General features: G+C 62.9%; 428 protein-coding genes, 13 tRNA genes, 9 rRNA genes, 6 pseudogenes and 2 riboswitches (2 of these 458 running past the window's edge). Of the genes and pseudogenes, 170 read left to right on the top strand and 286 right to left on the bottom strand.

Going from position 1 to position 451851, the window contains the following annotated elements:
• Positions 1–1272, bottom strand: partial view of a xanthine dehydrogenase small subunit gene (gene xdhA / locus LDZ21_RS03045; RefSeq protein ID WP_244794169.1) — the 5' portion only. It extends 240 nt beyond the left edge of the window; only the first 1272 of its 1512 coding nucleotides appear in the window; its start codon is at positions 1270–1272; its stop codon lies off the left edge, out of view.
• Between the two features lie 341 nt (positions 1273–1613).
• Here xdhA and LDZ21_RS03040 point away from each other — a divergent pair, with 341 nt between their 5' ends.
• The 4 genes from LDZ21_RS03040 to LDZ21_RS03025 all read left to right on the top strand — a co-directional run bounded on the left by LDZ21_RS03040 (position 1614) and on the right by LDZ21_RS03025 (position 6879).
• Positions 1614–2834: an MFS transporter gene (locus tag LDZ21_RS03040; RefSeq protein ID WP_244794168.1), complete on the top strand. Its 1221-nt coding sequence runs from the start codon at positions 1614–1616 to the stop codon at positions 2832–2834.
• Positions 2835–3185: 351 nt separating this feature from the next.
• Positions 3186–3932 (top strand): GntR family transcriptional regulator, encoded by a 747-nt coding sequence (locus LDZ21_RS03035; RefSeq protein ID WP_035967914.1) that lies wholly within the window; start codon positions 3186–3188, stop codon positions 3930–3932.
• Between the two features lie 13 nt (positions 3933–3945).
• Complete coding sequence (gene mdtD, locus LDZ21_RS03030; RefSeq protein ID WP_244794167.1) at positions 3946–5379, top strand: multidrug transporter subunit MdtD; 1434 nt, start codon at positions 3946–3948, stop codon at positions 5377–5379.
• A 225-nt stretch (positions 5380–5604) separates the two neighbouring features.
• Positions 5605–6879 (top strand): EAL domain-containing protein, encoded by a 1275-nt coding sequence (locus LDZ21_RS03025; RefSeq protein ID WP_244794166.1) that lies wholly within the window; start codon positions 5605–5607, stop codon positions 6877–6879.
• A gap of 59 nt (positions 6880–6938) precedes the next feature.
• Here the strand turns inward: LDZ21_RS03025 and LDZ21_RS03020 are convergent, their stop codons facing one another.
• From LDZ21_RS03020 to xseA, 3 genes are all read right to left on the bottom strand, one after another.
• The gene (locus LDZ21_RS03020) at positions 6939–7091 is read right to left on the bottom strand and encodes a hypothetical protein (protein WP_035967911.1); all 153 of its coding nucleotides are present in this window, start codon (positions 7089–7091) and stop codon (positions 6939–6941) included.
• 153 nt (positions 7092–7244) lie between these two features.
• On the bottom strand, positions 7245–7826 hold the full coding sequence (gene sodB, locus LDZ21_RS03015) for a superoxide dismutase [Fe] (RefSeq protein WP_035967910.1): 582 nt from the start codon (positions 7824–7826) through the stop codon (positions 7245–7247).
• A 206-nt stretch (positions 7827–8032) separates the two neighbouring features.
• Positions 8033–9409, bottom strand: a complete 1377-nt coding sequence (xseA, locus tag LDZ21_RS03010) for an exodeoxyribonuclease VII large subunit (protein WP_244794165.1) — start codon at positions 9407–9409, stop codon at positions 8033–8035.
• Positions 9410–9866: 457 nt separating this feature from the next.
• On the opposite strand from xseA, the gene lpxK reads away from it, so the two are divergent.
• The 5 genes from lpxK to LDZ21_RS02985 all read left to right on the top strand — a co-directional run bounded on the left by lpxK (position 9867) and on the right by LDZ21_RS02985 (position 13700).
• Positions 9867–10883, top strand: coding sequence for a tetraacyldisaccharide 4'-kinase (gene lpxK / locus LDZ21_RS03005; RefSeq protein ID WP_035967941.1), 1017 nt, complete (start codon positions 9867–9869; stop codon positions 10881–10883).
• Positions 10864–11070, top strand: coding sequence for a Trm112 family protein (locus tag LDZ21_RS03000; protein WP_035967908.1), 207 nt, complete (start codon positions 10864–10866; stop codon positions 11068–11070). The genes lpxK and LDZ21_RS03000 overlap by 20 nt, the downstream gene beginning before the upstream one ends.
• A gap of 19 nt (positions 11071–11089) precedes the next feature.
• Entirely contained in the window at positions 11090–11881 is a 792-nt protein-coding gene (gene kdsB, locus LDZ21_RS02995) for a 3-deoxy-manno-octulosonate cytidylyltransferase (RefSeq protein ID WP_244794164.1), read from the top strand.
• A 285-nt stretch (positions 11882–12166) separates the two neighbouring features.
• Positions 12167–12829, top strand: coding sequence for an adenylate kinase (gene adk, locus LDZ21_RS02990; protein WP_244794163.1), 663 nt, complete (start codon positions 12167–12169; stop codon positions 12827–12829).
• 112 nt (positions 12830–12941) lie between these two features.
• Positions 12942–13700, top strand: a complete 759-nt coding sequence (locus LDZ21_RS02985; RefSeq protein ID WP_035967904.1) for a 3-hydroxyacyl-CoA dehydrogenase — start codon at positions 12942–12944, stop codon at positions 13698–13700.
• 27 nt (positions 13701–13727) lie between these two features.
• On the opposite strand, the gene LDZ21_RS02980 is transcribed toward LDZ21_RS02985, so the two are convergent.
• Entirely contained in the window at positions 13728–14573 is an 846-nt protein-coding gene (locus tag LDZ21_RS02980; protein WP_244794162.1) for a SirB1 family protein, read from the bottom strand.
• Entirely contained in the window at positions 14573–16123 is a 1551-nt protein-coding gene (gene murJ / locus LDZ21_RS02975) for a murein biosynthesis integral membrane protein MurJ (protein ID WP_309774068.1), read from the bottom strand. The genes LDZ21_RS02980 and murJ overlap by 1 nt, the downstream gene beginning before the upstream one ends.
• A 416-nt stretch (positions 16124–16539) precedes the next feature.
• Between murJ and rpsT the strand changes: the two genes are divergently transcribed.
• Entirely contained in the window at positions 16540–16818 is a 279-nt protein-coding gene (gene rpsT / locus LDZ21_RS02970) for a 30S ribosomal protein S20 (RefSeq protein ID WP_035967901.1), read from the top strand.
• A 140-nt stretch (positions 16819–16958) separates the two neighbouring features.
• Here the strand turns inward: rpsT and LDZ21_RS02965 are convergent, their stop codons facing one another.
• A complete protein-coding gene (locus LDZ21_RS02965; RefSeq protein WP_035967900.1) occupies positions 16959–17300 on the bottom strand; it encodes a DUF3579 domain-containing protein in 342 nt (113 codons plus the stop codon).
• 517 nt (positions 17301–17817) lie between these two features.
• Between LDZ21_RS02965 and argF the strand changes: the two genes are divergently transcribed.
• Positions 17818–18747, top strand: coding sequence for an ornithine carbamoyltransferase (argF, locus tag LDZ21_RS02960; RefSeq protein WP_244794160.1), 930 nt, complete (start codon positions 17818–17820; stop codon positions 18745–18747).
• Positions 18748–18762: 15 nt separating this feature from the next.
• On the opposite strand, the gene murB is transcribed toward argF, so the two are convergent.
• A complete protein-coding gene (gene murB, locus LDZ21_RS02955) occupies positions 18763–19782 on the bottom strand; it encodes a UDP-N-acetylmuramate dehydrogenase (protein ID WP_244794159.1) in 1020 nt (339 codons plus the stop codon).
• A gap of 139 nt (positions 19783–19921) precedes the next feature.
• Between murB and LDZ21_RS02950 the strand changes: the two genes are divergently transcribed.
• Positions 19922–20407: a YajQ family cyclic di-GMP-binding protein gene (locus LDZ21_RS02950; RefSeq protein ID WP_035967895.1), complete on the top strand. Its 486-nt coding sequence runs from the start codon at positions 19922–19924 to the stop codon at positions 20405–20407.
• Between the two features lie 58 nt (positions 20408–20465).
• Here LDZ21_RS02950 and plsY read toward each other — a convergent pair whose 3' ends face one another.
• Entirely contained in the window at positions 20466–21098 is a 633-nt protein-coding gene (plsY, locus tag LDZ21_RS02945) for a glycerol-3-phosphate 1-O-acyltransferase PlsY (protein ID WP_244794158.1), read from the bottom strand.
• Positions 21099–21134: 36 nt separating this feature from the next.
• Complete coding sequence (gene ybaK, locus LDZ21_RS02940) at positions 21135–21626, bottom strand: Cys-tRNA(Pro) deacylase (RefSeq protein WP_244794157.1); 492 nt, start codon at positions 21624–21626, stop codon at positions 21135–21137.
• Between the two features lie 104 nt (positions 21627–21730).
• Between ybaK and LDZ21_RS02935 the strand changes: the two genes are divergently transcribed.
• From LDZ21_RS02935 to LDZ21_RS02920, 4 genes are all read left to right on the top strand, one after another.
• Complete coding sequence (locus tag LDZ21_RS02935) at positions 21731–22882, top strand: acyl-CoA dehydrogenase family protein (protein WP_244794156.1); 1152 nt, start codon at positions 21731–21733, stop codon at positions 22880–22882.
• 303 nt (positions 22883–23185) lie between these two features.
• Positions 23186–24451 (top strand): hypothetical protein, encoded by a 1266-nt coding sequence (locus LDZ21_RS02930; RefSeq protein ID WP_244794155.1) that lies wholly within the window; start codon positions 23186–23188, stop codon positions 24449–24451.
• A 136-nt stretch (positions 24452–24587) separates the two neighbouring features.
• Positions 24588–26009, top strand: coding sequence for a UbiA family prenyltransferase (locus LDZ21_RS02925; protein WP_244794154.1), 1422 nt, complete (start codon positions 24588–24590; stop codon positions 26007–26009).
• A gap of 12 nt (positions 26010–26021) precedes the next feature.
• Complete coding sequence (locus tag LDZ21_RS02920) at positions 26022–26384, top strand: SMR family transporter (RefSeq protein ID WP_244794153.1); 363 nt, start codon at positions 26022–26024, stop codon at positions 26382–26384.
• 25 nt (positions 26385–26409) lie between these two features.
• Here the strand turns inward: LDZ21_RS02920 and xerD are convergent, their stop codons facing one another.
• The 3 genes from xerD to queG are packed head-to-tail and all read right to left on the bottom strand — an operon-like array spanning position 26410 to position 29052.
• Entirely contained in the window at positions 26410–27339 is a 930-nt protein-coding gene (xerD, locus tag LDZ21_RS02915) for a site-specific tyrosine recombinase XerD (protein ID WP_244794152.1), read from the bottom strand.
• Positions 27336–27818: a methylated-DNA--[protein]-cysteine S-methyltransferase gene (locus tag LDZ21_RS02910; RefSeq protein ID WP_244794151.1), complete on the bottom strand. Its 483-nt coding sequence runs from the start codon at positions 27816–27818 to the stop codon at positions 27336–27338. Before LDZ21_RS02910 ends, xerD begins: the two co-directional genes overlap by 4 nt.
• The gene (queG, locus tag LDZ21_RS02905; protein ID WP_244794150.1) at positions 27811–29052 is read right to left on the bottom strand and encodes a tRNA epoxyqueuosine(34) reductase QueG; all 1242 of its coding nucleotides are present in this window, start codon (positions 29050–29052) and stop codon (positions 27811–27813) included. The genes LDZ21_RS02910 and queG overlap by 8 nt, the downstream gene beginning before the upstream one ends.
• A gap of 18 nt (positions 29053–29070) precedes the next feature.
• Between queG and tsaE the strand changes: the two genes are divergently transcribed.
• Together tsaE and LDZ21_RS02895 are read left to right on the top strand one after the other, a co-directional pair.
• Positions 29071–29658: a tRNA (adenosine(37)-N6)-threonylcarbamoyltransferase complex ATPase subunit type 1 TsaE gene (tsaE, locus tag LDZ21_RS02900; protein WP_244794149.1), complete on the top strand. Its 588-nt coding sequence runs from the start codon at positions 29071–29073 to the stop codon at positions 29656–29658.
• On the top strand, positions 29640–31163 hold the full coding sequence (locus tag LDZ21_RS02895) for an N-acetylmuramoyl-L-alanine amidase (RefSeq protein ID WP_035967883.1): 1524 nt from the start codon (positions 29640–29642) through the stop codon (positions 31161–31163). The genes tsaE and LDZ21_RS02895 overlap by 19 nt, the downstream gene beginning before the upstream one ends.
• Positions 31164–31202: 39 nt before the next feature.
• On the opposite strand, the gene LDZ21_RS02890 is transcribed toward LDZ21_RS02895, so the two are convergent.
• Together LDZ21_RS02890 and LDZ21_RS02885 are read right to left on the bottom strand one after the other, a co-directional pair.
• The gene (locus LDZ21_RS02890; RefSeq protein WP_035967939.1) at positions 31203–32084 is read right to left on the bottom strand and encodes an EamA family transporter; all 882 of its coding nucleotides are present in this window, start codon (positions 32082–32084) and stop codon (positions 31203–31205) included.
• Positions 32085–32255: 171 nt separating this feature from the next.
• On the bottom strand, positions 32256–32543 hold the full coding sequence (locus LDZ21_RS02885) for a hypothetical protein (RefSeq protein ID WP_035967881.1): 288 nt from the start codon (positions 32541–32543) through the stop codon (positions 32256–32258).
• A 191-nt stretch (positions 32544–32734) separates the two neighbouring features.
• Here LDZ21_RS02885 and LDZ21_RS02880 point away from each other — a divergent pair, with 191 nt between their 5' ends.
• Complete coding sequence (locus tag LDZ21_RS02880) at positions 32735–33634, top strand: pirin family protein (RefSeq protein WP_244794148.1); 900 nt, start codon at positions 32735–32737, stop codon at positions 33632–33634.
• Positions 33635–33705: 71 nt separating this feature from the next.
• Positions 33706–34554: a thioredoxin gene (gene trxA, locus LDZ21_RS02875; protein ID WP_244794147.1), complete on the top strand. Its 849-nt coding sequence runs from the start codon at positions 33706–33708 to the stop codon at positions 34552–34554.
• 69 nt (positions 34555–34623) lie between these two features.
• On the opposite strand, the gene LDZ21_RS02870 is transcribed toward trxA, so the two are convergent.
• Positions 34624–35466 carry a tRNA threonylcarbamoyladenosine dehydratase gene (locus LDZ21_RS02870; protein ID WP_244794146.1) on the bottom strand — a complete coding sequence of 281 codons (843 nt, stop codon included), beginning with the start codon at positions 35464–35466 and terminating at the stop codon, positions 34624–34626.
• A 280-nt stretch (positions 35467–35746) separates the two neighbouring features.
• Here LDZ21_RS02870 and pdxH point away from each other — a divergent pair, with 280 nt between their 5' ends.
• The 3 genes from pdxH to LDZ21_RS02855 all read left to right on the top strand — a co-directional run bounded on the left by pdxH (position 35747) and on the right by LDZ21_RS02855 (position 38782).
• Complete coding sequence (pdxH, locus tag LDZ21_RS02865) at positions 35747–36388, top strand: pyridoxamine 5'-phosphate oxidase (protein ID WP_244794145.1); 642 nt, start codon at positions 35747–35749, stop codon at positions 36386–36388.
• 109 nt (positions 36389–36497) lie between these two features.
• Positions 36498–37712 carry a class I SAM-dependent methyltransferase gene (locus LDZ21_RS02860; protein ID WP_244794143.1) on the top strand — a complete coding sequence of 405 codons (1215 nt, stop codon included), beginning with the start codon at positions 36498–36500 and terminating at the stop codon, positions 37710–37712.
• A 17-nt stretch (positions 37713–37729) separates the two neighbouring features.
• Complete coding sequence (locus LDZ21_RS02855) at positions 37730–38782, top strand: DUF72 domain-containing protein (protein WP_404980568.1); 1053 nt, start codon at positions 37730–37732, stop codon at positions 38780–38782.
• A gap of 7 nt (positions 38783–38789) precedes the next feature.
• Here LDZ21_RS02855 and msrA read toward each other — a convergent pair whose 3' ends face one another.
• Positions 38790–39350: a peptide-methionine (S)-S-oxide reductase MsrA gene (gene msrA, locus LDZ21_RS02850; RefSeq protein WP_035967873.1), complete on the bottom strand. Its 561-nt coding sequence runs from the start codon at positions 39348–39350 to the stop codon at positions 38790–38792.
• Between the two features lie 46 nt (positions 39351–39396).
• Here msrA and LDZ21_RS02845 point away from each other — a divergent pair, with 46 nt between their 5' ends.
• On the top strand, positions 39397–39639 hold the full coding sequence (locus tag LDZ21_RS02845) for a hypothetical protein (RefSeq protein WP_244794139.1): 243 nt from the start codon (positions 39397–39399) through the stop codon (positions 39637–39639).
• Positions 39636–40148 carry a flavin reductase family protein gene (locus tag LDZ21_RS02840; RefSeq protein ID WP_035967870.1) on the top strand — a complete coding sequence of 171 codons (513 nt, stop codon included), beginning with the start codon at positions 39636–39638 and terminating at the stop codon, positions 40146–40148. The genes LDZ21_RS02845 and LDZ21_RS02840 overlap by 4 nt, the downstream gene beginning before the upstream one ends.
• A 16-nt stretch (positions 40149–40164) precedes the next feature.
• Here the strand turns inward: LDZ21_RS02840 and LDZ21_RS02835 are convergent, their stop codons facing one another.
• Positions 40165–40671: an Lrp/AsnC family transcriptional regulator gene (locus LDZ21_RS02835; RefSeq protein WP_244794138.1), complete on the bottom strand. Its 507-nt coding sequence runs from the start codon at positions 40669–40671 to the stop codon at positions 40165–40167.
• Positions 40672–40804: 133 nt separating this feature from the next.
• Between LDZ21_RS02835 and kynB the strand changes: the two genes are divergently transcribed.
• Genes kynB through kynA form a run of 3 tightly spaced genes read left to right on the top strand, consistent with a single transcriptional unit; the run spans position 40805 to position 43602 of the window.
• The gene (gene kynB, locus LDZ21_RS02830; protein ID WP_244794136.1) at positions 40805–41431 is read left to right on the top strand and encodes an arylformamidase; all 627 of its coding nucleotides are present in this window, start codon (positions 40805–40807) and stop codon (positions 41429–41431) included.
• Between the two features lie 27 nt (positions 41432–41458).
• The gene (gene kynU, locus LDZ21_RS02825) at positions 41459–42709 is read left to right on the top strand and encodes a kynureninase (protein WP_244794134.1); all 1251 of its coding nucleotides are present in this window, start codon (positions 41459–41461) and stop codon (positions 42707–42709) included.
• A gap of 11 nt (positions 42710–42720) precedes the next feature.
• Positions 42721–43602 carry a tryptophan 2,3-dioxygenase gene (gene kynA / locus LDZ21_RS02820; RefSeq protein WP_244794133.1) on the top strand — a complete coding sequence of 294 codons (882 nt, stop codon included), beginning with the start codon at positions 42721–42723 and terminating at the stop codon, positions 43600–43602.
• Positions 43603–43615: 13 nt separating this feature from the next.
• On the opposite strand, the gene LDZ21_RS02815 is transcribed toward kynA, so the two are convergent.
• The gene (locus LDZ21_RS02815) at positions 43616–44416 is read right to left on the bottom strand and encodes an IclR family transcriptional regulator (RefSeq protein ID WP_244794131.1); all 801 of its coding nucleotides are present in this window, start codon (positions 44414–44416) and stop codon (positions 43616–43618) included.
• A 116-nt stretch (positions 44417–44532) separates the two neighbouring features.
• Between LDZ21_RS02815 and LDZ21_RS02810 the strand changes: the two genes are divergently transcribed.
• From LDZ21_RS02810 to LDZ21_RS02795, 4 genes are all read left to right on the top strand, one after another.
• Positions 44533–45723 (top strand): acyl-CoA dehydrogenase, encoded by a 1191-nt coding sequence (locus LDZ21_RS02810; protein WP_244794129.1) that lies wholly within the window; start codon positions 44533–44535, stop codon positions 45721–45723.
• A gap of 231 nt (positions 45724–45954) precedes the next feature.
• Positions 45955–46257, top strand: coding sequence for an ElaB/YgaM/YqjD family protein (locus LDZ21_RS02805; RefSeq protein WP_244794127.1), 303 nt, complete (start codon positions 45955–45957; stop codon positions 46255–46257).
• Between the two features lie 226 nt (positions 46258–46483).
• Entirely contained in the window at positions 46484–46864 is a 381-nt protein-coding gene (locus LDZ21_RS02800) for a phage holin family protein (RefSeq protein WP_244794125.1), read from the top strand.
• Positions 46865–46917: 53 nt separating this feature from the next.
• Positions 46918–47442: a DUF3318 domain-containing protein gene (locus tag LDZ21_RS02795; protein ID WP_244794122.1), complete on the top strand. Its 525-nt coding sequence runs from the start codon at positions 46918–46920 to the stop codon at positions 47440–47442.
• Positions 47443–47447: 5 nt separating this feature from the next.
• Here LDZ21_RS02795 and LDZ21_RS02790 read toward each other — a convergent pair.
• From LDZ21_RS02790 to glyA, 7 genes and pseudogenes are all read right to left on the bottom strand, one after another.
• Positions 47448–47860: pseudogene (locus LDZ21_RS02790) on the bottom strand (type IV pilin protein).
• Between the two features lie 58 nt (positions 47861–47918).
• Entirely contained in the window at positions 47919–48419 is a 501-nt protein-coding gene (locus tag LDZ21_RS02785) for a pilus assembly PilX family protein (protein WP_244794120.1), read from the bottom strand.
• Positions 48416–49195, bottom strand: a complete 780-nt coding sequence (locus LDZ21_RS02780; protein WP_244794118.1) for a PilW family protein — start codon at positions 49193–49195, stop codon at positions 48416–48418. Before LDZ21_RS02780 ends, LDZ21_RS02785 begins: the two co-directional genes overlap by 4 nt.
• Positions 49192–49575 (bottom strand): type IV pilus modification PilV family protein, encoded by a 384-nt coding sequence (locus LDZ21_RS02775; protein ID WP_244794116.1) that lies wholly within the window; start codon positions 49573–49575, stop codon positions 49192–49194. The genes LDZ21_RS02780 and LDZ21_RS02775 overlap by 4 nt, the downstream gene beginning before the upstream one ends.
• Positions 49572–50119, bottom strand: a pseudogene (locus LDZ21_RS02770) (GspH/FimT family pseudopilin). Before LDZ21_RS02770 ends, LDZ21_RS02775 begins: the two are co-directional and overlap by 4 nt.
• A gap of 148 nt (positions 50120–50267) precedes the next feature.
• On the bottom strand, positions 50268–50750 hold the full coding sequence (gene nrdR / locus LDZ21_RS02765) for a transcriptional regulator NrdR (protein ID WP_035967852.1): 483 nt from the start codon (positions 50748–50750) through the stop codon (positions 50268–50270).
• An 18-nt stretch (positions 50751–50768) separates the two neighbouring features.
• Positions 50769–52016: a serine hydroxymethyltransferase gene (gene glyA, locus LDZ21_RS02760; RefSeq protein ID WP_244794114.1), complete on the bottom strand. Its 1248-nt coding sequence runs from the start codon at positions 52014–52016 to the stop codon at positions 50769–50771.
• Positions 52017–52185: 169 nt separating this feature from the next.
• A riboswitch (ZMP/ZTP riboswitch) is annotated at positions 52186–52284 on the bottom strand.
• A 221-nt stretch (positions 52285–52505) separates the two neighbouring features.
• Here glyA and LDZ21_RS02755 point away from each other — a divergent pair.
• From LDZ21_RS02755 to LDZ21_RS02705, 11 genes are all read left to right on the top strand, one after another.
• Positions 52506–53252, top strand: a complete 747-nt coding sequence (locus LDZ21_RS02755; RefSeq protein WP_244794113.1) for an SDR family NAD(P)-dependent oxidoreductase — start codon at positions 52506–52508, stop codon at positions 53250–53252.
• A gap of 141 nt (positions 53253–53393) precedes the next feature.
• Positions 53394–53867, top strand: coding sequence for a tol-pal system-associated acyl-CoA thioesterase (ybgC, locus tag LDZ21_RS02750; RefSeq protein ID WP_244794111.1), 474 nt, complete (start codon positions 53394–53396; stop codon positions 53865–53867).
• A 124-nt stretch (positions 53868–53991) separates the two neighbouring features.
• Positions 53992–54669, top strand: coding sequence for a protein TolQ (gene tolQ / locus LDZ21_RS02745; RefSeq protein ID WP_035969977.1), 678 nt, complete (start codon positions 53992–53994; stop codon positions 54667–54669).
• A gap of 12 nt (positions 54670–54681) precedes the next feature.
• A complete protein-coding gene (tolR, locus tag LDZ21_RS02740) occupies positions 54682–55125 on the top strand; it encodes a protein TolR (RefSeq protein ID WP_035969978.1) in 444 nt (147 codons plus the stop codon).
• Complete coding sequence (gene tolA, locus LDZ21_RS02735; protein WP_244794109.1) at positions 55122–56252, top strand: cell envelope integrity protein TolA; 1131 nt, start codon at positions 55122–55124, stop codon at positions 56250–56252. Before tolR ends, tolA begins: the two co-directional genes overlap by 4 nt.
• A gap of 106 nt (positions 56253–56358) precedes the next feature.
• Positions 56359–57651: a Tol-Pal system beta propeller repeat protein TolB gene (tolB, locus tag LDZ21_RS02730; protein ID WP_035969980.1), complete on the top strand. Its 1293-nt coding sequence runs from the start codon at positions 56359–56361 to the stop codon at positions 57649–57651.
• A gap of 55 nt (positions 57652–57706) precedes the next feature.
• Positions 57707–58213 carry a peptidoglycan-associated lipoprotein Pal gene (gene pal / locus LDZ21_RS02725; RefSeq protein ID WP_035969982.1) on the top strand — a complete coding sequence of 169 codons (507 nt, stop codon included), beginning with the start codon at positions 57707–57709 and terminating at the stop codon, positions 58211–58213.
• A gap of 45 nt (positions 58214–58258) precedes the next feature.
• Positions 58259–59008 carry a tol-pal system protein YbgF gene (gene ybgF, locus LDZ21_RS02720; protein ID WP_035969984.1) on the top strand — a complete coding sequence of 250 codons (750 nt, stop codon included), beginning with the start codon at positions 58259–58261 and terminating at the stop codon, positions 59006–59008.
• Between the two features lie 132 nt (positions 59009–59140).
• Positions 59141–59216: transfer RNA gene (locus LDZ21_RS02715), tRNA-Lys, on the top strand.
• A 171-nt stretch (positions 59217–59387) separates the two neighbouring features.
• Positions 59388–60464, top strand: a complete 1077-nt coding sequence (locus tag LDZ21_RS02710; protein ID WP_244794107.1) for a helix-turn-helix transcriptional regulator — start codon at positions 59388–59390, stop codon at positions 60462–60464.
• Positions 60461–61282 carry an SIR2 family NAD-dependent protein deacylase gene (locus LDZ21_RS02705; RefSeq protein ID WP_244794106.1) on the top strand — a complete coding sequence of 274 codons (822 nt, stop codon included), beginning with the start codon at positions 60461–60463 and terminating at the stop codon, positions 61280–61282. The genes LDZ21_RS02710 and LDZ21_RS02705 overlap by 4 nt, the downstream gene beginning before the upstream one ends.
• Here the strand turns inward: LDZ21_RS02705 and LDZ21_RS02700 are convergent.
• Positions 61270–64734 (bottom strand): YhaN family protein, encoded by a 3465-nt coding sequence (locus LDZ21_RS02700; RefSeq protein WP_244794104.1) that lies wholly within the window; start codon positions 64732–64734, stop codon positions 61270–61272. The two genes, LDZ21_RS02705 and LDZ21_RS02700, sit on opposite strands and share 13 nt — an antisense overlap.
• A 3-nt stretch (positions 64735–64737) precedes the next feature.
• Positions 64738–66003 (bottom strand): metallophosphoesterase family protein, encoded by a 1266-nt coding sequence (locus LDZ21_RS02695; RefSeq protein ID WP_244794103.1) that lies wholly within the window; start codon positions 66001–66003, stop codon positions 64738–64740.
• 180 nt (positions 66004–66183) lie between these two features.
• On the opposite strand from LDZ21_RS02695, the gene LDZ21_RS02690 reads away from it, so the two are divergent.
• Entirely contained in the window at positions 66184–66405 is a 222-nt protein-coding gene (locus LDZ21_RS02690; RefSeq protein WP_244794101.1) for a hypothetical protein, read from the top strand.
• A 6-nt stretch (positions 66406–66411) separates the two neighbouring features.
• Here the strand turns inward: LDZ21_RS02690 and rsmA are convergent, their stop codons facing one another.
• The 4 genes from rsmA to LDZ21_RS02670 form a co-directional block, all read right to left on the bottom strand.
• A complete protein-coding gene (gene rsmA, locus LDZ21_RS02685; protein ID WP_035969989.1) occupies positions 66412–67221 on the bottom strand; it encodes a 16S rRNA (adenine(1518)-N(6)/adenine(1519)-N(6))-dimethyltransferase RsmA in 810 nt (269 codons plus the stop codon).
• A gap of 34 nt (positions 67222–67255) precedes the next feature.
• Positions 67256–68251: a 4-hydroxythreonine-4-phosphate dehydrogenase PdxA gene (gene pdxA, locus LDZ21_RS02680; RefSeq protein WP_244794099.1), complete on the bottom strand. Its 996-nt coding sequence runs from the start codon at positions 68249–68251 to the stop codon at positions 67256–67258.
• Positions 68252–68256: 5 nt separating this feature from the next.
• Complete coding sequence (locus LDZ21_RS02675; protein ID WP_244794098.1) at positions 68257–69612, bottom strand: peptidylprolyl isomerase; 1356 nt, start codon at positions 69610–69612, stop codon at positions 68257–68259.
• Positions 69613–69715: 103 nt separating this feature from the next.
• Complete coding sequence (locus LDZ21_RS02670; protein WP_035970002.1) at positions 69716–72106, bottom strand: LPS-assembly protein LptD; 2391 nt, start codon at positions 72104–72106, stop codon at positions 69716–69718.
• A gap of 244 nt (positions 72107–72350) precedes the next feature.
• Here LDZ21_RS02670 and LDZ21_RS02665 point away from each other — a divergent pair, with 244 nt between their 5' ends.
• The 4 genes from LDZ21_RS02665 (at position 72351) to LDZ21_RS02650 (ending at position 76729) form a co-directional block, all read left to right on the top strand.
• Positions 72351–73376, top strand: coding sequence for an aminoglycoside phosphotransferase family protein (locus LDZ21_RS02665; protein WP_244794096.1), 1026 nt, complete (start codon positions 72351–72353; stop codon positions 73374–73376).
• A gap of 14 nt (positions 73377–73390) precedes the next feature.
• Positions 73391–74092 carry an N-acetylmuramate alpha-1-phosphate uridylyltransferase MurU gene (murU, locus tag LDZ21_RS02660; RefSeq protein WP_244794094.1) on the top strand — a complete coding sequence of 234 codons (702 nt, stop codon included), beginning with the start codon at positions 73391–73393 and terminating at the stop codon, positions 74090–74092.
• Positions 74093–74187: 95 nt separating this feature from the next.
• Positions 74188–75576, top strand: coding sequence for an adenylosuccinate lyase (gene purB / locus LDZ21_RS02655; protein ID WP_244794092.1), 1389 nt, complete (start codon positions 74188–74190; stop codon positions 75574–75576).
• A 127-nt stretch (positions 75577–75703) separates the two neighbouring features.
• Positions 75704–76729 (top strand): IS110 family RNA-guided transposase, encoded by a 1026-nt coding sequence (locus LDZ21_RS02650; protein WP_244793700.1) that lies wholly within the window; start codon positions 75704–75706, stop codon positions 76727–76729.
• 254 nt (positions 76730–76983) lie between these two features.
• On the opposite strand, the gene LDZ21_RS02645 is transcribed toward LDZ21_RS02650, so the two are convergent.
• The 4 genes from LDZ21_RS02645 to LDZ21_RS02630 form a co-directional block, all read right to left on the bottom strand.
• Positions 76984–77478: a gluconokinase gene (locus tag LDZ21_RS02645; RefSeq protein WP_035969996.1), complete on the bottom strand. Its 495-nt coding sequence runs from the start codon at positions 77476–77478 to the stop codon at positions 76984–76986.
• A 10-nt stretch (positions 77479–77488) separates the two neighbouring features.
• Positions 77489–78853, bottom strand: a complete 1365-nt coding sequence (locus LDZ21_RS02640; RefSeq protein WP_244794090.1) for a GntP family permease — start codon at positions 78851–78853, stop codon at positions 77489–77491.
• Positions 78854–79132: 279 nt separating this feature from the next.
• Positions 79133–79441 carry a hypothetical protein gene (locus LDZ21_RS02635; RefSeq protein WP_244794089.1) on the bottom strand — a complete coding sequence of 103 codons (309 nt, stop codon included), beginning with the start codon at positions 79439–79441 and terminating at the stop codon, positions 79133–79135.
• Between the two features lie 103 nt (positions 79442–79544).
• Complete coding sequence (locus LDZ21_RS02630; RefSeq protein ID WP_244794087.1) at positions 79545–80705, bottom strand: YadA family autotransporter adhesin; 1161 nt, start codon at positions 80703–80705, stop codon at positions 79545–79547.
• Between LDZ21_RS02630 and LDZ21_RS02625 the strand changes: the two genes are divergently transcribed.
• Positions 80653–81618, top strand: a complete 966-nt coding sequence (locus tag LDZ21_RS02625) for a hypothetical protein (protein ID WP_244794085.1) — start codon at positions 80653–80655, stop codon at positions 81616–81618. The genes LDZ21_RS02630 and LDZ21_RS02625 overlap by 53 nt on opposite strands.
• Positions 81619–81680: 62 nt before the next feature.
• Here LDZ21_RS02625 and LDZ21_RS31380 read toward each other — a convergent pair.
• The 6 genes and pseudogenes from LDZ21_RS31380 to edd form a co-directional block, all read right to left on the bottom strand.
• Positions 81681–81740, bottom strand: a pseudogene (locus LDZ21_RS31380) (ESPR-type extended signal peptide-containing protein); the annotation flags it as partial.
• Between the two features lie 428 nt (positions 81741–82168).
• Positions 82169–83295: pseudogene (locus LDZ21_RS31375) on the bottom strand (DUF2827 domain-containing protein).
• A gap of 45 nt (positions 83296–83340) precedes the next feature.
• Complete coding sequence (locus tag LDZ21_RS02615; protein ID WP_244794083.1) at positions 83341–84489, bottom strand: DUF2827 domain-containing protein; 1149 nt, start codon at positions 84487–84489, stop codon at positions 83341–83343.
• A complete protein-coding gene (locus LDZ21_RS02610) occupies positions 84486–85646 on the bottom strand; it encodes a DUF2827 domain-containing protein (protein ID WP_309774082.1) in 1161 nt (386 codons plus the stop codon). The genes LDZ21_RS02615 and LDZ21_RS02610 overlap by 4 nt, the downstream gene beginning before the upstream one ends.
• A gap of 512 nt (positions 85647–86158) precedes the next feature.
• Positions 86159–86791: a bifunctional 4-hydroxy-2-oxoglutarate aldolase/2-dehydro-3-deoxy-phosphogluconate aldolase gene (eda, locus tag LDZ21_RS02605; RefSeq protein ID WP_035966734.1), complete on the bottom strand. Its 633-nt coding sequence runs from the start codon at positions 86789–86791 to the stop codon at positions 86159–86161.
• A 78-nt stretch (positions 86792–86869) separates the two neighbouring features.
• On the bottom strand, positions 86870–88822 hold the full coding sequence (edd, locus tag LDZ21_RS02600) for a phosphogluconate dehydratase (protein WP_244794081.1): 1953 nt from the start codon (positions 88820–88822) through the stop codon (positions 86870–86872).
• 298 nt (positions 88823–89120) lie between these two features.
• Here edd and LDZ21_RS02595 point away from each other — a divergent pair, with 298 nt between their 5' ends.
• Both LDZ21_RS02595 and LDZ21_RS02590 read left to right on the top strand, forming a co-directional pair.
• Positions 89121–89960: a MurR/RpiR family transcriptional regulator gene (locus tag LDZ21_RS02595; protein WP_244794079.1), complete on the top strand. Its 840-nt coding sequence runs from the start codon at positions 89121–89123 to the stop codon at positions 89958–89960.
• Positions 89961–90047: 87 nt separating this feature from the next.
• Entirely contained in the window at positions 90048–91925 is a 1878-nt protein-coding gene (locus LDZ21_RS02590; protein WP_244794078.1) for a tetratricopeptide repeat protein, read from the top strand.
• Here LDZ21_RS02590 and LDZ21_RS02585 read toward each other — a convergent pair.
• The 7 genes from LDZ21_RS02585 to LDZ21_RS02555 form a co-directional block, all read right to left on the bottom strand.
• The gene (locus tag LDZ21_RS02585) at positions 91912–92328 is read right to left on the bottom strand and encodes a CopD family protein (RefSeq protein ID WP_244794076.1); all 417 of its coding nucleotides are present in this window, start codon (positions 92326–92328) and stop codon (positions 91912–91914) included. The genes LDZ21_RS02590 and LDZ21_RS02585 overlap by 14 nt on opposite strands.
• An 8-nt stretch (positions 92329–92336) precedes the next feature.
• Positions 92337–93608, bottom strand: coding sequence for a glutamate-5-semialdehyde dehydrogenase (locus LDZ21_RS02580; RefSeq protein WP_244794074.1), 1272 nt, complete (start codon positions 93606–93608; stop codon positions 92337–92339).
• Positions 93609–93741: 133 nt separating this feature from the next.
• Complete coding sequence (gene holA / locus LDZ21_RS02575; protein ID WP_244794072.1) at positions 93742–94839, bottom strand: DNA polymerase III subunit delta; 1098 nt, start codon at positions 94837–94839, stop codon at positions 93742–93744.
• A 30-nt stretch (positions 94840–94869) separates the two neighbouring features.
• Complete coding sequence (locus LDZ21_RS02570; protein ID WP_244794070.1) at positions 94870–95421, bottom strand: LPS-assembly lipoprotein LptE; 552 nt, start codon at positions 95419–95421, stop codon at positions 94870–94872.
• Positions 95422–95498: 77 nt separating this feature from the next.
• Positions 95499–98093 carry a leucine--tRNA ligase gene (gene leuS / locus LDZ21_RS02565; RefSeq protein ID WP_244794069.1) on the bottom strand — a complete coding sequence of 865 codons (2595 nt, stop codon included), beginning with the start codon at positions 98091–98093 and terminating at the stop codon, positions 95499–95501.
• A gap of 385 nt (positions 98094–98478) precedes the next feature.
• Positions 98479–99276, bottom strand: coding sequence for a 4-hydroxy-tetrahydrodipicolinate reductase (dapB, locus tag LDZ21_RS02560; protein WP_244794067.1), 798 nt, complete (start codon positions 99274–99276; stop codon positions 98479–98481).
• Between the two features lie 126 nt (positions 99277–99402).
• The gene (locus LDZ21_RS02555) at positions 99403–100194 is read right to left on the bottom strand and encodes an outer membrane protein assembly factor BamE (protein WP_244794065.1); all 792 of its coding nucleotides are present in this window, start codon (positions 100192–100194) and stop codon (positions 99403–99405) included.
• A gap of 172 nt (positions 100195–100366) precedes the next feature.
• On the opposite strand from LDZ21_RS02555, the gene fur reads away from it, so the two are divergent.
• The gene (gene fur / locus LDZ21_RS02550) at positions 100367–100795 is read left to right on the top strand and encodes a ferric iron uptake transcriptional regulator (RefSeq protein ID WP_244794063.1); all 429 of its coding nucleotides are present in this window, start codon (positions 100367–100369) and stop codon (positions 100793–100795) included.
• Between the two features lie 182 nt (positions 100796–100977).
• Here the strand turns inward: fur and gap are convergent, their stop codons facing one another.
• Positions 100978–101988 carry a type I glyceraldehyde-3-phosphate dehydrogenase gene (gap, locus tag LDZ21_RS02545; RefSeq protein ID WP_035966755.1) on the bottom strand — a complete coding sequence of 337 codons (1011 nt, stop codon included), beginning with the start codon at positions 101986–101988 and terminating at the stop codon, positions 100978–100980.
• Between the two features lie 43 nt (positions 101989–102031).
• Positions 102032–104083, bottom strand: a complete 2052-nt coding sequence (tkt, locus tag LDZ21_RS02540; RefSeq protein WP_244794061.1) for a transketolase — start codon at positions 104081–104083, stop codon at positions 102032–102034.
• A gap of 352 nt (positions 104084–104435) precedes the next feature.
• Between tkt and LDZ21_RS02535 the strand changes: the two genes are divergently transcribed.
• Positions 104436–104849: a VOC family protein gene (locus LDZ21_RS02535; RefSeq protein WP_244794059.1), complete on the top strand. Its 414-nt coding sequence runs from the start codon at positions 104436–104438 to the stop codon at positions 104847–104849.
• An 18-nt stretch (positions 104850–104867) separates the two neighbouring features.
• Positions 104868–105605: a 16S rRNA (uracil(1498)-N(3))-methyltransferase gene (locus tag LDZ21_RS02530; RefSeq protein WP_244794057.1), complete on the top strand. Its 738-nt coding sequence runs from the start codon at positions 104868–104870 to the stop codon at positions 105603–105605.
• A gap of 77 nt (positions 105606–105682) precedes the next feature.
• On the opposite strand, the gene LDZ21_RS02525 is transcribed toward LDZ21_RS02530, so the two are convergent.
• The 3 genes from LDZ21_RS02525 to LDZ21_RS02515 all read right to left on the bottom strand — a co-directional run bounded on the left by LDZ21_RS02525 (position 105683) and on the right by LDZ21_RS02515 (position 109493).
• Positions 105683–106261 (bottom strand): barstar family protein, encoded by a 579-nt coding sequence (locus tag LDZ21_RS02525; RefSeq protein WP_244794055.1) that lies wholly within the window; start codon positions 106259–106261, stop codon positions 105683–105685.
• A 15-nt stretch (positions 106262–106276) separates the two neighbouring features.
• Positions 106277–106786, bottom strand: coding sequence for a ribonuclease (locus LDZ21_RS02520; protein ID WP_244794053.1), 510 nt, complete (start codon positions 106784–106786; stop codon positions 106277–106279).
• A gap of 412 nt (positions 106787–107198) precedes the next feature.
• Positions 107199–109493, bottom strand: a complete 2295-nt coding sequence (locus LDZ21_RS02515; protein ID WP_244794051.1) for an NADP-dependent malic enzyme — start codon at positions 109491–109493, stop codon at positions 107199–107201.
• A gap of 266 nt (positions 109494–109759) precedes the next feature.
• On the opposite strand from LDZ21_RS02515, the gene thiL reads away from it, so the two are divergent.
• From thiL to LDZ21_RS02500, 3 genes are read left to right on the top strand one after another with little or no spacing between them, the layout of a single operon-like run.
• A complete protein-coding gene (gene thiL, locus LDZ21_RS02510; protein ID WP_244794747.1) occupies positions 109760–110746 on the top strand; it encodes a thiamine-phosphate kinase in 987 nt (328 codons plus the stop codon).
• Positions 110736–111269, top strand: coding sequence for a phosphatidylglycerophosphatase A family protein (locus LDZ21_RS02505; RefSeq protein ID WP_244794050.1), 534 nt, complete (start codon positions 110736–110738; stop codon positions 111267–111269). The genes thiL and LDZ21_RS02505 overlap by 11 nt, the downstream gene beginning before the upstream one ends.
• Before the next feature lie 28 nt (positions 111270–111297).
• Entirely contained in the window at positions 111298–111798 is a 501-nt protein-coding gene (locus LDZ21_RS02500; RefSeq protein WP_035966765.1) for a CinA family protein, read from the top strand.
• Between the two features lie 98 nt (positions 111799–111896).
• On the opposite strand, the gene pyrF is transcribed toward LDZ21_RS02500, so the two are convergent.
• From pyrF to mpl, 16 genes are all read right to left on the bottom strand, one after another.
• Positions 111897–112712: an orotidine-5'-phosphate decarboxylase gene (gene pyrF / locus LDZ21_RS02495; RefSeq protein ID WP_244794048.1), complete on the bottom strand. Its 816-nt coding sequence runs from the start codon at positions 112710–112712 to the stop codon at positions 111897–111899.
• Positions 112713–112780: 68 nt separating this feature from the next.
• Positions 112781–113896 carry an aldose 1-epimerase gene (locus LDZ21_RS02490; RefSeq protein ID WP_244794046.1) on the bottom strand — a complete coding sequence of 372 codons (1116 nt, stop codon included), beginning with the start codon at positions 113894–113896 and terminating at the stop codon, positions 112781–112783.
• A gap of 89 nt (positions 113897–113985) precedes the next feature.
• Entirely contained in the window at positions 113986–114870 is an 885-nt protein-coding gene (locus LDZ21_RS02485) for an SMP-30/gluconolactonase/LRE family protein (protein WP_244794044.1), read from the bottom strand.
• A complete protein-coding gene (locus LDZ21_RS02480; protein WP_244794042.1) occupies positions 114870–115655 on the bottom strand; it encodes an SDR family NAD(P)-dependent oxidoreductase in 786 nt (261 codons plus the stop codon). The genes LDZ21_RS02485 and LDZ21_RS02480 overlap by 1 nt, the downstream gene beginning before the upstream one ends.
• 12 nt (positions 115656–115667) lie before the next feature.
• Positions 115668–116684: an L-arabinose ABC transporter permease AraH gene (gene araH / locus LDZ21_RS02475; RefSeq protein WP_035966773.1), complete on the bottom strand. Its 1017-nt coding sequence runs from the start codon at positions 116682–116684 to the stop codon at positions 115668–115670.
• An 18-nt stretch (positions 116685–116702) separates the two neighbouring features.
• Entirely contained in the window at positions 116703–118217 is a 1515-nt protein-coding gene (araG, locus tag LDZ21_RS02470) for an L-arabinose ABC transporter ATP-binding protein AraG (RefSeq protein WP_244794040.1), read from the bottom strand.
• Between the two features lie 66 nt (positions 118218–118283).
• Positions 118284–119291 carry an arabinose ABC transporter substrate-binding protein gene (locus tag LDZ21_RS02465; RefSeq protein WP_244794038.1) on the bottom strand — a complete coding sequence of 336 codons (1008 nt, stop codon included), beginning with the start codon at positions 119289–119291 and terminating at the stop codon, positions 118284–118286.
• Positions 119292–119496: 205 nt separating this feature from the next.
• Entirely contained in the window at positions 119497–120276 is a 780-nt protein-coding gene (locus LDZ21_RS02460; protein ID WP_244794036.1) for an SDR family oxidoreductase, read from the bottom strand.
• Positions 120273–120950 carry a 2-dehydro-3-deoxy-6-phosphogalactonate aldolase gene (locus LDZ21_RS02455; RefSeq protein WP_035966778.1) on the bottom strand — a complete coding sequence of 226 codons (678 nt, stop codon included), beginning with the start codon at positions 120948–120950 and terminating at the stop codon, positions 120273–120275. The genes LDZ21_RS02460 and LDZ21_RS02455 overlap by 4 nt, the downstream gene beginning before the upstream one ends.
• Positions 120951–120975: 25 nt before the next feature.
• Positions 120976–121965 (bottom strand): 2-dehydro-3-deoxygalactonokinase, encoded by a 990-nt coding sequence (locus LDZ21_RS02450; RefSeq protein WP_244794034.1) that lies wholly within the window; start codon positions 121963–121965, stop codon positions 120976–120978.
• Positions 121962–122888: an IclR family transcriptional regulator gene (locus tag LDZ21_RS02445; protein ID WP_244794032.1), complete on the bottom strand. Its 927-nt coding sequence runs from the start codon at positions 122886–122888 to the stop codon at positions 121962–121964. Before LDZ21_RS02445 ends, LDZ21_RS02450 begins: the two co-directional genes overlap by 4 nt.
• 362 nt (positions 122889–123250) lie before the next feature.
• Positions 123251–124012 carry a monofunctional biosynthetic peptidoglycan transglycosylase gene (mtgA, locus tag LDZ21_RS02440; protein WP_244794030.1) on the bottom strand — a complete coding sequence of 254 codons (762 nt, stop codon included), beginning with the start codon at positions 124010–124012 and terminating at the stop codon, positions 123251–123253.
• Positions 124012–124866: a shikimate dehydrogenase gene (aroE, locus tag LDZ21_RS02435; RefSeq protein WP_244794028.1), complete on the bottom strand. Its 855-nt coding sequence runs from the start codon at positions 124864–124866 to the stop codon at positions 124012–124014. The genes mtgA and aroE overlap by 1 nt, the downstream gene beginning before the upstream one ends.
• Positions 124863–126935, bottom strand: coding sequence for a ribonuclease catalytic domain-containing protein (locus LDZ21_RS02430; protein WP_244794027.1), 2073 nt, complete (start codon positions 126933–126935; stop codon positions 124863–124865). Before LDZ21_RS02430 ends, aroE begins: the two co-directional genes overlap by 4 nt.
• Positions 126936–126997: 62 nt before the next feature.
• Positions 126998–127597, bottom strand: a complete 600-nt coding sequence (locus LDZ21_RS02425; protein ID WP_244794025.1) for a YqiA/YcfP family alpha/beta fold hydrolase — start codon at positions 127595–127597, stop codon at positions 126998–127000.
• Positions 127594–129012 (bottom strand): UDP-N-acetylmuramate:L-alanyl-gamma-D-glutamyl-meso-diaminopimelate ligase, encoded by a 1419-nt coding sequence (mpl, locus tag LDZ21_RS02420; RefSeq protein ID WP_244794023.1) that lies wholly within the window; start codon positions 129010–129012, stop codon positions 127594–127596. Before mpl ends, LDZ21_RS02425 begins: the two co-directional genes overlap by 4 nt.
• Positions 129013–129185: 173 nt before the next feature.
• On the opposite strand from mpl, the gene LDZ21_RS02415 reads away from it, so the two are divergent.
• The 10 genes from LDZ21_RS02415 (at position 129186) to LDZ21_RS02370 (ending at position 137317) form a co-directional block, all read left to right on the top strand.
• The gene (locus tag LDZ21_RS02415; protein WP_035966787.1) at positions 129186–129842 is read left to right on the top strand and encodes a hypothetical protein; all 657 of its coding nucleotides are present in this window, start codon (positions 129186–129188) and stop codon (positions 129840–129842) included.
• A gap of 23 nt (positions 129843–129865) precedes the next feature.
• Positions 129866–130405, top strand: coding sequence for a TlpA family protein disulfide reductase (locus tag LDZ21_RS02410; protein WP_244794022.1), 540 nt, complete (start codon positions 129866–129868; stop codon positions 130403–130405).
• 194 nt (positions 130406–130599) lie between these two features.
• Positions 130600–130863, top strand: coding sequence for a hypothetical protein (locus LDZ21_RS02405; protein ID WP_244794020.1), 264 nt, complete (start codon positions 130600–130602; stop codon positions 130861–130863).
• 68 nt (positions 130864–130931) lie between these two features.
• Positions 130932–131408, top strand: a complete 477-nt coding sequence (gene accB, locus LDZ21_RS02400; protein WP_035966790.1) for an acetyl-CoA carboxylase biotin carboxyl carrier protein — start codon at positions 130932–130934, stop codon at positions 131406–131408.
• Positions 131409–131561: 153 nt separating this feature from the next.
• Positions 131562–132929: an acetyl-CoA carboxylase biotin carboxylase subunit gene (gene accC / locus LDZ21_RS02395; RefSeq protein WP_035966792.1), complete on the top strand. Its 1368-nt coding sequence runs from the start codon at positions 131562–131564 to the stop codon at positions 132927–132929.
• A 19-nt stretch (positions 132930–132948) separates the two neighbouring features.
• Complete coding sequence (prmA, locus tag LDZ21_RS02390; protein WP_244794018.1) at positions 132949–133851, top strand: 50S ribosomal protein L11 methyltransferase; 903 nt, start codon at positions 132949–132951, stop codon at positions 133849–133851.
• Positions 133852–133899: 48 nt separating this feature from the next.
• On the top strand, positions 133900–135144 hold the full coding sequence (locus LDZ21_RS02385; protein WP_244794016.1) for a zinc-ribbon and DUF3426 domain-containing protein: 1245 nt from the start codon (positions 133900–133902) through the stop codon (positions 135142–135144).
• 99 nt (positions 135145–135243) lie between these two features.
• The gene (gene tpx / locus LDZ21_RS02380) at positions 135244–135744 is read left to right on the top strand and encodes a thiol peroxidase (RefSeq protein WP_244794014.1); all 501 of its coding nucleotides are present in this window, start codon (positions 135244–135246) and stop codon (positions 135742–135744) included.
• A gap of 129 nt (positions 135745–135873) precedes the next feature.
• On the top strand, positions 135874–136812 hold the full coding sequence (locus LDZ21_RS02375) for a carbohydrate kinase family protein (RefSeq protein WP_244794012.1): 939 nt from the start codon (positions 135874–135876) through the stop codon (positions 136810–136812).
• Between the two features lie 25 nt (positions 136813–136837).
• Positions 136838–137317: an outer membrane lipoprotein gene (locus LDZ21_RS02370; RefSeq protein WP_035966802.1), complete on the top strand. Its 480-nt coding sequence runs from the start codon at positions 136838–136840 to the stop codon at positions 137315–137317.
• A gap of 247 nt (positions 137318–137564) precedes the next feature.
• On the opposite strand, the gene LDZ21_RS02365 is transcribed toward LDZ21_RS02370, so the two are convergent.
• The 4 genes and pseudogenes from LDZ21_RS02365 to LDZ21_RS02355 all read right to left on the bottom strand — a co-directional run bounded on the left by LDZ21_RS02365 (position 137565) and on the right by LDZ21_RS02355 (position 140813).
• On the bottom strand, positions 137565–138344 hold the full coding sequence (locus LDZ21_RS02365) for a histone H1-like repetitive region-containing protein (RefSeq protein WP_075583164.1): 780 nt from the start codon (positions 138342–138344) through the stop codon (positions 137565–137567).
• Between the two features lie 31 nt (positions 138345–138375).
• Positions 138376–138700 (bottom strand): annotated as a pseudogene (locus LDZ21_RS31270) (hypothetical protein).
• Between the two features lie 104 nt (positions 138701–138804).
• On the bottom strand, positions 138805–140046 hold the full coding sequence (locus LDZ21_RS02360; RefSeq protein WP_035966804.1) for a ribonucleotide-diphosphate reductase subunit beta: 1242 nt from the start codon (positions 140044–140046) through the stop codon (positions 138805–138807).
• Positions 140047–140603: 557 nt separating this feature from the next.
• The gene (locus tag LDZ21_RS02355; RefSeq protein WP_244794011.1) at positions 140604–140813 is read right to left on the bottom strand and encodes a DUF3820 family protein; all 210 of its coding nucleotides are present in this window, start codon (positions 140811–140813) and stop codon (positions 140604–140606) included.
• A gap of 117 nt (positions 140814–140930) precedes the next feature.
• Between LDZ21_RS02355 and LDZ21_RS02350 the strand changes: the two genes are divergently transcribed.
• A complete protein-coding gene (locus LDZ21_RS02350) occupies positions 140931–142328 on the top strand; it encodes an MFS transporter (protein ID WP_035966808.1) in 1398 nt (465 codons plus the stop codon).
• 154 nt (positions 142329–142482) lie between these two features.
• Here the strand turns inward: LDZ21_RS02350 and LDZ21_RS02345 are convergent, their stop codons facing one another.
• From LDZ21_RS02345 to LDZ21_RS02335, 3 genes are all read right to left on the bottom strand, one after another.
• Complete coding sequence (locus LDZ21_RS02345; protein WP_244794009.1) at positions 142483–145476, bottom strand: ribonucleoside-diphosphate reductase subunit alpha; 2994 nt, start codon at positions 145474–145476, stop codon at positions 142483–142485.
• 712 nt (positions 145477–146188) lie between these two features.
• Positions 146189–146503 carry a PP0621 family protein gene (locus LDZ21_RS02340; protein WP_244794007.1) on the bottom strand — a complete coding sequence of 105 codons (315 nt, stop codon included), beginning with the start codon at positions 146501–146503 and terminating at the stop codon, positions 146189–146191.
• A gap of 25 nt (positions 146504–146528) precedes the next feature.
• Positions 146529–147443, bottom strand: a complete 915-nt coding sequence (locus tag LDZ21_RS02335) for a cytochrome C assembly family protein (RefSeq protein WP_035966820.1) — start codon at positions 147441–147443, stop codon at positions 146529–146531.
• Positions 147444–147566: 123 nt separating this feature from the next.
• Between LDZ21_RS02335 and ffh the strand changes: the two genes are divergently transcribed.
• The gene (gene ffh / locus LDZ21_RS02330; RefSeq protein ID WP_035966823.1) at positions 147567–148934 is read left to right on the top strand and encodes a signal recognition particle protein; all 1368 of its coding nucleotides are present in this window, start codon (positions 147567–147569) and stop codon (positions 148932–148934) included.
• A 117-nt stretch (positions 148935–149051) separates the two neighbouring features.
• On the top strand, positions 149052–149603 hold the full coding sequence (locus LDZ21_RS02325) for a hypoxanthine-guanine phosphoribosyltransferase (RefSeq protein WP_244794005.1): 552 nt from the start codon (positions 149052–149054) through the stop codon (positions 149601–149603).
• A gap of 95 nt (positions 149604–149698) precedes the next feature.
• On the opposite strand, the gene LDZ21_RS02320 is transcribed toward LDZ21_RS02325, so the two are convergent.
• Entirely contained in the window at positions 149699–150298 is a 600-nt protein-coding gene (locus LDZ21_RS02320; RefSeq protein ID WP_035966826.1) for a MarC family protein, read from the bottom strand.
• Complete coding sequence (locus tag LDZ21_RS02315) at positions 150298–152034, bottom strand: proline--tRNA ligase (protein WP_244794003.1); 1737 nt, start codon at positions 152032–152034, stop codon at positions 150298–150300. Before LDZ21_RS02315 ends, LDZ21_RS02320 begins: the two co-directional genes overlap by 1 nt.
• A gap of 283 nt (positions 152035–152317) precedes the next feature.
• Here LDZ21_RS02315 and LDZ21_RS02310 point away from each other — a divergent pair, with 283 nt between their 5' ends.
• Positions 152318–152959 (top strand): RNA pyrophosphohydrolase, encoded by a 642-nt coding sequence (locus LDZ21_RS02310; protein ID WP_244794746.1) that lies wholly within the window; start codon positions 152318–152320, stop codon positions 152957–152959.
• 118 nt (positions 152960–153077) lie between these two features.
• Complete coding sequence (locus LDZ21_RS02305) at positions 153078–153644, top strand: CNP1-like family protein (RefSeq protein WP_244794001.1); 567 nt, start codon at positions 153078–153080, stop codon at positions 153642–153644.
• Positions 153645–153725: 81 nt separating this feature from the next.
• Here the strand turns inward: LDZ21_RS02305 and proB are convergent, their stop codons facing one another.
• The 4 genes from proB to rplU form a co-directional block, all read right to left on the bottom strand.
• Positions 153726–154844 (bottom strand): glutamate 5-kinase, encoded by a 1119-nt coding sequence (gene proB / locus LDZ21_RS02300; RefSeq protein WP_244793999.1) that lies wholly within the window; start codon positions 154842–154844, stop codon positions 153726–153728.
• A 49-nt stretch (positions 154845–154893) separates the two neighbouring features.
• Positions 154894–155991 carry an Obg family GTPase CgtA gene (cgtA, locus tag LDZ21_RS02295; RefSeq protein WP_035966831.1) on the bottom strand — a complete coding sequence of 366 codons (1098 nt, stop codon included), beginning with the start codon at positions 155989–155991 and terminating at the stop codon, positions 154894–154896.
• Between the two features lie 207 nt (positions 155992–156198).
• Positions 156199–156459, bottom strand: coding sequence for a 50S ribosomal protein L27 (gene rpmA, locus LDZ21_RS02290; protein ID WP_035966833.1), 261 nt, complete (start codon positions 156457–156459; stop codon positions 156199–156201).
• Between the two features lie 34 nt (positions 156460–156493).
• Entirely contained in the window at positions 156494–156805 is a 312-nt protein-coding gene (gene rplU, locus LDZ21_RS02285; protein ID WP_008342953.1) for a 50S ribosomal protein L21, read from the bottom strand.
• Positions 156806–157062: 257 nt separating this feature from the next.
• On the opposite strand from rplU, the gene LDZ21_RS02280 reads away from it, so the two are divergent.
• The 9 genes from LDZ21_RS02280 (at position 157063) to yacG (ending at position 164818) form a co-directional block, all read left to right on the top strand.
• A complete protein-coding gene (locus tag LDZ21_RS02280) occupies positions 157063–158055 on the top strand; it encodes a polyprenyl synthetase family protein (protein WP_035966835.1) in 993 nt (330 codons plus the stop codon).
• A 40-nt stretch (positions 158056–158095) separates the two neighbouring features.
• A tRNA-Pro gene (locus LDZ21_RS02275) sits at positions 158096–158172 on the top strand.
• A 158-nt stretch (positions 158173–158330) separates the two neighbouring features.
• On the top strand, positions 158331–159617 hold the full coding sequence (locus LDZ21_RS02270) for an HlyC/CorC family transporter (RefSeq protein ID WP_244793997.1): 1287 nt from the start codon (positions 158331–158333) through the stop codon (positions 159615–159617).
• Between the two features lie 71 nt (positions 159618–159688).
• Entirely contained in the window at positions 159689–160873 is a 1185-nt protein-coding gene (locus LDZ21_RS02265; protein ID WP_244793995.1) for a GspE/PulE family protein, read from the top strand.
• The gene (locus tag LDZ21_RS02260; RefSeq protein WP_244793994.1) at positions 160870–162078 is read left to right on the top strand and encodes a type II secretion system F family protein; all 1209 of its coding nucleotides are present in this window, start codon (positions 160870–160872) and stop codon (positions 162076–162078) included. The genes LDZ21_RS02265 and LDZ21_RS02260 overlap by 4 nt, the downstream gene beginning before the upstream one ends.
• A 31-nt stretch (positions 162079–162109) precedes the next feature.
• Complete coding sequence (locus LDZ21_RS02255) at positions 162110–163021, top strand: prepilin peptidase (RefSeq protein ID WP_244793992.1); 912 nt, start codon at positions 162110–162112, stop codon at positions 163019–163021.
• 16 nt (positions 163022–163037) lie between these two features.
• Positions 163038–163640 carry a dephospho-CoA kinase gene (gene coaE / locus LDZ21_RS02250; RefSeq protein ID WP_244793990.1) on the top strand — a complete coding sequence of 201 codons (603 nt, stop codon included), beginning with the start codon at positions 163038–163040 and terminating at the stop codon, positions 163638–163640.
• A gap of 160 nt (positions 163641–163800) precedes the next feature.
• A complete protein-coding gene (gene zapD, locus LDZ21_RS02245) occupies positions 163801–164556 on the top strand; it encodes a cell division protein ZapD (protein ID WP_035966846.1) in 756 nt (251 codons plus the stop codon).
• Between the two features lie 70 nt (positions 164557–164626).
• Positions 164627–164818: a DNA gyrase inhibitor YacG gene (gene yacG / locus LDZ21_RS02240; RefSeq protein WP_035966849.1), complete on the top strand. Its 192-nt coding sequence runs from the start codon at positions 164627–164629 to the stop codon at positions 164816–164818.
• Positions 164819–164831: 13 nt separating this feature from the next.
• Here the strand turns inward: yacG and LDZ21_RS02235 are convergent, their stop codons facing one another.
• The 4 genes from LDZ21_RS02235 to secA form a co-directional block, all read right to left on the bottom strand.
• Positions 164832–165263 (bottom strand): NUDIX domain-containing protein, encoded by a 432-nt coding sequence (locus tag LDZ21_RS02235; RefSeq protein ID WP_244793988.1) that lies wholly within the window; start codon positions 165261–165263, stop codon positions 164832–164834.
• Between the two features lie 5 nt (positions 165264–165268).
• Complete coding sequence (locus LDZ21_RS02230) at positions 165269–166132, bottom strand: ATP-binding protein (protein ID WP_244793986.1); 864 nt, start codon at positions 166130–166132, stop codon at positions 165269–165271.
• 32 nt (positions 166133–166164) lie between these two features.
• Positions 166165–167406 carry a bifunctional glutamate N-acetyltransferase/amino-acid acetyltransferase ArgJ gene (argJ, locus tag LDZ21_RS02225; protein WP_244793984.1) on the bottom strand — a complete coding sequence of 414 codons (1242 nt, stop codon included), beginning with the start codon at positions 167404–167406 and terminating at the stop codon, positions 166165–166167.
• A 195-nt stretch (positions 167407–167601) separates the two neighbouring features.
• Entirely contained in the window at positions 167602–170421 is a 2820-nt protein-coding gene (gene secA / locus LDZ21_RS02220; RefSeq protein WP_244793982.1) for a preprotein translocase subunit SecA, read from the bottom strand.
• A 287-nt stretch (positions 170422–170708) separates the two neighbouring features.
• Here secA and LDZ21_RS02215 point away from each other — a divergent pair, with 287 nt between their 5' ends.
• On the top strand, positions 170709–171203 hold the full coding sequence (locus LDZ21_RS02215; RefSeq protein ID WP_244793980.1) for a DciA family protein: 495 nt from the start codon (positions 170709–170711) through the stop codon (positions 171201–171203).
• A gap of 71 nt (positions 171204–171274) precedes the next feature.
• On the opposite strand, the gene lpxC is transcribed toward LDZ21_RS02215, so the two are convergent.
• The 18 genes from lpxC to coq7 form a co-directional block, all read right to left on the bottom strand.
• A complete protein-coding gene (gene lpxC, locus LDZ21_RS02210) occupies positions 171275–172192 on the bottom strand; it encodes a UDP-3-O-acyl-N-acetylglucosamine deacetylase (protein WP_244793978.1) in 918 nt (305 codons plus the stop codon).
• Positions 172193–172464: 272 nt separating this feature from the next.
• A complete protein-coding gene (locus LDZ21_RS02205; RefSeq protein WP_244793976.1) occupies positions 172465–172968 on the bottom strand; it encodes a peroxiredoxin in 504 nt (167 codons plus the stop codon).
• Between the two features lie 254 nt (positions 172969–173222).
• On the bottom strand, positions 173223–174419 hold the full coding sequence (gene ftsZ / locus LDZ21_RS02200; protein WP_035966858.1) for a cell division protein FtsZ: 1197 nt from the start codon (positions 174417–174419) through the stop codon (positions 173223–173225).
• Between the two features lie 142 nt (positions 174420–174561).
• On the bottom strand, positions 174562–175794 hold the full coding sequence (ftsA, locus tag LDZ21_RS02195; protein WP_035966862.1) for a cell division protein FtsA: 1233 nt from the start codon (positions 175792–175794) through the stop codon (positions 174562–174564).
• Between the two features lie 26 nt (positions 175795–175820).
• Positions 175821–176573, bottom strand: a complete 753-nt coding sequence (locus LDZ21_RS02190; protein ID WP_035966865.1) for a cell division protein FtsQ/DivIB — start codon at positions 176571–176573, stop codon at positions 175821–175823.
• A 34-nt stretch (positions 176574–176607) separates the two neighbouring features.
• Positions 176608–177549, bottom strand: coding sequence for a D-alanine--D-alanine ligase (locus tag LDZ21_RS02185; RefSeq protein ID WP_244794745.1), 942 nt, complete (start codon positions 177547–177549; stop codon positions 176608–176610).
• A gap of 32 nt (positions 177550–177581) precedes the next feature.
• Positions 177582–178976: a UDP-N-acetylmuramate--L-alanine ligase gene (gene murC, locus LDZ21_RS02180; RefSeq protein ID WP_244793974.1), complete on the bottom strand. Its 1395-nt coding sequence runs from the start codon at positions 178974–178976 to the stop codon at positions 177582–177584.
• 3 nt (positions 178977–178979) lie between these two features.
• On the bottom strand, positions 178980–180098 hold the full coding sequence (murG, locus tag LDZ21_RS02175) for an undecaprenyldiphospho-muramoylpentapeptide beta-N-acetylglucosaminyltransferase (RefSeq protein ID WP_244793972.1): 1119 nt from the start codon (positions 180096–180098) through the stop codon (positions 178980–178982).
• Positions 180095–181393: a putative lipid II flippase FtsW gene (gene ftsW / locus LDZ21_RS02170; RefSeq protein WP_035966871.1), complete on the bottom strand. Its 1299-nt coding sequence runs from the start codon at positions 181391–181393 to the stop codon at positions 180095–180097. Before ftsW ends, murG begins: the two co-directional genes overlap by 4 nt.
• On the bottom strand, positions 181390–182901 hold the full coding sequence (murD, locus tag LDZ21_RS02165) for a UDP-N-acetylmuramoyl-L-alanine--D-glutamate ligase (protein WP_244793970.1): 1512 nt from the start codon (positions 182899–182901) through the stop codon (positions 181390–181392). The genes ftsW and murD overlap by 4 nt, the downstream gene beginning before the upstream one ends.
• A 53-nt stretch (positions 182902–182954) precedes the next feature.
• Positions 182955–184124 carry a phospho-N-acetylmuramoyl-pentapeptide-transferase gene (gene mraY / locus LDZ21_RS02160; protein WP_035966875.1) on the bottom strand — a complete coding sequence of 390 codons (1170 nt, stop codon included), beginning with the start codon at positions 184122–184124 and terminating at the stop codon, positions 182955–182957.
• Between the two features lie 23 nt (positions 184125–184147).
• Positions 184148–185578: a UDP-N-acetylmuramoyl-tripeptide--D-alanyl-D-alanine ligase gene (locus LDZ21_RS02155; RefSeq protein ID WP_244793968.1), complete on the bottom strand. Its 1431-nt coding sequence runs from the start codon at positions 185576–185578 to the stop codon at positions 184148–184150.
• Entirely contained in the window at positions 185575–187113 is a 1539-nt protein-coding gene (locus LDZ21_RS02150; protein WP_244793967.1) for a UDP-N-acetylmuramoyl-L-alanyl-D-glutamate--2,6-diaminopimelate ligase, read from the bottom strand. The genes LDZ21_RS02155 and LDZ21_RS02150 overlap by 4 nt, the downstream gene beginning before the upstream one ends.
• Positions 187110–188963, bottom strand: a complete 1854-nt coding sequence (locus LDZ21_RS02145) for a peptidoglycan D,D-transpeptidase FtsI family protein (protein ID WP_244793965.1) — start codon at positions 188961–188963, stop codon at positions 187110–187112. The genes LDZ21_RS02150 and LDZ21_RS02145 overlap by 4 nt, the downstream gene beginning before the upstream one ends.
• Entirely contained in the window at positions 188960–189304 is a 345-nt protein-coding gene (gene ftsL / locus LDZ21_RS02140; protein WP_035966882.1) for a cell division protein FtsL, read from the bottom strand. Before ftsL ends, LDZ21_RS02145 begins: the two co-directional genes overlap by 4 nt.
• Complete coding sequence (rsmH, locus tag LDZ21_RS02135) at positions 189301–190254, bottom strand: 16S rRNA (cytosine(1402)-N(4))-methyltransferase RsmH (protein WP_035966889.1); 954 nt, start codon at positions 190252–190254, stop codon at positions 189301–189303. The genes ftsL and rsmH overlap by 4 nt, the downstream gene beginning before the upstream one ends.
• 16 nt (positions 190255–190270) lie before the next feature.
• Complete coding sequence (mraZ, locus tag LDZ21_RS02130) at positions 190271–190699, bottom strand: division/cell wall cluster transcriptional repressor MraZ (protein ID WP_035966891.1); 429 nt, start codon at positions 190697–190699, stop codon at positions 190271–190273.
• A gap of 428 nt (positions 190700–191127) precedes the next feature.
• Positions 191128–191781, bottom strand: coding sequence for a 2-polyprenyl-3-methyl-6-methoxy-1,4-benzoquinone monooxygenase (coq7, locus tag LDZ21_RS02125; protein WP_244793963.1), 654 nt, complete (start codon positions 191779–191781; stop codon positions 191128–191130).
• A 355-nt stretch (positions 191782–192136) separates the two neighbouring features.
• Between coq7 and LDZ21_RS02120 the strand changes: the two genes are divergently transcribed.
• Positions 192137–193300, top strand: a complete 1164-nt coding sequence (locus tag LDZ21_RS02120) for a porin (protein WP_244793961.1) — start codon at positions 192137–192139, stop codon at positions 193298–193300.
• 142 nt (positions 193301–193442) lie between these two features.
• Here the strand turns inward: LDZ21_RS02120 and LDZ21_RS02115 are convergent, their stop codons facing one another.
• Both LDZ21_RS02115 and LDZ21_RS02110 read right to left on the bottom strand, forming a co-directional pair.
• On the bottom strand, positions 193443–195116 hold the full coding sequence (locus LDZ21_RS02115; RefSeq protein WP_244793959.1) for a long-chain fatty acid--CoA ligase: 1674 nt from the start codon (positions 195114–195116) through the stop codon (positions 193443–193445).
• A gap of 128 nt (positions 195117–195244) precedes the next feature.
• Positions 195245–197326: a molybdopterin-containing oxidoreductase family protein gene (locus tag LDZ21_RS02110; RefSeq protein ID WP_244793957.1), complete on the bottom strand. Its 2082-nt coding sequence runs from the start codon at positions 197324–197326 to the stop codon at positions 195245–195247.
• Between the two features lie 160 nt (positions 197327–197486).
• On the opposite strand from LDZ21_RS02110, the gene LDZ21_RS02105 reads away from it, so the two are divergent.
• The gene (locus LDZ21_RS02105) at positions 197487–198680 is read left to right on the top strand and encodes a M20 aminoacylase family protein (RefSeq protein ID WP_244793956.1); all 1194 of its coding nucleotides are present in this window, start codon (positions 197487–197489) and stop codon (positions 198678–198680) included.
• Between the two features lie 106 nt (positions 198681–198786).
• Here the strand turns inward: LDZ21_RS02105 and rrf (LDZ21_RS02100) are convergent.
• From rrf (LDZ21_RS02100) to LDZ21_RS02075, 6 genes are all read right to left on the bottom strand, one after another.
• A 5S ribosomal RNA gene (rrf, locus tag LDZ21_RS02100) occupies positions 198787–198900 on the bottom strand.
• A gap of 140 nt (positions 198901–199040) precedes the next feature.
• A 23S ribosomal RNA gene (locus LDZ21_RS02095) occupies positions 199041–201923 on the bottom strand.
• Between the two features lie 280 nt (positions 201924–202203).
• Positions 202204–202279: transfer RNA gene (locus tag LDZ21_RS02090), tRNA-Ala, on the bottom strand.
• 33 nt (positions 202280–202312) lie between these two features.
• A tRNA-Ile gene (locus tag LDZ21_RS02085) sits at positions 202313–202389 on the bottom strand.
• Positions 202390–202450: 61 nt separating this feature from the next.
• Positions 202451–203982, bottom strand: a 16S ribosomal RNA gene (locus LDZ21_RS02080).
• The 16S, 23S and 5S rRNA genes sit together here with 2 tRNA genes alongside, the layout of an rRNA operon.
• Before the next feature lie 454 nt (positions 203983–204436).
• Positions 204437–205213, bottom strand: a complete 777-nt coding sequence (locus LDZ21_RS02075) for an enoyl-CoA hydratase (protein WP_244793955.1) — start codon at positions 205211–205213, stop codon at positions 204437–204439.
• Between the two features lie 133 nt (positions 205214–205346).
• Here LDZ21_RS02075 and paaN point away from each other — a divergent pair, with 133 nt between their 5' ends.
• The 4 genes from paaN (at position 205347) to paaK (ending at position 209791) form a co-directional block, all read left to right on the top strand.
• Positions 205347–207056 (top strand): phenylacetic acid degradation protein PaaN, encoded by a 1710-nt coding sequence (paaN, locus tag LDZ21_RS02070; RefSeq protein WP_244793954.1) that lies wholly within the window; start codon positions 205347–205349, stop codon positions 207054–207056.
• A gap of 127 nt (positions 207057–207183) precedes the next feature.
• Positions 207184–207975 (top strand): 2-(1,2-epoxy-1,2-dihydrophenyl)acetyl-CoA isomerase PaaG, encoded by a 792-nt coding sequence (gene paaG / locus LDZ21_RS02065; RefSeq protein WP_244793953.1) that lies wholly within the window; start codon positions 207184–207186, stop codon positions 207973–207975.
• A 58-nt stretch (positions 207976–208033) separates the two neighbouring features.
• Positions 208034–208420, top strand: coding sequence for a hydroxyphenylacetyl-CoA thioesterase PaaI (paaI, locus tag LDZ21_RS02060; protein ID WP_244794744.1), 387 nt, complete (start codon positions 208034–208036; stop codon positions 208418–208420).
• Between the two features lie 66 nt (positions 208421–208486).
• Positions 208487–209791 (top strand): phenylacetate--CoA ligase PaaK, encoded by a 1305-nt coding sequence (gene paaK, locus LDZ21_RS02055; RefSeq protein ID WP_244793952.1) that lies wholly within the window; start codon positions 208487–208489, stop codon positions 209789–209791.
• A 9-nt stretch (positions 209792–209800) separates the two neighbouring features.
• Here paaK and mltA read toward each other — a convergent pair whose 3' ends face one another.
• Entirely contained in the window at positions 209801–211048 is a 1248-nt protein-coding gene (mltA, locus tag LDZ21_RS02050) for a murein transglycosylase A (RefSeq protein WP_244793951.1), read from the bottom strand.
• 97 nt (positions 211049–211145) lie between these two features.
• Entirely contained in the window at positions 211146–211520 is a 375-nt protein-coding gene (gene apaG / locus LDZ21_RS02045; protein ID WP_035970296.1) for a Co2+/Mg2+ efflux facilitator ApaG/CorD, read from the bottom strand.
• Positions 211521–211805: 285 nt separating this feature from the next.
• Between apaG and rpe the strand changes: the two genes are divergently transcribed.
• From rpe to LDZ21_RS02005, 8 genes are all read left to right on the top strand, one after another.
• Positions 211806–212495 carry a ribulose-phosphate 3-epimerase gene (rpe, locus tag LDZ21_RS02040; RefSeq protein ID WP_244793950.1) on the top strand — a complete coding sequence of 230 codons (690 nt, stop codon included), beginning with the start codon at positions 211806–211808 and terminating at the stop codon, positions 212493–212495.
• Positions 212492–213232, top strand: coding sequence for a phosphoglycolate phosphatase (gene gph, locus LDZ21_RS02035; RefSeq protein WP_244793949.1), 741 nt, complete (start codon positions 212492–212494; stop codon positions 213230–213232). Before rpe ends, gph begins: the two co-directional genes overlap by 4 nt.
• A gap of 397 nt (positions 213233–213629) precedes the next feature.
• The gene (gene trpE, locus LDZ21_RS02030) at positions 213630–215126 is read left to right on the top strand and encodes an anthranilate synthase component I (RefSeq protein WP_244793948.1); all 1497 of its coding nucleotides are present in this window, start codon (positions 213630–213632) and stop codon (positions 215124–215126) included.
• Between the two features lie 12 nt (positions 215127–215138).
• The gene (locus LDZ21_RS02025; protein WP_035970301.1) at positions 215139–215729 is read left to right on the top strand and encodes an aminodeoxychorismate/anthranilate synthase component II; all 591 of its coding nucleotides are present in this window, start codon (positions 215139–215141) and stop codon (positions 215727–215729) included.
• A complete protein-coding gene (trpD, locus tag LDZ21_RS02020; protein ID WP_035970303.1) occupies positions 215726–216757 on the top strand; it encodes an anthranilate phosphoribosyltransferase in 1032 nt (343 codons plus the stop codon). The genes LDZ21_RS02025 and trpD overlap by 4 nt, the downstream gene beginning before the upstream one ends.
• Positions 216758–216769: 12 nt before the next feature.
• Positions 216770–217555, top strand: a complete 786-nt coding sequence (trpC, locus tag LDZ21_RS02015) for an indole-3-glycerol phosphate synthase TrpC (protein WP_244793947.1) — start codon at positions 216770–216772, stop codon at positions 217553–217555.
• Between the two features lie 11 nt (positions 217556–217566).
• Positions 217567–218220, top strand: coding sequence for a CYTH domain-containing protein (locus tag LDZ21_RS02010; protein WP_035970306.1), 654 nt, complete (start codon positions 217567–217569; stop codon positions 218218–218220).
• Positions 218217–218990 (top strand): uracil-DNA glycosylase, encoded by a 774-nt coding sequence (locus LDZ21_RS02005; protein ID WP_244793946.1) that lies wholly within the window; start codon positions 218217–218219, stop codon positions 218988–218990. Before LDZ21_RS02010 ends, LDZ21_RS02005 begins: the two co-directional genes overlap by 4 nt.
• Before the next feature lie 72 nt (positions 218991–219062).
• On the opposite strand, the gene LDZ21_RS02000 is transcribed toward LDZ21_RS02005, so the two are convergent.
• The 4 genes from LDZ21_RS02000 to LDZ21_RS01985 all read right to left on the bottom strand — a co-directional run bounded on the left by LDZ21_RS02000 (position 219063) and on the right by LDZ21_RS01985 (position 223684).
• Complete coding sequence (locus LDZ21_RS02000) at positions 219063–219659, bottom strand: FMN-dependent NADH-azoreductase (RefSeq protein WP_035970309.1); 597 nt, start codon at positions 219657–219659, stop codon at positions 219063–219065.
• Positions 219660–219788: 129 nt separating this feature from the next.
• Entirely contained in the window at positions 219789–221588 is a 1800-nt protein-coding gene (locus LDZ21_RS01995; RefSeq protein WP_244794743.1) for a M61 family metallopeptidase, read from the bottom strand.
• 128 nt (positions 221589–221716) lie between these two features.
• A complete protein-coding gene (locus LDZ21_RS01990) occupies positions 221717–222448 on the bottom strand; it encodes a DsbC family protein (RefSeq protein ID WP_035970312.1) in 732 nt (243 codons plus the stop codon).
• A 63-nt stretch (positions 222449–222511) separates the two neighbouring features.
• A complete protein-coding gene (locus LDZ21_RS01985; RefSeq protein WP_244793945.1) occupies positions 222512–223684 on the bottom strand; it encodes a UbiH/UbiF family hydroxylase in 1173 nt (390 codons plus the stop codon).
• Positions 223685–223884: 200 nt separating this feature from the next.
• Here LDZ21_RS01985 and ychF point away from each other — a divergent pair, with 200 nt between their 5' ends.
• The 4 genes from ychF to LDZ21_RS01965 all read left to right on the top strand — a co-directional run bounded on the left by ychF (position 223885) and on the right by LDZ21_RS01965 (position 228538).
• Positions 223885–224979 (top strand): redox-regulated ATPase YchF, encoded by a 1095-nt coding sequence (gene ychF / locus LDZ21_RS01980; RefSeq protein WP_035970320.1) that lies wholly within the window; start codon positions 223885–223887, stop codon positions 224977–224979.
• 141 nt (positions 224980–225120) lie between these two features.
• Positions 225121–225432, top strand: a complete 312-nt coding sequence (locus LDZ21_RS01975) for a DUF3761 domain-containing protein (protein ID WP_244793944.1) — start codon at positions 225121–225123, stop codon at positions 225430–225432.
• A 170-nt stretch (positions 225433–225602) separates the two neighbouring features.
• Positions 225603–227270, top strand: coding sequence for an energy-dependent translational throttle protein EttA (gene ettA, locus LDZ21_RS01970; protein WP_244793943.1), 1668 nt, complete (start codon positions 225603–225605; stop codon positions 227268–227270).
• Between the two features lie 140 nt (positions 227271–227410).
• Positions 227411–228538 (top strand): DUF748 domain-containing protein, encoded by a 1128-nt coding sequence (locus LDZ21_RS01965; RefSeq protein WP_244794742.1) that lies wholly within the window; start codon positions 227411–227413, stop codon positions 228536–228538.
• Between the two features lie 22 nt (positions 228539–228560).
• On the opposite strand, the gene LDZ21_RS01960 is transcribed toward LDZ21_RS01965, so the two are convergent.
• The 3 genes from LDZ21_RS01960 to LDZ21_RS01950 are packed head-to-tail and all read right to left on the bottom strand — an operon-like array spanning position 228561 to position 231360.
• On the bottom strand, positions 228561–229184 hold the full coding sequence (locus LDZ21_RS01960) for an HAD family hydrolase (RefSeq protein ID WP_244793942.1): 624 nt from the start codon (positions 229182–229184) through the stop codon (positions 228561–228563).
• A gap of 25 nt (positions 229185–229209) precedes the next feature.
• Positions 229210–231039 (bottom strand): aminopeptidase P family protein, encoded by a 1830-nt coding sequence (locus tag LDZ21_RS01955; RefSeq protein WP_244793941.1) that lies wholly within the window; start codon positions 231037–231039, stop codon positions 229210–229212.
• Between the two features lie 48 nt (positions 231040–231087).
• On the bottom strand, positions 231088–231360 hold the full coding sequence (locus LDZ21_RS01950; RefSeq protein ID WP_035970180.1) for a hypothetical protein: 273 nt from the start codon (positions 231358–231360) through the stop codon (positions 231088–231090).
• Between the two features lie 304 nt (positions 231361–231664).
• Here LDZ21_RS01950 and LDZ21_RS01945 point away from each other — a divergent pair, with 304 nt between their 5' ends.
• From LDZ21_RS01945 to LDZ21_RS01915, 7 genes are all read left to right on the top strand, one after another.
• Positions 231665–232477: a glycosyltransferase family 2 protein gene (locus tag LDZ21_RS01945; protein ID WP_244793940.1), complete on the top strand. Its 813-nt coding sequence runs from the start codon at positions 231665–231667 to the stop codon at positions 232475–232477.
• Between the two features lie 169 nt (positions 232478–232646).
• The gene (gene hemA / locus LDZ21_RS01940; RefSeq protein WP_244793939.1) at positions 232647–233942 is read left to right on the top strand and encodes a glutamyl-tRNA reductase; all 1296 of its coding nucleotides are present in this window, start codon (positions 232647–232649) and stop codon (positions 233940–233942) included.
• Between the two features lie 96 nt (positions 233943–234038).
• Positions 234039–235121, top strand: coding sequence for a peptide chain release factor 1 (gene prfA, locus LDZ21_RS01935; protein ID WP_244793938.1), 1083 nt, complete (start codon positions 234039–234041; stop codon positions 235119–235121).
• Positions 235118–235945, top strand: a complete 828-nt coding sequence (prmC, locus tag LDZ21_RS01930) for a peptide chain release factor N(5)-glutamine methyltransferase (RefSeq protein WP_244793937.1) — start codon at positions 235118–235120, stop codon at positions 235943–235945. The genes prfA and prmC overlap by 4 nt, the downstream gene beginning before the upstream one ends.
• Positions 235946–236025: 80 nt before the next feature.
• Positions 236026–236337, top strand: coding sequence for a Grx4 family monothiol glutaredoxin (gene grxD / locus LDZ21_RS01925; protein WP_035970186.1), 312 nt, complete (start codon positions 236026–236028; stop codon positions 236335–236337).
• 22 nt (positions 236338–236359) lie between these two features.
• The gene (locus LDZ21_RS01920) at positions 236360–236959 is read left to right on the top strand and encodes a UbiX family flavin prenyltransferase (protein ID WP_244793936.1); all 600 of its coding nucleotides are present in this window, start codon (positions 236360–236362) and stop codon (positions 236957–236959) included.
• Positions 236960–237056: 97 nt separating this feature from the next.
• Complete coding sequence (locus tag LDZ21_RS01915; RefSeq protein WP_244793935.1) at positions 237057–237842, top strand: DODA-type extradiol aromatic ring-opening family dioxygenase; 786 nt, start codon at positions 237057–237059, stop codon at positions 237840–237842.
• Between the two features lie 67 nt (positions 237843–237909).
• On the opposite strand, the gene LDZ21_RS01910 is transcribed toward LDZ21_RS01915, so the two are convergent.
• Positions 237910–239502, bottom strand: a complete 1593-nt coding sequence (locus LDZ21_RS01910) for an APC family permease (RefSeq protein ID WP_075583231.1) — start codon at positions 239500–239502, stop codon at positions 237910–237912.
• A 451-nt stretch (positions 239503–239953) separates the two neighbouring features.
• On the opposite strand from LDZ21_RS01910, the gene LDZ21_RS01905 reads away from it, so the two are divergent.
• Complete coding sequence (locus LDZ21_RS01905) at positions 239954–240157, top strand: cold-shock protein (RefSeq protein ID WP_016346375.1); 204 nt, start codon at positions 239954–239956, stop codon at positions 240155–240157.
• Positions 240158–240234: 77 nt separating this feature from the next.
• On the opposite strand, the gene LDZ21_RS01900 is transcribed toward LDZ21_RS01905, so the two are convergent.
• Entirely contained in the window at positions 240235–241485 is a 1251-nt protein-coding gene (locus LDZ21_RS01900) for an Hsp70 family protein (protein WP_244793934.1), read from the bottom strand.
• A 182-nt stretch (positions 241486–241667) separates the two neighbouring features.
• Between LDZ21_RS01900 and LDZ21_RS01895 the strand changes: the two genes are divergently transcribed.
• Positions 241668–243155 (top strand): MFS transporter, encoded by a 1488-nt coding sequence (locus LDZ21_RS01895; RefSeq protein ID WP_035970190.1) that lies wholly within the window; start codon positions 241668–241670, stop codon positions 243153–243155.
• Positions 243156–243168: 13 nt separating this feature from the next.
• On the opposite strand, the gene LDZ21_RS01890 is transcribed toward LDZ21_RS01895, so the two are convergent.
• Together LDZ21_RS01890 and LDZ21_RS01885 are read right to left on the bottom strand one after the other, a co-directional pair.
• Positions 243169–243765 (bottom strand): nitroreductase family protein, encoded by a 597-nt coding sequence (locus LDZ21_RS01890; protein ID WP_035970191.1) that lies wholly within the window; start codon positions 243763–243765, stop codon positions 243169–243171.
• Positions 243766–243856: 91 nt separating this feature from the next.
• Positions 243857–245140 carry an MFS transporter gene (locus LDZ21_RS01885; protein ID WP_035970193.1) on the bottom strand — a complete coding sequence of 428 codons (1284 nt, stop codon included), beginning with the start codon at positions 245138–245140 and terminating at the stop codon, positions 243857–243859.
• A gap of 118 nt (positions 245141–245258) precedes the next feature.
• Here LDZ21_RS01885 and LDZ21_RS01880 point away from each other — a divergent pair, with 118 nt between their 5' ends.
• Positions 245259–245918 (top strand): TetR/AcrR family transcriptional regulator, encoded by a 660-nt coding sequence (locus LDZ21_RS01880; RefSeq protein ID WP_244793933.1) that lies wholly within the window; start codon positions 245259–245261, stop codon positions 245916–245918.
• Positions 245915–246469, top strand: a complete 555-nt coding sequence (locus LDZ21_RS01875) for a DUF1415 domain-containing protein (protein ID WP_244793932.1) — start codon at positions 245915–245917, stop codon at positions 246467–246469. The genes LDZ21_RS01880 and LDZ21_RS01875 overlap by 4 nt, the downstream gene beginning before the upstream one ends.
• Before the next feature lies 1 nt (position 246470).
• On the opposite strand, the gene LDZ21_RS01870 is transcribed toward LDZ21_RS01875, so the two are convergent.
• A complete protein-coding gene (locus LDZ21_RS01870) occupies positions 246471–247337 on the bottom strand; it encodes a class I SAM-dependent methyltransferase (RefSeq protein ID WP_244793931.1) in 867 nt (288 codons plus the stop codon).
• Positions 247338–247719: 382 nt separating this feature from the next.
• On the opposite strand from LDZ21_RS01870, the gene LDZ21_RS01865 reads away from it, so the two are divergent.
• Positions 247720–248040: a hypothetical protein gene (locus LDZ21_RS01865; protein WP_035970196.1), complete on the top strand. Its 321-nt coding sequence runs from the start codon at positions 247720–247722 to the stop codon at positions 248038–248040.
• 48 nt (positions 248041–248088) lie between these two features.
• Here the strand turns inward: LDZ21_RS01865 and LDZ21_RS01860 are convergent, their stop codons facing one another.
• Positions 248089–248787: a FadR/GntR family transcriptional regulator gene (locus tag LDZ21_RS01860; RefSeq protein ID WP_280519417.1), complete on the bottom strand. Its 699-nt coding sequence runs from the start codon at positions 248785–248787 to the stop codon at positions 248089–248091.
• Positions 248788–249051: 264 nt separating this feature from the next.
• Here LDZ21_RS01860 and LDZ21_RS01855 point away from each other — a divergent pair, with 264 nt between their 5' ends.
• The 3 genes from LDZ21_RS01855 (at position 249052) to LDZ21_RS01845 (ending at position 253144) form a co-directional block, all read left to right on the top strand.
• Positions 249052–250182: a mannitol dehydrogenase family protein gene (locus LDZ21_RS01855; RefSeq protein ID WP_244793930.1), complete on the top strand. Its 1131-nt coding sequence runs from the start codon at positions 249052–249054 to the stop codon at positions 250180–250182.
• A 130-nt stretch (positions 250183–250312) separates the two neighbouring features.
• A complete protein-coding gene (locus LDZ21_RS01850; protein ID WP_035970198.1) occupies positions 250313–251593 on the top strand; it encodes an MFS transporter in 1281 nt (426 codons plus the stop codon).
• 9 nt (positions 251594–251602) lie between these two features.
• Positions 251603–253144, top strand: a complete 1542-nt coding sequence (locus LDZ21_RS01845; RefSeq protein ID WP_244793929.1) for a D-arabinonate dehydratase — start codon at positions 251603–251605, stop codon at positions 253142–253144.
• A 320-nt stretch (positions 253145–253464) separates the two neighbouring features.
• Here LDZ21_RS01845 and LDZ21_RS01840 read toward each other — a convergent pair whose 3' ends face one another.
• The 13 genes from LDZ21_RS01840 to LDZ21_RS01780 form a co-directional block, all read right to left on the bottom strand.
• The gene (locus LDZ21_RS01840; protein WP_244793928.1) at positions 253465–255099 is read right to left on the bottom strand and encodes an NAD(P)/FAD-dependent oxidoreductase; all 1635 of its coding nucleotides are present in this window, start codon (positions 255097–255099) and stop codon (positions 253465–253467) included.
• 153 nt (positions 255100–255252) lie between these two features.
• Positions 255253–255366, bottom strand: a 5S ribosomal RNA gene (gene rrf, locus LDZ21_RS01835).
• Between the two features lie 140 nt (positions 255367–255506).
• A 23S ribosomal RNA gene (locus LDZ21_RS01830) occupies positions 255507–258389 on the bottom strand.
• Positions 258390–258669: 280 nt separating this feature from the next.
• Positions 258670–258745, bottom strand: a tRNA-Ala gene (locus LDZ21_RS01825).
• 33 nt (positions 258746–258778) lie between these two features.
• A tRNA-Ile gene (locus LDZ21_RS01820) sits at positions 258779–258855 on the bottom strand.
• Positions 258856–258916: 61 nt separating this feature from the next.
• Positions 258917–260448 (bottom strand): 16S ribosomal RNA (locus LDZ21_RS01815).
• Positions 260449–260862: 414 nt separating this feature from the next.
• Positions 260863–260938 (bottom strand) — tRNA-Thr (locus LDZ21_RS01810).
• An 18-nt stretch (positions 260939–260956) separates the two neighbouring features.
• Positions 260957–261448, bottom strand: a complete 492-nt coding sequence (locus LDZ21_RS01805) for a ClpXP protease specificity-enhancing factor (RefSeq protein WP_244793927.1) — start codon at positions 261446–261448, stop codon at positions 260957–260959.
• A gap of 62 nt (positions 261449–261510) precedes the next feature.
• On the bottom strand, positions 261511–262122 hold the full coding sequence (locus LDZ21_RS01800) for a glutathione S-transferase N-terminal domain-containing protein (RefSeq protein WP_008344155.1): 612 nt from the start codon (positions 262120–262122) through the stop codon (positions 261511–261513).
• 94 nt (positions 262123–262216) lie between these two features.
• On the bottom strand, positions 262217–262972 hold the full coding sequence (locus LDZ21_RS01795; RefSeq protein WP_244793926.1) for a cytochrome c1: 756 nt from the start codon (positions 262970–262972) through the stop codon (positions 262217–262219).
• 22 nt (positions 262973–262994) lie between these two features.
• Positions 262995–264377, bottom strand: a complete 1383-nt coding sequence (locus tag LDZ21_RS01790) for a cytochrome b (RefSeq protein ID WP_244793925.1) — start codon at positions 264375–264377, stop codon at positions 262995–262997.
• The gene (gene petA / locus LDZ21_RS01785; protein WP_244793924.1) at positions 264378–264998 is read right to left on the bottom strand and encodes a ubiquinol-cytochrome c reductase iron-sulfur subunit; all 621 of its coding nucleotides are present in this window, start codon (positions 264996–264998) and stop codon (positions 264378–264380) included.
• A 216-nt stretch (positions 264999–265214) separates the two neighbouring features.
• The gene (locus LDZ21_RS01780) at positions 265215–265961 is read right to left on the bottom strand and encodes a Nif3-like dinuclear metal center hexameric protein (RefSeq protein WP_244793923.1); all 747 of its coding nucleotides are present in this window, start codon (positions 265959–265961) and stop codon (positions 265215–265217) included.
• Positions 265962–265981: 20 nt separating this feature from the next.
• Here LDZ21_RS01780 and LDZ21_RS01775 point away from each other — a divergent pair, with 20 nt between their 5' ends.
• Positions 265982–267199 (top strand): S1C family serine protease, encoded by a 1218-nt coding sequence (locus LDZ21_RS01775; protein WP_035967702.1) that lies wholly within the window; start codon positions 265982–265984, stop codon positions 267197–267199.
• Between the two features lie 118 nt (positions 267200–267317).
• Here the strand turns inward: LDZ21_RS01775 and tatC are convergent, their stop codons facing one another.
• Genes tatC through tatA form a run of 3 tightly spaced genes read right to left on the bottom strand, consistent with a single transcriptional unit; the run spans position 267318 to position 268939 of the window.
• Positions 267318–268094 (bottom strand): twin-arginine translocase subunit TatC, encoded by a 777-nt coding sequence (gene tatC, locus LDZ21_RS01770; protein WP_035967700.1) that lies wholly within the window; start codon positions 268092–268094, stop codon positions 267318–267320.
• A gap of 44 nt (positions 268095–268138) precedes the next feature.
• Positions 268139–268669 (bottom strand): Sec-independent protein translocase protein TatB, encoded by a 531-nt coding sequence (gene tatB, locus LDZ21_RS01765; protein WP_035967697.1) that lies wholly within the window; start codon positions 268667–268669, stop codon positions 268139–268141.
• A 36-nt stretch (positions 268670–268705) separates the two neighbouring features.
• Positions 268706–268939: a Sec-independent protein translocase subunit TatA gene (tatA, locus tag LDZ21_RS01760; RefSeq protein ID WP_244793922.1), complete on the bottom strand. Its 234-nt coding sequence runs from the start codon at positions 268937–268939 to the stop codon at positions 268706–268708.
• 2 nt (positions 268940–268941) lie between these two features.
• Between tatA and LDZ21_RS31145 the strand changes: the two genes are divergently transcribed.
• Positions 268942–269067, top strand: a complete 126-nt coding sequence (locus LDZ21_RS31145; protein WP_280519416.1) for a hypothetical protein — start codon at positions 268942–268944, stop codon at positions 269065–269067.
• Between the two features lie 27 nt (positions 269068–269094).
• Here LDZ21_RS31145 and LDZ21_RS01755 read toward each other — a convergent pair whose 3' ends face one another.
• The 26 genes from LDZ21_RS01755 to LDZ21_RS01630 form a co-directional block, all read right to left on the bottom strand.
• Complete coding sequence (locus LDZ21_RS01755; RefSeq protein WP_035967695.1) at positions 269095–269457, bottom strand: histidine triad nucleotide-binding protein; 363 nt, start codon at positions 269455–269457, stop codon at positions 269095–269097.
• A gap of 34 nt (positions 269458–269491) precedes the next feature.
• The gene (locus tag LDZ21_RS01750; protein ID WP_244793921.1) at positions 269492–269884 is read right to left on the bottom strand and encodes a DUF4870 family protein; all 393 of its coding nucleotides are present in this window, start codon (positions 269882–269884) and stop codon (positions 269492–269494) included.
• Between the two features lie 43 nt (positions 269885–269927).
• Entirely contained in the window at positions 269928–270296 is a 369-nt protein-coding gene (locus LDZ21_RS01745; RefSeq protein ID WP_035967691.1) for a phosphoribosyl-ATP diphosphatase, read from the bottom strand.
• Positions 270293–270697, bottom strand: a complete 405-nt coding sequence (gene hisI / locus LDZ21_RS01740) for a phosphoribosyl-AMP cyclohydrolase (protein ID WP_035967690.1) — start codon at positions 270695–270697, stop codon at positions 270293–270295. Before hisI ends, LDZ21_RS01745 begins: the two co-directional genes overlap by 4 nt.
• Before the next feature lie 2 nt (positions 270698–270699).
• Complete coding sequence (gene hisF, locus LDZ21_RS01735; RefSeq protein ID WP_035967688.1) at positions 270700–271473, bottom strand: imidazole glycerol phosphate synthase subunit HisF; 774 nt, start codon at positions 271471–271473, stop codon at positions 270700–270702.
• Between the two features lie 93 nt (positions 271474–271566).
• Complete coding sequence (hisA, locus tag LDZ21_RS01730; RefSeq protein ID WP_244793920.1) at positions 271567–272319, bottom strand: 1-(5-phosphoribosyl)-5-[(5-phosphoribosylamino)methylideneamino]imidazole-4-carboxamide isomerase; 753 nt, start codon at positions 272317–272319, stop codon at positions 271567–271569.
• Positions 272320–272447: 128 nt separating this feature from the next.
• Positions 272448–273089, bottom strand: coding sequence for an imidazole glycerol phosphate synthase subunit HisH (gene hisH, locus LDZ21_RS01725; protein WP_244793919.1), 642 nt, complete (start codon positions 273087–273089; stop codon positions 272448–272450).
• The gene (locus LDZ21_RS01720; protein ID WP_244793918.1) at positions 273086–273706 is read right to left on the bottom strand and encodes a YchE family NAAT transporter; all 621 of its coding nucleotides are present in this window, start codon (positions 273704–273706) and stop codon (positions 273086–273088) included. The genes hisH and LDZ21_RS01720 overlap by 4 nt, the downstream gene beginning before the upstream one ends.
• A 54-nt stretch (positions 273707–273760) precedes the next feature.
• Positions 273761–274348 (bottom strand): imidazoleglycerol-phosphate dehydratase HisB, encoded by a 588-nt coding sequence (gene hisB / locus LDZ21_RS01715; RefSeq protein ID WP_035967682.1) that lies wholly within the window; start codon positions 274346–274348, stop codon positions 273761–273763.
• A gap of 16 nt (positions 274349–274364) precedes the next feature.
• A complete protein-coding gene (hisC, locus tag LDZ21_RS01710; RefSeq protein WP_244793917.1) occupies positions 274365–275441 on the bottom strand; it encodes a histidinol-phosphate transaminase in 1077 nt (358 codons plus the stop codon).
• 50 nt (positions 275442–275491) lie between these two features.
• Positions 275492–276814 (bottom strand): histidinol dehydrogenase, encoded by a 1323-nt coding sequence (gene hisD / locus LDZ21_RS01705; RefSeq protein WP_244793916.1) that lies wholly within the window; start codon positions 276812–276814, stop codon positions 275492–275494.
• A gap of 43 nt (positions 276815–276857) precedes the next feature.
• Positions 276858–277550: an ATP phosphoribosyltransferase gene (hisG, locus tag LDZ21_RS01700; protein ID WP_035967679.1), complete on the bottom strand. Its 693-nt coding sequence runs from the start codon at positions 277548–277550 to the stop codon at positions 276858–276860.
• Positions 277547–278818 (bottom strand): UDP-N-acetylglucosamine 1-carboxyvinyltransferase, encoded by a 1272-nt coding sequence (murA, locus tag LDZ21_RS01695; protein WP_244793915.1) that lies wholly within the window; start codon positions 278816–278818, stop codon positions 277547–277549. The genes hisG and murA overlap by 4 nt, the downstream gene beginning before the upstream one ends.
• A 149-nt stretch (positions 278819–278967) precedes the next feature.
• Positions 278968–279207: a BolA family protein gene (locus LDZ21_RS01690; RefSeq protein WP_035967676.1), complete on the bottom strand. Its 240-nt coding sequence runs from the start codon at positions 279205–279207 to the stop codon at positions 278968–278970.
• Positions 279208–279226: 19 nt separating this feature from the next.
• On the bottom strand, positions 279227–279982 hold the full coding sequence (locus LDZ21_RS01685) for an ABC transporter permease (protein WP_035967674.1): 756 nt from the start codon (positions 279980–279982) through the stop codon (positions 279227–279229).
• Positions 279979–280905, bottom strand: a complete 927-nt coding sequence (locus LDZ21_RS01680; protein ID WP_244793914.1) for an ABC transporter ATP-binding protein — start codon at positions 280903–280905, stop codon at positions 279979–279981. Before LDZ21_RS01680 ends, LDZ21_RS01685 begins: the two co-directional genes overlap by 4 nt.
• Positions 280906–281116: 211 nt before the next feature.
• Entirely contained in the window at positions 281117–281404 is a 288-nt protein-coding gene (locus LDZ21_RS01675) for an STAS domain-containing protein (protein WP_244793913.1), read from the bottom strand.
• Positions 281401–282033, bottom strand: coding sequence for an MlaC/ttg2D family ABC transporter substrate-binding protein (locus tag LDZ21_RS01670; RefSeq protein ID WP_035967671.1), 633 nt, complete (start codon positions 282031–282033; stop codon positions 281401–281403). Before LDZ21_RS01670 ends, LDZ21_RS01675 begins: the two co-directional genes overlap by 4 nt.
• Positions 282034–282157: 124 nt before the next feature.
• Positions 282158–283126, bottom strand: a complete 969-nt coding sequence (locus LDZ21_RS01665) for an MlaA family lipoprotein (RefSeq protein ID WP_244793912.1) — start codon at positions 283124–283126, stop codon at positions 282158–282160.
• Between the two features lie 10 nt (positions 283127–283136).
• Positions 283137–283700 carry an outer membrane lipid asymmetry maintenance protein MlaD gene (gene mlaD, locus LDZ21_RS01660; protein WP_244793911.1) on the bottom strand — a complete coding sequence of 188 codons (564 nt, stop codon included), beginning with the start codon at positions 283698–283700 and terminating at the stop codon, positions 283137–283139.
• Positions 283701–283793: 93 nt separating this feature from the next.
• Positions 283794–284561: a lipid asymmetry maintenance ABC transporter permease subunit MlaE gene (gene mlaE / locus LDZ21_RS01655; RefSeq protein ID WP_035967667.1), complete on the bottom strand. Its 768-nt coding sequence runs from the start codon at positions 284559–284561 to the stop codon at positions 283794–283796.
• Positions 284558–285373, bottom strand: coding sequence for an ABC transporter ATP-binding protein (locus LDZ21_RS01650; RefSeq protein WP_244793910.1), 816 nt, complete (start codon positions 285371–285373; stop codon positions 284558–284560). The genes mlaE and LDZ21_RS01650 overlap by 4 nt, the downstream gene beginning before the upstream one ends.
• A gap of 98 nt (positions 285374–285471) precedes the next feature.
• The gene (gene thiE / locus LDZ21_RS01645; protein WP_244793909.1) at positions 285472–286557 is read right to left on the bottom strand and encodes a thiamine phosphate synthase; all 1086 of its coding nucleotides are present in this window, start codon (positions 286555–286557) and stop codon (positions 285472–285474) included.
• Complete coding sequence (locus LDZ21_RS01640; protein WP_244793908.1) at positions 286554–287363, bottom strand: thiazole synthase; 810 nt, start codon at positions 287361–287363, stop codon at positions 286554–286556. The genes thiE and LDZ21_RS01640 overlap by 4 nt, the downstream gene beginning before the upstream one ends.
• Before the next feature lie 20 nt (positions 287364–287383).
• Positions 287384–287581, bottom strand: coding sequence for a sulfur carrier protein ThiS (thiS, locus tag LDZ21_RS01635; RefSeq protein ID WP_035967662.1), 198 nt, complete (start codon positions 287579–287581; stop codon positions 287384–287386).
• A 27-nt stretch (positions 287582–287608) separates the two neighbouring features.
• Positions 287609–288745: an FAD-dependent oxidoreductase gene (locus tag LDZ21_RS01630; protein WP_244793907.1), complete on the bottom strand. Its 1137-nt coding sequence runs from the start codon at positions 288743–288745 to the stop codon at positions 287609–287611.
• A gap of 167 nt (positions 288746–288912) precedes the next feature.
• A riboswitch (TPP riboswitch) is annotated at positions 288913–289035 on the bottom strand.
• Positions 289036–289297: 262 nt separating this feature from the next.
• Here LDZ21_RS01630 and LDZ21_RS01625 point away from each other — a divergent pair.
• A complete protein-coding gene (locus tag LDZ21_RS01625; RefSeq protein WP_035967661.1) occupies positions 289298–291040 on the top strand; it encodes an ABC transporter ATP-binding protein/permease in 1743 nt (580 codons plus the stop codon).
• An 81-nt stretch (positions 291041–291121) separates the two neighbouring features.
• Here LDZ21_RS01625 and LDZ21_RS01620 read toward each other — a convergent pair whose 3' ends face one another.
• The 3 genes from LDZ21_RS01620 to LDZ21_RS01610 form a co-directional block, all read right to left on the bottom strand.
• Positions 291122–292588, bottom strand: a complete 1467-nt coding sequence (locus LDZ21_RS01620) for a glutamate synthase subunit beta (RefSeq protein WP_244793906.1) — start codon at positions 292586–292588, stop codon at positions 291122–291124.
• Between the two features lie 78 nt (positions 292589–292666).
• Entirely contained in the window at positions 292667–297370 is a 4704-nt protein-coding gene (locus LDZ21_RS01615) for a glutamate synthase-related protein (RefSeq protein ID WP_035967659.1), read from the bottom strand.
• Between the two features lie 313 nt (positions 297371–297683).
• Positions 297684–298391, bottom strand: a complete 708-nt coding sequence (locus LDZ21_RS01610; RefSeq protein WP_035967658.1) for a transposase — start codon at positions 298389–298391, stop codon at positions 297684–297686.
• 205 nt (positions 298392–298596) lie between these two features.
• Here LDZ21_RS01610 and LDZ21_RS01605 point away from each other — a divergent pair, with 205 nt between their 5' ends.
• A complete protein-coding gene (locus LDZ21_RS01605) occupies positions 298597–299322 on the top strand; it encodes an OmpW/AlkL family protein (protein WP_035967657.1) in 726 nt (241 codons plus the stop codon).
• A 246-nt stretch (positions 299323–299568) separates the two neighbouring features.
• Positions 299569–299946 (top strand): DUF883 family protein, encoded by a 378-nt coding sequence (locus LDZ21_RS01600; protein WP_035967655.1) that lies wholly within the window; start codon positions 299569–299571, stop codon positions 299944–299946.
• A gap of 7 nt (positions 299947–299953) precedes the next feature.
• Here LDZ21_RS01600 and ugpQ read toward each other — a convergent pair whose 3' ends face one another.
• The 11 genes from ugpQ to pilM form a co-directional block, all read right to left on the bottom strand.
• Positions 299954–300709: a glycerophosphodiester phosphodiesterase gene (gene ugpQ / locus LDZ21_RS01595; protein WP_244793905.1), complete on the bottom strand. Its 756-nt coding sequence runs from the start codon at positions 300707–300709 to the stop codon at positions 299954–299956.
• 13 nt (positions 300710–300722) lie between these two features.
• On the bottom strand, positions 300723–301808 hold the full coding sequence (locus LDZ21_RS01590; RefSeq protein WP_244793904.1) for a sn-glycerol-3-phosphate import ATP-binding protein UgpC: 1086 nt from the start codon (positions 301806–301808) through the stop codon (positions 300723–300725).
• A gap of 19 nt (positions 301809–301827) precedes the next feature.
• Positions 301828–302673: a sn-glycerol-3-phosphate ABC transporter permease UgpE gene (gene ugpE / locus LDZ21_RS01585; RefSeq protein WP_244793903.1), complete on the bottom strand. Its 846-nt coding sequence runs from the start codon at positions 302671–302673 to the stop codon at positions 301828–301830.
• The gene (ugpA, locus tag LDZ21_RS01580; RefSeq protein ID WP_035967648.1) at positions 302670–303554 is read right to left on the bottom strand and encodes a sn-glycerol-3-phosphate ABC transporter permease UgpA; all 885 of its coding nucleotides are present in this window, start codon (positions 303552–303554) and stop codon (positions 302670–302672) included. Before ugpA ends, ugpE begins: the two co-directional genes overlap by 4 nt.
• Positions 303555–303610: 56 nt before the next feature.
• The gene (ugpB, locus tag LDZ21_RS01575; protein WP_244793902.1) at positions 303611–304936 is read right to left on the bottom strand and encodes a sn-glycerol-3-phosphate ABC transporter substrate-binding protein UgpB; all 1326 of its coding nucleotides are present in this window, start codon (positions 304934–304936) and stop codon (positions 303611–303613) included.
• Positions 304937–304982: 46 nt separating this feature from the next.
• Positions 304983–306212: a deoxyguanosinetriphosphate triphosphohydrolase gene (locus tag LDZ21_RS01570; RefSeq protein WP_152562650.1), complete on the bottom strand. Its 1230-nt coding sequence runs from the start codon at positions 306210–306212 to the stop codon at positions 304983–304985.
• 28 nt (positions 306213–306240) lie between these two features.
• Positions 306241–307317, bottom strand: a complete 1077-nt coding sequence (gene aroB / locus LDZ21_RS01565; protein ID WP_244794740.1) for a 3-dehydroquinate synthase — start codon at positions 307315–307317, stop codon at positions 306241–306243.
• 8 nt (positions 307318–307325) lie between these two features.
• Entirely contained in the window at positions 307326–307877 is a 552-nt protein-coding gene (gene aroK / locus LDZ21_RS01560; protein WP_244793901.1) for a shikimate kinase AroK, read from the bottom strand.
• An 83-nt stretch (positions 307878–307960) separates the two neighbouring features.
• On the bottom strand, positions 307961–309439 hold the full coding sequence (locus LDZ21_RS01555) for a type IV pilus secretin PilQ (RefSeq protein ID WP_244794739.1): 1479 nt from the start codon (positions 309437–309439) through the stop codon (positions 307961–307963).
• Positions 309440–310170: 731 nt separating this feature from the next.
• Positions 310171–310821 (bottom strand): PilN domain-containing protein, encoded by a 651-nt coding sequence (locus LDZ21_RS01550; RefSeq protein ID WP_244793900.1) that lies wholly within the window; start codon positions 310819–310821, stop codon positions 310171–310173.
• On the bottom strand, positions 310818–311819 hold the full coding sequence (pilM, locus tag LDZ21_RS01545) for a pilus assembly protein PilM (protein WP_244793899.1): 1002 nt from the start codon (positions 311817–311819) through the stop codon (positions 310818–310820). The genes LDZ21_RS01550 and pilM overlap by 4 nt, the downstream gene beginning before the upstream one ends.
• 251 nt (positions 311820–312070) lie before the next feature.
• Between pilM and LDZ21_RS01540 the strand changes: the two genes are divergently transcribed.
• The gene (locus LDZ21_RS01540) at positions 312071–314482 is read left to right on the top strand and encodes a penicillin-binding protein 1A (protein WP_244793898.1); all 2412 of its coding nucleotides are present in this window, start codon (positions 312071–312073) and stop codon (positions 314480–314482) included.
• 43 nt (positions 314483–314525) lie between these two features.
• Here the strand turns inward: LDZ21_RS01540 and cyaY are convergent, their stop codons facing one another.
• The gene (gene cyaY, locus LDZ21_RS01535; protein ID WP_035967641.1) at positions 314526–314843 is read right to left on the bottom strand and encodes an iron donor protein CyaY; all 318 of its coding nucleotides are present in this window, start codon (positions 314841–314843) and stop codon (positions 314526–314528) included.
• Between the two features lie 35 nt (positions 314844–314878).
• On the opposite strand from cyaY, the gene lptM reads away from it, so the two are divergent.
• Positions 314879–315202 carry an LPS translocon maturation chaperone LptM gene (gene lptM, locus LDZ21_RS01530; protein ID WP_244793897.1) on the top strand — a complete coding sequence of 108 codons (324 nt, stop codon included), beginning with the start codon at positions 314879–314881 and terminating at the stop codon, positions 315200–315202.
• Positions 315203–315265: 63 nt separating this feature from the next.
• Positions 315266–316528, top strand: coding sequence for a diaminopimelate decarboxylase (gene lysA / locus LDZ21_RS01525; protein ID WP_244793896.1), 1263 nt, complete (start codon positions 315266–315268; stop codon positions 316526–316528).
• A 57-nt stretch (positions 316529–316585) separates the two neighbouring features.
• On the opposite strand, the gene msrQ is transcribed toward lysA, so the two are convergent.
• From msrQ to LDZ21_RS01500, 5 genes are all read right to left on the bottom strand, one after another.
• Complete coding sequence (gene msrQ / locus LDZ21_RS01520) at positions 316586–317236, bottom strand: protein-methionine-sulfoxide reductase heme-binding subunit MsrQ (RefSeq protein ID WP_244793895.1); 651 nt, start codon at positions 317234–317236, stop codon at positions 316586–316588.
• A gap of 3 nt (positions 317237–317239) precedes the next feature.
• Positions 317240–318229 (bottom strand): protein-methionine-sulfoxide reductase catalytic subunit MsrP, encoded by a 990-nt coding sequence (gene msrP, locus LDZ21_RS01515; RefSeq protein WP_244793894.1) that lies wholly within the window; start codon positions 318227–318229, stop codon positions 317240–317242.
• A gap of 127 nt (positions 318230–318356) precedes the next feature.
• Entirely contained in the window at positions 318357–319559 is a 1203-nt protein-coding gene (gene ccsB / locus LDZ21_RS01510; protein ID WP_244793893.1) for a c-type cytochrome biogenesis protein CcsB, read from the bottom strand.
• 4 nt (positions 319560–319563) lie between these two features.
• The gene (locus LDZ21_RS01505; protein WP_244793892.1) at positions 319564–321795 is read right to left on the bottom strand and encodes a cytochrome c biogenesis protein ResB; all 2232 of its coding nucleotides are present in this window, start codon (positions 321793–321795) and stop codon (positions 319564–319566) included.
• 175 nt (positions 321796–321970) lie between these two features.
• On the bottom strand, positions 321971–322645 hold the full coding sequence (locus tag LDZ21_RS01500; protein ID WP_244793891.1) for a c-type cytochrome: 675 nt from the start codon (positions 322643–322645) through the stop codon (positions 321971–321973).
• 289 nt (positions 322646–322934) lie between these two features.
• Here LDZ21_RS01500 and yihA point away from each other — a divergent pair, with 289 nt between their 5' ends.
• Positions 322935–323588: a ribosome biogenesis GTP-binding protein YihA/YsxC gene (gene yihA / locus LDZ21_RS01495; protein WP_244793890.1), complete on the top strand. Its 654-nt coding sequence runs from the start codon at positions 322935–322937 to the stop codon at positions 323586–323588.
• A 270-nt stretch (positions 323589–323858) separates the two neighbouring features.
• Positions 323859–324857, top strand: coding sequence for a porphobilinogen synthase (gene hemB, locus LDZ21_RS01490; RefSeq protein ID WP_035967629.1), 999 nt, complete (start codon positions 323859–323861; stop codon positions 324855–324857).
• Positions 324858–324907: 50 nt separating this feature from the next.
• Here hemB and dsbD read toward each other — a convergent pair whose 3' ends face one another.
• The 55 genes from dsbD to LDZ21_RS01215 all read right to left on the bottom strand — a co-directional run bounded on the left by dsbD (position 324908) and on the right by LDZ21_RS01215 (position 369788).
• Positions 324908–326743 (bottom strand): protein-disulfide reductase DsbD, encoded by a 1836-nt coding sequence (gene dsbD, locus LDZ21_RS01485; RefSeq protein WP_244793889.1) that lies wholly within the window; start codon positions 326741–326743, stop codon positions 324908–324910.
• A complete protein-coding gene (cutA, locus tag LDZ21_RS01480; RefSeq protein ID WP_244793888.1) occupies positions 326736–327068 on the bottom strand; it encodes a divalent-cation tolerance protein CutA in 333 nt (110 codons plus the stop codon). The genes dsbD and cutA overlap by 8 nt, the downstream gene beginning before the upstream one ends.
• Before the next feature lie 147 nt (positions 327069–327215).
• Positions 327216–327611, bottom strand: coding sequence for a 50S ribosomal protein L17 (gene rplQ, locus LDZ21_RS01475; protein ID WP_008344047.1), 396 nt, complete (start codon positions 327609–327611; stop codon positions 327216–327218).
• Positions 327612–327756: 145 nt separating this feature from the next.
• Positions 327757–328734, bottom strand: a complete 978-nt coding sequence (locus LDZ21_RS01470; protein ID WP_035967625.1) for a DNA-directed RNA polymerase subunit alpha — start codon at positions 328732–328734, stop codon at positions 327757–327759.
• Between the two features lie 136 nt (positions 328735–328870).
• Positions 328871–329494: a 30S ribosomal protein S4 gene (gene rpsD, locus LDZ21_RS01465; RefSeq protein ID WP_244793887.1), complete on the bottom strand. Its 624-nt coding sequence runs from the start codon at positions 329492–329494 to the stop codon at positions 328871–328873.
• Positions 329495–329640: 146 nt separating this feature from the next.
• Positions 329641–330045, bottom strand: coding sequence for a 30S ribosomal protein S11 (gene rpsK, locus LDZ21_RS01460; protein WP_006052224.1), 405 nt, complete (start codon positions 330043–330045; stop codon positions 329641–329643).
• 28 nt (positions 330046–330073) lie between these two features.
• Positions 330074–330439, bottom strand: a complete 366-nt coding sequence (rpsM, locus tag LDZ21_RS01455) for a 30S ribosomal protein S13 (protein WP_008344037.1) — start codon at positions 330437–330439, stop codon at positions 330074–330076.
• A 41-nt stretch (positions 330440–330480) separates the two neighbouring features.
• Positions 330481–330597 (bottom strand): 50S ribosomal protein L36, encoded by a 117-nt coding sequence (gene rpmJ / locus LDZ21_RS01450; protein ID WP_004199844.1) that lies wholly within the window; start codon positions 330595–330597, stop codon positions 330481–330483.
• Positions 330598–330617: 20 nt separating this feature from the next.
• A complete protein-coding gene (infA, locus tag LDZ21_RS01445; RefSeq protein ID WP_004521905.1) occupies positions 330618–330836 on the bottom strand; it encodes a translation initiation factor IF-1 in 219 nt (72 codons plus the stop codon).
• A gap of 8 nt (positions 330837–330844) precedes the next feature.
• Positions 330845–332191: a preprotein translocase subunit SecY gene (secY, locus tag LDZ21_RS01440; RefSeq protein WP_035967617.1), complete on the bottom strand. Its 1347-nt coding sequence runs from the start codon at positions 332189–332191 to the stop codon at positions 330845–330847.
• Positions 332192–332232: 41 nt separating this feature from the next.
• The gene (rplO, locus tag LDZ21_RS01435; RefSeq protein WP_035967616.1) at positions 332233–332667 is read right to left on the bottom strand and encodes a 50S ribosomal protein L15; all 435 of its coding nucleotides are present in this window, start codon (positions 332665–332667) and stop codon (positions 332233–332235) included.
• A 31-nt stretch (positions 332668–332698) separates the two neighbouring features.
• The gene (gene rpmD / locus LDZ21_RS01430; RefSeq protein WP_035967615.1) at positions 332699–332881 is read right to left on the bottom strand and encodes a 50S ribosomal protein L30; all 183 of its coding nucleotides are present in this window, start codon (positions 332879–332881) and stop codon (positions 332699–332701) included.
• 14 nt (positions 332882–332895) lie between these two features.
• Positions 332896–333414, bottom strand: coding sequence for a 30S ribosomal protein S5 (gene rpsE, locus LDZ21_RS01425; RefSeq protein ID WP_244793886.1), 519 nt, complete (start codon positions 333412–333414; stop codon positions 332896–332898).
• 14 nt (positions 333415–333428) lie between these two features.
• Positions 333429–333794, bottom strand: a complete 366-nt coding sequence (gene rplR, locus LDZ21_RS01420; RefSeq protein WP_035967614.1) for a 50S ribosomal protein L18 — start codon at positions 333792–333794, stop codon at positions 333429–333431.
• A gap of 12 nt (positions 333795–333806) precedes the next feature.
• On the bottom strand, positions 333807–334340 hold the full coding sequence (rplF, locus tag LDZ21_RS01415; RefSeq protein ID WP_035967612.1) for a 50S ribosomal protein L6: 534 nt from the start codon (positions 334338–334340) through the stop codon (positions 333807–333809).
• A gap of 19 nt (positions 334341–334359) precedes the next feature.
• Complete coding sequence (rpsH, locus tag LDZ21_RS01410; RefSeq protein WP_035967610.1) at positions 334360–334755, bottom strand: 30S ribosomal protein S8; 396 nt, start codon at positions 334753–334755, stop codon at positions 334360–334362.
• A 14-nt stretch (positions 334756–334769) separates the two neighbouring features.
• Complete coding sequence (gene rpsN / locus LDZ21_RS01405) at positions 334770–335075, bottom strand: 30S ribosomal protein S14 (RefSeq protein ID WP_035967609.1); 306 nt, start codon at positions 335073–335075, stop codon at positions 334770–334772.
• Between the two features lie 7 nt (positions 335076–335082).
• Entirely contained in the window at positions 335083–335622 is a 540-nt protein-coding gene (rplE, locus tag LDZ21_RS01400; RefSeq protein ID WP_014192474.1) for a 50S ribosomal protein L5, read from the bottom strand.
• Between the two features lie 14 nt (positions 335623–335636).
• A complete protein-coding gene (gene rplX / locus LDZ21_RS01395) occupies positions 335637–335945 on the bottom strand; it encodes a 50S ribosomal protein L24 (RefSeq protein ID WP_035967607.1) in 309 nt (102 codons plus the stop codon).
• Positions 335946–335954: 9 nt separating this feature from the next.
• A complete protein-coding gene (gene rplN, locus LDZ21_RS01390; protein WP_006998478.1) occupies positions 335955–336323 on the bottom strand; it encodes a 50S ribosomal protein L14 in 369 nt (122 codons plus the stop codon).
• A gap of 297 nt (positions 336324–336620) precedes the next feature.
• Entirely contained in the window at positions 336621–336893 is a 273-nt protein-coding gene (gene rpsQ, locus LDZ21_RS01385) for a 30S ribosomal protein S17 (RefSeq protein ID WP_035933074.1), read from the bottom strand.
• Complete coding sequence (gene rpmC / locus LDZ21_RS01380) at positions 336890–337084, bottom strand: 50S ribosomal protein L29 (protein WP_035967606.1); 195 nt, start codon at positions 337082–337084, stop codon at positions 336890–336892. The genes rpsQ and rpmC overlap by 4 nt, the downstream gene beginning before the upstream one ends.
• A 10-nt stretch (positions 337085–337094) precedes the next feature.
• A complete protein-coding gene (gene rplP / locus LDZ21_RS01375; protein ID WP_035967605.1) occupies positions 337095–337511 on the bottom strand; it encodes a 50S ribosomal protein L16 in 417 nt (138 codons plus the stop codon).
• Between the two features lie 2 nt (positions 337512–337513).
• Positions 337514–338314: a 30S ribosomal protein S3 gene (gene rpsC, locus LDZ21_RS01370; protein ID WP_035967604.1), complete on the bottom strand. Its 801-nt coding sequence runs from the start codon at positions 338312–338314 to the stop codon at positions 337514–337516.
• 11 nt (positions 338315–338325) lie between these two features.
• The gene (rplV, locus tag LDZ21_RS01365; protein ID WP_007730533.1) at positions 338326–338655 is read right to left on the bottom strand and encodes a 50S ribosomal protein L22; all 330 of its coding nucleotides are present in this window, start codon (positions 338653–338655) and stop codon (positions 338326–338328) included.
• Positions 338656–338667: 12 nt separating this feature from the next.
• The gene (gene rpsS, locus LDZ21_RS01360; RefSeq protein ID WP_035967602.1) at positions 338668–338943 is read right to left on the bottom strand and encodes a 30S ribosomal protein S19; all 276 of its coding nucleotides are present in this window, start codon (positions 338941–338943) and stop codon (positions 338668–338670) included.
• A 10-nt stretch (positions 338944–338953) separates the two neighbouring features.
• On the bottom strand, positions 338954–339781 hold the full coding sequence (rplB, locus tag LDZ21_RS01355; protein ID WP_035967600.1) for a 50S ribosomal protein L2: 828 nt from the start codon (positions 339779–339781) through the stop codon (positions 338954–338956).
• A gap of 2 nt (positions 339782–339783) precedes the next feature.
• The gene (gene rplW, locus LDZ21_RS01350; protein ID WP_035967599.1) at positions 339784–340098 is read right to left on the bottom strand and encodes a 50S ribosomal protein L23; all 315 of its coding nucleotides are present in this window, start codon (positions 340096–340098) and stop codon (positions 339784–339786) included.
• Complete coding sequence (rplD, locus tag LDZ21_RS01345) at positions 340095–340715, bottom strand: 50S ribosomal protein L4 (RefSeq protein ID WP_035967598.1); 621 nt, start codon at positions 340713–340715, stop codon at positions 340095–340097. The genes rplW and rplD overlap by 4 nt, the downstream gene beginning before the upstream one ends.
• Positions 340715–341374, bottom strand: coding sequence for a 50S ribosomal protein L3 (gene rplC, locus LDZ21_RS01340; RefSeq protein WP_035967717.1), 660 nt, complete (start codon positions 341372–341374; stop codon positions 340715–340717). The genes rplD and rplC overlap by 1 nt, the downstream gene beginning before the upstream one ends.
• A gap of 196 nt (positions 341375–341570) precedes the next feature.
• Positions 341571–341882 carry a 30S ribosomal protein S10 gene (gene rpsJ, locus LDZ21_RS01335; protein WP_006998489.1) on the bottom strand — a complete coding sequence of 104 codons (312 nt, stop codon included), beginning with the start codon at positions 341880–341882 and terminating at the stop codon, positions 341571–341573.
• Between the two features lie 138 nt (positions 341883–342020).
• On the bottom strand, positions 342021–343211 hold the full coding sequence (gene tuf / locus LDZ21_RS01330) for an elongation factor Tu (RefSeq protein ID WP_061138394.1): 1191 nt from the start codon (positions 343209–343211) through the stop codon (positions 342021–342023).
• A 67-nt stretch (positions 343212–343278) separates the two neighbouring features.
• Complete coding sequence (fusA, locus tag LDZ21_RS01325) at positions 343279–345381, bottom strand: elongation factor G (RefSeq protein WP_244793885.1); 2103 nt, start codon at positions 345379–345381, stop codon at positions 343279–343281.
• A 129-nt stretch (positions 345382–345510) separates the two neighbouring features.
• Entirely contained in the window at positions 345511–345981 is a 471-nt protein-coding gene (gene rpsG, locus LDZ21_RS01320; RefSeq protein WP_006053291.1) for a 30S ribosomal protein S7, read from the bottom strand.
• Positions 345982–346161: 180 nt separating this feature from the next.
• Entirely contained in the window at positions 346162–346542 is a 381-nt protein-coding gene (gene rpsL, locus LDZ21_RS01315) for a 30S ribosomal protein S12 (RefSeq protein ID WP_006053290.1), read from the bottom strand.
• A gap of 217 nt (positions 346543–346759) precedes the next feature.
• Positions 346760–348607 carry a DNA helicase RecQ gene (gene recQ, locus LDZ21_RS01310; RefSeq protein ID WP_244793884.1) on the bottom strand — a complete coding sequence of 616 codons (1848 nt, stop codon included), beginning with the start codon at positions 348605–348607 and terminating at the stop codon, positions 346760–346762.
• A gap of 180 nt (positions 348608–348787) precedes the next feature.
• Positions 348788–353029 (bottom strand): DNA-directed RNA polymerase subunit beta', encoded by a 4242-nt coding sequence (gene rpoC / locus LDZ21_RS01305; protein WP_035970543.1) that lies wholly within the window; start codon positions 353027–353029, stop codon positions 348788–348790.
• A 21-nt stretch (positions 353030–353050) separates the two neighbouring features.
• Positions 353051–357157, bottom strand: coding sequence for a DNA-directed RNA polymerase subunit beta (gene rpoB / locus LDZ21_RS01300; RefSeq protein ID WP_035970540.1), 4107 nt, complete (start codon positions 357155–357157; stop codon positions 353051–353053).
• A 368-nt stretch (positions 357158–357525) separates the two neighbouring features.
• A complete protein-coding gene (gene rplL / locus LDZ21_RS01295) occupies positions 357526–357900 on the bottom strand; it encodes a 50S ribosomal protein L7/L12 (protein ID WP_244793883.1) in 375 nt (124 codons plus the stop codon).
• Between the two features lie 83 nt (positions 357901–357983).
• Entirely contained in the window at positions 357984–358478 is a 495-nt protein-coding gene (gene rplJ / locus LDZ21_RS01290) for a 50S ribosomal protein L10 (protein WP_035970537.1), read from the bottom strand.
• 301 nt (positions 358479–358779) lie between these two features.
• A complete protein-coding gene (rplA, locus tag LDZ21_RS01285; RefSeq protein ID WP_035970535.1) occupies positions 358780–359475 on the bottom strand; it encodes a 50S ribosomal protein L1 in 696 nt (231 codons plus the stop codon).
• On the bottom strand, positions 359476–359907 hold the full coding sequence (rplK, locus tag LDZ21_RS01280) for a 50S ribosomal protein L11 (protein WP_035970533.1): 432 nt from the start codon (positions 359905–359907) through the stop codon (positions 359476–359478). It lies immediately after the preceding gene.
• A 148-nt stretch (positions 359908–360055) separates the two neighbouring features.
• On the bottom strand, positions 360056–360613 hold the full coding sequence (gene nusG, locus LDZ21_RS01275; RefSeq protein ID WP_035970531.1) for a transcription termination/antitermination protein NusG: 558 nt from the start codon (positions 360611–360613) through the stop codon (positions 360056–360058).
• A 1-nt stretch (position 360614) separates the two neighbouring features.
• The gene (secE, locus tag LDZ21_RS01270; RefSeq protein ID WP_035970528.1) at positions 360615–360995 is read right to left on the bottom strand and encodes a preprotein translocase subunit SecE; all 381 of its coding nucleotides are present in this window, start codon (positions 360993–360995) and stop codon (positions 360615–360617) included.
• Positions 360996–361029: 34 nt separating this feature from the next.
• A tRNA-Trp gene (locus LDZ21_RS01265) sits at positions 361030–361105 on the bottom strand.
• 66 nt (positions 361106–361171) lie between these two features.
• Positions 361172–362362, bottom strand: a complete 1191-nt coding sequence (gene tuf, locus LDZ21_RS01260) for an elongation factor Tu (RefSeq protein WP_061138394.1) — start codon at positions 362360–362362, stop codon at positions 361172–361174.
• A gap of 69 nt (positions 362363–362431) precedes the next feature.
• Positions 362432–362506, bottom strand: a tRNA-Thr gene (locus tag LDZ21_RS01255).
• A gap of 16 nt (positions 362507–362522) precedes the next feature.
• Positions 362523–362596: transfer RNA gene (locus LDZ21_RS01250), tRNA-Gly, on the bottom strand.
• Positions 362597–362626: 30 nt separating this feature from the next.
• Positions 362627–362712, bottom strand: a tRNA-Tyr gene (locus LDZ21_RS01245).
• Positions 362713–362856: 144 nt separating this feature from the next.
• Positions 362857–362970, bottom strand: a 5S ribosomal RNA gene (rrf, locus tag LDZ21_RS01240).
• 139 nt (positions 362971–363109) lie between these two features.
• Positions 363110–365992 (bottom strand): 23S ribosomal RNA (locus LDZ21_RS01235).
• 280 nt (positions 365993–366272) lie between these two features.
• A tRNA-Ala gene (locus LDZ21_RS01230) sits at positions 366273–366348 on the bottom strand.
• Positions 366349–366381: 33 nt separating this feature from the next.
• Positions 366382–366458, bottom strand: a tRNA-Ile gene (locus LDZ21_RS01225).
• A 61-nt stretch (positions 366459–366519) separates the two neighbouring features.
• Positions 366520–368051: ribosomal RNA gene (locus LDZ21_RS01220) — 16S ribosomal RNA — on the bottom strand.
• A gap of 426 nt (positions 368052–368477) precedes the next feature.
• Positions 368478–369788 (bottom strand): SGNH/GDSL hydrolase family protein, encoded by a 1311-nt coding sequence (locus LDZ21_RS01215; RefSeq protein WP_244793882.1) that lies wholly within the window; start codon positions 369786–369788, stop codon positions 368478–368480.
• A gap of 131 nt (positions 369789–369919) precedes the next feature.
• On the opposite strand from LDZ21_RS01215, the gene LDZ21_RS01210 reads away from it, so the two are divergent.
• Positions 369920–371083 (top strand): methyltransferase, encoded by a 1164-nt coding sequence (locus tag LDZ21_RS01210; protein ID WP_244793881.1) that lies wholly within the window; start codon positions 369920–369922, stop codon positions 371081–371083.
• Positions 371084–371246: 163 nt separating this feature from the next.
• Here the strand turns inward: LDZ21_RS01210 and LDZ21_RS01205 are convergent, their stop codons facing one another.
• The gene (locus LDZ21_RS01205) at positions 371247–372533 is read right to left on the bottom strand and encodes a TIGR03862 family flavoprotein (protein WP_244793880.1); all 1287 of its coding nucleotides are present in this window, start codon (positions 372531–372533) and stop codon (positions 371247–371249) included.
• Between the two features lie 181 nt (positions 372534–372714).
• On the opposite strand from LDZ21_RS01205, the gene LDZ21_RS01200 reads away from it, so the two are divergent.
• The 9 genes from LDZ21_RS01200 to LDZ21_RS01160 all read left to right on the top strand — a co-directional run bounded on the left by LDZ21_RS01200 (position 372715) and on the right by LDZ21_RS01160 (position 380500).
• Complete coding sequence (locus LDZ21_RS01200; protein ID WP_244793879.1) at positions 372715–374190, top strand: MFS transporter; 1476 nt, start codon at positions 372715–372717, stop codon at positions 374188–374190.
• Between the two features lie 168 nt (positions 374191–374358).
• Positions 374359–375360, top strand: a complete 1002-nt coding sequence (paaA, locus tag LDZ21_RS01195; RefSeq protein ID WP_244793878.1) for a 1,2-phenylacetyl-CoA epoxidase subunit PaaA — start codon at positions 374359–374361, stop codon at positions 375358–375360.
• A gap of 24 nt (positions 375361–375384) precedes the next feature.
• Entirely contained in the window at positions 375385–375669 is a 285-nt protein-coding gene (gene paaB / locus LDZ21_RS01190) for a 1,2-phenylacetyl-CoA epoxidase subunit PaaB (RefSeq protein WP_035962383.1), read from the top strand.
• A gap of 9 nt (positions 375670–375678) precedes the next feature.
• The gene (gene paaC / locus LDZ21_RS01185) at positions 375679–376476 is read left to right on the top strand and encodes a 1,2-phenylacetyl-CoA epoxidase subunit PaaC (protein WP_244793877.1); all 798 of its coding nucleotides are present in this window, start codon (positions 375679–375681) and stop codon (positions 376474–376476) included.
• Positions 376476–377000 (top strand): 1,2-phenylacetyl-CoA epoxidase subunit PaaD, encoded by a 525-nt coding sequence (gene paaD / locus LDZ21_RS01180; protein WP_244793876.1) that lies wholly within the window; start codon positions 376476–376478, stop codon positions 376998–377000. The genes paaC and paaD overlap by 1 nt, the downstream gene beginning before the upstream one ends.
• A gap of 21 nt (positions 377001–377021) precedes the next feature.
• Positions 377022–378110, top strand: a complete 1089-nt coding sequence (paaE, locus tag LDZ21_RS01175; protein ID WP_244793875.1) for a 1,2-phenylacetyl-CoA epoxidase subunit PaaE — start codon at positions 377022–377024, stop codon at positions 378108–378110.
• Between the two features lie 96 nt (positions 378111–378206).
• Entirely contained in the window at positions 378207–378983 is a 777-nt protein-coding gene (locus LDZ21_RS01170; RefSeq protein ID WP_244793874.1) for a DUF1835 domain-containing protein, read from the top strand.
• A gap of 37 nt (positions 378984–379020) precedes the next feature.
• Positions 379021–379629, top strand: a complete 609-nt coding sequence (locus LDZ21_RS01165) for a TetR/AcrR family transcriptional regulator (RefSeq protein ID WP_244793873.1) — start codon at positions 379021–379023, stop codon at positions 379627–379629.
• Positions 379630–379831: 202 nt separating this feature from the next.
• On the top strand, positions 379832–380500 hold the full coding sequence (locus LDZ21_RS01160; protein ID WP_244793872.1) for a GNAT family N-acetyltransferase: 669 nt from the start codon (positions 379832–379834) through the stop codon (positions 380498–380500).
• Positions 380501–380579: 79 nt separating this feature from the next.
• On the opposite strand, the gene LDZ21_RS01155 is transcribed toward LDZ21_RS01160, so the two are convergent.
• Complete coding sequence (locus tag LDZ21_RS01155; protein ID WP_035962374.1) at positions 380580–381083, bottom strand: Lrp/AsnC family transcriptional regulator; 504 nt, start codon at positions 381081–381083, stop codon at positions 380580–380582.
• A 143-nt stretch (positions 381084–381226) separates the two neighbouring features.
• Between LDZ21_RS01155 and hppD the strand changes: the two genes are divergently transcribed.
• Positions 381227–382330 carry a 4-hydroxyphenylpyruvate dioxygenase gene (hppD, locus tag LDZ21_RS01150; RefSeq protein ID WP_244793871.1) on the top strand — a complete coding sequence of 368 codons (1104 nt, stop codon included), beginning with the start codon at positions 381227–381229 and terminating at the stop codon, positions 382328–382330.
• A 95-nt stretch (positions 382331–382425) separates the two neighbouring features.
• Here hppD and LDZ21_RS01145 read toward each other — a convergent pair whose 3' ends face one another.
• The gene (locus LDZ21_RS01145; RefSeq protein ID WP_244793870.1) at positions 382426–382629 is read right to left on the bottom strand and encodes a hypothetical protein; all 204 of its coding nucleotides are present in this window, start codon (positions 382627–382629) and stop codon (positions 382426–382428) included.
• A 289-nt stretch (positions 382630–382918) separates the two neighbouring features.
• Here LDZ21_RS01145 and LDZ21_RS01140 point away from each other — a divergent pair, with 289 nt between their 5' ends.
• Positions 382919–386500: an indolepyruvate ferredoxin oxidoreductase family protein gene (locus tag LDZ21_RS01140; protein ID WP_244793869.1), complete on the top strand. Its 3582-nt coding sequence runs from the start codon at positions 382919–382921 to the stop codon at positions 386498–386500.
• Positions 386501–386558: 58 nt separating this feature from the next.
• On the opposite strand, the gene LDZ21_RS01135 is transcribed toward LDZ21_RS01140, so the two are convergent.
• The gene (locus LDZ21_RS01135; protein WP_244793868.1) at positions 386559–386852 is read right to left on the bottom strand and encodes a hypothetical protein; all 294 of its coding nucleotides are present in this window, start codon (positions 386850–386852) and stop codon (positions 386559–386561) included.
• Between the two features lie 200 nt (positions 386853–387052).
• Entirely contained in the window at positions 387053–389326 is a 2274-nt protein-coding gene (locus LDZ21_RS01130; protein ID WP_035962367.1) for an NADP-dependent malic enzyme, read from the bottom strand.
• A 557-nt stretch (positions 389327–389883) separates the two neighbouring features.
• Here LDZ21_RS01130 and LDZ21_RS01125 point away from each other — a divergent pair.
• On the top strand, positions 389884–390570 hold the full coding sequence (locus LDZ21_RS01125; RefSeq protein WP_035962448.1) for an orotate phosphoribosyltransferase: 687 nt from the start codon (positions 389884–389886) through the stop codon (positions 390568–390570).
• An 83-nt stretch (positions 390571–390653) separates the two neighbouring features.
• Here the strand turns inward: LDZ21_RS01125 and LDZ21_RS01120 are convergent, their stop codons facing one another.
• Positions 390654–391319 carry a response regulator gene (locus tag LDZ21_RS01120; protein WP_244794738.1) on the bottom strand — a complete coding sequence of 222 codons (666 nt, stop codon included), beginning with the start codon at positions 391317–391319 and terminating at the stop codon, positions 390654–390656.
• Between LDZ21_RS01120 and LDZ21_RS01115 the strand changes: the two genes are divergently transcribed.
• From LDZ21_RS01115 to argC, 4 genes are all read left to right on the top strand, one after another.
• The gene (locus LDZ21_RS01115) at positions 391218–391421 is read left to right on the top strand and encodes a hypothetical protein (RefSeq protein WP_244794866.1); all 204 of its coding nucleotides are present in this window, start codon (positions 391218–391220) and stop codon (positions 391419–391421) included. The genes LDZ21_RS01120 and LDZ21_RS01115 overlap by 102 nt on opposite strands.
• Positions 391422–391646: 225 nt before the next feature.
• Positions 391647–392237 (top strand): YbhB/YbcL family Raf kinase inhibitor-like protein, encoded by a 591-nt coding sequence (locus LDZ21_RS01110; RefSeq protein ID WP_244793867.1) that lies wholly within the window; start codon positions 391647–391649, stop codon positions 392235–392237.
• A gap of 141 nt (positions 392238–392378) precedes the next feature.
• On the top strand, positions 392379–392945 hold the full coding sequence (locus LDZ21_RS01105; RefSeq protein ID WP_244793866.1) for a flavodoxin family protein: 567 nt from the start codon (positions 392379–392381) through the stop codon (positions 392943–392945).
• A gap of 129 nt (positions 392946–393074) precedes the next feature.
• Positions 393075–394028, top strand: a complete 954-nt coding sequence (argC, locus tag LDZ21_RS01100; protein ID WP_244793865.1) for an N-acetyl-gamma-glutamyl-phosphate reductase — start codon at positions 393075–393077, stop codon at positions 394026–394028.
• A 185-nt stretch (positions 394029–394213) separates the two neighbouring features.
• Here the strand turns inward: argC and LDZ21_RS01095 are convergent, their stop codons facing one another.
• The 4 genes from LDZ21_RS01095 to LDZ21_RS01080 all read right to left on the bottom strand — a co-directional run bounded on the left by LDZ21_RS01095 (position 394214) and on the right by LDZ21_RS01080 (position 396835).
• Entirely contained in the window at positions 394214–394579 is a 366-nt protein-coding gene (locus LDZ21_RS01095) for a response regulator (protein ID WP_035962361.1), read from the bottom strand.
• A gap of 7 nt (positions 394580–394586) precedes the next feature.
• Positions 394587–395030, bottom strand: coding sequence for a hypothetical protein (locus tag LDZ21_RS01090; RefSeq protein ID WP_244793864.1), 444 nt, complete (start codon positions 395028–395030; stop codon positions 394587–394589).
• A 227-nt stretch (positions 395031–395257) separates the two neighbouring features.
• Positions 395258–395893, bottom strand: a complete 636-nt coding sequence (locus LDZ21_RS01085; protein ID WP_244793863.1) for a LysE family translocator — start codon at positions 395891–395893, stop codon at positions 395258–395260.
• Positions 395894–395962: 69 nt separating this feature from the next.
• Positions 395963–396835: an NAD(P)-dependent oxidoreductase gene (locus LDZ21_RS01080; protein WP_244793862.1), complete on the bottom strand. Its 873-nt coding sequence runs from the start codon at positions 396833–396835 to the stop codon at positions 395963–395965.
• Between the two features lie 100 nt (positions 396836–396935).
• Between LDZ21_RS01080 and LDZ21_RS01075 the strand changes: the two genes are divergently transcribed.
• Positions 396936–397694: a Mut7-C RNAse domain-containing protein gene (locus LDZ21_RS01075; RefSeq protein WP_035962357.1), complete on the top strand. Its 759-nt coding sequence runs from the start codon at positions 396936–396938 to the stop codon at positions 397692–397694.
• 54 nt (positions 397695–397748) lie between these two features.
• A complete protein-coding gene (locus LDZ21_RS01070) occupies positions 397749–398018 on the top strand; it encodes a hypothetical protein (RefSeq protein WP_035962355.1) in 270 nt (89 codons plus the stop codon).
• A 4-nt stretch (positions 398019–398022) separates the two neighbouring features.
• Here LDZ21_RS01070 and LDZ21_RS01065 read toward each other — a convergent pair whose 3' ends face one another.
• The 5 genes from LDZ21_RS01065 to LDZ21_RS01045 all read right to left on the bottom strand — a co-directional run bounded on the left by LDZ21_RS01065 (position 398023) and on the right by LDZ21_RS01045 (position 402591).
• Entirely contained in the window at positions 398023–398334 is a 312-nt protein-coding gene (locus LDZ21_RS01065; RefSeq protein ID WP_244793861.1) for a cupin domain-containing protein, read from the bottom strand.
• Positions 398331–399635 carry an MFS transporter gene (locus tag LDZ21_RS01060; RefSeq protein WP_035962352.1) on the bottom strand — a complete coding sequence of 435 codons (1305 nt, stop codon included), beginning with the start codon at positions 399633–399635 and terminating at the stop codon, positions 398331–398333. Before LDZ21_RS01060 ends, LDZ21_RS01065 begins: the two co-directional genes overlap by 4 nt.
• Positions 399636–399871: 236 nt before the next feature.
• A complete protein-coding gene (locus tag LDZ21_RS01055; RefSeq protein WP_035962344.1) occupies positions 399872–400186 on the bottom strand; it encodes a high-potential iron-sulfur protein in 315 nt (104 codons plus the stop codon).
• 143 nt (positions 400187–400329) lie between these two features.
• Positions 400330–401430, bottom strand: a complete 1101-nt coding sequence (locus tag LDZ21_RS01050; protein WP_244793860.1) for an NAD(P)/FAD-dependent oxidoreductase — start codon at positions 401428–401430, stop codon at positions 400330–400332.
• Positions 401431–401613: 183 nt separating this feature from the next.
• Positions 401614–402591 carry an AAA family ATPase gene (locus LDZ21_RS01045; RefSeq protein WP_244793859.1) on the bottom strand — a complete coding sequence of 326 codons (978 nt, stop codon included), beginning with the start codon at positions 402589–402591 and terminating at the stop codon, positions 401614–401616.
• 271 nt (positions 402592–402862) lie between these two features.
• Here LDZ21_RS01045 and LDZ21_RS01040 point away from each other — a divergent pair, with 271 nt between their 5' ends.
• Complete coding sequence (locus tag LDZ21_RS01040; RefSeq protein ID WP_244793858.1) at positions 402863–403390, top strand: hypothetical protein; 528 nt, start codon at positions 402863–402865, stop codon at positions 403388–403390.
• A gap of 33 nt (positions 403391–403423) precedes the next feature.
• Complete coding sequence (locus tag LDZ21_RS01035; RefSeq protein WP_035962341.1) at positions 403424–404230, top strand: endonuclease/exonuclease/phosphatase family protein; 807 nt, start codon at positions 403424–403426, stop codon at positions 404228–404230.
• A gap of 13 nt (positions 404231–404243) precedes the next feature.
• Here the strand turns inward: LDZ21_RS01035 and LDZ21_RS01030 are convergent, their stop codons facing one another.
• Entirely contained in the window at positions 404244–404636 is a 393-nt protein-coding gene (locus LDZ21_RS01030; protein WP_244793857.1) for a response regulator, read from the bottom strand.
• A gap of 148 nt (positions 404637–404784) precedes the next feature.
• Here LDZ21_RS01030 and LDZ21_RS01025 point away from each other — a divergent pair, with 148 nt between their 5' ends.
• The gene (locus LDZ21_RS01025) at positions 404785–405384 is read left to right on the top strand and encodes an alpha-ketoglutarate-dependent dioxygenase AlkB family protein (RefSeq protein ID WP_244794737.1); all 600 of its coding nucleotides are present in this window, start codon (positions 404785–404787) and stop codon (positions 405382–405384) included.
• Between the two features lies 1 nt (position 405385).
• On the opposite strand, the gene LDZ21_RS01020 is transcribed toward LDZ21_RS01025, so the two are convergent.
• Entirely contained in the window at positions 405386–405784 is a 399-nt protein-coding gene (locus tag LDZ21_RS01020) for a RidA family protein (RefSeq protein ID WP_035962337.1), read from the bottom strand.
• A gap of 178 nt (positions 405785–405962) precedes the next feature.
• Here LDZ21_RS01020 and LDZ21_RS01015 point away from each other — a divergent pair, with 178 nt between their 5' ends.
• Positions 405963–406460: an MgtC/SapB family protein gene (locus tag LDZ21_RS01015; protein WP_035962441.1), complete on the top strand. Its 498-nt coding sequence runs from the start codon at positions 405963–405965 to the stop codon at positions 406458–406460.
• Positions 406461–406472: 12 nt separating this feature from the next.
• Here the strand turns inward: LDZ21_RS01015 and LDZ21_RS01010 are convergent, their stop codons facing one another.
• From LDZ21_RS01010 to arsC, 3 genes are all read right to left on the bottom strand, one after another.
• The gene (locus LDZ21_RS01010) at positions 406473–407645 is read right to left on the bottom strand and encodes a GGDEF domain-containing protein (protein WP_244793856.1); all 1173 of its coding nucleotides are present in this window, start codon (positions 407643–407645) and stop codon (positions 406473–406475) included.
• Positions 407646–407789: 144 nt separating this feature from the next.
• A complete protein-coding gene (locus tag LDZ21_RS01005) occupies positions 407790–408089 on the bottom strand; it encodes a hypothetical protein (protein ID WP_244793855.1) in 300 nt (99 codons plus the stop codon).
• 115 nt (positions 408090–408204) lie between these two features.
• Positions 408205–408627: an arsenate reductase (glutaredoxin) gene (arsC, locus tag LDZ21_RS01000; protein WP_244793854.1), complete on the bottom strand. Its 423-nt coding sequence runs from the start codon at positions 408625–408627 to the stop codon at positions 408205–408207.
• 300 nt (positions 408628–408927) lie between these two features.
• Here arsC and LDZ21_RS00995 point away from each other — a divergent pair, with 300 nt between their 5' ends.
• The 3 genes from LDZ21_RS00995 to LDZ21_RS00985 all read left to right on the top strand — a co-directional run bounded on the left by LDZ21_RS00995 (position 408928) and on the right by LDZ21_RS00985 (position 410452).
• Entirely contained in the window at positions 408928–409224 is a 297-nt protein-coding gene (locus LDZ21_RS00995) for a hypothetical protein (protein ID WP_035962333.1), read from the top strand.
• 61 nt (positions 409225–409285) lie between these two features.
• Positions 409286–409552, top strand: coding sequence for a cupin domain-containing protein (locus LDZ21_RS00990; protein WP_244793853.1), 267 nt, complete (start codon positions 409286–409288; stop codon positions 409550–409552).
• 63 nt (positions 409553–409615) lie between these two features.
• Positions 409616–410452, top strand: coding sequence for a DUF72 domain-containing protein (locus LDZ21_RS00985; protein WP_244793852.1), 837 nt, complete (start codon positions 409616–409618; stop codon positions 410450–410452).
• A 13-nt stretch (positions 410453–410465) separates the two neighbouring features.
• Here the strand turns inward: LDZ21_RS00985 and gudD are convergent, their stop codons facing one another.
• From gudD to garL, 4 genes are all read right to left on the bottom strand, one after another.
• Positions 410466–411815: a glucarate dehydratase gene (gene gudD, locus LDZ21_RS00980; RefSeq protein ID WP_244793851.1), complete on the bottom strand. Its 1350-nt coding sequence runs from the start codon at positions 411813–411815 to the stop codon at positions 410466–410468.
• A 34-nt stretch (positions 411816–411849) separates the two neighbouring features.
• Positions 411850–413184 carry an MFS transporter gene (locus tag LDZ21_RS00975; protein ID WP_404980549.1) on the bottom strand — a complete coding sequence of 445 codons (1335 nt, stop codon included), beginning with the start codon at positions 413182–413184 and terminating at the stop codon, positions 411850–411852.
• Between the two features lie 207 nt (positions 413185–413391).
• On the bottom strand, positions 413392–414288 hold the full coding sequence (locus LDZ21_RS00970) for a 2-hydroxy-3-oxopropionate reductase (protein WP_244793850.1): 897 nt from the start codon (positions 414286–414288) through the stop codon (positions 413392–413394).
• 65 nt (positions 414289–414353) lie between these two features.
• On the bottom strand, positions 414354–415139 hold the full coding sequence (gene garL / locus LDZ21_RS00965) for a 2-dehydro-3-deoxyglucarate aldolase (protein WP_244793849.1): 786 nt from the start codon (positions 415137–415139) through the stop codon (positions 414354–414356).
• 302 nt (positions 415140–415441) lie between these two features.
• On the opposite strand from garL, the gene LDZ21_RS00960 reads away from it, so the two are divergent.
• A complete protein-coding gene (locus LDZ21_RS00960) occupies positions 415442–416146 on the top strand; it encodes a FadR/GntR family transcriptional regulator (protein WP_035962319.1) in 705 nt (234 codons plus the stop codon).
• 362 nt (positions 416147–416508) lie between these two features.
• Here LDZ21_RS00960 and glmS read toward each other — a convergent pair whose 3' ends face one another.
• From glmS to LDZ21_RS00935, 5 genes are all read right to left on the bottom strand, one after another.
• The gene (glmS, locus tag LDZ21_RS00955) at positions 416509–418326 is read right to left on the bottom strand and encodes a glutamine--fructose-6-phosphate transaminase (isomerizing) (RefSeq protein WP_244793848.1); all 1818 of its coding nucleotides are present in this window, start codon (positions 418324–418326) and stop codon (positions 416509–416511) included.
• Between the two features lie 73 nt (positions 418327–418399).
• Positions 418400–419761 carry a bifunctional UDP-N-acetylglucosamine diphosphorylase/glucosamine-1-phosphate N-acetyltransferase GlmU gene (gene glmU, locus LDZ21_RS00950; protein ID WP_244793847.1) on the bottom strand — a complete coding sequence of 454 codons (1362 nt, stop codon included), beginning with the start codon at positions 419759–419761 and terminating at the stop codon, positions 418400–418402.
• 107 nt (positions 419762–419868) lie between these two features.
• Positions 419869–420828 carry a tRNA 2-thiocytidine(32) synthetase TtcA gene (gene ttcA / locus LDZ21_RS00945; protein WP_244793846.1) on the bottom strand — a complete coding sequence of 320 codons (960 nt, stop codon included), beginning with the start codon at positions 420826–420828 and terminating at the stop codon, positions 419869–419871.
• Positions 420825–421226: a dihydroneopterin aldolase gene (locus tag LDZ21_RS00940; RefSeq protein WP_035962310.1), complete on the bottom strand. Its 402-nt coding sequence runs from the start codon at positions 421224–421226 to the stop codon at positions 420825–420827. Before LDZ21_RS00940 ends, ttcA begins: the two co-directional genes overlap by 4 nt.
• 16 nt (positions 421227–421242) lie before the next feature.
• Positions 421243–422088 (bottom strand): SDR family oxidoreductase, encoded by an 846-nt coding sequence (locus tag LDZ21_RS00935; protein ID WP_244793845.1) that lies wholly within the window; start codon positions 422086–422088, stop codon positions 421243–421245.
• A gap of 13 nt (positions 422089–422101) precedes the next feature.
• Here LDZ21_RS00935 and LDZ21_RS00930 point away from each other — a divergent pair, with 13 nt between their 5' ends.
• Together LDZ21_RS00930 and LDZ21_RS00925 are read left to right on the top strand one after the other, a co-directional pair.
• Positions 422102–423307 carry a class I SAM-dependent methyltransferase gene (locus LDZ21_RS00930; protein ID WP_244793844.1) on the top strand — a complete coding sequence of 402 codons (1206 nt, stop codon included), beginning with the start codon at positions 422102–422104 and terminating at the stop codon, positions 423305–423307.
• 10 nt (positions 423308–423317) lie between these two features.
• Positions 423318–423512: a DUF2905 domain-containing protein gene (locus LDZ21_RS00925; RefSeq protein ID WP_035962304.1), complete on the top strand. Its 195-nt coding sequence runs from the start codon at positions 423318–423320 to the stop codon at positions 423510–423512.
• A gap of 830 nt (positions 423513–424342) precedes the next feature.
• Here LDZ21_RS00925 and LDZ21_RS00920 read toward each other — a convergent pair.
• The 4 genes from LDZ21_RS00920 to LDZ21_RS00905 form a co-directional block, all read right to left on the bottom strand.
• Entirely contained in the window at positions 424343–425578 is a 1236-nt protein-coding gene (locus tag LDZ21_RS00920; protein ID WP_244793843.1) for a multifunctional CCA addition/repair protein, read from the bottom strand.
• Positions 425575–426198 (bottom strand): glutathione S-transferase family protein, encoded by a 624-nt coding sequence (locus LDZ21_RS00915; RefSeq protein ID WP_244793842.1) that lies wholly within the window; start codon positions 426196–426198, stop codon positions 425575–425577. The genes LDZ21_RS00920 and LDZ21_RS00915 overlap by 4 nt, the downstream gene beginning before the upstream one ends.
• A gap of 12 nt (positions 426199–426210) precedes the next feature.
• Positions 426211–427167 (bottom strand): complex I NDUFA9 subunit family protein, encoded by a 957-nt coding sequence (locus LDZ21_RS00910; protein WP_244793841.1) that lies wholly within the window; start codon positions 427165–427167, stop codon positions 426211–426213.
• Positions 427168–427276: 109 nt separating this feature from the next.
• Complete coding sequence (locus LDZ21_RS00905; RefSeq protein WP_244793840.1) at positions 427277–429244, bottom strand: lytic transglycosylase domain-containing protein; 1968 nt, start codon at positions 429242–429244, stop codon at positions 427277–427279.
• Positions 429245–429252: 8 nt separating this feature from the next.
• Here LDZ21_RS00905 and LDZ21_RS00900 point away from each other — a divergent pair, with 8 nt between their 5' ends.
• On the top strand, positions 429253–429879 hold the full coding sequence (locus tag LDZ21_RS00900) for a 5-formyltetrahydrofolate cyclo-ligase (RefSeq protein ID WP_404980570.1): 627 nt from the start codon (positions 429253–429255) through the stop codon (positions 429877–429879).
• A gap of 13 nt (positions 429880–429892) precedes the next feature.
• Here LDZ21_RS00900 and LDZ21_RS00895 read toward each other — a convergent pair whose 3' ends face one another.
• Positions 429893–430405, bottom strand: a complete 513-nt coding sequence (locus LDZ21_RS00895; protein WP_035962437.1) for a winged helix DNA-binding protein — start codon at positions 430403–430405, stop codon at positions 429893–429895.
• A 173-nt stretch (positions 430406–430578) separates the two neighbouring features.
• Between LDZ21_RS00895 and pxpB the strand changes: the two genes are divergently transcribed.
• The 15 genes and pseudogenes from pxpB to LDZ21_RS00820 all read left to right on the top strand — a co-directional run bounded on the left by pxpB (position 430579) and on the right by LDZ21_RS00820 (position 444491).
• Positions 430579–431232, top strand: coding sequence for a 5-oxoprolinase subunit PxpB (pxpB, locus tag LDZ21_RS00890; RefSeq protein WP_244793838.1), 654 nt, complete (start codon positions 430579–430581; stop codon positions 431230–431232).
• Positions 431229–432260 (top strand): 5-oxoprolinase subunit C family protein, encoded by a 1032-nt coding sequence (locus LDZ21_RS00885; RefSeq protein WP_244793837.1) that lies wholly within the window; start codon positions 431229–431231, stop codon positions 432258–432260. Before pxpB ends, LDZ21_RS00885 begins: the two co-directional genes overlap by 4 nt.
• A 33-nt stretch (positions 432261–432293) precedes the next feature.
• Positions 432294–433040 carry a 5-oxoprolinase subunit PxpA gene (gene pxpA / locus LDZ21_RS00880; protein ID WP_035962293.1) on the top strand — a complete coding sequence of 249 codons (747 nt, stop codon included), beginning with the start codon at positions 432294–432296 and terminating at the stop codon, positions 433038–433040.
• 128 nt (positions 433041–433168) lie between these two features.
• On the top strand, positions 433169–433888 hold the full coding sequence (locus LDZ21_RS00875) for a DUF969 domain-containing protein (RefSeq protein ID WP_035962291.1): 720 nt from the start codon (positions 433169–433171) through the stop codon (positions 433886–433888).
• A complete protein-coding gene (locus LDZ21_RS00870) occupies positions 433885–434841 on the top strand; it encodes a DUF979 domain-containing protein (RefSeq protein WP_244793836.1) in 957 nt (318 codons plus the stop codon). The genes LDZ21_RS00875 and LDZ21_RS00870 overlap by 4 nt, the downstream gene beginning before the upstream one ends.
• A gap of 471 nt (positions 434842–435312) precedes the next feature.
• Positions 435313–436647 carry an undecaprenyl-phosphate glucose phosphotransferase gene (locus LDZ21_RS00865; RefSeq protein ID WP_244793835.1) on the top strand — a complete coding sequence of 445 codons (1335 nt, stop codon included), beginning with the start codon at positions 435313–435315 and terminating at the stop codon, positions 436645–436647.
• 15 nt (positions 436648–436662) lie between these two features.
• Positions 436663–437841, top strand: coding sequence for a polysaccharide biosynthesis/export family protein (locus tag LDZ21_RS00860; protein WP_309774164.1), 1179 nt, complete (start codon positions 436663–436665; stop codon positions 437839–437841).
• Positions 437838–438275, top strand: a complete 438-nt coding sequence (locus tag LDZ21_RS00855) for an arsenate reductase/protein-tyrosine-phosphatase family protein (RefSeq protein ID WP_244793834.1) — start codon at positions 437838–437840, stop codon at positions 438273–438275. Before LDZ21_RS00860 ends, LDZ21_RS00855 begins: the two co-directional genes overlap by 4 nt.
• 290 nt (positions 438276–438565) lie before the next feature.
• Positions 438566–439792: a lipopolysaccharide biosynthesis protein gene (locus tag LDZ21_RS00850; protein WP_244793833.1), complete on the top strand. Its 1227-nt coding sequence runs from the start codon at positions 438566–438568 to the stop codon at positions 439790–439792.
• Between the two features lie 29 nt (positions 439793–439821).
• On the top strand, positions 439822–440823 hold the full coding sequence (gene pseB / locus LDZ21_RS00845) for a UDP-N-acetylglucosamine 4,6-dehydratase (inverting) (protein ID WP_244793832.1): 1002 nt from the start codon (positions 439822–439824) through the stop codon (positions 440821–440823).
• Between the two features lies 1 nt (position 440824).
• A pseudogene (gene pseC / locus LDZ21_RS00840) lies at positions 440825–441980 on the top strand (UDP-4-amino-4,6-dideoxy-N-acetyl-beta-L-altrosamine transaminase).
• Entirely contained in the window at positions 441977–442252 is a 276-nt protein-coding gene (locus tag LDZ21_RS00835) for a cytidylyltransferase domain-containing protein (protein ID WP_244793831.1), read from the top strand. Before pseC ends, LDZ21_RS00835 begins: the two are co-directional and overlap by 4 nt.
• Positions 442173–442583: a WecB/TagA/CpsF family glycosyltransferase gene (locus LDZ21_RS00830; RefSeq protein ID WP_244793830.1), complete on the top strand. Its 411-nt coding sequence runs from the start codon at positions 442173–442175 to the stop codon at positions 442581–442583. Before LDZ21_RS00835 ends, LDZ21_RS00830 begins: the two co-directional genes overlap by 80 nt.
• Positions 442584–442597: 14 nt before the next feature.
• Complete coding sequence (locus LDZ21_RS00825) at positions 442598–443992, top strand: right-handed parallel beta-helix repeat-containing protein (RefSeq protein WP_244793829.1); 1395 nt, start codon at positions 442598–442600, stop codon at positions 443990–443992.
• A gap of 7 nt (positions 443993–443999) precedes the next feature.
• Positions 444000–444491 carry a GNAT family N-acetyltransferase gene (locus tag LDZ21_RS00820; protein ID WP_244793828.1) on the top strand — a complete coding sequence of 164 codons (492 nt, stop codon included), beginning with the start codon at positions 444000–444002 and terminating at the stop codon, positions 444489–444491.
• Between the two features lie 22 nt (positions 444492–444513).
• On the opposite strand, the gene LDZ21_RS00815 is transcribed toward LDZ21_RS00820, so the two are convergent.
• The 7 genes from LDZ21_RS00815 to metF all read right to left on the bottom strand — a co-directional run.
• Positions 444514–445590, bottom strand: a complete 1077-nt coding sequence (locus LDZ21_RS00815) for a TraB/GumN family protein (protein ID WP_244794734.1) — start codon at positions 445588–445590, stop codon at positions 444514–444516.
• 55 nt (positions 445591–445645) lie between these two features.
• The gene (locus LDZ21_RS00810) at positions 445646–446650 is read right to left on the bottom strand and encodes a peptide ABC transporter ATP-binding protein (RefSeq protein ID WP_035962272.1); all 1005 of its coding nucleotides are present in this window, start codon (positions 446648–446650) and stop codon (positions 445646–445648) included.
• A complete protein-coding gene (locus LDZ21_RS00805) occupies positions 446647–447678 on the bottom strand; it encodes an ABC transporter ATP-binding protein (protein ID WP_052005671.1) in 1032 nt (343 codons plus the stop codon). The genes LDZ21_RS00810 and LDZ21_RS00805 overlap by 4 nt, the downstream gene beginning before the upstream one ends.
• Position 447679: 1 nt before the next feature.
• A complete protein-coding gene (locus tag LDZ21_RS00800) occupies positions 447680–448597 on the bottom strand; it encodes an ABC transporter permease subunit (RefSeq protein ID WP_035962270.1) in 918 nt (305 codons plus the stop codon).
• 10 nt (positions 448598–448607) lie between these two features.
• Positions 448608–449618 (bottom strand): ABC transporter permease subunit, encoded by a 1011-nt coding sequence (locus LDZ21_RS00795; RefSeq protein ID WP_035962268.1) that lies wholly within the window; start codon positions 449616–449618, stop codon positions 448608–448610.
• Between the two features lie 122 nt (positions 449619–449740).
• Positions 449741–451372, bottom strand: coding sequence for an ABC transporter substrate-binding protein (locus tag LDZ21_RS00790; protein WP_244793827.1), 1632 nt, complete (start codon positions 451370–451372; stop codon positions 449741–449743).
• Between the two features lie 238 nt (positions 451373–451610).
• Positions 451611–451851: the end of a methylenetetrahydrofolate reductase [NAD(P)H] gene (metF, locus tag LDZ21_RS00785; RefSeq protein WP_035962263.1), read on the bottom strand. The gene runs 599 nt beyond the window's last position; 241 of the gene's 840 nt are visible here — the last part of the coding sequence; the start codon falls outside the window, past its right edge — the gene reads right to left on this strand; its stop codon occupies positions 451611–451613.

Below are 451851 nucleotides of genomic sequence, written 5' to 3'. Positions count from 1 at the left end.
GCGCTTCGGCGTCGCCGCCATGCCGCCGAACGCGATGCGCGGCTCGCGGATCACATCGCCATCGGCGATATAGGCGAACGCGGCGCAGACGGCCGAGATGTCGGAATCGAAGCGCTTCGAAAGCTTGTAGGTCCGAAAGCGCAGGTCCGCACGCTTGCCTGTGCGCGTCGGCACCCGGATCGCGGCGACGAATTCATGCTCGGCCATGTCCTTCTTCTGATAGGCGATGTACAGGTCTTCGAGCGGCATCTCGCGCGTCCCGTCGATGCTCGCCAGCACGACGCGCGCGTTCAGCGCGATGAGTCCGGGCATCGAATCGCCGATGGGCGAGCCGTTCGCCACATTGCCGCCGAGCGTGCCCGCGTTGCGAATCGGCAGCGACGCGAAGCGCAGCCACATTTCCTCGAGTTCCGGATACGTCTTCACCAGTTCGGCATACGCGCGCTCGACCGTCACGCCCGCGCCGATTTCAATCCATTCATCCGTCGTCTCGACGCGCTTCATCGCCTCGATCTGGCCGATGTAGATCACATCGCCGAGATCGCGCAATTGCTTCGTCACCCACAGGCCGACGTCGGTGCTGCCCGCGAGCAGGCGCGCGTTCGGCTTCCCGGCCTTGAGCTTCGCGAGGGCTTCGAGGGTGCGCGGGGCGTCGAACGCGCGGCCGGCGTGCTCGTAGTGGAATGCGTCGTCGCGCTGAAGCGTGGCGAGCGTCTTTGCCAGCGATTCCTTGTTGAGCGGCGCGAGCGGCGCGTGATCGAACATGCGCTCGGCGGCATCGATGATCGGGCGATACCCAGTGCAGCGGCACAGATTGCCGGTCAGCGCGTCGCTGATTTCCTGGCGCGACGGCGGCTTGTGGTCGCAAGTCGCGCTCGCGTGGCCGTGCTTCTCATAGAGCGCGAACATCGACATGGCGAAGCCCGGCGTGCAGAAGCCGCATTGCGAGCCGTGGCAATCGACGAGCGCCTGCTGCACCGGATGCAGCGAGCCGTCCGGCTGGCGCAGGTCTTCGACGGTGAAGAGCGCGCGGCCATCCAGCGTCGGCAGGAACTGCACGCACGCGTTCACCGCCTTCAATGCGACGCCGCCCGCGCCGTCCGGCTCACCGACGACGACCGTGCACGCGCCGCAATCGCCTTCGGCGCAGCCTTCCTTCGTGCCGGTGCAGCGCGCGTCGTCGCGCAGGTATTGCAGGACGGTGCGCGTCGTCGACGCGCCGCTGATTTCGCGGATGGCGTTGCGATGATAGAAACGGATGGGCTCGCTCATGGAATCGTGTCTCGCGGGGCTTCGATGCGGCTTGCTGGTTGCGCGGGGTGCGCAGCCGGTGGCGGTGAGGTCGGTAGACTCAATTTTCAGACTGGTCCTACCGCCTCGATGGTTCGAAACCTATCACTGCCAAAATCCGCGACCCATAGCCGGCATTGCATGAACGACATATTGATGTCGCGATAAGTCCTGGAAGCCTTTTCCAGCAAGGGAGAGGCGGAAAGCGAACGATCGACCGCATCGTCAATTTGGACTAGTCGGTTACAAAACGGCCGCGACGCTGCACCGCAACATATGGGAGAATCACGCCTTCCCGCCGAATTCAACCCCGCACTTTCCCTATGTCCTCCGACTCCTGCACTGCGGCCGCCCCGCAAAGCGATCTGGCTGTGACGCTTCGCATCGTCTCGGTCGTGCTGTACACGTTCCTCTGCTACCTGACGATCGGCATCCCGCTCGCCGTGTTGCCCGGCTTCGTGCATACCGACCTCGGCTATGGATCGGTGATGGCCGGCGCGGCGATCAGCGTCCAGTACTTCGCGACGCTCGTCTCGCGGCCGCTGGCAGGCCGCACCGCCGACACGCTCGGGCCGAAGAAGACCGTGCTTTACGGGCTGGCGGCGTGCGCGGCAAGCGGCGTGCTGCTGCTCGGCTCCGCGCTCGCGGCGCAATGGCATGCGGTGAGCCTAGTGCTGCTGGTCATCGCGCGGCTCGTGCTCGGCTTCGGGGAAAGCTGGGTCGGAACGGGATCGATTACGTGGGGCATCGGGCGCGTGGGCGTCGCGAACAACGCGAAGGTGATCTCGTGGAACGGGATCGCCACGTACGGCGCGCTGGCGATCGGTGCGCCGCTCGGCGTCGCCATCGATCACTCGCTGGGCTTCGGCGCGCTCGCGCTGATCGTGATCGCGCTCGGCGCGCTGGGTTACTGGCTCGCGACGCGCATGGCGAGCGTGCCGGTCGTGCATGGCGAACGGATGTCGTATCGCAGCGTGTTCTTCCGCGTGCTGCCGTATGGATTCGGCCTTGCGCTGGGATCGGCGGGCTTCGGATCGATCGCGACCTTCATCACGCTGTTCTACGCGGCGCATCACTGGCCGAACGCGGCGCTGTCGCTGACGGTGTTCGGCACGACGTTCGTCGGCGCGCGGCTCTTGTTCGCCAACACGATCAAGGCCTACGGGGGATTCCGCGTGGCGATCGTCTCGTTCGCGCTCGAGTGCGCTGGGCTGTTGATGCTGTGGCTTTCGGGGGACCCGACGTTTGCGCTCGCGGGGGCGGCGTTGACGGGATGCGGCTTCGCGCTCGTATTCCCGGCGCTGGGCGTGGAAGCAGTTGGCCTCGTGCCGCCCGCGAGCCGGGGCGCGGCGCTGTCGGCGTATTCCGTGTTCCTCGATTTGTCGCTCGGATTGACCGGGCCGCTCGCGGGGTATGTCGCAGGTGAGTTCGGGTATGGATCGGTGTTTCTGTTCGCGGCGGTCGCAGCGGCGGCGGCGGTGGCGTTGTCGGTGGCGCTTTACGTGCGCGGTGGACGGGGTGTGGGCGGGGCGGCGACGGCTTGACGGCATCTGCGTCTTTCTAGCGGACACCTCGCGTTGATGCCGCTGTCGCGCGCTCGCGAAATCACGCCGGGCGCATGCGTGATGAGATCGGCTTCATCACGATACTTCTTGCAGGCAGCATCGAAACAACCGGCGATGTCTTCCTCCATTGACGAACATTCGGTCGGCTTCCGCTGAGCGTCTCGATTCTCCAGTCGCGTCACCTACTTGCTGAAGCATCGCAAGATGCGCCAGCCTCCTGTCCCACCGATGCGTCTCCCCCACGCATCCATCGACAAACGACGCATACGCCCGCCCCTTTGCCTCCACCGTTTGTCTTAAAATCCCCGCTTAGCCCACAGCGTCCGATTTATGAACTCGACCTCGGAAGACCGCTGGCGCGACTTGCGCCCGGACCCGGACAGCGACACGCCGCTTTATCTCCAACTCGCCCGCAAGCTCGCCACCGCCATTCACGACAACCGCTGGCATGCCGGCGAAGCGTTGCCGTCCGAACGCGTGCTGTCCGAGGCGCTCGGGGTATCGCGGATCACGTCGAGAAAGGCCATCGCGCTGCTCGTCGAACAAGGGCTCATCCGACGCGAACAGGGTGCGGGCAGCTTCATCCGGCCACGCTACGAGGACCCGCTCTCGCGTCTGTCGAGCTTCTCGGAGATGCTCCGGCGACGCGGCTTCCAGCCAAGTTCGAAGTGGCTCTCGCGCACCATCGAACCGGCCAATCGCGAAGAGGTCATTCAGCTTGGACTGTCGCCCGCCGCCGCCGTCGCGCGCCTCAAGCGCCTGCGTCTCGCCGACGACACCGTCATGGCCGTCGAGAACTCCACCTTCCCCGCCTCGCTCGTCCCCGATCCGCTTTCCATCGGCGACTCGCTCTACAGTTATCTCGATGCACACGGCCTGTCGATCGTCCGCGCGCTCCAGCATTTCCGCGCCGTGAACGCGAGCCCGGAGATTGCTGAGCAAATGGGCATCGCGCCGCACGACGCGCTCTTGCTGATCACGCGCGTCGGCTATACCGCCGATCAACGCGCCATCGAGCTCACCGATACCTACTGTCGCAACGAGTATTACGACTTCGTGGCCGAACTGCGCAAATAACGCCGCCCCGCTCATGACCGATACCGCCACAGCGCAGCCCGACGACCGATCGCTCTCCATCATGCTGTGGCTCGTCGCGACGGGCTTCTTCATGCAGACGCTCGATTCGACCATCGTCAATACCGCGCTGCCCGCGATGGCCAGAAGTCTCGGCGAGGCGCCGCTGCGCATGCAGGGCGTCGTGATCGCCTACTCGCTCACCATGGCGATGATGATTCCCGTATCCGGCTGGCTCGCGGACAAGCTCGGCACGAAGCGCGTGTTCTTCAGCGCGATTCTCGTGTTCACCATCGGCTCGTTGTTGTGTGCGAAGGCGCAATCGCTGCAGGCGCTGGTCGCGTATCGCGTCGTGCAGGGCATCGGCGGTGCGATGCTGCTGCCGGTCGGACGCCTCGCCGTGCTGCGCGTATTTCCGGCGGAACGGTATCTGTCCGCGCTCGCGTTCGTCGCGATTCCGGGGCTGATCGGGCCGCTCATCGGACCGACGCTCGGCGGCTGGCTCGTGCAGATTGCGTCGTGGCACTGGATCTTTCTGATCAACGTGCCGGTCGGCGTTATCGGCTGCATCGCGACGAATCTGTATATGCCCGACAGCCGCAATCCCGCGACGCCGCGCTTCGATCTCGCGGGCTATCTGCTGCTCGCGGTCGGCATGGTCGCGCTGACGATCTCGCTCGACGGCCTCGCCGATCTCGGCCTGCAACACGCGATCGTGCTCGTGCTGCTGATTCTGAGTTTCGGCTGCTTCATCGCCTACGGACTGCACGCGACGCGCGCCGCGCAGCCCATTTTCTCGCTCGATCTCTTCAAGATTCACACGTTCAGCGTCGGCTTGCTGGGCAATCTCTTCGCGCGCATCGGCAGCGGCGCGATGCCTTATCTGATTCCGCTGCTGCTGCAGGTGAGCCTCGGCTATTCGGCATTCGAAGCCGGCATGATGATGCTGCCCGTCGCTGCCGCCGGCATGCTGAGCAAGCGGCTCGTGACACGGCTGATTGAACGGTACGGTTATCGGCCGGTGCTGGTGGTGAACACGGTGCTCGTCGGCCTGATGATGGCGAGCTTCGCGCTGACGAGCGCGCATCAGCCGCTTTGGCTGCGCCTCGTGCAACTGGCCGTGTTCGGCGCCGTCAATTCGATGCAGTTCACCGCGATGAACACGCTGACGCTCAAAGACCTCGGCACCGGCGGCGCGAGCAGCGGCAACAGCCTGTTTTCGCTCGTGCAGATGCTGTCGATGAGCCTCGGCGTGACCGTCGCCGGCGCGATCCTGTCGACGTTCACCGGGCTTCTGCCGCGCGTCACGGAGACGAACTCGCTGCCCGCATTCCACGCGACCTTCCTTTGCGTCGGCGTGATCACGGCGGCGACCGCGTGGATCTTCGGCCAACTCGCGCCGGAAGTGCGCGGGACATCGAGGAAGCCGGACCCGTCGGAATCCAATTGAACGCGTGACGTACGGAGCCTCGCGTGTATCCGCCATTCCGATGTGCGCGCCGCACCGCGCCGGTGCCATTCGCACCGCGACGCGACGCTCGCATGATGCTTGATTCATCGCTTGTCCACCCCACGCACCGCCCCGTGCATTCGCATGATTTTTGCTCGAACGGTCGGACGCCCGATCTTGTAAACTCCCTCTATCCCAATAAGCCGGTTCCCGCGCGCCCAGACCATGAGCATGGTTGATATCGACCCTCCCCGCTTCCAGCCGCCGCGCCCTGTTGCCGGCGACGACGGCTCGCGTCGCACCGTGCTGTACGGTGAATACACGGTCTTCAGCGTGTTTCAGCCGGTGTTCTCCGTGTCGCACAGGCGGGCGATCGGCTATCACGCGTCGCTGCGCGCGCGCGACGATACGCATCGCCATGTGCCGTCGCACGAGGTTTTCACACAGGCCGCGCGGCGCGGCGATCTGCTCGAGCTCGGGCGGCTCGCCGAGTCGCTCCATCTGGGCAACTTCAACGCGTTCGACAGCCACGACGAATGGCTTTTCCTGAGCCTTCATCCTGCCGCGCTGATGGACACGAGCTACGGCGACGCGCTTCTCGCCGCGCTGAAGGACATCGGCTTGCCGCCGCAGCGCGTCGTGCTCGAAGTGCCCGAACAGGCCGGCGGCGAGACGGCGCGTTTCACCGCGATCGTCGATTCGCTGCGCAAGTCCGGCTTCCTGATCGCGCTCGATGGCTTCGGCGTCAAGCATTCGAACATCGATCGCGTATGGCATTTGCGGCCCGACATCGTGACCCTCGACCGCTGCATCCTTCAGCAAGCGACCGAGCATTCGCATATCGAGCGCGTGCTGCCGCGGCTCGTGTCGCTGCTGCATGAATCGGGGCAGCTCGTGCTGATGGGCGGCCTCACGACCGAGCGCGACGCGTTGATCGCGCTCGAATGCAACGTCGATTTCGTGCAGGGCGCGTACTTTGCGCAGCCGAGCGTGGACGCGGTGCATCCGCAAGTCGCGGCGAGCACGATGGATGCGCTGTCGGCGGCGTCGCGCGAACGCGTCGTGGCCCGCGAGCGCGCACAAGCGACGCGTCTCGAGCCGTACGTGAGCGGGCTCGAGCGTGCGGCGGTCAGGCTGATGGAAGGCGAAACGCTGACTTCCGCGACGAGTGAACTGCTGCAACTCGCCGATACGGCGCGCTGCTTCCTGCTCGATCACGCGGGACGGCAGATCGGCGATAACGTCGTGCCGGTCGTGCGCACGTCGCAGCGCGCGAAGCGCTTTAGTCCGCTGCTGCATTCAGAAGGCGCGAGCTGGGAACGCCGGCCCTACTTCATCGAGGCGCTGCGTGCGCCGGGGCGCGTGCATCTGACCGCGCCGTATCTGTCGATCAATGAAGCGCACTTGTGCGTGACGGCGTCGATCGCCGCGCAGACGCCGTTTGGCTTGCAAGTGTTGTGCGTGGATATCAACTGGGAATCGACGCCGCGGCGGCGGTGATTTTCAACGCAAGCTGTCCGAAGCAAGTTCGGATCGTTGTCTTGCGAAGAAGCTCTAATTCAGGCGCTCTCGTTCGAATCAGGCCGCAGCAGATCGAAGCCCGCCAGCACGAGCACGCCCGACAGCACGATGAAGGCGGCGGAATGCCGCCCGAAGTAAAGCAGCGCGGCGGCCGACCAGGCCGTGAGGCATAAGGCTGCGAAGCGTTTCATGATGCGATCGTGTTGCGATGAAACCGGTATTTTAATCGTCTCGCAAAAGCGAGCCACGCGCCGAACGGGCGCAAAAAAGCCCTCGCGCAGAGGGCTTCTTCGCTTCAACCGGCATCATCGCGAAGCCGGGTTTGAACCAACGCTACAGCGAACTCAGGCGCCGAAATTCTTCGCGGCGAAGTCCCAGTTCACGATGTTCCAGAAAGCCTCGATGAACTTCGGACGCGCATTGCGATAGTCGATGTAGTACGCATGTTCCCACACGTCCAGCGTCATCAGCGGCTTGCTGTCGGTGGTCAGCGGCGTGGCGGCGTTGCTCGTCGAGACGATGTCGAGCGTACCGTCGGTCTTCTTCACGAGCCAGGTCCAGCCCGAGCCGAACGTGCCCACGGCGACCTTCGCGAACTCTTCCTTGAACTTGTCGAACGAGCCGTATTTTGCGTTGATGGCGTCAGCCAGCGCACCGCTCGGCGCGCCGCCGCCGTTCGGCGACAGGCTGTTCCAGAAGAACGTGTGGTTCCACGTTTGGGCCGAGTTGTTGAACACACCGCCCGACGACTTCTTCACGATCTCTTCGAGCGACAGGTTCTCGAATTCCGTGCCCTTGATCAGCTCGTTGAGCTTGGTCACATAGGTCTGGTGGTGCTTGCCATAGTGATACTCGAGCGTTTCTTCCGACATGTGCGGAGCGAGCGCGTTCTTGTCGAACGGCAGCGGCGGGAGCGTATGTTCCATGATTGCGAGCTTCCTTTCTATGTGAATTGTGGGACTGTGAGGAGTGAAGCAGTGGAGCAATGGATTGTAGGCGAGTTGGGATAACCCCGCAAACCGCCAGCCTTTATGAGGAAGATCGCTTTCATACCGCTAAAAGCGGCGTAAAAAGTGCTCGCGGCGACGTGCCGGCGCATCGCTCGACACGTCAAAAATGCGCCGCGTCCGCTTCAGAATTCGTCCGGCAGGCGCGGCTGGACATCGGCCAGCAACACATCCGCCGATCCTTCCGCGAGATGCACCGTAAGTGGCCGCTTCGGCTTCAGCGCATTCGGCGCACGCAGCGCGCGGCCCGTTTGCGCGTCGATCAATGCCGCATAGCCGCGCTCGAGCGTGCGCTGCGGACTGAGCACCTGCAAGCGCGCCGACAGTTCCGACAAACACGCCTTCTCACGCTCGCGGCGACGCTCGCTCGCGCTCCTGAGACGCCCCGCCAGCCGCAGCACGTGCTCGCTTTGCGCGGCGACATCCGGACGTCGGCGCGCCCATCGATACTGCATGAGCGCGAACCGGGCACGCGCATCGCGCACCGGCCGCCCGCCCGCCGCAGCGAGCCTGCTCGCCAGTTGCCGCAGATGCACGCGCTGCCGTGCAAGCCGCTCCGCCGGACTCACGAGCCGGCGCGCGAGCCAGTCGAGTTGCTGCTCGCGGCGCTCCATCGACCGGCCGAAGCCGCGTGCCAGCGCCGCGTGCCGATGATCCAGCTCGCGCAACAGCAGCACGCGCTGCGGACTGACGAGTTCGGCTGCGCCGGTCGGCGTGGGCGCGCGGACATCGGCGGCGAAATCGGCAATCGTGAAATCGGTCTCGTGGCCGACGCCGCTCACCACCGGGAGCTCGCTCGCGGCGATCGCCCGGGCGAGCACTTCCTCGTTGAACCCCCACAGATCTTCGATGGACCCGCCGCCACGGCACACGATCAGCACGTCGAGCGCATCCGCTTCGCGCCGCGCGTTGGCGGCTTCGACCATCGCGGCGAGCTTCGCGCCGGCGCCCGCGCCCTGCACCGGCGCCGGATAGACGATCACCGGCACATGCGGCGCGCGGCGTGCGAGCGTGGTGAGCACATCGCGCAAAGCCGCCGCCTGCAGCGACGTAACGATGCCGATGCCGCGCGGATGCGTCGGCAAACTGCGCTTGCGCTCGGCGGCGAAGAGTCCTTCGCTCTCCAACTGGGCCTTGAGCCGCAGGAACGCTTCGTACAGACGGCCCTGGCCCGTGCGGCGCACCGCTTCGACGCCCAGTTGCAACTCGCCGCGTGGCTCGTACATCGTCACGAGGGCGCGGACTTCGATCTTGTCGCCTTCGCGCGGCGTGAATTCGGCGTACTGCGCGCGGCTGCGGAACATCACACAGCGCATCTGCGCATTGGCGTCCTTGATCGAGAAATACCAGTGGCCGCTCGCCGCGCGCGTGAAATTCGATACTTCGCCCGATACCCACACGAGCGGAAACGACCGTTCGAGCATCGTGCCGATCGCGCGATTGAGGACGGAAACGGGAATGACGGCGTCGCCGCCTGGCGTCGGCAAAGAGTCAGGAGTCATGGCTGAGAGTCGATGAAAGCGGGCCGAGGCAGTGTCTTCGTGCGGCCGGATGCGTGCCAGTGTAACAAGTGTCCACACAGAAAGACTTACCGAAGCGCGATCGACGCCGCCGTGGGAGGCCGATGAGTTCGTCGCAAGCTGTTGAATTTGCTGCGTTAAATATCGCTGACCATGTTCTGCGCCGAAGCAACTCTTGCTTGAAGCCGTTTAGCGCCTTTTCCGGCGCAAGTTCTTCACAGAGTTATCCACAGACCGCTTGCGTCGCGCGGCGACTGGCGCGCAGACCGCTCGCGCGCTAGAGTGCCGGGTTCGTGCACCGGCGCGCCGTCCCCTGGCTGGACCTTTGGGCGGGCAGCGCCGGTCGAACCGTTCAACGAGAGACCGACATCGAAGGAGTTGCCGTTGCGCGCCCTGCCGTATCCGAAGTCTTTGCCGCATGCTCATGCAAGGGCGGTTCATGTCTGACTTCAAGCCGCCGATCGAAAATTTTCTCGCCCGCGAGTGGCGCCGGCGCGGTCCCGTCGCGTGGGCGCTGACGCCCTTTGCCTGCATCTTCGGTGCAATCGCCGCGACGCGCCGCGCGTTCTACGAACTCGGCTGGATGAAGCGCGTCGATGTGGGCGTGCCGGTGGTCGTCGTCGGCAACGTGACCGTCGGCGGGACCGGCAAGACGCCGACCGTGATCGCGCTCGTCGAGGCGCTGCGGGCGGCGGGCTTCCAGCCGGGCGTCGTCTCGCGCGGATACGGCGCGAAGATCAAGGAGGCGACGAGCGTCACGCCGTCGAGCGCCGCCGCGCAGGTCGGCGACGAACCGCTTCTGATCGCACGGCGCACGCACGCGCCGGTGTTCGTCTGCCCGGACCGCGTCGCAGCGGCGCGTGCGCTGTTGCAGGCGCATCCGAACGTCGATGTCCTCGTCAGCGACGACGGCCTGCAGCACTATCGCCTCGCCCGCGCGTTCGAGCTCGTCGTGTTCGACGACCGGCTCGGCGGCAATGGCTTCCTGCTGCCCGCCGGGCCGTTGCGCGAGCCGATGTCGCGCCATCGCGACGCCACGCTCATCAACAGCCCCTACGACCGCACGCTGCCGCCGTGGCCGAACACCTTCGCGCTCGAACTCGAATCGGGCGACGCCTGGCTGCTCGACGATCCCGCCATGCGCCGGCCGCTCGCCGCGTTCGCGGGCGAGAAGGTGGTCGCGGCGGCCGGCATCGGCTCGCCCGAGCGATTCTTCGCGACGCTGCGCGCGGCGGGCATCACGCCGGCGACGCGCGCCTTTCCGGATCACTACTCGTATCGCGAGAATCCGTTCGCCGCCGTGGAGGCCGACGCCATCCTGATCACCGAGAAGGATGCAGTAAAATTCGGGGCCTGGCGCGATGCGCGCATCTGGGTCGTTCCCGTGCAGGCCGTGCTCAGGCCTCGCCTCATCGCTCTCGTTGTGGAGAAACTCCGTGGACGCACGTCTGCTTGAAATCCTCGTCTGCCCGATCTGCAAAGGTCCGCTCAACTACGACCGCGCGGCGCAGGAACTCGTCTGCAACGCGGACAAGCTCGCTTATCCGATCCGCGACGGCATTCCCGTGATGCTCGTCGACGAAGCGCGTCAGACGGTCGAAGGCACGCCCGTCGAGCCGCTGAAGCCGGTCGGCGACGCGTAAGCGGAACCGGGTCATCGCCATGTCCGTGCCGTTCATCGCTGTCATTCCCGCGCGCCTCGCATCGACGCGGCTGCCGAACAAGCCGCTCGCCGATCTCGGCGGCAAGCCGATGGTCGTGCGCGTCGCCGAGCGTGCGCGCGAAGCCGGCGCGAGCCAGGTGCTCGTCGCGACCGATTCCGACCGCGTGGTCGAAGCGGCGCGCGACCACGGTATCGAAGTGATGCTGACGCGCTCCGATCATCCGACCGGCACCGACCGCCTCGCCGAAGTCGCGACGCGCCTGAACTGGGACGACGACGCGATCGTCGTCAACGTGCAGGGCGATGAACCGCTCATCGACCCGCAACTCGTGCGCGATGTCGCCGCGCATCTGGCGGCGCACCGCGAATGCGCGATCGCCACGGCGGCGCATCGTATCCACGATCCCGCCGACGTGTTCAATCCGAACGTCGTCAAGGTCGTGCTTGATGCGAACAGCGTCGCGCTCTACTTCTCGCGCGCACCGATTCCCTGGTCCCGCGACGCGTGGCAATCAAAGTGGCCCGACGTCGCCGCACTCACCGCGCTACCGGCCGTTTCCGAAAACGTGCTGCGGCATATTGGCCTATACGCGTATCGCGCGAAGTTTCTGCGCAGCTTCCCCAATCTCGCGCAAGCGCCCATTGAAGCAGCCGAAGCGCTCGAACAATTGCGCGCGCTGTGGCACGGCGAACGCATCGCGGTCCGCGTCACGCATGACGCACCGCCGCCCGGCGTCGATACACCCGCCGATCTCGCGCGCGTGCAGGCGCTCTTTGCCGGGGCGAACTGAAAGCGTCGCGCAACCGGTGTAAACCCCGCCAAACGCCCGCGCCACGGGCGTCATAGCTGTTTCCATACTCGCTATTAGGGCCGCGATCGTAATGAGCCGTGGCATAATCAAGCGATTGCGCGAGCCTCCCGGTCAGCGCCACGCTCAACGTTGCGCCGCTGTCCGCGGGTGCCGCGCCGCCTGTCGAATCGGCCGCGCCGCCCTGTCGTCGACGCCGCACGAGCGTCGCTACCGGATGTCATCCCCTCGCGCCGAGCGGTTTCTAGACGATTCGGAGATATCACCATGCGTTTGATCCTGTTGGGCGCGCCCGGCGCGGGCAAGGGCACCCAGGCAAACTTCATCAAGGAAAAGTTCGGCATCCCGCAGATCTCGACCGGCGACATGCTGCGTGCGGCCGTCAAGGCCGGCTCGCCGCTCGGCATCGAGGCCAAGCGCTTCATGGACGCGGGCGAACTGGTGCCGGACGAACTCATCATCAATCTCGTGAAGGAGCGTCTGCTCGAAAGTGACTGCACGAACGGCTATCTGTTCGACGGCTTTCCGCGCACCATTCCGCAGGCGGAAGCGATGAAAAGCGCGGGCGTCGTCATCGACTACGTGCTTGAAATCGACGTCCCGTTCGACGAGATCATCACTCGCATGAGCGGGCGCCGCGTGCATTCGGCATCGGGCCGCACGTATCACGTCAAGTTCAATCCGCCGAAGAACGACATGGTGGACGACATCACCGGCGAGCCGCTGATTCAGCGCGAGGACGACAAGGAAGAGACGGTGAAGAAGCGTCTCGACGTGTATGAAGCGCAGACCAAGCCGCTGATCGCCTATTACAACGACTGGGCGAAGAGTGGTCCGTCGAACGGGCTGAAGGCGCCGGAATATCGCCGCATTTCGGGCCTCGGTTCCGTCGATGAAATCCGCGCGCGCGTATTCGATGCGCTGAAGTAAAGCGTCGCACGCAGGACAAGAAACCCGCTCCAAACGAGCGGGTTTTTTTACGCCCGGATTGGCTACACTCGATGCGAAGCCTCACAAATTCGATCAAAAACGGAGACAACAGATGGAGATGAAGGACAACGTCGTTCTGATCACCGGCGGCGCGTCGGGCCTTGGCGCGGCGACCGCGCGGCTCGTTGTCGCGAACGGCGGCAAGGTCGTGCTCGCCGACATGAACGAGGACGCGGGCGTCGCCCTCGCCCGCGAGCTGTCCGGCGAATTCGTGAAGTGCGACGTGAGCCAGGAGAACGATGCGCAGAAAGCCGTCGATGCTGCGACGAAGCTCGGCACGCTGCGCGGACTCGTGAACTGCGCGGGGATCGCGCCGGCATCGAAGACGGTCGGACGCGACGGACCGCATCCGCTCGACCTTTTCAGCAAGGTCGTTGCGGTGAACCTGATCGGCACCTTCAACATGATCCGGCTCGCGGCCAGCGTCATGTCGAAGAACGAGCCGAACGGCGCGGGCGAGCGCGGCGTGATCGTGAACACGGCGTCGGTGGCGGCGTACGACGGACAGATCGGTCAGGCGGCCTATGCGGCATCGAAGAGCGGCGTCGTCGGCATGACGCTGCCGGTCGCGCGTGACCTGTCGCGGGATGGCATCCGCGTGATGACCATTGCACCGGGCATTTTCGAGACGCCGATGCTGCTCGGCATGCCGCAGGACCGGCAGGATGCGCTCGGCGCGATGGTCCCGTTCCCGCCGCGCCTCGGCAAGCCGGACGAATACGCGATGCTCGTGAAACAGATCTTCGATAACCCGATGCTCAACGGCGAAGTCATCCGCCTGGACGGGGCAATCCGGATGCAGCCGAAGTAACGCGATGTGATGTGATGCGACGCGGCTTCAGTCGTCGTCGTGCTGCGCGCGCTGGCGAAGCTCGTGCAACTCCGATTCGACGACGGTCGCGTCTTGCGCATCCGGGCGTTCTTCGAGATAGCGCTCGAGGTCTTCCAGCGCCGGGCGCAGATAGTCGAGCCGCGCGTACGCGAAACCACGGTCGCGCACTTCCTCGATGCTTCCCGGCAGCACGATAACGAGCCGCTGCTGTACGGCGAGAAGCCGTTGCCAACGCTCGGTCTGCAAGTAGATGCTCTTGAGATTGCGCAGCATCCGCGCGACGATCTCGCGGCGAGTCGCAGGCTGCAGCAGCACGCGCAACGCGCTGCCGATGGATTCGCCCGCGCGCTGCACGTACGGCTCCAGCATCTCGACCATCTGCGCTTCGGAAAGCGTCTGCCCGGTCGTCGGATCGAGCATCAGGTCGCCTTCCGGCGTGGTGACGCGCAACAGAAAATGGCCGGGAAACGACACGCCGCGCACCGGCAGGCCGAGTTGCTCGGCCATTTCCAGATAGATCACCGCGAGGGAAATCGGAATGCCCCGGCGACGGCGCAGCACCGCGTTCAGGTGGCTGTTGTCCGGATCGTAGTAATCGTTGAGATTGCTGGAGAAGCCCAGCTCGCGGAAGAAATAACGGTTGAGGGCATCGACTCTCTGACGAACATCGGCGTCCTCGGGCATGCGGCGGCGGGCGCGCAGAACAAGCTCGTCCATCTCCGCGAGCACCGCCTGCATGTCGAGGTCCGGATACGCATCCTGCGCCAGCGACAAAGCGGCCTCCGTGAGCGGCAGAGTTTCATCGTCTGCCATCAGCGAGGAGAAATAGTCGAGGATGCGCGTCGTCGTCATCAAAGCGTGCGTCTCTTGAAGTAGGCGTACTTGAAGCCCATCGCCGTCAGAATACCGAAATATAGCGCCGCGAACAGAACGAGGCTTGCTCCGAGCAGCACGATTCGTGCAAAGGGCGTCGCGCGCATGCCGATCCAGTCGAAGTTGAGCGACACCCAATGCATCGTCCCCGCGAGTACGAGGCACGCGCCGGTCAACTGCACGAAAAAGCGCAGCCAGCCCGGCGACGGCCGGTAGATGTCGCGGCGGCGCAGGCCGACGAACAAGAGAAACGCATTGGCGAGCGCGCCGAGACCGATCGACAGCGTGAGCCCCGCGTGCGAAAAGATCGGCACGAAGACGTAATTGCTCACCTGCGTCATGATCAGCACGCCGATCGCGATTTTCACCGGCGTCTTGATGTCCTGCTTCGCATAGAAACCGGGCGCGAGGATTTTGATCAGGATTAGGCCGATCAGCCCGATGCCGTACGCCGACAGCGCGCGCCCGACCATCACGACCGAATGACCGTCGAACTTGCCGTAATGGAACAGCGTCGCCGTGAGCGGCTGCGCGAAGAAAAACAGCGCGACTGCGCTCGGCGCGGCGAGCAGGAACGTGATGCGCAAGCCCCAGTCGAGCAGTGCGGAATATTCGACGGGGTCGGCATCGACGTGCGCTTTCGAGAGACTCGGCAACAGGATGGTGCCGAGCGCCGCGCCGAGCAGCGCAGTCGGGAATTCCATCAGCCGGTCGGCATAGTTGATCCACGACACCGCGCCCTGCCCGATATTCGACGCGATATTCGTGTTGATGATGAGACTCAGCTGACCGACCGATACCGCGAACGTCGCGGGCACCATCTTCGCGAGCACGCGCTTCACGCCCGGATGCGCCAGCGCGCGGCGGAAGTTGAGGCCGACGTGCGGCGTCATGTCGATCTTCCTGAGTCCCGGCACTTGCACGAGCAATTGCAGCACGCCGCCCGCGATCACCGCATAGGCGAGCGCGTAGACCGGAATCTTCAGGTGCGGCGCGACGAACACGGCCGCGACGATGAACGCCACGTTGAGCAACACTGGCGCGAACGCCGGCAGTGAGAACTGCTTGTAGGTGTTGAGCACGCCGGAGGCAAGCGTCGTCATTGAGATGAAGACGATGTACGGGAACATGATGCGCGTCATCTCGACGGCGAGCGGATACGCGCCGCCATCGTGTTTCAGCCCCGACGCGACCGCGAACACGACCCAGCTCGCCCCCGCCATGCCGGCGAGCGACAGCACGACGAGGCCCCACGTCAATACGGTCGACATCGCGTCGACGAGCGCCTTGGTCGGGTCGTGACCCTTGCTGTTCTTGAACTCGGCGAGGATGGGCACGAACGCCTGCGCGAATGCGCCTTCCGCGGACAGACGCCGCAGCAGGTTCGGAATACGGAAAGCGACGTAGAACGCGTCGGTGTAGAGACTGGCGCCGAAGGCACGGGCGATCAGCGTTTCGCGGATCAGGCCGGTCACGCGCGACAGCAGCGTGAAGCCGCTGACCGTCAGGAGGGCTCGGAATAGATTCATGGGGCGCTTATTATACGGGCCACGCATGACCCTCTCCCGCAACGCTGGCGTGCAAGTCCGCGAGTTTGACGGATTGCACCAATCCGTCGCCGGGCGTAGACGCTCGCTGGAAGAGAGCCCGCGCTTGTCATATCTCGTATTCGCTTGCTATAATCGCGGGTTTCGACGCTCCGTTTCGGCATTTTTGTGCCGAACGTGTATACCGTATCGGTCTCAAGCCGGTCTCAAGCGCGGTCTCGAACGCGATTTCGCACGAGCCGTACAGGTATCATGGCAGTAACGCTTTAACGTTTCGGGGCAATCGTTCCCCGGATTTCAGATCAAGGCAGCGCGCATCGTTCACCGCTTCCGGCCACCGCCGGCTTCGTGTGAAGCCGCTCCGACAAGTAACAGCAGAAACAGGACAAGGAACCGTCATGGCAAATACCGCACAAGCTCGCAAGCGCGCCCGTCAGGCCGCCAAAGCCAACTCGCACAACTCGGCGCTGCGCTCGAAGTTCCGCACGGCCATCAAGGCAGTTCGCAAGGCAATCGATGCCGGCGATCAGGCCAAGGCCGCCGAAGTGTTCAAGTCGTCGGTCAAGACGATGGACACCATCGCGGACAAGAAGATCGTCCACAAGAACAAGGCCGCTCGTCACAAGAGCCGCCTGGCTGCAGCCATCAAGGGTCTGCAGGCTTCCGCAGCCCAGTAATTCCGGCTCGCGTCCGGTGCATGCCTCCATCGCGAGGCGTTCGCCGGAACAGCTTCCTGTTTCCGCTGCGCAGTAACGAAAAAGCCCGCTTTCGCGGGCTTTTTTGCATCTGTCGGCTTGCGTTTGTTCGTTCTCGCCGATCAGCCCTTCGGCGGCGTCGCTGTCTGCGTGCCGTGATGCGGCGGCAGTTCGCACGCTTCCGTCACCTGCAGATCGTTGTCCTTCGCGAAGTTCAACACGAAGTCGAAGGCCATCGGCTCGATCTCGCGCAGACGCGCATCGAGAATGACGACCTTGATGTCGCCGATCATCGTCGGACGCACGTAGATGGAATACTGCAGCCGCGCATTCGGCCCCTTCGCTTTCGGACCGTACGCCGACATGACTCCGCAGAGGCGCTCCGACCAGTCGCTCGGGCGAAACTTTCTCCCGTTCTTGGTAATGCCTTGAATGAAATACTGGGTCGGGGATGATTCAGCCATGTAGCGATACCTTTTGTCGGCCGGTGGCAGGCACCGGCGAATGCACACGCTCGACGCGGGATGCGCGCCGCCGACACGCAACGGCGCCGGGCGATGCTTGCGAACCTGCCCGATGAGGACCGTTCACGCCCGCGACACGATGGCGGACTCGGCAGCACGGCGGATTCGCATACGCCAAGGCAATGCAGCGGTCTCTTGCGAGCTTCGCCGGCTGAGCGCGTGAAACGGTGCTGGGCGTTACTGAGTGTTGCAGAGTTGCTGAGACAAGCGCCGGCGATTATACCGCAGCGCCCTCTTTTCCGCAGCGCACACGGACGCCGGACGGGCTGCCCAAGGGCCGGAGAGCGCCGTACGCCGGGCTTCTCGATGGCGCACTCGCCTTTCGGCCAGCCTCGTAAAAGTTCGCAAAATCCTTTATGCTCGAACGCGATACCCACTCCGACGGCGGCGGCGCCCGGTCTGGCGACGCTCGCAGTTCGAGTCGCGCGGCCGGTTCGAAGCCGCCGCTTGCGTTTTCATGACCGCCAAGAAAATTCGCCACTATCTTCAGTTCAAGGATTTTTCGCTCGACGACTACGAGTACGTGCTCGAACGCGCCCGCATCCTGAAGCGCAAGTTCAAGAACTACGAGACCTACCATCCGCTGCACGATCGCACGCTCGCGATGATCTTCGAGAAGAGCTCGACGCGCACGCGCCTGTCTTTCGAAGCCGGCATCTTCCAGCTAGGCGGCCACGCGGTCTTCATGAACACGCGCGACACGCAGCTTGGCCGCGGCGAGCCGATCGAAGATTCGGCGCAGGTCATTTCGCGCATGGTGGACATCATCATGATCCGCACGTTCGGGCAGGACATCATCCGGCGCTTCGCCGAAAGCTCGCGCGTGCCGGTCATCAACGGGCTGACCAACGAATACCACCCGTGTCAGGTGCTCGCCGATATCTTCACGTTCTACGAGCATCGCGGGCCGATTCACGGCAAGACCGTCGCGTGGATCGGCGACGCCAACAACATGCTGTACACGTGGATCGAAGCCGCGCAAATCCTCGGCTTCAAGCTGCGGCTGTCGACGCCGCACGGCTACAAGCTGGATCACGCGCTGGTGTCGCCAGATAGCGCGCCGTTCTATCAGGAATTCGCCGATCCGAACGAAGCCTGCCAGGGCGCGGACCTCGTGACGACGGACGTCTGGACCAGCATGGGCTTCGAAGCGGAAAACGAGGCGCGCATGAAGGCGTTCGCGGACTATTGCGTCGACGCCGAGATGATGGCGCGCGCCCATCCCGATGCGCTTTTCATGCACTGCCTGCCCGCGCATCGCGGTGAGGAAGTGAGCGCGGAAGTCATCGACGGGCCGCAGAGCGTGGTCTGGGACGAGGCGGAAAATCGCCTGCACGTGCAGAAGGCGCTGATGGAGTACCTGCTGCTCGGCAAGTTGAACCACTGAGCCGCGTCCGCGGATTCAGAGGCGGACCGGCTCCATCTCCAGTTCGACGCCGAAGCGGGCGAGCACATCGCGTTTGATTGCTTCGGCGAGTTCGATCACTTCCGCCCCGGTCGCATTCCCGCGATTCACGAGCACGAGCGCCTGCCGCTCGTGCACCGCCGCCCCGCCGATGCCGCGCCCTTTCCAGCCGCAGCGGTCGATCAGCCATCCGGCGGCGAGCTTCACCTGACCATCGGCCTGACGGTACGACACGACGCCCGGCTCACGCCCTTGCAGCGATTCGAACGAATCCGCGCTGACGACCGGGTTCTTGAAGAAGCTCCCCGCGTTGCCCAGCACGGTCCAGTCCGGCAGCTTGGCGCGACGCACGGCAATGACGGCATCGAAGATGGCCTGCGCGTCACGAGCCGAAGCGCCTTCCAGCGCGCGAGCCACATCGGCGTAATCGGCGCGTGGCGTCCACGCCTTCGGCAGCCGGAAGACGACCGACGTGATCATGTACCGACCGCGCCCTTCCCGCTTGAAGAAGCTGTCGCGATAGCCGAACGCGCACGCGTCGCGATCGAATTCGGCGTGCGCGCACGTCGCGAGTTCCACCGCATGCAGCCGCTCGAAGCGCTCGCCCATTTCGAGGCCATACGCGCCGATGTTCTGGATCGGCGCCGCGCCGACCGTGCCGGGGATCAGCGCGAGGTTTTCGAGGCCCGGCATGCCGTGTGCAAGCGTCCACGCGACGAAGTCGTGCCAGTTCTCGCCCGCGCCGGCTTCGACGAACCACGCGTCGTCATCCTCGCCGACCACGCGTTTTCCCATGATGCCGACGATGAGCGCGACGCCGTCGAAATCGCGCGTCAGCACGACGTTGCTGCCGCCGCCCAGCACGAGCTTCGGCATGTCGATGATGCGGGCATCGTTCGCGAGCGCGGCGGCGGCATCGACGCTGTCGATTCGCATTGCATGGCGCGCGCGCACGTCGAAGCCGAATGTGTTGTGCGGACGCAGGGAGTAATCCGCGAGTAGTTGAGCGTGGGACATGGGAAACCGCGTGGAGAAGCCGGGAAACGCGCGCAGTCTTGGGGAAATCCAGGGCGCGTCGGTAGAATGACGTCAGGTCCGTGATTATAGCGATTGCGCGAGCCGCTCCCGGGCGCTCGCCTCAAGAAGGGGAAAACAGATGCCATCGTTTGACGTCGTCAGCGAAGCAAACATGATCGAAGTGAAGAACGCCATCGAGCAATCCAACAAGGAAATCTCGACGCGCTTCGACTTCAAGGGTTCCGATTCACGCGTCGAGCAGAAGGAGCGCGAACTGACGCTCTACGCCGACGACGACTTCAAGCTCGGTCAGGTCAAGGACGTGCTGCTCTCGAAGCTGGCGAAGCGCGGCGTCGACGTGCGGTTCCTCGACTACGGCAAGCAGGAAAAGATCGGCGGCGACAAGCTCAAGCAGGTCGTGACGATCAAGAAAGGCGTGTCGGGCGATCTGGCGAAGAAAATCGTCAAGATGGTCAAGGACAGCAAGATCAAGGTGCAGGCGAGCATTCAGGGCGACGCCGTGCGCGTGACCGGCACGAAGCGCGACGACCTGCAGAGCACCATTGCGCTTTTGAAGAAGGACGTGACGGACACGCCGCTCGACTTCAACAATTTCCGCGACTAAGCGCTTTTTCTGTGCATCAAGGAAGAAAGCCGTTCCGCTCGATGCGGAACGGCTTTTTTTATTCGGCCGCCGCCGGCTTCTTCTTGTCGCCGATCCGGCTTTCCTTCCCCGCGATCAGCTTCGAAATATTCGCGCGATGCCGCCAGACGAGCAGCGCGCTCATCGCCAGCACGGCGAGTGACACGCGGCTCGGCCCGAACAGAAACACCTGAAACAGCGGCGCAAACGCGGCCGCGACGAGCGCCGCAAGCGACGAATAGCGGAAAAAGAACGCGATGATCAGCCACGTCAGCAGCGTGGCGAGCCCGAGCACCGGATGAATGGCGAGGAGCACGCCCGCCGCCGTCGCCACGCCCTTGCCGCCCTGGAACCTGAAGAACACCGGGTACAGATGCCCGAGGAACACGGCGATGGCCGACAGCGCGACGACCGTGGCAAGCCCTGTCGCATCGAGGCCGTAATCCGCGCCGAAATGCCCGACGAGCCACACGGGCAGCCAGCCCTTGAACGCATCGCCGACGAGCGTCAGGATTGCCGCGCGCTTGTTGCCGGTGCGCAGAACGTTCGTCGCGCCGGGATTGCCGGAGCCGTAGGAACGTGGATCGGCGAGGCCCATCGCCGTGCTCACGACGACGGCGAATGAAATCGAGCCGATCAGATAGGACGCGACGGCGACGATCAGATAAATCATGTTGTCTCTTGTGTCTTGAAAAGCGCGGTCAGCATTCTAATCGACGCTCGCGCACTGGACGGGCTTTGCGTCGAGCAATCTGGTCAACACCGCCGGATCGAGGCTCACGAGATAACCGCGCCGCCCGCCGTTCAGATAGATGGCGTCGAGTTCGAGAATGCTCGATTCGACGTACACGGGCATCGCTTTCTTCGTGCCGAACGGCGACGTCCCGCCGACGAGATAGCCCGAATGCCGGTTCGCCACTTCGGGCTTGCACGGCTCGATGCGCTTTGCGCCCGTCTGCCGGGCGAGATTCTTCGTGGATACGGTCCGGTCGCCGTGCATGAGGACGATGAGCGGCTTCGCGTGCTCGTCCTCCATCACGAGCGTCTTCACGACGCAATGCTCGTCCACGCCGAGCTGCCGCGCGGACTCTTCGGTGCCGCCGTGTTCGACGTATTCGTAAGGATGCTCCCCGAACGCCACCTTGTGACGGCGCAGGAATTGCGTCGCGGGCGTTTCGGATACGTGTTTGGATTTCGACATGGACGCATTGTAGCGGCGCGCCCCGCGGCTCACCATCGGCCGTTCGGCCAGCTGGTCGAATGCCCGCGCGTGCCGTACGATCGTTCGCCAGGGAGGAAACCATCATGATCCGCGACACCGAAACGCAAACGCTGCTTGAAGACACCATCCGCCGATTCGTGCGCGAGACGCTCGTGCCGCGCGAAAGCGAAGTCGACGAGACCGACGCCATTCCCGCCGATGTCATCGACGCGATGCGCGAAATCGGTCTGTTCGGGCTCACGATCCCCGAAGCCTACGGCGGACTCGGCCTCACGATGGAAGAGGAAGTGCGTATCGCGTTCGAGCTCGGGCAGACATCGCCGGCGTTTCGCTCGATGATCGGCACGAACAACGGCATCGGCTCGATCGGAATCTTGCTCGACGGCACGGACGAACAAAAGGCGCACTATCTGCCGAAACTCGCAGCGGGCGAACTGATCGGCTCGTTCTGCCTGACCGAGCCGGATTCGGGCTCGGATGCCGCGTCGCTCAGAACGACGGCGAAAAAGGACGGCGACGCCTACGTGCTCAACGGCACGAAGCGCTACATCACGAACGCGCCGGAAGCGGGCATCTATACCCTAATGGCCCGCACGAGCGATGCGAAAGGCGCGAGCGGCATCTCGGCGTTCATCGTCGAACGCGACACGCCGGGGCTCTCGCTTGGCAAGCCAGACCGAAAGATGGGCCAGCGCGGCGCGCATACCAGCGACGTCGTCTTCGAGAACTGCCGCGTGCCGGCGCGGCAGTTGATCGGCGGCGTGGAAGGCGTCGGCTTCAGAACGGCTATGAAAACGCTCGACAAGGGGCGCATTCACATTGCGGCCATCGCGGTGGGCGCAGCCAAGCGCATGTTGCGCGACGCCCTCGCCTACGCGATGGAGCGCCGCCAGTTCGGTCAGCCGATCGCGGAATTTCAGCTCGTGCAGGGCATGCTCGCCGACAGCAAGGCCGAACTGTACGCCGCCGAATGCATGGTGCTCGACGCCGCGCGCCGCCGCGACGAGGGCCGCGACGTGTCGATCGAGGCGTCGTGCGCGAAGTACTTCGCCACCGAGATGTGCGGGCGCGTCGCGGACCGCGCGGTGCAGGTGCATGGCGGCGCGGGATATATCGCGGAGTACGGCATCGAGCGGTTCTATCGCGACGTGCGGCTCTTCCGGCTTTACGAAGGCACGTCGCAGATTCAGCAGGTGATCATCGCGCGGGGGCTGATGCGGGGCGCGGACATCTGAAGCGTTCTACGAACGAACGCGCCTTTCCTGTGCTCGACCCATCGTGACTAATGAAACGGACGTTCTGCGCTCCTTAATTAAGTGTTGAGTCAATGGGTGCTACCGACGGCACGCACCGTTTCGCAGAGCAAAGTTCTTCCCACGACGGTGCGGCTCGGTTCGAACTTCGCGAAATGTGCGGTAACCCACCTTCGCCAAAATAGACATCAGCGAACATGCGCGAGGCGGTTCGGGCCGCTCGCTCCATGTGCACCACCCCGATGTCGAAACGCGCCTCGGTCGATCAACCGTCTGGAGATCGCAATGTTCAACGAACCGGTCTTGCGCCGCGGTGTTCGCTGGATGCTGCTCGTCGTGATGTATTACGTGGTCGCGGCGGCGTCGTACAACGGCTATTTCACGAAATGGCAGTTCCGCGATCAGACGCCGCAGTGGGCGCTGCCCGCGATGCTGGATGGAACGATCGAGCGTCCGTTCGTGTACCGGCAACTGCTGCCGGCGATCGCAAACAGCGTCGAACATGCGATGCCCCGGACGCTGAAAGAGCGCATCACCAGCGTGCTGATGGACGACAACCGCACGCATCACCCGATCACATGGTTCTATCCCAACGCGGTGGATGCGCACAATCCGCAGTACGCGCTTCGTTATTACCTGATCTTCGGCATGTCGTTCACCGCGCTATTCCTGGCGCTGTTCGCGATGCGCGCCGTCTGCATGACGTTCCAGATGAATCGCACGGCGAGCACGCTTGCACCGATGGCGCTCGCCGCGATCTTTCCGTTGATCCTCACCGATGGAGCGTATTTCTACGACTTCCCCGAACTTCTGTTCATGAACCTCGCAGTATGGCTCGCGGCGCGAGGCCGGGCGCTGTGGCTCATTCCGCTGACGGTCATCGCCACGTTCAACAAGGAATCGTTCCTGTTTTTCACGCTGACGCTATTTCCGTTTCTTCACGCGCGCTATTCGCTCGGCAAGGTGCTGACGTTGCAGGCCGTCATGCTTGCGATCGCCGGCGCGATCAACTTCGTCATCAAGCTGAAATATGCGGGCAATGGCGGCGGTATCGTCGCGCTCAACCTTTATGAGAATCTCAACTTCCTGGTTCATCCGTTGAGCTATCTGCGGTTCGAATACAACTACGGCGTGGTGATGGCGAAGGGCTTCAACATCATTACGATAGCTATTGCCGCCATCCTTCTTCGCTCGGGCTGGAGCAAACTGCCGCTGGCGCTGCGGCGTCACGTGCAGATCGCCATTGCGATCAACGTGCCGCTTTTCATGGCGTTTGGTTTTCACGACGAATTGCGCAATCTGAGCATGCTGATCGTCGGTGTCCTGATGATCTTTTGCGTCAACATCGCGCTCGTTCTCGAGCAGGCGAACGTGCGCGCGGTCGCGGACATGCAAAGCGGCAACGGCCTCGATGAAGCGGCGCCGTCGCCATCGCGCCTCGGCAATCACGGCGCGATCGCGCGTTCCGCCCGCTATCGGGTACGCGTTGCCGATTCGTCGGAGCAGGATCGCGGAGACACAGGCGCAGGCATGCCGTCAGGCTGGAAATGACTGCCCTGCATCGGCGGGCGCGCAACTCGAGTGTCCTAGCGCACAGAGCGGAGAAGTAACGCATCGCTATTCTGTGCGCAAACGATTCAACGAGCCGCACCCGAATCGACAGACGAATTACAGCGTCGAGGAAGCTATGTCCGAAGCAAGCGTTCCCCTCTGCGTCGATCTGGATGGCACGTTGACCGCCACCGATCTGCTCGTTGAATCGTTTCTCGTGCTCGTCAAGAAAAATCCGCTCTATGCACTGTTGAGCATCGTCTGGCTGATGCGCGGAAGGGCCTATCTGAAGGCCCAGATTGCAGCGCGCGTGGCCATCGACGTGTCCGTGCTGCCGTACAACGCGCGCTTCGTCGCGTATCTGCACGAGCAGCGGTCATGCGGACGCGATCTGTATCTATGCACCGCATCCAACCAGCAGGTCGCCGAACAGATCGCGAAGCACTTCGGCATCTTCAAGGGCGTGCTGGCGAGCGACGACGCCCACAATCTCAAGGGCCGTCACAAGGCCGGCGCGCTGACGAAGGAATTCGGCGCGCAGGGCTTCGATTATTGCGGCAATGCACGCGCCGATGTGCCCGTGTGGCGGCAGGCGCGGCAGGCGATCGTCGTCGGCGACCGGCATATCGCAGCGGCGGCTGAGGGCGTCAACGAGACGATCGTCTTCTTCGAGCAGAAGCGTTCGCTCGTTGCGCTGACGATCAAGGAAATGCGCGTCTATCAGTGGGTGAAGAACCTGCTGATCTTCGTGCCACTGCTCGCGTCGCACCGCTTCACCGATCCGTCGACGCTGCTCGCCGAAACGGTCGCGTTCTTCTCATTCAGCTTCTGCGCGTCCGCGGTGTATCTGCTCAACGACATGCTCGATCTCGACTCGGACCGCCGTCACGAGAAAAAGCGCAACCGGCCGTTTGCATCGGGTCAATTGCCGCTCACGTTCGGGATGGCGCTGACGGTGACGCTGCTCGTCGCATCCGCTGCGCTCGCAGCGCGGCTCGAACCGAACTTCCAGCTCGTGATCGGCGGCTATTTCATCGCGACGCTGGCCTATTCGTTCAAGCTCAAGCGCATGATGCTCATCGACGTCTTCACGCTCGCGGCGCTTTATACGTCGCGCATCATCGCGGGCGGCGTCGCTGCGGACATCGTGTTGTCCGACTGGCTCATCATGTTCTCGGTCCTCATCTTCCTGAGTCTCGCGATGGTCAAGCGCTACACCGAACTGGACGCGCTGCTGCGCGACGGCAAGGTATCCGCCGCCGGGCGGGGCTATGTCACGCAGGACCTCGGCATTCTTCGTTCGTTCGGCACCGCGTCGGCCTATGCGGCCGTGGTGGTGCTGGCGCTCTACGTGAATTCTTCGGACGTGCGGCTTCTCTATCGGCATCCGCAGGCGCTGTGGGTGCTCTTCGGCCTTCTGCTGTACTGGGTGAGCCGCGTGTGGATGCTCGCGTTTCGCGGCGAGATGCACGACGACCCGATCGTCTACGCGATCAGGAACCGGATGAGCCTTTTCATCATTTCCCTGTGCGTCGCGACCGTGGTCGCCGCGATCTGACCTATCTCAACGATGCAATACATCACGCTTTTGCTGAGCGGCACGTGCAGTGCGCTCGCAAGTATCCTGCTGCGTCTTGCCGGCACGCTTCCGTCCGAGGGCGGAGCGTTGCTGTTCGGCATGCAGGCGCGTCCGCTGATTTACCGGCTCGGTGCGATCGGCGCCTACGGCGCGGGCTTCGTGCTGTATGCGCTCGCGTTGAAGCGCGTTGAACTGAGCGTCGCGTACCCGCTGATGGTCGCGGTGACGATACTCGAAATCATGCTATTCGGCGTCGTGCTCGGCGAAGCGATGTCGCTGCGAACGCTTGCCGGCGCGACGCTGCTCATTGCGAGCGTCCTGCTGCTTTACGCGCCGGCTGCCAGCACGGCATGAGCGACGCGAGGTACCGCCGCCGATTTCAGCCGCGCGGATGATGCTCGCGATGCAGCTTCTGCAGCCGCTCGCGGGCGACGTGCGTGTAGATCTGCGTAGTCGAAATATCGGAGTGGCCGAGCAGCAGTTGCACCACGCGCAGGTCCGCGCCGTGATTGAGCAGATGCGTCGCGAATGCGTGACGCAGCGTGTGCGGCGAGAGCGGCGCATGCACGCCGCCGTTCAGCGCATGGCGCTTGATGATGTTCCAGAACTGCTGACGCGTCATGCCCTCGCCGCGTGCGGTGACGAAGAGCGCATCGGCGGCGCGCGGGCCGAGCAGCGCCGGACGCGATTCGCGCAGATATCGCGCAATCCAGCCGTGCGCTTCTTCGCCGAACGGCACGAGACGCTCTTTCGAGCCTTTGCCCATCACCCGGACGACGCCCTCGTTCAGACCAAGCTCGACGGTCTTCAGCGTCACGAGTTCGGTCACGCGCAGGCCGCTCGCGTACATCAGTTCCAGCATCGTGCGGTCGCGCAGGCCGAGCGGCGTTTCGATATCGGGCGCGCCGAGCAGCGCTTCCACTTGCGCTTCGTTGAGCGTGGACGGAAAGCGCGGCGGCTGCTTGGCCGAGCGCAGCTTGAGCGTCGGGTCGGCAATTGCCCGATGTTCGCGCATTGCCCACGCGTAGTAGCGGCGAAACACCGAAAGACGCCGGTTCGCGGAAGTCGCCTTGTCGCTGCGGCGCGCGGCCATGTAGCCGTTCATGTCGGCTTCGCTGGCGGCGTCGATGGACGCGCCGCGCGTCTTCGCGAGCCACTCCGCGAAGAGCCGCAAGTCGCGCCGGTACGCGTCGAGTGAATTCTTCGCGAGCCCGTGTTCGAGCCACAATGCATCGCAGAAGAGATCGATCGCATCGCTGCTCGCGATCAGCTCAGGCGTTTGCGGTTCTTCAATGATTGCGCTCGTCATCCGATCGATACACCTTCATGCGCCAGCAGCCAGCGCTTCACGTCACGAAAAAAACCGTCGCCGGGATGATGCGCGAATCCGCCGATCCCGCCCGACGCCACGACCCGGTGGCACGGTATCACGATCGGCAGTGGATTGGAGCCGCACGCCTGCCCGACTGCGCGCGGCACGCTGCCGATTTCGCGCGCAAGCTGTCCGTAGGTCCAGACCTGTCCCGCCGCGATTGCGCCGATGCCGCGCCATACGCGCTGTTGAAACGCGGTGCCGCCGATGGCGAGCGGAAGATCGAAGCGCATCGTCGATGCATCGAAGTAACGGCGAATCTGCATCGCGGCTTCCTGCGCGAGCGCTTTGCCCGGATCGACGTTCGGCGTCTCGTGCGGCAGATAGACGATCTCGCGCACGAAGCGATCGTCGGCGCGGATGCCGACTTTGCCGAACGGCGCGTCGATGACCGCATCGAATGACACGTTACCCATGCCTGTCTCCCTGCTCCAGCGCCCACGTCACATGCTCGCGCACGAGCGCCGACGCATCGTCCGCGCGCGCGTGAAGCGCGCCGATGATCGAGCCGCGTTCGCGCGCATCGAGCGACGCATCGCGCAACGCGTTGCCCATCGCCACTGCGATATTGCGCAGCCATCGCTCATGTCCGATGCGCCGGATCGCGCTGCCCTGCATCCGCGTATCGAAGTCATCGGCGCTCCATGCGAACAGTTCGACGAGCGTCGCGCGATCCAGCCCGTGCCGCACGTCGAAGTCCGCTACCGGCGCGGCCTGCGCGAACTTGTTCCACGGACATACGAGCTGGCAATCGTCGCAGCCGTACACGCGATTGCCGATCAGCGGCCGCAGGTCTTCCGGAATGCTGCCGTGCAGCTCGATCGTCAGATACGAGATGCAGCGCCGCGCGTCCACGCGATACGGCCCGACGATCGCTCCCGTCGGACACGCGCCGATGCAGCGCGTGCATTGTCCGCAATGCGCGCCGTCGTGCTCCGGTTGGGGATCGACGGGCAGCGGCAGATCGACGTAAATCTCGCCGAGAAAGAAAAGCGAGCCGGCATCGCGATCCAGCAATAGCGTGTGCTTGCCGCGCCAGCCGTTGCCCGCCTTCTGCGCGAGCGCCACTTCGAGGACCGGCGCGGAATCCGTGAACGCGCGATGCCCGAACGCGCCGATCTCCTTCTCGATACGCTCGGCCAGCTGCTGTAACCGGTTGCGCATGACCTTGTGGTAGTCGCGGCCGCGCGCATAGATCGACACCTGCGCCTGTGCGGGCTGCGCGAGCCGCTTCCATTCGATTGCGCGCCAGTCGTTCTTCTGACCGTCCGCTGTCGCGACACTTTCATCGCCTGTCGATGCGAGCGTCGCGGCCGGCAGATAGGCCATGCGCGCGGTGATGACTCGTCGCGTGCCGGCCACAAGCTCGGCCGGCCTCGCGCGTTTCATCCCATGTTTGGCCATATAATCCATTTCGCCGTGATAGCCTGCTTCGAGCCAACTGGCGAGGCCCTCCTCGGCGTCCGTCAGGTCGGTATCGCTGATTCCGACCGCACCGAATCCCAGCTCGCGCCCCCACGCCTTGATGCGCTGCGCGAGCTCCGCCAGCCCCGCCTCGTCGCTTTCGAGGCGATGCAAGGCACGCGGCTCGACGGCGGCGTCGCTCGCCGCGGTCGTGACTTCATCGGAGTGTTCCGGCAATCGGTTCATCACGACATTTTACGAGCAATGCCCGAAAGCCCCGCACCATCGACATCCGATTCACCCGCCGCGCTCATCGAACGCCGCTTCGAACTGCGCGACGAAGCCGCGACGCTCGCGTTCGGTGAGCGCTTCGCACGCGCCATCGGCGAGACGCGAACATTAGCGTCGTCTGAACCATTCCACGGCTTGCAAGTCCAGTTGATCGGCGACCTCGGCGCGGGCAAGACCACGCTCGTGCGCGCGACGCTGCGTGCGCTCGGTCACGCGGGCCGCGTGAAAAGCCCCACTTACACGCTCGTCGAGCCGTATTCGCTGGATGCGCCAGGCGGTCCGCTCGACGTGTATCACTTCGATCTCTATCGCTTCGCCGATCCCGCGGAATGGGCCGACGCCGGGTTTCGCGAGTATTTCGACCGGGGCGCGTTGTGCCTCGTCGAGTGGCCGCAGCAAGCGGGCGGCTTGCTCGGCGTGCCGGACCTCGTTTTCGCGCTGACGCTGCCGGACAGCGGCATCGCACCCATGGAAACGACGCAGTCGAACGAAGAAGAAGGCCGCGTGCTGACCGCGCGGGCGTTTAGCGAAACAGGAAAGACATGTCTCGAAAGATGCTGATCAAGCCGTTCCACTCGATCGAATCGAGCGCGAGCGCGCCGCACAACTGGCGCCGACGCCAGGTGCTGCGCGCGGGCGCATCGACGCTCGTGCTCGCGCTCGCCGGGCCGAAGCTCGCGCACGCCAGCTCCGTGCTCGGCGTGCGCGTGTGGCCGGCGCGCGATTACACGCGCGTGACCATCGAATCCGACCAGCCGCTCACGAACAGCAACCAGTTGCTTCAGGGACCGGACAGGCTCGTCGTCGATCTGAACGGCATCGATCTGGATCAGGCCTTGCGCGAGCTCGTATCGAAGATCACGCCGAACGATCCGCAGATTCAGGCGGTGCGCGTCGGGCAGTATCAGCCGCATGTGGTGCGGATGGTGTTCGATCTGAAAGGCTCCGTGAAGCCGCAGGTGTTCACGCTCGGGCCGATCGGCAGCTACAAGTATCGCCTAGTGTTCGACCTGTACCCGGCCGTCGCGCCCGATCCGCTGATGGAACTGCTCGCCCAGACCGAGCGCAAGCAGGAAGCATTCGACCGCGCCAATCCGAATCCGTCGACGCCGCCGCCCGCGACGCTCTCCGGCCCCGCGACCACGCAGAAACCGCTCGCGCAGGATTCGACCGACGAGTTCTTCCAGAAGTACGCGCAAGGCGATAGTTCGACCGACACACCCGCGCCGGCCGTGCCGAAGCCTGCGCCCGCGACGCCGAAGCCGCGCGTCGCGCCGCCGGTCATCGCGAAGAAAGACGACGACGACAACGACCAGTACGCGTTCTCCGCACCGAAGCAGGACCGCTCCGGTACCACGCGCCTTTTGACCGTCGCCATCGATCCGGGACACGGCGGCGAAGACCCCGGCGCGATCGGCGGCAACGGCACGTACGAGAAGCACATCGCGCTCGATATCGCGAAGAAGCTGCGCGCGAAAATCGACGCCCAGCCGAACATGCGCGCGATGATGACCCGCGACGCCGACTTCTTCGTGCCGCTCAACGTGCGCGTGCAGAAGGCGCAGCGCGTGGGCGCGGACCTGTTCGTATCGATTCACGCGGACGCGTTCACGACGCCGTCGGCGCGTGGCTCGTCGGTGTTCGCGTTGTCCGAGCATGGCGCATCGAGCGCGGCGGCGCGCTGGATGGCGACCAAGGAGAACGCATCGGACCAGATCGGCGGCATCAACGTGAAGACGAACGACGCGAGCGTGAGCCGCGCCCTCTTCGACATGTCCACGACCGCGCAGATCCGCGACTCGATGCGTTACGGCAACTTCGTACTGAACGAGATCGGCGGCATCAACAAGCTGCACAAGGGATCGGTCGAGCAGGCGGGCTTCGCCGTGCTGAAAGCGCCGGATATTCCGTCGATCCTCGTCGAAACGGCGTTCATCAGCAATCCCGAAGAGGAAGCGCACCTGAACGACGACGCCTATCGCGACAAGATGGCCAACGCGATCATGAAGGGCATCAAGCGGTATTTCGCAGCGAATCCGCCGCTCGCGAAGAGCCGGATGACCTGACGCTTTCGATGGCGGGCGCATTGCGCGCCCGCCCGACGATTACCGCGCCGCCGACGCGAACCGCTGCACGATCCGCCCGCCGAACACGTTCACGGCGAGCCCCGCCATCACGAGCGCCGCGCCAGCAACTTCCATCGAACTCATTCCTTCATCGAGAAACAGCGCCGCCGACGCCAGGCCGATCACCGGCACGAGCAGCGAGAACGGCGCGACTTGCCCCGCCGCATAGCGCGCGAGCAGTTTCCCCCACAAGCTATAACCGACCAGCGTCGCGATGAATGCGAGATAACACACCGCGAGCACCGACACGAGCGGGATCGACGCGAGGCTCGACTCGATACGCGCCGGGCCTTCGAAGATCAGCGACAGCACGAGGAACGGCAGCGGCGGAATCAGGCTCGCCCACACGACGAGCGACAGCAGATCGACCTTGCCCATGCGCTTCGTCGCGATGTTGCCGAGCGCCCACATCGACGCGGCCCCGAGCGTGAAGAGAAAGCCGGTAAGGGTCATCGCCTGGCCGCCGTGCATGCCGATCAGCGCGAGACCCGCCGCCGCGATCAGTAGACCGATCACGTTGGCCGCGCGAATGCGCTCGCCGAGGAACATCGCGGCGAAAATCAGCGTGAAGAACGCCTGAGCCTGCAGCACGAGCGACGCGAGGCCCGCCGGCATCCCGACGGACATGCCATAGAAGAGCAGCGCGAACTGCCCGAGCGAGATGGTGAGACCGTAGGCGAAGAGCCATCGCAGCGGAATCTGCGGACGCTTGACGAAGAATGCGGGCAGCGCCGCGAGCGCGAAACGCAGCGCGCCGAGCAGCATCGGCGGGACGCCATGCAGCCCCAGCTTGATGACGACGAAGTTCACGCCCCACGCAAAAATAACCACCGTTGCAATCAGCAAATCCCTGGGCGACATCGCCATTCCCCTCTTGTCGTGCGCCGCATGCGCAATCAGGCGAGTGTAGCGAAGGGCGCGCGCGAAGGATTGTCAAAACCTGCGGCCGGCGTGGGATTGGGGAAGGAATGTGAAAAGCGCCCGCGCCGTTCGACGGCGCGGGCGCTCGCAGCCTTCGCGAACGAAGACGCTTTACTTGCTCTGGCCGGACTCGGTGCCCGCATTGTTGCCGGTTTCGGCTTCCGGCGTCTTCTTGGTTGCTGCCGACGACTGCGTGCCGTGCTTGCGCGCCTTGTGGTGCTTCTTGGTCGTGGTGCCGGAACCCGTTCCCGCCGATGCGTCGCCCTGAGTGGCCGTGGAGGTATCGCCGCCCATTGCCGCCGAGGAGTTGCCCGACGAGGTCTGCGCAAACGCGCCAGTTGCGGCAGTAGCCGTGAAAAGGCCCGCGGTGATGGCGATCAAAAGTTTGTTCTTGCTCATTGTTTCCCTCTCCTATCAAAATTGCGCGACCTGCACGCAGTTTCAAAAAGCGCGGCCGGTCACGACCGCACGGAACTTCGAAAGGATCAGCGCACGCCCGGGGCCCGGGCAGTGCGCCGCCTGGCGGCCACCGGTAGAATCGGCAGTTCTGGTGCGCCATTCCGGCGCCCGCCTTTCTTCGGTGAACCGCCATGTCCTCGACGATTCGCGCGCAGTTGAAACCTCATCAACACGACGTCGGCGGCCTCATGGTGAGGCGCGTGCTTCCCGCGCTTGCGGCGCGCACCGTCGGACCTTTCATCTTCTTCGACCACATCGGACCCGCAACCCTCGTGCCCGGCAAGGGCCTCGACGTGCGGCCGCATCCGCATATCGGGCTTGCCACCGTCACTTATCTGTTCGACGGCGCGATCATGCATCGCGACAGCGTCGGTTCCGTGCAGAAGATCGTTCCGGGCGATGTCAACTGGATGACCGCCGGGCGCGGCATCGTCCATTCGGAGCGCACGCCCGACGAAGAGCGCGCGAGCGGGCAGACAATGCACGGCATTCAGACATGGGTTGCGCTGCCGGTCGCGAGCGAGGAAGTGGAGCCGTCGTTCGAACATCACGCAGCCACGACGCTCCCGCAAATCGAGCGCGGCGGCGTCACCTTGCGCGTGATCGCGGGCACCGCGTTCGGCGCAACAGCCCCGACGCGCACTTTCTCGCCGACGCTCTACGTCGCCGCGCACTTCGCGCCGGGCAGCGAACTCACGCTCGACGCCGAGCACGAGGAACGCGGCGTCTATCTCGTCGATGGCGATTTGTCGGTCGACGGCGTTGCCGTCCCGCCGCAGCAGATGTCCGTGCTGACGCCAGGCGCGGCCGTGCAACTCGCGAGCACGAGCGGCGCGGTCGTGATGCTGCTCGGCGGCGCGCCGCTCGACGGCACGCGCTTCATCGAATGGAACTTTGTATCGAGTTCGCGGGACAAGATAGAAGCCGCCAAGCTCGCATGGAGCGAGCAGCGCATGGGCGAGGTTCCGGGCGAGACGGAGTTCATTCCGTTGCCGCCGCCGCGCCGCGAACAGCGTGCGCCGGAAGCGTGAACCATTGATACATGCGTCGGGCGTCCCCAACTAGGATGTAGACACAAATCACAAGCATGAGGAGAGAACGCATGGATACCACCCTTGCCACATTCGAGAGCGACGTCATCAACGCGTCGATGCTCGCGCCCGTCCTCGTCGATTTCTGGGCGCCCTGGTGCGGCCCCTGCAAGACGCTTGGCCCCATGCTGGAAAGGCTGGAAGCCGAAGCCGGCGGCGCATGGAAGCTCGTCAAGGTGAACGTCGACGAGAATCAGGAGCTTGCGCAGCACTTCCAGGTGCGCAGCATTCCGCACGTGATCGCATTCGCGGAAGGCCGGCCGATCGATCAGTTCATCGGCGTGCTGCCCGAAGGCCAGTTGCGCGCGTTCCTCGACAAGCTCGTGCCCGACGGCGCCGATGCCGAGCGCAACGCCGCGCATAACGCGTGGGCAACAGGCAACCGCAAGGAGGCGATCGACCGCATCAAGGCCGCGCTCGCGCTCGATCCGGGCTACGACGACGCCCGTCTCGACCTGATCGAATGGCTGCTCGCGGAGCGGCGCATCGACGAGGCGAAGGACGAGGACAAGCTGCTGTCGCCGAAGACGACGCAAGGCATCGATGCCCGCTACAACGCGCTGAAAACCGAGCTGGACGCCGCCGAAGCCGCAGCCGAACTGCCGCCCGCCGACGCGCTGATCGGCGCGGTGAATGCGAATCCCGACGATCTCGAAGCGCGCTTCGCGCTGGCCAACCGGCTGATCGCGGGCCGCGACTATGAAGGCGCGCTGGAACATCTGCTGGCGATCGTGCAACGCGACCGCGCCTTCATGGACGACGTTGGCCGCAAGACGATGCTCTCGGTCTTCGAACTGGCATCGAATCAGCCGGATCTCGTGTCGCGCTGGCGGCGCAGGCTGAGCGCGGCGATGAATTGATCGTCGCTGTACAAACGCAAACGGCCAGCTAAAAAGCTGGCCGTTTGTGCATCCACGCCGATCCGGCGATCAAGCCGCCCGTTTGGCCAGTTCCCGAAGCACGAACGCCGCCGCCGCAAAACCAAAGCTCGCCGTCACGCAGACACTCGAACCAAAGCCCGCGCAATTCAGCCCGACCGGCCCCGCGTAGTTCGCGCCCGTTTCCAGATGCTCTGCGCCTTCGCTGATATCGCACGCGGGGGCATCGGGATAAATGAGCGGCTCGTCCGAATACACCGCACTGACCTTGAAGCGCGACTTCGGCCCGCGCGGAAAGCCGTGCTGCTTGCGCAACTGGCCGCGCACTTTCGAGAGCAGCGGGTCCTGAATGGTGAGCGCAAGATCGTCGATGCGAATGCGCGTCGGATCGAGTTGCCCGCCCGCGCCGCCCACGGTGATGAGCGCCTGCTTGCGCGCCACGCACCAGGCGATCAACGCCGTCTTGGTACGCACGCTGTCGATCGCATCGACGATGAAGTCGAAGCCGCCGCCGAGCGTCGCATCGAAATTGCCGGGCTCGACGAAATCTTCGACCTGCCGCACATTGCACGCGGGATCGATCAACGCGATGCGCTCGGCCATTGCGCTCACCTTCGCCTTGCCATAGTTGCCGTCGTGCGCGTGAATCTGACGATTCGTATTGCTCTCGGCGACGTTATCGAGGTCGATCAGTGTGAGCGTGCCGATTGCGCTGCGCGCCAGCGCCTCCGCCACCCACGACCCCACCCCGCCGATGCCGATGACCGCGACATGCGCGCGCTCGAACGCGGCGAGCGCGTCCGCGCCATACAAGCGTGCGATGCCGCCGAAGCGCCGCTCGCGGTCGGCGGCGTCTTCGACGGAAAGCGTGACGGCGGAATCAGGTGAAGTCATGGCGTTGGTGCAAAATGGGTGACGGACGGAAACGCCCGCTCATCAAGGCTTACAGGCGGCTGTCGACGCATGGTAGTGCGCAGTCCATTCATGCAAAGTGCCGCTGAATTGCGTATTCTGCCTTATCGATACCGAAGCCGTGATAGCCGCAGCCGATGCGAACGAAGAATTATGTCTTCCCTCTTCGATGCCTTGACGCCGGTCATTGCAAGCCCCTGGTAAACGGGGCAAGAACGTATCACCTTGGCTATACTGACGCGATTGTAGCGTTTGCATAAAAATGACGACCTTAGCAGACCTTCGAAAGAATTATTCGCGCGGCGCGCTGGACGCCGCTGACGTCGATCCGAACCCGGTGCGCCAGTTCCAAACCTGGTTCGCCCAGGCGCTCGATGCCAAGCTGCCCGAGCCCAACGCGATGACGCTCGCCACCGTCGACGCACGAGGCCGCCCGTCCGCGCGCATCGTGCTCATCAAGGGCGTCGACGAGCGTGGCTTTGTTTTTTTCACCAATTACGATAGCCGCAAGGGCCGCGAACTTGCGGAAAATCCGGCGGCGAGCCTGCTGTTTCACTGGATCGAACTCGAGCGACAGGTGCGTATCGAGGGCACGGTCGTGAAAACGAGCAACGAAGAAAGCGATGCGTACTACGCGTCGCGTCCGCTCGGATCGCGCATCGGAGCGTGGGCATCGGACCAGAGCCAGCCGCTCGACAGCCGCGAGACGCTCGAAGCGCGCGAGCGCGACATGATCGCGCAATACGGCGACGCGCCGCCGCGCCCGCCACATTGGGGCGGCTACCGGCTCGTGCCCGAGACGATCGAATTCTGGCAGGGACGGCCCTCGCGGCTGCATGACCGCATCGTCTATACGCGCGACGGCGCCGACGGCCCGTGGCGCATCACGCGGCTCGCACCGTAAGGCAGGCACGCCAGAAAGCATCGCAAGAAGCACGGCCGGCGCAACACGGGGCAACGAACATGAGGGCGCGAGCCTTCACCTTGGATTTTCTTAGCGCGGAGAAACAAGCATGTTCTGGGAGAAGAAGCTGACGCAATGGGTTGACGAGGTGCGGGAAAGGGCCAATCTCCCCGCGCGCCTCGTGCTGTGGGACGGACAGCAGCATGACTTCGGCAGCTTTGCCGCGCCTCAGGTGACGCTGCACGTGAAGAGCGCGACCGCACTGCCCTACTTGCTGGAGCCTAGCCTCGACAATCTCGGCGAGGCGTATGTGAAGGGCAAGATCGATATCGAGGGCAAGCTCTCGGACATCATCGACATCGGTTACTCGCTTGCGAAGAGCACGGTCACGAGCGCCGGCAAGCTCGCTCGGGTGCGACGCTACTTCACGCATTCCAAGGCGTCCGACAAGAAAGCCATCCAGTATCACTACGATGTGTCGAACGAGTTCTATCAGCTCTGGCTCGACAAGAACATGGTGTACTCCTGCGCGTATTTCGAGAATGGCGACGAAGACCTCGCCACCGCGCAGCTCAAGAAAATCGACCACATTCTCACCAAGATTCAGGTGCAGCCGGGCCATCGCCTGCTCGATATCGGCTGCGGCTGGGGCGCGCTCGTCATTCGCGCGGCGCAGAAGTTCGGCGCGAAATGCGTGGGCGTCACGCTCTCCGAAAATCAGTTCAAGCTCGCGACGCAGCGCGTGAAGGACGCCGGCCTCGAAGACCAGATCGAAATCCGCTTGCAGGATTATCGCGATGTGCCGGGACAGTTCGACCGCATTACGAGCGTCGGCATGTTCGAGCACGTCGGGCGCAAGAATCTGCCCGGCTACTTCGCGCGGATTCACGATCTGCTCGTCGATGACGGCGTGGCGATGAATCACGGCATTACGTCGTCGGATGCGGAGAGCGGCGAGACGTCGCTCGGCGGCGGCGAGTTCATCGACAAGTACGTGTTTCCGGACGGCGAGCTGCCGCATATCAGCCTCGCGCTCGAAAGCATGCAGCGCGGCGGGCTGGAGGCTGTCGATGTCGAAAGCCTGCGGCGTCACTACGCGCATACGCTCGATCTGTGGGCCCACAACTTCGAGACGCATGCGGAAGAAGCGAGAAAGCTCGTCGACGACGAAAAATTCCGCATCTGGCGCGTGTATCTGGCGGGCTGCGCCTATGCGTTCGAGAACGACGACGTCTCGATCTATCAGGTCGTCTGCCGCAAGGCCGGACGCAGCGCCCGGACGCTGCCGTGGTCGCGTCGGTATATCTACGAGAAGCCGCTCTGAGTCACGATGAAACGCTGATCGACGCAAGCGCGGACGATAACAACGACGAACAGTCCGATCTGTTCGGTTCAGCCGCGCCCGTGCCTGCTGCCGCTTCGAAGAGGCGCGGCGTGCAGCCCGCGGTTTCGCAGCCGGAACTGGAGACGCTGGCACGACGGCTACCACCGGGCGTGCATCTCGGCACATCGACGTGGTCGTTTCCGGGCTGGCGCGGCATCGTCTACGGCGACGATTATTCGAACACCAAACTGTCCCGCGACGGCCTTTCCGCTTACTCCGCGCATCCGCTCCTGAAAAGCGTGTCGATCGACCGCTCGTTCTACGCGCCACTGTCGCTTGCGGAGTATGCGCGCTATGCATCGCAGGTGCCGGAGCATTTCCGCTTCATCGTGAAGGCGCCCGCCTCCGTCACCGACGCCTTCATTCGCGGCGAGCGCGGCGCGCCCGGTTCCGGGAACCCCGCGTTTCTCGACGCGCGCATCGCCATCGACGAGTTCGTGACGCCGTGCATCGGCGGCCTGGGCGCCAAGGCCGGCGCGCTCGTGTTTCAGATCCCGCCGCTGCCCGACGCGATGATCGTCGCGCCATCGCGCTTTACCGATCGTCTCGCGACGTTTCTCGCCGCGCTGCCGCCGCTCGAGGGCGATGCGTGCTACGCGGTGGAGCTTCGCGACGCGGTGATGCTCACGCCGCGCTTCATCCGCGCGCTGCGTGACGCGAACGTGCGGTATTGCATCGGCGTGCACGCCCGGATGCCGGACGTGCGCCGCCAGGCGAAGGCGCTTGCGCTGCTGGACGAACAAAAGAAGGGGCCGCTCATCGTGCGATGGAGCCTGCACAGCGGCTTCAAATACGAACAGGCGAAGGCGAAGTACGAGCCGTTCGACAGAATCGTCGATGAAGACATCGACACGCGCGCCGCGCTCGCCGAACTGGCGGCGCAGTACGCGATTGCCGGCCAGCCGGTGGTGATCGCGGCGAACAACAAGGCGGAAGGCTCCGCGCCGCTGACGTGCTTCGAACTGGCGCGCGGTATCGCAGAAGAATGCGAGCGCGCGCAGTCGAATTAGCGATGCATCACGCCTTCAGCCGATGCGCGAACTTCTTGCGGAACTTCGCCACCTTCGGCCCGACGACCGCCGCGCAATATCCTTGATTCGGATGCTGCGCGAAGAAGTTCTGGTGATACGCCTCGGCCGGATAATAGTCGTCGGCGAGCGGCGTGACTTCGGTGACGACCTTGCCCCCGAAGACATCCTCCCGCTGCAATTCGTCGATCACTTCGAGCGCGATCTTGCGTTGCTCGTCCGAATGCGTGAACACCGCCGAGCGATACTGCGTGCCGACATCGTTGCCCTGACGATTGAGCTGCGTCGGATCATGCGTCGCGAAGAAAATCTCCAGAACTTCGCGATAGCCGATGACGTCCGGATCGAACACGACTTTCACGACTTCCGCGTGGCCGGTGTCGCCGTCGCAGACCTGCTCGTACGACGGATTGACCACCTGCCCGCCCGCATACCCCGATTCCACCGACTGCACGCCTTCGACCGCCAGAAACACCGCTTCGGTGCACCAGAAACAACCGCCGCCGAGCGTCGCGGTTTCGAATCTCGCCTGCGCGTTTTGCTGGGTCATGCCTGCTCCTCGTCAAGTGCATGCGGCGATGCCGCGGACCTTCCATATGGATGCGCCGACGCGCTTCTTCAATGACGACGAGCTTAACCGCGATTACAAAGCGGCGTCGCCCACACACTCCGTACTGGCTTATGGCGGCTTGCCGCAGCCGATTCCGCTAGAATCGACACAAATCTACAGCTTTTTTATGCTCTCAAAGAAGGTCGTTCCGACTCAGGCGCGACGCGCGGCCGGCTCGGTTGCACACAACAAACTCGACCGTATACTCGCCCGCCCAGTTGCCACATGACACGCGCCAAAACCCCGAATTTCGACCCGACCACTTTCCGCGCCGCACTCGGCCAGTTCGCGACCGGCGTGACCGTCATCACCACGCGCACGGACTCCGGCCAGCTGATCGGCATCACGGCAAGCTCATTCAATTCGGTTTCGCTCGATCCGCCGCTCGTGCTGTGGAGTCTCGCGACGCGCTCGGCTTCGATGCCGGTCTTTCGCGCGAATAGTCATTACGTCGTGAACGTGCTGGCGGCCTCGCAACTCGACCTTTGCCGGCGTTTTGCGACGGTCAAGGGCGACCGCTTCGCAGGCGTTTCGCACGCCGCCGGCGATACCGGCATGCCCGTGCTCGATGGCGCGCTCGCCTGGTTCGAATGCCACAACCGCAGCCGCTACGACGAGGGCGATCACGTGATCTTCGTCGGCGAAGTGGAACGCTGCGGGGTGCATGAGAACGCGTCGGAGATCGCGCCGCTCGTCTTTCAGGCGGGCGGATTCCATACGGTCGGACCGCTCGAATAAGGCTGCGAGGCGCGGATCAGCCGTTCGACACGCCGCGCGCCGGCTGGTCGATCAACGCGACAGGCACGCCCGCGTCGTCCTTCATGGTTTGCAGCACGATGTTCGAGCGTATGTCGATGACGCCCGGCGCCTTGTACAGCTTCGTCAGAATGAAATCGGAGTAGTGCTTGAGGTTGTGCGCGAGCACGCGCAGCACATAGTGCGTGTCCCCGGTGACGACGAACGCCCCGACCACCTCCGGCCATTCGCGCACCGCCGCCGCGAACTTCTCATGCCAGTTTTCCTCATCGTTGCGCATGGAGACGTGGACGAACGCCTCGAGTTCGATGCCTAGCCGCTCGCGGTCGAGGCACGCGCGATAACTCGCAATCACCCCTTCTTCTTCGAGCAGCCGCATCCGGCGCAGGCACGCCGACGGTGAGAGCGAGATGCGCTCCGCCAGGTCCAGGTTGCTGATCCGTCCATCTTCCTGCAATACCGCCAGAATTCGGCAATCCGTTGCATCGAGCGTGAATCCGGTCACTTTTTAGCCTCCGAGCCCGTTTCATCGAATTATGTTCTAGCCGGAACGTTTTTGGGTGGTTATTTCGCAATCACCTTTCCGATTCGGACGGCTATGATTTGACGCATATCCACACTCTCTGCTAGGCCGCGCCATGACGCTTTTCGATATCTCCGCGCCCATCGCCAACGGCGCCCCGGTCTGGCCGGGCGATACGCCGGTCGGCATCGAGCGCGTGTGGCGGATGGAAGCGGGGTCGCCCGTCAACGTTGCCCGCCTCACGCTTTCGCCGCACACCGGCACGCACGCCGATGCCCCGCTTCACTACGATGCCGACGGCGCACCGATCGGGGCTGTCGCGCTGGACGCGTATATCGGTGCGTGCCGCGTCGTGCACTGCGTCGGCGCGAAGCCGCTCGTCACGCCGGAGATGGTCGCCGCCCATCTCGACGACGCCCCGCCGCGCATGCTGCTGCGCACCTATGACCGCGCGCCGCTCGACGCGTGGGATAGCGCGTTCTGCGCGGTCGCGCCCGAAACCATCGACTTGCTGGCAGCGAAAGGCGTGAAGCTCATCGGCATCGATACGCCTTCGCTCGATCCGCAGGAGTCGAAAACGATGGACGCGCATCGCCGCATCCGCGCCCATCGCATGGCGATTCTCGAAGGCCTCGTACTCGATGCCGTCGCGCCCGGCGATTACGAACTCATCGCGCTACCGCTCAAATTCACGACGCTCGATGCAAGCCCCGTGCGCGCCGTGCTCCGTCCTCTTCGCTAAATAATCCGCCAACTCATGGACTTTTCGATGAAACATCGTGACGATGCCGCCGCGCTCGACCTCGACGATCCGGTCGCCCCGCTGCGCCAGCAGTTCGCGCTCGCCGAGGGCGTGATTTATCTCGACGGCAATTCGCTCGGCGTGCCGCCCAGGGCCGCAGCCGCGCGCGCCGCCAGCGTGATCGGCGCGGAATGGGGCGGAGGGCTGATCCGAAGCTGGAATACCGCCGGCTGGTTCGCCCTGCCCAAGCGCCTCGGCAACAAGCTCGCGCCGCTGATCGGTGCGGGCGAAGACGAGGTCGTCGTCACGGACACAATTTCCTCGAACCTGTTCAAGGTGCTGTCGGCCGCGTTGAAAGCAGCGAACGAGCGCGATCCCAAGCGGCGCGTGATCGTCTCCGAACGTTCGAACTTCCCGAGCGATCTCTACATCGCGCAGGGGCTCATCGAGCAACTGGATCGCGGCTATGAACTGCGTCTCGTCGATGACGCCGCCGGCCTGCCCGCCGCCATCGACGAGCACACGGCCATCGCGATGATCACGCACGTCAACTACCGCACCGGCTACATGCACGACATGGCCGCGCTCACCGAGACGATTCATCGCGCGGGCGCGCTCGCCGTATGGGATCTCGCGCATTCGGCGGGCGCGGTGCCGGTCGATCTGAACGGCGTCGGCGCAGACTATGCGGTCGGCTGCACGTACAAGTATCTGAACGGCGGACCCGGATCGCCGGGGTTCGTATGGGTCCCGAAGCGGCATCAGAGTACGTTCTCGCAACCGCTCTCCGGATGGTGGGGCCACAAGAAGCCGTTCGAGATGGACCCGGTCTACCGGCCGGACGACGGCATCGGGCGCTTTCTCTGCGGCACGCAGCCGATCGTCTCGATGGCGCTCGTCGAATGCGGACTCGATGTCTTCCTGCAAACGGACATGCAGACGCTGCGGCGCAAGTCGCTCTCGCTCGCCGATACGTTCATCGCGCTCGTCGAAGCACGCTGCGCCGGCTTCCCGCTGACGCTCGCGACGCCCCGCGATCATGCGCAGCGTGGCTCGCAAGTGAGCTTCGAACATCCGCACGGCTATGAAGTGATGCAGGCGCTGATCGCGCGCGGCGTGATCGGCGATTATCGCGAGCCGCACATTCTGCGCTTCGGCTTCACGCCGCTCTACACGCGCTTCGTCGATGTGTGGGACGCCGTCGAAGTGCTGCGCGACGTGCTCGCGACCGAAAGCTGGCGCGCGCCGGAATTCGCCGAACGCGCGTCGGTGACCTGAGGACACGGAACATGAGCGAAGGCAAAGGTTGTCCGTTCGGACATGGCGCGGCGGCATCGCCGGAAGGGGAAAAAGAAGGCTGGCACGACGCCCAGCTCGATTTCTCCGATTCAATGAGCTACGGCGATTATCTCGGCCTCGATTCGATCCTCACCGCGCAGCATCCGCTGTCGCCGGATCACAACGAGATGCTGTTCATCGTGCAACATCAGACGAGCGAGCTCTGGATGAAGCTCGCGCTCTACGAACTGCGCGCGGCGCTGGACTCGGTGCATCGCGATGAATTGCCGCCCGCGTTCAAGATGCTCGCGCGCGTGTCGCGGATTTTCGAGCAACTGGTGCAAGCGTGGAACGTCCTCGCGACGATGACGCCGTCCGAATACACCGCGATGCGGCCTTATCTCGGCGCGTCGTCGGGGTTTCAGTCGCATCAGTATCGGCAGATCGAGTTTCTGCTGGGCAACAAGAACGTGCAGATGTTGAAGCCGCACGCGCATCGGCCGAACATTCTCGGACAGGTGCGCGAGACGCTGGAAATGCCTTCCTTCTACGACGAAGTCATCCGCCTGCTCGCACGACGCGGTTTCGACATTGCGCCGGAGCGGCTGGAGCGCGACTGGACGCAGCCGACGACGCACGATGCCTCCGTCGAAGCGGCTTGGCTCTCGGTCTACCGCAATCCGTCCGAGCACTGGGAGCTGTATGAAATGGCGGAAGAACTCGTCGATCTCGAAGACGCGTTCCGGCAATGGCGCTTCCGCCACGTGACGACCGTCGAGCGGATCATCGGCTTCAAGCAGGGCACGGGCGGCACAGCGGGCGCGCCGTATCTGCGCAGGATGCTCGATGTCGTGCTGTTTCCGGAGCTTTGGCACGTCCGGACCGTGCTTTGATCGCCTCGCCGGCCTAGCCGAGGCGTGCGGCCAGCGCCTTCAGTTTCGGGCCGATGATGTCGCGGAAATACGCTTCGTCCATCGACGACGCCGGCCCGCTGCTGCTCAATACGAGCCATCGGCCATTGCGCACGTCGCGGAACGGCGCGGCGATGGCGTTCACGTCGTCGTGCCACTCGCGGAACGAATAGCAGCAGCCGTCACGCGCGTAATCGTCGATGGCGCGCGCCGCCGCTTCCACGCGTTCCGCGCCCTCCTCCCTTGCCAACTCTTCCAGTAACGCCGCACGCGCCGCCGGTTCCTGCACGGCGAGATACGCGCGGCCCATCGAACTCGTCAGCATCGACAGACGCGACCCCGGCGCGAGGCCGAGCGTCAGCGCCGTCTCGCTGCGTATGGTTTCCAGATAGATCATGTCGAGTCCGTCGCTGCATCCGAGCGATACCGCCGCGCCAATCTCGCGTGCGAGCGCGCGCATATGCGGTCGCGCCAGCTCGAGCATGTCCGCGCCCGCGAGCAGCGCAAAGCCGAGCGACAGCACGCCGGTGTCGAGCGCGTATTTGCCGGCGGCTTCGTCGAAGCGCATGTAGCCGAGCGTGGCAAGCGTATAGGCGAGGCGGTTCACGGTCGCTTTTGGCAAGCCCGTGCGTTCGACAAAATCGCGGTTGCCCAGCAAGGTTTCGCCGGGCCGAAATGCGCGCAATATGTCGAGGCCGCGTGCGAGCGCAACGACGAATTTGCGCTCGTCGATGGCATCGGATTCTAAAAGGCGCGACGCATTTACGGGGAGCCTGCGATTGTTGGCGGGTTTCATCGAATGCTAAACTCGAAGCGGATTTGCAGAACATTGTTCTGCACAGCGGAACTCACGTCAAGCGCCGTTCCAACGACACTGCGCGACGCCCCGATACGCCAAACAGGAGAACGCACATGGCCGACGCCGCCCGATTCAACTGGGAAGACCCGCTGCTGCTCGATCATCAACTGACCGAAGAAGAGCGCATGGTGCGCGACGCGGCGCGCGCCTACGCGCAGGACAAGCTGCAACCGCGCGTCTTGCAGGCGTTCCGCGACGAGAAGACCGATCCGGCGATCTTCCGCGAGATGGGCGAACTCGGCCTGCTCGGGCCGACGATTCCCGAGCAATACGGCGGGCCGGGGCTGAACTACGTCAGCTACGGGCTGATCGCGCGTGAAGTGGAGCGCGTCGATTCGGGGTATCGCTCGATGATGTCGGTGCAGTCGTCGCTCGTCATGGTGCCGATTCACGCGTTCGGCAGCGATGCGCAGAAAGAAAAGTATCTGCCGAAGCTGGCGCGTGGCGAGTGGATCGGCTGCTTTGGCCTGACCGAGCCGAACGCGGGCTCCGACCCGGCGAGCATGACCACGCGCGCGAAGAAAGTGCAGAACGGTTATTCGCTGTCCGGCGCGAAGATGTGGATTTCGAACTCGCCGATCGCGGATGTCTTCGTGGTCTGGGCGAAACTGGAAGAAGACGGCCGCGACGACATTCGCGGCTTCATTCTCGAGAAAGGCTGGAAGGGCTTATCAGCGCCCGCGATTCACGGCAAGGTCGGGCTTCGTGCATCGATCACCGGCGAAATCGTCATGGCCGACGTTTTCGTTCCCGAAGAAAACCTGCTGCCTGACGTGCGCGGACTGAAGGGACCGTTCACGTGTCTCAATTCGGCGCGGTATGGCATCTCGTGGGGCGCGCTCGGCGCCGCCGAGGCATGCTGGCACACGGCGCGGCAATACACGCTCGACCGCAAGCAGTTCGGCCGTCCGCTTGCCGCAAACCAGCTGATCCAGAAGAAACTCGCCGATATGCAGACCGAAATCACCCTCGGACTGCAAGGCGTGCTGCGGCTCGGCCGCATGAAGGACGAAGGCACGGCGGCAGTCGAAATCACGTCCATCATGAAACGCAACTCGTGCGGCAAGGCGCTTGAAATCGCACGGCTAGCCCGCGATATGCTCGGCGGCAACGGCATCTCCGATGAATTCGGCGTCGCGCGGCATCTCGTCAATCTCGAAGTGGTGAATACGTACGAAGGCACGCATGATATCCACGCGCTTATCCTTGGCCGCGCGCAGACCGGCATTCAGGCGTTCTTCTGAGCCAGTGATCCTTTTGTAACTTTCGATAGGCGACTGAAACTTTTACGGGTCAGATCGTCTCAGTGTTGCAACAGTGTCGGACTTTCGACGAAGGCAGGCGCTGTTCACCGCGTTTGTTTCAATAAACGGGGCAGGAACGAAATCTGCATTCATCGGCGCTGTAACGAAGCCTCCTCGTCAGCGATGGCGTCTTTGGTTACGATCTCGTAGCCACAACGATTGGAGCCTTTAATGTCAGAAATCAATAAGGAGCAATTCATGTCGGACATCAAAAGCGTTCTCGCTGACGCCGAAGACCTTCTCAAGCAAGCCGCTGCCGCAACGGGCGAGCGCGCTTCCGAGCTGCGCGAGACCGCGATGACGCGTCTCAAGCAAGCCAAAGACAAGGCCGCCGATGCACAGGTCGTCGTGATCGAACGCGGCAAGAAAGCTGCGCGCGCCACTGACGATTACGTGCACGAGCATCCGTGGGCGTCCATCGGCATTGCGGCGGGCGTAGGCATGGTCATCGGTCTCCTTATCAATCGACGGTAAGCATTTGAGGCAGGCCACGTTCGATGTGCATCGCTCTTTCGAACGAATGGCCCGCCGTTTGCTAAAGGGGTAACCGACGCGATCCGGCCTGGCCAGGACGGATCGTTTCAGGCCGAACCGCGAACGCCCTGCCCGGGCACGCGGTCCGGCACTCGCGCCGGCCGGCTGCCTCGTGCACCGGCCGGGACCATGAAGGCCGCATCCACCGCGCCCCCGCACCCAAACCATGACGACAGAACGGCTACCGCGCGATTCCTCCCAAGGACCCTTGCGCCGCATCGTGAGCTCCGTTTTCGCGATCTTCGAAACGCGGCTCGAACTGATCGGCATCGAACTGCAAGAGGAGAAAGAACGGCTGATCGGCGTGCTCTTTCTCGGGCTTGCGGCGATGCTGCTGGCCATGATGGCGCTGATTTCCCTCACGGTGCTCATCGCCATATTCTTTTGGGACACCTATCGCTGGCAGGCGCTCGGCGGTATCACGTTGCTGTATGCGGTCATCGCGATCATCTGCGGGCTGAGCGCGCGCGGCAAGTTGCGCAGTGCGCCGCATCTGTTCGATGACACGCTCGATCAGTTCCGCAAGGATCGCGACGTTTTTGACTGAGCAGCACGGCGCACGAATCCCGTCCACGTTGAATCACACATGCCCGTTCGACCATGAGCCATAACGACGACACCTATAAGGCAGGGAAGCGCGAAGTGCAGCAACAGCTTCGCACGCCGCAAATGCGCACGCTGCGCAAGGAACTGCTGCTTGCTCGCGCGGATGTCGAGCGCATGGAGCTGCGGCAAGCGACGAACGATCTTCGCGAATCCGTCGCGCACCTGCCTCTCATCGGGCTGATGGTGACGGGCAGGCGTTCGGGGCGGCGGTCGGCCAGGCGCGGCGCGGCGGGCGGCGGCATCGGCAGCTTGCTTGGCTCGCTCAATGCGCTGATGAGCGGTCGTGGCCCGGCTGGCGGAAAGTTCGGGTTCCTGTTCAAACAGTATCCGATCGTCGGGTCGCTCGCTTCGCTCTTGCTGACCCGTCCCGTCCGCAAAACGGTGGTGCGTGGCGCGAAGCCTTTGCTCAAGTGGGGCGGGCTTGGGCTGGCCGCCTGGGAAGCATGGCGCATCTATCAGCAGATGAAGGCCACGAGCACGGAGGCGTCGACGAACGCGGTCGATCCGACCGTTTTCTAAGCGCGTCATCCCTTTCCCGTCCAGCATGCCGACGATTTCGCCGCATCGAGCGGGGCGGCCGTGTCCGCAAGCCGGTTCGACCGCAGCCCGGTTGCATCGATGATGAACACGCCGCATGCATCGTCCTGCAGACACCGGATGCGACGGGCGCGGCTTCGATCGTGTAGCCGCCGTTCGCCGCAGACTCTGGCAACAGCGCGAGCTTATAGACGGGCGTTCCGCTCGACGGCGCCTGATCCATACCCGCACTCAACGCAATGGAGTCGGTTCCGGTCTGTGCGAGCCGCGCTGTCTCGATGAACTGCACCGCTCGCTGAAGCGCCGCCGCCGCATCGAGCCGATGCGTTTTCGCGACGTGCGTCCGGTACGCCGGAAGCGCAAAGGTCGCGATGATCGCGGCCACGCCGAGCGCGATCATCAGTTCGAGCAAGCTGAAGCCGTCGTCTATCCGAAACCGGTTCTTCACTGCAAAGCCCTCAAAATGGCTTGGCGACGACACGCCGCCAATGTTGCGTGATGACGCCGTCCGCTGAATCGATCCGCATCTGTAGCCACGCTTCGGACTGCGGCTGCGCCCCGAAACCTCGCGCGGTGACGAGATACGACATTGCCGCCGATTGCCCCGAGCGCGACCACGCCTCGATCAGGCATTGCGGCGCGCGCATCGCATAAGGCCAGGTGACGAATGGCGCAACCGCCAACGCCGACGCCCCTTCGAACGACGCCCTGAGCCGCCAGCGAGCCGGCTCCTGATCTACCGCTCCAGTGGCAGGCAACGCCGCCGAAAGCATCCGGCTGCAACGCAGCAGCGCGCTGTCCGCCGCGTGGAAAGCCTGCATGCGTTCGCGCGCCGCTACCGTCGTCCGCGCCGCCACGAGCGATGCCTGCAGCCATGCGCTCGCTGTGACGAGCATCATCGCGGCAAGCAGCAACACGATCGGCAATACCGCGCCGCGAGACTTCGACCGGAGGTTCATGTTGAACCTCGATCGCTTGCCGCCGCCGCATTGCGTATTTCGACGCGCCGCGAGAATGCTTGCCGCATGCGGCCGTCGTCGGCAACGGCGGTTGCGCCGCTGCAATCGATATAGTTCGCCCGCGCTTTCGTCAGCGTCGCGAAGCCGCGCACGAGCACGCACAGATCGACGGCGTGGACGTCGGGCCAACGGTCGCGCGCAATAGCGGAGGCATCGACCGCGCTGGACGCGCCCGTCAGCCAATACTGAACTCTCAGGCGCTCGATGCCCTCGACCAGCGGTTGCGCCTGCTTGCCGCTTCCCTCGCAATACAGCTCCGGCTCGCCGGCCGATGTGCCCGATTTCGCATAGAAGCGATTGGTCACGTAGTCATCGGCGACGGACTGGCCGAGGCAGTTGGTCGGCGCGCCCGTCGCTGTGGGCCACGTCGATACCGCATCCGCCGCGTATCGGACCTGCACGCCATCGGACCGGCTCGCGAGCGATTCGCACGATGCCGCCGTATCCGCACCGATGACGCGGCCTTGCACGCAGCCGAACAGCGGCGCGTCGGCGTGGGTCGATGCGAAACCCGCCATCTGCACGTGCTGCGCAATCAGTTCGAGCGCGGCGACGGCGGCATCGTGCATGCGGGCGGCGTCGGCGGCACGCTCGAAAGCGCCACGCTGCGCGCGATACAGGGACAACGCCGCCGCCACGATCAACAGCCCGAGCGCGAGCGCAATCGCAAGTTCGAGCAGCGTGTGGCCGCGCGAGATGAAGAGCCGCGCTTTCATCGTGCGAACGCCACCACGATGCATGAAGTGCGCGGCCGGGCCTGCGGCTCGGGGCAAGGATCAGCGCGATCGTCCGCACGCCAGCTCACGGTGGCGACGCGCACGCCATCGGCACGGTCTTGCACGGAGATATCGGCATCGGGAAGCATCGCCGCCGCCCTCGCCTGCCACTGCGACACGACCGAGCCGCGATCCGCATCGCTGCGAATGCCTTCCACGACCGAATCCGCGATGAGCGCCGCACGCTCGCGGATCAGCGCATACCGCTCGCCACGCACAAGCACGCTTTGCAAGGCGACGAAGCCGAGCGCCGTCACCGCGGTAATCGACAGCGCGATCATGACTTCGAGGAGCGAATCGCCAGATTGAAGCGTCTTCATGCCGATGCTCCGCAACTGCCCGCCGTCATGCGTGGACGCCCGCCCGCCGCGAGCCGGATGCAGCGCCGCGCTGCCGCATTGGAAGCGGAATCCGCGCCGCGCGGGGCTAGGTCGAAGCTGCGAAAGCCGCCGATCACTTGCCCGGCGGGCGGCGTGAAAGAGAGATCGGTCGCGGCGCCCGCGATCGAGATCGACGATATCGCTGGTTCAGCGCGTAACAGCGCAGGCACGCCGTCGCGCTCGACGAACAAGGCCCAGCCGCACGACCAGTCCGTGATGCCGTTATCGCAGCTCTTTCCGGACGCAAGACAATGCCGCGCGCCGTCGATGCGACACAGCGTAATGCGCGCGCCCCCCGCAGGGATTCAGCGCGGGCGAGTGTCAGCGTCGAGAACAGCGAACGCGCGCGGGCATCGACCTGATCGCGCGTTTGCCAGGCAAGAAACGAGGGCGTTGCGAACGTCGCGAGGATCGCCATGACGGCAAGCACCACGCAGAGTTCGACGAGCGTGAAGCCCGCAATGGATGGTCGGTTCATCTGCATCCCTTATCGATCGAGTTGAACGAAGGTCGAATCTATCGGGATGCAAGACGCGCCGCCATTAGCCGAATGGCCTAGTGTTCACGCAATCGCGTCCTGTGCAGACTACGCGAGGACACGCAAAGGGCTTGGGGGAAGGATGAAACGAAGATCAGCGCTTGCGCGAGGCGGACTTTTTGGGCGCGGCGCGGCGGAATTCGTCGAGCACGTCTTCGAACTCGGAGACATCTTCGAAGCGCTTATAGACGGATGCGAAGCGCACGTACGCGATGGTATCGAGCTGGCGCAACTCGTTCATCACCAGTTCGCCGAGCCGCTCGCTTTGCACTTCGCGCTCGCCGCTGCCGAGCAACTGATATTCGATGCGCGCGACGGCGGCATCGATGGCGTCCGCCGCAACAGGACGCTTGCGCAACGCGAGCTTCATGCTCGCGACGATCTTGCGGCGGTCGAATTCGGTGCGGCTGCCGTCTTTCTTGACGACGGACGGCAGCGCCAGCTCGACGCGCTCATAGGTGGTGAAACGCTTGTCGCACGCGGGACAGCGCCGCCGCCGCCGAATGGCCGCGCCGTCCTCCGACACGCGAGAATCCACGACTTGAGTGTCTTCGTGTCGGCAGAACGGGCAGCGCATTGGCGGGAGTCTCGCGGATTAACGGTAGACCGGGAAGCGCTTGGTCAGCTCGGACACTTGCCCGCGCACGCGCTCGATCGTTGCCTGGTCTTCCGGGTTGTCGAGCACGTCCGCAATCAGATTGCCGACGATTTCCGCTTCCTTCGTGCCGAAGCCGCGCGTGGTCATCGCGGGCGAGCCCAGACGCACGCCGCTCGTGACGAACGGCTTTTCCGGATCGTTCGGAATCGCGTTCTTGTTGACCGTGATGTGCGCGTTGCCGAGCGCCGCTTCCGCTGCCTTGCCGGTGATCTTCTTCGCGCGAAGGTCGACGAGCATCACGTGGCTCTCGGTGCGGCCCGACACGATGCGCAAACCGCGCTTGACCAGCGTTTCAGCGAGCACGCGCGCGTTGTCGATCACGGCTTGCTGATACGACTTGAACTCCGGCGCGAGCGCTTCCTTGAACGCGACGGCCTTCGCCGCAATCACGTGCATCAACGGGCCGCCCTGAATCCCGGGGAAAATCGCCGAGTTGATCTGCTTCTCGAACTCCGCCTTCATCAGGATGACGCCGCCGCGCGGCCCGCGCAGGCTCTTGTGCGTGGTGGTCGTTACGAAGTCCGCATGCGGCACCGGGTTCGGATAAAGCCCGGCGGCGATGAGACCCGCGTAATGCGCCATATCGACCATGAAGTACGCGCCGACGCTCTTCGCGATCTGCGACAGACGCTCGAAGTCGATGCGCAGCGCAAACGCCGACGCGCCCGCGACGATCAGCTTCGGCTTGTGTTCCTTGGCGAGCGCTTCGGTCTTTTCGTAATCGATGTCTTCAGCTTCGTTCAGCCCGTAGCTCACGACGTTGAACCACTTGCCCGACATGTTGACCGGCGAGCCGTGCGTGAGGTGGCCGCCTTCGGCGAGGCTCATGCCCATGATCGTGTCGCCCGGCTTGAGCATCGCGAAGAACACGCCCTGGTTGGCCTGCGAGCCGGAGTTCGGCTGCACGTTCGCGGCTTCGGCGCCGAAGAGTTGCTTCACGCGATCGATTGCAAGCTGCTCGACGATATCCACGTACTCACAACCGCCGTAATAGCGCTTGCCGGGATAGCCTTCGGCGTACTTGTTCGTGAGTTGCGAACCCTGCGCGGCCATTACGGCGGGCGAAGTGTAGTTTTCCGACGCGATCAGTTCGATGTGATCTTCCTGACGGCGGTTTTCCTGCTCGATCGCCTTGAGCAATTCGGGATCGACCTTGGCAAGGGTACTTTCGGCTCTGTCGAACATACGTTTTCCGTGAAATCAGAACAGGTTGACTGGACCGCGCATGAAGGAGCGCCCTTCACGCGAACGCGGAAGACGCTGGACACCGGTTGTGCCATGACGCGACGGAAGGGGGAAGACTCCGGTTTCGCGGAACGGACAGCCTCCGGCAACGCAGCGACGGCGCGCGGATCTCAGCTGCCCAGGCGAACGGCAAAACGACGCTCCGCGCTTCCTAGTGGGTCGTTCCACCTTGAATCCGAAGATTCTATCGCCAGTCACGCGGGGTTTGAGCGTTGTAGTTTAATGGGCGGCCGGGCTTTAGGCAACCGGCCGCCGGGCCAATGGCCAAGCGGCTCCGGAGCCCTCCTGCCCGAGGCGAAAGCACGATCGTTCGCACCCGCGATTACTTGCCGCGCCGCATCAATGGAAGTACCCTTTGCGCCGTTGCCGGACGCGTGTCCCCACGCGGCCCGGTCCCGTCTATCGCTCCTATCGAACCGGAGTTCGACCATGATCGTCTTCGTCACCGGCGCGTCCGCCGGCTTCGGCGCTGCCATCGCGCGCGCATTCGTCAAAGGCGGCCATCGCGTGATCGCGGCGGCGCGGCGCAAAGAGCGGCTCGTTGCGTTGTCTGAGGAACTGGGCGATGCAGTGCTGCCCATCGAACTCGACGTGCGCGACGGCGACGCCGTCAAAAACGCCGTGGCGTCGCTGCCGGAGGCGTTCGCACGCATCGACGTGCTGGTGAACAACGCGGGCCTCGCGCTCGGTCTCGAGCCGGCGCAGCGTGCGAAGCTCGATGACTGGCAGAACATGATCGATACGAACTGCGCCGGCCTCGTCGCGGTCACGCACGCCGTCCTGCCGGGCATGGTCGAACGCAATCGCGGGCACGTGTTCAACATCGGATCGGTCGCGGCGACGTATCCGTATCCGGGCGGCAATGTCTATGGCGCGACCAAAGCGTTCGTGCGGCAGTTCAGCCTCAACCTGCGCGCCGACCTCGCCGGCACGGCGCTGCGCGTGACCGATATCGAGCCGGGCCTCTGCGGCGGCACCGAGTTCTCGAACGTGCGGTTCAAGGGCGACGACGATAAAGCGGCGGCCGTGTACAAGGACGTGCAACCGCTCACGGCCGAAGATATCGCGGACTCCATCTACTGGATCGCCACGCGCCCCGCTCACGTGAATATCAACGCAATCGAGCTGATGCCCGTCGCGCAAACGTTCGGACCGTTGCAAATTCACCGCGGCTGAAGCGCCACATTGCCTGATGATTTGGCGGGCGCGCAGCGGGTTCCGGTAAAATGCCGCCGATGAATATTTGTCACAAAGCAAGCCATACCGGGCCGATCCGCCCGGGCGCGAGCAGGATGGCGCAAAGGTGAGCGATCCGCTGTGAGCAATCCGTTGATTTTCGAATGGCCAATTCGCGTGTATTACGAGGACACCGACGCCGGCGGCATCGTGTTTTACGCGAACTACCTGAAGTTCTTTGAGCGGGCGCGCACGGAATGGCTGCGCGCGTGCGGAATCGACCAGCAGCGTCTCGCCGAATCGGATGGCGTCGTGTTCGTCGTGAAGCGGACGTCCGTCGATTATTCGGCACCCGCGCGTCTCGACGATGTGATCCGCGTGGCGAGCCGTATCGAGCGGCTCGGACGCGCATCGGTGGACTTTCATCAGGAAGCGTGGCGCGATGGCGTGCTGCTTGCGACCGGGGATATCCGCGTGGCTTCGGTGAATCGTGCGTCGATGCGGCCTGCCGGCATTCCCGAACCGGTGCTCGAAGGACTGAAACGCGGTCCCCACGCGAACACCGCGATCGCCGGACAGCCGTTGCCGCCCGAATGCGGATCGAGCCGTGTTTAGCCAGGTTAAGACATTCGAAAACGAGCCGGCCGCAATGCGGCTTCCGTTTCACTCACCTCGGAATTACGAAAGCGTGATGCGCTTCTGACCGGACGCGTTTTCCGGGACGCAACAGCAGACCTCTATGAACAATACACAAGACTTGTCGATCATTTCACTCGTCGTACACGCGAGCGTCCTCGCTCAAGCCGTGATGGCGTTGTTGCTGCTCTTATCGCTGCTTTCGTGGACTTTCATTTTCCGCAAATGGTTTGCCATTCGCCGGGCGCGCGCGCAAACCGAGCGCTTCGAACGCGATTTCTGGTCCGGCGGCGACCTTCAGGCGCTCTATCAAAGCGCGGCGAACAATCGCCACACCATCGGCGCGCTCGAGCGTATCTTTGAATCCGGCATGCGCGAGTTTCTGAAAGGCAAGGAACGCCGCATCACCGATCCGGGCGCGATCCTCGACGGCTCCCGCCGCGCGATGCGCGCCGCGTTCCAGCGCGAAATGGACGTGCTCGAAGCCAATCTCGCGTTTCTCGCGTCGGTCGGCTCGGTCAGCCCGTATATCGGTCTCTTCGGCACGGTGTGGGGCATCATGAATTCGTTCCGCGGTCTCGCCAACGTGCAGCAGGCGACACTCGCGAACGTCGCGCCGGGTATCGCCGAGGCGCTCGTCGCCACCGCGATCGGCCTGTTCGCCGCGATTCCGGCGGTCGTTGCGTACAACCGCTACGCGCATGACATCGATCGCCTCGCGATCCGCTTCGAGACCTTCATCGAAGAGTTCTCGAACATCTTGCAGCGCCAGGCGCACTAACAGGAGGCCGCAATGGCAGGCCCGATTCGTTCCAGCATGCGCGGCGGTTCACGCCGCGCGATGGCCGACATCAACGTCGTGCCATACATCGACGTGATGCTCGTGCTGCTCGTCATCTTCATGGTGACCGCGCCGCTCGTATCGCCGTCGATCATCAATCTGCCGACCGTCGGCAACGCGCAGCCGCAGGAGCAACAGCCGCCGCTCGTCATCAACATCAAGGCCGACGGCAGCATGAACATCCGCTACAAGGAAGAAGGCGGCGCAACGCAAGAGCAGAAGATGACGATGGCCGATCTGAACACCTTCGTGCTCAACCGGCAGGAGCTGCATCCGGATCAGCCGGTCGTGATCGCGGCTGACAAGACGGTGAGATACGAAGCCGTCATGAACGTCATGTCCGATATGAAGGCGCGCGGCGTGAAGCGCGTCGGATTGCTCGTCAAATCGCAATGATCGATCGTCGCACCAGTCCGCCTCAGCAGACGCGTCCACGTTCCGCGCGGCCGGTTCGCCCGCCTCGCGAGCGTGGCACGGGCAAGGCGTTCGCGCTCGCGGCGGTCATGCATTTGCTGCTCGGCTGGCTGCTTTATCACGGCATCAACTGGCAGAACAACACGCCGGCGGGTGCAGAAGCAGAAATTTGGACCGATATACCGGACATGTCCGCGCCGACGCCGCGCCCGGTTCCCCCGCCGCCTGCGCCTGCGCCTGCGCCGGTGAAGGTGCAGCCCGCGCCGCCGCCCGCGAAGGACGAGGACGCGGACATCGCGTTGCAGGAAAAGAAGCGCAAGCAGCAGGAAGCCGCCGCGCGTGACGCGCAGCTCGCCGAGCAACGCCGTCAGCAAGAGGCGCGCGACGAAGCCGAGGCCAAGCGTCAGCAGCAACTCGCCGCTCAGGCCGCCGCGGCCGCTGCCGCGCAGAAGGCGATGCAGGACAAGCAGAAGCAGATCGAGAAGCAGCGTCAGGCCGATCTTCAAAAGCAACAGCAACAGCAGCAACAGCAAAAGGCGAAGCAGGACAAGGAACGCCAGGACGAGGCCGAAGCGCAAAAGGCCGAGCAGTTGAAGGAACAGAAGGAAGCCAAAGAGGCGAAAGCAAAGGCCGACGCGCAAGCCAAGGCGAAGGCGGATGCCGAAGCCAAGGCAAAGGCCGCCGCGAAGGCAAAGGCCGATGCCGAAGCGAAAGCAAAGGTCGACCTGGAGCGCAAGGCTCGCCTCGCGCAGTTGCAAGCGCAGTTGGGCGGCGGTACGGGCACGAGCGGCGAAGGGCTCGCGAAGAGCGGCACCGGCCGCGGCGCAGGCGGCAACGCCACGTCGCCGGGCTATGCGGAGAAGGTGCAGCGGCGCGTGCGGCCGAACATCCGTTGGGGCGGCGAAACGGCTGGCCTCGAAACCGTGGTGGCAGTGCGCTGCTCACCGTCCGGCACCTTGCTTTCGGCTTCGATTACGCGCTCGAGCGGCAACGAGCAGTGGGACAACGCGGCGCTACGCGCGGTGCAGAGTTCGGACCCGATGCCGGTCGATATCGACGGCAAGGCGCCCGATCGTTTCACGATCACGCTGCGGCCGGCCGGAGGCTGATGACGGCCGCGAGCCGCGTCGCCACGTGGGAACGAATCGTGCAACCGGGGGTCTGTTCTGCATTCCCCAGACACTTGAAAACGCTTTTTTTCGGAACCTATACAGCATGAGTTTGATGACGAAGCTTGGCCTCAGAACGCTGGTCGCATCCTGCCTGATCGCAGCCGGCACTGCCGCACACGCCCAGTTGAACGTGCTCGTCACCGGCGTCGGTTCGACTCAGTTCCCGATCGCGACGGCCAATTTCGCCAACGAGGCGAACTCGCCGCAGCAAGTCAGCGCGATCATTCGTCAGGACCTGCAAAGAAGCGGCAAGTTCACGAACATCGACGCGGGCGGCACGCCGGTTTCGGAGAGCGACTCCGTCGATCTCGGCGCATGGAAAGCCAAGGGCGCGGACGCGTTCGTGTCCGGCAGCGTCACGCGTCTGTCGAACGGACAGTACGAAGTGCGCTTCCGTCTGTATGACACGGTCAAGCAGCAGAACCTCGGCGGCCTGTCGCTCGTCAGCGCGGAAAGCGGCCTGCGCATGAGCGCGCACAAGATCGCGGATTACATTTACGCCAAGTTGCTCGGCGGCCGCGGCGTATTCGCGACGCGTCTGTCGTACGTCATTCAGACGGGCGGACGTTACCAGTTGCAGATTTCTGACTCGGATGGCCAGGACGCGAAGATCGCCCTCTCCAGCCCCGAACCGATCATCTCGCCGGCGTGGTCGCCTGACGGCACGAAGGTCGCCTACGTATCGTTCGAGCGCAAGAAGCCGGTCGTCTACATCCACGATCTGCCGACGGGGCGTCGCGTGGTCGTATCGAATCAGAAGGGCAACAACAGTGCGCCGGCGTGGTCGCCGGATGGCCGCAAGCTCGCGGTCGCGCTGTCGCGCACGGGCAATACGCAGATTTTCGAAGTCAACGCAGACGGCTCGGGCCTGCGCCGTCTCACACAGGGCAGTTCCATCGATACCGAGCCGGCCTACTCGCCCGATGGCAGTTCCATCTATTTCACGAGCGACCGCGGCGGCCAACCGCAGGTCTACAAGATGCCGGCGGCGGGGGAAAACGCCGGCGCGGCCCAGCGAGTCACGTTTGCGGGAAGCTACAACACGAGCCCGCGCGTGAGTCCGGACGGCAAGCAACTCGCGTACATTTCGCGCACTGGCGGCGGCTTCAAGCTGTATTTGCAGGACCTCGCGTCCGGCACGGCGACGGGCCTCACCGACACGACGCATGACGAATCGCCGAGCTTCGCGGCGAATGGTCAGTACATCCTCTACGCCACCCAAGTGAACGGACGTGGCGTGTTGGCAGCCGTGTCGACCGATGGTCGCACGCGGCAAGTCTTGTCCGTACAGGGCGGTGCGGTGCGCGAGCCGTCCTGGGGTCCGTTCATGCAATAAGTCCTGCAACAACGTTTCACTTACAACGTTCAGCTACAACACAAGGAGAGGTACCATGATGTCGAAACTTCGTATCGGCCTGGCAGTTGCGATGGTCGGCGCATTGGCGGCGTGTCATTCGGGTGTAAAGCTCGATGAAGGCGCGAACAAGGGTGCGGGCACGGCGCAGCCGAACCCGCGTGACGTCCAGACGGTCAATGTCGACCCGCTGAACGATCCGAACAGCCCGCTCGCGAAGCGCAGCATCTATTTCGACTTCGACAGCTATGCCGTGAAGGACGACTATCAGCCGCTGCTGCAGCAACACTCGTCGTACTTGAAGGGCCATCCGGAGCGTCACGTCCTGATTCAGGGCAACACCGACGAACGCGGCACGAGCGAGTACAACCTCGCGCTGGGCCAGAAGCGTGCGGAAGCCGTGCGTCGCGCCATGTCGCTGATGGGCGTCGCGGATTCGCAAATGGAAGCCGTGAGCCTCGGCAAGGAAAAGCCGATGGCGACGGGCCACGACGAGTCGTCGTACGCACAGAACCGCCGTGCGGACCTCGTCTACCAGCAGTAATAGCAACACTCTCAGTCACGTAACCAGTCACGGGTGAGTCGCCCTATGTTGTATCGCTTTCCTTTGCTGCGGATGACCGCAGCCGCGTGCGTCGTCGGTGCGGTGATGGCGGGCGTGCCCGCGCACGCCGGTGTCTTCGACGACAACGAAGCGCGCAAGGCCGTGCTCGATCTGCGCACGAAGACCGATGGCCTCGGCAATCAGTTGTCGGCGGCGCAGCGCACGATCCTCGATCAGTCGAACCGTATCGATCAGTTGAATCAGCAGGTCGCCACGCTTCGCGGTCAGAACGAGGATCTGGCGAATCAGGTCGCGACGCTGCAGAAGCAGCAGAAGGACTATTACGCCGATCTCGATGCGCGCATGAAGAAATTCGAGCCGCAGCAGCAGACGGTCGACGGCGTGACCGGTTCGGTCGAGCCCGGCGAGACGGAAGCGTTCAACGCGGCGTCGACTCAGTTCCGTAACGGTGACTACAAGAGCGCCGCGGCGTCGTTCAAGACGTTCGTGTCGAAGTACCCGCAGAGCCCGTATCAGCCGACCGCGCAATATTGGCTGGGCAATGCGTTGTATGCGCAGCGCGACTACAAGGGATCGACCGCAATCTGGCAGAACCTGGTGAAGACGTATCCGACGCATCCGCGAGCGCCCGAAGCGCTGCTTGCGATCGCGAATAACCAGATCGAGCAGGGCCAGAAAGCGGCTGCGAAGCAGACGCTTCAACAGATCATCTCGCAGTATTCGGGCACCGAGGTCGCGCAGTCTGCGCAAACGAAGATGTCGCAAGTGAAGTAAGCGAAGCTTCGGCTTTCGCGCCTCTCGATGAGGACGCCCGCAGGCTTGCATGCCTCGGGCGATTCTCTTGTCGGGAATCGGCGAGATCGGTTGACAGCATCGGAAATCGCCGATTATAATTTCGCCTCTTTCGGGTCGTTAGCTCAGCTGGTAGAGCAGCGGACTTTTAATCCGTTGGTCACAGGTTCGAATCCCGTACGGCCTACCAAAGAATCAAAAAGGGCTACGCAATCGCGTAGCCCTTTTTCTTTTTTCGCGCCGTTCTGCGTTTCCCTGCCGCGCGAAACATAGTCCTCCGGACCATTCCCCTCCGGCATCGGGACACAATCTGTCCCTGTCCTTCCTATAATCGAGCCATGTCTTTTCCGCTCGATTCCCCATGACCTCCAGCCTCGACGAAGCCATTCTCCGCGTGCTGCCGACCGAGCGCGACGCCGTCGCCTGGCTGTCGACGCCCGAAGTGCGCAGGCGGCTCGAGGAGCGCGGGCATCGCGTCGGATACACGAAGAAAGTGCAGCGCCATCTCACTGCGCTCGAAGCCGAATCGCGCGTCATTTCGACGATCAACGGCCGCGAACTGCTCTGGCAGCGCAAGCCTTGGCTGCATGGCCTGCAGGAAGGCGTCGGGCTGATGAGCGCGTCGGAAGCCGTCGCGTTCCACATCCTTCAGCGCTTCGCCGGCAACAAGCTGCCGAACGCAGTGACCAAGGACATCGACCCGCTCTTTCAGGCGGCCGAAGCGCGGCTGTCGCAGGAGAAGGCGGATAGCCGCATCTATCGCGCGTGGGCGGACAAGATCGATTCCGTCGATGGCGCCTTCACGCTGATTCGCCCGAAGCTGCGTCCGGACATCTTCAACATCGTCGCCACCGCGACGTTCTTCGAGCGCGAACTGCTCGTGCAGTATCGTCCTGCCTACAAGGGCGAAGGAAGCGCCGATCAGAAGACGAGGCGGCTCTGGCCGCTCGCGCTCGTCGAATCGGCGGGCGTCATGTACATGGTCGCGCAGGACCCGGGCCGCGCCCCGCGCATCGAACACGGCGAAAAGGAAGCGGCGCGCGCGCTGTATCGGCTGGACCGCATTCGTTCGGTGACGGAGTCCGGCGAGCCGTTCACGTATCCCGAAGACTTCAAGCTACGCAAGTACATCGAAACGCAGCAGGCGTTCGACTTCCTGCCCGAGCCGCCCGTGCGCCTGGAACTGGCATTCGAAGGAAGCGCGGGCAATCAGTTGCGCGAATCGCCGATGTCGAAGGATCAGCAAATCGACACGCTGCCCGATGGCCGCATGAAAGTGACCGGCACGGTAACGCCCAGCCTCAAGCTGCGATGGTGGCTGCGCGCGCTCGGCGCGGGCGTCGAAATTCTCGCGCCCCGCTCGCTGCGCGACGAGTTCGCCGACGATTATTCGAAGCTCGCGAAGCGCTATGCCGCGCACGAGGACGCCCGCGCATGAGCGACGAAACGCCGACGAGCATCCTTCAAGCCGCAGCGTGGCTGCGCGACGCCGATGGCCTGCTCATCACCGCCGGCGCGGGCATGGGCGTCGATTCGGGCCTGCCGGATTTTCGCGGGCCTGAAGGCTTCTGGCGCGCTTACCCGGCGTTGCGGAATCATGGCTTCTCGTTCGAGGAGATGGCCAATCCGGCGGGTTTCACGCGGCATCCGCGGCTCGCGTGGGGCTTCTACGGGCATCGCCTGGCGCTGTATCGTGCGACGCAGCCGCATGACGGCTTTCGCCTGCTTCATCGTTGGGCCGCGCGGATGCCTCATGGCGCATTCGTCTTTACGAGCAACGTCGATGGCCAGTTCCAGCGCGCAAGCTTCGAGCCCGAGCGCGTCGCGGAATGCCACGGCTCGATTCACGCGATGCAATGCATCGAGCCCTGCACCGGCGATATCTGGCCCGCCGACGGCTTCGATCCGGTCGTCGACGAAACGCGCTGCGAACTCGTCAGCGCGCTGCCGATGTGTCCGCGTTGCGGGCGCATCGCGCGTCCGAATATCCTCATGTTCGGCGACTGGAACTGGCTCGACACGCACGCCGCGCGTCAGGAGCGCAGGCTCGCCGCGTGGCTTCAGGGCGTCGAGCGGCTGGTGGTCGTGGAGATGGGCGCGGGCCGCGCGCTGCCGACCGTCAGACGGTTCAGCGAGCGACACGGCCCGCGCGTGATCCGCATCAATCCGCGCGAGCATGGGATTGCGCCGGGCGTGGGCGTCGGCATTGCGGGCGGCGCGAAGGAGACACTGCCGCGTCTCGATCAGCTCATGTAGCGCACGTTGACCTGCGGCCCGAACACGTCGCGCACCATGCCGACGAGATGATCGTGGTGGCTCAGGAAAATCACCTGCGTGCGCTTCGCGAGATGCGCGAGCACGCGCAGGCCGGCGCGGGCGCGGGCATCGTCGAAATTGATGAAGAGATCGTCCGCGACGAACGGCAGCGCCGATGCCTTCTCGCCGTGCTCTTCCAGCGCCGCGAGGCGCAGCGCGAGATACAACTGGTCGCGCGTGCCCTCGCTCATGCCGCCGATCTCCACATGCTCGCCGCTCGCCGCGCGCACGGCGGCCAGCGCCATCGGCTGGCGATCGTAATCGACGACGAGCCGCGAGAACGTGCCCAGCGTCAGCTCGCAGAAAATGGCGCTCGCACGCGAAAGCATCGGGCCCTGGCGCCGTTCGCGATATCGGTCGATGGCCCATTTCAGCAACGTCGATGCCGTTTCGACCTTCACGAAGCGTTCCGCTGCATCGGCCATCGCGGACAAGGCTTCCTGACGCTTCGCCTCCGCGCGTGCGGCGTTGGCTTCGCCGGAAATGGCGGCAAGTTCGCGGTTCGCGGCGGCAAGTTCGGCGGCGAGTTCCGTCGACGCGTGCACCGACTCGTTCAGCGCCCCGCCGATCAATGAAAGCTCCGCCTCCACGCTGGTGATGTCCGCGCCCTCCACGTCTGCGATGAGCGCATCGAGCGTCAGCCCGTCGCCGCCTTTGATGAACGCATCGCGCGCGTCGTTGACGGCTGCGATCAGTTCGCGCTTGCGCGTCGACTTCGCGATGCGCGCCGCGAGTTGATCCGGCGTGTCGACGCCCGCGAGTTCGTAGAGCGGTCGAAGGCTCGCGCGCGCGTCCTCGACAGCGGCTTTCGCCGCGCTCATGTGCCCGTTCGCCGCCGCGAGTGCCTTCGTGAGACGCTCGGCTTCAGCGCGCGCCCCGCACGCGCTTTCGAGGCGCGTCGATAATTCGAGCGAAACCCCGTTTGCTTCGAGCGCGGCGAGTTCGCTATCGACCAGCCCCGCCAGCCGCGCCGCATTCGAGGCCAACGCCGCGAGCGACGCGCGCATCACGTCGATCTGGCCGCTGCGGATCGCATCCACCTGCACGAGCTGCTCGCCGATTCTCTTCACGATGCCGATGGCCGTCTCCGCCGCCGACTGCGAATCCGCTGCAACCGCGACGCCCGCCTTTTCGACTGCGGCTGCCCACTCGCCTTGCCAGCGCGCGAACGCTTCGTTCGCGGCCTTCGCCGTGGCTTGCCGCGCGACGCTTTCGGCGCGTGCCGTGTCCAGTTGCGCGCTGACATGACGACGCGTGAGCATCGCCGCATCGATTTCGCCGATGTGCGTTTCCGCGATGTCGCATAGCGTGTAGAGACGCGCGGACGTATCGACGGCGACGCCCGCATCGGCCAGATGGCGCGCAAGGTCGTCGCGGTGCGCGGCGGCATCGGCGGATTCGCGGGCAAGCTCGGCGCTGTGCTTGTCCAGCGTTTGCGATGCCGCGAGCGCCTGTTCGCGGCGCGCGAGCCACGATGGAACGTCGTCGAGCGCCATGTCCGCAATCTGCGACTGCGCGGCGAGCGCGCGCCACGATGCGTCGAAGTTTTCCAGCGCAGCCGTTGCGTCGCGTTCCGCTTGCCGGCGGCGCTCGACGGTCTGCTCGTCCGCCGCTACGCGGCGCTTCAACGCGGCAAGCTGCGTCGACTGTCCGACGGAGCCGAGCTGACGGTCGGCGAACTCGTCCGCCGCGCGCATCGTGGTTTCGAAAGGCGTCGCGCCGGTCGAGAGCGTCACTTTGCCCGAACGGATCGCTTGCCATGCCGCGTCGCGCGCATTACGCGCATCGCGCACTTCATCGCCGGTCACGACCCGATGCGTCTCCACGAAGTCGCCGAGTTCGGTTCGCGTGGCGTCGAGCGCGTCTTGCGCTTCCTTCAGGCGATCGACGGCCAACGCGACGCGCGACGCCAGCGCCTGCCGCTCGTCGCGCATCGACGCGATGCGTTCGACTGCCGGCAAGGTCATCGCCCGCAATTCGGCGAGCGGGCGCGTCCACTTGCCGAGCGATGCGAGCCCCGCTTGCAGCGCGTATTCGGCCTCGCGGCGGGCATCGTCGAGACGGCGCTGCGTCGCGTCGGTATCGCGAACCTTTTGCGCCGCACGCACGGCCGCACGCAAGCCGGGCGCGACGTCGGCGCTCGCGATGGCGGCGAGGCGTGCTTCGAGCGCAGCGATTTCCGCGATGCCCTCCTCCACCGCCTGCTGCGCATGGCGCGCGGCGAGTTCGAGTTCACCGCGTTCGAGCATGAGACTGGACACGGTCTGCAACGCGAGCGGCCCCGGCAGCGATCGGCGCGCGCCGGCTTCGTCCTGCGGCCAGCCGAGTTGCGCGCAGTCCTGCGCGATCTGCCGCAGACGCGCAGCGACGTCCTGCTCGAGCCGCGTGATTTCGTCGGCGTGATTCGCGCACTGGTGCCGCGTCGCTTCGAGCGCGCGAATGTCCGCTTCGACTGCGAGCAGCGTCTGGTCGATGCGAATCTCGCCCAGTTCCTTCTTCAGTTGCTCGACGTCGTTCGCGTGCAGATCGAGCGCGGTTTGCGCCGAGGCAAGCCGTGTCAGCGCGTTCTGCAGCGTGGCTTCGGCGTTGGCGGGGAGGTCGGCGGTATCGTCGAGTTCGTTCAGTTCCGCCGATTTCTCGCGCCAGACATTCAGATACGGCGCGACGCGCCGGATGCGTTCGAACCGCGCCCGCTTCGCTTCCAGTTCCGCGCGACGCGCTTCCTGCTCGCGGCTGCGCTCCTGCACGTCCTCGACCGCGCCGTGTGCGCGACGCCACTGCGCAGTGCGCACGCTCGCGGTCTTGAGTTCGGCGGTGGCCTCTTCGTATTGCTTCAAGCCGATGTAGTACGTGCGCCCGCTCGCCCGATGTTTCGTCCAGATTTCCTTCGCTTCGTCGGCAAGACGCTGGCGCACCTCGCCGAGGCTCGCAATACCCGCAGCCGATTGAAACAGCACCTGCCCGACATCGCTCGATGCATCGAGAATGCTCTTGCTTCCCTGAATCAACGTCTCGTGATCGAGGCAATACATCTGCTCGAAGAAGCTCTTGTCAGCGGTGCCGAGGAACGGTGCGAGCGCGTCGGCGGTGAGCGCGTCGCCATTGGGCGTGACGAGCGGCGACTTGCGGCTCTTCGTGCGATGGAACGCGATGCCCGCGCCGTCCTTCTGCAGCTTGCCGCCCACCCGCAGATCGCTCTGCGGATGCCGGAACGCGAGCGGCGAGCTATGCGGCATGCCGAATAACAGTTCCGAAATGGCGGTCTTGATCGTCGATTTACCGGCTTCGTTGGGGCCGACGACAAAGTGAAAGTCCTGTTCCGCCGATGGAAACTCGACGGCATGATCGGTGAATTTGCCGTAGCGGATGAGATCGAGCTGACTGATCCGCATGCGTCACTCCGCGTCCGCGAGTTGCGCGATGAGACCGGAGCGCACTTCGCTCACGAGCTTCGCCAGGTCGCCGTCGCGCACGTATTCGAGCTCCGGCACGGACTTTTGCAATTCAGCCGGCGCCTGCGATGCCAGTGCGATGAGCCGATCTTTCAGCAACGCGAGAAATTCGGGATCGGATTCGGCTTCGATCAGCAGGCCGTGGAGATCCGCGAGCGCATCGGCGGCGCCGTCGAGCCGCGATGCCGCGAGGTCGCGCGCGATCGGCTGCGTCGTCACTTTCACTTTTTCCAGCCACAGTGAGTCATGGCTGATCGCCGCGATCTGCGCGAGCACTTCGGCGCGCAGTTGCGTCGCGTTTGCGAAGAGTTCGCCGTGCGCCTTCGTCGCGCCGGTGATCGTCACGCGCACCGCATGCGGCACGGGCCGCTCGGCGCGCTCGATCAGCGCTTCGAGCGCACGCCCGGCCGCGCGCGCGACTTCATCGAGCGTGGCGAGGCCGGCTGCATCGACGGTGACGGATTCCCAGCGCAACACGTCGATGAAAAGCCGCTCGACGCTCACTTCGTCCGACTCCGACACATTGACGATCACCGCGCCGCGCCTTCCCGTCTCGCGGATGTTGCGCCCTTGCAGGTTTCCCGGAAACACGATCGTCGACGCTTCATCCCACATCGCGAATTCATGCACGTGGCCGAGCGCCCAGTAGTGATATTCGCGGGCATGCAGTTCGGCGACCGTGCACGGCGCGTAGTTCGCATGCGCCGACGATCCTTCGAGCGCCGTATGCAGCACGCCGATATTGAAATAGCCGTCGACCGGCGACGGATACGCGGTCGCGAGATTGGCCGTTACCGCCTTGTCCTTGAAGCTGTGACCGTGCAGCGCGACCTTGAGCGCGTCGATGCGATACGTCTGCGGCTTCCTCGTCGAAAACGTGTGAACGTTGTCGGGCAATTGAAGCTGGCTCGTCATCTCGCTTTCGGCGTCGTGGTTGCCGTAAAGCACGTAGACGGGAATGTTCGCCCGGCGCAACTTGCCCATCTCCTTGCAGAAGAAGATGCCGGTGTTGTGATCGCGCCAGGTGCCGTCGTAGAGATCGCCGGCAATGATCATGAAGTCGACCTGCTCGTCGATGGCGATCGACACGAGCTTCGAGAACGCCTCGCGCGTCGCGTTGCGCAGCATGTCGGCGGGCGCGTCGGCGTAGGCGGACAGGCCGTGCAGCGGGCTGTCGAGATGAATGTCGGCCGCGTGGATGAAGCGCATCGCGTTGTCTTCCTCTTGAGTGTTGGTGTCGCGCCTGACGCATCCGGACGTCGATGCTTGCACGTGAACTAGACACTTCGCGTCCCGGTCGCACGCACGATCCGGCATCGGTAAGAGACACGATGTGTCCCGGCTCGAACGGACAATCATCGAACATCAACACGAGAGCGAGGTCTACCGATGACAAGTCCCTACACCACGCATAACGTCGATGCCGCGATCGTCCATCTGGAACGCGTCCTGTCGGCGGAAGGCGCGAATTCGCTGTTCGGCCAGACGTATTGGCGCACGCGCGTGCAGCAGGTCAGCGCGACGCATGGCTTGCTGCGCAATCAGCGCATGCGGCTGGACCGGCTGATGACCCGGCTCGCCGATGCCTCCCGCGCCGGGCGGCCGCGATGAGCGCGTCTATGCACGCTCCACGGCCTGCGCAAGCGCAACGAACTCCGCGACCGGCACTTCTTCGGCGCGGCGCGCGAGATCGAAGCCGAGCGCGTCGAAGTCGATTCTGTCGCGATACGCGGCAAGATTGTTGCGCAGCACCTTGCGGCGCTGCGCGAACGCAGCCTTGACGACATCGCTCAGCACGGCGTCGTTCACGGCCGGCAGTTCATGCGGCGCGAACGGAATCATGCGGACGATCGCGGAGTTCACCTTTGGCGGCGGATTGAACGATTCGGGCGGCACGTCGATCAGCTTGTCCATCACGTAGCGGTATTGCAGCATCACCGACAAGCGCCCGTAATCCTTGGTCGCCGGCTCAGCGATCATGCGTTCGACGACTTCGTCCTGAAGCATGAAGTGCTGATCGATGACCTTCGGCGCGAACGCCGTCAGGTGAAACAGCAGCGGGCTCGAAATGTTGTACGGCAGATTGCCGACGATGCGCAGGGTCGGTTTGTCGCCGTCCAGCGCGAGCGCGCCGAAGTCGAAGTCGAGCGCATCGGCGGAATGCACGACGAGCTTGTCGCCGAAGCGCTTCTCCAGCCGGCCGATCAGGTCGCGGTCCAGTTCCACCGCATGCAGCGGCGCCTCCGGCGTGGACAGGCGCGCGATCAGCGGTTCGGTCAGCGCGGCGAGGCCCGGCCCGATCTCGACCATGCGCTCGCCGCGCTTCGGCGCGATGACGTCGACGATGGAATCGATCACGCCCTGATCGACGAGAAAGTTCTGGCCGAAGCGCTTGCGGGCGAGATGGCCCTGATGTTTGGTGGACATACGTGTCTGGTAGATGCGGTCGCCCGCTATGACTTTAAGCGTTGCGCTTGTGCCGCGCCATCGTGACGGCGGCGTCGATCGCGGCAATCATGCTGCCTGCGTCGGCGCGCCCCGTGCCGGCAAGATCGAGCGCGGTGCCGTGATCCACCGACGTGCGAATGATCGGCAGACCGAGCGTCACGTTGATGCCTTCGCCGAACGTCGCGTACTTCAGCACGGGCAGGCCCTGATCGTGAAACATGGCGAGCACGCAATCGGCGTTCTTCAGATAGCGCGGCTGAAACAGCGTGTCGGCGGGATACGGCCCGGGCGCATCGATGCCGAGGGCGCGGGCGCGTTCGAGCGCGGGCGCGATGACGTCGATCTCCTCGCGGCCCAGATAGCCGTTCTCCCCCGCGTGCGGATTGAGTCCGGTGACCAGGATGCGCGGCGCGGCCAGGCCGAAATGCGCGCGCAGGTCATGGTCGATGATGCGCAGCGTATCGACCAATCCGTCGATGGTGATGGCGGCGGACACTTCCTTGAGCGGCAGATGCGTCGTGGCAAGCGCGACGCGCAGCGGGCGCTCGCCCGTGCCCGCGAGCATCATCACGACGCGCCGCGTGTTCGTGCGCTCCGCCAGATATTCGGTGTGACCGGTGAAGGGCACGCCGGCATCGTTAATCGTGCTCTTTTGCAGCGGCGCGGTGACGATGGCGTCGAAGCGGCCAGCAACGGCGCCGTCGATGGCGGCGTCGAGCAAGCCGAGCACGTAGCGCCCGTTGGCGGCATCGAGCTTGCCCGCTTCGGCCGGCGCCGCGAGCGCATGATGTTCGATGCGCACCGCCTCGCCGCTCGCGGGCCAGCCAGCGCCCGCCCGCGCTTCCAGCAGCGCGCGGTCGCCGAGCACGGCGAAGCGCACCGACGGCCAGCGCGTTTGCGCTTCACGAAGCGCCACCGCCGTCAGTTCCGGACCGACGCCCGCCGGCTCGCCCGTCGTGATGGCGACGGTGACGGCGGCGGTTTCGTCCGGATGGGCGGCGGTGTTCATCGGGCTTACTGTTGCGCCTCTTGCGCAGCGATGCCCTTGTATTGCACGTAGGCGGTGTCGCGCAGTTCGCGCAGCCAGTCCGAGTACGCCTGTTCAGCCTTGCGCTGGCCGATCGCCTGACGCGCGATGTCCAGTTGTTGCGTCGCGGACCCTTCGGCCTCGCGGCGGCTCAGCACCTGAATCAGGTGATAGCCGTACTCGCTGCGCACCGGATCGCTGACCGCGCCGTCCTGCAGGCTGTTCATCGCGCGTTCGAACTCGGGAACTGTTTCGCCCGGGCTGATCCAGCCGAGGTCGCCGCCCTGCGACGCCGAGCCGTCTTGCGAATACGTCCGCGCGAAGTTGGCGAAGTCGCCGCCCGACGCGAGCTGCTGCTTGATATCGAGCAGCTTTTGACGCGCCGACGCTTCCGACATGCCGTCCGACACGCGCAGCAGGATATGGCGCACGTGGGTCTGCACGAGCTTCGGCGCATCGGCTGCCGTGCCCTGGCTCGCGCGGCGATCGACGAGCTTGATGATTTCGAAGCCGCCATCGGTGCGCAGCAGCGTCGGCGCGACCTGCCCCGGACGCAGCGTCGATACCGCCGAGACGATGCCGGCCGGCAACGAGCCCGGCGTGCGGAAACCGAGATCGCCGCCCTTGGCGGCGTCGGTATCCTGCGAATTCTGCTTGGCCAGCTTGCCGAAGTCTTCGCCCGCCTGCGCCTGCTTGAGCACGGCGTCGGCCTTGCTCTGGACCGCGGCGACATCCGACTCCGACGCGTCCGCAGCCAGCTTGAACATGATGTGCTGGAGGTGGAGATCGCTTGCGTTGCGCGCGCCCGGCCCGCGCTGGCTGGCGATGTAGTTCGCCACTTCGCCATCGGACACGGTGACCTTGCTGTCGACTTCCTTCTCGCGCAGCTTCGAAAGCGTCAGTTCCGTGCGCGCGTCGCGCATGAACACGGCCCAGGGCACGCCCTGCGCCTCGATCCGCGAGCGATAGACGTCGAGCGTCATCTGATTTTGCTGCGCGAGACGCTGGAGCGTGCGGTTGACGGTGGCGTCGTCGATGACGATGCCGTCTTCCTTCGCCCGCTGCAACTGGATGCGCTCGAGCACCATCTGGTCGAGCACCTGCTGACGCATCTGTTCGACGGGCGGGACCGGCGCGTTCTGCTGCTTGAGCCGCTGCGCGATCAGGCTCGTGCGCTCTTCCAGTTCGCGCTGAGTAATCACGCCGTCATTAACGACCGCGACGACGGAATCCGCGATCTGCACATTGCGATTCGACAACGCCTGCGCACCGGCCGGCGAACTCACCATCAGCGCCGCGGTCAGCGCGGCGGCGGCCATTGCCGTCGATCGAAACAGTTTCATGTTTGCCACAGATACTCCATCAAATCCACACTTGACCCATTCGTGCCTTGCGCGTGTGCTCGCGGCGATTGGGGATGCTGTCAGAGAATGCCTGCTTCGCGCCCTACTCGTAGTCGCTGTAGCGAGCGAGCGGCGGAGCCGACGGCGGCGGCGGCTGGTAGCCCTGCACGCTGGCGCGGAACGCGCTGACGAGACCGTTGTCGACCTTCGACAAGCCCTTGAACGTGATCTGCGCAAGCACGCGCGTGCCGGACGAAGGCTGACCGCTCGTATTCACACCGTTCGCGTAACGCTGCGCGCCGAAGCCGAACGCCCAGCAGTCGGCATCGTACTGGAAGCCCACGAGGCCGTCGACGAGACGGTGGCTTGCGAGATCATAATTGACACGCGCGACGGCATACAGCCGATTCGTCAGCGGCCATTCGCCGGAGACCAGAAGCTGGTTGATCGGCTCGTTGACCAGCGTGGTCTGGTTCGAGCGCGTGTACCGGTAGCCGACGTTGATCACCTTGCGCGCGGCTGGGCTGTACGCGAAGCCGATGCTCGAACGCACGAGCTGGTTATTGTCGACATTATATTGGAACGCCGTTTCCGAGGCGAAACCCGCGCCCAGCTTGATTGCCGCGCCGGCGATCAGGTCCGAGTGCTTGGCCTCGTTGATCGGCTGATCCTGCGAAATCGTGACGCGCTGGCTCGTGAAATAGTACTGCTGCGCGATCACGAAACGCGCACGCTCGTCGCCCGTCGCCGGGTTGATGAAGCGCGTCGTCAGGCCGGCGGTCAGCCGGTTCGCATCCGCGATCCGGTCGTTGCCGACGAACGTATTCGGCGTGTAAATCTCGGCGAGCCCGAAGTCGGCTTCGGCGGTATCAAAGATCGGCGCGAAGTCCTGATTGCGATACGGCGTATAGACGTAGTAGAGCCGCGGCTCCAGCGTCTGAATGTAGTCCTGCCCGAAAAGCCGCACCGAGCGGTCGAACACGAGGCCGGTGTCGAGACTGAGCGTCGGAATTGATTCGGTGAAGTTCTTCGGCTGGTTCGCCGGCGTGAGCGGCTGCCCCGCAACCGGCCCGGTCGCGATGTGGCTCAGGTCATACGACGCAAAGTGCCACTGCACCTTCGGCGTGAAGAAGTAGCCCGGCGCGTTGATCCCGTAGCTCAGGTACGGGTTGAAATACATGCGCTGACCGTCGGTCGCGCCTTCCTGCGTGATCGTGAAACGCGTGAAATCCGCTTCCGCGCCGTAATCGAAGCCGCCGACGTTGTACTTGTTGTACTGCACGTTCAACTGCGGCTCGCGCGCGTACGGCGGAATGGACGGCTGCAGCGTCTGCCAGCGTTGTTCGCGGGCGAGCACGGACCAAGGGCCGTTGTTGTACGTGAGCCCGGCTTCCTGCTGATACAGCAGTTGCGTGCCGTTCAGGAACTGATTCGACGCGTTGCCGAGGTCTTCCGGATATTGATCGTCGGAGACCTTGTTGTAGTTCACGTAGCCGCCAAAACCGCCGCCGAAGTTCTGCCGATGCTGCCAGAAGATCGCATAGCGGTTCGTATGCGTCTCGCGGTCGTTCGGCAGATAGTCGATCGTGAGCGAGCCCGAATACGTGGGCGACAGATAACGATAGTTCGCCTCGCCCAGCACGCCGCGCCGCGACATGATGCGCGGCGTGATGGTGAGATCGCGGTTCGGCGCGATGTTGAAGTAATACGGGATCGTCGCTTCGAAGCCGGTCGTCGAGCTGACTGAGAACGTCGGCGGCAGAAGACCGCTGCGGCGATCGCCCGTCAGCGGGAACGACAGCCACGGGCTCGCGAACACCGGCACGCCCTGGAAGAACAGCACGCCGTTATGGGCGACGCCCTCTTCCGATCCGGTGTCGAAATCGAACGACGAACCCTTGATGTACCACGATGGGTCCGTCTCGCACTGGCATGCGGTGTACGTGCCGTGATCCACCCGCGCGCGCTCGTTGTCGATCAGGTCGATGCGTTCCGCGCTGCCGGAGCCGCCCGTCAGGTTGAAGTGGTACTTCGGGTTCGTCATGAACCCTTCGTTCGAACCGACCTTCAGGTGCGCTTCGGGCCCGACGAACGCCACGCCGTTATTGATCAGCCTGACATTGCCGAAAGCATCGGCCATGTCCGTATCCTGATCGTAATGAAGCGCGTCGCCCTTGATGACCGTGACCGAGCGGCGCACTTCGGCCGAGCCCTTCGCGGCCATGTCCTCGTCGGACGTGCCGGTGGTCTTGTCGCCGAGCAAAAAGGTCGTGGGCTGCTGGCCGCTTTTCAGCGGACGCTCGAGCAATTGCGGCGCGAGACGCAGGCTGCCGGGGCCGTCGAGCGGCTGCGCGTCGGCGGCGGGGCCAGCGAGCTGTGCGTGCGCGAGAGCGGGCATCATGCCCGGTACGGACAGCAACGCGGCGACGAGCCGCCGCCTGCGTGGCTGAGCATCGCCCTGGATCTTCGATACGGGAAACTGTCGTGGCGGCATGTATGGGTGGCGGTTCGATTCCTTTCGCGTCACGCGCCCGATGCCGCCGAGTGAGCGGCCGCGCTTCGCCCGCGTCAATGCCGTGATCGAACTCGACGGTCCGTGGCCATGCAGGGACGACACTCGGGAAACGTTGACGCGGCACGGTCGTCGGCGCCTGGCGCCAGGCGCGAACAGATAGCTCTAGGATCGCTTAAAAAAGTCGTGGGGTATTATATGGCAAGATGTTTTGCCTCTCGAATTTATGACGCACATTCCTGCCGACACCCGCCTCGATCAACTCCGATCCTGGCTTCAAACCTTCGCCGACCGCTACCGGCTCGATACCGCCACGCTCGCGCCCGCCTCCGCCGATGCCAGTTTCCGCCGTTATTTCCGGCTCGCGAGCCAAAGCGAGCATGGCGATACGCTGATCGCCGTCGATGCGCCGCCGCCCGAAAAATGCCGTGAGTTCGTACAGGTCGCGGGGTTGCTCGAAGCAGCCGCCGTGCATGTGCCGAAGATTCTCGAAGCCGATTTCGACGCCGGCTTCATGCTCGTCACCGATCTCGGCACGACCACTTATATTTCCGCACTCGACGAAAAGAATGCGCGGCCGCTGATGCGCGCGGCCATCGACGCGCTGATCCGCTTCCAGCAGACCGCGCGCGAAGGCGTTCTGCCGCCGTTCGACGAAGCGTTTCTGCGCCGCGAGATGGAGTTGATGCCCGAGTGGTTCATCGGCCGCCATTTGGGCCGTGAGGTCACCGCCGACGAACGCAAGACGCTCGACGACACCTTCGCGCTGCTCGCGCAAAGCGCGCTCGCGCAGCCGCAGACGTTCATGCTGCGAGACTTCATGCCGCGCAACCTGATGGTGTGCGAACCGAATCCCGGCGTGCTGGACTTTCAGGACGCGGTGTACGGTCCGATCACCTACGACATGGCGTCGCTCGTGCGCGACGCGTTCATCAGCTGGGACGAGGAGTTTCAGCTCGACTGCATCGCGTACTACTGGGAGCGCGCGAAGAAAGCCGGCCTTCCCGTCGATCCCGATTTCGGCGAGTTCTACCGGCAACTCGAATGGATGGGCCTGCAGCGGCACATCAAAATCATCGGGCTGTTCGCGCGCATTCATTATCGCGACGGCAAGCCCCGCTATCTGGCGGACCTGCCGCGTTTCATCGGCTATGCACGCAAGGTCGCCGAACGCTATGCGCCGCTGTGGCCGTTCGCGCGCCTGCTCGATTCGCTCGATGGCCGCGCCGTCGAAGTCGGCTATACCTTCTGATTCTTCGTCACCGCATGACCCATTGTCTCAAGACGGCGATGATTTTCGCCGCCGGCCGCGGCGAACGCATGCGCCCGCTCACCGATACGTGTCCGAAGCCGCTGCTCGAAACGGGCGGCAAGCCGCTCATCGTCTGGCAGATCGAGCGGCTCGCGGCGGCGGGCATCGAGATCATCGTTATCAATCACGCCTGGCTCGGCGAGCGGATCGAAGCCTCGCTCGGCGATGGTTCGCGGTGGGGCGTCGAGTTGCGGTATTCGCCGGAATCCGAGGCGCTGGAGACGGCAGGCGGAATCGCGCAGGCGCTGCCCTTGCTCGGCTCGGGCGTCTTCATTGCCGTCAGCGGCGACGTGTTCTGCGACTTCGATTACACCGCTCTGCGCGATCGCGCCACCGCGCTCGCGCGGGACGAACGGCCCGGCATGCACCTCGTCATGGTGCCGAACCCGCCGTTCCATCCGCGAGGCGATTTCGCGCTGATCGACGGCACGCTCGCGCTCGACGGCGAGCCGCGCTATACGTTCGGCAACATCGGCCTGTACGACACGCGCATGTTCCGCGATCTCGCGCCCGGCACGCGACGGGCGCTGACGCCCTACTACCGCGAAACCATCGCGGAGGGACGCGCGACCGGCGAGCTTTACGCGGGCCGCTGGGAAAACGTCGGCACGCCGGCGCAACTTCAGGCGCTCGATCAGGAACTGCGCCAACGCTGACGGGCAGGCGGCCCGGAATGGGACGCATCCGATGGTAAAATGCGCGGTTCTTCCGTCTTTTCCTCCTAGCCGCAAGCGGCAGCCGACACGCCACCATGTCCGATACCCGTCCCGATACCCTCTTTGCGCTCACCGCGCTTTCGCCGCTCGACGGCCGTTACGCCGCCAAGACCGAAGCACTGCGTGACTGGCTCTCCGAAGCCGCTTTCATGCGCCATCGCGTGACGGTGGAGATTCACTGGCTGATCGCGCTGTCGCGTGCGGGCTTCGCCGAAGTGCCGCGCTTTTCCGACGCGTCCGAGCAGTTCCTGCTGGCACTGGCCGAGCGCTTCACCGCGCACGACGCGGCGCGCATCAAGGATATCGAGCGCGTGACGAACCACGACGTGAAGGCGGTCGAATACTGGCTCAAGGAGTCGGTCAAAGGTCAGCCGGAACTCGAGCGCGCGAGCGAATTCATCCATTTCGCGTGCACGTCGGAAGACATCAACAACACGTCGCACGGACTCATGCTCGCGGGCGCACGTGAACACGTGATGCTGCCGGCGCTGCGCTCGGTGCACGCGCGCCTCGTGAAGCTGGCGCACACGCACGCCGAACAGCCGATGCTTTCGCGCACGCACGGCCAGCCCGCCAGCCCGACGACGCTCGGCAAGGAAATCGCCAACGTCGCGGCGCGTCTGTCGCGAGCGATCGAGCGCGTCGAGAACGTGCCGCTGCTCGGCAAGATGAACGGCGCAGTCGGCAACTACAACGCGCATCTGTCGGCGTATCCGGAGTTCGACTGGGAAGCGTTCTCGAAGGATGTCGTCGAGAGCCGACTCAAGCTGACGTTCAATCCGTACACGATTCAGATCGAGCCGCACGACTACATGGCCGAACTGTTCGATGCGGTCGCGCGTGCGAACACCATCCTGCTCGATCTCGACCGTGACGTATGGGGCTACATTTCGCTTGGCTACTTCAAGCAGCGCACGAAGGCGGGAGAAATCGGCTCGTCGACGATGCCGCACAAGGTGAATCCGATCGACTTCGAGAACTCGGAAGGCAATCTCGGCCTCGCCAACGCGACGCTGCGCCACCTCGCCGACAAGTTGCCGATTTCCCGCTGGCAGCGGGATTTGACGGACTCGACCGTGCTGCGCAACATCGGCGTGGCGTTCGGCTATTCGCTGCTCGCCTACGACGCGCTGATCCGCGGTCTGGACAAGCTGGAAGTGAACGCGGCGCGTCTGAACGAAGATCTCGACAATTGCTGGGAAGTGCTCGCCGAGCCGGTTCAGACGGTGATGCGCCGTTATGGCATCGAGAATCCGTACGAGCAATTGAAGGAACTGACGCGCGGCAAGGGCATCACGCGTGATGCGCTGCAGTCGTTCATCAATGGCCTGGCGATTCCGGCCGATGCAAAACAGTTGCTGCTCGACATGACGCCGGCGACGTATATCGGCAAGGCGGTCGAACTGGCGAAGCGCATCGCCTGAATGCGTTTCAACGCCGCGTAAAACGCAAAAAGCCCCGATTTCTCGGGGCTTAATGAGATGGTCAGCCTGACCGAGATGGCCCGATTGGCATACGCTGATCGGGCCATTTCCTTTTTTGGAGGCCATCATGGCGAACACTACGCTTATCGGCATTGATCTGGGCAAGCACTGCTTCTTTTTGCATGCGCAGGACGCACGCGGCACGCAGGTTTGGCGCAAGAAGATGACGCGCAAGCAACTCTACGGGTGCCTGGCGACCTGTCCGGTCGCCGTCTTGGCAATGGAAGCTTGCGCGGGCGCGCATTGGCTGGCACGCAAATGTCAGTCATATGGACATCAGGTTCGCTTGATCGCACCGCAGTTCGTCAGGCCATTCGTCAAAGGCAACAAGACCGACTTTGCCGATGCTGAAGCGATCTGCGAAGCTGCCTCGCGTCCTTCCATGCGTTTTGTCGCAATCAAGACCGCCGAGCAACAGACTCTGCTTGCGCTGCATCGCGTGCGCGAATCGCTTGTCGCTGAACGCACGGCAACCAGCAATCAAATCCACGCTTTCCTGCTCGAATTCGGGATCGATCTGCCTGTCGGCGCACTGGCCATCACGCGCTTGCCGGTCCTACTCGATGATCCTGTGCATGCACTGCCGCCCGTGCTGGTGGCCTTGTTGCTTCGCCTGCATCAACGTTACGCACAGTTGGGTGGCGAGATCGCCGAGTTGGAGACCCAGATCAAGCGGCAGACGAGCGAAGACGAAGCCGGCCAACGCCTGCTCACCATTCCTGGAATCGGCCCGATCACCGCCAGCAGCTTGCTCGCCATGGCCGGCGACGCACGCGCGTTCAAATGTGGCCGAGACTTCGCGGCGTCTTTGGGGCTGGTTCCGCGCCAACATTCGACTGGCGGCCGAGCGACCCTGCTGGGCATCTCGAAGCGCGGCAACAAGCAGTTGCGCTGCCTGCTCGTGCAAGGCGCGCGCGCGGTGATGCGTTATGCCGATAGACGAACCGATGCGCTGGGTCGCTGGCTGCAAGCGTTGCTGCTACGTCGTCACAGCAATGTCGTTGCCTGCGCACTCGCCAACAAAATGGCCAGAATCGTTTGGGCGATTCTGGCCAAGGGTGGCGTGTACCGGGCACAACCGGCCATCGCCTGAGAGCTTTCCGCCTGCTTTTGCGACCACTGACCCGTGATGAAGATAAACGGCTCACGGCCCCGACTGAAAACCTGAAAAACAATCCAGTCCTGCAGACTGAGGGCTTTTTAAGGACAGTTGGGTGCGGCTTCTCATCGAGGGCCGGGCGCTCTGATCCGCGCCCATTTCGAGCCCGGATACATTTGCGCAAGCCCTTTTATCTTAGGTCACAGATCGAGGTTGCAGAAACTAGGCTGACCATACATTTTCATTTTCTATCGCGTCTTCAACTTTTCCATCACGTTATCGACGATCTGCTCGGGCGGCAGCTCGATGCTCTCCGTGACAGCCTCGTCCTCGCCCGGCTCCTCGAGCGTGTCGAGCTGGCTCTGCAGCAGCGACGGATCGAAGAAATGGCCGGTGCGGTGACCAAGGCGTTCGCGCAGCACTTCCATCGAGCCTTTCAGATAGACGAAACACACGTCCTTATCGCCGGCACGCAGCACGTCGCGGTACGAGCGCTTGAGCGACGAGCAGGTGAAAACAGCCGTCTCGCCCGCTCGCTGCTTCTCTTCGATCGCCGCGCGGATCGTCTTGAGCCACGGCCAGCGGTCTTCATCGGTCAGAGGGATGCCGTGATGCATCTTCTCCTTGTTAGCGGCGCTGTGAAAGGCGTCGCCGTCGGTGAACGGACAATTCAGGCGTTCGGCCAGCATTTCGCCGATCAGGGATTTGCCGGCGCCCGAGACGCCCATCGCGATCAGAATCATCGAAGTCTCCTTACACGACCGTCGCGAGCGCGAGGGTCAAACCCAGCCCCATGAGGGAGATGATGGTCTCCAGCAGCGACCATGTCTTGAACGTCTGCCCCACCGTCATCCCGAAGTATTCTTTGATCAGCCAGAAGCCGCCATCGTTCACGTGCGAGAAAATCAGCGAGCCGGAGCCGGTCGCGAGCACGAGCAGTTCCGGGCTGACATGACCGCCCGCCGCCTGCGCGATCGGCGCGACGATGCCGCACGCGGTCGTCATCGCGACGGTGGCCGAGCCGGTTGCCAGACGGATCAGCGCGGCGACGAACCAGCCGAGCAACAGCGGCGACAGGCTCGCTTGCGTCGCGGTCGCGACGATCTGCTGCGAGATGCCGCTGTCACGCAGCACTTGCCCGAAGCCGCCGCCCGCGCCGACGATCAGCGTAATGCCCGCGATCGGCGCAAGACAGTCGCCGCAGAACTTCTGAATCTGCTCGCGGTTGAAGCCCTGCTTCGCGCCGAAGGTCCAGAAGCTCACCAGCACCGCGATCAGCAGCGCGATATCCGATTGCCCGATGAAGCGCAGCAGATCGTTCGGCAGCGTCTTCGGCGTGAAAACGAGATCGGCCCAGCTTCCGATCAGCATTAGGATAACCGGCAGCAAGATCGTGAACAGCGTAATACCGAAGCTCGGCAGCTCGCGCTTCGACGCGCTGTCGCCGTGCTTCTGCACGAACTGGTCCGCGAGCGCGTTAGTGTCCGGGAGCTTGATGTATCGATGAATCAGCAATGCAAACAGCGGCCCCGCGACGATGGCCGTCGGCACACCAATGATCAATCCATAGGCGATTGTCTTGCCGATATCCGCGTGATATGCCTGCACCGCAAGCAGCGCCGCAGGGTGCGGCGGAATCAGGCCATGCACGACCGACAGACCGGCGACCATAGGCAAACCGATGACGAGCAACGACTTGCCGGTGCGGCGCGCGACGTTGAAAGCGATCGGAATCAACAGCACGAAGCCGACTTCGAAGAACACCGGCAAGCCGACGATGATCGCGACGACCATCATCGCCCAATGAATGTTCTTCTCACCGAACAGGTTGATGAGCGTATTAGCGATGCGCTCGGCCCCGCCGGATTCGGCCATCATTTTGCCGAGCATCGTTCCCAAACCGACGACCACGGCGATGTGTCCGAGCGTGTTGCCATTGCCGGTTTCGAACGCCTTGACGATCTTGTCCATCGGCATGCCGACCGCAAGGCCAAGCAGCAGGGAAACGATCAAAAGGACGAGGAACGGATAAACCTTGTAGCGGGTGATCATCAGGATCAGAACCGCGATTGCGATGACTGCGTAGAGCAGCAGCATGCTCCCGTGGACGGCTGGCATGACGCCTCCTTGATTTTGTTGAGGTTATTCGCGCTTTAATGCGTTCGCCGTTGCTGCACCGCATTCAAAAGCGGTGTCCGACAAAGCGATGACGGGCGCTGGGCAACGGAATTCTACTTGTAAGCGCGCGAAATGACTGCTTCGAGCAGCCTAACGCGGGGTTGCCATGTGTGCCTACGACGCAGAGGCGGGGTTAAGGCGAAAAAAAACCGACGTTCGATTGAACGTCGGTTTGGGGAAACGTCACGAGCCGCGATGGCTCGTTTCATTCATAACGCGTCAACGCGCCGGCGCGGATCGTGCCGCGGTGCTGCAAGTGAAGTCGAGTTGACGTGCACTGCTTCCGCCCTGCCTGACGCGGGAATCGTCCAGTGCTTGTACCGGGACGACCTGGCTGCCTTGGCAGATTTCCGCAGCCTTGGCCATACACGATTGCTGCGATTCAACGAGGCCGGAGCAGGTAACGCGATAGGCCTGCTGTTGTCCTGCGATGTTCAGCTTGTGGGCCGTGTGAGTCATGCCTGTGTCGGTCGTGCAAGCCGACACGAGCCCGAGAGCGGTAACCACCGCGATAAGAAGTTTCGACATCAATTGAGTTCCAGCTAAGTCTGTACGAATGGAGGGCAGGCGTCCGGGCAGCCCATGATGCGGACCGCCCGGACATCCGGAGCGTTAGCTCCGGACCCGCTCGTTACCACCGATACGAGGCATTTGCGCCATACACCGTTCCGCTACGAGTTGAACCCGCGCCAGCCTTCAGCACCAGGTTCTGCGTAACGCGCAGATTCACCGCGACCGCCGCTGCCGCATACCCTTGATACGTCGCAGCACCCACACCGACAGACATGTTCTTGTCCTGATCCATGTTCGGGATCATGGCCAAGGCCGTTGCCGCGGCGATGCCGGAGTAGGCGTTGCGGCCCACTTCGGTGACGGAGCCCTGCATGCCGCTCAGCGCGTTGTCCGTGTAGCTCTTGGACTCCGCGACCGCGTCGTTCAACTGGCTGACGTTGACCAGATCCGTGCCTTCCGTACCGGCCTTCACGTTGGTGATCTGGCGCTCGCCGCCCGCAGAACCGACCGACACCGTGTTCGCGCGGTCTGCCACGGAACTCGCACCCAGCGCTACGGAATCGTCCGCCGTTGCCTGGCTGTTCGCGCCGATCGCTATCGAATTGGCACCGCTGGCAACCGCGCCTGCGCCGTGAGCAACAGAATTTTCACCCGTTGCCTTCGCGTTCGCACCGCTTGCCACCGAGTACCTGCCACTTGCGACGGCCGCCTCGGTAACAGGATTGCCGTCAGCAGCGAAGAACGCATCGGTGGACGTAGCGACGGCGTCCTTCATCGCGTCCGAGAGTGCGTCCAATTGGGCCTTGTTGGCCAAATCGGTCGGCGCGACACCAGCGGCGACGTTGTGGATGGTCGTGCCGTCCTCACCGCTCAACGTAATGCTGCTGTAGTCGGTTTCGCCCGTTGCGGTCGTGTCGAACGTGACGGCCGGCTTGAACGCACCGGTCTTGGCGTCAGTCGGCGCGATCTGCTTCAACTGCCCCACCGTGGCGACGTCGTCATCATTGATACCGTCTGCAATGTGGGTGATCCGCAGATCGCCACCGGTCGCACTGCCGAAGGACACGGTGTTCTTCTCATCGGCCAAGGAGTTGGTACCGATCGCGACGGCGTTCTCGGCCGTTGCGCGGGCGTTACCGCAGATGGCGATGGAGTTCTTGCCCGTCGCGGACGAATCCTCCAGCTCGGAGTTGGCATGGAAGTACTTCATGCCCTGGCCGCCTTCAATGCTGCTCATCGACGTCGAGACGCTGGTGATGTCGTTGATGACGGTGCTCATGGCCGTCGACATGGAACTCATGCCGGTGGACAGCGAGCTGATACCCGTGGACAGCGAACTCATGCTCGTTGACGTCGAGGTCGACAGCGAGTTGAAGCCCGTGGACAGCGAGCTGACACCCGTGGACAGCGAACTGAGACCCGTGGACAGCGATTCGATACCCGTCGACAGCGAAGTGATCCCGGTCGAAGTCGACGTCGACAGCGAGCTGACACCCGTGGACAGCGAGTTGACGCCCCTCGACAGTGAGTCGACAGCAATCGAAGTCGAGGTCGACAGCGAAGTCACGCCCGTGGACAGTGAATCGACCGCCGTGGAAGCCGAGGTCGACAGCGAGTTCACGCCCGTCGACAGCGAATCGACACCCGTCGACAGCGAGTTGACTGCGGTCGAAGCCGAGGTCGACAGCGAGTTCACACCCGTCGAGAGCGAGTCGACACCCGTCGACAGGGAGTTGATGTCCGTGGAAGTCGAGGTCGACAGCGAGTTCACGCCCGTGGACAGCGAATCAACACCTGTGGACAGCGAGTCAACACCCGTCGACAGCGAATTGATCGCCGTCGAAGTGGAGGTCGACAGCGAAGTCACGCCCGTGGACAGCGAGTCAACACCCGTCGACAGCGAATCGAACCCAGTCGAAGTCGAGGTCGACAGCGAAGTCACGCCCGTCGAGAGCGAATCGACACCCGTCGACAACGAGTTGACTGCGGTCGAAGTCGAGGTCGACAACGAGGTCACGCCGGTCGAGAACCCATTACCAACCCCGTTCGAACATGCCGTCATGGACGGAGCAGCCGCCCATGCACTCGGAGCGCCGAACAACATTGCAACTGAAGCGCCAAGGCCGGCTGCCGCGAGCATGGCGCTCTTAGGGCCATCTTTCCGCCGACTTGTCGCCTCGACGGCTTGCTGACCGGTTTCCGCGTCGCATACCGCGCCGTCAGAATTCCGCTTGCCACGCGCCATCGCAGTCTCGGCGACTGCGACAAACGTTCCTACTTTTTCATTCCAAATACTGCGGTATGACTTATTCATAAACCGAATGACCCACAAAAAAACGAGCGTCTTTTATAAAACGAGAAAGGAAACACCCTTGACCACGGCACAGAATATTCAGGAGCACTTCTCCGTTGAAGCGGACATGTCCTAAATTCGATGAAACTCGATAGAAAACGTACAAAAATTAGGCTTGGACTATATTTCGGAGCTTTCCGATTGACCGAATATCACCGCTGCCGACGAGAACTGCAGCGCAATTGATTAAGACTTATCTCAATGGATTGCTTTATAAACGCGCAAGCTAAAGCGCAAGGCGTCCTCGCGATTGATGCGAAACCTTGCTTATCAACAACAAATCTTTTACGTATTGCGCCGCAGGCGTGAACGCGAAAAGGCGATATGTCTGATCGCAAAATCAGACATATCGCCTGTACAACTCCACTGGTATGTGTTGGACCTAAGGCTTACCGCAACGGCTTCTTGATCAACGCGTCCAGCAGTGCGGTATAGCCACCGACGAGTTCCGCATTGTCCGGCAGATAACGCGCTATCGCCGCCCGTTGTTTATCGCGATATTGCGTGAGCTGCGAGTCGTGATGATCGATTGCTTCGATGACCCGTCGCGCGCCCTCGCTCACGTCATTGGCCTGGTAGTAATAACCAAGGTCCGTGCACAGCGTCGCATTGTGCACGAGCGGGTAGCCTTGCCAGCATACTTCCAGGTAAAAATAGTTCAGCGGGTTCTCCCACTGGTGCGATACGACGATATCCGTGTGATGCGCCAGATATCCCGGCGTTTCAAATCGACCGAGGAAGACGGCTTTATGATTGCGCACGATATCAAGTTGATTCATCAACGCGATAAATTCTTTGCAATTTGTTGCAATGGATTGCGCGTTGGTCACCTGAAGCAATTCGATGTCATTCGGACGTTCGCGGTAAGCAAGTTCCGCAATCAGCGCAGGATAGAAGCAGAATTTCACGACATTGATGTTCGGCTCCATCACGCTCAGGCGACGTGGTCCTGATTTCGCCTGATACTCGCCCGAATTGGGCAAGCCGGCCGTGCGCACGTTTAGGAACATCGGGCTCCATATGAACGGCACCACTTGCGCGGTCTGGCGGCGCAACACTTCGAAGTACGGCGCGCTGATGTTCGCGACCTGCGGAATCATCCAGATGTCGTCGTAACGCTGGTTCACGAACAGGTTGTCGCCGAAGCTCGGCTGTTGAACAGGATCGACTCCATCGCGTGAACGTATTCGAACCCGCAGCAGTACGAGATGAGCCGCGCGCCGCGCCGCTTGAGGTACTCAGTGGCGTTCGCATCGATCTGGCCGCCGAGTTCGATCAGCACATCGACATTGTCCTTCGCGGTGTCGAACGTCACCGTCGGCCAGCGTTCCAGATCCCACGGCAGTTGTTTCGTGATCGCAACATGTGTCGTATTGACGAGCACGACGCTTTCGACGTTCGGACAGTTCTTGAGCGCTTCCGCCAGGAACACGGCGTTCTGCTTGATGCCGTTGTTCCACAATGTTTCGGCCTCGTGAAACAGACCGATGGTGATGCCAATTCGCAACTTCTTCATTACCGGTTACTCCATTGCCTTGCGGCGCATCCGTTTGACGAGGGGCTATGCCCGGGCAAATACCGCTTCGATCGCTTCTGTGTAAGCCCGGACGTTGTCCTCATTCTCGGGATCGAGCGTGTGGAGAAATTTCCTTGCCGTCGCGCGATAGCTCTCGAGGTTCGCGTCGTGCTCCGCGAACGCGCGAAGCAAAGCTCGCCCGCCTTCTTCACAATCGAAATCGTGATAGCGATAGCCGCAATCGCCGATTAAATGCGAGTTGTGAATCAGCGGATAACCGCCGTGAAGCGCTTCGTAGTAGACGTAGTTCTGCGGGTTTTCCCAGTGGTGGCTCACGACCGCATCGACCGAATGCGGCACGATATGAGCGAACGGGAAGCGTCCCTCGAAGTTGCCGAGGCCGTGCTTCACGTAATCGAGGCTTTGTGCGAACCCGGCGAACGCGGGATGATCCTTCAGCTTGAACGTGTTGTAGGCCCACACGCGTTCCAGCATGTCCGGGTTTTCGCGATGCGCCGCTTCGCATGCGAGCATTGGGATATAACTCGTCTTCACCATGCAGACGTTCGGCTCGAAGATGCCCACGCGCCAGCGTCGGCGCCCCGGCTGATACCCGAACTTGACGCCCTGCAGCTTCGCGGCTTCCCGCTCGAGCACGACCGGACTCCACAGGTGCGGCATGAGCTTGACCGGCGCACGGAACAGCGTCTCGAAATACGGCTTGCAGCTGACTTCGTATTCCGGCAGCGTCCAGACTTCGTCATAAGGCGAGCCCGTAATGAGCATCGCGTGCTGAAGGTTAAACACCATGCGCTCGATATCGATGACGTAATCGTTGCCGACGCGCATCGTAATGATCTTGCCGCCCCGCTCGCGGAATTTCACCGACCATTCGCGACCGAGCTGCGCGCTCATCTCGATCATCACGTCGAGCTTCGACATGGCCGTTTCCATGTCGATGAGCGGCACCGGGGAATCCGAGAGAAAACGCTTGGCGTCTTCCGGACCGCCGTCGCCGCCGCCCGTAACGAGGTACGTCGACTTCACGCGCGGCGAGCGCATGAGCAGCATCACGAGGTACAAGCAATTCTGGAAGATTCCGTTTTCCCAGAGCGATTGCTCGCCCTTGCGGATGAAGATGGAAACGCCGACGTTGATCCGCTCCGGCATGCGGGATGTGCTTTGCATGTTCATACGCCTACTTTGAGCTCGGTTCCATGACAGAGGTTGATCAATCGGTCCGCGAAAGCGTTCAGGTTCACTTGATTGAACGGATCGACCGCATCGATTACGCGCTGCGCCCGCGCGCGATAGTCATCGAGCGAAGCGTCGTGCTCGCGGAACGCGCGCAGCAACTGGCGGCCGCCCTCTTGCGCATCGAAGCCGGGATAGTAGTAACCGGCATCCTTTAGCCACGGCGAGTTGTGAATGAGCGGATAGCCGCCATACAGCACGTCCAGATACAGATAGTTCTGATCGTTGCCCCACTGGTGCGACACCACGGCGTCCGAGTACTGCGCCATGAAGCCGGCGATGTCGTTGCGGCCGTGGAACGTCGCCTTCGACTCCTTCACGATGTTCAGCGAGTTGGCCATGTAGGTGAGGGTCGGATGATCCTTCATGTGCATCGTGTTGAGCACGTGCATGGCGGAGACGCTCGACGGATCGGCGCGATAGGCTTCCTCGCACACGAGCATCGGGATACTCGACGTTTTCACCACCGAAATATTCGGCTCGTATATCGAAACGCGGAAACCTTGCGGCTGAATGGCCGGCTGATCCGGCTGGCCCGTGCGGCGCTCGTAGCCGAAACGCAAGTTGTGCTCTTCCACTTCCGCGATGCGCTTTTCGAGAAACTGCGGATGCCAGATGAACGGAATCAGATGAACCGGGCAGCGATGCAGGGTGCGCATCATCGGGACCGACAGGCGATCTTTCGACATGAGCCAGACTTCGTCGTAACGGTCCGGGCGCATGAAATGCACCGGCTTGTCGAAGACCGCAGACTCGGTCAGGCCAACATATGGCTGGCCGCAGCAGTAATACGCGACCTTCTTGCCGCGTGCACGCATCAGGTCGAGCCACTGCGTATCCAGCGCGCCGCCCATTTCGAAGATGACGTCGACGTTATCGGTCGCGTCCGGAATGCGCATAATGCGTAAGCCTTTCGAAGCCGCGTCCACTTGGGGCGGCAACGCGTTCTGGTCACCGACGTCGATCAGTGCAACGCTTTCGACGAATGGAAGCTTCTGCAGCGCCTCCGCAAGAAAGATCACGTTCTGGCCCAGGCCGTTTTGCCAGATGTTTTGGCCTTGATGCGTGACGACGGAAATCCCGACTCGAATGGTCATTGAATGACATCCTAAAAATACGAAATTGCGCTTGTTGAAAAAGAGGTTCAGCGACAACTGCGATCACTACGGGGGGCACGATGCAACGTCGGACAGCGCCTGCAGTGGGAATAGAGCTATAGGTGCGGAATTGGGGAAGAACGGTAGGAGAACGCCGAGACTTCCGTATTGACTTGCTTCCGCAATTAACAATAGAAGAACTTCTGAACCTGAATACATATAAAAAGCGCCGGGATTCCCAGTAAATCCGGGATTAATGAGAGTCGTCTTATGCGATGCTCAAAAATCGATAAGCGTCCTAGTCGAGTTCATTTCGAAAATCGGATTTTTCCGATTCAGAAAATGAACAAATCGTATGGCGGATAGGGAATTGGTTCGCGCTAGATCAGCAGGTGCGCGCGATAGGTCGGCAGATCGCAGATGCCAGATGGCCGGGCACGGAAGGCCGGACCGAAACGAAAAAGGCGCGCGAAACCGCTCTCGCGCTCTCGCGCGCCTTTAGAAGAAAACGCTTAGTGTTGCGGCGCCAGTTCGCTTGCGGCACGCGCCAGGCGCGTGACCTCTTCCCAATTCTGCGCAGCCAGCGCGGCCTTCGGCGTCAGCCAGGATCCGCCAACGCAGACCACGTTCGGCTGTGCCAGGAAGTTGGTCGCCGTCTCGGCGGTAATTCCGCCGGTCGGACAGAATTTGAGATTCGGGAACGGACCGTAGAACGCTTGCAGCATCGGAATGCCGCCCGCTTGTTGCGCCGGGAAGAACTTGACGATCTCGTAACCCAGTTCCATCGCAGTGATGATGTCGCTCGGCGTCATCACGCCGGGCAGAAGCGGCAAGCCCGCGTCCTGCGCGGCCTTGTGCATGTCCTTTGTCAGACCCGGTGACACGCCGAACTGCGCGCCCGCCTTCTTCGCCTGCGCGCAATGCTCGGGCTTGGTGATCGTGCCGACGCCGACGACGATATCGTCCGCCAGTTGACTCGCGCGTTCGATAGCGGCGATACCCGCCTGCGTGCGCAGCGTGATTTCCAGCACTTTGACGCCGCCCGCATGCAGCGCGCGCGACACCTGTTCGCCCTGCTCGACCGATTCGAATGCGAGCACCGGAATCACCGGTCCCAGACGCACGATTTCGCTTACCGTTTTCATGTGATGCGACTCCTCGTTTTTATGCGGCGCCAACGGCGGCGATCCGCGGGTTTCTCTCAGGTTCGAGCGGCAGAATGATCAGTGATGCGTGGCGTGCGCCTTGTTAAGCGCCGATGCAGCCGCTTTCGCGTTGTCCGACAGCGGGCCGCGCGCAGAGGAAGATCCCGCGCCGTCCGCCTTCCCGGCGTGAGGGGCAGCCGCGCCGATCAGGGCGCCGAACACCGATGCGCCCTCTTCCGCCGGCAGCGCCGCACTTCGGAACACGCCGAACAGCTCGCGCCCGAACCCTGCTTCGTTCTCGGCCTGATGCAGCGGCGCTTCGACTTCCCGCGAATCCCAATCCGGAGCGTCGACCTCGATATCCAGCACGCCGGCGGGCGCATCGATCACGAGCATGTCGCCCGTACGCACTTTGCCGAGCGGTCCTTGCAAGAGCGCCTCGGGCGACACATGGATGACGGCAGGCACCTTGCCCGACGCGCCCGACATGCGGCCATCGGTCACCAGTGCAACGTGAAAGCCCTGATCCTGCAACACGCCGAGCAGCGGCGTCAAACGGTGCAACTCAGGCATGCCGTTAGCGCGCGCGCCTTGAAAGCGCACGACGGCGACGAAATCGCGCTTGAGCTGGCCGCGGTCGAACGCTTCCTGCACTTCTTCCTGCGAGTTGAAGACGATGGCCGGCGCCTTTACCACGCGATGCTCCGGCGCAACCGCCGAAATCTTGATGACGCCGCGCCCGAGCTTGCCCTGCATCAGGCGCAGGCCGCCGTCCGGCTGGAACGGCTCGCCGATGCCGCGAAGCACCTTTGTGTCGTGGCTCTCGGGCGCGCCGTCGACCCACTGCAGCTTGCCGTCGATGAGCTTCGGCTCTTTGGTGTAATGCGACAGCCCCTTGCCGGCAACGGTCTGCACGTCTTCGTGCAGCAGACCGCCTTCGAGCAGATTGCGCACCAGAAACGCGACGCCGCCTGCCGCATGAAAGTGATTCACGTCGGCTTTGCCATTCGGATAGATCTTCGCGAGGAGCGGCACCACTTGCGACAGCTCGTCGAAATCATTCCAGTCGATGATGATGCCCGCCGCGCGCGCAATCGCCACGAGGTGCAGCGTGTGGTTCGTCGAGCCGCCCGTTGCAAGCAGCGCAACGATTCCGTTCACGATGGCCTTTTCATCGACGACATGGCCGATCGGCGTGTAATTGCCGCGCTCCAGTGTGATATCCAGCACGCGGCGCGCAGCCTCGGCGGTCAGCGCGTCGCGCAAAGGCGTGTGCGGATGCACGAACGCCGCGCTCGGCAGATGCAGGCCCATCACTTCCATCAACATCTGATTGCTGTTGGCCGTGCCGTAGAACGTGCACGTGCCGTGGCCGTGGTACGCCGCCGCTTCCGCTTCGAGAAGCGTGCCGCGATCGCATTTTCCGGTCGCGAACTCCTGGCGCACCTTGGCCTTCTCGTCATTGGTAATGCCGCTGGTCATCGGGCCGGCGGGTACGAAGATGGTCGGCAGATGGCCGAACTGCAGCGCGCCGATAGCGAGGCCCGGTACGATCTTGTCGCAGATGCCGAGGCACAGCGCCGCATCGAACATATTGTGCGTGAGCGCGACCGCCGTGCTCATCGCGATGACTTCCCGGGAGAACAGCGACAACTCCATGCCGGCATTGCCTTGCGTGATGCCGTCGCACATGGCCGGCACGCCGCCCGCGAATTGCGCGATGCCGCCGTGCTCGCGCGCCGCCTGCTTGATGATGTCCGGGAAGTTCTTGTACGGAGCGTGAGCCGAGAGCATCTCGTTATAAGACGAAACGATGCCGATGTTCGGCTCGCGCACCGCCTTGATCGCGATTTTCTCCTGGCCTTCGAGACCGGCAAAACCGTGAGCCAGATTTGCGCACGAGAGCGCGCCGCGCGCCGGGAACTTGCCGTGCGCCGCGTCGATGCGCGCGAGATACGCGGCGCGCGTCGGCTTGCTGCGCTCGACGATGCGATCGGTCACTTTCTTGAGTTGGGTATGCGGGGAAACCATCGAAGCTCCTTCGTCTCACTCCCGGCGCGCTTGCCGTCGAGGTTGGATGATCGTTGTGGGGAACGGCGGTCCGGCCTTTGCTGTGTCCTGTTGCCGAGGCCTTCGATGTTAGTAGAAAAACTACATGCCGACAACCGCAAAAAGCGATGCTTTCACCAATGGCCGCATTGAAATAAGCGTTGAATAATCTGTGATTTACGGGATTTCCCTAAGCTTGTACATCTTGCGTATGTAGTATTTGTACGCGACGAATCATCAGCTATAGTCCTCAGCATATTCAGCATAGGCGAGATTTCCGATGTTGCTGTCCCAAGTCGAAGCGATGCGCGAACAACTGCGGCCATCCGAGCGCAAGCTGGCCGACTACGTGCTCGAAGCGCCGCGCGAAGTGCTCGACCTGTCGATGACCGACTTTGCGGTGCGCGCCGGCGTCAGCCAGCCGACCATTGCGCGTTTCTGTCAGGCGCTGGGTTTCTCGGGCTTCCGCGAATTCAAGATCCGCCTGGCTCAGAGCGTAGCAGCGGATGTTCCCACGGTTTATCGGGATGTACGCGCCGACGAGCCCGCCTCGGGCGTTGCGGCCAAGGTGCTCGACCGCACGATCGGCGCGCTGATCGCCGTGCGCAACAGTCTGTCGTCCGACAGCGTCGCGACTGCAATTGCGATTCTGGCCGACGCTCGACGCATCGAGTTCTATGGCGCCGGTGGCTCGGGCATCGCCGCGCTCGACATGCAGCACAAATTTTTCAGATTGGGCGTGCCGTCTGTCGCATACTGTGATCCGCATACCTACACCACGTCCGCTGCACTGCTTGGCGCGGGCGATGTCGTCGTCGCCATATCGAACACCGGGCGCACGAAAGACATTCTCGACGCGTGCAAGTCGGCGCTGAACGGCGGCGCCAAAGTCATCGCGATCACGCACGGCAATTCCCCACTTGCGCGTGTGGCGACGGTCGGATTATTCGCAAATGTCGATGAGGACACCGACATTTTTTCACCGATGACATCGCGCGTTTCGCATCTTGCGATCGGCGATATTCTGGCGGTCGGATTGGCGCTTGCGCGCGGGCCAGCGCTGGCGGAAAAACTGGCTGAAGCGAAGGACGTGCTGGAAGGGCGGCGATTGAGAGCGTAGACCGGCGCAGGGCGCGTCGACGTCGAATGAGCATTCGATCGCCAGAGCTACTGACAATCCCTGGCACGCCTGGAAGGAGAAATACACATGGACTGCTCTTTTACTGTCGAGCGTTTCGAATCTTGCGCGCATGGCGGCAAGGCCGATGAAGCCATCGCAATGTTCAGCGAACTTTGTGTTCACTTGCGCGATTACCTGACCGTCGATCTGCGCAGCGTTATGGACACGTCGGGCGTCTGGCCTGCTCCGAAACAGAACTGGCTGGAAGAGCAGTTCGCAAGACGAATGGCGGCTGCGCTCGTATCGTTGATTGGAAATACGGATTTCGAGCTGACGGACGCGCAGTACTCCCAGTTGACGCGCTGCCGCCCTTTTATCCAGCACTTCCTGGGCGCTGCGCCACTGAACAACGCCGACTACGTCGCGCGAAAGTTTCTTCCTTCGGTCGAGGACGGAGCCGTCCGAGTGTCAGTTCCCGACGCGATCAAGCGGCTCAACCTTCTGTGCAATTCGGAATCGCGCCTCGCGATTGATTATTCCGTCTGCATGCGTGCCGATCCGGTATCGACGCTCAATCTCGCCATTGCGAACGCCGGTGAGTTGCTTCCCGGCAGTGCTGAAGCGCACAGCCGACGTGAAGCGTTGCTCGACTGGCTTGGTCACACGCTGGAAGAGGTTGACGACTTGCGTGATATCGACATGGCCGGGTTGGCGTATCTCTACATGAATTGCACCTATGCCGAAATCGAGCACCGGCATGCAATCAAGCGCAGCCTGAACAAGCTTACCCGTACATCTCTCGCCGGTGTTGGGCTGACCGATCTGGATATGATGCGCGGGGCTGAACGACGCGCGAATCGAGCACGCCCATTGATGCTCGTCGTGCTCGAAGCGTTCACGGACGGTCATTCCATCGTGCGCACTCATTCGCGCACCCTGCTCGCTGCGGCCGCGCGCTTCGACCTCGTGGCGATGTGTTCTCCGTCGGTCATTGGGAACGCCGGGCGCGAAATCTTCGATCGCGTCATTGAGCTTCCGGAGGACAAGCCGCTCGTCGAAGGACTCGCCATGATCCGCGACTTTGCGGAGAGAGAATGTCCGGACGTGCTCTATATGCCGAGCGTGGGAATGTCGTTGTGGACGACATCCGTCTCGAACATGCGCCTCGCGCCCTTGCAGATCGCCGGTCTGGGGCATCCCGCGACCACGCATTCCGACCGCATCGACTATGTAAGCGTCGAAGAAGATTATGTCGGGGACCCGGCATGTTTCAGCGAGGCGCTGCTGCGGCTTCCGAAAGATGGTCAGCCGTACCGGCCCTCGCAGCTCCTGGAAACGATACCGCCGAGAACGAACAAAGCGTCGAGCCATGTGCATATCGGCGTTGCGAGCAGCCTGATGAAACTTTCGCCGAGCTTCCTCAGTGCATGCAGACAGATTTTCGAGCGCAGCAAGGTCCCAGTCGTCTTTCACTTTCTGACGAGCGCCGGCGACATCGCCAGCCTCCTGCACTTGCACCGCGTGGTCTCATCGATCATTCCTCGTCAGAATATACAGATCACTGCGGGCTTGCCGTACATGAATTACATCGGTTTTCTTAACGACATGGACATGTTCCTGAGCCCCTTCCCGTTCGGCAACACGAACGGCATCGTGGATGCCTTCACGGTCGGTCTGCCGGGCGTCTGCAAGACCGGGCGGGAAGTGTTCGAGCGCATCGACGGCGCGATGTTCATGCGCGCCTACATGCCGGGGTGGCTGGTGGCGGATACGGCGGAGGAATATATCGATGCCGCAGTGAGGCTTGCGAACAATCGCGAGGAACGCGAAGCGCTGCGCAAATACATGCTCGAGAAGAACATCGTTCAGCGCTTCTTCGAAGGACGTCCGGAAGTGTTCGGAGAGATGGTGCTCGACCTCGTCGACAAGCAAAAGGCCGAACACGCGCCTCTCAGAAAGGCTTGATCACCACGAGCAAGGTTGCAGCGAGCAGCCCGAGCACGGGCAGCTCGTTGAACATGCGATACCACTTGTCGGAGCGCGTGTTCTCGCCGCGCTGAAAAATCTGCAGCAGGCGCCCGCAATAGGCGTGATAAACGATGAGCAATACAACGATGCCGAGCTTCGCGTGCAGCCAGCCTTGCCCTCGTCCGATGCCGACGCCGAGCCACAGCCAGAGCCCGCAAGCCAGCGCGGGCACCGCGATGAACGTCATGAAGCGGAACAGCTTCCTCGCCATGAGCAGCAGACGGGCGGTGGCGGCCGGATCTTTTTCCATCGCCAGATTGACGAAAATGCGCGGCAGATAGAAGAGCCCCGCAAACCACGACGCGATCAGCACAATGTGCAGCGATTTGATCCAGAGCATCGCTTGCCTTATTGACGCACTTCGCCGTGGCCCAGCACGACATATTTCAGCGACGTCAGCCCTTCCAGCCCGACGGGCCCGCGCGCATGCAGCTTGTCGTTCGAGATGCCGATTTCCGCGCCGAGCCCGAACTCGAAGCCATCGGCGAAACGCGTCGATGCGTTGACCATCACGCTCGCGGAATCGACTTCGCGGAGGAAACGCATCGCGCGGTCGTGGTCTTCGGTGACGATCGCGTCGGTGTGATGCGAGCCGTACGCGTTGATATGCTCGATCGCTTCGTCCATGTCGCCGACGATCTTCACCGCCAGCACGGGCGCAAGATATTCGGTGCTCCAGTCGGCTTCGGTAGCGTCCACGAGCGAGCCGATGTTCGCCGCTTCCAGCACCGCGCGCGATTCGGCGTCCACGCGCAATTCGACGTCCTTCGCCTGGAACGCACGCGCCAGCAACGGCAGCGCCTCGCTCGCGATACCCCGCGCGACCAGCAACGTTTCCATCGTGTTGCACGTGCCGTAGCGATGCGTCTTCGCGTTGTCGCAGATCGCGGCCGCTTTCGCGAGATCCGCGCGGTCATCGACGTACACGTGGCAGATGCCGTCGAGATGCTTGATCATCGGCACGCGCGATTCTTCCATCAGCCGTGCGATCAGGCTCTTGCCGCCGCGCGGCACGATGACGTCCACGAATTCGGTCATGGTGATCAGCTTGCCGACCGCCGCGCGATCCGCCGTCTCCACGACCTGCACCGCGTCCTGCGGCAGCCCGGCCGCCTGCAGCCCCTCGCCGATCAGCTTCGCGAGCGCCGTGTTGCATTCGAGCGCCTCGGAGCCGCCGCGCAGGATCGTCGCATTGCCGGATTTGAGACAGAGCGCCGCGGCGTCGATGGTCACGTTCGGCCGCGATTCGTAGATGATGCCGATCACGCCCAGCGGCACGCGCATCTGGCCGACCTGAATGCCGGTCGGCCGAAACTTCAGCCCGCTGATCTCGCCGATCGGATCGGCCAGCGACGCGACTTGCCGCAAGCCTTCGACCATCGTGTTCAGCGCCTTGTCGGAGAGCGTGAGGCGGTCGATGAACGCCGCGTCGTGGCCCTTCTCGCGAGCGCGCGCGAGGTCACGCGCGTTCGCGGCCTTGAGCGTCTCGCGTTCGCGCTCGATCGCGGTCGCGACTGCGACGAGCGCCGCGTTCTTCGCCGCCGTCGACGCCCGCGCCATCGCGCGGGAAGCCACGCGGGCGCGGCGGCCGAGGTCGGTCATGTATTGATCGATGTTCATCTGGGTCATTCCGTCTGCCGGTTCCGCGCGCCGGGCGCGGCGTCGCTGAAGCGTGGCGTCAGCGCGATGGGAAAGCGCGTCCGGTGCGTTGAAAGCCGGACGCTGAAACAGTCATTCTAAGCCGTGAAGCGTTTCAGCGACGCGGTCGCGCCGGTGCGGCGGCCGCTGCTTTCGATGGCGGGCCGCCCTGCGCGACGGCCATCGCCAGTTCGAACATGCCCGCCCACGGATCGGGCGGCGTTTCGGTGCCGCGTTTGCCCGCGCTACCCGACAGCCCCTTCACTTGCCGATCCAGCCGCGCCGCCAGCGACAGCGCCTTTTCCAGCGCCTCTTCCGTCACGCGCGAAAGCGCCGGGCCGATCAACCGCTCGCGCGGCCCCCAAACGCGGTTCTCGCGCAAAAGCGTGGCAAGCGGCTTGCCGGACGCGACGCCGCGCTTGATGCGCAACAGCGTCCGCACTTCTTCGACGAGCGCCCACAACACGAGCACCGCCGCCTCGCCTTCGCCCTTGAGGCCGTCGAGCATGCGCGACAGGCGGCCGACGTCGCCCGTCAGCATCGCCTCGTTGAGCTTGAACACGTCGTATCGCGCGACATTCAGCACGGCGTCGTGAATCTGCTCGAAACTCAGCACGCCTTGCGGATAGAGCAAGCCGAGTTTCTGGATTTCCTGATGCGCGGCAAGCAGGTTGCCCTCGACTCGCTCCGCGATGAAAACCAGCGCGCGCCGCCCTTCCTCGCCGGGCGCAACGCGCTGACCTTGCTGCGACAGGCGCTGGCCGACCCACATCGGCAACTGCGCGCGCTCGATCGCATCGATCTTCAGCGCGACGCCAGCGCCGCTGATCGCCGTGAACCAGGCCGACTTCTGCGTCGCCGAATCGAGACGCGGCAAGGTGACGAGCGTGACGACGTCAGGGTTGTCAGCGGCGGCGAGCGTCTTCAACGCTTCCGCGCCTTCCTTGCCGGGCTTGCCGGTGGGGATGCGCAGCTCGATGAGCTGACGGTCCCCGAAGAGCGACATCGACTGCGTCGCGCCGATGAGCGCGCTCCAGTCGAACCCTCGCTCCACGGTGAACACCGTGCGATCGGTGAAGCCGGCGGCACGCGCCGTCGCCCGGATGCGGTCGCACGCTTCCTGCGCGAGCAGGTGCTCGTCGCCATACACGACGTAGAGCCCCTTCAGGCCTTTGGCGAGGTGCGCTTCGAGCGCGTCGAGCTTCAGTTGCATGATGACCGATAGACCGATAGCCGCCGGCGATCAGAGCGGCGGCGTCGGCAACGGCGCACGCGGCGCGATGCCCGGCGTCTGCTCGCTCGGCAATGGATGCAGCGAACGCACAACGGCAAGCCGGCGCGTCAACTGATCAACCGCGTCCAACCGCATGTCGTTGTAAAGCAGCGTCGCTTCCTGCGACTTGGCGAGCGTGTACTGGTCGCTGTAGGTCATTGCACGATTCAGCGCGATCACGCTTTGCGGAATCAGCACCGTGCCGTCCGCACCGATCAGCGAGTAAGCCAGGTTGTAAGTCAGCTCATATTCCTGCACGACGCCCTGCGAGTTCAGGCTCAACGTGCCCAGCCCCTGCCCTTCGGAAAGGAAGAGCGTGGCGTCGGGTTTTTCCCAACCCTTGACGATCACCGTGTCGCTGCCGCCCTGCACCATGCGTTCGAGGCGCGCGACCATCTGCGGCACGCCGCCCGATACCGCGAGCCGCTTGAACGCATAGTCCTGCTGGCCGCGCAGCTGGAAGCCGCACGCGGACAGCGCGACCGCGCCGCCGAGAAGCGCCAGGAACGAACGCCTGCGCATGCCGGCTCCCGGCGTTGTAGTTTCGGTACGTTGCTGCACGGCTTGTCCCGTCACACTCACTCCCTTGGCTTCAGCCATCAGACGACGACGTTCACGAGACGCCCCGGCACCACGACGATTTTCTTCGGCGCGCGGCCTTCCGCGAACTTCTCGAACATCTCGTGCGCGGTCGCGGCCTTCTCGATATCTTCGCGCGATGCCGCCTTCGGGACCGTCAGCGCGCCGCGCACCTTGCCGTTCACCTGCAACACGAGCTCGATCTCCGATTGCTCGAGCGCGGCTTCGTCGACCTTCGGCCAGGGCGCGTCGAGCAGCGGACCGAACAGCTCCGCGTATCCGAGCTCCTGCCACAACTGGAAAGCGATGTGCGGCACCACCGGATACAGCACGCGCAGCAGCACGCCGAAGGTTTCGTTCAGCACGCCGGCGCTGCTGCTCTTCGCGCCTTCGAGCGCGTTGAGCATCTTCATCGCGGCGGACACGACCGTGTTGTACTGCAAGCGGCCGTAGTCGAAATCCGCTTGCTTGAGCACGCTGTAGATTTCGCGGCGCAGCGTCTTGTCGGCGTCGGTGAGCGTCGATGCATCGAGCTTGCCGTGCTGGCGCAGCGCATCGGCGTTGTCGTGGCCGAAGTGCCACACGCGGCGCAGGAACCGGCTCGCGCCTTCCACGCCCGCGCCGGACCATTCGAGCGATTGCTCCGGCGGCGCCGCGAACATCACGAAGAGACGCGCGGTATCCGCGCCGTACTGGTCGATCAGCGTCTGCGGATCGACCCCGTTGTTCTTCGATTTCGACATCTTCTCGACACCGCCCAGCACGACCGGCTGGCCGTCCGCGATCAGCGTCGCGCCGATCGGGCGGCCCTTGTCGTCGTGCGACACGACAACGTCGAGCGGGTTGTACCAGGTCTTCTTGCCGCTCGCGTCTTCGCGATAGAACGTCTCGTTGAGCACCATGCCCTGCGTGAGCAGGTTCTTCGCCGGCTCGCCGAACTTGACGAGACCCATGTCGCGCATGACCTTCGTCCAGAAGCGCGAATACAAGAGGTGAAGAATCGCGTGCTCGATACCGCCGATGTACTGGTCCATCGGCATCCAGTAATCGGTGCGCTCGTCGACCATCGTGGCGGCGTCCGGCGCGCTGTAGCGCGAGAAGTACCAGGACGAATCGACGAAGGTGTCCATCGTGTCCGTTTCGCGCTTCGCCGCCGCACCGCACTTCGGGCACGAGCAATTCAGGAACGCTTCCGACTTCGCGAGCGGATTGCCCGTGCCGTCCGGAACGAGGTCTTCGGGCAGCACGACCGGCAGATCCTTTTCCGGCACCGGCACGTCGCCGCAGTTCGGGCAGTGGATGATCGGAATCGGCGTGCCCCAGTAGCGCTGGCGCGAGATGCCCCAGTCGCGCAGACGCCACGTCACCTGCTTGTCGCCGAGGCCCTTTGCCTTCAGGTCGGCCGCGATCGCGTCGATGGCTTCCTCTGTCGTCAGGCCGTCGTACTTGCCGCTGTTCACGAGCCGGCCGGCGGTCTTGTCGGCGTACCACTCTTGCCACTCGTCGGTCGAGTAGGTCTTGCCTTCGACCGCGATGACCTGTTTGATCGGCAAGCCGTATTTCTTGGCGAACGCGAAGTCGCGCTCATCGTGCGCCGGCACGCCCATCACCGCGCCTTCGCCGTAGGACATCAGCACGTAATTGCCGATCCACACTTCGACGTTCTCGCCCGTCAGCGGATGCGTGACGAAGAAGCCGGTCGCCATGCCCTTCTTTTCCATCGTGGCGACATCCGCTTCCGCGACGCCGCCGCGCTTGCATTCCTCGATGAACGCCTGCAAATCCGCGTTGTCCCGCGCGAGGCGCGTGGCGAGCGGATGCTCCGCCGCGATGGCCGCGAAGGTCACGCCCATGATGGTATCGGCGCGCGTGGTGAACACGCGCAAGAGCTTCGATTCCCCGTCGATTTCATACGGGAAGCCGAAGTTCACGCCGAAGCTCTTGCCGATCCAGTTCTGCTGCATGATCTTGACGCGCTCGGGCCAGCCGAGGCCTTCGAGATCGTCGAGCAGTTGATCCGCGTAATCGGTGATGCGCAGGTAGTACATCGGGATTTCGCGCTTTTCCACGAGCGCGCCGGAGCGCCAGCCGCGCCCGTCGATGACCTGCTCGTTCGCGAGCACGGTCTGATCGACCGGGTCCCAGTTCACCGTGCCCGTCTTCTTGTACGCGATGCCCTTTTCCAGCATCTTCAGAAACAGCCACTGGTTCCACTTGTAGTACTCGGGCGAGCACGTGGCGACTTCGCGCGACCAGTCGATAGCGAGGCCCATCGACTGCATCTGCTTCTTCATGTACGCGATGTTGTCGTAGGTCCACTTGGCGGGCGGCACGCCGTTCGCCATCGCCGCGTTCTCGGCGGGCATGCCGAACGCGTCCCAGCCCATCGGCATCAGCGTGTTGTGGCCGTTCATGCGCAGATAACGGTACATCACGTCGTTGATGGTGTAGTTGCGCACGTGGCCCATGTGCAGCTTGCCCGACGGATACGGCAGCATCGAGACGCAATAGAACTTGGGTTTAGTCGACGTCTCGGTCGTCCGGTAGACGTCGTTCGCGCGCCAGTTGCTCTGCGCGGCGGATTCGACGTCGGCGGGTACGTATTTATCGTGCATGGTGTGTGTCTGGCTTGGAGCGAATGCGGGGAACGGACCTCGGGAACGACACGGCTGCGCACGCACATATCGCGTGGCCTTCGCTTTCGGCTTCGGTCTTCGTCGGGAATGCGGCCCCGGCGATGCGGGCGCACCGGACGGGCAAAGGGCGATTATACCGTCGCGGCAGTCCGTGCTGGCGCGCGGGACTTCGTGCGATGAGGCTTGGCGTGCGCGCGTTTCGGGTCAGGCGGCCTGGTCGGTACGCGCTGAATGCCGGGCCGCAGAGCCGAAGCACGCGCATGTCCTCGGCGGTATCGGGCGTTGCTTTAGTGGAGCTTGCCGGCGTCGCCGATGGAAAGCGGGGGACTTGCGGCGTCCCCCGCCCCGGCCAGGACGATACCGCTCAGCGCAGGCCGAGCACGTCCTGCATGTCGAAGAAGCCGGTCTCGTGCGATTCGAGGAAACGCACCGCACGCAACGCGCCCTGAGCGTAGGACAGACGGCTCGCCGACTTGTGCGTGATCTCGACGCGCTCGCCGATGCCCGCGAACAGCACCGTGTGATCGCCGACGATATCGCCGCCACGGATCGCCGAAAAACCGATGGTCGACGGATCGCGCTCGCCGGTCACGCCTTCGCGCGCATAGACGGCGCAGTCTTTCAGATCGCGGCCGAGCGCGTTCGCAACGACTTCGCCCATCGCGAGCGCGGTGCCGGATGGCGCATCGACCTTATGCCGGTGATGCGCCTCGATGATCTCGATGTCGTACCCTTGCGCGAAATGCTTCGCCGCGTACTCCAGCAGCTTGAGCGTGACGTTCACGCCGACGCTCATGTTCGGCGCGAACACCACGCCGATCTTCTCGCCCGCCTGCTTCAGTTGCGCCTTCTGCTCATCGGAAAGACCGGTCGTGCCGATGACCATCTTCACCTTGTGACGCAGCGCGGCCTCGAGATGCGCTATCGTGCCTTCAGGACGCGTGAAGTCGATCAGATAATCGGCGTCGGCGAACACGCGTTCGACGTCGTCGGTCAGCTTGACGCCTGTGTTCTTGCCCAGAAAGGCGCCCGCATCCTGTCCGAGCTGCTCGACGCCCGGACGGTCGAGCGCGCCGACGAGTTGCGCATTGGAATCGTTGAGAACGGTTTCAATCAGCATCCGGCCCATGCGGCCCGACGCCCCGGCAATGGCGATCTTCATGGCTGTCTCGTGTTGAACCGCGCGGCGACCACGCGGCTGGATGATGGGGCGCCGCACCGGAAACGCGCGGCGCGAAATCGGGCCGGGCAGCGCGAAAGCCGCGCCGTCCCGATCAGGCTGCCCGCATTACTGCGGCATGGTGAACTGCGCCTGGCCACCCGCGTTGGCAGGCGTGGGCGACGGGCTCGCCGGACCGACCGCGCTGCTGTCCGGGATGTTGATCGTCTGCGGCTTGCGCTGCAGCTGGATCTGCGAATTGCTGCCCTGACTGCCCGCGCCGGGCGCTGCGCCCGCGGTTTGCGGCACGTTAGCGCGCACCGACGATTGCGTGCGGCCTGCTGGCATTTCGACCTGCGCGGTCGCGCGATTGGCGGCCTGCGCGGCTTGCTGATTCGCGTCGCCGGCAAAAGCGGCCGACGTGTTCGGCTGCGTGGACGGCTCGCCACCCGGCGCAGTCAACGCCGGCGCCGATGCCGCCGCGGCCGACGCCGCCGCTGCGACCGCCACCGGCTTCGCGACCTTGACGCCCTTGTCGCCGTCGATTTCAGCGAGCAATTCGAGGTTCGACGGCAGATTCTCTCCGCCCGACCAGCTCACGACGCGATCGCTCGCGAAGTTCACGACGAAGTCACGCTGCTGGACGATGGACGCCGAACCACGCTTGAAGTAGAACACGTAGTCCCAGCGATCCGCGTGAAACATGTCCGTCAACAGCGGCGTGCCGAGTAGCGCGCGGACCTGATCGCGCGACATGCCGACCTGCATCTGGCTTGCTGCTTCCTGCGATACGAAGTTGCCCTGCACGACCGTGATGCGATACGGCGTGATGCTTTGCGCGATCTTCTGCGTGACGCTGTCGTACGTCGAGCAACCCGCGAGCAACGCGGCGAGGGTTGCTGCGATGATGGTTCCCCGCATGCGACGGCTCTCCCTGCAATTCGATAAAAATTTTGAGAACATTTCACCTTTCGCGCACAGCGCCAGAAGGCCGCGCTCCTCTTCACTTTTCACCCGGTGCCGCCTGGATGTCAGGATTTAGAAAAACGCATTACTATGGGAACCTTGAATTGTACTCTAGGGATGCCTAGCGATGACCAATCCCGCCGATCTCAAAAATATCGGGCTCAAGGCGACCCTGCCCCGCCTCAAGATTCTCGAGATTTTCCAACACAGTGCGGTGCGCCATCTGACCGCTGAAGACGTGTATCGCAGCCTGCTCAATGAAGAACTGGACATCGGGCTCGCCACGGTTTATCGCGTGCTGACGCAGTTCGAGCAAGCAGGCCTCTTGTCGCGAAGCAATTTCGAATCGGGCAAGGCTGTCTTCGAACTGAACGAAGGCTCGCATCACGATCACCTTGTGTGCATCGACTGCGGCCGTGTCGAAGAATTCTTCGACGCGGAGATCGAACGCCGCCAGCAATCAATCGCGAAGGAGCGCGGCTTCAAGCTGCACGAGCACGCGCTCGCGCTTTACGGCGCCTGCACGAAGGAAAACTGCCCGCATCGCAAGCACTGAGCACGACGCGCCGCTCGTTGCGGCGCGCTGCGAAAACCGCCGTCCATCCCTTCGATGGACGGCGGTTTCATTTCGTCCGTACATTCGGCGATTCGCGTGTTGCCGCATCTCGCCTGCGTTCGGCGCACGCACAAAAAAGCCGCTCCAAAGAGCGGCTCTGCACGGCTTCGATCAGGCAGCGCTTACTTGGCGTTTGCGAGCGCGACAGCCGTATCCAGCATGCGGTTCGAGAAGCCCCACTCGTTGTCGTACCAGCTCGACACCTTCACGAGACGGCCCGAAACCTTGGTCAGCGTTGCGTCGAACGTCGACGAAGCCGGGTTGTGGTTGAAGTCGACGGAGACCAGCGGCGCGTCGTTGTAGCCGAGAATGCCCTTCAGCTCGCCTTCCGACGCTTCCTTCATGATCTTGTTGACTTCTTCGACCGTCGTGTCGCGCGCGGCGATGAACGACAGATCGACCACCGACACGTTGATGGTCGGCACGCGGATCGCGTAGCCATCCAGCTTGCCGTTCAGTTCCGGCAGCACCAGGCCGACCGCCGATGCCGCGCCCGTCTTTGTCGGGATCTGGCTGTGCGTGGCCGAGCGCGCGCGGCGCAGGTCTTCGTGATACACGTCGGTCAGGACCTGATCGTTCGTGTAGGCGTGAATCGTGGTCATCAGGCCGTTGACGAGGCCGATCTTGTCGTTCAGCGGCTTGACGAGCGGCGCGAGGCAGTTCGTCGTGCACGATGCGTTGGAGATGACCGTGTCCGATGCCTTCAGCACGTTGTGGTTCACGCCGTACACGATGGTCGCGTCCACGTCCTTGCCGCCCGGCGCAGAGATGATGACCTTCTTCGCGCCGCCCTTGATGTGCGCGCTCGCCTTTTCCTTCGTCGTGAAGAAGCCGGTGCACTCCATCACCACGTCGACGTTCAGCTCGCCCCACGGCAGTTCGGCCGGGTTGCGGTTCGCCAGCACGCGGATGCGGTCGCCGTTGACGACGAGATAATCGCCGTCCACCGACACCTGGCCCGGGAACTTGCCGTGCGCCGTGTCGTACTGCGTGAGGTGCGCGTTGGTCTTGGCATCGCCGAGATCGTTGATGGCGACGATCTCGATGTCGTGCTTCTTGCCGTTTTCATACAAGGCGCGCAGCGTGTTGCGGCCGATCCGGCCGTAGCCGTTGATTGCAACGCGAATCGTCATGGTCTATCTCCTTGGCTTAAAAAACCTGCTCGCTGACGCGGTTTCACGCGGCCAGAACGGTCTTCGCCGTTGCGACGACGTTCTCCACCGTGAAGCCGAAATGCTTGAAGAGCGCACCGGCCGGCGCAGATTCGCCGAACGTGTCGATGCCCACCACGCCGCCTTCCAGGCCGACGTACTTGCGCCAGAAATCCGTCACACCCGCCTCGATCGCGACACGCGCCACGCCCTTCGGCAGCACGCGCTCGCGATATGCGGCGTCCTGCTTGTCGAATACGTTCGTGCAGGGCATCGACACGATGCGCGCCCCGATGCCTTCCTTCGCGAGCGCCTCGACCGCCTGCATCGCCAGTTGCACTTCCGAGCCGGTCGCGATGAGGATGATCTTGCGTGCGGGAATGTCGTCGTTCCAGTCGCGCAGCACATAGCCGCCCTTCGCGATGTTCGCGATCTGGATGTCGTCGCGCGGCGCGAACTGCAAGTTCTGACGGCTGAAGATCAGCGTCGACGGGCCTTCGTGCTCGATCGCATGCGTCCACGCCACCGCCGTCTCGACGGTGTCCGCCGGACGCCACGTCTGCAATTGCGGAATCAGGCGCAGGCTGGATACGTGCTCGACCGACTGGTGCGTCGGGCCGTCTTCGCCGAGGCCGATGGAGTCGTGCGTGAACACGAAGATCGAGCGCGACTTCATCAGCGCCGCGACGCGCAGCGCATTGCGGCTGTAGTCCGAGAACGTCAGGAACGTGCCGCCGAACGGACGGAAGCCGCCGTGCAGCGCGATGCCGTTGATCGCCGCCGACATGCCGAACTCCCGCACGCCGTAGTTGATGTGATTGCCCCACTGGATGCCAACGTGGCCCGCATTTGCGTTTTCCGCATCGCCGGCCGCGCGCACCGCTTTGGACGCCTTCCAGTTGGTCAGATTAGAGCCGGTCAGGTCGGCCGAACCGCCGAGCAGTTCCGGCAGCGCGGCGGCGAGACCTTCGATGGCCTGTTGCGATGCCTTGCGCGTCGCGATCGTCTCGGCACGCTGATTCGCGTCTTCGATGATCTTCGCCGCGCTCTGCTTCCAGTCGGCGGGCAACTCGCCCTTCATGCGGCGCGTGAATTCGTCCGCTTGCTGCGCGTACTTCGCGCGATAAGCGTCGAACGCCTTGTTCCAGTCGCTTTCCGCGCGCTGGCCTTGTTCCTTGCCGTCCCACGCCGCATAGACTTCCTGCGGGATGACGAACGGCTCGTAGCTCCAGCCGATCGCCGCGCGCGTGGCCGCGATCTCGTCGCCGCCGAGCGGAGCGCCGTGCGCGTCGTGACCGCCCGCCTTCGTCGGCGCGCCCTTGCCGATGACCGTGCGGCAGCAGATCAGCGTCGGCTTGTCGGACTTCTTCGCCTGCGCGATGGCGGCATCGACGGCGTCGACGTCATGGCCGTCCACGCCGCGAATCACGTTCCAGCCGTACGCTTCGAAGCGCTTCGGGGTGTCGTCGTGGAACCAGTGCTCGACGTGGCCGTCGATGGAGATGCCGTTGTCGTCGTAAAACGCGATCAGCTTGTTCAGCTTCAGCGTGCCGGCGAGCGAGCAGGCTTCGTGCGAGATGCCTTCCATCAGGCAGCCGTCGCCGAGGAAAACGTAGGTGTGGTGATCGACGATCTTGGCGTCGGTCTTGTTGAATTCAGCGGCGAGCAGCGCTTCGGCGAGCGCCATGCCCACCGCGTTGCCGACGCCCTGGCCGAGCGGACCAGTGGTCGTCTCGACGCCCGGCGTGATGCCCACTTCGGGATGGCCCGGCGTCTTCGAATGCAACTGGCGGAAGTTCTTCAACTCGCTCATCGGCAGGTCGTAGCCGGTGAGGTGCAAAAGCGCATACAACAGCATGGAACCGTGACCGTTCGACAACACGAAACGATCGCGATCGAACCAGTGCGGATTCGCCGGATTGTGCTTCAGGTGGCGCGACCACAGCGCGACGCCAATTTCAGCCATGCCCATCGGCATGCCGGGGTGACCGGAGTTGGCTTGTTGAACGGCGTCCATGGCGAGCGCGCGGATTGCGTTGGCCATGAGGGCGGTCGGGCTGGAAGTCGGGATCGTCATGTCGGGTGTCGGCGGCTACGAGAGCTTGGGGCAGGTGCTGAAATGATCCACGGTGCTTCTTGCCGCATGCCTTCGACCGATGCTTTCGCACCGGGCGCCGGCCCCGCAGCACACCATGTTTTCAGGACCGGAACGACGAGAAACGACGAGGATCGGGAGTCGGTCATTCTAACAGACCGGTCCGATTGACAGGCGCGCAACGGCGCGTCGAACGTGCGCCATCCGGCAGTTCGCCCGGGCATTCCACGTGCGACGGACGCGGCGTGCGAAGCCCGCAGGCCGCGCCGCCTGCCCGCCTCGTGGCAAAATGCCCGTCAATTGTGTGAGCAACGAAGCCTGAGGAGTACGCTCGATGACCGATCCCCGCCCCGCCGATGTCCCCTGGTTGACGCCCTACCTCACCGTGAAGGATGCGCGCGTGAGCATCGGCTTCTACGAGAAGGCGCTCGGCTTCGTGGTGCGCGACAGCGTCAACGACGACGGCACGATCATTCACGTCGAGATGACGTATCACGGACAGTTGATCGTGATGTTCGCGCCCGAAGGCGCTTACGGGTCGCAGGCGCGTACGCCGAAAAGCGCGGGCCAGACGGCGCCGCAGTCGTTCTATCTTTATGTCGACGACGTCGACGCCACGTTCGCGCAGGCGCTCGCGGTCGGCGCGAAGCCGCTGATCGAGCCGCAGGACCAGTTCTGGGGCGACCGCTTTGCCCAGATCGAAGACCCGGACGGTTATCGCTGGGCGATTGCGCGGCATCTGCGTTGAACGGTTCTCAAGTTTCTCATGCCACGTTTCTACGTTGACGGCGCGCTCCTCGCGGGCCAAACCCTTTCCCTTCCCGACGATGTCGTGCGTCACGTGCAGGTGCTTCGCCTCACGGCCGGCGACGCGATCACGCTTTTCAACGGCACGGGCGGCGAGTATCACGGCGTGCTCGTCGATATCGCCAAGAAGACGGCGCTCGTCCGTATCGACAGCCATAGCGAGCGCGAAGCCGAGCCGCCGTATCGCGTGACGCTGGCGCAAGGCGTCGCGGGCGGCGACAAGATGGACTGGCTCATCGAGAAGGCGGTGGAACTGGGCGTCGCGGGCATCGAACCGTTGATGGCCGAGCGCGGCGTCGTCAGGCTCGCGGGCGAGCGTTCGCTGCGGCGTCAGGCGCACTGGCAGGCGCTCGTGCGCGCCGCTTGCGAGCAATGCGGACGCAATCGCGTGCCGGAAGTCGCGCCGCCGCGTGATCTGCCCGCGTGGCTCGCGGCGTTGCCGGGTGCATCGGATGGCGATGTGCGCCTGTTGCTGTCGCCGCGCGCCGAAGTCTCCTTCGATGCGCTGCCCGCGGAGCCGCCGCGTGGTCGGGTGACGCTGGTGATCGGTCCGGAAGCCGGCTTTTCGCCTGCAGAAGAGAAAGAGATCATGAACGCGGGATTTTCAGCGCTCGGTCTCGGGCCGCGCGTGCTGCGCACCGAAACGGCGGGCATCGCGGTGCTGGCGGCGCTGGCCGCGCGCTGGGGCGGATGGTGACGCGCTTTCTGGCCGCTCCAACGAAAACAGCCCGATGAGCGTACTCATCGGGCTGTTCTGTATGTGACGCCGACAGTTCAGACGAACGAATAAAACACGCGGAAGGCCACGCGCCGTTCGGCCCAGAATTCGGCCGCGTCGCGGAACACATCGAGCAGCGTCTCGCGCCCTTCCTTGTCGAACTTCTGGGCGATCGGCAGTTGATCCAGCACGATCACGAAGCCCGGCTGCGAACCCGCCTTGTGGACGAGATCGGTGAGGCAGTCATACAGCGCGTCGTAGTTCTTGCCGAAATGCTTCGGGAATAGAAAGGACAGCGCGATCGTCTCCAACACTTCCTGCTTGCTCTGCGCCTGGCCGAGATACGCGTAGAGAAAATGCTGACCGAGCCGGTTGGCCTCGTCGGCGAGTTCCTGCACACGGAACGCGCGTATCGACTGCACGATGTTCGGCCGCACCGTCGCGAAAAGAGACTCCGGTTCCTCCTGAGGATGCCCCTCGGCGTCCGCGCTGTGCTGCGGATTCGGCTCGTCTTCGGGTCTGTTGTCGTGTTCTGTCATCCGTAGCCGCAATACTCGCTGGAACAGGTTGCCATCGCCGGTGGCGAAAAGATCACCCGCGACGCCGTTGTCGTGCGCGTAGATGTTGTCGCTCATGCCGTTAATCCCTAGTTATCCCGCAATGCGTTTGAAACTGGCGTAATGGTCGTCCGAGTAGTAGCAATCGTCTGTTTGCTGCTTCGGGCCACCGCATACGATCCGGCGTGCGCCGCGATCCCGCGCGCGCGGCGTGGGGACTGTGTACTCGTGGTAGTAGCCGCGGGGATGCCGCGGCAGCAAACGCTCGCGATTGCCGAACACGACGCCGTCCTTCTCATAAGGAAACGGGCCGCCCGCTTCGATCAGCCTCAGCGTCTCGACCGCTTGCCTCGGCAACTGGGCGACGCTGATTGTCCCGGGGCCTTCGCCGCGCGCCTGAGCGACGGCAGGCCGCTCCGCTTCAGAGGACGCGACTGTCGCATCCGGCCTCGCCGACGCCTTCCCCGCCTGATTCGACTGCTCCGCAAACGTGGGCGTGGACGTTGGCCGTGGAGCCGCGTCGCCGTGCGATTCATTCTTGCCGCAACCGCTCAGAACGAGACTCAGAGCGACGATACAAGCGAACGCCGATGCACGCTTCACGAAACGATTGTCCCCGCGTTGATCCGAAATTCGACGACCATGAAAGATATAAGGGTATCGCTAATGACAGGGGGAAGCAACGTTCCGCCGAATTTCGGAAATTTTTTCTCAACTTCGACTCGTGGAAGCCTAAAAGCCGGAGAAAAGACAGGAATTTTTAGCCTTTGTCTGAGTTACTTTTATCCTGTATGAGATAAAAATGCATGCCCTTGGGATCGAAACCTCTGGACCGGTTGCCTCACCTGTCGCCAGTTTCGCGCGATGCCCGCCATCGCGATTGCTCTGCATTGGGCGGCAACCCCTTGCCTCTGCCCCAAGCGTGCCAGCACCGGCACGCTTTTTTTCGCCCAAAGAAAAACGCGGCAGGAAGAACTCCTGCCGCGTTGTTTGCGGTGACACCCGAGCCGGATGCTTAGCGCGAGGCCGTCGTGTCCGCGACCAGCAGCGCCGTCATGTTGACGATGCGACGCACCGTCGCCGACGCTGTCAGCACATGCACCGGCTTCGCCGCGCCGAGCAGGATCGGCCCGATCGCGATGTTGTTGCCCGCCGCCGTCTTCAGCAGGTTGTACGAGATGTTCGCCGCGTCGATGTTCGGCAGGATCAGCAGATTCGCGTCGCCTTCGAGCGTCGATTCGGGCAGCACTTCGCGGCGCAAACGCGCGTCGAGCGCGACGTCGCCGTGCATTTCACCGTCCACGTCGAGATCGGGTGCGCGCTGCTTGAGGATCGCCAGCACGTCGCGCATCTTCTGCGCCGTCGGCGCGTTGCTCGTGCCGAAGTTCGAATGCGACAACAGCGCGATCTTCGGCAAGATGCCGAAGCGCTTCACTTCCTCCGCCGCGAGAATCGTGATTTCGGCGAGTTGCTCCGGCGTCGGATCGACGTTGACGTGCGTATCGACGATGAAAATCTGGCGGCCGGGCAGCACGAGCGCGTTCATCGCCGCGTACACGTTGCAGCCTTCCTTCTTGCCGATGACCTGATCGATGAAGTGCAGGTGACGATGCGTCGTGCTCACCGTGCCGCAGATCATGCCGTCCGCTTCGCCCTTCTTGACGAGCATCGAGCCGATCAGCGTCGTGCGGCGGCGCATTTCGAGCTTCGCCATCTGCTGGCTGATGCCCTTGCGCGCCATCATCGAGTAATAGGTTTGCCAGAAATCGCGATAGCGTTCGTCATGGTCCGTATCGACGACCGTGAAGTCGACGCCCGGCGTCAGACGCAGGCCGAACTTCGTGATGCGCTGCTGAATGACCGCCGGACGGCCGATGAGAATCGGCTTGGCGATCTTTTCGTCGACGGCGATCTGCACCGCGCGCAGCACGCGCTCCTCTTCGCCTTCCGCGAACACGATGCGCTTCTTCTCCGGCTCGACGCTGCGCGCAAGCTGGAACACGGGCTTCATCGTCGTGCCGCTGTGATACACGAACTGCTGCAGATGCTGCTCGTAGGCGTCCATGTCCTCGATGGGACGCGTCGCCACGCCGGATTCCATCGCGGCCTTCGCCACCGCCGGCGCGATCTTCACGATGAGACGCGGATCGAACGGCTTCGGAATCAGATATTCCGGACCGAACGACAAATCCTGGATGCCATAAGCCGTCGCGACGATATCGCTTTGTTCCTGACGCGCCAGTTCGGCAATCGCGTTCACGGCCGCGATTTCCATTTCCTTCGTGATCGTGGTCGCGCCTGCATCGAGCGCGCCGCGGAAGATGAACGGGAAGCACAGAACGTTGTTGACCTGATTCGGATAGTCCGTGCGGCCGGTCGCGAGCACCGCGTCGGGACGCACTTCGAGCGCGAGTTCCGGCAGGATTTCCGGCGTCGGATTAGCGAGCGCGAGAATCAGCGGCTTCGCGGCCATGCCCTTCACCATCTCCTGCTTCAGCACGCCGCCAGCCGACAGGCCGAGGAACACGTCCGCGCCTTCGATAACTTCCGCGAGCGTGCGCGCGCTGGTTTCGCGGGCGTAGCGCTCCTTGTCCGGGTCCATCAGCTCGACGCGGCCCTTGTAGACCACGCCGGCCAGATCGGTCACGTAGATGTTCTCGAGCTTCATGCCGAGATCGACGAGCAGGTCGAGACACGCGAGCGCCGCCGCGCCCGCGCCGGACGCGACGAGCTTCACTTCGCCGATGCTCTTGCCGACCACTTTCAGCCCGTTGGTGACCGCCGCCGCGACGACGATGGCCGTGCCGTGCTGGTCGTCGTGAAAGACCGGAATCTTCATGCGCTTGCGCGCTTCACGTTCGACGATGAAGCAATCCGGCGCCTTGATGTCTTCGAGATTGATGCCGCCGAAAGTCGGCTCCAGCGCGGCGATCACGTCGACGAGCTTGTGCGGATCGGTTTCGTTCAGCTCGATATCGAACACGTCGATGCCGGCGAACTTCTTGAAGAGCACTGCCTTCCCTTCCATGACCGGCTTCGACGCCAGCGGCCCGATGTTGCCGAGACCGAGCACCGCGGTGCCGTTCGTCACTACGCCGACGAGGTTGCTGCGCGCGGTAAAACGCGCGGCGTTGAGCGGATCCGCGACGATCTCCTCACATGCGAACGCCACGCCCGGCGAATACGCGAGCGCGAGATCGCGCTGGTTGATCATCTGCTTCGTCGGGGCGATCGCGATTTTCCCGGGAGTCGGGAACTCGTGATAATCGAGCGCGGCTTCGCGCAACTTCGTATTGGCGGGAGTCGTCATAAGGCGGGCTGAAAGTGCGGGAATTAGAATAGAGATTCCAACGCATTGTAGCGCCAAACCCTTACGGTTTCGGGACGGCAGTCCGTGCATTTCGGCTATAAGTGCCGTGACTGCCAAACGTCTGATCGCATGGCGCGGCAAGGCTCGCAGCGCATCGTCCTGTTTTTTCGAGATATAGGCGGCGGTTCTCGATCGTTCGGATTCCAGCCTTGTCGTTATCGCCGTTCCGTTTTTGCAGCGCACAAAAAATGACTCATTCGCCGACGATGCTCTCCGAGTTCTCTTTAATCGACCGCTTCTTCGCACGCCGCGCGAAAGCGCCCGCATCGCGTCAGGGCGACGCGCCGCTCGGCATCGGCGACGACTGCGCGCTGATTGCGCCGCCCGCCGGGCATCAGTTGGCCATCTCGACGGACATGCTGGTCGAAGGCCGCCATTTCTTCCCCGATGTCGATCCGTACGCGCTCGGTCACAAGGCGCTCGCCGTCAATCTGTCGGACCTTGCCGCGATGGGGGCGAAGCCGCACGCGTTCACGCTGGCGCTCGCGTTGCCGCGCGCCGATGAAGCGTGGCTGCAAGCGTTCAGCGACGGCTTGTTCGCGCTGGCCGACCGCTTCGGCTGCGCGCTGATCGGCGGCGACACGACGAGCGGACCGCTCAACATCTGCATCACCGTATTCGGCGATGTACCGCACCACGCGGCGCTGCGTCGCGATGCAGCGAAGCCAGGCGACGACATCTATGTTTCCGGCACGCTCGGCGACGCCCGCGCGGGCCTCGGCGCGATGCTCGGCGAATGGCAAGCGCCGGACGCTGCGGCATCGGCGTGGCGGCGCGCGCTCGAACGCCCCGAACCGCGCGTGGCGCTCGGCATGGCGCTCGGCGGCATCGCGCACGCGGCGCTCGATATCTCCGATGGCCTCGCCGGCGACCTCATGCATATCCTCAAGCGCTCGAACGTGCGCGCAACCGTCGATGCCGACGCCGTCCCCTGCTCAGACGCCGTGCGCGCCATGCCGGACGCCGCGCGCCGCCAATGCACGCTCGCGGGCGGCGACGACTACGAGCTGTGCTTCACCGCGCCGCACATCGCACGCGATGCGATCGCGCGCATCGGCGAACGCGTGGGCGTGCCGCTGACCTGCATCGGTAGAATCGAATCTTTCGGTTCGCCGGAAATCGCGTGGCGCGACGGCGCCGGCGCTCCGCTTCCTCTGATGTTGCAAGGCTTCGACCACTTTCATGCAGACTGACCCGACTCTCGCGAACGCGTCCGACCGGCCGCGTCCCGCGCCGCGCAAGGCGACCGCGCGCTTCATGCTCAACCATCCCGTGCATATTCTGTCGCTCGGCTTCGGCAGCGGGCTGTCGCCTGTCGCACCGGGCACCGTCGGCACGCTCTTCGCCTGGGCGTCGTTCGTCGTGTTCAACCGGCATCTCACGGTTGCCGAATGGGGCGCGCTGATCGTCGTCGGCTTCATTGCGGGATGCTGGTTCTGCGACTTCACGGCGAAGAGGATGGGCGTCTCGGACCCGTCGGCGGTGGTGTGGGACGAGATCATCGCGTTCTGGCTGGTGCTGCTGTTCGTCACGCCCGCGACCTTCACCGGCCAGTTGTGGGCGTTCATCGTGTTCCGCTTCTTCGACATGGTGAAGCCGCCGCCCATCCGCTATTTCGACCGCCATCTGAAAGGCGGCTTCGGCATCATGTTCGATGATCTCGTCGCGGCGTTCTTCACGCTGCTCGTAATCGCGCTGTGGCGCATGACCGTTTGATTTCATCCCTCTCTTCGAGAACACCGCCATGCCAACCGACACCGTCGTTCACCAACTCGCGATTCGCGTCAGCAACAAGCTGCGCGACGAACGACTGATGCTCGCGACCGCCGAATCGTGCACGGGCGGCATGGTCGCCGCCGCGATCACGGACATCTCGGGCAGCAGCGCGTGGTTCGAGCGCGGTTTCGTCACGTATTCGAATCTGGCGAAGACGGAGATGATCGGCGTGCCCGCCGCGCTGATCGAGCAGCACGGCGCGGTGAGCGAGCCAGTCGCGAAGGCGATGGCCGAAGGCGCGCTGCGCAACAGCCGCGCACAGGTGTCGGTGTCGATCACGGGCGTGGCCGGCCCGGCGGGCGGCAGCGACGCGAAGCCGGTCGGCACCGTCTGCTTCGCGTGGAGCAACCGGCTGCATACGGCATTCGAGACGCTGCACTTCAAAGGCGATCGCGAGCAGGTGCGAACGCAGGCGGCGGCGCATGCGCTGAGAGGCTTGCTGGAGTTTCTCGAACAGCGCGAGCGATGAGCGGCGAGCGGCCCGAGGATGCGGGCGCAGTGGCCCGCTTCCCGGACGAATACATTCAGGCGCTCTTCACGCCGATCTCCGGCGCGTGAGCGTGCGGTTCATCGATACGCGTTGATCGTATCGCGCGTCTTCTTCGCGGCAACGGCCGCGGCGTCGGCGTAGTCATCGCCCTTCCCGGCGTAAATGATCGCCCGCGAAGAGTTGATGAGCATACCGGCGCCGTTCACCGTGCGGCCTGCGCGCACGGTCGCTTCGACATCGCCGCCTTGCGCGCCGATGCCGGGAATCAGCAGCGGCATATCGCCGACGATGCCCCGCACCGCTTCGATCTCCTTCGGAAACGTCGCGCCGACGACGAGGCCGAGCTGGCCCTGATCGTTCCACTTCGTCGCTGCGAGCTTCGCCACGACCTGATACAGCGGCTGACCATCGGACGTCGTCAGGAATTGCAGGTCCGAGCCGCCCGGGTTCGACGTGCGGCACAGCACGATGACGCCCTTTCCCTCATGCGCGAGATACGGCTCGATCGAATCGAAGCCCATGTACGGATTGACCGTCACGGCATCGGCCTTGTAGCGCTCGAAGGCTTCCTTTGCGTATTGCTCCGCCGTGCTGCCGATGTCGCCGCGCTTTGCATCGAGAATCACCGGAATGCCGGGATGCTTTTCGTGGATATGCGCGATCAGCGCTTCGAGCTGGTCTTCCGCGCGATGCGCCGCGAAGTATGCAATCTGCGGCTTGAACGACGACGCGTACGGCGCGGTGGCGTCGGCGATGGTCTTGCAGAACTCGAAGATCGCGTCGGCGCGGCCGTTGAGCGCGCCCGGAAACTTCGACGGCTCGGGATCGAGGCCGACGCACAGGAGCGATTGAGTCCGCGACCACGCGGCGTTGAGAGATTGGATGAAGGACATGTGAGGAGTCGGTGAACGTCGGTGGCACGCATTTTAACGTGACGCAACCGCCGTATTCCTGGTCCGGCTCACCGCGCCGGCGCCGCGCGGCCGCGCGCCTTCGATCCCGCTCCCGCCCGCGTGCGCGGCCTCCCGCGACGTGCGGCCTCGCCCGTGCGCTCGACGGTGAAGCGAAACTCCCGCGCCAGCCGCTCGCCCGGCGCGAGCACGGTCATCCCGTGCGCCTCGCCGCCGCCGGGCAGATTCACCGCGTTGATCGGATGATCGACCGGCTCGAAACAGAAGAAGTCCTCGCCGGGCGGCGCATAGAGCACGTAGTAATCGGTATCGGCGGCGATCGTGAGCGACAGGCGGCGCTTCGGCCACAGCACGCTCGTGCGTCCGCTCCAGCCGGTGAACGCGTTGTTCACCATTTCCGATGGCATCGGATAAGCGACGCCGAATTGCCACGCAGGCGGCGCGGGAACGTGACGCACCGGCAGCCAGTCGTCGCCGCATAGCCAAAGGCCGCCCGCCGCGGCGGATAGTTCGGTATCGGCTTCGCGCATCAAAAACGGATGCAACCCGAGACCGAAGGGCAGCGCTGCATCGCCGGTATTGCGCACTTCCAGCGTGACGACGAGCGTCGCGTCTTCGAGCGCGTAAGTCTGCGCCGCGTGAAACGAGTACGGCTTGCCGTCGTGGCGATCAAGCGTCAGGCGCGCGCGCGTCGCCTCTTCCTCTTCGACCTCCCATGCGCCGAGCCAGCCGTCGCCATGCAGCGGCAGCGGTTCGTCGGGACGATTCGGCGGCACGTCGACCGCGCGCCCGGAAAACTGAAAATGCCCGTTGCCGATGCGGTTCGAATACGGCAAGAGCGGATAGCACGCGAGTTCGTTCGGGTCAGTGCCGGGACCCGGATCGGCGCACGGCCGGAAGATCGGCACGAGCACGCCTTCGTGACGCCAGTCGAAACGCGTGATGCCGCCGCCGAGCGCCGGCGCGACGTCGAGCCGCAAGTGCGCGTTCACCAGCGTGATGCAGCCTTCGACGTCCGCGCCGCCCATCGCCACGACCGCGGTGTGCGGACCGGGGCGGATCGGCGGTTCGGAGGCAGCGGCGAGGCGCGAGCGGCGAGCATTCGCCTGCGCGGTGGATGTCGTCGATGCGGATTTCAGCCTTTGCTCCGTGCGCGCAACAGTCATGACTCGTGCTCCATCGAGAGGCGACCGACCCGGCATCGCCGGGGCCAGAGCGGGCGGCGCGTCAGTGCGCGCCGCCTCGTTTTGTCCGTTCAGCTTGCCGCGAAGACCGGTTCCGCGATGCCGCGCACGCCGGGCTGCGCGGTGAAGATGCCGCCCGCGTGCGGATCGGCGTCGAGCGCATCGTCGTCCAGACCGGCGCGCGCCGTCGTGATGAAAAGCGTATCGAGCGATGCCCCGCCGAACGCGACGCAACTCGGCTGCGCGCTCGGCACCGCGATGCGCGCCGTCTCGCGGCCATCGGGCGCATAACGCACGACGCGCCGGCCGGCCCATTGCGCGTTCCACAGGCCGCCGTCGGCATCGACGATCGAGCCATCGGGGAAGCCCGTGTCATCGGACAGTTCGACGAACACGCGTTGATTGCCGAAGTCCGGATAATCGCACGCGCGGATGTGACGCGTCGGCGTGTCGCAGTAATACATCGTCGCGCCGTCCGGGCTGAACGCCGTGCTGTTGTTGATCGCGAAATCGCCGAGCGGCAGGCGTTCCAGCGACAAGTCCAGATTCAGCCGATACATCCCGCCGATGGGTTGCGCGTCGTCGACATCGTGCTTGGTGCCGAACACGAAGCGCCCTTCACGATCGCAGCGGCCATCGTTGAGGCGCGTCGGCAGCTGCGCTTCCACTTCGACGATCGTCTCGATCTTCCCCGACGCGATCTCGAAGAACGCGAGCCGCGACGCGAGACCCAGCAACAAGACGTTCGGATCGGCGCACAACGCGAAGCAGGCAAGGCGTTCGGGCATCGCGAACGATGCCGTCGCGCCGTCGCGCGGGTCGTAGCGCCACAGGCGCTTGCCTTCGATATCCGTCCACCAGAAGCGCCCGCTCGCGGCGCACCACGTCGCGCCTTCGCCGAGTTCGCACCGGCTGTCGATCAGAAGCTGCGCATCCATCGCGTGCGCGCTGTTCATCAGGACCACCCTGCATCGACGATCATGTCCTGCGCCGTCATCATGCTGCTGTCGTCGGACGCGAGGAACAGCGCCGCGCGCGCGAGGTGATGCGGCAGCAGTTCACCGTCGATGCACTGCCCTTGCTTTAGCGCGAGCTTGCCGGCTTCGTCGAACCACAGCCGCTTCTGCTTCTCGGTCAGCACCCAGCCCGGCACGAGCGTATTGACGCGAATGCCGAACTTGCCGACATCGCGCGCGAGGCCGCGCGTCATGCCCTGCACCGCCGATTTCGCCGTCAGATACACCGGCATGCCGCTGTTCTTCAGCATCCAGCTGACGGAGCCGAGATTGATGATCGAGCCGCCGCCCAGTTGCTTCATGTCGTAGATGACCGCCTGCGCCGCGAAGAACTGATGGCGGACGTTCACCGCGATGCACGCATCGTAGTACTCGGGCGTCACGTCCGCGATCGCATGGCGCTGGTCGTTGGCCGCGTTGTTCACGAGCACGCCGATCGGCCCGAGCGCGCTGCGCACATCGGCGATGCCCTGACGCAATGCGCCGATGTCGGTGAGATCGACGCGCAGGAACATCGGGCGCACTCGGTCCGCGCCCGGCGATGCGCCGAGCTGGTCCGCGAGCGCTTCGCCCGCGCTGGTGTCGATATCGAAGAATGCGACTTTTGCGCCCTGATCGAAGAAGTGTTCGACGAAGGCCGCGCCGATGCCGGTCGCGCCGCCGGTGACGAGCACCGTCTTGCCGGCGAGGCTCGGATAGCGCGCAAGTTTGCTGTCGATTGCCATATCTCTTCCTGATTAATCCCGCGATCCGCGGTTCTTCAACTGGTCGAGCAACACCGCGGCGAGCAGGATCGCGCCGCGCACGAGGTACTGATAGAACGCGTCGATGTTGAGCAGGTTCATCACGTTCTCGACGGTGCCCATGATGAGCACGCCGATCACGACGCCCGAAATCGTCGCGCGTCCGCCGAGCAGCGACACGCCGCCGAGCACGCACGCCGAAATCACGTTGAGCTCGAAGCCTTGCGCCGCGTTCGGCTGCCCCGACGTGATTCGCGATGCAAGGATAACGCCGGCCAGCGCCGTGACCGCGCCCTGGATCAGAAAAATCCACACGCGCGTGCGTTCCACGTTGATGCCCGCGAGCCGCGACGCCTCCGGATTGCCGCCGATGGCAAGCGTGTTGCGCCCGTACACGGTCTGGTTCAGCAACACGCCGAACACGACGAAACACGCAAGCGTCACCCAGATAGGCAGGGAAATTCCGAGCATCGACAAGCCGCCGAGCGCAATGAACGTGTCCGACGACACGCCCACCGCCTGCCCATGCGACACGATGAAGCCGAGCCCGCGCACGATTTCCATCGTGGCCAGCGTGGTGATCAGCGCGTTGATGCGCAGATACGCGATCACCGCGCCGTTCACGAAGCCGATCACCGCGCCCGCCGCAACAGCAGCAATGATCGCGATGAACGTGTTGTCGGTCGCGTTGAGCACCATCGCGCACAGCACGCCGGCGAAGGCGATCGTCGAGCCGACCGACAGGTCGAAGTCGCGCGACGCGAGACAGAACATCATCGTGCACGCGACCATGCCGATCTGCGAAATCGACAGCGCGAGACCGAGCATGTTCTCGATCGAGAAGAAGTGATCGACGGAAAGCGACATCGTCACGAACATGACGATGAAGATCACGATCAAGCTGTACTCCGTGATCTGCTGCCACCACTTCTGTTTGTCGTTCTTCTGCGGGATCAGCGCGTTCGCGACCGTTTCGCTCGCCTGTCCCACGATGTTCTCTCTTGCTTCCATGATTCGCTCCTCTTGTCTTTACGCGGCCTGCGCAACCGTCTCGGCCTGCGGCAACGCAAGGCTCAGCACCGATTGTTCGCTCGCCTTTCCGCGCGGCAATTCGCCCGCGATCCGCCCCTGCCGCATCACGACGATGCGATCGGAGACGCCCAGCACTTCCGGCAACTCCGACGAAATCATCACGATCGCGCAGCCGCGCTCCGCAAGCTGATAGATCACGTTGTAGATTTCGTGCTTCGCGCCGACGTCGATGCCGCGCGTCGGTTCATCGAGAATGACAACTTTCAGATCCGGCTCCGCAAGCCAGCGCGACAGAATCGCCTTCTGCTGATTGCCGCCCGACAGAAAACGGATGCGCTGCTTGCGGCTCGGCGTCTTGATCTTCAGCAACTGGATGAAACGGTCGGCCGTCTGCGCTTCCTTCTTGCGGTCGAGAAACAGACCGCCGCGCAGATAGTGACGCCGGCACGAGATGTTGATGTTCTCCGCGACCGTCGCCATCGCGACGATGCCCTCTTCCTTGCGATCTTCCGGACACAGCACGATGCCGTGACGGATCGCTTCGCCGGTGCTGCGTATCTTGATCGGCTGGCCGTCGAGCCGGATGTCGCCGCCCTTCTTCTTGTCCGCGCCGTACACGAGATGCATCAGCTCGCTGCGGCCCGCGCCGACCAGTCCGAAGAAGCCGACGATCTCGCCGCGCTTCACCTCGAAGCTTGCTGGCGCGCTCAAGGCATCGCCCTGTACGTTCTTCACGGAAAAGCGCACTTCGCCCAACTCGCGCGCCCGGTAGTTATAGATGTCGCTGATTTCGCGGCCGACCATTTCCTGCACGAGCGTATCGCGCGACACTTCGGCGAGCCGCGTGTGCGACGCGATCTTGCGGCCGTCGCGGAAAATCGTGCAGGCGTCGCACAGTTCGTAAATCTCGTCCATGCGATGCGAGATATAGATCAGCGCGCGCTTGTCGGCCTTCAGATCGCGCACGAGCTTGAACAGCACTTCCGTCTCGCGATGCGACAGCGACGAAGTCGGCTCATCGAGCGCGATCACGCGCGCATTGCGCAACAGCGCCTTGCAAATTTCGACCATCTGCCGCTGCGCGATGGAGAGCTTGCGCAGTTTCGCGTTCGGATCGAGATCGACGCCCATCGCCGCGAGCCGCTCGCGCACGTGCTTTTTCGCGGCGCTCTTGTTGACCCAGCCGAGCCGGTTCGGCAACGCGCCGAGCAGCAGGTTTTCGGACACGGTGAGGTCCGGCACGTACTGCAACTCCTGATGGATCACCGCGATGCCCGACGCGATCGATGCCGCCGCGCTTCCGAAGTGCACTTCTTTTTCGTCGATGAGCACACGCCCCGAATCGGGCTGATACTCGCCGCCCAGAATCTTCAACAAGGTCGATTTGCCCGCGCCGTTCTCGCCCATCAAACCGTGAACTTCGCCGGCATTGACGTCGAACGACACGCCGTCGAGCGCGCGCACGCCTGGAAACACCTTGCCGATATTGTCAAAACGCAGCGTCGCTGACACATCGCCTCCTTTGTCGCCAATGCGCGGGCCGCTTCCTGCAACGCGGCCCGCTCCGCTTCACCCGATTTAGTTCGACGCCAGGCCCATCTGCTGGCGCACCGACGACACGTTCTCGCGCGTGGCGAGCATGCCGGTCGTGAGCGTGAGCATCGGCGGCGTCTTGCCGTCCTTGATCCACGCGTACATCAGCTCGGACGTCTCTTCGCCGTGGCGCTTCGGGCTGATGATGACGGTGCCGAAGAAGCCCGTCGGCTGCGGCTTCTTGAACTCGTTCAGCGCCGAATCCGATCCGCCGATGCCAATGCCGATCATGTTGTCGGCCTTGAAGCCGCGCCCTTCCGCCGCGCGCACAGCGCCGAGCACGCCTTCGTCGTTCAGCGCATACGCGACCCAGTGCTTGAACTGCGGGTTCTTCGTGAGCGCGATGTTCGCGGCGTTGAATGCGTTCTCGGTGTCGGTCTTGGCTTGCGGCGCGGCGATGATGTTCGCCTTCGGGAAGCCGGCGGCGACGAGCGCATCGGTGGCGCCGGACGTGCGGTCGTGCGCGGTCGGCAACTGCTCGTAAGTCACGTCGATGGCGCCGACTTCCTTCATGTCCCAGCCGCGCTTCTTGATTTCGGCGGCGATGCCGTCGCCCACCTGCTTGCCGATGTTGTACGCCGAGATGCCCATGTGCGGCACGGACTCGATCGGCTTGCCGGAACCATCGACCAGGCGGTCATCGACGGTCATCATCTTCAGCTTGTCGGCCTTCGCCTTCGCGACGATGCCCGGCCCGAGCTTCACGTCCGGCGTGCAGATGATGAAGCCCTGCGCCTTTTGCGCGGCAAGGTTGTCGATGGCGCTCATCACCTTTTCGCCCGACGGCGCGCCGATCTTCACGAGCGTGAAGCCCTTGCTCTTCGCGGCCGCTTCGGCGAACTTCCATTCGTCCTGGAACCACGGCTCTTCCGGCTGCTTCACGAGGAAGCCGATCTTGACGTCATCGGCGGCCTGCGCGACGGGCGCGGTGATCAGCGTGGCGCTCGTGGCGGTGGCGGCGGCGATCAGCGTGAGGAACAGTCTGCGTTTCATCTTGTGTCTCCCGAGTTTTTACCCGTTGTCTCAAAAAGCCCGCGTGTCGGGCCGTTACGAAATGTGTGTGGCTGCTTGTGGCTACCTGTGACTGCCTGCGACTGCTTGTGGCTGCTGTCGTCTTCATGCCGCCGTCGCATCGCGGCATCCAGCTTGCGCGTCAGCGCGTTTGCCGCACTGCGGCCAGTGCGTCATTCCTCGTGTTCTAGTCGTGATAGAGCGCCGAGCGCCCGCCATCCACGGTGATGCAGCTCGCGTTGATGAACGGCGCTTCATCCGATGCGAGGAACACCGCCGTCATCGCGACTTCGTGCGGCTGGCCGATGCGCTTCATCGGCTGCAAATCGAGCGTCGCCTGCCGCGCGGCGGCCGGATCGGGCTGCGCGTCCCACCAGTCGAGCGTCAGTTGCGTTTCGATATAGCCCGGCGCGATGGCATTCACGCGCACGTTGTTCGGCGCGTATTCGATGCCGAGCGCGCGCGTCAGGCCGATCACGCCGTGCTTCGCCACCGGATACGGAAAGCAGCCGGGGATGATCTTGAACGCATGCGTCGACGCGATATTCACGATGCTTCCCCGCCCGCGCGCCACCATGCCCGGCAGCACGGCGCGGCAGCCATTCCAGACGCCATCGAGATCGACGGCGAAGCAGCGGCGCCAGTCGTCGTCGGTCATGGTGAGCGGATCGCAGAACACGTTGATGCCGGCGTTGTTCACGAGCACGTCGACGGGGCCGAGCCGCGCTTCCGTTTCCGCGACGGCTTCGTTCACCGATGCGCTTTGCGTCACGTCGGTCCGCACCGCGAGCACGTTGTGCGCGCCGGTCTCCTGCCGGATGCGCGCGGCCGTCGCCTGCGCGGTTTCGATGTCGAGTTCCGCGAGCGCCACCGCCGCGCCTTGGCGTGCGAACGCCAGCGCGATCGCCGCGCCGATGCCGCGCCCCGCGCCCGTGACCATCGCGACCTTGCCGGCGAGGCGGCTCATCGTTTTTCACCTCGGGCGATCGCCAGTCCACCGACGAACGCCTTCGCGTGCGACGCCGTCACCTTCACGCCCTGACCCGGCTTGTACAGCGCGGAGCCGAGGCCGAAGCCGTTCGCGCCCGCCGTCAGGAACGGTCCCATGTTGTCGGGCGAGATGCCGCCGACCGGCACGAGCGGCACGTCTTTCGCGATCACCGCGCGCCACGCCTTCACGACCGTCGGCCCGAGCTGCTCGGCGGGAAACATCTTCAGCACGTCCGCGCCGTTCTTCAGCGCGATGAAACCCTCGTTCGGCGTCGCGACGCCGGGCGCGCACGCGAGCCCGAGCGCCTTGGCGGCGCGCACGACATCGCCGTCGCTGTGCGGCATCACGATCAGTTCGCCGCCGGCGGCCTTCACGTCGTCGACATAGCTCGGATGCAGCACCGTGCCTGCACCGACGATGGCGTCGGCCGGCAATGCCTGGCGGATCGCCGCGATGCTGTCGAACGGCTGCGGCGAATTGAGCGGCACCTCGACGATGCGAAAGCCCGCTTCGTACAGCGCGCGAGCGTGATCGGCGGCATCGTCGGGCGTGACGCCTCGCAGGATCGCGATCAGCGGGCAGGCGGCGAACGCCTTCGCGAGACCGGCGTGCATCTGATACGGCGCGGGGAGATTGATGGGTGGCTGCATCGTCGTGACTCCTTCTCGGTGCTGCTCAGGCCGCACGCGCGGGCGCTGGCACGAGCCCGGCTTGCACGGCGATTCGGTATAGGCCCTGTTCGGTGGCGTTCGCAACGGTCGCGGCGTCGTGACAGCCGAAGCGCGCGAGCGCCGCCCGATAGCGGTCGCACAGCGTGTCGTTGCCGATGAGCCGCAGCGTCCTGCCCGCGAGCGACGACTGATCGCGCGCCAGCACTTCGGTGAGGCCGCGCAGTTCGTGGCCGATCAACAGGCCCGACAGATAATCCGGCTGCTGCGCCGGCGTGAGTTGCCCGGTGAGGCCGAGCGTGCGCGTGCTGAAGATCGTCGCGAGCACGCCGGGATGACCGGCATCGCGTGCGGTATCGACGCCCCGCTCGAACGCCGCTGCGTCCGCCGCCGCGCCTTGCTGCATCGTGCGGCCGAGAATCGTGTGATCGCGCAGCGCGCCGAACACCTCGCCCGTCATGAACGTGTAGAAGCGCTCGATGCGCCCCGCCTGCACGAACGCCCACTTCGCGTGCGTGCCGGGCAGGCCGATCAGCACGCCGCCCTCCGCGTTCAGCGATGCATCGCTCGACAGCGCGCCGACGATCTGCGTTTCCTCGCCGCGCATCACGTTCGGCAGCACGCCGCGCTCGAGCACCCCCGGCACGATCCGCACCGTCGCGCCGCGCGCCGTTTCGATCGCGACGATGCCTGCGACGAGCGCATCGGCATCGGCGGGCGTCTCGACGTACGGCGCTTCGGCCCAGCCCTGCGCGCTACCGACCATGCCCGCAGCCAGCACCGGCAGTTGCGGATGCGCGTCGAGCCACGCGCCGCAGGTTTCTTCGAACGCCTGCTCGAAGCCGCCGGCCGGCAGATTCATGATTCCCGCGGGCGACGCGTGCGTGTCGAGCGCGACGCCATCCGCGCCGAGCAGATAAGCGCGGAGCGAAGTCGTGCCCCAGTCGAGCGCGACGAGCGCGGGCGCGGCGAAAGTCCGGGCGACAGGCGCGGTCATCGCTTGATCCTGCGATTGCTTTGCGGCGCGCGCCAGCCGAGTTCCGACGAGATTGCACGCGCTTCCTGCTGCACAATCGGAATCAGTTCTTCCATGCGCTCGTCCGGCATATAAGGAATGGTGCTCGCCACGGAGAGCGCCGCGACGATCGCACCGGACGCATCGCGCACGGGCGCGGCGACGCAGCGTATCGACGCTTCGTTCTCTTCCAGATCGAATGTGTAGCCGCCTTGCGAATAGCGCGTCATGCGCTGCACGAACGTGCTGACGTCCGGCCGATGATCCGGCTTGAAACTCGTGCGGGCGAGCGCGCGATGCGACGCCTCCAGCAGCTTCTTCCACGCGTTGCTTTCGAGATCGAGCATCATCGCCTTGCCGATGCCCGTCGACGCCAGCGGCATCCGGTGCCCGACGCGCGAGCGCATCTCCAGTCCGCGCGTGCCGGGAATCTTGTCGATGTACAGCACGTCGTCGCCATCGCGCACGCCGAGGTGGATGGCGTCCTGCGTATGCCGCGCCAGCGATTGCAGATACGGCCGCGCGACGGTGGTGAGCGGCATTTGCTCGAGCGCGATAGTGCCGAGTTCGATCAGCTTCGGGCCGAGCAGATAGCCGCCCTGCACTTGCCGCAGATAGCGCGCCTGCACGAGGGAGCTGACGAGCCGATGCGTGGTGCTGCGGGTCGTGCCGAGCGCGGCGCTGAACGAACGCAGATCGCGCGCCCCGTTCGCGGCGGCTTCGAGAATCGCGAGGCCGCGCAACAGCGTCTGTGTGCCGGCCTGCTGCGGCGTGATGTCGACGAGCGCGCTCGGCAGCGCGATGGCGTCGGGATCACGGCCGTGCGGTTGGGCGTTCTGCTGGCTGCCCGCCGCGCCGATGGAACTGCGGCGCGCACGCGTGGCGCTGGTGGAGTGGTCGCTCATGTCGGCTCGTCCTCGCGATTCATGCAGCGCGGACAAGCCGCGACACCTGGATGAACCGGCGCTGGCCGGCGCGAACCACCAATGAATCGTGCAACGCAACCCGCGAGCGCGGGCGAGCGGTCGAGTGCATGACGTGTCTCCAGTCTGTTCTTGTCGGCGCATGTCAGTGGCGCATGCGCTCGGGGCTTCGTGGCGGTTCCATCGAAAGCCTGCACGGATTGTAGTTCCGGCTATCTCGATAATTCAATATGTGATCGTCGGGTTCACATAATGGGACTCAAGCTGACAACCGAAAGCCGACAGAAAAAGAAAAAGCCCTGACGGATCAGGGCTTTACAATGTTTAGCGACGCCAACTAAATTTCACTCGGGCAGTTCGGCTGCGCCCATTCGACGCGCGATGACACGCGCCCGCGACGCGAGATAGGCCGAGTTCCGATGGTCGTCGAAATACTTCGGGCGCGGCAGCATCACGGCGAGGCGCGCGCTTTGTCCGGCCGTCAGTTTCGCCGCCGAGGTCTTGTAGTAATACTGCGCCGCCGCTTCCGCGCCATAGACGCCGTTGCCCCATTCGACCGAATTCAGATAGATCTCGAAGATGCGCTGCTTGTCCATCCAGAACTCGAGCATCCACGTGATGACGAGCTCCTGCGCCTTGCGCAAATAGCTCTTCTCTCGCGACAGGAAAAGGTTGCGCGCAAGCTGCTGCGAAATGGTCGATCCACCCGCGACGATTCTTCCGCGCGCCTTGTTCTTCTCCCACGCCTGCAGGATCGCGTCGGTTTCGTAGCCGTTGTTGTTGACGAAGTTCGCATCCTCCGACGCGATGATCGCCCGCTTCAGATTGCGCGATATCTGGTCATAGGGCATCCACGTCCGTTGCAACGGCGTGCCGGGGCGGGTGCTGGCAAGCGTCCACGCGTCGGCGCGCATGAACGCGGTCGAGCCGGGATTCAGCACCGTCCATATGCCGATCTGCGCGAAGAAGTAGAGCTGCGTCGCGATCGCCGCGATGACGAACACGGAGAGGCCGTAAGCGATCCATCGCGCGGGTCCGAGGCGCACCGCCGGGCGAGGCTGCCGCGAGCGCGGCGACGTGCGGCTCGGAGCGGGCGCGGTCGTCATCAGGCTTTGGCCGCCAGCGTCTGGCGCAATTCACGCAGCACCGCGCCGCCGTCCGGACGCACGCCGCGCCAGATGAAGAACGATTCGGCCGCCTGTTCGACGAGCATGCCGAGACCATCGGCGGCGCGTGCGCCGAGGCGTTCGGCGTGCTCCATGAAGACCGTCGGCTTGGGGCCGTACATCATGTCGTAGGCAAGCGTGCCCGCGCCGAACGCGGCGTCGTCGCATTCGGGCAGCGCGGCATCGAGACTGCCGGCCGTCGCGTTGATGATCACGTCGTAACGCGCTTTTTCCGCGCTATCCGCGCCGCCGCCTGCGAAGCGCACGCCGCTCTCACGCGCCTGTGCGGCGAATTGATCGACGAGTTCGCGCGCCTTCGCCGCCGTCCGGTTGACGATGGTGAGCGCGGCGGGCTGCCGGGCGAAGATCGGCAACACGACGCCGCGCGCCGCGCCACCCGCGCCGAGCAGCAGAATGCGCGCGCCCTGAAGGTTCACGCCCAGATTCACTTCGATGTCGCGCACGAGGCCGACGCCATCGGTGTTGTCGCCGCGCACGCCGTCATCGGAGAACGAGAGCGTGTTCACCGCGCCCGCCGCCGCCGCGCGCGGCGACAGCGAATCCGCGAAGGCGTGGGCATCGAGCTTGAACGGGACAGTCACGTTCATGCCGCGTCCGCCCGACGCGATGAAGGTTTTCACCGCCGCCTCGAAACCGCCGAGCGGCCCGAGAATGCGCCCGTATTCGACCGGCTCGCCCGTCTGCTCGGCGAACCGCGCGTGAATCCACGGCGATTTGCTGTGCTCGACAGGATTGCCGATCACCGCATAACGGTCGGCTTGCGCGTGGCTCATGCGGTCGGCTCCGTGGAATCGGACGTGGGTTCCTGCGGCTGCCCAGTGCCTTCGCTCTGTGCCTCCGTTTGTGCTTCCGCCTGCGCTTCGGCTTCGCTTTCCGCGCTGAGATCGTCGGCCTCGATGATTTCTTCCTCGGCTTCGTCTTCCTCGGCGGGCGCGCTCGCGGACGGCGCGTCGATCACGTGCAGCAGACGGCACGACGCTTCGACGGTCAGCTCATCGATCGATACGACTTCGAGCATCACCCGCGTGCCGCGCGCATGCACGCCGAGACCGGGCACGTGCAGGATCAGCGGAATCTCTTCGAGCCGCACGAGATCGTCCTTCACCACCGAAGCCGGAACGTGCCGCTTGTTCTCCTGCTTCAGCCAGCGCAGACACCAGAAATATTCCATGCGGCGCTGGTGATCGGCGTAGGCGCTGTAGGTATCGTCGAAACCCTGCACGACGGCGAAGAGGTCCGCGTCCTTCGGCTTGAACGGCGCGGCGAGCTTCGCGGTCACGCCATGCTGCACGCACGCGAGCAGTTGCCACTGATTGACGAGGTCGACATAGCGGCGCAGCGGCGACGTGCTCCACGCGTATTGCGCGACGCCCAGCCCTTCGTGCGGCGCGGGCGTCGTCTGCATGCGCGTGCGCTTGGGGCCGGGACCGCCGAAACCGCGCTGCGAGCGATAGATGCCCGGCACGCCGTGATCGTTGAGGAACGCGCCCCACGACGAATTCGCGAGAATCGCCAGTTCGGCGACGATCAGATCGAGCGGCGATCCCCGGCGGCGCGGCGTGATGGTGATGTGCTCGCCTTCGACATAGAAGTTGAAATCGTTGTTGCGCTGCACTTCGCGCTTGAGCCCGTAAGTCGCGCGCGCCTGCTGGCGTTTTTCGAAGAGCGACTGCGCGAGCGGCCACAGCACGGCGATGTCTTCCTTGTGCGGATAATCGCCCGTGCCGGCGGCGAGGCTTTCCTCCGTGACATGCTCGTCCAGATGGTTGTGCCGCAGGTTGCTTTTGACGAAGACGCGTTCGGCGCGTGTTTCGGTCGCGACGATGTCCTGCGTCTCGCGATTCACGATGATGTAAAGCGACAGCGCCGGACGCAGTCCGCCTTCGCCGAGCGTGAACACTTCGACGACGTTGTCGGGCAGCATCGTGATCTTGTCGCCGGGCATGTACACCGTCGACAAGCGGCTGCGCGCGATCGAATCGACCGTGTCGCCGCGTGCGATGCCGAGCGCCGGCGCCGCGATGTGAATGCCGATGCGCAGGCGGCCATCGGCGAGATGCTCGACGGAGAAGGCGTCGTCGATTTCGGTGGTCGTGACATCGTCGATGGAAAACGCCTGGACATGCGCCTCGGGCAAGTCCTCCGGCAGCGGCGCGGTCTGCACCGCCGGGAAACCGATCCCATGCGGGAAAAACTCGGACAGGAAACGCGCCTCGTGCAGCGCCCGCGCGGACGCGATCCCGCCGCATTCGAGCATCAGCCGCGCCTGCGAAATGCCGCGCGCCGCAGCGGCGGCTTCGAGCGCCTTGTACTCGATCGAATTCTTGTCCGGCTTCGTCAACAGGCCGATGGCCTTGCCCTTCAGCGCCTCGGGCAGCTTGCCCGCTTTCAGTTCCTCTTCGTAGCCGGCCTGAACGAGCGCCTGCTGACGCTTGCGCTCCAGCGACGCCAGCGCCATCTGCAACTGCTCCTGCGGCGCGCGCTGGTACTGACCGCGTCCCTTGCGGCGGAAATAGACCGGCGAGCCATGCATGCGCAGCACGAGCGCCGCGCGTTCGGCTGCACCGAACTTGTCGCCGAAATAATCCGCGCCCAGCGCGGCGAACGGAAACTCCTCGTCGGGCGCGCATTCCCACAGGAAATCGAGATCGATCGCCTGCGCGATGGCGTCGGCTTCCTGCATGAGATCTCCGGCGGCGGGCTTGTCGAATTCGATCAGCACGTCTTTCGCGCGCACCTTGGCGCGGCGTCCGCCCGGCAACTCGACCTGGAACGCGTCGCCTTGTTTCGACAAGACCGAGCCGGCCTTGAAACTACCCGATTCCTCGAAGAAAACGTTCACTCAATACTCTCGTAAGACGGTGGACCGGCGCGCAGCGGGCGCGCCGGTGTATGAATGGGGCATCACGCAGCCGCTGGGGCAAGCGCGGCGCGCGGCGTCTGATCGCAGAAGGCAAGTACATCGGCGAGATAGTCGCCGAAGTCGCTGATCGCGTGATCGCTGCCTTCGATCAGCGTCGTGCGTACGCCGGAATAGTGGGCAAGCATCGCGCGATAGTCGAGCACTTCGTCGCCGGTCGCGGCAATCAGGAAATAGCGCTCGGGGCGCGTGATGGCATCGACATGAAGCGCGCGAAGTTCGTCGAGATGACGCGGCAACACGGTGATGGTGCCGCCGCCGTGCCACAACGGCTGTTCGCCGAGATACGCACTGAGATCGACATCGGGCATCACGGCGGGATTCAGCAGCACCGCGCGCCAGCCGTGCTTCTCCGCGAGATAGGTCGCGTAGTAGCCGCCGAGCGAACTGCCGACGACGGTGACATCTTCCGGTAGCGCCGCGCCGCCGATGGATTCCGCCAGCGCGATGGCGTCGCACGGAGAAACCGGCAACACCGGGCACTGCCATTCGCTCAGCCGGCCGAGTTCCGCGAGGCGCGCGCGCATCATGCGCGCCTTGAACGATTGGGGAGACGAGCGAAAGCCGTGCAGGTAGAGAATCACGCGGGGCCTCTTGCGGTTGTCCCCGGACCCGGACGCGCGGACAGCGCATCGAGCAATTTCTGATGTACGCCGCCGAAACCGCCGTTGCTCATCACGAGCACGTGGTCGCCGGGGCGCGCCGCATGTACGACCGCTTTCACCAGCGGCTCTATTTCATTGAAGGCCTGCGCCCGGTCGCCGAGCGGCGACAACGCTTCGGCCAGGTCCCAGCCGAGCTTGTCGCGGCCTTCGCGCGCGCCGTAGCCGAACACGAGATCCGCACCGGCGAGGCTTGCGGGCAATTGCGCTTTCATCGTGCCGAGCTTCATCGTGTTCGAGCGCGGTTCCAGCACCGCGAGAATGCGCGCGTGACCGGCATCGCCGATGCGCGTGCGCAATCCCGCGACGGTGGTTTCGATGGCGGTCGGGTGATGGGCGAAGTCGTCGTAGACGGTGACGCCTTCGACGCTGCCCTTCACTTCCATGCGCCGCTTGACGTTGCGGAAACTCGCCAGCGATTTGACCGACTGCGCCGCCGGCACGCCGACTGACCGCGCCGCCGCGATCGCCGCGAGCGCGTTCATGCGATTGTGCTCGCCCTGCACCTGCCAGTCGACCACGCCCAGCCGCTCGCCTTCCCAATAGACAGCGAACTGCTCATCGGCGGTTTCGCCATCGCGGGCGGGCAGCGCCTGCCATCCGCCTTGCACGCCGAAGCGTTCGACGCCCGACCAGCAACCACGCGACAGCACGCGCTCGAGCGCCGCCTCGCGCCCATTGGTGACGATGCGTCCGACGCCCGGCACCGTGCGTACGAGGTGATGAAATTGCGTTTCGATGGCGGCGAGATCGGGGAAGATGTCGGCGTGATCGAATTCCAGATTGTTGAGCACCGCCGTGCGCGGACGGTAATGGACGAACTTCGAACGCTTGTCGAAGAACGCGGTGTCGTATTCGTCGGCTTCGATCACGAAGAAGCTCGAATCGGTCAGGCGTGCGGAGATGCCGAAGTTGAGTGGCACGCCGCCGATCAGGAAGCCCGGATTCATGCCGGCGTCTTCGAGCAGCCACGTGAGCATCGAGCTGGTAGTGGTCTTGCCGTGCGTGCCGGCGACCGCGAGCACCCATTTGCCCGCCAGCACGTGCTCGCCGAGCCACTGCGGGCCGGACGTGTACGGCAGGCCGCGATCCAGAATCGCTTCCATCAGCGGATTGCCGCGCGACACCACATTGCCGATGACGAACAGATCCGGCTCCAGCGATAGCTGCTCGACGCCAAAGCCCTCGATCAGTTCGATGCCCTGCGCCTCGAGCTGCGTGCTCATCGGCGGATAGACGCCCGCGTCGCAGCCGGTGACCTTGTGACCCGCCTCGCGAGCCAGGACGGCGAGACCGCCCATGAAGGTGCCGCAAATGCCGAGGATGTGGATGTGCATAAACCGTGTCGCGCCGCGCAGGCGATGAAGTGCGGAAAAGAGGACGGCGCGTGGACGGAAAACCCGTGCAGGAACGCGCCTGGAGGCGCATATTGTAACCGAGCGCGCCGGCCGCCTGACTGCGCGCCCGCGCGCCGCAAGGGCCGCCAGACGTTATCTAGTATGATTGCCCAATGGTCCGCAAATCACACTTCGATCCGCAGCGCGTGCGCGAGGAAATCGCAATCGCCGCAGCGAGAATGATCGCCGAAGATGGCCTCGACTACTCCACCGCAAAGCGGAAGGCGGCGCGGCAGGTCGTCGGCGAGACGAAAATCGGCGGTGAGTTTCTACCCGACAACGACCAGATCGAAGAGGAAATCCGCGAATATCAGGCGATTTTCCAGAGCGACAGCCAGCCCGCCGTCCTGCGCCGCATGCGCGAGGCCGCGCTCGACTGGATGGAACGGCTCAAGCCCTTCGACCCCTATCTGACAGGCGCGGTGCTCAATGGCACGGCAGGCGAGCACTCGGATATTCATCTGCAATGCTTCTGCGACAACCCGAAGGAAGTCGCCATTTATCTGCTGAACGCCAACGTCCAGTACGACGTGTCCGAGACGCGGCACTTCGCCGGACGCGGCTACGTGGAAACGCTCAGCTTTCTGCAGCGCGAGCGCGGCGAGGAACCGATCGGCGTGCACATCGCGCTTTACGGACCCAACGATCTGCGCGGCGCGGTGCGTGCCGACGGACGCGGACGGCTCGCACGCGCGAACGCGGCGGCCGTGCGCGCCCTGCTCGACGATCCCGGCCCTTCCGATCGTCCGCCGCTGGAAGTCGGCGGCTGAATCTCCAAGACTCTTTCTCGTCCATGAACAGCAAACGCATCCTGGCGGCCCTCGCGGTCGCGATCGCGGCGACGGTCGGCGGCTTCTACGCGGGCCATCGCCTCACCGGCGTCGATACCGAAGCCGCCACGCAGCCGAGCGGCAACGCGGTCGAGCAGTTGTGGCAGACGACGCCGCCCGCCGCTGCCGGAACCTCGCAGCCGCTCGCGGCTTACAAGGGCAAGCCGGTCGTCGTCAACTTCTGGGCGTCGTGGTGCGGGCCGTGCGTGAAGGAAATGCCGACGCTGTCGGCGCTGCAGCGCGAGTATCAGAAAAAGGGCATCACGTTTATCGGGCTCGGCGTGGACAGCGAGAAGAACGTCAACGACTTCCTGAAGAAGGTTCCGGTCGATTACCCCGTCTACGTGACCGGTTTCGGCGGCGCAGATCTTGCGCGGAGCTTCGGCAACAACGCGGGCGGGCTGCCTTTTACCGTTGTGATCGACGCGAAGGGCGCGGTCCGGTCGACGAAACTCGGCGAAGTGAACGAAGCTGAACTCAAGCGGACACTGGACGCGCTGTAAAAAATCGCCGCCTGATCGCTCGTCTTTGCGATAAATAAGCAGCAACTTCGTGGGCTTTTGCCGGAACTTCGTCGTTTGGGTGCGACAATGCCGGTAAATCATGCCGTCCCGATTTTGTGTCGTGCACGGCAAAACTAGACAACATTCTCTAAACGGCGCTAAAGTGCGCCGAATTCCGCACAACCGAAGCGACCATGATCATTCCGCCGGCGCCGCAAGGCCACGCAGCCGAATCCGCCGATGCCCGTTCGAACGGGCCGTGCCGCGCCGCGCGAAATGCGACTGCTCGCGTGCCGTTCAGGCGCACGCTTCAAAGCGACCACGCCAGGGCGTTCCGTGCGAACGCCGTCCGCGTGCCGATCGACTCTGCCGATTTTGCCGCCCGCGCATGGGCGGGCGCACCGATGCGCCGAATGCATGTGCGCGCCGGCCGGCTGACCGCGCCGGCTCGCGGCTGACAGTCATACACCCACAAAGTCAAGCACCGGGCAGTCCCGGTCTCCAAGTATTGAAAGGGGAATTTTCGATGGACCTTCGTAAACTGAAAACGCTGATCGACCTCGTCTCTGAATCCGGCATCTCGGAACTGGAAGTGACGGAGGGCGAAGGCAAGGTTCGCATCGTCAAGAACGCAGCACCCGTCTACATGCAGGCGCCGCAGCAGTACGCGCCGCAGGTTCAGGCGCCTTCCGCGCCGGGCATGTCCGCCGGCGTCGATGCAGGCGCAAGCGCGGGCGCAGCGACGCCGGCAGCTTCCGCGCCGCAGGGCCACATCGTGACGTCGCCGATGGTCGGCTCGTTCTACCGCGCGCCGTCGCCGGGCGCGGACCCGTTCGTCCAGGTCGGCGATACGGTGAAGGAAGGCCAGACGATCTGCATCATCGAAGCCATGAAGCTCCTGAACGAAATCGAAGCGGACAAGTCCGGCGTCGTGAAGGAAATCCTCGTCGAGAACGGTCAGGCGGTCGAGTATGGCCAGCCGCTCTTCGTGATCGGCGACTAAGCGCGTCGAGCCGTGCGCCGGGCACATCGCTCCGGTCCGCGCGGCGTCACCGCGCCGGCGCGTGCTTGTGCCTCAGACTCCTGAAAGCGCGCGCCGCCGATTCGAATCCCGAGGGCCGCTCGCGCGTGCCCGTTGATGAGCCGACCCACAGCCATGTTTGAAAAAATTCTCATTGCGAACCGCGGCGAAATCGCGCTTCGCATCCAGCGCGCGTGCCGCGAACTGGGCGTCAAGACCGTCGTCGTCTATTCGGAAGCCGACAAGGAAGCCAAGTACGTCAAGCTCGCCGACGAAGCCGTGTGTATCGGACCGGCGCCGTCGAACCTGTCGTACCTGAACATGCCGGCGCTCATCAGCGCCGCCGAAGTCACCGACGCCGAAGCCATCCACCCCGGCTACGGCTTTCTTTCCGAGAACGCCGACTTCGCCGAGCGCGTCGAGCAGTCGGGCTTTACGTTCATCGGGCCGCGCCCCGAAACCATCCGCATGATGGGCGACAAGGTCACCGCCAAGCAGACGATGATCAAGACCGGCGTGCCGTGCGTGCCGGGCTCGGAAGGCGCGTTGCCGGACGATCCGAAAGAGATCGTGAAGATCGCGCGCACGGTCGGCTATCCGGTCATCATCAAGGCGGCGGGCGGCGGCGGCGGACGCGGCATGCGCGTCGTGCATACGGAAGCGGCGCTCGTCAACGCGGTCAACATGACGCGCGAAGAAGCGGGCCGCGCGTTCGGCAATCCGCAGGTCTACATGGAGAAATTCCTGGAGAACCCGCGGCATATCGAAATTCAGGTGCTGTCGGATTCGTTCCGCAACGCGATCTGGCTCGGCGAGCGCGATTGCTCGATGCAGCGCCGTCACCAGAAGGTCATCGAAGAAGCGCCGGCGCCGGGTATCGCGCGGCGGCTGATCGACCGTATCGGCGACCGCTGCGCCGATGCGTGCAAGAAGATGGGCTACCTCGGCGCGGGCACGTTCGAATTCCTGTACGAGAACAACGAGTTCTACTTCATCGAAATGAACACGCGCGTGCAGGTCGAGCATCCGGTGACGGAGCTGATCACGGGCGTCGATATCGTGCAGGAGCAGATTCGTATCGCCGCCGGCGAGAAGCTCGCGTTCCGCCAAAAGGACATCCAGTTCCGCGGCCACGCGATCGAATGCCGCGTCAATGCGGAAGATGCGTTCAAGTTCACGCCGTCGCCGGGACGTATCACGTCGTGGCATGCGCCGGGCGGCCCGGGCATCCGCGTCGACTCGCACGCCTACAACGGCTACTTCGTCCCGCCGAACTACGATTCGATGATCGGCAAGCTGATCGCCTACGGCGCGACGCGCGAGCAGGCCATCAACCGCATGCGGATCGCGCTGTCGGAAATGGTCGTGGAAGGCATTTCGACCAACATCCCGCTGCATCGCGAGTTGATGATCGACGCCAAGTTCGTCGAGGGCGGCACGAGCATCCACTACCTCGAGAACAAGCTGGCCGCGCGTCAGGCGGCGGTGGCGGAAGAGTCCTGAGTCAGAAAGAGACACGAGCATGAGTTACCGGGAACTGATCGCCGAGCTGGATCGCGAGCACGCGGAAGCGCTGTCGGATGCGCTGCTGGAAATCGGCGCGCTGTCGGTGTCCGTCGAAGACGCCGACGCCGACACGCCCGACGAGCAACCGCTCTTCGGCGAGCCCGGCCTCACGCCGGAGCGCAGCGCGTGGAAGCGCTCGCGCGTCGTCGCGCTCCTGGCCGAGGACGCCGATCCCGCCGTGCTGCTTGCGGCGGCCGCGAACGAAATCGGCCTGAACGCGACGCCTGCGTTCTCGGTGCGCGACGTGGAAGAACAGGACTGGGTGCGCCTGACGCAAGCGCAGTTCGAGCCGATTCCGATCGGCGAGCGTATCTGGGTGGTGCCGTCGTGGCATGACGCGCCCGATCCGTCCGCGCTCGTGCTCGAACTCGACCCCGGTCTCGCGTTCGGCACGGGCAGCCATCCGACTACGCGACTCTGCATGGAGTGGCTGGAGCAATCGGTGAAGCCGGGCCAGTCGCTGCTCGACTATGGCTGCGGCTCGGGCATCCTCGCGATCCTCGCGAAGAAGTGCGGCGCCGATCCGGTCTATGGCATCGACATCGACCCGCAGGCGGTCGAATCCGCGCGCCAGAACAGCGAGCGCAACCGCGCGGCCGTCACCTACGGGCTGCCCGACGAATGCCCCGCCGGCGAGTTCGATATCGTAGTCGCGAATATTCTCTCGAATCCGCTCAAGCTGATGGCCTCGATGCTTTCCTCGAAGGTGAAGCCCGGCGGACGCATCGCGCTGTCGGGCATTCTCGCCCGACAGGCCGACGAAGTCGCAGCCGTCTATGCGGCGTGGATCGACATCGCCGTCTGGCGCGAGCACGAAGGCTGGGTGTGCCTCGCCGGAACGCGCCGCGAAAGCCATTAGAATAGCGCCATCGTTCACGACCCGGCCGCGAGGCCAATGGCAATACACATGGCGCTCGCAACCCGCTGCCCTCACTGCGAAACTGTTTTCAGGCTCGACCCGTACCTGGTCGCGCCGCATGATGGCCGCGTGCGTTGCGGACACTGTCAGGAAGTCTTCGACGCCGCGCATCATACGTTCGAGCTTCCCGACGACGCCGCCGCAACGGATGAGCCGCAGCACGCAACCATCGTCGATGACGAGGTGGCAGTCGGGCCGTCCACGTTCACCGCGCCAACGCCCGAAGCCGACAAGGAACCGCCCACGCTCGTCGTGCCCCGCACGCTCGAACTGGGCAAGCGGGCGAGCGCCGAGCCGCCCGCTGCACGCGTCGAAGACGACGATCCCACGATTCATGCGAAGCCGCCGGCATTCGCTGCGGCGCCTTCGCGTCCTGCCCGGAAGGATGCAGCCAACGAATCGGCAGTTCAGCCTCCCGCCGACGACCGGCGCAAGCCCTTTGTTCGCGTAACCGCGCCGCCCGACGATCGCCCGCCGCCGACGCCCACGCGCCCAGAACCGCCGCCGGCGCGCTTCGTCAATTCTGTCGACGACCGCGCGGAGCCGTTCATCGGTCCAGATCATCGCGAGTCCGATGCGCCGCCGCCTCGTCCCGCGCCGCCCGTCGAGCCCGCGTCCTCATGGCATGACGACGAGGAGCCGCGTTTCGGCGCACGGCCACCCGCGCCGGGTGCGGCGCACGCACCGAGCGCGAACGAAGCCTTTCCCGTGACGCGCGAGCCACGTCCCACTTCGCAGCCGCCCCGGCGCGGGCGCAAGGCCGTGCAGATTGCCGGCTACCTGCTCGCGGTGGTGCTCGCGCTGCTCTTGCTGATGCAGCTCGCGTGGTGGCAGCGTGAAGCGGTCATGGTCTACATGCCCGGCACGCGCGCCCTTTACTCCGCTATCTGCACTGAGGTCGGCTGCACGTTTTCGCCGCCGCGCTATGTCGCGGGGCTGCAGATCGAGAGTTCGGGGCTGCGTCAGGTCGACGGTCCGCACAAGCTCGAACTGAAACTGATGTTGCGCAATCGCGCCGACGTCCCGCTCGCCTATCCGGCGCTCGAACTCACGCTGCTCGACGACAAAAGCGATGTCGCGATCCGGCGGGTACTGTGGCCGCAGGATTACGCGCGACCGGGTACGATATTCGCCATCGGCCTTCCCCCGCAAAGCGCGCAGCCGGTCGTCGTACGGTTGGATACCGGCGATGCCGTCGCCGCGAATTACCGCGTTCAGGTCTTCTATCCGTGATGGCGCGATCGCGTGACGGGGCATTCGCGCCCTGCCCGCCGACCGCGCCACGCCAAGTGAAACTTCCCGTCAGCATCTGACACCTCTCTGGAGCGCAACATGAGTCAAGTTACCCTCGGCGGCAATCCCATCGAAGTCAGCGGCACGTTCCCGAGCGCAGGACAGCAAGCCCCGGAATTCAACCTCGTCGGCACGGATCTCGGCGACATCACGCTCGCGAGCTTCGCGGGCAAGCGCAAGGTGCTGAACATCGTGCCGAGCCTCGACACGCCGACCTGCGCCACGTCGACGCGCAAGTTCAACGAATCCGCCGGCAAGCTGGACAACACCGTCGTGCTCGTCGTTTCGGGCGACCTGCCGTTCGCGGCCAAGCGTTTCTGCACGACCGAAGGCCTCGCCAACGTCGTGACGGCGTCGACGTTCCGCGGCCATGATTTCGCGCAGGCGTATGGCGTCGATGTCGCGAGCGGTCCGCTCAAGGGGCTGACGGCGCGCGCAGTCGTCGTCCTCGATGAGAACAACAAGGTGCTGCATGCCGAACTCGTGCCCGAGATCAAGAACGAGCCGAACTACGATGCGGCGCTGGCGGCGCTGAAGTAAGCTGCACGGCCGGACCGCTTACGGCGGTCCGCGCATACGAGGCGCGGCAGCCATCGAAACCGAAAAGCCGCCGCCGCGCGCCGTATGCGCATTCTCTTGCTCGGCACCCCAACTTAAAGGACGTTCGCCTTGGCTACGCTCATCTGCGGCTCGCTCGCCTATGACAACATCATGACTTTCCAGGGCCGCTTCGGCGACCACATCCTGCCGGATCAGGTGCACATGCTGAACATCAGCTTCCTGGTCCCGACAATGCGGCGCAACTTCGGCGGCTGCGCGGGCAACATCGCCTATGCGCTGAAACTGCTCGGCGGCGATCCGAAGATCATGGCGACGCTCGGCGAAGCGGACGCGCAGCTTTACATCGACCGTCTCGACGCGCTCGGTTTGTCGAAGGAATATGTGCGCGTGCTGCCCGGCCAGCACTCGGCGCAATGCTTCATCACGACCGACCTCGCGAACAACCAGATCACCGCCTTCCACCCCGGCGCGATGATGGAGTCGCACCTCAACCGCGCCGACGAAGCGCAGGGCATCTCGCTCGGCATCGTCGCGCCGGACGGCGCCGACGGCATGCGCGAACACGCCGCCCAGTTCGCCGCTGCGGGCGTGCCATTCGTCTTCGATCCGGGTCAGGGTTTGCCTATCCTTGAAGGTGTAGAACTCTGTCGCATGATTGAACTTGCCAAATACGTGGCGGTCAACGATTACGAAGCCAAGTTGTTGAGCAACAAGACCGGCTGGTCGATCGAAGACATCAAGAGCCGCGTCGATGCGCTGATCGTGACGCGCGGCGAGCATGGCGCCCAGATCTATCATGAGGGCGGCGTGCTCGACGTGCCGGTTGCGAAGGCGCGTCAGGTCATCGATCCGACCGGCTGCGGCGACGCGTTCCGCGGCGGCCTGCTGTACGGCATCGAGAACAATCTTGGCTGGGAAAAAACGGGGCGTCTCGCGAGTCTGATGGGTGCGTTGAAGATCGAACATCAAGGCCCGCAAACCTATGCGCCGACGCGCGCCGAAATCGAAGAGCGTTTCAAGCAGGCATTCGGAACGAGCCTGTCGTGAGCGAGTGGAAGAAGGGAGTGAAGGGATGAAAACGGTAAGTCGCATCATGCTGGCAGCAACGCTCATCGGCTCAGTGGCGCTGACGGGCTGCGCGTATAACAGCAGTTCGCCCGACGTCTACACGGCGTCGCAGGCGCAGCGCGAGGAAACGGTGCGCATGGCGACCGTCGAAAGCGTGCGCGGCGTGAAGATCAGCTCGAACAACGGGCAGCCGAGCGGTCTCGGCGCAATCGGCGGCGGCGCGCTCGGCGGTGTCGCGGCGGGCAGCGCCATCGGCGGCGGCAACGGGTCGATCATCGCGGGCATCATCGGCGGTCTGGCGGGCGCGGTCGCGGGTAACGCGGTCGAGAACAGCGTCGCGACGAAGAACGGCCTGGAGATCACCGTGCGCCTCGACAACGGCGACCTGCGCGCGATCACGCAGACATCGAACGGCGAAGTGTTTCAGGCTGGCGAGCGCGTTCGCCTGCTGTCGAGCGGCGGCGTGACGCGCGTCACGCACTAGGCACCAGCGGATTCAACCGAGGAATCCTCAGCGATTCTTCGGCGGATGACAGAAGCGCATGCCTCGAAAGAGGCATGCGCTTTTTGTTTGCGGCGTGTTCGAGCGCGTGACATTGCCGCTGTGTGCGGCGCCACGCGAAAAACCCGTCGCCGAGTTCCCCCAGCGACGGGTCGAGGCCGGGTAGGCCTACCCGGTCGTAAGGCACAGCGAGGTGTGCCGCGGTGATGCGTCCTGCTTGTGCCGAGACTTACGGACGGCTGCCGGTCGGGAACGGCCATGCCGCCGCCGGGTTCAGCGCCGTCTTGACTGCTGCAGCCGGAGCGGCCGGAGCAGGCGTCGAGACAGTCGTTGCCGTCGTTGCGGGAGCGGCAGCGGTCGTCTTCTTGGCAGCAGCGGCCTTCTTGGCCGGAGCCTTCTTCGCTGCGGGCGCAGCCTTCTTCGCTGCGGGAGCAGGCGCGGGAGCCGACGCCGACGTCGAAGCAGGCGCAGGAGCAGCAGGCGCGGCAGGAGCAGAAGCAGTCTTCGCCGACGCCTTCTTCGCAGGGGCTTTCTTCGCAGCAGCCTTCTTAGCGGGGGCCTTTTTCGCAGGAGCCTTTTTGGCGGCAGCCTTCTTCGCGGCCGCTTTCTTCGCAGGCGCCTTCTTGGCGGCAGCCTTCTTCGCCGGCGCCTTCTTCGCAGCGGCTTTCTTCGTCGCTACTTTCTTGGTCGCGACTTTCTTGGCTGCGGCTTTCTTAGCGGGCGCCTTCTTCGCAGCGACCTTCTTGGCTGCGGCTTTCTTCGCCGGCGCCTTCTTCGCGGCGACCTTCTTTGCCGCTACCTTCTTGGTCGCGACTTTCTTTGCTGCTGCCTTCTTCGCCGGCGCTGCCTTCTTGGCGGCAACCTTCTTCACTGCGACTTTCTTTGCAGCGACCTTCTTGGTGGCGACCTTCTTTGCCGCTACCTTCTTCGCCGGAGCGGCTGCCTTCTTGGCGGTGACTTTCTTTGCTGCGGCCTTCTTAGCGGCGGGTTTCTTTTTGGCGACTGCCATGATTTTTCTCCTTCAGGTTTTCAGATGAGAGTCAGTTCAAACAACACCCTTCGTCAAAACCCGCTTCCCGCGTGGAGGCTCTCAGGGCACACGCTACGAAGCGGATTATTCATCGGCGTACGCTGATCCCACCTGCTTACGCTAATGAATACGGCAAGGCGCGCCGTGCCCCGAGGCACCGCGCGCCAAATAAAGTCAGCGCCAATACCGAGCGCCGCCCATCGCTTGATCGAGCCAGCGAGCTTGCCGCTGGCGTTTTCCGGGGGGAAGTTTGCCCATCCCATTGAAGGGAACGCAAAACGCCTGTCTTCGAATCGGGCCACTCGGTCCGTTAAGTCAGTAGGCGCACTTTGCATCAGGCGACCGTTCTCCTAAACCTTGTCAGTCAGGCGCGCGTGAGTGACACGCCGCTGCCTGCCCGTCCCATCGATTTCGTCTGCAACACGTCCTGGGCTTGTTGTTATTCCCAGGTCAGCGCGCCGCCGGTTTGATACTCAATCACGCGTGTCTCGAAGAAGTTGCGTTCCTTCTTCAAGTCGATCATTTCGCTCATCCACGGGAACGGGTTTTCCTCGTTCGGGAAGAGCGGGTCCAGGCCGATCTGCTGGCAACGCCGATTGCAGATGAAGCGCAGGTAACTCTTGAACATCGACGCATTCAGGCCGAGAACCCCGCGCGGCATGGTGTCTTCAGCGTAGCGATATTCAAGATCAACAGCTTGCTTGAAGAGCTCACGGATCTCCGCCTTGAACTCGGCGGTCCACAGTTGCGGCTCTTCGAGCTTGATCTGATTGATGAGGTCGATGCCGAAGTTGCAGTGCATCGATTCATCGCGGAGGATGTACTGATACTGCTCCGCCGCGCCCGTCATCTTGTTCTGGCGACCCAGCGCCAGAATCTGCGTGAAGCCCACATAGAAGAACAGACCTTCCATGATGCAGGCGAACACGATCAACGACTTGAGCAATTTCTGGTCCGCTTCCAGCGTGCCGGTGGTGAACGCCGGATCGGTCAACGTCTGGATGAACGGGATGAGGAACTCGTCCTTGTCCCGGATGGACTTCACTTCGTGATACGCGTTGAAGATCTCGCTTTCGTCGAGACCGAGCGATTCGACGATGTACTGATACGCATGCGTATGGATCGCCTCTTCGAACGCCTGGCGCAGCAGGAACTGGCGGCACTCCGGAGCGGTGATGTGACGATACGTGCCGAGCACGATGTTGTTCGCGGCGAGCGAGTCCGCCGTCACGAAGAAGCCGAGGTTGCGCTTGACGATGCGACGCTCGTCATCGGACAGACCGTTCGGGTCTTTCCACAGGGCGATGTCTCGCGACATGTTCACTTCCTGCGGCATCCAGTGATTCGCGCAACCGGCGAGGTACTTCTCCCACGCCCACTTGTACTTGAACGGCACCAGCTGGTTGACGTCGGTCTGGCCGTTGATGATGCGCTTGTCTGCGACGTTGACGCGCGCTTCGCTCTGCGCGGCGATAGCGCCCGCGGAGGGCGTGGCGGCTGCCGGGGGAACGAAGCCATCGGAGAAGATGTTGTTCGCCTGAGCAGACTGATGGGCGGCTTGATGAGCTGCAGCATGTGCTGCTTGCGTACCGAAAGTCGTGCCTTGAGCGTTGCGCAACGGGTTCTGTTGCGAAGCGCTCGAGGGAGCTACGGTCGTGTTCTCGTCATCCCAGTTGAGCATAAATTCTCACCATCAATTTAGATCGGTTTGTACCATCTTTTCATGAGCGATAAAAGAGCTTGCTCATGAAAATTCTCGTTTTCTAGCGATTTGGATTCAGCGTTGCTACCTGCATACAACACTTGGCTCTTCGCTTCATGTGTGACGCGTGATGCAGGCACCGATGAGACAGGTGTGAAGCGGTCCTCACTGACTGTCATCGAGTGCTTCGATGCGGTCTGCGCCGCGTTGCTTCGATGCTTCGAAGCGATGGTTCGAACGCGAGCGCAGCATGTGTCGATGTGAAGCGTTCGATGGTTCGCATGAGCGGTCGACACTCGTGACGTTCATGCGGCTGATGCGAACTCGCACGCGATGTCATCGACGATGAAGCGGCATGTCGGACTCGCGATTTTTCTTGCGCATCTGATGCGCGAGGAACGCTGCCGGCGACTCGTTAAAGCGCTTCGATTCCGTTGCCGAAGTTTAGCATTTTCGGATCAATCCATACAAGATATTGTGTCTGTCGCGGTCGATCCATACAACATATAGGGCCGCTGCGCAAGTGCGAAAAAGCGTCATCGGCGTAGCGGATCGAGCAGAGAACGCAGGTTGTTGTGATCGATCTCGTGCATGAGCGCAAGCAACGCGCCGAGCTTGCCTTGAGGAAAACCCTCACGCGCGAACCATGCGAGATAGTGTGCGGGCAAGTCGGCGATAAGCCGGTCCTTGTACTTGCCGTAGGGCATCGTCTGCGTGACGAGACGTTGCAGGTCTTTCGGGTCCATCGTTTCTCGACTCCTGTTGCATGTTCATCGCATCACATAGCGCGACGCTGGCGGTCGGCGTGTGCTCCACATCGGTGCCATAATCGCCGCTCCTCCCGCCATGATGATCGTTCTCTGATGCCGCTCGCCGTCAAAGCTTTCATTGCCCCTCTCATCGTCGCATGTGCGATGTTCATGGAAAGCGTCGACGCCAACGTCATCGTTACTGCGATTCCCGAAATGGCCCGGGCGTTCGGACGCGATCCCGTCACACTCAAGATCGCGGTCACGAGCTATGTGCTTGGCCTCGGCGTCTTCATTCCGATCTGCGGCTGGGTCGCCGACCGCTTCGGCGCACGTGTCGTGTTTCGAACGGCCATCGGCATCTTCGTCGTCGGCTCGCTGCTTTGTGCGGCGTCGACATCGCTTGGAACGTTCACCGTCGCGCGCTTCATTCAGGGCGTCGGCGGCGCGATGATGGTGCCCGTCGGACGCATCATCATCTTCCGCTCGGTGCGCCGCTCGGAGTTCATTCGCGCGATGAACTACCTGTCGGTGCCTGCAATGCTCGGACCCGCCGCTGGTCCGCTGCTCGGCGGCTTCATCACGACGTATCTGCACTGGCGGCTGATTTTCTTCATCAACATTCCGATCGGCATTGCCGGCATCTACCTGACCAATCGATACATCACCGACACGCGTGAAGAGCATCCCGGCCGGCTCGACTGGTTCGGCTTCTTTCTTTCGGCGAGCGCGGGCGTGTTGCTGATGCTCGGGCTGTCGCTCGTCGGCGGCGAGCTGGTGCCGCAGAGCGTCGCTTACGCGATGTGCGTTCTTGGCGCGGTGATGGTCGCGCTCTACATCCTGCATGCGCGGCGCGCCGAGCGGCCGCTGCTCGACTTGCGCTTCTTTCGCGTGCCGACGTTTCAGGCGAGCGTCGGTGGCGGCTCGCTCTTTCGCATCGGACTGGGCGCCGTGCCGTTTCTGCTGCCGCTCGCGTTGCAGGAAGGGCTCGGCATGACGGCGTTCAAGTCCGGCGCGATCACGTGTGCGTCCGCGTTCGGCGGCATGTTCATGCGATCGCTGGCGTCGCGCGTGTTGCATCGCTTCGGCTTCCGGCAGACGCTGCTGTACAACGCGGCGTTGTCGGGGATCGCGATCGCTGCATGCGGCGCGTTCTTTCCCGGCACGCCGACATGGGTCATCTGGGCGGTCGTGCTGCTCGGCGGATTCTTTCCTGCGTTGCAGTTCACGTCGCTCAACTCGCTCGCTTATGCGGAGATCGAGACGCGCGATGTGGGCCGGGCCACCAGCCTGGCCAGTTTCGTGCAGCAGGTTTCGCTCGGGCTCGGGGTGACGATCGCCGGCATCACGCTCGAGCTGTCGCAGTATCTGAATGGCCACGCTTCCGTGCGCTGGTCGGACTTCTGGCCTGCGTTCATGGTGGTGGGTCTGTTTTCGTTTCTTTCGATGCCGGTTACTGCGCGCCTGTCGCGCGATGCCGGACGGGAGATCTCGCGCGGGACGCGAGGGTAAGTTCTTTCTCTCTGCCGCGCTGGTTCAACGCCGCAATGAAAAAGGCCGGTATCGAAGTCGTCCCCGAAGGAAAGAAGCATCCGATACCGGCCCTACCGCTCGGGGAAAGCCAGGCTTCCCCCAAGCGCCCTCTCGCGACGAGAGAGCAAACCTCTTACTGACAGGCCTCGCACTCGTCGAACCCGGCGTCGCCCGGACGCATCATGCAAACCGGGCCATCGGCTTCCGGTGCATCCGCCGCTGCGGCAGGCGCCGCGTTGAAGCCACCGCCCGCAGCACCGCTCCCCGCCGATGCCCCGCCGCCCGAAGCACCGAACCCGCCATCGGAACCCGACGAAGGAACCGCGTTCAGCGCACCGTGCGCAACAGTCGACTTCTCGACGTGCGTCGCCGCCATCGTACGGAGGTAATACGTCGTCTTCAGGCCACGCAGCCAGGCGAGCTTGTAGACCTCGTCGAGCTTCTTGCCCGAAGCGCCGCCCATGTAGATGTTCAGCGACTGCGCCTGATCGATCCACTTCTGACGACGCGACGCCGCCTCGACCAGCCACTTCGGATCGACTTCAAACGCCGTCGCGTAGATCGCGCGCAGGTCCGCCGGAATGCGGTCGATGCGCGACAGCGTGCCGTCGAAGTACTTCAGGTCCGAGACCATCACCTCGTCCCACAGGCCGCGCGCCTTCAGGTCACGCACCAGGTAGTCGTTCACCACCGTGAATTCGCCCGACAGATTCGACTTCACGTACAGGTTCTGGAACGTCGGCTCGATACACGCCGACACGCCGATGATGTTCGAGATCGTCGCCGTCGGCGCAATCGCCACGCAGTTCGAATTGCGCATGCCGTGCGTCGCGATGCGCGAACGCAGCGTCGACCAGTCCATCGTCTCGGTCGTATCGACTTCGACATAACCGCCGCGGGCTTCGGCGAGCAGCTTGATCGTATCCTGCGGGAGAATGCCGCGATCCCACAGCGAGCCGCGATACGTCGCGTAGCGGCCGCGCTCTTCCGCCAGTTCCGTCGACGCGTAGTACGCGTAGTAGCAGACGGCTTCCATCGAACGATCCGCGAACTCCACCGCTTCCTGCGACGCGTACGGCGTGCGCAGCAAGTGCAGGCAGTCCTGGAAGCCCATGATGCCCATCCCCACCGGACGATGCTTCAGGTTCGAATTGCGCGCCTTTGCCACCGCGTAATAGTTGATGTCGATGACGTTGTCGAGCATGCGCATCGCGACGCTGATCGTGCGCTTCAGCTTCTCGTGATCCAGCGCGAGCGTGCCGTCGGCCTGCTTCGTCAAGTGCGCGACGAGGTTCACGGAGCCAAGGTTGCAGACCGCGATTTCGCTGTCGCTCGTGTTCAGCGTGATTTCAGTGCACAGGTTCGACGAATGGACGACGCCCACGTGCTGCTGCGGCGAACGCACGTTGCACGGATCCTTGAACGTGATCCACGGATGGCCCGTCTCGAACAGCATGCCGAGCATCTTGCGCCACAGTTGCGCCGCCGGAACCTTCTTGAACAGCTTGATTTCGCCGCGCGCCGCCTTGTCTTCATAGCCCGTGTACGCCTTTTCGAACGCCGCGCCGAACAGGTCGTGCAGGTCCGGGCAGGTGGCCGGCGAGAACAGCGTCCAGTCGCCGCCTTCGTGGACGCGCTTCATGAACAGGTCGGGAATCCAGTTCGCCGTGTTCATGTCGTGCGTGCGGCGACGGTCATCGCCCGTGTTCTTGCGCAGTTCCAGGAACTCTTCGATGTCCAGGTGCCACGTCTCGAGGTACGCGCAGACCGCGCCCTTGCGCTTGCCGCCCTGATTCACGGCGACGGCCGTGTCGTTCACGACCTTCAGGAACGGCACCACGCCCTGCGATTTGCCGTTCGTGCCCTTGATGTGCGAGCCGAGCGCGCGCACGCGGGTCCAGTCGTTGCCGAGGCCGCCCGCGAACTTCGAGAGCAGCGCGTTTTCCTTCAGCGCTTCGTAGATGCCGTCGAGGTCGTCGGCAACCGTCGTCAGATAGCACGACGACAACTGCGAGCGATGCGTGCCCGAGTTGAACAGCGTCGGCGTCGACGACATGAAGTCGAACGACGACAGTACGTTGTAGAACTCGATGGCGCGCGCTTCGCGGTCGATCTCGTTGAGCGACAGGCCCATCGCGACGCGCATGAAGAACGCCTGCGGCAACTCGATGCGCGCGCCGTCGACGTGCAGGAAGTAGCGGTCGTACAACGTCTGCAAGCCCAGATAGCCGAATTGCAGGTCGCGATTCGCGTCGAGCGCGGCGCCGAGGCGCTTCAGGTCGAACTGCTGCAGCTTCTCGTCGAGCAGGCCGGCTTCGATGCCGCGCTTGATGAACTGCGGGAAATATTCGGCGTAACGCTCGCCCATTTCGGCTTGCGTCACTTCTTCGCCGAGGATTTCACGGCGGATCGTGTGCAGCAGAATGCGCGCCGTGACCTGGCTGTATGCCGGGTCCTTCTCGATCATCGTGCGTGCCGCGAGAATGGCCGAGTCGTAGACCTGGCTCATCGGCACGCCGTCGTACAGGTTCTTCACCGTTTCGGCAACGATCGGGTCGGCGGACACCGCATCGCCCAGATTCGCGCATGCGGAGACGATCAGCCCCTTCAGCGCTTCGAGATCGAGCGGACGCGTCACGCCGTTGTCCGTCACGTTGATGACGCCGCCTTCATGCGACTGCGCATCCTGCGCGGCCGAGCGCTCTTGCGAACGCTGCTGCGTGCGCTTCTCGCGATACAGAACGTAGGCGCGCGCGACGTTGTGCTCGCCGCCGCGCATCAGCGCGAGTTCGACCTGATCCTGAATGTCTTCGATGTGGAACGTGCCGCCGTGCGGACGGCTGCGCACCAGCGCGCGCACGACCGCTTGCGTCAGCTGCTCGACGAGCTCGCGCACACGCGCCGAAGCCGCGCCCTGCCCGCCATTGACGGCGATGAACGCCTTCGTCACGGCGATGGAAATCTTCGACGGCTCGAACGACACCACGCTTCCGTTGCGACGGATGACCTTGTAGTCGGCAAACGTCGTGTTGGGCGCGAGCGCTTGCGCGCCCTGGCCTTGCGCACCGCCCGCGGGCTGTGCGGTTGCGCCTTCGAAGGAAGACGTGGCGTTCTCGGTGGTTTGCATGTGCAAAACTCCTGGTGTTCGAATGGTGCGGATGATCCGCGGATTTATCACTTGTGCCGCGCGTGTCGCGCCATCTGACGACGATGCAACGCGCGGTGTTTTTTTGCGGTGAAGCCGGGCTGTGAAGTCGGCCGTGAAGCCGGCAAGCCCTGAAACGCGATTCGCGGCGATGTCGGCCCGCACTGTTCTTGGCGCCGCGTGCGGGGCCCGCGTTGGCGCGCGGTTATCGGCCGACGCGACGCGCGTTCACTTGCTGCCTTCTTCACGGTGATGCTCGCCGGCGCTCGATACGGTTCGCCGTTTTTCGAGGCCGGCCGGAAACCGACCCGGCCAGCCGAACGTTCCCTTGCTTGCGCCGGAAAGCCAACGGCGCCGGCTCGTAGGAGCGGGCGCCGCCTCAACAACACAAGATATAGTGCAAATTACGTCTGCGAGCACCAAGTATAGTGGAACTTCGGACGGTCTCAAAAAGGTTTTTTTGCTGACGAAACGCCTTCGCGGGGTTGACTTCTGCGACGCCGAAGCACGACAAGGCATCGAGCCTGACGTTGCTGCGTCGCAGCGAGAAAGACCTTACGCGGCGCGCAGTCGCAGTTCGCGGGGTTGCTCAGATGGCGGGCTGAAATGAGAAAAACGATGACCGCAACGCGCGGTGGCGATCGCTTGAAATGCGATGCGCGTCCTGATCGGTTGCGCTTAACCGCTCAATCGCTCATCGTGCGTCGCGGCCGGTCGGACGGTTGGCGTGACGGCGTGCGTGATCGCTGCAGCAGAAGCGTTCTCCCGCCACGACGATGGCTTCGCTGCGCGGCGTATGCACGCCGCATTGCGCGCAGCGGATGAGCGGATCGGCGAGTTGCGGGGCGTCGCTGGCTGCGGCGCCGTTGCGGGCGCGCGAGCTCGTCGAACCGGCGGAGTCCGCCGCGCCCGTCGCGCCCGATTGCGCGCGCTGATTCGCGCGGCGCAGCTTCTTCAGGAGCCACTGCGTGACGAAGAAGAGGAAGATCAGAAGAATGAAGTTTCGCATCGACTGGAAAAGTGGAGTCGCGCGCTCAGATGACGGCGCGATGCAGCAGCACTTCGAACACAAACCGGCTGCCGACATACGCGAGCAGCAACGCCACGAACGAAGCAAGCACCCAGCGCAGCGCGGCGCGCCCGCGCCAGCCGGAGATGCGCCGCGCGGTGAGCAGCGCGCCGAACATCAGCCAGGAGAGGAAAGCGAAGATGGTCTTGTGATCGAAGCGCAACGCGCGATCGACCAGTTGCTCATTAAACGCGATGCCCGACACCAGCGTGAGCGTCAGCAGCACGAAGCCCGCGCCGATCAGCCGGAACAGCAGCTTTTCGAGCGTGAGCAGCGGCGGCAAGGTGTCGAGCCAGCTCGCGAGCCAGCCGTTGTTGCCGGAGTGGCGCATCGCGAGGCCGCGCATGCGCTGCAGGCGACGTTCGAGCATGAGCATCAGAATGGCGTGCAGCGCGGCGATGGCGAACAACCCATACGCGATGTTCGCGATCAGGAAGTGGAGCTTGAACATCGGCGCGGCGGAATACGACAGCACGCGCACGCCGCCGAACACCAGCGGCAGGACCGACGCCACGCACGCGAGCGGCAGCACGAGCAGGCGCAAGCCGTCGAGCGGAAAGAAGAAGCTCTCGATCCAGTAGATGCCCGCGCCGAGCCAGAACATCGCGGAAAGCGCGAATGCGAAGCCAAACACCATCGCGTTCTGCGGGAAGATGGTCGTGTGCAGCAACAGGCCGTGCACGAGCAACGCTATTAATAGTAGCGCGCGCCCGACGCCGCTCATGCCGGAAGCCTTCGATGCAGCCGCGGGCGTCGCGCCCACGCCCGCAGGCACGCCCGCCAGCGCCGGCTCGACGCCCGTATGACGATGCGCGCGCCAGCCCGCCACGGCCAGTCCGCCGTAGAGAAGCGCAGTGAGGGCATACAGTACAATATCCATGTTCGAAGTTTACACTAGGCCCCGAACCCGCGACGTCTTCCCCCTTGCGCCGGAATAGAGCGCATCGCTGCGAAGCCGTCTTCACGTCGCGGGAAAACAAGGGCCGCACTCTCTACATTCCCCATGCTCGACAACCTCACTCAACGGATGGCGCGCGTCGTCAAGACGCTGCGCGGCGAGGCCCGGCTCACCGAGGCCAACACGCAGGAAATGCTGCGCGAAGTGCGCCTCGCCCTGCTCGAAGCCGACGTGGCGCTGCCGGTCGTGCGCGAGTTCATCGCCAAGGTGAAGGAAAAGGCGCTCGGCGAGGAAGTGCTGTCGAGCCTGTCGCCGGGTCAGGCGCTCGTCGGCGTCGTGCAGCGCGAACTCACCGCGGTCATCGGCGGCGACTACGAAGGCAAGGCCGCCGAACTGAATCTCGCGGTGACGCCGCCCGCGGTCATCCTCATGGCGGGCCTGCAAGGCGCGGGCAAGACGACGACCACCGGCAAGCTCGCCAAGCTGCTGCGCGAAAAGCAGAAGAAGAAAGTGCTGACGGTTTCCGTCGACGTGTACCGCCCCGCCGCTATCCGCCAGTTGCAGACGGTCACGGAGCAGGTCGGCGCGGACTTCTTCCCGTCGGAGCCGGATCAGAAACCGGCGGACATCGCGCGCGCGGCGATCGACTGGGCGAAGCGGCATTACCACGATGTCGTGATCGTCGATACGGCCGGCCGTCTCGGCATCGACGAAGCGATGATGAACGAGATCAGCGAGCTTCATGCGCTGCTGAAGCCGGCTGAAACGCTGTTCGTCGTCGATGCGATGCTCGGTCAGGACGCCGTCAACACCGCGAAGGCGTTCAACGACGCGCTGCCGCTGACGGGCGTCGTGCTCACGAAGCTCGACGGCGACTCGCGCGGCGGCGCGGCGCTTTCCGTGCGTCACGTTACCGGCAAGCCGATCAAGTTCGTCGGCGTCGCGGAAAAGCTCGATGGTCTCGAAGTCTTCCATCCGGATCGCATGGCGAACCGGATTCTCGGCATGGGCGACATTCTCGCGCTCGTCGAGGAAGCGCAGCGCGGCGTCGACACCGCCGCCGCGCAGAAACTCGCCGACAAGGTCAAGAAAGGCGGTGACTTCGACTTGAACGACTTCAAGGCGCAGTTGTCGCAGATGAAGAAGATGGGCGGTCTGTCGTCGCTGATGGACAAGCTGCCCGCGCAGTTCCAGCAAGCCGCGCAAGGCGCGGACATGAACAACGCCGAGAAGCAGATGCGCCGCATGGAAGGCATCATCAACTCGATGACGTTGCAGGAGCGCGCCAAGCCGGAGTTGATCAAGGCTGCGCGCAAGCGTCGTATCGCGGCGGGCGCGGGCGTTCACGTGCAGGAGGTGAACCGCATGCTGAACCAGTACGAGCAAATGCGCGGCATGATGAAGAAGCTCAAGGGCGGCAACCTGCAGAAGATGATGCGCGGCATGAAGGGCATGATGCCGGGCATGCGTTGATCGCGTTGCATCGAGCCCGTGTTTTTTCGCCGATGCGGCGACGAGACGCGGGTTTATGATAAGGCGCGCGCCGCCGTTTTTTTCCACAGCAAGCAGTCAGCCTCCCCCGCTTTCCCTATGAATCGCGAAGAAGCCCTCCATATTTATAGCCACTCGGAAGAGATCGTTTCGGCTGCCGAAGTCAACGCATCCATCGAGCGCATGGCTGCGGCCATCAAGGCGGCGACGAGCGAAGACTTCCCGCTCGTGCTGTCGGTCATGGGGGGCGCGGCCGTGTTTACCGGCATGCTGCTGCCGCACCTCGACTTCCCGCTCGAATTCGACTACATCCATCTGACGCGCTATCGCAACGCCATCAAGGGCGGCAGCGAAATGCAATGGCGCGTGGCGCCGGCGGAATCGGTGAAGGATCGCGTGGTGCTCGTGCTCGACGACATTCTCGACGAAGGCGAAACGATGGCCGCCATCCGCGACCGCATCATGGCGATGGGCGCGAAACAGTTCCTGTCGGCGGTGCTGTGCGAAAAGATCATCCCGAAGGCGAAGCCGTTGCGCCCCGACTTCTGCGGCTTCGAAGTGCCGGATCGCTATGTGTTCGGCTGCGGGATGGATGCCAAGGGATACTGGCGGAATCTGCCGACGATCCGGGCGTTGACGGAAGGGGCGTAAGCGCTCCGTTTCCAAAGTTCTTCTCAGGGGCCGCGTGAGCGGTCCTTCTCAATCACGAGCGAACGTCAAACAAAAAGCGGCCGAGGCCGCTTTTTTCATAACTGATGCACGAAGGTGCGTATCCCTTCGAGCATCATCTCGACCGAGATCGCGACCAGCACCAGACCCATCAGGCGCTCGAACGCCGTCACCGCGCGTTCGCCGAGCCACTGCTGAATCTTCTCCGCGAGAATCAGCACGACGGCGCACACGATCATCGTGACCGTGAGCGCGCCGATCCATTCGACCATTTTCCCCGGCGCCTGCGATGTCAGCAGCATCACCGTCGCGAGCGCGGAAGGCCCGGCGAGCGCGGGGATCGCGAGCGGCACGATCAGCGGTTCGCCGCCGCGCGAGTCGCCGCCCATCGGGCCGTCCGGATGCGGGAAGATCATCCGCAGCGCGATCAAAAACAGCACGATCCCGCCGCCGATGCGCAGCGACAAATCCGTCAGATGCATCGCGCGCAGGAAGCGGTCGCCGGCCAGCATGAAAAACAGCAGGATGCCGAACGCGATCGCCACTTCGCGCAGAACCACGATGCGGCGCCGCTCGATGGCGACGCCCCGCAGCGCGTTGATGAAGATCGGGATATTGCCCAGCGGATCGGTGATCAGCAGCAGCAGAACCGTCGCAGACAGGAAGTTGTACTGCATTACTTCGCGAGCGCGGCCCGCACCTTGCCTGTCACGACGCCCGCAGCCTCTTCCACCGGCAGCAGCGTGGCTTCGGTATCGCGGCGGCCCTGGTATTCGAGCTTGCCTTCCTTCAGCCCGCGATCGCCGATCACGATGCGATGCGGCACGCCGATCAGTTCCCAGTCCGCGAACATCACGCCGGGACGCTCGCCGCGATCGTCGAGAATCACGTCGATGCCCGCTTCGGTCAGCGTCGCATACAGCTTGTCCGCCTGCTCGCGCACGGCGTCGCTGCGGTCATAACCCATCGGGCAGATCACGACCTCGAACGGTGCGATGGATTCCGGCCAGATGATGCCCTTGTCATCGAAATTCTGTTCGATCGCCGCGCCCAGCACGCGCGTCACACCGATGCCGTAGCAGCCCATCAGCATCGGCGCGGGCTTGCCGTTCTCGTCGAGATACGTCGCGCCCATCGACTCCGAGTACTTGGTGCCGAGCTGGAACACGTGCCCGACTTCGATGCCGCGGCAGATTTCGAGCGTGCCCTTGCCGTCCGGCGAAGGATCGCCCGCGACGACGTTGCGGATATCCGCGACTTCCGGTTCCGGCAGATCACGGCCCCAGTTCACGCCGGTCGTGTGGAAATCGACTTCGTTGGTGCCGACGACAAAGTCGCTCATGTTCGCCACCGTGCGGTCCGCGATCACGCGCACCGGCTTCTTCGTGCCGATGGGCCCGAGATAGCCCGGCGGCGTGCCGAACCATTCGACGATCTCCGCTTCCGTCGCGAAGCGATAGCCCGCGAGGCCCGGCAGCTTGTTGACCTTGACGTCGTTCAGCGAATGATCGCCGCGCAGCATCAGCAACCAGATGGTCGGTTCCGCGCCTTCGTTGTCGGTGGCGAGGATGATCGACTTGATGGTTTTCTCGAGCGGGATGTTCAGGTGCTCGGCGACCGCTTCGCACTTCGCCTTGCCGGGCGTCGGCGTCTTCTTGAGCGCTTCGGTGGGCGCGGCGCGTTGCGCGATCAGCGGCAGCGCATCCGCGGCTTCCACGTTCGCGGCGAAGTCCGAAGTCGGGCAATACGCGATGTCGTCCTCGCCCGTCTCGGCGATCACGTGGAATTCGTGCGAGCCGCTGCCGCCGATCGAACCGTTGTCCGCCGCGACCGCGCGGAACTCGAGGCCGATGCGCGTGAAGATGCGCACGTACGCGTCGTACATCTTGCGGTACGACTCGGCGAGGCCGGCGCTGTCCTTATCGAAGGAATACGCGTCCTTCATGATGAACTCGCGGCCGCGCATCACGCCGAAACGCGGGCGGATTTCGTCGCGGAACTTCGTTTGAATCTGATAGAAGTTGACCGGCAACTGGCGATAGCTCTTGATCTCGCGGCGCGCGATGTCCGTTACGACTTCTTCGTGCGTCGGCCCGACGACGAAATCGCGCTCGTGGCGATCCTTGATACGCAGCAGTTCGGGACCGTATTGCTCCCAGCGGCCGGATTCCTGCCACAGCTCGGCGGGCTGCACGGCGGGCATCAGCAATTCGAGCCCGCCCGCGCGATTCATCTCTTCACGCACGATGGCTTCGACCTTGCGAATGGAACGCAGGCCTATCGGCATGTAATCGTAGATACCGCCCGCGACGCGACGGATCATGCCGGCGCGCATCATCAGCTTGTGACTGACGATCTCGGCGTCGGCGGGGGCTTCCTTCAGGGTGCCGATGAAGAAACGGGATGCTTTCATTCAGAAATTTTCCAAAAGCGGCGCGCGCCTCGAACCATGTGGCTGCGAGGCTGGCAAGACGGGTGAACAACGGAACGGTGGACGGTTTGCGTGAACCGGCACGCACTGACTCCGGCCGACAAGAAGAAGATTCTGCCGCCTTCCCGGTCGCGTGGCAAAGATTCCTCGCACTTCAGCGCATTTCTGCCCCGAAATGCAGCGGCCGCCGCGGGTTGAAACCGATGCGCCGGGTCCGTTATCTGTTTATAATCAAAGCAATTTTAAAGGATTCGAAGGTGGTTGTATGCTGGATCGTGAAGGCTTTCGCCCGAACGTCGGCATCATCCTCTTGAACGCGCGCAACGAAGTGTTTTGGGGCAAGCGGCTGCGTGAACATTCCTGGCAGTTTCCGCAAGGGGGTATCAAATACGGCGAAACCCCCGTGCAAGCAATGTATCGGGAGTTACACGAAGAAACCGGCCTGCTGCCTGAACACGTGAAAGTTGTCGGTCGCACACGCGACTGGCTGCGTTATGAGGTGCCGGATAAGTTCATCAAGCGCGAAGTGCGCGGACATTATCGCGGTCAGAAACAGATCTGGTTTCTGCTGCGCATGGTGGGGCGCGACTGTGACATTTGCCTGCGCGCGACGGACCATCCGGAATTCGATGCTTGGCGCTGGAATGAGTACTGGGTGCCGCTGGATGCGGTCATCGAGTTCAAGCGCGACGTTTATCAACTTGCTCTCACCGAGCTTTCCCGCTTCTTGCGGAGAACCAATGCTCGCGGCGAACGCGCCGCGCATCACGGGCCGCGCTATCCACGCGTCGTCCAGACGATGACGATCGAAGCACCTGCCGTAACCGCCGCTGGCGCTGCGGTTCAGGCAGAATGCACGATCAGCGAAGACGTGCGGATCATCGCAACGCGCGCATCGTGCGATTGATCGGCGCCGGTCTTCGTCCATTTTGACACTCGGCACTTCGAAGAACCCGGCACCGCGAGCATTGCTCGCGGTGCCGGGCGCTTTGCCGCCCGCGCATCCGTTTATCGGGAACATCGAATTGAAAGTCATCGTCTCATCTGCGGTAGCCGTGGCCGTGTTCGCCGCGCTCGCCGGCTGCTCCAGTTCCAAAGCTCCGTCCGCGTCCAATCAGGATGACGGCGTGTTCACGTATCTGCTCGACCGGAAGTCAGAATGGGTCGAGAACAAGATCGATACGCTTCCGCCGCTGCCGCAAGCGTCCAATCTGCTGCCGTTCAACGTCTCGCAGAACACGCCGCTGACGTTCGCCGTCGACAAGACTTCGCTTACCGTCGGCAGTGACGGCGTCGTGCGATACGTCGTCGTCGCGACGAGTCCGGGCGGCGCGCGCAACGTGAACTACGAAGGCATCCGCTGCGATACCTACGAATGGCGGCGCTACGCAAGCATCGACGACGCGCAGACCGGCTGGGATCGCGGCGCGACGTTCGATTTCCGGCGCATCGAGAACGGCGAACTGAACGCGTATCAGGCAGCGCTGTATCAGGACTACTTCTGCACGAGCAAGCTGCCTGTCGGCAATGCGAAGCAGATCGTCGAGAACATCCAGTACAAGCGCACGCAGAGTTCGATCAACCTGCGCTGACGGTTTCACCGCTCGTTCGGGCAGCAAAAAAAGCCCGCTGGCCTTTCGGCTCAGCGGGCTTTGTCTTTACGGCTGCCGATGTTAGACCAGCACCAGATTGTCGCGATGAATCAGTTCCGGTTCGAGCATATAGCCGAGCACGCTTTCGATCTCGCCGCTCGGCCGCCGATGGATCAGCCGCGCTTCCGAACTGCTGTAGTTGGTGATGCCGCGCGCCACTTCCTGTCCCTGATCGTTGACGCACGCGATCACTTCCCCGCGACCGAACGCGCCCTTCACATCGACGACGCCGATCGGCAGCAGGCTCTTTCCGTCGGCCGTTAGCTTCTGCACGGCGCCGTTATCGATGACGACGTGACCGCGCACCTGCAAGTGATCCGCCATCCACTGCTTGCGCGCCGCGATGCGTGCCGTGCGCGCGATCAGTTGCGTGCCGATCATCTCGCCCGAAGCGAGCCGCGTCAGCACATCGGCTTCACGGCCACTAGCGATCACCGTGTTCGCGCCGCTATGCGCCGCGCGCTTCGCCGCGAGAATCTTGGTCAGCATGCCGCCGCGCCCGAGGCTCGAGCCCGCGCCGCCGGCCATCTGCTCGAGTTCGGGCATGCCTGCATCGGCTTGCTCGACGAGCGTTGCACTTGGATCCTTGCGCGGGTCGGCGGTGAAGAGGCCGCGCTGATCCGTGAGAATGACGAGCGCATCGCCTTCGATCAGATTTGCCACGAGCGCGCCGAGCGTGTCGTTGTCGCCGAATTTGATTTCGTCGGTGATGACGGTGTCGTTCTCGTTGATGATCGGCACCGCGCCCAGGCGAAGCAGCGTCAACAGCGTGGAGCGCGCGTTCAGATAACGCTCGCGATCGGCGAGATCGGCGTGCGTGAGCAGAATCTGCGCAGTGCGGATGCCGTGCGCGCCGAAGCTGCTCTCGTAGACCTGCGCGAGCCCCATCTGCCCGACCGCGGCGGCAGCCTGAAGTTCGTCGATTTCGCGCGGCCGCTTGCTCCAGCCGAGCCGATGAATGCCCTCCGCGATCGCACCCGAACTGACGAGCACGACTTCCTTGCCCTGCTCGCGCAGCGCCGCGATCTGCGACGCCCAGCGGGCGATGGCCGCGTGATCCAGTCCGCGCCCGTCATTGGTGACGAGACTGGACCCCACTTTCACTACGATTCGCTTCGCAGCGGCGATGACCGAACGCATCGTGCGCTTTCTCCTCGGGTGTCGCGGCCCGTTTCAGCGGGTCGCTTCGTTACTCGTTGGCTTCTTTGCTCGCGGCGTCGTCGCGGAAGCGCACGTCGGCGGCGAGATCTTCCGCTTCGGCCGCACGCGAGGCGTCGGAGTGCTGCGAGATGTAATCGAAGATCGCGTAGGTCAGCGCCTCGCAGCCCTGGCCGGTGAGCGCGGAGATTTCATACACCGGGCCGTCCCATTCGAAACGCTCGATGAAGTCCTTCACGCGCGCCTCGCGCTCGTCCTCGGGCACCATGTCGAGCTTGTTCAGCACGAGCCAGCGCGGCTTTTCGAAGAGCGCCTCGTCATACTTGCGCAGCTCGCCGACGATCGCCTTCGCATCGGCGACGGGATCGACGTTTTCATCGAACGGAGCCAGGTCGACCAGATGCAGCAGCACGCCGGTGCGCTGCAAGTGCCGCAGGAAGCGATGTCCCAGCCCCGCGCCTTCCGCCGCGCCTTCGATCAGCCCGGGAATGTCCGCGATAACAAAGCTCTTGCTCGGCCCGACGCGCACCACGCCGAGATTCGGCGCAAGCGTCGTGAACGGATAATCGGCAATCTTGGGCCGCGCGTTCGAAACAGACGAGATGAAAGTCGATTTCCCCGCGTTCGGCATGCCGAGCAAGCCCACGTCCGCCAGCACTTTCAGCTCGAGCTTGAGCATGCGACGCTCGCCCGGCTTGCCATCGGTCTTCTGACGCGGCGCGCGGTTCGTGCTCGACTTGAAATGCAGGTTGCCGAGGCCGCCCGCGCCGCCCTGCGCGATCAGGACCTGCTGATTGTGCTCGGTCAGATCGGCGATGATCTCGCCCGTTTCCTGATCCGAGATGATCGTGCCGACCGGCATGCGCAGCGTGATGTCTTCGCCGCCCTTGCCATAGCAGTCCGCGCCGCGCCCGTTCTCGCCGTTGCGCGCCTGATGCTTCTTCGCGAACCGGTAGTCGATCAGCGTGTTGATGTTGCGATCCGCGACCGCGTAGACGCTGCCGCCGCGCCCGCCATCGCCGCCGTCCGGCCCGCCGAACGGGACGAACTTTTCGCGGCGCATCGACGCGCTGCCATCTCCCCCGTCGCCGGCGATGACTTCGATCCTCGCTTCGTCAATGAACTTCATGCGTTGCTCCGTCCCGTGTTTCCAAGCGATGAGGCCGCCCCGGCGATAACGCCGTAGCTGCAGCCGAACCGCTATTTTGCCGTGACCGGCGGCTGCCGGTCATCGATAACCGTGAATTCTGTCGATGCGGCGTTTTCCGCGCACCAATGCAAAAGGCCCCGCGAACTTCGCGGGGCCTTTTGCGGTCCTGAAGCCCGTGCGTAGGTTTTACGCTGCCGGGACGACGACGACCGTGTGCTTCTTCGCTGCGCCCTTCGTCGTGAACTGGACGTGGCCGTCGGTCAGCGCGAACAGCGTGTGATCCTTGCCGATGCCGACGTTTTCACCCGGGTGCATGCGCGTGCCGCGCTGGCGAACGATGATGCCGCCCGCGTTGATTGCCTGGCCGCCGTAAACCTTCACGCCGAGGCGCTTCGATTCCGAATCGCGGCCGTTGCGGGAAGACCCGCCTGCTTTTTTGTGTGCCATTTGCTATAGCTCCTTTACCGTTGTGCGCGACGCGTTAAGCGTTGATCGCGTCGATGCGCAGTTCGGTGTAGTTCTGGCGATGGCCAGCGTGCTTTTGGTAGTGCTTCCGGCGGCGCATCTTGAAGATGGTCACTTTCTTGTGACGACCTTGGGACACGACGGTAGCCTTGACGGAAGCCCCACTGACCAGCGGTGTACCGAACTGAATCGATTCACCTTCGCCTACTGCGAGAACCTGGTCGAGCGTGATTTCAGCGTCAATGTCTGCCGGTATCTGTTCTACTTTCAATTTTTCGCCAACGGCAACCTTATACTGCTTGCCGCCGGTTTTTATGACCGCGTACATTGAGAACCTCACTCAGAATTTCGTTTTCCCACGCACCACGCGCGGAAAACACGAGATTATACATAGGGTTAGGCAGCACGTCAAAAGGCATTGACATTTGCCGTTTGTACCCGGCGTGCGGCATCCGTGCCCGATCTTCTGCGATTTCGCCCCGATCCGATCGCGATTGCGCCCGCTCGCGCGACCCTCGCGCGCCGCGGCACCCGTCGCCGTGCCGATTCGCCTTATAATCCGCCGCATTACCTTATTAGCCGATCATGTCGTCCACCGCCACTTCTTCCCCCGACGCCGCCGCACTGCTTGCCCCGATCGCCGAGGACATGCAGCAGGTCAATCGCGTCATCCGGCAGCGCCTGGCATCAGAAGTGATGCTCATCAATCAGATTTCCGAGTACATCATCGGCGCGGGCGGCAAGCGGCTGCGTCCGGCGTTGCTGCTGCTCGTGTCGGGCGCGCTGGGCGATACGACCGGGCATCGCCATGAACTTGCGGCGGTCGTTGAATTCATCCACACCGCAACGCTGCTGCACGACGATGTCGTCGATGAATCCGATCTGCGCCGTGGCCGCAAGACCGCGAACGCGCTGTTCGGCAACGCGGCGAGCGTGCTGGTCGGCGACTTCCTGTATTCGCGCTCGTTCGAGATGATGGTGAGCGTCGGCAAGATGCGCGTGATGGAAATTCTTTCGGTCGCGACCAACATCATTTCCGAAGGCGAAGTGCTGCAGCTTCTGAACATGCACGACCCGGACGTCGACGAAGCGCGTTACATGCAGGTGATCCGCTACAAGACGGCGAAGCTTTTCGAGGCGGCGGCGCAACTGGGCGCGGTGCTGTCGGGTGCGGATGCGCGCACGGAAGCGGCGGCGGCGGAGTTTGGCCGGCGCATCGGCACGGCGTTCCAGATCATGGACGACTGGCTCGATTACACGGGCACGCCTGAATCGATGGGCAAGAATGCCGGCGACGACTTGCGCGAAGGCAAGCCGACGCTGCCGCTCATCTATCTGATGGAGCACGGCACGCCGGAACAGGCGGCGCTCGCACGCGAAGCCATCGAGCAAGGCGGCACGGATCGCTTCGACACGATTTTCCACGCAATCACCACGTCCGGTGCGCTCGATCACACGTTGCAATGCGCGCGAAATGAAGCACAGGCCGCCGCCGATGCGATTTCGTCATTCCCCAGTTCCATTTTCAAAGATAGCCTGCTAGAATTATGTTCTTACTCGACGGCGAGACAGTCTTAAACGAGACTTTGGCGCACAAAACGTCTAGTTAAGTTGAATTCGGGGTGTAGCTTAGCCTGGTAGAGCGCTACGTTCGGGACGTAGAGGCCGGAGGTTCGAATCCTCTCACCCCGACCAGAATTTGCAAAAACCCGCATGGTCTGCCATGCGGGTTTTTTCTTTTCCGGCGCCCGCTGCGTAATGCTTGGCCGATCGCCTGGTCGATCGGCCGGGAGGCGAAGCGGGAAAGCCGTCTGCTATAGTCCCTTTCATCATCGCTTCTACTCGATCACCGCGTGGACAACCTTCCCTTATGGGCGCAAATCTGCGCCATCTTCCTGCTTCTCGTTCTTTCCGGTTTTTTTTCGATCTCCGAAACGTCGATGATGGCGCTCAACCGCCATCGGCTGAAATTTCTGGCTAGCCAGGGATCGCTGCGCGCCCGCACTACGCAGGGGCTCCTCGCGAAGACCGATCAGTTGCTCTCCGTCATTCTCATCGGCAACAACCTGATCAACACGATCATCCCGGTGCTCACGACGTCGATCGCGCTGCGCACGTTCGGTCACAACAACGTCGTGTTGTCGGTGACGACGGGCGTGATCGCGTTCCTGATCATCGTGTTTGCGGAGATCGCGCCGAAGATCGTCGGGGCGACCTTTCCCGAGAAGGTCGCGCTGCCGGCGAGCCTCGTGCTATCGCCGCTCATGCGTATCGCGCGGCCGCTCGTGTGGTTCGTCAATCTCTTCGCCAACGCCATTCTGGCCGCCCTGCACATCAACACAAAGGGCGGCCGCGATCAGCGTTTGTCGCCGGAAGAGTTGCGCACCATCGTGCTGGAAACCGGCAGCTTCATGCCGACCAAGCACCGCAGCATCCTGCTGAACCTGTTCGATCTGGAAAACATCTCAGTCGATGACGTGATGATTCCCCGCCGCCGGATCGAAGCGCTCGATTTCGACGCGCCGTTCGACCAGATCCTGCACCAGCTCGAAACCTGCTATCACAACAAGCTCGTTGTTTATCAGGGCGACATCGACCGCGTGCTCGGCATCCTGCACGTACGCAAGACGCTGTCGGCGCTGCATAACCAGGAACTCGAGCGCGAAACGCTGCGCGAACTGCTCATGGAGCCCTACTTCGTTCCCGCTGGCACGCCGGTTTTTCAGCAGCTTCAGTATTTCCAGGAGAGCGGCCAACGCATTGCGATCGTGGTCGACGAATACGGCGAGTTGCAGGGCCTCGTCACGCCGGAAGACATCATCGAGGAACTGATCGGCGAGTTCACGACGACGATTCCGCGCGGCGCAGGCTCGCGCGGCTGGGACGAGAACGGCGAGTGCATCGTCCCGGGCAGCATGCCACTGCGGGAACTCAACCGCTGGCTGAAGCTCAGCTTACCGACGGACGGCCCCAAGACGCTGAACGGTCTCATCCTCGAAACGCTGGAACAGATTCCGGATGGCGACGTATCGGTGCGTATCGCGGGCGTTCATTTCGAAGTCCTGCGCAGCGACGATCAGTCGATCCGCACCGTCAAAATCTTCCGTCCGCCGACGCCGGGCAAGCGCGTGCTGCGTTAGCCATTCGGACGAGTAGGCGCGGGCAAGCGGGCGCGGGATGATCGGCTCATCTCATTTCGCACCGTGCTCCGATGATCTCCGCCTTCCGCGCCGCCGAACCTTCTCTCGACACCGCATCCGATCCCGACTCGCCCGCCGTCTCGCTGCTCGCGAACACCTTGCGCGAAGCGGCCGAGCGCGGCGCGTCCGATATCCACGTCGAGCCGTCCGAGCACGACTGGCGCATCCGGCTGCGTATCGACGGCGCGTTACACGTGCTGCGCCGCCCGCCACCGCATTTGCGCGATGCATTCGTGACGCGCATCAAAGTGCTGGCGCGCATGGATATCGCCGAGCGCCGCGTGCCGCAGGACGGCCGGCTGCGGCTCGCGCTTGGCGGCAGGCAGATCGGCGACTATCGCGTGAATTCGCTGCCGACGCTCTTCGGTGAAAAGCTCGTGCTGCGTCGGCTGGATGCGCTGCCGCCGGACCTTTCGCTTGGCGCGCTCGGCCTGAGCGAAGCGCAAGGCCGCGTCGTCGAATCGGCGATTCGCGCGCCGCATGGCCTCGTTCTCGTCACCGGCCCGACAGGCAGCGGCAAGACCTTATCCCTCTATTGCTTCCTGCAGATGCTTAACGCCGAAGCGCGCAACATCTGCTCGGTCGAAGACCCGGCCGAGATTCAGCTCGCCGGCATCAACCAGGTCAGCGTGCGCGAGAAGGCCGGCCTGAACTTCGCCGTGGCGTTGCGCGCGTTCATGCGGCAGGACCCCGACGTCATCATGGTCGGCGAGATTCGTGACGCCGAGACCGCTGACGTCGCGGTGAAGGCCGCGCAGACCGGCCATCTGGTGCTGTCGACGCTTCACACGAACGACGCGCCCGCCGCGATCGCGCGCCTCATCGACATCGGCGTGGCGCCGTACAACCTTGCGTCGGCGCTGCGCCTCGTGACCGCGCAACGCTTGGTGCGCAAGCTGTGCGAGACCTGCCGCACGCGCTCGGCGCTCACGCTCGACGACGGCTTTCGTCCGTTCGAGCCGCGCGGCTGCCCGGCGTGTCATGGCATCGGGTATCGCGGGCGAATCGGTGTGCATCAGTTGATGCCGGTTTCGGATGCGATGCGCGAACTCATCGTCGCGCGGTCGGCGACGCATGCGATCTCGCGGCTCGCTCAATCGGAAGGCATGCCCGCGCTGCGCGACGCCGCTTTCGCTCGCGTGCGCGAAGGCGTGACGAGCGTCGCGGAAGCCGTGGACGCGACGGAGATCGTATGAGCGCGCAAGGATCATCGGACATCCGCTTCGGCTGGCGCGGCATCGACGCAGAAGGCGCGCGCATGAGCGGAAAGCTGATCGCGGCCGATGCCGCTTCGGCGCGCGCGTCGTTGCGGCGGGACGGCGTGATCGTCCTCGAACTCGAAGCGCTCGGCGACGCGCCGCCGGCGAAGGCATCGTCGGCGGATGTCGGCGTTTTCACGCGTCAGCTTGCCGGTCTGTTGCGCGCGGGATTGCCGCTCGCCGGCGCACTCGAAATGCTCGGCGACGCGGGCGGACGTGGCGGCCTGCCGCGCATCGTGCGATCGCTTGCACGCGACATCACGCGGGGCGTGCGGTTTTCGGCCGCGCTCACGCGTCATCCGGGGGCGTTCGGCGCGCTTTATTGCCAGCTCGTCGCAGTCGGCGAAGTGGCGGGCGCGTTGCCTGCCGTGCTTGCGCGCCTCGCCGACGATCAGGACCGCGCCAGCGCCCAGCGCGCGAGGTTGCGTGCCGCGCTCGCCTACCCGGTAATGGTGCTGCTGCTGTCGCTCGCGATCACGGCGGGCCTGCTGATCGGCGTGGTGCCGACATTCAAGACGATCTTCGATGGCTTCGGCGCCGCGCTGCCCGCGCCGACGCGCTTCGTGCTCGCGTTGTCCGATGCCGTCGCGCGTCATGCCGTGCCGTTCACGGCGCTCTGCGTCTGCGCGGTGCTGGCCGGTGCGCGATGGCTCCGGCGTTCCCCCCGCGCCCGGGAAACCGCGGACCGCATTACGTTGAAGCTGCCGATAGTCGGCGCGCTGCTGCGGTCGCTCGCCGTCGCCCGATGGAGCCGCGCGCTCGGCACCTTGCTCGCGGCCGGCACGCCGCTATCCGACGCGTTCGATTCCCTCGCGCACGCCACCGGCAATCAGGTGTTCGACCGCGCGACCGTCGAGATCGCGGCGCGACTGCGCAACGGCGAACGTCTGGCTTTTGCGATGCGCGCGCTCGGCTGCTTCCCTCGCGACGTCGTGCAACCGATCGCCGTCGCGGAAGAATCCGGCTCGCTCGACGCGATGCTGCTCGATCTCGCCGCGCTCGCCGATCGTCAGGTGGACGAGCGCATCGGCACATTCGCGAGTTTGTGCGAACCGCTCGTCATCACGGTGCTGGGCGCGCTGGTGGGCGGCCTCGTCATCGCGATGTATCTTCCGATCATCCAGCTCGGCAACGTGGTGTAGCATCGCGGGCCAAAGACATCGCATCCAGATCATGCAGCCTCCGTTCGATCCGTCCGCCGCGCACCATGCGAGCGATTACCTGGCGCCGTTCGCGGCTTTGCCGGTCGTCGCGCAATACGCGTTCGCCGTCGTGTTCGGGCTGGTCATCGGCAGCTTCCTGACGGTCGTCGTGCATCGCTTGCCGGTCATGCTCGAACGCGCGTGGCGCGCCGAATTCGATTCCGCCGTGCCCGATGCTTCCAAAGCGCCCGCCGACGCGTATCCCGCGCGCTTCAATCTCGCGGTGCCGCGCAGCGCATGTCCGCACTGCGGTCACGTGCTGCGTGCATGGGAGAACATTCCGGTCCTGAGCTACCTCGCGCTGAGAGGACGATGCGCGTCGTGCGGCGCGCGCGTCAGTCCGCGCTACCCGTTGATCGAACTGGCGACCGCCGCGCTGGCAGCACTCTCGCTTTACGCTTACGGGCCTGACTGGCCGGCGCTCGCGGCATTCGGCCTGTGCGCGACGCTGCTGGCTGCGAGCCTCATCGATTACGACACGCGCTATCTGCCCGACGTGCTGACGCTGCCGCTGCTGTGGGCCGGGCTGATCGTCAATCTGGGCGAAGGCGGATTTGCAAACCTTCACGACGCAGTCACCGGCGCGATCGCGGGCTATGTCTTTCTGTGGTGCGTGTACTGGATTTTCAAACTGGCGCGCGGCGTCGAAGGCATGGGCTACGGCGACTTCAAGCTGCTGGCCGCAATCGGCGCATGGCTCGGCTGGGGCTCGCTTGCGCAAGTAGTCCTGATCTCGGCGGTGGCGGGCGCGGTCTTCGGCATCGTCGCAACGTGGCGGGGCCGCATGCGCTTCGAAGAGCCGTTGCCGTTCGGGCCGTTCCTTGCGGCGGGCGGGGCGATCACCCTCTTCGTCGGCACGCCGCTTTACGCATTGTTCGGATGAAGACAAGGAGCAGCGGATGTTCAGCATCGGGCTGACGGGCGGCATCGGAAGCGGCAAGAGCACGGTCGCGGACCTGTTCGCGGCGCGCGGCGTGCCGCTCATCGACACGGACATCATCGCGCATCAGGTGACGGCGCCGGGCGGCGTCGCGATGCCGCTGATCGCGAGCGAATTCGGCAGCGGCTTCCTGGCGCCCGACGGCTCGCTCGACCGCGCCAGAATGCGCGAACTCGTCTTCACCGACGACACCGCCAAAGCGCGCCTCGAAGCCGTCCTGCATCCGCTGATACGCGCCGAGACGGAGCGTCAGCGCCACGCGGCGGGCGGCCCGTATCACATCGTCGTGGTGCCGTTGCTCGTCGAATCGGGGAACTGGGCTTCGCGGGTGTCGCGCGTGCTCGTCGTCGATTGCCCGGTGGAGACGCAGATCGAGCGCGTCATGCGGCGAAACGGCTTCCCGCGCGAGCAGGTGCTGGCGATCATCGCGAAGCAGGCATCGCGCGAAACGCGGCTCGCGGCAGCAGACGACATCGTGCTGAACGATGAAGCCGCAACGCTCGAAACACTCGCAACTCAGGTCGACGAACTCCACGCGCGTTATCTGGGGCTCGCCGGGTGACGGTTTTCGAGCGTTGAATATCGAAGAAGTTGCGGATTTTGCCGGGAAAAGCGGTAAATGCGGCGAGAATGTGGCGCGATTTGCTAGGGTTCGGATGCGGCATTAGAATGTGCTGACTTCCGCTCATGGAAGCAACCGACCCACGCCGAGGCGAGCGCGCTTGATCCTTTACGAGTATCCCTTCAACGAGCGAATCCGGACGCTGCTGCGTCTCGAAGACTTGTTCGAGCGCTTCACGTTCTTTCTGACGCAGGAAGATCCTCGGGAGCATCATGTGGCGCTGACCACGCTCTTCGAAATCTCGGAAGTCGCGGGGCGCACGGACCTCAAAGCAGACTTGATGAAGGAACTGGAGCGGCAGCGTCAGACGCTCGCGCCGTTTCGCGGCAATCCGGGTATCGAGCAGGAGGCGCTGGAAGCTGTCCTTGGCGAGATCGAACAAACGCTCGCCGGTTTGGGCGACATGCACGGCAAGACCGGCCAGCATCTTGCGGACAACGAATGGCTTGCCAGCATCCGCAGCCGCACGATCATTCCCGGCGGCACCTGCAAGTTCGATCTGCCGTCGTATTACGCGTGGCAGCAGTTGCCCGTCGAACAGCGCCGTCAGGACATCGCGAGCTGGGTCATGCCGATGCTCGCCCTGCGCGACGCCGCTGCCATCGTGCTTCGGCTTGCGCGCGAGTCGGGCCAGGCGTCGAAAGTCATGGCGATGCAGGGCAGCTATCAGCAGATGCTCTCGGGCCGCACCTATCAGTTGATGCAGGTGCGCGTGTCGCCCGAAGTGCGCGTCATTCCGGAAGCGAGCGCCAACAAGTACATGCTGTGGGTGCGTTTCACCGTGCAGGACGGCGATCTGAAACCGCGCCCTGTCGACGTCGACGTCCCGTTTCATCTGACGCTTTGCAGCCTTTGAACCGCGCGGTCCGGCCTCATATAGTCGATTATCGATTCAACGCCGGCTCAACTCGCCACGCCTCACCGTCATGACCACTGTCGTCAAATGTCCGACCTGCGCCAAGGAAGTGCGCTGGGTCCCGGAAAATCGCTATCGTCCGTTCTGCTCGGAGCGTTGCAAGCAAATCGATTTCGGCGCCTGGGCGGCCGAGAAGTACAAGATTGCGGGCAATTCGCAGGAAACGCCGCCGGACGACGATTCGCACGGCGGCCTCAACTAGCGGCCTCGCGGCTTCAACGCTCCGCTTCCGCCGCGAGCCAGTTCAACACCGGAATGGCGGCGGGTAGAAGCGGCGCGACGGCCACCGGAAGCGCCTGCCACGCGATCGCCTGCCCCTCGCGGCCACGGGGCGTCCCGCTCCAGCCGGTCACCTTGCAGAAAAAGAGACGCACGTAGGCATGCGGATAGTCGTGCTCCAGCGCGCGCCAGAGTTCGCACGCGGTCACGTCGATGCCCAGTTCCTCGTGCAGTTCGCGTGAAAGCGCCGCCTCGACGCTCTCGCCCGCTTCCAGCTTGCCGCCCGGAAACTCCCAATAGCCTTCGTACGGCTTGCCGTCGGGCCGCTGCGCGAGCAGATAGCGCCCGTCCGGCTGAACCATCACGCCGACGGCCACTTCGGTCACCTTGCGGCCATCGGGCGCGACGTCCGTTCGTGCTTCGTTCATGCCGCTCATTGCTTGCGGCCCGACCAGTCGCGCGCGAACTGCCACGCCACGCGGCCCGAGCGTGAACCGCGCTCGAGCGCCCAGACCAGCGCGTCGCCGCGCGCGCTTTCGATTTCGGCCGTTTCGCAACCGAAGTGCTTCAGCCAGTGGCTGACGATCGTCAGATAGTCGTCCTGCTTGAACGGATAAAAGCTCACCCACAGCCCGAAACGCTCGGACAACGAAATCTTCTCTTCGACGACTTCGCCCGGATGAATCTCGCCGTCGGGCATGTGCTTGTACGACTCGTTGTCGCTCATGTACTCGGGCAGCAGATGGCGGCGGTTCGACGTCGCGTAGATCAGCACGTTGTCCGACTGGGCGGCCACTGATCCGTCGAGCGCGACCTTCAGCGCCTTATAGCCCGATTCGCCTTCCTCGAACGACAAATCGTCGCAGAACACGATGAAGCGCTCGGGCCGCGCCGAGATCAGGTCGACGATATCGCCGAGATCGTGGAGATCGTCCTTGTCGACTTCGATCAGACGCAGGCCGTCTTTCGCGTACGCGTTCAGGCAGGCCTTGATGAGCGAGGACTTGCCCGTTCCGCGCGCGCCCGTCAGCAGCACGTTGTTGGCCGGCAGCTTGTTCACGAACTGCCGCGTGTTTTGCTCGATGAGCCCTTTCTGGCGATCGATGTTCTGCAGGTCGTCGAGCGAAATATCTGAGATGGCCGGCACCGGCTGCAAGAAGCCGCGCCCCTGCCGCTTGCGCCACCGGAAAGCCACCGCGGATTGCCAGTCGATATCGGGCGCGGCAGGCGGCAGCATGCCTTCGATACGCGCCAGAACCGCTTCGGCGCGCGTGAGAAATTGTTCGAGTTTGTCCATGTCTCTTTCTTTGCGCGCCGGTTCAGCGCGCGTTACGAGCGGTAATCGGCGTTGATGCTGACGTAATCGTGCGAGAGATCGCAGGTCCAGACGGTTGCCTCGGCGTTGCCACGGCCGAGCACGACGCGAATCGCAATTTCGCTTTTCTTCATCACGCGCTGGCCGTCTTCTTCGCGATAGTCGGGATTGCGCCCGCCGGCCTTTGCGACGAGCACGTCGTCGAGATACAGGTCGATCTTGCCGACGTCGAGGTCCGTGACGCCCGCATAGCCGATGGCGGCCAGGATACGGCCGAGGTTCGGATCGGATGCGTAGAACGCGGTCTTGACGAGCGGCGAATGACCGATCGCGTAGGCGATCTGGCGGCATTCAGCAACATCCTTGCCGCCTTCGACCGTGATCGTCATGAACTTCGTCGCGCCTTCGCCATCGCGCACGATCAGTTGCGCCAGTTCTTGCGCCACGGCCGTCACGGCGTCGCGCAGCGCAGCGTAGGCCGGCGCATCCGTCGACGTGATCGCGGGCAGGCTCGACTTGCCCGACGCGATGAGGATGAACGAATCGTTCGTGGAGGTATCGCCGTCGATGGTAATGCAGTTGAACGAGCGATCCGCCACGTGCTTCACGAGCTCGTCGAGCACCGGCTGCGCAACGGCGGCATCGAAGGCGAGGAAGCCGAGCATCGTCGCCATGTTCGGCTTGATCATGCCCGCGCCCTTGCTGATACCGGACAGCGTGACCGTATGACCGTCGATCTGCACTTGCCGCGACGACGCTTTCGGCAGCGTGTCGGTCGTCATGATGGCTTGCGCGGCGTCGAACCAGTGAGCGGGCTGCTGATTGGCGAGCGCGGCGGGCAGACCGGCTTTGAGGCGATCGATCGGCAGCGGCTCGAGAATCACGCCGGTCGAGAAAGGCAGAATCTGCTGCGGGTCGACGCCCGCGAGACGCCCGAGTTCGGCGCAGGTTTCGCGGGCGTGCGCCATGCCTGGCTCACCGGTACCCGCGTTCGCGTTGCCCGTGTTGACGACCAGCGCGCGAATGCCCTTGCCCCCGGCGCGCACCGCGTCCAGGTGTTCGCGGCACACCGTCACCGGCGCGGCGCAGAAGCGGTTTTGCGTGAACACGCCCGCGACGGTCGCGCCTTCATCGACGCGAATCACGAGCACGTCCTTGCGATTGGGCTTGCGGATGTTCGCTTCGGCCCAGCCTAGCGTGACGCCTGGAACCGGATGCAGCGCGGCGGGATCGATCGAGGGGAAGTTGACAGCCATGTTCGCGACTCGCTGATGGTGGCGAGTGCCGGCCCGATGCGCCGGCACGCTGTGAAAGACTGACGCCGCCTGAAGCTGTGATGCTGCGGACGGCGCCGTGAAACGCTCGGGGCACGCAGCGCGGCCCGGTTGAGACCTGCAAAGACAAACGACGCATTGCTGCGTCGCTCGTCCGTTTTGTCGATCAGAAAGCGCTTATGCCAGCTTTCCGTGACAGTTCTTGTACTTCTTCCCGCTGCCGCACGGGCACGGGTCGTTGCGGCCGACCTTCGGCACTTCCTCGGACGGGCGCGTGGCCACGGTGATGTCGTCGCTCGCCGCCATCGCCTGATTGACCATCTGCGCGGTAGCGGTCGCCGCAGCGGCGGCTGCGGGCGTAGCGGCCGGCGCGGCGGCCGCGTTGAAGTCCGCGTGCGTGAACGACACGTTCTCCAGATGGCTGCCCTTCTCTTCGTACTGCTCGGCGGCTTCTTCCAGTTGCTCCGGCGACTGGATCTGCACGTTCATCACAACGCGCGTGACTTCCTGCTTCACGGAATCGAGCATCGCGGCGAAGAGTTCGAACGCCTCGCGCTTGTATTCCTGCTTCGGATTCTTCTGCGCATAGCCGCGCAGATGGATGCCCTGACGCAGATGATCGAGCGCGGCCAAATGCTCGCGCCAGCGGCTGTCGAGCGTCTGCAGCATGATCGAGCGTTCGAATGCGCTGAACGATTCGCGGCCCACGAGCGCGACCTTCGCCTCGTACGCTTCGTCAGCGGCGGAAAGCACGGCTTCGGAGATTTCCTCGGCGCCGATGGAGTTCGACTCGTTGATCATCTCCTGAATGGCCAGATCCAGCGACCATTCGTTGCGCAGCACTTCCTCGAGTTCCGGCGCGTCCCACTGTTCTTCGATACTGCCCGCCGGAACGAACGTGCGCACGAGATCGCTGATCACGCCGTGACGCATCGCGGCGATGGTCTCCTGCACGTCGTTCGCTTCGAGCAACTCGTTGCGCTGCTGATAGATGACCTTGCGCTGATCGTTGGCGACGTCGTCGTATTCGAGCAGTTGCTTGCGGATGTCGAAGTTGCGCGCTTCGACCTTGCGCTGCGCGCCTTCGATCGACCGCGTGACCATGCCGGCTTCGATCGGCTCGCCTTCCGGCATCTTCAGGCGGTCCATGATCGCGCGAACGCGGTCGCCCGCGAAGATGCGCAGGAGCGGATCGTCCAGCGAGAGATAGAAACGCGAAGAGCCCGGATCGCCCTGACGGCCCGCGCGGCCGCGCAACTGGTTGTCGATACGGCGCGATTCGTGACGCTCCGTGCCGATGATATGCAGCCCGCCCGCAGCCTTCACGTGGTCGTGCAGCGTCTGCCATTCGTCGTGCAGCTTCTGGATGCGCGCGGCTTTTTCTTCTTCGGGAATCGAAAGATCCGCCTCGATGAACGACGCCTGTTTCTCGACGTTGCCGCCGAGCACGATGTCCGTGCCGCGACCCGCCATGTTCGTCGCAATGGTCACGACGCCCGGCCGGCCCGCTTCAGCGACGATCGCCGCTTCGCGTGCGTGCTGCTTCGCGTTGAGCACTTCGTGACGCACGCCCGCCTGCGTCAGCAAGCCGGACAGCAACTCCGACGCTTCGATCGACGTGGTGCCGACGAGCGTCGGCTGGCCGCGCTCGACGCAATCGCGGATATCGCGAATGACGGCGTCGTAACGTTCCTTCGACGTCTTGTAGATCTGGTCCTGCTTGTCGACGCGCTTCGGCGGACGGTTCGTCGGAATCACGACCGTTTCGAGGCCGTAGATTTCCTGGAATTCGTACGCTTCGGTGTCCGCCGTGCCGGTCATGCCGGACAGCTTCGAATACATGCGGAAGTAGTTCTGCAGCGTGATCGAGGCGAGCGTCTGGTTCTCCGCCTGAATCTGCACGTGCTCCTTCGCTTCGACGGCCTGATGCAAGCCGTCCGACCAGCGGCGGCCGGTCATCATGCGGCCCGTGAATTCGTCGACGATCACGACTTCGCCGTTCTGCACCACGTAATGCTGATCGCGATGGAAGAGCGTATGCGCGCGCAGTGCCGCATAGATGTGATGCATCAGCGTGATGTTCTGCGGCGCGTAGACACTTTCGCCTTCGCCGATCAGGCCCCATTCTACGAGCAGACGCTCCGCCTTCTCGTGGCCCGACTCGGTCAGGAACACCTGACGCGCTTTCTCATCGAGCGTGTAGTCGCCCGGCTTCTCGACGCCCGTGCCGTCCGCCTTCTCTTCGCCGATCTGCATTTCGAGCAGCGGCGGCAGCGCGTTCATGCGCACGTAGAGGTCGGTGTGGTCTTCGGCCTGGCCGGAGATGATGAGCGGCGTACGCGCTTCGTCGATGAGAATCGAGTCCACTTCGTCGACGATCGCGAAATTGAGCGGCCGCTGCACGCGCGCATCGGTCTCGTAGACCATGTTGTCGCGCAGATAGTCGAAGCCGAACTCGTTGTTCGTGCCGTAGGTGATGTCGGCTGCGTAGGCTTCCTGCTTTTGCGCGTGCTGCATCTGCGACAGATTCACGCCGCACGAGAGCCCGAGGAAGTTGTACAGGCGAGCCATCCATTCGGCGTCGCGCTGGGCGAGGTAGTCGTTCACCGTCACGACGTGCACGCCCCGGCCCGACAGCGCGTTCAGATACGCCGCGAGCGTGGCGACGAGCGTCTTGCCCTCGCCTGTGCGCATTTCGGCGATCTTGCCGTAGTGCAGGACCATGCCGCCGATCAACTGAACGTCGAAGTGGCGCATCTTCAAGACGCGCCGGCTCGCCTCGCGACAGACGGCGAAGGCTTCGGGCAAAAGCACGTCGAGCGACTCGCCGCCGGCGACGCGCTTGCGGAACTCGTCCGTCTTCGCGCGCAACTGATCGTCCGAATATTTCTCGACGGTCGGCTCGAGGGCATTGATCGCCGCAACGGTCTTTTGGTACTGCTTGATCAGCCGCTGATTGCGGCTGCCAAAAATCTTCTGAAGGAAACCGGTCGTCATCGGATCAGTGTCTGCGTCGCGGCTTCGGAGGACGACAGTTTAAACCTGCGTCCGGGCTCGAAAAACCTCGGCGACTTAAGTCCATTGGGTGAAATTCGAATCGGGAATTTTAGCACGCGAGTCAAGCACGCCTTGCGTCGGCGTGGGCTCGCGGACGTCGGCGGAACGCGACAGTCAACCGCTTGAAAGCTCGGCTGCGCGGGCGTCGGTACAAGGCATCCGGGCGTTCCGGGCGGCGGGCTCGCGGTACAATCGATGGGTCGCGTCATGCGTCCGTCGATTAAAAAATGAGCCGTTTTTCTACAAATTCAAGGTATCCGCCCAGGCGGCTGGATCCGCGCCGGCCGCAAGCCGTCGCTGACGTGCTCGGCCGGACCGAAGCTTTCCGCGCATTGCGTGCGGGCGTTGAGCAAATGGCGGCGCTACAACGTGATCTGACGGCGCTTCTGCCAGACTATCTCGCCGCCAACATCGAACCCGGCTTCATCAAGGATGGCGTGCTCGCGCTCTTCGCCGCGCATAATGCGCTCGCGGCGCGTCTGCGTCACATGGAGCCGCGCCTACTTGCCGATCTTCAGCAACGCGGCTGGGCGGTCGATTCGCTGCGAATCCGCGTGCGTCCGCAAGCGGTGAGAGAAGCCGCGCCGCCGAAGCAGGCGCGCATGTCGGCGGCGGGGGCATCGGCATTGCATGAACTGGCTGAGTCGCTGGCGCCGTCGCCGCTGCAGGAGGCGCTCGCGCGCATGGCCGCGCGCCACCAGGGCCGCGGACAAAAAAAATGAGCGGCGCTTTCGCTGCCGCTCACCTTGTTCCGCTTGCCGCTTTCCGCTTTCCGCTTGCCGCCCGCCGATGGTCAGGCGAATGCGGTCTGCGTATCGAACGCGAAACCGCGTGGCGCTTTCTGCGTGTCGTCGAACGTGACGATTTCATAGGCGTCTTCGTTCGCCAGCAGTTCGCGCAGCAGCATGTTGTTCATCGCGTGGCCGCCCTTGTACGCCTTGTACGCCGCCAGCAACGGATGTCCGGCTACATACAGGTCGCCGATGGCGTCGAGCACCTTGTGCTTAACGAACTCGTCGTCATAGCGCAGGCCGTCGTTATTCAGGATGCGGTACTCGTCCAGCACGATCGCGTTGTCCATGCTGCCGCCGCGTGCGAGGCCCAGTTCGCGCATCATTTCGACTTCGTGCGCAAAACCGAACGTGCGTGCGCGCGCGATTTCGCGAACGTACGACGTCGTCGCGAAGTCCACTTCCAGTGCCTGCCCCGTCTTGTCGACGGCGGGATGACGGAAGTCGATGGTGAAGCTCAGCTTGAAACCGAAGAAGGGCTCGAGGCGCGCGAACTTGTCGCCGTCGCGCACTTCCACCGGCTTCCTGACCTTGATGAATTTCTTCGGCGCGTTCTGCTCTTCGATACCCGCCGACTGAATCAGAAACACGAAGGAAGCAGCGCTGCCGTCCATGATCGGAATCTCTTCGGCGGTTACATCGACGTACAAGTTGTCGATGCCCAGACCCGCGCACGCCGACATCAGGTGCTCGATGGTCGACACGCGCGCGCCGTCCTTCTGCAACACCGATGCGAGCCGGGTGTCGCCGATCGCCATGGCCGAGACCGGAATGTCTACCGGCTGCGGCAGGTCGACCCGCGAGAAGACGATGCCCGTCCCCGCCGGCGCCGGTCGCAGCGTCAGATCGACCTTGCGGCCGGAGTGAAGGCCGATTCCCACGGTTTTGACGACGGTCTTGATTGTTCGCTGCTTCAACATGATTTTAGTCCGATAGCATTCCCGATAAAGAGAATTAATCGCACGCAGAATTCTAATAGATCGAAGTATACTCGATTCGGAACATTTCGTCCCAAACCAAGGCGTATCAACTGTTTCCCTGTGTTACGCCGCGATGTCGGGCGAGTCAAGTGAAACGGGCCGATGGCCGGAATGGAGGCATTTCCGGTCATCGGCCCTAAGTTGTCGCCGATTGCGAGGACGTCTTTCAGCGTTGCGTAACTACAACGACACGCAACGCGACGCCACTGCCATCAGTTCAACGTCGCCAGGATGCTTCGAGCGTCGCTGACTTCGAACTTGCCGGGCGCTTCGACAGCGAGCGTCTTGACCACGCCGTTGTCGACCACCATCGCGTAGCGCTGGGAACGAATTCCCATGCCGCGCTCGGTCAAATCCTGATCCAGTCCGAGTGCCTGAGTGAAACGCGCACTGCCGTCCGCAATCATCTTCACCTTGCCCGCGGTTTGAAGATCGCGTCCCCACGCGTTCATCACGAACGCGTCGTTGACGGAAACGCACCAGATTTCGTCGATGCCCGCGGCGAACAACTCATCCGCTGCGTCGACGTAGCCCGGCACGTGCCTGGCGGAGCACGTTGGCGTGAACGCGCCCGGCAATCCGAAGATCACCACGCGCTTGCCTGCGGCCCGCTCGCGCGCCGGGAACCCGTTCGGTCCCACGGCACAGCCCTCGCTCGCCACTTCGATGAACTCGAAGAGACGCGCATCAGGCAACGTTTCACCCACTTCGATCATGCTCGGTCCTTCCCTCGTCAGTGCCCGGACATCCCTGGCGCTCATTCGTCCCGCAGTGCCACCGATGCGTGCTTCGACGGTTCAGGTTTCATTTGCCTTCGGCAAATTCGCGGGCGGCTGGCCACGGCCTGGCGTCGTTACTTCGACGCGGCCTTGGACAGTCGCCCCACGCGAAACCTGCATCGCCGGTTCACGCTCGACGTGCCTGCGGTGGCTGGACTGCTCGTGCCAGCAACCGAAAGGCGCGGGGCCTGTCAGTCCGCTTGCTTGCGCAGGAACGCGGGGATGTCGTACGTATCGACACCCTTCTCCTGCAATGCCTGCACATGCGATGCCGCGGTTTCACGCGTCGAGCGCCACACTGCCGGCGTATCGAGTTGACCGTAGTCCGTCGTCTGACCGTGCTGCGGCGCGTAGTTGCCATGCGCTGCATGCGCGACCGGCTGATTGTCGGTGCCGGTGCGCAGAAGCGTCATCGGCGCTTGCTGCTGCTTCTTCGCCGCACGGCCGAGGCCCGTCGCAACCACCGTCACGCGCAGGGCATCGCCCATTGCGTCGTCGTACACGGCGCCGAAAATCACCGTGGCGTCGTCGGCTGCGTAGGACTTGATCGTGTTCATCACTTCGCGCGTTTCAGACAGACGCAGCGAACGGCTCGACGTGATGTTCACCAGCACGCCGCGCGCACCCGACAGGTCCACGCCTTCGAGCAGCGGGCTCGCCACGGCCTGTTCAGCCGCGAGACGCGCACGATCGACGCCGGCGACCGTCGCCGTGCCCATCATGGCCTTGCCCTGCTCGCCCATCACCGTCTTCACGTCTTCGAAGTCGACGTTGACGAGACCATCGACATTGATTATCTCAGCGATGCCCGCGACGGCGTTGTTCAGCACGTCGTCCGCGCACTGGAAGCACTTGTCCATCTCGGCATCGTCGCCCATCACTTCGAAGAGCTTGTCGTTCAGCACGACGATCAGCGAATCGACGTGATCTTCCAGTTGCTGCGAGCCGGCTTCAGCGACGCGCATGCGGCGGCCGCCTTCGAACTCGAACGGCTTGCTGACGACGCCGACCGTCAGAATGCCCATTTCCTTCGCAATCTGCGCGACGACCGGCGCCGCGCCCGTACCCGTGCCGCCACCCATGCCCGCGGTGATGAACACCATATGGGCGCCACGCAGCGCGTCGGCGATGCGCTCGCGTGCATCTTCCGCCGCTTCCTTACCCTTCTCCGGCTTGGCGCCTGCGCCCAGGCCGGTCATGCCCAGTTGCAGGACCGCCGGCGCGCGCGAGCGAGCCAACGCCTGCGCGTCGGTGTTCATTACGATGAAATCGACGCCTTGCACACCCCGATTGATCATGTGCTGAACGGCGTTGCCGCCCGCACCGCCAACTCCGACCACCTTGATGATCGTTCCGTTGGTTTCCGTTTCCAGCATTTCGAAATCCATGTTGCCTCCGTCAAGAATGAAGATCGGCGTTATCCGGTGAGAGATCGGGCAACCTCTCGCCGCGCGCTAGCCGCCGGTACCGGCGCGAATTATATTCACTGCTTACATAAATTTGTTCGTACTGCTGTGCTGCGCTCGGGCTTTAGAAGTTTCCGAGGAACCAGTCCTTCATTCGCGTGAGCACTTGCCCCATCGATCCGTTCTGCACCGCGACCTTGCGGCCGCGCATGCGCTGCGAGCGTCCTTCGGCGAGCAGGCCCATCGCGGTCGAGTAGCGCGGGTTGCGCACGACATCCGCGAGACCGCCTGCATACTCCGGCACGCCAATGCGCACGGGCTTCAGGAAGATGTCTTCGCCGAGCTCGACCATGCCGGGCATCATCGCCGCGCCGCCGGTCAGCACGACGCCGCTCGACAGCAGCTCTTCGTAGCCGGATTCGCGCACGACCTGCTGCACGAGCGAGAACAGTTCTTCGACGCGCGGCTCGACCACCGCCGCCAGCGCCTGGCGCGACAACGTGCGCGGACCGCGTTCGCCGAGGCCCGGCACTTCGATCATTTCGTCCGGATCGGCGAGCGCCTGCTTCGCGATGCCGTAGCTCACCTTGATGTCTTCCGCGTCGGGCGTCGGCGTGCGAAGCGCCATGGCGACGTCGCTCGTGATCTGGTCGCCGGCGATCGGAATCACCGCCGTATGACGGATCGCGCCTTCGCTGAAGATCGCGATATCGGTCGTGCCGCCGCCGATATCGACGAGCACGACGCCCAGCTCCTTCTCGTCCTCGGTCAGCACCGCGAGCGACGACGCAAGCGGTTGCAGAATGAGGTCGTTCACCTCGAGCCCGCAGCGGCGCACGCACTTGACGATGTTCTGCGCCGCGCTCACCGCGCCCGTGACGATATGCACCTTCACTTCGAGGCGGATGCCGCTCATGCCGATCGGCTCGCGCACGTCCTCCTGCCCGTCGATGATGAATTCCTGCGTCAGGATATGCAGCACCTGCTGATCGGTCGGGATGTTGATGGCCTTCGCCGTCTCGATCACGCGCGCGACATCGGTCTGCGTCACTTCCTTGTCCTTGATCGCGACCATTCCGCTCGAATTGAAGCTGCGGATGTGACTGCCCGCGATGCCGGTGAAGACGTTGGTGATCTTGCAATCCGCCATCAGCTCGGCTTCCTCGAGCGCGCGCTGAATGGATTGCACCGTGGCCTCGATATTGACCACGACGCCCTTCTTCAACCCCTTCGAGTCGCTCTGACCGAGTCCGATCACCTCGTAGTGGCCCTCGCCCTTCAATTCGGCGACGATCGCGACCACCTTCGACGTTCCGATGTCGAGGGAAACCAGCAGGTCTTTGTAGTCTTTGCTCATAGCGTGCTCATGCCTGTGATGTCTGCTTACTTCTTGGCCTTGTCGGTGTCGTTGATGAAGCGCATGCTGGCGGCGCGTATCGCGAAGCCATTGGGGTAACGCAAATCCGCATATTCGATCTCCTTGCCCCACCGCCCCGTCACGGAGGGCCACGATGCGACGAACCGCCTGGTGCGGTCATACAACGTGTCCTGATTGCGCTCGCGACCGAGCTCGATCTGCGTGCCGTTCGAGAGCTTGACTGTCCACGCGAAGCGCGGCGACAGCGTCACTTCCTCGGGCTGCGCATCGAGCGGCGCAAACCACTTCTGAAAATCGTGATAACGCGCGACGACTTCCTTCGCCGTGCCTTCCGGACCGTCGAACGCGGGCAGGTCGTCGTCGAGCTCGCCCTGGTTCGCGGTGAAAAGCTCGCCGTCGACGCTCACCAGTTGATCGTTGCCCCACGTGCCGAGCGGCTTGTACTCCTCGAGCGTCACCGCGAGGGCGTTCGGCCATACGCGGCGCACGCTCGCATGACGCACCCACGGCATCTGTTCGAACGCGGTCCGCGCGGTATCGAGATCGACGGTAAAGAAGTTGCCCTTCAAATGCCCGACCACGCTCGCACGCACCGTCGGCGTATTGATGTGCTGCGTGTCGCCGTCGATCTGAATTTCGCGCAGGCGGAACTCGGGACGCTGGATCGCCCATACGCCCGCGGCGCATAGCAGCATCAGCACGAGCATGGCGTGCAGCGCGCTGGCGGCGAGGTTCATCTGGCGAACGTTGTTCCACATGGCTCGTGCTTCGTCTTGTTCCGTTGATCCTGCGTTAGCTCGTAAGCGTGAGCGACAACACCTTCACGACCAGGTCCTTGTAGCTGATGCCGACCGCCCGCGCGGCCTTTGGCGGCAGCGAGTGATCGGTCATGCCGGGCGCGGTGTTCACTTCGAGGAAGTACGGGTTGCCGTCCGCGTCCAGCATGAAATCGGCGCGGCCCCAGTCGGTGCAACCGAGCATGTCGAACGCGCGCTGCGTCAACTGCTTCATGCGCGTTTCCTCCGCGTCCGTCAGGCCGCAGGGAATCAGGTATTGCGTGTCGTCGGCGACGTACTTCGCGTGGTAGTCGTAGAACTCGCCCGCCGGAATGATCCGGATGACCGGCAAGTCGAGATCGCCCGCGATGCAGCACGTGTACTCGCCACCGCCTTCGATGCTCTTCTCGACGATCACGATCTTGTCGAACTGCGCGGCCTGCTCCAGCGCCGGCACAAGCGACTCCGCGTTCTTCACCTTGATGACCGCGACGCTCGATCCTTCGCTCGCGGGCTTCACGAAGAGCGGCAGGCCGAGCCTGGCGACGATGTCCTGCGCGCGCGATGCATAGTCGTCGCCGCGCACGACGGTCTCGAACGGCGGCGTCGGGATGCCGGTCTGCTGCCAAACGAGCTTCGTGCGCAGCTTGTCCATGCCGAGCGCGGACCCGAGCACGCCGCTGCCGGTGTACCGGATGCCGTAGAAGTCCAGCGCGCCCTGCAACTGGCCGTTCTCTCCATAACCGCCATGCAGCGCGATGAACGCGCGCTCGAAGCCTTCGGCTTTCAGATCGGAGAGCGGACGCTCGGCGGGATCGAACGGATGCGCGTCGACGTCGGCGTCGCGCAGTCCTTCGAGCACGAGCCGGCCCGAATTGAGCGAGACTTCGCGCTCCGCGGAATTTCCGCCGAGAAGCACGGCCACTTTGCCGAAGACTTTCGGATCGATGTTGTTCACTGTGTTGCTCATTGCGTCGCTCATTGCTGTCATCACTGCGGCTGGCTCTGCGCGAGCCGTCCGCATACACCGCCGATGGAACCCGCGCCCATCGTGATCACTACGTCGCCATTGCGCGCGATGGTCGTCAGCGCGTCGGGCACCTCATCCACCGTTTCGACGAACACCGGCTCGACCTTCCCGGCGACGCGGATCGCACGCGCGAGCGCGCGGCCATCGGCGGCGACGATCGGCGCTTCGCCGGCTGCGTAGACATCGGTGAGGACGAGAGCGTCGACCGTCGAGAGCACCTTGACGAAGTCCTCGAAGCAGTCGCGGGTGCGCGTGTAGCGATGCGGCTGGAATGCAAGCACGAGACGCCGGTCGGGAAATGCGCCGCGCGCCGCCGCGACCGTCGCGGCCATTTCCACCGGGTGATGACCGTAGTCGTCGATCAACGTGTACGCGCCTTCGTTGTCAGTCGTCTTCACTTCGCCGTAGCGCTGGAAGCGCCGGCCGACACCGTTGAAGTCGGCGAGCGCCCTCTGGATATCGGCATCCGCAACTTCGAGTTCAGTCGCAATCGCGATGGCCGCGAGCGCGTTCTGCACGTTGTGCAGGCCGGGCAGGTTCAGCACGATATCGAGCGGCGGCGCGTCTTCGCGCATCGTCGTGAAATGCATGCGGCCGCCGCGCGCCTCGATGTTCACCGCGCGCACTTGCGCTTCCGCGCCGATGCCATAGCGGATGATCGGCTTCGACACGAACGGCAGGATTTCGCGCACGTTCGGGTCGTCGACGCACAGCACCGCGATGCCATAGAACGGCAGCCGGTGCGTGAACTCGATGAACGCCTGCTTGAGCCGCGCGAAGTCGTGGCCGTAGGTGTCCATGTGATCGGCGTCGATGTTCGTGATGACTTCGATCACCGGGAAAAGATTCAGGAACGACGCATCCGATTCGTCCGCTTCCGCGACGATGAAATCGCCCGTGCCGAGCCGCGCGTTCGCGCCGGCGCTGATCAGCCGCCCGCCGATCACGAAGGTCGGATCGAGCCCGCCTGCGGCGAGCACGCTCGCAACGAGCGACGTGGTCGTGGTCTTGCCATGCGTGCCCGCAATCGCGATGCCCTGCTTCAGGCGCATCAGTTCCGCGAGCATCACAGCGCGCGGCACGATCGGCACGCGGCGATGGCGCGCGGCGAGCACTTCGGGATTGTCGGGCCGCACGGCCGTCGATACGACGACCGCATTCGCGCCTTCGATGTTCTCTTCGCGATGACCGATCTCGACACGCGCGCCGAGCGCACGCAGCCGCTCCGTAACCGCGTTTTGCGAGAGGTCCGAACCGCTGACCTGATAACCGAGATTGAGCAGCACTTCAGCGATGCCGCTCATCCCCGCTCCGCCGATGCCGACGAAGTGAATGTGCTTGACGATATGTTTCATGTCTTAATGTGCCTCCCGAGCTTGCGCGTTCAGACGCGCGCCGGCCACGTCGGCGCAGATGCTCGCGACCCGTTCGGTCGCGTCCGGCTTCGCCAGCGCGCGCGAGCGCACGGCCATTTCGGCGAGCGTCTCCCGCGACTGCGCACGCAACCAGCCGGCGAGCTTTTCCGCCGACAAATCGCGTTGTTGTATCAATTCAGCAGCGCCGTTCCTTGCGAGGAACGCGCCGTTGGTCGTCTGGTGATCGTCGACGGCGAACGGGAACGGCACGAAGAGCGCGGCCACGCCGACCGCCGCGATTTCCGAAACCGTCATCGCGCCCGAGCGGCAGATCACGAGATCGGCGGATGCGTAAGCACTTGCCATGTCCTCGATGAACGGCACAAGTTGCAAGTCCTCACCGCGCGCCAAACCCGCCGCCGCGTAGTTCGCTTCCAATGCTTCGATGTGCTTTGCGCCCGCCTGATGCACGATGCGCGGACGAACATCGGCGGGAAGCAATGCAAGCGCTTTCGGCACCGTTTCGTTCAGCGCGGCAGCGCCAAGACTTCCGCCGACCACGAGCACGTTCAGCTTTCCCGAGCGAGCGGTGTAGCGTTCTTTGGGCGGCAATGTCTCGTTAAGTTCCGCACGAATCGGATTGCCGGTCCATTCGGCATTCGGCAACGCATCGGGGAACGCGACGAGCACGCGCTTCGCAAGATGCGCGAGCACCTTGTTTGCTAGGCCCGCGATCGAATTCTGTTCGTGCAGCACGAGCGGACAGCCCGCGAGCTTCGTCATGACGCCCGCCGGGAACGTGATGTAGCCGCCCATGCCGAGCACGACGTCCGGCCTGACCTGGCGCAGCACGCGCAGACTTTGCGAACACGCGCGCAGCAGATTCACGGGCAGCATCAGCTTGGTCTTGATGCCCTTGCCGCGCACGCCGCCGAAGCGCACCGCTTCCATCGGAATGCCGTGCTTCGGGACGAGCGTCGCTTCCATGCCGCTCGCGTTGCCGAGCCACACGACGCGCCATCCGCGCGCCTGCATCCAGTGCGCAACGGCCAGCCCCGGAAACACGTGGCCGCCGGTGCCGCCGGCCATGACCATCAGCGTGCGGTTGTTCTGCGCGGTCATACCTTTCCTCCGCGCATCAGTACGCGATTCTCATAGTCGACGCGCAGCAGTACCGCCAGCGCGACGCAGTTCAGCAAGATGCCCGAGCCGCCGTAGGAAACGAGCGGCAGCGTGAGACCTTTGGTCGGCAAGAGGCCGAGGTTCACGCCCATGTTGATGAAGGTCTGCGCGCCGAACCAGATGCCGACGCCCTTCGCCATCAGGCCCGCGAACGTGCGGTCGAGCGCGAGCGCCTGACGGCCGATTTCGAACGCGCGGCGCACGATCCAGTAGAACAGCAGAATGACGCAGATGACGCCGACGAACCCCAGTTCTTCGCCGATCACCGCGAGGATGAAGTCGGTATGCGCTTCGGGCAGATAGTTGAGCTTCTCGACACTGCCGCCCAGTCCGACGCCGAACCATTCGCCACGCCCGAACGCGATGAGCGAGTGCGTCAGTTGATACGCCTTGCCTTGCGCGTAACGGTCGTCCCACGGATCGAGATAAGCGAAGATCCGCTCGCGACGCCACGGCGACAGCCACACGAGCATCGCGAACGTGCCCACCGCCGTCAGCACGAGGCCGCCGAACAGCTTGCCGTTCACGCCGCCGAGGAACAGCACGCCCATTGCGATCGCGGCGATCACCATGAACGCGCCCATGTCCGGTTCGAGCAGAAGCAGCGCGCCGACCGCGCCGACCGCGACGGCCATCGGCAGAAAGCCCTTGCCGAAGCTATGCATGAACTCCTGCTTGCGGACCGTGTAGTTCGCGGCGTAAATCGTGACCGCGAGCTTCATGATCTCCGACGGCTGCATGTTCGAAATTCCAAGCGGAATCCAGCGGCGCGCGCCGTTCACGCCCTTGCCGATGTGCGGAATCAGCACGATGATCAATAGCACGAGCGCGAGCAGAAACAGCTTCGGCGCGTACTTTTCCCACGTCTTCACCGGAATCTTGAAGGCGATGACCGCGCCGACGAGCGCCGTCGTGACCGACACGAGGTGACGCACGAGGAAGTGATAGTCGCGGTATTGCGCGTACTTTGGCGAATCGGGCATGGCGATCGACGCCGAATACACCATCACGATGCCGAGACCGAGCAGCGCGATCATCACCCACAGCAGCGAATAATCGTAGTCGAGCATGCGCGAGCGCGCGGGACGCACGCCGTTGACCGCGCTCGAAATGCCGTCTGCGCTCTCCGTGCGGCGGACACGCGCGCTCGCGCCTGAAACTCCGGCGAGCGAGTCGTTTGCCACCGCGTTGCGCTGGCCGGTCAGTTTCGATCCGAAGCGTTCCGACCAGCTCATAGCATCACTCCCCGCGCTGCGGCGATTTCTTCGACCGCGCCACGAAACACGTCGGCGCGGTGTGCATAGTTCCTGAACATGTCGAGGCTCGCGCAGGCTGGCGAGAGCAACACCGCGTCGCCGGCTTCCGCGATGCGCGCGGCGGCGTGCGTCGCGGCTTCGAGCGTCGCGTGATGTTCGAGCGCGACGCCCGTCGATGCGAGCGTCTCGCGGATGCGCGGCGCGTCACGGCCGATCAGCATCACCGCGCGAGCCCAGCGCGCGACCGGCGCTTCGAGCGGCGAGAAGTCCTGGCCCTTGCCATCGCCGCCGGCGATCAGCACGACGCGCTGCGCGAGGCCATCGAGCGCGGCGACCGTTGCGCCGACGTTGGTGCCCTTGCTGTCGTCGACGTAATCGACGCCGTCGATCTGAGCGATCACTTCCACGCGATGCGGCTCGCCCCGGTACTCACGCAGGCCGTGCAGCAACGCGGCGAGCGGCAGGTCGATGGCGCGCGCGAGCGCCAGCGCGGCGAGCGCGTTGGCGGCGTTATGCAGGCCGCGAATGCGCAGCGCATCGGCCGGCATGAGGCGCTTCGCGACCACGTTTGGCGCGGCCGCTTCCTGCTTGCGACGGCGCGATGTCGCCGGTTCGCTGGCGGCGTCGCGATCGATGCCTTGCGCGAGCCACGCGATGCCGTTGTCGCGCAGCAAGCCGTAGTCGCCGAGAGTCGACGGTTCATCGAGGCCGAAGGTCACGACGCGGCCCGGCGCAACGTTGGCCGCGAGCGCCATCGTGCGGGCGTCGTCGCGATTCAGCACGCGCGTGGTGCGCGGGCCGAAGATGCGGCCTTTCGCGGCGGCGTAGGCATCGAGACCGCCGTGCCAGTCGAGATGATCCTGCGTGATGTTGAGCACCGCGGCGGCATCCGGCTCGAAGGTATGCGCGGTTTCGAGCTGGAAGCTCGACAACTCGAGCACCCACACATCGGGCAATGCGGTTTGATCGATGGCTTCCGCGAGCTTGTCGAGCATCGCCGGGCTGATGTTGCCCGCCACTGCCACGCGCTTGCCCGCGCGCTCGCACAGAAGACCGGTGAGCGCGGTCGTCGTGGTCTTGCCGTTCGTGCCGGTGATCGCGAGCACCTTCGGCTGATAGCCGTTCACGGCGAGTCCGGCGAGCGCCTGCGCGAAGAGTTCCAGTTCGCCCCATACGGGGATGCCGCGTTCTTTCGCCGCGGCGACGAGCGGCGCGAGATCCGGCGCGAGCGGCGACAGACCCGGGCTCACGGCGACGAGTTCGATACCGCCGTCGAGCAGTTCGGTCGTGAACGCGCCGCCGACGAAGTCCGCATCGATGTTGTGGATGACGAGCTCGGACAGGTTCGGCGGATTCTCGCGCGTGTCGGCGATCCGCAGGCGGCAGCCGTGCCTGGCGCACCAACGCGCCATCGCGAGGCCGGATTCACCGAGCCCCAGCACGAGCACCATCGGACTTTGCCGACCGGAAAACTTCTCGCCAAACATCGCTTTACCTTTGATCTAAACCAGAGACAGATGAACCTTCGGGTGCCCGGGAATCAACGCAGCTTCAACGTCGACAAGCCAAACAGACACAACATCAACGTGATGATCCAGAAGCGCACGACCACTTGCGTTTCCGTCCAGCCGGACAGTTCGTAGTGGTGATGCAGCGGCGCCATCTTGAAGAAGCGGCGGCCCTCGCCATAACGGCGCTTCGTGAACTTGAACCAGAAGACTTGCAGCATCACAGAAAGCGTTTCCGCGACGAAGATACCGCCCATGATGAACAGCACGATTTCCTGACGCACGATCACCGCGATGGTCCCGAGCGCGCCGCCGAGCGCGAGCGCGCCGACATCGCCCATGAAGACCTGCGCGGGGTGCGTGTTGTACCAGAGGAACGCGAGGCCCGCGCCACCCATCGCCGAACAGAAGATCAGCAGTTCGCCCGCGCCGGGAATGTGGGGGAACAGCAGGTACTTCGAATAGACCGAGCTGCCCATCACGTAGGCAAACGCGCCGAGCGACGCGCCCACGAGCACGACCGGCATGATGACGAGACCGTCGAGGCCATCGGTGAGATTGACTGCGTTGCTCGACCCGACGATCACGAAGTACGTCATCGCGATAAAGCCCCACACGCCGAGCGGATACGTGATCGACTTGAGGAAGGGCAGCATCAGATCGGCGCGTGCGGGCAGGCCCATCGAGAGGCCGCTGCGCACCCACGCCATGAAGAGATCGAACACGCGCGCGTTGTTCGCTTCCGACACGCTGAACGCGAGATACACCGCGGCGAAAATGCCGATCACCGATTGCCAGAAATACTTCTCGCGCGACGACATGCCGCGCGGGTCCTTGTGCACGACCTTGCGATAGTCGTCCACCCAGCCGATCACGCCAAAGCCGAACGTGACGAGCATCACGATCCACACGAAGCGATTCGTGAGGTCGGCCCACAGCAACGTAGACACCGCAATGCCGATGAGAATGAGCACGCCGCCCATCGTCGGCGTGCCGGACTTGACGAGGTGCGTCTGCGGGCCGTCTTTGCGCACGGCCTGGCCGACTTTCATCGCGGTCAGTTTGCGGATCACCCACGGGCCGCAGACGAGACCGATCAACAACGCCGTCGCCGTGGCTCCCACGGCGCGGAAAGTAATGTAGGTGAACACGCGCATGAAGCTGGCGTCATTCTGAAGCCATTGCGCGAGTGCGAGTAGCATGCTGGGCCTTCTCTTTCAGTGAGTCAGTGTGCTGCGGGCGCGGCGCCCGAAGCGGGTTGTTGTGGGCTCGTGAGGGCGTCAACCACGCGTTCCATCTTCATGAAACGCGAGCCTTTCGCGAGATACGTTGCACCGGGTCCGAACCCGGCTTGTTCGAGTGCCTCGAGCAGTGCGCCGACATCGTCGAAATGCGCGCCGGTCTGCTTCGATGCCGCTGCGTTGAATGCGTTCACTGAATCGCGGCTGGCGTCGCCGAGCGCGAAGAGCGCATCGATGCCGCGTTGCGCCGCATAAGCGCCGACTTCGCGATGAAACGCCGGCCCTTCTTCACCGACTTCGCCCATGTCGCCCATCACGAGCACGCGCGGCGATGGCTGCGCGGCGAGCACGTCGATGGCTGCGCGCATGGAATCGGGATTGGAGTTGTACGTATCGTCGATGACGGCCGCGCCCTTCAGCGCGCCGATCAGCGCGCGCTTGACCTGCAAGCGGCCCTTCACCGGCTGGAACGCTTCGAGGCCGCGCCTGATCGCGTCGAGCGACACGCCGGCGGCAAGCGCCGCAGCCGTTGCCGCGAGCGCGTTGCGCGCGTTGTGCTCGCCGAGCACGGCCAGCGTCACGTCGATTGCGCCTTGCGGCGAGCGCACGTGCACCGTCGTCCCGCTGATCGTCCCGGTGACGGCGGCCTTCGATTCGTCGCCGGTGAGCGCGAAGTCCATGATCGGATTGCCGGTCGCGGCGACGCGCCAGATGCTCGCGTAATGGTCGTCGGCGGGAAACACGGCCGTGCCGGTTTCGCCGAGCGCATGAATGACCGAAGCGTGTTCGAGCGCGACCGCTTCGACCGTCGCCATGAATTCCTGATGCTCGCGCTGCGCGTTGTTGACGACCGCGACGGTCGGCGCCGCGATCTTGCCAAGCTCCGCCGTTTCGCCCGGATGATTCATGCCCAGCTCGACCACCGCCAGCTCGTGCGCCGCGCTCAGGCGAAACAGCGTGAGCGGCAAGCCGATGTCGTTGTTGAAGTTGCCCGCCGTCGCGAGACGCGCTTGTTCGCCGACGGCCGCCGCGAAGATCGACGCGATCATTTCCTTGACCGTCGTCTTGCCGTTGCTGCCCGTGACGGCGACGAGCGGCATCGTGTAGCGCTTGCGCCAGCCGTGCGCCAACGCACCGAGCGCCGCGCGCGTGTCCTTTACCTTGATGACAGGAAGCGGCCAGGCATCCGAATTGCGCAGCTCGCGCGAAACGAGCGCCGCAGCCGCGCCGCTCTTCGCAACCTGATCCAGGAAATCATGCGCATCGAAGCGATCGCCCTTCACCGCGACGAAAAGATCGCCCGCCTGAATGGCGCGGCTATCCGTCACGACGCGTTCGATCGCAATGCTTTCATCGCCGATGAGCGTCGCGCCGGGAATCAGCGCAGCGGCTTCGCGCAAGCTGAACATGGTCATTCGGAACCCCCGCGCTGCGTCGCGCGTGCTGCAAGCGCGAGGCGCGCGTGGTCCTGATCGGAGAACGCGCGCTTCTTGCCCATGATTTCCTGTGTGGCTTCGTGGCCTTTGCCGGCCAGCACGACGACATCCTCCCGCGCCGCCGACCGCACGGCTTGCAGGATGGCGCTCGCGCGATCTTCGATACGCCGCGCTTTCGCGGCGTCCTTCATGCCGGCGGCGATCTGATCGATGATGGCGAGCGGATCTTCGCTGCGCGGGTTGTCGCTCGTGATGACGACCTGATCCGCGAGACGTTCCGCGATCTCGCCCATCAGCGGGCGCTTGGTCGCGTCACGGTCACCGCCGCAACCGAACATGCAAATAAGCTCGCCGCCGCGCGCATTCGCAATCGGGCGAAGCGCGGCGAGCGTTTTGTCGAGCGCATCGGGCGTGTGCGCGTAATCGATAACGACGAGCGGCTCGTCGCTTTGCAGCCGGCCGCCGAGACGCTCCATGCGCCCGTTGACCGATTCGAGCTTCGCAATGCGCGCAATGGCGGCATCGAACGGGACGCCCACTTCGAGCAGCACTCCAAGCACGGCGAGCAGGTTGCTGACGTTGAACGTGCCGAGCGTGCTGACTTCGACTTCGGCTTCGCCCCAATCGGACGAAAGATGAAACGCGGTGCCGGTAGCCGTCGCGCGGACGTGCGTGGCAAGGAGCATCGCGTCGGCGCTCGGGGCGGCATCGGCGGGCATTTCGACGCCGTAAGCAATCGTGCGGACCTTGCCGCGCAGCGAGGCGATCAGGCGCTGGCCGGCGGCATCGTCACGATTGACGATCGCCGTTTTCAGCGACGGCCACGCGAACAGACGCGCCTTCGCCGCTTCGTATGCCTCGAACGTGCCGTGATAATCGAGATGGTCCTGCGTCAGATTCGTGAAGATGGCGATGTCGAAATCCGTGCCGTTCACGCGTCCCTGATGCAGCGCATGCGACGACACTTCCATCGCGACGGCTTCCGCGCCCTGGCTCTTCAGTTGCGCGAGGCTGCGCTGAAGTTGCGGCGCGTCGGGCGTGGTGAAACCGGTATTCACGAGCTTGCCGGGCATGCCGATACCGAGCGTGCCGACGATCGCGCACGGACGGCCGAGCGCGGTCAGCGCCGTGGCGATCCACTGGCTGCACGATGTCTTGCCGTTCGTGCCGGTCACGCCGACGGTCAGCATCGACGCGGTCGGCTCGCCGTACCACGCGGAAGCGATCGGGCCGGCGAGCTCGTTCAACGCCGGGACGGCGAGCGTCTTCGACGCGTCCGGCTTGCCCGCAAAGTTTTCCGGCTGGTACAGCGCCGCTGCCGCGCCCGCGCCGAGAGCGGCGTCGATGTACGGACGATTGTCCGCGCCATCGACCGCATAGGCGAAAAACACGTCGCCGCTTTTCAGCGAGCGCGTGTCCGCGTGCAACTGCGCCTCCGGCCACGCATGCGCGCGCAGCCATTTAACGGCGTTCGAAACGTCCTTCTGCATCTTGCTTTGACGGGCCGCGCTCATCGCACGACTCCCGGATGACTCTTCGTGTTGCTCGACACGGCGACTTTTTTCGCCGTGTTCGCGTTGTTGGTATTCGCTGGCTGCGTCCCTGATTGCGGCGCGGAACCCGATTCGTCCATCACCACCATTTGCTTGACCGGCATGTCGGGCGGCACGTTCAGCGCACGCAAGGTGTCGCCGACGATGCCCGAAAACACCGGCCCCGACACCTGTCCGCCGAAGTGGCTGCCCGCCGTCGGCTCGTCGACCGATACCGCCACGACGATGCGCGGATTCGGCATCGGCGCCATGCCGACGAACGACGCGCGGTACTTCGAATGGTCGTAGCCGCGGCCCGCATGCTTGTAGGCCGTACCCGACTTGCCGCCGACGCGGTAGCCCGGCACCGCCGCATCCGGCGACGTCCCGTTCTTCGACACGACGGTTTCGAGCATCGCGCGCACTTCGCGTGCGGTGGTCGGCGAAAAAACCTGCTGACCGAGCGGCGGCTGATCGGCCGGCGTGCGGAAAATCGATACGGGCAGCACCGAGCCGTCGTGCGCGATCGCCGTATAAGCGCGAGCGAGCTGGAACAGCGACGCCGACAAACCGTAGCCGTAAGACATAGTCGCCTGCTCGATACGCCGCCAGCTCTTCCACGGCCGCAAACGCCCGGTCACCGCGCCCGGAAAACCGACTTTCGGCGCCTGACCGAGCCCGAGGCCGGTGTACATGTTCCACATCTCTTCGGGCCGCAATTGCATCGCAATTTTGGTCGCGCCGATATTGCTCGACTTCTGAATCACGCCGCCGACGGTGAGCGTGCCGAAGCCGGCGTCGTCCGTGATGCGCGCGCCGTCGAGCACGAACACGCCGCCGCCCGTTTCGACCAGCGTGTTCGGCGACACGCGATGCAGGTCGAGCGCGAGCGAAACGGTGAACGGCTTCATGATCGAGCCCGGCTCGAAAGTGTCCGTGAGGATGCGGTTGCGCAGCTGCTCGCCGGTCATGCGCGAGCGGTCGTTCGGGTTGTAGGTGGGATAGTTGACGAGCGCGAGCACTTCGCCCGTCTTCGTATCGATGACGATTGCCGCGCCCGCCTTCGCCTTCGACTTCTCGACGGCCGCCTTCAGGTTCGTGTACGCGATGTACTGAATCTTGCTGTCGATCGACAGTTCGACGTCCTTGCCGTTATGCGGCACGACTTGCTCGTCGACGTCCTCGACGATATGCCCCATGCGATCCTTGATGACACGGCGCATGCCCGGCGTTCCGGCCAGCACGCCCTGATCGCCGAGTTCGACGCCTTCCTGACCCTTGTCTTCAATATTAGTAAAGCCGATCAGGTGCGCGGTGATTTCACCTTCCGGATAGAAGCGCTTGTATTCTCCGCGCGAATAAATGCCGGGGATGTCGAGCGCCGCCACCTTCTGCGCGACTTCCAGCGGCACCTGGCGCTTGACGTAGACGAAGGTCTTGTCCATCGACAGCTTCGCGCGCAGGTCCTTCTGCGTCATGTCGAGCAGCTTCGCCAGTTCCGCCAGCTTGTCCGCGCCGAGGTCGTTCGGCACTGTTTCGGGAATCGCCCAGATCGCCTTGACGGGCAGACTCGTGGCAAGCACGAGGCCATTGCGGTCGGTGATCTGGCCGCGCGTAGCCGGGAGCTCGAGCGTGCGCTGATAGCGGCTCTCGCCCTGCTTCTTGAAGAACGCGTTGCCGGGGCCCTGAATCCAGAATGCGCGCGCGGCCAGCGCGAGGAACGCCATGAACAGCAGAAACACGACGAACTTCGAGCGCCACATCGGCAGGCGCACGGCGAGGATCGGGTTCGGCGTGTAGGCGACGTCCTTTTGTTTCGCGGATTTTTTCATCGTTTCGCTCCGCGAGCGGGCGGCGCCGAGGCGGGCAGCGGCGGCGGCATGGGCGCATCGGCGGCCTTGGTGGTCGCCGGGTCGTAGGTGAGATATTGCGTGCGGCCGGTCGTCACGGGCTGCATCTTCAGTGAGTTAGTGGCCAACTGCTCGATGCGCGAAGTCTTCGACAACGCGCTCTGCTGATACTGAAACTGTGCGAAATCCTGCTGAAGCTGGCGTTCCTGCGATTGCGCCCGCTGCAGTTCGATGAACACCTGCCGCTGCTTGTTCGTGGCGCTGACGACCGACAGCGCGCACCCGAGCACGATCATCAACAGGAAAATGTTGAGACGGTTCATGGCGCGATGCGCTCCGCGATGCGCATGACCGCGGAACGTGCGCGCGGGTTCTCGGCGACTTCGGCGTCACTCGGAAACACGCGGCCGACGATCCGCAACGGCGGACTCGGCAGATCGACCGCGCGGATCGGCAAACGACGGTCCACCGCCGGCGCGCTCGATTGCGCCTGCATGAACCGCTTGACGATCCGGTCTTCGAGCGAATGAAAGCTGATCACGACCAGCCGCCCCCCTTGCTCCAACAAACTCAGTGCCGATTCAAGAACTACTTGCAGCTCCGCAAGCTCTTGATTGATGTGAATCCGTATAGCCTGAAAGGTGCGAGTTGCCGGGTCCTTGCCCTTTTCACGGGTCTTGACGACGTGACCCACGATTTCGGCAAGCTCGCGCGTGCTGACGAGAGGCCCAAGACGGTCGGACTCTGCCCGGCGAGCAACAAGCGCCTTTGCAATCTGAAAAGCAAACCGTTCTTCCCCATAATCTCTGATCACCTCCGTCAATTCCTGCACCGTGGCCCGCGCGAGCCACTCGGCCGCCGACTCGCCGCGAGTCGGGTCCATTCTCATGTCGAGCGGGCCTTCCGCCCGGAAGCTGAAGCCGCGTTCAGGATCGTCCACCTGGGGCGACGACACACCGAGATCTAGCAACACGCCCGACACCTTTTGCACTCCGCGTTCACTCGCTGCATCACGCATCGACGCAAAGCTGTCGTGCACGATCGAGAAACGCGAATCCTGAATCTGTTGCGCCGTGGCGATTGCGAGCGGGTCTTTGTCGAAAGCGATGAGCCGCCCCGCTTCGCCCAGCCGTTGCAAAATTGCCCGGCTATGACCGCCGCGCCCGAAGGTGCCATCCATATAGATGCCGTCCGCGCGCGTGATCAGTCCGTCTACTGCTTCATTGAGCAGCACCGTGCGATGCTGCAGTTCATTTCCCATCGCAGGTGCCATGTCGTTGAGCGCCGCGTCAGAAAGTGAAGTTCTTTAGCGCGTCGGGCATGCCCTGCGCCATCGCCGCGGCTTCCTTCGCGGCGTACGTCTGTGAATCCCATAATTCGAAGTGCGCGCCCATGCCGAGCAGCGTCACTTCCTTTTCGAGCGACGCGGCAGCACGAAGCTCGGGCGAGACCAGCACGCGCCCGGCGGTGTCGAGTTCGACATCCATTGCGTTACCGAGAAAGATGCGCCGCCACCACATCGCTTCCATCGGAAGCGCGGCAACCTTGGCGCGAAAGACTTCCCATTCGGGACGAGGAAAGAGCAACAGGCATCCATCCGGGCTCTTCGTGAGCGTCACCCGGCCTTCTGCCTGCCCTTGCAGCGCTTCCCGATAGCGAGACGGAACCGACATCCGCCCTTTCGCATCGAGCGTCAGCGCCGACGCCCCTTGGAACACTCGCCCTTCTCCCCGTTATGACCGGCTGACCGTCTCTGGCGCTGGTCCGTGCAAAGCTGACGACGCCCTCGATGACGCCACTCCCGCCGCAAAACTGCCCGAAAGTGGGTTCGGAATCACACAAAGAACCACTTTCTCACACTGTCTCCCACTTTAGAGGAACGTATTTCCTCGGTCAAGACGCGACAGCTTTTTTCAGGAAGGTTTTGCTCGCTAGAACAAGGACTTAGCGCAAGGACTTGAAGCGGGGATGGAAAAGAAAAGCGTTTGGAATTAGAGAGCTAGTGCGCTATCTGAAGGTAAAGTCTGAATTCGACGATAGAGAGACGTGAAATGTAACGGTTTCCGTGGGCGGATCGTGTGAGGAATGCGGCCTTGAGTCGATGGCCGTTCGAGCGAACGCGGACGGCCATCGATAGAACCATGAATCAGATGTAGTAAGCGGTGCGCGTCATGACTTTCGACGCCGCGCGCATCAACGCCCGCACTGGAAACGGCATTTCGCTTCCGCCCGCGCCGATGGCCGCTGCGGCGTGCGCGCTCTCGTCGTTGCGCATCTGCTCGACGATCGCCCGCGAAGCATAGTCCGCAGCCGGCAACGTGCGCATGTGGCCGTCGAGATGCTGCTCGACCTGTCGCTCGGTCTCGGCCATGAATCCGAGGCTTGCGCGGTCGCCGAAGCGTCCCGCCGCGAAGCCGATAGCGAGCGCGCCTGCGTACCAGAGCGGGTTCAACAGGCTCGGGCGTGAGTCGAGATCCTTCAGGCGCTGCGCGGTCCAGGCGAGGTGGTCTTCTTCTTCGCGAGCCGCGTGCTCGAAACTCGCTTTGAGCGTCGGGGAATTCGTTGCGAGCTTTTGCGCCTGATACAGCGCCTGCGCGCAGACTTCGCCTACGTGATTCACGCGCATCAGTCCCGCCGAATGCGCCTTCTCCTTCTCCGTGAGCGCCGGCTCCGCAACGAGCGAATCGCCTTCCACCAGCCCCGCCACGTCCGATTCGGGAATCGGCCGCGACATGCGGCTCACGCCGACCATGGAACGCAAGCCTCGATCGAATTCGCTAATGATTTCATCGAGCGTCATGTTCTCACCTCTTTGTTCGTATTCGTGCTTTCGCAGCAGCGCCATCGCGCTTGATTAGCAAGCCCTATTCTCTCTGGCCGACGATGCGAAGATGCCCCTCGACAAGCGCCATTTTTTGTAATTAGGGCAAACACGACTCGTGAAAATGCTGAAAAACCAAGATTTTAGCGCATGTTGCAAAAACGTCACACGAGCGGCTGACGCGGCCCCGTTTTCCTTCCGCCGATCAGGACGTGTTTGCTACATTACGTGTCAACTTCGTAAAGAAGTATTCCGGCAGGGACCGTCAACACACTGGCGCTAGAACAGTGACCTTGCCAAAACAGTTGCAGGAACATCCTTGGAGATCTATTCAATGAAAAAGTCGCTTCTCGCTCTGGCAGCATTGGGCGTCTTCGCTGGCGCCGCGCATGCGCAGAGCAGCGTGACGCTTTACGGCATCATCGACGCGGGCTTCCTCTACAGCAACAACAGCGCCGGCCAGAAGCAGTACGCGCTGAACAGCGGCAACGTGCAAGGTAGCCGTTGGGGCCTGCGTGGCACGGAAGACCTCGGTGGCGGTCTGAAGGCACTGTTCGTGTTGGAAAACGGCTTCAACGTGTTTAACGGCCGTCTGGGCCAGGGCGGCGCCGAGTTCGGCCGTCAGGCATATGTCGGTCTGTCGACGGCGCAGTTCGGCACGGTCACGCTGGGTCGTCAGTACGACTCCGTGGTCGACTACACCGGCGCGTTCGAAGTCGGCAGCCAGTGGGCGACGTACTTCGGTGCGCACCCGGGCGACCTCGACAACATGAACAACTCGAATCGCGTGAACAACGCGATCAAGTTCACGAGCGCGAACTACGCGGGCTTCACGTTCGGCGGTTTGTACAGCCTGGGCGGCGTCGCTGGCCAGTTCAACCGCAACCAGATCTGGTCGGTCGGCCTCGGCTACTCGCGCGGTCCGCTGCAATTGGGCGCGGGCTACCTGAACGTCAAGGATCCGAACTTCTCGTTCTTCGGCAACACGCCGGCTTCGAGCACGACGGGTTCCAACATGTCCGGCAGCCGCGTGTACTCGGGCTTCGCATCGGCTCACACGCAGCAAGTGATTTCGGCAGGCGGCGCCTATACGTTCGGCGCAGCGACGGTCGGCGCGACGTATAGCAACACGCAGTTCAAGGATGTCGGCACGGAGCCGGGCACGGGTCTGAACCAGTTTGGCTACACGGGCGGTTCGGGCAAGTTCCACAACGCCGAAATCAACTTCAAGTATCAGTTGACCCCGGCGCTGCTGGTCGGCGCGGCTTACGACTACACGAAGGGTTACGGCCTGGCCAACGCCAAGTACCACCAGGGCATGCTGGGCGCGGACTACTTCCTGTCGAAGCGCACGGACGTGTACATCGACGGTATCTATCAGCACGCTTCGGGCACGGACTCGACGCGCACGGCTGCTGTCGCGAACATCAATGGCCTGTCGCCGTCGTCGACGTCGAACCAGGTTGCTGCACTCGTGGGTATCCGCCACAAGTTCTAAGACGCACGTAACAAAGCGGTATCGACTAAAGGCGCCTTCGGGCGCCTTTTTTCTTCTCGCACGCATACGTCGCATCGGGACAAAAAAGCCGTCGTATCCAGCGACGGATACGACGGCTCGTCTTCACAGGTTAGCGCACCTGTCAAACGGTGCCGTCGCGCAGTTCCCGTCGCAGGATCTTGCCGACGTTGCTCTTCGGCAAGGTGCTGCGGAACTCGATGATGCGCGGCCGCTTGTAGCCCGTCAGGCGCTCACGGCAATGCGCGATGACGTCAGCTTCGGTCAGGCTCTCGTCCTTGCGCACGATGAAGAGCTTCACCGCCTCGCCGGAGCTCTTGTCCTTCACGCCGACGGCCGCGACTTCGAACACGCCGGGCAGCATCGCCACCACGTCTTCGATCTCGTTCGGATAGACGTTGAAACCCGACACGAGAATCATGTCCTTCTTGCGGTCGACGATTTTGACGTAGCCGCGCTCGTCGAACACGCCGACGTCGCCGGAGCGGAAGAAGCCATCGGGCGTCATCACTTTGGCGGTCTCGTCGGGGCGATTCCAGTAGCCCGCCATTACCTGGGGTCCGCGAATGCAGATTTCGCCGGCCTCGCCCAGCGGCACCTCGTTGTTGTCGTCGTCGCGAATCGAGATTTCCGTCGATGGCAACGGCAGCCCGATCGTGCCGGTGTATTCGGTGGCCGTCACTGGATTGCAAGTCACGCACGGCGACGTCTCCGATAATCCGTAGCCCTCGACGATCGGCACGCCGGTGACCGCAAACCAGCGCTTCGCGACGGCCTCCTGCACGGCCATGCCGCCGCCGTTCGCCGCGATGAGCTTGGAAAAGTCGAGCTTGCTGAAATCGGGGTGGTTCAGCATCGCGTTATAGAGCGTGTTGACCGCCGGGAACGTGTTGATCTGAACGCCCTTCAATTCCTTGATCATCCCGCCGACGTCGCGCGGATTCGGAATCAGCACGCCAAGACCGCCGGTACGGATGGTGAGCATGCCGCACACCGTCAACGCGAAGATGTGATACAGCGGCAGAGCCGCCACGCATACGAACTGATCGATATCCGGCCGTAGCTTGCGCGCCGGCTCCAGCCACACTTCGGATTGCAGGACATTGGCGATCAGGTTGCGATGCGTGAGCGTTGCGCCCTTCGCTACGCCGGTCGTGCCGCCCGTATATTGAAGGAACGCGACGTCGTCGGGCTTCTGTTCCACGGGCGCGAGCGTATGCCTGCCGCCTTCAACGAGCGCCTGATTGAAGCGGATGCTGCCGGGCAAGCTCCACTCGGGCACCAGCTTCTTCATCCGGCGCACGACGAAATTGACCACGAGCCCGTTCAGGCCCATGAGATCGCCCATCGACGCAACCACCACATGCTTGATCGCCGTATTCGCAATCACCGCTTGCAGCGTCGCAGCGAAGTTCTCGAGAATGACGATGGCTTCCGCGCCGCTGTCTCTGAGCTGATGCTCGAGTTCTCGCGGCGTGTAGAGCGGATTGACGTTGACGACAATGTATCCCGCGCGCAGCACCGCAGCGATCGCGACGGGATACTGCAGCACGTTCGGCATCATCAGCGCGACGCGCGCGCCGGGCTTCAGTCCCTTCGCCTGAAACCACGCGGCGAGCTTCTTCGACATGTCGTCGAGCTCGCGATAGGTAATCGCGCGTCCCATGCAAAGGAACGCGCGACGATCGCGATTCTTGCGGAAACTGTCCTCGAGCAGTTGAGACACGGATCGATACGCCGACGCGTCGATTTCCGCAGGCACACCGGCCGGATACGATTTCAGCCAAAGTTTCTCCATGCGGCGTCTCCTTTATCTGATTTTAGAATGATCGTGCGGAAACGAGATGCTAGCTGCTCGAATCGCTGCCGACAATCCGGTTAGACGCCGCGCTCCAGGCTCGTATGAACCCGCGTGCTTCAAACTTCTCAATGCAATGACTCCACTTCAACCAGGCAATCGTAGAACGTTGCCGATCCCCCCAGATCGGTCAGTGCCTGGCTCGTTACCTGATTGGCGTTGCAGCCATCGGGGGACAACTTTTTCCACCAGATCGACAAGCCGACGACAACGCCCTGACGTGCGCGCTCGGTCACACGCACGCGCGCCTGCATCGAGCCACGGTCGTTGAATATGCGGACTTGCATGCCGTCTGCGATGCCGCGCGCTTGCGCGTCGATCGGATGGATATCGAGATGCGGCTCGCGCTCCGTCGCACGCAGACTCTCGATGTTCACGAAACTGCTGTTCAGGAAGTTGCGTGCGGGCGGCGAGATCATCGCGAGCGGATAGCGGGCGGCCAGTTCGGGCGCGGCTTCGGCGGATTCATACGGCGGGATGTAATCCGGCAATGGGTCATGGCCCTCGTCTTTCAGGCGCTGACTGTAGAACTCGCACTTGCCCGAGGGCGTGCGGAAGCCGCCATCGGCGAAAGGCGCATCGGGCAGGTCGAGCTTGAGCCAGCCGGACGCCTTGAGCGCGCCCCAATTCTGGTCTTTCAGCGTGGGATGGTCCCAGCGGAAAGCCTTCGATGCGATCTGTTCGTCGGTTTCGAATAGCGCCGGTTCGGTCAGTTCCATCGCACGCGCGAGCCCGCGGAAAAATTCGGTGTTCGGGCGCGACTCCCCTACAGGCGCGATCGCCGGCAGGTTCGCCATGACGTGCGTGTGGCCGTAGGACTGGTGAACGTCGAGATGCTCAAGCTGCGTGGTCGCCGGAAAGATGAGATCGGCGTAATCAGCGGTATCGGTCTGGAAGTGCTCGAGCACGATGGTGAACAGATCGTCGCGCGCGAATCCCGCCGCGACTTTCGCGGAATCCGGCGCGACCGCAACAGGATTCGAGTTGTACACGATCAGCGCTTCGATCCGCGGGCCGAAGCTCGCGTCGCCCGGATGCAGCAAGGCATCGCCGATGGCGTTCATGTTCACGATGCGCGGCGGCTTCGCCAGGCCTCCCGGCAGCAGATCTGGCCGCTGGAGCGCGGCGGCATGCGTCGGCGCCCATCCGGATGACGACAGCAGCAGCCCGCCCGCTCGTTCGCGCCACGCGCCGGTCAGCGACGGCAGGCAGGCAATCGCCCGCACCGCGTTGCCACCGCCGCGCACACGCTGCATGCCGTAGTTGAGGCGGATCGCGGCTTTCTTCGTCGAACCGAAAGCGCGCGCAAGGTCGACGATCACTTGCTCGTCGATGCCGCATATCGCTGCGGCGCGCGACGGCGGATACAGCGACGCGCGCTCTGCGAGCTCGTCGAAACCGAGCGTGTGGGCATCGACATAATCGCGATCGACAAAGCCCTCGCGGATGAGCACGTGCATCATGCCCAGCGCGAGCGCGGCGTCGGTGCCGGGCCGCAACGCGATGTGCTGATGACACTTTTCGGCGGTCAGCGACTTATACGGATCGATCGCGATCAGTTTCGCGCCCCGCCGCTTCGCCTCTTGCGCGCGCGTCCAGAAATGCAGACTCGATGCGATCGGATTCGCGCCCCAGATCAGAATAAGCTCGCTTTCCTCGAAGAAATCGACGTGCATGCCGACGCTCGCGCCATAGGTATAGCGGAGGCCGGCCGCCCCGGCGGCAGCGCAAATCGTGCGGTCGAGGCGCGATGCGCCAAGCACGTTGAAGAAGCGCGCAGCAATGCTTTCGCCCTGAACGAGGCCCATGGTGCCCGCGTAGCTGTACGGCAGAATCGCGTCGGGCGCGCGACGCGCAATCGGCTGAAGCCGGTCAGCGGCGATGCGCAACCCTTCCTCCCAACTGATCGGCTCGAATTGCCCGCTTCCTTTCGGTCCGACGCGGCGCAACGGTGTCAGAAGACGGTCCTTGTGATGCGTGCGCTCGGCGTATCGCGTGACCTTCGTGCAAAGGACGCCTTGCGTCGGCGGATGATCGGGATCTCCGCTGACTTTTATCGCCTTGCCGTCTTGCAGGGTCACGCGCATCGCGCAGGTATCGGGGCAATCGTGCGGGCATACGGCTCGTGCAAACTCGGCTGGAGCGTTCATCGAAAAGTCCGGTCAGTCGGGAAAATTGGCGGCAGATGACCGAATTCTATTACGCCGGCTATGCGACAGACTGTCCGATCCAGCAAATAGTGGCGGCGTAGAATGAGTTATGCCGCGTGTCAATCCGCGCGATCCGAATATCAACAAGAGAGCGGTACAAATGAGTTCGATCCCTGAAATCGAAGCATCACACGATGAAATCAAGGCCCTTCGACGAACGATCCACGCTCATCCCGAGTTGCGTTACGAAGAGGTCGGCACTGCGAGGCTCGTGGCCGAAAACCTCGAACGGTGGGGTGTTACCGTGCATCGCGGAGTGGGCAAGACTGGCGTCGTCGGCGTTTTGAAGCGCGGAACGAGCGGCGCATCCATCGGACTGCGCGCCGACATGGACGCATTGCCGATTGAGGAAGTGAACACGTTCGAGCATCGATCCACACACGCCGGCCGGATGCACGCGTGCGGCCACGACGGCCACACAGCGATGCTGCTCGGCGCCGCCAAGTACCTCGCCGAACACGGAAAGTTCGACGGGACGGTCGTGTTCATCTTCCAGCCAGCAGAGGAAGGCGGTGCGGGCGCGAAAGCCATGATCGACGATGGACTCTTCACCCGCTTCCCCGTTGATGCCGTGTTTGGGATCCACAACTGGCCAGGCATCGAAACCGGGCACTTCGGCGTTACCGAAGGACCGATCATGGCCTCGAGCAACGAGTTTCGCATCACGATAAACGGGACCGGCTCGCACGCGGCGCTTCCGCACAACGGTCGCGATCCGGTGTTCACGGCGGTTCAGATCGCGAACGCATTGCAAAGCATCATCACACGAAACAAGAAGCCGCTGGACACGGCAGTGCTGTCCATCACGCAGATCCATGCGGGAGAAGCGGCGAACGTCGTGCCCGACCACGCATGGCTCGGCGGCACGGTGCGGACGTTCACTGTGGAGACGCTCGATCTCATCGAAGCGCGGATGCGCAAGATCGTGGAGGCGACGGCTTCTGCGTACGACTGCGAGGCAGAGGTGCGATTTCACCGGAATTACCCGCCGACCATCAATGACGCCGAACAGGCGATGTTTGCGGCGGACGTGATGGCGGAGGTAGTGGGCGCGGACAAGGTCGACAGCTCGGTCGAGCCGACGATGGGCGCCGAAGACTTCTCGTTCATGCTGCTCGAGAAACCCGGATGCTATGCGTTTCTTGGAAACGGCGATGGCGGGCATCGCGATCATGGACACGGCGCGGGGCCGTGCATGCTGCACAACGCCAGTTATGACTTCAACGACGCGCTGTTGACAGTGGGGTCGTCGTACTGGGTACGATTGGTTGAGCGGTTCTTGGTCGAGAAGTGATTGCTGCGGCGGGCGTGCTTCATCGGGACGCCTGCGCGCATAGATTGCGGCCCCAACGCAAAAACCCCACCTTTGCGGGGTGGGGTTTTTGTTTGCGGCATGAGGAGCCTGACGATTACCTACTTTCACACGGGCAATCCGCACTATCATCGGCGTGGAGTCGTTTCACGGTCCTGTTCGGGATGGGAAGGGGTGGTACCGACTCGCTATGGTCATCAGGCATGACTTGTTGTTGCGCGCCTTGTGGGGCGGACAACCAATCTGGGAAGAAGCAGTAATGAATTCGGGTGGTGACTGTGGCACAGTCGCTTACTCAACCAGCGGTGCATCCCCTGCGGGGATCGGAAACACACTGGTTATAGGATCAAGCCTTACGGGCAATTAGTATCAGTTAGCTCAATGCATTACTGCACTTACACACCTGACCTATCAACGTCCTGGTCTGGAACGACCCTTCAAGGGGCTCGAAGCCCCGGGGATATCTCATCTTAAGGCGAGTTTCCCGCTTAGATGCTTTCAGCGGTTATCTCTTCCGAACATAGCTACCCGGCGATGCCACTGGCGTGACAACCGGTACACCAGAGGTTCGTCCACTCCGGTCCTCTCGTACTAGGAGCAGCCCCCTTCAAATATCCAACGCCCACGGCAGATAGGGACCAAACTGTCTCACGACGTTTTAAACCCAGCTCACGTACCTCTTTAAATGGCGAACAGCCATACCCTTGGGACCGGCTACAGCCCCAGGATGAGATGAGCCGACATCGAGGTGCCAAACACCGCCGTCGATATGAACTCTTGGGCGGTATCAGCCTGTTATCCCCAGAGTACCTTTTATCCGTTGAGCGATGGCCCTTCCATACAGAACCACCGGATCACTATGACCTGCTTTCGCACCTGCTCGACTTGTCGGTCTCGCAGTTAAGCACGCTTATGCCATTGCACTATCAGCACGATTTCCGACCGTACCTAGCGTACCTTCGTACTCCTCCGTTACACTTTGGGAGGAGACCGCCCCAGTCAAACTGCCTACCATGCACTGTCCCCGATCCGGATCACGGACCAAGGTTAGAACCTCAAACAAACCAGGGTGGTATTTCAAGGACGGCTCCACGGAAACTGGCGTTCCCGCTTCATAGCCTCCCACCTATCCTACACAGATCGGTTCAAAGTCCAATGCAAAGCTACAGTAAAGGTTCATGGGGTCTTTCCGTCTAGCCGCGGGGAGATTGCATCATCACAAACACTTCAACTTCGCTGAGTCTCGGGAGGAGACAGTGTGGCCATCGTTACGCCATTCGTGCAGGTCGGAACTTACCCGACAAGGAATTTCGCTACCTTAGGACCGTTATAGTTACGGCCGCCGTTTACCGGGACTTCAATCAAGAGCTTGCACCCCATCATTTAATCTTCCGGCACCGGGCAGGCGTCACACCCTATACGTCCACTTTCGTGTTTGCAGAGTGCTGTGTTTTTATTAAACAGTCGCAGCCACCAGTTTATTGCAACCTCTTCACCCTCCTGGCGCAGGCCAGTCAAGCTACAGAGGCGTACCTTATCCCGAAGTTACGGTACCAATTTGCCGAGTTCCTTCTCCCGAGTTCTCTCAAGCGCCTTAGAATACTCATCTCGCCCACCTGTGTCGGTTTGCGGTACGGTCACTATTAGACTGAAGCTTAGAGGCTTTTCTTGGAACCACTTCCAATTGCTTCGCTTCCGAAGAAGCTCGCGCCACGCCCTTGAATTACGCACCCGGATTTGCCTAAGTGCCTTCTCCAACGCAGCGACCGGGACTTCCAACACCCGGACAACCTTCCGCGATCCGTCCCCCCATCGCATCTAACAATGGTGCAGGAATATTGACCTGCTTCCCATCAGCTACGCATTTCTGCCTCGCCTTAGGGGCCGACTCACCCTACGCCGATGAACGTTGCGTAGGAAACCTTGGGCTTACGGCGAGGGGGCTTTTCACCCCCTTTATCGCTACTCATGTCAGCATTCGCACTTCCGATACCTCCAGCACGCTTTTCAACGCACCTTCGCAGGCTTACGGAACGCTCTCCTACCACACGTACTTGCGTACGTATCCGCAGCTTCGGTGACTGGCTTGAGCCCCGTTACATCTTCCGCGCAGGACGACTCGATCAGTGAGCTATTACGCTTTCTTTAAAGGGTGGCTGCTTCTAAGCCAACCTCCTGACTGTTTTAGCCTTCCCACTTCGTTTCCCACTTAGCCAATCTTTGGGACCTTAGCTGGCGGTCTGGGTTGTTTCCCTCTTGACACCGGACGTTAGCACCCGATGTCTGTCTCCCGTGATTGCACTCTTCGGTATTCGGAGTTTGCTATGGCGTAGTAATCCGCAATGGACCCCACAACCATGACAGTGCTCTACCCCCGAAGGTGATACACGAGGCACTACCTAAATAGTTTTCGGAGAGAACCAGCTATTTCCAAGTTTGTTTAGCCTTTCACCCCTATCCACAGCTCATCCCCTAACTTTTCAACGTTAGTGGGTTCGGTCCTCCAGTACGTGTTACCGCACCTTCAACCTGGCCATGGATAGATCACTTGGTTTCGGGTCTACGCCCAGCAACTGATCGCCCTATTCGGACTCGCTTTCGCTACGCCTGCCTTAATCAGTTAAGCTCGCTACTGAACGTAAGTCGCTGACCCATTATACAAAAGGTACGCCGTCACCCCTTGCGAGGCTCCGACTGTTTGTATGCATGCGGTTTCAGGATCTATTTCACTCCCCTCCCGGGGTTCTTTTCGCCTTTCCCTCACGGTACTGGTTCACTATCGGTCGATCACGAGTATTTAGCCTTGGAGGATGGTCCCCCCATCTTCAGACAGGATTTCACGTGTCCCGCCCTACTTGTCGTACCCCTAGTTCTTCCACGCTGCTTTCGCTTACAGGGCTATCACCTGCTATGGCCGCACTTTCCAGAGCGTTCAGCTAACAATGCAGATAAAGAGTACAGGCTCTTCCCATTTCGCTCGCCACTACTTTGGGAATCTCGGTTGATTTCTTTTCCTGCGGTTACTTAGATGTTTCAGTTCACCGCGTTCGCTTCTCGTGACCTATGTATTCAGTCACGGATGACCCATACGGGCCGGGTTTCCCCATTCGGACATCTCCGGATCAAAGCTTGTTTGCCAGCTCCCCGGAGCTTTTCGCAGGCTACCGCGTCCTTCATCGCCTGTGATCGCCAAGGCATCCACCACATGCACTTGTTCGCTTGACCCTATAACGAGTGTGTCTCTCTCGAGCGCACCCGCCATAGGCTGAGTATTCGCGTTGTGCCGTATTCCAAGTCATCATTAAGATCACTTTTCATACTTGATACAATCACTACCCTGAGTACCTACTCACGCCCATCTCTAAGCGCTTTCGCTACTCTCTTTACTACTTCTTCCAGATTGTTAAAGAACGTTTAGCCGACAAGCGTAATTCACTACTTGCGACATCAACTGGCTATAGTCGCCAATGCGCAGCACTCATCCGAGCGCTGTGCATTGAGGACTTGGTGGAGGATGACGGGATCGAACCGACGACCCCCTGCTTGCAAAGCAGGTGCTCTCCCAGCTGAGCTAATCCCCCGTGTGCAGGGCCTGTTCAACCCGTCTCGACCGTTGGTGGGTCTGGTTGGATTCGAACCAACGACCCCCGCCTTATCAAGACGGTGCTCTAACCGACTGAGCTACAGACCCTTAGCCTGTCTTTCTGACAGCCGATAAGCGTGAGCGCTTAACTTAGTGTGCGAAGCTCGAGAAAGGAGGTGATCCAGCCGCACCTTCCGATACGGCTACCTTGTTACGACTTCACCCCAGTCATGAATCCCACCGTGGTAAGCGCCCTCCTTGCGGTTAGGCTACCTACTTCTGGTGAAACCCACTCCCATGGTGTGACGGGCGGTGTGTACAAGACCCGGGAACGTATTCACCGCGGCATGCTGATCCGCGATTACTAGCGATTCCAGCTTCACGCAGTCGAGTTGCAGACTGCGATCCGGACTACGATCGGTTTTCTGGGATTGGCTCCACCTCGCGGCTTGGCAACCCTCTGTTCCGACCATTGTATGACGTGTGAAGCCCTACCCATAAGGGCCATGAGGACTTGACGTCATCCCCACCTTCCTCCGGTTTGTCACCGGCAGTCTCCTTAGAGTGCTCTTGCGTAGCAACTAAGGACAAGGGTTGCGCTCGTTGCGGGACTTAACCCAACATCTCACGACACGAGCTGACGACAGCCATGCAGCACCTGTGCGCCGGTTCTCTTTCGAGCACTCCCGCCTCTCAGCAGGATTCCGACCATGTCAAGGGTAGGTAAGGTTTTTCGCGTTGCATCGAATTAATCCACATCATCCACCGCTTGTGCGGGTCCCCGTCAATTCCTTTGAGTTTTAATCTTGCGACCGTACTCCCCAGGCGGTCAACTTCACGCGTTAGCTACGTTACTAAGGAAATGAATCCCCAACAACTAGTTGACATCGTTTAGGGCGTGGACTACCAGGGTATCTAATCCTGTTTGCTCCCCACGCTTTCGTGCATGAGCGTCAGTGTTGGCCCAGGGGGCTGCCTTCGCCATCGGTATTCCTCCACATCTCTACGCATTTCACTGCTACACGTGGAATTCTACCCCCCTCTGCCACACTCAAAGCCTGCCAGTCACCAATGCAGTTCCCAGGTTAAGCCCGGGGATTTCACATCGGTCTTAACAGACCGCCTGCGCACGCTTTACGCCCAGTAATTCCGATTAACGCTCGCACCCTACGTATTACCGCGGCTGCTGGCACGTAGTTAGCCGGTGCTTATTCTTCCGGTACCGTCATCCTCCATCCATATTAGGGACGAAGTTTTCTTTCCGGACAAAAGTGCTTTACAACCCGAAGGCCTTCTTCACACACGCGGCATTGCTGGATCAGGGTTGCCCCCATTGTCCAAAATTCCCCACTGCTGCCTCCCGTAGGAGTCTGGGCCGTGTCTCAGTCCCAGTGTGGCTGGTCGTCCTCTCAGACCAGCTACAGATCGTCGCCTTGGTAGGCCTTTACCCCACCAACTAGCTAATCTGCCATCGGCCGCCCCTATAGCGCGAGGTCCGAAGATCCCCCGCTTTCCTCCGTAGATCGTATGCGGTATTAATCCGGCTTTCGCCGGGCTATCCCCCACTACAGGACACGTTCCGATGTATTACTCACCCGTTCGCCACTCGCCACCAGGGTTGCCCCCGTGCTGCCGTTCGACTTGCATGTGTAAGGCATGCCGCCAGCGTTCAATCTGAGCCAGGATCAAACTCTTCAGTTCAAACCTGTTACTGTTTTTCGGTTCCGTTAGAAACCGGTCGCTCACTCAACGTACTGACGATGATTGTTCATCCTAAGATGAAAAACCTTCCTCTTAATACTTCGTGTGAGACTCTTGATACTTTTGCTATTGCCCCAGTCCGAAGACCGAAGCCGCACTCGCTATCAAGCGCCCACACTTATCGGCTGTTAGTTTTTAAAGAACATTTCCGCTAAGACCGTCTTGCTTTCGTCTTGCGTCGCTGCATCAGCAGCAGAGAAACGAGATTATGAACATCGTTTCGAAGTCTGTCAACAAGTTTTTGAACCGCTTTACTCGCTGACTGCGCTCGAGAGAATGTTTTACCGCCCATCTCCAGCACCCCTCCGAACCGCTTACTCCCGCTTCCTTCGCGTTCCGTGAATCGCGAAGGAACGGAATTCTAGTTAGCCCGAACGCAATATGCAAGGGTTTTCTACCGGTGCTTGAAAAGCGGCTTTCGCTTCTCCACAAACGCCGTCATGCCTTCTTTCTGATCTTCCGTTGCGAACAGCGAATGGAATAGACGCCGCTCAAAATGGACGCCTTCCGCCAGCGTCGTTTCGTATGCGCGATTGACTGCCTCTTTCGCCATCATGACCGCAGGCAGCGAAAAGCCGGCGATGATCGTCCCCGCCTCCACCGCCTCATCGAGCAAACGATCGGCGGCGACGATACGCGACACCAGTCCGGCGCGCTCCGCTTCTGCCGCATCCATCATGCGGGCGGTCAGACACATGTCCATCGCCTTCGCCTTCGATACCGCGCGAGGCAAGCGTTGCGTGCCGCCCGCACCCGGAATCACGCCGAGCTTGATCTCCGGCTGTCCGAACTTCGCCGTATCGGCGGCGATGACGATGTCGCACATCATTGCCAGTTCGCAGCCGCCGCCAAGCGCGAAACCCGCCACCGCCGCGATAACCGGCTTGCGGATCGAGCGGATGGTCTCCCAGTTGCGCGTGATGTAGTCGTTCTTGTAGACATCCATATAGGAGTAGCCGGCCATCATGCCGATGTCCGCGCCCGCAGCGAATGCCTTCTCACTGCCGGTCAGCACGATCGCGCCGATATTCTCGTCGGCATCGAAGGCTTTCAGCGCCGATCCGAGTTCGTCCATCAGCGCGTCGTTGAGCGCGTTCAGCGCTTTCGGGCGATTCAGCGTGATCAGTCCGACTCGTCCGCGTGTCTCTACCAGCACGTTCTCGTAAGTCATGCGCTCCTCCTGGCGATCCTCTGGTAAGTCCTAATGAAGGACCTTCTTGTACATCATCTCGATAATGCTACCATCACCAACCAACCGGTCGGTTAATTAATCGACCAGCCGCTCATCAATCTATCTTCCGACCATGACACATTCCCTGTTCACGAAGCATGAAGCGATGCTCGACAAAGCGCTCTCCGCCATCCAAACGCGCGGCTACTGGAGTCCTTTTGCCGAAATGCCGAGTCCCAAAGTGTACGGGGAAACGGCCAGCGCGGACGGCGAAGCGGCATTCAAGGCACATCTGGGCAAGACCTTCGAACTCGATCAGCCGTCAACGGGCGAAACGGTTGGCGCGGAGCGGTCGCCGTTCGGCGTTGCGCTCGACATCAAGTATCCGAAGGCCGATCCCGACGCCCTCATCCAAGCCTCGCTTCAGGCTCAGAAGCAGTGGCGCGCCGCCGGTCCGCAAGCATGGGTCGGGGTCAGCCTCGAGATTCTTTCACGGCTGAATCGCGCCAGCTTCGAGATCGGCTACAGCGTGATGCACACGACTGGCCAGGCGTTCATGATGGCCTTCCAAGCTGGCGGCCCGCACGCGCAAGACCGCGCGCTCGAGGCGGTCGTCTACGCGTGGGACCAACTGCGCCGCATTCCGGCCGAGGCGCACTGGGAAAAGCCGCAAGGCAAGAACCCGCCGCTCGCGATGCAGAAGCGCTATAGCATCGTTCCGCGCGGCGCCGGTCTCGTGCTGGGCTGCTGCACGTTCCCGACGTGGAACGGTTATCCCGGCCTTTTCGCCGACCTCGCCACGGGCAACACCGTTATCGTCAAGCCGCATCCCGGCGCGATCCTGGCGCTGGCGATCACCGTACGCATCGCTCGTGACGTCCTGCGCGAAGCCGGCTTCGATCCGAACGTCGTCATGCTGCTCGCCACTGAGCCGAATGACGGCCCGCTCGTCCAGCAACTCGCCGTGCGTCCGGAAATCAAGCTCATCGATTTCACCGGCAGCACACAGAACGGCACCTGGCTCGAGCGCAATGCGCACCAGGCGCAGGTCTTCACGGAGAAAGCGGGCGTGAATCAGATCGTCATCGATTCCGTCGACGACATGAAAGCCGCCGCGCGCAACATCGCGTTCTCGCTCGCGCTGTACTCCGGCCAGATGTGTACCGCGCCGCAGAACATCTATGTGCCACGCGACGGCATTCGCACCGCCGACGGCCAACTCAGCTTCGACGAAGTCGCGAAGGCGCTTGCCGGCGCCGTAGAAAAGCTGAGTTCCGATGCTGCCCGTGCCGTCGAACTGACCGGCGCGATTCAGAACGAAGGCATCGTGGCGCGCATCGCTGAAGCACGCGCGCTCGGCGACGTGCTGCTCGATAGCCAGACGCTCACGCATCCCGCCTTCCCGGAGGCGCGAGTTCACACGCCACTGCTGCTCAAGCTCGACGCACGCGATCACGAAACCACGTTCACGAGAGAATGGTTCGGACCTATCGCGTTCGTGATTGCCACCGATTCCACGACGCAATCGCTCGACCTCGCCGGCTCCATCGCGCAGGAGCACGGCGCACTCACACTGTCGGTCTACAGCACGGACGACGCCGTGATCGACGCTGCCCATGAAGCCGCGATACGCGGCGGCGTCGCGCTCTCGATCAACCTGACGGGCGGCGTCTTCGTCAATCAGTCCGCTGCGTTCTCCGACTTCCACGGCACCGGCGCAAACCCGGCCGCGAATGCCGCTCTCGCCGATGCAGCCTTCGTCGCAAACCGCTTCCGTGTCGTTCAGAGTCGAGTGCACGTTGCGCCCAAGGCAGCGCCTGCGGAAGCCGGCCAAACGGCATAAGCAAAACGACGGAAAGGCGAAGTCGCGCAATCGGCTTATGCCTTCCGGCCGAATGGAAAACATCGGGCCGCGCGCCTAGTATCCGCATGTGACGAACTCAAACGCGGCCCGTGTCAGAGGAGATGCCATGTCCGAGCAGTCTGTTCTGTTTCAAATCGATGGCGATACGCGCGTCGCGACCATCACGCTGAATCGTCCTGACAAGCTGAACAGCTTTACACGCGAGATGCACGGCCAATTGAGCCAGGAGCTCGACCGGGCCGAGGCGGAGAATGCGCGCGCGATCGTCCTGACCGGTGCGGGGCGCGCGTTCTGCGCCGGGCAGGACCTTGCCGATCTCGACTTCACGCCGGGTTCGATGTCCGACCTCGGTGAACTGATCGACGCTCACTTCAATCCACTCGTGCGCCGCCTTCAAGCGATGCCGCTGCCTGTCATTGCAGCGGTCAACGGCACGGCTGCAGGCGCGGGCGCGAACCTGGCGATGGCCTGCGATCTCGTCCTCGCGGCACGTTCGGCGAGCTTCATCCAGGCGTTCGTGAAAATTGGCCTCGTTCCGGATTCGGGCGGAACGTGGCTCTTGCCGCGCCGCGTCGGTGAAGCGCGTGCGTTGGGGCTGGCGCTGACCGGCGACAAGCTCGGCGCGGAGAAGGCCGAAGCGTGGGGCATCGTGTGGCGCGTCGTGGACGATGCGGAACTTCAGCACGCCGCCGCGCAACTGGCCGCACAACTCGCCCAGCAGCCCGCGCGCGCAATTGCCGCGATCAAGCAGGCCATGCGTGCGAGCGCGGCCAATACATTCGATGCGCAACTCGCCCTCGAACGCGACGTGCAGCGCGAACTCGGCGCATCGCCCGACTACATCGAAGGCGTCGCCGCATTCAAGGAAAAGCGCGCACCGCGCTTCGAAGGCCTTTGAATCCATCAGGGAGACTTGCGTGACGCCTCAACAACTCGCCGAAGCCACGGCCAAAGCCATGTATGAAGCGGATGCCTGCTCGCGCGCGCTGGGCATCGAGCTGATCGAAGTGCGGCCCGGCTATGCGCGGCTTCAGATGAACGTGCGCCCGGACTTTCTCAATGGCCACGCAATCTGCCACGGCGGCCTGATGTTCACGCTGGCGGATTCCGCATTCGCTTTCGCGTGCAACTCCTATAACGTCAGCACGGTGGCGGCGGGATGTTCGATCGAATTCCTGCGGCCCGTGCACGGCGGCGATCGCCTGACCGCCGAGGCGGTGGAGCAGACATTGAGCGGGCGCACCGGCATCTACGATATCCGCGTCACGAATCGCGAAGGCGAAGCCGTCGCGATGTTTCGCGGCAAGTCGGCCCAGATCAAGGGCACCGTGATTCCCACTTGACCGAACCGATCGATCAGCCGGACGCGGCAACGACCGCGCCGCATAGCGAGCATGAAGGAGACATCGATGACTACACCGTTGCCGCTCGAAGCGATCGAGAAGGCGAGCCGCGACGAACTCGTCGCGCTTCAGTTGCAGCGTCTGAAATGGACGCTCAGACACGCCTATGACAATTCGCCTGTGTATCGCCGCAAGTTCGATGAAGCGGGCGTCCATCCCTACGACGTACAGTCGCTTGGGGACCTCGCGCGCTTCCCCTTCACGACGAAAAAGGACCTGCGCGACAATTATCCGTTCGGCATGTTCGCCGTGCCGCAAGAGCGCGTCGCGCGCATCCACGCTTCGTCCGGCACGACGGGCAAGCCTACCGTCGTCGGCTATACAGCGAAGGACATCGACACCTGGGCGGATCTCGTCGCCCGTTCGATCCGCGCGGCGGGCGCGCGTCGCGGCGACAAGGTGCACGTGAGCTACGGCTACGGCCTTTTCACCGGCGGCCTCGGTGCGCACTATGGCGCGGAGCGCGCGGGATTGACGGTCATTCCGTTCGGCGGCGGTCAGACCGAGAAGCAAGTTCAACTGATTCAGGACTTCCGGCCCGACATCATCATGGTGACGCCGAGCTATATGCTCTCCATCGCTGACGAGCTGGAGCGGCAAGGCATCGAGCCGGCGAGCTGTTCGCTGCGCATCGGCATCTTCGGCGCGGAGCCGTGGACGAACGACATGCGCCATGCGATCGAGCAGCGCATGGGCATCGATGCCGTCGACATCTACGGTCTATCCGAAGTAATGGGGCCAGGCGTGGCGTCCGAGTGCGCCGAAACGAAGGACGGCCCGACGATCTGGGAGGATCACTTCTACCCCGAGATCATCGATCCCGACACCGGCGAAGTGCTGCCGGACGGCGAGTTCGGCGAGCTGGTGTTCACGTCGCTCACGAAGGAAGCGCTGCCGATCATCCGCTATCGCACGCGAGATCTGACGCGGCTCTTGCCGGGCACCGCGCGGACGATGCGCCGCATGGAAAAGATCACCGGCCGCTCGGACGACATGATGATCGTGCGCGGGGTCAACGTCTTCCCGACGCAGATCGAGGAACTCTTGCTGAAGCGGCCGGTGCTCGCGCCGCATTATCAAATCGTGCTGACGAAGGACGGCCCGCTCGACGTTTTCACGCTCAATTGCGAGCCATGTCCCGAATCGGCGCCCGACGTCGCGGCGCTGGACAGCGCAAGGAGTGCGCTTGCCTACGACATCAAGGCGCTGATCGGCGTGAGCGCCGTGGTGAACGTGCTGCCGGTGAACGGTATCGAACGTTCTGTCGGCAAAGCACGGCGTGTGGTGGACAAGCGCGGCGTGAAGCCGTAAGTCACGCGATCACGAGTTAGGCATCAGCAGCCACATCCGGCCGCCCTGCTTCATGCGTCCCGCGAGGTCGCCGGCATCGTCGCCGAGGCCCCAGAAATAATCGGCGCGCACGCCGCCCTTGATCGCGGTGCCAGTATCCTGAGCGAACACCAGCCGGTTCATCGGCTGGTTGCTGAGCGGGCGCGTCGTCTGGAGGAACACGGGCGTGCCGAGCGGAATCGCGGAAGGATCGACTGCGATCGAACGTTCGGGCGTCAGCGGCACGCCGAGCGCGCCGACGGGACCGTCGCCGAGACTCGTCGTCAGCGCCGTGGCGGCGGGCATTTCGCGGAAAAACACGAAGCGCGGATTGACGTCGAGCAGCGCATCGACGCGCGCCGGATTGGCCTTCGCCCACGCCTTGATGCCTTGCATCGTCGCTTGCGCGGGCGTCAGTTCGCCGCGATCGAGCAACTCCTTGCCGATCGACCGATACGGCTGATTGTTGGTCCCGCCGAAGCCCACACGCATCACGCTGCCGTCTTCCATGACGACGCGCCCCGAGCCCTGCACTTGCAGGAAGAAAGCTTCGATCGGATCGTCGACCCAGACCAGTTCGTTGCCGTTCAACACGCCGGAGCGTTCGAGCTGAGCGCGCGCAGGCAACGCAGCGCCCGGTTTATAACGATACGGCCATCGGTACAGCGCATATTGATACGCACCGCGCCGCGTGCGCGAACCGCGCAGCAGCGGTTCGTAGTAGCCGGTTACGAGGCCGTCGAGCGTGCCGTCCGTATTGGCAAGCTGGAACGGCGTGAAATACGTCTCGAAGAAACTGCGCGCCTCCGACATGTCGAGGTCGTCCAGCCGCTGGGCCGCCGCGCACGCCTTCTGCCAGTTGGCCTGACGCGCGAGCCGGCTGCAATTCTGACGCAGCGCGGCGGTCGCGCCGATCAGCGAATCGTCGTTCCAGCCGGGAACCTGCTGCCAGCTCACCGCCGTAAGCCGCGATGACGCGCGCTGCCCGGTCGTGATCGGCGTGCCGCCGGCCGTGCTCGGCCCCGGCTTCACATAACCACCGCCGCCACCGCACGAGGCGAGCAGGACAGCCGCTGCGATCGACGCGGCCCAGGCCGCTCCACGTGCCGCGCTTCGCACGATACTGCGCATACAATGCTCGTTCTTGATGGGAACCGCCATGTCTGATCTGTTCGACGAATATCCAATGCTGATTTTTGCGCTCGAGGCGCTCGTGGCGCTCGGCTTGCTGATTTTCATTGTCGCGTGGACGGCATCGGGCAAGAAGAAACACCAGAACCGCGCGAACGACGCAGCCAAGCGCCGTTAAGCTCCGCTGCCCGCTGCCATCGTTGCTTCAATGCAGCGTGCGCGGCATATGCAGGGCGAATTCGGCGATCGGCGCCTCGAAGCGCTCGCCGTCCTCCGCGACGCAGAAGTATTCGCCGCGCATCGTGCCGACCGGCGTGCCGATCACCGCCCAACTCGTATATTCGAATCGCTCGCCGGGCGGCAGGAGCGGCTGCTGGCCGACTACGCCGAGGCCCTTCACTTCCTGCACGTGGTTGTCGCTGTCGGTGATGATCCAGTGACGCGAAATGAGTTGAGCCGCAACCTGGCCGGTATTGCGAATCGTCAGCGTGTAGGCAAAGGCGTATTGGCGGCTGTCCGGATCGGACTGTTCGGGCAGATATCGCGTCTCGACGGACACGCTGAATTCGTACTGGCTCATCGTCGTTCCAAGTTCAATTCGTCGCTTCGCTGCCGGCAGACAGCGAGCGGGTGTGCCGCTATTGGTCACGCATTCTGCTTGATGCAGCCCGTGCCCGCAACACGGAATCCGGAGCGCTGAGCGCGCGGACAGCGTTCATCTGGCCATTCGGCCGACTTACGCCGGGAAAATCGCGAGTTAGAATCACGGCTTCGGACCCGGGGCCGCACGCTGGCCGGCCTTTGCGCCTGCTGGCCCGCGAGCCATCAGGCTTTCATGCATTCTGGCCTCACATCAGATACGCTCATGGCGCAATTTCACATCGCTCCCAGCATCCTTTCCGCCGATTTTTCCCGGCTCGGCGAGGAAGTCCGCAACGTCGTCGCCGCCGGAGCCGACTGGATCCACTTCGACGTAATGGACAACCATTACGTGCCGAACCTCACCATCGGCCCGATGGTGTGCGAGGCCATCCGCCCGCACGTGGACGTGCCCATCGACGTGCATCTGATGGTGCGCCCCGTCGATCGCATCGTGCCCGATTTCGCGAAGGCGGGCGCCAATGTGATCAGCTTTCATCCGGAGGGTTCGGATCACATCGACCGTACGCTGTCGCTGATCCGCGATCACGGCTGCAAGGCCGGCCTCGTGTTCAACCCGGCGACGCCGCTAAATTATCTCGATCACGTGATGGACCGGCTCGATCTCATTTTGATCATGTCGGTCAATCCGGGTTTCGGCGGGCAGTCGTTCATTCCCGAGGCGCTCCACAAGCTGCGCGAAGCGCGTGCGCGCATCGACGCTTACCGCGAGCGCACGGGCCGCCACATCCATCTGGAAATCGACGGCGGCGTGAAAGTGGACAACATCGCGGAAATCGCGGCGGCCGGCGCGGACACATTCGTCGCGGGCTCCGCCATTTTCGGCAAGCCTGACTATAAGCAGGTGATCGACGCGATGCGTGTCGAACTGGCGAACTCGGGAGCGCAGCAATGAGCGATAGCGCGGCGGCGTTGCCCGCCTTTTCGAACCGGCCGATTCGCGCGGCCATCATCGACCTGGACGGCACCATGGTCGATACCGCCAACGACTTCGTCGCCGCCCTGAACGGCATGCTTGCGCGCATCGGCGTGGAACCGCTCGTCACGCGCGATGAAGTCGTGGGCTACATCGGCAAGGGTTCGGAGAACCTGATCCGCAGCGTGCTGGCCGCCCGTCTGCCGCACCCGCAAGCCACCGCGCAATTCGACGACGCGCTCGCCACCTATCAAAGCGAGTACGCCAAGATCAACGGCAAGCATTCGACGCTCTTCCCCGAAGTCAAGGAAGGCCTCGAAGCAATGCGCGAACTCGGCATCGCGCTCGCGTGCGTGACCAACAAGCCGCATCGGTTCGCGGTGGAACTGCTGTCGCACTTCGGCGTGGCGCAGTATTTCAAGGTCGTTCTCGGCGGCGATTCGGTCGCGCTAAAGAAGCCCGATCCGCTGCCGATGCTCACCGCTTGCGAACGCCTGGACGTACTGCCGCGCGAAACCGTCGCGGTCGGCGATTCGGAGAACGATGCGCTCGCGGGCCGCGCCGCCGGCATGGCGACGCTTACCGTGCCCTATGGCTATAACCACGGGAAAGCAGTGCAATCGGTGAAATCCGATGGTATAGTTTCCACGCTGCGCACCGCAGCCATGGCGATTGCCGCGACACTGGCGCCGCCCGACACCACTCTGACTGAATAGTCCATCTTTCATGTTTCTTAACAGAAAACGGAGTCTGAGCAGCATCGACCGGGGAGCCTGGCCCTGGCGTCGCTGGTCGCGCTAACCTCACCCGAGGTACGCTGAAGCCATGTCGCGTCTTACTGCACTCGCTTCAGCATCCGTTTTTTGTTTCGCTGCGCATTCCCGCGCCGTTTCCGTTGATTGGTCCATCGAGCCGTTTCATGGCATGTGTTGCCGTGCGTCACATCTGACGCAGGCCGCGCGCTGCCGCGAAAGGTCCGATCGTCGTCTGAACCGCACCCGCGCGGCTCGGACGCATCTGCCGACAACGCGAGAAACAAGCCGACCGCAGCGCCCCAGTTCTTCCCGACGCCGCATCCCCATATGAAGGCGCGCGTCGATCAAGGATCGCAACATGACCGAACTCGAATTCCAATCGCTGGCGAATGAAGGCTACAACCGCATTCCGCTGATCGCCGAAGCGCTCGCCGACCTCGAAACCCCGCTGTCGCTTTATCTGAAGCTGGCGCAACCCGAACGCAACGGCGCGAACTCGTTCTTGCTCGAATCGGTGGTCGGCGGCGAGCGCTTCGGGCGTTATTCGTTCATCGGACTGCCGGCGCGCACGATGGTGCGCATGCAGAACGGCGTGTCCGAAGTCGTCACCGACGGCGCCGTGACGGAAACCGACGAAGGCGATCCGCTCGCGTTCATCGAGCGCTTCCAGAAGCGCTTCAAGGTGGCGCTGCGTCCGGGCTTGCCGCGTTTCTGCGGCGGTCTGGCCGGCTACTTCGGCTATGACGCGGTGCGCTACATCGAGAAGAAGCTGGCGAACACGGCGCCGCGCGACGATCTCGGCCTGCCCGACATCCAGTTGCTGCTGACGGAGGAAGTCGCGGTCATCGACAACCTCGCGGGCAAGCTCTATCTCATCGTCTACGCCGATCCGACGAAGCCCGAAGCCTACGCAAAGGCGAAGCATCGCCTGCGCGAACTGCGCAGCCGGCTGCGCGCGACCGTGCAGCCGCCGGTGACATCCGCGAGCGTGCGCACGGAAACCTATCGCGAGTTCGCGAAAGAGGATTATCTGAACGCGGTCCGACGCGCGAAGGAATACATCGCGGCGGGCGAACTGATGCAGGTGCAGGTCGGCCAGCGTCTCATCAAGCCGTTCCGCGACAATCCGCTCTCGCTGTATCGCGCGCTGCGGTCGCTGAATCCGTCGCCGTACATGTACTACTACAACTTCGGCGGCGATGTGCACGTGGTCGGCGCGTCGCCCGAAATTCTCGTGCGTCAGGAAAAGCGCGCCGAGGACCGCATCGTGACGATCCGCCCGCTCGCCGGCACCCGCCCGCGCGGCAACACGCCCGAGCGCGACGCTGAACTCGCCACCGAATTGCTGAACGATCCGAAGGAAGTCGCTGAACACGTCATGCTGATCGACCTCGCGCGCAACGACGTGGGCCGCATCGCGGAAACGGGTTCGGTCGCCGTGACGGACAAGATGATCATCGAGAAGTACTCGCACGTTCAGCACATCGTGAGTTCGGTCGAAGGGAAGCTGAAGCCCGGCGTGAGCAACTTCGACGTGCTGCGCGCGACCTTCCCTGCGGGCACGCTGTCCGGCGCGCCGAAGGTGCGCGCAATGGAACTGATCGACGAGCTCGAGCCCGTCAAGCGCGGACTGTATGGTGGCGCGGTCGGGTATCTGTCGTTCAGCGGCGAGATGGATCTCGCCATTGCGATCCGCACCGGCCTCATCAACAAGGGCAATCTGTATGTGCAGGCGGCTGCGGGCGTCGTCGCCGATTCGGTCCCCGAGTCCGAATGGCAAGAGACGGAAAACAAGGCCCGCGCCGTGTTGCGCGCCGCCGAGCAAGTGCAAGACGGCCTCGACAGCGACTTCTGAGGAGACAAGACCATGCTGCTGATGATCGACAACTACGACTCGTTCACCTATAACCTGGTCCAGTACTTCGGCGAACTCGGCGAGGATGTGCGCACCTATCGCAACGACGAAATCACGCTCGACGACATCGCGAAGCTCGAACCCGATCGCATTTGCCTGTCGCCGGGGCCGAGCAATCCGCAGCACGCGGGCATCACGCTCGACGTCCTGCGCGAATTCTCCGGCAAGCTGCCGATTCTCGGCGTGTGCCTCGGCCATCAGGCGATCGGCGAGGCGTTCGGCGGACGCGTCGTGCGCGCGCAAACCATCATGCACGGCAAGGTGAGCCAGATCGAAACCGACTGTAAGGGCGTGTTCTCCGATCTTCCCAAACACTTCAACGTGACGCGCTATCACTCGCTCGCGATTGAACGCGAGTCTTTGCCCGACTGTCTGGAAGTGTCAGCGTGGACGCCGGACGGCGAGATCATGGGTGTCCGTCACAAGGAACTGGAAGTGGAAGGCGTGCAGTTCCATCCGGAATCCATCCTCTCGGAGCACGGTCACGCCCTGCTCGAAAACTTCGTGAAGAACACCACGGCAGGCAAGGGCGCAAAACGATGACCATCACTGCACAGGAAGCGCTGCAACGCACGATCGAGCATCGCGAGATCTTTCACGACGAAATGCTGCATCTGATGCGCACGATCATGCGCGGCGAGATGTCGCCCGTGATGGCTGCCGCGATCATCACCGGCTTGCGCGTGAAGAAGGAAACCATCGGCGAAATCGCGGCGGCGGCGACCGTCATGCGCGAGTTCGCGAACCATGTCGAAGTCGACGACAACTCCAATTTCGTGGATATCGTCGGCACCGGCGGCGACGGCTCGCATACCTTCAACATCAGCACCGCGTCGATGTTCGTCACGGCTGCGGCCGGCGCGAAGGTCGCGAAGCACGGCAATCGCGGGGTATCGAGCAAGTCGGGCAGCGCGGACGTGCTCGAAGCGCTCGGCGTCAACATCGACCTGACGCCCGAACAGGTGGCGGCATCGATTCACGAGACAGGCATGGGCTTCATGTTCGCGCCGAATCATCATCCCGCGATGAAGAACATCGCGCCCGTGCGGCGCGAGCTCGGCGTGCGCACCATCTTCAACATTCTCGGGCCGCTGACGAATCCGGCGGGCGCGCCGCATCAGCTGCAGGGCGTGTTCCACGAGGACCTCGTCGGCATCCAGGTTCGCGTGATGCAGCGGCTCGGCGCGAAACACGTGCTCGTCGTGTACGGCAAGGACGGCATGGACGAAGTGTCGCTCGGCGCGGCGACCAAGGTGGGCGAGCTGAAGCACGGCGAAGTCACCGAATACGAAATTCATCCCGAGGACTTCGGCCTGCAGATGGTGTCGAACCGCACGCTTAAAGTGCAGGACGCGCAGGAATCGAAGGCGATGCTCCTCGGCGCGCTGAACAACAAGGCGGGCGTCGCACGCGAGATCGTCACGATGAACGCGGGCGCGGCGCTGTATGCGGCCGATGTCGTCGATTCGATCGCCGCCGGCATGGCCGCCGCGCGCGAGGCGATTACGAGCGGCGCGGCGCGCGAGAAAGTCGAGACGCTCGTGAAGTTCACGCAGCAGTTCAAAAGTTAAACGGAAGCTGACATGAGTGACATTCTGGATCGCATCATCGGGGTCAAGCGCGAGGAAATCCGCGCCGCCGAACAAAGCGCGCCGCTCGAAGAGTTGAAGCTCGAAGCGAGCGCACGCGACCTGCGCGATTTCGTCGGCGCGTTGCGCGCGAAGCATGCGGCGAATCAGGCCGCCGTCATTGCCGAAGTGAAGAAGGCGAGTCCGTCGAAGGGCGTATTGCGCGAGCATTTCGTGCCGGCCGATATCGCCCGTTCGTATGAGCAAGGCGGCGCCGCGTGTCTGTCCGTGCTCACCGACGTGCAGTTCTTCAAGGGCAGCGTCGCGTATCTCGAGGAAGCGCGCGCCGCGTGCAGCCTGCCGGTGCTGCGCAAGGACTTCATCATCGATCCGTATCAGGTCATCGAAGCGCGCGCGATGGGCGCCGACTGCATTCTGCTGATCGCCGCCGCGCTCGAGCTTTCGCAGATGCAGGACCTCGAAGCCTACGCGCACTCGCTGGGACTCGCGGTGCTGGTCGAAGTGCACGACGCCGACGAATTGCGCAACGCGCTCACGCTCAAGACGCCGCTCATCGGCATCAACAACCGCAATCTGCGCACGTTCCAGACAACGATCGACACGACCATCGGCATGCTCGAATCGGTGCCGGACGATCGCATCGTCGTGACGGAATCGGGCATCCTGTCGCGCGCCGATGTCGAGCGGCTGCGCGCGATGCGCGTGCACACCTTCCTCGTCGGCGAAGCGTTCATGCGCGCCGACGATCCGGGCGCGGAACTCGCCCGCATGTTCTTCTAACGGGGCGGCTAGTGGGTATCGAACGGGAAATCAAACTGGCGCTGTCGCCGTCGTCGCACGACGACGTCGCGCGTTTCTTCGACGAGCGCACCGGCGCGGGCAAGCCGATGAAGCTCGGCAACGTCTACTTCGACACGCCGTCGCTGACGCTCGCGAAAGCGAAGTCCGCGCTGCGTCTGCGCCGCACGCCGGAACAATGGCTGCAAACCTACAAGACGCTCGGGGAAGCCAAGGCCGGAATGCATAGCCGGCACGAATGGGAACTGCCGGTCAAAGGCGAAGCGCTCGAAATCGATGCGCTCCTCGCCGCCTGCGACGACGACGCCGCCCGCGCTGCACTGCAGGCCGCCGCGCCGGATCTCATCGCGCTCTTTCGCACCGATTTCACGCGCATCGTGTGGGATGTCGAGCGCGAGGGATCGCAGATCGAAGTCGCGCTCGATTCGGGCGAAATCACCGCGGACGTCGATGGCGAAACGCGGCGCTCGGAAATCAGCGAACTGGAAGTCGAGCTGAAATCGGGCGATGCAAGCGCGCTCGAAACGCTCGCCGCCGAACTGCGCGGCGCGTTTCCGGAACTCGATCCCGAAGACGTCAGCAAGGCGCAGCGCGGGTATCGGCTGCGCGAGCGGCCCGAGAGCAACCTCAACGACGCGGAAGCATGAATCGTCAGCCCTCTCTTTTTGCGGAAGCCGAAAGCGTGGCCGAGGCGTCCGGCGCATTGAGCTTCGCCACGCTCGAAAGTCAGTTCGACGCCCTGCCCGCCGACTGGCGGCGTCATCTGAAGGCGTTCATCGAGAGCCCGCGCTATGCGGCGTTATGCGAATTCGTCGATGCGGAACGCGCCGCCGGCAAGACCGTCTATCCCACCGATGTCTTCCGCGCGCTGCGCTTGACGCGTCCCGAAGACGTGAAGGTGATCATCCTTGGCCAGGACCCGTATCACGGCGAGGACAAGGGCGCGCCACAGGCTCACGGCCTCGCGTTCTCGGTGCCCGCGCCGGTGCGCCCGCCGCCGTCGCTGCGCAACATCTTCAAGGAGATTCACGCGAGCCTCGGATTCGCCGCGCCGTCGCACGGCTGTCTCGATGCGTGGGCCAGGCAAGGCGTGTTGTTGCTGAACACATCGCTGACGGTCGAGCGCGACAAAGCCGGCAGCCACGCGAAACGCGGTTGGGAGCAATGCACCGATACGCTCATCCACGAGATGGCCGTTCGGCACGAGGGTCTCGTCTTCATGCTGTGGGGCGCGCACGCTCAGGCGAAGCGCGGCTTGATCGAAGGAACGGCGAAAGCGCATTGTGTGCTCGAAGCGCCGCATCCGTCGCCGCTGTCGGCGCATCGCGGCTTTCTGGGATGCGGCCATTTCGTGCGGGCGAACGAGTATCTCGTGCAGCACGGACGGAAGCCGATCGACTGGCAATTGCCGGAGTAAGCGCATCGACGTAAAAAACCCGCTGCGATCGCGAGACCCAGCGGGTTTTTCATGCACCGGCGTATCGCCGGCTTACAGCGCCGCGATTGCCTCGCGTGCTTGCGCCAACGCCGCGCCAGCCGCATCCGCGCCCATGTTCAGGCCTTCCGCGTAGATGAAGTTCACATCGGTCATGCCGAGGAAGCCGAGGAACGATTGCAGATACGGCGTCTGCGAGTCGTGCGGCGTGCCGACATACTTGCCGCCGCGCGCCGACACCACGAACACCTTCTTGCCCTTTACGAGCCCTTCCGGACCATTCGCGGTGTAGCGGAACGTGATGCCCGCACGCGCGACCTGGTCGAAATACGCCTTCAGTTGCGACGAAATGCCGAAGTTGTACAGCGGCGCCGCGATCACGACGATATCCGCTGCTTGCAACTCCGCGATCAGCGCGTCGCTCTTCGCGGCGATCGCCGCCTGCTCGGCGCTGCGCTGATCGGCGGGCGTGAAGAACGCGCCGAGCGTCGCATCGTCGAGGTGCGGGAGATTGTCCGCGAGCAGATTGCGGACGACGACCTTCGCGCCCGGATTGCTTTGTTGCAGCTTTGCGGTTAGTTCGTCGGCGAGCAGCGTCGACTGAGCGCCTTGCGAACGAGCAGCGGAGTTGATTTGCAGAATCGTCGTCATGATGTCTTCCTTCCTGTATGGGTCCGGGCACCGGAAGCGCCCGCGTCAGGAAGCATTCTCAGTTTTTCGACATCCGCGAAAAAGCCGCGCGACCGTGAAGGATCGTTGCACCGGTAGAACAATCGGCGTTCAGCCCCGGAGCCAGCGCTCGCGCCATTGCTTCGAAGGACCGCGCCCGTCCATCGCGGTCAGCACGTAACGCGACACCTCCGGCGCGTCGAGCCGCAGCTCCGCGCGACGCAGTTCATCGCGTCTGAACGCATGGATTCCGACCTTCGCGCCCGGCAGATAACGCGACAGCAGCGCATCCAGATTCGATCCGGTGACGCGCAGGCCATCGATCGCCACCAGCACGTCGCCCGCCGACAGCCCGGCTTTTTGCGCCGCGCCGCCATCGTGGACGACCGCGACCGTGCAGTCCGCCCCGCCCCGCACACGCGCGCCGAGCGACGGCTTGCCGGCCGTGCCGTTGGTCGCCATGTCGGGCGCAAGCGCGATGCCGAACGGCTCCAGCAGCGCATCGAGCGGCAGATCGCGAGTGCCGCGCACGCCGTCGCGAAACAGCGTGCGCAAATCGGCGCCGGTCGCTTCGGCGAAGAGCGCTTCGACGTCTTCCTCGCGGATGCCGCGCGCCTTGCCGTTGTAGAAATCGCGGCCGTAACGTTGCCACAGCAGGCGCATTACGTCGTCGAGCGATTTCCGGTTGCCGGTCTGCGCGCGAATCGAGAGATCGAATGCGAGCCCGATCAGCGATCCCTTCTGGTAATAGCTGACGATCGCGTTCGGCGCGTTTTCGTCGGCGCGGTAGTACTTGACCCACGCATCGAAGGAACTCTGCGCGACGGATTGCTTCAATCGCCCGCTGCTGCGCATCACGCCGCCGATGGTCTTGCCGAGCAGCGAGAAGTAGTCGCTGGCGCTGATGAGCCCGCTGCGCACGAGCATCAGATCGTCGTAATAGGACGTGAAGCCTTCGAAGAGCCACAGCAGCGACGTGTAGTTCTCCTGCGACAGGTCGTACGGCGCGAACGCCGCCGGCTTGATGCGCTTCACGTTCCACGTATGAAAGTATTCGTGGCTGCACAAACCGAGATACGTGCGATATCCGTCGCTCATTTCAGGGCGGCCCTGCACCGGCAGATCGCCGCGATTGCAGATCAGCGCCGTCGATGCGCGATGCTCCAGCCCGCCGTAGCCGTCGGCGACGGCGACCGTCATGAACACGTAGCGGTCCATCGGCGCTTTCTTCGTGCGCGGTTCGAACAGCGCGATTTGCGCTTCGCAGACGCGCTTCAGATCGACGGCGAGCCGCTGCATGTCCAGTCCGATGACGCGTCCCGCGATCACGATGTCATGCTTCACGCCATGCGCCGTGAATCCGCCAAGCGCGAATTCGCCCAGCGTGACGGGGTGATCGACGAGTTCGTCGTAGTTCGCCGCCTCGTAGCTGCCGAAGCCGTACCGCTTCGTTCCGCGCGATTCGCCGAGCGCCGTCGCGACGCGCCAGTTGCGAAGCGCGCCGCCGGCGGGCGGCTGGATATCCACGATACAAGGCGCCGCCGACTGCCCTTCCACCGCGAGGAACACGCTCGTGCCGTTGAAGAAGCCGATGGTGTCATCCAGATGCGCAGCGCGCACGGACAGGTCCCACGCATAGACCTCGTAGCGCAGCGTAATCGGGCCGTCGTGCGGCGCGGCCTGCCAGGCATGTTTGTCGATCTTCTCGATCGCGATGCGCCGGCCCGCCGCGTTGAACGCCTGCAGCGTCACGATGTTGCGCGCGAATTCACGGATCATGTAGCTGCCCGGAATCCACACCGGCAACAGGAAGCGCTGACCGGCCGGGTCCGGCTCGGCAACGGTGAGCGTCACTTCGAAAATGTGCGCGGCCGGGTTCTTCGGAACGATGCTGTAGCGCACCGGTTGCATCGGGGAATTCATCGCGTAGTCCTTGTTCTTTTTTTGGGCTGCAACACGCGCGTGCGCAATTGCACGCAATGGCAGGCCGAAAAACCAAAGGAGGCGCGCGCGCCTCCTTCCCGTCGATTACACCGGCTTCAGCGTACCGCCGACAATGCCTTTTCCAGTTGATCCGCAGGCACCGCGCCCGGCAGACGGCGGCCATCGGCGAGAAACACGGTCGGCGTGCCGGTGACGTTCATCGAGCGGCCGAGTTTGAGGTTCTTGTCGATCGCGGTGGTGTCGCAGGCGGCGGCGGTCGCCGGCGCCTTGTGGTCGAGCATCCAGCCTTCCCAGCTCATCGCGCGATCCTTCGCGCACCAGATCGATTTCGACTTGGCCGTCGAATCCGGCGACAGCACCGGATACAGGAACGTGTAGACGGTCACGTTATCAATCGATTTCAGCGTCGACTCGAGTTGCTTGCAGTATGGACAGTTCGGGTCCGAGAACACGGCGATCTTGCGGCTGCCGTTGCCCTTCACGACCTTCACCGCGTTCTCGAACGGCAGCTTCGCGAAATCGATCTTGTTGGTTTCCGCGAGCCGCGCTTCGGTCAGGTTCTTGCTGTTGCGCGTATCGACGAGATCGCCGAGCAGCACGTAGTTGCCGCCTGCATCGCTATAAATGATCTGCGAACCGAGGTTGACTTCGTACAGCCCGGCAATGGGCGTTTTCTCGATGCTCTTGATGGTCGCATCGCCCATGCGCGATTCGAGCGTCGATTTGAGCTTGTCGGTGGTCTGATCGGCCTGCGCCGAACAGCCGAGGCCGAGCGTCACGGCCAGTGTCGTGACCGTGGCGAGACTCAGGCGAAGAGTGGTTTTCATGCCGTTTTCCGTAGATGCGGGGCGACGCCGCCAGGCGCGCCCCGCTGTATGTGAGTTGACCGCTTAACCAAGCGCCGCCGACACGAGCCAGCGCTTGGCAAGCGGCTGCGCCCCGACGAACGCCATGCCCGTGTTGCGGATCGCGCGGGCCAGTGTGCCGGGCGCGGAGAAGAGCCGCTGCATGCCGTCCGTCACGACCATCAGCTTCTGGATGTCTTCGCGGCGCGCGCGTTCGTAGCGGCGCAGCAGGATCGGATCGCCGAGATCGCGGAACGCTTCCTTGTTCACGATGACATCCGCGAGCGCGGCGACATCGCGCAGGCCGAGATTCATGCCCTGGCCGCAAAGCGGATGAATCAGATGCGCGGCATCCCCGACGAGCGCGACGCGCGGCGCAACCAGCCGGTCGACCGTCTGCAGCCCGAGCGGAAAGCCCTGCGCGGGCGTCACGCATTCGAGCGCGCCGAGCGTGCGTTGCGATGCTTCCTCGACCTTCGCGGCAAGCTGCGCCGGATCGAGCGCGATGAGTTCGTCCGCATGCTGCGTGCGCGCCGACCAGACGAGCGACACGTGATCGCCCGGCAGCGGCAACAGCGCGATGATTTCGGTATCGCGGAACCATTGATACGCGGTTTCACCGTGCGGCCGTTCCGCCTTGAAGTTGGCGACGACACCCGTCTGCCGGTAATCGCGGCGCTCCATCTTCGCGCCCATCTGCGCCCGCACCCAGGAATGCGCGCCGTCCGCGCCGACGATCAGATCCGTCTGCAACGTCTCGCCGCTCGAAAGCGTGACGAAAGCCGCGTCTTCTTCGACGGTCATGCCTTGCGCGCGTGCTTCGAACCACGAAAGACTTGGCTGGAAACGCAAGGCGGCGTCGAGCGCCTGCTCGATCAACGTCGATTCGACGATCCACGCAAGCTGCGGCACCGATGCCTGGAAGGCGGAGAAATGCAGCTCCGCGTGAGCATCGCCGAACACGCGCATGTCGAAGACCGGACCGAGCCGCGAGCGATCCAGCGCCTGCCAGACGCGCAGCCGCTCGAGCAAGGTCTGCGAACTGGACGACAGCGCGTAGATGCGCGAATCGAAGATGGCGCCGGGCGGCAAGCCCGCTGCTTGCGGCGCGAGCAGCGCGGTGCGCAGGCCGGACTGGGCGAGCGCGAGTGCAGCCGTCTTGCCGACGAGCCCGCCGCCGACGACGACCGCGTGAAAGGTCAAGGGATGCGAAGTCATGTGGGGCATTATAGCCGCGAGGGTTGCGGGGGTTTTGGCGCTGGTCGGGCGCGGAAACGTTGATGCCGCGCGGCGTTACAATGTCGGTTTGCCCGGCTGCGGATGCGGCCCCGGCGCTGGCGCGCAATGCTGGCCGCCTCGCGAGCATCGATTGACGAATGCGCGCGACGAAGCGCCGTCTCACCAGTTCGAAGGATTCCATGAGCCTCCAATGCGGCATCGTCGGCTTGCCTAACGTCGGCAAGTCCACTCTTTTCAATGCGTTGACCAAGGCGGGTATCGCCGCCGAGAACTATCCGTTCTGCACGATCGAGCCGAATGTCGGCGTCGTCGAAGTGCCGGACGCGCGTCTTACGGCGCTGGCTGAAATCGTGAAGCCGGAGCGCATCCTGCCGGCGGTCGTCGAGTTCGTCGATATCGCGGGGCTGGTCGCCGGCGCGAGCAAGGGCGAAGGCCTCGGCAATCAGTTTCTCGCGAACATCCGCGAGACGGATGCCATCACGCACGTCGTGCGCTGCTTCGAAGACGAGAACGTGATTCACGTCGCGGGCAAGATCGATCCGATCGCGGATATCGAAGTCATCAACACGGAACTGGCGCTGGCCGATCTGGCGACGGTCGAGAAGGCGCTTACGCGTTACTCGAAGGCGGCGAAGTCGGGCAACGACAAGGAAGCGGCGAAGCTCGTCGCGGTGCTCGAGAAGGTGCGCGCGCAGCTCGATCAGGCGAAGCCGGTACGCGGCCTCGGTCTGAACGACGACGAACAGGCGCTCATCAAGCCGTTCTGCCTGATCACCTCGAAGCCGACGATGTACGTCGCGAACGTGAAGGAAGACGGCTTCGAGAACAATCCGTATCTGGACGCGGTGCGCAAGCATGCGGAGGCCGAGAATGCGCCGGTGGTCGCGGTGTGCGCGGCGATCGAGGCCGAAATCGCCGATCTCGACGACGCCGACAAGCAGGACTTCCTCGCCGACATGGGCATGACGGAGCCGGGGCTGAATCGCGTGATTCGCGCGGGTTTCAAGCTGCTTGGGCTGCAGACGTACTTCACGGCGGGCGTGAAGGAAGTGCGCGCGTGGACCATTCATGTGGGCGACACGGCGCCGCAGGCTGCCGGCGCGATCCATACGGACTTCGAACGCGGCTTCATTCGCGCGCAGACGATTGCCTTCGATGACTTCGTCGCGTACAAGGGCGAACAAGGCGCGAAGGAAGCCGGGAAGATGCGGGCGGAAGGAAAGGAATATGTGGTGCAGGACGGCGATGTGATGAATTTCTTGTTCAACGTCTAAGCGGCGCGACAAGACAAGTCAAAGACTGTCAAAGCGGTTGATTCGAAAAGCGGAGTGCCTGAAAAATGGCACTCCGCTTTTTTTTCATGGGCGGCGCATGGCGAAATATCGCCGATAAGAACTATCAGAGGCCAAGAGAAAATGAAGAGACATAGAAAGATCCGCACCTTCCTGCTCGGTTGCGCACTCGCGCTGACGGCCAGCGTTTTGCCCTACGCGCCGGCCCACGCCTATTACAACGGCAACTACCAGCAGCAACCCGACGAATCCGACCTCGACAATCACGGCCACTACAAAAACCGCGACGGCAACATCATCCATTCCCCCGCCCGCTCCCGCTCCGGCACCGTCCCCGAAGGCGCGAGCGCACAATGCCGCGACGGCACCTACAGCTTCAGCCGCCACCACAGCGGCACGTGCTCGCGACACGGCGGCGTCGCCGCATGGCAATAGCGCGGGCGATAACCCGGCGCAAGCCCGAAGTACAATGACACGCAACCCCGCTGCGCCCCGAAAGCGCGGCGGGCACGCGCATCATCGCGCGCAGACGAATTCATCGAACGCCGGCTCACGCGCCGCCCGCGCACGGCGTTCGCATCTTCAAACGATCACAGACAATCCACATGGCCCAATACGTCTTCACCATGAACCGCGTCGGCAAGATCGTGCCGCCGAAGCGTCAGATCCTGAAAGACATCTCGCTCTCCTTCTTCCCCGGCGCGAAAATCGGCCTGCTCGGGCTGAACGGCTCCGGCAAGTCGACGCTCATCCGCATCATGGCGGGCGTCGATAAGGACATCGAAGGCGAAGCGCAGCCGATGCCGAACCTCAACATCGGCTATCTGCCGCAGGAGCCGCAACTCGATCCGCAGCAGACCGTGCGTCAGGCCGTCGAAGAAGGTCTCGGCGATGTATTCCAGGCGCAAAAGAAGCTCGACGAAATCTACGCCGCCTACGCCGAACCCGACGCCGACTTCGACAAGCTCGCCGCCGATCAGGCGAAATACGAAGCCATCCTCGCGACGAGCGACGGCGGCAGCCCCGAGCAACAACTCGAAGTCGCCGCCGACGCGCTGCGCCTGCCCGCGTGGGACGCGAAAATCGAGCATCTGTCGGGCGGCGAAAAGCGCCGTGTCGCGCTTTGCAAGCTGCTGCTGCAAAAGCCCGACATGCTGCTGCTCGACGAACCGACCAACCACCTCGATGCCGAATCCGTCGAATGGCTCGAGCAGTTCCTGACGCGTTATCCCGGCACCGTCGTCGCCGTCACGCACGATCGCTACTTCCTCGACAACGCCGCCGAGTGGATTCTCGAACTCGACCGCGGCCACGGCATTCCGTGGAAGGGCAATTATTCGAGCTGGCTCGACCAGAAGGAAGACCGCCTCAAGCAGGAAGAAGCGAGCGAATCCGCGCGTCAGAAAGCCATCAAGAAAGAACTCGAATGGGTGCGCCAGAATCCGAAGGGACGTCAGGCGAAATCGAAGGCGCGTATCGCACGCTTCGAGGAACTGAACAGCCAGGAATATCAGAAGCGCAACGAAACGCAGGAAATCTTCATTCCGGTCGGCGATCGGCTCGGCAATGAAGTCATCGAGTTCAAGAACGTCAGCAAGGCGTATGGCGATCGGCTGCTGATCGACAACCTCAGCATGAAGATTCCGGCCGGCGCGATCGTCGGCATCATCGGGCCGAACGGCGCGGGCAAGTCCACGCTCTTCCGCATGCTGACCGGCAAGGAGCAGCCGGATTCGGGCGAGATCATCCAGGGCCCGACGGTCAAGCTCGCCTATGTCGATCAAAGCCGCGACGCGCTCGCCGCCGACAAAACCGTCTTCGAGGAAATCTCCGGCGGCGCCGATGTGCTCACGGTCGGCAAGTACGAAACGCCGTCGCGCGCCTACATCGGCCGATTCAACTTCAAGGGCAGCGACCAGCAGAAGCTCGTCGGCAATCTGTCGGGCGGCGAACGCGGGCGTCTGCATCTCGCGAAGACGCTGATCGCGGGCGGCAACGTGCTGCTGCTCGACGAACCGTCGAACGATCTCGACGTCGAAACGCTGCGCGCGCTCGAAGACGCACTGCTCGAATTCGCCGGCTCGGTGATGGTCATTTCGCACGATCGCTGGTTCCTCGACCGGATCGCGACGCACATCCTCGCGTTCGAAGGCGAATCGCACGTCGAATTCTTCGACGGCAATTACCAGGAATACGAGGCTGACAAGCGCAAGCGCCTCGGCGAAGAAGGTGCGAAACCCAAGCGCCTGCGTTACAAGCCGATCACGCGCTGACCGGCGCCGGAAGCGCGCTCAATGCGGGCGCGCGCACCGACATCATCAACAAAAATGGCGACTGTCTCGGGCACGTCGCCATTTTTGTTTGCGCGGCGGTTCTCGCAGAATCAATGAGCTTGCAAGGGGAGACGCAACACATGGCGGCATCGGACGCGCGGCGGGGAGCGCGGTGGGCAGTGGGGGTCGTCATCGCGATCGTCGTCGTGGCGATCGGCGGATGGTTCTTCGTCGCGCATCAGATGAAGGAACGCATCCGCGAGACGCTCGGGCCGAACGGTTCCGTCGACGAGATCGATGTCGGCTTCGGGCAAGTGACGCTTTCGCGCGTGCGGCTGCGCGGACCGCGCGACTGGCCCGCCGGCGACGCGTTGCGTGCGGAGCGCATCGTGCTCGATGTCGATATGCGCGCGGCGCTGTCGAATCGCGTGCATCTTCGCAATGTGAGCGTCGACAACTACTATCTGTCGATCGTGCGCGCCGCCGATGGCCGCGTGCTCATCCTCCCCGGTCTCAAGGAAACCGCGCGCGTCGCCAACGCGAAGCCCGACGACAAGGCCGTGCAGCACGCGCAGGAAGAAAAGCTGATCGACCGCGTGTCGTTCGAACGCGGCGCGATGGAGTTTTTCGACGCATCGGTGCAGCAGCAGCAGCCGTATCGCGTGCTGATCAGCGACGCACGCGCGACGATCGAGCATCTGCACCTGCCGGCGCTGACCGAACGCACGTCGCTTTCGATGACCGGCTCCATCAAAGGTCCATCGCACACGGGCACGGTTTCGTGGGGCGGCTGGATGGTCATCGCGAGCAAGGATTCACAGACGCGCGCGACCCTGCGCAGCGTCGACATCGCGACGCTCGATCCTTACCTGCTGAAGAAAGCCGGCGCGAAGGCCGCGGTGACGGGCGGCACCATCGACATGACGCTCGACGCGAGCGTGCGCGATTACCGCATTCATGCGCCGGGAGTGCTCACGCTGAATCACCTGCAAATCAGCGACGGCGCGGGTCCGCTCGACACCTTTCTGTCGATACCGACGAAAGCCGCGATCGCCGCGCTGAAGGATCGCAAGGACGAGATCAAGCTCGAATTCACGCTCGACGGCGATCTGCGCGATCCGAAGTTCTCGCTGTCGGAGAGTCTGTCGAAGAAACTCGCGGCCGGGTTCGCGAAGGCGCTCGGCGTGAGCGCGGAAGGCGTCGCGAAGGGCGCGGGCGATACGGTGCGGGGAATCGGCAACGCGCTGAAGAATCTGCTGGGGCAGTAGCGCGTCGCCGCTGGCGTGCGTGCTAGATCGGCACGTTCAGCGCGCGCAGCTTCGTTTCCGTGTCGAGCGCGCCGGTGTAGTGAACGCCGTGCCAGCCAAGAGCGGTCGCGGCTTGGGCGTTTTTCAGGTTATCGTCGATGAAGACGAGTTCATGCGGCTCCACGCCCGGCAGATGCTTCTCGATCTCGGTGCGCATCAACGCGAAAATCTGCGGATCGGGCTTGATGACGCCGACGCGCCCCGACACCACGATTTCACGGAAACGGCGCAGCACGTCGAAGCGCTCCCACGCGTAGGGGAAGGTCTCCGCTGACCAGTTCGTCAGCCCGAAAAGCGGCACGTCTGCTGCGTCCAGACGGTCGACCAGCGCAACGCCCTCCTCGAGCACGCCGGCCACCATTTCATGCCAGCGCGCGTAGAACGCGCGAATCAGCGCTTCGTGCTCCGGATACAGCGCGACGAGTTCCGCGGTGCCCTCCTCAGTGCTCTGCCCGCCGTCTTGCTGGACGACCCAATCCATCTTGCAGACGTTGTCGAGAAACCAGCGGCGCTCGGTCTCGTTCGGAATCAGTTGCCGGTAGAGATACTCCCGGTCCCAGTCGATCAGCACGCCGCCGAAATCGAATACGACTGCTTTGATGGTCATTGTTCGCCACTCCTTTCGGGGTCTGTCAGATCGCCTGCGTCCGCTTTTCCAGCCAGGCCTTCGCCGCGCCCTCGACATGCGGCGACACGCGCCGGCGCACCGTCTCGTGATACGCGTTGAGCCACGCGCGCTCCTCGCCGTTCAGCAGCGAAAGGTCGATGCAGCGCGTATCGATCGGGCACAGCGTCAGCGTTTCGAACGACAGGAAATCGCCAAACTCAGTTTTGCCGGCGCTCTGATTCATCACCAGATTTTCGATGCGGATACCCCACTTGCCCGGCCGATAAATCCCCGGCTCGATCGAGGTGATCATGCCCTCTTCCATCGCCGTCCACGGCTCGGCGGGCGCGTAGTGCGAAATGACCTGCGGGCCTTCGTGCACGTTCAGGAAATAGCCGACGCCGTGGCCCGTACCGTGACCGTAGTCCGCGCCTGCTTCCCAGATCGGCGCACGCGCGATCGAATCGAGCATCGGCGAGCGGATGCCGCGCGGGAAACGCGCGCGCGACAGCGCCATCGTTCCCTTAAGCACGATGGTGAAATCGCGCTTGTGCTCCGCCGTGATCTCGCCGACGGGAACCACACGCGTGATGTCCGTCGTGCCGCTCAGATATTGACCGCCGGAATCGATCAGCAACAACCCGTTGCCTTCGATCACCGAATGCGACGCTTCGGTCGCGCGGTAATGCGGCATCGCGCCGTTCGCGTTGAAGCCGGCGATCGTCGCGAAGCTCAGGCTCACGAAGCCCGGCCGGCGCGCCCGCGCCGCCGTGAGCTTTTCGTCGATGGTCAACTCCGTGATGCGCTCGCGGCCCAGCGCGTCTTCGAACCACGCGAAGAATTCGGCGAGCGCGGCGCCGTCCTGTTCCATCGTCGCGCGGATGTGTTCCGCTTCGGCGGGCGTCTTGCGCGACTTCTCGAATGTCGACGGATTCACCGTCTCGACAATCTTCACGCCCGACGCCACGCTTTCCAGCGAGCCATGCGTGATGCGGCGCGGATCGATCAGCAGCGTCGCGCCGGCCGGCAGCGCCCCGAGCGCCTGACGCGCGCCGGCATAAGGCGCGACGCGCACACCGTCGCGCGAAAGCGTCTCTTTCAGCGCGTCCGGCACCTTGCCATCGGCGACGAAAATCGTGGCCTCGTCCATTCCGACGAGCGCGTGCGCGACGAACACGGGGTTGTAACTGACATCGCCGCCACGCAGGTTGAAGAGCCAGGCGAGGTCGTCGAGCGTGGAGACGAAGTGCCATTGCGCGCCCTTCGCACGCATCGCCTCGCGGATTCTCGCCAGCTTGTCGGCGCGCGCGACGCTCGCGTGCGGCGCGGCGTGCTCGTAGACGGGCGCATCGGGCAGGCCGGGGCGATCGGGCCAGACCGCGTCCAGCACGTCGACATCCGTGCGCAGCGTGATGCCGCGTGCGGTCAGCGCATCGCCCAAAGCGCGCGCCGCCGCGACGCCGAGCACCGCGCCATCGACCACAACGACGCCGCCCGCCGGCACGTTCTCCGCCAGCCATTCGACGTGCGGCGCGGTCTGCTGTCCACCCATCATCTTCATCAGGACGATGCCGGTGCCGGCGAGTTGCGCCTCCGCTTGCGTCCAGTAGCGGCTATCGACCCAGACCCCCGCGAAATCCTGCGTCACGACGAGCGTGCCGACCGAACCGGTGAAGCTCGACAACCACTGACGCCCCTGCCAGCGCTCCGGCAGATATTCGGACAAGTGCGGATCGGCGGACGGGACAAGCACCGCGTCGAACCGGTCCGCAGCCAGGCGGCGGCGCAATGTCTCGACGCGCTGCGCGAAGATGGCTGCGTCGGGAGTGGCGGAGTGTGCAACGCGATCGTTCATGGATGATCTGCCTTGAATGCCGAAGAGGGATGCGATGGTGGAGGGATTTCAGCGCCGCGCCGCGAGTGCGACGGTTGCGGTCACGACGACGAGCGCGAAAAGCGTGCAGGCGAACCATTCGAGGGTATCGCCATCGTGATAAACACCGGCGACATTGCCGAACATGCGCGCAATCACGGCGGCGATCGCGCCCGCGACGATAGCGGTCCAGATGCGTCCCGCCGCGCCCTGCCCGACACGGCCCGCGCGCCGCAGCGGATGCAGCCACCAGCCCGCCGCGCCGATTACCGCGCCCAGAAAAATCATGCCGATCCAGCTCATCGGGCGCCGCTCCATTGGCTTCGATTAGGAAACGGCGCGGGGCGCCGCGTTCAAACGAACAAGTTTAGGGGGCCGGGTTTGCGATGGCAAGCGGTCCAAAACCGAATTAACCGGCTCGAACTATCTGAAAGACTTCTGGGAATATCCTAAAAGGACCGCGATAGAACGCCCGAGTGCTAAACTCGACTGCATTATCTGGTCAAGCAATTGGGCTGCTTCTTATCCATTCGCGGCCGGCAATGATCGCTTCAAAGATTGCCTGCCAGCACTTATTTCGATCGACGTTTTCCGGAAGCAGCGTACGATGAGCGAAAACAGGCTGTTATCCCTCGGCGGTCTTGAACTTATCGTGACCTACCGTGGCGCCACGCAGGAACGGCGCGACAACCTTCGCGGCGTGCTGCGCCATCTGAGCGTCACCTATACGGATTACACGGTCTATCTCATCGAGGCCGACGCGACGCCGACGTTCCACTGGTCCGGCCTCGGCGACGAGAAGATCCGCCACGTCTTCATCCATGACGACGGCCCGTTTTCCAGAGCAAGACTTTGCAATCTCGGCGCGCGCTTATGCACGGGTAAGGTTATTTGCTTTCACGATGCCGATATGATTGCGAATCCATATTATTTGACGCGTTGTGTCACGGCACTCGAAAATGGAACGAGCAGCGATGCACTGTGCCCGTTTCTACGTGTGATTAACGTTGCGAACGCGCGTCGCGAAGAATTCATTACATCTGGAAACTACGCTTTATTCGAACCGTATCTGGAAACGGAATCACCGGACGAAATGGAAGTGCTGTATCAAAATACGGCAGGCGCAATCGTGCTTTTCAAGCGCGCCGATTATATGCGCGTCGGCGGTTATGATCCGCGCTTCGTCGGCTGGGGCGGTGAAGACGACGACCTTCTGACGCGCGCCACCCGGCTCGGCGTGCGCTGGCATTCCGTCCCCGACCAGCGCGCCGCGCTTTTCCATCTCCACCATGACGCCGCTTCACGCCGCGACGCTATCGCCGGCGCCGAACGCAATCGCGAAGCCGCCGCCGAAACCGGCGCGATGCCCCTGCCCGAACTCGAAGCCCGCGCGGCCCAACTCGCTCAGTATTTCGCCTGAGAGCACGCTGCGGTCGATTGTCGCGCCTGACGAAAGCGGCTTGCCTGCAAACGCCGCCCGGCGGCGCGCGATCGCCGCCCGAATGCCACGTATAAATGAACGGATTCGTAAAACGCTATAATATTGGGCTATCTGAAAGGCCAACGGCTTAGGCCGAACGCATAATTACATGCAGCTCCTCACGATCGGAATCAATCACCACACTGCGCCTGTCGCCCTGCGCGAACGCGTGGCGTTTCCGCTCGAACAGATCAAGCCGGCCCTCTCCGCACTGAAAGACGTCTGGCTCGGCCCGAAGGTCCAGGCGCCGCCGGAAGCGGCCATCCTCTCGACCTGCAACCGCACCGAACTTTACTGCGCCACCGACGACATCGCCGCCCGCGAAGCCGCCGTCCACTGGCTCTCGCAGTACCACAATCTGCCCGTTTCCGAACTCGCGCCGCACGTCTATGCGCTGCCGCAGTCGGAAGCCGTGCGCCATGCTTTCCGCGTCGCGTCCGGGCTGGATTCGATGGTCCTCGGTGAAACGCAGATCGTCGGCCAGATGAAGGACGCCGTTCGCACCGCGTCGGAAGCAGGCGCGCTCGGCACGTATCTGAACCAGTTGTTCCAGCGCACCTTCGCCGTCGCGAAAGAAGTGCGCTCGACGACGGAAATCGGCGCGCAGTCAGTGTCGATGGCCGCCGCCGCCGTGCGCCTCGCTCAACGCATCTTCGAAAACGTGTCGAGCCAGCGCGTGCTGTTCATCGGCGCGGGCGAAATGATCGAACTTTGCGCGACGCACTTCGCCGCGCAAAATCCGCGCGAACTGGTCGTCGCGAATCGCACGGCCGAGCGCGGCGAAAAGCTCGCCGAACGCTTCAACGGCCGCGCCATTCCGCTGTCCGACCTCCCCGCGCGCATGCACGAGTTCGACATCATCGTGTCGTGCACCGCGTCGACGCTGCCGATCATCGGTCTCGGCGCGGTCGAGCGCGCGGTTAAGGCGCGGCGGCATCGTCCGATCTTCATGGTCGACCTCGCCGTGCCGCGCGACATCGAGCCGGAAGTCGGCAATCTGCAGGACGTGTTCCTCTATACCGTCGATGACCTCGGCGCGATCGTCCGCGAAGGCAACGCGTCGCGACAGGCCGCCGTCGCGCAGGCCGAGGCGATCATCGAGACGCGCGTGGCGAACTTCATGCAGTGGCTTGATGCGCGCAGCATCGTGCCGGTCATCCGCCACATGCACACGCAGGCGGACGCCTTGCGCCGCGCGGAAGTCGAACGCGCGCGCAAGCTGCTTGCGCGCGGCGACGATCCCTCCGCCGTGCTCGAAGCGCTGTCGCAATCGCTCACGAACAAGCTCATTCATGGCCCGACGCACGCGCTCAACCGTGCGAGCCGTGAAGAGCGCGACCAGCTCATCGACCTGATGAGCGGCTTCTACCGCCACGGATCGTCGTCCGAATCGTCGGACCGTTAGCGGCGTCCTCTTTGCTATTCTCAAATGCTCCGCGCGGCCCCGCGCGGCGCTTTCCGATTGCAGTCTTTCCTGGAGCGCAGGCTCCATCCCCGCCCGATGAAAACGAGCATGCAAAGCAAGCTCGACCAGCTTGCAAGACGGCAGGTCGATCTCAATGAACTGCTGAGCCGCGAAGACGTAACGTCCGATATGGACCAGTATCGCAAGCTCACGCGCGAACACGCGGAAATCAGTCCTATCGTCGATCAATACGCGCTCTGGCGACAGGCGCTCAACGACGAAGCCACCGCTCAGGAACTGCTCGCCGATCCGTCGATGCGCGATTTCGCCGAAGAGGAAATCGGCGAGGCGCGCGAGCGCATGGCGAAGATCGAAGGCGACTTGCAGACGATGCTGCTGCCGAAAGATCCGAACGACGAACGCAACATCTTCATCGAAATCCGCGCGGGCACAGGCGGCGACGAATCCGCGCTGTTCGCGGGCGACTTGCTGCGCATGTATCTGCGTTACGCGGAACGCAACCGCTGGACCGCGGAGACGATGTCCGAAAGCGTGTCCGACCTCGGCGGCTATAAAGAAGTGATCGTTCGGCTCGCAGGTCAGGGCGCGTATTCGCGGCTCAAGTTCGAATCGGGCGGGCATCGCGTGCAGCGGGTGCCGGCGACCGAAACGCAGGGGCGCATCCACACCTCCGCGTGCACCGTCGCCGTGATGCCGGAAGCCGATGAGATCAGCGAAGTCGTGATCAATCCGGCGGATTTGCGCATCGACACGTTCCGCGCATCGGGCGCGGGCGGACAGCACATCAACAAGACGGACTCGGCCGTGCGCGTGACGCACTTGCCGACGGGCATCGTCGTCGAATGTCAGGACGACCGCTCGCAGCACAAGAACAAGGATCGCGCGCTGAAGGTGCTCGCCGCGCGCATCAAGGACAAGCAGTATCACGAGCAGCACGCGAAGGAAGCCGCGACGCGCAAGAGCCTGATCGGTTCGGGCGATCGCTCCGAGCGCATTCGCACCTACAACTTCCCGCAAGGGCGCATGACGGATCACCGCATCAACCTGACGCTCTACAAGCTCGAATACATCATGGACGGCGATCTCGACGAACTGATCGGCGCGCTGGTTTCCGAGCATCAGGCGGAACTGCTCGCGGCGCTCGGGGACGCCGAGTGACGACGGTCGCGCAATTGCAGCGCGCTTCGTTGCTCCCCGCGCTGGAAACGCGCGTGCTGTTGACGCACGTGCTGGGCTGGCGTCGCACTGAACTCATCACGCGCGACGACGAGCCGCTCGATCCGCACGCGGTGCAGCGTTTCGAGGCGCTGGCGCAGCGGCGCTTGAACGGCGAGCCGATCGCGCAGCTGACCGGGAAGCGCGAGTTCTTCGGTCTGGAGTTCGAAGTGTCGCCGGACGTGCTGATTCCTCGCCCGGAAACCGAACTGCTGGTGGAAACGGCGCTGGACGCCATCGCCGGCACGCCGAACGCGCGCGTGCTCGATCTCGGCACCGGAACCGGCGCAATCGCGATTTCGATCGCCCACGCCCGGCCCGATGTCCGCGTCTGGGCCGTCGACCGCTCGCCCGCCGCACTCGACGTCGCGCGGCGCAATGCGCGCGCTCTGCTCGATCCGGCGCGCACCGTGACGTTTATCGAGAGCGACTGGACCGCCAAGCTCCATCCGTCGCTGCGCTTCGAGGCCATTGTCAGCAATCCGCCGTATATCGCCAGCAACGATCCGCATCTGACGCAAGGCGACTTGCGCTTCGAGCCGCGCGGCGCGCTCACCGATGACGCCGACGGCCTCTCGGCGATACGCGTGATCGTCGAAACCGCGCCGTTGCTGCTCGCGCCCAACGGCGTGCTGTGGATCGAGCACGGCTACGATCAGGCCGACGCCGTGCGCCGCCTGCTCACGGCGCGCGGCTTTACCGGTGTCCGGTCGATTCGCGATCTGGCGGGCATCGAGCGCACGAGCGGCGGCGCGTTCACCGCCTGAGTCCGGCGCAGAACCGCGCGGGCGAAATCCGCTATCATTTCGAGACCTGAGTCCAACCGACATTACAGCGCAGGAACGCCATGGATACGCAAGAACGCATCAAGCAGATCGTTGATCAAAACCCGGTCGTCCTTTTCATGAAAGGCACGGCGCAGTTCCCGATGTGCGGCTTTTCCGGCCGCGCCATTCAAGTGCTGAAGGCGTGCGGCGTCGATCAGATCATGACGGTCAACGTCCTCGAAGACGAAGGCATCCGTCAGGGCATCAAGGAGTTCTCCAACTGGCCGACGATTCCGCAGCTCTATGTGAAGGGCGAGTTCATCGGCGGATCGGACATCATGATGGAGATGTATCAATCGGGCGAACTCCAGCAGCTTTTCGCCGCTGCCTGAGCCGCTTGCAAGTTATCAGAACGTGAATGCGCCCGCTGCCGTGAAGCGACGGCTCATCGTCGCGATCACCGGCGCAACGGGCGCCATCTACGGCGTGCGCCTGCTCGAGACGCTGCGCCGATTGCCAGGGGTCGAGACACATCTGGTCGTCTCCGCCGCGGGCTGGCTGAACATTCAGCACGAACTCGAACTCGATAAAACCGCCGTCCACGCCCTCGCGGATGTCGTCCACAACGTGCGCGATGTCGGCGCGAGCATCGCGTCCGGGTCTTTTGCGACGGACGGCATGATCGTCGCGCCGTGTTCGATGCGCACGCTCGCGAGCATCGCGCACGGTCTCTCCGATAACCTCATCACCCGCGCCGCCGATGTCGTTCTCAAGGAGCGTCGCCGGCTGGTGCTGCTCGTGCGCGAAACGCCGTTCAACCTCGCGCATCTTCGCAACATGACGGCGGTGACCGAGATGGGCGGCGTTATCTTTCCACCCCTGCCGGCGTTCTATCACAAGCCCGCAACTATCGACGAACTGGTCGATCACACCGTCGCCCGCGTGATCGATCTGTTCGGCGTGTCGGAGCCGGTAGCGGCCGCTTGGCAGGGAATGCACGGCGAAGTCGACTGATTGGAAACAGCGCGGACACAATCCGTTGCCCGCGCTGCCGTTTATCGACGATTCGGAAAGTCGTACATTGGTAGCAACCACTTCTGGATTCGCTGCGATGACCCGACTGCCTACTCTCTTCATCTCCCACGGCGCACCGACGCTGCCGATCGACCCGTCGATGCCGTCCGCCGGTTTTGCCTCGCTCGCCGCGACGCTGCCGCGTCCGCGCGCCATTCTGATGCTGTCCGCGCACTGGAACACTGCCGAGCCGGTTGCGAGCGTCGCGGAGCGCCCCGACACGATCCACGATTTCTACGGATTCCCGCGCGCGCTCTACGAACTGCGCTATCCCGCGCCGGGCGCACCGGATATCGCGAAACGCGCCGCCGCGCTGCTCGGCGAGCACGGAATCGCCAGTTCGACAACCGACCACGGGCTGGACCACGGCGCGTGGGTGCCGCTGCTGCTGATGTTCCCCGACGCCGACGTGCCCGTCGCGCAATTGTCGATTCAGCCGCGCCTCGACGCCGCGCATCACTTCAACGTCGGGCGGGCGCTGCGCGAGTTGCGCGACGACGGCGTAATGATCGTCGGTTCCGGGCAGATCACGCACAACCTGCGCATGGCGGATTTCGGCGCGCGTCCGGAAGATGCGGACCCGCGCGTCGTCGAATTCACCGACTGGTTCGAATCGCAACTTGCCGCCCGCAATATGGACGCCCTGCTCGACTATCGCGCCCGCGCGCCGCACGCCGCGCTGATGCACCCGACGGACGAGCATCTGCTGCCGGTCTTCGGCGCGCTCGGCGCGGCATCGGATGATTATCGGCTTGGGGTTCAATCGCTCGGCACCTTCCAGCGCGCGCTCGCGATGACGAACTACGTCTTTTCGGACGCCTGATCCGGCTCGCAAAACAAAGAAGCCCGCCGGATCGCTCAGGCGGGCTTCGTTTCATCGTAGCGGGAAGTTAAGCGCCGACTTCGTGAAGAATGTCCTCGCGGCTTTCACGCTCAGCCAGGTAATCCGTGCGATACCCGGTGTGCACGCCCCAGTAATAGAAGATCAGCGAAAGTACGGCCACGCCGGCCATGTCCCAGCCGTAAGGCAGAAGCCCGCTGCCGCCGAACTCCTTGCTGCCGACGAGCGACATTACCGCCATGCAAGGCAAATAGCCGATCAGCCACCACGCGGCTTTCAGATCGCGGCCCCAGCCGGCAAAGCCCGTCTTGCTCTGAAAGTAGAAGTACACCGGCAGCGCGACGACCATCAGCAGAATGATTTCGCCCGTCAGCGGCCACTTCGCCCAATACAGCACGAGCGATGCGCATACGAACGCGAACGGCGCAATCAGGCCCATCAGCGGCAACGTGAGCGGGCGGTCGAGATCCGGAGCGGAACGGCGCAGCGCCATCAGGCTGATCGGGCCGGTCAGATAGGAAATGACCGTGGCGACCGAAATAACTGCGGCGAGCGTGCCCCAGCCGCGGAAGAAGAACATGAAGATGAACGAGACGATCAGGTTGAACCACATCGCCTGACGCGGCACGCCGTAGAACGGATGCACGTTGCCGAACATCTTAGGCATCGTGTTGTTGCGCTCCATCGCGTAGATCATGCGGGTGGTCGTCGCCATGTAGGTCGTGCCGGTGCCGCTCGGGCTGACGAAGGCATCGATGTAGAGCAGGACGGCCAGCCAGTTCAGGTTCAGCGCGATCGCCAGTTCCGCGAACGGCGATGCGAAGTGGAAGTGCTTCCAGCCGAGCGCGACGTCGCTCGGATTCACCGCGCCGATGTACGCGATTTGCAGCAGCACGTAGATCACGAGCGCGATCAGAATCGATCCGACCACCGCGAACGGCACGCTGCGCGCCGGATTACGCGCTTCCCCGGCCAGGTTGACCGGGCTTTGGAAGCCGTTGAAGCTGAACACGATGCCGCTCGTCGCGACGGCCGTCAGCACGGCAGGCCAGCCGTAAGGCGCGAAGTTCGACACCGTGCCGAAGTTTTCGGAATGGAAGCCGGAGAAGATCAGGCCGGCGATGGTCGCGCCCGGAATCAGGAACTTGAAGACCGTGATTGCGGTGTTCGCGCGTGCGAAGACCTTCACGCCCCAGTAATTGAGCATGAAGTAGATGATGACGAGCAACGCGGACAGTGCGAGGCCGCTCGTGGTGAGCGTGTCGTTGACGAACAGGCCGTGCGTCCATTCGTACGGCCACGTGCTCATGTACTGGATGGAAGCTTCCGCTTCGATCGGAATGACCGAAACGATCGCGATCCAGTTCGCCCACGCCGCGATGAAACCGACGAGCGCGCCGTGCGAGTAGCGCGCGTAACGCACCATGCCGCCCGATTCCGGGAACATCGCGCCCAGTTCCGCGTACGTCAGCGCGATGGCCAGAATGACGACCGCGCCGATCACCCAGGCGCAAATGGCAGCGGGGCCGGCAATCTGCGAGGCTTTCCAGGCTCCGAACAACCATCCGGAACCGATGATGGATCCAAGACCGGTCAGCATCAGCGCCAACGGTCCAATATTTCTTTGAATCGAACTCTTCACTATCCTCTCCAATGTCTCGCGTCGCGCGCGAGTCGAACACGGCTAAGCGGCCGCATCCGCCGGGATGCCGGCAACCGTTCCGGCGATCCAGCGACGCTGGTGCAACCCTTCTCAACGAAGGCGCGTAGTTTAACGGTTGCACCTTTCTAACGCAGTGCAAACTGCCGGAAAGCACGCTTTTTGTAGACCATCTGACGAAAGTCCAGCGAAGAACGGGGCACGTTTGCGGGGGCGCAGGCTGTCTCAAAAAACCCCCTCAGAGTTGTCGGATATTATTTGACCGCGAATTGGTTTAGCCGTATAAACCTTCTTGCAGGATTTCAAGTGGCGAGTGAAGTGGTTCTTTCGTAGTTCGCCATTACGGTACTCCGGTTGGTCCCATTGCCCCTTCCTTGATTTTCATGCACCCCTGGCTTCGGCCTTACTCATCAAATTTTTTGGAATAAGTAATATGGAAACCGGTACCGTCAAGTGGTTCAATGACGCAAAGGGCTTTGGCTTCATCACCCCGGATGGCGGCGGCGAAGACCTGTTCGCGCACTTCTCGGAAATCCGCATCGAAGGCTTCAAGACGCTTCAGGAAAACCAGAAGGTGACCTATGAAGTGAAGACGGGCCCGAAGGGCAAGCAAGCTGCGAACATCAAGCCGGCCTAAGGCTGCTGAGTTCAGAAAAAACCCCGCGTACGCGGGGTTTTTTCATTGGAGCGCAGGTTTCGCGCTGTGCTGAATCTTCAGGCGAATACGCGTTGTGCATAAATGCCGAGGCCCTTGGCGACACTCGCCAGCCGGTCGCCGAACACGGGCTGCGCACCCGGCAACGCCGCCGACAGTGCGTCGGACAGGAACCGCAGGCCGGTGGTGCCACCGGTGAAGTAGATCGCGCCGACGTCCGCCGCGCCGACACCCGCCCGCTTGACCGTCTCCAGCGCTGTTTCCACGATCCGCCGAGTCTCGTCGTGCCCCGCGTCGATCAGTTGCTGCTCGTCGAACGGCACGCGCAGCGCCTCCTCGACTTCCTCCATGTCGATCTCGGTCACGCCGCCCGCCGATACGTCGATCTTCGCTTCCTCCGCGTGCGCGGTGAGCGCGTGCCCGAGCCGCCGGTCGACGACGCGCATCAGCCGGTCGTGATGACGCGGCTCGACATAGAGATGGCGCATCAGCTGCAATTCGCCGACGCGCTTCGGCGCATAGACCGTGTTGATCAGATGCCAGGTCGCGAGATCGAAGTACACGCGGTTCGGCACTTCGCGGCCCTGCGGGTCGAGCGCCTGATAACCGAGCTGGCGCAGAATGGTCGCCAGTTCCACGCGCCGGTCGAAATCCGTGCCGGCGACGTGAACGCCGTGATGCGCGAGCACATCGCTCTTGCGCTCCAGTTGGCGCGCACGCTCGGGGCCGACGCGCACGAGCGAAAAGTCCGACGTGCCGCCGCCGATATCCGCAACCAGCACCAGCCCTTCCTGCGTGAGACTTGCCTCGTAGTCGAACGCAGCCGCGATCGGTTCATACTGGAAGTGGATTTCGCGGAAGCCGACGGCGTGTGCGCACGCTTCAAGCTGCTGCTGCGCCATGCGGTCGGCGCGCGGGTCGTCGTCGACGAAGAACACCGGGCGGCCCAGCACCGCCCGCGTCAGCGGCTCGGCGGCCACCGCCTGCGCCTTCTGCTTCAAATGCTGAAGGAACAGCGTGATGACGTCGGTGTACTTGATGCCGGAGCCGTCGCCCAGATCGGTGACGTTGTCGGCGAGCGGCGAACCGAGAATGCTCTTCATCGAGCGCATCAGACGGCCGTCGAACCCGTCGATATACGCCTCGAGCGCCGCGCGGCCGTACGACTGGTTGTTCTCGTCGGTATTGAAGAAGACGGCGGTTGGCAGCGTGGTCGCGTCGCCCTCGACGGGCGCGAGTCGCATCTGCAGCCCGTCGGGCAGGGCAACGGCGGAATTCGACGTGCCGAAATCGATCGCGCAGTAGGTCATGGAGGTCGCGGCGGCGTCAGCCTGCAACACCGCATATCAAAAAATATGGACGGCGTTTTTAACACGTCCAGAGAAGCGTATCAATCGCGGTCGGGATAAATATCAACCAGTGCGATTCGTCTCACAAGAGCGGAATGCACCTTGCTCGCCGTGCAGTTTCGACTACGGGACGCCCCCACTTCATGAACGAGACCACCGCACCGCAAGAGAACCGTTCGGCCGATGCGTCCGGCGACCAGCCCGGCATCATCGAGACCGATCTTCCCGGACGGCTCGACCGCCTGCCGTGGGGCCGCTTTCATACGTTGATCGTTCTTGCGCTCGGCGTCACATGGTTGCTGGATGGCCTCGAAGTGACGCTGGCGGGCGCGGTGGCAAGCGCACTCAAAACCAGCCACGTACTGCAGTTCTCGAACGCGGATGTCGGCATTGCCGGGAGCGCGTATATCGCGGGAGCGGTGCTCGGCGCGCTCGGCTTCGGCTGGCTCACCGACCGCCTCGGACGCCGCAAGCTCTTTTTTATCACGCTTTTCCTCTATGTCGCCGCGACCGCCGCGACGGCGTTCTCGTGGAATCTCGCCTCGTTCGTGCTGTTTCGCTTTCTGACCGGCGCGGGCATCGGCGGAGAATACACGGCCATCAACTCGACGATCCAGGAATTCACGCCCGCCCGGCTGCGCGGCTGGACCGATCTCGCGATCAACGGGACCTTCTGGGTGGGCGCGGGCGTCGGTGCGGCGGGATCGATCGTCCTGCTCGATCCCGCGATGCTGCCGCCCGACTGGGGCTGGCGCGCATGCTTTCTGATCGGCGCGCTGCTCGGCCTGACGGTGCTGTTCATGCGGATGTGGGTGCCGGAAAGCCCGCGCTGGCTCATCACGCATAACCGCGCGGACGAAGCGCGGCGCATCGTCGAAGCAATCGAAGCGCAGTTTCACGAGCGAGGCGTCGAGATCGCGCGTGCGCCCGGCAAGCTGCTGCGGCTGCATGCGCGCGACCACACGCCGCTCGCTGAAGTCGCGCATACGCTGTTCGACGCGCATCGGCGGCGCTCGCTCGTCGGACTGACCTTGATGACCGCGCAGGCGTTCTTCTACAACGCAATTTTTTTCACCTACGCGCTCGTACTGACGGACTTCTATCACGTGCCGGGCGACCACGTCGGCTGGTATTTGCTGCCGTTCGCCGCCGGCAACTTTCTCGGCCCGGTGCTGCTCGGCCGATTGTTCGACGTGCTGGGCCGGCGCCGCATGATCGCATTCACGTATGCCGTCTCCGGCGTGCTGCTGACGTTGAGCGGCTGGATGTTCACGCAAGGGCTGCTGACTGTCACGACCCAGACCATCGCCTGGATGGTGATTTTCTTTTTCGCATCGGCGGCAGCGAGCTCGGCGTATCTGACCGTCAGCGAAACCTTCCCGCTCGAAATCCGCGCGCTCGCGATCGCCGTCTTCTATGCGTTCGGCACGGCGCTCGGCGGGATCATCGGGCCGACGCTGTTCGGGCGGCTGATCGACACGCACGAACGAGGCGCGGTGTTCGCCGGCTATCTGATCGGCTCGGCGCTGATGCTTGCGGCGGCGATCGTCGCCGGAATCTGGGGCGTGGCGGCGGAGCGCAAATCGCTCGAAGACGTGGCGCGTCCGCTTTCCGCCGCCGACGATCACTGACGCCGGCGCGCGTTCAGTCGAACGCCTTGCCCCACGCGCCGTCGTACGCCGTTTCGCCGATCGCACGACGCGCGCGCGGCGCGGCTTCACGTTCGCGCAATGCGTCGTCGAGCTGGCTTACGTCGCCGTGATGGCCGATTGCGATCATCGCGATGAGTTGCGCGTCTTCGGGAATCGAGAAGGCCGCGCGGAACGCGTCGCGGTCGAAGCCGCCCATCTGGTGCGTCGCGAGCGACATCGCGTGCGCCTGCAGGACGAGCGCCATCGACGCCGCGCCCGTGTCGTAAGTCGCGGTGCGGTTCGGCTCGCCTTTGGGCGTGAGGGTCGACGCCGCGACGCAGATCAGCACCGGCACGTTCGCGTTCCATGTCTGGTTGGACGGCGCGAGCGTATCGAATGCGCGCTGGAACGCGGCTGCATCGCGATGACGATCGAAGACGATGAACCGCCACGGCTGGAGATTGTTCGACGACGGCGCCCAGCGCGCCGCTTCCAGCAGCCGATGCAACTGCGCGCGTTCGACGGGCTTGTCGTCGTACGCCCGCGGACTCCAGCGGCCGGCGATCAGTTCGTGGATGTCGACATCGGTCGGAGCGGGTTTCGCACTCATGGCGTGAGTCCTCGTTCGTTGGAAGGCGTGCGGCGCGCTTCGATGAGAGGCGCGCCGCTCCGACGACAAGCATAGATCAAGGATGCGCGCGTCAGGTTGCCGCCACGCCGACCGGCCGTCCCGCCCGGTTGATGCGCAGCACCGCGACGGCGGCGACGAGGCACAGGCCGCCCGAGATCATCGTCGCGACGGTGTAGCTGCCGAGGCTCGATCGCAGCATGCCGCCGCCGAGCGCCGCGAACGCCGCGCCAAGCTGATGCCCCGCGACGATCCAGCCGAAGACGATCGGCGCGGATTCCTTGCCGTAGACATCGGTGGCGAGGCGCACGGTCGGCGGCACGGTGGCGATCCAGTCGAGCCCGTAGAACACCGCGAAGAGCGGCAGACCGAAGAAATCGATGCCGAACGCGTACGGCAGATAGATCAGCGACAAGCCGCGCAAGCCGTAGTACCAGAACAGCAGAAAGCGCGCATTAAAGCGATCGGAGAGCCAGCCGGAGAGCGTCGTGCCGAAGAGATCGAAGATGCCCATCGCGGCGAGAAGCGTCGCGCCCTGCACTTGCGTCATGCCGTAGTCCGAGCACATGGCGATCAGGTGCGTGCCGACATAGCCGTTCGTGCTTGCGCCGCACACGAAGAAGCTGAAGAAGAGCAGCCAAAAATCACGCGTCCGGCTCGCCGACGACAACGCGCCGAACGCCACCTTGATCGGATTTCTGGGCGCGGGCGCGGGACCGGCCGGCGCTTCGGCCGTTTCGCCGACGGGGCGCAGCGCGAGGTCGGCGGGACGCTCGGGCAGCAGCCACGCGACGAGCGGCAGCACGAGCGCGGTCGCTGCCGCCACGACGAAGACCACGGGCCGCCAGCCGTGATGTTCGGACAGCGCCGCCAGGAACGGCAGAAACACCAGCTGGCCGGTTGCCGAGCTTGCGGTGAGGATACCCATCGCGAGACCGCGATGCGTCGTGAACCAGCGATTTACCACGGTCGCCGACAGCGTGAGCGCCGCGACGCCCGTTGCGCCGCCGACCATCACGCCCCACACGATGACCATCTGCCACGGCGCGGTCATCATCGACGAAATACCGACGCCCGCAGCCAGCGTCGCGAGCGCGGCGAGCAGCGTCGGACGCACGCCGAAGCGCTGCATCGCGGCGGCGGCGAACGGGCCGGTCAGGCCGTACAGCGCGAGATTGATCGAAATGGCGAGCGAGATCGTGCCGCGCGACCAGCCGAACTGCTTTTCGAGCGGGAGCATCATGACGCTCGGCGTCGCGCGCGTGCCAGCCGCCGCAAGCAGAACCAGAAAAACGACGCCTACCGCCACCCACCCGTAATGCATCCGGCCGTTCAGCCGCCTCGCAACCCAATTCATCGCCGCTCCGGTTCGTTATGTTTCGTTGATATTCGTGACCGCTCTGTCACATCAGAGTTGCGAGCTTAGTTACCGATCGGTAACATGTCAAGGCCGATGCATATTTCGAGGAACTGCTTTGACACGATCATCCGCCGATCAGCCTAAATCAACAGTTCGCCGCCAGGTTCGCACCGATGGCGCGACCGCGCAGGAACAACTGCTCGACGCGGCGCAGGAGCTGTTTTACCGCGAAGGCATTCGCGCGGTCGGCGTGGATGCCGTTGTCGAGCGCGCGGGCGTCAACAAGATGAGTCTTTATCGGCGCTTCGCGTCGAAGGACGAACTCGTGGTCGCGTACCTGGAGCGCATGGACGACGGCTTTCGCAGGCGCTTCGAAGCGAGCATGGCGAAGCATCCGAGCGAGCCCGCGAAACAACTCGTTCAGGCGTTCGAAGATTTGGTGAAACGCGCGTCGGCGCCGAATTATCGCGGGTGCCCGTTCGTCAACATCGCGTGTGAGTTCGGCGATCCGGCGCATCCGGCGCGGCAACTCGTCGATCGGAACAAAGGTTATGTAATGTCACGCTTCCTGGAAATTGCGCAGGCGGCGGGCGCGGACAATCCGCAGGAACTGGCAGAATCGCTGGCGCTGCTGGTCGACGGCGTTTACGCGACGAGTCAAACTTACGGTCCCGGATCGGGGCCACTGTGCGCTGCCCCACGCATTGCGCGCACGCTGATCGATGCGGCGTGCGGTTCGAATCGCATCGAGCAAGGTAATCAGGAAAACTCATGATGGATGCAAGCACCCGCGACGAAGTCATCGCAGCCACCGAATATTGGCTGACGCGCGCGGTGATCGGCCTCAATCTCTGCCCGTTCGCCAAAAGCGTGCATGTAAAGGGACAGATTCGCTATGTCGTGACTGAAGCGAGGACCGTGGAAGACACAGTGGTGGAACTCGCGGACGAATTGCGTCTTTTGCGTGACAGCGATCCCGAAGCCATCGATACGACGCTTTTCGTCACACCGCACGCGTTCGCGGACTTTAGCGAGTACAACGACGTGTTATTTTTTGCCGACCGCCTGCTGAACGACATGGGGATGGCGGGCGAATTGCAGATCGCGAGTTTCCATCCGCACTATCAGTTCGAAGGCACGCAGCCGGACGACATCGACAACTATACGAATCGCGCGCCGTATCCGATCTTTCATCTGCTGCGCGAGGCGAGCATCGATCGCGCGGCCGCCGCGTTTCCCGACGCGGCCGACATCTACGAGCGCAACATCGAAACCTTGCGCCGCCTCGGCCACGACGGCTTCAAGGCGTGGATGGACAAACGCTGAACTACGCAAAGAAGCGCTCGCGCAGTTCCTCGAGGCCGAGCGTTTCCAGCACTTCCGATAGCCGCTGCGCCGGACGCCCGCGCGGCAAGTCCTTGAACTGGGCGATGATGAGCTCGTTCTTCATCGAATGCTCCCAGCCGACCAGTTCCGTCACGCTGACCTGATAACCGTGGGATTCGAGTTGCAGGCATCGCAAAACGTTCGTGATCTGGCTGCCGAACTCGCGCGTATGCAACGGATGGCGCCACATTTCGGTCAGCACGTTCTTCGACAGCGAGTGCCCCTTGCGCTTGCGCAGCACCGAAGCGACTTCGGCCTGACAGCACGGCACCACGACGATGTACTTCGCTTTCTTCTGCAGAGCGAAGTGGATAGCGTCGTCGGTCGCGGTGTTGCACGCGTGCAATGCGGTGACGATATCGACCGTTTCGGGCAACAAATCCGAGCCGGTCGATTCGGCCACCGACAGGTTCAGGAACGACATGCCGTCGAATTCCAGCCGTGCCGCCAATTCCTCCGACTTTTTGACCAGCTCTTCTCGCGTCTCTATGCCATAAATGTGTGACCGATCGCGCAGAGACTTGAAGAAGAGATCGTAGAGAATGAACCCGAGGTATGACTTCCCCGCACCGTGATCGACGAGCGATACGGAGCCTTGATGCTGATGCACATCGGATAGAAGTGGTTCGATGAACTGAAACAGGTGATAAACCTGCTTCAGCTTGCGGCGGCTGTCCTGGTTCATCTTGCCGTCGCGCGTAAGGATGTGCAATTCCTTCAGCAGTTCGATCGATTGACCGGGACGAATTTCGTGCTTGTCGGAAGGTTCGGACGTGCCGGGAACCGACGCGGGGGACTTCTTGGCCATCGTGATCAGTGACTGGTTGATGAAAAGCGGAGCATGTTCGCGCTGAATGTGCGCTAACCGCTGGTTCTTGCGTCTGAAAAGAGGAAGTTTACCGAAAAGCGCAGAGACGCTCTGTTCCGGCCATCGAATTATCGGCCTATGCGTCACAACCAGCGCATGGAACGGATCGTGCATCGTCTGACAATGGGACCATTGCGACAGACGGCACACACGTGTGGTCACTGGCTGCCACGCGCCGATGCAGCACGCAGAAACACATAGTCAGTAACGAGCCGCGTCTCGACACGTCAGCGTCGTCACCGCGTCCGGTTCTGTTACGTAACACACTAACGCACAGCGCGGCGATGCGACTCGCCGGCGCCATGATCAAGAGAGGACGGCGATGGATGCGATCCCGGACAAGAAAGCAGAGAAACAGTTTCAGGAGATGCTCGCGGCACTGACCCAGATGCCCGCGTGGAGCGAAAAGCAGCAACTCGAACTCGAGATGGCGCGAGAGATCTCCGTGGAGATGTTGCGGATCGCCGAGTCGATGCGCGATGGCTCTACCGACATCGAGACGTGTCTCACGATGCTCAAGTACGCCAAAGTAATGGACTTCGTGCTGACGACGCTCGCTTCGCGCCGGGAGATCGCGCCGCAAACTCTGCGCGTGATCTTCAAGCTCGCGGGCCTGAAGGTGGATGAAGCCTATCCGGGCTGACACGCCCGGAGGTCCGGCGCCGGCCCGTCTTCCGAGGACGCGCCGGCTTCAGCCTTTGCGCCGCGTCATCAGCCGCGCGGCGGAATTGCGCATGTGCCGCTGCATCGCCGCCTGAGCCTGCACGGCGTCGCGGGCTTCGAGCGCTTCCAGAATGTCGCGATGCTCCGTCAGCGCCGCGGCCCAGGTCTCTTCTCCCTCGAAATGTCCCCGCAACGTCGATGACAGCGGACTGTGACGCTCGTCGTAGAGCGCGCCCACGGTGCGCACCAGCACGTCGTTACCGGACATCTGCGCGATGCCGACGTGAAAAGCACGATCGGCGGTCATCGGTATCTGACCGCTTTCGACTTCGAGCGCCATCGTTTCATAGACCGCTCGCAGCGCCTTCAGCGCCTTCGGCTTGGCGAACGGCGCGACGCTCGCCGCAATCGCGCCTTCGATCACGCTGCGCGCATTCATGATCTCGATCGGACTTTCGCCCAGTTCCGCCTCGGTGCTCGGCGGCCTGGCCGTCGGCGTTGCGGAGATATAGACGCCCGAACCCATGCGAATCTCGACGCGCCCTTCCAGTTCGAGCGCGACGAGCGCCTCCCGAACCGATGGCCGCGATACCCCGAGCGTCTGCGCGAGTTCCCGCTCGGATGGCAGCCGCCCGTTCGGCGCGAAGTCTCTCTGACCGATCATTCCGCGCAGCTTGTCGGCGATCTGGAGGTAGAGACGGCGCGTTTCGGCTGGTTTCACACTCACGGGCAGGCTCCTCAGGGCTCGGGGAAAACGTGGATTGTAATCAGGCGAAGGGTTGACGCACCGTGCGGCGGGCGTTCCCACCGTTTTTTACGTTTACAAGTGGCTTGACCAATTTCGATGCAAGCCACTAGTATGCAATCTGGTAAGGCCACGCGGTCTAATTTTTTTGTATCGCGTTGGAACCGTTTCCAAACAGAAACGCCCCCATACAACCTTCGCCGCCGTCTGCACGCGATGCACGGAGCGGCCCCGAGCGACGCATTCATGAGCAATCCGATCCTTCAGTTCGGCACGAGCCGTTTCTTGCAAGCGCACGTGGATTTCTTCGTCACTGAAGCGGCGCGGCGCAGTCCGGCCAGCGCGCTCGGCAAGATCACCGTCGTGCAGACGACGTCGAGCGCCGACAGTCGCGCGCGCACCGACGCGCTGAAGGCGACCGGCCGCTATCCGGTGCGCATTCGGGGACGCCGCCGCGACGAAACGATCGACGTGACGGTCGAATGCGATTCAATCACCGAAGCTTTGCACGCCAACGACGATTGGCCGCTGCTGATGGAACGGATTCAGCGCGATGTAAAAGTGATCGTCTCGAACACCGCCGACGCGGGCTACGCGCTCTTCGACGAAGACACCGCCGGTCTGCTCGACGGCCAGCGTACCCCGCGCGGCTTCGCCGCCAAGCTCGCGGTTCTGCTGCACGCGCGGTTTAGCGCCGGCGCGGCGCCGATCACGCTGCTGCCGTGCGAACTGATTTCGCGCAACGGCGACACGCTGCGCGATCTCGTCGCCGGCATCGCTCGTAAATGGCAGATGGACGACGCGTTCATCCGCTATCTGACGACCGACTGCATCTGGGTCAATTCGCTCGTCGACCGCATCGTGTCGGAGCCGATTCTGCCGGTCGGCGCGATTGCCGAGCCTTACGCGCTGTGGGCCATCGAGCGCCAGGCGGGCATGGTGCTGCCTTGCGAGCACGAAGACATCGTCGTGACCGACGATCTTGCGCACTATGAGCGCCTCAAACTCCTGCTGCTGAATCTCGGCCACACGATGCTCGCCGAAATCTGGCGCACCCGCGACGGCGCCGCCGATATGACCGTCCTTGACGCGATGCGCGATCCGGCCTTCCGCGAGCCGCTCGAAGCCGTCTGGCGCGACGAAGTGCTGCCGGTGTTCACGGCGCTCGGCCAGCACGATGTTGCGACCGAATATCTGGCGAACGTGCGCGATCGCTTCGAGAATCCGTTCCTCGTGCACCGGCTCTCGGACATTGCGCGTAATCACGCAGAAAAGAAGGTACGGCGCTTTCAGCCTGTCATCGATCTTGCTCGTGAATTCAAACTCGATATCGAACAGAAACGGCTGCGCGACGCGCTGAACGCGGACGCCAGCTAAACCGCCGCGCGAACCCGCCCGAGAAAGCGGAACGTGCCCGACAGATTCCTTTTTCCAATCACGGCCCCACCGCGCCAAAAGCGCGCAAGGGCCATATGAACGAAGTGCCGCTTCACTGAGGAGACGAACGATGCGGAAGATGCGTTGGGTAGTGATATTTTTGGCCTTTCTGGCCATTGCGATTAATTACATCGACCGGGCGAACCTAGCGGTCGCCGCGCCGCAGATCGAGAAGGCGCTCAACATCGGCCCGGCGGAAATGGGCTTCATCCTGAGCGGCTTCTTCTGGAGCTACGCGCTGATGCAGATGCCGTTTGGCTGGTTCGTCGATCGCGTCGGCGCGCGCATCGCGTTGCCGCTGGCGGTCGGCTGGTGGTCCGTGTTCACGGCGCTCACCGCCGTCGCGACGAGCGTCACCGGCATGTTCGGCTGCCGCCTGATGCTCGGCATCGGTGAGGCGGGCGCGTATCCCTCGTGCGCGAAACTGGTGTCGCAATGGTTCACCAAGGCCCAGCGCGCGTTCGCCACGAGTATTTTCGATAGCGGCTCGCGCGTCGGCTCCGCACTGTCCATTCCGGTCGTCGCGCTAATCATCAGCTCGTTCGGCTGGGAAGCGTCGTTCGTCATCACCGGCGCAATCGGCTTCGTGTGGATTCTTGGCTGGTTCCTGATCTATCGCAACAAGTCGAAGGGCGATCTGACCGGCGAAGTCGATGTCGATCCGGTGCCCGTCGCGCCGAAGAACAAGGTGTCGTGGGGCTCGCTGTTCAAGTACCGCACGCTGTGGGGCATGATGCTCGGCTTCTTCTGCCTCAACTTCGTGATTTACTTCTTCATCACGTGGTTCCCGAGCTATCTCGTTCAGGCGCACGGCTTCTCGCTGAAATCGCTCGGCACGCTCGGCACGATTCCGGCGCTTATGTCCATTCCCGGCGGCTGGCTCGGCGGCTGGGTGTCGGACTCGCTCTTCAAGCGCGGCTGGAGCCTCACCGCCGCACGCAAGACCTGCATGGTCGGCGGCATGCTGCTCTCCTCGGTCATCACGCTCTGCGCGTTCACTGAGAACACGTATCTGATGCTCGCGTTCTTCGGCATCGCCTACGGTTCGCTGGCTTTCGCGGCTGCAAGCATCTGGTCGCTGCCGAGCGACGTCGCCCCGACGCCGGATCACGTCGCTTCGATCGGCGGGATTCAGAACTTCGCGTCGAACCTGGCGGGCATCGTCATCACGACGTTCACCGGCGTCATGCTGTCGATCACCAAGGGTTCGTTTGTCATTCCGCTGTGCGTGGCGGGCGGCTTCTGCTTTTTGGGCGCATTCAGCTATCTTGTGATTGTCGGCAAGATCGAGCCGCTCAACAAAGCCGAGCAGGACTCGCTGTCCGACAAGCGCGCACCGTCCACGATCTAAGAAACCATCATGTCCACCACATCCACCGACCATGCGGTCATCCGGCTGCACCCCAACGACGACGTCGTGATCGCGACGCGGCAACTCGTCTCCGGCGCGCGCATCGCGTCGGAGGATCTGGTTGTCGCGGGACTGATCCCGCCGGGCCACAAGATTGCGACGCGGGCGATTGCCGCCGGCGAGCCCGTCAAGCGCTACAACCAGATCATCGGTGTGGCGCGGGAGCCGATCGCACGCGGCCAGCACGTGCATACGCAGAATCTGTCGATGGCCGATTTCGCGCGGGAGCACGAATTCGGCGTCGACAAGCATCCGACGCCTGCCGTCGATACGCCCGCGACGTTCATGGGCATCCGGCGCGACGATGGCCGCGTGGCGACGCGCAACTTCATCGGCGTGCTGACGAGCGTGAACTGCTCGGCGACCGTCGCTCGAGCGATTGCGGACCACTTCCGGCGCGACGTGCATCCGGAAGAGCTCGCGGAGTTTCCAAACGTCGACGGCGTGATCGCGCTGACGCATGGCCTCGGATGCGGCATCGACATGCAGGGCGAAGGGCTGGGTATTCTGCGGCGCACGCTGGCCGGGTATGCGGTGCATCCGAATTTTCATTCGGTGCTCTTCGTCGGACTGGGATGCGAGACGAATCAGATTGCCGGCGTGCTCGAATCGAGCGGTCTCAAGGACGGAGAACGGCTGCGCAGCTTCACGATTCAGGACAGCGGCGGAACGAAGAAGACCATCGAACACGGCATCGCGATAGTCAAGGAGATGCTCGCGGACGCGAATCGTGTGCAGCGTGAGCCGGTGCCGGCATCGCACTTGATCGTCGGATTGCAGTGCGGCGGATCGGATGGCTATTCGGGCATTTCGGCAAACCCCGCGTTGGGCGCAGCCGTCGACAAGCTCGTCAGTCATGGCGGCACGGCCATTCTTTCGGAGACGCCGGAAGTGTACGGGGCGGAACATCTGCTGACGCGGCGCGCAGTCAGCCGCGAAGTCGGCGAAAAGCTGCTCGCGCGCATCAAGTGGTGGGAGGAGTACTGCGCCCGCAACGGCGCGGCAATGGACAACAATCCGTCGGCGGGCAACAAGGTCGGCGGACTCACGACCATTCTCGAAAAGTCGCTGGGCGCGGTCGCCAAGGGCGGCACGACGAATCTGGTCGAGGTCTACGAGTACGCGGAACGCATCCACGCGAAGGGCTTCGTCTTCATGGATTCGCCCGGCTACGACCCGATGTCCGCGACCGGGCAGGTGGCGTCGGGTGCGAACCTTATCTGCTTCACGACCGGACGCGGCTCGGCTTATGGCTGCGCGCCGTCCCCTTCACTGAAGCTGGCGACGAACACCGCGTTGTGGGAGCGTCAGGAAGAGGACATGGACATCAACTGCGGCGGTGTGATTGACGGCACCGCGACCATCGACGAACTCGGCGAGCAGATTTTTCAGATGATGCTGGATTGCGCGTCGGGCGTTGCGTCGAAGAGCGAGTTGAATGGCTACGGGCAGAGCGAGTTCGTGCCGTGGCAAGTGGGCGTGGTGACCTGATTGGCCGGTTCGCTGCGTTGAAGGGATGTCGGCGTCGCATCGGATCGCGGGTTAAGGCGGGCGATGCGGCGGCTATATCCTTTCGATTCGCTGGCTAAAGCGCGCGGTTCGTTCCTCCGCTTTCCGCAATGGCCTGCCACAGATGTGCGTACGCATTCGATCGCGCGGCGGCACCGTGGCGTTGATTGGCGCCGGGGAAAGCGTCAGTCGCCGGCTCCGATTCTGTTCTTTGCACGTTTTCTAACGTGCGTTTGCGACCTGTTTGAAGCACTCGTTCGGCAGTGCGGTGGCGCCCCAACGTCCTCGAACGGCGTACTCCCTCAGACGGTCGCCGAATCTTCCGCCATCATCTTGAGCGCTACAGCTTCGGCAACTTCGATGCCGTCGATCGCCGCCGAATAAATCCCGCCAGCGTAGCCCGCCCCCTCACCCGCCGGATACAGCCCATCGACATTGACGCTCTGATAGTCATCCTTGCGCCGCACGCGTATCGGCGATGATGTCCGCGTTTCGACGCCCGTCAGCACAGCGTCGTGCATCGCGAAGCCAGGAATCTTCTTGTCGAGTTCCGGCAACGCCTCGCGAATCGCTTCGATCACGTAGTCGGGCAGTGCAGTGCTGAGGTCGGTCGGCTTGACGCCCGGCTTGTACGACGGCATGACGGAGCCCAGCGACGCCGATGCACGCCCTGCGATGAAGTCGCCGACCAGTTGTCCTGGCGCGCTGTAATCACCGCCGCCAAGCTCGAACGCGCGCTCTTCCCACTTTCGTTGGAACGCGATGCCGGCCAGCGGGCCGCCGGGGAAATCCTCTGGCGTGATGCCAACGACGATGCCCGCGTTCGCATTCCGCTCGGCTCGCGAATACTGGCTCATGCCGTTCGTGACGACGCGCCCTGGCTCCGACGCAGCGGCCACGACCGTTCCGCCCGGGCACATGCAGAAGCTATAGACCGCCCGTCCGTTACTGCAGTGGTGGACCACCTTGTAGTCTGCCGCGCCAAGGCGTTCGTGACCGGCAAATTTGCCGAAACGCGCCCTGTCGATCACGCCCTGCGGATGCTCGATGCGAAACCCAAGCGAGAACGGCTTGGCTTCCATGTAGACGCCGCGGCTGTGCAGCATCTCGAAGGTATCGCGTGCGCTGTGTCCGACGGCCAGCACGACATGATCGCAGCGCAGAACTTCGCCGGTCGACAGACGCAGGCCGCGCACCTTTCCATTGTCGATATCGATATCTTCGACGCGTTGCTGGAACCGCACTTCGCCGCCAAGCTGGTGAATGGTCGCGCGCATCTTCTCGACCATGCTCACAAGCCGGAACGTGCCGATGTGCGGCCGGCTCAGATAGAGGATATCGTCCGGCGCGCCGGCTTTGACGAACTCGTCGAGCACCTTCCGACCGTAATGCTTTGGGTCCTTGATCTGGCTATAGAGCTTGCCGTCCGAGAACGTGCCTGCCCCGCCCTCGCCGAACTGCACATTCGACTCGGGATTGAGTTCGTTTCGTCGCCAAAGGCCCCACGTGTCTTTCGTCCGTTCGCGCACAGCCTTTCCGCGCTCGAGGATGACGGGCCGAAAGCCCATTTGCGCCAGAATCAGCCCAGCGAAGAGTCCGCACGGCCCCATCCCGATCACGACGGGACGAAGCATGTTCGAGCGTTCAGGTGCTCTCGCCACGAAGCGGTAAGCCATGTCCGGCGTAACGCCGCAATGCGGATGCGGATGGCTCTTCAAGCGCTGCAGAGCAGACGCCTCGTCTTGCAAAGTGACATCGATGATGTACGTGAGCTTGATATCGCTCCGCTTGCGGGCATCGTGTGCGCGACGGAAGACTTGGAAACTCACGAGTTCATCGGCCGAGACACCGATTTCCGCAAGACGCGCCACGACGGCCGGCTCGATGGCCGACTCAGGATGATCGAGCGGGAGCTTGATTTCGCTTAAACGTAGCATTAGGACTCGATGGCAACGGCCGTTCGGATTACGAAGGGGAATTTTAGCGCGCAGTCATCGCGCGCTGATATCGCGGAAATCTGCGAAAGATGCGTGATTGAAACGCAAAAACCCCACCTTTGCGGGGTGGGGTTTTTGTTTTTAGCATGAGGAGCCTGACGATTACCTACTTTCACACGGGCAATCCGCACTATCATCGGCGTGGAGTCGTTTCACGGTCCTGTTCGGGATGGGAAGGGGTGGTACCGACTCGCTATGGTCATCAGGCATGACTTGTTGTTGCGCGCCTTGTGGGGCGCACAACCAATCTGGGAAGAAGCAGTAATGAATTCGGGTGGTGACTGTGGCACAGTCGCTTACTCAACCAGCGGTGCATCCCCTGCGGGGATCGGAAACACACTGGTTATAGGATCAAGCCTTACGGGCAATTAGTATCAGTTAGCTCAATGCATTACTGCACTTACACACCTGACCTATCAACGTCCTGGTCTGGAACGACCCTTCAAGGGGCTCGAAGCCCCGGGGATATCTCATCTTAAGGCGAGTTTCCCGCTTAGATGCTTTCAGCGGTTATCTCTTCCGAACATAGCTACCCGGCGATGCCACTGGCGTGACAACCGGTACACCAGAGGTTCGTCCACTCCGGTCCTCTCGTACTAGGAGCAGCCCCCTTCAAATATCCAACGCCCACGGCAGATAGGGACCAAACTGTCTCACGACGTTTTAAACCCAGCTCACGTACCTCTTTAAATGGCGAACAGCCATACCCTTGGGACCGGCTACAGCCCCAGGATGAGATGAGCCGACATCGAGGTGCCAAACACCGCCGTCGATATGAACTCTTGGGCGGTATCAGCCTGTTATCCCCAGAGTACCTTTTATCCGTTGAGCGATGGCCCTTCCATACAGAACCACCGGATCACTATGACCTGCTTTCGCACCTGCTCGACTTGTCGGTCTCGCAGTTAAGCACGCTTATGCCATTGCACTATCAGCACGATTTCCGACCGTACCTAGCGTACCTTCGTACTCCTCCGTTACACTTTGGGAGGAGACCGCCCCAGTCAAACTGCCTACCATGCACTGTCCCCGATCCGGATCACGGACCAAGGTTAGAACCTCAAACAAACCAGGGTGGTATTTCAAGGACGGCTCCACGGAAACTGGCGTTCCCGCTTCATAGCCTCCCACCTATCCTACACAGATCGGTTCAAAGTCCAATGCAAAGCTACAGTAAAGGTTCATGGGGTCTTTCCGTCTAGCCGCGGGGAGATTGCATCATCACAAACACTTCAACTTCGCTGAGTCTCGGGAGGAGACAGTGTGGCCATCGTTACGCCATTCGTGCAGGTCGGAACTTACCCGACAAGGAATTTCGCTACCTTAGGACCGTTATAGTTACGGCCGCCGTTTACCGGGACTTCAATCAAGAGCTTGCACCCCATCATTTAATCTTCCGGCACCGGGCAGGCGTCACACCCTATACGTCCACTTTCGTGTTTGCAGAGTGCTGTGTTTTTATTAAACAGTCGCAGCCACCAGTTTATTGCAACCTCTTCACCCTCCTGGCGCAGGCCAGTCAAGCTACAGAGGCGTACCTTATCCCGAAGTTACGGTACCAATTTGCCGAGTTCCTTCTCCCGAGTTCTCTCAAGCGCCTTAGAATACTCATCTCGCCCACCTGTGTCGGTTTGCGGTACGGTCACTATTAGACTGAAGCTTAGAGGCTTTTCTTGGAACCACTTCCAATTGCTTCGCTTCCGAAGAAGCTCGCGCCACGCCCTTGAATTACGCACCCGGATTTGCCTAAGTGCCTTCTCCAACGCAGCGACCGGGACTTCCAACACCCGGACAACCTTCCGCGATCCGTCCCCCCATCGCATCTAACAATGGTGCAGGAATATTGACCTGCTTCCCATCAGCTACGCATTTCTGCCTCGCCTTAGGGGCCGACTCACCCTACGCCGATGAACGTTGCGTAGGAAACCTTGGGCTTACGGCGAGGGGGCTTTTCACCCCCTTTATCGCTACTCATGTCAGCATTCGCACTTCCGATACCTCCAGCACGCTTTTCAACGCACCTTCGCAGGCTTACGGAACGCTCTCCTACCACACGTACTTGCGTACGTATCCGCAGCTTCGGTGACTGGCTTGAGCCCCGTTACATCTTCCGCGCAGGACGACTCGATCAGTGAGCTATTACGCTTTCTTTAAAGGGTGGCTGCTTCTAAGCCAACCTCCTGACTGTTTTAGCCTTCCCACTTCGTTTCCCACTTAGCCAATCTTTGGGACCTTAGCTGGCGGTCTGGGTTGTTTCCCTCTTGACACCGGACGTTAGCACCCGATGTCTGTCTCCCGTGATTGCACTCTTCGGTATTCGGAGTTTGCTATGGCGTAGTAATCCGCAATGGACCCCACAACCATGACAGTGCTCTACCCCCGAAGGTGATACACGAGGCACTACCTAAATAGTTTTCGGAGAGAACCAGCTATTTCCAAGTTTGTTTAGCCTTTCACCCCTATCCACAGCTCATCCCCTAACTTTTCAACGTTAGTGGGTTCGGTCCTCCAGTACGTGTTACCGCACCTTCAACCTGGCCATGGATAGATCACTTGGTTTCGGGTCTACGCCCAGCAACTGATCGCCCTATTCGGACTCGCTTTCGCTACGCCTGCCTTAATCAGTTAAGCTCGCTACTGAACGTAAGTCGCTGACCCATTATACAAAAGGTACGCCGTCACCCCTTGCGAGGCTCCGACTGTTTGTATGCATGCGGTTTCAGGATCTATTTCACTCCCCTCCCGGGGTTCTTTTCGCCTTTCCCTCACGGTACTGGTTCACTATCGGTCGATCACGAGTATTTAGCCTTGGAGGATGGTCCCCCCATCTTCAGACAGGATTTCACGTGTCCCGCCCTACTTGTCGTACCCCTAGTTCTTCCACGCTGCTTTCGCTTACAGGGCTATCACCTGCTATGGCCGCACTTTCCAGAGCGTTCAGCTAACAATGCAGATAAAGAGTACAGGCTCTTCCCATTTCGCTCGCCACTACTTTGGGAATCTCGGTTGATTTCTTTTCCTGCGGTTACTTAGATGTTTCAGTTCACCGCGTTCGCTTCTCGTGACCTATGTATTCAGTCACGGATGACCCATACGGGCCGGGTTTCCCCATTCGGACATCTCCGGATCAAAGCTTGTTTGCCAGCTCCCCGGAGCTTTTCGCAGGCTACCGCGTCCTTCATCGCCTGTGATCGCCAAGGCATCCACCACATGCACTTGTTCGCTTGACCCTATAACGAGTGTGTCTCTCTCGAGCGCACCCGCCATAGGCTGAGTATTCGCGTTGTGCCGTATTCCAAGTCATCATTAAGATCACTTTTCATACTTGATACAATCACTACCCTGAGTACCTACTCACGCCCATCTCTAAGCGCTTTCGCTACTCTCTTTACTACTTCTTCCAGATTGTTAAAGAACGTTTAGCCGACAAGCGTAATTCACTACTTGCGACATCAACTGGCTATAGTCGCCAATGCGCAGCACTCATCCGAGCGCTGTGCATTGAGGACTTGGTGGAGGATGACGGGATCGAACCGACGACCCCCTGCTTGCAAAGCAGGTGCTCTCCCAGCTGAGCTAATCCCCCGTGTGCAGGGCCTGTTCAACCCGTCTCGACCGTTGGTGGGTCTGGTTGGATTCGAACCAACGACCCCCGCCTTATCAAGACGGTGCTCTAACCGACTGAGCTACAGACCCTTAGCCTGTCTTTCTGACAGCCGATAAGCGTGAGCGCTTAACTTAGTGTGCGAAGCTCGAGAAAGGAGGTGATCCAGCCGCACCTTCCGATACGGCTACCTTGTTACGACTTCACCCCAGTCATGAATCCCACCGTGGTAAGCGCCCTCCTTGCGGTTAGGCTACCTACTTCTGGTGAAACCCACTCCCATGGTGTGACGGGCGGTGTGTACAAGACCCGGGAACGTATTCACCGCGGCATGCTGATCCGCGATTACTAGCGATTCCAGCTTCACGCAGTCGAGTTGCAGACTGCGATCCGGACTACGATCGGTTTTCTGGGATTGGCTCCACCTCGCGGCTTGGCAACCCTCTGTTCCGACCATTGTATGACGTGTGAAGCCCTACCCATAAGGGCCATGAGGACTTGACGTCATCCCCACCTTCCTCCGGTTTGTCACCGGCAGTCTCCTTAGAGTGCTCTTGCGTAGCAACTAAGGACAAGGGTTGCGCTCGTTGCGGGACTTAACCCAACATCTCACGACACGAGCTGACGACAGCCATGCAGCACCTGTGCGCCGGTTCTCTTTCGAGCACTCCCGCCTCTCAGCAGGATTCCGACCATGTCAAGGGTAGGTAAGGTTTTTCGCGTTGCATCGAATTAATCCACATCATCCACCGCTTGTGCGGGTCCCCGTCAATTCCTTTGAGTTTTAATCTTGCGACCGTACTCCCCAGGCGGTCAACTTCACGCGTTAGCTACGTTACTAAGGAAATGAATCCCCAACAACTAGTTGACATCGTTTAGGGCGTGGACTACCAGGGTATCTAATCCTGTTTGCTCCCCACGCTTTCGTGCATGAGCGTCAGTGTTGGCCCAGGGGGCTGCCTTCGCCATCGGTATTCCTCCACATCTCTACGCATTTCACTGCTACACGTGGAATTCTACCCCCCTCTGCCACACTCAAAGCCTGCCAGTCACCAATGCAGTTCCCAGGTTAAGCCCGGGGATTTCACATCGGTCTTAACAGACCGCCTGCGCACGCTTTACGCCCAGTAATTCCGATTAACGCTCGCACCCTACGTATTACCGCGGCTGCTGGCACGTAGTTAGCCGGTGCTTATTCTTCCGGTACCGTCATCCTCCATCCATATTAGGGACGAAGTTTTCTTTCCGGACAAAAGTGCTTTACAACCCGAAGGCCTTCTTCACACACGCGGCATTGCTGGATCAGGGTTGCCCCCATTGTCCAAAATTCCCCACTGCTGCCTCCCGTAGGAGTCTGGGCCGTGTCTCAGTCCCAGTGTGGCTGGTCGTCCTCTCAGACCAGCTACAGATCGTCGCCTTGGTAGGCCTTTACCCCACCAACTAGCTAATCTGCCATCGGCCGCCCCTATAGCGCGAGGTCCGAAGATCCCCCGCTTTCCTCCGTAGATCGTATGCGGTATTAATCCGGCTTTCGCCGGGCTATCCCCCACTACAGGACACGTTCCGATGTATTACTCACCCGTTCGCCACTCGCCACCAGGGTTGCCCCCGTGCTGCCGTTCGACTTGCATGTGTAAGGCATGCCGCCAGCGTTCAATCTGAGCCAGGATCAAACTCTTCAGTTCAAACCTGTTACTGTTTTTCGGTTCCGTTAGAAACCGGTCGCTCACTCAACGTACTGACGATGATTGTTCATCCTAAGATGAAAAACCTTCCTCTTAATACTTCGTGTGAGACTCTTGATACTTTTGCTATTGCCCCAGTCCGAAGACCGAAGCCGCACTCGCTATCAAGCGCCCACACTTATCGGCTGTTAGTTTTTAAAGAACATTTTCGCTAAGACCGTCTTGTTTCGTCTTGCGTCGCTGCATCAGCAGCAGAGAAACGAGATTATGAACATCGCTTCGAAGTCTGTCAACAAGTTTTTGAAGCACCTTATCGACTCGCCTTTCGGCACCTCTTCCAAGACCCGCATCACACGTGATTCGCAGAAATCAAACGGGTCGCGCAAACATCGCACGACCCGCCGATATGCTTCTTGGTGCCGGCTGCAGGACTCGAACCCGCCACCTGATGATTACAAATCAACTGCTCTACCAGATGAGCTAAGCCGGCGAAGGACGAGATTCTACTTCATTTGACGACTTTGAGGTGCGATCTCGCGGGAGATTTTGCGTCGTCGTCCGCGGAGCCCAGAGTCGGCTCATCGCTATCCAACGCACCCTCAGCTTCCGATCGCTCCTCGGCCATCGACTCGGCCGGGCGCGCCTCGCGTTCGGTCGGTCGCGCAGGCTCCACTGCAGGGTGCTGCGATGGCTCGACTGGGAACGCCATGCCCTGCCCATTCTCGCGCGCGTAGATTGCGAGCACGTTCGCGACCTGGACCTCGATCTTGTGCGACTTGCCCGAGAATCGCGCGCTGAACTCGATCCATTCGTTACCCATCTGCAACTGGCTCGTCGCCTCGAAGCTGATGTTCAACACGATCTCGTCATTGCGCACGAACTGACGCGGCACGCGCGTCGCTCCATCGACCCGAACGGCGATATGCGGAGTAAAACCGTTATCCGTGCACCACTCGTAGAGGGCGCGCAGCAGATAAGGCTTGGTGGAGATTTCTTGCATCAACTTTCCTCTGCCGGAGCACGGCCGTGCAAACCCACGCCGCCGCGCTCCGCTCTCGCAAACTATCGACGCATCACCTTTTCGGAAGGCGTCAGCGCTTCAATATAGGCCGGACGGCTGAAGATCCGCTCGGCGTACTTCATCAACGGCGCAGCATTCTTCGACAACTCGATGCCATAGTGATCCAGACGCCACAGCAGCGGAGCGATCGCCACGTCCAGCATCGAGAACTCTTCGCCCAGCATGTACTTGTTCTTCAGGAAGATCGGGGCGAGCTGGGTGAGGCGATCGCGGATCGCGCTGCGCGCCTTCTCGTGGTTCTTTTCCGCAGCCTTGCCCTTTTCGTTCTCGAGCGTGCCTACATGCACGAACAACTCTTTCTCGAAGTTCAGCAGGAACAGGCGCGCACGCGCACGCTGCACCGGGTCTGCCGGCATGAGCTGCGGATGCGGGAACCGCTCGTCGATATATTCGTTGATGATATTCGACTCGTACAGGATCAGGTCACGCTCGACGAGGATCGGCACCTGCCCGTAAGGGTTCATCACCGCGATGTCTTCCGGCTTGTTGAACAGATCGACGTCGCGGATCTCAAAATCCATGCCCTTTTCGAACAACACCAGCCGGCAGCGCTGGGAGAACGGGCAAGTTGTGCCGGAATACAGAACCATCATGTTTTTAAAGTCCCTTCAGTAAACTCGAAGGGCCGGCCGAGGCGGCTTCCTTGCGGAAGCGCCGTCGCACCGACCCACGCCGTCGATTGGCGTGCTATTTAATATCTCTCCAGTATGCCGCGTTCAGACGCCATGCGAGGAAGCTGAGGAGCGCCAGGAACAGCAGAACCCAGACGCCGAGACGTTTGCGGGTTTGCTGGGCGGGTTCGGACATCCACGAAAGGTACGACACGAGATCGGCCACAGCTGAATCATAATCCACGTTCGACAAGGCACCAGGCGTCACCTGAGTGTAACCCACGAATCTTTTTACCTTTTCGCCGGTTCTTTCGTCCGTTTCCGTCGTGAACCGCGCGTCGCGGATGCCTTGCAGCGTCCACAGCACATGGGGCATGCCGACGTTCTCGTACACGCGATTGTTCCAGCCGGTCGGCCGCGTCGGATCGCGGTAGAAGCTGCGCATGTACGTGTAGAGCCAGTCCCGTCCACGCGCCCTCGCCTCCACCGACAGATCCGGCGGCGATGCGCCAAACCACGCTTTCGCGTCGTCCGGGCGCATCGCGATGCTCATCGTGTTGCCGATCTTGTCCGTCGTGAACAGCAGATTGTCCTGAATCTCTTTCTGGCTGATGCCGAGATCGGTCAGCCGGTTGTAGCGCATCAACGTCGCACTGTGACAATTCAGGCAATAGTTTACAAACATTTGGGCGCCGTGCTGCAACGACGCAAGATTGTCGGCGTTATTCGGAGCGCGGTCGAGCACCGCTTCCTCTTCCGCGTGGGCCGGCGCGCCGCCGAATGAGAACATCGCGGCGGCGATCATCGCCATCATAGAGAGCCATTTTTTCATCGCGTAGTCTCCGGACGTGAGCTCAGTGCTGTTTGTAGTTCACGCGCTCGGGCGGCGTCTTGAATCTGCCGCGCGGCGTCCAGAAAGGCATGCCCAGGAAAAACGCGAAGTAAATAAGTGCGCAAATTTGAGCGATGAGCGTCCCTGCCGGCGATGGCGGCCTCGTCCCCAGAAAGCCCAGCACGAGAAATGCGATCACGAAGATGGCGTACAGAACCTTATGAAACATCGGCCGGTAGCGGATCGACTTCACCGGACTGCGATCGAGCCAGGGCAAGAAAAACAGCGAAATGACCGCGGTGCCCATCACCACCACGCCCCAGAATTTCGACTCGGTCAACGCCATGAACACGATCACGACGAGCGCCAGCACCGGCAGCGCGATACGCCACTTGCCGCGCGCTCGCAGCAACGCAAGCACACCAAGCAGCGCAATCACGATCATCAGAACGATCTTGAACGGATCGGTGGTCGCGCGGAGCATCGCGTAAAACGCGGTGAAGTACCAGACAGGCGCGATCTCCGGCGGCGTTTGCAGCGGATTCGCCGGCACGAAGTTATTTGCTTCGAGGAAGTAGCCGCCCATTTCCGGCGCGAAAAAGATAATCGCCGCGAAGATGAGCAGAAAGACGCACACACCGAAGAAGTCGTGAACCGAATAGTATGGATGGAACGGAATGCCGTCGAGCGGAATGCCATTCGCATCCTTCTTCGCCTTGATTTCGATGCCGTCGGGATTATTCGATCCGACTTCATGCAGGGCGACCAGATGCGCAACGACGAGTCCGATCAGCACGAGCGGAATCGCAATCACGTGAAACGCGAAGAAGCGATTCAGCGTGACGTCCGATACCACGTAATCCCCGCGAATCCACAACGACAAATCCGGACCGATGAAGGGAATCGCGGAAAAGAGATTCACGATGACCTGCGCGCCCCAAAACGACATTTGCCCCCACGGCAACAAATAGCCGAAAAAGGCCTCTGCCATCAGACACAGGAAAATAGCGCAGCCGAAGATCCAGACCAGTTCACGCGGCTTCCTGTATGAGCCGTAAATCAGGCTGCGGAACATGTGCAGATAAACGACGACGAAAAACATCGACGCGCCGGTCGAATGCATATACCGGATGAGCCAGCCCCACGGCACCTCGCGCATGATGTATTCGACCGATGCGAAAGCGAGCGTCGCATCCGGCTTGTAATTCATGACGAGAAAAATGCCCGTCACGATCTGAATAACGAGCACGAGCAATGCAAGCGAGCCGAAGAAATACCAGAAATTGAAGTTTTTCGGCGCGTAGTATTCGGAGACGTGCTTTTTCCAGCTCGCGGTTAGCGGAAACCGGCGGTCGATCCAGCCCGTCAAGCCCGTCGTTTCGACATCCTTGTCTGCGGTCGCCATTTAAGCCTCTCCCTTTTCGTCCTTGCCGATCACGAGTTGCGTCGCCGATGTGAACATGTATGGAGGCACGTCCAGATTCTGCGGCGCTGGCTTGTTCTTGAAGACGCGGCCCGCCAGGTCATAAGTCGAGCCGTGGCATGGGCACAAAAAACCGCCCGGCCAGTTATCGGGGAGATTGGGTTGAGGCCCCTCGGTAAATCGCGGCGTCGGCGTGCAACCAAGGTGCGTACACACGGCGACGGTCACGAGAATGTTCTTGTGATCGGCGCGCGATCGATATTCGTTGTTGCAGTACTCTGGTAACGGCATCGAGAATTCCATCTTGGAATTCGGGTCCGCTACTTCGCTGTCAGCCTTTTTGATGTCAGCCAGCATTTCTTCGGTGCGATTGACGATCCACACCGGCCGGCCGCGCCACGCGACCGTCATCATTTCGCCAGGCTTCAGTCCGCTGATATCGACCTCGACGGGCGCGCCCGCCGCCTTCGCCTTTTCCGATGGTGCAAACGAACTGACGAAAGGCACTACGGTTGCCACACCTCCGAAACCACCTGCTACGGTCGTCGCAATCAGCCAGGTACGGCGGCCGCCGTCGACGCGGTTATCGTCCTTGTCTCGCATCACACGCCCCACTTCTGAGTTGGATTTATACCGTCACATCAGTGTTCCGCCGCTAGTGTGCGCGAATGGAGTTGCCATTTACAAGGCCCGCGCAGTAAAAATCACTCGAACTAACCGGGCCTTCCGGGTTTTCCCCACGTTTTCGCGCGTTCTAGTAAAGCAATGTTTTAAGCCAGACGCAGCCGCTCCGTGAACCAAACAATCGGCGACACGCCATTAAACCGGATTATCGATATCAATGAACAAGTGCTCGATATCAAATTCCTCCGACAGATGCGCGCCGAGCGCTTGCACGCCGTATCGCTCGGTCGCGTGATGCCCCGCTGCGATGTACGCGACGCCGGATTCCGCCGCGATATGCATCGTCTGCTCCGAGACCTCACCGCTCACGTAGACATCCGCGCCCGCCTCGACGGCCTGCTCGAAATAGCCTTGCGCGCCGCCGGTGCACCACGCCACGCGCCGCAACTCCCGGTCGGAATCGCCGAAGACGAGCGGCTTGCGGCCCAGCGCATTTTCCACCGTCGCTGTGAAGTGCTCGAGGGAAAGCGGCATCGTGAGCGGCGCGATCCAGCCGAGATCCTGATCGGCAAACCGTCCATCCGCGATCAGCCCGAACCGCGCGCCAAGCTGCGCGTTGTTGCCGAGTTCCGGATGCGAATCCAGCGGAAGATGGTACGCGAACAGATTCATGTCGTTGGCGATCAACGTGCGCAAGCGCCGATGCTTCCGTCCTGTAATCTGCGGCGCTTCGTTACGCCAGAAATAGCCGTGATGGACCAGCACCGTGTCCGCGCCCCAGTCCAGCGCGGCTTCGATGAATGCAAGCGAAGCCGTCACGCCGGTCGCGATTTTCTGAACGCGGCGAGTGCCTTCCACCTGTAGGCCGTTCGGGCAATAGTCCTTGAAGCGGCCGATTTCCAGCAGATTGTTCAGATACAATTCGAGTTCGATCCGATCCATGAAATCCTCTATCCCTTCAAATGCTTAGACGCTTCTGGCTGTTTTTTGCCCAAGCGGTCACCGTGCTTTTGGCTCTGATGTTTATCATCGCGACCCTGAAACCGCAGTGGCTTCAACGTCAGGGCCAGTTTGGCAAGCAACTCGCCGAGCCGATCGTCGCGTTACAGGAAGTGGCGCCGAGCATCGGTTCGCGCCCGCTTCAGTCTTCATATGCCGAGGGCGCGCAGAAGGCGATGCCCGCGGTCGTCAACGTGTTCTCCAGCAAGGACGGCAGCCTGCCGCCGGGCGCGCGTTCGAAGGACCCGCTGTTCCGCTACTTCTTCGGCGACAAGAACCGGCGCAAGAGCGACGAGCCGCCTGCGTCGAATCTGGGCTCGGGCGTCATCGTCAGCTCGGAAGGCTACATTCTAACGAACCAGCATGTCGTGGACGGTGCGGACCAGATCGAAGTCGCGCTGGCGGACGGCCGCACGTCGAGCGCGAAAGTGATCGGCGTCGATCCGGAGACCGATCTCGCGGTGCTGAAGATCAACATGACCAATCTGCCGACCATCACGCTCGGCCGGATGGATCAGGCGCACGTCGGCGACGTGGTGCTGGCGATCGGCAACCCGTTCGGCGTCGGTCAAACGGTGACCATGGGCATCGTCAGCGCGCTTGGCCGCAATCACCTCGGCATCAACACGTTCGAGAATTTCATCCAGACCGACGCGGCCATCAATCCCGGTAATTCGGGCGGTGCACTCGTCGATGTGGAAGGCAACCTGCTCGGCATCAACACCGCAATCTACTCGCGAAGCGGCGGCTCGCTCGGCATCGGCTTCGCCATCCCCGTTTCGACCGCGCGCAGCGTGCTGGAAAGCATCATCACGACGGGCACGGTCACGCGCGGATGGATCGGCGTCGAGCCGCAGGACGTCACGCCGGAGATTGCCGAGTCGTTCGGGCTCGACCAGAAATCGGGCGCGATCGTCGCGGGCGTACTGCAAGGCGGGCCGGCGGACCGCGCGGGCATCAAGCCGGGCGATATCCTCGTCAGCATCAACGAGGACACGATTACCGATACCACGCGCCTGCTTAACGTCGTCGCGCAGATCAAGCCGGGCACGGCGGTGAAGGTTCACCTGATGCGCAAGAACAAGGAAATGGACGTCAGCGTGACCATCGGCAAGCGGCCCGCACAGCCGCGCGCCCCGCAAATGCCCGATGAGGAGCAAGGGGATCAGGGCGACGAATAAGGCGTCGGTGGCTGGAAGCCAAAAAGGCAGCTCCGTAGAACGGAAGCTGCCTTTTTTTGTCTGTGCGACCGCGATCGAGAAACCGGCAACCGCGACAATCTGCCGCACCACGCTCAACTTATTCCGCCGCCGCTTCCTCGCTTTTGACCGCTTCCTTGCCGACCACGAACCTCGCCGCAATGATCCCCGCCTCATACAGAATGACGAGCGGGATCGCGAGAATCAGTTGGGAGAATACGTCCGGCGGCGTCACCACGGCCGAGATGACGAACGCGCCGACGATCACGTAAGGCCGAATCTGCTTCAGCTTCGGAATCGACACCACGCCCATGCGCGCCAGCAACACGACGACGATCGGCACCTCGAACGTCACGCCGAACGCGATGAACATCGTCAGCACGAAGCTCAGGTAATTGTCGATATCCGTTGTCATTTCCGCGCCCAGCGGCGCGTTGTAATGCGCCATCACGCGGAAAATGGTCGGAAACACAATGAAATAGGCGAAGGCCATGCCGCACAGAAAGAGCGTATAGCTGCTGAAAACGAGCGGCCCGACGAGCTTCTTCTCATGTTGATACAGCCCCGGCGCGACAAACGCCCAGATCTGATACAGCACGATCGGCAGCGCGATGACAAACGCCACGAGCATCGTCACCTTCATCGGCACGAAGAACGAGCCGGTCACGTCGGTGACGATCATCTTGCCGTCGCGCGGCAGGTTCTGCATCAGCGGCCGTGCAAGCAGCTTGAAGATATCGGGCGCCCAGTACACGAGCGAGATGAATACGACGATGACCGCCGCGCCCGCGCGGATGATGCGATCGCGCAGTTCGACCAGATGCGAAATGAACGTCTCTTCGACGGGCTCGTCTTTATTTTGTTGCGGGTCGCTCACGCCGGCCCTCGGTATGGGTCATCGATGGAAGGAATGCGGCCGTATCAGAAGAATTTCGTCGGACGGCGCAGGGTGGCGGGCGTGTGCCGCGCGACACGCGCCGCGCCCGACTGCACACGCGTGCGGCGCGCGGTCGTGCGCTTGTACCAGTTCGGAACCGCGCTCTGCTTGACGCGCCAGTTCTTGCGCTTGGCAGGCGTTGACGTAGCGGCGGGCCATTGCTCGCCGGAACCGCCATCGTCCGCACCCGACGATTCCCCGCCGCCCGCGATGCTGCTTGAAACCGATGTCCCCTGATTCCACGCGTCGTTCAGTTCCGACTCGTGGCGTTTCAGGTTGTCGTGAATCGTCGTCTCGACATTCGACGCCGCCGTCTCGAACTGCGTGCGCATCTTCTTGAGCTCATCGAGCTCCATCTCGCGCGCCACCTCCGACTTCACGTCGTTGATGTACCGCTGCGCGCGGCCGAAGAGCGCGCCAGCCGTGCGCGCCACGCCGGGCAAACGCTCCGGCCCGAGCACCACCAGCGCGACGACGCCGATGAGCGCCATTTTGGTCAGACCGAGATCGAGCATTGACGAGGAAGTGAGTGGTTGCGGTCAGCGGCCCGATTAACGGTAGTCGCCGGAACGGGTCTTGTCCTTCGCTTCCACGTCGACTGCGCCGTTGCGCGGCAGTTCGCGCTGTTCCGGCGAGGCGGGGTTATCGCCTTCGCGCATGCCTTCCTTGAAGCCCTTCACCGCGCCGCCCAGATCGCCGCCGATATTGCGCAGTTTCTTCGTCCCGAAGACGAGCGCCACGATCAGCAACACGATCAACCAATGCCAAATGCTCAACGAACCCATGAATGAAAACTCTCCTTAGTTCGACCGAAAAGCCATTTCCGCGACGGATGCCTGACTTTGCGGCCCTGGCCGAAGCGGTGGCGCTTCAGCTCACGAATATCGATTTTCCGCGCCCAATATTGCCTTGAACAGCCGACACGCCGATGAAAGCCGTGTCAGCCCATCCGCCGCCAAGGGCGCTCCCCGGCCAAAAGATGCGCATGAATGTGATACACCTCCTGCCCGCCGCCCGGCCCGGTGTTGATGACCGTGCGGAAACCGGTGTCGCCCCCTGTGTAGGAAACGCCCAGGTCTTTTGCCAAACGGCCAACGAGATGCACCATTCTACCAAGCAACGGAGCATCGCTTTCGGAGCAGTCCGAAAGTGTTTCAATATGCTTGCGGGGGATGACCAGCACGTGAACCGGCGCGGCCGGGTTGATGTCGTTGAAGGCGACGAACTCGTCGTCCTCGTAGACCTTCGTGCTCGGGATCTGCCCGGCGGCAATCTTGCAGAAGATGCAGTTGTCTTGGCTCATGAGTATCCAATGCCCGGAGAACCGGCGTTGCCGATCAAAACCACGCGCGCGGCTCGATCGCTTTGTTTTCGTATAGAAACAGCCAGCCCTTGATGACGCGATAAAGGGTCCAGATACCGACCGCAAACAAGATAACGAAGCCGATGCCGACGAACAGCAACGCTACGCCAATGACATGCCCGAGCACCGCCCACCAGAACGTGCGTATCTGCCACGTGAAATGAGCCTCGTACGGCGTGCCGACGGTGTCGCCGCGCTTCAGGTAATTGATGATGATGGCGACGAGCACGGTCAAGCCGCCCGTCAGCCAATAGAGCGCGTAAAGCGCGTAGACGATATGCGTCAGCGTGCGCAGCCGGCGCAGGCGGTCCGCTTCGCCGGGGTCCGTGAATACGGTCGGCGGATACGGCTGATCGGGCGTTCTCATGCTTGCCTCCAACGCGTGCGCGAGAATGTGAGCGAAACTCTCGTCAGCCGCCGTTCTGTTCGCGCTCGCGCGATTTGCGCAGCGCCTTTTCCTCGATGCCCGACAAACCTTCGCGCCGCTCAAGTTCGGCGACGACGTCGGCCGGGCTCAGGTCGAAATGCGACAGCATCACGAGACAGTGGAACCACAAATCGGCGACTTCGCCGACGAGCGCACGCGGAGCGCCGCCGTGGCGCGCGTCCTTTGCGGCGAGCACGACTTCCGTCGCTTCCTCGCCGATTTTCTTCAGGATCGCGTCGTCACCTTTATGAAAGAGTCGCGAAACGTAGGATTGTTCCGGATCTCCGCCCTTGCGGCTGTCGATTACCGCGGCGAGGCGCAGCAGCGTGTCCAGCGTGTTGGCTTGCGTCATTTATAGATGCTTTCTGGGTCTTTCAGGACCGGCTCGACGGCGATCCACTCGCCGTTGTCAGCCGTTCCTTCGAATTTCTGGAAGAAACAGGAGTGGCGGCCCGTGTGGCAGGCGATGCCCGAAACCTGCTCGACTTTGAGCAGCACGACGTCCTCGTCGCAATCCAGGCGAACGTCATGGACGTGTTGTACGTGCCCCGATTCCTCGCCCTTGAACCACAACCGCTGACGCGAGCGCGAAAAATACACGGCGCGCTTCAGTTCGATGGTCTTCGCAAGCGCCTCGCGATTCATCCACGCGAACATCAGGACGTCGTTCGTCGACGCCTCCTGCGCGATGACCGGGACGAGGCCGTTGGCGTCCCACTTCACCTTGTCGAGCCAGCTGGCTTGATCGGTCACGTTCAGATCCTCACCGAAATACCCTGGTCGGCCATGAAGCGCTTCGCTTCCCCGACCGTGTGCTCGCCGTAGTGGAAGATGCTCGCCGCGAGCACCGCGTCGGCGCGACCATCGACGATGCCGTCCGCCAAATGCTGCAAGTTGCCGACGCCGCCCGAAGCGATCACGGGCACCGGCACGGCATCCGAGACGGCGCGTGTCAGCGCGAGGTCGAAGCCGGCCTTCGTGCCATCGCGATCCATGCTCGTCAGCAGGATTTCGCCCGCGCCGAGTTCAGCCATCTTGCGCGCCCATTCGATCGCGTCGATGCCCGTGGCCTTGCGGCCGCCGTGCGTGAACACTTCCCAGCGCGCCGGCTCGCCTTCCGCCGATACGCGCTTCGCGTCGATCGCGACGACGATGCACTGCGAACCGTGCTTGTCCGACGCATCGCGCACGAGTTGCGGATTCGCGACCGCCGACGAATTCATGCTGATCTTGTCCGCGCCCGCGTTGAGCAGCCGGCGGACGTCTTCGACCGCGCGCACGCCGCCGCCGACCGTCAACGGAATGAAGACCTGGGACGCGACCGCTTCGATGATCGGCAGAATGAGATCGCGTTGATCGGACGTCGCGGTGATGTCGAGGAACGTGAGTTCGTCGGCGCCCTGATCGTCATAGCGCCGCGCAATTTCGACGGGATCGCCCGCGTCGCGCAGTTCGACGAAGTTGACTCCTTTGACGACGCGGCCAGCGGTCACGTCGAGACAAGGGATGATGCGTTTTGCGAGAGCCATGTTCTTGCCACTGCCGGTTCGATACAAGTGAGGGCGGCCTGCGCCGCCCGGCGCGCTACCAAGCAATTCGCGCGAGAGGCGAAGCAGCGGAATTCAAGCGTCGTCCGCTTCGCGCAGCGCGTCGGCGCGCGTCTGGGCGGCGTTGAAGTCAAGATCGCCGGAGTAGATCGCGCGGCCGCAGATCACGCCTTCGATGCCTTCGCTCTCGACTTCGCACAGCGACTCGATGTCCGCGATGCTCGACAGACCGCCGCTCGCGATAACCGGAATCTTGACCGCTTGCGCAAGCCGCACGGTGGCGTCGATGTTGATGCCCTGAAGCATGCCGTCGCGGCCGATATCGGTATAGATGATCGACTCGCAGCCGTAGTCCTCGAACTTGCGGCCGAGATCCACGACTTCGTGGCCGGTCAGCTTGCTCCAGCCGTCGGTGGCGACTTTGCCGTCTTTCGCGTCCAGCCCGACGATGATGTGCCCGGCGAACGCGGTGCACGCGTCCTGCAGAAAGCCCGGATTCTTCACCGCCGCCGTGCCGATGATCACGTACGAGAGACCATCGTCCAGATAGCGTTCGATCGTGTTCAGATCGCGAATGCCGCCGCCCAGTTGCACCGGGATCTCGCTGCCCACTTCTTCGATGATCGCGCGGATCGCGTCGCCGTTTCGCGGCTTGCCCGCGAATGCCCCGTTCAGATCGACGAGGTGCAGCCTGCGCGCCCCTTTGTCGACCCAATGCCGGGCCATCGCCGCCGGATTCTCCGAGAAAATGGTCGCCTGGTCCATATCGCCCTGCTTGAGGCGCACGCACTGACCGTCTTTAAGATCGATGGCCGGAATGAGCAGCATAGGTATCGCGTAGTGTCTGGGTGAAATTGATGAGAACGGCCGCCCGGGCCGTCTCGCTAGTGTAGTACAAGTCTTGCAGCATTCTGCCGGCGGCCGGCATACGTCGAACGGCTAACGTGCGGTGCGTCTCACGGATTCCAGTGCACGAAGTTCCGATACAGGCGCAGGCCCGCGTCCGCGCTTTTTTCAGGGTGAAACTGCGTTGCGAAAATGTTGTCGCGAGCGACCGCGGAGGTGAATGCGTCGCCATAGACGGTTTCGCCCGAAGTATGTGCGGGATTGTCGGGCACCACGTGATAGCTGTGCACGAAGTAGAAGAACGCGCCATCCGCAATGCCGTCCCATACCGGATGCGCCTGCATCTGATGCACGCGGTTCCAGCCCATTTGCGGCACCTTGAAGCGCGAGCCGTCGTCCTGCACGCGGCCTTCCAGATGGAAGCGCAGCACCTTGCCGGGGAAGAGCCCGAGGCCTTTGGTGTCGCCCTCCTCGCTCCAGTCGAAGAGCATTTGCTCGCCGACGCACACGCCGAGCATCGGCTTTTCGCGCGACGCCTGCATCACCGCTTCCTGCAACCCCGATTCGCCGAGATGCGCCATGCAGTCGCGCATCGCACCCTGACCGGGCAGCACGATGCGATCGGCCGCATGGATGGCTTGCGGCTGATCGACGATCGCCACGTCGGCGTCCGGCGCGGCCTTCTTCAGCGCCTGATACACCGAGCGCAGGTTGCCCATTCCGTAATCAACAATCGCAATCGAAGTTTTCATTTCAAAGTAGGCAACAGGGCCTTCAATCCGTCGACGATGAATTCCACCGCTAGCGCCGACAACATCAATCCCATGAGACGCGTGCCGATGTTGATGCCGGTGCGCCCGACCCAGCGCGCGATCGGCTCGGCGAGGTTCAGCGCGCCGAAGCACAGCGCCGCGATGATCGCGCCCAGCACGACGAGGCCGAAGCGGTCGTACCAGTGCTGCGCGTTCGCGGCGTAGACGATCACCGTGCTGATCGATCCCGGCCCGGTGAGCAGCGGAATCGCGAGCGGCACGACGGCGACGCTGTTGCGCTCCTCGGCTTCCATGCGCTCTTCCGGCGTCGAGCGCGCGTTGCCGATTTGCGCGTTCAACATGCTGATCGCCATCAGCAACATGATGATGCCGCCGCCGACTTCGAACGATCCGACCGAGATGCCGAAGAACGCGATGATCTGCTGCCCGAGCAGCGCGGTCACGGCGATCACGCAAAACACCGAAATGCACGCGACGCGGATGGTGTTGCGCTTCTCCACATCGGACTGCTGCGCGGTGAGACTGAGAAAAAACGGTATCGCGCCGATCGGGTTGATCAGCGCGAGCAAGGATATAAACGACTTGAAGAGATCCATCGCGGATGGCCAGCCGGGTTGTGCGCAGGATCGCGCCGAATCGGCATGCAGCTTTTAGAGACTGCCCTTGGTCGATGGAATCTGCCCCGCCGCGCGTTCGTCCAGTTCGACGGCCATGCGCAGCGCGCGGCCGAACGCCTTGAACACGGTCTCGACCTGATGATGCGCGTTGATGCCGCGCAGGTTGTCGATATGCAGCGTCACGCCGGCGTGGTTCACGAAGCCGCGGAAGAATTCAATCGTGAGATCGACGTCGAAATTGCCGATGCGAGCCCGCGTAAACGGCACGTTGAACTCGAGCCCCGGCCGCCCCGAAAAATCGATGACCACGCGCGAAAGCGCTTCGTCCAGCGGCACGTACGAGTGTCCGTAACGGCGGATCCCCTTGCGGTCGCCGATGGCCTTCGCCACCGCTTGCCCCAGCGTGATGCCCGTGTCCTCGACAGTGTGGTGATCGTCGATATGGAGGTCGCCATGCGCTTCGATTTCGAGGTCGAACAGCCCGTGACGGGCGATCTGATCGAGCATGTGATCGAGGAACGGCACGCCGGTAGCGAGCTTTTGCTTGCCGGCGCCGTCCAGATCGAGCTTCACACGGATCTGCGTTTCGCTGGTGTTGCGAACGACTTCCGCAATGCGCATGGTGTTTCCTTGAGGCTTAATCAAAAGTAGAGAGTTTCTTGAGCGCGGCGATCATCTGCGCGTTCTCGTCGGCGGTTCCGACCGTCAACCGCACGCAGTTTGAAAGCAACGGGTGCATTTTACCCACGTTTTTGATCAGAACCCGCGACGTAAGCAGCGTTTCGAACGCCAGCGCGGCGTCCGGCACGCGCACGAGCAGAAAGTTGCCCGCGCTCGGATAGACTGTCATGCCCGGTAGCGCGGCCACTTCACGGGCCAGTTGCGTGCGCTCTTCGCGCAGCGCGGCAGCCTGGGCGTCGAGCACGTCGAGATGATCGAGCAAAAAATCGGCGGTGGCTTGCGTCAGCACGTTGATGTTGTACGGCGGGCGCACCTTGTCGAACTGGTTGATCCACGCGGGACGGCCTGCCATGTAACCGAGGCGGATACCCGCCAGTCCGAGCTTCGATACCGTCCGCATCACGACGACGTTGTCGAACTCCGCCGCACGCGGCATCCACGTTTTCTCCGCGAACGGCTGGTACGCCTCGTCGATCACGACGAGACTCCTGCCCGCCGCCGCGATCACGCGTTCGATGTCGGCGTCGTCGTAAAGCGTGCCGGTCGGGTTGTTCGGATACGCCAGATAAATGAGCGCCGGCGCGTGCTCTTCGATGGTCGCGACGAGCGCGTCGGCATTGAGCGTGAAGTCGGCGTTGAGCGGCACGCCGACGAACTCCAGCCCCGCGAAAGCCGCCGACATCTGATACATCACGAAGCCCGGCACCGGTGCGACGACCTTCGCGCCCGGCTTCGCACATGCGATCGACATCAGGCTGATCAATTCGTCCGAGCCGTTGCCGAGCAGCACGTCGCAGGCGTCCGGCACGTGCATCGCGCGCTTGAGTTTCGCGATGAGGTCCGCCGGACGCGGCGCCGGATAGCGATTCAGCGCGACGCCCGCGAGATGCGCGCCGAGGCGCTCGGCGAGATCGGCTGGAAGCGTGTACGGATTTTCCATCGCGTCGAGCTTGATGAGACCCGTGGAATCGGGCACGGGGTAGCTCGTCATCGCGAGGATGTCGGGGCGAATGATGTCTTGTGGTGTCGTCATGGAGCCGCCGGCGGCTCTCAGTCCGCCTTGGTCAATGGGATCGGCCCGCTTCAGCCGAGGTTTTTCATCCGGTATTCGGCGCTCTTCGCATGCGCCTGCAAGCCTTCACCATAGGCGAGTTCGGCCGCGATTTCACCGAGCGTCTGCGCGCCGTCGGCGCTCACTTCAATCACGCTCGAACGCTTCATGAAGTCGTACACGCCGAGCGGCGACGAGAAACGCGCGGTCCGCGAAGTCGGCAGCACGTGATTCGGTCCGGCGCAGTAATCGCCGAGGCTTTCGCTGGTGTACCGGCCGAGGAACATGGCGCCTGCGTTGTGAATCTGCGCGGCCCACTGATGCGGATCGAGCGCGGAGATTTCCAGATGCTCCGGCGCGATGTCGTTGGCGATCGTACAGGCTTCGGCCATGTCCTTCACCTTGATCAGCGCGCCGCGATCCTCGAGTGAGCGTTGAATCACGTCGCGGCGCGGCATGGCGGGCAGCAGTTCGACGATCGCATCTTCCACGCGCTGAATGAACGCCGCATCGGGGCACAGCAGAATGGATTGCGCGAGTTCGTCGTGCTCGGCTTGCGAAAAGAGGTCCATCGCGACCCAGCGCGGATCGGTGGTGGCGTCGCAAATCACGAGAATTTCCGACGGCCCCGCGATCATGTCGATGCCGACGGTGCCGAACACGCGCCGCTTCGCCGATGCGACATACGCGTTGCCCGGCCCGCAAATCTTGTCGACCGCCGGCACGGATTCCGTGCCGTAGGCCAGCGCGCCGACCGCCTGCGCTCCGCCGATGGTGAACACGCGGTCCACACCGCCGAGCAGCGCCGCGGCGAGCACGAGCGGATTCTTCACGCCGTCGGGGGTCGGCACGACCATCACGATTTCCTTGACGCCCGCTACGCGCGCCGGAATCGCATTCATCAGCACCGACGACGGATACGCCGCCTTGCCGCCCGGCACGTAGATACCGGCGCGATCGAGCGGCGTGACTTTCTGGCCGAGCACGGTGCCGTCGGCTTCGGTGTATTGCCAGCTATGGCTTCCGCATTCGATGCGCTGCTTCTCGTGGTAGCCGCGCACACGCGCCGCCGCTGCTTCGAGCGCCGCGCGGCGCTTCGGCTCGAGCCCTTCGAGCGCGGCTTCCATCTCCGAAAGAGGCAGTTCCAGCGCCGCGACGCTTTCCGCCTTCAGGCGATCGAACTTGTTCGTGTATTCGAGCACGGCGGCATCGCCGCGCGATTTCACGTCCGCGAGAATCTGCGCGACGGCGCGCTCGATGGCGTCATCCTCGCTCGCTTCGAACGCGAGAACCGCGCGCAGCGCCTTCTGAAAACCGACGGTGCTGGAATCGAGCTTACGAATCTTGATAGACATGCTGGTTTCCGTGTGCTGTGGCGCACCGCGCGATGCGGCCGCCCTAGTTGTTCGTGCCGGCCGAGGCGCGCTCAAACGCGTCGAGATAAGGCTTGAGCGCCGCGCGTTTCAGCTTCAGCGCCGCCTGATTCACGACGAGACGCGACGAAATCTGCATGATTTCTTCGACCTCGACCAGATTGTTGGCGCGCAGGGTGCCGCCCGAACTGACCAGATCGACGATCGCATCCGCCAGGCCGACGAGCGGCGCGAGTTCCATCGAGCCGTACAGCTTGATCAAATCGACGTGCACGCCCTTCGCCGCGAAGTGCTCGCGCGCCGTCTGCGTGTACTTCGTCGCGACGCGCAGACGCGCGCCCTGACGCACCGCGTTTGCATAGTCGAAGCCGGCCTTGACCGCGACCGACATCCGGCAGCGCGCGATGTCGAGATCGATCGGCTGATACAAGCCGCTGCCGCCGTGTTCGATCAGCACGTCCTTGCCCGCAACGCCGAAGTCCGCCGCGCCGTATTCGACGTACGTGGGCACATCGGTCGCGCGCACGATGATGACGCGCAGGTTCGGATTGGTCGTCGGCAGAATCAGCTTGCGCGAGCTTTCCGGATCTTCGGCCACCTGCACGCCGGCTGCCGCGAGCAGCGGCACCGTCTCCTCGAAGATACGCCCTTTCGACAACGCGAGTGTGAGCGGCGCGCTCGCGCCGACCGACGATGAGGTCTGCGGCAACGAGCTCATTGCTCGCTCCCCGTGCCCTTGATGCGGCGAACGTTCGCGCCCACGGCCGTCAGTTTCGACTCTATGCGGTCGTAGCCGCGATCCAGATGGTAGATGCGGTCGATCAGCGTTTCGCCGTCGGCGCACATCGCCGCGATCACGAGACTCGCCGACGCGCGCAGGTCGGTGGCCATCACCTTTGCGCCCGACAGTTGCTCGACGCCGGCGACGAGCGCCGTCTTCCCGTCGATCGTAATGCTCGCCCCGAGACGATTCAGCTCCTGCACGTGCATGAAGCGATTCTCGAAGATGGTCTCGACGACTTGCGACGTGCCGTTCGCAATCGCGTTGAGCGCCATGAACTGCGCCTGCATGTCGGTCGGAAACGCGGGATATTCGGACGTGCGAATGTTGACGGCGTCGGGACGCTTGCTCATGCGCACGCGCATCCAGTCCTCGCCTTCCTCGATGGACACGCCCGCTTCGCGCAGCTTCGCCGTGACCGCGTCGAGCAGCGACGGGGCGACATGACGCAGCGTGACATCGCCGCCGGCTGCCGCCACCGCGCACAGGAACGTGCCCGCTTCAATGCGATCCGGCACCACGGCGTGCTTCGCGCCGTGCAGCTTCTCGACGCCCTGAATCACCAGCCGGTCCGTGCCGATGCCGTCGATCTTCGCGCCCATCGCGACGAGCAGGTTCGCCAGGTCGCTGACTTCCGGCTCGCGCGCCGCGTTCTCGATGGTCGTCTCGCCATCGGCCAGAACCGCCGCCATCAGCAGGTTCTCGGTGCCCGTAACGGTGATCATGTCGGTGACGATGCGCGCGCCCTTCAACCGCTTCGCCCGCGCTTCGATGAAGCCGTGCTCGATGTTGATCTCCGCGCCCATCGCCTGCAGCCCCTTGATGTGCTGATCGACCGGACGCGCGCCGATAGCGCAGCCGCCTGGCAGCGACACCTTCGCCTCGCCGAAACGCGCGACGAGCGGCCCGAGCACGAGGATCGACGCGCGCATGGTCTTGACCATCTCGTAAGGCGCGACGAGGTTGTCGACCTTCGATGCGTTCAGCGTCACGCAGCCGTCCTGCAGCGCCTGCGACTGGACGCCCATCTGGCGCAGCAGTTCGAGCGTCGTGCGCACGTCCTTCAGGTTCGGAACGTTCGACAGCTGGACGTCCTCGGCGGTGAGAAGGCTCGCGCACAGAATCGGCAAAGCCGCGTTCTTCGCGCCCGAAACGGTGATTTCGCCGGAGAGCTTCGCGCCCCCTGTGATGACCAGTTTGTCCATGGTTGCTTGTCCTTCGACCGAGCGTCCTGCTGCGGAGCCAGATTCGGCGCCGCGGTTATCTTGAATGATTCGCACTGTTTCCTGCCGGTGATGCCGGGTGTTGCGGTGTTGCTGAGAGTGACTGTGACCTGTTGGCTTCGCCGGATGGATCAGGCCGATTTCCATTCGTCGGGGGTGAGGGTCTTCATGCTGAGCGCATGAATCTCCTCGCGCATGCGCTCGCCGAGCGCCGCGTACACCAGTTGATGACGCGCGATCAGCCGCTTGCCGACGAACGCATCGCTCACGATGGTCGCGAAGAAGTGCTGACCGTCGCCTTCCACTTCGAGATGCTGGCACTGCAAGCCGCCAGCGATGTAATCCTTCACTTGCTCCGGAGTCGGCAACATGACGTGTCCTTGAGATGAGTTAGTGACGCAGCTTGTAGCCGCTCGCGAGCAGACGCACGGCGATCAGCGCCAGCACGGCCAGAAAGCCGCCAACGATGCCGAGACTCACCAGCGGGTTGACATCGGAAAGGCCGAAGAAGCCGTAGCGGAAACCGTCGATCATGTAGAAGAACGGGTTCAGATGCGACACCGCGCGCCACAGCGGCGGCAGCGTGTGGGTCGAATAGAAGACGCCCGAAAGAAACGTGAGCGGCATGATCAGGAAGTTCTGGAACGCGGCCAGTTGATCGAACTTGTCGGCCCAGATGCCGGCGATCAGGCCAAGCGTGCCGAGGATCGCCGAACCGAGCATCGCGAACGCAATGATGTAGAACGGCGAAGAAAAAGACATCGGGATGAACCATATCGTCACGATGAACACGCCCAGCCCGACGCACAAGCCGCGCACGACCGACGCCAGCACGTAGGCGAAGAACATCTCCCAGTGCGCGATGGGCGGCAGCAGCACGAACACGAGATTGCCGGTGATCTTGGACTGGATCAGCGACGACGAGCTATTCGCAAACGCGTTTTGCAGCACGCTCATCATCACGAGACCGGGCACGAGAAAGCTCGTATAGCCGACGCCAGGATAGACCTGGACATGGCCCGACAGCGCGTGGCCGAAGATGGTCAGGTAAAGCAGCGCGGTCACGATGGGCGCGAGCACCGTCTGGAACGACACCTTCCAGAAGCGCAGCAGTTCCTTGTAGAACAATGTGCGAAAGCCGCTCATGACAGGCCCTCGACGACTTCAGGCTCGTTCATCACCTGCACGAAGACATCTTCGAGATCGGCTTTGCGCACTTCGATTTCATCGAAACTGCAGCCGGCTGCGCGGCACTTCGCGAGGATCGGCTCGACTTCGTCGTAGCTCGACAAGCGCAACAGATGCTGCGCGCCCGATACCGCGTGAGGATCGACTTCGAGCTGACGCAGTTCGGCGGGCAGCACGCCGCTCGAAAACCGCAAGTAAAGCTGCATGCCGGAGAAACGCTGCAGCAGCGTGCTCGTGCGTTCGAGCGCGACGACTTCGCCACGGCGAAGCATCGCGAGCCGGTCGCACAGCGACTCGGCTTCTTCGAGGTAGTGCGTGGTCAGCACGATGGTGTGGCCTTCGCGATTCAAGCGCGAGATGAATTTCCACAGCGTTTGCCGAAGTTCGACATCGACGCCGGCCGTCGGCTCGTCCAGCACGATCACGGGCGGCCGATGCACCAGCGCCTGCGCGACCAGCACGCGTCGCTTCATGCCGCCGGACAGCGCGCGCGTGTTGACGTCGGCTTTCTCGGTGAGATCGAGGTTTGCCATGACTTCATCGATCCAGTCGTCGTTGTTGCGCAAGCCGAAATAGCCGGACTGGATGCGCAGCGACTCGCGGACGGTGAAGAACGGATCGAACACGAGTTCTTGCGGAACGACGCCGAGCGCGCGCCGCGCCGCCCGGAAATCGCTGACGACATCATGGCCGCGCACGCTGATGCTGCCGCTATCGGCTCGCGCGAGCCCGGCGAGGATGCTGATCAGCGTGGTTTTGCCCGCGCCGTTCGGCCCGAGCAGGCCGAAGAATTCGCCGTCTTCCACCGTGAGGCTCACGCCTTTGAGCGCCTGAAGGTCCTTGTAGCGCTTCCTGACGTTTCGGATTTCTATGGCTGACATTGACAGTGCGCGCGCCTCGTGCGGCCGCGCCTCGATTGGCGGATTGTCGCTTGACGGGACCGGGGCTCGCTCGAAAGGAGCCGAGAATGGGCCCGAAAAAACGTTTGATTATAGGGCAAAGCCGATTGACCCGACGTCGGAACGATCCTGTTTGCGGCGGCAGTCACGCTCGAAGCGCGCGCCGCCACGCCTGAAAGAAGTCAGGACAGGATCAATGTCGGAAGGTGAGGAGCGTGTCGACGCCATAGGCTTGCGCGAGACTGGCAAGCCCGGAGGGAAGGTTGACGATACCGAGCGCAGCGCCGCGCGACGTGGCCGCCCGCTGCCATGCGAGCAGGACGGCGAGCGCGGACGAATCGAACTGCCGCAGCGGCGTGCAATCGACTTCCGTCGCGCCGGCGGCGATGCGCGAAAGACCCGCCTCGAGCGCGGACTTCGCGCTCTCGTGGGTCAGCGTCGCGGCCGTCTGAAAACGGCCGCCGGTGCCGGCTGAACTCACGACGAGGCCTTGCCGTTCGCGAGTTGCTGGTTACGCTGCGTCAGGAACTGCAGCAGACCGTCGACGCCGTGTTGCGAGATCTGCTCGCTGAACTGCTGCTGGTATGCCTGGATCAGCCATGCGCCGAGCACGTTGATGTCATACACGCGCCAGCCTTGCGGCGTCTTGTACAGGCGATAGTCCAGTTCGACCGGCGAGCCGTTGTTCATCACGACCGAGCGGACCACGACATCCGTATCTTCCGGCGATGCGCGGAACGGCTTGTACTGAATGGTCTGGTTGCGAACCTGGCCGAGCGCGCCCGAGTACGTGCGGATCAGCAGCATCTTGAACTGCTCGACGATCTGCTTCTGCTGTTCCGGCGTGGCCGTGTTCCAGTTGCGGCCCATCACGAGACGCGTCGTGCGCGTGAAGTCCGTGTACGGGAGGATCTTCTGGTTGACGAGTTCGGTGATGCGCTGAATGTTGCCCGACTGAAGTTGCGGGTCCGACTTGATCTGATCGAGAACCTGCTGCGTGACGGTCTTGATCATGCCGTCGGGCGAGTTGGAGTCCACGGTCTGCGCCGAGGCCGCGCCGCACAGCGCCATGAACATGGCGAACAAGGGAAGCAAAAAGAATTTTTTCATCGCAGTTCCTGCAAAAAGGTGGCTTGGGTTTGAGCGCGCTCACTCGACCGTAGTTCAGTGAACGCACCGCTCAAGCTGTAAAAAATGCTGTCAGTTGTGTTACCGCGCGTTAGCGTCGATAAGCCTAGCGCAAGCGGAACGAAGGAAAACCTGGCGGGGCACGCGGCGGGACATACTGATTGCCCGGCACCGTGGTGCTGCCCGTCGAACTGGCCGCGCCCGGCGCCGCAGCGGTATCCGAAGCAGGAGCCGCGCCCGACGCCGCCTCCGCCGCCGCAGGCGGAACCGCAGTCGCGGAAGCGCCAACCGCACCGACAGCACCGGCAGCACCAGCCGCGCCTTCCGGCTCCGCGTAGCTCGGCAGCGGCGCTTCGTCGTAGTCCGGCGGTGCGGTGTCGTTGTCCGCGCCCCTGCTCTCGCCGATCAAATATTGACGTCGCTGCAGATACGCGTTACGCACGAACGAGTATTTGTCGAGCGCGGCGTCCGCGAGCACGTCGGTCGCGCCAAGCAGGTTCGCACGCACATTGACGAGGTTCACGCCGTACAGCGCCCAGCTCACCGAATCCGGACTGACGTAGCTCAGCGGATTGCCGAAATAGTCGACGACGAGCCCGCTCGTGTCGCGCACGGTGCTCGGCCCGAGCAGCGGCAGCACGACAAACGGTCCGGGCGGCACGCCGTAATGGCCGAGCGTGAGGCCGAAGTCGCCAGCATGCTTAGGCAGCTTCGCGACGGTGGCGACGTCGAACAGGCCGCCGACACCGAATACCGTGTTGATCGCGACGCGCATGATGTCCGACACGCCATCCGCGATCTTCAGTTGCAGCAGGTTGTTCGCCGCGATGTAGACGTCGCCGATATTCGAGAAGAAATTCGTGACGCTGTTGCGCACCGGCTCCGGAACGGCCCACACGTATGCCTTCGCAACCGGTTTCAACGCAACCTGATCGACCTTGTCGTTGATCGTGAACATCGTGCGGTTGTAGCTTTCGAACGGATCGCCCTTGGTCGGCGTCGTCACCGTTGCGCAGCCGGCGAGCGTCACCACCGCCGCCGAGACAAGCACGCGCCGCAGCCCCATCGCGTACATACGATTCTCCTTATTGGGCGGCGTCCGACGCCGCCGGTGCGGGCGCTGCGCCCATCGCGCTTGCGGCTCCGGGGAACGCGGGCGCAGGGGCAGCAGGTGCTGCCGCCTTGGAGGCGCCCGAATCCGCAGCCTTGTTGTAGAGGAATTGTCCGATCAGGTTTTCGAGCACGACTGCCGATTGAGTCATCGTGAGCGTGTCGCCATTCTTGAGCATCTGGTCGTCGCCGCCCGGCTCCAGACCGATGTACTGCTCGCCGAGCAGGCCGGAGGTCAGGATCTTCGCGGACGAGTCCTTCGGAAACTGATACTGCTTGTCGATATCGATGGTCACGACCGCCTGGTACGTATTCCCGTCGAAGCCGATCGAGCCGACGCGCCCGACCGTCACGCCCGCGCTCTTGACGGGCGCGCGCGGCTTGAGTCCGCCGATGTTGTCGAACTTGAGCCGCACCGCATAGGTTTGCTGGAACGACAGGGAACTCATGTTGCCCGCCTTCAGCGCGAGGAACAGCAGCGCCACGAAACCGAGCACCACGAAGAGGCCGACCCAAAAGTCGAGAGCAGTCTTTTTCATCGTCTTTCCAAAGAGAATCTTGTCGCGGAACGCGCGTGATGGTCTGTGCCCCTCACAACGCCCACGCCCTGGCGGACGTCCGCGCCGGGTCCATCAGCTGAACATCAACGCGGTCAGCAGGAAATCGAGGCCGAGCACCGCGAGCGACGCATACACGACCGTCTTGGTCGTCGCACGGGAGACGCCTTCGGGCGTCGGCCGGGCTTCGTAGCCCTGGAACAACGCGATGAACGTCACCGCGAAACCGAACACGACGCTTTTCACGACGCCGTTGCCCACGTCGCGCCAGACGTCCACGCCGCCTTGCATCTGCGACCAGAACGCGCCCGCATCCACGCCGATCAGCAACACGCCGACCACGTAACCGCCGATCACGCCGACCGCGCTGAAAATGGCCGCAAGCACCGGCATGGCGATGATGCCCGCCCACATGCGCGGCGCGACCACCACTTTCATGGGATCGACGGCCATCATTTCCATCGCCGTGAGTTGCTCGCCTGCTTTCATCAAGCCGATTTCAGCCGTCAGCGACGTGCCCGCGCGCCCCGCGAACAGCAGCGCGGTGACGACCGGCCCGAGCTCCCGCACGAGCGACAGCGCGACGAGCAGCCCGAGCGCCTGCTCCGAGCCGTAGCGATTGAGCGTGTAGTAGCCCTGCAGCCCGAGCACGAAGCCGACGAACAAGCCCGACACCGCGATGATCACAAGCGAATAATTGCCGACGAAGTGGATCTGCTTCGTGACAAGGCGCGGACGGCGCAGCAGCGGGAAGAATTCGAGCACGAGGCGCGCGAGCATGCGCGTCGCGTAACCGGCGGTGCCGAAGCCGTCGAGCACCCAGCGTCCGAGTGCGCTGATCATGCCTTGCCTCCGATGCCGAAATCCGCGGCAAGCGGCTGGCTCGCGTAGTGGAACTTGAAAGGACCGTCCGGCGTGCCGTCGATGAACTGGCGCACCGTCGGGTCTTGCGACGCGCGCAACTGGGCCGGCGTGCCTTCCGCGTGAATCCCGCCATTGGCGATGAAGTACACGTAGTCCGCGATGGCGAACGATTCGGGCACGTCGTGCGTAACGAGGATGGAGGTCGCACCGAGCGCGTCGTTGATGGTGCGGATTAGCTTCGCGGTGATGCCGAGCGAGATGGGATCGAGACCGGCGAACGGCTCGTCGTACATCATCAATTCGGGGTCGAGCGCGATGGCGCGGGCAAGCGCCACGCGACGCGCCATGCCGCCCGAGATTTCCGACGGCGCAAGCGCGCGCGCGCCGCGCAAGCCGACCGCGTTCAGCTTCATCAGCACGAGATCGCGAATGAGCTCTTCCGGCAGGTCGGTATGCTCGCGCAGCGGGAACGCGACGTTCTCGAACACGGTCTGGTCCGTGAAGAGCGCGCCGAACTGGAACAGCATGCCCATCTTGCGGCGCAGCGCGTAGAGGCCGTCACGCGTCTGTGCGCCGACGTCCTGGCCGCCGTACAGCACCTGGCCACGGCTCGCCTTGACGAGACCGCCGACCAGCCGCAGCGTCGTGGTCTTTCCGCAGCCGGAGCCGCCCATGACCGCGACCACCTGACCACGCGGGAATCGCATGTTCAGGTTGGACAGGACGAGCCGGTCGCCGTAACCGAAGTCGACGCCGCGAAGCTCTAGCAGAGTCTCTGAAGAGGCTGGCACTGGGTAAGAAGTTCCGTTGACGCAAAACGCCGCATTATAGGGCCTGCGTGCAATCGGTGCTTCGCCCTAGGCTGCCCGACCTTGCTTTTTAAGAACTGTCAGCATTGACCTGCAAACTTCTGTTGCAGCGACGAGACGGCCGCAGCCGTGTCCGGCGCTTCCGTGACCGCGCGCACGACCGCCGCGCTGCCGACGCCCGTCGCGAGCACGTCGGCGAGCACGTTGCCGTCGATACCGCCGATCGCGACCAGCGGCACGCGGCCACCGAGCAACTGCACGTAGCGGCGAAGACGCGCGAGGCCCTGTGGTTTCGTCGGCATGACTTTGGTCGTCGTCGGGAAGACTGCCCCCAGCGCGAGATAGCTCGGCTGGAAATGCAGCGCGCGCAGCATCTCGTAATAGCCGTGCGTCGACAGCCCGAGCCGCAGTCCTGCCCGCGCGATCGCGTGCAGATCGGCGGTCTGCACGTCTTCCTGACCGAGGTGGACGCCGTACGCGCCTGCCGCGATCGCCGCGCGCCAGTGATCGTTGATGAAAAGCCGCGCCTGATGCCGCCGCCCCGCTGCGACCGACCGCTCGATCTCGCGCTCGAGGTCGTCGGCGTCGTTGCTCTTGCGGCGCAACTGCGCGGTGACGACGCCGAGGTCGAGCACGCGCTCCGTCCATTCGGCGCTCGGCAGCACCGGATACAAACCCAGTTTGTCCGGGCACGACGGAAAGCCCGGTTCCGGCGCGGGCGGCAGATCGCCGACGCGCGGAAACGTCGCGAAATCGACGGGCCATGCATCTTCCTTCGCCTCGTCGCCGCTGCGCCAGGCGAGTGCGAGCACCAGCGCGTCGTGCGGCTCGAAGTTGCAGTCCAGAAACGCGGCAAGCGCCGCAAGCCAGTCGTCGGACCGCGAGCCTTCCAGCACGAAGCGGTCGCCGGCGCGCGTGAGCGTCACGCGTTCGCCCTGCGCTTCCACGACTGCCGCGCCGCCTGCCTCGATCGATTCGACGTCGACGTCGTCCGCTTCCGTGAACACGACCAAGTCCTGTGCGCCCGGCGATTCGGGCGGCGTCAGGCAGATGCGCCAGCGCGTCGAGGCGGCGGGCCAGTCGCCCAGTCGCGCACGAATGCGCTCCGCCACTTCGATGAGTTCGTCCGCCGGCGGCCAGAACACTTCGCGTCCGAGCAGGCTCATGCGGCACGTCCGTCCTGATGCCAGAACGGCATGCCGACGACCGGCGTGCTCGCCTGCGCGCTGTCGCGCTCCGCCATCGGTCCGGCGAGGAACGCCGTGCGTCCTGCCTCGACGCCCAGCGCGAATGCGCGCGCCATCTGCGGCGGAAAAGTCGCTTGCGAAACCGCCGTGTTCAGCAGCACCCCGTCGAAGCCCCACTCCATCACCTGACACGCGTGCGACGGCACGCCAAGACCGGCATCGACGATCAGCGGCACGTCCGGCAAGCGCTCGCGCAACGTGCGCAAGCCATACGGATTCGTCACGCCCTTGCCCGTGCCGATGGGCGCGCCCCACGGCATCAACGCTTCGCAGCCGGCATCGAGCAGACGGCGGCCGATCACGAGGTCTTCGGTGCAGTAAGGCAGCACCTTGAAGCCGTCGCGCACGAGCTTCGCTGCGGCTTCGACGAGGCCGATCGGATCGGGCTGCAGCGTGTAGTCGTCGCCGATCAGTTCGAGCTTGATCCACGGTGTATCGAACACTTCGCGCGCCATGTAAGCGGTGGTCAGCACTTCGTCCACGCTCTGGCAGCCTGCGGTGTTCGGCAGGAGCGCGACGCCGTGGCGCTTGAGCACGTCGAAGAAGCCGGCCTCTCCGGTCTCCGATTGCCGGCGCAGCGCGACGGTCACCATGCCGGGACGCGCGGCGTCGATGGAATCCGATAGCGACTGCAGCGACGGATAGCGCGACGTTCCGAGCAGCACGCGGCTCGGGAACGACTGGCCGTAGAGCGTCAGGGCATCGGCGGCGGGATGTGTGGTCATGATCGTCCTCGGTAGTGGACTCAGCCGCCCGCGACGGGCGAAACGATGTCGAGCTTGTCGCCCGTGTTGAGCGTCTTCGTGCCGTGTTCGCCGCGCGCGACGAACTGGCCGTTCAGCGCGACCGCGAACGGCGGCTTCGCGCCGAAGGCGGCGAGCGCGTCGGTGACGGTCGCCGTGTCGGGCAACGTGAACTCGCGCTGATTGATGTGGATGTTCATGCTTTGTCTCTGATGTCGGTCACGCGGTCATGCGGTCGCCGTCTCGAATGCGCCGTGCAGCAGTTCGGACCATCGTGCGTGGCGGCGGAAGTCGTCGAAGGAAGCGGCGTCGCGCACCGTTCCGCCGGCGAGCGCATCCGCGAGCGCGCACGCGGAATCTGCGACTTCGGGCGCGATCATGAAGCCATGCCGGTACAGCCCGTTCACGCGCATGATCCGCGCCCCATCCCATACGATGGCCGGACGATGATCCGGCAACGTCGGCCGGCATTGCGAGTTGAGTTCGAGGATGCGCGCCTCGCCGAATCCGGGATGCACCGCGAAGGCCGCGCTCAGCAGTTCCAGCGCAGATCGCACGCTGACGGGCGACATGTCCTCGCCTTCGACTTCGGTCGCGCCGATCACGTAGAGGTCGTTCTGTTTCGGCGCGATATAGAGCGGATAGCGCGGATGCAGCAGCCGCACCGGCCGCGTAAGACCGATGCCCGGCGCATGAACACGCGCCACTTCGCCGCGGATGCCGCGCAGCGCGGGCCACGCGGGCTTGCCGCCGAGTCCACGGCAATCGATGATCCATCGCGCATCGGGCAATGCATCGACGGGCGTGTTCCAGTGCGTCTGCACGCCGCGGGCCGCCAGCCCTGCCGCGAGCGCCTTGAGCGCCTGACGGTTGTCGAGCTGGCCTTCGTGTGGCAGCAGCCAGCCTTGCGCGAAACGCGAGCCGAGCGCGGGCTCCGCCTGCGTGAGTTGCGCGCCGGCGAGCTTCAGGAAACCGCCATCGAACAAGGCGGCGGGCGCATTCGCGCGCAACCGCCGCTCGAAAAGCGGCGCTTCCGCGCGATCCGCGCCATGCCAGACGACGAGCGTGCCGTTGCGCTGGAAGAAGACCGGCTCGGGCAGCGCGGCGAGCAGATCCGGCCACCGCGCAAGCGACGCCGCGCCGAGTTCGACGACCAGCGGCTCGGCGCTCGTCGCTTCGGCGAGCGGCGCGAGCATCGCGGCGGCGACCCACGCCGCCGACTGCGCGCCAGATTCGTCGCCGCGCTCGTACAGCGCGACGCCGTGTCCCGCGCCCGCGAGTTGCCACGCGACGAGCCGCCCGACGAGCCCGCCGCCGATCACGGCGAAGTCGGGCTTTGCGGCGGTCTGATCGATGCTAATCACTATCCGATGTCTCCTTTGGCGACGGGCGCGTCTTTGCACCGCAACAAGCGGCCATTGGCGAACCCACGCGAACAAGGACGAAACAGCGGAGAGACCGGCCCGGCGCGAGAAGGACGCACCGGACGGAAAGGAAGACTGGAAGAACCTGGAGGAAAGGCGCAGGTGTCGCGCGTTCTCCGGAAACTTCCCTCGCCGGTATTACCCGGATCGGGTGCAAAGGGTCTCTCTCAGCCTCGCCGCGCTCGATTCATTCGATACCGATCGCGCACAAAGCACCCCTGTTTCGCCAAAAGTCATTAGAGCATAAAAGCCGAAGCCGCTGCAAACCGGGAATGCCCGCGCGCGCTCGCCGCGTTGATCGTCCGCTGCGTCACTCTGGCACAATGCCCCGAACGCGGTTCATCGAACGATCGCACCGTATTAAGCGGCAGTTAAGGGAACGTCCCAACAATCTGCGAGGCTGGAAGCGGCTGCGCGCGACTTCGCCGCATACCCTATCCCGCAGCGACACGTGTCAACCCGCCGGCAAGCCGGCGCACAAGCAGAAAGGTCATGGCCAACTCAAATCCCGAAAACACGCAGCAGAAGGCGGACGAAGTCTCGGCGTGGAGCCTCATCAAACCGTACTGGATATCCGAGGAACGAGGCGTCGCGTGGGGGCTGCTCGTCGCGATCATCGCGATCAACATGACCGTCGTGTGGATCAACGTGCGGCTCAACAGCTGGAACGCGGACTTCTACAACGCGCTGCAGAACAAGAACGTCCGCGACTTCCCGCATTTGTTGCTAATCTTCACCGGTCTCGCGTTCGCCTACATTCTGCTCGCGGTCTACGGGCGATATCTGCGTCAGATGCTCGCTTTCCGCTGGCGGCAATGGCTCACGAACCGGTTTCTCGAGCAATGGCTCGGCGACCGCGCGTTCTATCGAATCGAGCGCGACCGCCTCGCCGACAACCCCGACCAGCGTATCAGCGACGACCTGCAGTCCTTCGCGACGACCACGCTCACGCTGTCGCTCGATCTGCTTTCGACGCTCGTCACGCTCGTCACCTTCATCACGATTCTGTGGACCATCGCCGGCGCGCTGACACTCACGCTCGGCGGCACGCCGATCGTCATCCCGGGCTACATGGTCTGGGCCGCCGCGCTCTACGCGATTATCGGCTCGCTGATCATTCAGAAGGTCGGGCATCCGCTGGTGTCGATCAACTATCAGCAGCAGAAGGTGGAAGCGGACTTCCGTTTCGGGCTGATTCGCGTGCGTGAGAACGCCGAGCAGATCGCGTTCTATGACGGCATCGCCACCGAAACCGCGAACGCGAAGAGCATCTTCCAGCGCATCCGCGATAACTGGTGGCTCATCATGAAGTACACGAAGCGCATGACCTTCGTGCTGAGCTTCTACGGTCAGATCGCGATCATTTTCCCGATTATGGTGGCCGCGCCGCGCTACTTCGCCGGCGCGTTTTCCTTTGGCGTGCTGATGCAGATATCGTCGGCGTTCGGCACGGTCAGCGATTCGTTTTCGTGGTTCATCAACAGTTACTCGACGCTGGTCGAATGGCGCGCGACTGTCAACCGTCTGCGCGAATTCAAGCGCGTGATGCGCTCGACGCATATCCGCGAAGAGACGTCGCCCGCGACGGAGCACGGCGGCATCAATCTGCATTACACGAGCACGGACTCACTGACGACAACCGGCTTGCTGCTCGCGTTGCCGAACGGCACGCCGCTGTCGCGTGTGGCGGATGTATCGGTCGAGCCGGGATCGCGATGGCTCGTCGTGGGGCCGTCGGGATCGGGCAAGAGCACGTTGATGCGCGCGCTCGCGGGCTTGTGGCCGTTCGGCGACGGCACGATCGAAGCGCCGGTCGACGCGAAGATGATGTTCATCCCGCAGCAAAGCTATCTGCCGATCGGCACGTTGCGCGCGGCGCTGTCGTATCCGTCGCCGGGCGGCACGTTCACCGACGAGGAATCGCGCGAAGTGCTGCGCGCGTGCAATCTGGAGGCGTACGGGGATCGGCTGGAGGAGAGCGGACACTGGGCGCGAAGTTTGTCGCCGGGGGAACAGCAACGGCTCGCCGCGGCGCGCGTGCTGCTGCACAAGCCGGACTTCGTGTTCCTCGACGAAGCCACGAGCGCGCTCGATGCGGACAACGAACTGCATATCTACAACACGCTCGTCGATCGGCTGCCGAAGGCGGCTATTCTGAGCGTCGCGCACCGGGAATCGGTGGCGCTGTTTCATGATTACCGGATCGAGATCGAGCGGGCGATGGTGGAGGCTTGAGCCTCGGAAACCGGTGACGCAAAGCACAAAGGCCACGCAATCGCGTGGCCTTTCTGTTTCAACTGAGGCTGCCGCTAGCCCTTACCGCGGCAACTCACTGCTCCCCATCAAATAAGCATCGACCGACCGCGCGCATTGGCGTCCTTCCCGGATCGCCCACACGACGAGCGACTGACCGCGACGCATATCGCCCGCCGTGAACACCTTGTCCGCCGACGTGTAGTACGCCTTGTCGCCTTCCGTCGAGGCACGCACGTTGCCGCGCGCATCCTTGTCTACGCCGAACGCTTCCAGCACCGGCGACAGCGGCTGCGTGAACCCCATCGCGAGCAGCACCAGGTCGGCCTTCATTTCGAACTCGGAGCCGGGCACTTCCTGCATCTTCCCGTTCTTCCACTCGACGCGCGCCGCGATCAGCTTCTCGACCTTGCCGTTCTTGCCTTCGAAGCGCTTCGTCGCCACCGACCAGTCGCGCTCGCAACCCTCTTCATGCGACGACGATGTGCGCAGCTTGATCGGCCAGTACGGCCACACGAGCGGCTTGTTCTCTTCCTCGGGCGGTTGCGCGAGCAATTCGAACTGCGTCACGCCCTTCGCGCCATGACGATTCGACGTGCCAACACAGTCCGAACCCGTATCGCCGCCGCCGATCACGACGACATGCTTACCCTTCGCGACCAGTTGATCGACGACCTTGTCGCCCGCATTGACCTTGTTTTGCTGCGGCAGAAATTCCATCGCGAAGTGGATGCCTTCGAGCTCGCGCCCCGGCACCGGCAAATCGCGCGGCGTTTCGGAGCCGCCCGTGATCACCACGGCATCGAACTGTTCCTTCAGTTCGTCCGGCGTGATGCTTTCCTTCGCCGTATTACCGATGTGCGCCGGCAGCGGGTCCTTGCCGACGAACACGTTCGTGCGGAACGACACGCCTTCCGCTTCCATCTGGCGCATGCGACGGTCGATCAGCCACTTTTCCAGCTTGAAGTCGGGAATGCCGTAACGCAGCAATCCGCCGATGCGATCGTTCTTCTCGAACACGACGACGTCATGTCCGGCGCGCGCCAGTTGTTGCGCGACCGCCAGGCCCGCAGGACCGGAACCGACGACGGCCACTTTCTTGCCCGTCTTGTGCTTCGGCGGCTGCGGCGCGACCCAGCCTTCTTCCCACGCCTTGTCGATGATCTTCCGTTCGATCGACTTGATGCCGACCGGATCTTCGTTGATGCCGAGCGTGCACGCCGCCTCGCACGGCGCCGGGCAAATGCGGCCCGTGAACTCGGGGAAATTGTTGGTCGAATGCAGCACTTCGATCGCGGTCTTCCAGTCTTGCCGGAAGACGAGATCGTTGAAGTCGGGAATGATGTTATTGACCGGACAGCCGTTGTTGCAGAACGGAATGCCACAGTCCATGCAGCGTGCGCCCTGCACCTTGGCGTCGTCATCGGTCAGTGCGGCGACGAATTCCTTGTAATGCTTGACGCGGGTCAGCGGTGCTTCGTATGCCTCATGGCGGCGTTCGAACTCGAGAAAACCGGTTGCCTTGCCCATTTCTTTCTCTGTATTTGGTGAGGATCGCGCTCTCCGATGCCGCGCATCGGAGAGCCATGCTTTTATTTGTTTCGGACTTCAGGCCGCCAGGGCTTCCTTCGCCTTCTTCGCGCCGAGTTCACCGAGCGCGCGCTTGTATTCGGTCGGGAAGACCTTCACGAACTGACGGCGCGACGCATCCCAGTTCTCGAGCAGCGCCTTGGCGCGCGGCGATCCGGTGAACTGGAAGTGACGCTCGACGAGACCCTTGAGCAGCGCTTCGTCGGTCTGGCCGCTGTGCCACAGCGCGCGATCCACCGTGCGTTCCTGTTCGGCCTGCTGCAGGACCGGATCGAGCGCGACCATCGACTTGTTGCACTTGGCGGCGAACGTGCCGTCCGGGTCATACACGAACGCGATACCGCCCGACATCCCCGCCGCGAAGTTGCGGCCCGTCTCGCCGAGCACGACGACCGTGCCGCCCGTCATGTATTCGCAGCCGTGATCGCCCGTGCCTTCGACGACCGCCGTCGCGCCCGAGTTGCGCACGCAGAAGCGCTCGCCCGCGACGCCGCGGAAGTACGATTCGCCTTCGATCGCGCCGTACATCACCGTGTTGCCGCAGATGATGTTTTCCTCGGACTTGCCGCGGAAGTCGTTGGTCGGGCGAATGATGATGCGCCCGCCCGACAGGCCCTTGCCGACGTAGTCGTTGCCGTCGCCGACGAGATCGAGCGTCACGCCCTTCGCCAGGAACGCACCGAAGCTCTGGCCCGCCGTACCCTTCAGCTGAATGTGGATGGTGTCGTCGGGCAGGCCGTCGTGGCCGTACTTCTTCGCGATCAGGCCGGACAGCATCGCGCCGACCGTGCGGTTCACGTTGCGCACCGGCTGGATGAACGAGACATGCTCGCCCTTCTCGATCGCCGCCTTCGACTTCTCGATCAGCACGTGATCGAGCGCCTTGTCGAGACCGTGGTCTTGCACATCCTCATGCTTGCGTGCGACTTCGCTCGCCACCGGCACCTGATAGAAGATGCGCGAGAAGTCGAGACCCTTCGCCTTCCAGTGCTCGACGCCCTTCTTCGTGTCGAGCAGATCGACGCGGCCAATCAGGTCGTCGAACTTGCGCAGGCCCAGTTGCGCCATGATTTCGCGCACTTCTTCGGCAACGAAGAAGAAGTAGTTGACGACATGCTCCGGCTGGCCGGTGAACTTCGCGCGCAGCACCGGGTCTTGCGTCGCGACGCCGACCGGGCAGGTGTTCAGATGGCACTTGCGCATCATGATGCAGCCTTCGACGACGAGCGGCGCCGTCGCGAAGCCGAATTCGTCCGCCCCGAGCAGCGCGCCGATCACGACGTCGCGGCCGGTCTTCATCTGGCCGTCGGCCTGCACGCGGATGCGGCCGCGCAGGCGGTTCAGCACCAGCGTCTGTTGCGTTTCGGCAAGACCGAGTTCCCACGGCGTGCCCGCGTGCTTGAGCGACGACAGTGGCGACGCGCCCGTGCCGCCGTCATGGCCCGCGATCACGACGTGATCCGCCTTCGCCTTCGCGACGCCCGCCGCGACGGTGCCGACGCCCACTTCCGACACCAGCTTCACCGAAATGCTCGATGACGCGTTCACGTTCTTGAGATCGTGAATGAGCTGCGCGAGGTCTTCGATCGAATAGATGTCGTGGTGCGGCGGCGGCGAGATGAGACCCACGCCGGGCACCGAATAACGCAGCTTGCCGATGTAGTCCGACACCTTGTGGCCCGGCAACTGGCCGCCCTCGCCGGGCTTCGCGCCCTGCGCCATCTTGATCTGGATCTGGTCCGCCGACGACAGATACTCCGCCGTCACGCCGAAGCGTCCCGATGCGACCTGCTTGATCTTCGAGCGCAGCGAATCGCCGTCCTTCAACGGAATGTCGGCGATGACTTCCTTGCCGATGATCGATTGCAGCGTGTCGCCGTTCTTGATCGGAATGCCGCGCAGTTCGTTGCGATAACGCGTTTCGTCCTCGCCGCCTTCGCCGGTGTTCGACTTGCCGCCGATACGGTTCATCGCGACAGCCAGCGTGGCGTGCGCTTCGGTGCTGATCGAGCCGAGCGACATCGCGCCCGTCGCGAAGCGCTTGACGATGTCCTTCGCCGATTCGACTTCATCGAGCGGAATGGCCTTCTGCGGATCGAGCTTGAATTCGAACAGGCCGCGGAACGTCATGTGACGCTTCGTCTGGTCGTTGATCAGATGCGCATATTCCTTGTACGTCTGATACGAGTTGCTGCGCGCCGAGTGCTGCAGCTTGGCGATCGCATCCGGCGTCCACATGTGCTCTTCGCCGCGCACGCGGTACGCATACTCGCCGCCCGCGTCGAGCATGGTCGAGAGAACCGGGTTGTCGCCGAATGCATCGCGATGCAGGCGAATCGCTTCTTCCGCCACTTCGAAGATGCCGATGCCGCCGACCTTCGACGCCGTGCCCTTGAAGTACTTCTCCACGAGGTCCGACGACAGCCCGACCGCCTCGAAAATCTGCGCGCCGGTGTAGGACATGTACGTCGAGATGCCCATCTTCGACATGACCTTGTGCAGGCCCTTGCCGACCGCCTTCGTGAAGTTGTAGATCGCCTTGTCGGCCGACAGGTCGCCCTTCAGCCCTTCGGCCATGTTGGCGAGCGTTTCGAGCGCGAGGTACGGATGAACGGCTTCCGCGCCATAGCCCGCGAGCAGCGCGAAGTGATGCGTCTCACGCGCGGAGCCCGTTTCGACGACGAGACCCGTGCTCGTGCGCAGGCCGTGCTGCACGAGATGCGTGTGAATCGCGGATGTGGCGAGCAGCGCCGGAATCGCGACGTTGTCGCGGTCCATTTTGCGGTCCGACACGATCAGGATGTTGTAGCCGGACTTCACGGCGTCCACGGCTTCGGCGCACAGCGACGCGATGCGCGCTTCCACGCCTTCCTTGCCCCACGCCGCCGGATAGCAGATGCTCAACTCGTACGAGCGGAACTTGCCGCCGGTGTACGTATCGATCGCGCGGATCTTCGCGATGTCCTTGAAGTCGAGCACCGGCTGCGACACTTCAAGGCGCATCGTCGGGTTGATGTTGATGGTGTCGAGCAGGTTCGGCTTCGGCCCGATGAACGAGACGAGCGACATCACCATGTTCTCGCGGATCGGGTCGATCGGCGGGTTCGTCACTTGCGCGAACAACTGCTTGAAGTAGTGATACAGCGTCTTGTTCTTGCTGGACATCACGGCGAGCGGCGAGTCGTTGCCCATCGAGCCGATCGCTTCCTCGCCCGCTTGCGCCATCGGCGCCATCAGGAACTTCACGTCTTCCTGCGTATAGCCGAACGCCTGCTGGCGGTCGAGCAGCGCCGCGGCCTCGCGGCGCTGCGTCTCGACGTCCTCGGCCTTCGGCTCGATTTCGTCGAGCTTGATGCGCACAGCGTCGATCCAGCTCTTGTACGGCTTCGCGTTCGCGAGGTTGTCCTTGAGCTCCTTGTCCTCGATGATGCGGCCCTGCTCCATGTCGATCAGGAACATCTTGCCCGGCTGCAGACGCCACTTCTTGACGATCTTCGATTCGGGAATCGGCAGCACGCCGGATTCCGACGCGAGGATCACGAGATCGTCGTCGGTCACGATGTAACGCGCCGGGCGCAGGCCGTTGCGGTCGAGCGTCGCGCCGATCTGACGGCCGTCCGTGAACGCGATGGCGGCGGGGCCGTCCCACGGCTCCATCATCGCGGCGTGGTATTCGTAGAAGGCGCGGCGGTTCTCGTCCATCAGCGTGTGCTGTTCCCATGCCTCGGGAATCATCATCATCATCGCGTGGACGAGCGGGTAGCCGGCCATCACCAGCAGTTCGAGACAGTTGTCGAACGATGCCGTGTCCGACTGGCCCGGGTAGATCAGCGGCCAGAGCTTCGGCAGATCGTCGCCGAGCACGTAGGACGCGATCGCGCCGGTGCGGGCGTTCAGCCAGTTGACGTTGCCCTTCACGGTGTTGATTTCACCGTTGTGGGCGATCATGCGATACGGGTGCGCGAGTTCCCACGCCGGGAACGTGTTGGTCGAGAAGCGCTGATGCACGAGCGCCAACGCCGACACGACGCGCTCGTCCTGCAGGTCGCGGTAATACACGCCGACCTGGCCGGCCAGCAGCAGGCCCTTGTAGACGACCGTGCGCGACGACATCGACGGCACGAAATATTCCTTGCCGTGCTTTAGCTTGAGCGCCTGGATGCGATGGCTCGCCGTCTTGCGGATGATGTACAGCTTGCGCTCGAGCGCATCCGTCACGACGATGTCCTTGCCGCGGCCGATGAAGATCATGCGGATCAGCGGCTCGCTCGCCTTCACGGCGGGTGAAATCGGCATGTTGCCGTCGACGGGCACGTCGCGCCAGCCGAGCACGACCTGGCCTTCGGCCTTCACCGTGCGTTCCAGTTCCTGCTCGCACGCGAGACGCGACGCGTGTTCCTTCGGCAGGAAAATCATGCCGACGCCGTATTCGCCAGCCGGCGGCAGCGTCACGCCCTGCTTGGCCATCTCCTCGCGATAGAAGCCGTCCGGCACCTGGATCAGGATGCCGGCGCCGTCGCCCATCAGCGGGTCGGCGCCGACTGCGCCACGGTGATCGAGATTCTCCAGAATCTTGAGACCCTGCTGAATGATCTCGTGGCTTTTCTTGCCCTTGATATGGGCGACGAAGCCGACGCCGCAAGCGTCATGTTCGTTCGCAGGGTCGTACATGCCCTGCGCGGCGGGAAGCGAACCGGCTGCCGGCTGCTGATGATCGTTCATGGGGACACCGTCTCTACTGTGAGGGGCCGACTCGGCCGTTGAATCGTTTTCTTGTTGCCCGCGCCGATTCTCTGATCGTGTACCGCGAGGCGACCTGCTTTGACGCACTGCACCGCAAAACCGCCGGAAATCGAAATATACGCGACGAATCAAAGCGCTGGCAAATAAAACGTGATGTTCCGGCACCTATTATCGTTATGGTGCATGTACGCCCCAGTAAATAAGTGCCACATCATTCGACGGCCAAAACAAACGGCGCTCGCACGACTCGAGACGCCGTTTTTCTGAAAGACTCGCCGCTGGCTGCCCGCCGTTACTGGGCTTGAGGCGTTTCGCGCACTTTGCGCGGACGCCCGCGCGGCAACGGCGATACCCGCCGGTTCGCCGCCCGCGACGCCCATTCGCGATACGCATCGCTGCCGAGCACCCAGCCTTTCAGCGTCGCTTGAAGGAGACGGTTGGTCTCGCGCTCGTCGAGCGGCTGCTCCGAAAGCTCCTTATACGCATGCTGGCGCTCGAACGGCGTGTTGCCGAGCGACCAGAAGAGCGGATGGTCGGTGATGAGCGCATCGAGCGTCACGCCGATGTGATGCCGGTAGCTTGACCACTTGTAGTCATGCGGCGACGCAGCGAGTTGCGCGCGAACCGGCGCCGTTTCGACGACGCGCGTCGCGAGCAGGAAATAACGCTCGCCTTCGATAACCGTCGCGCGATAGCGCCCCTCCCACAGCGTGCCGCGCCGCACGTAACGCCGATTGAAGTGCGCGACGTAACGGCGTCCGACTGCCTGCATCGCTTTGGGCAGGCTCGCCTCGTCGCGAGGCGTCACGAGCAGATGCACGGCCTGCGGCATCAACGCATAGGCATGGATGGAAAGATGATGATCGCGTGAAGCCGTCCTCAAGCAGTCGATAAAAAGCTCGTAGTCCTGGTCGTCGACGAAGGCAGGTTGCTGGTCGAGACCACGCAGGATGACATGCTGCGGCTGATCGGGAACGTAGAGTCGTGCAAGCCGTGCCATTCTGGATATTCCGTTGGTCGCGTTTGTGTTACCCCGATCGGGGGCTGACGGGAGACGCCTGTGCTACGGGGCTTTCAGGCACATGCAAGCGCCGTGCAACAGGACTCCAAAGCCGCTGCCATCCTAGGGAAAATGCTCTACGGCGCCGCTATGGTTAGTTTGAAACGTTGTGTTCATAATGGGCGTGCTTTCTGGAGGAGCACAAATGAAAATAAAACAAGTCGCAACCGGGATTGCAGCTTTGGCGTGCGTGTCCACAGCGGCGCATGCACAGTCGGCTGGGTCCTTTTTTGCAACGGCAGGCTGGTTTCACCTCGCCCCACAGGACAGCAGCAGCCCGCTCAAAGAGACAAGTGTAGGCGGATCTCCCGTCAATATCAGCGCGCCGGGCACGGGCGCGGGTATCAGCAGTTCCGATACGGCCGGCTTCACCGTAGGTTACTTCGCGACCGACCACATCGCCGCCGAATTCGAAATGGGCATTCCCCCAACGTTCGACCTCAACGGCACCGGCAGGCTCGAACCGTTCGGCAAGATCGGCAGCGCGAAGCAATGGAGTCCCACGCTGCTCTTCAAATACTTCTTCAACGAACCGCAAGCGAAGTTCCGCCCGTATGTCGGCTTGGGCGTGACGCGCACCTGGTTCACCGATGCGAAGATCAGCAACGCGGCTTTCGAGGGCTCCGTGCTGCATGGTCCGACCACGGTCGATACGGATAGTTCGTGGGCGCCGGTCTTCAATGTCGGCGCTGTCTACAATTTCACTGAACACTGGTTCGCGGGTTTCTCCGTGTCCTTCATTCCGCTGAAGGCGACCGCCAAGCTGAGCACGCAAGCCCAGACGCCGGTCGGCACGCTCAACGTTCAATCGCAGGCGAAGATCACGATCAACCCGATCGTGACGTATCTGCGCGTCGGCTATCGTTTCTGATCCGTATGCCGATGTCTCACCGTTTCAAGCTCTCGGCACACGCCGTCATGCGATACCGCATGGCGGCGTTTGCTTTTACACGCTCCTTGTAAATGTGACTTGCGCCGGCGTGCAGACGCCGCAGTAATTACGCATCGCGAGCGCCCAGCAGCGAGCCGCGACGGTCCGGCATCCTACTTGCTCTAAGCACCTTCCCCGCGATGCAAGCGGACTCCATCCACGATTCATCCATCGACGGAGCGATCTATGAACGCACTGCCTAACACGCGAGACGCCATCGGAGATTCATGGAACGCCACCGGCCGCCGCGCACGCCGCATGGCGCGTCATGGCCGCGAAGCAGCCCAGGATATCGGCGGCGAACTGCGCGTCCTTCTTTCCGAACTCGAAGGATTGCTGTCGGACGGCGCGTCCGCTGACGCCGCCGCGCTTCGCGCCCGCATCGGCGATCAGATCGATTCTGCGCGCGCTCGCCTCAATGCCACACCCGCCGTGGTCCGCGAGCGCGCCGCCGCCGCCTTCGACGACGCCGACGCCTATCTTCACGACAAGCCCTGGCAAACCATTGCCATCGTCGGCGGGCTGGCGCTCTTCGCGGGCATCCTGCTCTCGCGCGCCCGCTAGCGCGCCCTCACTTCGGCGCGTCTTCCAGAAAGTTCGCGCCGATGACATCGATGCGATCGGTGCAGATCGCATCGACGCCCCACTGTGCAAGCAGGCGCGCACGCTCGGGATCGTTCACCGTGTAGGCCAGCACGCGCAGACCCGCGTCCTTGATTTCGCGCACGAGTGTTTCGTCGAGCGAACGATGGTCCGCGTGCAGCGACACGCACGCGAGCGCCGCCGTTTGCTCGCGCCACTCCGCCGGCACGCGTTCGTACAGCATGCCGCGCGGGAGATCAGGCGCGGCATCGCGCGCCGCCTCCAATGCCGCATAAGAAAACGACGACAACAGCGGCTCCGGTTCGGCATCGTTCCACAGGCGCGCTGCCTCGCGTGCAACCCGTTCCCCGGTTTCGACTTCGCGCCCCGGACACGGCTTGATCTCGATGTTAGCCGCCAGATTCAGCGACGCGCATCGCTCGCGCACTTCGGCGAGCGTCGGCATATGCGCGCCCGCGAATTCCTCGCCGAACCGCGAACCGGCGTCGAGCGCGCGCAACTGCGCGTAGGTCATCGACTTCGCCGGGCCGTGGCCGTTCGACGTGCGGTCGACATCGTCGTCATGCAACAGGAAGACGACGTCGTCGGCCGATAGCTTCGCGTCGAACTCGATCATCTTGAGACCGAGACGCGCGCCTGTATCGATGCCTTCGACCGTGTTCTCGGGCGCGAGCTTGCCGCCGCCGCGATGCGCGACGATGGCGGGGTACGGCCAGATTCTCATCGCAAAGCCTCCTTCAGTTGGCGCGCAATCCGGTAGCCGGATCGAAAAAATGCAGATGCCGCGCCGGCACCGATACCGCCAGCTTTTCCCCGCGCACCGGCCGATGCACATGCGGCAAGCGCGCCGCCACGTCATGCTTGCCCCACTTACCGTGCGCAAGATTGTCCGCGCCGAGCAATTCCGCCGAATCGACGTCGAGCACCGCTTGCGCCGCCTCATGGTTGCCCGGCGTCATGTGTTCCGGACGGATGCCGACGATCCACTCGCGCCCGAACATGGCACGCGTCACGCCGCTCGCGCCCGCAACCGTCAGCTTCGGACCGCCGCCCGCTACTTCGAACACCGAACCATCGTCGGACAGGCTGCCTTCGAGCAGATTCATGGCCGGCGATCCGATGAAACTCGCCACGAACACCGTAGCCGGCCGCTCGTACACTTCAGTCGGCGCGCCGATCTGTTCCGCGTGCCCCTTGTTCATCACGATGACGCGCTGCGCGAGCGTCATGGCTTCGATCTGGTCATGCGTGACGTAAAGGCTCGTCGTCGCGAGGCGCGCGTGCAGCCGCTGAATTTCGAGGCGCATCTGCACGCGCAACTTGGCGTCGAGATTGGACAGCGGCTCGTCGAACAGAAACACCGCCGGCTCACGCACGATGGCACGACCCATTGCAACTCGCTGCCGCTGACCGCCGGACAACTCGCGCGGCTTGCGCGCCAGCAAATGCTCGAGTTCCAGAATACGCGCTGCGTTCGCGACGCGGCTTTCAATCGTTCCGCGATCCACGCCGCCGATCTTCAACGCATAGGCCATATTCTGCGCGACACTCATGTGCGGATAAAGTGCGTAATTCTGAAAGACCATCGCGATGTCGCGATCTTTCGGCTCCAGCTTGTTCACGACCTTGCCCGCAATCTCGATCGTGCCTTCCGACACGCTCTCGAGTCCCGCGACCATGCGCAGTAGCGTCGACTTGCCGCAACCGGATGGACCAACCATCACGACGAACTCGCCATCTTCGATCGATACATCGATGCCATGAAGCACGTATTGCGTGCCGTCGTATGTCTTCTTGACGCCTTTGAGTTTCAGTGCAGCCATTGATACCCGGTCTCCAGTTTTATTTTTCCGCGTCCACGAGTCCGCGCACGAACCAGCGCTGCATCGTCAGCACGACGGCGAGCGGCGGCAGCATCGCAAGCAACGTCGCGCTCATCACGAGATGCCATTCGGTCGCGGTATCGCCCGAGGCGATCATGCTCTTGATGCCGACCACCGCCGTTTGCAGCGACTGCTGGTTGGTGATCAGAATCGGCCAGAGGTACTGGTTCCAGCCGTAGATAAAAGTGATGACGAAAAGCGCCGCGATGTTCGTCTTCGACAGCGGCAGCACCACGTCCCAGAAGAAGCGCAGCGGCCCCGCACCGTCGATGCGCGCCGCTTCCATCAGTTCGTCGGGCAGGGTCATGAAGAACTGCCGGAACAGGAAGGTCGCCGTCGCGGAGGCGATCAGCGGCAGCGTGAGACCGGCGTACGTGTTGGCGAGATGCATCGACGACACGACCTGCACCGTCGGAAAGATGCGGACTTCCACGGGCAGCATCAGCGTGACGAAGATCAGCCAGAACGCGAGGTTCTTCATCGGGAAGCGAAAGAAGACGATCGCATACGCCGAGATGATCGACACCGCGATCTTGCCGGTGGAGATGACGAGCGCCATCACGAGACTATTGATGAGCATGCGTCCGAAGGGCGCCGCCGCATTGCCGCTGCCGTGCGTCCAGATGTGCGCAATGTTTTCGAAGAGATGCGTGCTCGGAATCAGCGAAAGCGGCACGCTGAATACTTCGCTCGAATTCATCGTGGCCGCGCAGAACGCGACGTACACCGGAAACACGACCAGCGCGACGCCGAGGATCAGCACCGCGTGACAGAAGATATCGAAGCCGCGACGATTCTCGATCATGAGTATTGCACCCTGCGTTCGACGAAGCGGAACTGCACGATAGTCAGCGCGACGACGATCACCATCAGCACGACCGACTGCGCGCCCGAGCTGCCGATGTCCAGCCCCTGAAACCCTTCCGCGAAGATCTTGTAGATGAGCGTCTTGGTCGATTGAGCAGGACCGCCGCCAGTGGCGGCATCGATGACGGGGAAGGTATCGAAGAACGCGTAGACCAGGTTGACGACGAGCAGGAAGAAACTCGTCGGCGACAGCAGCGGCAGCGCGATGCCGAAGAAGCGCCGCACGGGACCGGCGCCGTCGATCGCGGCGGCTTCGATCAGCGATTGCGGTATCGCCTGCAGGCCGGCATAGAAGAACAGGAAGTTATAGCTGACCTGTTTCCACACCGACGCGAGCACGACCAGAAACATCGCCTGCGTGCCGTTGAGCGCGTGGTTCCATACGATGCCCTGCTTCGCAAGCGCGTACGTGACCAGCCCGATGCTCGGATTGAAGAGAAACGACCACAGCACCGCCGCGATGGCCGGGGCGACCGCATACGGCCAGATGAGCAGCGTCTGATACGCCTTCGCCCCGCGCGTCACGCGATCCGCACATGCGGCGAGCAGCAGCGAGATCACGAGTCCGGACACGGTGACGAGCGCGCAGAAGATCATCGTCGTACTGAACGATGACAGGTACAGCGGGTCCGCGAAGAGCTGCCGGAAGTTCGCGAAGCCGACGAATTCGCTGGACGTGCCGAACGCGTCCTGGCTTTGCGTCGCTTGCCATAGCGCCTCGCCGGCGGGCCAGAGGAAGAAGAGCGCGGTGATCGCGAGTTGAGGCGCGACGAGCAGATACGGCAACACGCTCGTATCGAAACGAGACCGTTTTTCCATCGGTATGTCCTGAACGGCGCCCGCGTTTGGCGCGGGCGCATGCCTGACCGTGGCGCTTAGCCGCCGCTCTTTTCGAAGCGGCGCAGAAGTTCGTCGCCGCGCTGCACGGAAGAATCGAGCGCCTGCTGCGGCGTCTTCTTTTCCGCCCACACCTGCTCGAGTTCTTCATCGACGATGGTGCGAATCTGCGGCATGTTGCCGAGACGCAAGCCCTTCGTATAGGCAAGCGGCGGCTTGTTCAGCATCTGCTTGATGGCGATGTCCGCGCCGGGATTCTTGTCGTAGAAGCCCTGTTTTTGCGTGAGTTCATAGGCGGCGGTCGTCACGGGCAGATAGCCGGTGTCCTGATGCCACTTCGCCGCGACCGGCGGCGTGGCCAGATACGCGAGGAACTTCGCGACGCCCTTGTACACCGCCGGGTCCTTGCCCGCTAGCACCCAAAGGCTCGCGCCGCCGATGATCGCGTTCTGCGGCGCGCCCTTCACGCTGGCGTCGTAAGGCATCATGCCGACGCCGAAATCGAACTTCGCATACTTCTGGATGGTCGCCCGCGAGCCCGACGAGTTCGTGATGATCCCGCAGTCGCCGCTATAGAACTTGGATACCGGCTCGTCCTTGCGCCCGACGTAAGTGAACGTGCCTTCCTTCGCCATCTTCTGCAGGAACTGGATATGCGCGACCTGCAGCGGCTTGTTGAACTCGAGCTTTGCATCGAGCCCGTCGAAGCCATTGTTCTTCGATGCAAACGGCGCCGCGTGCCACGCACTGTAGTTCTCCAACTGAATCCAGCTCTGCCAGCCCGACGAATAGCCGCACGAATAGCCCGCCGCCTTCAGCTTCTTCGCGTCGGCTTCGACATCGGCCCAGGTTTTCGGCGGCTGGTTCGGATCGAGACCCGCCTTCTTGAACGCGTCCTTGTTGTAGTACAGAACGGGCGTGGAACTGTTGAACGGCATGGAGATGAGATGGCCGGTCTTCGCGTCGCTGTAATAGCCGGCGATGGTCGGCACGAACGCCTTCTCGTCGAGCGGCACGCCCGCTTGCTTGAACACGTCGGAGACCGGGAGCACGGCCTTTTTCGCCTGCATCATCGTTGCGGTGCCGACTTCGTAGACTTGCAGGATCGCGGGCGCATTGCCGCTGCGATACGCCGCGATGCCCGCTGCAAGCGTCTGGTCGTAGGTGCCCTTGAACACCGGGACGATCGTGTAGTCGCTCTGCGACGCGTTGAAGTCCTTGGCGATGTCGTTCACGCGCTCGCCGAGGGCGGCCTCCATCGCGTGCCAGAACTGGATTTCCGTCGCGGCGTGCGCTGCGGTGCTGGCGCCGAAGGCCAGAACGGCAGCGGCCGTGATCGAGCGGAACGAGGGCGTGCATTTCATCGATGAGTCTCCTTTTTTGCAGATTCGCGCTTGAAAACGCGCGATCTTAATTGTTGTCGATGACAAACAGACGTTGGTATTCCTTCAGTGCATATCGATCGGTCATTCCCGCGATGTAATGCGCGATCAGCCGCGCCTGCGTGCTCTCGTGGCACGGCGCGGCGGCGTCGTTCGCGGACTCTTCGGCCACGGCGAGACGCGCCTGATACGCGGGCGGCAGCAAGCGCGGGTCGTCGGTGAAGGCGTCGAACAGGCCGGTGACGACGCGCTTCGCCTTGTTGGCCATGCGCATCACGCGGTAATGGCGATACAGGTTCTTGAACAGGAAGCGCTTGAGCGCGGCGGCTTGCGCGGCGACTTCATCGCTATGCGCGACGAGCAGCGGCGCACTGCGCACGTCTTCGATGGATGCCGGCTTCACGCGCGCCAGATTGCGGCTCGTGGTCTCGATCAGATCCACGATCAGCGTATTGATGATGCGGCGTATGGTCTCGTGGATGAGCCTGCGGCCTTCGATGCCTGGAAACTCCGCGCGCGCCGCATCGAAGTGCGTATGCCAGAGACTCACTTCGGACATTTGCTCGAGCGTGAGCAGGCCGGAACGCAGGCCATCGTCGACGTCGTGATTGTTGTAGGCGATCTCGTCCGCGACGTTGGCAATCTGCGCTTCGAGCGATGGCTGCCTGCCCGCGAGAAAGCGTTCGCCGAGTTCGCCCAGCTTGCGTGCGTTTTCGCGCGAGCAATGCTTGAGAATGCCTTCGCGCGTTTCAAAGCAGAGGTTGAGCCCGTCGAACGCGCCGTAGTGCTCTTCGAGCTGATCGACGACCGCGAGACTTTGCAGATTGTGTTCGAAGCCGCCTTGATCGCGCATGCATTCGTGCAGCGCGTCCTGCCCGGCGTGGCCAAACGGCGTGTGACCGAGATCATGCGCAAGCGATATCGCCTCGACGAGGTCTTCGTTCAGCCGCAGATTGCGCGCGACGGAACGGGCGATTTGCGCCACTTCCAGACTGTGCGTCAGACGCGTGCGGAACAGGTCGCCTTCGTGATTGACGAAAACCTGCGTCTTGTATTCGAGCCGGCGAAAGGCCGTCGAATGCACGATGCGATCGCGGTCGCGCTGAAACTCGGTGCGCGCGGCGGGCGGCGTCTCCGCATAGCGACGTCCGCGCGACGTGGACGAACGCGCCGCATACGGCGCAAGATGGGCTTCGAGCGCCCCTTGCGACGGCGCTCCGAATCCTGCTTCTGTTTCGCTCACCGGCTGCCTCCGCATCGTCGTGGTTCCGGCTGCTGCGTGGCGCTCAGACGCTGGCTGCGAGCGTCGCACGCACGGCCTGGTCGGGCGCGCTCGTGATCTCCGTCGCGCCAAAACGAGTCAGCAGGATGAATTTGATTTCGCCGGCTTCGGCTTTCTTGTCGACCTTCATCAGGTCGACGTAGCGGTCATCGCCGAGCTTCGGGCCGACGACCGGCAGCTTCGCCGCCTCGATTACGCGCACCAGCCGCTTGCGTGCGGCGTCGTCGAGCTTGCCGAGGCGCACCGACAAGTCGGCCGCCATGACCATGCCGCAACCGACCGCTTCGCCGTGCAGCCATTCGCCATAGCCGAGTCCGGCTTCGATGGCGTGGCCGAACGTATGGCCGAAATTGAGGATGGCGCGCTGCCCGCCTTCGCGTTCGTCCGACGCCACGACCGATGCCTTGATCTCGCACGAACGTTTGACCGCATGCGCGAGCGCGCTTTCGTCACGGCTGTTCAATGCGCCGATGTTCGCTTCGATCCAGTCGAAGAAACCGGCATCGGCGATCGCGCCCGTCTTGATGACTTCCGCGATGCCCGCGGCCAGTTCGCGTTCCGGCAGCGTATGCAGTGCGGCGATATCGGCGATGACGGCCTGCGGCTGATAGAACGCGCCGATCATGTTCTTGCCGAGCGGGTGATTGATGCCCGTCTTGCCCCCGACCGACGAATCGACCTGCGCAAGCAGCGTGGTCGGCACCTGAATGAACGGCACGCCGCGCATGTAGCAGGCCGCCGCGAAGCCGGTCATGTCGCCGACGACGCCGCCGCCGAGCGCGATGAGCGTCGTCTTCCGATCGGCACGTTCGGTGAGGAGCGCGTCGAAGATGGCGTTGAGCGTTTCCCAGTTCTTGTGCGCTTCGCCGTCTGGCAGAACGACGGTCATCACTTTCTTGCCGAGCGGTTCGAGCGCGGCGCGCAGCGCATCGCCATAGAGCGGATCGACGGTCGCATTGGTGACGATGGCCACCGACGAACCCTTGATATGCGGCGCAAAAAGCTCCGTGCGCCCGGTCAGCCCCGCACCGATATGAATGGGATAGGCGCGCTCGCCCAGTTCGACATTGACTGTAATCATGGCGGACATTATGACTCAGCCGACTTGATGACGCCGGCCACCTCCAGTTGCATCAGGACCATGTTGACGAGCGCGTTGACCGTCGGCCGCCCGGTTTCCACGACGAGATGCGCACACTCCTGATAGAGCGGATCGCGCGTCTTGAACAGCGCTTCCAGCTTGCCGCGCGGATCTTCGGTCTGAAGCAGCGGCCGGTTCTTGTCGCGGCGGGTGCGCTGCCAGAGATCGTGCGGATTCGCGCGCAGATAAATGACGATGCCGCGATTCTTCAGATGTTCGCGATTCTCCTGCCGCAGCACCGCGCCGCCGCCTGTCGCGAGCACGATGCCGCTCTTCTGCGACAACTCGTCGATGACGTTGGCTTCGCGCTGGCGGAATCCGGCCTCGCCTTCGAGTTCCCAGATCACGGGTATGCGCGCGCCGGTGCGTGCTTCGATTTCCAGGTCGGAATCGATGAACGAGCGCTGCAAACGGCGCGCAACCGCACGGCCCACGGTGGTTTTACCCGCCCCCATGAGTCCGACGAAGAAGATGTTCGCGTTCGCGTGCCCTTCCTGCAACCTTGATCCTTTGACAATATGCAATTTGTTCGTGCGGCAGCTTAAGGGCAAACCGCCCGCTTTGTCGAGTCGCGCGCCCGGCGTCATCCCTTTGCCGCCACCACATGGGGCGTGATCAGGATGACCAGCTCGCTCTGCGACTTGCGCCGCGCGTCGTGACGAAACAGCCAGCCGATCAGCGGCAGCTTCGACAATCCCGGCACGCCGGTGACATCGACCCGTTCGTCTTCTGAGATGCCGCCGATTGCCACGGTCCCGCCATCCTCCACTTCCACGCGCGTCTGCACGTGCTTCGTGTTGATGGCCGGCCCTGCCGCCGTCTGCTCGCCGACGCTGTCTTTCGCGACATCCAGATCGAGAATGACGTGTCCGTGCGGCGTGATTTGCGGCTCGACCTCCAGTTTGAGCGCAGCGCGCCGAAACTGCACGCCCGAGACGCCATTGCCGACTTTTGCCTGATACGGCAACTCCGTGCCCTGTTCGACGATCGCCTTCACGCGATCCGCCGTCACGACGCGCGGTCGCGACACGATCTGTCCCCGCCCCTCGGATTCGAGCGCGCTGAGTTCGATGTCGAGCAGCCGCGTGGCCTGCGCGGCGAAGAGCGTGAGCCCTGCGGTCGCCGCGTCGAGACCGTTGAGCGGCCGCGCCGACAGATCGTATACCACCCCGTCCTTGCCGCCCGCGATGCCGCGCGTCGAGTCTCCCGTCGGCGCGACGCCCAGCTTGACGCCGAGGTTGCGCGACAGCCCGGTCTCGCCTTCGACGATGCGCGCTTCGATCATCACTTGCGGCGTCGGCCTGTCGATCGATGCGATCAGCTCGGCGATCTGCTGCACGCGAGCGTCGAGATCGGTGACGAAAAGCAGATTGGTGCGCGCGTCGGCCATGGCGGAGCCGCGCTTCGACAGCACGCGCTGCGTGCCCGAGCCGGTCAGCAGCTTGCGCACGTCTTCGGCACGCGGATAGCGCAACGTGAAGGTGCGGCTCGCGAGCGGCTCGAGTTCCGCCGCGCGGGCGTGCGCCTCATAGCGCAACTTCTCGCGCGCCGCGAGTTCGGCGAGCGGCGCGACCCAGATCACGTTGCCGTGCTGCTCCATCGCCAGCCCGTTGACCTCGAGAAGCGTGTCGAACGCGCGCCGCCACGGCACCGCGACGAGATTGATCGACACCAGCCCGCGCACTTTTTCGCTCGCGATGATGTTGAGGCCGGTGAAGCGCGCGAAGCCTTGCAGCGCGGCGCTTAGGTCGGCGTTTTTCAGGTCGAGCGTGATCGGCTTGCCGTCATCGGTCTTCGTTCCGCTGAGGCGTTCCAGTTGCCGCAGCGGTACGGGCGGTCCTTCGAGCGGCTCGGCGGATTCGGCAGCGGGCTTTTCCGCGCTTGCCGTGGCCGTTGTTTGGGGCGGCGGCGGTGGCGCCAGCGGGATGGCCGTATCGATTGCGAACTGATCCGTCGGCAGCGTATCGAGCGATGCCGGTAGTGGCGGCAACGGCGCGACGGGCGCATCGCCGACGTCGGCCGCCATTGCTGCACGCGCGACGATGATCGCCGCGACGCTCATCGCGCGGTGGCGCGTCACCATCGTGCCGACGAGCAGCATGCCCGCATCACGAGCGAGACCGGTTGCGCCGTCCCTGCCGAACGGATCGACGATGAAGGCGTTCGTGCGCGCGGGTTCCGAAAGCGGGACGGCAGGCAGCGTTTCGTGGATGCGCAGTGTCGCATCGATCGTCACCGCGCCGGCCTGACGCTTGATTTGCACAGCCTCCGGCACGATCAGGCGCGGCAGGCCGGCGAGCGCCTCCAGAAAGCGGCGAACTTCGGGAAATGCGCCGTCCGCCCGAAAGGTGAGCGCGCGTTCCGTTGCGGGCTGCGTCGACGTCCGGGCTCCGCTTTTCGCCGGCGATTGCGGCTCGATCTCCGTCACGCGCAGTCCGCTCTGCGCAGCGAATGCGGCCACTGCGTGAAGCGCATCGGCAGCGGTCCAGGTGGCGGGCGTCATGCTCGTGGCCGCGACGCGCGCCCGTAGTTCCGGCAATGCCGCGACGATTCCGCGGGCATCGTCCGCTTTGCGTTGGGTTGCGGCGAGCGCGGTGCGGGCGGCATCGCGCTGGCTCAGACCCGAAGCGAGCCAGCCTTCGACGCCCAGCGCGAACACGCATACGAAAAGCGCGAGCGCCGTAAGAGCCGTGCGGCGCGTCGACCACGCGTGCAGCGGGCGAAGCAGCGCAGTGCGGGCGCGCCCGTGCGAGTGCGAGCGCAAGCCCCCGGGGACAGTCATCGTCAGGGTGTTCATTGCGGTTTCCTTTGCATTGATGTTTTCACCGGTGCGGCCGTGGTTTTCGCTTCAGCCGACGCATAGCGCACCAGCGCGATGAATTCATAGCGATCGATCGCCGGCGCGACGGCATCGCGCTTCGCGGATGGCCCCGTCTCCACGCGCCGCTTCATCTCCACGACCTCGACCGACTGCACGCCGCGCAAGTCCTCCAGCCGTTTGAGCCAGCGCGCCGCCGTCTGGGAATCCGGGGCAAGCGCGGCAAGCTCGACTTCATCGGCCCGCTGGGAAACGCGTTGCAGAACCACGTCCGTGCGCGGCGGCGCATCCGCAAGCGCTTCCAGCAGCGCAAGAAACCGGTCGCGCGGTCCGGCGAGCGGTTGCGCCGCGTCACGCGCCCGGCGACGCTCGGCCTCGGTGCGAAGGAGGCGCGCGTGTTCGTCGATAGCCGCGTTCGATGTGCGCAGCGTCGCTTCCAGTGCGATACGCCGCTCTTCCAGACGCGTGCGTTCGAATGCGTCCCAGCCCGCGACGCCTCCCACAGCCGCGCATCCGGCGAGGCTGGCGACGGCCAGGATCGCGAGCCGCTGCCGTCGCAGCGCACGACGGTTGCGCGACCGGTACGGCAGCAGATTGAAGCCGTCGATGGTGGCGGCGCTCGTCATTGCAGTACCTCGCGCAATGCGAGCCCGAACGCGGTGGCGAAAAGCGGCGAATGCTTCATCGCGGCATCGATTTCCGACGCGCCGTTGCAATACGGCGCAGCCTCGAACGGCAGCGCGGGGCAGCCGACGATCTTCGCCAGCGCCGGCAGCGAAAGGCCCGCGTTCGTCAGCAACTGCGTCTGGCCGCCGACGTACGCGCAGTCGATCGGCGTCGTTTCGCCCGCCAGATGGCGCAGCGCGTCGGCGATGCTCACGTATTCCGGTGCCGGATAGCGCGCCTCGCTCTCCACTTCGCCGGCGCTCACGACCCACGCGTGCAGCCCCGAGCTTTCGAGCCAGCAAGCGAGATAGCGCGCATCGGCGTCCAGTTCGACGCGGCCCGAATGACGCATCGCGCGCAGGGCCGCGGCCGGTTCGCCGTCGATGGCGCACAACGCGATGCCCGCTGCCGCCGCTGTTTCCACGCGCGCCTCGACGTGCCGCCTCGCCGTCGCCGCGATCGTCACATGGGCGTTCCCGTCGTCGCGAGCCTCGACGGACCAGTCGACTGCGAGCGCGCCGCGCTCCATGCCCGATGCGCGCTCCGCCTCGGCGAGCACCGCCGGCTCGAGCAAGCCGCATGGATCGCTGCCGATGTCCGGCACGTCCGGCTGACGCGCCTCGATCAGCCGCGCGAGCGGCACCCGCGTGGTCAGCGTCGCCGATGCGGGGAGGCCCATCGAACAGCGCAGCGCGCTCCACGCGCCGTTCTGCGGCATGCGTTCGACCGCTTCGCGCAACGCCGCAGCGACGGCCGCGCGATCGACGAAATCGCCGCCCACCACCGCCCCCGCCGCGATTGGAACCGCATCCAGATGCTCGACGCACACGGTCGAATCCCGCTTCAGCCGCCGGCTGAGAACCGCGAGCCGCACTGCGTCCTCGCTTATGTCGATACCCGCCGCGAACCGGCGCGTGACCGTCAGCACCGCGCCGCGCAAGGCGCTTTCCTTCTTCATGTCCACTCCTTCCGTCACTCGCGCGCCGAAACATTCGCGCGCTTTCGATGCACGAATTCTCGTGAAGGCGGCACACGGCGAACATTGGGCCGAACGGCTAACGCGAGCGATGACACGATGTTTTCGCGGGACATCGCGCGTATCTTGGCAATAGGGAAAGCGACGCGGATTGCATTGGACTGTTACCCGAGTGCCTAGGAAATTCCCGAAACCCGGACGGCTATAATCCCGGGACTGTTTTTGGTGGTGCTATGCAATCCTCTTCCCCGACTAATCCGCCGGCCACGCCGCCCGAAGGCCCGATAAAGCCTCGACGTTCGTGGTTTGCGCGGCTGCTTCTAGGCTCGCTCGTCTGCGTTTTCGCGCTGATCGTCTCCATTGCGCTTGTGTTCGGCTATGCGCTCATCGTGGCGATGCCGAACCTGCCATCGCTCGATGCGCTCACCGACTATCGGCCGAAAGTGCCGCTGCGCATCTACACCGCCGATCACGTGCTGATCGGCGAATTCGGCGAGGAACGCCGCAGCGTCGTGCGCATTCAGGAAGTGCCCGATCGCCTGAAGAAAGCCGTGCTCGCAATCGAAGACGCGCGTTTTTACGATCACGGCGGCGTCGATGTCATGGGCATCGTGCGCGCGGGAACGGTTGCATTGTCGAATGGGCATGCATCGCAAGGCGCGAGCACGATCACGATGCAGGTCGCGCGAAACTTCTTCTTGTCGAGCGAAAGAACGTACACCCGCAAGATTTACGAGATGCTGCTCGCCTACAAGATCGAGCGTGCGTTGGCGAAGGATCAGATTCTCGAGGTGTACATGAATCAGATCTATCTCGGACAGCGTGCGTACGGGTTTGCGAGCGCGGCGCGCGTCTATTTCGGCAAGGACCTGAAGGAGATCACGCTCGCCGAAGCGGCGATGCTCGCGGGTCTGCCCAAGGCGCCGTCGGCGTACAACCCGGTCGTGAATCCGAAGCGCGCGAAGGTTCGGCAGGAGTACATCCTTCAGCGGATGCGCGAGCTGAACTTCATCACGCCGGAAGAGTACGCGACGGCGGTGAAACAGCCGCTCATCGTGAAGGGACAAGGGCGCGAGTTCAGTGTCCACGCGGAATACGTCGCGGAAATGGTCCGGCAGATGATGTACGCGCAATATCGCGAAGAAGCCTATACGCGCGGCTTCAACGTCGTGACGACGATCGATTCCGCCGATCAGGACGCCGCCTATCACGCGCTGCGCAGAGGGCTGATGGACTACGAACGGCGTCATGGGTATCGCGGGCCGGAAGGTTTCATCGATCTGCCGGCGGACGCGGATGACCGTGAACAGGCCATCGACGATGCGCTCGCCGAGCATCCGGACAACGGCGAGATCGTCGCGGCGGTCGTGACGTCGGCGAGTCCGAAGGAAGTGAAGGCGAGCTTCATCGACGGCAACGTGGCCACCATCACCGGCAACGATCTGCGCTTCGTCGCGAACGCGCTTTCGCCGCGTGCGCAGCCGAACCAGCGCATTCGTCCGGGCGCGATCGTGCGGCTCGCGAAAAGCAGCGACGGCGACTGGTCCATCACGCAACTGCCGCAAGTCGAAGGCGCGTTGATCTCGCTCGTGCCGCAGGACGGCGCAATCCGCGCGCTCGTCGGCGGGTTCGACTTCAACAAGAACAAGTTCAACCACGTCACGCAGGCGTGGCGTCAGCCGGGCTCGAGCTTCAAGCCGTTCATTTATTCGGCGTCGCTGGAGAAGGGTTTGTCGCCGGCGACGATCATCAACGACGGCCCGCTCTTCTTCAGCGCCGCCGAAACGGGCGGCCAGGCGTGGGAGCCGAAGAACTACGGCGGCGGCTTCGACGGCCCGATGACCATGCGCACCGCGCTGCAGAAGTCGAAGAACATGGTGTCGATCCGCATCCTGAACAACATCGGCACGAAGTACGCGCAGCAGTACATCACGCGCTTCGGCTTCGATGCGGACCGTCATCCGGCGTATCTGCCGATGGCGCTCGGCGCGGGCCTCGTCACGCCGCTGCAGATGGCGTCGGGCTATGCGGTGTTCGCAAACGGCGGCTATCGCGTGAATCCGTATCTGATCGCCGATATCACCGACCCGCGTGGCGCGGTGGTGTCGCATCCGCAACCGCTCGTCGCGCAGGGCAGCGCGCCGCTCGCCATCACGCCGCGCAATGCCTTCGTGATGAACAGCCTGCTGCAAAGCGTTGCGCAGCACGGCACGGCTGCGAAGACGAATCAGATGAAGCGCGGCGACCTTGCCGGCAAGACCGGCACGACGAATGATTCGCGCGATGCGTGGTTCGCCGGCTATCAGCGTTCGCTCGTCGCGATCGCGTGGATCGGCTACGACAATCCGCGCAGTCTCGGCGACCGCGAAACCGGCGGCGGTCTCGCGCTGCCCGTGTGGATGGAATACATGACCCGCGCGCTGCAAGGCGTGCCCGAGTACAAGCCGATGATGCCGCCCGATGTGAAGTCGCTCGGCGGCGAGCTGTACTACGACGACATGACGCCGGGCCACGGATTCATCGCGACGATCGGGGTGAGTCAGGCGCCGCCGCAGGAAGGCGGCGTGTCGGGCGTGACCGCGCCGACGCCGGATGTCGGCGAGCAGGAAAAGCAGGACATCATGAATCTGTTCAAGGGCCAGTAGCCCTTTTCCACACCGTCTGCTTTTCCCTCACCTCACGAGCCGGTCACGCTGAAAAGCGGATCGGCTCGCCTGCCTGCTCGGTCGAATACTTGCTCAGCGCGGCGAAAAACTCGCTGTCGTCCCGGGTGTCGCGCCACTGACCATCGACGTATTTGTAGTGGAATCCGCCCGACTTCGCCGCGAGCCAGATTTCGTGCTTCGGCGGCTGCAAGTTGACGATCACCTTCGTGCGATTCTCGAATTCCAGCGTCAGCACATTGCCGCTTCGCTCGAATTCGATGTCGGCTTCGGCCGTGTCCACATCGCGCTCGATCGCGGTCAGCACGGCCTCCGCCAACGTCAGGTATTCCTGGTCTGTCATGCTAAACTCCATCGATTCTATGTACAGGGACGGTCATGCGAGTTGTTTTCAGGATGAGCGCGATTGTAGCGGCTGTCAGCGTTTGCGCCGCGGCCACAATCACGCTCGGCGGTTGTGGGCAACGCGGTCCGCTTTATCTTCCCGTCGTGCCTCCCATGCCGCAGCGTCCTGAGAATCTGCAGGATACGCCGCCTTCCGACGTGACTCCCGACGACGAAACCGCCTCGCGCGCCAACCCGGCCCGCGCTGCATCCGGCGACATTCCCGATACGTCCGGCGACGCGCTCTCGCTCGCACCCGAGACGGATTTGAAATCGACGCCCGCCGCCGCACCGAAAGCGGCTTCGTCCGCGTACTGACAGCAAGCCTGTGCGCCTTCCGGCGCATCCCGAACCCGATCCCGATTCCACCCGCGCACACGCATGAGTGATTCCGCATTCCATTATGTCGACGGCGCACTTCACGCCGAAGGCGTTTCCGCCGCGTCGCTCGCGCAGCAGTTCGGCACGCCGCTCTACGTCTATTCCCGCGATGAGCTGACGCGCGCCTATCGCGCTTACGCCGATGCGTGCGCCGGCCGCCGCGCGAGCGTTCACGTCGCGGTGAAGGCCAACAGCAACCTCGCCGTCCTCAATGTGTTCGCGCGTCTGGGCGCGGGCTTCGACATCGTGTCGTCGGGGGAACTGGCGCGCGTGCTCGCTGCCGGCGGGAAAGCCGGGAACACGGTGTTTTCGGGCGTCGGCAAAACGGCGGCGGAAATGCGCGAAGCGCTCGAAGCCGGCGTTAAGTGCTTCAACGTGGAATCGATTCCCGAGCTGCATGCGCTGAACGACGTGGCGCAATCGCTCGGCAAGCGCGCGCCGGTTTCCTTGCGCGTGAATCCGGACGTCGACGCGAAGACGCATCCGTATATCTCCACGGGCCTGAAGTCGAACAAGTTCGGCGTAGCCTTCAGCGACGCCCGCGCGACCTACCGCGCCGCACACGCGATGGCGAACCTGGACGTGGTCGGCATCGACTGCCACATCGGCTCGCAGATTACGGAAATCAGCCCGTATCTGGATGCCATCGACAAGCTGCTCGAACTCGTCGAACAGATCGAAGCGGACGGCATGAGCATTCGTCACGTCGATGTCGGCGGCGGCCTCGGCATCACGTACGACGACGAAACTCCGCCCGATATCGGCGATTTCGTGCGCACGTTGCTCGATCACATCGAGAAGCGCGGCCACGGACAGCGCGAAGTGTATTTCGAGCCGGGGCGCTCGCTCGTCGGCAACGCGGGCATCTTGCTGACGCGTGTCGAATTCCTGAAGCCGGGCGAGGAGAAGAACTTCGCCATCGTCGATGCCGCGATGAACGATCTCGCGCGCCCCGCGATGTACGAGGCGTTTCATCGCATCGTCCCGGTCGCGAAGCGCGATGCGCCGGCGCACAAGTACGACGTGGTCGGTCCGGTCTGCGAAAGCGGCGACTGGCTCGGGCGCGATCGCGATCTGGCCGTCGAACCGGGCGATCTGCTCGCGGTCTGCTCGGCGGGCGCGTACGGCTTCGTGATGAGCTCGAACTACAACACCCGCCCGCGCGCCGCCGAAGTGATGGTGGACGGCGAGAGCGTGCGCGTCGTGCGAGCGCGCGAAGAGGTCAAACAGTTGTTCGCCGGGGAATCGATTCTGCCGGACTGAGCCGCTTCACGCGGTCGACGAAAGAACGAAGGCGACGCTCGACGAGCGTCGCTTTTTTTACGTGCGTGCGTTCCGCGCCCGAAGCCACGCGACCAGGCGCCAGCCCAGCAACACGATCACGATTGCGCCGTAAATCTTGGGCAATTCGAAATCGTGCTTGCCTGCCTTCATCCACCAGAAATGCAGGATGGCGAGCGCCGCGATGAGATAGATCGTCCGATGCAGCGTCTGCCAGCGGCGGCCGAGCTTCCTCACCATCGCCTTGGGCGATGTCACCGCGAGCGGAATCAGCAACACGAAAGCCGCGAAGCCCACCGTGATGAATGGCCGCTTGCCGATGTCCTTCAGCATCTCCGCCACGTCGAACCACTTGTCGAACCAGATGTACGTCGTGAAGTGCAGCACGGCGAAAAAGAATGCATATAGCCCGATCATGCGGCGAAAACGCACGAGCGCGGTCACGCCCGTCAGGCGTCGCACCGGCGTGACGGCGAGCGTGATGCACAGGTAGACGAGCGTCCAGAGCCCCGTCGAGCGCGTGATGAATTCGATCGGATTCGCGCCCAGCCCTGACGTGATGCCAAGCACGACGATGCGCGCCAACGGGTAAAGCATCGCGATGAAGACGGCGACCTTGGCAGGCGCGATCCAGTTTCGAGCCTGTGGCGCGGCGGCGGTAGCGCGTTTGATTTCAGATGCGGTCGGCATGGTTCAGAAGTTTTTGTTGAGGTCCATGCCCTGATACAACGATGCGACCTGATCGCCGTAGCCGTTGAACATCAGCGTCTTGCGTTTCGGCGCGAAAAAGCCGTCCTCGCCGATGCGCCGCTCCGTCGCCTGGCTCCAGCGCGGATGATCGACGTACGGATTCACGTTCGAATAGAAGCCATACTCGCTCGGCGCGTAAGTGTTCCAGCTCGTCGGCGGCTGCTTTTCGACGAAGCGGATTTTCGCCAGCGACTTTGCGCTCTTGAAGCCGTACTTCCACGGCACGATGATCCGGACCGGCGCGCCGTTCTGGTTCGGCAGCACTTCGCCGTATAGGCCGACGGTCAGCAGCGTGAGCGGGTTCATCGCCTCGTCCATGCGCAGGCCTTCGGAGTACGGCCAATCGAGGATGGGCGTCGACAGCCCGGGCATCTGGGACGAATCGGCCAGACTGATGAACTGCACGTATTTCGCGTTGCCCGTCGGCTCGGCGCGCTTGATCAGTTCCGAGAGCGAGACGCCGATCCACGGAATCACCATCGACCAGCCTTCGACGCAACGCAGCCGATAGACGCGCTCTTCCAGCGGCGCAATCTTGAGCATCTCGTCGATGTCATACACCTTCGGATTCTTGATCGCGCCTTCGACCGACACTTTCCACGGCCGCGGACGCAGCGTGCTCGCGTGCTGCGCGGGATCGCTCTTGTCGGTACCGAACTCGTAGAAGTTGTTGTACGTCGTGATGTCCTTGAGCGACGTGGGCTTGTCGAGCGCGACGAATTTCGGGTTCGTCGTCGCTGCGAGCTTCTGGCCTTTGGCATCCGGTGAAGTCAGCGTCGCGTGCGCGATACCGCTCGCGCCGGCGAGACCCGTGGCGGCGAGTGCGCCCATCGACTGCAACACGCGCCGCCGATTTTCGAATACGTGCCGCGGCGTGATTTCGCTGCTGTCGATGTCGTCGCCGTAAAGCGCGCCATTACGTTTGATCCACATGAGACGACTCCCTTTGCATTCGTCGTTACCGGTGCAAACAGCACGGCCGGTGCCCGTATTCCACGTTAGAACGAAAAAAAACCGCCAGCGTGATGCGTGGCGGTCTTTTCCTTTCGATGCGGCCGGATCAAAGCTTGCCGTAGCTGTGCAAGCCCGACAGGAACATGTTGACGCCGAGGAACGCGAACGTCGTCACGATGAGGCCCGTCAGCGCCCACCACGCCGCCGCCGCGCCGCGCAGGCCCTTCATCAGCCGCATGTGCAGCCACGCCGCGTAGTTCAGCCAGACGATCAGCGCCCAGGTTTCCTTCGGGTCCCAGCTCCAGTAGCCGCCCCACGCTTCCGCCGCCCACAGCGCGCCGAGAATCGTCGCGATGGTGAAGAACGCGAAACCGACGGCGATCGACTTGTACATGACGTCGTCGAGCACTTCGAGCGACGGCAGGCGGTCGGCCAGCACGCCGCGCTGCTTCGCCAGATACGCGACCGAGACCATCGCCGAGAGCGCGAAGCTGCCGTAGCCGATGAAGTTCGCCGGCACGTGGATCTTCATCCACCAGCTTTGCAGCGCGGGCACGAGCGGCTGAATCTGCTGCGCGTCGCGGGCGATCGAATACCACATCAGGAAGCCGACCGCCGCGCTGATCACGAGCAGCACGAACGCGCCCATCTGGCGGGTCGCGTAATGCTGTTCGTAGTAGAGATAAAAGAGCGAAGTGATCAGGCAGAACAGCACGAACACTTCATACAGGTTCGAGATGGGAATATGGCCGACGTCGCTGCCGATCATGTACGACTCGTACCAGCGCACCATGAGACCGGTGAAGCCCATCAGCACCGCGACCCACGTCATGCGCGACCCGATTGCGCCGCCCGTCTGCGAGCGCGTCAGCAAGCCGATCCAGTAGAACAGCGTCGCAAGAATGAAGAGCGCGCTCATCCACAGAATCGCAGATTGACTCGACAGAAAATACTTGAGGAAGAAATTGGTGTCCGCGCGGGCGAGGTCGTGCTGATAAAGCTGAATCGATGACAAAGCCAGTACCGCGATCAACGCGATCAGCAAGCGCACCGGTTTCCAGCGCCAGCCGAGGACGACGAACGTTGGCACCGCGCCGACCAGCACGGCCATGTCGTACACGTCCATGTACGCGTGATACCGATTCAGCGCGAAGCCCGCCCCCGCGACCATCGCGAGGGCGAACAGCCAGTCGAGCGCGCCGAGCTTGCGGAAGAACGGACGATCGTCGAACGCGCCGGCATCGGGAAGGCCGGATGCCGGACGTTCCGTCTTGGCGGAGGCGTGAGAGGAATTCTGTGTGAGGTCCATGATCTTACCGTGATGAAACTTCCGAGCTGGCAGCTTCGGATGTCGATTGCGACGAGGCGGCGACGGGCGCGTTCGCCGCAGCCGGATCGACCGGCGATGCGCCGAGAGCCGCCGCCACCGCGGCGCGGGTGCGCTCGAACTCCTTCTCGAAGTCGAGCGTGCGGCGTGCGGTGGACATCGTCATCAGCACGCTTGCGCCGCCTTGTCCTGTATCTTTGAGCCAGAACCAGAGCCGGCGTTCGCGCACGTAGAACATCGAGAAAATGCCGACCACCAGCAGGAGGCTGCCAAGATACACCACTTTTTTACCCGGCGCGCGCGTCAACTGGAATACCGAAGCCTGGATCTGCTTGAACGTATCCAGTTGCAGGAAGACGGGAGAACCGTACAGAAAGCTGTCGGAAAGCGCGTTGATCGACGCCTGCACGAACGCGGTGCTCTTCTCGTCGATTTTCGCGGCGGGCAGGCCGTTCTGTTCGCGGGAAATCTGCCAGACGTCCCACATCGCGCCTTCGAGCATGCGCATCAGAAGGCCCGCGGCTTTCTCCTGCTCGCCCTTCGGCACAGAGCGATCGATAAAACCCGCGATACTCTGGAAGCCGCCAATCATCTGCGGATTCGTGGCTGCCGCGCCGGTTTCGTCCGCTCCGGCGAACAGGTTAAGCACACGGGTCGCGCTCTCCTCCAGATGCTTCTGCATCTCCACGTTCGTCGGCGGCACGGAACGCAGTGCAAAACGATGCGCCGCTTCGGCGCGCGTTGCGGGCGTCGCGAGTGCGGCGCGCAGTTCCATCCACTGCTTGACCGAACCTTGCTCGTCGGCGGGAATGCGCAGATAGCGGAACGGGTCGTTCGGGCTCACGCGCATGCCGGCGAGAAACATTCGCTGCCCGCCGACATCGACCGGCAGCATGTAGTTGCTGTACTCGCGCGCCTGGCCGTCCGTGCCGCGCACCTTGTATTGCACCGACGGGCCGACGTTGCGCAGATCGGTCGGCTTCGAGGTTTTCGCGCCGGAGCCGAGGCGCTCGTCGAACGCATTGCGCAGCGTCTCCTTCTTGCCGACGCCGCGTGCGTCCGGCGTGCCGCTGCCGTCCGTCATGTTTTCGACGTTGATCGCGCGGAAGTCCGTGAATTCGACCGTTTCGCCCTTCGCGCCCGCGAACTGCGCGCCAATCGGCGCGCTGCCGCCGATGGTCCCGTTCACGGGCGACGTCTTTGCGCTGCCGCCGGCCATCGGCCAGGCGGTCATTTCGAGCTTCGAGCCGCCGTCCTGAAAGCTCGACTGATAAATCGACACGCCTTCATACGTGAACGGCTTGTTCACTTCGATACGCGCCGGAATGCGCTTGCCGGTCTTGTGATCGATCACGACGATATCGCTCGCGAAGAGCTTCGGCATGCCGGTCGAGTAGTAATCGACGATGAACTTGTCGAGCTGTATCGAGAACGGCAGATCCTGAATGATCGAGCCACCCGGCTGATTCAAAATCGCGGTGCCGACGTACTGCCCTTCCGGCACCCACGCGTAGCCGCGGAAAGTCGGGTTCGACGTGGACAGGCGATGCTCGGCCGGAATGTCGTTGATGACGGCGTTGGAGTTGATCGGCGTTTTGTCGAACAGCCACATTTGCAGCCTGATCGGCAGGTTGCTGTCGAGCAGCCCGCCAATACAGATGACGACGATCGCCAAGTGCGCCGAGATATAGCCAATCTTCGTGAGCGCGCCGCGCTTGCCGGCGATGAGCGTCGCACCGGTGTCCGTCTCGCGCCGGATGAACCGGTAGCCCATCTTCGTGCCGAGGCGCTCGAGCGTCGCCGCACTCTGCGCGCGATTCGCCGGCGTCACGAACTCGCCCTTGTGATGAAACGCGCGCAGGCTGCCTTCGTGCACGCGGTCTTTCCAGCTCTTGATGTCGGCGATCATCTTCGGGCCATTGCGCACCACGCACAGGGACACGGAGATCACCAGAAAGATCAGGATCAGCATGAACCACCACGCGCTGTAGACGGTGTAGAGGCTCAGGCCGCGGAAAATGTCCGCCCAGAACGGGCCGAACTGGTTTACGTAATTCGGGTACGGGTCTTCTTGCGTAAGCACCGTCCCGATGATGCTCGCTATTGCCAATATGACCAGCAAGGCGATGGCGAAACGCATCGAACTCACGAGTTCGACGAAATGCCTGATGGCGCGGCGGCTAGACTTCGACTGCATACCCGATGTGGTGACGCTCATTCAAACTCCGGCTGACAGCAAAAAAGGGTGGAGACGCCAACGGTCTGACCGACCGACGTCCCACCCTTTTCTTGTTCTCGCGCCTGCCTCTGTGGGCCGGCTTCGTATCGTAGTATGGGCGATTCCGCGCTTTCTTGCTTTTCAGCCGGGAACCGCTGGACGCTGCGTGCTGCGTTTAATGCAATCCGGCGATGTAATCCGCTACCGCTTTCATCTCGGAATCGTTGAGGCGGGACGAGATGGCGTGCATCGGCTCGCTATTGTTGCGCGTGCCCTGCGCGAAGGCGTTCAACTGCGCGGCGGTGTAATCGCCCCACTGCCCCGACAATCGCGGATATTGCACCGGGATACCCAGGCCCGTTGCACCGTGACAGGCGGCGCACGCCGGCACGCCCTTGTCCGCGATGCCGCCACGGTAGATCTTCTGGCCGAGCGCGACGGTGTTCTTGTCGCGCGCATAGTTAGGCTTGGCCTTTTGCGAAGCGAAGTACGCGGCGACGTTGACCATGTCCTGATCCGACAGCGCGCTCGCAATGCCCGTCATGATCGGATTGTTGCGCGCCGGCGCTTTCGCGCCCGGCTGCGTCTTGTAATCCTTCAACTGCTTGACGATGTATTCCGCGTGCTGGCCCGCGAGCTTCGGAAATGCGGCGCCGGCGCTGTTGCCGTCCGCCGCATGACACGCCGCGCAAACCTGGGTGGCGATGGCCTGCCCTCTCGTGACATCGGGCTTGGCCGGCTGGGCGGACTCCGCCGCGCTCGCCGATACCGCAAACCCACTCAAACTTGCACCGAAACCGAAAGCCGCCGCTGCCTTGAGCACCACCAGAGACCTGTACAGTCGGTTCATTCGCGTACCCTGTTTTTCGTCTTGTGAGAATGTGAGGTTCTGCAAAAAACGACGGCAACCGAACATGCCGCAAGATACCCGAACGAAAGGGCTCCAAAGATGCCCTGAAAACTGTCTCGCTCCTTGTTGGGCAACGCCTGCGGCCCTGGATCTTACGCCCTGCGGGTCTTTAAAAATCCGTCGTATTGTACAATAACCCGCTACACGCAAAGACGCCAGTCGGGGCATGCCCAGTATTTGCCGGGGTTCTCAAGGCTTCAGTCATCGCCTCTCTCTCGATCGCCCGCCAATGTCATTTCTGCTCCATCAAGCTCGCTTCTTCACCACCGTCAATCATCTGCGCGACCTTCCGCCGACTACGCAGCCGGAAATCGCGTTCGCCGGGCGGTCGAATGCCGGCAAGTCCACCGCCATCAACATCCTCTGCAATCAGAAGCGGCTTGCGTTCGCCAGCAAGACGCCCGGACGCACGCAGCACATCAACTATTTCGCGGTCGGTCCGAAGGACGCGCCCGTCGCGCATCTCGTCGACTTGCCGGGCTACGGCTACGCCGAAGTGCCGGGCGCGGCCAAGGCGCATTGGCAGCAATTGCTGTCCACCTATTTGCAAAGCCGTGCGCAGTTGCGCGGCATGATCCTGATGATGGATTCGCGCCGTCCGTTGACCGAACTGGATCGGATCATGATCGACTGGTTCGCGCCGACCGGTAAGCCGATCCACGCGCTTCTCACAAAATGCGACAAATTGACGCGACAGGAGATGACCAACGCACTGCGGGCGACGCAGAAAGCATTCGGCGAGTACAAGGCGGCGGGGTATCGCGGTGAGTTGAGCGTGCAGCTTTTCTCGGCGCTCAAGCGCACCGGTCTCGACGAAGCGCATGAACTGATCGAGAGCTGGCTGATTCCCGAACAGGCGGCGTCCGGCGACGCGGCAGAGTGACGGCACGAGCGGCCCGATCAGGTCGTCGGCGCAGGCAAACATAAAAAAACCCGCCGCGTAACGGCGGGTCAACAGCCTAATCGCATAACGATTGGCGCCCGCTCAGGGAGGAGAAGCGGGGAGCGCGGCGCAAGCGCGTTGCTCGATCGGTATGATATACCATTGTCTCAAAACGTTTCCGCGACGCGGGCGGGCTTGTCCCATATGGCTCGAGCGCCCCGGAACCACGTTTCCGATCTCCTTCCGAAGCACATCACATCGAGTCACGTCATGAGTTTCTATCCCCATCATCGTCCGCGCCGCATGCGTCGCGATGACTTTTCGCGCCGGATGATGCGCGAGAACATCCTCACCACGAACGATCTGATCTACCCGGTTTTCATCGTCGAAGGCACGAATGAGCGTCAGTCGATTCCGTCGATGCCCGGCGTCGAGCGCACGTCCGTCGATCTGCTGATGAAGGTGGCCGAGCAATGCGTCGAACTCGGCGTGCCGGTGATCTCGCTGTTCCCGGCGATCGAACCGTCCATCAAGACGCCCGACGGCCGCGAGGCGACGAATCCGGAAGGCCTGATTCCGCGCGCCGTGCGCGAACTCAAGAAGAACTTCCCGGCGCTCGGCGTGCTGACGGACGTCGCGCTCGATCCGTATACGAGCCACGGCCAGGACGGCGTGCTGGATGAAGACGGCTACGTGAAGAACGACGAAACGAGCGAGATTCTCGTCGAGCAGGCGCGCACGCAGGCGGAAGCTGGCGTCGATATCGTCGCGCCATCGGACATGATGGATGGCCGCATCGGCGCGATCCGCGAGATGCTCGAAAGCGACGGGCACATTCACACGCGCATCATGGCGTATGCCGCGAAATACGCATCGGCGTTCTATGGCCCGTTCCGTGACGCGGTCGGTTCGGCGGCGAATCTCGGCAAGGGCAACAAGATGACGTATCAGATGGACCCGTCGAACTCCGATGAAGCGATGCGCGAAGTGCGCATGGACATCGAAGAAGGCGCGGACATGGTGATGGTCAAACCGGGCATGCCGTATCTCGACATCGTGCGGCGCGTGAAAGACGAGTTCCGCTTCCCGACGTATGCGTATCAGGTCAGCGGCGAATACGCGATGATCAAGGCCGCCACGCAAAACGGCTGGCTCGATCACGACAAGGCGATGATGGAATCGCTGCTCGCCTTCAAGCGCGCGGGCGCGGACGGCGTGCTGACGTACTTCGCGCTCGACGCGGCGCGCATCCTGCGGGCATCGAAGTAAATCTGCGCTGCTGATGCGAAAAGGGCGATGCCTCGCGGCATCGCCTTTTTTTATCCATTGGAAGGACCCAGCTTGTCGAGGCTCTTCAGGAACTTGTCGGCCGATTCATAGCCGACGACCCGCGCCACCTCGTTGCCCTTGTCATCGAAGAAAATGATGCCGGGCGGGCCGAACAGCTTGAAGCGCTTGAGGAGGAATTGATCGTCGGCGCTGTTCGCGGTTACGTCCGCGCGCAGCAGATTGAGTTGCGCGAGGCGCGCCTGCACCCGCGCATCCGAGAACGTCAGGCTCTCCATTTCCTTGCAGGACACGCACCAGTCGGCATAGAAGTCGAGCATCGCGGGGCGCGCGGCCGCCTTCACCGCAGAATCCAGTTCCGCCGACGTTCGCACCGGCGCGAAGATCGGCCCCTGGTTCGGCGCACCGTTCGTCGCTGTTCCGCCACTGCGCGACGCCAGCACCGCCAGCGGACGCAGTGGGTCAGTCGAGCCTGCCGCGAGGCCGACAAGCAGCGTCGCCGCCCAGACAGCGAGCGCCGCTCCGACTCCGCGTCCCAGACGCGTCCAGACATTCGTCGGCGTCGCCGCGCCGCGCGCGAAGAAACCAAGCGACGCAGCCGCGATCAGCAGCCACAGCGCGCTCAGCAACATCCGCGCGACATCGCCGGCCACCGGCCAGACGATCCACAAGGCCGCAGCAAGCAGCACGACGCCGAAGAACACTTTCACGCTGTCCATCCAGGCGCCGGCGCGCGGCAGTATCGAACCCGCGCCTAGTCCGATGACGAGCAACGGCACGCCGAGCCCGATGCCCATCGCGAATAGCGCCGCGCCGCCGAGCATCGCATCGCCGGTATGCGCGATGAACGCGAGCACCGCGAACAGCGGCGCCGTCATGCACGCGCCGACGACGAGCGCGGACAACGCACCCATGACGGCGACCGCCGCGAACTTGCCGCCTGTGCGCTTCTGCGACGCCTCGTTCACGCTGCTTTGCCACCGCTCGGGCAAGGCGATATCGACTCCTGAGATGAGCGCGACCGCGAAGCTCGCGAGCAGCACGCCGAACGTGCCCAGCACCCACGGGTTCTGCAGCCAGGCCCCGAGGCTTTGGCCGATCAGCGCCGCCGCCACGCCGAGCACGGTATAGACGAGCGCCATCCCGACCACGTAGCACGCAGAGAGCGCGAACCCACGGGAGCGCGTCACCCGCGCGCCTTCACCGACGATGATCGCCGACAAGATCGGGATCATCGGATAGGAGCACGGCAGCAGACTCAGCACCATCCCGGCGACGAAGTACAACCCGACGACGGCGAAGAATCCCCCGCCTTCGAGCATCGACTGCGCGTAGTCGGCGCTCGTCGCGCGATCGAACCAGGATTGCGATGCATCGGCCGCCGAGCGCGTCGACGGTGACGCGCCCGCGGCCTGAAGCGCCGCGCCCTTCACGCGATAGGTGCGCTCCATCGGCGGATAACAGATGCCCTTTTCAGCGCAACCCTGCGACGTCACAGCGAGCTCGAACGGTCCCTTCGCCTGCGCAACGGGGATGCGAATGACCAGTTCGCCGCGATACGTCTCGACATCCTTGTTGAACGTCCGGTCGAAGTGGACTTTTCCGGCCGGCAGTTGCGCCGCGCCGATGATGGCGTCACCGTTCTTCACCGCGAACGCGAACCGCTCGCGGTACATGTAATAGCCGTCGGCGATCTTGTATCGCACGTCGACTTCGCCCGGCTGCTCGGAGGCGCTGAACTTGAAGGCGACGGCGGGATCGAGGAAGTCGTCGTCTGCGCGCGCCACACCGATGACCGCGCAAAACATCATCAACAGGACGAACGCGCCGAAGACGCGACGCGCGGCGCTACGAGAAAGCTCAAACATGAAGAGGACGCTGCGTTTCTGCATTGACCCATTGACCGTAACCCGGCGACGCATCCGCCTGCCAGACGAGGATTTCGGGCGTTTCATAGGGATGCCGCGCCTCGACGAAGCGCTGCAATTCTTCGCTGCGCGCGACGCTCGTCTTGAGCAGCACCTGCACTTCCTCCGACGATTCCAGCGCGCCCTTCCAGTGGTAGTGCGACTCCACCGCGCCGAGCCTGGTCACGCACGCGGCCAGCCGTGCTTCGAGAACCGCCTGCGCGAGCGCGCCCGCCGATTCGGCGTCGGGCAGTGTCGTCAGCATTAGAACGACAGGAACATTCACCTACGGCTCCATAGAGTTCGGACCACGCCTGATATCGTAGCATTCGCGACTGACCCGCATCGTCATGCACGAACTGACGCCGTCGCCGTCGCCAAAAACAAAAAGGCCAAGCAGAGCTTGGCCTTTTCGCTGAACCACTTACCGAACTTATTCAGCTTCCTGAACTTCTTCGGTTTCTTCGACTTCCGGGCGATCCATCAGTTGGACCAGCGCCATCGGAGCGTTGTCGCCGACACGGAAACCGAACTTCAGAATGCTCAGATAGCCACCCGGACGGTTCGCGTAACGCGGGCCGAGAACGTCGAACAGCTTCGCGACGGAATCACGGTCGCGCAGGCGGTTGAACGCCAGACGGCGGTTTGCCAGGGACGGCTTCTTGCCGAGCGTGATCAGCGGCTCGACGACCTTACGCAGTTCCTTGGCCTTCGGCAGCGTCGTCTTGATGACTTCGTGCTCGATCAGCGAATTCGACATGTTACGGAGCATTGCCAGACGGTGGCTGCTCGTGCGGTTCAGTTTCCGCAAACCATGCTTGTGACGCATTTTCAGTTCCTTTAACGAGTTTTGATCCAGCTCTTCTATTGCGCTTTGCCGGAATACGGCTGCGCACGGGCCGGTCGAAGAAAAAGCAAGACGCGGATTCTAAAGCAAAATCCGCGTCTATGCCAGTTACAGCGTGTCGACGCTCTTACTTGTCGAGACCAGCCGGCGGCCAGTTTTCGAGCTTCATGCCGAGCGTCAGGCCACGCGAGGCCAACACTTCCTTGATCTCGTTCAGCGACTTGCGACCGAGGTTCGGCGTCTTCAGCAGCTCGTTTTCCGTGCGCTGGATCAGATCGCCGATGTAGTAGATGTTCTCGGCCTTCAGGCAGTTCGCGGAACGAACCGTGAGTTCCAGATCGTCCACCGGACGCAGAAGGATCGGATCGATCTGCGGTGCGCGCGACGGCGCTTCCGCTGCGGCTTCCGTGCCTTCCAGTGCTGCGAACACCGACAGTTGATCGACCAGAATGCGGGCCGATTGACGGATCGCTTCTTCCGGCGAAATCACACCGTTGGTTTCGATGTTCATCACGAGCTTGTCGAGGTCCGTACGCTGTTCGACACGCGCGCTTTCCACTGCATAGCTCACGCGGCGCACCGGCGAGAACGACGCATCCAGAACGATGCGGCCAATGATCTTGCCCGACTCTTCGCCATAGCGACGAACGTTGCCAGGCACATACCCACGGCCCTTCTCGATCTTGATTTGAACGTCGAGCTTGCCACCCTTCGACAGGTGAGCAATCACGTGATCCGGATTGATGACCTCGCAATCGTGCGCGAGTTCGATATCGCCGGCCGTGACCACGCCTTCGCCTTCCTTGCGCAGCGTCACCGTGACTTCGTCGCGGTTGTGCAGCTTGAAGACGACGCCCTTCAGGTTCAACAGCAGGTTGACCACATCCTCTTGCACACCATCGAGCGTCGAGTATTCGTGCACGACGCCCGCGATCGTCACTTCGGTCGGCGCGTAGCCCACCATCGACGACAGCAGCACGCGCCGAAGCGCGTTACCCAAGGTGTGGCCATAGCCGCGTTCGAACGGCTCCATAACCACTTTCGCATGGCTCTCGCCAAGCGATTCAACTGCAATGATCTTGGGCTTCAACAAACTGGTTTGCATAGGTTTTCCTTTTCAATACCCTCGGCTCGTTACACCGATAAGGCTGACCGGTAACAACCTGAAAATTAAACAGCCGAGGATGCCGATTTGCCATGAGCAATCAGGCTCCCCGGCTGCTAATCCGATTACCGCGCGATTAACGCGAATACAATTCGACGATCAGGCTTTCGTTGATGTCGCCAGCGATATCGCTGCGTTCCGGCATCGACTTGAACGTTCCTTCGAACTTCTTCGCGTCGACCGACACCCAGCTCGCCATTCCGCCTTGCTCGGCCAGCGACAGCGCCTCGACGATACGAGCCTGCTTGCGCGACTGCTCGCGAACGGCGACGACGTCGCCCGACTTGACTTGCATCGACGGGATGTTCACGACTTGACCGTTCACCATGATCGACTTGTGGCTGACGAGCTGACGCGCTTCAGCGCGCGTCGAGCCGAAGCCCATGCGATACACGACGTTGTCGAGACGCGACTCGAGCAATTGCAGCAGGTTTTCGCCCGTCGGGCCCTTGCGGCGGTCGGCTTCGGCGAAGTAGCGGCGGAACTGACGCTCCAGCACACCGTAGATACGCTTCACCTTTTGCTTTTCGCGCAATTGGGTGCCGTAGTCGGACGTACGTGCGCCCGAGGTGCGGCCGTGTTGGCCGGGCTTGCTGTCAAGCTTGCACTTGTCGGCGAGCGAGCGGCGTGCGCTCTTCAGGAACAGATCGGTGCCTTCACGGCGGGACAGCTTGGCTTTAGGACCGGTATAGCGTGCCACGTTGAATCCTTAAAAATTAATCACGCGAACTCTCGTTCGCGCTAGTCCGAACCCTTTGGGCCGAACGGTGGGCTTAGTCAAATTCATCACGCACGAAACCCGCCGATACTTACGCATCAGCAGGAACATGCGCTCGCGTCGTCGCCTTAGATGCGGCGACGCTTCGGCGGACGGCAACCGTTGTGCGGGACCGGCGTCACGTCGGAGATCGCGGTGATCTTGATGCCAAGACCATGCAACGCGCGCACCGCCGATTCACGGCCAGGGCCAGGGCCCTTGATCCGCACTTCGAGGTTCTTCACGCCGTATTCCATTGCCACGCGGCCAGCCGATTCGGCTGCGACCTGAGCTGCAAACGGCGTCGACTTACGCGAGCCCTTGAAACCCTGACCACCGGAGGTCGCCCATGCCAGCGCGTTACCTTGACGGTCCGTGATCGTGATGATGGTGTTGTTGAACGACGCGTGAACGTGAACCACGCCCTCGGCGACGTTCTTCTTGACCTTCTTGCGAACGCGTTGCGCCGCGGAGTTGTTCGAAGCCTTAGCCATTACGTTTTCCTGTAACTGTCAGTTCCGCTTACTTCTTCAGCGATTGCGCTGCACGACGCGGACCCTTGCGAGTACGGGCGTTGGTGCGCGTACGCTGGCCACGCAGGGGCAGGCCCTTGCGATGACGCATGCCGCGGTAGCAACCCAAGTCCATCAGGCGCTTGATGTTCATCGTCACTTCACGGCGCAGATCGCCTTCGACGATGAACTTGCCCACTTCGTCACGCAGCTTTTCGAGGTCTGCGTCGGTGAGGTCCTTGACCTTCTTCGAAAATTCCACACCAGCAGCGGTGCAAATGCCGCGCGAACGCGTGCGTCCGATGCCGAAGATTGCCGTCAGGCCGATCTCGGTATGCTGGTGATTCGGGATGTTAACCCCTGCGATACGAGCCATTGTTTTTCCTCAAACAAAAAGCGCAAGCAAAAGCGCGGCGTTCAGCCTTGACGCTGTTTGTGGCGCGGATCAGAGCTGCAAATCACGCGCACAACGCCCTTGCGCTTGATGATCTTGCAATTGCGGCAAATGCGCTTAACCGATGCCATCACTTTCATGATATTACCCTTTTTTCAAATCACTTCGCCCGGAACACGATCCGTGCACGAGACAGATCGTAAGGCGTCAATTCAACCGTAACCTTGTCGCCTGGCAGGATGCGGATGTAGTGCATCCGCATCTTTCCAGAAATGTGTCCCAGGACGACATGGCCATTTTCCAATTTCACCCGGAAAGTAGCGTTGGGGAGGTTTTCTATGACCTCGCCCTGCATCTGGATTACATCGTCTTTGGCCATAGTCCTAATTAACGCATCGGGACGTTGCCGCCCTTGAAGTTTGCCTTCTTGAGCAGCGATTCGTATTGTTGCGACATGACGTACGACTGCACCTGAGCCATGAAGTCCATTGTGACGACGACAATGATCAGCAGCGACGTTCCACCAAAATAAAACGGCACGTTCCAGCGCAACACCAAAAACTCAGGCAACAGACAGACGAACACAATGTAGATCGCACCAGCCAGCGTCAGACGCGTGAGGATGCGGTCGATATACCGTGCAGTCTGATCGCCCGGACGGATACCCGGAACGAATGCACCGCTCTTCTTCAAGTTGTCGGCGGTCTCTCGGCTGTTGAACACCAGTGCGGTGTAGAAGAAGCAGAAGAAAACAATCGCCAACGCATACAGCAGCACGTACACGGGTTGACCAGGCTTGATGGCCTCGGCCACGCTATGCAACGTGTTTGCGACCCAACCGGTACGCGTACCCGAACTGAACCAGTTCAGGATGGTTGCCGGGAAAAGGATGATCGACGACGCGAAGATCGGCGGAATCACACCCGACATGTTCAGCTTCAGCGGCAGATGAGACGACTGTCCGCCGTAAATCTTGTTACCGACCTGGCGCTTCGCATAGTTCACGAGGATCTTGCGCTGACCGCGTTCGATGAACACGACCAGATACGTGACCGCCGCAATCAGCACGACGATGATGATCGCCGAGATGATGCTCATCGAACCGGTGCGGACAAGCTCGAAGAGCCCGCCGATCGCGTTCGGGAAGCCCGCCGCGATGCCACCGAAGATGATGATCGAGATACCGTTGCCGAGACCGCGCTCCGTGATCTGCTCACCCAGCCACATCAGGAACATCGTGCCCGTTACGAGCGTCACGACCGTGGTCAACCGGAACACCATGCCGGGGTCCAGCACCAGAGCAGGCTGATTTTCCAGCGCTACCGCGATACCAAACGCCTGAAAGGTCGCGAGCACCACGGTGAAGATACGCGTGTACTGCGTAACCTTCCGTTGCCCCGCCTGCCCTTCCTTCTTCAATGCCTCCATTTGCGGCGAAACGATCGACAGCAACTGCATGATGATCGAAGCCGAAATGTAGGGCATGATGCCCAGCGCAAAGATCGTGAATCGTGACAGTGCGCCACCCGAGAACATGTTGAACATGCCAAGGATGCCGCCCGACTGGCTTTGGAACAGCTTGGCCAGTTGATCCGGATCGATGCCGGGGACCGGAATGTGCGCACCAATGCGGTAGACGACCAGCGCCAGCAGCAGGAACACTGCACGCCGACGCAGATCGCCAAATTTCGCCGCGCTTCGACCGGGTTTTGCGAGACTCGGGCTGTTAGCCAAGAACCTTCTCCGATGCTAGTGCTAGTAACGGCGAAAGCGCGTTACTCGGCGAACGAGCCGCCAGCGGCTTCGATTGCCTCACGGGCGCCCTTCGTTGCCGTCAGACCCTTCACCGTGACCTTGCGGGTGATCTCGCCGGTCTTGATGATCTTCACGCTCTTGATGAGCTCGCCGACCAGACCCGCTTGCTTCAGCGCCAACAGATCGATTTCGTCGACCGGCAGCTTCTCCAGATCAGAGAGGCGCACTTCACCGACGAATTCCTTCGTCAGCGACGTGAAGCCACGCTTCGGCAGGCGACGCTGCAGCGGCATCTGACCGCCTTCGAAGCCGACCTTGTGGAAGCCGCCCGAACGCGATTTCTGACCCTTGTGGCCGCGGCCTGCGGTCTTGCCGAGGCCCGAACCGATGCCGCGACCGACGCGACGCTTAGCGTGCTTCGAGCCTTCCGCCGGCTTCAGGTTATTCAATTCCATGTTCAACTCCTTGGATCCGTGGGTCGGGCGCTTAGCCGATGACCTTAACGAGGTACGCGACCTTGTTGATCATCCCGCGCACAGCCGGCGTGTCCTGCAGCTCGCTAACCGAGTTGAGGCGGCGCAGGCCGAGGCCACGCACCGTCGCGCGGTGCGTTTCGCGAGTCCCGATCAGGCTCTTGACGAGCTGAACCTTGACAGTTTTCTCAGACATGATGACCTCGAGGCTTAGCCCAAAATATCTTCGACGGACTTGCCGCGCTTCGCCGCGATGTCGCCCGGCGTCGACTGCTTGCGCAGACCGTCGAGCGTTGCACGAACGAGGTTATACGGATTCGTCGAGCCGTGGCTCTTTGCCACCACGTTCTGCACGCCCATCACGTCGAACACTGCGCGCATCGGACCGCCGGCGATCACGCCAGTACCATCCTTCGCCGGAGCGAGGAGGACTGCGGAAGCGCCATGCTTGCCGTGCACTTCGTGTTGCAACGTACCGTTCTTGAGCGGCACCTTGAACATGTTGCGGCGGGCTTGTTCCATTGCCTTCTGAACGGCGACCGGAACTTCCTTCGCCTTGCCCTTGCCCATGCCGACGCGGCCATCGCCGTCGCCAACCACGGTCAGTGCGGCGAAACCGAGAATCCGGCCACCCTTCACGACCTTGGTCACGCGGTTGACCGAAATCATCTTTTCGCGCAGGCCGTCGTCGCGTTCGTCAGCCTGAACTTTCGCTTGCATCTTTGCCATGACGAATTCTTCCCTTAGAACTTGAGCCCGGCTTCGCGCGCCGCGTCAGCCAGCGCTTTCACGCGGCCGTGGTAGCGGAAACCCGAGCGGTCAAAGGCGACGGATTCGATGCCGGCAGCCTTGGCCTTCTCGGCAATACGCTTGCCGATCAGGGTTGCAGCGTTGATGTTGCCGCCCTTGCCCGACTTGTCGGCCAGCTCAGCACGCACTTCGGCTTCGAGCGTCGATGCGCTTGCCAGCACCTTCGTGCCGCATGCCGAGAACACTTGCGCGTAGATGTGCGTATTCGTGCGATGCACGGCGAGACGCGCGACCTGCAGCTCAGCGATCTTGATACGCGTCTGACGAGCGCGGCGCAGGCGAGATTGAGTCTTATCCATGATTGCGCACCCTTACTTCTTCTTCGTTTCTTTGAGGATCACGACCTCGTCGGAATAGCGCACGCCTTTGCCCTTGTAAGGCTCCGGCGGACGATAGCCGCGCACTTCTGCTGCGACTTGTCCGACTTTCTGCTTGTCGATCCCCTTGATCACGATTTCGGTCTGCGACGGGGTTTCAGCCTTGACGCCTTCCGGCATCTGGTGCACCACCGGGTGCGAGAAACCCAGCGACAGGTTCAGCTTGTCGCCTTGCGCTTGCGCACGATAACCAACGCCAACCAGCGTCAGCTTGCGCTCGAAACCCTTGGTGACGCCTGACACCATGTTCGCCACCAGGGCGCGCATCGTGCCGGACATCGCGTTTGCTTCACGGCTTTCGTTAGCCGGCGCGAAGTTCAGCGTGCCGTTTTCGTTCGCCACGTTCACGAGCGGATTGGCCGCTTGCGAGATCGTGCCGAGCGGACCCTTCACGGTGATGACGTCGCCATTGACGGCCACTTCCGCGCCTTGCGGCAGCGCGATCGGGCTTTTACCTACTCGAGACATGTTTCCTCTCCCTTCGGCGTTAAGCGACGTAGCAGATGACTTCGCCGCCGACGCCGTTCTGGCGCGCCTTGCGGTCGGTCATCACACCCTTCGGCGTCGATACGATTGCAACGCCGAGGCCATTCATGACCTGCGGGATGTCGTTGCGACCGCGGTACACACGCAGACCAGGCTTCGAGACGCGCTCGAGGCGCTCGATAACCGGACGGCCAGCGTAGTACTTCAACGCGATATTCAATTCCGTCTTCGCACCTTCAGCCTTCACTGCGAAGTCGTCGATATAACCTTCGTCCTTCAAAACCTGCGCAATCGCAACCTTGACTTTCGACGAGGGCATAGTCACCGAAACTTTCTCGACCATCTGCGCATTGCGGATGCGAGTCAGCATATCGGCGATAGGATCACTCATGCTCATTTATGTTTCTCCTATTACCAGCTCGCCTTGGTGAGGCCAGGGATTTCGCCGCGGAACGCGATTTCACGAATCTTGTTACGCGCGAGTCCGAACTTGCGGAACGTGCCACGCGGACGGCCCGTGATCGCGCAGCGGTTACGCTTGCGAGTCGGGTTCGAGTTACGCGGCAGTTGTTGCAGCGACAGGCGGGCGAGGTAACGCTCTTCGTCCGACTTGCTTGCGTCGTCGATCACAGCCTTCAGTTCAGCACGCTTCGGAGCGTACTTAGCAGCCAGGCGCGCACGCTTCTTTTCACGTTCGATCAGTGCCAGTTTAGCCACGGTAACCTCAGTTTCTGAACGGGAACTTGAAGCCGGCGAGCAATGCCTTTGCTTCTTCGTCGGTCTTCGCAGTCGTCGTGATGCTGATGTTCAGCCCACGCAGCGCGTCGATCTTGTCGTAGTCGATTTCGGGGAAAATGATCTGCTCTTTCACACCGATGTTGTAGTTACCACGGCCGTCGAACGCCTTGCCCGACACGCCACGGAAGTCGCGCACACGGGGGAGCGCAACCGTCACGAAACGGTCCAGGAATTCGTACATGGCATTGCCACGCAGGGTAACCATCGTGCCAATCGGGTAGCCTTCGCGGATCTTGAAACCAGCGATTGCCTTACGCGACTTGGTGATAACCGGCTTCTGGCCGGCGATCTTCGTGAGGTCGCCAACGGCGTGCTCAAGGACCTTCTTGTCAGCGACGGCTTCGCCAAGACCCATGTTCAGGGTGATCTTGGTGAGGCGCGGCACTTCCATGACCGACTTGTAACCGAACTTTTCAACCAGTTGCGGCACAACCTTTTCTTTATAAATCTCTTGCAGACGAGCCATTTTTTAACTCCGCGTCAGGCGTTCAACGTGGCGCCGGTCGACTTCAAGAAGCGAACCTTCTTGCCGTCTTCGACCTTGATGCCAACGCGTGATGCCTTGCCGTTCGCGTCGACCAATGCGACGTTCGAAATATGCAGCGGCATCGTTTTGGCTTCCACGCCGCCCGTCGTACCCTTCATCGGGTTCGGCTTCACGTGCTTCTTGACGAGGTTGATGCCCTCGACCGTCACACGGTCTTCCGCAACGACCAGCACGGTGCCGCGCTTGCCCTTGTCCTTGCCGGTGATGACGATGACTTCGTCACCTTTGCGAATCTTGTTCATCGCGACTCCTTACAGCACTTCCGGCGCGAGCGAAACGATCTTCATGAATCGTTCGCTACGCAGTTCACGCGTGACCGGCCCGAAGATACGCGTGCCGATCGGCTCGAGCTTCGTATTCAAAAGAACGGCGGCATTGCCGTCGAACTTGATCAGCGAGCCATCCTGGCGGCGCACGCCCTTGGCCGTGCGAACGACCACGGCGTTATAAATTTCGCCCTTCTTCACGCGTCCGCGCGGCGTCGCTTCCTTGACGGTCACCTTGATGATGTCGCCAATGCTAGCGTAACGACGCTTCGAGCCGCCGAGCACCTTGATGCACATGACTTCACGTGCACCCGTGTTGTCGGCCACTTCAAGCCGAGTTTCGGTCTGGATCATGGTTTATCTTTCCCAACTTAATCCGGTCGCACCACCATGGCACATCCGGTCAGTCTTGGTCCCGTCAGCCAATCGGCTGCTTGGGTTAGAACAGGCAGCGAGGGCAGACGAAACCCGCCATCGCAATCCGGTGAATCTGTCGATACAGGCTGGCGCCTGAACCGGCTTCCCCCACCAGTTTCGCCCGCGACGGGGCTCCCACAAAGAGGGAAGACCGAGATTATAACAAACAATCTCGGTCTTGCAAGCGAAACTTACTGCGACACTAACGACTTACTGCGTCGCCGTACTTCTACTTCAGATCACGCGAGCCGCTTCGAGCAACTTCGACACAACCCAGGCTTTCGTCTTCGAGATCGGACGGGTTTCCTGGATTTCGACGAGGTCGCCTTCGTTGTACGTGTTCGCGTCATCATGCGCGTGATACTTCTTCGAGCGCACGACGTACTTGCCGTAGATCGGATGCTTCACGCGGTGCTCGACCAGCACGGTAACCGTCTTGTCCATCTTGTTGCTGACGACCTTGCCGACCAGCGTCCGCTTGAGCGAGGTTTTTACGCTATCGTTCATTTCTGGTTCGCCTTTTCAGTCAGGACAGTCCGCACACGTGCGATGTCGCGACGAACCTTCTTCAGCTGGCTCGTGTTAGTGAGCTGCTGGGTCGCGAGTTGCATGCGCAGGCCGAATTGCGCCTTCAGCAGGTCCGACAGCTCTTGGTTGAGCGCGGCCTGGTCCTTCTGGTGAAGTTCAGATGCCTTCATCGTTTACTCCTTAGGCGCCGAGCTGGCGAATCACGAAGTTCGTCTTGAGCGGCAGCTTGGCTGCAGCCAGACGGAACGCTTCGCGCGCCAGTTCTTCGGAGACACCGTCCATTTCGTACAGCATCTTGCCCGGTTGAATTTCCGCGACGTAGTACTCAGGGTTACCCTTACCGTTACCCATACGCACTTCGGCCGGCTTTTGCGAAATCGGCTTGTCCGGGAAAATGCGGATCCAGATCCGGCCGCCACGCTTGATGTGACGCGTCATGGCACGACGCGCCGCTTCGATCTGACGCGCGGTCAAACGGCCGCGACCGATAGCCTTCAGACCGTACTCACCGAACGACACCGCGTTGCCGCGCGTCGCCTTGCCGGTGTTACGACCCTTCTGCTCTTTGCGATACTTTCTGCGTTTCGGTTGCAGCATCGTTATTCTCCACTCTTCGCGTCACCGCCGGCGCCACCACGACGGGGACCGCCGCGGCGTGCACCAGCCGGCGCACCTTCACCGTCACGGCGCGGACGGCGATCGCCACCCGGACGTGCGTTGCGACGCGGACGCTTCTCTTCCGCGACTTCTTCCACCACCGGCGCTTCGTTACGGCCGAGGGTGTCGCCCTTGTAGACCCACACCTTCACGCCGATGATGCCGTACGTGGTCTTCGCTTCCGACGTCGCGTAGTCGATATCGGCGCGCAGCGTATGGAGGGGCACGCGGCCTTCGCGATACCACTCGGTACGTGCAATTTCGATACCGTTCAGACGGCCCGCGCTCATGATCTTGATGCCTTGGGCGCCAAGACGCATCGCGTTTTGCATCGCACGCTTCATCGCGCGGCGGAACATGATCCGGCGCTCGAGCTGCTGCGTGATGGAATCGGCGATCAGCTGAGCATCGGTTTCCGGCTTGCGGATTTCTTCGATGTTGACGTGAACCGGAACGCCCATGCGCTTTTGCAGCTCGGCCTTCAGCAGTTCGATGTCTTCGCCCTTCTTGCCGATCACGACACCCGGACGCGAGCTGAAAATCGTGATGCGTGCGTTCTTTGCAGGACGCTCGATCACCACGCGGCCGACGGACGCGTTCTTCAGCTTCTTCTTCAGGTATTCACGAACACCGATGTCTTCCTGCAACATCGCCGCGAAATTGTTGTTGTTCGCGTACCAGCGCGACGCCCAATTGCGGCTGACGGCCAAACGGAAGCCAGTCGGATGAATTTTCTGTCCCATCGTATGGCTCCTTAATTCCCGACCGTCACAGTGATGTGACAGGATTGCTTCTCGATGCGGTTACCACGACCCTTTGCGCGCGCGGTAAAACGCTTCAGCGAAGCGGCCTTGTCGACGTAGATGCTCGTGATCTTGAGCTCGTCGATGTCGGCGCCTTCGTTGTGTTCCGCATTCGCGATCGCAGACAGCACGACCTTCTTGACGATACCCGCCGCCTTCTTCGGCGAGAACGTCAGGACGTTCAGCGCCTTGTCGACCGGCAAACCACGAATCTGGTCAGCCACAAGGCGCGTTTTCTGCGCCGAGATGCGGGCACCGCGATGAATTGCTTTCACTTCCATCTTGATAGCCCCTTATTTCTTGGCCTTCTTGTCGGCCGCGTGACCCTTGAACGTACGGGTCAGTGCGAACTCGCCAAGCTTGTGGCCGACCATGTTTTCCGTCACATACACCGGAACATGCTGACGGCCGTTGTGAACGGCGATCGTCAGACCGATGAAGTCCGGCAGAATCGTCGAACGACGCGACCAGGTCTTGATTGGTTTCTTGTCACGCGTAGATGCGGCCGACTCAACTTTCTTCAGCAAATGAGCGTCGCAGAACGGACCTTTTTTAGCAGAACGTGTCATTGCCTACTCCTTAACGCTTGTGACGGCGCTGGACGATCATCGTCGTCGTGCGCTTGTTGCTGCGGGTGCGATAACCCTTCGTCGGCGTGCCCCACGGGCTCACCGGATCGCGACCTGCTGCCGTCTTACCTTCACCACCGCCGTGCGGGTGATCGACCGGGTTCATTGCAACGCCGCGCACCGTCGGGCGGATACCGCGCCAGCGGTTCGCGCCTGCCTTACCGATTTGACGGAGGCTGTGCTCTTCGTTGCCAACTTCACCAATCGTCGCGCGGCACTCGACGTGCACGCGGCGAATTTCGCCCGAACGCAGACGGACCTGCGCGTAGACGCCTTCGCGAGCCAGCAGCATGGCCGACGTACCGGCCGAACGTGCGATCTGCGCGCCCTTGCCCGGCAACATTTCGATGCAGTGGATCGTCGTACCGACCGGGATATTGCGGATCGGCAGGGTGTTACCCGCGCGAATCGGCGCTTCCGAGCCCGACATCAGCTGCGTGCCAACCGTCACGCCCTTCGGCGCGATGATGTAGCGGCGCTCGCCGTCTGCGTACAGAACCAGCGCGATGTTCGCGCTACGGTTCGGGTCGTACTCGAGACGCTCGACCTTCGCCGCGATGCCGTCCTTGTTGCGACGGAAATCGACGATACGATAGTGTTGCTTGTGACCACCGCCCTGGTGACGCGTGGTGATGCGGCCGTTGTTGTTACGGCCCGCCGACTTGGATTGCGAGTCGAGCAGCGCTGCGTGCGGCTTGCCCTTATGCAGATCCTTGTTGACGATCTTGACCATCGCGCGGCGACCCGGCGAGGTCGGCTTAACTTTCACGATTGCCATGGTTACTTGGCCTCCGCTTCAAAGTTGATTTCCTGGCCGGGCTTCAGGCAGACGTATGCCTTCTTCACGTCCTTGCGCTTGCCGTTGAAACGGCCGAAGCGCTTGGCTTTGCCTTTCGTGACGAGCACGTTGACGGAATTGACTTCGACCTTGAACAGCAGCTCGACAGCAGCCTTGACTTCCTGCTTCGTGGCGTCCGGCGCGACTTCGAACACGACTTGTTCGTTCTTGTCGGCAACCAGCGTCGCCTTTTCGGAGATCACCGGCGCGAGCAGAACTTGCATCAAACGATGATCGTTTTTGCGAACTTCGCTCATGACAGCAACTCCTCGATCTGAGCGACCGCAGCCTTCGTGATCAGAATCTTCTTGAAGTAGATCAGCGAGAGCGGGTCGGCGTAACGCGGCTCGACAACCGCCACGTGGGCCAGGTTGCGCGACGCGAGGTACAGGTTTTCGTCAACCGTATCGGTAATGACCAACACGGAGTCGAGACCCATCGCCTTGAATTTTTCGGCCAACAGCTTGGTCTTCGGCGCTTCGAGCGCGAGATCCTCGACCACCGAGATGCGGCCTTCGCGAGCCAACTGCGAGAAGATCGAGCAGAGGCCTGCGCGATGCATCTTCTTGTTGACCTTGTGCGAGAAGTTTTCTTCCGGCGAGTTCGGGAAAATGCGACCACCGCCACGCCACAGCGGGCTCGACGACATACCGGCACGAGCGCGGCCCGTACCCTTCTGACGCCACGGCTTCTTGGTGGTGTGCTTGACCTGCTCACGGTCCTTCTGAGCGCGGTTGCCGCTGCGTGCGTTGGCTTGATAAGCCACCACGACCTGGTGAATCAGGGCTTCGTTGTAATCGCGACCGAACACGACGTCCGATGCGGTCACGCCAGCGCCTTCCTGACCATTGGCATTCAGGAGCTTAAGTTCCATTATTTCGCTCCTTTCACAGCACGCGTCTTGACAGCCGGGGTCACGAAGACCTTGCCGCCCTTCGCACCCGGAACAGCACCGCGAACGAGCAGCAGATTGCGCTCAGCGTCGATGCGGGCGATTTCGAGATTTTGCACCGTGACGGTTTCGTCACCGAGGTGACCCGTCATGCGCTTGCCGGGGAACACACGACCCGGATCCTGTGCCATACCGATCGAACCCGGAACGTTGTGCGAACGCGAGTTACCGTGCGTTGCGCGGCCCGAGGCGAAGTTGTAGCGCTTGATGGTACCGGCGTAGCCCTTACCGATCGACGTGCCTTGCACGTCAACCTTCTGGCCGACTTCGAAAATGTCCGTACCGACAACGGCGCCGTTCGACAGTTCACCTGCCTTGGCTGCGTCGATATGGAATTCCTTGAGAATTTCACCGGCTTGAACACCGGCTTTGGCGAGATGACCCGCCAGCGGCTTCGTCACGCGCGATGCGCGGCGAGTACCGAATGCAACCTGAACGGCGGCATAGCCATCCGTTTCAACGGTCTTGATCTGCGTCACGCGGTTGTCCGACACGTCCAGCACGGTGACGGGGATCGAATCCCCTTCAGGCGTGAAGATACGGGTCATGCCAACCTTGCGACCTACGAGTCCAAGGCTCATCGTTTTCTCCATTCCCGACTGCGATTGGTCGGGGCTGATTACAAAATGCCCGCCGCGCTTACGAACTTGCGCCCGAAACCCGACAGACTTTTTTGCGCAAATGCGCGAAAAGCCTTGGAGTATAACAAGGCTTTTCGTTTTCTGCAAGCAATCAAAGACTTAGCTCCGTCCGGCATGCCGGCGGAGCTTTGTAGGCTTACTGCAGCTTGATTTCGACGTCCACACCGGCCGGCAGATCGAGCTTCATCAGCGCGTCGACCGTCTTGTCGGTCGGATCGACGATGTCCATCAGGCGCTGGTGCGTACGGATTTCGAGCTGGTCGCGCGACGTCTTGTTGACGTGCGGCGAACGCAGGATGTCAAAACGCTGAATACGCGTCGGCAGCGGCACCGGGCCACGGACGATCGCGCCAGTCCGCTTCGCCGTATCGACGATCTCGGCTGCCGATTGATCGATCAGGCGATAGTCGAAAGCCTTCAGACGAATGCGGATTTTCTGGTTCTGCATGACAATTCCTTAAAAAGAGCGAGGCGGTGTTGCGCCGCCGATTTGGCAAAAGAGCGAGGGACCGGATATTCGCTGAGGGCGAACACCCGGCCCCGGTCACATTACTTCTGTACTACGACTTCGAGTAAGACCGAGATTTTACTCGATAATCTTAGCAACGACACCTGCGCCGACGGTACGGCCGCCTTCACGGATAGCGAAGCGCAGACCTTCTTCCATGGCGATCGGGGCGATCAGCTTGACCGTGATCGACACGTTGTCGCCCGGCATCACCATTTCCTTGTCCTTCGGCAGCTCGATCGAGCCCGTCACGTCCGTCGTACGGAAGTAGAACTGCGGACGGTAGTTGTTGAAGAACGGCGTGTGGCGGCCGCCTTCGTCCTTGCTCAGCACGTACACTTCAGCGGTGAAGTGCGTGTGCGGCGTGATCGAACCCGGCTTGGCCAGCACCTGGCCACGCTCGACGTCTTCACGCTTCGTGCCGCGCAGCAGGATACCGACGTTGTCGCCCGCCTGACCTTGGTCGAGCAGCTTGCGGAACATTTCCACGCCCGTGCAAGTGGTCTTGACCGTCGGCTTGATACCGACGATTTCGATTTCCTCGCCGACCTTCACCACGCCGCGCTCGACGCGACCCGTCACCACCGTGCCGCGACCCGAGATCGAGAACACGTCTTCCACCGGCATCAGGAACGAACCGTCAACTGCACGTTCCGGCGTCGGGATGTACGTGTCCAGCGCGTCGGCCAGGTTCATGATCGCCACTTCGCCCAGCTCGCCCGTGTCGCCTTCCAGCGCCAGCTTGGCCGAACCCTTGATGATCGGCGTGTCGTCGCCCGGGAAGTCGTACTTCGACAGAAGCTCGCGCACTTCCATTTCGACCAGCTCGAGCAGCTCGGCGTCGTCGACCATGTCGCACTTGTTCAGGAACACGATGATGTACGGCACACCGACCTGACGCGCCAGCAGGATGTGCTCACGCGTTTGCGGCATCGGGCCGTCGGCGGCCGAGCACACCAGGATTGCGCCGTCCATCTGCGCCGCGCCCGTGATCATGTTCTTCACGTAGTCGGCGTGGCCCGGGCAGTCGACGTGTGCGTAGTGGCGGTTAGCCGTTTCGTACTCGACGTGCGCGGTGTTGATGGTGATACCACGTGCCTTTTCTTCCGGCGCTGCATCGATCTGGTCGTATGCCTTTGCTTCGCCGCCGAACTTCTTGGTCAGCACCGTCGTGATCGCTGCCGTCAGCGTGGTCTTGCCGTGGTCAACGTGACCGATCGTGCCCACGTTCACGTGCGGCTTGGTCCGCTCGAATTTACCTTTTGCCATGATTACCTTCGTTCAAAGATTGTTTATCGGTTAGAGCTTGTGGCTTGCGCCGAATGACTCTGGGGTATTACTTACCCTTGGCGTTGATGATCGCGTCGGCGACGTTACGCGGAGCTTCAGCATAGTGCTTGAATTCCATCGTGTACGTTGCACGGCCTTGCGTCAGCGAACGCAGCGAGGTCGAATAGCCGAACATTTCGGACAGCGGCACTTCGGCGCGCACGATCTTGCCGCCGCCAACCATGTCTTCCATGCCCTGGACGATACCGCGACGGCCGGACAAATCGCCCATCACGTTGCCCATGTAGTCTTCCGGCGTTTCGACTTCCACGGCCATCATCGGTTCGAGGATGACCGGGCTTGCCTTGCGCATTGCTTCCTTGAAGGCCATCGAGCCGGCCATGCGGAACGCGTTTTCGTTCGAGTCGACGTCGTGGTACGAACCGAACGTCAGGTGAACCTTCACGTCCACAACCGGGAAGCCAGCCAGCACGCCCGACTTCAGCGTTTCCTGGATACCCTTGTCCACGGCCGGGATGTATTCGCGCGGGATCACGCCGCCCTTGATCTCGTCCAGGAACTCGTAGCCCTTGCCCTGCTCGTTCGGCTCCAGCGTGATGACCGCGTGACCGTACTGGCCGCGACCACCCGACTGCTTGACGAACTTGCCGTCGACATCGGCGGCCGTCGTGCGAATGGTTTCGCGGTACGCAACCTGCGGCTTGCCGACGGTTGCTTCCACGTTGAATTCGCGCTTCATACGGTCGACCAGAATTTCGAGGTGGAGCTCGCCCATGCCCGAAATGATGGTCTGGCCCGATTCTTCGTCCGTTTGAACGCGGAACGACGGGTCTTCCTGCGCGAGACGGTTCAGCGCCAGGCCCATCTTTTCCTGGTCAGCCTTCGTCTTCGGCTCGACTGCCTGCGAAATCACCGGTTCCGGGAAAATCATGCGTTCCAGAACGATCGGGCTTGCCGGGTCGCACAGCGTATCGCCGGTCGTCGCTTCCTTCAGGCCGACGGCCGCGGCGATGTCGCCTGCGCGCACTTCCTTGATTTCTTCACGCTGATTCGCGTGCATCTGCAGAATACGGCCCAGACGTTCCTTCTTGTCCTTGGTCGCGTTCAGGATGGTATCGCCCGAATTCACGACACCCGAGTACACGCGGAAGAAGATCAATTGACCAACGAACGGGTCGGTCATGATCTTGAACGCCAGCGCCGAGAACTTCTCGTCGTCGGCTGCGCGACGCTCGCCCCGCTCGCCGCTTTCCAGTTCGCCCGTGACCGGGGGAATGTCGATCGGCGACGGCAGGAAGTCGATGACCGCGTCGAGCATGCGCTGCACGCCCTTGTTCTTGAACGCGGTGCCGCACAGCATCGGCTGAATTTCGCACGCGATGGTCCGGTCGCGGATCGCCTTGACGATTTCCGCTTCGCTCAGCTCTTCGCCGCCGAGGTACTTTTCCATCAGCTCTTCGCTGGCTTCAGCAGCGGACTCGATCATCTTCTCGCGCCACTCGTTGCACGAGTCAACGAGTTCAGCCGGGATGTCGACGTAGTCGAACTTCGTGCCTTGCGACGCTTCGTCCCAAATGATCGCTTTCATCTTCAGCAGATCGACGACGCCCTTGAAGCTCTCTTCCGAGCCGATCGGCACCACGACGGGAACCGGGTTCGCCTTCAGGCGGGTCTTCAGCTGGTCGTAGACCTTGAAGAAGTTCGCGCCGGTACGGTCCATCTTGTTGACGAACGCGAGACGGGGAACCTTGTACTTGTTCGCCTGACGCCACACGGTTTCCGACTGCGGCTGCACGCCGCCCACTGCGCAGTAGACCATGCACGCGCCGTCGAGGACGCGCATCGAGCGCTCCACTTCGATCGTGAAGTCGACGTGCCCCGGGGTGTCGATGATGTTGATGCGGTGCTCGGGATAGTTGCCGCCCATGCCCTTCCAGAAGGCCGTGGTAGCAGCCGACGTGATGGTGATGCCGCGCTCCTGCTCCTGCTCCATCCAGTCCATCGTTGCTGCGCCGTCGTGAACTTCGCCGATCTTGTGGTTCACGCCCGTGTAGAACAGGATGCGCTCGGTCGTCGTCGTCTTGCCGGCGTCGATGTGAGCGCTAATACCGATGTTGCGGTAGCGCTCGATAGGTGTCTTGCGAGCCACTTTGGATCCTTTATTCGGTCGACGCGCCGGATCATTGCTTATGAACCGGCAGCGCCCTAACACAAACGGGCGAGGCGCCTGAAACAGCGCACCCGCCCTGATTTTTCCGTTTGCTCTACGAGCGGGAGCTTAGAAACGGAAATGCGAGAATGCCTTGTTGGCCTCGGCCATGCGGTGAACTTCGTCGCGCTTCTTCATCGCGCCGCCGCGGCCTTCAGCCGCTTCGGAGAGCTCACCTGCCAGGCGCAGGGCCATCGACTTTTCGCTGCGCTTCTTCGCGGCTTCACGCAACCAACGCATCGCCAATGCCATACGACGCGAGGGACGCACTTCGACCGGAACTTGATAGTTCGCACCACCAACGCGGCGGCTCTTCACTTCGACCACCGGCTTCACGTTGTTGAGCGCGACCGTGAACACTTCCAGCGGGTCCTTGCCACCCTTGGTCTGGATCTGTTCAAAAGCGCCGTACACGATACGCTCGGCAACCGACTTCTTGCCGGAGAGCATCAGCACGTTCATGAACTTGGCTACATCTACGTTGCCGAACTTCGGATCCGGCAACACTTCCCGCTTGGGGACTTCGCGACGACGCGGCATGATTCTTCCTTTACTTTTTTCAGTTGGAGCGTTGTTCGCTCCGCGGCCACCAACTAACCCGATCCATCTCTCGACTAAACCAGCTTGGCCGGGTGACCACTTACTCGATAGCACCGGCACTTCCGGCACCACCGCCTTTACCGCCTTGCGGCGACCTCATACGACTGCAACAGCTGGCTATTACTTGCCAGCCTTGGCACGCTTCGCACCGTACTTCGAGCGAGCTTGCTTACGATCCTTGACGCCCTGGGTATCCAGCGAGCCGCGAACCATGTGGTAACGCACACCCGGCAAGTCCTTCACACGGCCGCCGCGAATCAGCACGACCGAGTGTTCCTGCAGGTTGTGGCCTTCACCGCCGATGTACGAAATGACTTCGAAGCCATTCGTGAGGCGAACTTTTGCAACTTTACGAAGTGCCGAGTTCGGCTTCTTCGGCGTCGTCGTGTACACGCGGGTGCACACGCCGCGACGCTGCGGGCAGTCCTGCAGGGCCGGCGACTTGCTCTTCGTCGTTTCCGACGTGCGGCCTTTGCGAACCAGTTGATTGATGGTTGGCATTGTCTAATCCTAAAAATGAACAAAATCGGCGCGATTCCGAACGGGCAAAGCGTGAAGAACCGCGCGTCTGACCTTCTCGTGGATGGATTCGCCTGGACTGACCGGCTTTAGGCCGCGTCCGAAACTTCCCCAAGAACGAGAACCTAGCATGATATTCTGAAAATCCCAATGCGGTCAACACGTTGCGTGAATTAATGCGCAACGCGCCGCGAGAACGTCAATCCGCGCCGACCACGTCGAGCAGTTCGTCGCCGAAACGCTCCAGTTTTCGCACGCCGATGCCGGGGATATGCCGCAGGTCGTCGATGGTGTCAGGATCACTGCGGGCGATTTCGGCGAGCGTCGCGTCGTGAAAGATGACGTAGGCCGGCACGCCGTCGCTCTTCGCGGTTTCCGAGCGCCAGGTCCGCAAGCGTTCCCAGCGCGCCTTCTCGCGCGCGGACATGCCCGCCGTCGGATCGGCGCGTTCGCCGGTGCGCCCCGACGATTGCCGGTTGCGCACCGGCTTCACGTACTTGCGCAGCGTGACGCGTTCCTCGCCCTTGAGCACCGGCTTGCTCGCGTCGGTGAGAACGAGCGCGCCGAAGCCGTCGTGATCGACGGCGAGATAGCCGAACGCGACGAGCTGCCGGAACACCGCGCGCCATTCCTGCTCGGACAGCGCCGCGCCGACGCCGAAAGTCGAAATCTTCTCGTGGCCACGTTGCAGCACTTTTTCGCTACGCGTCCCGCGCAGGATGTCAATCAGATGCCCCGCGCCGAAATGGAAGCCGCTCGCCTTGTGTGCGCGATAGACACACGACAGCGCCATCTGCGCTTCGCGCGTGGCATCGAAGGATGCGGGCGGCTCCAGACATGTGTCGCAGTTTCCGCATGGCGTGCTCGTCTCGCCGAAGTACGCGAGCAGGCGCACGCGCCGGCACGTCGCGGCTTCGCAGAGGCCCAAAAGCGCATCGAGCTTGCCGCCCTGGACACGCTTGTGGGCGTCGTCTGCATCGGACTCGTCGATCATCCTGCGTTGCTGCACGACGTCGCCCAGACCGTAGGCCATCCATGCGTTCGCGGGCATTCCGTCGCGGCCCGCCCGGCCGGTTTCCTGATAGTAGCCCTCGACGCTCTTTGGCAAGTCCAGATGCGCGACGAAGCGCACGTCCGGTTTGTCGATGCCCATGCCGAACGCAATCGTCGCGCACATGACGATGCCTTCCTCGCGCTGAAACATCTCCTGATGCTTCTGCCGCGTTTCGAACTCCATGCCCGCGTGATACGGCAGCGCGCGGAGGCCCTGCCCTTTGAGCCATTCGGCGGTCTCTTCTACTTTCCGGCGCGAGAGGCAATAGACCACGCCCGCGTCGGTCGTGCCGTCGCCGTTCGCGTGCTCCGCGCGAATGAAATCGAGCAGCTGCGAGCGCGCGTTGTCCTTCTCGACGATCCGATAACGAATATTCGGCCGATCGAAGCTGGACACGAAAATGCGTGCATCGTCGAGCGCCAGCCGATGCACGATTTCGTCGCGCGTGATCGCGTCGGCGGTCGCCGTCAGCGCGATGCGCGGGACGTTCGGAAACCGCTCATGCAGCACGGAGAGCTGAATGTACTCGGGCCGGAAATCGTGGCCCCACTGCGAGACGCAGTGCGCCTCGTCGATGGCGAACAGGCCGACCGGCGAACTGTCGAGCAGATCGAGGAAGCGCGGAGTCATCAGGCGCTCGGGCGCCACGTAGAGCAAGTCGATCGACCCATTGCGCAGCGCGCGCTCGGTGGCGGCGGCTTCAGCGCCCGATAGCGTCGAATTGAGATATGCGGCGCGCACGCCGACTTCGGTGAGCGCCGCGACCTGATCCTGCATCAGCGCGATCAGCGGCGACACGACGATTCCCGCGCCGAGACCCGCTTCCTTCCGCACCAGCGACGGAATCTGATAGCACAACGATTTGCCGCCGCCCGTCGGCATCAGCACGAGCGAATCGCCGCCGTTGGCAACGTGCTCGACGATCTCCGCCTGCTGTCCGCGAAACGCCGGATAGCCGAAAACTTCATTGAGGATCTGGAGCGAACGGGTCATAGCGGAGGCGCGAACTGCGGCAACGGGGAATATCGGATTTTATCAACGCACGCTCGAATGCCACGCGGTCATCGTGACGTTGGCTGTTCGGACGAGGTGCGTTACGAAAACGCGAGGTGAAAAAAAAACCGCCCGGCGCGTACCGGGCGGTTTGAGGGTGCTACGAGAAACGCGGCTCGCTTACTCGTTGGTATGCGGCTGCTGCTCCGCTGCCGGGGTTTCCGGCGTACCGAAATCGAATGCCTCTTCGGCAGCGATCTGGTCGAAGCGTTCGCGATCCGCCGACTCCTTCGTCTTGCGCGCCTTGTGGAACGCGAGACCCGTACCGGCCGGAATCAGACGGCCGACGATCACGTTTTCCTTCAGGCCCCGCAGGTCGTCGCGCTTGCCCATGATCGCAGCTTCGGTCAGCACGCGAGTGGTTTCCTGGAACGACGCCGCCGAGATGAACGAATCCGTCGACAGCGACGCCTTCGTAATACCCAGCAGCACGTTCTCGTAGGTCGCCGGACGCTTGTCTTCCGCGATCATGCGGTCGTTCTCGTCGAGCATGTCCGATCGCTCCACTTGTTCGCCCGGAATGAAGCGCGTATCGCCGTTGTCGGTGATCTGAACACGGCGCAGCATCTGACGCACGATCACTTCGATGTGCTTGTCGTTGATCTTCACGCCCTGCAGACGGTACACGTCCTGCACTTCGTCCACGATGTAACGCGACAGCGCCTCGATACCCTGCAGACGCAGGATGTCGTGCGGATCAGCCGGACCGTCGACGATCATTTCGCCCTTGTTGACGACCTGACCATCGTGCACCAGCACCTGCTTTTCCTTCGCGATCAGGAACTCGTGCTGATTGCCCTCGAGGTCCGTGATGACGAGACGCTGCTTGCCCTTCGTGTCCTTACCGAACGACGTCGTGCCCGTGACTTCCGCCAGAATGCCGGCGTCCTTCGGCGAGCGCGCTTCGAACAGTTCGGCCACACGCGGCAGACCACCGGTAATGTCACGTGTCTTCTGCGCTTCAACCGGGATACGCGCCAGCACTTCACCGACCTGCACTTGCTGACCATCCTTAACGGTGATCAGTGCGCCGACCTGGAAGCCGATCTGCACCGAATGCTCGGTGTTCGGGATCTTCACTTCCTCGCCGTTCGCGTCGAGCAGCTTGACCTGCGGACGCACGCTCTTGCCAGCCTGCGAGCCGCGGCGCTTCGCATCGATCACGACGAGGGTCGAAAGACCGGTCACGTCGTCGATCTGCTTGGCAACCGTCACGCCTTCTTCGACGTTCTCGAACTTCACCGTACCGCCCCACTCGGTGATGATCGGACGCGTCAGCGGATCCCACTGCGCGAGTTGCGCGCCGGCCTTAATTTGCGCGCCGTCGAGTTGCAGCAGCGTCGCGCCGTACGGCACTTTGTGACGCTCACGCTCGCGACCGAAGTCGTCCGCGATGATCGCCTCGCCCGAACGCGAGATGACAACCTGCTCGCCCTTCGCGTTAGTGACGTAGCGCATCGTGGCCGTGAAACGCACCGTACCGTTCGACTTCGCTTCCACCGTCGATGCAACCGCCGCACGCGACGCCGCACCACCGATGTGGAAAGTACGCATCGTGAGCTGCGTGCCCGGTTCGCCGATCGACTGCGCCGCGATCACGCCGACCGCTTCGCCGACGTTCACGCGCGAACCACGACCCAGGTCGCGGCCGTAGCACGAGGCGCACAGGCCGTAACGCGTTTCGCAGGTCAGCGGCGTACGCACGCGCACTTCGTCGATGCCGAGGCGCTCGATCTCTTCCACCGCGTCTTCGTCGAGCAGTTCGCCCGACGCGTACATCGTTTCTTGCGTTTCCGGATTGACCACGTCCGCCACCGCGACGCGACCGAGAATGCGGTCACGCAGCGCTTCGACGACTTCACCGCCTTCGACCAGCGCCTTCATCGCCACGCCGTTCGACGTGCCGCAATCTTCTTCGACCACGACCAGATCCTGCGTCACGTCGACGAGACGACGCGTCAGGTAACCCGAGTTCGCCGTCTTCAGCGCCGTATCCGCCAGACCCTTACGTGCCCCGTGCGTCGAGATGAAGTACTGCAGCACGTTCAGGCCTTCGCGGAAGTTCGCGGTAATCGGCGTTTCGATGATCGAGCCGTCCGGCTTCGCCATCAGGCCGCGCATACCGGCGAGCTGACGAATCTGCACAGCGGAACCACGGGCGCCCGAGTCGGCCATCATGTAGATGGAGTTGAACGACTCCTGCTTCGTTTCCTTGCCTTCGCGATCCACCACGGGCTCGGTTGCGAGCTGCTCCATCATCGCCTTGCCGACCGCTTCCGACGTCGCCGACCAAATGTCGACCACGTTGTTATAGCGCTCTTGCGCGGTGACGAGACCCGACATGTACTGACGGTCGTACTCCTTCACCTTCTTCGCGGCGTCGCCGACGATCGTCTCTTTCTGCGGCGGAACGAGCATGTCGTCCACGCAGATCGAGATGCCGGCGCGCGTTGCAAGACGGAAACCCATCTGCATGAGCTGGTCGGCGAAGATCACCGTCTCGCGCAGACCGCACTTGCGGAACGCCGTGTTGATCAGGCGCGAGATTTCCTTCTTCTTCAGCGGCTTGTTCAGCACCGAGAACGGCAGGCCCGGCGGCAGAATCTCCGACAGGATCGAACGGCCGACGGTCGTCGCGTACAGCGTGATCTTCGGCACGAACTTCGGCGCGCCTTCGCTCTGATCTTCGTTCGCCACCATTTCGGTGATGCGGACGTTGACGCGCGAAGCCAGCTCGACTTCCTTGTTCTCGTACGCACGAATCACTTCGGACACGCCCGTGAACGTCAGGCCTTCGCCCTTGCCGTTCACCGCTTCACGCGATGCGTAATACAGGCCGAGCACGATATCCTGCGACGGCACGATCGACGGATCGCCGTTGGCCGGGAACAGGACGTTGTTCGACGCCAGCATCAGCGTGCGCGCTTCCATCTGCGCTTCAAGCGACAGCGGCACGTGCACGGCCATCTGGTCACCGTCGAAGTCGGCGTTGAACGCCGCGCAAACGAGCGGGTGCAGCTGGATTGCCTTACCTTCGATCAGCACCGGCTCGAAAGCCTGAATGCCGAGACGGTGCAGCGTCGGTGCGCGGTTCAGCATGACCGGATGTTCGCGAATGACTTCTTCGAGAATGTCCCACACCACCGGCGTCTGGTTCTCGACTTCCTTCTTCGCGGCCTTGATGGTCGTCGCGACGCCCATCACTTCCAGCTTGTTGAAGATGAAAGGCTTAAACAGTTCGAGCGCCATCAGCTTCGGCAGACCGCACTGATGCAGCTTGAGCGTCGGACCCACAACGATGACCGAACGGCCCGAGTAGTCGACACGCTTTCCGAGCAAGTTCTGACGGAAACGACCGCCCTTGCCCTTGATCATGTCGGCGAGCGACTTCAACGGACGCTTGTTCGCACCCGTCATGGCCTTCCCGCGACGACCGTTGTCGAGCAGCGAATCGACGGCTTCCTGCAGCATCCGCTTTTCGTTGCGGACGATGATTTCAGGCGCCTTCAGTTCGAGCAGACGCTTCAGCCGGTTGTTACGGTTGATCACGCGGCGATACAGGTCGTTCAGGTCCGACGTCGCGAAACGGCCGCCGTCGAGCGGCACGAGCGGACGCAGTTCCGGCGGCAGCACCGGCAGCACTTCGAGCACCATCCAGTCAGGCTTGATGCCCGAACGCTGGAAGGCCTCGAGCACCTTCAGGCGCTTCGCGTACTTCTTGATCTTCGCTTCGGAGCCGGTGTTCTTCAGTTCCGTGCGCAGCGTTTCGACCTGTTCGTCGATGTTGATAGCGCGCAGCAACTCGCGCACGCCTTCCGCGCCCATCTCGGCACGGAACTCGTCACCGTACTCTTCGACCTTGTTGTAGTAATCCTCTTCGGTCATGATCTGCCGCGCTTTCAGCGGCGTCATGCCCGGATCGATGACTACGTATGCTTCGAAGTACAGCACGCGCTCGATGTCGCGCAGCGTCATGTCGAGGACCATGCCCAGACGCGACGGCAGCGACTTCAGGAACCAGATGTGCGCGACCGGCGAGGCCAGCTCGATGTGGCCCATCCGCTCACGGCGCACCTTCGCCAGCGTCACTTCGACGCCGCACTTTTCACAGATCACGCCACGGTGCTTCAGGCGCTTGTACTTGCCGCACAGGCACTCGTAGTCCTTGATCGGCCCGAAAATCTTGGCGCAAAACAGACCATCCCGCTCCGGCTTGAACGTGCGGTAGTTGATGGTCTCCGGCTTCTTCACTTCGCCGAACGACCACGAACGGATCTTGTCGGGCGACGCGAGGCCGATCTTGATCGCATCAAAGACTTCTTCTTGTTGGACTTGCTTGAATAGATCGAGCAGAGCTTTCATTGCTTTCTCTCCGTAGTCCGATTAGTTGCGGTCGAGATCGATATCGATACCGAGCGAGCGGATTTCCTTCACCAACACGTTGAAGGATTCCGGCATGCCCGCGTCGATCACGTGATCGCCCTTGACCAGGTTCTCATAAACCTTGGTCCGGCCCGTCACGTCGTCCGACTTGACCGTCAGCATTTCCTGCAGCACATACGATGCGCCATACGCCTCGAGCGCCCACACTTCCATTTCACCGAAGCGCTGACCACCGAACTGCGCCTTACCACCCAGCGGCTGCTGCGTAACGAGCGAGTACGGACCGGTCGAACGCGCGTGCATCTTGTCGTCGACCAAGTGGTGCAGCTTCAGGTAGTGCATGTAGCCGACCGTGACCTTACGCTCGAACGGCTCACCCGTGCGGCCGTCGTGCAGCGTGACCTGATTTTTCGACGAGTTCATGCCCAGGTTCTGAGCGATGTCGTCCGGGAACGCCAGATCCAGCGCGCGCTCCATTTCGCCTTCCGTGGCGCCGTCGAACACCGGCGTTGCGAACGGCACGCCTTCGCGCAGATTCTTCGCGAGTTCGAGGATTTCGTCGTCGGAGAAGCTTTCCAGCTCTTCCTTGCGGCCCGACTCGTTATAGATCTGCGTCAGGAACACACGCATTTCTTCGATCTTCGCCTGACGCTGCATCATCTCGCCGATGCGCCAGCCGAGACCCTTCGCGGCCCAGCCCAGATGCACTTCGAGAATCTGACCCACGTTCATCCGCGACGGAACGCCGAGCGGGTTGAGCACGACGTCAGCCGGACGGCCATCGGCCATGTACGGCATGTCTTCGATCGGCACGATCTTCGACACGACACCCTTGTTACCGTGACGGCCCGCCATCTTGTCGCCAGGCTGCAGGCGACGCTTGACCGCGAGATACACCTTGACCATCTTCAGCACGCCCGGCGGCAGTTCGTCGCCTTGCGTGAGCTTCTTGCGCTTCTCTTCGAACGCGAGGTCGAACTGGTGACGCTTCTGCTCGATCGAGTCCTTGATCGCTTCCAACTGCGCTGCTGCTTCTTCGTCCGCGAGGCGGATGTCGAACCAGTGGTAGTGGTCGAGGTCTTCGAGGTAAGCCAGGTCGATCTTCGTGCCCTTCGCGAGCTTCTTCGGACCGCCGTTCGCGACCTTGCCGTTCAGCATGCGCGCGAGACGCTGGAACGCATCGCCTTCCACGATACGCAGCTGGTCGTTCAAGTCGAGGCGATAGCGCTTCAGTTCATCGTCGATGATCTGTTGTGCACGCTTGTCGCGCGTGATGCCTTCGCGCGTGAACACTTGCACGTCGATGACCGTGCCGCTCATGCCAGACGGCACGCGCAGCGACGTGTCCTTCACGTCGGACGCCTTCTCACCGAAGATCGCGCGCAGCAGCTTTTCTTCCGGCGTCAGCTGGGTTTCGCCCTTCGGCGTGACCTTGCCGACCAGCACGTCGCCCGCTTCGACTTCCGCGCCGATGTACACGATGCCCGACTCGTCGAGACGGCCAAGCTGCACTTCCGCGAGGTTCGAAATGTCGCGCGTGATTTCTTCCGGTCCAAGCTTCGTGTCGCGAGCGACGACGTTCAGTTCTTCGATGTGGATCGACGTGTAACGGTCGTCGGCCACGACTTTTTCCGAGATCAGGATCGAGTCTTCGAAGTTGTAGCCGTTCCACGGCATGAACGCGACCAGCATGTTCTGGCCGAGCGCGAGCTCGCCCAGATCCGTCGAGGCGCCGTCAGCCAGCACGTCGCCGCGCGCAACCTTGTCGCCCATCTTCACAATCGGACGCTGGTTGATGTTCGTGTTCTGGTTCGAACGCGTGTACTTGATCAGGTTGTAGATGTCCACGCCGACATCGCCGGCTACGGCTTCGTCGTCGTTCACGCGAATCACGATACGGCCCGCGTCGACATAGTCCACGACGCCGCCACGCATTGCCTGAACCGTCGTACCCGAGTCGACCGCCACCGTACGCTCGATGCCCGTACCGACGACCGGCTTTTCCGGACGCAGACACGGCACGGCCTGACGCTGCATGTTCGAGCCCATCAACGCGCGGTTCGCGTCGTCGTGCTCGAGGAACGGAATCAGCGACGCCGCCACCGACACGATCTGCGACGGCGCCACGTCCATGTACTGGATGCGGTCCGGCGTGACCATCATCGTTTCGCCGGCTTCACGCGACGACACGAGTTCGTCGGTCAGCGTGCCGTCTTCGCCCACTGCCGCGTTCGCCTGAGCGATCACGTAACGACCTTCTTCGATCGCCGACAGATAGTCGATCTGATCCGTCACCTTGCTATCCACGACCTTGCGATACGGCGTTTCGAGGAAGCCATATTCGTTCAGGTGCGCGTACAGCGCGAGCGAGTTGATCAGGCCGATGTTCGGACCTTCCGGCGTTTCAATCGGGCACACGCGGCCATAGTGCGTCGGGTGCACGTCGCGGACTTCGAAGCCGGCGCGCTCGCGCGTCAGACCGCCCGGGCCGAGTGCGGAAACGCGGCGCTTGTGCGTGATTTCCGACAGCGGATTGGTCTGGTCCATGAACTGCGAGAGCTGCGACGAACCGAAGAACTCGCGAATCGCCGACGAAATCGGCTTCGAGTTGATCAGGTCGTGCGGCATCAGGTTTTCGCTTTCGGCCTGGCCGAGGCGTTCCTTGACCGCGCGCTCCACACGCACGAGACCCGCGCGGAACTGGTTTTCCGCCAGTTCGCCCACGCAACGCACGCGACGGTTGCCCAAGTGGTCGATGTCGTCCACTTCGCCCTTGCCGTTGCGCAGCTCGACGAGGATCTTGATGGTCGCGAGGATGTCGTCGTCCTGCAGCGTCATCGGCCCGATGATTTCATCGCGGCCAACGCGGCGATTGAACTTCATGCGGCCGACCTTCGACAGGTCGTACGCGTCTTCGCTATAGAACAGACGGTTGAACAGCGCCTCGACCGCTTCTTCGGTCGGCGGCTCGCCCGGGCGCATCATGCGATAGATCGCAATGCGCGCGGCCATCTTGTCCGCGGTTTCGTCGATACGCAGCGTCGACGAGATGTACGGGCCTTGGTCCAGATCGTTCGTGTAGAGCGTCTGGATGTCCTTGACCTTGGCTTCGCGCAGCTTCTCGAGGACGGATTCCGTGATTTCCTCGTTGGCGTTCGCGATGACTTCGCCGGTGTCGGGATCGATCACGTTCTTCGCCAGCACGCGGCCGAGCAGATACTCCTCGGGCACCGAGATGAACTTCGTCTTGGCGTTTTCGAGGTCGCGAATGTGCTTCGCGTTGATCCGCTTGTCCTTCGTGACGATGACGTTGCCTTCGCGATCCTGAATGTCGAAGCGCGCGACTTCACCACGCAGACGCTCCGGCACGAACTCCATCTGCGCGCCTTCGTTCATCAGCGCGAAGTTGTCGAACACGAAGAAGTTCGCGAGGATCTGTTCCGGCGAAAGACCGATGGCCTTCAGCAGGATCGTGACCGGCATCTTGCGACGACGGTCGACGCGGAAGTACAGCACGTCCTTCGGGTCGAATTCGAAGTCGAGCCACGAACCGCGGTAAGGAATGATCCGCGCCGAGAACAGCAGCTTGCCGGAACTATGCGTCTTGCCTTTGTCGTGCTCGAAGAACACGCCAGGCGAACGGTGGAGCTGCGACACGATCACGCGCTCAGTACCGTTGATGACGAACGAGCCAGTCGGCGTCATGAGCGGAATTTCGCCCATGTACACTTCCTGCTCCTTCACTTCCTTGACGACGGGCTTGCTCGGCGACTCTTTGTCGAGGAGAACGAGACGGACCTTCGCGCGCAGGGCGGAACAGTACGTCAGGCCGCGCTGCTGGCATTCCTTGATGTTGAATGCGGGCGGCGACAGCATGTAGCTGACGAACTCGAGACGCGCAAAACCGTTGTGCGAAACGATCGGGAAAACAGACGTAAACGCGGCCTGCAAGCCTTCCGCTTTGCGCTGCGAGGAAGACGTATCCGCTTGCAGAAACGTCTGGAATGATTCAAGCTGGGTCGCCAGCAAAAAGGGAACTTGGTGAACGATGGGGCGCTTCGCGAAACTCTTGCGAATACGCTTCTTCTCGGTGAAGGAATATTGCATACGATCTCCGAATCACGGCGGGCGTTACCGAGGCGGGATACCTCGACGACACGGCCCGGTGTTCACCGACTGAGACCCGCGCCGCTGTCCGGGGAGGACGCGCGAGTCTAGAAGCTTGGTGGTTGGCCGCTACCAACCGCTGGCTGACGGCAGCGGATGCCTGTGTTTCCCGCTACCCGACCAAACTTGCCTTCTGCAGTCGCTTCAGAAGACAAAGAGAACTGCCGGAAATTTCTGCCGATCCGACCGTTTTCTTTGGCTTCTGCAGGGACGTTTATGCTTGCCCGCAAGCATAAAAACTATGTCCCCACAAAGCACAAAAAGGCCGGCGGTGAAAAACCGCCAGCCTTCGCACAGCGCAATGAAACTTACTTGATTTCAGCCTTCGCGCCAGCGTCTTCCAGCTTCTTCTTCGCTTCTTCAGCAGCAGCCTTCGGCACCGCTTCCTTGATGGGCTTCGGTGCGCCGTCGACCAGGTCCTTCGCTTCCTTCAGGCCGAGACCCGTCAGTTCGCGAACAGCCTTAATGACGGAAACCTTGTTCGCGCCAGTTTCGAGCAGGTTCACGGTGAACTCGGTTTGCTCTTCAGCAGCAGCGGCAGCACCACCACCAGCCGGGCCAGCGACAGCAACAGCAGCTGCCGACACGCCAAACTTTTCTTCGAACGCCTTGACCAGCTCGTTCAGTTCCAGAACCGACATCGCGCCAACGGCTTCCAGGATGTCTTCTTTTGCGATTGCCATTTGAAATACTCCTAAATTGAATTCGGATCGAGCTAGCGATCTAGCTAATACCTGACTGAGCGACGAGCGCCCAAGCGGCTGCGTTATGCAGCTTCGCCTTGCTTCTCAGCAAGCGCGGCCAAAGCGCGCGCAAAGCCGGAAACAGGCGCTTGCATGACGAACAACAGCTTGGAGAGCAGCTCTTCACGGCTCGGGATGCTGGCCAGCGCTTGCACGCCCGCCTGATCCATCACCTTGCCTTCGTAGGAACCAGCCTTGATGATCAACTTGTCATTGCTCTTGCCGAAGTCGTTGACGACCTTGGCAGCGGCAATGGCATCTTCCGAGATGCCGTAGATCAGAGGACCGGTCATCTGCTCAGCCAGCGAAGCGAACGGGGTACCTTCGACAGCGCGACGCGCCAGCGTGTTTTTCAACACGCGCAGATACACCTGTTGCTCACGCGCTTTCGCGCGCAGCTTGGTCAGATCGCCAACCGTGATCCCACGATACTCAGCGAGCACCATCGTCTGAGCCTTCGCGACTTGCGCGGCGACTTCAGCGACGACTGCCTGCTTATCTTCTTTGTTCAGTGGCACGGTTAAACCTCCAGATTCGATGCACTCGGGTGTCCAACCCTCATGCACCACGTTCAACAACGGCGTCCGACTGTTAGGAGTATTTCGATCGATTAGTGTCCGTCTAACGACGCACGACAAACGACTTCAACCACTGCAAAACTGTTTCGGGTTCGCCATCTGCGTTGGCTTGAATTAAGGCGTTGCTCGACTTCCGCACCACCACCAACGGTCTTTGACAACCGGTTGCGCAACGCTATTGCCGCTACACAACCGCCCAAAGCCCTGTTAGACGCGGCCTGACGACCGCGCCGGAATTCTTTTACTGCGCCAGCGTGGACTGATCCACGCGAACGCCGACACCCATCGTGCTCGACAGTGCAACCTTGCGCAGGTACACGCCCTTGCTGGTCGCCGGCTTGGCCTTTTGCAGCGCATCGATCAGCGCAGCCAGGTTTTGACGCAGCGAAGCCGGTTCGAACGATGCGCGACCGATCGTGCCGTGGATGATACCGGCCTTGTCGACGCGGAACTGCACCTGACCTGCCTTGGCGTTACGAACTGCCTGAGCGACGTCCGGCGTAACCGTGCCAACCTTCGGGTTCGGCATCAGGCCGCGCGGACCGAGGATCTGGCCCAGCGTACCGACTACGCGCATCGTGTCCGGCGAAGCGATCACGACGTCGAAGTCCAGGTTACCGGCCTTCACTTGCTCAGCGAGGTCTTCCATGCCGACGACTTCCGCACCAGCGGCGCGAGCCTGCTCAGCCTTTTCGCCTTGCGCGAACACTGCGACACGCACCGACTTACCGGTACCGGCCGGCAGAACGACCGAGCCACGAACGACCTGGTCCGACTTCTTCGCATCGATGCCGAGTTGCACAGCAACGTCGATCGACTCGTCGAACTTGGCGCTCGCGCATTCCTTCACGAGTGCCAGTGCGTCGTCGATCGCGTACAGCTTCTGACGATCAACCTTGTTCGCGAATGCCTGAAGGCGCTTCGAAAGCTTAGCCATTTACACGCCCTCCACAGTGATACCCATCGAACGCGCGCTACCAGCGATGGTGCGCACAGCGGCGTCCAGATCAGCTGCCGTAAGATCCGGCATCTTGGTCTTCGCGATTTCTTCCGCTTGAGCGCGGGTGATGTTGCCGACCTTGTCGGTGTGCGGCTTGGGCGAACCCTTCTGCACAGCGGCTGCCTTCTTGATCAGAACGGTAGCCGGCGGCGTCTTCATGATGAACGTGAAACTCTTGTCCGCGAATGCCGTAATGACGACCGGCACCGGCAGACCCGGCTCCATGCCCTGAGTCTGCGCGTTGAACGCCTTGCAGAACTCCATGATGTTCAGGCCGCGCTGGCCCAGTGCCGGACCGACCGGCGGCGACGGGTTGGCTTTACCTGCAGGAATCTGCAGCTTGATAAAGCCGATGATTTTCTTTGCCATGTTGAAAACCTCTGCTGAACGCGTGAGCGTTCGGTGAGTGATAGCGCGCGTTCGACGTTGCCGCCTACTGACGCTCCTCAACGGTCATGACGCGGACCGTAAGCGCGAATCGCGCGACAGCCACGAGGCTACGCGCGATGTATTCGAATCAAGTCTTTTCGACCTGGCCGAACTCTAGTTCGACCGGTGTCGATCGGCCGAAGATCGTGACGGAGACACGAACCTTGGACTTCTCGTAGTTCACTTCCTCGACGTTGCCGTTGAAGTCGGTGAAAGGACCTTCCTTCACGCGAACCATCTCGCCCACCTCGAAAAGCGTCTTCGGCCGCGGCTTCTCGACACCTTCCTGCATCTGCGACATGATCTTTTCGACTTCACGCGGTGAGATCGGGCTTGGCCGATTGCGTGTGCCGCCGATGAATCCGGTGACCTTGGCCGTGTTCTTGACCAAATGCCACGTTTCGTCCGTCATTTCCATCTCAACCAAGACGTATCCTGGGAAGAAACGACGCTCTGTAACCGACTTGTGACCACCCTTTACTTCAACCACTTCTTCGGTCGGGACGAGAATCTGACCAAACTGGTCTTGCATCCCGGCCCGCTCGATGCGCTCCTGAAGCGCACGTTGCACGCTCTTCTCCATGCCGGAGTAGGCGTGCACCACATACCAACGCTTACCACTCGGGGATGTCGGAGTATCGCTCATATCATTTCCAACCCAGAATCGCCGAGAAAATCACCCATTCGATCGACTTATCGCTAAGCCAAAGCAGAATGGCCATGACGAGGACAAATGCAAACACCACAAGAGTGGTCTGCGTTGCCTCTTTCCGTGTCGGCCAGACAACCTTGCGAACTTCCTTGTAGGAGTCTTTGGCGAACGCGATAAAGCTTTTACCAGGCGCAGAAACCAGACCGACAGCGACACCGGCGATCAGACCGACGGCAAGCGCCGCACCGCGCACATACCACTCTTGGCGGTCGAGCAGAAAAAAACCCACGAACCCGGCCAAGACCAACAATACACCAGCCGACAACATCAGCTTGTCGCCGGAAGTATTAACAGTTTCGACGGAAGGATTCGCCATAACACCTTAAACAGCGCCACATGGCGCGAGAATTTGGCAGGGGCAGAGGGAATCGAACCCCCAACCTTCGGTTTTGGAGACCGACGCTCTGCCAGTTGAGCTATACCCCTAAACCATTTGGGGCCGACGGTTTCGCCGACCCCGAAAACTACAGACTACCGAGAGATCTCTGGCTCTTACTCGATAATCTTAGCAACGACACCTGCGCCGACGGTACGGCCGCCTTCACGGATAGCGAAGCGCAGACCTTCTTCCATGGCGATCGGGGCGATCAGCTTGACCGTGATCGACACGTTGTCGCCCGGCATCACCATTTCCTTGTCCTTCGGCAGCTCGATCGAGCCCGTCACGTCCGTCGTACGGAAGTAGAACTGCGGACGGTAGTTGTTGAAGAACGGCGTGTGGCGGCCGCCTTCATCCTTGCTCAGCACGTACACTTCAGCGGTGAAGTGCGTGTGCGGGGTGATCGAACCCGGCTTGGCCAGCACCTGGCCACGCTCGACGTCTTCACGCTTCGTGCCGCGCAGCAGGATACCGACGTTGTCGCCTGCCTGACCTTGGTCGAGCAGCTTGCGGAACATTTCCACGCCCGTGCAAGTGGTCTTCACCGTCGGCTTGATACCGACGATTTCGATTTCCTCGCCGACCTTCACCACGCCGCGCTCGACGCGACCCGTCACCACCGTGCCGCGACCCGAGATCGAGAACACGTCTTCCACCGGCATCAGGAACGAACCGTCAACTGCGCGTTCCGGCGTCGGGATGTACGTGTCCAGCGCGTCGGCCAGGTTCATGATCGCCACTTCGCCCAGCTCGCCCGTGTCGCCTTCCAGCGCCAGCTTGGCCGAACCCTTGATGATCGGCGTGTCGTCGCCCGGGAAGTCGTACTTCGACAGAAGCTCGCGCACTTCCATTTCGACCAGCTCGAGCAGCTCGGCGTCGTCGACCATGTCGCACTTGTTCAGGAACACGATGATGTACGGCACACCGACCTGACGCGCCAGCAGGATGTGCTCACGCGTTTGCGGCATCGGGCCGTCGGCGGCCGAGCACACCAGGATTGCGCCGTCCATCTGCGCCGCGCCCGTGATCATGTTCTTCACGTAGTCGGCGTGGCCCGGGCAGTCGACGTGTGCGTAGTGGCGGTTAGCCGTTTCGTACTCGACGTGCGCGGTGTTGATGGTGATACCACGTGCCTTTTCTTCCGGCGCTGCATCGATCTGGTCGTATGCCTTTGCTTCGCCGCCGAACTTCTTGGTCAGCACCGTCGTGATCGCTGCCGTCAGCGTGGTCTTGCCGTGGTCAACGTGACCGATCGTGCCCACGTTCACGTGCGGCTTGGTCCGCTCGAATTTACCTTTGGCCATTTTCGACTCCTAACAGGATTTTCGCACCTTGCGCCGCGCGCAACTTACTACTCACTAGACTTATACGACTGGTGCCCATGGGCAGGATCGAACTGCCGACCTCTCCCTTACCAAGGGAGTGCTCTACCACTGAGCCACATGGGCACTGACTAACCGACACTGGAGCGGGTGAAGGGAATCGAACCCTCGTCATAAGCTTGGAAGGCTTCTGCTCTACCATTGAGCTACACCCGCGAGGGTTGGATTCCCTTACCGCTTGAATTCTGGTGGAGGAGGTTGGATTCGAACCAACGTAGGCGTAAGCCAACAGATTTACAGTCTGCCCCCTTTAGCCACTCGGGCACCCCTCCGCAGAGAACTATCGATTATGGGGTAGCAACAAGCTCTTGTCAAGCGCTATTTGCGACCCAGAACACGAGGCTCTCACTTATAGTGAAGACGAAACGCAAAAACCCCACCTTTGTGGGGTGGGGTTTTTGTTTGCGGCATGAGGAGCCTGACGATTACCTACTTTCACACGGGCAATCCGCACTATCATCGGCGTGGAGTCGTTTCACGGTCCTGTTCGGGATGGGAAGGGGTGGTACCGACTCGCTATGGTCATCAGGCATGACTTGTTGTTGCGCGCCTTTGGGGCGGACAACCAATCTGGGAAGAAGCAGTAATGAATTCGGGTGGTGACTGTGGCACAGTCGCTTACTCAACCAGCGGTGCATCCCTTGCGGGGATCGGAAACACACTGGTTATAGGATCAAGCCTTACGGGCAATTAGTATCAGTTAGCTCAATGCATTACTGCACTTACACACCTGACCTATCAACGTCCTGGTCTGGAACGACCCTTCAAGGGGCTCGAAGCCCCGGGGATATCTCATCTTAAGGCGAGTTTCCCGCTTAGATGCTTTCAGCGGTTATCTCTTCCGAACATAGCTACCCGGCGATGCCACTGGCGTGACAACCGGTACACCAGAGGTTCGTCCACTCCGGTCCTCTCGTACTAGGAGCAGCCCCCTTCAAATATCCAACGCCCACGGCAGATAGGGACCAAACTGTCTCACGACGTTTTAAACCCAGCTCACGTACCTCTTTAAATGGCGAACAGCCATACCCTTGGGACCGGCTACAGCCCCAGGATGAGATGAGCCGACATCGAGGTGCCAAACACCGCCGTCGATATGAACTCTTGGGCGGTATCAGCCTGTTATCCCCAGAGTACCTTTTATCCGTTGAGCGATGGCCCTTCCATACAGAACCACCGGATCACTATGACCTGCTTTCGCACCTGCTCGACTTGTCGGTCTCGCAGTTAAGCACGCTTATGCCATTGCACTATCAGCACGATTTCCGACCGTACCTAGCGTACCTTCGTACTCCTCCGTTACACTTTGGGAGGAGACCGCCCCAGTCAAACTGCCTACCATGCACTGTCCCCGATCCGGATCACGGACCAAGGTTAGAACCTCAAACAAACCAGGGTGGTATTTCAAGGACGGCTCCACGGAAACTGGCGTTCCCGCTTCATAGCCTCCCACCTATCCTACACAGATCGGTTCAAAGTCCAATGCAAAGCTACAGTAAAGGTTCATGGGGTCTTTCCGTCTAGCCGCGGGGAGATTGCATCATCACAAACACTTCAACTTCGCTGAGTCTCGGGAGGAGACAGTGTGGCCATCGTTACGCCATTCGTGCAGGTCGGAACTTACCCGACAAGGAATTTCGCTACCTTAGGACCGTTATAGTTACGGCCGCCGTTTACCGGGACTTCAATCAAGAGCTTGCACCCCATCATTTAATCTTCCGGCACCGGGCAGGCGTCACACCCTATACGTCCACTTTCGTGTTTGCAGAGTGCTGTGTTTTTATTAAACAGTCGCAGCCACCAGTTTATTGCAACCTCTTCACCCTCCTGGCGCAGGCCAGTCAAGCTACAGAGGCGTACCTTATCCCGAAGTTACGGTACCAATTTGCCGAGTTCCTTCTCCCGAGTTCTCTCAAGCGCCTTAGAATACTCATCTCGCCCACCTGTGTCGGTTTGCGGTACGGTCACTATTAGACTGAAGCTTAGAGGCTTTTCTTGGAACCACTTCCAATTGCTTCGCTTCCGAAGAAGCTCGCGCCACGCCCTTGAATTACGCACCCGGATTTGCCTAAGTGCCTTCTCCAACGCAGCGACCGGGACTTCCAACACCCGGACAACCTTCCGCGATCCGTCCCCCCATCGCATCTAACAATGGTGCAGGAATATTGACCTGCTTCCCATCAGCTACGCATTTCTGCCTCGCCTTAGGGGCCGACTCACCCTACGCCGATGAACGTTGCGTAGGAAACCTTGGGCTTACGGCGAGGGGGCTTTTCACCCCCTTTATCGCTACTCATGTCAGCATTCGCACTTCCGATACCTCCAGCACGCTTTTCAACGCACCTTCGCAGGCTTACGGAACGCTCTCCTACCACACGTACTTGCGTACGTATCCGCAGCTTCGGTGACTGGCTTGAGCCCCGTTACATCTTCCGCGCAGGACGACTCGATCAGTGAGCTATTACGCTTTCTTTAAAGGGTGGCTGCTTCTAAGCCAACCTCCTGACTGTTTTAGCCTTCCCACTTCGTTTCCCACTTAGCCAATCTTTGGGACCTTAGCTGGCGGTCTGGGTTGTTTCCCTCTTGACACCGGACGTTAGCACCCGATGTCTGTCTCCCGTGATTGCACTCTTCGGTATTCGGAGTTTGCTATGGCGTAGTAATCCGCAATGGACCCCACAACCATGACAGTGCTCTACCCCCGAAGGTGATACACGAGGCACTACCTAAATAGTTTTCGGAGAGAACCAGCTATTTCCAAGTTTGTTTAGCCTTTCACCCCTATCCACAGCTCATCCCCTAACTTTTCAACGTTAGTGGGTTCGGTCCTCCAGTACGTGTTACCGCACCTTCAACCTGGCCATGGATAGATCACTTGGTTTCGGGTCTACGCCCAGCAACTGATCGCCCTATTCGGACTCGCTTTCGCTACGCCTGCCTTAATCAGTTAAGCTCGCTACTGAACGTAAGTCGCTGACCCATTATACAAAAGGTACGCCGTCACCCCTTGCGAGGCTCCGACTGTTTGTATGCATGCGGTTTCAGGATCTATTTCACTCCCCTCCCGGGGTTCTTTTCGCCTTTCCCTCACGGTACTGGTTCACTATCGGTCGATCACGAGTATTTAGCCTTGGAGGATGGTCCCCCCATCTTCAGACAGGATTTCACGTGTCCCGCCCTACTTGTCGTACCCCTAGTTCTTCCACGCTGCTTTCGCTTACAGGGCTATCACCTGCTATGGCCGCACTTTCCAGAGCGTTCAGCTAACAATGCAGATAAAGAGTACAGGCTCTTCCCATTTCGCTCGCCACTACTTTGGGAATCTCGGTTGATTTCTTTTCCTGCGGTTACTTAGATGTTTCAGTTCACCGCGTTCGCTTCTCGTGACCTATGTATTCAGTCACGGATGACCCATACGGGCCGGGTTTCCCCATTCGGACATCTCCGGATCAAAGCTTGTTTGCCAGCTCCCCGGAGCTTTTCGCAGGCTACCGCGTCCTTCATCGCCTGTGATCGCCAAGGCATCCACCACATGCACTTGTTCGCTTGACCCTATAACGAGTGTGTCTCTCTCGAGCGCACCCGCCATAGGCTGAGTATTCGCGTTGTGCCGTATTCCAAGTCATCATTAAGATCACTTTTCATACTTGATACAATCACTACCCTGAGTACCTACTCACGCCCATCTCTAAGCGCTTTCGCTACTCTCTTTACTACTTCTTCCAGATTGTTAAAGAACGTTTAGCCGACAAGCGTAATTCACTACTTGCGACATCAACTGGCTATAGTCGCCAATGCGCAGCACTCATCCGAGCGCTGTGCATTGAGGACTTGGTGGAGGATGACGGGATCGAACCGACGACCCCCTGCTTGCAAAGCAGGTGCTCTCCCAGCTGAGCTAATCCCCCGTGTGCAGGGCCTGTTCAACCCGTCTCGACCGTTGGTGGGTCTGGTTGGATTCGAACCAACGACCCCCGCCTTATCAAGACGGTGCTCTAACCGACTGAGCTACAGACCCTTAGCCTGTCTTTCTGACAGCCGATAAGCGTGAGCGCTTAACTTAGTGTGCGAAGCTCGAGAAAGGAGGTGATCCAGCCGCACCTTCCGATACGGCTACCTTGTTACGACTTCACCCCAGTCATGAATCCCACCGTGGTAAGCGCCCTCCTTGCGGTTAGGCTACCTACTTCTGGTGAAACCCACTCCCATGGTGTGACGGGCGGTGTGTACAAGACCCGGGAACGTATTCACCGCGGCATGCTGATCCGCGATTACTAGCGATTCCAGCTTCACGCAGTCGAGTTGCAGACTGCGATCCGGACTACGATCGGTTTTCTGGGATTGGCTCCACCTCGCGGCTTGGCAACCCTCTGTTCCGACCATTGTATGACGTGTGAAGCCCTACCCATAAGGGCCATGAGGACTTGACGTCATCCCCACCTTCCTCCGGTTTGTCACCGGCAGTCTCCTTAGAGTGCTCTTGCGTAGCAACTAAGGACAAGGGTTGCGCTCGTTGCGGGACTTAACCCAACATCTCACGACACGAGCTGACGACAGCCATGCAGCACCTGTGCGCCGGTTCTCTTTCGAGCACTCCCGCCTCTCAGCAGGATTCCGACCATGTCAAGGGTAGGTAAGGTTTTTCGCGTTGCATCGAATTAATCCACATCATCCACCGCTTGTGCGGGTCCCCGTCAATTCCTTTGAGTTTTAATCTTGCGACCGTACTCCCCAGGCGGTCAACTTCACGCGTTAGCTACGTTACTAAGGAAATGAATCCCCAACAACTAGTTGACATCGTTTAGGGCGTGGACTACCAGGGTATCTAATCCTGTTTGCTCCCCACGCTTTCGTGCATGAGCGTCAGTGTTGGCCCAGGGGGCTGCCTTCGCCATCGGTATTCCTCCACATCTCTACGCATTTCACTGCTACACGTGGAATTCTACCCCCCTCTGCCACACTCAAAGCCTGCCAGTCACCAATGCAGTTCCCAGGTTAAGCCCGGGGATTTCACATCGGTCTTAACAGACCGCCTGCGCACGCTTTACGCCCAGTAATTCCGATTAACGCTCGCACCCTACGTATTACCGCGGCTGCTGGCACGTAGTTAGCCGGTGCTTATTCTTCCGGTACCGTCATCCTCCATCCATATTAGGGACGAAGTTTTCTTTCCGGACAAAAGTGCTTTACAACCCGAAGGCCTTCTTCACACACGCGGCATTGCTGGATCAGGGTTGCCCCCATTGTCCAAAATTCCCCACTGCTGCCTCCCGTAGGAGTCTGGGCCGTGTCTCAGTCCCAGTGTGGCTGGTCGTCCTCTCAGACCAGCTACAGATCGTCGCCTTGGTAGGCCTTTACCCCACCAACTAGCTAATCTGCCATCGGCCGCCCCTATAGCGCGAGGTCCGAAGATCCCCCGCTTTCCTCCGTAGATCGTATGCGGTATTAATCCGGCTTTCGCCGGGCTATCCCCCACTACAGGACACGTTCCGATGTATTACTCACCCGTTCGCCACTCGCCACCAGGGTTGCCCCCGTGCTGCCGTTCGACTTGCATGTGTAAGGCATGCCGCCAGCGTTCAATCTGAGCCAGGATCAAACTCTTCAGTTCAAACCTGTTACTGTTTTTCGGTTCCGTTAGAAACCGGTCGCTCACTCAACGTACTGACGATGATTGTTCATCCTAAGATGAAAAACCTTCCTCTTAATACTTCGTGTGAGACTCTTGATACTTTTGCTATTGCCCCAGTCCGAAGACCGAAGCCGCACTCGCTATCAAGCGCCCACACTTATCGGCTGTTAATTTTTAAAGAACATTTCCGCTAAGACCGTCTTGCTTTCGTCTTGCGTCGCTGCATCAGCAGCAGAGAAACGAGATTATGAAGAATCTTTTTCTCTTTGTCAACAGCTTTTTTCGCTTTCGCTTCCAAAATCTGCCGACTTCGAGGGCGCCTGTTTCTTTGGCGTCTCCCCGTCTTGCGACGAGGAGCGGAATATTAGGTCAAGCAGACGTCGATTACAAGGGGATGACGCAGATTTATTTTCCGACGCCCGCCGACACCGCCTTGCCCGCGCCTGCCACGAGTTCGACGGGCACCGCAGCCGCCATTGCCGCATACCCCGCGTCGCTCGGATGGATGTGATCGCCGCTATCGTATTGACGCTGGAGCACGCTCGGGCGCGACGGGTCGCGCAACGCCTCGTCGAAATCGATGACGCCGTCGAACGCCCGGCTCGAGCGAAGCGACGCGTTCACCGCCGTGCGAATCGCTTCGCGCTCGGGCGGCAGCGAAGCCGGCGTCAGCGTCGCGCCATATATCTTGATGCCGCGCTGATGCGCCTGCGCGATCAACCGCTGGTACCCGCGCAAAAGCGCGTCGGCGTTGACCTGGGTGTGAGGCGCGTCGCAGTCGAGGCCGTCGCGCGCGGGCATCGCCGCGAAATTGATGTCGTTGATGCCGATGAGCACGATGATCGCCCGCGTGCCCGAGTGGCGCAGCGCGTCGCGGTCGAAGCGGCTGACAACCGCCTCGCCGTAGCACGGTGAATTGCTCAGCAGCCGGTTGCCGCTGATTCCCGCGTTGACGACCGCCACTTGCCCGTTGCCCTTCTGCGCGATCTGTCGCGTGAGCGCGTCGGGCCAACGGCGATTCGCGTTGAGCGTCGAGCGCATGCCGTCGGTGATCGAATCGCCGATGGCCACCACCGTACGCGCCGACGGATTCTGCACCGACATGTTCGTCAGCCACGCATATTGAGTGAAGCGCGTGCGGAACGAGGCGGCGGAGGCGTCCTTCGTCCGATCGCCCGGCGTCGACACATAATTGACCTGACTGGCGATCCGGTGCCACGCCACGAGTTTCTGATCCTTCCCCATGAACATGCTGACCGCGAGCGGCTGATTCGCGACGACATCGAACGCCACGGGATCGCTCGTGATCTGCCCGCCCGGCGGAACGGTCACGCTCTTGCGACCGGCGAAGAGCACAGGCCGGCCGCTTCCTGCCTGCACCGCCGCGCCGTTGCCGCTCACGGCGCGCGCCGCGCTCATCGATTCGACGACGAGCGGCTCCGTCCCATACACATTGCTGATTCGCAGCCGCATTTCCTTGCCGGCAAGCTGCGGATAAATCACCTGACGCACGGTCCGCCCGCCGACTTCCGGGGCGCGATAAAGCGGCGGCGTCTTTGCCAGTTGCGGAATCGCCTGGAGGGCCGTCGCCCACGCGCTGACCCAGTGGTCGTTGACGGGCGCCTCGGGCGGATCGGCGGCAATCGCGGTCGATGCGCAAGCGAACGGGAGCACAAGCGCGGCCGCGCAAGTCGCGGCGAGAACTCGGAGTTTCATTCGGCGGTGCGTTCGGAGAAAGGCAGAATTGTGCCTGATCGTCACACGTATGGCATCGATTCAACGGTCCGTCGGCCCGCGCGCGCCAAATGGCCTCACAATGCAGCCAAATCCTTTCTCGCGATCACGCCATGCAATTGAAAAGCACCACATCAGACGTTCCGCCGCAACTTCACTGGGAAGAGGATGGCGAAGCCCGCTCTGCCCGCTGGCGGTCGGAAAGCGGCAACCAGCCGCCGAAGCGTGTTGTGATCGGTCACGATCAAATGACTGCCGATCACGCGTATCGCCTTGCCTGCGAAGGCACCGCGATTCTTTGGCGCGGCGACTTTCAGAACGCGCGCCAGTTGTTGCAGGCGATGGCCCGCCGTATCGACAACAAGCCGCGCAAGTCGAAAAAGGCGCCGGCCGATAAGCCCGCCTCGCCCGTCGATGCCTTCAATCTGCATCGTCTCGCGCAATCGCAACGGGCGCGGACGCTGGCGATGCTGATCCTTCCCCTCGACGATCAATACGTCATTCCGCTGCGCCGCGCGCCGGACGTGCGTCAGGCCTGCGAAGAGGCGTACGGACCGGCCGACGAAGCCTCGGTGGTGTCATTGCGCGAGGTGCTCGGTCTGGTCGGCGCACATGAGTGGCGCAAGAAAGGCGTCGAGATCAAGGCGACGGGCGGCCGGATTCATCCCTATTACGGCGTGTTCTCGCCTGTGCGCGGCGAGTATGTCGATCTCGTCGCGAATCAGCCGCTGCCGTCCCGTTCGCTTGCTTTCGACGTTGGAACCGGGACCGGCGTGCTCGCGGCGGTGCTCGCGCGGCGTGGCGTCGAGCGGATCGTTGCCACCGACCTCGATCCGCGCGCGCTAGCGTGTGCGCGCGAGAACATCGGGCAGTTGGGCCTCGACAAGCAGGTCGAAATCGTCGAGGCGAATCTTTTTCCCGAAGGACGCGCTCCGCTGATCGTGTGCAATCCGCCGTGGCTGCCGGCGCGGCCGAGCGCAGCGATTGAGCACGCGATCTACGATCCCGATAGCCGCATGCTGCGCGGCTTCCTCGACGGGCTCGCCGCGCATCTGACGCCCGGCGGCGAAGGCTGGCTCATTCTGTCCGACTTTGCGGAGCATCTCGGGCTGCGGACGCGTGCGCAGTTGCAGGAATGGATCGACGCGGCGGGTCTCAAGGTCGACGGCCGCATCGACGTCAAGCCGCATCATCCGCGCGCAGCCGATAAGGCCGATCCGCTTTACGCAGCAAGATCGGCGGAAGTGACGTCGCTTTGGCGGCTGGTTGCACGGTAAGCAAGACTGCCATGTCCGGCGATCGCAAGCGCGGTCGCCGGATGTCGAAGTGCCGCGCCGCGCGCCTGTTCCGGCTGTCGAACCGTCCGTGCGCTAGTGCTCTCGCGGCACTTCCTGCTCCGCCCGCTCGCTCAGCCGTACCTCCTCACGCGCCCGATCGCCTTCAGTCCATCTCGCGAGCCCGCGCCCTGAGCCAGGCAAGCGCCCCTTCCCCCGCGACAAGTCCACTCGCAAAACACGCCGTCAGCAGATAACCGCCGGTCGGCGCTTCCCAGTCGAGCATCTCGCCCGCGCAGAACACGCCGGGCAGCGCGGTGAGCATCGAACGCTCATCGAGCGATTCGAACGCGACGCCGCCCGCGCTACTGATCACTTCCGCGATCGGCCGGGGGCGCAGCACGCGCAGCGGCAGCGCCTTGATGCGTGCAGCGAGCGTCTCGAGATCGGCGTATTCATCCTTGCTGAGGCATTCGCGCAGCAGTCCCGCCTTGACGCCCGCCAGATGTAGCCGGCTCTGGAGATGACTCGACAGCGAACGTGCGCCGCGCGGATGCAGCACCTCATCCCGCACACGCTCGGCGGAAAGCTGCGGTGTCAGATCGAGCAGAAGCGTCGTCCCGGCATCGCCGTTTGCCAACAAATGATCGCGAATCGGTGCCGAAAGCGCGTAAATCAGGCTTCCTTCGATGCCCTGCTCCGTAATCAGGCACTCGCCGATGCGCCAGTCCACCGCGCCATCCGCACGCGGCACGCCGATCGCGACCGACTTGAGCGGCTCGCCCGCGAAGCGGCTGCTGAAATGCGGCGTCCATCCCACGTCGAACCCGCAGTTCGACGGCAGAAACGGCCGCACGTCGACGCCGCGCGCCGCCAGATGCGCCACGGCGCTGCCGTCCGAGCCCAGTTGCGGCCAGCTCGCGCCGCCGAGCGCAAGCACGAGCGCATCGTGACGGACACGTTTCTCGCCCTCCGGCGTGGCGAAACGCGAGACCGAGACGCCTTCGCCGGCCCAGCCGAGCCATCGATGCCGCATGTGCAGCCTCACCCCCGACGCGCGCAGCCGATGCAGCCACGCGCGCAGCATCGGCGCGGCCTTCATGTCGGTCGGAAAGACGCGTCCCGAACTGCCGACGAACGTCTCCACGCCCAGGCCGTGAACCCATTCGCGCAACGCGGCGGCATCGAAACGGGCGAGCAGCGGCGCGATGTTCGCGCGACGCGTGCCGTAGCGGGCGAGAAACGCAACGGACGGTTCCGAGTGGGTGAGATTCATGCCGCCCTTGCCCGCCATCAGAAACTTCCGACCCACCGACGGCATCGCGTCGAACACGTCGACACGCGCGCCGCCTGCCGCAAGCGCTTCGGCGGCCATCAGGCCAGCCGGCCCGCCGCCGACGATCGCGACCTCGACCACCTCATCGGCCGATTCCTTGTTGTTGACAGACGCCATGCTGAAAGCCGCTAAAAATCGAGAGCGTCATTGTCGCATCGCACGGTCGGCGCGACGCGGCGCACGCCGCCGGTCGTCGTAAGTCATCAAATAACGAAAAAGAATTTGGTCGCGCGGAGTCGGGCCAGTACGATCGCGCCATTCGTTGCATCGACAACTTTTTACCTTTCCGGTCCAGCTCATGTCAGTCTCCACCGCGCCCGATCGCGCTTCCACCCGGGCCGCCGATGCGCGCCCCGTCATCCGCAGCGCCGCGGATGTGTCCAACCTCGTCAATCGCGGCGCGGCCGTCGGCAGCGACGCGCGGATCGTCGTCGCGATTGCGCTCGGCGGGATCTTTCTGGATGCCTATGACCTCGGCGCGCTCGCGTTCGGCGTCAAGGACATTGCACGCGAGTTTTCGCTGACGCCGACCGGAACCGGTTTTGTCGCGTCCGCGATCACGTTCGGCGCGATCATCGGCGCATTTCTCGGCGGCTATCTGACCGACAAGATCGGCCGCTATCGCGTGTTCATGGCCGACATGTTCTTCTTCGTCGTCGCAGCGATCGCCTGCGCGCTCGCACCGAACGCGTGGGTGCTCGGCGGAGCGCGCTTCGTGATGGGACTGGGCGTCGGCATCGACTTGCCGGTGGCGATGGCGTTTCTCGCCGAATTCTCGCGCCTGCAAGGCCGTGGCAACAAGGCCGCCCGCGTCGCGATGTGGTGCCCGACCTGGTACGCCGCGATCAGCGTTTCCTATCTGCTCGTGCTCGGCCTGTACGCCGTGCTGCCCGAGCACAACGCGGGCTGGCTGTGGCGGCTGATTCTCGGCTTCGGCGCGGTGCCCGCGATTGCGATCATCGCGATCCGCAGCCGCTACATGAGCGAATCGCCCGTGTGGGCGGCCAATCAGGGCGATCTGGCCGGCGCCGCCGCGATCCTCAAGCGTTCCTATGGCATCGATGCGCGCGTCGATGACAGCGCGCCCGCCGCATCGAAAGCGCCGAAAGCGCGCCGCGCGTCGTTCGCCAACTATGGCGCGCTGTTGCGCGGCGTGTACCTGCGCCGGACGGTGCTGGCGACGGTCATCGCGATTGCGTCGTCCTTTGCGTATAACGCCGTCGCGTTCGGGCTGCCGGTCATCATCTCCAGCTTTCTCGCGCAGTCGATGCTCACCACGATTCTCGCGTCGCTCGCGCTGAACCTGTGCTTCGCGTTCGCCGGCGGGCTGTTCGCCGTGCGGACCGTGCCGAAATTCGGCGCGTGGAACCTGACGGTCGTCGGTTACGCGTTTCAGCTGGTGGCGCTCGTCGGACTCGCGCTGGTCGGCAAGCCAGCGACGGGGGCGCAGGTCGTCATCGCGATTGCGCTGCTTGCCGCGTTCCTGCTGGGGCAAGGCATCGGGCCGGGGTCGCACAGCATGACGTTCGCGTCGCTGAGCTATCCGACATCGCTGCGCGGCGTGGGCGTCGGCTTCAATCAGACGCTGATGCGCGCCAGTTCGACCGTTTCGCTGTTCCTGTTCCCGGTGTTGTCGGCGGCGCTCGGGACGAAGGTTTTCTGGATCATCGCGGTGGCGCCGCTCGCCGGGCTCGTCGCGCTGTTCGCGGTGCGCTGGGAGCCGTCGGGCTATGACGTCGACGCAGAGGACTTCACCGAACAGACCGCGCGCTAATCCGCACGCTTGCATCGAGAAGCGGCGCCGCCTCCGAAAGGAGCGGCGCCGTTTTTCATTGCCGGATCGCCTAGGGGAATTCCCGGTCATCTCGAAAAAACCGATTACCCGACCGTCCGGTCGGTTTATAATCGGCCGACAGCGACTTCCCATGAGCGAGTGTCCGCCATGTACACCCAATCTCTCGACGTTCCCGGGCAGCAGCCCGCTTCAGACGCCCCTGCCGACGCCTCTTCCGAGCAGCAACGTTTCGACGCCGTGATGCAGGCCGACGGCAAAATCGAGCCGCAAGACTGGATGCCGGAGGCGTATCGCAAGACGCTAGTGCGGCAGATTTCGCAGCACGCGCATTCGGAAATCATCGGCATGCAGCCGGAGGGCAACTGGATCAGCCGCGCGCCGAGCCTCAAGCGCAAGGCGATCCTGCTCGCCAAGGTCCAGGACGAAGGCGGCCACGGCCTCTATCTATATAGCGCGGCGGAAACGCTCGGCGTCTCGCGCGATCAACTGGTCGATGCGCTGCACGCCGGCAAGGCGAAATATTCGAGCATCTTCAATTATCCGACGCCCACGTGGGCCGACGTCGGCGTGATCGGCTGGCTCGTCGATGGCGCGGCGATCATGAACCAGATTCCGCTGTGCCGCTGCACCTATGGGCCGTATGCGCGCGCAATGATCCGCATCTGCAAGGAAGAGTCGTTCCATCAGCGGCAGGGTTTCGATGCCCTCCTCGCAATGATGAAAGGCACGCAGGCGCAAAAGGAACTCGTGCAGCAGGCCGTGAACCGCTGGTGGTGGCCGGTGCTGATGATGTTCGGCCCGAGCGACAAGGATTCGATCCACAGCGGCCAGTCTTTCGCGTGGGGCATCAAGCGCATTTCGAACGATGACCTGCGCCAGAAGTTCGTCGACGCGACCGTCGAGCAGGCAAAGATTCTCGGCGTGACGCTCCCCGATCCGGACTTGAAGTGGAACGCGGTGCGTGGCGCGCACGATTACGGCGAGATCGACTGGGAAGAATTCTGGCGCGTCGTCAACGGCGACGGCCCGTGCAACAAGGAGCGCCTCGCCACCCGCGTCAAGGCACACGACGACGGCGCATGGGTGCGCGAGGCCGCGATCGCCTACGCGGAAAAACAGAAGGCGCGCGCGCAGAAGCTTGCGGCCTGAAGCGAGCATCGAGGAGATATCGACATGAGCAAGGAATGGCCGATCTGGGAAGTCTTCGTGCGCAGCAAGCAGGGACTCGATCACAAACATTGCGGCAGCCTCCACGCTGCCGACGCAAGCGCCGCGCTGCGCATGGCGCGCGACGTCTACACGCGGCGTCAGGAAGGCGTGAGCATCTGGGTGGTGCCGTCCGCGGCGATCACGGCGTCCGATCCGGCCGACAAGGGCGAGCTGTTCGAGCCCGCCGGCGACAAGATTTATCGGCATCCGACGTTCTTCGTGCTGCCCGACGAAATCAACCACATGTAAGGGCGCGACATGAGCACCGAACATCTCGCCTATGTGCTGCGTCTCGCCGATAACGCGCTGATCCTCGGTCAGCGCAACGCCGAATGGTGCAGCCACGGCCCGGCGCTGGAAGAGGACATCGCGCTGGCGAACATTAGTCTCGATCTGATCGGTCAGGCGCGGCTGCTGTACTCGCACGCGGCGACGCTCGAAGCCGAACTCACCGGTCAGAAGAAGACCGAAGACGATTACGCCTATTTCCGCGCCGAGCGCGAATTCGCGAATTACACGCTCGTCGAGTTGCCGCACTTCGGCCCGCTCGCGGGGACGGCGCGCACCGAACGCGACTACGCGGTCACTATCGTGCGCAACTTTCTGTATTCGGCGCTGATGGCCGAGTTGTGGACGGCGTTGCAGGCGTCGTCGGATACGCAGCTCGCGGCGATCGCGGCAAAGTCGATCAAGGAAACGCGCTACCACCTGCACCACGCACGCGACTGGTTCGTGCGCCTGGGCGATGGCACGGACGAATCGCATCGGCGGGCGCAGGCGGCGCTCGACTATCTGATGCCGTACACGCGCGAGTTCTTCCATCCCGACGCCGTCGAGCGCGCGGTGGCCGAAGCGGGCATCGCGCCGCTCGCGAGCGATTTCGAGGCCGTGTGGCGCGAAGCGGTTTCATCGGCGATCGAGGAAGCCACGCTGCGCGCGCCCGCCGAAGCGAAGCACGTCAGCACGGGCAAGCTCGGCGAACATTCCGAGCACATGGGCTATCTGCTCGCCGAAATGCAGAGCATCGCGCGGCAACATCCGGGCGCGACCTGGTGATGACGACCGCCGACGCCCACACCGACGCCACGCTGCAGCGCGCGTGGTCCGTCCTCGAATCGGTGCCCGATCCGGAAATCCCGGTGGTGTCGATCCGCGAACTCGGCATTTTGCGCGACGTCCGCCACGGCGACGACGGCGTGCTCGAAGTCGTCATCACGCCGACGTACTCGGGATGCCCGGCGATGTCGCAGATTGCGGAAGACATCGCGCACGCGATCGACAACGCGGCACTCGGCGCGCATCGCGTGAAGACGGTGCTCGCGCCCGCCTGGACGACCGACTGGATCACCGACGACGCGCGCGAAAAGCTGCGCCGCTACGGCATCGCGCCGCCGACGGGCGCTTGCAGCAGCCCCGAACAACCGCTGCGCTTCGTGCCGTACAAGAAGGAAGTCATCGCCTGTCCGCGCTGCGGCTCCGCGCACACGGAAAGGCTTGCGCAGTTCGGCTCGACGGCGTGCAAGGCGCTGTATCGCTGCCTGGACTGCCGCGAGCCGTTCGATTACTTCAAGCCGTATTGACTGCTCCGAGACACGATCATCATGGCGACTCCGCAATTCCATCCGCTGCGCATCCGCGACGTGCGTCCCGAAACCGCCGATGCCGTCACCGTTTCGTTCGACGTGCCGCCCGAACTGCGCGACGCTTTTCGCTTCACGCAAGGCCAGTTCGTGACGCTGAAGACGCATATCGACGGCGAAGAGACGCGGCGTTCGTACTCGATCTGCGTCGGCGTGACCGATTACGATCGCGACGGCGAATTGCGCATCGGCATCAAGCGCGTGCGCGGAGGACGCTTCTCCAACTTCGCGTTCGACACACTGAAGCCCGGCCATGAAATCGAGGTGATGACGCCCGACGGGCGCTTCTTCACGCACCTGAACGCCGATCACGCGAAGCATTACGTCGCGTTCTCCGGAGGCTCGGGCATCACGCCGGTGCTCGCGATCATCAAGACGACGCTGGATATGGAGCCGACCAGCCGCTTTACGCTCGTGTACGGCAACCGCAGCGTCGACGCGATCATGTTCGCGGAAGAGCTCGAAGACCTGAAGAACCGCTACATGAGCCGGCTCGCGCTGTACCACGTGCTCTCGGACGACCTGCAGGACGTCGAACTGTTCAACGGCGTGCTCAACCAGGCGAAGTGCAAGGCGTTCCTCGAAACGCTGCTGCCGCCGGATGAAATCGACGAAGCGTTCATCTGCGGTCCCGCGCCGATGATGGACGCCGCCGAAGCCGCGCTGAAGAAGTCGGGCGTGGCGCCGCAGCGCATCCACGTCGAGCGATTCGGCTCGCCGCTGCCGCAAGCGGGCGTGCCGCAGATCGAGATTACGGAAAGCACGCCGGCGGCGGATCTGGAACTGATCATCGACGGGAAAAGGCGCAAGCTGCGCCTGCCGTACGAAGGCGCGAGCGTGCTGGATGTCGGTCTCAAGGCGGGGCTCGCGCTGCCCTATGCGTGCAAGGGCGGCGTCTGCTGCACGTGTCGCGCGAAGGTCGTCGAAGGAACGGTGAAGATGGACAAGAACTACACGCTGGAGCAACACGAAATCGACGACGGATTCGTGCTGACTTGCCAGTGTCATCCGGTGAGCGAGCGTGTCGTCGTGAGTTTTGACGAGCGTTGATCTGAGCGCGAAAGCCCACACCGGCACGCGCGACGATTGGCTTAAACTGGGGATCGCACTCCGAGCGGTCCCTTCGTCTTCCGGCATGCCGACACCATGAACATGATTCACGTCACGAATGGCGACAACGCCGCCCAGTCGCTGACCGAAGCGCTTCGGCTCGCCGGGCGCAACGATCAGGTGATCGCCCTGCGCGACGATCTCGCCGTCGGTCCCATCCGCGATGTTGATGAATCGCCGGTCGCGCGTGCGACGTTCTGGCGTCAGGTGTGGAACAGTGCGGTCGATTTCGAAGCCGAACTCAAGACGCAACAGACACTTTTCGGCCGTCTGGCGCGCGGCGACGCGCAGGTCGTCGTGTGGCACGGCCAGAGCGCGGCGGATCAGCTCACGCTGCGCCGCGTCGCTTATCACCTGCGCAACGTGCCGCAGCGTCTGAACGAAGCGAAGCTGAACCTCGCCGATCTGGGCGACGCCGCCGGCGACGTGCATCAGGCGACTGCCGTCGGCATGTTCTCGCCGCAGCAATTACTTGCGAAACTGCCGAGCGCCGCGCCTATTTCGGTGCTGCGCATCAGCCGGCTCGCGCTCGAATGGCAGGAAGCAAAGCACTCCAACGCCGAAAACCGCCGCCTGCGCGACAACATGCTCGTCTCCGGCACATGGACGGATGTCGATGAAGCAATGCTCGACATCGCGACTTCCGAATGGCGTCCGGCCCGGCGCATCTGCGGCGAGGCGATGGCGCAGCGCTTCGACTTCCTGCTGAGCGACTCGGTCGCCTTCTGGCGATGCCGCGAACTCGTCGCGGCGGGGCGGCTTAAAATACGCGGCGCGCCGTCGGAAATCGCCGACGCCGAACTGCGCCGGTAGACTCGACCAGCCACCAAGCCGAAAACAACGTCCATCAATGGCCCGTACGAAAGCGCCTGACCACGAAACACAACGCGAACAGATTCTCGAACTGGCCGCCGCCAAATTCGCGCAGACGAGTTACCCCAGCACGTCGATGGCGGACCTCGCCGCAGCAAGCGGGACGTCGAAAGCTCGGCTTTATCACTATTACGCGAGCAAGGAAGCGATTCTCTTCGATCTGCTCGACCGCTACACGAAGCGGCTGATGCTGATCATCGCCGAGGTGGAAGCCGCGAGCGAGCGGCGCGGCCTCGACGAGCGAGAGGCCTTCGCCGAACTGGTGCGCGCGTTTCTCGCGGAATACGAGACATCGCATAGCCGGCACGTTGCGCTGCTGAACGACGTGAAATATCTCGAAGAAGTGCAGCGCGAGATCGTCCTCGGGCGTCAGCGGGACATCGTCGCGGCGTTCGCCCGTCAACTCGCCCGCGCCTATCCGCAGCGCGTGTCGAAGGACAATCAGACCGCCCTCACGATGATGGTCTTCGGCATGATCAATTGGACGTTCACCTGGTTGAAGCCGGGCGGCAAGCTGGGCTACGGCGAATTTGCGGAGCAGGTCGTCGGGATGATCGACCATGGCTTGGCCGACGCGAACACCTGATTTTTGTTGCGATGCGACAGAATGACGTGTTGTTCCGCGCCAAGTTTTCTAAGTCATTGTTTTCGCTCAACATTGTTGCGATTTAGCAAACGTTTAGAACAGCCCCTCCACGGTTTTTAAGGGTTTTCCCGTATCCGATTCTCTCGAACCGGCTAAAATGCGTTTTGCTTTGCAGCAATTCGCATCACGACAGGAGAACACCGTGGAACTGACCTTCAACCGCACCGCCGAGCAGATCGTCGCGAGCGACCGTCCGCTGTCGGACGCCGCGCGTAAGCCAGTTCTCGTCCGTGAACTGTCTTCCGCTGATCGCGAGCGCCTGCTCGCCCACTTTCTTTCGCTCGACGAAGAGGACCGTCTGCTGCGCTTTGGGCAGATCGTGCCGGATCACGTCATCGAGAATTACGTCCGCAACCTGAACTTCACGAACGACACGGTCTTCGGCGTGTTCAGCGCGTCGCTGGAACTGGTCGGCGTCGGCCATCTGGCCTATCTGCCCGCCCAAGGCGACAAGCGCACCGCCGAGTTCGGCGTGTCAGTGCTGGAAAGTGCGCGCGGACGCGGCATCGGCACCAAGCTCTTCGAGCGCGCCGCCATACGCAGCCGCAACACTCACGTTTCCGAGCTGTATGTGCACTGCCTGTCCCGCAACAAGACGATGATGCACATCGCGCGCAAGGCCGGCATGAAGATCGAGTACGCCTATGGCGAAGCAGACGCGTATCTGTCGCTTCAGCCGGCTGACCAGACGAGCATCATGGCCGAAATGCTTCAGGAGCAAGCCGCCGTGTTCGATTACGCGATAAAGCGCCAAGCGCATCGCGCAACGCAAATGTTCAAGGCATTCATGCCGACGGCCGACGCGGCCTGACGCTCCGAACAGCGCGGGGCTCGCGCTGCGAGCGGGACTACGAAAGGGCGGCCGAGACCGCCCTTTTTCTTTTGCGCGGCTAACGAAGCGGCAGCACCGTCGTTTCCTTGATGCGTTCCAGCGAAAAACTCGAGCGGACGTCGATCACCGATGGATGGTGCAGTAGCTGGCCGTCCACGAAGCGCGAAAAGTGCTCCATGTCGCGTACCTGCACACGCAACAGAAAATCCATCTCTCCTGTCATCGCATCGCAGGCGACGACTTCGGGCCACGATCGCACGGCTTCACGAAACAGATCGCCGTGTGTCGGCGGTTTCGGCGTCCCGGCGGCGACCGGCATGCCCCCGCGCTTTTCCAGCCGCACGTTGACGTAAGCGAGCAGTCCGAGCCCGAGCTTTTTGGCGTCGAGCAGTGCGACGTATCCGCGAATCACGCCCGTCTCCTCCAGCCGCCGAATGCGCCGCAAGCACGGACTAGGCGACAAGCTCACGCGATCCGCGATTTCCTGATTCGACAGCCGGCCATTCTCCTGCAAGATCGCCAGGATTTTGCGATCTATGGCGTCGATTTCGGGTTCAGCCATCTTCTGTCTCCTGTTCGGCCTTGCTTGGCAGCTTCGTGCGCAATCTTAGAAAGCGGCGATTTGTTTCGCAAGTTTTTGGCGCGCCCTCCTCGCTAAACTTGTCTTCACGTCGCTCGAGCGCCGCACAGATCAGGAGACACGCAATGACCGCATCGAACTGGGAAAATCCCGTCGGCACCGACGGTTTCGAATTCATCGAATACACCGCGCCCGATCCCGTCGCGCTCGGACGGCTGTTCGAGCAAATGGGCTTCACCGCCATTGCGAAGCATCGGCACAAGAACGTGACGCTGTATCGGCAAGGCGAGATCAACTTCATCATCAACGCCGAAGCCGATTCCTTCGCACAGCGGTTCGCGCGCCTGCACGGGCCGTCGATCTGCGCGATCGCCTTTCGCGTCGCGGATGCCGGCAAGGCTTATCAGCGCGCGCTTGACCTCGGCGCGTGGGGCTTCGACAACAAAACCGGCCCGATGGAACTGAACATCCCGGCGATCAAGGGCATCGGCGATTCGCTGATTTACTTCGTCGACCGCTGGCGCGGCAAGAACGGCGCGCAGCCGGGCAGCATCGGCGACATCAGCATCTACGACGTCGACTTCGAACCGATTCCCGGCGCGGACCCGAATCCGGTCGGCCACGGGCTGACGTATATCGACCATCTGACGCATAACGTGCATCGCGGGCGGATGATCGAATGGGCCGAGTTCTACGAGCGCCTGTTCAACTTCCGCGAAGCGCGTTATTTCGACATCGAAGGCAAAGTGACGGCCGTCAAGTCGAAGGCGATGTCCTCACCGTGCGGCAAGATCCGCATTCCGATCAACGAGGAAGGCTCCGATAACGCCGGTCAGATTCAGGAATATCTCGACGCTTATCACGGCGAAGGCATTCAGCACATCGCGCTCGGGACGAACAATATCTACGAAACCGTCGACGGCCTGCGCACCGCGAAAATTGCGCTGCTGGATACCATCGACACGTATTACGAGCTCGTCGACCGCCGCGTGCCGAATCACGGCGAAACTGTCGCCGAGCTTCGCAAGCGCAAAATTCTGATCGACGGCGTGCGCGACGAAATCCTGCTGCAGATTTTCACCGAGAACCAGATCGGGCCGATCTTCTTCGAAATCATTCAGCGCAAGGGCAATCAGGGCTTCGGCGAGGGCAACTTCAAGGCGCTGTTCGAATCGATCGAACTGGATCAGATGCGGCGCGGCGTGCTGAAGGACACGAGCGCCAGTTAAACGCGGATTAGATGCAAAAAAGGGACATGATTCACTCATGTCCCTTTTGTCTTGGGCGGCGGATTCTCGAAAAGAACCGGCCGCTATGACGCCGGTCAGTTCGCCGTGTCGTCGTTGCTGCGCTCCGAATCGCGGCGCTCGCCGGTGCGCGTCTGCGCAACTTGCGCGCGCGCCTGCACGACTTGAGGAGCGGACGTTGCCCCGAACGGCGAGCTCGCGCGAGCGCCGCTCATCGGCGCGCTGATCGCGAAAAAGGCCGCCGAGACCATCAGGAAACTCTGGATGTGGCGTTGCTTCATTTAATTTCTCCTTATAACTGCGTGTGCGACACCTGGCAAACCGCGCCAGGCGCCCGTTTAGACACAGCCCTGAGCGAGGGTTCCGCATTTCGGTCACTTTTACACCTGTAACAAAGCGCATCCGCCGGCTCAGGCCCGCGCAGCTTGTCCTATCTCGAAAACGGGTTTCTCCCACTGTCTTAGGAACGACTGCGTCGGCACACTTGAAGTCCCGGCCAACGCGTCCACAAGGCGCGACGGCCCGAAATATGCTTTGGTGATCCCAAACTCGGGTGGAGGAAGACACATAATGAACGCCCCGCTAGACGCAGAACAAAGAGCTTCGCTAGAAGCCGCGCTGAAATCCGTCACACTCGACGACAAATACACGCTCGAACGCGGCCGCGCCTACATGAGCGGCATCCAGGCCCTGGTGCGCCTGCCGATGCTCCAGCAAGAACGCGACAAGGCCGCTGGCATCAACACCGCCGGTTTCATTTCCGGCTATCGCGGTTCTCCTCTCGGTGCTCTGGACCAGTCGCTCTGGAAGGCGAAGAAGCATCTCGCCGCGCATCAGATCGTGTTTCAGCCCGGCGTCAACGAGGATCTCGCGGCAACGGCCGTCTGGGGCTCGCAGCAGGTCAACCTCTATCCGAGCGCGCAATACGACGGCGTCTTCTCGATGTGGTACGGCAAAGGCCCCGGCGTCGATCGTTCCGGCGATGTCTTCAAGCACGGCAATTCGGCCGGATCGTCGAAGCATGGCGGCGTGCTCGTGCTCGCCGGCGATGATCACGCCGCCAAGTCATCGACGCTCGCACATCAGTCCGAGCATCTCTTCAAGGCGTGCGGGCTGCCGGTGCTGTTTCCGTCCAACGTGCAGGAATATCTCGATTTCGGCCTGCACGGCTGGGCGATGAGCCGCTACTCGGGCCTTTGGGTCGCGATGAAGTGCGTGACGGACGTGGTGGAATCGTCGGCGTCGGTGGATATCGACCCGCATCGCACGGAAATCGTGATTCCGACCGATTTCGCGATGCCCGAAGGCGGCCTGAACATCCGCTGGCCGGATCCGCCGCTCGTGCAGGAAGCGCGTCTGCTCGACTACAAGTGGTACGCCGCGCTCGCCTATGTGCGGGCGAACAAGCTCGACCGCATCGAGATCGATTCGCCGCGTGCGCGCTTCGGCATCATGACGGCTGGCAAGGCGTATCTCGACGTGCGTCAGGCGTTGACCGACCTCGGCCTCGACGACCAGACCTGCGCGCAAATCGGCATCCGGCTGTACAAGGTCGGCTGCGTATGGCCGCTCGAAGCGCAGGGCGCGCATGAATTCGCCCGCGGTCTCGACGAAATCCTCGTGGTCGAAGAGAAGCGCCAGATTCTCGAATACGCGATCAAGGAAGAGCTGTACAACTGGCCGGATGCGCAGCGTCCGCGCGTCTTCGGCAAGTTCGACGAAAAAGACGGCGCGGGCGGCGAATGGTCCGTGCCGATGGGAAACTGGCTGCTGCCAGCGCATTACGAGCTATCGCCGGCGATCATCGCGAAGGCTATCGCTACGCGGCTCGACAAGTTCGATCTCCCCGCCGATGTCCGCGCGCGTATCGCGGCGCGCATCGCGGTGATCGAAGCGAAGGAAAAGGCCCTCGCGCGACCGCGCGTCGAAGCGGAGCGCAAACCGTGGTTTTGCTCGGGCTGCCCGCACAACACGTCGACGAACGTGCCGGAGGGATCGCGCGCGATGGCCGGCATCGGCTGTCATTACATGACGGTCTGGATGGACCGCAACACGAGCACGTTCAGCCAGATGGGCGGCGAAGGCGTCGCGTGGGTCGGACAAGCGCCGTTTTCCGGCGACAAGCACGTGTTCGCGAATCTCGGCGACGGCACCTACTTCCACTCCGGCCTGCTCGCGATCCGCGCGGCGATCGCGGCGAAGGTGAACATCACCTATAAGATTCTCTATAACGACGCCGTCGCGATGACGGGCGGCCAGCCCGTCGACGGCGTGCTGACCGTGCCGCAGATCACGCATCAACTGGCGGCGGAAGGCGCAACGAAGATCGTCGTCGTGACCGATCAGCCCGAGAAGTACACGCCGGAAGTCGGGCTTGCGCCGGGCATCGAGGTGCATCATCGCGACGAACTCGACGACATTCAGCGCCAGTTGCGCGAGATTGCCGGCACGTCGATTCTGATCTATGACCAGACCTGCGCCACGGAAAAGCGTCGCCGTCGCAAGCGTGGCGCGTTTCCCGATCCGGCGAAGCGCGTGGTCATCAACGAGGCCGTGTGCGAAGGTTGCGGCGATTGCTCGGTGAAGTCGAATTGCCTGTCCGTCGAGCCGCTCGATACCGAATACGGCACGAAGCGGCAGATCAACCAGTCGACGTGCAACAAGGACTATTCGTGCCTCAACGGTTTCTGCCCGAGCTTCGTGACGGTCGAAGGCGGCCAGTTGAAGAAGCCGAAGGCGACGAGCGTCGCCGGCGATGCAATGCCGCCCGTTCCCACGCCTGACTTGCCTCCGATCGGGCGGCCGTATGGCGTGCTCGTGACGGGCGTGGGCGGTACGGGCGTCGTGACGATCGGCGCGCTGCTCGGCATGGCGGCGCACCTGGAGCAAAAGGGCGTGACCGTGCTCGATGTCACCGGCCTCGCGCAAAAAGGCGGCGCCGTGATGAGCCACGTGCAGATCGCGAACCGCCCCGCCGATATCCACGCGACGCGCATCGCGATGGGCGAGGCGGATCTCGTCATCGGCTGCGATGCGATCGTGACCGCGAGCGACGAGTGCGGATCGCGGATGCAGCCGGGGCGTACGCGCGTCGTCGTCAACAGTGCGCAAACGCCGACTGCCGCGTTCATCAAAGACCCGAACTGGCGCTTTCCGGGCGCGAGTGCGGAAGCCGATATCCGGGCGGCGGCGGGCGAGCATGTCTCGCTCGTCGATGCCAACCGCTTCGCCGTCGCGCTCATGGGCGATGCGATCTACACGAATCCGTTCGTCCTCGGATATGCGTGGCAGAAGGGGTGGCTGCCGCTGCTGCATGAATCGCTGGTGCGGGCGATCGAGCTGAATGCGGTGCAAGTCGAGAAGAATCTTGCCGCGTTCGAATGGGGACGGCGCGCCGCGCATGATCTTGCAGCCGTGACGCGGCTTGCTCATGGCACAGCAACTCAGGACGGCGCCGCGCCGGGCAAGATCATCACGCTGCACACGCCGAAGGCGCTCGATACGCTGATCGACAAGCGGCTCGACTACCTGGCGAAGTATCAGAACACCGCGTACGCCGCGCGCTACGGACGGCTCGTCGCGGAGGTGCGTGCGGCGGAAGCGGCGCTTGGAGCCAGCGATTTTTTGTTGACGGAAGCGGTCGCCAGGAATCTGCACAAGCTGATGGCTTATAAGGACGAGTACGAAGTCGCGCGTCTATATGCCGATCCGGCTTTCCTCGAGAAAGTGAAGAGCAGCTTCCAAGGCGACTGGAAGATCAAGTTCCATCTCGCGCCGCCTGCGCTTTCGAAGAAGGACGCACACGGGCGGCTCGTCAAGAAGCAGTACGGCCCGTGGATGATGCCGGCGATGCGCGTTCTCGCTCGCCTCAAATTCCTGCGCGGCACGGCGATCGATCCGTTCGGGCGGACGGAAGAAAGGAAGATGGAGCGGGCGTTGATCGGCGAGTACGAGGCGCTCGTTCGGGAGCTGATCGCCGGATTGACCATGCCGAAGCTGCCGCTGGCCATCGAGTTGGCGAGCCTGCCGGATTCGATGCGCGGGTACGGCCACATCAAGGACAACAACGTCAAGGCGGCGAAGGTGAAGTGGGAAAAGCTGCTGGCGCGGTGGCGCGACCGTGAAGGCGGGGAGAAGCGGCAGGTGGCGTGAGTGGCGTCTGCGTTGATGAAGGCGGTCCGCACGGACCGCCTTTTCTTTGGTGTCCGCGTCAAAGCATGGTCGCATCGGTCCTTCGATATTTCTCAGCGATGGAGCGCTGTGCTTCGTCGCGCGTCACTCGCTCAAAGGGCGCTGCGTGGTGTGCATACAGCAACGGCGTGCCACGTTCGATTGGCTTGACCGCCAGTCTAAAGAGCGTGCCGACCGGATATTGCTGCCGCATGCTTCGACTGCATTCGACGCGCAACGCGGTGCTGAAGCCTTGTCCCGCCAGCGGACGCACGCGGATCGCCGCAGCCGAGGCTTCGCCGAATGCGCGGAAAGTTTCAACGATGATTTCCATGCCACGGCGTCCGAAGTTTCGGGACCCGTATTTCAGCACAGCCGAAGCAATGGACCTTCACCAGACACGATAGAGCGCCAGCGGCTTCGCAACCGGCCCGGCTACTCAACGTCTGCCGCCCACAACCGCGTATCGACTCGGCGAAAAAAAACGGCGACCCGGTTCCCCGGATCGCCGTCCTTAACGCAGTTCGCTAACGCTTACTTCGCGACGCTCGCATTGGCGCTCGCCACCGCCGTCATATTGATGATCCGCCGCACCGTCGCCGCAGGCGTCAGAATATGCACCGGCTTGGCAGCACCCAACAGGAACGGCCCAACCGTCACGCCTTCCCCGCTCACCATCTTGAGCAGGTTGTACGTGATGTTCGCCGCCTCGACGTTCGGCATGATCAGCAGATTCGCCTCGCCGTGCAGCGTCGTCCCCGGGAACGACGCCTTGCGCACGCTCTCCGACAGCGCCGCATCGCCGTGCATTTCGCCATCGACCTCGAGATCCGGCGCACGCTGCGCCAGCAGCTTGCGCGCTTCGGCCATGCGCTTGCTCGATGCGCTCGGCACGCTGCCGAAGTTCGAGTTCGACACCAGCGCCACCTTCGGCTGAATGCCGAATCGCTCGATCTCGCGCGCCGCGAGAATCGTCATGTCGGCGAGTTGTTCGGGCGTCGGCGTCTCGTTGACGTAGGTATCGCTGATGAAGAGGTTCCGGCCTTGCAGCATCAGCAGATTCATCGCCGCAAAATTGTTCGCGCCTTCCGCCTTGCCCAGTACCTGCTCAACGAACTTCAGGTGATCCTGATACGTATCGATGAGCCCGCAGATCATGCCGTCGGCATCGCCGGTATGGATCAGGATCGCGCCGATCAGCGTGTTGAACTTGCGCAGCGCGGCCTTCGCGCTTTCCGGCGTCACGCCCTCGCGCGCGGCGATCTCGTGATACGCCTGCCAGCTCTTCTGATAACGCGGATCGTCTTCCGGATTCACGACCTCGAAATCGACGCCCGGCCTCAGCTTCGAGCCCATCTTCTGCAAACGCATCTCGACCACCGCCGGACGGCCGATGATGATCGGCTTCGCGATCTTCTCCAGCAGCACGAATTGCGCGGCACGCAGCACGCGCTCGTCCTCGCCTTCCGCAAACGCGATGCGCGCAGGCGCCGCCTTCGCCGCCGCGAACACCGGGCGCATCACCATGCCCGTGCGATACACCGTCGCCCCGAGCGTCTCGCGATACGCGTCCATGTCCTGAATCGGACGCGTCGCGACGCCCGAATCCATCGCAGCCTGCGCGACAGCCGGCGCAATCTTGATGATGAGACGCGGATCGAACGGCTTCGGAATCAGATACTCGGGACCGAATTCGAGTGAATGGCCTTCGTAGGCTTTCGCGACTTCATCGCCCTGATCGGTTTCTTCCGCCAGTTCCGCGATCGCGCGCACGCACGCGAGCTTCATCTCTTCGGTGATCGTCGTCGCGCCGACATCCAGCGCGCCGCGGAAGATGAACGGGAAGCACAGCACGTTGTTGACCTGGTTCGGATAGTCCGAACGGCCCGTCGCGATGATGCAGTCCGGCCGCACCTTCTTCGCTTCCTCCGGACGGATTTCCGGCTCCGGATTTGCCAGCGCGAGAATCAGCGGCTTGTCGGCCATCGTCGCGACCATTTCCGGCTTCAGCACGCCGGCGCTCGAACAACCGAGGAACACGTCGCAGCCGTGCATCGCATCGCCGAGCGTGCGCGCGTCGGTGCTCGCCTGATAGCGCTCCTTCGAAGCATCGAGACTGCCGCGGCCTTCGTAGATTACGCCCTTGGAATCGGTGACGAGCGTATTCGACTTCTTCAGGCCCAGATGCACGAGCAGATCCAGACACGCGATCGCCGCCGCACCCGCGCCCGAGCACACGAGCTTCACTTCGTCCAGCTTCTTGCCGACCACTTTCAGGCCGTTGAGAATCGCCGCCGAAGCGATGATCGCCGTGCCGTGCTGATCGTCATGGAAGACCGGAATCTTCATGCGCTCGCGCAGCTTCTTTTCGATGTAGAAGCACTCCGGCGCCTTGATGTCTTCCAGATTGATACCGCCGAGCGTCGGCTCGAGCATCGCGATCGCGTCGACGAGCTTGTCCGGGTCCGTTTCGTCCAGTTCGATATCGAACACGTCGATGCCCGCGAACTTCTTGAACAGACACCCCTTGCCTTCCATCACCGGCTTGGCCGCGAGCGGGCCGATGTTGCCGAGACCCAGCACGGCCGTGCCATTCGTCACCACGCCGACGAGGTTGGCACGCGACGTGTACTTTTGCGCGTCGAGCGGCTCATCGAAGATGGCCATGCAAGCGGCCGCGACGCCCGGCGAATACGCGAGCGACAAGTCGAGCTGATTCGACAGCGGTTTGGTCGGCGTGACCGAAATCTTGCCGGGACGGGGATTCTGGTGGTACGCGAGAGCGCTTTGCTTCAGTTGTTCGTCCATGATTGACCTGATTATCCTGAGACGTTTGGAAATTTATTCGAACAGGGTTCACAGCCTGCGACCGCTCGAACAATGAGTGGGGGTGTGAATCAATGGACCCTTGTTTTTCAGTCGCCCGGCGCGTCGGATAGACACGGCGTCGCGTCCCGCGGGGGTGAAGCGGGCGGACGAAGGCTCGATTTTTTTGGACGTTCAGTGTACACCGCGCCCTTGCAATGACGCGAAGCAGCATTGCAATGGATGTCGTGGCTGCGTTGAAGCGTCGCGCGAATCGCCGCGTGTGGCGCGCGTGGAGCCGCGGGCAAGTGGCGAATAATGCGGCGTTTGACCGAGCGGTTAACATCGGTGACAAGAGGCGCGCGGCCTCGGGTAAAATCGCCGGTTAGCCGTGCATGGGACACCGGCGCTTCAGGGCGTCGAAAGTCCCGTCGACACGCGCGCAGGGACAAGTGGAACAGTCCTTCGAAAGACGGCTCGTTTCGCGTCCCGCCCATACGCCCGGGCCTCGCGCCGCCTTCTCGCTTCTCGAAGCGTCATATCAGTCCAAGGATTCGCCCATGACAGGCTTTGATCGCCAGACGATCTCCGACACCACCGCCAAGATGCTGCTCGAAGTGCAGGCGGTTCATTTCAACGCGGAAAAACCGTTCATCTTCACGTCCGGCTGGGCGAGCCCGGTTTATATCGACTGCCGCAAGCTGATCTCGTATCCGCGCGTGCGCCGCGGCCTGATGGAAATGGCGGAAGCCACGATCCTGCGCGATGTCGGCTACGAACAGATCGATGCCGTCGCGGGTGGCGAGACCGCCGGCATTCCGTTCGCCGCGTGGATCGCCGATCGCCTGATGGTGCCGATGCAATACGTGCGCAAAAAGCCGAAGGGCTTCGGCCGCAACGCGCAGATCGAAGGCCTGCTGACCGAAGGCCAGCGCGTGCTGCTCGTCGAAGACCTGACCACCGACAGCCGCAGCAAGATCAACTTCATCAACGCGCTCCGTACGGCCGGCGCGACGGTGAATGACTGCTTCGTGCTTTTCCACTACAACATTTTCAAGGAAAGCGTGTCCGTGCTGAAAGACATCGACGTCGATCTGCACGCGCTCGCGACCTGGTGGGACGTGCTGCGCGTCGCGAAGGAGCAGGGCTACTTCGAAACCAGGACGCTCGATGAAGTCGAGAAATTCCTGCACGCGCCGGCAGAATGGTCCGCCGCGCACGGCGGCGCCACCGCAGCGCCGCAATAAACCATTTGCTGTTTTTAATGCATAAAAAAGAAAAGCCGCTGATTTCAGTCAGCGGCTTTTCTTATTCCCGCGCCAATTAACTGCTATAGCGGGTTTGGGTTGGGCAACGGTGAATCTTCAAGCGAGCCGTCGCCTGAATACGCGGAGAGATTCATTAACCCGTTACTCTGCGCATACTGAAACAACTCGGAATCCCGCTCGATGCCGAGTTTGCGCATCGCCGTGTTCTTTTGCGTGCTGATGGTCTTGATACTGCGCCGCAACTGGCCCGCAATTTCAGTAATCGTCATGCCGGACACGAAGAGGCGCACCACTTCAAGTTCGCGCTTGGACAGGATGACGCCGCGCTGCTGCCCGCTCGCGCCGATGCCCATGCTTTCGAGCGCCGCCTTCACCGATGGCCCGAGATACTCCTGCCCCCGCATGACGTGCTGGATAGCCCAGCCGATGTGGTTCATGTCGTCGGCCTTGTTGATGATCGACATGACGCCGACCTCGCGCAAACGTTTGAGCAAGGCCGGATTTTCAAGCATCGTCAGCACGACGAGCCGCACCTTCGGGAACTGGCGGCCGATGTAGCCGAGCAGCGGCATGCCGTCGCCGTAAGACCCGCCGGGCATGGCGAGGTCCGTGACCAGAACGTCGCAATGCGTTTTCTGGAGCAGCTGGACGAGTTCGGTCGACTGGCGCGCCTGCCCGACGACATCCACTTCCGGAAATTTGCTGAGTGCCTGAGTGGCGCCGAACAAAATCACCGGGTGGTCGTCTGCGATGATGACCTGTATTCGCTGGCTCATTTATTCTTCCCCAAATTCGGTTCATTGACTGCCACGCGAAACAATGTCAAATAGCTCATATTTTGGCCAACAGAGTCTGGTGTGGTGACCGCCTTCAGAAGCGCCATACAGAACGCCACTGAATTTGCGCTATAGTTTGAGTCCCAAGGATCAACCTTTTAATGCTTTGTTGCAATGTTAAACTGCATCTCCGTATGAAGCGCATCACTGAGACAAAAAACATCGTTGCAGTCGGCGAAACGCTGCTATACGCGCGAAAGCCTCTGCTTGGAGTCAGCCATGCGCGTCGCATGCCGGATCATGCGTTGGAGAAATGCTGCCGTAGTTGCTTCGAGTGCAATCAGTTTGCTGGCGATTCTGTCCTCCACACGCGTCGTGGCGGCAGAGCCGGCGTTCACCGTTTCGAGCACGGATCTCGTGCCGGGCAAACCCGTCGGCCGGGAATTGCTTTTCAACGAGTCGGACTGTAAGGGCGGCAATCGCTCTCCGCAGATTGCATGGCGCGGCGCGCCGGCGCAGACCCGTGGTTTTGCGATAACCATCTTCGACCCCGATGCGCCCGGGCGCGGCTGGTGGCACTGGGCCGTCGCCGGCATTCCCGCGAACGTCACGCGTTTGCCGGCCAATGCGAGCGCGTCCGGGGCGCTGCGCAAGCTCGGCGCGGTCGAAGCGCGCAACGACTGGGACACCGAAGGTTATGGCGGCCCGTGCCCGCCACCCGGCAAGGAGCATCGCTATGTCTTGACGGTGTATGCGCTCAATGGCAACGAAATGCGGCTGCGGCAGGGTACGCCCGCACTCATGTTCGAGCACGAAATCCGCACGATGGCCATCGCCAGCGCGCAAATCACCTTCACCCTCAAGCGATAGGCCCGTCGCGATTATTTCGCGTCCTGCGTGCGTTCGCCCCAGTAGCCGCGAATTTCTTCTTGCTAGACTGGCCGCGGGCATCGGGCCATTCGCGTCCGGCGCGCCGCGCCGTTATCGCGGACCGGCAGGCAAGAGGGAAACATGTCGAACATCATCATCGTTTATCACAGCGGTTACGGTCACACGAAGAAAGTCGCCGAAGCCGTGCTCACGGGTGCAAACGACGCCGGCGCGAACGCGAAACTGCTGCCTGTCGGCGAAATCGACGACGCCGCCTGGGCCGAACTCGACGCCGCCGACGCCATCATCTTCGGCGCGCCGACCTACATGGGCGGGCCGTCCGCCGACTTCAAGAAGTTTGCCGACGCGAGTTCGAAACCGTGGTTCGCGCAAAAGTGGAAGGACAAGATCGCGGCCGGCTTTACCAACTCGGCGACTATGAACGGCGACAAGTTCTCGACGATCTCCTATCTCGTCACGCTCGCGATGCAACACGGGATGATCTGGGCCGGCACCGGCATGATGCCGTCGAACACCAAGGCCGCGACGCGCAACGACCTGAACTTCGTCGGCGGCTTCACCGGGCTGCTCGCGCAATCCCCCGCCGATGCATCGCCTGAAGAAGCGCCGCCCGTTGGCGATCTGGAAACGGCGAAAGCGTTCGGCGCGCGCATCGCCGCCGTCACGGCGCGCTGGACCGGCCGGTAAGCCGCGCGGCGTTACGCGGGCGCATCGCGTTTGCTGCGCGCCGCGACATCAACCAGTCTCGGAAACGACTTAGAATGGCGCTTTTGCGGCAGGCGCGCGTGCGTCGTCGCCCGAACCAGCGAGATCGAGATGACCACGAAAGTATTTGTCGACGGACAGGAAGGCACCACCGGCCTGAAAATTTTCGAATATCTGTCGCAGCGCCGTGACATCGAAGTGTTGCGCATCGACGAGGCGAAGCGGAAGGACGTCGCCGAGCGGGGCCGGCTCATCAACGCGTCGGACGTGACGTTCCTGTGCCTGCCGGACGTGGCGTCGCGCGAATCGGTTTCGCTCGTCGAGCCGGGCAACGACAGAACCTGCGTGATCGACGCAAGCACCGCCTTCCGAACCGATGACAACTGGGCCTACGGCCTGCCCGAACTGTCGCGCGCGCAGCGCGAGCGCCTGCGCACGGCGAAGCGCATTGCGGTGCCGGGCTGCCACGCGTCGGCGTTCGTGTTGTCGATGCAGCCGCTAGTCGCAGGCGGGCTCGTGCCGGCGGACTTTGCCGCGCACGCGTATTCCATTACCGGTTACAGCGGCGGCGGCAAGAAGATGATCGCCGAATACGAAGCGGGCGGCGACGCACGCCTGATGAGCCCGCGCCCGTACGCGCTCGGCCTGACGCACAAGCACTTGCCGGAGATGTCGGTGCGCAGCGGCCTCGCGCGTGCGCCGATTTTCACGCCCATCGTCGGGCCGTTCCTGAAGGGTCTGGCCGTCACGACCTATTTCTCGCCCGACCAGCTCGCGCGCCCGGCCAAGCCGCAAGACGTGCGCGCCATGCTCGCCGAGTACTACGCGAACGAGCCGTTCATCCGGGTGATGCCGTTCGACGCGGAAAGCAATCTGGACAACGGCTTCTTCGATGTTCAGGCCTGCAACGACACGAACCGCGTCGATATCTTCGTGTTCGGTAACGACGAGCGTTTCGTCACCGTCGCGCGGCTGGACAACCTGGGCAAGGGCGCATCGGGCGCGGCCATCCAGTGTATGAACCTGGCCATCGGCGCGGACGAACGCGCGGGCCTTCAAAGCTGATTCCGCCGCTGTCCTGAACCAGAAAGCCGACCTCTGCGTCGGCTTTTTTCATGCACCGCAGCATGCGTGGGACAGGCGAAAAAAAGCCCGCCTAAGTGGGCGGGCTGAATCCATATCAGTGGAGACATGGAGGAGACAAGAACGACTATACCAAGAAATTTGATGCATCGCAACATTTTCGGGTTTCATGGCTGCGTCATCGACAGGATGAACTGCAATTGATCACCGGAAATCGGCTTGACGAGGTGGATGTCGAAGCCCGCCTCCTGCGTCATCTCGCGATGCTGCGGCTGTCCCCAACCCGTTAGCGCGACCAGCAGCATCGCCGCGCCATTTGGCGTGTCGCGCAACGCCCGCGCGGCGGCGAGGCCATCGACGATGGGCATGCCCAGATCGAGAATCACCACTTCCGGCGCGAACTGAGCCGCCACTTTCACCGCCTGCGCGCCGTTGGCCGCCAGCGCGACTTCGTGTCCCATGCCGTTCAGCAGATGCGCGAGACCGGTCAACGCGTCATCGTCGTCATCGGCTATCAAGATGCGCTTCGTCATGACCGCCTCACCGGGTTGCGTAGATTTCGAGCTTGAGTGTGTTCGCGCCCGCCTGCGACGCCGCGATGTCGGTGCGCGATCCGCGCGGCCCGATCGTGAAGTGCTGCCGCGCGTGTGAATTCTCGTCGTGGGTGGCGTCGGGCAGGCAAGCGGCGATGTCGGCGGCCACGCTTTGCAGCGCGTCGGCACCGGAGCCGCCGTGCGGCGTCCACGTGCATCGGTAATTCGCCGGCGATGCCGCGCACTGCGCGTCGTCGCCGTAGGACAGCGCTACCGGACGGCCGTCGATCGCCGTCAGCGACGAAAATATCGGCGATGCGGCCACGATGCGCTTCAGGGCATCGCACAGAGTCGGGGTATCGTCGGCGCGCGCGGCGATCGCGAATGACAACGTGATCACCACGCCGCAACGAAGCGCGGCAAGCACGACGCTTCGTCTGTCTGGATGCATGGGCGTCTCCTGTCGATTTCAGCCGGCTCGCGTGTCGACTCGCGCGCCGGGCTTCATCCCATGCAACGTGTCGCTGCGTTCTGCCGCGCGACAGTTGCTTTCTCGCTGTGCTCCTCGACCGCTACTATCGCCCGGGCAGCCCAAGCTGTTTGTTCGCAAGCGAATGAAGCGTGGCAAATCAAAGCAAACTGTGCTCCCGTTTGTGCAGACGTTAGCGGTCCGGAATATCAGTGCCGCAGCAGCGCCATCATTGCGCCGAAGCCGACGAATACGCCGCCCGTCAACCGGTTGAACGCCCGCGCGACGCCCTCGCTTCTCAGCTTCTCGCCGATGCGCGCGCCGAGGCCCGCATACACCGCGTACCAGCCGACCACGATGACCGCGAACGTCGGCAACATGACGGCGAACTGCGGGAGTATCGGCTGACCGGCATCGATGAATTGCGGCAGTATCGCGGCGGCGAAGACGATCGCTTTCGGATTGCTGCTGGCGACGAGAAAGCCATTGCGAAAGAGCGTCGCGGACTTGACCACGGGCGCCTGGGCAACGCCGCGCTGATCGCGCGCCTCGACGGGGCCGGCCTTCGCCCGCCAGCTTCTGACGCCCAGCCAGACGAGATAGGCGCCGCCGGCGATGCGCAACGCATCGAAGACGCGCGGCCATGCATCGAGCAGGACGTGCAGCCCCGCCGCCGATCCGGACAGCATGATGACGAGCGCGCAGAGCGATCCGGCCATCGTCGCGACGCAGCGGCGCATGCCGTAGCGCGCGGCGTGCGTCATCATGAGCAGCAGGCTGGGACCGGGAATGGCGAATATGACGAATGCGGAGGCGACGAACGGCCACCAGACTTGCAACTTCATCGCGGCAGGGAAAGAAAAGAAAGGGAGGGATTATGCCGTGTGCCCCTCCCCGGCCAGCGTGAGTGTTGTTTATCGGCCCGCGCGCCGCGCCGCGACCTGTCCGAGCACCGCGAAGTCCTTCTCGCCGTCGCCGTGCGCGAGGGCGTCGACGAGGTTGTCGCGCACCACGCTCGCGACCGGCAGCGGCACGTTGACCGCATCGCCGGCGGCGATCGCGAGGCGCACGTCCTTTAGCCCGAGCCGCGCCTTGAACAGCGCGGGCTCGTAGCGGCGCTCCGCAATCATCTTGCCGTAGCCCGCATAGACCGGCCCCGGAAACAAGGAATTGGTGATGACGTCGAGAAACGCCTGCGCCTCGATGCCGTGCCCGGTCACGAGCGCCGCCGCTTCGCCGACCGTCTCGATCGCCGAGGCCAGCATGAAATTCGCCGCGAGCTTGAGCACGTTCGCGTGCTGCGGCTGCTGACCGACGCGCCACGTCTTCTGCCCGAGCGCATCGAGCACGGGCTGCACGCGGTCGATGTCCGCATCCGCGCCCGCCGCGAGAATGTTGAGCTTGCCCGCCGCGGCGACATCCGGCCGGCCGAGCACCGGCGCGGCGACATACGCGACGCCATGCTGCGCGTGAAGTTCCGTCAGTTCGACTGCCAGCGCCGCCGAGATCGTCGCCATGTTGACGTGCACGAGCCCCTTGGGCGCATGCTTGAGCAAGCCGCCGTCGATGAGCACCGAGCGCAGCGCGTGGTCGTCGGCGAGCATGGAAAACGCTGCGTCGCCGGCGAAGGCCTGCTCGGGCGTATCGACCACGGACGCGCCCTGATCCGCGAGCGACCGCGTCTTGTCGCGCGAGCGGTTCCACACGCGCACCGAATGCCCCGCTTTCAGCGCGTTGCTCGCCATCGCGCCGCCCATTTCTCCCAATCCGATAAAACCGATATCCATGCCTGTGCTCCGCTATGAGTTCGATGATCCGTGCAACATCGCACGCCAGTAGAGCACATCGCCCCGAAGCACGCAGCGGCGGCCAATGCGATACTGCTGCATGGTCACGGCGCGCTTTCATTTCCATCACGAATTGAACGATTTCGTCGCCCGGTCGCAGAGGGGGCGCACGTTCGAATGCGCCTGTCCGCCGACATCGTCGACCAAACACATGATCGAAGCGCTCGGCGTGCCGCACACGGAAGTCGATCTGATTCTGCGCAACGGCCACCCCACCGGCTTCGACGCGCAGATTCAGCCCGGCGATCTCATCGAGGTTTATCCGCCGCATCGCGCGCCGCCCGGCATGGCCGACGGCTCGCTGCTACTGCGCGCGCCGATGAAGGCAGCGGATCTTCGCTTCATCGCGGATGCCCATCTCGGCGGCCTCGCGCAACTGCTGCGGCTCGGCGGCTTCGATACGCGTTTCGACAACAACTTCGCCGACGACGCAATCGAGCGTCTCGCGCAGGAGGAATCGCGCATCGTGCTGACACGCGATCGCGAGTTGCTGAAGCGTCGCGCCGTGCTGCGCGGCTGCTATGTGCGCGCGCTGCAACCGGACGAGCAATGGCGCGAAGTCGCGGAACGGCTCGACCTGGCGCCGCATCTGCGCGCGTTTCGCTTATGCCTGATGTGCAACGCGCCGCTGCGCCCCGCCGCTGCCGACGAAATCGACCATCGCGTGCCCGACGGCGTGCGCCAGCGCCATACGCGCTTTGTCACGTGCGATGTGTGTCATCGCGTGTTCTGGGAAGGCTCGCACTGGAAGCGGATGCGCGCGCGCATCGACGCGCTGGCCGAAGCCGCTCAGGCGTGAGCGCGCGGCCACGTACAATACGGCACATTCAAAACTGCCGCATCGGAGCATCGCGTGAACAAATTTCAACTGGAACAGACCAAGGCGTTCAAGCTCGCCAACGAACTGAAGCAAGGCGGCCGCGCGGCCATCGGCGACGCGAACGCGCCGAAGATGGATCGGCGCGAGCAGCGCAAGCTCGATCAGGCAAAGGGCCTCGTGCCCTTCGCATGCAAGCTCGACGAAAAGCTCGTCAAGCAACTGAAGGAACGCGCCGAAGCAAACGAAGGCGGCATGACCGAAGCGCTGGCCGAACTGCTCGTGGCAGCCGGCCTGCAACGCTGAGCGCCTAAACGCTTCCTTCTTTCTCGATCACCAGAATGCGCGCCGCGCCGACGGGCTCGGCGTAGTGCTCGTCGCCGGCCTGGGCGTGCAAGATATCGCCGGCATGGAGCGTGACGGTGCGCTCGCCGTCCGCATCGCGTACGTGCATCCGCACCACGCCGTCCATCACGGCAAAGATTTCCTCGCCGTCGTTGACGTGCCATTTGTATGGCGCATCGGTCCAGTGCAGACGGCACGAGGTGCCGTTCATCACGCAGATATCGAGCGCGCCCCACGCGCGCCCGGCAGTGAACTTGCTGCTTTCAATCACTTTCATTTCGATGCTGCCTGGCGAGTAACGCTGCGCGATTCGTCGACGTCGGCGTGACGCGCGGCGGGAATGCATGCGACGGAGACCAGCGAAATCACGAGTCCGCCCATCACATAGAAGGTCGGCGCGAGCTGCGATTCGGTGACGCGGATCAGCCACGTCACGATAAACTGCCCGAAGCCGCCAAAGATCATCACCGCGATGTTATACGCGAGCGACAAGCCGGTCGATCGCACGTGCGCCGGGAACAGCTCCGCGAGCAGCGCGCCAAACGGGCCGTAGTAGCCGGAGAGCGTAATCGACAACACGCTCTGCACGATGACGAGCCGCATCACGCTCGGCTCCGCCGCGAGCCACGCGAAGAGCGGATAGATCAGAACAAGTGTAATCAGCAGCGACCACAGCGTCAGCCCCTTGCGGCCGATGCGATCGGACCACGCGCCCGCCACCGGGCACAGCACGGTCAGCAGCAGATTCCCGACGATCAACGCCGTGAACGACTGCCCGAACGGCAGCTTCAGTTGCTTCACGGCGAACGTCGGCAAATAGGCGATCAGCACGTAGACCGTGACCGTCAGCGCGACGACGGAGCCGAGCCCGCACAGAATCTCGCGGCTATGCCCGCGGAACACTTCGCCGAGCGTCGCGCGTTGCGCCGTCTTTCGCGCGTGCAGGAAGGCTTCCGTGTCCGACATGTTGCGCCGGATGTAGAGACCGACCGGTCCGATCACGAGCCCGAGAATGAACGGCACGCGCCAGCCCCACGACTCGAGCGCCTGCGGCGACATCCCGCGCGAAATCGCCGCGCCGACGACGGCGCCGAGCAGCAGCGCCGCCGCCTGGCTCGCCATCTGGAAGCTGCCGTAGAAGCCGCGCTTGGAGAACGGCGCGGCTTCGATCAGAAGCGCGGTCGAACTGCCGAACTCGCCGCCCGCCGAGAAGCCCTGAATGAGCCGCGCGGCAACGATAATGAGCGGCGCGCCGATGCCGATCGCGGAGTACGGCGGCGCAATCGCGAGCAGCAGGATGCCGAGCGTCATCATCGCGATGACGAGCATCAGCGCGGCCTTGCGCCCGGCGCGGTCGGCATACAGCCCGAGCACGATGCCGCCGACAGGCCGCATCACGAACGCGACGCCGAAGGTCGCGGTGGTCAGGAGAATCGACGAGTAATCGCTTTCGCTGGGGAAAAACAGCCGCGCGATCACGACGGTCATGAAGCCGAAAACGGTGAAGTCGTACCACTCCAGCGCGTTGCCTATCACGGCGGCCACTACAGCGCGCGCGTTCAATGGTCTGCCTGCCATGCGTACCCCTTTGTCGTTGGATGTGCCGCCGGACTCGCGCGTCCGATGATCCGGTGTGCCGCGCCGCCGCCCTTGAAGCGAGAGAAAACGAAGCGGGAGGCTTTTTTAGCCTAGGCGAGTGTAAAGACCGCGCGTTGGGTTATCAAGCAATGAACAAAAGCGAAAGAAGTCGCACAAGAAAAAGCGCGCCGGGCTTTGCAGCCGGGCGCGCTTGGATGGATACGGTTTTTACCGCGTTACGCCTTCTTCGCGTACGCGCTGCACCATCCCTTCGATGCGACGAGCTTGTTCGCGAACATCGGGCACGGCGCGAATGGATCTTCGGCCTTGCCTTGATAGAACTGGCAGTTGCCGCAGTCCTGGCCAGCCGCGTATTTCGGGAATTTGGCCTTGTCGACCTTGCTTGCGTCGAGCTTGTAGCCGAGCGCCTGAGCGGTGGGATCGCTTTCTTCGACCTTCGGCGCTTCGGCGAAAGCGGCGCGTGAGCCGAGCGCGAACGTCGATGCAACGCCCACGCTGGTGATCAGAAACGTGCGACGGGATGTCTTCATGGTGACTCGCTCCATGTTGTATTGGGGGGAAAGCGCCGTTCTGACGACGGCGACTTCCCGAGCATATCAACACGCGAGCGATTGGTTGACCACGAATGCCAGGAATAAGCGCGGACGGTTCCTTGGCGGCCCGCTAGCGATTCTTAGCGCGCCATGTCGGCGACGCGTTCGCCAATTGCAAGCGATGCCGTCAGCCCCGGCGACTCGATGCCGAAGAGATTCACGAGTCCCGGCACGCCATGCGCCGATTTGCCCTGGATCATGAAGTCGGCGGCGGCCTGGCCGGGACCGGAAAGCTTCGGCCGGATGCCCGCGTAAGCCGGCTGCAGCGCGTCGTCGGGCAGGCCGGGCCAGTAGGCGCGGATCGCCGCGTAGAAGGAATCGGCGCGGCGCGGATCGACGTCGTAGTTCAGCGACGTCACCCATTCCACGTCCGGGCCGAACTTCGCCTGACCGCCCATATCGATCGTCAGGTGGACGCCGAGACCCGCTTCGTTCGGCATCGGATAGATGAGACGGTCGAAAGGCGTGCGCCCGCTTACGCTGAAGTAATTGCCCTTCGCGAAGTAGAGCGGCGGCACGTGACGGTCGTCGAGGCCGCGAATGCGGCGCGCGATGTCGTTGGCGTGCAGCCCGGCGCTGTTGATCAGATACGACGCCCTGAAGCGCGCGGGCGCATCGCCGCCCGTCTCGACGATGAAGCACCCTTCGCGCGCATCGATGCCGACGACCGGCGTATGGAACACGACGCCCGCGCCGTGATTCTCCGCGTCGCCCTGCACCGCGAGCATGAACTGATGGCTATCGACGATGCCCGTGCGCGGCGAATACACCGCTTCGACGCATCGCAATTGCGGCTCCATTTCCATCGCCTGCGCGCCGCTGATGCGTGCCAGCCCTTCGACGCGATTCTCGATGCCCTTCTGTTCGATGGCCGCCAGTTGCGGAAGCTGGTTGCGCGCGGTCGCGACGAGCAGCTTCCCGCATTGCCGATGCGGCACGCCATGCGCGGCGCAGAATTCGTAGAGCATCTCGCGTCCGCGCACGCACAGTTCGGCTTTGAGCGAGCCGCGTGGATAGTAGATGCCCGCGTGAATCACTTCGCTGTTGCGCGAACTCGTGCCGACGCCGATGGCTTCACCCGCCTCCAGCACCATGACTTCGCGCCCGCGCAGCGCCAGCGCACGCGCAATGGCGAGCCCGACGACGCCCGCCCCGATGACCACGCATTCGATCCGATCCATGTCCCTTTCCGCGCAACCCAATCTAACTATTCTACGTGCGCGACTATTGCGCGTCGCACAACAAAGCCACGCAGTTAGCGTTGTTTTCCGGTGCAATTCGGAAAAAGGCAAGGATCTGGCCGCCAGATGACCAAAAAGACAGGTTATCGAGCAGTTTTCGCCGAATTCGGGAGTTTCGCCTCGTCAGAAACCGATCGATTTTCGGCGCGACTGCCGGTCGAGCTGGATATCGCGCGCCTCGACGTGGTGTCTTCCGTCGATGCGCGCGTTGCCGAACGCGTTGAGCATCGCGCGACGCATGCCGCGCGGCGACGCTTGCGTGAGCACATCGAGCGGGGCGTCGCCGAGCGTGTCGGGGAAACGGGCGCCCCACGCGTGCGCTTCGCGAATCTCCGCGTAGATCGCCTGCCCGATACGCCGCGCGCCGTCGCGGTCCGGCGCGGGAATCTCGTAGACGTTCATGCGGTTCAAAAGCGGCTCGGGGATCGCGCGGGCGTCGTTGGCCGTCGCGATCCACACGACGTTGCCCGCGTTGATCGGCACTTCCGCGAATTCGTCGATGAACGCCTGCGCCGTGTCGTGTTCGAGCAGCGCGTAGAGCGCGCCGAGCGGATCGTACTGCGCGTCGCCGGTGGCCTTGTCGATTTCATCGACGGTGATGACGGGGTTCGCGTAGCTGCCGTTCACGAGGGCATCGAATACCTTGCCGGGCTTCGCATTGCGCCATTGCGACGACGCGCCCGACAGAATCCATCCGGCCGTGAGCGAACTCATCGCAACATAATGACTCGACGTGCCGAGCAGCCGCGCAAGCTGTTTCGCGAAATGCGTCTTGCCGATGCCCGGCTCGCCGAGCAGCAGCATCGGCATGAGTTCGAGGCGGTCGTCGGTTTCGAGGCATAGCGCAATCTGCTTGCGGATGTCGTCGAGCGGTTCGTCGAAATTCGGCAGCGAAGCCGCGAGATCGTCGATGGATGGCATGCGGTTCGGCTTCACGCAGAAGCGCAGATTGCCGACCTTGAGCATCTTTTCGTAGGTGGCGCGCAGCGCGTCGCTTGCGCCGTCGGATAGTTCGTTGAGCGCGGTCTCCACGTCGTCGAGACTGTAGACCTTGCTGAAGGATGCCACCGCCAGTTCCTGTTTGACCACGGCCGTCGTCATGTCACACCCCGTCGTTTTGATTGATCGACGGTTTCAGTGTATCGATGACAAAACGACGCGCAAGCGAGCAGTCCGCCGCGTCTGCTGCCAATCGCGGCCGCTTCTGCCGATGACGCCGCGCGCTAGTATCATCGTCGGGATCGATGCGGCGGGCGGGTTCGGAACGTGCTCCCCAACTGGCCGAGCAACGCCGATTCGGCGGCCGCCGCACGCCATCGCAGGCGCGGCCGGGCCGCCATCCGATCATGCCCGCGCGCCGGAGAAGCTTTCAATGACGAAAAGAAACCGCACCGCACTTTTGCATCGGGTCCAATCCGCTCTCATCCTGAGCGCCTGCCTCGCCGCGAGTCACGGCTTCGCGCAGACCACGCCGCAGCCGGTCAACTGGGAACTGCAAGTCGTGCGCGACGGTCAGCAGATCGACTCGTTCACCGCGACGACGAACGTCGGTCAGGCGCGCACCGACACGCATCACAATGTCGTGCAGAATCGTGTCGGTTGCGCCGACAAGCCGGCGGGCGATATCGACCTGCAACGCACCGTCACCGTGTCCCCGACGCACGCGAGCGCCGACGACATCACGCTCGCCATCGATGCGCAGGAGATGATCGAAGACGATGCATCGCGCACGTCGGCTTCCGGCTGCAAGGTGCCGCCGACGCCGCGTCAGGTGAGCGGCTCACATCCCGGCCTCGTGGTGAAGCCGGGAGAATGGGCGCAATGGCAGATCATCGACAGCAATCCATCGCTGGCGTACCGGGTGCGCGCCAGCCTCGCTCCATCCGCGCCGGCCGAGTGACCGGCTGCCGGCGCGTACAAAGACAACGAAAGTATGCGAAACCCCGAACATCTTCCGCCAGCACCGTCCGCGAACGCGGTCACGCCGGATTTCACGGCGGTGAGTTGGAATCTGCACAAGGGCCGCTCGCCGCTCGGCCTGCGCGCGTGGAGCGCGATGCAGCGGTGGGTTCAGACCACCAACGCGGACGTCTATTTCCTTCAGGAAGCCATGGCGCGGCGCATGCCGCAGCCGATGCTCGCAAGCGGTTTCGGCAAGCCGCTCTCCGCTCCGCTCGACGATGTCTGGCATTGCCAGGCCACCGAAATCGCCACCGCGCTCGAATTGCAGATCGCGCTCGGCCCGAACGTCTTCAAGCCGTCATGGCGGCACGGCAACGCGATCCTCTCGCCGCATCCGCTCGATCTTTCCGGTCGATGGGACATCTCCGCGCATCGCTTCGAAAAGCGCGGGCTGCTCGTCGCGCGTGCGACTTTTGCAGGTCACGCGATTACGCTGCTTTGCGCGCATCTCGCGCTGACGCGTGCGGCGCGGCTGCGTCAGATGAACTGGATCGCGCACTGGATCGCGAAGGAAGCGCCGGACGGCCCGCTCGTGCTGGCGGGCGATTTCAACGACTGGCGCAACGACTCCGTGGCGCTCTTCGGCGAGCTCGGCATGAACGAAGTGGCGACGATGCTCGGCGAATCCGGCCGCACGTTTCCGGCGTTCTCCCCGGCGCTCGCGCTCGACAAGATGTTCGTGCGCGGACTGAAGCCGCTCGAGTGGATCGTGCCGACGCAGGATACCGCGTGGCTTTCCGATCACCTGCCCTATATGGCGAGACTGCGGATCGAATGAGACGTGCTCGCGCTCAGGCGCGCGAGAGCAACGCCTGAAGATCGCCGATGGAGACCGGCTTCGTGAGGTGATGATCGAAGCCGGCGTCGAGCGCGGTCTGACGATCGGCGGCGCTGCCGTAGCCGGTGAGCGCGAGCAGCAGCGCGCCGCGTGTCGCATCGCGTTTGCGCATCTCGCGGGCCACGTCGAAACCGCTCATTCCCGGCAGGCCGATATCGAGCAGCACCACGTCGGGCCGGAAATCGTCGACGGAGTTAAGCGCGCACGCGCCGTCGTGCGCCGTCCGCACTTCGTGACCCATGGCTTCGAGCAGCATCGACATCGCGAACGCGGCGTCGGCGCTATCGTCGACAAGCAGAATGCGGCGGCTCTCCGCGCCGCCGTGTGCTTCGGCGGTGGTCGTCATGCGATTTCCATTATTTTCGAGATGATCGAGCCGACTGTAGCACACGCCCCGCTCGCGCCCAAACGTGCGGCAAAGCGATAAAAGCGCAACGCCGGCGTGCGATGGCTCTGCTATCGTGAATCTTTTGGCCGCATCGGCGCGCATCGCCATGTTCGATCTCTTCGACGACATTCCCAAGCCCGACATCGCGTGGCATCCCGACTGGATCGGCGCGGACGCCGGCTGCGACCTGATGGGCGCGCTGATCGATGAAGTGCGCTGGCAACAGGACCACATGAACACGCCGGGCGGGCGCGTGCCGCTGCCTCGCCTGACCGCGTGGCAGGGCGAGCCGGATGCGGTCTATGTCTATTCGGGCATCCGCAACGTGCCGCAGCCGTGGACGCCCGCCGTCGCGCAACTTCGCGATGCCGCGCAAGAGACGGCCGGCGCGCGCTTCAACAGCGTGCTGATCAATCGCTATCGCGGCGGGCAGGACAGCATGGGCTGGCACGCCGACAAGGAGCGGGAGCTTGGACCGGAGCCGGTGATCGCTTCGGTGAGCCTCGGCACGGCGCGCACCTTCGAGTTCCGCCATGTCCGCACGCACACGACGCACACGCTCTCGCTCACGCACGGCAGTCTGCTGGTGATGCGCGGACGCACGCAGCTCGAATGGGTGCATCGCGTGCCGAAGGAGCCGGGCGCGCGTGGCGAGCGCATTAACCTGACGTTCCGGTGGGTGGATGCGTCGAAGGCGCGCCGGTGATCTACGGCCGCCTTGCGACGAAGTCGATTTCCACGAGCGCATCGCGGGCGAGCGCGGTCACGCCGATACACGTGCGCGCCGGCAGCGGCTTCGGCGCGAAGTACGAGCGATAGACGGCGTTCATCGCGTCGTAATCGCGTTTGAACTCGGTCAGGAAGATGCGCACGCTCACGACGTGGTCGAGCGTGAGGCCCAGCCCCGTCAGCACGATGATGAGGTTGTCCATCACGCGCCGCGTCTGCGCCGCGATGCCGTCGGGCAGCGGCGCGGTGTCGTCGTCGGGATGGGTGGGCATCTGGCCGGTCAGGAAAACCCAGCCATCGGCTTCCGCCGCGTGCGAGAACGGGCCGACCGGCGTCGGGGCCGCGTCGATCATCGAGAATCGGGTCTGGTGGGTCATGTCGTTTCAGTCGCCTCTAGGCTGATGCAGAGCAAAGCACGTTATCGCGACAAAAAATCGCGCGGTGCGGGCCACTGTCGTTTGCACCGCTTCAATGCGAAGATCGACGGACTTACAGTTGCACTACGCCGATCCGCGCCTTCTCCGCGCGACAAGAAAACCGACAACGGAGCCCGCGATGCTGCCCTACCCCATTCTCGCCGATGCCGTCCTGCGCATGCTGTGCGCGGTGCTCGTGGGCTGCATCATCGGCATCGATCGTGATTTGCACGGCAAGCCGACAGGCATGAAAACGCTCGGGCTGGTATCGCTCGGGGCGTGCATCGCGACGATGTGCGCAATGGGCTTCTCCACGCGCACGCTTTATGACGACGCCGATGTGTCGCGCGTCGTGCAGGGCATCGTGACGGGAATCGGATTTCTGGGCGCGGGCGTCATCATCCAGAACCAGGCGGAGAATCGCATTCGCGGGCTGACGACGGCCGCTTCGATCTGGGTCACGGCGGCGGTCGGCATCCTGTGCGGGCTCGGCATCTGGAGTCTTGCGATCATCGCGACGGTCATGCTGATCGTGCTCCTGATCGTGGGCCGCGTCGTCGAGAAAAGCCTGCTTCGGCGATGGATGCGCAAGCCGCCCGGCGAGCGCGCAGCGCGCGGCGGCGTCGACGATGACTGAACGCCGCACGGCTTACGTGGCCGCATTCTCCACCGGCCCGTTCACGCGATCCCGTCCCGCGAGCTTGGCCGCGTACAGCCGCGCATCGGCGCGCGCCATCAGCGAGGCCAGCGATTCGCGCCCATCCCACGCCGCGATGCCCGCGCTGAACGTGTAACGCAGCACGCCGCCGGATACGCCGCAAGGCGTCGACGCGACCGTCGCGCGCAGGCGCTCGACCAGCGCGGTCACATCGCCGATGCGCGCCGCCGTGCAGAGCAGGCAAAACTCCTCGCCGCCGATGCGCCCGAACGCATCGCCGTCACGAATGCGCGCGTTCACGATGGCTGAAAAATGGCGCAGCACTTCGTCGCCGCCCGCGTGGCCGTATCGGTCGTTCACGCTCTTGAAGTGATCGAGATCGATGACCGCGACATACTCGCGCCGGCCGTCCTGCGAAGACCGGGCAAGCCGCGACGCGGCGGCTTCGAGCAGCGCCTTGCGTGACAGCGCGCCGGTGAGATCGTCGAAGCGGGCGAGCCTTTCGAGGCGCATCGCGAGGCGGTCATGCGCCATGATGACGAGCCCGATGCACAGCGACGGCAACACGAGAATGCCGAGCGCGAGAAACGTGATCTGCATCGGGCCGGGTTGAAGCAGCGCCGTCTGCGGCGGTGGCGCGACCGTGTAGATCGCGCCGCGCGCGGTGTGGCCGAACGTCCCGAGCAAGGCGGCGCCGGCGACGAACAGATAGTTGTAGCGCGGCCGGTCGGGCGGGCGCGACAGCAGCACGCGGCCCGCAATCGCGAGATCGCACGCCGCATGGAACGCCGACACGATCATCACGCGCACATGCATGTCCGGCGCGACATAGGTGTAGTACGTGATGCCGGCCATCACGCCCAGCCACATCATCCAGCCGACGGCGCGCGCCTGAGTGCGGAGCCGCACGCCGAAGAAGTCGTTGCAGCCTTCGTAGATCAGAAGCGCCGTTGCCGCGATGAGCTGATTCGCGACGACGACGCCGAGCCACGCGGGCACGACGTTCTGCATCGCGAACAGCGCAAGCGATGCGATCGCCAGCACGTTCGCCCAGAGCCAGCGCGGGACGCCGTCGATGGCGTGGGATGACAACGAGATCAGCACCAGTATCGAGAGCACGCTCGACAATGCGGTGACGACGAGGATGCTGACCGGACTGAACATCGTGAAGGAATTGGAATGCGGCTATCCACGCAATAACGGCGCGGACGCACGCGACTTGAGGCGTACGGCCAGGACACGATGACGCAGCGCCAACGAGAACGCGGCGGGCCGCAGAAGCCCGCCGCGTCTCAGAAGTCGATTGCGTTACCAGCCGTGCCGGTCGTGCCACCGGTCTTCACGGCGCATCTCGTGCCGCCAGTGACGCTCACGACGCTCGCGCCACTGATGTTCGCGCCAGCGTTGCTCCCGCCAGCCGTCATCGTATCCGTAGCCATAGCCGTAAGCGACCGGGGCGGGCTGCACGTACACCGGTTGCGCAGGGCCGTAATAAGCCGGCACGCCGACGCCGACCGCCACATCGGCATGCGCAGACGCCGATGCCGATACCGCAAGCGCCGCCAGTCCCGCGAGCCCGACGACCGTACCAAGAAGTTTGTTCTTCATCTCGCTTATCTCCTGCACCGAGTGCCGTGTGAGTCAGGTGCAGTCTAGAAGGCGATGTCTGACACAGGTGCAACAGCAATGCCAGAAAGGTAACGCGGAGTAACGGCTTGCAGCATCAGCGCACGCGCTTGCCTTGCTCGTCGATGACCACCTCGCCGTCTTCCTTCGTGAACGGTCCTCTCTGCGGCGACGGCAGGATGTCGATCACCCGTTCCGATGGACGGCACAGCCGCGCGCCGACCGGCGTATCGACGAACGGGCGATTGATGAGAATGGGATGCGCGAGCATCGCGTCGATGAGCTGATCGTCGGTAAGCGCGGGATCGCCGAGGCCGAGCTCCGCGTAGGGCGTGCCCTTTTCGCGCAGGGCGTCGCGCACCGTCAGACCGGCGCGCGCAATCAGCGCGGTGAGCGTCTCGCGGCTCGGCGGATGCGTCAGATACTCGACGACGTTCGGCTCGATGCCCGCATTGCGGATCAGCGCCAGCGTGTTGCGCGAAGTGCCGCATTGGGGGTTGTGATAGATGGTGACGGTCATCGCGCTCTCCTTGGTTCGATGGTTCCCGGGTTCGTGAATGACTTGCATTCTATTGCTGGCAGCGCATGTCGTCGTTGACCGCATCGTGTCATGCGCGCGACCGGATCGCCGACGTATAAGCGTATTTCCTGTTCATTGCGAAGGCCGCCGCCTATAACGGAATTGCCGCGAACACGCGCAACGCCCGCGAAGCGATGCACGAACGTCCGCACTGCGCGCTTCCTGCGGCTCACCGGATACGAACGGATGCGCGACAGCATCGCATGAATCGTCGCGCATCCCACTCAAGGAGTCGAAGACATGAAATCGAAGCTCATCAAGACGGCGCTTGCCGTCTCGGTACTCGCCGTCGCGGGCATCGCATCGGCGCAGCAGACTTATTATCGGACCGCGCAAGTGCCAGGGCAGGCCACGCCGGACACATGGACCCAGCCCGGCGCGATGCAGCAGGGCGCAAGCATGGATAGCACCGGCGATACATCGTATGGCGGCATGCCATCGACGCGCGGCGGCGCCGGCTCGATGAGCATGGGCGGCAGCCCGATCTCCAAGCCCTGCGTCCGCGGACCGCAGTGCGATATCTTCTTCGGCAACTGATTTCGCATCGGCGCCCGGGGCGCGTCCGGCGCGCCCTTCCCTCTTTCGTCCGGATTCCCTCATGCAACGCGACGCCTATCTCACCCTTCTTTCCGCCGAGGGCTTCGATGAAGTCGTCACCGTCACGCGCGAACCGAACGGCTCGCTCGACATTCACACGCATCCGTTCGAAGCGAAGGCGCTAATTCTCGAAGGCGAACTGACGATCCGCATCGGCGATGAAGCGCGGCTGTATCGCGTGGGCGAAATCTTTCATTTGCCGGCCAATGCCGCGCATTCTGAGCAGTATGGCCCGCAGGGCGTGAGCTATCTCGTCGGGAGGAAATGACGCCGCGCACGCGCGCCTTCCTTGTTCGTTACACTCGTGACGGGTTCGGACAGGAGACGCCCCATGGCGACCAAAAAGAAAACGAGCGGCACGCCGACCATTCGTATCGGCGTTGGTGGATGGAATTTCGAGCCGTGGCGCGGCACCTTTTATCCCGAAGGGCTCGCGCAAAAGCGCGAACTCGAATTCGCGAGCCGCGCGCTGACGAGCATCGAAGTGAACGGCACGTTCTACGGCTCGCAGAAGCCCGCGACGTTCGCCAAGTGGCACGACGAAACGCCCGACGATTTCGTGTTCTCGCTGAAGGCATCGCGGTATTCGACGCATCGGCGGGTGCTGGCGGAAGCGGGCGAATCCATCGAACGCTTTTTCGCGAGCGGCGTGCTCGAACTGAAGGACAAGCTCGGCCCGATCAACTGGCAATTCGCGCCGACCAAGCAATTCGATGCCGAAGATTTCGAAAACTTCCTGAAGCTGCTGCCGCAAGAAGTGGAAGGGCGCGCGATTCGTCACGCGGTCGAAGTGCGGCACGCGAGTTTCGTCGATCCGGCGTTCGTCGCGCTGCTTCGGCAATACGGTGTGGCGGCCGTCGTCGCGGGCGATTCGAAGTATCCGCAAATCGCGGATGTGACCGCGCCTTTCGTCTACGCCCGCATCATGGGCACGACCGAAAAGCCGGCCAACGGCTATACGAAGGCCGCGCTCGACCGCTGGGCGAAGCGCGTCCAAGAGTGGGCGGCAGGCGGTGCGCCCGACGACCTGCAGACGGTCGGAGAGACCAGGAAACCGGCTGCGAAGGCATCGGCGCGTGACGTTTATCTGTACGTCATCAGCGGGAACAAGCCTGCCAATCCCGCCGCCGCGATGGCGCTCATCGAGCGGCTGAAGCGCGACTCCTGACGAGCGTTCGGCTTCAGCGCACGAGACACGGACGCTTGTTGTCGAACTTCCAGTTCGGAATCAGATATTGCATCGCGATGCCATCGTCGCGCGCGCCGAGGCCGTGCTCGAGGTAAAGCGCGTGCGCCTTCTCGATTTCGTCCATATCGAGTTCGACGCCGAGCCCCGGCGTCGCCGGCACCTTCACCTTGCCGCCGACGATCTGCAGCGGATCGCGCGTCAGACGCTGGCCGTCCTGCCAGATCCAGTGCGTATCGATGGCCGTGATCTTGCCCGGCGCGGCCGCGGCGACATGCGTGAACATCGCGAGCGACACATCGAAGTGATTGTTCGAATGCGATCCCCACGTGAGACCCCAGTCGTTGCACATCTGCGCGACGCGCACGGAGCCCTGCATCGTCCAGAAATGCGGGTCGGCGAGCGGGATATCGACCGATTGCAACTGCATGGCGTGGCCCATCTGACGCCAGTCGGTTGCGATCATGTTCGTCGCGGTCGGCAGGCCGGTCGCGCGGCGGAACTCCGCCATCACTTCGCGGCCCGAATAGCCGTTCTCCGCGCCGCACGGATCTTCCGCGTAGGCGAGGACGTCGTGCTGGTCGCGGCACAGGCGGACCGCTTCCGCGAGCGACCACGCGCCGTTCGGATCGAGCGTCACGCGTGCGTCCGGGAAACGCTCGGCAAGCGCCGTCACCGCTTCGATTTCGGCATCGCCCGCGAGCACGCCGCCTTTCAGCTTGAAGTCGTTGAAGCCGTAGCGCGCCTGTGCGGCTTCCGCGAGGCGCACGACCGCTTCCGGCGTCAGCGCGACTTCGGTGCGCAGGCGCTCCCAGTCGTCCTTGCCGTTCTCGCCGGACGCATAGGGCAGATCGGTCTTGTTGCGATCGCCGATATAGAACAGATAGCCGAGCATCTCCACTCCGTCGCGCTGCTGGCCTTCGCCGAGCAGCGCGGCAACCGGCACGCCGAGATGCTGGCCGAGCAGATCGAGCAGCGCGGCTTCGAGCGCGGTCACGGCGTGGATCGTCGTGCGCAGGTCGAAGGTCTGCAGGCCGCGACCGCCCGCATCGCGATCGGCGAATTGCGTGCGCGCGCGGTTCAGCACCGCCTGCATGTTGCCGATGGATTGCCCGACGACGAACGCGCGGGCATCGTCGATGGTCCGGCGGATGTTCTCGCCGCCCGGCACTTCGCCGACGCCGGTATTCCCCGCGCTGTCCTTGAGGATGACGATGTTGCGCGTGAAGAACGGCGCATGCGCGCCGGAGAGGTTCATCAGCATGCTGTCGCGGCCCGCGACGGGCACGACGCGCAGTTCGGTGACTTTCGGAGTGGCGTTCGGTTGGATTGCGTTGGTCGACATGTGAGTGGTCCCGAAGTGGATGGTCAAGCCGCGTTCAATGTGCATTGCGGGGCGATGCGTGGCCGACGGGCGTCCCGTCCGAGCGCCGGTTGCGCGTAAGGAAGGCAGCCGCCGCCGCGATCAGCGACGCGACGCCGAGCGCATACAGGCCGCCCGATACAGAGCCCGTATGTTGTTGAAGATAGCCGAACGTCGCGGGGGCGAAGAAACCGCCGAGATTGCCGACCGAGTTGATCAGCGCGATCACGCCGGCCGCGACGCGCGCATCGAGATAGCCTTGCGGAATCGGCCAGAACAGCGACGCCGCCGCCTTGAAGCCGATCGCCGAGAAGCAGATAGCGACGAAAGACAGCACCGCATTGCCCGTCGTCGAAGCGAACAGCCCGCACGCCGCGATGACGAGCGCCGTCGCGAGCCACGCCTGCTGAAAGCGCCAGCGCGCGGAGAGCAGCGCGAAGCAGTACATCGCGACCATCGCGATCAGCCACGGCACCGCGTTGAAGAGGCCGACCTGGAAATCGGTGAGGCCGCCCATCTTGCGGATGATCGTCGGCAGCCAGAACGTCGCGGCGTAAATGGTGAGCTGGATCGCGAAATACAGGAAGCAGAACAGCACGATCTGCGGGTCTTTGAGCAGCTGGAGCGCGGACACGTGACGGCCGCCCGTGGCTTCGCGCTCGGCCTGCTCGTTCGCGATTGCCCTTTGCAGCGCCTGACGTTCGTCGGCGGTGAGCCAGTGCGCGTCGGCGATGCGCGACTTCAGCAGCATCCAGCTCAGGCCGCACAGCAGCACCGAGAAGCCGCCTTCGATCAGGAACATCCACTGCCAGCCGTGCAGGCCGAGGCCGCGAATCGACAGAAGGCCGCCCGTGATCGGCCCCGACAGCACCGACGCGATGGCGGACCCGCCCAGGAACACGGCGATGGCCTTGCCGCGCTCCTTTTGCGGCAGCCATTGCGTGAAATAGAACACGACGCCGGGGAAGAAACCCGCTTCGGCCACGCCGAGCAGGAATCGCAACACGTAGAACGACGTGTCGTTCCAGACGAAGGCCATCGCCGCGGCGACGATGCCCCACGTCCCCATGATCCGCGTGAGCCACGCGCGCGCGCCGTACTTCTGCATCAGCACGTTGGACGGCACTTCGAACAGCGCATAGCCGATGAAAAACAGCCCGCTGCCGAGCCCGTAAGCCGCCGCGCCGATGCCGAGGTCCGTCTGCATGTGCGAGTTGACGAAACCGACGTTCACGCGATCGATGTAATTCGCGATGAACATGATGAGGAACAAGGGCAGGACGTGGCGCTTGACCTTGGAACTGGCCGATTCGAGCAAGTCGTCGGCGCGCGTGGCGGGAGCGGATCGCAAGCTTGTCTCCTGACGTGGTAGGTTGTCTGACGACAGTCTATGGTCATCGGACGACTATGGCATCGCGTGTTTACCCTTTGGCTCGGCATGCAGCGCCTTTTCGCCGTGCCGTCGCAGTGCAGTCAGTAGACGTCTGACAACTCTATGTGGCGCCAACGGAAAAGCCGGCTTGCGCCGGCTCTCGTGTGCCCTTCTCCCGAACGAAGGTTACTTCACGTCCTGCCCGATCTCATGGTTCGCCAGAATCTCGAGCGCGCGGACCATGCCCGAGTGGTCCCACGCCTTGCCGCCGTGCGCGGCGCACGCGTTGAAGAGCGCCTGACACGTCGCCGTGTTCGGCAGCGATACGCCGAGTGATTGCGCGGTCGCGAGCGCCAGGTTCAGATCCTTTTGATGCAGTTCGATGCGGAAGCCCGGATTGAACGTGCGCTTGGTCATCCGCTCGCCGTGGACTTCCAGAATCCGCGACGACGCGAAGCCGCCCATCAGCGCGGTGCGGACCTTTTCGGCATCGACGCCCGCTTTGGACGCGAGCAGCAGCGCCTCGCCGACCGCTTCGATCGTCGCCGCGACGATCACCTGGTTTGCGACCTTGCACACCTGCCCCGCACCGACCTCGCCGATCAGCGAGATATTCTTGCCCATCATCTCGAAGAGCGGCTTCACCTTGTCGAAGGTGGCTTGCGCGCCGCCGACCATGATCGTGAGCGACGCCGCCTTCGCCCCGACTTCGCCGCCGGAAACGGGTGCATCGAGATAATCGGCGCCGCGCTCGCGCACTTTCGCGGCGAACTCGCGCGTGGCGATCGGCGAGATCGAGCTCATATCGACGACGATCTGCCCCGCGCGCAGCGAATTCGCGACGCCGTTCTCGCCGAACAGCACGCGCTCGACGTCGGGCGTATCCGGCACCATCAGGAAGATGACGTCGGCTTTCTCCGCGACGGCTGCGGGGCTGTCACTTGCCGTGGCGCCCGCCTGCGTCAGTTCGGCAGGCACGCCGCTGCGCGTGAACGCCGCCAGTTCGACGCCGTTCTTGACGAGATTCGCCGCCATGGGAAGGCCCATGATGCCGAGACCGATGAAGCCTGCTTTTGTCGCCATGTATTGCTCCTTGGTTCAGGTGTCGATGTCCGGGTGCTGCGAGAGAAGCGCGAATCTGTCGCAGCTTACTCTTCGATGAAGTGTTTCTTCACGGCCTGCGCCGTGTTGCGAAGCATGCCGAGATCCGCGCCGACGGCGACGAGCGTGCAGCCCATCGACAGATAGCGTTCCGCGTCCTGCTGCACGGGCGCGAGGATGCCGCTCGGCTTGCCCGCCGCGTGCGCGCGTCCGAATACGTGAGCGATGGCCGCCTGCACGTCCGGATGATTCGCGTTGCCGAGCTGGCCGTACGCGGCGGCGAGATCGGATGGTCCGACGAAGAGCGCATCGACGCCATCGACGGCGGCGATTTCGTCGATCGCATCGACGGCCGCGCGGCTCTCGATCTGCACCGCGACGCTGATGTTGTCGTTCGCCACCTTGAAGTAGTCCGCGACAGTCCCGTAACGGTTCCCACGATGCCCGACCGACACGCCGCGGATGCCGTGCGGCGGATACCGCGTCGCGGCGACGGCGCGGCGGGCATCGGCGGCACTGTCGACGAACGGGATGAGGAAGTTGACGAAACCGGCATCGAGCAGCCGCTTGATCGCGACCGGCTCGTTCGCCGGCGGACGCACGACGGGCGCGCTGACGCTGTCCTTAAGCGCCATGAGTTGCGGGATCAGCGTGAGCGCATCGTTGGGCGCGTGCTCGGCGTCGAGCAGGATCCAGTCGAAACCGACGACGCCCAGCAACTCGGTGACGATCGGACTCGCCAGCGACGACCAGCAGCCGATCAGCTTCTTTCTCGCCAGCAGCGATGTGCGGAACGCATTGGGCAACGGTCGATACGGTGTCGAAGACGGCATGATGCCTCCCTGTGGCGGGTGGGTCGTTTGGATGCGGCTAAGTCATAGGATGTCTTAACAGAACATACCGGGTTTTCTTGAGCGTGGAACGAGGCGTTAACCCTTAATTCTCTTACCCGATGCGTCTCGGCTTCGTGTTGCTCGTTCCATGTAGATATACGATGTCTTATCAATTCGATGTTCACTGAATTGACGGAGCCTTAGCCGCACTCCATGATGGTTCATCGGACGTCCCGGCGAAACCCGCGCTGGGGCGTCATTGGCGTCATCCGACTTCAATCAATATCAGAACCAGACCGAAAATGCCCAGCCTCACCGATAAAGTCGTCGCCGCGCTCGTCGAAGAGATCGAACGCGGCGTGCTTCGCCCCGGCGACAAGATTCCGACCGAAGCCGCGCTGATGAAACAGATGGCCGTGAGTCGCTCGGTGGTGCGGGAGGCGGTATCGCGGCTGCAGGCGGCAAACGTGGTCGAGACGCGGCACGGCGTCGGCACGTTCATCAGGGCGATGGCGGATCGCGAGTCGGTGCGGCTGCACGATGCCGATTTGTCGAACCTGCTCGACATCATGGCGATCATCGAATTTCGAATCGATCTCGAAGGCGCCGCCGCCGCGCTGGCAGCGGGACGCCGGACGGAGCAGCATCTCAAGCAGATTGCCGGTGCGGTGGAGCGTTACGAAGAACAGATCGCCAATGGCAGCACCGATGTGCTGGAGCATGACGTCGAATTTCACTTGCAGATCGCGCGGGCGAGCGGCAATCGCTATTTCTACGATGTGCTCAGTCAGATGGGACGCGCGGTGAGTCCTCGCACGCGCCTTGGCAAAGCGGAGATTGCGGAACTGGATCAGATCGAACGGTTGCGCAACGTGCTCAATGAACACAAGGCGATCTATCGGGCGATCGTTCGCCAGGATGCCGACGATGCCCGCGCCGCGATGCGCATGCACTTGAGCAACAGCCGAGAGCGTCTGCGGCAGGTTCACGAGACGGCTGTTGAGTGAACTGCGCTGCTTTGGTTTTGGGCAGCGCTGCACGCGCCTCTAAGTAAACAAAAGGATTCGTATGTATACGTGGTAGTAGTTAACAAGCCCGCGCCGTTTCAGTGGATAACCTGCTTCGAGCGTTTTGCGTCAATGACTTGCCGAGTAAACAACTTCGGTATGGTTTGGCGGATTGCGGGCGGAAGCCGGGACAACTTTCGGCGATTCTCGCGGGACGGCGGGTTATGCAGAAAGCGTCAACGGTTAACCGGTGCGGTGTCGACAGGTTTGTCCACAGGTAAACGCGGGAGCGGTCGGGTGAGGGACGAAAAAAAGCGCCTCGGATGAGGCGCTTCGAGCATCCGGTTACATCCCGACCAACATCACTCCACCGTCACCGACTTAGCCAGATTCCGCGGTTTGTCGACGTCCGTCCCACGCGCACACGCCGTGTGATACGCCAGCAACTGAAGCGGCACCACATGCAGAATCGGCGACAACGCACCGTAGTGCTCCGGCATGCGAATCACATGAATGCCGTCCTCGCTGACGATGCGCGTGTCGGCATCTGCGAACACGTACAGCTCTCCGCCGCGCGCCCGCACTTCCTGCATGTTCGACTTCAGCTTCTCGAGCAGCGTGTCGTTCGGCGCCACGGTCACGACCGGCATCGCTTCGGTCACGAGCGCCAGCGGCCCGTGCTTCAGTTCGCCCGCCGGATACGCCTCGGCGTGGATATACGAAATTTCCTTGAGCTTGAGCGCGCCTTCCAGCGCGATCGGGTAATGCAGCCCGCGCCCGAGGAACAGCGCATTCTCCTTGCGCGCGAACTCTTCCGACCACGCGATGATCTGCGGCTCCAGCGCCAGCACGCTATTCAACGCGGCCGGCAAGTGACGCAACTGACCGAGATACGCCGCTTCCTGCTTCGCATCCACGCGGCCGCGCAGTTTCGCCAGCGTCACAGCCAGCACGAACAGGCCGACGAGCTGCGTCGTGAACGCCTTCGTCGACGCCACGCCGATCTCCGTCCCCGCATGCGTCAGGAACGCGAGTTCCGTCTGGCGCACCATCGCGCTCGTGCTCACGTTGCACACGGCGAGCGTGTGCGCATGTCCGAGCGATTGCGCGTGCTTGAGCGCGGCGAGTGTATCGGCGGTTTCGCCCGACTGCGAGATCACGACGACCAGCGCCTTCGGATTGGGCACCGACTCCCGATACCGGTACTCGCTCGCAATCTCCACCTGCGTCGGAATCTTCGCGATCGATTCGAGCCAGTACTTCGCCGTCAGCCCCGAGTAATAACTCGTGCCGCACGCGAGAATCAGCAGGCTGTCGATGCCCGCGAACACGTCCTTCGCGTTCTCGCCGAAGAGGCTCGCGGTGAATTCATCGCCTTGCGGAATCGTGTCGGTGATCGCGCGCGGCTGCTCGAAGATTTCCTTCTGCATGAAATGGCGATACGGCCCCAGCTCCACCGCGCCGCCATACGCGGCCACCACGCGCACTTCGCGCTCGGCGGGCATGCCCTGACGATCGACGATCTTCACGCCATCGAGCGCGATCTCGACGACATCGCCCTCTTCGAGGAACGCGAAGCGATCCGTGCTGCCGGCCAGCGCGAGGGCATCGGAGGCGAGGAAGTTCTCGCCCTCGCCCACGCCGACGACGAGCGGCGAACCCTGGCGCGCGCCCACCACCGTATGCGGCTGATCCTTGTGAATCACCGCGATTGCATACGCGCCGTGCAGCTGCTTGACGGCCTCGCGCACGGTCTGGAACAGATCGCCGCGATACATGCTGTGAATCAGATGCGCGATGACTTCGGTATCCGTCTGCGAGACGAACTCGTAGCCCTTGTCGCGCAGCATCGTGCGCAGCGACTCGTAATTCTCGATGATGCCGTTATGCACGAGCGCCACGGTATCGCGCGAAAAGATCGGGTGCGCGTTGTCGGTGACGGGCGCGCCGTGCGTCGCCCAGCGGGTGTGCGCGATGCCGGTCATGCCGGCAAGGTTCGTTTCCTTTACTTGGGCATCGAGATCCGACACGCGCGCGACGCTGCGAGCGCGGCGCGGTTCGCCATGACTCAGCACGGCGACGCCGCAGGAGTCGTAGCCGCGATATTCGAGCCGCCGCAAACCTTCGACGAGCACTGGGACGATATTACGTTGCGCAACCGCGCCGACAATTCCGCACATGGCGATATCCTTTGAAATCTGAACCGAACGCACCAATGACAAGGCCGCGCCTTCCGGCACGGCCTGGCGCGCTTCAAACCTTCTTTTTGGCCGGGCGGACGTAGCCCGTTTTGCTGACCTGGCGCTTTTCGTTCAGCACCAGTTCGCCTTCGCCCACGTCCTTCCAGACCGTCGTGCCCGCTGCGATCGTCACGCCGCGCCCGACGCGCACCGGCGCGACGAGTTGCGTATCCGAGCCGATGAACACGTCATCTTCGACGATCGTGCGATGCTTGTTCGCGCCGTCGTAATTACAGGTGATGGTGCCCGCGCCGACATTCACGCGCGCGCCGATATCGGAATCGCCGATATAGCTCAGGTGGTTCGCTTTCGCGCCGTGGCCCATCACCGCGTTCTTCACTTCCACGAAATTGCCGACGTGCGCCTCGTCGCCGAGCACCGCACCCGGACGCAAGCGCGCATACGGCCCGAGCACGACCTTCGCGCCCGTCGTGCCGCCTTCGATATGCGTGTACGCGTCGACGCGCGTTCCCGCGCCGATCGATGCATCGCGAATGACGCAGTTCGGCCCGATGCTCACGTTGTCCGCGAGCGTCACGCGGCCTTCGAACACACAGTTCACGTCGATCGACACATCCGCGCCGCATTCCAGCGTGCCACGCACGTCGATGCGCGCGGGATCGGCGAGCGTCACGCCGGCTTCGAGCAGCGCATGCGCGACGTTGCGCTGATGGATGCGCTCCAGTTCCGCGAGTTGCACCTTGCTGTTCACGCCGAGCGTTTCCCATTCGGCGTCGGGTTGCGCCGTCACGACTTCGACGCCCGCTTCGATCGCGCGCTCGACGACGTCGGTCAGATAGAACTCGCCCTGCGCGTTGTCGTTCTTCAGCGACGCGAGCCACGCTTCCAGCGTGCGCGTCGGCGATACGACGATGCCCGTGTTGATTTCCGCGATGCGCCGTTCTTCGTCGCTCGCATCCTTCTGTTCGACGATCTTGCGCACCGCGCCGCTCGCATCACGCACGATGCGGCCGTAGCCGGTCGGGTCGTCTACCGTTACCGTGAGCACGCCGTAGCGTTCGGTTCCGGCGGCGTCGAGCAAACGCTCGAGCGTGCTTGCGCGCGTGAGCGGCACGTCGCCGTAGAGCACGAGGGTCGGCACGGAAGGATCGAGCAGCGGCAGCGCCTGCTGCACGGCGTGTCCGGTGCCGAGCTGCTTGTCCTGAATGGCGAACTGGACGTCGGGCGCGCCGACGGCTTCGCGCACCTTGTCCGCGCCGTGTCCGACGACGACGACAAGACGCTCAGGCGACAGCGCGCGCGCCGTCTCGATGACATGTGCCAGCAGCGGCCGGCCCGCCAGGGGATGAAGGACTTTTGGCAAGGCGGAGCGCATGCGCTTGCCCATGCCGGCAGCCAGAATGACGATGTTCATCGCGAATTTATTGCGGGTTCAAGCCGGGTTTGAGGTCGGGCCAATATAGCACGCGAACTTGTCTGAAAAGGCGCGCGAGAGCACGCCGGGCCTTGATGGACAGGCGTTCACAGGTCGTCGAACTGGACAATTGAAATAGCCTTCGACGATCCTGACGGTTCGCTCGCGCACGGTTCTTCGTCGAACGCGATATCGCCTTGCGGATCGGCCTCGCCGGTCGCGCGCAGGCTGGCGAACGGAAACAGCGCGCTATCCATCAGATGCGACGGCACCACGTTCGACAGCGCGTTGAACATGTTCTCGACGCGCCCGGGGAAACGCTTGTCCCATTCGCGAATCAGCGCCTTCATCTCCGCGCGCTTCAGGTTCGGCTGGCTGCCGCACAGATTGCACGGAATGATCGGAAATTCGCGCAGTTCGGCATACTTCTCGAGGTCCGTTTCCTTCACGTAGGCGAGCGGACGAATGACGACGTTCTTGCCGTCGTCGGATTGCAGCTTGGGCGGCATGCCCTTCAGCTTGCCGCCGTAGAACATGTTGAGCAGAAGCGTCTGAAGGATGTCGTCGCGATGATGCCCCAGCGCGATTTTCGTCGCGCCGAGCTCGCCCGCCACGCGATAGAGAATGCCGCGCCGCAGGCGCGAGCACAGCGAGCACGTCGTCTTGCCTTCCGGCACGAGCCGCTTGACGATGCTGTACGTGTCCTGATTCTCGATATGGAACGGAATGTCGAGCTTCGCCAGGTATTCCGGCAGCACGTGCTCCGGAAAGCCCGGCTGCTTCTGATCGAGATTGACGGCAACGATATCGAAGTCGATCGGCGCGCGTTCGCGCAGGCGCAAGAGCACGTCGAGCATCGCGTAGCTGTCTTTTCCGCCGGACAGGCAGACCATGACCTTGTCGCCCTGCTCGATCATGTTGAAGTCGCCGATCGCCTGGCCGACCTGCCGCGCGAGGCGCTTGAACAGCTTGTTGTTCTCGTAGGCTTCCTTCTGCTGGCGCTTCGTCATGGCTTCGCGCGCCGGCTTCGCTTCTTCTGCTTGGTCGATGGCTTCACGCGCGTTCATGCTCGTTCCTCTTTGATGCGAAAGACTTCGACGCCGACCGCGTCGCAGTCCGGATAGACATCGGGCTTTTCCGTCGATACGGCGACGGCCCGAACGTTCGGATGCGCGAGAAGCGCGGCGGCGACGTCGTCGCAGAGCGTTTCCTGCAAGTGGATGTGGCCGCGCTTCACGCGCTCGGCGATGGTCGATCGCATGAAGTCGTAATCGACCACTTCGGCGAGCTTGTCGGCGACGGGCGTCGACAGCGCGAGCGGCACGAACAATTCGACGTTGATCACGACGCGTTGCTCGCCGCGCTTCTCGAAGTCATGCACGCCGATGTTGATGCGCACTTCGTAGTTGCGCAGAAAAAGCCGCCGGCAATCGGTCAGCCGGGGATGCGAAAGAGCGGCAAGCATGGGTGAGGTTCCAAGGTTAAGGCTTTGGCGCGTCGATCATGTACATCACGTCGCGCGGGCTCGGCACGAGATGCTGACCGCCATCGACGACGAGCGTCGTGCCGGTCACGCCATGCGCGTTCGCCAGATAGCACGCGGCCTGCGCGAGATCGTCCACGGTCGATGCGCGTCCGAGCGGCGTCACGCGATGCGCCGCCTCGAACGACGCGGGCGTCTGCCACGCCGAAACGAGCGTGAGCCCCGGCGCGAGCCCGACGACACGCAGCTTCGGCGCGAGCGCCTGCGCCAGCGCGACGGTGGCGTTGTCGAGCGCGGCCTTCGTCAGCGTGTACGAGAGGTAATCCGGGTTCATGTTGTACAGCTTCTGATCGAGCACGTTGATGACGACGGCGCGCCGTGCGTCGTCGGTTGCGGCGTCGTCGGGCGTCGCTTCGTGCAGCGTGCGCGCGAGCGTGAGCGGCGCGGCGAGATTCACCGCGGTCATCTGCATCAGCTTCGCGTAGCCGAAAGTCGCGGCGGTGTCTTCGTCGAAGCGGGATGCGCAGTTCACCACGCATTGCAGCGAGCCGAACGACTCGACGCACGCGGGCACGAGCTGCGCGACGGCGGTTTCATCGGCGAGATCGGCTTGCAGCGCGACCGCGCGGCGGCCCAGCGCCTCGATCTGCGCGACGGTTTCGCGCGCTTCGCGTTCGGACGTTCCGTAATGCACGGCGACGTTCCATCCCTGGCGGGCGAATTCCAGCGCGATGCCCCGTCCGATGCGTTTGCCCGCGCCCGTGACGAGCACGGCGCGGGTTCGCGGTTCCCCGGAGCGGGAATCGGGCGAATTTGCGGGGGAAAACGGCGAGGAAGCGCTCATTTACAATGCTGGGATGAATCCGAATGCTCAACGATCCGATAGTTTACCTGCTCCGGGCGCCGACGCGCTCGCGCAGTCCGAGGCGCTGACCCGACTGATTCGCGAGCGCATCGCGGCGGCGGGCGGCTGGCTGCCGTTCGACCGCTACATGGACCTCGCGCTCTACGCGCCCGGCCTTGGCTATTACAGCGGCGGGGCGATGAAATTCGGCCGCCGTGCGGAAGACGGCAGCGATTTCGTGACGGCGCCGGAACTGTCGCCCTTGTTTGCGAAGACGCTGGCGCGGCCGGTTGCGCAGGCGTTGCGGGCGAGCGGCACGCGGCGGCTGATGGAGTTCGGCGCCGGCACGGGCAAGCTCGCCGCGGGGCTGCTGACGGCGCTCGCGGAACTCGACGTGGATATCGAGCATTACGCGATCGTGGATTTGTCGGGCGAACTGCGCGACCGGCAGCGCGCGACGTTGATGGCGCAAGCGCCTGCGCTTGCCGCGAAGGTCGAATGGCTCGATGCGTTGCCGGATGCGTTCGAGGGCGTGGTGATCGGCAACGAAGTGCTCGACGCGATGCCGGTGCGTTTGGTGGTGCGCAAGCTGGGCGCGTGGCACGAGCGCGGCGTCGTCGTGCAGGGCGATGGCTTTGCCTTCGAGGATCGTTCGCTCTCTGTGGACCCGCAGATTTCACTGATCGATGACGCCATCGACGAAACGAATGACGAGCCTTTCGCTGAATATCTGACCGAGACGCATGAAGCGGCGCTCGCGTTCACGAAGACGGTTTGCACGATGCTCGTGCGTGGCGCGGCGTTTTTCATCGACTATGGATTCCCGCGCCGCGAGTTCTATCATGCGCAGCGCGCGGGCGGCACGTTGATGTGTCATTACCGGCATCGCGCGCATACCGATCCGTTTTTATATCCGGGGCTGCAGGATTTGACGGCGCACGTCGAGTTTACGAGTATTGCGGAAGCGGGTGTGGAGACGGGGGCGGATTTGCTCGGGTTCACATCGCAGGCGCGGTTTCTGATGAACGCTGGCATTACGGATGTGCTCGGCGAACTCGATCCCTCGGATGTGAAGCGGTTTCTGCCTGCGGCTAATGCTGTGCAGAAGCTGTTGTCGGAGGCTGAGATGGGCGAGTTGTTCAAGGTGATCGCGTTTTCACGCGGGATTTCTTCCGGACTGGATGCGTTTTCTTCCGGCGACCGGTCTCATACACTCTGAGCACGCGATCATGATTCGCTGGGTACTCACTACTTTTATCGCACTGGTCGTGCTTTCCGGGTGCTGGCCGTGGCTCAGGAAGCTTGGCATCGGGCGGTTGCCCGGGGATTTTAATTTGCGCCTCTTCGGGCGGGAGTATTCGTTTCCCTTCATGTCGACGCTGTTGCTCTCTATTTTGCTTTCTTTGATTGCTCGGGCGTTGTGAGGTTTTCTTGCGGTGAGCTTGTATTCGTGTCGGTCTATTAGCTCGCCCCCCCGGGGCGGGGGTCACTTTCTTTGCCGCTGCAAAGAAAGTAACCAAAGAAAGCAGCTTTTTTCGAACCGCACGAAGCACTAACTTGTGTGATCACTTCGTAGAACATCGGTGGCACTCAGCTTGACAGAGCCTTGAATCACCTTCCGCGCCCGCTGACTACTAACGTTCTCCGAGCCCCTTGGCTCGTTAACACCGACTGTATGTGCAGCGCCACGCTACAACTCAAGGGCTGCCGAACCCGCTCGAAGCCCCTTTACTGAGGCTTCCGTCGCCCGCGCTCCGCGCTTAATTTTTGATTTCATTCCCTTCTGTCTTGCGACGCTCCTGATGAGCGCTATTGCGCTATTGCGCTACTGCGCTATTGCGCGGCTAAGCGGCTAAGCGGCTAAGTTGCGCTCGACCTTGCAGGATCCTGTAAGCCTATTTCTGCTTTCGGAGATTTCTGCGTGACCGTGCCGCCGTGCCCGTTATCTGCCCTTGGTTTCAACGTGCGATTCAGCGTTAACATGCGATGCGCGTGGTGCCCAACTGGTGTTGTCGAGCCAAGGGGCTCGGAGGACGTTAGTAGTCAGTGGGCGCGGAAGGTGATTCAAGGCTCTTTCAAGCTGAGTGCCACTGCTGTTCTACGAAGTGAGCACACAAGTCTGTGCTTCGTGCGGTTCGAAAAAAAGCTGCTTTCTTTGGTTACTTTCTTTGCAGCAGCAAAGAAAGTGACCCCCGCCCCGGGGAGGGGCGCGCTAATAGACCGACACGAATACAAGCTCAACGAGAAAAACCAATCAAGAAACCAAAGCGTCCTGCACGGCCGCAACCCGTGCCTCATGCACCGCATCCTTAATCCGCGAAGGCTCGGAAGCAAACCGCAAAGCCACAGCGCCAGCATCAACAGCCCGAGCAGCGACCAGTGCAACCCGCAACCGCTCAGCCTGCGGATAAGGCTGCGCCTCGAGCCCCAACCGCCCGCGAATATCCGCAACACAAGCCTGCAACGCTTCCGCAAACCGCGCAGGTTTGCGCAAAGCATCCGACCGCTCGAACAAGCGCACGAGCGCCGCCGCGCCCATATCCATCACGCGATGGATATTCCCATGCTCGCGCGCAACGAGCATCGCCAGGTCGCGGCATTCGTTCGGCACACGCAAACGCTCGCACAAAGGCTTCAGCAAATCGACACTGCGCCCCTCATGTCCGATATGACGCGGCAGCACATCCTCCGGCGTCGTCGCCTTGCCGAGATCGTGTGTCAGCGCGGCAAAGCGCACCGGTAACGTAAAGCCCTGCGAAGCCGCATAGTCCAGCACCATCATCACGTGAACGCCCGTATCGACCTCCGGATGATAGTCCGCACGCTGCGGCACGCCCCAGAGCGCATCGATCTCGGGAAGAATCCGCGCAAGCGCGCCGCTGCCGCGCAACACCTCAAACATCCGCGACGGCTTCTTCTCCATCAAACCGCGCGACACTTCCTGCCACACGCGCTCCGGCACGAGCGCATCCACTTCGCCGGCCTCGACCATCCTCTTCATCAACGCCTCGGTCTCCGGCGCGACGGTGAAATCCGCAAAGCGCGCAGCAAAACGCGCAAGCCGCAGAATGCGCACCGGGTCCTCGATGAACGCATCGCCCACATGCCTGAAAAGCCTGTTCTCGAGGTCCGCCCGGCCATTGAACGGATCGATCACCGGTCCCGTCAGCTCGCCCGCCGGCGTGACTTCGCGCGCCATCGCGTTGATCGTAAGATCGCGGCGCGCCAGGTCCTCCTCGAGCGTGACATCCGGCGAATAATAGAACTGGAATCCGTGATAGCCCGCCGCCGTCTTGCGCTCCGTGCGCGCCAGCGCGTACTCCTCGTGCGTCTGCGGATGCAAAAACACCGGAAAGTCCTTCCCCACCGGTCGATACCCCTGCGCCACCATCTGCTCTGGCGTCGCGCCGACGACCACGTAATCGCGATCCATCACCGGCATGCCGAGCAGCGCATCGCGGATCGCGCCGCCTACCGCGTAGATATTCATCGCGCGGCTTCCTTGCGCGCATCGTCGATCCACGCAGCCACCGCCGGCAGTGCCGTCACGCGACGCGCATAGGCGCGCGATCCCTCGCTCAACGCAGGCTCGTAAGAGTTGAAGCGCATGGCGACCGGCGCGTACATCGCATCCGCGATGCCGAACTCGCCGAACAGGAACGGCCCGCCCGATCGCGCGAGACAGTCGTTCCACATCGCGTCGATGCGCGCAATATCGAAGAGCGTCGCCGGCGTCGCGCCCAAGCCGGGCGCGTGCATGTCGATCTGCATCGGCATGTTCTGACGCAGGTCCGCGAAGCCCCCGTGCATCTCCGCGCTGATGCTGCGGGCAAGGGCGCGGGCAGCGGCGTCGCGCGGCCACATCGCGTGCTGCGGATGGTTCTCCGCAATCGTCTCCATGATCGCGAGCGATTCCCACACGGCATCGCCGTTATCGGTGATGAGACACGGCACCTTGCCCGACGGCGTGACGTCGAGAATCTTCGCCTTCGTGTCGGGCTGGTCGAGGCGGATCAGCATCTCGTCGAACGCCAGGCCGAAATGCCTGAGCAGCACCCACGGACGCATCGACCAGGAAGAAAGGTTCTTGTCACCGATAACGAGTTTCATGCGGCTCCGAAATCAACGATGCGCCGTGGCGCGGAAAGTATTGAAGCGCGAGCGCGGCGAGTTGCCCGTGAGATACAGCGGCGCGATCGCCTCGATGCTCGCCGGCTCGCCGATGCCCAGTTCCGGCGCAAGCGGTCCGCTCGCGATGCTCGGCGTGCGCATCGAATCGAGATTGTCGCGCGACATCAGCGGTTCGCCGGGCGCCATTTCGAGCGTCATCGCCTGCAGGCGGCCAAGGCTGTCGGGCAGCTTGATGATGCGCGCACGCCGTCCGATCGTCGCGCCCGCGAAGCGGACCAGTTCGGCGAGCGTGTACACGCCCGGACCCGCGAGTTCGTAGGTCATGCGGTTGGCGGCATCGAGATCGAGCACGTTCACGATGGCCTTCGCGACATCGCCGACGAACACCGGCTGGAACTGCGCATCGGCGCAAGCGAGCGGGATCACCGGAAAGATGCGCTGAAGGAACGCAAACTGATTCAGCAGATTGTCCTCGGGGCCGAAGACGACGGAACTGCGGAAGATCGTCCAGTCGAGGCCCGACTCGCGGACCAGCTTCTCGCCGTCGCCCTTCGAGCGCAGATACATGCTCGGGCCTTCTGCATCCGCGCCGATAGCGCTCATGTGGATCAATCTGCGCACGCCCTTCGCCTCGCACGCGGCGACGATCTTGCGCGGCAACTCCACGTGCGCACGCGCGAACTCCGGGCCGTAGGGATCGCCGCGTCTTCCATGCAGCACGCCGACGAGATTGATGACCGCATCCGCTTCCGCAACGAACGCGGCGAGTTTCACGGGATCGTGCACGTCGGTTTCGAGGACATCGACGTGAAGCAGCGTCAGATGCGCGGCGTTCGAGCGCCGCCGCGTGGCGATGCGCACGTTCTTGCCGAGATCGACGAGCGCGTTGACGAGATGGCTCCCGATAAAGCCGGAACCGCCGATGAGCGCTACGTTTTGATGTCGCATGTTCGCCTCTTGGATATCACGGCTTGCCGGTTGCGGCTGACGAATGCGCGGACGGATACGAAGACGAGCCGCCGCGCGTGTCGGAACGCGCGGCGTCGTGTGAATGCGCTTACGGCGCGATATAACCTAACCGCGCCTTCAGCGATTGCGGACGGCCTTCGAACAACGCCGCGTAATACACGGTGTTCGACAGCACGTTCTTCACGTAATCGCGCGTCTCGGAAAACGGAATGGTTTCAGCAAAAACCGCGCCCTCGACGGGCGCCCGCAAATCCTGCCGCCATTGCTTCGGCCGTCCGGGACCGGCGTTATAGCCAGCGGTGGCGAGCACGGGCGAGTTGTCGAATTGATTGTAGATCATCGACAGGTAATTCGTGCCGAGCAGGATGTTCGTGTTGATGTCGTTCATCTGCGCGCGCGACACCGTCCCGAGACCGATCTTCTTCGCGACGAGTTGCGCCGTGCCGGGCATCAGTTGCATCAAGCCGCCCGCGCCGACTTCCGACCGCGCGTTGATGATGAAGCGCGACTCCTGCCGAATCAGCCCGTACGCCCATTCGATATCGAGCCCGGTGTTCTGTGCATCGCGCTCGACGATCTCGCGGAACGGCGACAGATAGCGCAGCGAGAAATCGTGTTCGGTCTTCGTCTTGTCGGCGGTATTGACGGTGCGGTCGAACAGTTCGATGCGCTTCGCGTACTGCGCGGCGGCGATCAGTTGCCGGTCGGTCATCGTGCGCAGCGGCCAGTTCCATTCGCGATTGCCTTCGAGCCGCAGATTGAGCGCGTAGAAACGCTGCGACAGCGCGAAGCCCGGCACCGACTGCATCTGCGCGATTTCCGCATCCGATACGGTCGTGCGCGGCGGCAGCGTGATCTTCTGCCCCAGCTCTTCGAGCGCGAGCTGGCCGTAGAAGTTGTATTGATCCGCGATGCTCTGAAATTCCTGATTCGCCGTGGCGGTATCGCCGGCCTGCTTGACGGCGCGCGCGTGCCAGTAGGTCCACGAAGGCTGGCTGCGCAGCGTCGGCGGCATTTGCTCGACCGACCAGCGCACCATGTTCCAGTCGCCGGCGAGTAGCGCACTGCGCGTGCGCCATTCGTACGCCGGATTCGACAACTGCGCATTCGCCGACAGCCGATACCAGTCCGCCGCCGCCGGCATGCGCTTCAGCGCCGCCTGATAGCCGATGGTGCCCCAGCCCACGGCGCGCTCGGCGGCCGTCAGGCTCGGCGCGACGGAACTGAACGTGGCGGCGGCCATCGCCGGATCGTTGCGGGCGAGGCGCGTGACGGCGAGCAGCGTCAGCTGATGCGCCGGCGTGTTCGGCATGACGCCGCGCGCCAGATAAAGCGGCGGCTTGTTGACGGCGTTATCGAGCAGTTCGGGCTTCGGCCTTTCCTGACCGAGCGCATCGACGATATTCGCGCCGGTCGTCGTGTAGTTCTGCTCATAGGCGAGGCGGATTTGCTGCCAGATGTCGTCGCTCGTGAACTGGCCGGACTCCGCGAGCGCAGCGATCAGATCGACGCAGCCGTCGCCGTACGATTTCGGATCGACGAGCAGTGCGCGCGCCGCATCCGCAACATGCTCGCCGCGCGACATGCGCGCTTCGAGCGCATAGCATTTGACCTGCGTGTCGTCGTTGAGCACGAAACGGGAATACTGCTCCTGGAAGTTGCGCCAGTCGTGACGGCCGCCGAGCACGACGAGATAGTCGTTGCGCATGCGGTCGGCAATGGCCTGACCGTCGTAACGCTGCAGGAACGAGAGCACGGGTGCGTCCGGCGCGTCGGGGCGCGCGTGGCCTTGCGCATCGAAAAGCTGCGGCTTGATCGTGAAATAGTCGATATAGCCAGGCGCCGGATAGTTCGGAATCTGCGAGGCGAGCAAAGCCGCGCGGCCCGCATCGTTCGCACGTGACGCCTCGCGCAATTGCATGAAAATGCGATCGTCGGAGGACGGAGAAAAGTCCGCGTCCGGCGGGACGGCGGTGGCCGTTCCGCATGCGACCAGCGTAGCGGCGGCAAGGGCGTAGCCGGCCGCAAGATATACTCGGTTGAGGCGTTTTGACATCGTTATTACTGGAGCGCGAGGTGGTCCAAAGATCGGTCCAAAGCATAGCACGCAACGTTTGCGCGGAACCCAAAAGCACCTTGCGCGCGACGCTGCTGGCAAGGCGCGAAGCGCAGCAGGAAGAGCCGTCGCGGGCGCTCGCCGATGCCGCGCTCGGCGAGCGGCTTCGCGCGTTGCTCGAAGCACGCCCGGTCAGATGCATCGGCTTTTATTGGCCGGTGGCCGGTGAGTTCGATGCCCGCGTCGTGTTGACCGACTGGCTCGCATCGGGCAATGCCGGCGATGCACGCGAGGCTGCGTTGCCCGTCGTCGTGCAGCCTCACGCGCCGATGGCCTTTCACGCCTGGCGCGCAGATTCGCCGATGAAGGCCGGCCGTTATCGAATTCCCGTGCCGGAGGAAGAGCGCGTCGTGGTGCCGGAATTGTTGCTGGTGCCGTGCGTCGGTTTCGATGCGGACCGTTATCGGCTGGGATACGGCGGCGGCTATTACGACCGCACGCTCGCCGCGTGGCCGGCCGCGCGCAAGCCGGTCACGATCGGCATTGCGTACGAAGCGGGCAGGCTCGATGCGTTGCCGCGCGAAATGCACGACATGCCGCTCGATGCAATCGTCACCGAAGCGGCGCTTTACTGATGGCCGGCCTCGTTCAAAGCGATGCCGCCGCGCGCGCGGCGGTGTCGTAGAGGCCGGATGCGTTGCGCATCAATTGCGCGGCCTCGCCGATCTGCTCGTTCGTCAATCCGCTTTCGCGCAGCGCCGAGATCAGGCAGCTCTCGCGCACTTCGCGATACTTCCCGCACAGCTCACGCCCCGCCGGCGTCGCGGAGAAGAACACTTCCTTGCCGGCCTTTTCGCTCGCCACGTAGCCGCGCGCCACGAGCTTTTTCAGCGCATAAGTCGCGACGTGCGTGTCCTCTATATTCAGCACGAAGCAGATATCCGCGAGCTTCTTCTTGCGATCCCGATGATTCACATGATGCAGCAGCGACACTTCCACCGCCGTCATGTCTTTCGCGCCGGCTGCGGACATGCAGCGCACCATCCATCGATTGAACGCATTGCTCGCCATGATGAGCGCATATTCGAACTCGGAAAGTTCCGCGCTGGTTTCGGAGACGAGGTGCTCAGACGACACGATCTTGGCAGGATGACGCGACATGGCAATGACCATTTGAGTTGAACCGGAGTCTAGCGGAACCCGCTTGCGCCACACTCCAGACAAACGCGTATTGATAACTTCTTGATAATTTATTGACAATGTAACATCGTATGCACGGTGCGGCGAAGAGAAACGCGTTCTCCGCCCTCCGTGCCGACGCAAGACTGGAAGCCATGACATCACCACGAATCCATCCGCTGGGCGACTGCGCGCTTGTTTGCGAAGCCGCGCCGCCCGCCACGATCGACTGCCAGCGACGCATCTGGGCGCTCGCCGAGCGTGCGCGCCTGATGCCGCATGTCGTCGAAGTCGTGCCCGGCATGAACAATCTGACGATCGTCTTCGATCCGCTCGACGCCGACTACGAAAGCCTCGCCGCGCAACTCGAAGCCGGATGGGACGCCGCCGGCAGCGCCGATGCGCCCGGCAGCACGATCGAGATTCCGGTGCGCTACGGCGGCGAGGACGGCCCCGATCTCGCGGAACTGGCGAAGCACGCGGGCTTGTCCATCGATGAAGTCGTGAAGCGTCACACCGAAGCGGAATACATCGTGTTCTTCCTGGGCTTTCAGCCGGGCTTCGCGTATCTCGGCGGGCTCGATCCCGCGTTGCACATGCCGCGCCGCCGCGAGCCGCGCCTCGAAGTGCCGACCGGATCGGTGGGCATCGGCGGGGCGCAGACGGGCATCTATCCGGCTGCATCGCCGGGAGGATGGCAACTGCTCGGCCGCACCGAACTCAGGCTTTTCGATCCGTCGCGCAATCCGCCGACGCTGATGCAGCCCGGCGACCGCGTGCGCTTCACGGCGCTGGAGGTGCGCGCATGATCGACGTGATTCGCGCAGGCGTGCTGTCCACGGTGCAGGATCTCGGCCGCCACGGATACCGCCATCTCGGCGTCAGTTCGGGCGGTGCGCTGGATGCGCTGTCGCTCGAAATCGGCAATCGACTCGTCGGCAACCGGCCAGATGCGGCGGGCATCGAGGTGACGTTCGGGCCGACGGTGCTGCGCTTCAAGCGCGCGACGCGCATCGCCATCACGGGCACCGACTTCGGCGCGACGCTCGACGACGTGCCGGTCTATTCGTGGTGGAGCCTTCCGGTGCGCGCGGGCCAGGAACTGACGCTGCGCGCGGCGAAGCGCGGCATGCGCGGCTACGTGTGCATCGCGGGCGGCATCGATGTGCTGCCGATGCTCGGCTCGCGCAGCACCGACCTCGGCGCGTGCTTCGGCGGGCTCGGCGGGCGCGCGTTGCGTGACGGCGACCGCTTGCCGGCAGGCGTGCCGCAACCGCACAAGGGCATCGCGTTTTCGCCGGAGGAACCGGCCTTCGGCGTCAAGGCGCCCGCGTGGTGCAAGTTCGTTCTCGTCGATGAACCCGTGCGCCGCGGCCGCCACGCGCCCGGCCTCGCGTGGGCCGCGCCGATCCGCGTGCTGCGCGGTCCGGAATATGCGAGCTTCGGCGACAAGGCTCACGACGACTTCTGGAACGAGGAATGGACGATCACGCCGAACAGCAACCGCATGGGTTTCCGGCTCGCGGGCACGGCGCTCGAGCGCCGCGACAAGACCGAACTGCTGTCACACGCGGTCTTGCCCGGCACGATTCAGGTGCCGCCGAACGGACAGCCGATCATCCTGATGGGCGATGCCCAGACCACGGGCGGCTATCCGAAGATCGGCGCAGTCATTCGCGCGGACTTGTGGAAGCTCGCGCAGGCGCGGCTGAACGGAGGCGTGCGCTTCATCGAGACATCGGTGGAGGAAGCGCGCCACGCGCTGGCTGAAGAACGGCAGTATGTAAAACAGGTGGAAACAGCCATCGCGATGCACGAAGAACGCATCGCGCGATAACAGACAAACCAAACGACTACATCGACGACTAACATGGAAATCGATCTCAACGCCGACCTCGGCGAAGGCTGCGGCTCGGACGAAGCGCTGCTCGACCTCGTGAGTTCCGCGAACATCGCGTGCGGCTGGCATGCGGGCGGCGCCACCGCGATGCGCGACTGCGTGCGCTGGGCGGTGGCGAAAGGCGTGGCGATCGGCGCGCACCCGAGCTTCAACGATCCCGAGAACTTCGGCCGCAAGGAAATGGACCTGCCGCCCGAAGAGATCTACGCGGGCGTGCTGTATCAGCTCGGCGCGCTGGCTGCGATCGCGAAAGCGGAAGGCGGGCGCATCGCGCACGTGAAGCCGCACGGCGCGCTGTACAACCAGGCGGCGAAAACGCCGCAAATCGCCGATGCCATCGTCGCCGCCGTGCGCGACTTCGATCCGACGCTGCTGATCTTCGGCCTCGCGAACAGCGGTCTCGTCGATGCCGCGAAGCGCGCGGGCCTCGGCGCAATCGAAGAAGTGTTCGCGGATCGCGGCTATCGCGCCGATGGTTCGCTCGTGCCGCGCAAGGAGCCGGGCGCATTGCTCGACGACGAAGACGCCGTGCTCGACCGCACGCTGTCGATGGTGCGCGAGCAGCGCGTGCAGGCCGTATCGGGCGAATGGGTGCCGTTGAATGCGCAGACGATCTGCCTGCATGGCGATGGCGAACACGCGCTCGCGTTCGCACGGCGCATTCGCGGCGCACTGGCTGTCGCGGGCATTGGCGTGCGCGCCGCCCGCGCCGCCTGAGCGACGTAACCGAGCACTGAACGCCCCGCACCGCCGGGGCGTTTTAGCAAGCGGCCAGGAGAGCCGCGCAGTCACCACGCGCCCGGTTCGAGGCGCGGTGTTTTCATCCATGTTCGTTTGGAGATCTCATGGCAACCCCAGTCAGTTTATGGCCGCTCATCGGCGTGGCCGTCATCATCGTGGGCTTCGTGCTGCGCTTCAATCCGATGCTGATCGTCGCCGCCGCCGCGATCATCACCGGATTCGCGGCGCACTTCCCGCCGGAGCGCATTCTGAGCGCCATCGGCACCGGCTTTCTGAAGACGCGCAACATCCCGCTCATCATCCTGTTGCCGCTTGCGGTGATCGGCTTGCTGGAGCGGCACGGGCTGCGCGAACGCGCGCAAATCTGGATCTCGGGCATTCGCGCGGCGACGGCCGGACGTCTGCTGATCGTCTATCTGCTGGTGCGCGAACTGACGGCGGCGGTCGGCCTGACGGGCCTCGGCGGTCATCCGCAGATGGTCCGGCCGCTGCTCGCGCCGATGGCGGAAGGCGCGACGGAAGCGCGCTACGGCAAGCTGTCCGATGCCGTGCGCTACAAGTTGCGCGCGTACTCGGCCGCGACCGATAACGTCGGCCTGTTCTTCGGCGAGGACATCTTCGTGGCGTTCGGCGCGATCGTGCTGATGGTCACGTTCCTGAAGGAAGCGGGCATCATCGTCGAGCCCATGCACGTGGCCGTCTGGGGCATCCCGACCGCCATCTGCGCGTTCCTGATTCATGGCTTTCGCCTCTGGCTGCTCGACCGTCAACTGACGCGCGAACTCGATGCGCTCACCCGCAACGTCGCCGGAGAAAAAGCATGACGCTGACGATCAACTATCTCTTCTATCTGGTCGGCATCGTGCTCGTGGTCGTCGCGGGCATGATCCTCACCGACAAGTCGCATCCGCGCCGGCTGACAACGGGCGTGTTCTGGCTCGTGTATGCGCTGATTTTCCTCATCGGCGACTGGCTGCCGCCATCGGTCGTCGGCGTGCTGGTCGTGGCGATGGCGCTGATTGCGGGTCTTGGCGGCGTCACCGGCGCGAAGCCGAAGATGCTCTCCGATGAAACGCGCCGCCAGAGCGCCATGCGTCTCGGCAACAAGCTCTTCGTGCCCGCGCTGACGATTCCCGTCGTCACCGTCATCCTGACGCTCGGAGCGAGTCATCTCGTGTTCGGTGGCAGGCCGCTCATCGAGTTGAAGAACGTGACGCTGATCGGCTTCGGCATCGGCTGTGTGATCGCGCTGGCGGTCGCGTGCGTGATGACGCGCGATACCGTCGGCCAGTCGATGCGCGAAGCGCGCCGCCTGATCGATGCGCTGTCGTGGGCCGCCGTGCTGCCGCAGATGCTCGGCATGCTCGGGCTCGTGTTCTCCGACGCGGGCGTCGGCAAGGCAGTCGCGCACGTCACGACGGCTTACGTAAATCTCGATTACAGGCTCGTCGCGGTGGCGGTGTACTGCATCGGCATGGCGCTGTTCACGATGGTGATGGGCAACGGCTTCGCCGCGTTCCCGGTGATGACGGGCGGCGTTGGCGTGCCGATTCTCGTTGGCGTCTTTCACGGCAATCCGGCGACGATGGTCGCGATCGGCATGTTCTCCGGCTATTGCGGCACGCTGATGACGCCGATGGCGGCGAACTTCAACATCGTGCCGGCGGCGCTGCTGGAGTTGCCCGACAAGAACGCGGTCATCAAGGTGCAGGTGCCGACTGCGTTGACGTTGCTGGTCGTGAATATCTTCTTGTTGAACTGGCTGATGTTCATCTAAAGCTGCATTAGCGAGCGGCGCGTGTCGACAAGTTTGCACGCGCCGTTCCTCCACGATTTATCCTACATCGCGCGCCACCGCGACATGGCGATGCGTCACCCCTGCCCTCGTGTGACCGCACACGCCGCCTCCCGCCTCGTCTCTCCTCTCGTCGTCCGCGCGCTTTTATGCGCCTCTTGAATTCAGACCTATCCGATTCCTGCATGCCGGTGCTTAACGGAGACTTCGCCCCTTTCGGGTCGTGACGCAGTTGAACTGCGCCGCCTTACAAAAGGGAGTCGCTGACCGGCATGCGAGCACAACAGTCTCGCAGCACGAGTATGGCGACCTTATATTCAGGTCGAAATAGCCGATGGTCCGGTGGACTGCTGCCTTTATCGGGCGGCGGTTCGGTGCCCCGGTATCACCGTCGGTCGGGTCATGCGATTGTCGAGATATTCTCTGTTGTTGGAGCGGCCTCCTGGCCGCGACGTGCCGCTGCGTCTGTGCGAAGCGTTCGTCGCTCTCGGAAGCGCGCTTTTTGCGTATCGCGTGTTCGGCGCGTCCTTCGAGGCCGGCTATGTGAGCGCCGCCGCGGCGTTCGCCGTGTTGCTCGCCTGGGCGGGCCAATCCGTGCGCAGTCAGCAGTGCAGCGGGACTGTCGCCGGCATTCTCGGGCCGGCGCTCGCGTGGACGCTTTGCGAAGCCCTCGCGACGTTCGCCGCGATGTCGATGCATCGCGAGTTTCAGCCATCGCTCATATGGTTCGCCTGCTGGTCGTCGTCGACGTTCGCGGGTGTGACGTCATGCCGCTTCGTTGTCCGAATGATTCGCGCTCGACGTGTTCGAACGCGCTCGGTTGCCCTCGTCGGACGCGGCGATCACTGCGATGCGTTCCTGCAGCGCTTTCTCGCCAGGCGCGATTCCGTGTATCGCATCGACGCACGGTTCGATCTGAACGAAGCAGCGGCGGCGAATACCGACGGCATCCGGCTCTTCTGCCACACGGAGCCGTTCGTCGCCTACGTGCGAGAGCAGCGTATCGACGAACTATGGCTCGCGCTTCCGCTGACCGATGAAGCGACGCTTCTGCGCTTCCTCGACATCTTCCGCAATGACTTGCTGAACATCCGCTTTCTTCCGGATGTCGGCAAGCACGCGCGCTTTCGCAACGACGCCGCCGACGTCGATACGGCATTCGCCGTCAATCTGGTGGCAGCGCCGCTCACGGATCGCGCGCTGGCCGTCAAGGCGATCTTCGACTGTGCTTTCGCGACGTGCGCGCTGATCGCTATCTCGCCGCTGTTCCTGCTCATTGCGCTTGCGGTGAAGTGCTCGTCGCCGGGTCCGGTGATGTTCAAGCAGTGGCGCCACGGAGCGAAGGGCGAGCCTTTTCAGATTTTCAAGTTCCGCACGATGCACGTTCACGCGCCGGGCGACGGCGTGGTCGAGCAGGCCACGCGCGGCGATGCCCGAATCACGCCCCTTGGCGCGCTGTTGCGCCGCACGAGTCTCGACGAACTGCCGCAATTCCTCAACGTGCTGCGCGGCGACATGTCGGTGGTGGGGCCGCGTCCGCATGCCATCGAGCACGACGCGCTGTATCAGGAAATCGTCGACGGCGATATCCATCGCTATCGCATCAAGCCGGGCATCACGGGCTGGGCACAGGTGAACGGGCTGCGCGGCGAAACGGATTCCATCGAGAAGATGCAAAAGCGCGTCGAACACGATTTGTTCTATCTCAGCAATTGGTCGTTGGCCTTCGATGTACGCATCCTCTTCGCGAGGATCGTGCGGGGCTTCGTTCATCACAACGCTTATTGAAGCGCAGGGTCATCCATGAAGTATTCGATTGAACACGCCTGCGACGCAATGCGGCGCGCTTCCACTCCGCGGCTTGGCGCTGCGATCGCGCTGGCAGCAATCCTGAGCGCTTGCGCGGCCGCACCGGGCTTTCAGATGCTCACCGGGCCGAACACAAACGATGGCGTGCAGCCCAGCGCGTCCTCCGTTGCGCCGACGGCCGCGACGCCCGAGATTCCGATCACCGAGCTGGATCTCGCCACCGTGCGAAGCCTCGCGGAGAAGCGCAGTGCCTGGCAGGACGCGCAGACGCGCCAGTTGTTCGCCGCGCCGCAACCTTATACGGTCGGCCCGGGCGATGTCTTGCAGATCGTCGTGTGGGATCACCCCGAGCTTGCGCAAGCCGTCGGCTCCACGCAGACGCAGGGACCATCGAAGCCAGGCGATCCGGCGGCGGGCTTCGTCGTCGATCAAAGCGGCAAGCTCGCTTTCCCTTACGCGGGCAGTCTCAACGTGGCGGGCCTCGGCACGCAACAAATCCGCGAGCGGCTGACTTCCGCGCTGTCCCGCTATTTCGTGAACCCGCAGGTGACGGTTCGCATGGCGTCGTACCGTTCGCGTCAGGTTTATGTCGATGGCGAAGTGCGGTCGCCCGGTGCGTTCTCGTTGACGGATGTGCCGCTCAATTCTTACGACGCGATCGCGCACGCGGGCGGCTTCTCCGATAGCGCCGATCAGAGCGATGTCGTGCTCGTGCGCAATGGCGTGCCGCATCGGCTCGATGTGACGCGGATGCTGGCGCAGGGCGTCGATCCGTCGAAACTGTTTCTCAAGGCGGGCGACGTGCTGCGCGTGACCTCGCGCGAGGACAAGGGCGTCTACGTGATGGGCGAAGTCAGCAAGCCCGGTTCGGCGGTGCCGCGACGCGACGGCACGCTGTCGCTTGCAGATGCGCTGTCGCAAGTGGGCAGCGTGAACGCGAACACGGCGGACACCGCGCAGATGTTCGTTATCCGCTCGCGCGACGGCAAGCCCGAAGTCTTCCATCTCGACAGCCGGTCGCCGGTCGCGATGCTCGTCGCAAAGGATTTCGATCTGCAGCCGAAGGACATCGTTTATGTCGACGGCAACGGGCTCGTGCGCTTCAACCGCGTGATAAGCCTGTTGATGCCGCTGATCAGCACGGGGCTTACGGCAGGAGTGGTCGCGAAATGATCCGCTCCGTGTTGATGGTGTGCGAAGGGAATGTGTGCCGGAGTCCGGTTGCGGCGGCGTTGCTGGCGCATGAGCTTGCGGATGTCGAGCTGACGTCGGCGGGGACGGCTGCGCTCGTTGGCGCGCCTGTGGACGCAGCCATCGGCGAACTCGCGCAAGCACACGGTATTGCGCTCGATTCGCACGTCGCGAGGCAACTGGACGCGTCGCTCGTGCGCGACGCCGATCTGATCCTCACCATGACACTGGCCCAGTGCGACTGGGTGAAGGCCGCGTTTCCATCGGCGCGCGGCAAGGTATTTCGCCTTTGCGAACAGGACAAAGCGGACGTCATGGACCCGTATCGACGCCATCGAACCGTGTCCGAACTCGCCTTCGCCCAGATTCGACACGGCATCTCGCAATGGACTCACAGGCTGAACGAGCCGCAATGAAAGATATGCAGCAACCTCCCAATTAGTCGCGCTCCACGCCCGACAATCGGTGGTCGAAAACCGGTCGAAGATCGTCGAACTGGAGCAGAAGCGCGCTGAGCTCGTGCAGCGCTATACAGCGCACCATCCGGAAGTGGTGGCTACGCCGGCGAGCGGCACGGCGTATGGGGCGTATTCGGAGTACGCAGCCCGTGAGGTTAAATAGGGTGCGTGCTGTCGAGCATCTGCGCAATTGCCTCATGGCGAGTGGACCCCGAGCGGCCCACGGGATGCTTCGCGCGCCCGGTTTCATGAGAGTCGCGAATGTATCGCTGCGCGTGCTGACCCTGGCGAGCAAGTTTGTCCTGCTGCTCGTCATGGCGAAGTTTCTGACGCTGATCGAGGTCGGCCAGTACGGAGTGCTCGTTGCAACGATTGGCTATGCGCTGTTCATTCTCGGGCTGGATTTCTACACCTACAGCACCCGGGAGATGCTTCGCGTCGACCGGACCGTTTGGCCATCCTTATTGCGGAATCAGGCCGCGTTCTTCGCGGTCTGTTACGTGACGATGCTGCCGGTGTTCTATCTCACACTGAAGTGGTCGAACGCATTCTCCGAACGGCTGGCGCTCTGGTTTCTCGTGCTCGTTGTCCTCGAGCATGTCGCGCAGGAAATGAGTCGCCTTTTGGTCGCGATAGCGCGCCCTGTCGCCGCCACGGTTCTCGGATTTCTCAGAGGAGGAATTTGGGTATTCGTGTGCATTGCATTGATGATCGCAGAGCCGTCCCTCAGGAATGTCGACACCGTTCTTATCACTTGGGTTTGCGGAGATCTCTGCGCCGTCTGCTTCGGCCTGACATGCATTCGCGGCTTGCCATGGGCCGGAGCCCAAAGACGGCCTGTCGACTGGCCGTGGATTTGGCGAGGCATGAAGATCTGCATCCCTCTTCTCTTGGCAACGCTGGCAATCCGCGGGCTGTCCGTGTTCGACCGCTATTTGCAGGGATACTTCGCCGGTGAGGAAACGCTCGGCGTGTACACGTTTTATGCGACCGTAGCCAGCGCCATACAGGCGTTTCTCGATTCCGCCGTTTTCTCGTTTCAGTATCCGTGTCTCGTCAAGGCCGCGCAAAGTCAGGACAAGTCCGCGTTCGTCGCGGCGGTCAGACAGTTGACGCGCGCAACAGTGTTCACGATGACCGGGCTCTGTTTCATTGCCTTGATCGGAATCAAACCAGTTCTCGCGTTAGTGAACAAGCCGATATATGCGGAGCATTTCGGAATGTTCCTTTGGATCCTCTCGGCAGTGGTGCTCTTCTCATTGAGCATGATTCCACATTACGTGCTGTATGCGACCCGGCGCGATCGGGCCATTCTCGCAGCGAATTTGAGCAGCATGGTCGTATTCATTGCAACTGCACCGTTGCTCGCGCCGCATTTCGAGTCCCTCGCGATCCCAATCGCTCTTACCGCTGCATTCGGAAGCATGTACGCGTCGAAGCTCGCGCTTTGCCGGTACTTCCGTGAGTTCGCATAAATCCGCATCACTCTGAAATTTCGAAGAATATGTTTAACGATAAATCTATCCTCATCACTGGCGGTACCGGCTCGTTTGGCAAGAAATACGTCCAAACGATCCTCGCGCGCTATAAGCCGCGGCGTCTCATCATTTTTTCGCGAGACGAACTCAAGCAGTTCGAGATGCAGCAAGAGTTCAATGCTCCGTGCATGCGCTATTTCATTGGCGATGTGCGGGACTTCGACCGTCTTTTGCAAGCAATGAACAACGTGGACTTCGTCATTCACGCCGCAGCCCTCAAGCAGGTTCCCGCGGCGGAATACAACCCGATGGAATGCATCAAGACGAACATCCACGGTGCCGAGAACGTCATTCGCGCAGCACTGGCGAACAACGTCGAGAAGGTGATCGCCTTGTCAACGGATAAGGCGGCGAATCCGATTAACCTCTATGGCGCGACAAAGCTCGCCTCTGACAAGCTTTTCGTTGCCGCCAACAACATCTCGGGCGGTCACCGGACTCGGTTCGCCGTCGTCCGCTACGGGAATGTGGTCGGGTCCCGTGGTTCCGTCGTACCGTTCTTCAAGCAACTGGTTACGGCCGGTGCGGCTGCGCTGCCAATTACGCATCCCGATATGACGCGCTTCTGGATAACGTTGCAGCAAGGCGTTGATTTCGTGCTCACCAATTTCCAACGGATGCACGGCGGCGAGATTTTCGTTCCGAAGATCCTGTCGATCAGGATTCTCGATCTCGCTCGCGCCATCGCACCGGAAATGGATACGAAGATCGTCGGGATTCGTCCGGGTGAGAAGCTGCACGAAATCATGTGCCCCGCAGACGATTCGCATCTGACGATCGAGTTCGATGATCACTACGTGCTGAGCCCGACGATCACGTTCAGTGCCGGCGCACGCGACTTCAGTCGCAACGCGCTCGGTGAAAATGGGCGCCCGGTCAAGCAAGGATTCGAATACAACTCGGGATCGAACGGTCACTTCTTGTCGATCGAAGAGATCGGCGAATTCGACCAACTGGCGCAGGCATAGCATGATTCCGTACGGCAGACAGGACATCACGCAAGCCGATATCGACGCAGTAATCGACGTTTTGCGCTCGGACTTTCTCACACAAGGTCCGGCAGTGCCGAGCTTCGAGAAAGCGATAGCCATGCGAGTCGGAGCGCGCTTCGGCGTAGCGGTGAACAGCGCGACATCGGCACTACATATCGCTTGCCTGGCCCTCGAGTTGGGTGCGGGTGATCGTCTATGGACGACCCCTATTACTTTCGTCGCTTCTGCGAACTGTGCACGATATTGCGGCGCGAAAGTCGACTTTGTGGATATCCACCCGGTCACCTACAACATCGATGTCCGAGCGCTCGAACTGAAGCTCCAACACGCGCGCAAGCTAGGCGAACTGCCGAAGATTCTGGTCGTCGTTCACCTCTGCGGCCAGCCGTGCGATCTCGAAGCCATTCACGACCTGAGCCGGCAGTATGGATTCCGGGTGATCGAAGATGCCTCACATGCGATCGGCGCTTCCTATAAAAACGCGCCGATTGGAAACTGCCTATATTCGGATATCACCGTCTTCAGCTTTCATCCGGTGAAGATCATCGACCGGCGAAGGCGGAATGGCGATGACGAATGACCGGCAACTCGCGAGCCGGATGGAGTTGCTGAGGAGCCATGGCATCACGCGTGATGCAGGCTCGATGACGCAGGAGCCGGATGGTCCCTGGTATTACCAGCAGATCGATCTCGGGTTTAACTACCGGATGATGGACCTGCAAGCCGCGCTCGGGCTTTCGCAACTGACGCGACTCGATACTTACGTTAGCCGCCGCAAAGCTATCGCGGCTCGCTATGACAGGCTCCTCGAAGCACTGCCCGTTCAGACGCCGTTGCAAATCACCGATGCGGAGTCGGCATGGCATCTCTACGTCATTCGCCTGCGTCTCGATCAAACGACGCGCGCGCGAGCGGATCTCGTGCAGGCTTTGCGTGCTGCCGGAATCGGCGTGAATGTCCACTATATTCCGGTACATACGCAGCCGTACTACCAGTCGCTCGGGTTTCGGGCGGGAGACTTCCCGGAAGCGGAGCGCTATTACCGTGAAGCGATCAGCCTTCCCCTGTATCCGGCCATGACGGATGCACAGCAGGACACGGTTGTCGATGCGCTCACTGAGGCACTGTCATGACGACCGTGGCCATCATTCCGGCGCGTGGCGGCAGTAAGCGGATCGCCGGCAAAAATACGAAGCTCTTCGGCGGCAAGCCAATCATCGGCTGGGCAATCGAAGCGGCGTTGCGCGCGAGTTGCTTCGATCGCGTCGTGGTCTCGACCGACTGCGAGCGGATCCACGCAGGCAAACCTCGACCGCGCGATTTCGGTGCTGGTCGAGAGGTTCCCTGCACTCAACGTCTGCGGCAGCCGGAACGGATATTTCCTGTGCGACCTCGATCGGATTGATGCGCTTCGCGACGTTTTGGATCCCAAAGCAAATGTGTTAATTTGTGGCATGGGATCGCCGTACCAGGAACGTTTCCTTCACGAGCTTCGCAAGCTTGGCTGGAGAGGAACGGCCTATACGTGCGGCGGCTTTCTTCATCAAATGGCTAAGAAGGGCGCGCGTTATTATCCTGCCTGGATCGATCGCCTCCAGTTGCGCTGGGCCTATCGAATCTATGACGAGCCGACGTTGTTCAAACGGTACTTCTTCGGTTATCCGGTAGCCGTCTTTTTTGTCATCAAAGATTGCGTCGGCTTTGCGATGAGCAGACTTTCGAGATCTTCCGCATGAGTCGCAGACGGTTAATGCTTAAGTCGCTGTTCGCATTTCCGTTGTGCGTAGCGGGCGTAGATGCGCTTGCGCAGTCACGTGACCCGGTCGGAGAACCGGCCGTAGCGGAGCTGGAGGTCGAAGCCGCTTCGCTGCAGTCCACCGGTGTTCGCCACGATGCGGACAACCTGGATGTTCTTCGTATGCGTTCCGACCTTTCGGCTTACGCGGGGCAGGCTCGTCGTATCTTTGTACGATACGCCGCTTCGTCAACGCCACCGGAAGGGCGGTTCCTTTACCGCGATGACGGCGGTCAGCACACCGAGCCGGGCCTGACGGACGCGCTGGGAAGAACCTGGTTCGCCGATCGTCGAAAATTGGTAGACGTCAGGCGTTTTGGCACGGCCAAGGACAATGACTACACGTCATTGCTTATGCGCGCATTAGAAGAACCGGATGTCTACGCGTGGATTCCTCCAGGGTTACGTGCGTCCGTCATTGATGCTGCGTTGCCTTCCAACGCGACGATGGTCATCGACGGCACGGTCGAGATGCCGCCCAGCGCACCGATGCGCGCAGCGATATTCACAAATGCCGATCCGGAACGGGGAAACTCGCACATCTCGCTTGTCGGCAACGGCGGAATCAACGGTGCGAAGGCGCTTCAGGCAGCTCAAGCGGAACATGAGTTGATACGCTTGACCAACTGCTCGTCGGTAGCGATAGATCTTGCGCGGGCAGGTGGAAACCGCTTCTCGCCTGCTACACGTGAGCGATCGGGCGCTGCAGTACATGTGCTCGGAGGGCGGAATCACCTGGTGTCGATCGATCGGCTAGAGGACTATGGCCGGGAGGGCATCTGGCTCTCGGATGTGAGCGACAGCACGGTCTGCGATACCGAAACGCACGGTGGGGCCGAAAGCTGGAGCGGTGTTCAGGTGGGCGGCCCAAGCTCCGCGCGAAACCTGATCTCCAAAGTTGCGACTTACATCGCGGGCGCATCGGGCATCGGCTGCGACTCGAGGCAGTCGCTGGTTGTGGACTGCAGTAGCCATTCCAATGCATATTTCCACGGATTCAACTTCGGACATGCGGGGCAGCCCGCCGACGATACAACCGGTCTAAGGCTTCTTTCGACTAACGCAGGAACCAGAGGTACTGCAGGCGCTGACTTCAACGGCTTCAGCATCGTCAATGGAAGTCGACGAGTGCGGCTGGTTGACTGTGTAGCCAAGGGGGCCTTCAAAGATGGTTTCAGCACTTCCGCTGGCGCGGACGAATCCATGCTCGTTCGTTGCCATGCTTCGGGGTCGGGACGCTATGGAGTCAATGCATACGGCGCAACGGTCGTCGCACAGAATTGCAGCTTCGATTCGAATGCGGGCGGATCCGTCTCGCCTCCGGGTAGCGGCCGCGTCGTGGTCCGCTGAGACGCACATGTCAGGCTCGATGCTGTGTATTGAACAAGAGAATCCTTACATGTTGACGTTACGAAAGGCCACTGCCGAAGATTCGGAACTGCTTTACAAGTGGAGAAACGATCCGATCACACGAGACGCGAGTCACGATACCTCGGAAATTCCCCGCGATCGACATGAGCGCTGGTTGGCCCAGAGCCTCGCCAATCCCCGACGGCTGATATTCATCGCCGAGGAACGCGGGCGTCCTGTCGGAACAGTGCGCGTTGACCACGGACTCGACGGAACGGCCGAACTCTCCTGGACCGTTGCTCCCGACGCGCGTGGCGGGGGAGTTGCAACACGCATGGTCCGGCTCGTGGCAGATGATATTTCCTGCGAATGTCCGATTCGCGCGGAAGTCAAGAGTGGGAATGACGCGTCGGTGAAAGTGGCCAACGCTGCCGGAATGTATCTGCTCAAAGAGGATCAGGACGTCTTGCACTTCTATCGGGAAGCGTCGGCCAAGTAATCGGAAGCCGAAGCGACGATATTCACCCCCCCACCACCACAAACCCCCTCCTCCTCAACAACTCCAGCACCCCGCGCTCGCCACCAAGATGCAACGCCCCGATCGCCACGAACACCGGCCGATCGGGCGCCGCCAGCCCCACGATCCGTTGCACGAACCGCCGATTCCGCTCATACACCACGCGGTTATCCACCTGCGCCGCCAGCGCCTTCGACCGCGCCAGCTTCGAGCTCTTGGCATCGTCCCAAGCCTTCAGTGCATCCGCATCGCCGATACGCCACAGCCGATGCAACTCCTTCACATCGGCGATATTCTCCGCCGAGGTTTGCACGAGATCCTGCGCCAGCATCTCCCGCTGCTGCGCCGACGATAGATGCGTAAACGTCGATATCTGCTCGTTCAGCGTCTCAAGCCCAACAATTCTCCCCCGCACGCGCAAATAAACATTCTGCAACTGCGCCTCCGTGCCGTACTCGCTCTGAAACCCGGCCTTCAGCGTGTCATAGGTTTGAATCAGCATCGACGCGAGCCACGGCCTCGTATGACGCAGATTCTTCAGCGCAACAGGATTGCCGCGCATGCGCGCCTCGACCTTCTTCCACATCGAATCGGGCAAATAGTCGATCAGACATTCGCTTCGGCACATGCCGTAGCGGTTCACATCGTCTTGGGAGAGCAGCAGTTCGTCGGGGGAAATTTCGAGCGCCAGTGTCGGCGATGCATACAGCGCCGCGAGGATCGGCTTGCGAAAAGGCTGTTCAGGCGGATAGTCGGTCGGGAAACCGACGTGCAACGTGCCGAGCAGATAGATCGTCGTCGCGCCTTTCGTGGCGACATAGAACGGCATGCGCGCCGGTTCCGCGCGCACGGGCCCGCTTGCCGTCGTGCCGTCGGAGCGGTCGACTGGAACGACCCGAGCCGGCGTCGCGGGCGGTGCCGCCGATGCCGGAACCTCCGTCGCGCTTGCATCGCCCGCGGGTTGAGGCGTGCCGCCGGGCGGACTGCGCGATCCCGTGACCGCGAACGCCACCGTAGACAACGCGAACAACAGCGCCAGCGCGTACGCCACGACGCCAGCGCGCCGCGCGAGCAGCGCCATGCCACAGGACACGAAGCGGCGCGTCCGGTCGATCAACCGGCGCGCCGCCCGCGATTCAGGCTTCGGCTTCACCGACCTCCTCGGCGCGATGACACGACACCTGGCGGCCATCGACGACACGCAGCGCCGGTTCTTCCACCCGGCATCGCTCGATCGCATACGGGCAGCGCTGATGGAACGTGCAGCCCGACGGCGGATTCAGCGGCGACGGCATCTCGCCCTGCAGCTTGATCTTGATGCGCCGATCTTCCTCGAACAACGCAGGCGTCGCGGACATCAGAGAACGCGTGTACGGATGTCGCGGATTCGCGAAGATCGTCTTCTTGTCGCCCAGCTCCGCAATGCCGCCGAAGTACATCACCATCACGTCGTCGGCGATATGCTCGACCACCGACAGATTGTGCGAGATGAACACGTAGCTCGTGCCGAACTCCTGCTGCAGATCCATGAAGAGATTCAGAATCTGCGCCTGAATCGACACGTCGAGTGCCGACACCGGTTCGTCCGCCACGAGAATCTGCGGATCGAGAATCATCGCCCGCGCAATTGCCACGCGCTGACGCTGTCCGCCCGAGAACATGTGCGGATAACGCGACGCATGTTCGGGCCGCAGGCCAACGGTGCGCATCATCTTCGCGATACGTTCCGCACGTTCCGTCGACGAGAGCTTCGTGTTGATCGCGAGCGGCTCGCCGAGCGTCTGCTCCACCGTCTTGCGCGGATTCAGCGAGGCAAACGGGTTTTGAAACACCATCTGCACGCGTTGGCGCAAATCCGCGATCTTCGCCTTGCTCGCGCCGGCCACGTCTTCGCCGTCGATCAAAAGGCGGCCCGACGTCGGCGCTTCGATCATCGTCAGCTGGCGAGCAAGCGTGGACTTGCCGCATCCCGATTCGCCGACGACCGCGAGCGTGCGCCCGCGCCGCAATTCGAACGACACGCCGTTCAGCGCCTTCACCGTGCCCTGCGTGAACATGCTGCGCTTGACCGAGTAATGCTTCGTGAGCTTGTCGGCGGCCAGCACGATGTCCTGATTGAGTTCCTTCGGTATCGCGTTCATCGCGCGCCCTCCCCGACGATCTGTGCCTCGCGCTCCGCGCGCACCGCCTGCTTCACATCGCTTGCGACATTGAGCGGCTTGATGCAGCGCGCACGCACCGCAGGATCGTTCCAGTCGAGTTGATACAGATGCGGCCGGCCCTTCCAACAGTCATCGACGGCATACTTGCAGCGCGGCGCAAACAGACACCCGCTTGGCCGATCGTCCCGCCCGGGCACCATGCCCGGCAGCGCCGCGAGACGCGCCGCGCCGCGGCTATGCTCGGGAATCGCGGCCAGCAGCGCTTCGGTGTACGGATGATGCGGCTCGCTGAAAATCGCCGGCACATGATTCGTTTCGATGATCTCGCCCGCGTACATCACCGCCACGCGCTGCGCCACTTCCGACACCACCGCGAGATCGTGCGAAATCAGCACGAGCGCCATGCCGCGTTCCTTCTGCAGGCGCACGAGCAGTTCCATGATCTGCGCCTGAATGGTCACGTCGAGCGCGGTGGTCGGCTCGTCGGCGATCAGCAGCTTCGGATTGCACGCGACCGCCATCGCGATCATCACGCGCTGGTTCATGCCGCCCGACATCTGATGCGGGAACGCATCGATGCGGCTTTTCGCATCCGGAATGCCGACCTGATCGAGCAACTCGAGCGCACGCTTGTGCAACGCATCGCCGCGCAAACCTTCGTGCAGCTTGAGCACTTCCTTGATCTGATAGCCGACGGTATAGCTCGGGTTCAGGCTCGTGAGCGCGTCCTGAAACACCATGGCGATGTCCTTGCCGATGATCCTTCGACGCTCGCGCGCCGACGCCTTCAGCAAGTCCTTGCCGTCGAACGTGACCTGATCGGCGGTGACTTTGCCGGGCGCATCGATGAGGCCCATCAGCGCCATCATCGTGACGCTCTTGCCCGAGCCGGATTCGCCGACGACGCCGACCACTTCGCCCGGCGCCACCGACAGGCTGATGCGATCGACGGCCTGCGTGCCGCCGAAGGTCACCTGCAGGTTACGGATAGTCAATAGATCGTTCATGTCATCCCATCCGTTTCAGTTTCGGATCGAGCGCATCGCGCAGCCCGTCGCCGAGCAGGTTGATGACGAGCACCGAGATCAGAATCGAAAGACCGGGCATCGTCACGATCCACCATGCGCTTTCGATGTAATCGCGCGCCGATGCCAGCATCGCGCCCCACTCCGCAGCCGGCGGCTGCACGCCGAGGCCGAGGAAGCCGAGCGCGGCGGCATCGAGAATCGCGGACGAGAAACCGAGCGTCGCCTGCACGATGAGCGGCGCGGCGCAATTCGGCAGCACTTGCGAGAACATGAGCCGCACGGTGCCCGCACCCGCGACGCGCGATGCCGTCACGTATTCCTTCTGCAATTCGCCGAGCGCCGATGCGCGCGTGAGGCGCACATAGCCCGGCAGCGCGACGATCGCGATGGCGAGCATCGTGTTGACGAGCCCCGGCCCGATGATCGCCACGACAGCGACCGCGAGCAGCAGCGACGGCAGCGCGAGCAGCACGTCCATCACGCGCATGATCGGCGTATCCAGCCAGTTGAAGAACGCGGCCATCAGACCGAGCACGACGCCCGGAATCAGCGCGAGCACCACCGACACGAAGCCGATCCAGAACGACAGCCGCGCGCCGTACATCAGGCGCGAGAGAATGTCGCGGCCCGCTTCGTCGGTGCCGAGCAGGAACATGCGATTGCCGCCTTCGAGCCACGCGGGCGGGATCTTCACATAGTCGCGGTATTGTTCGATCGGGCTATGCGGCGCGATCAGCGGCGCAAAGATCGCGACCAGCATGAGCGCAATGACGATGACGCCCGCCACGACGGCGCCGCGATTGCGCGAGAAGTTCGCCCAGAACTCGCGCGCCGCGACCATGCGGCCGGACGGCGGCGTCAGCGCACCGGGCGGGAGATTGTTTTGAACGTCAGCCATTCGTGTGTCCTCAGCGAGTATGGCGAATGCGCGGATTCAACACGCCGTAGAGCAGATCGACGACCAGATTCACGACGATCACGAGCGATGCGATCATCAGAATGCCGCCTTGCACGACCGGATAGTCGCGCCGCGAAATCGCGTCGATCAGCCACTTGCCGACGCCCGGCCACGAGAACAGCGTCTCGGTCAGCACCGCGCCCGCGAGCAGCGTGCCGACCTGCAAGCCGATCACGGTGACGACCGGAATGAGCGCGTTGCGCAGCGCATGCACGACGACCACGCGCAACGGCGACAAGCCCTTCGCGCGCGCCGTGCGGATGTAGTCCTCGCGCAGCACTTCGAGCATCGACGAGCGCGTCATGCGCGCGACGACCGCAAGCGGAATCGTGCCGAGCACGATGGTCGGCAGGATCAGATGCGACAACGCCGACGTGAACGCGCCTTCATCGGTCGAGAAGAGCGAGTCGATCAGCATGAAGCCCGTGACGTGCGGAATGTCGTACTCCACAGCGATGCGTCCCGACACGGGCGTCCATCCGAGCTTCGCGGAGAAGAACATGATGAGGATCAAGCCCCACCAGAAGATCGGCATGGAATAGCCGGTGAGCGCGGTGCCCATGACGCTGTGATCGACGACCGTGCCGCGTTTGAGCGCCGCCGCGACGCCAGCCGGCAGGCCGACGACGAGCGCGAAGATCATCGCGCAAATGGACAGTTCGACCGTGGCCGGAAAGCGCGCCAGAAACTCGCCCATCACGCTCGTATTCGTGATGATGGACGTGCCCAGATCGCCCTTCAATGCATGGCCGACGTAAGTGAGATATTGGAGCGGAAGCGGCTGGTCCAGCCCCAGGCGCTTCATGGCTTCGGCGTGCATCGCCGGGTCCACGCCCCGCTCGCCCATCATCACTTCGATGGGATCGCCCGGGATCAGGTGGATGAGCGCGAACGCGAGAATCGTAATGCCGATGAACGTCGGTATCACCATTCCTATGCGTCGCAAAACGAATCGGAACATGATCGCCCTTTGATATCGTTCGTGGGGTAAATACGTAACCGGCGGCCGGATCGTTTCGATCCGCGCCGCCGGCCCTGTTGCGACTGATTATCGTCTAGTGCAAAAAGCGTTCCGTCAGCAGATTACTGCATGCCGACGCCATCGAAGCGCACGTAGCCGAGCGGCTCGATCCTCATGTTCGTCACCTTCTTGCTGACCGGCTGATAGACGGTCGAATGCGCGATCGGCGAGAACGGCAGTTGTTGCGCGAAGATCTGCTGCGCGTCGGTGTAAGCCTTCGTGCGCGCGGCGACATCGGTGGTCGAGCGGCCCTTCACGACGAGATCGTCGAACGGCTTGTAGCACCACTTCGAGAAGTTGCTGCCCTTCACGGCATCGCAGCCGAGCAGCGTGCCGAGCCAGTTGTCGGGATCGCCGTTGTCGCCGGTCCAGCCGATCAGCAGCGCATCGTGTTCGCCCGCGTGCGCGCGCTTCAGATACTCGCCCCACTCGTAGGACACGATATTCGCCTTCACGCCGATCTTCGCCCAGTCGGCCTGAATCATTTCGGCCATCAAGCGAGCATTCGGGTTATAGGCGCGTTGCACGGGCATGGCCCACAGCGTGATCTCGAAACCGTTCGGGAAGCCTGCCTTCGAGAGCAGTTCCTTGGCCTTGGCGGTGTCGTACGGGTTCGTCTTCAGGTTCTTGACGTAGGACCACTGCGTCGGCGGCATCGGTGCGGTGGCCGCTTGACCCGCGCCCTGATACACGGAATCGATGATCGCCTTCTTGTTGATGGCCATGTCGAGCGCGCGGCGAACGTCGGCGTTGCCGAGGTCCTTCTTCGTCACGTTATACGCGACGTAACCTTCGTTGAAGCCGGCCTGCGACGGCGTGTCCACGTTCGATGCCGACTTCAGCGCGGAGATGTCGCCCGGGCGCGGATAGCTCATCACCTGGCATTCGTTGCTCTTGAGCTTCTGCACGCGCACGGCGGCATCCGGCGTGATCGAGAAGATCAGCTTCGAGATCTGCACCGCGTTCGGCTTCCAGTAGTCCGGATTGCCATCGAAGCGGATGGTGGCGTCCTTCGTATAGCTGCGGAAAATAAACGGACCCGTGCCGAGCGGATACTGATTGATGTCGGAGGCCTTGCCGTCCTTCAGCAGCTTGTCCGCGTATTCCGCCGAGAGAATGGACGCGTATTCCATCGCCATGTTCTGGATGAACGGTGCGCTCACTTCCTTCAGCGTGAACTTGACGGTGTACGGATCGACCTTGTCGATCTTCGCGATCAGCTTGTCGAGGCCGAGGTCCGTGAAGTACGGGAACTGCGCGTTGTACGCCTTGCGGAACGGATGGTTCGCATCGAGCATGCGGTTGAACGTGAAGAGCACGTCGTCCGCGTTGAATTCGCGCGTCGGCTTGAAGTACGACGTCGTCTGAAACTTCACGCCGTGGCGCAGATGGAATGTGTAAGTCAGGCCATCGGACGAGACTTCCCACTTTTCGGCGAGACCCGGTTCGACCTTCGTGCCGCCGCGCTCGAATTCGACGAGGCGGTTGTACACGGTGAACGTGTTGGCGGTGAAATCGGTGCCTGTGGTGTATTGCGCGGGATCGAAACCGGCGGGGCTGCCTTCGGAGCAGTAAATCAGTGTCTTGTTCGGGATTGCCGCGTTCGCAGCGCTCGCCGCGAACAGCGTTGCCGTAGCGACAGCGCCCATGAGCGCCGACAAGCGGGCGGCTCGCAACAGGCCAATTTTCTTCATGTTTCCTCCAGGTCAGTGCCGGCTTCTGGCCAGCGTAGCGCGATCTTACTTGATCGCGTCCTCCGCCTTGTTAGCGGACGAAAAAACCGGGCGCAACACTAGCACGAACAAATATGACGCCGATACGCGGTTTTCCCCAGTTTCGGAAGGAGCAAAGGCGTGTGGCGGGATGCGTTGATGCGGGAGAGAAGAAGAACCGCGCGGCGAGCGCCGCGCGGGTGATGCAAACAACGAAAAATCAGGCTTTGCCGAAGCCGAGCCGCTCGCAGATCGTCTTCGTCGCGGCCGCACCGTTCAACGTATAGAAATGCAGGCCCGGCGCGCCTTCATCGACGAGACGGCGGCACAAGCCCGTCACCACGTCGAGACCGAACGCGCGAATCGACTCGCGATCGTCGCCATAGCTTTCCAGCCGGCGCGCGATCCACTTCGGCACTTCCGCGCCGCACATGTCGGAGAAGCGCATCAGTTGCGAGAAG

This window comes from Caballeronia grimmiae, assembly GCF_022879615.1.
Taxonomy (GTDB): Bacteria; Pseudomonadota; Gammaproteobacteria; order Burkholderiales; family Burkholderiaceae; genus Caballeronia; species Caballeronia grimmiae.
The sequence above is the reverse complement of the archived record's forward strand: the minus strand, read 5'-3'. Positions and strand labels throughout refer to the sequence as shown.

Coding starts and splice junctions, on each gene's coding strand:
- LDZ21_RS01745 (WP_035967691.1), bottom strand. CDS start 270,296: ATGACGCAAGCCAACACGCTGGACACGCTGCTGCGCCTCGCCGCGGTA.
- tolA (WP_244794109.1), top strand. CDS start 55,122: ATGATCGATCGTCGCACCAGTCCGCCTCAGCAGACGCGTCCACGTTCC.
- LDZ21_RS01995 (WP_244794743.1), bottom strand. CDS start 221,588: ATGCAACCGGTGCGCTACAGCATCGTTCCGAAGAACCCGGCCGCGCAC.
- LDZ21_RS01870 (WP_244793931.1), bottom strand. CDS start 247,337: ATGGCCAAGAAGTCCCCCGCGTCGGTTCCCGGCACGTCCGAACCTTCC.
- LDZ21_RS02920 (WP_244794153.1), top strand. CDS start 26,022: ATGCAATACATCACGCTTTTGCTGAGCGGCACGTGCAGTGCGCTCGCA.
- LDZ21_RS02630 (WP_244794087.1), bottom strand. CDS start 80,705: ATGAGCACCGTCATCAACGACATCACCAGCGTCTCGACGTCGATGAGC.
- xseA (WP_244794165.1), bottom strand. CDS start 9,409: ATGACTCCTGACTCTTTGCCGACGCCAGGCGGCGACGCCGTCATTCCC.
- LDZ21_RS02705 (WP_244794106.1), top strand. CDS start 60,461: ATGAGCGACGAAACGCCGACGAGCATCCTTCAAGCCGCAGCGTGGCTG.
- garL (WP_244793849.1), bottom strand. CDS start 415,139: ATGCCGTCTTCGACACCGTATCGACCGTTGCCCAATGCGTTCCGCACA.
- recQ (WP_244793884.1), bottom strand. CDS start 348,607: ATGACCCGTTCGCTCCAGATCCTCAATGAAGTTTTCGGCTATCCGGCG.
- murD (WP_244793970.1), bottom strand. CDS start 182,901: ATGTTTGGCGAGAAGTTTTCCGGTCGGCAAAGTCCGATGGTGCTCGTG.
- LDZ21_RS01795 (WP_244793926.1), bottom strand. CDS start 262,972: ATGAAAAAATGGCTCTCTATGATGGCGATGATCGCCGCCGCGATGTTC.
- LDZ21_RS02335 (WP_035966820.1), bottom strand. CDS start 147,443: ATGGATATTGTACTGTATGCCCTCACTGCGCTTCTCTACGGCGGACTG.
- rpoB (WP_035970540.1), bottom strand. CDS start 357,157: ATGCAATATTCCTTCACCGAGAAGAAGCGTATTCGCAAGAGTTTCGCG.
- rplN (WP_006998478.1), bottom strand. CDS start 336,323: ATGATCCAGACCGAAACTCGGCTTGAAGTGGCCGACAACACGGGTGCA.
- rsmH (WP_035966889.1), bottom strand. CDS start 190,254: ATGGCACCTGCGATGGGAAATGAACTGCAGCATCGCACGGTGCTGCTC.
- LDZ21_RS02785 (WP_244794120.1), bottom strand. CDS start 48,419: ATGAACCTCCGGTCGAAGTCTCGCGGCGCGGTATTGCCGATCGTGTTG.
- yihA (WP_244793890.1), top strand. CDS start 322,935: ATGTCATTTCTGCTCCATCAAGCTCGCTTCTTCACCACCGTCAATCAT.
- rpsH (WP_035967610.1), bottom strand. CDS start 334,755: ATGAGCATGAGTGATCCTATCGCCGATATGCTGACTCGCATCCGCAAT.
- LDZ21_RS01170 (WP_244793874.1), top strand. CDS start 378,207: ATGAACATGATTCACGTCACGAATGGCGACAACGCCGCCCAGTCGCTG.
- LDZ21_RS02815 (WP_244794131.1), bottom strand. CDS start 44,416: ATGAAACCCGCCAACAATCGCAGGCTCCCCGTAAATGCGTCGCGCCTT.
- LDZ21_RS01805 (WP_244793927.1), bottom strand. CDS start 261,448: ATGCAAGAAATCTCCACCAAGCCTTATCTGCTGCGCGCCCTCTACGAG.
- LDZ21_RS01005 (WP_244793855.1), bottom strand. CDS start 408,089: ATGAAGAACAAACTTCTTGGTACGGTCGTCGGGCTCGCGGGACTGGCG.
- nusG (WP_035970531.1), bottom strand. CDS start 360,613: ATGAGCGATACTCCGACATCCCCGAGTGGTAAGCGTTGGTATGTGGTG.
- LDZ21_RS01590 (WP_244793904.1), bottom strand. CDS start 301,808: ATGGCTGCACTGAAACTCAAAGGCGTCAAGAAGACATACGACGGCACG.
- murB (WP_244794159.1), bottom strand. CDS start 19,782: ATGTCCCACGCTCAACTACTCGCGGATTACTCCCTGCGTCCGCACAAC.
- LDZ21_RS01685 (WP_035967674.1), bottom strand. CDS start 279,982: ATGAGCGGCTTTCGCACATTGTTCTACAAGGAACTGCTGCGCTTCTGG.
- rplF (WP_035967612.1), bottom strand. CDS start 334,340: ATGTCTCGAGTAGGTAAAAGCCCGATCGCGCTGCCGCAAGGCGCGGAA.
- pal (WP_035969982.1), top strand. CDS start 57,707: ATGATGTCGAAACTTCGTATCGGCCTGGCAGTTGCGATGGTCGGCGCA.
- LDZ21_RS01145 (WP_244793870.1), bottom strand. CDS start 382,629: ATGAAGCAACGCCACATCCAGAGTTTCCTGATGGTCTCGGCGGCCTTT.
- ttcA (WP_244793846.1), bottom strand. CDS start 420,828: ATGAACGCGCGTGAAGCCATCGACCAAGCAGAAGAAGCGAAGCCGGCG.
- LDZ21_RS02615 (WP_244794083.1), bottom strand. CDS start 84,489: ATGAACATGCAAAGCACATCCCGCATGCCGGAGCGGATCAACGTCGGC.
- LDZ21_RS02885 (WP_035967881.1), bottom strand. CDS start 32,543: ATGAGCAAGAACAAACTTTTGATCGCCATCACCGCGGGCCTTTTCACG.
- LDZ21_RS01615 (WP_035967659.1), bottom strand. CDS start 297,370: ATGAACGATCATCAGCAGCCGGCAGCCGGTTCGCTTCCCGCCGCGCAG.
- LDZ21_RS02235 (WP_244793988.1), bottom strand. CDS start 165,263: ATGAACGAAGCACGAACGGACGTCGCGCCCGATGGCCGCAAGGTGACC.
- LDZ21_RS02635 (WP_244794089.1), bottom strand. CDS start 79,441: ATGTCGAAACTTCTTATCGCGGTGGTTACCGCTCTCGGGCTCGTGTCG.
- LDZ21_RS02315 (WP_244794003.1), bottom strand. CDS start 152,034: ATGAAAGCATCCCGTTTCTTCATCGGCACCCTGAAGGAAGCCCCCGCC.
- lpxC (WP_244793978.1), bottom strand. CDS start 172,192: ATGTTGAAGCAGCGAACAATCAAGACCGTCGTCAAAACCGTGGGAATC.
- LDZ21_RS02455 (WP_035966778.1), bottom strand. CDS start 120,950: ATGCAGCCACCCATCAATCTCCCCGCGCCGTATCAGATGCACGCCGGT.
- murC (WP_244793974.1), bottom strand. CDS start 178,976: ATGAAACATATCGTCAAGCACATTCACTTCGTCGGCATCGGCGGAGCG.
- paaG (WP_244793953.1), top strand. CDS start 207,184: ATGTCCGAGCAGTCTGTTCTGTTTCAAATCGATGGCGATACGCGCGTC.
- LDZ21_RS03035 (WP_035967914.1), top strand. CDS start 3,186: ATGAACTCGACCTCGGAAGACCGCTGGCGCGACTTGCGCCCGGACCCG.
- LDZ21_RS02860 (WP_244794143.1), top strand. CDS start 36,498: ATGTTCTGGGAGAAGAAGCTGACGCAATGGGTTGACGAGGTGCGGGAA.
- LDZ21_RS02930 (WP_244794155.1), top strand. CDS start 23,186: ATGTTCAACGAACCGGTCTTGCGCCGCGGTGTTCGCTGGATGCTGCTC.
- LDZ21_RS01500 (WP_244793891.1), bottom strand. CDS start 322,645: ATGAACCGACTGTACAGGTCTCTGGTGGTGCTCAAGGCAGCGGCGGCT.
- LDZ21_RS02000 (WP_035970309.1), bottom strand. CDS start 219,659: ATGACGACGATTCTGCAAATCAACTCCGCTGCTCGTTCGCAAGGCGCT.
- LDZ21_RS01665 (WP_244793912.1), bottom strand. CDS start 283,126: ATGTACGCGATGGGGCTGCGGCGCGTGCTTGTCTCGGCGGCGGTGGTG.
- purB (WP_244794092.1), top strand. CDS start 74,188: ATGTCCGATACCCGTCCCGATACCCTCTTTGCGCTCACCGCGCTTTCG.
- rpmC (WP_035967606.1), bottom strand. CDS start 337,084: ATGAAGGCATCTGAACTTCACCAGAAGGACCAGGCCGCGCTCAACCAA.
- LDZ21_RS02265 (WP_244793995.1), top strand. CDS start 159,689: ATGATCTCCGCCTTCCGCGCCGCCGAACCTTCTCTCGACACCGCATCC.
- ugpB (WP_244793902.1), bottom strand. CDS start 304,936: ATGAAATGCACGCCCTCGTTCCGCTCGATCACGGCCGCTGCCGTTCTG.
- LDZ21_RS02985 (WP_035967904.1), top strand. CDS start 12,942: ATGGAGATGAAGGACAACGTCGTTCTGATCACCGGCGGCGCGTCGGGC.
- LDZ21_RS02795 (WP_244794122.1), top strand. CDS start 46,918: ATGAGCCATAACGACGACACCTATAAGGCAGGGAAGCGCGAAGTGCAG.
- LDZ21_RS00815 (WP_244794734.1), bottom strand. CDS start 445,590: ATGGCGCTGCTCGCGCGGCGCGCTGGCGTCGTGGCGTACGCGCTGGCG.
- LDZ21_RS02445 (WP_244794032.1), bottom strand. CDS start 122,888: ATGAGCGACCACTCCACCAGCGCCACGCGTGCGCGCCGCAGTTCCATC.
- LDZ21_RS02215 (WP_244793980.1), top strand. CDS start 170,709: ATGAGCCGTTTTTCTACAAATTCAAGGTATCCGCCCAGGCGGCTGGAT.
- LDZ21_RS02775 (WP_244794116.1), bottom strand. CDS start 49,575: ATGAAGACGCTTCAATCTGGCGATTCGCTCCTCGAAGTCATGATCGCG.
- LDZ21_RS00850 (WP_244793833.1), top strand. CDS start 438,566: ATGAGAGTCGCGAATGTATCGCTGCGCGTGCTGACCCTGGCGAGCAAG.
- LDZ21_RS02075 (WP_244793955.1), bottom strand. CDS start 205,213: ATGACTTACGAGAACGTGCTGGTAGAGACACGCGGACGAGTCGGACTG.
- araH (WP_035966773.1), bottom strand. CDS start 116,684: ATGGAAGCAAGAGAGAACATCGTGGGACAGGCGAGCGAAACGGTCGCG.
- LDZ21_RS02280 (WP_035966835.1), top strand. CDS start 157,063: ATGTCGTCCACCGCCACTTCTTCCCCCGACGCCGCCGCACTGCTTGCC.
- LDZ21_RS01755 (WP_035967695.1), bottom strand. CDS start 269,457: ATGAGCCAAGACAACTGCATCTTCTGCAAGATTGCCGCCGGGCAGATC.
- rpsS (WP_035967602.1), bottom strand. CDS start 338,943: ATGACACGTTCTGCTAAAAAAGGTCCGTTCTGCGACGCTCATTTGCTG.
- ffh (WP_035966823.1), top strand. CDS start 147,567: ATGCTCGACAACCTCACTCAACGGATGGCGCGCGTCGTCAAGACGCTG.
- LDZ21_RS31145 (WP_280519416.1), top strand. CDS start 268,942: ATGAAAACTCTCCTTAGTTCGACCGAAAAGCCATTTCCGCGACGGATG.
- LDZ21_RS02490 (WP_244794046.1), bottom strand. CDS start 113,896: ATGACTGTTGCGCGCACGGAGCAAAGGCTGAAATCCGCATCGACGACA.
- LDZ21_RS01020 (WP_035962337.1), bottom strand. CDS start 405,784: ATGACCCACCAGACCCGATTCTCGATGATCGACGCGGCCCCGACGCCG.
- rpsJ (WP_006998489.1), bottom strand. CDS start 341,882: ATGCAGAACCAGAAAATCCGCATTCGTCTGAAGGCTTTCGACTATCGC.
- rpmA (WP_035966833.1), bottom strand. CDS start 156,459: ATGGCACACAAAAAAGCAGGCGGGTCTTCCCGCAACGGCCGCGATTCG.
- argC (WP_244793865.1), top strand. CDS start 393,075: ATGACCACGAAAGTATTTGTCGACGGACAGGAAGGCACCACCGGCCTG.
- yacG (WP_035966849.1), top strand. CDS start 164,627: ATGACCACTGTCGTCAAATGTCCGACCTGCGCCAAGGAAGTGCGCTGG.
- LDZ21_RS01090 (WP_244793864.1), bottom strand. CDS start 395,030: ATGCATCCAGACAGACGAAGCGTCGTGCTTGCCGCGCTTCGTTGCGGC.
- LDZ21_RS01895 (WP_035970190.1), top strand. CDS start 241,668: ATGAACGAGACCACCGCACCGCAAGAGAACCGTTCGGCCGATGCGTCC.
- kynA (WP_244794133.1), top strand. CDS start 42,721: ATGAGCGAAGGCAAAGGTTGTCCGTTCGGACATGGCGCGGCGGCATCG.
- glyA (WP_244794114.1), bottom strand. CDS start 52,016: ATGTTCGACAGAGCCGAAAGTACCCTTGCCAAGGTCGATCCCGAATTG.
- holA (WP_244794072.1), bottom strand. CDS start 94,839: ATGCAACTGAAGCTCGACGCGCTCGAAGCGCACCTCGCCAAAGGCCTG.
- rpsQ (WP_035933074.1), bottom strand. CDS start 336,893: ATGAACGATAGCGTAAAAACCTCGCTCAAGCGGACGCTGGTCGGCAAG.
- LDZ21_RS01105 (WP_244793866.1), top strand. CDS start 392,379: ATGTCGAACATCATCATCGTTTATCACAGCGGTTACGGTCACACGAAG.
- LDZ21_RS02485 (WP_244794044.1), bottom strand. CDS start 114,870: ATGAACAGCGCGCACGCGATGGATGCGCAGCTTCTGATCGACAGCCGG.
- rplV (WP_007730533.1), bottom strand. CDS start 338,655: ATGGAAGTGAAAGCAATTCATCGCGGTGCCCGCATCTCGGCGCAGAAA.
- LDZ21_RS02005 (WP_244793946.1), top strand. CDS start 218,217: ATGAATCGTCAGCCCTCTCTTTTTGCGGAAGCCGAAAGCGTGGCCGAG.
- edd (WP_244794081.1), bottom strand. CDS start 88,822: ATGGTTTCCCCGCATACCCAACTCAAGAAAGTGACCGATCGCATCGTC.
- mraY (WP_035966875.1), bottom strand. CDS start 184,124: ATGCTACTCGCACTCGCGCAATGGCTTCAGAATGACGCCAGCTTCATG.
- LDZ21_RS01025 (WP_244794737.1), top strand. CDS start 404,785: ATGTTCGATCTCTTCGACGACATTCCCAAGCCCGACATCGCGTGGCAT.
- LDZ21_RS01600 (WP_035967655.1), top strand. CDS start 299,569: ATGAACGCACTGCCTAACACGCGAGACGCCATCGGAGATTCATGGAAC.
- LDZ21_RS00935 (WP_244793845.1), bottom strand. CDS start 422,088: ATGAGCGCTTCCTCGCCGTTTTCCCCCGCAAATTCGCCCGATTCCCGC.
- LDZ21_RS01780 (WP_244793923.1), bottom strand. CDS start 265,961: ATGGATCGGATCGAACTCGAATTGTATCTGAACAATCTGCTGGAAATC.
- adk (WP_244794163.1), top strand. CDS start 12,167: ATGCGTTTGATCCTGTTGGGCGCGCCCGGCGCGGGCAAGGGCACCCAG.
- LDZ21_RS01085 (WP_244793863.1), bottom strand. CDS start 395,893: ATGAAGTTGCAAGTCTGGTGGCCGTTCGTCGCCTCCGCATTCGTCATA.
- cyaY (WP_035967641.1), bottom strand. CDS start 314,843: ATGACAGACCAGGAATACCTGACGTTGGCGGAGGCCGTGCTGACCGCG.
- LDZ21_RS02755 (WP_244794113.1), top strand. CDS start 52,506: ATGATCGTCTTCGTCACCGGCGCGTCCGCCGGCTTCGGCGCTGCCATC.
- ftsA (WP_035966862.1), bottom strand. CDS start 175,794: ATGAGCAAAGACTACAAAGACCTGCTGGTTTCCCTCGACATCGGAACG.
- LDZ21_RS02115 (WP_244793959.1), bottom strand. CDS start 195,116: ATGGAGAAACTTTGGCTGAAATCGTATCCGGCCGGTGTGCCTGCGGAA.
- LDZ21_RS01210 (WP_244793881.1), top strand. CDS start 369,920: ATGCAATTGAAAAGCACCACATCAGACGTTCCGCCGCAACTTCACTGG.
- rsmA (WP_035969989.1), bottom strand. CDS start 67,221: ATGTCCACCAAACATCAGGGCCATCTCGCCCGCAAGCGCTTCGGCCAG.
- LDZ21_RS01055 (WP_035962344.1), bottom strand. CDS start 400,186: ATGAAGACATCCCGTCGCACGTTTCTGATCACCAGCGTGGGCGTTGCA.
- LDZ21_RS02410 (WP_244794022.1), top strand. CDS start 129,866: ATGAACAGCAAACGCATCCTGGCGGCCCTCGCGGTCGCGATCGCGGCG.
- prfA (WP_244793938.1), top strand. CDS start 234,039: ATGAAAACGAGCATGCAAAGCAAGCTCGACCAGCTTGCAAGACGGCAG.
- LDZ21_RS02880 (WP_244794148.1), top strand. CDS start 32,735: ATGTCCTCGACGATTCGCGCGCAGTTGAAACCTCATCAACACGACGTC.
- LDZ21_RS01720 (WP_244793918.1), bottom strand. CDS start 273,706: ATGGATCTCTTCAAGTCGTTTATATCCTTGCTCGCGCTGATCAACCCG.
- LDZ21_RS02105 (WP_244793956.1), top strand. CDS start 197,487: ATGAGTTCGATCCCTGAAATCGAAGCATCACACGATGAAATCAAGGCC.
- ugpE (WP_244793903.1), bottom strand. CDS start 302,673: ATGATCGAGAATCGTCGCGGCTTCGATATCTTCTGTCACGCGGTGCTG.
- rplX (WP_035967607.1), bottom strand. CDS start 335,945: ATGAACAAGATTCGCAAAGGTGACGAAGTCATCGTCATCACCGGCAAG.
- LDZ21_RS01680 (WP_244793914.1), bottom strand. CDS start 280,905: ATGTCAGCCATAGAAATCCGAAACGTCAGGAAGCGCTACAAGGACCTT.
- LDZ21_RS02505 (WP_244794050.1), top strand. CDS start 110,736: ATGCAGACTGACCCGACTCTCGCGAACGCGTCCGACCGGCCGCGTCCC.
- tuf (WP_061138394.1), bottom strand. CDS start 343,211: ATGGCAAAAGGTAAATTCGAGCGGACCAAGCCGCACGTGAACGTGGGC.
- LDZ21_RS01670 (WP_035967671.1), bottom strand. CDS start 282,033: ATGAAAAAATTCTTTTTGCTTCCCTTGTTCGCCATGTTCATGGCGCTG.
- gudD (WP_244793851.1), bottom strand. CDS start 411,815: ATGTCGACCAACGCAATCCAACCGAACGCCACTCCGAAAGTCACCGAA.
- LDZ21_RS01095 (WP_035962361.1), bottom strand. CDS start 394,579: ATGACGAAGCGCATCTTGATAGCCGATGACGACGATGACGCGTTGACC.
- tolQ (WP_035969977.1), top strand. CDS start 53,992: ATGAACAATACACAAGACTTGTCGATCATTTCACTCGTCGTACACGCG.
- LDZ21_RS00905 (WP_244793840.1), bottom strand. CDS start 429,244: ATGTCAAAACGCCTCAACCGAGTATATCTTGCGGCCGGCTACGCCCTT.
- LDZ21_RS02925 (WP_244794154.1), top strand. CDS start 24,588: ATGTCCGAAGCAAGCGTTCCCCTCTGCGTCGATCTGGATGGCACGTTG.
- paaD (WP_244793876.1), top strand. CDS start 376,476: ATGACGACCGCCGACGCCCACACCGACGCCACGCTGCAGCGCGCGTGG.
- rplW (WP_035967599.1), bottom strand. CDS start 340,098: ATGAGCGAAGTTCGCAAAAACGATCATCGTTTGATGCAAGTTCTGCTC.
- LDZ21_RS01030 (WP_244793857.1), bottom strand. CDS start 404,636: ATGACGACCACCGCCGAAGCACACGGCGGCGCGGAGAGCCGCCGCATT.
- LDZ21_RS03020 (WP_035967911.1), bottom strand. CDS start 7,091: ATGAAACGCTTCGCAGCCTTATGCCTCACGGCCTGGTCGGCCGCCGCG.
- LDZ21_RS00970 (WP_244793850.1), bottom strand. CDS start 414,288: ATGGCGACAAAAGCAGGCTTCATCGGTCTCGGCATCATGGGCCTTCCC.
- LDZ21_RS01125 (WP_035962448.1), top strand. CDS start 389,884: ATGACAGGCTTTGATCGCCAGACGATCTCCGACACCACCGCCAAGATG.
- rpsM (WP_008344037.1), bottom strand. CDS start 330,439: ATGGCTCGTATCGCAGGGGTTAACATCCCGAATCACCAGCATACCGAG.
- LDZ21_RS01215 (WP_244793882.1), bottom strand. CDS start 369,788: ATGAAACTCCGAGTTCTCGCCGCGACTTGCGCGGCCGCGCTTGTGCTC.
- LDZ21_RS01845 (WP_244793929.1), top strand. CDS start 251,603: ATGTCCACCACATCCACCGACCATGCGGTCATCCGGCTGCACCCCAAC.
- LDZ21_RS01750 (WP_244793921.1), bottom strand. CDS start 269,884: ATGAGAACGCCCGATCAGCCGTATCCGCCGACCGTATTCACGGACCCC.
- hisH (WP_244793919.1), bottom strand. CDS start 273,089: ATGAAAACTTCGATTGCGATTGTTGATTACGGAATGGGCAACCTGCGC.
- LDZ21_RS02935 (WP_244794156.1), top strand. CDS start 21,731: ATGATCCGCGACACCGAAACGCAAACGCTGCTTGAAGACACCATCCGC.
- LDZ21_RS01945 (WP_244793940.1), top strand. CDS start 231,665: ATGAGCGAAAACAGGCTGTTATCCCTCGGCGGTCTTGAACTTATCGTG.
- rplD (WP_035967598.1), bottom strand. CDS start 340,715: ATGGAACTTAAGCTCCTGAATGCCAATGGTCAGGAAGGCGCTGGCGTG.
- LDZ21_RS02260 (WP_244793994.1), top strand. CDS start 160,870: ATGAGCGCGCAAGGATCATCGGACATCCGCTTCGGCTGGCGCGGCATC.
- LDZ21_RS02370 (WP_035966802.1), top strand. CDS start 136,838: ATGAAAACGGTAAGTCGCATCATGCTGGCAGCAACGCTCATCGGCTCA.
- rplA (WP_035970535.1), bottom strand. CDS start 359,475: ATGGCTAAGCTTTCGAAGCGCCTTCAGGCATTCGCGAACAAGGTTGAT.
- hisA (WP_244793920.1), bottom strand. CDS start 272,319: ATGCTGCTCATTCCGGCCATCGATCTTAAAGACGGTCAGTGCGTGCGC.
- LDZ21_RS00795 (WP_035962268.1), bottom strand. CDS start 449,618: ATGTTCCGATTCGTTTTGCGACGCATAGGAATGGTGATACCGACGTTC.
- LDZ21_RS02255 (WP_244793992.1), top strand. CDS start 162,110: ATGCAGCCTCCGTTCGATCCGTCCGCCGCGCACCATGCGAGCGATTAC.
- LDZ21_RS02580 (WP_244794074.1), bottom strand. CDS start 93,608: ATGAACATCGATCAATACATGACCGACCTCGGCCGCCGCGCCCGCGTG.
- ftsZ (WP_035966858.1), bottom strand. CDS start 174,419: ATGGATTTCGAAATGCTGGAAACGGAAACCAACGGAACGATCATCAAG.
- infA (WP_004521905.1), bottom strand. CDS start 330,836: ATGGCCAAAGACGATGTAATCCAGATGCAGGGCGAGGTCATAGAAAAC.
- LDZ21_RS01015 (WP_035962441.1), top strand. CDS start 405,963: ATGCTGCCCTACCCCATTCTCGCCGATGCCGTCCTGCGCATGCTGTGC.
- LDZ21_RS01885 (WP_035970193.1), bottom strand. CDS start 245,140: ATGAATTGGGTTGCGAGGCGGCTGAACGGCCGGATGCATTACGGGTGG.
- pyrF (WP_244794048.1), bottom strand. CDS start 112,712: ATGTCCTTCATCCAATCTCTCAACGCCGCGTGGTCGCGGACTCAATCG.
- LDZ21_RS00825 (WP_244793829.1), top strand. CDS start 442,598: ATGCTTAAGTCGCTGTTCGCATTTCCGTTGTGCGTAGCGGGCGTAGAT.
- kdsB (WP_244794164.1), top strand. CDS start 11,090: ATGTCCGTGCCGTTCATCGCTGTCATTCCCGCGCGCCTCGCATCGACG.
- LDZ21_RS01840 (WP_244793928.1), bottom strand. CDS start 255,099: ATGCTACGTTTAAGCGAAATCAAGCTCCCGCTCGATCATCCTGAGTCG.
- LDZ21_RS00860 (WP_309774164.1), top strand. CDS start 436,663: ATGAAGTATTCGATTGAACACGCCTGCGACGCAATGCGGCGCGCTTCC.
- LDZ21_RS02895 (WP_035967883.1), top strand. CDS start 29,640: ATGTCTCGAAAGATGCTGATCAAGCCGTTCCACTCGATCGAATCGAGC.
- trpC (WP_244793947.1), top strand. CDS start 216,770: ATGAGTGACATTCTGGATCGCATCATCGGGGTCAAGCGCGAGGAAATC.
- LDZ21_RS01080 (WP_244793862.1), bottom strand. CDS start 396,835: ATGGATATCGGTTTTATCGGATTGGGAGAAATGGGCGGCGCGATGGCG.
- rplK (WP_035970533.1), bottom strand. CDS start 359,907: ATGGCAAAGAAAATCATCGGCTTTATCAAGCTGCAGATTCCTGCAGGT.
- ybgF (WP_035969984.1), top strand. CDS start 58,259: ATGTTGTATCGCTTTCCTTTGCTGCGGATGACCGCAGCCGCGTGCGTC.
- mpl (WP_244794023.1), bottom strand. CDS start 129,012: ATGCACATCCACATCCTCGGCATTTGCGGCACCTTCATGGGCGGTCTC.
- LDZ21_RS00885 (WP_244793837.1), top strand. CDS start 431,229: ATGATCGACGTGATTCGCGCAGGCGTGCTGTCCACGGTGCAGGATCTC.
- thiE (WP_244793909.1), bottom strand. CDS start 286,557: ATGAGCCTGCTCGGACGCGAAGTGTTCTGGCCGCCGGCGGACGAACTC.
- argJ (WP_244793984.1), bottom strand. CDS start 167,406: ATGGCTGTCAACTTCCCCTCGATCGATCCCGCCGCGCTGCATCCGGTT.
- LDZ21_RS02585 (WP_244794076.1), bottom strand. CDS start 92,328: ATGCTCTGGATCAAATCGCTGCACATTGTGCTGATCGCGTCGTGGTTT.
- LDZ21_RS01035 (WP_035962341.1), top strand. CDS start 403,424: ATGCGAAACCCCGAACATCTTCCGCCAGCACCGTCCGCGAACGCGGTC.
- cgtA (WP_035966831.1), bottom strand. CDS start 155,991: ATGAAGTTCATTGACGAAGCGAGGATCGAAGTCATCGCCGGCGACGGG.
- LDZ21_RS02155 (WP_244793968.1), bottom strand. CDS start 185,578: ATGACCATGTTCAGCTTGCGCGAAGCCGCTGCGCTGATTCCCGGCGCG.
- LDZ21_RS02690 (WP_244794101.1), top strand. CDS start 66,184: ATGACAAGTCCCTACACCACGCATAACGTCGATGCCGCGATCGTCCAT.
- fur (WP_244794063.1), top strand. CDS start 100,367: ATGACCAATCCCGCCGATCTCAAAAATATCGGGCTCAAGGCGACCCTG.
- ftsW (WP_035966871.1), bottom strand. CDS start 181,393: ATGAGCTGGTCGGAACGCTTCGGATCGAAACTGACCGGCCAGCGCAAC.
- LDZ21_RS02595 (WP_244794079.1), top strand. CDS start 89,121: ATGTTGCTGTCCCAAGTCGAAGCGATGCGCGAACAACTGCGGCCATCC.
- LDZ21_RS00910 (WP_244793841.1), bottom strand. CDS start 427,167: ATGCGACATCAAAACGTAGCGCTCATCGGCGGTTCCGGCTTTATCGGG.
- msrP (WP_244793894.1), bottom strand. CDS start 318,229: ATGTGGATCAAACGTAATGGCGCGCTTTACGGCGACGACATCGACAGC.
- LDZ21_RS02840 (WP_035967870.1), top strand. CDS start 39,636: ATGACACGCGCCAAAACCCCGAATTTCGACCCGACCACTTTCCGCGCC.
- kynU (WP_244794134.1), top strand. CDS start 41,459: ATGAAACATCGTGACGATGCCGCCGCGCTCGACCTCGACGATCCGGTC.
- LDZ21_RS02710 (WP_244794107.1), top strand. CDS start 59,388: ATGACCTCCAGCCTCGACGAAGCCATTCTCCGCGTGCTGCCGACCGAG.
- mltA (WP_244793951.1), bottom strand. CDS start 211,048: ATGAAAATCAGCAAGCCGAGCGCCACGAGCGCCTCGAGCGCAAAAATC.
- LDZ21_RS01775 (WP_035967702.1), top strand. CDS start 265,982: ATGCTTAGACGCTTCTGGCTGTTTTTTGCCCAAGCGGTCACCGTGCTT.
- LDZ21_RS01890 (WP_035970191.1), bottom strand. CDS start 243,765: ATGAGTGCGAAACCCGCTCCGACCGATGTCGACATCCACGAACTGATC.
- LDZ21_RS02310 (WP_244794746.1), top strand. CDS start 152,318: ATGCTGGATCGTGAAGGCTTTCGCCCGAACGTCGGCATCATCCTCTTG.
- hppD (WP_244793871.1), top strand. CDS start 381,227: ATGACCGCATCGAACTGGGAAAATCCCGTCGGCACCGACGGTTTCGAA.
- LDZ21_RS01610 (WP_035967658.1), bottom strand. CDS start 298,391: ATGGCACGGCTTGCACGACTCTACGTTCCCGATCAGCCGCAGCATGTC.
- aroB (WP_244794740.1), bottom strand. CDS start 307,317: ATGATTACAGTCAATGTCGAACTGGGCGAGCGCGCCTATCCCATTCAT.
- LDZ21_RS01690 (WP_035967676.1), bottom strand. CDS start 279,207: ATGTTGCCGACTCCGGAGCAAGTGAAGGATTACATCGCTGGCGGCTTG.
- lysA (WP_244793896.1), top strand. CDS start 315,266: ATGAGTGATTCCGCATTCCATTATGTCGACGGCGCACTTCACGCCGAA.
- LDZ21_RS02555 (WP_244794065.1), bottom strand. CDS start 100,194: ATGCGGGGAACCATCATCGCAGCAACCCTCGCCGCGTTGCTCGCGGGT.
- LDZ21_RS02570 (WP_244794070.1), bottom strand. CDS start 95,421: ATGCGCAGGCGTTCGTTCCTGGCGCTTCTCGGCGGCGCGGTCGCGCTG.
- nrdR (WP_035967852.1), bottom strand. CDS start 50,750: ATGCGCTGCCCGTTCTGCCGACACGAAGACACTCAAGTCGTGGATTCT.
- LDZ21_RS00995 (WP_035962333.1), top strand. CDS start 408,928: ATGAAATCGAAGCTCATCAAGACGGCGCTTGCCGTCTCGGTACTCGCC.
- LDZ21_RS02625 (WP_244794085.1), top strand. CDS start 80,653: ATGCTGCTCATCGACGTCGAGACGCTGGTGATGTCGTTGATGACGGTG.
- LDZ21_RS02480 (WP_244794042.1), bottom strand. CDS start 115,655: ATGGCAATCGACAGCAAACTTGCGCGCTATCCGAGCCTCGCCGGCAAG.
- LDZ21_RS01540 (WP_244793898.1), top strand. CDS start 312,071: ATGCAATCCTCTTCCCCGACTAATCCGCCGGCCACGCCGCCCGAAGGC.
- LDZ21_RS01855 (WP_244793930.1), top strand. CDS start 249,052: ATGAGCAATCCGATCCTTCAGTTCGGCACGAGCCGTTTCTTGCAAGCG.
- LDZ21_RS02640 (WP_244794090.1), bottom strand. CDS start 78,853: ATGCCAGCCGTCCACGGGAGCATGCTGCTGCTCTACGCAGTCATCGCA.
- sodB (WP_035967910.1), bottom strand. CDS start 7,826: ATGGAACATACGCTCCCGCCGCTGCCGTTCGACAAGAACGCGCTCGCT.
- LDZ21_RS02890 (WP_035967939.1), bottom strand. CDS start 32,084: ATGTCGCCCAGGGATTTGCTGATTGCAACGGTGGTTATTTTTGCGTGG.
- gap (WP_035966755.1), bottom strand. CDS start 101,988: ATGACGATTCGCGTTGCAATCAACGGCTACGGCCGGATCGGCCGCAAC.
- LDZ21_RS02800 (WP_244794125.1), top strand. CDS start 46,484: ATGACGACAGAACGGCTACCGCGCGATTCCTCCCAAGGACCCTTGCGC.
- LDZ21_RS01470 (WP_035967625.1), bottom strand. CDS start 328,734: ATGCAAACCAGTTTGTTGAAGCCCAAGATCATTGCAGTTGAATCGCTT.
- hisG (WP_035967679.1), bottom strand. CDS start 277,550: ATGAGCTCGTTGCCGCAGACCTCATCGTCGGTCGGCGCGAGCGCGCCG.
- LDZ21_RS02530 (WP_244794057.1), top strand. CDS start 104,868: ATGCCACGTTTCTACGTTGACGGCGCGCTCCTCGCGGGCCAAACCCTT.
- murA (WP_244793915.1), bottom strand. CDS start 278,818: ATGGACAAACTGGTCATCACAGGGGGCGCGAAGCTCTCCGGCGAAATC.
- LDZ21_RS01200 (WP_244793879.1), top strand. CDS start 372,715: ATGTCAGTCTCCACCGCGCCCGATCGCGCTTCCACCCGGGCCGCCGAT.
- rpmD (WP_035967615.1), bottom strand. CDS start 332,881: ATGTCTGAGAAAACTGTCAAGGTTCAGCTCGTCAAGAGCCTGATCGGG.
- LDZ21_RS02230 (WP_244793986.1), bottom strand. CDS start 166,132: ATGGACAAACTCGAACAATTTCTCACGCGCGCCGAAGCGGTTCTGGCG.
- LDZ21_RS02590 (WP_244794078.1), top strand. CDS start 90,048: ATGGACTGCTCTTTTACTGTCGAGCGTTTCGAATCTTGCGCGCATGGC.
- petA (WP_244793924.1), bottom strand. CDS start 264,998: ATGCGAGACAAGGACGATAACCGCGTCGACGGCGGCCGCCGTACCTGG.
- mlaD (WP_244793911.1), bottom strand. CDS start 283,700: ATGAAAAAGACTGCTCTCGACTTTTGGGTCGGCCTCTTCGTGGTGCTC.
- trpE (WP_244793948.1), top strand. CDS start 213,630: ATGACCGAACTCGAATTCCAATCGCTGGCGAATGAAGGCTACAACCGC.
- LDZ21_RS02650 (WP_244793700.1), top strand. CDS start 75,704: ATGGCGAACACTACGCTTATCGGCATTGATCTGGGCAAGCACTGCTTC.
- murU (WP_244794094.1), top strand. CDS start 73,391: ATGACCCATTGTCTCAAGACGGCGATGATTTTCGCCGCCGGCCGCGGC.
- LDZ21_RS00820 (WP_244793828.1), top strand. CDS start 444,000: ATGTCAGGCTCGATGCTGTGTATTGAACAAGAGAATCCTTACATGTTG.
- trxA (WP_244794147.1), top strand. CDS start 33,706: ATGGATACCACCCTTGCCACATTCGAGAGCGACGTCATCAACGCGTCG.
- LDZ21_RS01625 (WP_035967661.1), top strand. CDS start 289,298: ATGGCCAACTCAAATCCCGAAAACACGCAGCAGAAGGCGGACGAAGTC.
- LDZ21_RS02645 (WP_035969996.1), bottom strand. CDS start 77,478: ATGATTCTGATCGCGATGGGCGTCTCGGGCGCCGGCAAATCCCTGATC.
- tolR (WP_035969978.1), top strand. CDS start 54,682: ATGGCAGGCCCGATTCGTTCCAGCATGCGCGGCGGTTCACGCCGCGCG.
- rplR (WP_035967614.1), bottom strand. CDS start 333,794: ATGGATAAGACTCAATCTCGCCTGCGCCGCGCTCGTCAGACGCGTATC.
- LDZ21_RS01865 (WP_035970196.1), top strand. CDS start 247,720: ATGGATGCGATCCCGGACAAGAAAGCAGAGAAACAGTTTCAGGAGATG.
- LDZ21_RS03040 (WP_244794168.1), top strand. CDS start 1,614: ATGTCCTCCGACTCCTGCACTGCGGCCGCCCCGCAAAGCGATCTGGCT.
- plsY (WP_244794158.1), bottom strand. CDS start 21,098: ATGATTTATCTGATCGTCGCCGTCGCGTCCTATCTGATCGGCTCGATT.
- LDZ21_RS01570 (WP_152562650.1), bottom strand. CDS start 306,212: ATGCGGAGGCAGCCGGTGAGCGAAACAGAAGCAGGATTCGGAGCGCCG.
- LDZ21_RS02465 (WP_244794038.1), bottom strand. CDS start 119,291: ATGAAACGCAGACTGTTCCTCACGCTGATCGCCGCCGCCACCGCCACG.
- LDZ21_RS01985 (WP_244793945.1), bottom strand. CDS start 223,684: ATGACTTCGCATCCCTTGACCTTTCACGCGGTCGTCGTCGGCGGCGGG.
- LDZ21_RS00855 (WP_244793834.1), top strand. CDS start 437,838: ATGATCCGCTCCGTGTTGATGGTGTGCGAAGGGAATGTGTGCCGGAGT.
- LDZ21_RS02205 (WP_244793976.1), bottom strand. CDS start 172,968: ATGATCGAAGTGGGTGAAACGTTGCCTGATGCGCGTCTCTTCGAGTTC.
- trpD (WP_035970303.1), top strand. CDS start 215,726: ATGACCATCACTGCACAGGAAGCGCTGCAACGCACGATCGAGCATCGC.
- LDZ21_RS01605 (WP_035967657.1), top strand. CDS start 298,597: ATGAAAATAAAACAAGTCGCAACCGGGATTGCAGCTTTGGCGTGCGTG.
- LDZ21_RS02190 (WP_035966865.1), bottom strand. CDS start 176,573: ATGTGGAACAACGTTCGCCAGATGAACCTCGCCGCCAGCGCGCTGCAC.
- tuf (WP_061138394.1), bottom strand. CDS start 362,362: ATGGCCAAAGGTAAATTCGAGCGGACCAAGCCGCACGTGAACGTGGGC.
- dapB (WP_244794067.1), bottom strand. CDS start 99,276: ATGAAGATCGCCATTGCCGGGGCGTCGGGCCGCATGGGCCGGATGCTG.
- mdtD (WP_244794167.1), top strand. CDS start 3,946: ATGACCGATACCGCCACAGCGCAGCCCGACGACCGATCGCTCTCCATC.
- murG (WP_244793972.1), bottom strand. CDS start 180,098: ATGACCGCGCAGAACAACCGCACGCTGATGGTCATGGCCGGCGGCACC.
- leuS (WP_244794069.1), bottom strand. CDS start 98,093: ATGCACGATAAATACGTACCCGCCGACGTCGAATCCGCCGCGCAGAGC.
- ugpA (WP_035967648.1), bottom strand. CDS start 303,554: ATGGAAAAACGGTCTCGTTTCGATACGAGCGTGTTGCCGTATCTGCTC.
- LDZ21_RS01205 (WP_244793880.1), bottom strand. CDS start 372,533: ATGGCGTCTGTCAACAACAAGGAATCGGCCGATGAGGTGGTCGAGGTC.
- hisD (WP_244793916.1), bottom strand. CDS start 276,814: ATGTCTATCAAGATTCGTAAGCTCGATTCCAGCACCGTCGGTTTTCAG.
- LDZ21_RS01165 (WP_244793873.1), top strand. CDS start 379,021: ATGGCCCGTACGAAAGCGCCTGACCACGAAACACAACGCGAACAGATT.
- rplO (WP_035967616.1), bottom strand. CDS start 332,667: ATGGAATTGAATAACCTGAAGCCGGCGGAAGGCTCGAAGCACGCTAAG.
- LDZ21_RS00915 (WP_244793842.1), bottom strand. CDS start 426,198: ATGAAACTCGTTATCGGTGACAAGAACCTTTCTTCCTGGTCGATGCGT.
- ybaK (WP_244794157.1), bottom strand. CDS start 21,626: ATGTCGAAATCCAAACACGTATCCGAAACGCCCGCGACGCAATTCCTG.
- rpsG (WP_006053291.1), bottom strand. CDS start 345,981: ATGCCGCGTCGTCGCGAAGTCCCCAAGCGGGAAGTGTTGCCGGATCCG.
- msrQ (WP_244793895.1), bottom strand. CDS start 317,236: ATGCCGACCGCATCTGAAATCAAACGCGCTACCGCCGCCGCGCCACAG.
- secA (WP_244793982.1), bottom strand. CDS start 170,421: ATGACGACCGGTTTCCTTCAGAAGATTTTTGGCAGCCGCAATCAGCGG.
- LDZ21_RS02535 (WP_244794059.1), top strand. CDS start 104,436: ATGACCGATCCCCGCCCCGCCGATGTCCCCTGGTTGACGCCCTACCTC.
- rpsL (WP_006053290.1), bottom strand. CDS start 346,542: ATGCCAACCATCAATCAACTGGTTCGCAAAGGCCGCACGTCGGAAACG.
- paaN (WP_244793954.1), top strand. CDS start 205,347: ATGACACATTCCCTGTTCACGAAGCATGAAGCGATGCTCGACAAAGCG.
- tkt (WP_244794061.1), bottom strand. CDS start 104,083: ATGACGATCCCGACTTCCAGCCCGACCGCCCTCATGGCCAACGCAATC.
- LDZ21_RS02385 (WP_244794016.1), top strand. CDS start 133,900: ATGGCGCTCGCAACCCGCTGCCCTCACTGCGAAACTGTTTTCAGGCTC.
- hisC (WP_244793917.1), bottom strand. CDS start 275,441: ATGACGACACCACAAGACATCATTCGCCCCGACATCCTCGCGATGACG.
- LDZ21_RS01955 (WP_244793941.1), bottom strand. CDS start 231,039: ATGAACGATCGCGTTGCACACTCCGCCACTCCCGACGCAGCCATCTTC.
- lptM (WP_244793897.1), top strand. CDS start 314,879: ATGCGAGTTGTTTTCAGGATGAGCGCGATTGTAGCGGCTGTCAGCGTT.
- LDZ21_RS02145 (WP_244793965.1), bottom strand. CDS start 188,963: ATGAAAAAATCCGCGAAACAAAAGGACGTCGCCTACACGCCGAACCCG.
- LDZ21_RS02355 (WP_244794011.1), bottom strand. CDS start 140,813: ATGGACCCGAAAGACCTGCAACGTCTCGTCACGCAGACGATGCCCTAC.
- hemB (WP_035967629.1), top strand. CDS start 323,859: ATGAGTTTCTATCCCCATCATCGTCCGCGCCGCATGCGTCGCGATGAC.
- LDZ21_RS01975 (WP_244793944.1), top strand. CDS start 225,121: ATGAAGAGACATAGAAAGATCCGCACCTTCCTGCTCGGTTGCGCACTC.
- LDZ21_RS00875 (WP_035962291.1), top strand. CDS start 433,169: ATGGCAACCCCAGTCAGTTTATGGCCGCTCATCGGCGTGGCCGTCATC.
- LDZ21_RS02810 (WP_244794129.1), top strand. CDS start 44,533: ATGGCCGACGCCGCCCGATTCAACTGGGAAGACCCGCTGCTGCTCGAT.
- LDZ21_RS01960 (WP_244793942.1), bottom strand. CDS start 229,184: ATGACCATCAAAGCAGTCGTATTCGATTTCGGCGGCGTGCTGATCGAC.
- prmA (WP_244794018.1), top strand. CDS start 132,949: ATGAGTTACCGGGAACTGATCGCCGAGCTGGATCGCGAGCACGCGGAA.
- rplQ (WP_008344047.1), bottom strand. CDS start 327,611: ATGCGTCACAAGCATGGTTTGCGGAAACTGAACCGCACGAGCAGCCAC.
- accC (WP_035966792.1), top strand. CDS start 131,562: ATGTTTGAAAAAATTCTCATTGCGAACCGCGGCGAAATCGCGCTTCGC.
- LDZ21_RS02350 (WP_035966808.1), top strand. CDS start 140,931: ATGCCGCTCGCCGTCAAAGCTTTCATTGCCCCTCTCATCGTCGCATGT.
- LDZ21_RS01550 (WP_244793900.1), bottom strand. CDS start 310,821: ATGACGAGCGCCGCCACCATCGACGGCTTCAATCTGCTGCCGTACCGG.
- LDZ21_RS02365 (WP_075583164.1), bottom strand. CDS start 138,344: ATGGCAGTCGCCAAAAAGAAACCCGCCGCTAAGAAGGCCGCAGCAAAG.
- murJ (WP_309774068.1), bottom strand. CDS start 16,123: ATGAATCTATTCCGAGCCCTCCTGACGGTCAGCGGCTTCACGCTGCTG.
- LDZ21_RS02415 (WP_035966787.1), top strand. CDS start 129,186: ATGGTCCGCAAATCACACTTCGATCCGCAGCGCGTGCGCGAGGAAATC.
- pilM (WP_244793899.1), bottom strand. CDS start 311,819: ATGAAGAAGGAAAGCGCCTTGCGCGGCGCGGTGCTGACGGTCACGCGC.
- glmS (WP_244793848.1), bottom strand. CDS start 418,326: ATGTGCGGAATTGTCGGCGCGGTTGCGCAACGTAATATCGTCCCAGTG.
- LDZ21_RS02450 (WP_244794034.1), bottom strand. CDS start 121,965: ATGACCGCGCCTGTCGCCCGGACTTTCGCCGCGCCCGCGCTCGTCGCG.
- LDZ21_RS01010 (WP_244793856.1), bottom strand. CDS start 407,645: ATGTTCAGTCCGGTCAGCATCCTCGTCGTCACCGCATTGTCGAGCGTG.
- LDZ21_RS02700 (WP_244794104.1), bottom strand. CDS start 64,734: ATGCGGATCAGTCAGCTCGATCTCATCCGCTACGGCAAATTCACCGAT.
- LDZ21_RS01155 (WP_035962374.1), bottom strand. CDS start 381,083: ATGGCTGAACCCGAAATCGACGCCATAGATCGCAAAATCCTGGCGATC.
- LDZ21_RS01915 (WP_244793935.1), top strand. CDS start 237,057: ATGACCCGACTGCCTACTCTCTTCATCTCCCACGGCGCACCGACGCTG.
- paaI (WP_244794744.1), top strand. CDS start 208,034: ATGTATGAAGCGGATGCCTGCTCGCGCGCGCTGGGCATCGAGCTGATC.
- LDZ21_RS02980 (WP_244794162.1), bottom strand. CDS start 14,573: ATGACGACGACGCGCATCCTCGACTATTTCTCCTCGCTGATGGCAGAC.
- ftsL (WP_035966882.1), bottom strand. CDS start 189,304: ATGAACCGTCTCAACATTTTCCTGTTGATGATCGTGCTCGGGTGCGCG.
- aroE (WP_244794028.1), bottom strand. CDS start 124,866: ATGAGCCACGCGCAAGCCGACCGTTATGCGGTGATCGGCAATCCTGTC.
- kynB (WP_244794136.1), top strand. CDS start 40,805: ATGACGCTTTTCGATATCTCCGCGCCCATCGCCAACGGCGCCCCGGTC.
- rplE (WP_014192474.1), bottom strand. CDS start 335,622: ATGGCTCGTCTGCAAGAGATTTATAAAGAAAAGGTTGTGCCGCAACTG.
- tolB (WP_035969980.1), top strand. CDS start 56,359: ATGAGTTTGATGACGAAGCTTGGCCTCAGAACGCTGGTCGCATCCTGC.
- rplB (WP_035967600.1), bottom strand. CDS start 339,781: ATGGCAATCGTGAAAGTTAAGCCGACCTCGCCGGGTCGCCGCGCGATG.
- LDZ21_RS02515 (WP_244794051.1), bottom strand. CDS start 109,493: ATGACGACTCCCGCCAATACGAAGTTGCGCGAAGCCGCGCTCGATTAT.
- gph (WP_244793949.1), top strand. CDS start 212,492: ATGAGCGATAGCGCGGCGGCGTTGCCCGCCTTTTCGAACCGGCCGATT.
- rplL (WP_244793883.1), bottom strand. CDS start 357,900: ATGGCAATCGCAAAAGAAGACATCCTGGAAGCCGTTGGCGCGATGTCG.
- pxpB (WP_244793838.1), top strand. CDS start 430,579: ATGACATCACCACGAATCCATCCGCTGGGCGACTGCGCGCTTGTTTGC.
- LDZ21_RS02675 (WP_244794098.1), bottom strand. CDS start 69,612: ATGAAACTGTTTCGATCGACGGCAATGGCCGCCGCCGCGCTGACCGCG.
- LDZ21_RS00930 (WP_244793844.1), top strand. CDS start 422,102: ATGAATCCGAATGCTCAACGATCCGATAGTTTACCTGCTCCGGGCGCC.
- thiS (WP_035967662.1), bottom strand. CDS start 287,581: ATGAACATCCACATCAATCAGCGCGAGTTCACGTTGCCCGACACGGCG.
- rpsK (WP_006052224.1), bottom strand. CDS start 330,045: ATGGCTAAGGCTTCGAACAACTCCGCGGCGCAACGCGTTCGCAAGAAG.
- LDZ21_RS02320 (WP_035966826.1), bottom strand. CDS start 150,298: ATGCAGTACAACTTCCTGTCTGCGACGGTTCTGCTGCTGCTGATCACC.
- rpsT (WP_035967901.1), top strand. CDS start 16,540: ATGGCAAATACCGCACAAGCTCGCAAGCGCGCCCGTCAGGCCGCCAAA.
- hemA (WP_244793939.1), top strand. CDS start 232,647: ATGCAGCTCCTCACGATCGGAATCAATCACCACACTGCGCCTGTCGCC.
- LDZ21_RS02110 (WP_244793957.1), bottom strand. CDS start 197,326: ATGAACGCTCCAGCCGAGTTTGCACGAGCCGTATGCCCGCACGATTGC.
- ettA (WP_244793943.1), top strand. CDS start 225,603: ATGGCCCAATACGTCTTCACCATGAACCGCGTCGGCAAGATCGTGCCG.
- LDZ21_RS02670 (WP_035970002.1), bottom strand. CDS start 72,106: ATGCCGCCACGACAGTTTCCCGTATCGAAGATCCAGGGCGATGCTCAG.
- coaE (WP_244793990.1), top strand. CDS start 163,038: ATGTTCAGCATCGGGCTGACGGGCGGCATCGGAAGCGGCAAGAGCACG.
- LDZ21_RS02780 (WP_244794118.1), bottom strand. CDS start 49,195: ATGAAAGCGCGGCTCTTCATCTCGCGCGGCCACACGCTGCTCGAACTT.
- LDZ21_RS01110 (WP_244793867.1), top strand. CDS start 391,647: ATGCGCGTCGCATGCCGGATCATGCGTTGGAGAAATGCTGCCGTAGTT.
- xerD (WP_244794152.1), bottom strand. CDS start 27,339: ATGACGAGCGCAATCATTGAAGAACCGCAAACGCCTGAGCTGATCGCG.
- pdxH (WP_244794145.1), top strand. CDS start 35,747: ATGACGACCTTAGCAGACCTTCGAAAGAATTATTCGCGCGGCGCGCTG.
- paaK (WP_244793952.1), top strand. CDS start 208,487: ATGACTACACCGTTGCCGCTCGAAGCGATCGAGAAGGCGAGCCGCGAC.
- LDZ21_RS01135 (WP_244793868.1), bottom strand. CDS start 386,852: ATGGAAATCATCGTTGAAACTTTCCGCGCATTCGGCGAAGCCTCGGCT.
- LDZ21_RS02805 (WP_244794127.1), top strand. CDS start 45,955: ATGTCAGAAATCAATAAGGAGCAATTCATGTCGGACATCAAAAGCGTT.
- secE (WP_035970528.1), bottom strand. CDS start 360,995: ATGGCGAATCCTTCCGTCGAAACTGTTAATACTTCCGGCGACAAGCTG.
- tatA (WP_244793922.1), bottom strand. CDS start 268,939: ATGGGTTCGTTGAGCATTTGGCATTGGTTGATCGTGTTGCTGATCGTG.
- coq7 (WP_244793963.1), bottom strand. CDS start 191,781: ATGACGCTCGATGAAATCATTAGCGAATTCGATCGAGGCTTGCGTTCC.
- thiL (WP_244794747.1), top strand. CDS start 109,760: ATGCTCTCCGAGTTCTCTTTAATCGACCGCTTCTTCGCACGCCGCGCG.
- LDZ21_RS02525 (WP_244794055.1), bottom strand. CDS start 106,261: ATGAGCGACAACATCTACGCGCACGACAACGGCGTCGCGGGTGATCTT.
- LDZ21_RS01130 (WP_035962367.1), bottom strand. CDS start 389,326: ATGGACGAACAACTGAAGCAAAGCGCTCTCGCGTACCACCAGAATCCC.
- lpxK (WP_035967941.1), top strand. CDS start 9,867: ATGTCTGACTTCAAGCCGCCGATCGAAAATTTTCTCGCCCGCGAGTGG.
- LDZ21_RS01965 (WP_244794742.1), top strand. CDS start 227,411: ATGGCGGCATCGGACGCGCGGCGGGGAGCGCGGTGGGCAGTGGGGGTC.
- ugpQ (WP_244793905.1), bottom strand. CDS start 300,709: ATGAGAATCTGGCCGTACCCCGCCATCGTCGCGCATCGCGGCGGCGGC.
- pxpA (WP_035962293.1), top strand. CDS start 432,294: ATGGAAATCGATCTCAACGCCGACCTCGGCGAAGGCTGCGGCTCGGAC.
- tpx (WP_244794014.1), top strand. CDS start 135,244: ATGAGTCAAGTTACCCTCGGCGGCAATCCCATCGAAGTCAGCGGCACG.
- LDZ21_RS01640 (WP_244793908.1), bottom strand. CDS start 287,363: ATGACCACACATCCCGCCGCCGATGCCCTGACGCTCTACGGCCAGTCG.
- LDZ21_RS01555 (WP_244794739.1), bottom strand. CDS start 309,439: ATGAGCGTCGCGGCGATCATCGTCGCGCGTGCAGCAATGGCGGCCGAC.
- accB (WP_035966790.1), top strand. CDS start 130,932: ATGGACCTTCGTAAACTGAAAACGCTGATCGACCTCGTCTCTGAATCC.
- ychF (WP_035970320.1), top strand. CDS start 223,885: ATGAGCCTCCAATGCGGCATCGTCGGCTTGCCTAACGTCGGCAAGTCC.
- LDZ21_RS02500 (WP_035966765.1), top strand. CDS start 111,298: ATGCCAACCGACACCGTCGTTCACCAACTCGCGATTCGCGTCAGCAAC.
- LDZ21_RS02965 (WP_035967900.1), bottom strand. CDS start 17,300: ATGGCTGAATCATCCCCGACCCAGTATTTCATTCAAGGCATTACCAAG.
- LDZ21_RS02345 (WP_244794009.1), bottom strand. CDS start 145,476: ATGCAAACCACCGAGAACGCCACGTCTTCCTTCGAAGGCGCAACCGCA.
- LDZ21_RS02340 (WP_244794007.1), bottom strand. CDS start 146,503: ATGCGAAACTTCATTCTTCTGATCTTCCTCTTCTTCGTCACGCAGTGG.
- LDZ21_RS02150 (WP_244793967.1), bottom strand. CDS start 187,113: ATGAGCGCGGCCCGTCAAAGCAAGATGCAGAAGGACGTTTCGAACGCC.
- glmU (WP_244793847.1), bottom strand. CDS start 419,761: ATGAACATCGTCATTCTGGCTGCCGGCATGGGCAAGCGCATGCGCTCC.
- LDZ21_RS00800 (WP_035962270.1), bottom strand. CDS start 448,597: ATGGCTGACGTTCAAAACAATCTCCCGCCCGGTGCGCTGACGCCGCCG.
- LDZ21_RS02325 (WP_244794005.1), top strand. CDS start 149,052: ATGAATCGCGAAGAAGCCCTCCATATTTATAGCCACTCGGAAGAGATC.
- msrA (WP_035967873.1), bottom strand. CDS start 39,350: ATGACCCAGCAAAACGCGCAGGCGAGATTCGAAACCGCGACGCTCGGC.
- pdxA (WP_244794099.1), bottom strand. CDS start 68,251: ATGAACACCGCCGCCCATCCGGACGAAACCGCCGCCGTCACCGTCGCC.
- LDZ21_RS00810 (WP_035962272.1), bottom strand. CDS start 446,650: ATGAACGCGATACCGAAGGAACTCAATCAGGACATCGTGCTGGCCGCC.
- LDZ21_RS02360 (WP_035966804.1), bottom strand. CDS start 140,046: ATGCTCAACTGGGATGACGAGAACACGACCGTAGCTCCCTCGAGCGCT.
- LDZ21_RS01950 (WP_035970180.1), bottom strand. CDS start 231,360: ATGAGCTGGATCGGCATGATTTTTCTGGGCGCGGTAATCGGCGCGGCG.
- paaB (WP_035962383.1), top strand. CDS start 375,385: ATGAGCAAGGAATGGCCGATCTGGGAAGTCTTCGTGCGCAGCAAGCAG.
- LDZ21_RS01040 (WP_244793858.1), top strand. CDS start 402,863: ATGACGAAAAGAAACCGCACCGCACTTTTGCATCGGGTCCAATCCGCT.
- LDZ21_RS02610 (WP_309774082.1), bottom strand. CDS start 85,646: ATGACCATTCGAGTCGGGATTTCCGTCGTCACGCATCAAGGCCAAAAC.
- ccsB (WP_244793893.1), bottom strand. CDS start 319,559: ATGGACCTCACACAGAATTCCTCTCACGCCTCCGCCAAGACGGAACGT.
- hisB (WP_035967682.1), bottom strand. CDS start 274,348: ATGCGCATTGCGGAAGTCGTTCGCAACACCAGCGAAACGCAGATCCGT.
- LDZ21_RS01790 (WP_244793925.1), bottom strand. CDS start 264,377: ATGGCGACCGCAGACAAGGATGTCGAAACGACGGGCTTGACGGGCTGG.
- LDZ21_RS01065 (WP_244793861.1), bottom strand. CDS start 398,334: ATGAAAGTGATTGAAAGCAGCAAGTTCACTGCCGGGCGCGCGTGGGGC.
- LDZ21_RS02695 (WP_244794103.1), bottom strand. CDS start 66,003: ATGCGCTTCATCCACGCGGCCGACATTCATCTCGACAGCCCGCTGCAC.
- apaG (WP_035970296.1), bottom strand. CDS start 211,520: ATGAGCCAGTACGAATTCAGCGTGTCCGTCGAGACGCGATATCTGCCC.
- LDZ21_RS02870 (WP_244794146.1), bottom strand. CDS start 35,466: ATGACTTCACCTGATTCCGCCGTCACGCTTTCCGTCGAAGACGCCGCC.
- grxD (WP_035970186.1), top strand. CDS start 236,026: ATGGATACGCAAGAACGCATCAAGCAGATCGTTGATCAAAACCCGGTC.
- LDZ21_RS01875 (WP_244793932.1), top strand. CDS start 245,915: ATGATGGATGCAAGCACCCGCGACGAAGTCATCGCAGCCACCGAATAT.
- arsC (WP_244793854.1), bottom strand. CDS start 408,627: ATGACCGTCACCATCTATCACAACCCCCAATGCGGCACTTCGCGCAAC.
- LDZ21_RS01045 (WP_244793859.1), bottom strand. CDS start 402,591: ATGACGACGGCCGTGGTCAAACAGGAACTGGCGGTGGCATCCTTCAGC.
- LDZ21_RS01115 (WP_244794866.1), top strand. CDS start 391,218: ATGCGTTTTCTGGAGCAGCTGGACGAGTTCGGTCGACTGGCGCGCCTG.
- tsaE (WP_244794149.1), top strand. CDS start 29,071: ATGCCCGAAAGCCCCGCACCATCGACATCCGATTCACCCGCCGCGCTC.
- LDZ21_RS02120 (WP_244793961.1), top strand. CDS start 192,137: ATGAAAAAGTCGCTTCTCGCTCTGGCAGCATTGGGCGTCTTCGCTGGC.
- LDZ21_RS02950 (WP_035967895.1), top strand. CDS start 19,922: ATGCCATCGTTTGACGTCGTCAGCGAAGCAAACATGATCGAAGTGAAG.
- rplP (WP_035967605.1), bottom strand. CDS start 337,511: ATGCTGCAACCGAAACGCAGAAAGTATCGCAAAGAGCAGAAGGGTCGT.
- LDZ21_RS01905 (WP_016346375.1), top strand. CDS start 239,954: ATGGAAACCGGTACCGTCAAGTGGTTCAATGACGCAAAGGGCTTTGGC.
- LDZ21_RS01075 (WP_035962357.1), top strand. CDS start 396,936: ATGGTCACGGCGCGCTTTCATTTCCATCACGAATTGAACGATTTCGTC.
- LDZ21_RS01850 (WP_035970198.1), top strand. CDS start 250,313: ATGCGGAAGATGCGTTGGGTAGTGATATTTTTGGCCTTTCTGGCCATT.
- paaE (WP_244793875.1), top strand. CDS start 377,022: ATGGCGACTCCGCAATTCCATCCGCTGCGCATCCGCGACGTGCGTCCC.
- LDZ21_RS00805 (WP_052005671.1), bottom strand. CDS start 447,678: ATGAACGATCTATTGACTATCCGTAACCTGCAGGTGACCTTCGGCGGC.
- rpmJ (WP_004199844.1), bottom strand. CDS start 330,597: ATGAAAGTGATGGCATCGGTTAAGCGCATTTGCCGCAATTGCAAGATC.
- LDZ21_RS00835 (WP_244793831.1), top strand. CDS start 441,977: ATGACGACCGTGGCCATCATTCCGGCGCGTGGCGGCAGTAAGCGGATC.
- LDZ21_RS01800 (WP_008344155.1), bottom strand. CDS start 262,122: ATGATGGTTCTGTATTCCGGCACAACTTGCCCGTTCTCCCAGCGCTGC.
- LDZ21_RS00920 (WP_244793843.1), bottom strand. CDS start 425,578: ATGAATATCTACGCGGTAGGCGGCGCGATCCGCGATGCGCTGCTCGGC.
- paaC (WP_244793877.1), top strand. CDS start 375,679: ATGAGCACCGAACATCTCGCCTATGTGCTGCGTCTCGCCGATAACGCG.
- eda (WP_035966734.1), bottom strand. CDS start 86,791: ATGAAAACGGTAAGCGAAATCGTGCGTCTGGGACCGGTGATTCCGGTG.
- mlaE (WP_035967667.1), bottom strand. CDS start 284,561: ATGATCAGCGCACTCGGACGCTGGGTGCTCGACGGCTTCGGCACCGCC.
- LDZ21_RS00925 (WP_035962304.1), top strand. CDS start 423,318: ATGATTCGCTGGGTACTCACTACTTTTATCGCACTGGTCGTGCTTTCC.
- rpoC (WP_035970543.1), bottom strand. CDS start 353,029: ATGAAAGCTCTGCTCGATCTATTCAAGCAAGTCCAACAAGAAGAAGTC.
- LDZ21_RS02025 (WP_035970301.1), top strand. CDS start 215,139: ATGCTGCTGATGATCGACAACTACGACTCGTTCACCTATAACCTGGTC.
- queG (WP_244794150.1), bottom strand. CDS start 29,052: ATGAACCGATTGCCGGAACACTCCGATGAAGTCACGACCGCGGCGAGC.
- hisF (WP_035967688.1), bottom strand. CDS start 271,473: ATGGCTCTCGCAAAACGCATCATCCCTTGTCTCGACGTGACCGCTGGC.
- LDZ21_RS02910 (WP_244794151.1), bottom strand. CDS start 27,818: ATGGGTAACGTGTCATTCGATGCGGTCATCGACGCGCCGTTCGGCAAA.
- rpsE (WP_244793886.1), bottom strand. CDS start 333,414: ATGGCAAAGATGCAAGCGAAAGTTCAGGCTGACGAACGCGACGACGGC.
- LDZ21_RS01990 (WP_035970312.1), bottom strand. CDS start 222,448: ATGAAAACCACTCTTCGCCTGAGTCTCGCCACGGTCACGACACTGGCC.
- LDZ21_RS00790 (WP_244793827.1), bottom strand. CDS start 451,372: ATGAAGAAAATTGGCCTGTTGCGAGCCGCCCGCTTGTCGGCGCTCATG.
- LDZ21_RS00990 (WP_244793853.1), top strand. CDS start 409,286: ATGCAACGCGACGCCTATCTCACCCTTCTTTCCGCCGAGGGCTTCGAT.
- argF (WP_244794160.1), top strand. CDS start 17,818: ATGACCGCCAAGAAAATTCGCCACTATCTTCAGTTCAAGGATTTTTCG.
- LDZ21_RS00985 (WP_244793852.1), top strand. CDS start 409,616: ATGGCGACCAAAAAGAAAACGAGCGGCACGCCGACCATTCGTATCGGC.
- rpsC (WP_035967604.1), bottom strand. CDS start 338,314: ATGGGACAGAAAATTCATCCGACTGGCTTCCGTTTGGCCGTCAGCCGC.
- LDZ21_RS01050 (WP_244793860.1), bottom strand. CDS start 401,430: ATGGATCGGATCGAATGCGTGGTCATCGGGGCGGGCGTCGTCGGGCTC.
- LDZ21_RS01060 (WP_035962352.1), bottom strand. CDS start 399,635: ATGGCAGGCAGACCATTGAACGCGCGCGCTGTAGTGGCCGCCGTGATA.
- dsbD (WP_244793889.1), bottom strand. CDS start 326,743: ATGTTTGAGCTTTCTCGTAGCGCCGCGCGTCGCGTCTTCGGCGCGTTC.
- LDZ21_RS02405 (WP_244794020.1), top strand. CDS start 130,600: ATGATCATTCCGCCGGCGCCGCAAGGCCACGCAGCCGAATCCGCCGAT.
- LDZ21_RS02460 (WP_244794036.1), bottom strand. CDS start 120,276: ATGAGCCGCCTCGCCGGCAAGGTCGCGATGGTCACGGGCGCGGGGCGC.
- LDZ21_RS00895 (WP_035962437.1), bottom strand. CDS start 430,405: ATGTCGCGTCATCCTGCCAAGATCGTGTCGTCTGAGCACCTCGTCTCC.
- LDZ21_RS02665 (WP_244794096.1), top strand. CDS start 72,351: ATGACGCACATTCCTGCCGACACCCGCCTCGATCAACTCCGATCCTGG.
- proB (WP_244793999.1), bottom strand. CDS start 154,844: ATGCGTTCGGTCATCGCCGCTGCGAAGCGAATCGTAGTGAAAGTGGGG.
- LDZ21_RS01900 (WP_244793934.1), bottom strand. CDS start 241,485: ATGACCTACTGCGCGATCGATTTCGGCACGTCGAATTCCGCCGTTGCC.
- LDZ21_RS02845 (WP_244794139.1), top strand. CDS start 39,397: ATGGATGCGCCGACGCGCTTCTTCAATGACGACGAGCTTAACCGCGAT.
- LDZ21_RS00960 (WP_035962319.1), top strand. CDS start 415,442: ATGCCCAGCCTCACCGATAAAGTCGTCGCCGCGCTCGTCGAAGAGATC.
- tatB (WP_035967697.1), bottom strand. CDS start 268,669: ATGCTCGATCTCGGTCTGACCAAAATGGCGCTCATCGGCGTCGTCGCG.
- mtgA (WP_244794030.1), bottom strand. CDS start 124,012: ATGACGACCGCGCCCGCTCCGAGCCGCACGTCGCCGCGCTCGCGGCAG.
- paaA (WP_244793878.1), top strand. CDS start 374,359: ATGTACACCCAATCTCTCGACGTTCCCGGGCAGCAGCCCGCTTCAGAC.
- LDZ21_RS00940 (WP_035962310.1), bottom strand. CDS start 421,226: ATGCTTGCCGCTCTTTCGCATCCCCGGCTGACCGATTGCCGGCGGCTT.
- rpe (WP_244793950.1), top strand. CDS start 211,806: ATGGCGCAATTTCACATCGCTCCCAGCATCCTTTCCGCCGATTTTTCC.
- rplU (WP_008342953.1), bottom strand. CDS start 156,805: ATGTACGCGGTCATAAAAACCGGCGGCAAGCAGTATAAGGTTGCCGTT.
- pseB (WP_244793832.1), top strand. CDS start 439,822: ATGTTTAACGATAAATCTATCCTCATCACTGGCGGTACCGGCTCGTTT.
- LDZ21_RS00870 (WP_244793836.1), top strand. CDS start 433,885: ATGACGCTGACGATCAACTATCTCTTCTATCTGGTCGGCATCGTGCTC.
- LDZ21_RS01505 (WP_244793892.1), bottom strand. CDS start 321,795: ATGAGCGTCACCACATCGGGTATGCAGTCGAAGTCTAGCCGCCGCGCC.
- LDZ21_RS03025 (WP_244794166.1), top strand. CDS start 5,605: ATGAGCATGGTTGATATCGACCCTCCCCGCTTCCAGCCGCCGCGCCCT.
- LDZ21_RS01140 (WP_244793869.1), top strand. CDS start 382,919: ATGAACGCCCCGCTAGACGCAGAACAAAGAGCTTCGCTAGAAGCCGCG.
- LDZ21_RS01620 (WP_244793906.1), bottom strand. CDS start 292,588: ATGGGCAAGGCAACCGGTTTTCTCGAGTTCGAACGCCGCCATGAGGCA.
- rplC (WP_035967717.1), bottom strand. CDS start 341,374: ATGAGCCTTGGACTCGTAGGTCGCAAGGTTGGCATGACCCGTATCTTC.